The organism is Gimesia fumaroli, from assembly GCF_007754425.1.
GTDB lineage: Bacteria > Planctomycetota > Planctomycetia > Planctomycetales > Planctomycetaceae > Gimesia > Gimesia fumaroli.
This window is the reverse complement of record NZ_CP037452.1, coordinates 6,920,234-7,381,606: the sequence shown is the minus strand read 5'-3', so window position 1 is coordinate 7,381,606 and position 461,373 is coordinate 6,920,234. Positions and strand designations below refer to the sequence as shown.

Below are 461,373 nucleotides of genomic sequence, written 5' to 3'. Positions count from 1 at the left end.
ACCGAGTTCTTTTCATATAAGTAAGATATTATGAAAGTACAACAGTTTTTAGATCATCACGGGATTACCGAAAATCCATTTGGGCAGGAAGACGCCCAGAGTGATCACGTTTTCAAGGAATTCTGCCTGAACGGGACACATCATCCGGTGTGGGATAAAATATTTTCCAATCCCGCCAATCCTTCAACGTCGGTTGTATTTGGCGAGAAGGGAGCCGGCAAAACGGCAATCCGGATGCAGATGAACGAACAATTACAAAAACATAACGCGAATCATCCCGAGAGTCGCGTGTTCGTCATTGAATACGATAATTTCAATCCCTTTCTCGACTGTTTTCGCGAGCGGTATTCGGGCCGCAAACGGCGTCCCGAGCGACTGCTTTCCTATTGGCGGCTCTGGGATCACATGGACGCTATTCTTTCGCTGGGAGTGACTCAACTGATCGGTCAGATCATCGAGCCAGATAATTCGGAAGAGAATAATTTTCGATCGGTTTCCAAATCACAAGTTGCGAACCTGTCTCATCTGGAAAGGCGAGATCTGTTATTACTGGCGGCGTTTTATGATCACAGTCTCGATATGCCGGCGGTCCTGCGCTGGAATCGACTGCGCAAGAAATTGAAGTTTGGCTACTGGAAAACCGAGTGGGAACGCGGTCTGGGATTCTTGGTGACCATGGTCACCGTCGGTTTAGTGTTTTATCTGGGAGACTGGAAAGATTTTCGTCAGTGGTGGATCTGGCTGATCATGTTTGCTGGTTGGGCGCCCTGGTTATGGCGGCAAACAACGCTGATGTGGAAAGCGTGGCGGGTCACCCGCGAAGTGCGCGTGTTTGATCATCTGCCGAATGCGCTCAGAAAAATTCTGATGCGGATCGAACGTCGCGAACTTGCAGGCCAGCCAATTCCCTGTCGGGATCGCAGTGATGACCGTTATGAGCTGCTGACGAAATTCCAGACGATCCTCAAGAAGCTGGGATTCACGAACATTGTGATTCTGGTAGACCGCGTGGATGAACCGCATCTGGTTAACGGCTCTGCCGAGCGCATGCGTGATCTGCTGTGGCCGATGTTCGATAACAAATTATTAAAGCATCCGGGCGTGGCGTTCAAACTGCTGCTGCCTTCCGATGTGGTCTATTATCTGCAGCGGGAAGAGAAGGAATTCTACGAACGTTCGCGGCTGGATAAGCAGAATCTGGTCACCTCGCTGGACTGGACGGGTGAGTCTCTGTACGACGTCGCCTGTGATCGCGTGCGTGCGTGTTCCAAAGATCATGGCTCCGGCCACTCGATCAAGGATCTGTTCGATGATGAGATTTCTGAACAGGAATTGATTTCACAGTTCGCTCAGTTACGAGTGCCACGGCATTTGTTTAAGTTTCTTTACCGTTTGATAGTCGATCATTGCAATCGCTATACGGTTGACAATCCGAGCTGGAAAATCAACCGGGAAACACTGCATAAGGTACTGAGCCTGTTTCAGCGGGATCTGGAAGCCTTTGATCGGGGAATGGGAACAGGTTGAAAATGGTCTGTGGTTGCGGTAGCTTAGAAGGGTAACAAACCCATACTTCATCCCACCGGAATCATCTTCATGCAAACGAATCTTAACCGGCGCGAAATGCTGGCTGCAACAGGCGGTGCCCTGGCGGCCGGCTTTACCGCATCTCCTTCGGCCAGCGCTGCTCCCTCCTCAACACGCACTGCTGCTGAGCCTTTTGGCTACTGTTTCAATACCAGCACGATTCGCGGCCAGAAACTGGGAATCGTCGAGCAAATCGATCTGACGTCAAAAGCCGGCTACGATTCAATCGAACCCTGGATGCGTGACATCGACGATTACGTCAAAGGCGGTGGTTCACTGGCTGATCTCAAAAAACGCCTTCAGGATGCCGGTCTCACCGTCGAGAGTGCCATCGGTTTCGCGCAATGGATTGTCGATGACGACGCGAAACGCAAAGAAGGACTGGAACAGGCCAGGCGTGATATGGATACGCTACGCCAGATCGGCGGCATTCGGATTGCGGCCCCTCCGACGGGAGCCACCAATCAGACCGATTTGAATCTGTTCGAAGCAGCCAAACGCTATCGGGCTTTGCTGGAGCTGGGCGATCAGATGGGAGTGACCCCGCAGGTTGAAGTCTGGGGCTTTTCCAAATCGCTTTCCCGACTGGGAGAATCGATGTTTGTTGCCATCGAAAGTGGTCACCCCCAGGCTTGTCTGCTGCCGGACGTGTATCACATTTATAAAGGGGGCTCTGATTTTGAAGGGCTCGGTTTGTTGAGCGGTTCTGCGATTCAGGTCTTCCATGTGAATGACTATCCCGCCGATCCGCCGCGCGAAACGATTAACGATTCGCATCGTGTTTATCCCGGCGATGGCGTGGCGCCGCTGTCGGAAATTTTCCGTATGATTCACCGGGCCGGTTTCCGAGGAGTGCTGTCGCTGGAATTATTCAACCGGGACTACTGGCAGCAGGATCCGCTGGTTGTGGCGCAAACCGGTTTGCGAAAAACCAGAGAAGCGGTGCTGAAAGCGAAACTCGATCAACCCGCTGAAGCTGACTGAACGTGAAACGCATTGCCCTCTTGTTTGAGTTCGGCTCGTTGAATGGGGGCGAGCATTCGATGCTCTCTGTGCTCGCGCGGCTGCACGGGCAATCGTTTGAATTTACTGCCTTCTGCCCGGCTGAGAGCCTGTTGGCAGCCCAGTTGTCAGAACAGAACATCGAATGCCACCCGGTCTCCTTTCTCGACAGAGCCGGGCAGCGTTTGTCGCGCGAAGACGTGGCAGCGCAGTTGCTTCCTACATTGCAGGTGGGCGGCTTTGATTTACTGCATGCAAACAGTCTATCGATGTCACGTTTGACCGGCGCACTGGCGCCGCGTTGGCCGGTTCCCTGCTCGGGGCACTTGCGGGATATCATGAAACTCAGCAAAACTACGATCCGGGATTTGAACCAGAACCAGCGTTTGGTTGCCGTTTCCGAGGCCACCCGTACATTTCATATCGCGCAGGGACTGGCGGCAGAGCGAGTGACCTTCTGCTATAACGGCGTGGATGTCGAAAGCTTTCAGCCACGACCGGCAACAGGCGCTTTGAAACAGGAACTGGGGCTTTCCAACGATGCCAGGCTCTGTTTAACCATCGGCCAACTCGGACTGCGCAAAGGACAGGATATCCTGGCGGAAGCAGCGGCGCTGCTGGCGGCAGAAGGAGATCAGAGCACACATTTTGTACTTGTCGGAGAGCGGCACTCGCAGAAGCAGGAAAGTATTGACTATGACCGGGCGATCACGAGTGCGTTTGAGCAACCGAGATTGAAGGGCCGCCTGCATCGGTTGGGCTACCGGGAAGACATCGCATGGCTGATGAATGAAGCCGATCTGCTGGTTCATCCTGCGAAACAGGAACCGTTGGGGCGGGTGCTGCTGGAAGCGATTGCCAGCGGTTTGCCAATCGTGGCCACGGATGTCGGCGGGACTGCAGAAATCGTGACACACGAAAAATCGGCTTTGCTGGTTCCCCCGGGAGATTCCGGCGCACTGGCAACAGCGATCGGACGTGCTTTGAAGGATTCCGGGTTCAGTCGTAACCTCGCGACTGCAGCACGAGCGCGGGCGCTGGAATGCTTCACGCAGGAACAGGCCAGCGAACGACTGTCTGTTTTCTGGAACGATGTTTTGCTATAAGCTTCCAGCGGGTGGCACCGTTGGCTTGCCCAACGGTGAATGGAAGGTCGTGGAACTTTTGACAAAACAAATCGGGGCTAACCGATTTTTGGAACGAAGTCTGCCAGTGAACTTAGCGGGTCAGGCGGTTCCACTGGGATGAAATTCTTCCCAACGTTTCCAGGCATAATCCCATTCCATCCAGAGCCGCAATACGGACCAGAGGATACGCATCTTACTTAACTGTTCCGGTGGAAGCTTTGCCTGAGACTCAACCGCATCCTGAGTCGCCGAGGCCAGATCCCAGTGTTTTGCCAGTTCACGACAAAGGTTGTCGGCAGTGAGATCAATTTCGGCGTCGGCGGAAACAAAGCCGGCCGCATCTGCCATGACAAACAACTCGAACAGTTGACCGCGATAAGGATCCAGTTCCAGCGGTTTTGTTTCCGCCTCTGCTTCGCTAACCAGTTTGGCAACGCGTTGGATAATATCGTTGGCTAGTTCACGTGAGGCAGATGATACGTTTTGACGGGGGTCGATCGACATGGCTGGGTTGTTGACTCTCTTAAACACTGGATCTCAGTTTGAATTCAAATACAAAAACAGACTTTGCACGTGTAGAGCAAAGTCTGTTTAGAGAATATCGAATTTCGATCGCCTGAGCAACCACCGTAGATGGTTTTGAACTGGCTTAAGGCAGCAGGAAGATCAAGCCGGTTGCTGTAAGTCCTTCGGTAACTGCCGCTTTTGTATTCCAGGGAATTCCGTTGATCCGTTTAGGCGTGTATTCGCCTGGACGGTAGTAGCCCAGAGGGTAAACCCGTTTTTTCACAGGATCGATGCTCATCTGATAAGGAAGTGCAAGTAACTGGCCAGTGAAGCGTCCGATTGAGACAAAAGGTTGTACCAGGTCTCGCCGCGAGTTTCCGTATCGCTCCAGGTTCGTGTCTTCAAAATAGAGCGGATTGTAATTGATATTGGAGGCTTCCCAGGTATAGATACTTTCGGTGAAGTTACGACCGACATAGGGTTCGCGACTCAACTGAAATTCTTTCGGGCATTCCATGACCATTCCGCCTTCTGCATCAGAAAGCTTACATGGTTTGCCATCTGGTCGGGGACACAGGTTTCGGCATGGTTCATTTTTGGCAATGTCCGGATCAGGTTCGTAATCAAAGAAGGGGCTGATTCCGGCAATTCGTTTCAACAGGTGCGGCGTTTCGTCTTCGAGATCTTCTCCCGCATATTTGCTATCGTCATATCCGGGAGAGGCGGCATCCTTTTCAAAGGTTTTTTGTGAATTGACGAAACGGGACCCGCTTGGATTTCCATTCGGGTATAAGGGAACAATCGGATTCGTGCTGCCGCTGGCGTTTGCCGGAGTGGTGGTATTGAATTCGAGATTGGTCGTGGAACTTGAGGTTCCCGCTGGTTTCTCTTCCAGACCGATTGTTTTGAACGGTTCTGCAATTGGTTCCAGAGTGGTTGCTGGTACATTTGTATTGGGAGCCGGAACCGGTTGTGAGTTTCCGGGATTTGTTGGCGCGGTCGGCGTGGAAAAATGATCCGGAATCTTACGGAACTCGGGGACGAGTTCGACTGCGTCGGAATTTTTATTCGACTTGCGTTGTTCCCGACGCTCTTTCCGTTCCTGTTTTTTCAGTTCACGTTTACTTTCGCGCGAGAGAGACTCCCAGCGTTGTTCCGGGGAACGGCTTTTCAGTTCTTCCCAGGTTTGTGCAGCCCCGGAAGACTGCGAAAGAAACGGGTCTGTTGAAGCAGGTTCACCCGCGACAGAGAAAGGGCTCGATCCCAGCGTGAGTGCGACGGCCAACAGCCATCGCAATCGACGACTATTCCATGGAATGTTCGGCTGTGTAATTTGGTGCTTCCTGAGTAACTGAAATATCATGCGGATGGTTCTCCCTAACCGTTGCTGCAGAAACCTGAATAAACCGGGCCTCTGTTCGCATTTCCGCGATAGATTGGACGCCTAAATAACCCATGCCTGCCCGTAGTCCACCTACGAGTTGATAGAGTAAATTCTGCAGTGGCCCTTTATAAGGCACGCGTCCTTCCACTCCTTCAGGTACCAGTTTTTTAGCAGTGTCCTTTCCATCTTGACTGATTGAACTTTGGCGGTAGCGTTCGCTACTACCTTTAACCATTGCTCCCATCGATCCCATACCACGGTAGCGCTTAAAGCTACGACCCTGATACAAAATCAACTCACCCGGACTTTCGTCCAGACCGGCGAGCAAACCCCCTAACATCACCGTATGAGCACCGGCTGCCAGTGCTTTGGCGATATCGCCACTGTAACGAATTCCCCCATCAGCAATGACCGGAATTCCAGTCCCTTTCAATGCTTTCGCTGCATTAGAAATGGCCGTTAATTGCGGTACACCGACACCTGAGATAATTCGCGTCGTACAGATTGATCCGGGACCAATTCCGACTTTGACGGCATCTGCACCTGCATCTGCCAGGTCACGGGCACCCTGTTCTGTCGCCACATTACCGGCAACCACATCGATGTCCCATCGGCTTTTAATTTCTCTCACGGTCTGTACAACATTGCCGGAATGGCCATGTGCACTATCAACAACCAGGAGATCAACGCCCTTCTCAATCAGTAAAGCGGCTCGTTCGTAATCATGTACACCCACCGCAGCTCCCACACGCAGCCGTCCTCGTGAATCTTTTGAGGCCAGCGGGAACTGCATCGTCTTGTCGATGTCTTTAATCGTAATGAGCCCCTTCAGTTGATAATTTTCGTCAACCAGCAGAAGTTTCTCGACCTTATTTTCCAATAATATCCGTTGCGCTTCTTCAAGTGTTGTATCTTCCGTAGCCGTTACAAGCTTGTCTTTCGTCATTACTTCCGAAATACAGGTGTCTGGGGAGTCTAGAAATCGTAAGTCTCTGCTCGTTAAAATTCCCGCAAGTTTCCCATTTTTCGTGACGGGAACCCCTCCAATATTTCTGCGTTGCATGATTTCGGCAGCTTCTGCCACTGTGGCTTCGGGGGGGAGCGTGACCGGATCGACAATCACGCCGTGTTCGCTACGTTTTACCAGGTCGACCTGCATTGACTGTTGTTCCGGCGTCATATTCTTGTGAATGACGCCGATGCCCCCTTCCTGGGCCATACCAATGGCCATGTCACTTTCGGTGACGGTGTCCATGGGGCTGCTGATGATGGGAACATTGAGAGGGATATTTTTCGTGAGTTGGGTGGCTACACTGACTTCGGAAGGCATCACTTCACTGTAAGCAGGTTGCAGCAAAACGTCATCGAAGGTAATCCCCTGACAGATAATTCGATCTTCCATTGTTCCTCTCCTTCGCGTCTCTTTAATGTATTTTCTATAATGGTTTGATTTTATAGGAAAATATTTTTTGTAAAACCAGTTTCTGACCCTTTGGTCGGGGCTCTGGTCAAATGATTAAATACTTGTTTGCTGTGCGATCTGTTCCTGAAAGGAATTGGCCAGTGCAATCATTTCGGGCACTGTCAGTTCTTCGGCCCGCATTTTTTCTTTATCGATGTTGTGTGTCAGTAAAATCTCATCGACGGCCGACTTGGAAAGCTGCTTGCTATACATACCCACCAGAGTGCTCCGCATCAATTTTCGCCGATGCTGAAAAATCCGTCTCAGAAAATCCTGAAAGAAGACACGATCTTTGATCTGTTTTTTGAGCGGCGGGTTCGGCGTCAGTTGTACGATGGCAGAATCGACTTTGGGTCGTGGCCAGAAAACAGTCGGCCCCAGTTTTTTCAGAAGTTTGACAAAGCATTGTGACTGCAACCAGACCGACAGCGCGCCGTAATTGGAAGTCGATGGTTTGCAAGACATCTTCAAACCGAGTTCATATTGAATTGTGACCACCATGCGATTCCAGGGGAGGTCAGAAGCAACGATATTGGAAATAATCGGTGTGGCGACGTTGTAAGGCAGATTGGCAACCAGTTTGAGTTGACTGCCGGGATTGGCTGCCAGTTGCTCTTCAATCGCATTGATTACCGTGGGCGACATGCGATTTTTATTTTTTAAGGCATCGCAATTGAGCAGTGTGATATTGTCATAGCGCTGAGTGGCTTCACTGGCCAGTGTGTGCATGTTGCGATCGTATTCGACCGTAACCACGTGCCGGGCTTTTTGTGCCATGAAGGTGGTCATTCCGCCGGTTCCCGTACCAACCTCCAGTACGATGTCCTGCGGTTGAATATGGCCGTGTTGAACGACGTACTCGATGATATTCAGATCGATCAGAAAGTTTTGGCCCAGATCAGAGCGCGGGTTAAAGCCATGCCGCTCGAAGAGCTGCATTAAATAAGATCGAGTCTGCCTTTCATCGTCTTTCATTGAAACCATCAAGTGTTAAGGGAATCAGTTTTTGGACGTACTTCCCGAGGATATCTGTTTCGATATTCACAACGCTGCCAACCTGCTTTTGCCCCAGTGTGGTGACTTCCAGCGTATGCGGTATGAGCGCGATACTGAAAGCGGTTTGCTGGCATTCCACAATCGTCAGACTGATTCCATCAATGGTGACCGATCCTTTAGGCACCATCTGCAGGGCAAGTTCCCGTGGGATTTCGAACCACATTGTGATCCATTCCCCATCCCGGTCGATGGATTTGATCGAACCAACACCATCGACGTGACCTTGAACAAAGTGCCCCCCCAGTCGCCCGTTGGCTGCCAGGGGCCGTTCGAGGTTGACCAGATCACCAACGGAGAGCAGTCCCAGATTGGTTTTTGCCAGGGTTTCTGCGCCAGCCTGAAACTTCAGGAAACGGCGATCAATTTCAATCACCGTCAGGCAGCAGCCATTGATGGCCACACTATCACCGATGTGGGCCTCATGGATTATGAGTTCCGGAATCTCAAGCGTTAAATCGATGGCAGAGCCGTTCGGTTCCAGAAGATGAACGGTACCCCGGCCCTCGACCAGTCCCGTAAACATCGGCGACAGCACCTTCAGGGTTCGATTATCAGGGGGTTAAACCGCTCAGTTTCTCAAATTTCTTTTGATTTGTATAGTCGCCCGGCGAGAACTTCTTCCCAAAAAGCCCGAATTGGAGACGAAAATGCGAAATAGCAGAATAAAACCGGAATCGCCAGTTCTCGGACCAGAAAGATCAGAGCCATCGAGAATACCAGTTGAATCACATGGCGGCGGCTGCGTTGGCCGGTGAACAACTGGTTAAAAACATGGGCATATCGAATTCGTGAAACCATCAGGGCAGCCACGGCCAGTGTGATCAGCGGGAGTGCCATTTCTACTGCCGGGATCAGCCATTGTGCAAGTGACTGGGTGAAGGAATCGGGTTCGGTGTCCGCCAGTTTATACAGGCCACGCATGGCGATCGGGAAGGATGCGACCGTGCCTGCTGCCGCCGGTGAGGGGAGGCCGCTGAAGCCTTCATGCGTGTCATCCTCGTCCGATTCCACGTTGAATCGGGCCAGTCGGAGTATGGTGCAGACGGCGAATAGCAGAGCGATGACCCAGAGGAGCCGGGGATGGTAAACTTCGGTTCGAAATTGAATCATCTGCAGCATCAGGAATGCGGGAGCAATGCCGAAGCTGATTGCATCGCACAGACTATCGAGTTGTGCGCCGAATTCACTGGTTTGATTGGTCCAGCGGGCAGCGCTACCGTCGAGTGCGTCAAACAGCATGGCTACGAAAATCAAGACTGCGGCAATAAACAGGTGCTGGTTTTCGAACGAATTGAAGAGGCCGGGTGAGGTTCCCAGCATCCGGGTTAACCCGCCGCTGGCAGTCTGGCCGAGGTATTCAGGACCGACTTTTGCGGCATAGGTGATCGCGCCGAATCCGCAGGCGGCATTACCTAACGTTAATAACGTCGGGAGCACGGCGATCAGTTTACGCTTCTTTTTCATCAGTTTCCTCAGCAGTTAATCAGTCAGCTTTATCTGACGATGCATATTTCGCCAGGATGCTTGAACCGGCTTTCAGTTTATCGCCTGGTTTTGCCAGAATTTCCAGCCCTTCTTCTTTTGGAAACACGATCACAGTTCGCGAACCCAGTTTGATCATACCAAACTGATCCCCTTTGGATAATTCATCTCCCGGTTTCAACCGACAGACGATCCGACGGGCAATCGCACCTGTGATCTGTTGCACCAGTATGGGTCTTAATGTGGGTTCGGGAGTTTGCAGGTAGATTTCCAATCGCTCATTTTCCCGTGTCGACTCGGGACGAAGTGCGTTCAGGCATTTACCGGGGCGATAAGTGAGTTTGATAATTTTGCCTGCAGCAGGCATGCGGTTGATGTGTACGTTAAAGATGGAAAGAAAGATCCCAATTTCAATGGCAGGGCCGCCGATATATTCGTGGTGTTCGATTTCGTCGATCGTATCGAATGTCCCGTCGGCGGGGGAGACGATCACGCCTGCACCTTCAGGAATCATACGCCTGGGATTGCGAAAGAACCAGACGATTTCCAGTCCGAATAAAAAGAGCGTGAAGACCAGCAGCCAGCCAATGATCGCTGCGACTCCGGAGATCTTGGTTGCCAGAATCAGTCCTGCTAATAGAGCCATGCCCCCGAAGAACAGAGTCGAGAGCACAATCAGTTCTGCCAACCCTTCCCGAGCAAATGGCAGACGGTTGCGATAGGCAAACGGATCATCTTGTTCGTCCCAGTAGTAGCCTCCCTGATTTTCGTAATACTTTAAATCACGCGGATCGAGGACCTCGTGCGGGCACGGGTTAAAATCGCCTTTGCGCGTGCTCTCCATTTTCTGGACATAACCACGTCGAAACGTTTTTAACCAGAACCGCCGCCAACGCCCCCAGAACATTTCCAGGTTGATAATCATGCCGCCTCCTGGCTGAATGGTTGTCAGCTGGGGGTCCATCGGCTCGACAGCAAGAGGGGCGTACGATTTTCCTGTCGTTTGCTGGCTGGTTTGTGGTGAAGTTGAACTCATCGGGAGATTATTTCAATTGGTTATAATTTGGAAAGGAGTATTCTGATTGTGATGCACAGCGCCTTTATGCACTGATCTGGAACGTTCCAGTTTAGCATGCTGAGGTCAGTCTGACGAGATTGGGCATCGATCCAGGCTCGTATTAATCGGTTTTCCAGCGGGCCATTTCCTCGAATCGAAACAACCTGTTCAAGGTCTCTGTTTTGTGTGGTCCTCAGAAAATGACGGCAGGATGTGGGTTTCCGCGCGTTCCGCTTTTGAGCTGCATCTATAATCCTGGTCAGACTTTGGGAGTTTTGCGGGCGGACGGATTTTTCAGGTCTGTGAAAGATTCATACAATCTAAACTCAGTCATTTGAGCTTACTCCTGGTTTCTGCTAAAAAGATGCTTCTTAAACAGAGAAAATATCAGAAATTGTTGATCTATTGCAGGTGCGACAGATCGAGTTCATTTATCTTTGAGGAATTACAAACGATGAGTATTGCCATTAGTTCCGTTCATGCCCGTGAAATTCTTGACAGTCGCGGGAATCCCACCGTTGAAGTGGATATCGAGCTGGAAGATGGAACTGTCGGTCGCGCTGCTGTGCCCAGTGGTGCCAGCACAGGTATGCACGAAGCCTGTGAACTGCGTGACGCCGATAAAAAAGACCGTTTTCTGGGCAAAGGCGTTCAGCAGGCGGTTCAAAATGTAAACACGGAAATCGCCGACGTCCTGGTTGACCTTGATGTTTGCGATCAACTGTTGATCGACCGGGTCATGCTGGATCTGGATGGAACAGAAAATAAATCACGTATTGGCGCGAATGCGATTCTGGCTTGCTCCCTGGCAGCTGCTCACGCAGCAGCACACGCTTCTGATCTGCCACTGTTCCGTTACCTGGGTGGCGTTGGTGCGAATCGACTGCCCGCTCCGATGATGAACATCATCAACGGTGGTGAGCACGCCAGCAACGGAATCGACCTGCAGGAATTCATGGTCATGCCTCTGGGCTTTGATAACTTCAGTGATTCCCTGCGTTGTGGAACGGAAATTTTCCACTCATTGAAGAAAGTGCTTTCGTCCAAAGGTCTGAGTACAGCCGTTGGTGATGAAGGTGGATTTGCTCCGGATCTCCCGAACAGTGAAGACGCGATCGACGTCATTTTGACCGCCATTGAACAGGCAGGCTACAAAGCCGGCGATCAGGTAAAGATTGCTTTGGATGCTGCTTCCACCGAATTCTTTAACTCGGAAACCGGTATCTACACTGTTGAAGGTCGTGAATTCGATTCCGCAGGTATGGTTGACTTCCTCGCATCGTGGGTTGATAAGTATCCGATCTGTTCCATCGAAGATGGTCTGGCAGAAGATGACTGGGATGGCTGGAAACTGTTAACAGACCGTCTGGGAGACAAAGTCCAGTTGGTGGGTGATGACCTGTTCGTGACCAACCCCAAACGCTTGCAGCGCGGCATCGATGAGGGAATCGCCAACAGTATTCTGGTCAAAGTCAATCAGATTGGAACACTGTCAGAAACCATCGAAGCAGTTCAGTTGGCAGGCCGCAACGGTTATACTGCTGTGATGAGCCATCGTTCTGGTGAGACCGAAGACACCACAATCGCCGACCTTGCCGTCGCATTGTGTACCGGTCAAATCAAAACGGGATCTGCCAGCCGAACCGATCGGATCTGTAAGTACAACCAGTTGCTCCGAATCGAAGAGATTCTGGGAAATGAAGCCACATTTGGCGGTACGATCTCCTGATCAGGCGAATTTGAATTCTAAAATCAGCTCCCCTTTGAGAGATCGAAGGGGAGTTTTTTCATGCGCCGTTTTCTAATCAGTACATTGGTGATAAAGCGGGTAATCGCTACTGTTTGCCAGGAGATGAAGAGTCCTGTATTGGAATGACGATTTTGATTGAAGGGGAAGCGTGTTGAAGTTTCCCATCGGTACTTGAATCAATTCAGATCGGGTTTGAATATTGTGTCTGTCACACGGAATCAGAATGATGAATCCAGTCTCGGCTGGATGATCTCCGTTACATTCTGGATCTTTCTTTTTATTGCAGCGAGCCTGTTTGCTGCGGTCGTATTGTCCCCGCGATATCTGTCTTATTTGAATTTAAAAAACGAGTATCTTGCCAATCAGGTCCAGCTGGTTTCGCTGGAAAATCAGGTTGAGTATCTGCGGGAAATCGCCCATTCTTTAGAGCACGATCCGGAATTCCGCTCGGAAGTCGCGCGTGTTGATTTTGATGCAGTGCGCCCGGGGGAAGAGAGAATTGCCGTCGATCCCGATTTAGCGCTGGACGTTCCACAGTGGGATCCCGGAAAGAAAATCCCTGTTTCCAATCGGTCCTGGTATGTGCCGATGCTGGGGGTCCTGAGTGAAAATCAGAAAGTCCGCTCGTCCATTTTACTGACCGCTGCTGTGATCGTCGTCCTGTCGTTTACCTTCCTGCATGAGTCGCAGTCCCAACAGTTAGAAACCGTCACCAGGTCAACCCGTGATATTTTGGGACTATTGCTTTCGCGGTATCGCGTGCCGGACGATGATTCTGTGGATTATGAGGAAGAAGAGGGCTGATTGTGCCGGTTGGGGTGGTTGAGGCTGGTCTTGTCGATTGCTCTGCGTGTGGCTGTTGGTGTGGTCTTAGCTATTTTTCTCAAGGGTAATGTTGTTCGGGTTGTATCTGGAATAGCTGCATCTTGAGTCAAATCTCACTCAAAGCAGGTCATAGAAATAAATTCATTTTGGCTGATGTATGACCAGAGACGATTTCTGTAGTAGTCGCATATAAGAAGATTCATCAGTGAAGGGCATCACAGCATGAAAAGAGAGGCAAGCGCTGCAACCTCTTTAGCAGCAGAATTCAGAATGAGACGCTGGGCTCGGATTAATTATGTTTCAGCAGACCTGCGAAAAGAAACATGGAATCCGATTGTGTTAGATGAAATGAGAATGAAGGACCAGGAAATGCGTGAAGCAAAAGACAACAGCATGAATACTCGTGTTTCGTCGATGTATGTGCCACTGGCTCCCGGCGTCACATGTCGCATTGATGAGGCACACGAAGAAGCCTCAACGCCGCACATCTTGAAAATGCAGGATCCTACGACTCGTTATCTTCGTCAGCTGGCGACGGAATTGACCGACGACTAAACGAGCATCCGCGGTTTATTTTCTGGGACCAACATAGTCTGTGACGAAGGCATCCAGCAATAAAACGTCCAGCCGGTCCATTTGTTCCGACTTTTCATCACCGGTTTGAGGCGGTGGTTCATAATCGGCGGCGGCTGTGATTCGGATCCGTTTTGGAGCAATTCCTTTTTGGATCAGATAATTCATTACGTGGCGGCCCCGGTCGTAAGTCAGAACCAGTTTGTCCTTAATCGGGCAGTTGGCAGGTAGCGGTTCAATCGAAGTATGCGACCGTAATTCGATTTTGTTCGGCTTTCCTGCCAGCTCAGGAATGATTTCATCGAGCTTTTTAATCCGCTCTTCATTCAGCGAAATCTCGGTCTGGGTGTAGTGTAAGGCTTCACCCACTTGTACGGGAGTTCCCTCCCGCGTGCGGTAAACCCGGACGTCATCTCCTTCCAGGGAACGCGTTTTAATCCCGCCTCGTCCTCGATCCGGGCTGTCTGTGAACGCTCCCAGCATACTCATTTGTTCTACGAGCGAATTCATGGGGAAATACTTACCGGGTGGCGAAACCGGACCGGTACGGTATCCCGTATAACTTTGAATGGATTCCAGAATGGCCCGGTATTTTTCATCATTGACGATTTCACTCAAGGAAACCAGCATGATAAAGAACGTGAGCAGGAGAGACATCATGTCGCCATAAGTCACAACCCATTCCGGGACTCCTGGTGGGCCATCATCTTCCATGATAATGCACTCCTGGAGCGTCGTTTCAGAGCATAGTTCATGATCGGCAGGTTCTGCCGATACGTCAGGAATTCCTGTTCCTGATATAAACAGAATCGTCACCAGAGCCGGTGGAACTTACCGGATTTTTACGAATCCAAGTGACTTCCAGAGCTTTTTCTCAGGGATCTTCAGGAATTCTGGCACCAGGGTAAACAGATCAACGAGCACAAAAAACACTTGAGTTCATTGACGAAATCAGTAAATATCTACAACATTAGGATTTAAGCATAATAAAATCGACAGGTCATTGGCAGTTGAACGATCTGTGATTCCTGGCCCGGGAAAAGGAAGTTATTTAAGAATGTCGAGCCCACTCATTGTTCAGCAGTCTGAATTTATCGCCTTATGTGATCAAATCTTAGACGCGGGCATCGTTGCATTCGATACGGAGTTTGTTTCGGAATTTACCTATCGTCCGGAACTTTCGCTGTTACAGTTCGCTTGGAATGGGCAGTCTGTCGCAGTTGATCCCTATGAGGTGGACGATCTTTCTCCCTGGTGGGAGATCATGACCAACGATTCCACAACAGTCGTCGTGCATGGCGGACGAGAAGAGATCCGCTTTTGTCGGCATTTTTCCGGCAAGAAACCTCAGAAGCTCGTTGATCTGCAGGTGGCAGAGGGGCTGCGGTCGCGCAGTTTTCCCATCTCTTATACGGCACTGGTGGCGCGCGTGCTGAGTGAAAAGGCCGGCAGTAAAGAGACACGCACAGACTGGCGACGTCGACCGCTGACTCAGCAGCAAATCAAGTATGCACTCGATGATGTGAAATATGTTTTGAAGATCTGGAAGATACAGGAAAAAGAACTGACCGATCTGGGACGGATTGAGTGGGCCGAAGCAGAGTTCCAGCGGATGATTGATGAAGTTGATTCCGAATTTCATCGTGAAAACTGGCGACGCCTTTCCGGATTGCATAAACTGAAGCCACGCGAACTGGCGATTGTGCGGGAATTATTTGCCTGGCGCGACGAAGTGGCTCAGGAGAAAAATCAACCAGCGCGGCGCGTATTGCGTGACGACCTGTTGATCGAACTGGCACGACGGAAACCAAAGACCACACAAGATCTGACGGCAACCCGCGATCTCAATCGCAAAAACATGTTCAAGATGGCCCCCGAACTGATCCAGCGGATCGCCAAGGCCCAACAGATTCCCAACGATCAACTTCCGCAGCAGATGGAAAACTCCAGTAATCAGCAGAATCAGGATGAACAGGTTATTGGAAAGTTGCTGGGCATCGCGCTGGCCAATCGTTGTGCTGAAATGAATGTGTCCCAAACCCTGGTCGGAACTTCAGCCGACTTAAGACACCTTGTTCGATATCATGTTTATAAAGAACAGAGCGAAGATAAGCCGCGGCTGATGTCGGGCTGGCGAGCCGAAGTGTGTGGCGATCTTTTAACCGATGTTCTGGACGGCAAGATTTCAATGCGCGTCGCAGATCTGGAGTCTGATCATCCTCTCCATTTTGAACGGTTAGATTAAAACAGCAGAGTACGGCATCCTCTTTCAGTGATGGATCTTGAACATAAAGGAAGGAGATCATGAAACACATTGTTTTATTGGCTGCGATTCTGTTTTGCGGGACGACTGCTTTTTCAGCTGAGCCTGCGCCCGAGGAAGACTATCAGATTCTGGAAGGAAAATGGACCAGGAATGATAAGGACAGCAACGGGGCACCACTGCGAATCGAGCAGGAACTCACAGAGCAGGTTTCGAAATTTCGTGTGTATGACGCCAGCGGACAGGTAATTCATGCCCACGAGGCCAAATTTCGTTTACAACGCATGTCCGATGCGAAACTCTTTACTTACTATGATCTGAAAGTGTTAGCCGGACCGAACAAAGGCAAAATTCAGAAAGCCCCGCGCTCGTTTATTTATCGCGTGAAAAAGCACCAGTTTATTCAGGTTGAGGGGATCTTGATCGACGATAAAACCCCGCTCAGGATGACAGTCTGGTGGAAAGTGAAACCACCGGCACCGAAGCCGGAAGTGTGATTGGATAAGGTGCTACCCACCAAAGAGTTTCAAAATCCAATTCTTGTTCATAATTTGTTCTGCCGCTTCGAGATGCTTTTCAAACTTATGCTGGTCAGGGGTTCTTTCTGTTTGTGCGTTCTCCAGCATTGGATACAGATAATCTCGACAAGCCCATAGCATATGTTGCAGTTGAGGGGTGTCGGAACTTGCAAATTCCTCCAAGTTCGTAATAAGGGGATCAATTTTTGCGTGTGTGTTTTTCTTGAAGAGGTCCCATTCGCTCGCACTTGCTCCTTCTCGCTGTAGTGTGAGAAACTCCTGGTGAGTCGACTGGACGATTTTGAACTCTCTATTTCGCCCTTGAGCGGCGATTGTGAAATAAATCACAAGCATGACTAGCCCGAGGAAGATTTTGATATAGGGGATTCGTCTGGTTTTTCGAGGGACATTCTCTAGGCTCATAGAAGGATCCATACCGGTTTCCATTTTCGTACAACCGAAAATATTTGCTTCAAGTAGAATCACTTGGAGATAATCCGCTCCGCTTCACTAAGGTGTGTTTCAAACTTTTCCTGGTCGCGGTTGCTTTCGGTGCGTGCGTTTTTCAGCATCGGTTCTAAATAGTCTCGACCCGCCCACAATAAGTGTTGCAGGTGAGGGCGGTCGGAACTCGCATTCGATTCCAGACCTTCGATGATCGGGGCCAGCTCGGATTGCGTTTTGTTCTGAAAACTGGTCCACTCTGCATCACTGGCCTGTTTTTTCTGCAATGCTAAAAATTCCTGATGCACGGCTTGAAATTTTTCCAATTCCTCACGCCCACCAGGGGCAAATAAATCGCCTAGCGGGACAAAGTAAAAAATTGCCACTAATGCAATGACCGCGGCGGCGCCACCTAAAATTTTAGGCTCCATGAGAGGTCCTAAAGCCTCGAATGGGTTGGATCGCGCAACTTTGATTTTTGGTTTGGGACGGGGAGCAGCGGGAGCAGCCGTGACTGGTGAGGCTGCTGGCTGCGCAGGGATCGCGGCGGCAGGTGTGGGTGTTGCTGCAGTATTGGCTGGCTCTGTAGTGGGTTTGCTTTCTTCTGTATTCGCTGTTTCTTCCGCCGCGGCAGATTCGTCGTCGGCTGGCTTTTCTACCGGTTTGTTTAATTGCAGTGCTTCGATTTGCCAGGCTTCAAACCATTCCCCCTTGCGGCCCAATTTTAGTAAATCGGTCGGTTCTACACGTTCCTGTTCGGCCCACATTTTGATTTTGTGCGCTTCAATGGGACCATAGCCCATGCCGCCCAGCTTGCAGAACCATTTTTGTTTTGAGCGTACTTTCAGAATCGGAGGTTTGGCAGGTTCGACCGCCGCCGGTTCCTCTGCTGGTTCAGCCGGAGTCTCTTCAACGGAAGGTTCTTCAGCTGGGGCTTCCTCATTCGGTTCCGAAACCACCGCGGCTGCTGATGCGGGAATGACGTTCGCGGCTTCCTCGTCTTCGGCGTCCAACAGATCCAGGCTGCCGCCAGCGGAACTCAGGAAGACGACGGTTCGCGCGGGAACCCACTCTGGTTCTGCAGACGATTTCACTTCATCGTTTGGCGCCAACTCACCATCGAGTAGCAGTTGCATCAGGTCATCAGCCGACATCGGTCCCAGTTCCTGGTTCAGAATGCGACAAAACCACTGTATCTTCTGGTGCTTGCTTCTGACTGCTTCGAGTGTCGCAAAGCGGGGCAACTGGGATTCCAGTTCCGAAGAGAGCTTGTCTTCTTCTTCTATAATCGAGAACCCATCCAGTGAAGGCAGGTTTTCCTGAGATTCAACGCCGAACGAAGAATCGACGATTGAAAACTCGTCGAGCGAAGGCATGTCACCAGCGGAAGCACTGTCTGACTCTGAATCAAACAGCCCTCCAATATCCTCTGCCGGAAACCAGTTTCCGGTCTCGCCATTTCTGATTTCCATTTGAGGCGTTAATTTGCCTTGATGCGCCATGGCAAACAATTCTTCAAATGATATCGGCCCACAGGTCTCGTCTACTTGTTTATAGTACCAACTATCCACTGCCATTTTGATGAAACGATCTTCGTCAGATTGAATATTAAATTTGTGTTCGGTGTTCTCTGCGTAAAGACAAAATCTACGCGACTCTCTCTATTTTAGCCGTAGAGGTGGAGCACACGCAAATCTATTGTTTCTATCGAGTTTATTAAAATTTGACAAACGTCAATAAAAACAGGCTGGCTGACGCAATCAGCCAGAATCGGGAAGAAGCCTGCAGGGAGCGGGGGCACAATCATGACCAGCGTGTCATTATTTTCGCCTTATATTTCATGCAGAAAACGTACGATCAGCGGCTCTCTGAGCAAAGTGGTTCAGAATCCATCTGAATTACGACTTCACAGGCGCTGGAGTTCGCTTGAAGGTCAATAGTGCCATAAAGAAGACAAATAAAGTAAAGAAACAGCAGGTTCCCGCAAACCAGTCGCCATATTTGGTATACAGGCTGGTTCTGTTATCCAGCGGGATCGTATCGATAACGACGGCATTCATCGATTTGTTCCAGCGACCTGTCTTGGGATTGACGAACGAAGTGCGGCCTTTGTTATCGCCGTCTATGAAGACGTCTGGCTCGACGATCATGCCGTCGCCGTCAATCACTGCTGAGATGCCGGTATTCACGGCTCGAACCATGGGCGTTCGATTTTCGACACAGCGGAAGGCGGCGGTAATCAGATGCTGATCCAGTTCGCTTGAGCCATGAAACCAGCCGTCATTAGTCAGATTGACAAGACAGTCAATTGGTTTTTCTGTTGAACCAGCAGCAGACGACTGATTCACCACCGAGCGAACCAGGTGAGGGACGGTATCCTCGAAACAGATCACCGGCGAAAAGTTCCAGTCTTGAAATTCAAAATTCGCTGCTGATTTACCAGGCTCAATCCCGAACGCAGCACCATAGGGTGTGAAGTACTGTAAAAACGGAAGCGTGTCTCTTAGGGGGAGGTATTCGCCGAAGGGCACGCGGTGAATTTTATCATAGCGTGAAACTATGCCATAATCAGGGCGAACAAACACGGCCGAGTTAAAGTGGTCGACTTTCGTGTCACCCGCTGCGATCGTATCCAGACCAATGACCAGAGCCGCGTTGGCTTCCTTACTCATGTTGCTGAGCGCTTTTCGTACAGACGGTTCGTTCCATTTATCCAGAGGGACTTCTGGTGCAATCGTTTGCAGTTCCTGATTGGTTTTTCCATTCGATTCAATGAGAGGCCAGCGAAACATGGTTTCCGGCCAGATAATCAAATCAGGTTGATAGCGAACCGCTGCGCCCATCAGGATCTGATGCTTCAAGTACATCGACCGCCAGGCGTTAGGATCATGTTTTACGGAAGTCGGAAAATTGCCCTGAATCAAAGCCGTACGAGGCCCCTCCTCAAATGCAGCCTGGGAACGCCGGACATATCCATAGCCGAGAACTGCAAAAAACAGACTTAAGCAAACGGCAGTCTGAACGATTTGTTTCAAGCCGATCTGATCCAGCTGTTGTTCTTCCGGCGATTGATTTACCGGTAGCAGTTTAAAACGTTTCATGATCGAAGCCGGTAGCAGGTCGGCAAAGCAGGCAGCCAGCATCACCACCAGAAAGCTGACGCCGTAAGCGCCTGTAATATCACTGATCTGAATCAACTCAATCCAGCGATATTGCGTATGTCCGATGTAATACCAGGAAAAGCCGGTCAGCAGGTAAGCACGCATGTATTCCAGACCAACCCACATGAGCGGTGCCGCAGCGGGGAGAGGAACATGAAATCGATGGACGGCGGTTCGTGTGAGTAAAACAAACAGCGGAAAATAACAGGCGACGTAAATCGCCAGTGCGACCCAGGCAACATACATCGAGGGATCGCCGAGCCTCATCCATTGAAAAGAGGATAGAGTAAACAGGAAACCAGAACAATAAATGGCGGTATACATCAACCGCGTCTTGCGAGGAATTCTGACCAGCAGTAACAGCGGAATCAGACAAACCCATCCCAGCGGACCAAAATCGAGGGGAGTAAAACTGGCCCACATCAGCACGGCAGTGAGTCCTGACATCAACCAGGCGCCCAGTGCCGGTGCTGGCGATGTTCGCGCGGTGTTAATGATATTCTGAATGTCCTGGCCTAGCGGCTGGTCATTCGGTAACTCATTTTTCAAGGGCGCGTTTTCAGACACAGGATCCAGTTCCATCGTTGGTTGATCAGAGGAAGAATTTTCAATAGTCGTTGAAGTAAAGGTCATGATTTCCGTCCTTGGAATCCGATCTCAAATGGGAAGTTTTAAGAGAACCTGTGACGAGTGAAACATCCTGTTTCAGCTGAACTGTTCCTCTTTCTTACGTCAATTCCACGATCCTGAATGGGGGCAAACTGGGAGAATGACCTCATTTTATGTCTGATCAAGGTGGTTTTTACAGAAAACCGGGAATTGAGAGTAGATCAATTCTGGCAGAAACTGTCGCAGCTACCATAAAAAAGTATCAACTTTAAGGCCTGACTGATAAAGCTGATTTCCAGTCGGAAACAAAGCGACGCCGTTGGCTGTCACCGTGGAACGCAGATCAGCCGAACCCATTGTTTTCAAAGGAGTAACGACAGCCTCACCAGACTCCCATTCCACCTGAGCCAGATGATACGTAGGCCGATCTCCCCGAGAGTGGAAATCGGCACCCAGACGGGCCTGAATCGGGGCTGGTTTCGGCGAGGGAAAGCCCATGAATTGCCGGATTGCTGTTCGGACAAATAAATCAAAGCAAACCATGCTGCTGACAGGGTTTCCCGGTAATCCAAAAATATAACAGGGACTTTGCTCTTCCCGTTCCAGGATACCAAACCAGAGCGGTTTTCCCGGCTTCAGATTCACTTTATGAAAGACCTGTTTCACGCCGGCGGCTTCCAGCTCTGAAGGAACCAGATCTAACGTTCCCGCTGAAACACCCCCTGAAAGAAGCAGGAAATCGTTTTTTAAGCCTGCTTGAATCTTTTTGCTTAAATCCGTTCGTTCATCGCGGGCAATTCCCAATGGGACCGGTCGTGCATGCGATTGCAGAATTTGCGAATTTAACATGACTTCATTGGAATTTCGGATTTGCCCTGCGCGCGGCGTTTCTTCAGGCGGGACGAGTTCATCGCCGGTTGCCAGAATAGAAATTCGGGGGGGGCAGCGGACGGAAACGCGGGGACTGCCCGTTTCTGCGAGAGCACCGATTTCCTGTGGTCGCAGTAGTGTGCCTGCTTCAATCACAGGGGCTCCGATTTCGAGGACGGAGGCCCGGTGAAGCATATTCTTGCCAGGAGCCACGGGGGACGTTTCGATCTGAACAGTCTGCTGTTCTTCGTTGATCTGGCAGTGTTCAATCTGCACAACAGCATCGGCTCCTTCAGGTAAGGGGGCTCCCGTCATGATCTGTGAAGTCTGGCCGACCTGTAGGGAATGTGTGGGAACCGAGCCGGCGAATATTGTTTCTAAGATGTTGAGTGTTGCTTTTCCTTCAGGTAAATCGCTGCTACTGACGGCGAAACCATCCATCAGCGCTTTATCGAATGGGGGAACGTTCAAGTCACTAACCGTTCCTTCCGCCAGGACACAATGAGTGGCTTCAAACAGCGAACATTGCACAGGGGCAGCCGGTTTCACCGTATCCAGGATCAATTGAAAGGCTTCTTGAACCGTCAGCATGCTGGGGCTTTCTCTCTTTTTCGTTCAGGCAGTGGTGAGTTCTTCTGCAGGAAGTGCAAGGAAGTTTTTCAGCAGCGTCACACCCTCCAGCGTGAGAAAACTTTCCGGGTGAAACTGGACGCCATGCACAGAATGCGTTCGATGCCGGAGCCCCATTACTTCTTTGGGATGGCCAGCTTCTTCCACCCAGGCACAGACCTCAAGTTCTTCCGGGCAGGTTTCTTCTGGTACAATCAGGCTGTGATAGCGGGTCGCCTGAAAAGGAGAGCGAATATTTTGAAACACGCCCCTCCCATCATGGTGTACCAGCGATACTTTGCCGTGCATCAGCCGATTGGCACGAACAACTTTGGCTCCAAAGACCTCGGCAATGCACTGGTGACCCAGGCAAACACCCAAAATGGGAATTTTCCCGGCAAAATATTCAATAATCCCCTTAGAAAGCCCCGCTTCTCCGGGAGTACAGGGGCCCGGAGAAATGATGATTTTTTCGGGAGCACTCTGCTCTATTTCTTCGATGGACGTCTGATTATTTCGGACGACCTGAATGTCCAGGCTGGGATCGATTTCCCCAAACCTTTGCACAAGGTTATAGGTAAATGAGTCATAGTTATCGAGAACGAAAATCACGTTATACCTTACAGTTTATCTAGTTGAGTCAGAAAACAGCTTTGACTATGTACTATCATAATCAACCAAAATCGGAAAAGCGACCAGTCCCCATGTTTAACTGCGACTGCAATTCAGACTCATTCCCTGTTTTGCTTTGGGGTCGCTTTCACTAGTGAGTCATTTCAGTCCCTGAAAGAGGGATTTCAGTTTATTAAGAAGACAAGGTATTTGCTGGGCAGTTCTTAAGAATTTTGATGTTGACGCAAATTACTGAAAATTGGTATTAACCCGGTCCTGCTCCGAACCATCTCAGGAGAAGGGTGTAGTTTTGTATATACTTTCTGGTCCAGCTAGTTCTTGGATCGGGACTTAAGACATTAGGAGCTAAGGTTGGACTCCAAACCAAAATCAAATTGGTTACTGCAATCGAGTGTAACGCGCCGCCAACTTTTTTGGATGGTCGTATTTTTGCCGATCTTTTGCGCAATTTATTACCTCTCGTTCTGGCTGCGCTTCGAAGGTTCTTTCAATGTAGACGGCGTACTGGGAGAAAATGGCTTTCGTATGTTCCGCTCGACGGTACTTTGGGCCGTTGGCTTGAAAACGCTGACCTTCTGGTGGAGCGGCGTTTATAAAATCCGTAGTCGCTATATTACTGTCCTCGATTTACTCAATCTGGCGAAGGCGGTCACCTTGAGTTCAGCTGCCCTCGCGATAATCGATTACTTAATTTACACCAGAATTATGATTCCCCGTTCTGTCTTTCTGATTGACTGGGGTTCCACCATACTGGCGGTCTGTGGTGTGTGTGCTGGAATTCGCATCGTTCAGGATAGCGGACGTATCCTGCGGCAGCAGAACGACTGGAAGCCCACCTTCATCGTCGGAGCAAACGAGTCGGGAGCGGCTTTACTTCGCATCATTGAGCGAAATAAGAATTCATGCTTGAAGGTCGTCGGTTTTCTGGATGATCATCCCAATCGTCTGGGAACACGCATCAATGGAATCCCCGTTTTGGGATCCTTGGAGGAAATGTGTTCGCTGGCACAGCGGTATGCTGTTTCAGATATTTTATTGCCTGCCGATGAAATTCCAGGCAAGACCATACGTCAGCTTGTGGAAGCTGGCAATTCCGCGCAGATTCAGGTCCAGGTGCTGCCCAGTTATCAACAACTCTTGTCCGGCAAAGTTGAGATGAAACCCCGTCCGGTTTGCATTGAAGACTTGTTAGGCAGGGAGCCCGTTGAACTGGATATGCAGAATATTCGTGACTGGATGGATGACCGTGTGCTGATGGTAACCGGTAGTGCGGGAAGTATCGGCTCGGAAATCTGTCGTCAGTTGTTACAGTTTTCGCCAAAACGTTTAATCCTCGTAGATCGTTCTGAAAACAGCCAGTTTTATCTCGAACGGGAATTAGTCAAACTCGGATATCATGGGCGATTTGATGTGGTCATTGCCGATATCAACGACTCCAAACGGATCAGGGCGGTCATGAGCGAATATCAGCCTGATATTCTGTTTCATGCGGCCGCTTATAAGCACGTTCCGCTGATGGAAAGTAACCCGGGAGAAGCCGTCAAAAATATTTCGTTGGCGACAAAACGTCTCGCCGATCTGGCAGAAGAATTTGAAGTCGGCTCGTTCGTGATGATTTCTTCTGACAAAGCAGTCAATCCGACGAATGTCATGGGAGCCAACAAGCGAATCGCCGAGCTGTATGTGCAATCTCTGGCAGCACACTCCAAGTGCCATTTTGTGACTGTTCGCTTCGGAAATGTATTAGGTTCTGCAGGCAGTGTGGTCCCGATCTTTACACAGCAGATTCAAAATGGCGGCCCGGTGACGGTGACCGACGAGCGAATGCAACGGTATTTTATGACCATTCCCGAGGCATCCCAACTGGTTATTCAGGCGGGCGCCATGGGCCGTGGCGGCGAAATATTTGTACTTGATATGGGAGAACCGGTCCGGATTGTGGATCTGGCTGCCGACCTGGTGCAATTATCCGGCTTGAAGCTGGGAGAAGATATCGAAATCCAATTCACCGGCCTGCGTCCCGGCGAAAAACTCTACGAAGAGTTGCACGTGGACGGGGAAAAACATCTGCCAACGTGTCATCCCAAAATCATGGTCGCAGAGAAGGTCAGTTTCAGCGAACAGTTCATTCGCGAAGCATTCGAACGCCTGTCGGATCTGACCGAGCAACCCTCACATCAGATCCTGGAAGAAATACAGAGAATTCTCCCGGAATTTCAATCGTCTTCAACAAAACGGTCTCAGGAACACTTCAAGCGCGCTGCATAGTCAGTCGTGGCTTCAAAGGTGTGACTTGAAAGCGGAAGACGCGCTTTTGCTTCTCAACCTTTTCATTGCAGCCTGAATTTGTTACTTAATAGTAACAGGCTGAGTCGTTTTACACAGGAATTTTCATTATTCCATTGAAACGAAGGTTGATTATGAACAGTGCGCGACAGTTTCTGATCTCTTCTATGCTAATCCTGCTTCTGGTTCCATTTTCAAATGGTTGCAGTGAAAGCCCCGATTCCGAGCCAAACCAGTCTCAGACTGAAGCTGCCACAGGCAAATTGTTTGGTGTCTCATTTCAAACTCTGAACAATCCCTTTTTTGTGGATCTGGGTGAAGGTTTGAAAAAAGAGATGGAAGCCAATGGAGATCGGCTCGTCATTCTGGATGCACAGTTCAATTCCCTGAAGCAGAAAAATGATCTCTCCGATTTGATTCTGCAAGGTGCTGCCGGCATTTTTGTGAACCCGGTCAACTGGGAAGGCCTAAAAGGTTCATTGCTCGAAGCCCAGCGAAAAAACGTGCCGATTATCATCGTTGATGCGCCGGTGAAAAAGTCAGACGAAGAATTGATCGTGTGTACGGTCGCATCGGATAATGTGCTTGCTGGAAAGCTGGCAGCACAGGCGCTGGCGAAGGTGAATCCGAAAGCGAAACTGGTGGTGCTGCATCTGTCTGTGAATAAAGCGTGCATCGACCGGGTGGAAGGGTTTAAAACGGAAATGACACAATATCCCGAGATGGAAATTCTGGATGTGCAGGAAGCCAAAGGCACAACCGAGGGGGCACGTCCCGTGATGCGCGATCTCGTTGGTCGCTATCCCGATTTAGACGCAGTCTTCGCGATCAATGATCCCAATGCTTTGGGCGTGATTTCTGCTTTGGATTCGGCCAATAAACTGGACCAGGTGACGATCGTCACCGTTGATGGATCCCAGCCGGGAATCAAAGCCATTCAGGCGGGCAAGCTGCATTCTACCTCGGCCCAGTTTCCTCGTGAAATCGGTCAAATTGCTGCTCAGAAAATGCTGGCACATTTGCGCGGTGAAGAGGTCGAAAAAGATGTCAAAGTGCGCGTGGAGTTAATCACGGCTGAAAATGCGGAGCAGTTTCTGGAGGCAAATTAAGTGATGTCTGCCACCAGTAAGCCGCGACTGCGACTCCAGGGAATCACCAAACGCTTTGGTGCCGTGACTGCACTGGATGAAATCAGCTTTGATCTCAAGGCGGGTGAAATTCATACCTTGCTGGGAGAGAACGGCGCGGGCAAAAGTACGCTGATCAAAATTCTGGGCGGCATCTATCAACCCGATCAGGGAGAAATCTGGCTGGAGCAGGCTCAGATCACACTGCGAAATGTCGCCGATGCCGACCGGCAGAAAATTCGTTTGATCCATCAGGAACTTTCGCTGGCGCCCAATCTGTCTGTAGCAGAGAATATTTTTCTAGGAAGAGAACCCGTCTCGCTGGGAATTCTGCACCGTTCTCAGATGAATCGGCAGGCAGAAGAATTGATTAAACAACTCGATCTGTCCGAAATCAGTGATGTGACTGCGCTGGTTTCTGACTTGAGCACGGCTCAACAGCAACTGGTGGAAATCGCCCGCGCGTTATCTCAGGAAGCACGCATCCTGATTCTGGATGAGCCTACGTCTTCACTTTCGGAAGTCGAAGTCGATGCGTTGTTCAAAACACTGCGACGCTTACGGGAGCAGGGAGTAGGCATTATTTATATCTCTCACCGGATGGAAGAGATCACGCGACTCTCGGATCGGATCACGGTCTTACGCGATGGGAAGTCGGTTGGAACGGCAAAAACAGAAGAGGTTGACACGGGAACGCTCATCCAATGGATGGTGGGGCGTGATATCAAAGAGCATTTCCCTCGGCCCCCTTATCACCCCGGCGAAGTGGCTTTAAAAGTGTCCGAGCTCAGTAATCCTCTCGTGCATAATATCTCTTTTGAGGTCAGGTACGGAGAAGTGCTGGGATTGTCCGGACTGGTGGGCGCCGGTCGGACCGAATTGGCACGTGCCTTGTTTGGCATTGATCGTATCCAGAGTGGCACTATTCAAATTGATGGGAAACCGACACAGATTCGCAGTCCCCGCGATGCTTTGCAGCAGGGACTGGTTCTGGTGCCCGAAGATCGAAAGCGGCAAGGGCTGATCAATGAGCAGACGGTCGCGTTCAATATCACACTTCCCTGGTTGAAAGACTGGATTAAAGGGTGTGTGTTTCATTACGAGGTTCGAAACGCCATCGTCGAACGCGCGGTCAGCCGCTTCGGGGTCCGCTTGTCTGACGCCGAGCAACCTGTTCGCGATCTTTCAGGAGGGAATCAACAGAAAGTGCTTGTCGGTCGCTGGATGGAGCAGCCACCCAAGATTCTGATTCTGGATGAGCCGACACGCGGCATCGATGTCGGTGCGCGGGAAGACATGTATCGCATCATTGGTGATCTGGTCGAACAGGGAATGGCGTTGATTTTAATTTCTTCGGATCTGGATGAAGTCTTGAATATTTCACACAAAGTGGGCACGTTCCGGGAAGGACGCCTCACCGGAATTTACGAAGCGCAAAATGTCTCTGCTGAGCAGGTGATGCAGCAACTGACGGAAGGGGGAGCAAGTGAAAATCGTTAAACAAATGGTGCCTCTACTGGTCGCCATTATCATCCTGCTTCTGCTGTTTCGGGTCTGGGTTCCCACGTTTCTGTCTGCGGAAAACATGCTGAATCTGACGCAGCAGATTTCCGTTAATACGATCCTCGCGTTCGGGATGACACTGGTCATTCTGATCGGGGGCATCGATCTGTCGGTTGGTGCGATGGTGGCGCTGGTGGGCACAACGACCGTATATTGCTTATCCGCTTTGTCCGGTGATTCTCAGAATCTGTTTCTGGTTTTTGCAGCGATGTTGGCGGGACTGGGTATCGCTGCACTCTTTGGAACCTTTCATGGCATAGCCGCTTCGAAGACGGCGATGCCGCCGTTTATTATCACGCTGGCGTCGATGCTGATCGCCCGCGGCTGTGCGCTGCGGTTTAACAGTGGACTGCCGATGCCGATTGAAGAACAACAGACCTTTTTTCTGGCGATCGGCAACGGCCGGCTGTTCGACGTGATCCCGATTCCTGTGGTCATTATGTTGACGCTGTTTTTTCTGATGGCACTGCTCTTGCATCGCACCCGCTTTGGTCAGCACGTCTATGCGCTGGGGGGCAACCGTGAAGCCGCCTTGTATACCGGAATTCCCGTGGTCCGCGTCGAGATTCTGGTATACCTGCTCTGTTCGCTGATGGCAGGAGTCGCCGGGATGATCCATACCGCACAGCTCTATTCTGCCGAACCGGGATCGGGCGAGATGTTTGAGTTGACGGCGATCGCCGCTGTTGTGGTCGGCGGCACCAGCTTTACCGGCGGCCGGGGAACGATGTTCGGCACATTGATCGGAGCCGTTATTATTGGAATACTCGACAAAGGCCTGAATCAGGCTGGCGTCCATTATTCCCTGCAATACATCGTTAAAGGGGCTGTGATCCTGATCGCCGTCTATCTCGATGTGAGACGCAACCGATAGTCGTTCGGCTTGAGTAGCGATGTTGGTAATGGTTGCGTGGAGCCTGTCGATTGCGCAGGGGGGCGAGCCTGCAAAAAATCTGTCATTTTTTCGGACGAGTGAAAAGTCGTGAGCTAGACTTGCTGTGTACACATGGGCTGGATTGCCTCGGATGTACCCATTGATCTTGTTTTGTCCCCTCACTCAGAGATCGTCCAATGACTTCTAAACAACCTCGTTACGTACGACGTTATGTCGTGACCGTCATCTTATTGGTACTCGTTTCACCATTTTTGATTTATGGTGCGCACCAAAGTGTCGAAAGCATGTGCATTGCCCCGGAGAAGTGGGCACCGCCTGTCATGCAATCCCGACAGAACTATGATAAGTTCAAAGACCACTTTGAGAGTAATGACCTGCTCTTAATCAGCTGGCCTGGTTGCACCGTTGATGATCCGCGGTTGATTGAATTCGAAGCCGCCATTAATGGGCCGCGCACGACAGAATTCGGCGAGACGCACGAGTCAATATTCGATCGCATCGTCAGTGGCGCTGGTGTTGTCAATTCACTCACAGCCCCTCCCTTAAAGCTGCCGCGCGACGAAGCGCTGGAACGACTGGAGGGATCACTGGTCGGCCAAGATTTAAACGACAGTTGTGCCGTCATTATTTTAACGGATCGTGGGAATGAACTACGTAAGCAATCCATCGAACATGCCTTAACAGTTGCGGAAGAAGTCTGCCAGTTACCGCGCGAAGACTTTCGTGTGACCGGCCCTCCCGTCGATGGTGTGGCCATTGATCGCGCCAGTATTCATAGCGTGAATCTGTTTGGTGCGTTGTCGACCATCGTGGCGATTGGCCTCTGCTGGATTTGTATTCGTTCCTGGATGTTGACGGGAACAATCTTGCTGGCTGGCTTATGCGGGCAAGGGCTTGTCCTGTCGATGGTTTATTATTCCGGCACACCCCTGGATGCGGTTCTGATTATTACGCCTTCATTGGTTTTTGTGTTGACGATTTCCGCGGGCGTCCATCTGGTGAATTACTACTACGATGAATTATTTGCGTCAGGGGCTAAGACGAAAACGGAAGCAGATGCCGCAGTCCGTACTGGCTTTTCCAAAGGCTGGCAACCCTGCCTGCTGGCGGCGGTCACCACAGCCATCGGACTCGGGTCTCTGATGGTTAGCCAGATTTCGCCCATCGCGATGTTCGGACTGATTGCTTCAATCGGTCTGCTGGTGACATTAGGTATCCTGTTGCTGATTTTGCCCGGAGCAATGCAGCTCTGGCCACCAAAACAGATTTTGAAATTCAATCAGCACGATAATACGTCAGCAACTCCTCGTTATTTTACTCGCATCTCAAATTGGATGGAAAAATTAGCGATTGTTTTAGAGCGACACTCAGCAACAGTGTTCCTCTCCTCATTGGCGCTGATGGTGGTTTCGGCGTATGGTTTACTTTCAATCCGGTCATCTGTTGACGTGCCTTCGCTGTTTCCAGCAGGCAGTCAGGTATTAGATCACTACGAATTTAATGAAAACCGAATGGGGCCGCTGATTCCCGTCGAAGTGGTGATCGAATTCGATCCTGACTGCAAAAAAACATTTCTGCAACGCTTGCGGATTATCGACGACATAGAAAAAACGATCAAAAATATTGACGGCTACACGGGCACGATGTCGGCTGCTACCTTTGGTCCCAATCCTGTGGAACATAAAGGTTTTGAATCGATCTTCAGAAAAGTCGTGACCAATAAAAAGTTGAAAGAGAACCGTCAGGCAGTCTTGGATTCGGTCTACTTGTCTGAAAATGATGGCATCGAATCGTGGCGCATCAGTGCCCGGGTTCCTGCGCTGCAAAAGATCGATTACGGAGCCGCTCTGGCGAAATTGAAGACGACACTCAAGCCGGAACTCGAAAAATATAAAGCCGATGGCGTGAGTCTGACCGCCTATTACACCGGGATTATGCCTTTAATTCATACGGTTCAGCAGTTAATCCTGCAGGATCTGACCTGGAGTTTTCTGACCGCGTTTTTACTGGTGGCTGTGGTGATTGTCATCATTCAGCGCAGCCTGTGGACCGGATTGTTGAGCATGCTGCCGAATGTGTTTCCGATTGTCGTTGTCTTTGGTTTAATGGGCTGGATGGATATTCCGCTCGATATTGGCGCCGTGATGACGGCCAGTGTCGCATTGGGAATTGCCATTGATGATACGTTACATTTCCTGGCATGGTTCCGCAGAGAAAAGTCGTTGAACCGCACCAGCGAAGAAGCGATTCACTCTGCTCTGAGGCATTGTGGCCGCGCGATGATTCATACCACGTTTATCTGTGGCCTCGGGTTACTGGTGTTTGGATTCAGCGACTTTATCCCTACGCAGAGATTTGCCTGGATGATGCTGGCACTGCTGACAATGGCTTTGATCGGAGACTTACTCTTCCTGCCTGCCATGTTAATGCAACCCTTTGCAAAACACTTGCAGTTTGCGAAAAGTGGATTTTGGGGCAAGCTGAATGTGTCGCCGCCTTCACTGTCGACAAAATAAACGGGCTGGCGTAACAGGCTATTGTACGTTCAAGTTCGCATGCTGACCCATTTGCTGCAGCATCTGACGACGTTGCATAATTCGGTTCACCAGATCAATGCGTTGCTGTTCGTGCCGGGCTTCGATGCGTTGTTGTGCCTGGTAGAAGTAACGTAGTGTTGCTTTCAGGTCCTGACTGGTTTCCTGGAAAGAAGAATTGAGGTTCTGCGCCTGTTCTTCGCCTAAGCCCGCTGTCAGGATATCGTCTTCGAGTGACAGCAAAGTATGGGCGCTGCCCGGGTCTCCCTGGCGAGCACAACGTCCGGTTAATTGCCGATCGATGCGGGCTGATTCATGCAATTCGGAACAGATGACGTGCAGGCCTCCTTTTTCAGCGACCCCCTCGCCCAGCAGGATATCCGTTCCGCGGCCCGCCATATTCGTGGCGACTGTAATTCGGCCCGGCTGTCCCGCTTCTTGAATAATCGCAGCTTCATTTTTATGGTTGAGCGCGTGTAGCACTTCATGCTCCAGCCCTGCCTGTAAGAGCCGCGCAGATAACTGATTTGACAGATTCACTGAACGCGTCCCGATCAGCACCGGTCTGTCTTGTTGGTGCATTGCGGCGGTTTCCTCAATAATCGCGGCCCATTTTTCTTCTTCTGTCAGGAAAATTTGTTCGGGAAGAATTTGGCGCTTTGAAGGCCGGTTGGTTGGGATTTTGATAACGGGGGTGCCGAAGATTTTTTTCAATTCTCTGGCGGCAGACTCGGCGGTTCCTGTCATGCCGGCCATACGCGGATAGCGTGAGAATAATTCCTGAACCGTTGTTTGTGCACCCACTTTGGTGGGCGAGGTAATCTCCAGGCCTTCTTTTGCTTCGATAGCCTGATGCACGCCATTCTGCCACATCCGGCCTTCAGAGATGCGTCCTGTGAATTCATCGACGATCTCTACTTTGCCATCACGGACGACATAATCGCGACCGTTCTGGAAGTAGCGGTGCGCTTTTAAGGCCCGTTCCGAAGACTGATAGGCAGTTCCTGTATCGAGTGATCCGGGAGCATCCTTTTGTAGTAACATTTCACGTACAATACGTCGACCTGCTTCGGTCAATTCCATGCCACGCTGCGGACCATGGTCGATGTAATGTTCGTCTTCCGTTAATTTCGTGATTTGCGACGCACTCCACTGGCAGAGGTCAGTCATTTGTTCTGCTTCGGCAGCATCGGTCTGCCCAATGATCAACGGCGTACGTGCTTCGTCAATCAGGATGCTGTCGGCTTCGTCGATGATTACCATGTAAGGCTTGCGGGAATTCAGGAGTGTCTGTTCGCTCTGATTATTCTGCTGACCGAATAACTGCTGGCGACGGGAAGAGACGGACAGTTTGGATTCCGGCGCATTGAGCAGATCTTTCAGATAGTCAAAACCAAATTCACGCGCGGTGCTGTAGGTGATATCACATTCATAAGCGTCCCGCCGCTCGGCCATGGTGGAATTCGCGGTGATGGTGCCGACGGTCATTCCCAGTGAATAATAGACGGGGCTCAACCATTGAGCGTCGCGCTGGGCGAGATAGTCATTGGCAGTGGCGATATGAATTCCTTCGTCGGGCAACGCATTCAGACACAACGTCAACGCGGCCGTCAGAGTTTTGCCTTCCCCCGTCTGCATTTCTGCGATCGCCCCTTCATGCATGGCAAACGCGCCCAGGAATTGCACGGGATAAGGTGTCATACCCAGGTGTCGTTGCATTTGCTCACTCACAATCGCAAATGCTTCGGGAAGCAGGTTGGTGAGTGACTCACCACTTTGCACTCGAAAACGGAGTGAGTTCCATTCATCAAATAGCTGGGACTCAGACAGGGATGCATTTTCCTGCTGCAGGTATTGAATCTGCTTGATCATGTCCCACCATAGCGCAGGGATTTCATTTTCTCCTGTCAGGAAAAAACCGCGAAGTCGATCAGTGAGAGAGTTGATGAAGTTTGCCACGATGAGTTCTTATAATCCCGATAAGAGTTGTGGTTGATGCGATCTGGTTATTCTAGCGAACCGTTACAGCAGTTTCGATCCTTTTTATTAGTAAGCCTGACTGAAGCCTGAAACGGTGCTATTGCGTTGACTTTTCTCAACATCACCGGTAAACCAATGTTGTTTTAAGGCAACATTTTAGAGAGCAGAGACCTGATTTCAGGGGCAAAAACGGCATATCACTGAAAAGGCACATTCCATGCCGCGAGAAACAGGGGGAATGAGTGTTTTGGGTGGGCAGCGTTCTCTTTAACGGCGCGTTTTGAGATTGCGTATGCGCGTGTTGCAGGCAGGCGAGAAGAGAGGCCAGGAGTGGGATGATTTAGATCAGAGCAGTTTTTTCTGACGTGGATTCTGCTTCTTCGGAGCGGCTCTTTTTTTCGAAGCCGTACTCGCGGGCTGGTCTTTCAGCCGTTTTCCATTTTTGGTGGAAGGCGCGCTGAGTAACGGGTTTTCCTGTCCGTCCAATGGCTGCCCGATTTCAATGTCAGCCAACCGCTGTTGTGTGCGTGCCCCGTATTCTTCCGAGAGTTCAAAGCCGACAAACTGACGGTTTAACTTTTTAGCGACCGCCAGCGTCGTTCCGCTGCCCGAAAACGGATCAAGGACCACTTCTTCCGGATGAGAGCAGGCGCGAATGATGCGTCCCAGCAGTTGTTCGGGCATCTGGCAGCCGTGCCAGCCCTGCCGTTCCTTAAACGTGCCATTGATGCGGGGAAAGTACCAGGTGTCTTCGTCCGGCTGAAAACTTTCCGGAATATCTTGGGGTCTTAAGATCCAGGTATCATCGGGCAGGCGTCCTTTGGGGTTGGCCCGTTTGTCGCCGTAAACCAACTGTCGGGCAGAAGGCACACGGATCGAAGGATCGTCGGCATTGAAGGTGAACTGTTTCGAGTCTTTGACCATATGAAAGAGATGTGCATGCGAGCGGCTGAATTTGTTTTTGCAGTTCACACCAAATGTGTAATACCAGATGACCCAACTGCGGCAGGTTAATCCGAGTTCACGCTGCATCATCACTTTCAGCTCAGCCGCGTATTCATCGCCGATGGCCAGCCAGAACGTACCGTCCGGCTTCAACAGCCGCACGACTTCAGTCATCCAGAGCGAACACCAGTCGAGATACTGTTCACTCTCCAGGCGGTCTTCATATTGATCATATTCATAGCCGATATTGAACGGCGGATCTGCGAAGGCCAGATCAATCGATCCCGCTTCGAGTCCCTGCATTCCGGCAATGCAATCCTGAATATGTATCTGGTTTAATTTCGTCATGTGTACTGCTATAAAAACATTTGAGAGGCGGATATTAATTTTTTCTGCGGATGCGTTTGTAGCGAACATTACAGCCGATGGCAATGGTTTCCTGCGTTTCCGGCTGTTTACCGGCGAGCGCTGCTTGAATTGCCGCTGAGACGTAATCATGTTTAACTTTGCTGGCATCGGTCGAGTCGTCCATGGCTCCCATGTAAACGACTTTTCGGTCTTTGTTCAATACAAAAAATTCCGGGGTGCGCGTGGCGCCGAATTTCTGGCCGATTTTTTGCGTCTTGTCAAACAGATACGGAAAAGCAAATTTTTTCTTTTCGGCCCGGGCTTTCATCTTTTCCAGACTGTCTGCCGGAACCAGATTGACGTTGACGGCAATCACGCCTACGGGAGAATCCTTGGCCGCATATTTTTGTGCCAGACGATTCAGACGGTCTTCATAATCAACGGCATAAGGACAACTGTTACAGGTGAAGGCGATCACCAGCACGTCTTTGTCTTTGAAAGAATCGCTGGAATAAGACTTGCCGTTTGTCGCAGGCAATTTCTCCCAGGTCGGTGCCGGATCGCCGGCATTTAACACAGGATTATATTTACCTGCGGTGAGCTCTGTATTGACGGAACAGATAAAACAGATTGATAACATCAGAAGTGAAATTGACTGACGTGCTGCCATTCTCATTTCAGACCTCATAACTCGATATGAAAAAGTGATTTCGAAAAACAGAAGTATGCTTACCAGGGAACATCAAACTTAACACGTTCTGCCAATTCTTTCAGTAAGCCGGCATGATCGCGATGGACATACAGGCCTTCCTGGAGCGATTGTTGAGTCTGTTCCCATTCCTGCTCTCCAGGTATCAGAACCCGTTCGTTTTCGTTCACCGGGTTTAACTGATGAATAGCTTCCGTTGCGGAACTCATTGCTTCATGGAATTTGTCTTCGGCAACGAATTGTTTGATATCGATGACATAAAAGAAATGTTCTGAGCCTTCGAGTTCCGGTGCGCGTGTTTTATGTATCGGCAGCTTGCCTCCGGTTAACGCCCCGGTCAAAATCGAACTGATCATGGCCAGTCCGTAACCACGGGGGCCCGCTGCCGGTAGTAGTGTCTTGACGGCTGAGGAATCGGTGGTTTCATGGCCCTCACTATCCAGTGCATAACCGGAGGGGACCGGCAAGCCATACATGGCGAGGGTATCCAGTTTTCCCCAGGACGCTTTGGCGCATGCCATATCTAGAACAAAGGGGGCGCCTTCGCGTGCAGGAACACCCCAGGCGATGGCGTTGTTGGCCGTTGCGCCCTGCGTGCTGCCATGAGCGGCCACGGTAGCTCTGCCGGTATTTGTGGTGCAGTAGCCAATCATGCCGGCTTCGACCGCCATCAGAGCATAAACGGCGGCGGCACCAAAATGATGACTGTTGCGGACTGTGACGGTTCCCGTACCGACTTCGCTCGCTTTTTTGATCGCCAGCTCCATCGCGCGAGTTGCGGCAACATGCCCCATCGCCTTGCTGCCATCCAGAACTGCGATCGCCGGAGTTTCAGTGATGGTTAGAATTTGCGCCCGGGGATCGATATCGCCCATGTCCATCGCGTCGAGGTAACGTTCTGCGGCGCGGCTGCCATGCGAATGAATGCCGCGCAGGTCGGCTTCGATTAACCGGTCCGCGGCGATTTCTGCCTCAACTTGAAACATTCCCATCCGCACAAACAGTTTGACCAGCAATTCTTTGAGCGGCTCCAGAGGAATCAGAACTTCCTGGGAACGATCCTGGGGAAGAGCAAAATGATCCGACGACATAGTAATTGACTCTCGATGTAGGGGCAGTGTTCATACGCAACGAGTAATTTGCGCGTTCAAAAACAGGCTGTGTTATCCTGCGATGGACTAGATTCCATTATATCCGGTTTCGACTCCGAGCGGGACTGCCGAGACAACTTTTGGTGATTCTCCGACAAAATTTGTGACAGATTGCTGCCAGAGAGTCGTCAGCGAAAATGCCTGTTTCTGGCCCCGTTCCTGACGAAGACAGGAGAGGCTTTCTGATTACTTCGCCGATAAATCGACGCGGATGATTTCTTTATCATTCCGGGCAAAGACACTTTTCATTGCAAACGCGGGATGCGACCAGATGGTCATACGCCGCTGCACGCGGCGCGTTGGCTCGATCAATTTGGCACGGCTGATTTCATCATACCCTTTTGGAGTCAAATTCGCGATGATCAGATCGCCTTGCTCATTATGCAGAAAGTAGCGATCTTCGTGGGGAATGATGAACGCATTCCACCAGCGCCCTTTGCCGGTGGCTTTTTCTGTTTCCCACAGCCGGCGACCATTGCTGGCGTCCAGGCACCGCAGTTGGCCGTAGCTGCATACGCCATAAATGTGAGTGCCGTCGAAAATCGGTGTCATCATAATTGGATGCAGGCCATCCGTCTTGATCTCGCTGTCACTTTTTCCTGACCAGACGATTTTGGCCTGAGTGCCGTCGTTAGAGACTTCAATCATCCGCGGACCATTGTAAAAGCTGGCTACGAATAACCGATTCCCTACCTTGCGGGGCGTGGCGATGCTCAGTCCATATCGCACGCCATACGGGACTTCCCAGATCAGTTTGCCTGTTTGGGGCTCCAGTGCAGAGACCGCCGTCGGATGCCAGACAATCAGTTCCCGTTTTCCGCCAAAAGTAAAAATGACAGGCGGCGCATAACCAACGGCACGATCATTCAGAGCACGCCAGAGTTCTTTGCCAGTCGCTTTATCAAAACTGACGATCAGCGAGTCCTTTTGGCCGCCGACGAGAGTGATGAGTTGATCGCCATCCACCAAAGGTGACGCCACCATGCCCCAGGTTGGGAGTTTGGTGCCATAATCTTCAACGAAGTTCTTACTCCAGAGAACGTCTCCCGACGCTGCATCAAAGCAGAAGAGATGACCTTGTGCGCCGAGTGTATACACGCGGCCGTCATTAATCACCGGCGTTGAACGTGGGCCCGCGGGATAGCTGACGGAGTACTCGACCGGATATTCATGTTTCCAGATTGGCTTCCCGGTTTCCGCATCCAGGCACAAGACCCGCTCATAACCGACACGCTGTTTAAAAGTGCGATCTGTCACGAAAACGCACCACCGCGAATTGACTTCGGCAACAGCCGGGCCGGCATAGCCTTCTCCGATGGGCGTCGACCAGACACGCGGGAGTAACCCGGTGGTGGGTAGTGTCTTCACAATTCCGGTTTCCCGCCAGACCAGATCCTGCTGAGGTCCACCCCACTGCGGCCAGTCATCGCTGAATCCGACTTGAGAAATCAGACTGGAACAGAGCAGCGTTACGATCAGAGTCAGTTTGTGTGGCATGCTGGCCTCAATTCGTTAACAGGCTTAGTTATTTCACTTCATGGACGAGCAGCATCCCCGGTGGAAACAGTACATATCCCACCATAGATAACCACTGCAAACAAGCTAAAAAATCAAACCGTGCTGCTGAAATCACCATAGATCACCATAGTGACCTTTTAGGTGGCTAACAGCGTGGCTAATTCTTCCAGTATCTCAAGATACCCCGCCATTCACATCAGTTCTGAAAAATAAAATTCAAAAAACGCGAAAGTAATCTCACGCCATTTCGCGGCGTCTCACGGCATACAAAACCGTCTCACGTCATATGACGCCATATAACGACGTGCCCGCATTTGCCTTGTTTTCAGGCTTCAAACGCTCGTTGACGATTCTCAGAAACGCTTTAAACTGCCTTTCATCTGAGACACAAAAATGAGTTTTTGAAAGTGAAGTGATGGCAACAAACACAACAGAGCAATTGACCGGTGCTGATGAAGACTACGGTTATCTGTTTGGGTGTGATGGCCTGCTGAGTCTGAAGCAAGCAGCAAAAAAACTGGGAGTTCATGTCAACAGTATTCGTCGTTTTTGTGAAGACGGACGGTTGAGAGGCGGCAAGCTTCCGGTTGCTGAAGGAGAGGACAACAGTAAGGGCAAGCGTGTTGTCTGTACTCGATCTGTCCGCAACTTAATCGAACGAGCACAGGACTAGAACCAATGGGCATCATGAGCACGCTTTGGAATTGGCTTCACGGTCTCGACAGCAGTTGGACATACAGCGGCGATGGCTCATTTTCCAAGGTGTACCCACTTTGCAAATGTCGGCGGGAGTATTACGAGAACTTTATCGGGCCGCATCCGATTGTGAGTATTGACCTGGGACGAGGGCCGATTCACTTTGAGCCACTACCCTGCGACTGCGAAAAGGACGACAGACAGCACGATAAGCAAGAAAGAAAGCGAAATGAAATCAAATAAAAAGATGGCAACGGCGAAAACAAAACTCACAGGAGCGGACAAGCAACACGGATTCATTTTCGGTTGCGATGGCCTGGCCGACCTGAAAGAAACAGCTGGGATTCTGGGAGTGTCTGTTGAGACTGCAAGACGATATGCCAAGCAGGATCGCTTTCGCTACGGAAAGCACCCAGGAGCGTCTGGGAAGCTTGTGATTTGTCGTCGATCACTCGCCAACTATATCAAGTCAATCCAGCAGTGAGAGCACAGGACTAGAACCAATGAGCCAGTTAAAAATATTCAGCCTTCGACAATGCCAGGAACTTGAAGAGTTCAACGGCTGCACACTGCGGGATGTTTTGTACGACGCAGGTATTGAGGGGCAAGAATCGCCATCTGCGATGTTCCGATTTGAGCCAAAGAAAGACGAGAACATTTTCACGCCTGAGCAACAGAGAATGCTTTTGGATGCCCTTTTTAACTTCATTGGTTCAGGCGGTGACCTGAGATCATTTGTAGAGCCGTCGGGAGATGTGTTTTTGAGAATGGTTGATGGTGCGATGAAAAAGGCGGGGTGGCAATGAGCATTTTAAAAACGCTGTGGAACTGGCTATTCGGATTCAAAACGGAAAACGTTCTCTGCCTGGATAGCGTGGCCGTGATGGAACCAAGTAAGGCTGCTGAATATCCAGACGCGGAGACAATTAGTATTGATATCGGGACCGGTTCCATCTGGTTGGATCTGAATCCCGGTGACATGGTTGAGTTTTTACAGGAGCAAGAACGATGAAAAGTATCAAAACAAGAACCACCACTGGAAAGGCAAACGCCATTATTGGGAGCGTTGGCAAACGACTGGTGAAGGCCAGAAAAAAGCAGTACCGCTATCCTTCTCAGTTTGATTTGACCCTCGAATTTGAAGACATCCCCGAAAGCCCGCTTACTCATGAAGAGCAACAGCAGTTCATCAAGGCCACGAGGTCTTACTTGAGAAATGGCACCCTTTCGGGATTCGCCCAATTGGCTAAGAAAGTGACCGAAGATCGGTTACTTGCCGCAAGTTGAAAGGCTCACAAAAACCATGAACCACATTGAACGTTTTATCGAATGGATCGAAGAACTGGGCCGCAAGGATGCCCGGCTGGATTACTGGCTCACTTACGAAGAACTGATGAGCGAGCGAATGGTCCGCGATCCCTGGTATGGCATCACAACGGCCATCAACCGGCATTGTCAAGCACGCTGGGCAGTAACGTTCGCGTTCGCTGCCACTTGGCTGGCTGCAATTACTTTTTACCTCGTTACCACTAGATGAAGGGAGTTTTGTTTTGGGAGATCTTTTCAAGGGATTGGGATTTGTGGCAGTGACCTTAACGGTATTGCTGGTCACTTTGGGCTGTATCGGTTTTTTTATCGAGTTGAAGCAACTTGAAGCCGATTGTGCCTCACTCGGTTACGGCGGGTACATGGAGCGAGACGGGAAACGACAGTTTTATCTGTTCGATGATCCAACGCGACCGACTACCAAAGCGGACAGGCGACCCAGTGAGGCGAGACCTTGCGGGGAACTGGCCGGTCGCAAGGTCAAGATGGCTTCGCAATAGCTTCTACCCTGTTTGATGTGTGATGGTAAGCGAAGATGTGAAACCGGAAGAACCACAGAGGCAAATCGAAAAGAGTGATTTAAAGGGTCACTGCCGGGAGTAAGTCTTCAAGTATGAACAAGATGATTCGAGCCTCACGAATCGAGCATAAAGGGTGGAACGATGGGAAATTAATCAAAACGTAGAGAGGTAACCCTCGTACGAGTCGGCGTTGAAGTGGGTTCGAATCCCACCGGGGGTATTTGAGGGACTCTTTTTTAACAACCACGTTTTCAACTGGGATCGCGGTACGTACATAGGAAACAAGAAATGGATTCAATATCAGATTATCTCGACTACGAAATTGACGAAAACGGGTGCTGGGTTTGCACGAGCCATTTGCCAAATAAAAAAGGCTACGCATACATCACTATTAATGGGCAACGCGATGGTGCTCATCGTCACTCATTCAGAATTCATAACGGAGAAATCGCAAAGGGACAAGTCGTTCGCCACACCTGTGACGTCAGGCTTTGCGTCAATCCGTCTCATTTGATTCTCGGCACGAATGCGGAGAACGTCCAAGACCGTGTTGACCGAAGTCGAAGTGCGCACGGGCAAGGAATAAACACAAGCAAACTTACTGATGAGCAGGTTGAAATCATTCTTCGCGGACGCGATACACCTGCTTCGTTTTTCGCAAACCTCTTTGAAGTGCATAGCACAACCATATACCGGATCAGAAACGGACTGACCTGGGCACAAACAATCACTGAAAAAGGGCTGGGTAGTATCGCCCAAGCTTATTAACAGAAGGGACGCAATGAAATGTCGCAAGCAGAAGAACAGATTATCCAGACCGATTTAGACCAGCTTGAAGTGATCGGTGAAGAGGTCGCCAGCCTGGGGACTGATATGTCTTTCGGCATGCAGGATCGAATCGAGACGATTTGTCAGGCAATCCGAAACTTAACCCGCATCAAAAAACACCTGCTCTATTTAGCGCAGCATTAAGGAGAGAAACCGTGCCTTGTGTAACGACCTACTCAGGCAAATCGATTGAGTTGAGCAGCCCCGACCCGGACCTGATCGACATCAACGATATTGCCCACCAGCTGAGTTTGATCAACCGGTTCAACGGTGCAACGGTTGAGCCTTACAGCGTTGCTCAACACAGCGTGATTGTCAGCAACATCGTCAATCCTGAATTTGCCCTGCTTGGTTTGTTGCATGATGCTGCGGAAGCCTATGTGGGGGATATCGTTCACCCGGTAAAAGAAGGCATTCGCGATTTCTTCTGGGAATTCGAACGCCCGTGCCTAAGTGTGATATTTGACAAGTACGGCGTTGGGCACAACCCAGCGGGGCTGTGGTGTGTTGAAACCGCAGACATGCAAGCACGGGCAACTGAGTTTCGGGACCTCTTCAAAACACCACAGCAACACGAACACCTGCCGGAACCTCTTGCTTACAAGATTGAGCCGGTCGGCAACTGGAAAGCCAAAAGAATGTTTTTAAACCGTTTTCATGAACTCACAGAAGGAAGGTTCAATTATGAGTAGTTTTAAAGTTCACGAAATTCGACCGTGTTTGAAGAAAGTGCTTCAAGACTGCGGTTCAGAAATCCGCAACAAGTCAGTCTTTCTCGACGTCCATTTTCTTAAGCCCGTTCTTCAAATCGATCTGCACAACATCGCAAACGAAGAGATCGCTGAAATCATTCGCGACTACTGCTACGAGTTAGCGGGGAAGTTTCGCGAAGCCGGGATGAACATCCAAAAACAGCTTGATGAGTCTGCAGAACAACCACTGTCAGAACTCATTCCCCCCAATGTCCATTTTGCAATCTGAAAGGAAAGTAAATTGAGTTTATTAAACGAAATCCAAACCGAGAAAAAGATTCTCCCTCGACGCATTCTGATCTACGGAACGCATGGAGTGGGGAAAAGCACCTTCGGTGCAATGGCTCCAAATCCGATCTTCATTCAAACCGAAGAGGGACTAGGGGACATTGACTGTCACAAGTTTCCGCTTGCCGAAGAATACGCCCAGGTAACTAATGCCATCGGCGCATTGAGCATGGAAGACCACAGCTATCAATCGGTTGTGCTTGACTCTGCTGATTGGCTGGAACGTCTGATCTGGGCGGAAGTCTGCAAGGATAAACAGGTCAATTCAATCGAGGACATCGGCTATGCCAAAGGGTATGCCTTTGCTCTGGATTATTGGCGGCAGGTTCTTGAAGGACTCGACGTTCTGCGGAAGCACCGGGGTATGCATGTCATTCTGATTGCTCATGCACAGATTGAAAAATTTCAAAACCCGGAAACCGAACCCTATGACCGGTATTCACCCCGGTTACATAAACACGCTTCTGCTGTGGTCCAAGAATGGTGCGATGAAATTCTCTTCGCGTCGTACAAGGTTCACACCAAGCAATCCGACGCCGGTTTTAACCAGAAACGAACACAGGGCATTGGGACAGGAGAACGCACAATCCGCACCGTCGAACGCCCTGCTCACGTTGCCAAGAACCGGCTCAATCTACCTGACGAGATGCCACTCAACTGGAATGAGTACGCACAATTTTTACCACAACCCAAAACAAAAGGAGTCATTAAGTAATGGCGAATTTATCAGGATTTAATGCAAACGACCAAAAGCCGATGGAGTCGTTCGACCCGTTGCCAGCGGATAAGTACAAGGCTGTCATTGTTGAGTCAGAAATAAAACCCAACAAAAAGCAGAATGGCACTTACCTGCAAATCAAGTTTCAAATTATTGAAGGGCAATATCAAAACCGAACGCTCTTTGCTCGTTTGAATCTGGACAATCCCAGCGATATTGCAACAGGGATTGCACGGTCTGAATTAGCGGCAATTTGCCTGGCAGTGGATGTACCGTCTCCCAATGACTCTGCTGAACTTCACAATATCCCCTTGGTGCTCAATGTGAAATGTGTCACCAGAAAAGATAACGGTGAAGTTGCAAACGAGATCAAGGGCTATGAGTCTGCAAACCAACAGACACAGCCCCCGGCTCAAAGTGCTCCCCCTGTCAGTCAGTCTAACCTTGCAACTCCTCCCTGGGCGAGATAATGATTTTAAGACCTTATCAACAACAATCTGTTGAGGCGGTTTACTCGTACCTTCGTGATCGGGATGGCAACCCTTGTGTTGTCATCCCGACGGGAGGGGGTAAAACGCCCGTCATTGCTACCGTCTGTCGGGATGCTGTGACACGCTGGAACGGACGCGTTCTGATCCTGGCACACGTTAAGGAACTGCTTGCACAAGCAGCCGACAAGCTGAATAAAATCTGCCCTGAACTTGACGTCGGCGTTTATTCTGCTGGACTTCGACGACGGGAGATCAACGGCGAAGTCATCGTTGCCGGTATTCAATCGGTCTACAAACGAGCCTGTGAATTAGATGCGTTCGATTTGATCCTGGTCGATGAAGCCCATCTGATCCCGCCCGACGGTGAAGGCATGTATCGGAAGTTTTTAGCCGATGCCAAAGTGGTTAACCCATTGGTCCGAGTGATCGGATTGACGGCAACCCCGTACCGTATGAAAAGCGGGGAGATCTGTGGACCGGAAAACATTCTGAACGAGGTCTGCTACGAAGTCGGCGTTAAGAATCTGATTCACAATGGATATCTTAGCCCGCTGGTTTCCAAGCCTGGAAAAGACAGTCCCGATACATCAGGGCTTCACGTTCGAGCAGGCGAGTACATCGCCAGTGAAACCGAAGAGTTGATGGATACTGAAGCACTCGTTCAATCAGCTTGTGCCGAAATTATCGAGAAAACACAAGACAGAAATAAAGTTCTGATCTTTGCAGCTGGTGTTGATCATGGTCAGCACATTGTTGACACGTTTCGAGATGAGCATGGGATTGAATGTGGATTCATCACCGGGGAAACGCCCAGCGGCGAGCGGGACCGGTTAATTGAGGAATTCAAAAACGGTGATCTGAAGTACCTTTGCAATATCGGCGTCCTGACAACCGGTTTCGATGCTCCGAACATCGATTGCGTTGTTTTGCTTCGCCCTACCCTCTCTCCAGGTCTCTATTACCAGATGGTCGGTCGTGGCCTTCGGTTATTCCCAGGAAAGAAAAACTGTTTGATTTTGGATTATGGCGGAAATGTCATGCTTCATGGTCCAATTGACGAAATTGAAGTACGGTCTTCGAAGCCGCGAACGAGTGAATCTGAAGCACCGGCGAAAGAGTGTCCTGAATGTCAGTCATTGATAGCTACCAGCTATAGGCGGTGCCCTGATTGCGGCTTCGAGTTCCCCGACCCGATGACCAAAAAACACGAGGCGATTGCCAGTAAAGCGGGTGTTTTGTCGGGGCAAACCAGCGACGAGACATTCGAAGTGATCGGTATGACGTATTCCGTTCACGAAAAAAAGGGCTCGCCAAAATCAATGCGAGTGGATTATCGGACGGGGCTTCAGAACTGGCAGTCTGAATGGATCTGTTTTGAGCATAACGGATACGCCCGGCAGAAAGCGGAATATTGGTGGAAGCAACGCTGCCTGGACCCGGTGCCTGATACGGCGCAACAGGCGGTTGACCTGGCTGAAGCGGGCTGTCTGGCTGAGACCACACAAATCGTTGTGAGGTCCACTGCTGGCGAGAAGTACGACCGGATTATCAGTTATGACATTGGCGAAATACCCGACCCCGGCGTGGCTTGGGCTGTTCAATTGAACTTTGACGAGGACGATGTGCCGTTTTGATGAATAATGGATTATTACAAGCTGCGTTGGAGTACGCTGGTTTAGGCTATGCTGTTTTCCCGTTAGTTCCGGGAGATAGTAAGCCTTTAACAAAACACGGCTGCCTTGATGCAACAACAGACGAAGATCAAATCATTGAGTGGTGGACTCAACGCCCCTTTGCCAATATCGGCATTTCGACCGAAGGCTTGGTGGTGGTTGATATTGATGGAGAATCGAATGAGTGGTTAAACAATTCTGAGATTATGGAAAGCCTGACAGGCACAGCAGCCTCAAAGACTCCGCGTGGTGGTCGGCATTTCATATTTCGTCAACCGTCCGAAGGCGAATTTCGAAATACAGCCAGTAAGCTGGCCCCGAAAGTCGATACTCGGGCCGATGGCGGTTATATCGTTGCCCCTCCGTCAATCCGCGAAGATGGTGCCTATCAATGGTTGGAAACCTACGAGCTGGATGAACCAAAAGAGAGTTTGCCTGTCATCCCCAGGTGGATCGTCACGAAGCTACAAGAGGCGACATCAGAGCGGCTTAATTTGGGAGGAGACGGGGAGCCGATCAAGCATGGGAAACAGCACGATACTCTGTTTCGGTTTGGCTGCTTAATGCGGAATTACGGTTCCTCATACGATGAAATCAACGCTGCCTTACAGGTAATGAATGCAACACGATGCGAGAAACCGGGAACGGTACAAGCAATCGAGAAAATCGCGGAGTCTGCAGCGAAGTATGAACCTGATCAAAAAGGGGAGGGATACATCAATGGTGCGGGTGACGAATTCATTGAGCCAAAACCAAAGACAGCAGAAGATCCGGGAACTTTCCCAGATGAGTTATTAAACGTTCCCGGTTTTATCGGCGACGTGATGAAATACAATCTGGATGGAGCATTCAAGCCTCAACCAGTTCTCGCTTTGGCTGCTGCCATTACGCTGGTCGGCACTTTGACGGGAAGGAAGATATCAGACCGATTCGGGACACGCACGAACGTGTATTGCTTAGGTGTCTGCAAGTCGGGAGGCGGTAAAGAGCGAGCAAGACAGGTCAATAAAATGATCCTGCACGATGCGTGTGCAGTTAAGTTGATAGGGCCGGAAGGCTTAGCCAGTCATGCAGGCCTTGTTTCGGCTGTCGAAAAACAGAATTGCCTGCTTTTACAACTCGACGAAATCGGACGCATGATCAAAACAATGGGCAATGCCAACAGTTCTCCGCATCTGTATAACATCGCAACCATTCTCATGAAAATGTTTACGAGTTCCAATTCGCTCTACATTGGTGACGCCTATGCAGACACCGACAAAAACAAAACGATAGACCAGCCACACGTGTGCTTGTATGGCACCACAGTGCCCCAGAGTCTCTACGAGGGCTTAACATCGGAAAACTTAACAGATGGCTTCCTATCGCGAATGATGGTGTTTGAATCGGCAAACCATGACCCGAGGCCCAAAGAGGTTTCGATTTACGATGTGCCGAAAGGCATTACTGCAATTGCGAAGACCTGGTTTGAGTTTGTGCCCGGTGGGAACCTGGATAAACAGCACCCGGTGACTTATGTGGTGGATTACGACCGTGAAGCTGAAGAAGTGTTTCAGCAGTTGGAAGAAACAGCCTACCAAGAGCGGGCAAAAGGATGCGACACGGTGGCTTCGATGTGGACGCGAACAGTCGAGAAGGCACGCAAGTTGGCTTTAATCTATGCCTGCTCTGAAAACACACAGTCCCCGCGAGTAAACGAAGGGGCTTCAGTGTGGGCCTGTGATCTCAGCGAATACCTGACACGCAAAATGATTCACATAGCCGCCGATTGGGTTTCTGAAAATCCGTACGACGCAAACACGAAGAAAATTTTACGAATCATCAAGACAGCTGGTCAAAAAGGAATTACCAAGTCGGGGCTTACGCGAAAAACGCAGGGCATTCGAAGAAAAGAACGCGATGACATCGTCATAACCCTCAAGGAAGGTGGCGACATCCGGGAGGAGTCAGAAGACACGGTGACCAAAACAGCAACCAAGTACTTTGCGATTTGAAAAAATCAAGTAATTCAAATAATTCAATTTTTCAACCCACCTTTGGGGGGCATATAAGAGCCCTATATATACAAAAAAAAGACAGGCATGAACTATATGAATTATTATTTTTTTTATTACTTATTTTCTATTAATACTCTACGTTTCAGGCGTTTTCTGGGGCTTCGAATCTTTCAAATTTGAGATGAATTATCGTTGAACTAATTGAACTTTCTGACCAATAAGGAGCTGAACTATGGGGAAATTTTCAAGAGACAAGGGAAAACGAGGTGAGCGTGAACTGGCTGGTATTTTGACTCGCCTGTTTGGTGTGTTTTGCCGCCGAGGGCAGCAGTACTCAGGCATCGAAGGACGCGATGTAGTGGGCCTTAAAGGCGTTCATATCGAGTGCAAGAGAACTGAGAGGCTAAGACTGAGAGAAGCCCTTCAGCAGGCCACAGAGGACGCCTCAGAGGGTGAGACGCCTATCGTGTGTCACAAACAAAATGGTGAGGAATGGCTGGCAACTGTCGCACTCAATAACCTGCCTGACTTGGTATCAAAGCTATTTCTGCAATTGGCAGCTGAAGCGTAGCGAAGAAAGGAGTTGAATGTGAGTAATCCAGAGATAACAACGGTCACGCTTCCCTGTATCAGAGACGGTGACGACTTTCATATTTTTCTAAGCAATCCAACCAGAAAAATTAAGTTCAAGCTTGGGAGAGTTGAATCTCCTGATGCCGATGCGGTAGTGAGAGTCTTAGATAAGCGAGATAAACGCGACCGGTGGAGTGTTTCACTACGAAAAATGCGGAGTGCCATCGATAGCAGAGAATCGTTCGCCTCTCTTGATGAATGGGAAAAGTGGGCTGTGAATCGAATGGTTTCCATTCGGAGCAGAAGGCATCAGATCCCGACTGGTAATGTAAAACGTTTCACGAATAAAACGCGTCCTGATTGGCATACTGCATATAAATCAATGAGACAACAGCTCTGGTCGCTAACACGAAGACTAGAACAATGTAAATGGTCTAGATGGGCTAATAATACCGCCAAGAACACAAACCGGAGATTGAGAAAAATGGGACAAAAAATAAAACTTCAAGATCTGAGAGATTTGATAAAAGCACAGGACTATCGTTGCGCATTGACTGGGGTTGAATTAGAACCCGACACTGCATCAGCTGATCATATAGAACCAGTTGCAAAAGGTGGGACGAATGAGATCGATAATATTCAGATCTTGCACCATAAAGTAAATGCAGCCAAAGGGACCATGTCCAATATAGAGTTTATCGAAATGTGCGAACGAGTTGTTGGATGGATGTCACGAAGTCTTGGCAATAACAACGGACATCATTCACTTAGTCGCCAAGGTACTACTTTCGATCTGGCAAAATGTTGAGTAACTAGGGAACTATCGCGTTTTGTGTGTGTCTTTCCTTCTTTTATTGGAGTGAAAAATCATCCATTTCAACAGCTTTGAAAGTGACCGGATATTCCCGCTTTCCTGATTCTGTGAGTATCTTGAAAGTCATTTTTTTCTCCGTAAAGTCATGAACAGAAGGGCTCTCCGAAATAAAAAGGAAAATGGATTTGTATTCGCCTGCAAAAAGAGTTGGATTCTCATTTTCTGTATATTGATATGAGCCATCTGGCAACTGCGCCTCTGATAAAAGCATATCTTGGTAATATTCGTGACCATCTGAGTCAAACTTTAGAATTCTTTTTAATGCATTACACCGATGTTTTGTTAAGGCACTGAAAGAATATGAGTCACCTTTAATGGTCTTGGTTCCGGAGTTATGAAGTGTAACATTTTTAGAAAAACTGAGCGTCGCAAACATACCATCTTCAATAATATAGTTATTCTCAGAAAGGTTTACCCCTTCACAGAACAGCTCAATATCAATTTCAGATTCTTTGTATTTATCAGGCGGATTTTCTACAAACCATTCAACTTGTCGTGTTAATTTATTTCGTAAATCGATAAGGCTGTCGTTGTAAACAATATGCGGCAAATGTCTCAAGTCAGAGGGGATATCCTCAACATTGCTTGTGAGAAGCACAGTGGATTTTCCTAATGCATGTGCGTAACCAACTTCGTAGAAAACATTTGGGTTTCGGCCTGTCATATCTGCGACAATGAAATCTGCTTTTGAAATTTGATTATAGATTCTTTCAATAAAAGCCTCTTGGAATATTTGTTCGTCCACTCGTTCGCAGTAGGCGCCACCATTATCACATGATTCTTTAATTCCTATTTGATAAACATCGTCAAACTCTTTGCTAAACGGCATCAAAACAAAACAAAAAGGTTTTGGCTTTGTATTGATAATTTCAGTATTACTTTCTTTTTCTGTCATTAATCTCTCTTTCAGTAAAAAGGCTGTGCCTGCCTGAGATCATTCTCACAAAACAGCACCCTATTAGCAAACAGGAAACGCGAAGTTCGCGTTTCCGATCTTATATTTTTCCAAATCTGTGGTAGGTTTGAAATCGGGTATTCAGTTTCAGGGATCGATAGCAGGGCTGGCAGAGAATGACCAAGGAAGAAGCAGACCAAATTACCGCAGTTAAGGTTGAATTAGCTGCTTTAACTGCTGAAATCAGAGAGCAAAACAAAACGCTGTTTGAGATCACGCATCGACACGAAAAAGTGTTATCTGGCGATCATGAGGCACCTGGAATTGGTACTCGGGTTGCCCTTCTTGAAGGCTTCAGTGCCCGAGCAAAAGCGGTAATTGCTGCTGTCGGGCTTACTATTCTCGGCTTGGTTGCCAATGCCATCAAAAGCTTTGTGGGGGCTGAATGATCACGGACGATTACGACTACTTTTTAGCCTGTGTTGCAGCGTTTCTGCTGCTGTTTTGCGGACAGGTGACCCAGGCTGATTTATGTTTCGTGCCTACCAAACCGTTTAAGGATCTTCAGCCAGTGGTTGATATTCCCGATGGTTACCGTCAACAGAACTGGGCTCCCTACGGCGAGGGCTCTTGCGTCCATGCCAGCATGGTCATGATATTACGCTGGCAAGGACACGCAGAGTTGGCGGACTGGTGGCGGAAATCGTTCAACGGCGGTGAGTATCCCGACACGATGAACCAAAAGCTGAATGAAGCGGGAATCAGTTTTGCTGAAACGCGAGACGGTGACGTTGATTTTCTGGAATGGGCGATACGGACGCGGCGTGGTGCCTGTGTGACGATCATGGGCGGGGCTCATATGGTGTGCCTGGTTGGACTCGATGATCAATACGCGTGGATTCTGGACAACAATGACCCGCACAATATCAGCCGTTGGACGCGTAAAGGATTTTTGAACGAATGGCACAACAGCGGCCATCAATGGGCGGTGACTCCCGTATTTGATCCTCCCCCCAGAAAACCAAAGCTGTGATGCTGGAACTCGCTTTTAACTTTCTGATTGTGCTGCCATTGGCGGTGGTAATCGCGTTGCTGTTATGGATCAGTAACAAAGACTTTCTTTTACATTGGAGTGATGACGTTGAAATCTAATCTTAAAATTCTTCTGTTCGGTCTGTTTGTGTTGATGCTGGGAGTGGTGGCGTATGCTGATATTCAGGAACGCGTGATTGATCTGCCCGAGGACGGTAATAAATGGTTTACCTCGCTGTTTCTGCACGATTCATGGCAAAGTAAGCCCCAGGAATCGATGGTTGTGAACGCGTTTGAAACGGATCGGCGACTGATCAGCCTGAGAGATCAAACCATTTTCAACACGTATACCGAATCAGACCCGCACTATCGGGAAACATTTTCGGAAGCGATACCAGAGTTACCGGCAATCACCGTGCAACGTCCCGATGGAACCATCGTGTATAAGGCCAGTGCGGGTAACATTCCACGTTCTGGACCTGCTATCGCTGATTCGATTCAGCGAACCTCACGACGTCGATGCTGGCGTGGTCAGTGTGAACCCGACAACGAAGTTCAGCCTTATCAAGAGCGGGAAAAGAGGGGGCGTCTGCTGCCTCTCGACCCTCTGGGACCAATTCCCGATCTGATTGATATGGGCAATAAGGCGGTAGCTACAAAGCGTTTTTTTGAAGGACCACTGCTGACAGTCCTGGTTGTGATCGGTGGTCTGTTTGTCTTCTTTTTAGGTTACAAAGCAAAGGATTGATTATGGATCTGATGGATATGAACCCGCTAATGGGATTGCTGATATTGGCGGGGCTGTATTTTGCCGGACAGTTCTTGAAGAAAAAAAAATCTGAAACCGGTGGAACTGATAGCGGGTTTCTGGGTGAGACACTGGAAAATCTCACCTCGCTTTCGAGTGCAATGACTGCTGCAGGTTTCAAGCTGCTGCCACAACTCCCAGACGCGTTGATGAAGAATGACCGGGGCTATGTGGATAAGTTGATCAGGCAGTTAATGATGGCGTTTAACAACCCTGAGCAACGGCAGGCAGAACTTGAAGAAGTCTTCACGAAGTTACTGGAAGAAAAATTCAGGGACCCGGATAAACGGCGTTTGTTGTTGGACCGAATTGAACGATTGAGAGCAGCGGAGTCTGCAAAGCCTGCTGTCTGAATGAAGGGGAAGCTTGGGTTTGCCTACGGACATGAAATCAGCGGGCGAACGCCACAGGGCAACAGCGGGTAAGCGTTCCCGCGAGCGTTCCGAGGCAGCTGCTGAAATCGGGCTTCCCCCTGCGGTGGTTGATCCGGCAAGAAAGGAAGCTTGCCGGTTTGACCTGCTGCTATTTTTGACGACGTACTTTCCGCACTCGACCGGCTTAAAACCGTTCAGTGAGGATCACAAACAGGCGATTGAATCAATACAAACGGCAATCCTCTCCGGGGGACGATACCTTAACGCCGTTTATCGAGGATTCGCCAAGACCACAATCAGCGAAAATGCAGCCCTCTGGGCTACCCTGTACGGGCATCGTCGATTTGTGGTGATTGTGGGGGCCGATGAAACAGCGGCTTCTGAAAACATTGATTCGATTAAAACCGAATTACTGACCAACGAACTACTTTATGAAGACTTCCCGGAAGCCTGCTTTCCGATTGTCGAGCTGGATAACAAGTTCCAGCGGTGCAGCACGCAAACCGTCGGCGGTGAATTGACCCACATTAAGTGGAACGCTGACAAAGTCGTGTTGCCCAGTGTTTATGTGAATGATGAAATAAGTGACAGTGGTGGGGCCATCATCCAAGCCAGAGGATTGACGGGCCGCATCCGTGGATTGGCACACAAACGTTCTGATGGAGTGAAACAACGTCCTGACCTGGCGATTATCGATGACCCGCAAACCGACGTTTCAGCGGCATCACCGACTCAGGTTAACAGCAGACTGAAGTTAATACAAAAGGCGGTTCTGAAATTAGCCGGGCACAACTCCACACTCGCGTGTGTGATGAATGCGACGGTGATTGAAGAGGGAGATTTAGTTGACCAGCTATTAGACCCGATCAAACACCCCGAATGGCAGGGTGTCCGGGTGGCGATGGTCAAAAGCTGGGCGAAAAGACACGACGATCTGTGGAAGGATCAATACGCGAGACTTCGCAATTCGTACAACCCTGAATTACCGGGAGACAAAAAACGAGCAGAGGCAGAGGCAACCGTATTTTATCAAGCTAACTTTGAGGCCATGAACGATGGCTGTGAGGTCAGTTGGTCCTACTGCTACGACGAAGAGAACGAAATCAGTGCGATCCAGCACGCCTACAACGCCCTCATTGATGATGGTGAGGACGTATTCGAGACAGAGTATCAGAACAATCCACAACGGGCGGGCTCTGATAGCTTCCAGTTGTTGTCAGTGCGTGAAATCGCTGAAAAGTGTAATGAGTTTGGACGGTTTGAAGTTCCTCCGGATTGCCGCAAATTGGTGATGTCAATTGACGTTCAGCAGAAGGTTTTGTTTTACACTATCCTGGCCGTCTCCGATCAGTTTGACATTTTTGAATTAGACAGCGGGTGTTATCCCGATCAGCGAAAGCAGTTCTTTTCCCTCAAGGATATTAAGCCAACCATTCAACAAAAACACCCAGGGTTGGGATTAGAAAAGCAACTTGAAGAGGCCTTGTTGACGTGCGTCTGGTTGTACCACGGTCAGACCTATCGAAACAAAGCGGGTGAAGAATTCAGCATGGGAACAACGTTGATTGACGGAGCCTGGGGAGAAAGCAATGCGGCGGTGAAAAAGGTCTGTCGTGAGAGTGAGTTTGCTAAGAAATTGTATCCAGCTTACGGGAAAGGCGTGAAAGCTTCTGATTATCCCCTGCTTTCGATCAAACCACAAAAGGGAGAATTTAGACCATCAGACACAACCGTTCCCTGGAGAATGCTACCCAGCGAGGAACGAGGGCAGCGGCATGTGATCTGGGACACAAACAGCGTGAAAACGTTTTTACATAGACGTCTCCTGGTGCCTTATGGGTCACCGGGTTCAATGACACTTTGGAACAAAAAAGGAGGGCATGACTTATATGCAGAGCATTTAAGAGCGGAGTATGCGATTGAAGTTGAGGCCAGAGGGCGGAAGGTGAACGAGTGGAAGATTAACCCAGGCAGGCCAGACAATCACTGGCTCGATACAACGGGCATGGCGATTGTAGCAGCCAGCATTGAAGGGGCTTCCCTACTCGGAAAACCTGCAGCAAGAAAATCAAAACGCAAACGACGCAAAAGGGTAAGTTATCTATGAGCACGACCAAGGCGAGAAAAAAAACGGGGAGACCGAAGGGAAAAAAGACACAGGATTTGCCAGTAGTAGAAATCTCTGCTACTCACTGTCCAAAATGTAAATCGACAGAGAGAACTGGCTACCGGGACGTTCGCACAATGGAGCACTCTGGAATCGCACCGGGCGGATACCCTTACAATTTTATCAGCTGGAAACGCACTGAGTGTTTGAAATGTGGACAGCATCGCATTGACAAAAAATACGAAAACGTGATCTGACGAAACAGGAAACGCGAACTTCGCGTTTCCGATCTATCGTATTTTTAAAAGTGTGGTAGTCTGGTTTTCATGAGTGAAGAAAACATAAAACAGATACTCGATGCTGGTGTGAAGAGCGTGACAACGGACGGGGTAACAACTCAGATGGTTACCCCGTCCGAGCTGCGGAAACGCCTGCGGGAACTGGACCAAGCGGATAAGACCACACGCACGAAGCGACCTGTGGTTTCTACGATCAACCTGGGAGGTGCCTAAGCTTTGCTTAACGGATTGAGCAACGGCATCAACCGGGTTCGTTCTTATTTCGGCTATGACGCAGCCGAACCGAAGAACAAGCGCAAGAATCGGTCTGGTTCGATCAAGTCTGAAGACGCGGTTCTCGGTACGTCTGCTCGCCGGAAAGTGATCAGCACAGCAAACGAAGTTCACCGCAACTTTGCCATTGCTGGCTGGATGATCCGCAAACACCTCGATTACACAACTCAGTTTTCGTTCCAATGTAAAACCGATGACGAGGGATTCAATACCGAAGTCGAAGACTTCATTGAGGAACGATCCAAAAAAGAAAACTGCGACATTGCAGCCCGACATGACTTAGACCCATTCATGCGAATTGCTGAGAGTCGTTGTCTTGTTGATAACGACTCTGCTGTATTACGCCTTGGCTCGGGTCATTCACAGGGCATTGAAGGCGACCGGATTCGAAATCATCCAGAACCAAACAAAAATGATATCTGGGTGCATGGAGTTCGCACCAACAAAGCTGGCAGAGCTTTAGATTATGCGATTTTCAACCGTGGCAGAGGCGGAACGGGATATGAATTTGACCGGACTGTCAAAGCAAAAAACCTCTATCTGCATGGATATTTTGATCGGTACGACCAAGTACGTGGCGTTTCGCCGATTCTGGCCGGTCTGACCGATCTGCAAGACGTTGATGAAGGTTTTGATTTAGGGCTGGCCAAACTAAAGGTAGAGCAGCTATTTGCAATGGCGATATTTCGCGAAGCAACAGAAGGCTTCGGTGGCCCTACTGAGACTGAAGGTGATGATGAAGAAACCGAAGTCGATGAACGAAAATATCAGGTTGACTTTGGGGCTGGCCCAGTCATGTTGGACTTGGACCCAGGCGACCGGGCAGAGTTTTTAAAGTCGGATGCACCGGGCGTAAACACAACCAGTTTTTTGAATTCAGTGATTGCAGTCACACTCAAGTCGTTAGACATCCCGTTTTCATTTTACGACGAAAGCTTCACCAATTTTTTTGGAAGTAAAGCAGCGTGGCAACACTACGACAGGTCATGCGTAACGAAACGGCAACGCAACAGGTCACTTCGTGATTGGTGGATTATTGGTCAACTTCAATGGGGCGTGATCCATAACGAAATCAAGCTTCCGTCTGGAATCAGACTGAAAAAACAGTTCTGGGAGTGGGTGCCTAACGGGATGCCCTGGTGGGACCCGCTGAAAGAAATCAATGGCGATAAAGCAGCTGTCACAGGCGGTTTTGATAACCCCTACGACATCTGCAAGCGGCGTGGAAACAAAAGCTTTGAAGACAATATCAAGCTGACGGCCAAGGCTTATAAGTTTGCAGAAAAAATGGGCGTTCCGTTGGACTTCGGAATTGTGCAAGAAACCGTAGAAGTGGTGGAGAAAGATGCCTGACGTTTCTGAAATCCTGACAAAACCGGTTCAACGTTTTCGATCACGGGTCACACATGGACCGGTCAATTCAATCGATCCAGAAGGCGGTGAAAACGGTGCTGGGATAATCAAAGGCTTTTCTGTAATCACACGGGGAGTGGCTTTAGGCCATCAAATGTGGTGTGACTCTGTTTTTATCGAGCAATGTAAACAGGCCTTGAACGCTGCTGAAAAAGGATTGAAAAGCCGTTGGACACATCCTGGTTTGTCTGCTGACGGAATGGGCAAGCAACTTGGAGACGTAAAGGGGGGCGAGTCCAATGGCAATCAGCTTTTTGCGGACTTGCATTTTTACAAAATTGCCCACAAGGCACCTGATGGCGATTTAGCCACTTATGTGATGGAGTTTGCAAAAGATCATCCAGATAAATTCGGTTCTTCAATCGTTTTCATGGGGGACCAGCAAGCACAAGAACAATTCATGCTGGAACACACCAATTCAGAAACAGGGTCATTCGAAAGCCCAGACGAGGACAACGTTAACAACTACATGCATTGTCGGCTGAAAGAACTTTACGCGGTTGACATCGTTGATGATCCAGCCGCAAACCCAGGGGGGATGTTCAGCCGTGGGCAAGAAATCCCCAACAACGCCGAAGCGTTGTTGAATTACGCGTTACATGTTGAAGGTGCTGAAAAGCCTTCAACGTTTGATTTTGGAATTGATCCAGACCGGTTTTCGGCTTTCCTGGATCGGTATTTGGACAATCACAATTTAAAAATCATTTCAAATGAGGAGCTAAAGCAGATGCCAACAGGCAAAGAGGAATCAGAAAAATCAGAACTTAACGTCGATGAAATCCGGTCGCAAATCATCACTGAATATAACGCGAATATGAATCGTTATATTCAAAAATTTGGAGCTGAAAACGGGGCGAAATGGCTGGCTGAAGGTAAGTCTTACTCTGAAGCATGCGAGCTGCACATTGACGAACTCAACAAGCAGCTGGCTGCTAAAGATGAAGCTTATGCCGAGCTGCAGAAAAAGTTTGATTCCATCGACCTGGGTGAAGATACCCCGCTGGAATCGGGCGAGGCCAAAGGTGGAAAAGGGAAAAAAGAACTAAAGGACTTGTTTCGCGTTCCCGCCCTAAATTGATCATCGTGCTTTAGCTCTGTCGTAAACGTAAATCATATTTTGTTTGAATAAAGGATTGGAAAAACATGGCCAATGTTTATCATGGTCTGGCCGAATTGCTCATGCTCAACAATGAGAATCTGGCCGATATCGAAGTGTCAGACATTGTAAACGGTGCGCCGTTTTTGGCTGCTCTGGAAGCAACGGAAGCGAGCAACGGAACGAACCACAGTTACTTGAAACAGACCGGGGCACCGGTTGTCGGGTTTCGTTCCCCAAACACGGGGACGGAAAACTCGATTTCGACTGACACTGAAGTTGAAATCGCCTTGAAGATTCTGGCCGCTTCCTGGGGCGTCGATCAGGCAATTGCCAAAAAGAACAAGAAAGGTGGCGTTGACGGATTCATTAGCCGTGAATCAATGCGTCATATTGCGGAGGCACTTTTTGAGGCCGAAAAGCAGTTCATCTATGGAACTGATAATAAGGCCGATGGTTTCGAGGGGTTGGTTGATGCAAGCACCATCGGCTCTTTGGCAGGCGAGATGGTTGTGAACGCAGGCGGTTCAAATGACAGTTCTCAAACCAGTGTCTTTCTTGTTCGGACTACATCGGACCTGCGAAATGTCACCGTGGTTGGTGGTAATGGTGGGAATATCGAAATCGGTGAAACCGTTCTTCAAAAGGCAGACGACGGGACCGGGAAGTTTTACCCTGAATTGTGGACACCGATTGAGGGTTGGCTGGGTCTGCAAATCGGGTCTAAATACTCAGTGGGCCGTATTGTGAACCTGGAGACTGGTGGAAATCATCTGAACGATGATTTGATTTATCAAGCCAGGTCTATGTTCCCGGCAGGGCGAAAACCGAACCTGTTGGTCATGAATGGCACTTCTCTTGAGGAGTTGCGGAAGTCTCGCACGGCAACAAACGCGACTGGGGCACCTGCTCCAACGCCGGAAACCGCTGCTGGAATGACTATCGTTGAGACCGATGCGATTGTTGACACGGAAGAATTAGTTGCCTGATGAGCGTCATTGAGAACGTTCTTGCTGTGGGACTTCAGGCTGGTTTGTCATTATCGGCAACCAGCCTGACCTACACGCAAGGCGACAACACGATTGAGGATTTGAAGGGAACACAGGGTTCAACAGACTGGCGAACCACGGACAGTGACGGTTTCCCGTTACGCAAAACCAGTGTTGACTGGCTTGTCAAAGCTGCTGACCTGGTAGTTGGTGGAAATCCAGTTCTGCCGAAACGAAACGATTTGATTACACGGGTGCTTGGTGGCGTCTCTCGGGTGTATCAGGTCTTACCGTTTGGCGATGACGAGCAGGAATATCGGTTTATGGATGCGGGGCGAACCATGCTTCGCGTTCATACCAAGTTGATGACAGAGGACGAGGTTTGACAGTTTCGGTTGATGACATTGCAGAGGCGGTTTCCACCGATATCAACGGTCACGATTTCGGCGAATCGTTCACGACTGAGATTGCCTACATCCTCAAAAAGAGTATTGAAAACACGCGAGAATTAACGGCGGTTGTGCTGCCCAGAGATGAAGACTCAGAGCCGAAAACACGGCAAAAAGACTTATTTACATTCGTGGTTGATGTGGCTGTATTGCGTCCGGCAACATCAATAGAGCCAGCAGCGATTAAACCGTTTCTGGTACTGCCCAGATCAGTCAGAGACTTTTTAAAGAGGTCAAAACCAGCGGGGGCAAGCTGGGTGCAATCGACACTGAAAACGCCGTACAGCTACGACGTGTTGAACGCAGACAGCATTCTCGTTTCAGTCATTCAAAACAGGTACACGTTGATTCAATGAGAGTCGGTTACAGCGTCAAGGGTCTGGAATTCAGTTCTGAATCTGTAATCAAAGAGGTTCGCAAGGCTGGTAGAAAGATTGCCTACAAAGCCGGTGGCCTGATTCGGATGATTTCGAAACGCAAGCTGCGTAAAGCACGCCAGAAACGCGTTTCGGAGTTGACTGACGAAGAAAAGCAGATTTACGAGAAGAAGAAAAAGCGGGCAAAAAGACTGGGTCAGCCCCGTCCGAAACGCCCATTGAAACCGTCTGATCCATTCGAACCGCCACGGCTTCGAGACGTTAAGTCGGCTTTGAAATACCTGTTGTTTTTTGCGGTTGGCAAAGACAACGACGTTGTGATTGGTCCCCAGCGGGCAAAGTCGGGGATTGCGGGAGTACTGGAACACGGCGGAACGTCAAACGGAAAACACATTGAACCCCGTCCATTTATGGGGCCATCGCTCGAAGAGGCGAAACCAAAACTGGACGATTATTGGCAGAACTCGGTAACAAGGTAAGGGAGTGACATGACAACCGGTTTAGATATGTATTTGTATTTTGACGAAGCAGGCATGGGGAATGGAACCTGGTCTGAGTGTGGCGATGTGGGAGACGTCAATGTTCCCCACGCTGCCAATAAATCAAAACGCAAGGTGCGGAAGAACAAGTACGAGCGAACGGTGATGGGGCAATTTGTAACCCAGGTGACTTTCTCGCTGGTTTACACCAAAGCCGACCCGATTTTCGAAATGCTACGCGACGCGCATCTTGGCAAATCAATCATTGGTGTGGCGGCTATGACTGGCCCCATTGATGAAGTCGGCAGTGAGGGCATGCAGTACGACTGCCACGTCACTGACTTTCCTATGAATCAACCGCTTGAAGAAGATTCGATGATTGACATCGTCGTTGAGCCTGCAGCGGATGCAGCAAACGACCCGGCATGGGTTGAAATTTCATCTTAATCGAAAGGCTGAAACTAATGTTGAAAGTTGGCGACAAACTGAAACAGAAGGTGATGGTTGACGGAAAACCAAAAGAAATCACCGCCGTAGTCAAAGGCCTCAAACCAAAACAGAAGCCTGAACAATCCCCCGAAAAAACGAAGGAGCAATAACCCTTGGCAAGTTTCACAGATACACAAGAACGTGAATGGGTGATTGAAATCACTCTCGGTGTAGCCCGCAAAGTCAAAAGCGAAACCAACGTAGATTTGCTGGCCGCTTTGAGGAACCCGGAATCGGCTAACAAGCTGATGCAAAAACTGGCAGATGACCCAGAAAGTCTGGGGCAGGTGATTTACGTTGCGGCGAAGTCTCCTGATGAAGGATTAACCGCTGACGATTTGTTTGACGCGTTGGACCATGAAGCGGCGAATGCAGCTTTCAACGCACTGGATGACGCAATGACGGATTTTTTCCCGCCCCAGGTCCGGGGGCGATTGAAGAGAGCCAAGAAGCGTGTGAAGGACATCATGCAGACAGAGAGCAACCGGAATCTGGCGGAGATCGACGAGGAGATCGACAGCGAGGAATTCGAGCAGAAGATTCTGGAATCGATCCGTGGAAAATCGTCTACAGCGTCGCAGGCCAGTTAGGCGTTGACCCGCTGCCCTACACGTTACGTGAATTGCTATGGATGCACGAGGGCAAGCGGTCGAATGAAGGACAGAGTTTGAAAAGTGTGTTGGCAGCCATTTACAACATCGCCATGTGGCGACCAAAAGACAAATGGTTTACAGCCAACGATTTCAAGGATGAGGCTCCCCGTAAAAAAACGGGGAGACAGGCCATCGAAATGATGGCGGCCATGATGGGGGTCAAGGTTGGCGAGTCCGGGAGCGATTAGAGCAGGCAGAGCTTTTGTGGATTTATACACAAAAGATGCCAAGATGCGCAAAGGGCTTGCCAACGCCCGTCGGCACCTCAAAGCCTTCGGTGGTTTTGTTAAAAAGACCGGGGCCAACATGGTGCTCGGTGGTGCGGCAATCGCGTTGCCGTTCATTATGGCACTGCCGATCTTTGCTCAATTCTCTGACAAAATGTCAGAGGTTCAAGCTATCACCGGGGCAACCGGTGCCGAGTTTGTCCTTCTAAACGATACCGCAAAACAACTGGGAAGCACCACGTCGTTTTCAGCCAGCCAGGTTGCAGACGGCATGAAGTTCCTCGGTATGGCTGGCTTTGAAACCAAAGAGATCATAGCCGGTATCCCAGCGGTACTGAACCTTGCGCGGGCTGGTGCGCTCGAACTGGGGGTGGCAGCAGACATTGCCAGTGATGTTGGCTCTGCCTTTGGGATGGCAGCCGATGAAATAGGCCATCTGGCTGACGTCATCGCTACGACGGCGACGAGTGCCAACACGTCCGTTGAAATGATGGGCGAATCGTTCAAGTTTGTTGCCCCTGTGGCAAAGGCTGCTGGTCAATCACTGGAAGAAACAGCGGCGGCAATCGGTCTGCTCGGTAACAGTGGTATCAAAGCCAGCATGGCCGGCACTGACCTGAAAAATATTCTGATTGCATTTGTCAAGCAGAAATCAGCGTTGTCAAAATTCGGCGTGAGTGCCGCTGATGCACAAGGCCGGATACGTCCCCTGCTGGATGTGATGCGTGAATTAGGACAAGCAACCAACGGGTTGTCTGAGTCTGAAAAGCTGGCATTCTTCATGGAAACCTTCGGCAAAATCAGCGGAAAATCTGCTTTGATTTTGGCGGGGTTAAACTCTGAAGTTGACACCATGCGTGGCAAACTCGCCAATGCTGACGGGGCTGCTGCCCGAATGGCAAAGGTCATGGATGATAACCTGGGCGGTTCATTCCGTGGCCTGTTATCTGCGATGGAAGGCATGGCCATTTCATTGATTGAACAAGTCTCAGACCCTCTCCGGGATGTGATTGGGTGGATAACGGTTGCGTCGTCTGCCACTTCGAAATGGATGCAGGAGAATCAAGGATTGGTCAGAACGGTGGCCCTTCTCAGTGCGGGATTGATCATCGGTGGTTCTGCCCTGTTTCTGATTGGTGGTGCTGCTTTACTGGCTGGAGCTGCAATAGGTGGGCTGTCTGCTTTGATTACAGGACTGGGAGCGGTGGCTGGGGTTGTTGTATCACCTGTCGTTCTCATTTCCGCTGCCCTTGTCGGGGCCGTCGGTAAGTTGCTTTATTTCACTGGTATTGGCGGCAAGGCGATCAACTGGATTCAAAACCAGTTTTCAGGACTAGGGGAAACAGTCGGCAACGTGTTCGGTGCCATCAAAAGAGCAATGGCAGCCGGTGACTATAAAAAGGCGGCTGAAATTCTCTGGCTTGGAATTGGAGTGGCTTGGCTCACTGGCTCTACTCAGATAATGGGTTATGTCGATTCCTGGAAGCATTCGTTTCTCGACGTCTGGTATTCGACCAATGATGCCGCATCAAAGTATTTCATTGATATGTGGGCTGATGTCAAAGGAGCGTGGGAGGGCTTCACACGATTCATCGGTGATACGTGGGACATCACCATTGGTGGAATGAAAAAGTCAGTGGCAGCCCTGCAGGAATTCCTGGCAATTCAGCAAATCGAGTTGAAATATGGAGACGATCCCAGCAAACAGTTGATCAAGAACGCTGCCATTGCCGGAGTGAAAACCGCTTCATCGATAGCAAATCAGAGGACGCAATCTGAACAAGAGGCTGCGATTGCTGACCGTACGAATCAGTACAAAGCGGCGGTGAAAAATATCGAGGATACGCGTACCGGTGCAAAAACAGAAATTGATGAGGCAGCCCAGCGACGTGACGATGCCCGCGAAAAAAAGCTCATTCAAGACCGTGTGAAAGCCAATGCTGAATTACTGGCAGCAACCCAGGCACTGAATGACGCCATGCAGGAAGAAGAAACCACGAACGCCGAAACCAAAACCGAACAGGCTGCCAAAGCGGCTTTGGCTCCCGGTGGAGCGATCGACAGTGCAAAACAATCAATCAGCGGTGGAAATGGTGACCTGAAAACACAAGAGGGAATGGAAGCCATTGCCAGACTGATCAACATGTCTGGCGAGGGTTCATCCGAAGAGGAGCAATTAAAAGAGTTGCGATTGATCAAAGCGGCTTTACTGGGGCAAAAGTTAAAAGTAGCGAGGGTGTGACGTGGGAAAGTTTGTAAAACAGTGGGATCTGGCTTTTGACGACTCTGCTGAAGTCAGAGTTGGTCCAGAGCGAAATTACACGCACGTTTATGATGTGATCCTAGACACGGTTTATCGTGATGCATGGTACATCCTGACGTACCCCAAGTGCCCCAAGCTAGGCAGCCCGCATCAATTTGACGGTGCGGCGTATGTTGTTTCTGTCTTCCCCGAAAGAGTCAAAGACACGGAACAATGGAAAGTCACGGTCAAATGGTCAACCCAGATCGATGATCCAAAGCACGACGCGAACCCGTTAAACCGTCCGGCAGTGATCGACATTGACAGCACGATTGAAAGCGTCACCACGTTCTTTGATGCCAAAGGGGAACTGCTGCTGAATACAGCAGGTGACTTAATACCCGGCCAACGTAGCCTGCCGTTTCTGACAGTGACCATCAAAAAGAATCTTGCAAGGTATCCCGACTGGATGTGGTATTACAACGGGACTGTCAACGAAAACGGAATCACGATTCGCAAACACAAGTTCCCGCCCCGTACTTTGCGGGTGGAGCATATCGGGTCACCGGACCTGACTTTTGAAAACGGGACGTATTACTACCCATTCACTTACACCATGAAGTCGGACCCCCGCACCTACGACGAGGTCCGCATTAATCAGGGTTTTCATGAGCTGGTTCCAGACGGGTATACCGTGAATAAAAGCGGGACTGCTGAAAAAGACTTTAAGAAAAAACGCATCACGATAGGCACTCCCCCAGAATATCCCTCTGAAAAGCAATATCTGGATGAGAACGGGCGGTATCTTCCGAACCCCAAACCAAAAGACATTGTGGTTCTGAAACGACGAATTGAAATTGAAAAAAACTTTAGCAAACTGATTTTAAAGTAGGGCGAAAATGAAAGACTTAGTATGGATTGGTGGGGCTCCCGCCGTTGCACAGGTTGACACAATCGCGTTGCCTGCTGACATTGAAGGCGGGCAGATATTCAAGGCGACGATTGGACGTAAAACACTGAAGTACACGTTCCCCGATGGACCATTGCGGGTGGAAGTTGCAGGAGCGATTGTTGACCAGTGGAACGAATCTGAAATACCTGAGTTCGCTGAAATTTCGGCAACTGATCAAGGTGATGGGAGCTTTACGCTGACTGCCGACAATCCCGGTAAACCGTTCATCGTGAATGTAATCATCGGGACCGGGGCAAACGAAATACAGGTTGTCACACTGATCAACTCCCCCACCGGTGGAACGTTTACTCTCACTTACGATGGCCAGACCACTGGCAATATTGCCTATACTGCGAGTGCGGCAACCATCCAGACGGCTCTTGAAGCGTTGTCTAATATTGGCGTTGGTGATGTTGTCGTGACTGGATCCGCAGGTGGTCCCTGGACGATTGAATTTACCAACGCTTTAGGCTCAACCGATGTGCCTGTTTTGATTCCAGATGACTCACTACTGGAGGGGACTAATGAAGAACAGGTTATCACGCTGGTCAGTGCGACCGGTGGAACCTTTACCCTCTCGTTCGGTGGACAGACTACCGGTGCGATTGCCTATAACGCCAGTGCGGCAACGGTCGAAACGTTCTTAGAAGCATTAAGCACCATTGGGGCCGGGAACGTTTCCGTCTCTGGTTCTAACGGCGGACCTTGGACAGTGGAATTTATCGGTGAATTACGAGGAACCAATGTTGATTTCATTACGCTTGATGGTTCCAGCCTGACTGGGGTGCTGGATGTTGATGTCAGCGAAACCACGCCGGGCGGCGGCGGATCAAACGAGCGGCACATTGTTCAAGCTGGACTGGCTGATAATTCCAGTGTTAATGGGGGAATTGTGATTTCTGGTGATTCAGACGTTACCGGTGGAACGTTCGACTTCACGATTAACGACGGTCTTCAGGATTTTGTTGCACTGACCGACATTCCCTACGATGTGACAGTAGCAGAATTTCAGGCCCTATTAGATGCTGAACTGATCGCGTGGGGGCTTAACTATCGTTATCGTGTTTTTGTCGCACATCAATACACGACTGACCCCGTGGGAGATGATAAATTAAGCGATAATGCAGGCATGATATTGCAGGTGGATTCAGCTTTGGGTACGCTCACTCTGTCCGTTGATCTGGATGGAACGAACCTGACTGGTGGGTCTTACAGTAGTTTCATTGATAGCATTGGTGCGGGGATGTATTATGGCGATTCCTCCGACTATGGCGACGGCGCCGGATCGTGGAAGCTTTTGATTGACGGTAACGGCACGGATGACCTTTCACCGACGATCAGCGGTGCCGACTTAAAAACCGCCATTGAAGGAATTGCCGCCGTTGGTGCTGGCAATGTTGCCGTTTACGAGTTAGGCGAGGGGCAAGGCTTCAAATTTGGTGGCGGTTTCGTCATCGAATTCATCGGCGATCTGTCCAATCAGGCGACCGGATTTACGATCACCACTTCGAAAAGCGTTGATTCAGATTTGAACCTGCAGGTCTGGACCGGCTACACAGGATCGTCCGGTACTGGTGAAGTGCAAACACTGACCATTTCCGGTTCTCCTGTCAGTGGAACGTTTGCCCTGAGTTACGGCGGGGACGATACCGCACTAATCGCCTACAATGCCGACGCATCAACTGTAGAAACGGCGTTGGAAGGATTGCCCAGCATTGGGGCTGGTAACGTCGTCTGTGGCGGTGGTGCTCTGCCTGGTTCCCCGATCACGATTACGTTTGCCAACGCTCTAAGCGGTGAGGACTTGGAACTGGTCGAGGCGATCTATGGAAACGTGATTGAGTCGGTACAAGGATCTGACACACCAGCGGTGAAAGTCACGACCTCACAAACCCCTGTCACGCACAGCACGACGACGGAAAGCGAAGGGCCGCACGACTGGAACACAGCAGCCAACTGGGACGTTATCGAATTGCCTGCTGACGATGACAACGTTTTTATCGTTGATGGTTCTGACATCCTGTACGGGCTGGATCAAAGCACGGTCACTTTGAATCGTCTTGAGATCCGCAATAGTGCCACCAAGATTGGGTTGCCTCGTCGCAACGACAGTTTCTATGAGTACCTTGACCGGTTCCTCAAAATCGGTGCGGCTGAAATTGTTGTTGGTCTGGGCGATGGTAACGGCAGTGCTCGCATCAATCTTGATATTGGATCGTCCAGCCCCGTTATTGAAATCCATGATTCGGGAACCGGCGAAAGCGGCGAGCAGTCGGTTCAGGTCATCGGCGTCAACGCGGTGAATACTGCTGAGCTTTTGATTCTGGGCGGGGAAGTTGGAATAGCCGTTCTACCAAAACAGGAAGCACATTTTGCATTGGTCACGATGCGTGAAGGCAACCTGACCACAGGCAGCAACGTGAAGATTCTGAAGTGGAACAAAACAGGCGGAGACGTTCAATCCTATCAAACCACGATTGACGGTACGGTGACTCTATGACAGAAGGCTACCTACTGGAACTTGATTTTATCAAGCAGCTGAAAAAGGTGGTTACCTGGTTCAAACAGCAGGGCGGGCAACCCAAGCTGACTGTTCAACCAGAGCGAAACATGGTCGGTGGGCGTCCTCCGATTCGCTATATCACGAAGGTTCCTTACTCAACTTGTATCATTAAAAAGCGTTCTGTGAACAGCTACGACCTGGACGGGGACGAACGAGTTGGTCAGGAATATTTGGTGATGGTGGACGGGGACAATCCGATTCCGGTTTTCCTCACTCACTATGAATTCAACGGCAACCAAAAGCAGATGATTGAATTTGTCGGCGATAACATCAATGGCGAAATTAAGTTAATTTTAGGCGGCAATGAAACTGATTTTATTTCACTGGTTGCAAAAGACGTCACGAGTGAAAACATTACCGCTGCTCTGGAAAAGCTTCCCAGTATTGGCGAAAGCAACATGCGAGTCTCCATCTTTCCGGGACGATGGCTGATTGAATTTGTTGGCGATCTGGCTGGAACTACTTTAGACCTGTTCGAAGTCGACCTGCATGAAGACGCCGAGTTTCAGGTTCATGTATCCGAAACCATGTGGGCAGATAGCAGAGAAGAGGCTGAGGTTCATTACCCTATCAAGCTAATCGGTGAATACGATGGTGACGACAACGCAATTAACGATGCGGTGGCAGCGGGATCAATTGGGACTGCGGAGTGGTTCCCCGGCATCGGCTACGTTTCAAACCTCAATGAATGTAGAGAGTACAACGGCGATGGAACCCCGAACCTGTAAGGCTGATTGATGTGTAAACAAAGTAATTGCCCAATGTCGCTGTTGAAAAAACAGTGTAAGCGGAAGCGATTCCCCTGCGGTCGCTGTGGGGCCAGGATCGTCAACGCTGGCCTGCAGTGGGAGATCTCGATTCCGAAATATCTACAATGGTTTTACATGGACCCGTTGATGCTGTCCGTGAATGGGAGTGCAACGGTTTCGCCTCTTGTGACCAATGCCTCGAACCGTCTGCCAAATTTCGATTACGAAATCCAAGCTGATTCACCATGCAAATTTAATGGACCTGGAATTAGTGAAACAACAGGGCTTTTTGTTGTTGGCACAACACCTGCCGATTATGGGGCATTTGTTCAAGACTTCGAGTGGCAACAGCATGATGAAGGCTACGACGGCTGGAATATTTTTAGTCGAAGTCACAGCATATTGATCAGCTGGAAACCAGCCGAAGTGGATGAGTCTAGCGGGGATTTGATCACACCTGGAAGCTGGCAGATTGATTTAACAATTGTTCAAGCCGTTCAGGCTCATATTTTAGATTATGACGAAGATACGGGCGAAACGGGTTTCTTCAATTTAGCGCGTGGTGGTGAGCTAATAAATATTTTTGGTGGACCTGCAAACGTGGACCCTTTAGCGTCTAGTGGCAATGCGGCGAGGATACGTCACACTTATTACCCTCCCGATGATTACGATTGCCTGTCAAAATCAACTGTCCGTTGGACGCGAGAAATACCAACGCTTCCGGCGTTGTACGGTGGTTACAACGTTGAAACACTACCCAGCGATTACCAGTGGCCATCGAATTTTCCAACCCACTCCGACGGCGTTCTCAGGAGTCACACCGGGCCATTTTTCCCTGTTGGTTTCAAGCAAAATTTAGATATTTACTATGCCCCTCCTTACCTGGATGTGAGACACACAAAGAAATGATCAGCACCAAAGAGAAACAACAACTCTGTCAGTCTTGCCCGCATCGTCGAAACTATTACTGCCAGAGACATGACGACGAAGTAAAACGCGTCATCAAAAATCGCGAGACGTGCGAGGGCTGGGGGAACGTTCCCAAGCCTGAGGCCAAACCGGCAACCGCAATGGGTGAAACAATCCGGTTGGGCTTTTGTATGCCCAACATGGCAATGGGTGGCGTGACTCGATTGCTGTTAACAATGATGAATGCCCAGGTGAAACACGGCTTTGAATGGTCGGGTGTTGCCATCGGTGACGCAGCGGTGTTCGACATGGAGACGGCAAAACGCGTCCTGCAGCATTGCCCCATTTATTGCACGGTTGACGATCCGAAGTTTGAAGGGCTGGTGACGATTGTTTCCAACGCCTGCCAAACCATCGTCGATCAATCCGACGTCGTCAATTTCTGGGGTTACATTGAAAGCAACGCCGAAATTGATTCCACCGACTGGGACGCCAAACCCATGCTGGTTGTTTCGCACGGTCAATGTGAGTGGACCCGCAAGAACCTTGCTGTAAGCTTCTCCAAGGGCTCAAAACATATTCCGGTGGCAGTGTCAGAGGCGGCGGCTGAAAGCTATCTGGACCTAACACAGGACGACGTGCGGGTGATTTATAACGCCGTTGAATTCTCCCGTTGTGCTCCCGCCCGAGACCGTGACGAGGTACGTCGGGAATGGGGCATTGCTCCGGGGGTTAAAGCCGTCGGATTTATCGGGCGGTTTGCGATGGACAAAAACCCGATGGCAACGGCAAAGGCGGTTGCGGAACTGGGTGAAGGATATCACGCCGTTTATGTCGGTGAAGGCTGGCAAAGCGAGCAAGTCATTGCTGAAGCAAAAGCGCTGTGCGGGGATCGGCTCACCGTTATTCCCCGCGTTGAGGATGTGGGAACGGTGCTGGCTGCCTTGGATTGCGTGGTGACGGCTGCCACGTATGAGGGTGGGCCGTTGGTGGCGGCGGAGGCCTGGCTTGCGGGCTGCCCAGTGGTGTCGACTCCATCGGGCATGATCCCAGAGTTGGAGCGGGATCACGGTCTGTTGACGTATGGTGTTTCCAATGACCCGACAAATCGTTGGTTGAAAAATGCTGTACTGGCTGCTTTGGAAGGTGACGAACGCGTTGAACGGGCTCGTAAGCTTGCCTGGAACCTGTTCTCGCCTGGGCGGATGGTTTTAGCCTATGAAGCGGCAATCAGGGATGCACTGAAGCCACAGCCGGTTGAAGTTCAAAAACGGGGATTCATTGAGAATTTGAAAGGGTGGCTGAAATGCTGGTCAACCGCAGGTTGAAAATGGTTTTCATGCATGCACCGAAATGTGCGGGGCTGGCTTTGAGTCACTGGCTCACAGAGCACTACGGGTTTTCCGATTACGCGAAACCGGATGAAATCTGCCCGGAAGGGGGCGTCATTGAACGTCACCGATACACGCTGCCCGATGATTGCCGGGGTTATGAAATCATCACGTGTGTGCGTGAACCGTTTGAGCGGTGGGAGTCGTTCTATCTGTACTACTGCCTTCAGCTGGGAGTGAATGAAACGTTTGATGCGTTCACGCGAACTCGGTTGGACTGGTTGCCCCTTCAGAGCGAATACACGCGTTCTGCTGCGTATGTTCTGCGGGTTGATCAATTAGACCGGGAAGTATTGCAACTGCCGTTTGTGGGGCATCCTGTGCCCGAGATTCCGCGTCTGAATGTATCAAGGAACGCGGCAGAATACGAACGGGTGAAACAGCAGATTGAATGGACGGCAGAATTGAGGGCTCTGGTGAGCCAGCGGTTTGATTCTGACTTTTGGATTTGAAAAACGAGAACGTCGGCTGCGCGAACAACCGACGTTCCCTAACTACGAGCGGACCTGATTGGAGGTCACAACACGCAGTATTTCTGCAAAAGGATTTGTTGTGATTACAGGGAATGGTTTAACACTTGGGAAGTATCGTCAACTTGAATCGGTTAAGTTGAGTCTGGGCAAGCCGTATTATGAATCGAACGGTATTGTCATCTATAACGGCGACACGCTGGAATTAAGCAGCAATCTACCACCAAATATCTTTGATGCCTTGATCGTTGATCCGCCGTACTGCTCGGGGGCTGCTGGCAGTGCCGTTGGTGCTGATCCATCGGCGAAGTATTGCCACAGCGGCAACACGGTGGGCCGTCCGACGTTCGGCGGTGACTTCCGGGATCAACGGTCGTTCAAGTATTGGTGCTCGCTGTGGATCGCCCAGGCACTCAGGGCGTGCAAAGATGCGGCATACGGTTTGGTCTTCACCGACTGGCGACAGCTGGCAACGATGATTGACGCACTGCAGGCGGGTGGCTTCTGCTACAAAGGGTTGATCAGTTGGGACAAAGGCGGCGGAGCGAGGGCACCTCACAAAGGGTACTTTCGCCATCAGTGCGAGTTCATCCCGTGGGGCATCAAAGGCAAGGTACCGAAACTGAAAGACCGGGGACCGTTCCCAGGCTCGTATTCAATCGGTGTGAAGCAGAACGACAAGCACCACATGACCGGCAAGCCAACGCCGTTGATGCAAGGCCTGGGGCAATGTGTGCCTGTTGGTGGACTGGCGTTTGATCCGTTCTGTGGATCGGGAACCACGCTGGTTGCATCGGTCTTAGAAGGACGTGGGGCTATTGGTTTTGAAGCGTCCGAAGAATACTGCGAGATCGCTGCCCGTCGGGTGGATGCTGCCCAGCGGGGCGAGTTGATGAAGTTTCAGCGGGAGTAAGCAGTAGCAATTGTGCATTTATTCTTGTTTTTTTAGCTCTTCTACTTGTGTGGGCGAAAAATCCACTTGAGTGCAAACCGATATTATTTTCTCAATATTTAACATATCGTTTTTGTCTGATGTATTGATTAGATAAAAGAGCTCCCCATTCTCGTGATGGACAGAAATCCCTGTCCCTTCTGGAATAGCCTTTTTAATAGCTTTAACTATTAATTCTAAGGTACTTTCTTTTAGCTCATCGTCTGCTATTTGGAATTCATCGCTATTGTTTTTGATATTTTCGTGATTCTCTTCTGTCGTATCTACAGTGCTATAGAATCTATCATTTTCAGACCCGATAAATATATTGTAGACATTCGTGCTGATTGGTTCATTTATATTGCTTATCGGAACTGTGAGCAGTAACCGATTTTCAACCATTTCACCCTTGTAATTTAGAGATAAATGATAGGCCCTGGGGCGTGTTCTCTTTCTCTCCATCCTTGGTCTTGTCGATTGTAAGGTTAATAGTAAGAATGAAGAGAGAGATGGGTCGAAAGCGACCCAAAGGCCCCACAGACAAGCAGCAATAGTAACTAGAATAATTAATGTATCCATAATGAAGTTATCGTAACTTAAATCGTTGCCGTTTTTTGATAAATTCTATAGCTAAGGATCAATGAAACCAGTCCGAGAGCAAATGTTGAATACAACAATATGTATTCATTCATCTTAACTGTTTTTACCTCGGTCATTATTCCGAGGGATATAAACAAGCCATAGAGAACAAGAAAAAATGTAGCCGTATTGACATTTCTACTTTTCCAGTCCCTAATTTCAGCAGTAAACTTACGAACCGGAATATTATTTATCTCGTTAAGGCTAGTTGCATGTAGCACTATTCCAAAAGCGACTAAGTCAACTAAGCTGAAGGCATCAATTCGAATTGAATTGTCTAAAACAATCCAGATAATTAGTCGGCAGGACACTGGAAGAAGAGCAATTAGAACACTGAAATAAAACCAATTCATCTTATTGTTCATTGCTTATAAAACCCCAATTCGACACACCATCTTGAGAATACTTTTTAACGTAGTTACTGATTGAATAGATTTTGATATATACAGCAGAACACATAAATATGCACGAAGAATCACCTTGAATCAAGGCATAAAATACAAGTAATGAGCAAGTTTGTCTTGATATCGTTCACAGTTCTCCTGTTTCCACTCCCAGCGCACGCCGAACCCACCACCGTTATTCACATCCTGAACTGGCACTACGTCTCCCCGGACGTATTCGCGACCGACCTGAAAGAGCAAGACAGCACTCTCACTCAAGAGCAGATTGACCAGCAGTATCACGAGTTCCTGGGTAGCGTGGAGGCGATCCAAAAACAGCAGATGAAACTGCTCCGGCGATTGATCAAAAAGCACAAGCTAAAAGCCGTCTACATCGAGGGGCTGACCGAGAAGAACCACAAAGATGTAATGAAGTCGATTGAGTCGATAAAAGAGTACGAAAAAACCAAGGATGACCCACCTGATGTAATCCTAGAGTTTTTGACGGGGCAAGATAAGTTGGTCATCGGTGCCGCTGGTCGGTTGGTGGTGAAAGGTGAGCTCAAAACCTTGCTGCCTGCTGAAGACGCAAAGGCCTTTGAAGCGGCGGACCCAGTGCGGGCTGATGGAACGGTCGTATTCGATAAGAAGGCCGACGAAGCCCGCGAGGACGCGATTGTGCGGAACCTGCTGAAGGCTGACGGCGTCGTTGTTATCACTCTGGGCGGGGCTCATGACCTGTCTGACAACCTCAAGCGGCTTGCCAAGGGTTGCAAGTATGAACGGGTGGCTGTGCCGAAGCATCGAGGGGTTGCACAGTAGTGTTTTTTTCTGTACTCTGCCTGCAACAGGAAATCACCACATGTACACCATCGAAATTGAAGTTTCACTTGATTTCCCTAGTATTTATTAAATAATTCAATAGTCAGAGTAACAACAAACGTATTCTATTTTAGACAATCTATAGACACAGACGATGTTTGATTAATAGAGCAAGATACACCTTTAAAATTTATGTTTTTTACAGATACCCCCAGAACATTCTGGCATAATGCTGTATCTGTAGTCTTAAACATAAGAAAAATAATTATTTCCACATACTTGATAGAGATGCAAAATGTTCTTTTTTGATATATTTGGTGCGAATTCATCTTCCTTTCAGAAGAACGAAAAGCCCAAAAGGCTCACATACGGTGTGTTTGAAGCCACTAAGCCCAAAAGGCTCACATATGGTGTGTTCGAAGCCACTAAGCCCAAAAGACACTCTTTTGAGAGATTTGAAAAAGATTTTTGTAAAAAAAATCATTTCGAGGCGGTGATTGTAAATGTAGACGAGTGTCCCGCTAGTGTTACAGAAAAAGGGAAAGGGTATAGCAAGCGTTGTAAGACAGTTTATATAGTATCCAATGACGTTGAACTCAATGCCATGAGAGCTCATACAGCGAACCTGAAGAAACGGCCTCTACTTAATTTAGATGCTGGCACTAATGTCCCCCTAGTAGATTTTCAAATAGACACTGATGAGTCTTTAGCTGATGACACGATTAAACTATCTTCCGATACAATAAATGTCGGATCCTGTCTGGAATCAGCTATGGAGCAATTTGGGGACAACTTAACAACCAGTGACCCTGAAGGTAAATAGGAAATGAGTAATCAAACTGATCCTGAAGAAGAACTTACGGAAGGAGCAGTTAATCCTGATTTAGAAGGTTTGGTTCTCAATAACTCTGCATCCACAGAGACATCTGAATCTATTGCTGGTTTATCTCAAAACGATATTGATACACAAAGCGTGTCGACTGCCGATGTGTATTATACATCTACGACTAAAGCTACTAGTTTGTTAAAAGTATCGCCTTACCCAGACCCAGAGGACCTGAGAAGATATGAAGAAATTCATCCAGGTGCAGCAGATCGAATTTTTAAATTAGCTGAACAAGAGCAGGCTAATCGACATGACTTAAAAAAACTTCTCTACTCTGCACAATGCGAAGAGATGAAAAGGGTTCATGAAAGTGATGCTCATGCTAGAAATTCAGCAGTATTAGTGTCGATTGTGCTGGCAGGTAGCGCTGTCCTGATTGCCATTTGGGGTAACAGTTGGTCTAGTGCAGTGATAGGTAGTATTATTGGTGCAGGCTCAATCGCTTCTGTAGTTAAGTCATTCATGAATGGAAGGAGTTCGCCTTCTGATGATGACGATGATGAACAAGAAGAGAGTGCTGATTCAGAATAATAAATTGAAGATCAGGTCTTAGCAAAAAGCCGCTTTTTTAGGCGGCTTTTTTATTTGACTGAACACCTCGAAAATCTTTCACATACTCTCTTGCAATCGCTCGCATTCGCGATATCCTCTTGTACACAAACCTACTTCCATTCCTGGCCGGGGTGCCAGCCGCGTGTGATCTGCTGTAGATGATCACGATAGATTTTTATCCGCGTTCTTCTCAAGGATCGCATTCCTTGAACATCACTACCAACCAACTGTTTCGCCGTGCGCTGAAAGGGATTTCTCATGAAGAGACTGACCGAAAAACAAAAATCAATCCTGAGTTTCATTCGAGTTTACATTGCCAAGATGGGTTACTCCCCGACGGTGCGGGAGATCGGCAACGCGTTTGGAATGAGATCAACCAACGGCGTTTCTGATCATCTCAAGGCGTTGGAGCGCAAAGGACGGTTGAAGCGGATTGAAACCATGCCGCGTGGAATCGAGTTGGTTGAGGTGCCGCTGAAGCTGCGGTTTTGTGGTGTGGTGGAGTGATGCGCAAACAACTATTTTCAAAAAAATGAAAATAGATTTACATGAATACCCTAATCCTATCTGTTTGTTTTTTACTACAAAATCAGGCAAACAGTTTAAACTAGTGCTTTTTTGTAAAGTGTAATAAATTGCCTAGTCCACTTGTATGTGAAGTCACTTGTAAACATGCGGCGCCGCAAAATCAGTTGACGAGTTCACTTTTGAGGCTAATTTATGAACTTAGCAAATCTCATTCAAATGATAAGGACGCTGGGCTTAATGTTCTTCTTTGCCAAGAATCTTGTCGGCATAGCTTGCCATCAATTCACGCAGAACCTCCGCGTTGTAGCGGTCTTCTTTCTCAACAGCTTTTTCAAAACGTGCTTTTTCTACTTCACCCAGTCGAAAGGTGATGGTTGCTTGTTTTTTAATTTTCTTCTTTCGTTTTGCACTCATTTTGAGAGCATATCCAATCTTAGGAATCTCTACAATTTAAGGTTGAAAATGTACTGCAAATTGTACTACTATATTGCAGTACATAATGTCGTGTATGGAGACTACTTTATGAATACAAACGGATTTAAGCGACTTTTGTCGCACTTGGGAAAGGCCTGCAATGACGTGCCATACACACGTCGTGTGGGCCTTTTCTTTTAACAACGGGGAGAGGAAATGCTGAAGTCGACGATTAACAGCACATAAAAGTTCCGAAAATTTCGTAAAAATGAATTAATCAATCGTCTAAAAGTATAGAGCCAAAAAATAAACCCTCAGGAAGGTGCAACTCCCTGAGGGCAATTTAGGGCAAATTAAAAACAACTCCACCAGTGAAAGGGAGTTTAAAATCATGCCTAGCAATGATTCTAGGGAAAGTACGCCCCAAAAATCAAGTGGAATTGAGAATGTGTACGAAAATAGCGATCACTTGAAATGCGTTCCCGGCTGGCAAATGCCGGAAAACGGGCTTTATGGAATCGATTTCTGGTCGCATATGTGGAGACGTCCAACCGAGACGATTGTTAAATGGATTAAGAAATACCAAATTCCCTTTATTGGAATTGAGGCAGGGAACTCTTACATCTACGCAAGTGATTTTCTGTCTCATATTGGAAAGATTCAATCAGATGAAGCGGAGTAATGGTGAGGGAACCGTTTTCAAAAATCCCAAGACCTGCAAATGGGTTGCCCAGGTCACTTACTATGAGGATGGAAAACGAAGACGAAAAACGAAGACTTCCAAAAACCGGTCTGATGCAAACTCTAATTTGCGAAAGCTACACGAGGAAGTTGAAAGCGGCTTTGCTTCTTTGGGATCTGAAACCGTTGGTAAGTATCTGAAGTCATGGATTGAAACCGTTGAGCGTGAAAGCACAAGGAACACTTATTTATCGACACGAAATATCATCACGAATCACGTCATTCCAATCATCGGAAGAAAGCAGCTTGTCAAGTTATCGCCGATGGATGTCCAGAAAATGATTGACAAACTCCGGGACAATGGCGTTGGTGGTCGCACTGTTCAACTCGCATATTGTTACTTGAATACTGCTATGGTCAGGGCTTATTCCTTCCGAATGATTCGAGAAAACCCCTGTTCTCCAGTTAAAAAACCGAAGCATTCCTATGCGAAAGCCAACCCCTTTACAGTGGATGAAGTGAAGGCATTGCTTAAATATTTAGACGGGCACCATTTTCACAACCTGTTTTATACTGGTCTGACAACTGGCATGAGACCTGGGGAATTGTTCGGTTTGTGTTGGGAAAATGTTGACTTGGACAAGAACAAGATTCATGTCGTCCAGCAGCTGTCGAATGCGGGCGGATACAAAGAGATCAAGCCGCCGAAAACCAAGAGCAGTATTAGAACGATTGGTATTTCTGACAGCACCGCAACAGCCCTGATCAACCAAAGGAAGCTACTGGTCAAAAAGGGATACCCCGCTAATGAGTTTGTATTCTATGGCCGCAACGGTTATTCAATCGGGTACATTAACTTTCAAAGTGCCTGGAGGGTTTTGTTAAAAAAGGCAGGCATTGAACACCGTGGCTTTCATCAGGTGAGGCATACTTTTGCAACATTCGCTATCAATAGCGGTGTTCCGATTACGGTCATTTCGGAGACCTTAGGACATTGTAACCGGCCCACAAAATACACCTTGACGTGTATCGTATTCTGCATGTGTTTTAACCACCAGCATATTCAGGAGCGAAAGCGATGCCCGCATCCCAGCCAACCCCGCGTGCCGACCAGCGACGGAACCCGAACCGTGAAGCGTTCTGGCGACAAACCCTTTCTGACCGACTGCAGTCCGGACTCTCGATCCGTGCCTTCTGTCAGCGTGAGGGACTCAGCGAACCAGCTTACCACTACTGGCGACGGGAACTGAAAAAGCGGGATGCCGAGACAACCGCTGCAGCTTCCTTTCTGCCCGTTGAAGTCCAACTCCCTGCCACGCCGATTGAAATCGTGTTCTCACAGGGCACCTCGGTTCGCGTCGGAAACGGCTGTGATCAAACCACGCTCGAAACCGTGCTCGCCGCGCTGGAGCAGCGCGCATGCTGAATCTGCCCACCCGCATTTATTTCTGCACGGTCCCCACCGATATGCGCAAAAGTTTTGACGGCCTCCTGCGAATGACCGAAGTCTACCTGCAGCAAAACGTACTCGACGGGGGACTATTTGTGTTTCTCAACAAAAAACAGGATCGGATCAAGCTGCTGTACTGGGACCACGATGGTCTGGCCATCTGGTATAAACGGCTGGAAGCGGGCACATATCAGCGTCTCTCCAGCCCGGAGGGCACACATGGCCTACAACTGTCCTCAATCGACCTGGGGCTCCTGCTGCAGGGCATCGACCTGACCAGCGTGCAGCGCAGAAAACGCTATCAGATTTCAGAAAAAGTATCGACTTCATAAAAAAACAGTTCCCGCCTGACAACGATTATGTTAAGACGTGGAACATGAACCAGAAACGATCCTCATTGCCGAACGACGTCCAATCCTGCCATGATATGATTCACCAGTTGGGTGAGACCGTGGGAGAGCAACAGCGGGAAGTCGAGCAACTCAAACATTTCATTGATCGGCTGCTGCGACAGCGGTTTGGCGCCCGTTCTGAAAAGATCGCCCCCAATCAAATGAGTCTGTTTGACGAACCCGATACTCCAGAGGAAGCGGCCGAGCCCGAGGACGATGAACCTCCTCCCACGACGGTTTCCGCACATCGCCGTCGTGGCGGTGGCCGTAACAAGCTGCCCGATCATCTGCCTCTGGAACGGGTAGAGCATGACCTGACCGAATCGGAAAAACGCTGTCCCTGCTGCGACCAGACACGGCAGCGGATCGGAGAAATCAGCCACGAACAGTTAGAATTCATTCCTGCCAGCCTGAAAGTGATCGAGCACGTACGTTTCAAATACGCGTGCCGGGAGTGTGAAGAGCATGTGGCGCTGGCTCCAGTTCCTGCCCGGCCGATTGCCAAAGGCTTCGCCGGCCCCGGCTTGCTCTCGACGATCCTGGTGGGGAAATACTCAGATCATCTCCCCCTGTATCGTCATGAATCCATTCTCAGCCGGAATGGCGTACAGCTTTCGCGGAGCACGATGAGCCGCTGGGTCCTGGAAACCGCAGAATTACTGCAACCGCTGATTGATCTGATGAAAAGCCGGGTTTTGCAATCCAGCGTCGTACATACGGATGATACGACGATTCCCGTCCAGGACCAACGGCTTTCCCGCACGCGGACCGGCCGGTTCTGGGTTTACTGTGGCGATGTCGCGCACCCGTATTCGGTCTATGATTTCACCCCGAACCGGGAACGCGCCGGTCCCCAGGCGTTTTTAGAACACTTTTGCGGTTATCTGCAGGCAGACGCGTATGCCGGCTACGAAGAACTGTACCGGTCAGGCAGAATTCACCAGGTCTTGTGCTGGGCGCATGCGCGACGCAAGTTTTACGATGCGCGGACGGTGCAGCCGGAAGCCGCTCACCGGGCATTATTGTTTATCCAGCAGTTATACGCGATCGAACGGGAAGCCGGCGTGTTGAAGTCGGATCTGCCACAGCCGGCGGACTGCGAACACTGGTGGAAACGCCGCTGGCAGTTGCGACAGAAACAGGCGCTACCGATACTGGAAAAGTTCTGCGACTGGTTGACGGAAACCGCGCGCAGTCTGTTACCGAAAAGTCCGGTGGCAGCGGCGATTCAATATCTGTTAAGCCGCTGGTCCGGGTTTACGCGGTATTGTACCGAGGGCATCCTGTCGATTGACAACAACCTGGCCGAACGCACCTTGCGTCCCTGTGCCCTCGGCCGGAAGAATTATCTGTTCGTCGGCAGCGACCGGGGCGGCCAGGCGGCCGCCGTGCATTACAGCCTGATGGCCAGTTGCAAAGCAAACGAAGTGGAACCGTTTGCCTATCTGCGCGATGTGTTGACGCGGATCACCGATCACGCCGCCGATCGCCTGGAAGAACTGCTGCCAGACCAATGGCTGAAGCAACACCCGGAAGCCCACTACACCCGCCGACGCTGAACCCGGCAGCGATTCAGTTCAGTCATTGATAGACCGTGTATTTGCTGAAACGGTTACAGGACATTCAAACCCTTCAATCACGCTGAATGTGTATGCCCATGTGCTACCCTCTCAACGGTCAGACGCGACCAACGCCGTCAGCAAGCTAATCGGCTGATTTTTTCATGGTGGCTAACGCGTGGCTAAAAACCCGCTTTTTGATTGATTTTCAAAAAGCGGGTTTTCTTACAATGTATAGTCGGTTAATGACTAAATTGGTGGTTTGGTGTCTATTTCACTTCATGGACGAGCAGCATATCGTGGCCTAACGAACTCCAGTCGGTGCCGGAGATCAGGACGATTTGACTTCCCGGCGATAGAAATCCGAGTTTCTTACCATATGTCACGATATATTTCAGGATTTTTTGTGGTGACTTATCAACAACATCTGTCAAAAGCGGAGTCACACCCCAGTACAGTGTAATCCGGCGGGCCGTCGATGGCCGGTCAGTGAGAGCAACCGTGGGGACAGTTCGCCGCTGTTTGGATAGTGCCATCGCCGTTTTCCCTTCGTGGGTACAAGTCACCATCAGGTCGGCGTCCAGTTTCTCTGCGGTAATGCCGGCACCGAGTGTCACGGCTTCGGTAACTTCGCGGGCATGTAAGCGGCGGTTACTGGTTGTTTCTTCTGAATGCAGATTGGATGACAGTATGCGGGCCGCCTCGCGAACGATGCGGCTCATCATCGAGACTGCTGCCAGCGGGCTGACACCCACGGCGGTTTCACCAGAAAGCATGACGGCATCGCTGCCATCCAGAACGGCGTTGGCAACATCGCTGGCTTCAGCGCGTGTGGGAAAGGTATTAAATTGCATGCTGTCGAGCATCTGTGTGGCGGTAATCACGGGGACGCGGTATTGATTACAAAGATGGATGATGCGTTTTTGAATGATGGGAACCCGTTCGATATCCACTTCAACTCCCAGATCCCCGCGTGCGACCATCACGGCGTCGGTCAGTTTTAGAATCTGTTCGATATCGCTGACAGCTTCGATTTTTTCAATCTTAGCGACGACATGTGGCGGCTCAACCGGATTTAGTTTCTCAATTTCATCGATCAGATGCGTAATATCATCGGCAGAACGAACAAAACTGAGACCGATATAATCGAGACCATGTTCCACACCCCAGGCCAGGTCTTTCAAGTCTTTTTCTGTCAGGCAGGGAGTACTGAGCTGGACGCCCGGAAGGTTTACCCCCTGCCTGCTGCGGATGATGCCTTCCCGTTCGACCACACACTCCACAAACTCTCCATCTGCGGATTTTTCCACAACGCGCATCGCAACCATGCCGTCAGCCAGCAGGATGGGGTCACCCTCGCGAAGGTCGGTGATTAAAGATTCGTAAGTGCACGTCAATTCCTGTGGATGATTGGTTTCCAGACCACGAATGAAGCGGAAACTCATGTTCTGCCGGCAGATGATTTCATCCCCCGGCAGGACACCCAGTCGAATTTTCGGTCCGGATAAATCGCCAAGAATTCCAATCGGCTTTCCCAGTTCTTCTGAGAGCTCGTGAATGTTCTTGACGACTTCGGCCAGATTATCATGTTTCCCATGGGCGAAGTTCAGCCGAAACAGATCTACGCCGGCAATGATTAATTTTCGCAGCATTTCGCGCGAATCGGAAGCCGGGCCGACCGTGGCAATGATTTTCGTTTTTACGAGCGGCTGTTCTTCATATTGAGTGTCGTTCATCATGAACCTTTAAAAAAATATTGCGACAGCATACAGTTCAGTGCGCTCTGTTTTTGTCTGAAATCATAATCAGTTTTTCTTTTCGGGCTGAAACCATTTTTGGTTAACCTGTTTGATGGGTTCGCCCGGTTTGGCAATCCGAAATTTCCCTTTCAGACTGACCGTCGTGGGGCGAATACAGGTTTTGTCATTACAGGCCTGATACTTCACATTCAGCTCAAGTTCTTCCTCTTTTCCCGCTGCGCCGGGTGGAATCGTAAGCGTACCTCGAATGATGGCCTGCTTTTCGTAAACCTGAAGCGGTTCATCAAAGCCTGCGACTTTGAATGCATGCCCGGTGGGGTATTTCACTTTTGATAATTTGATGTTCTGAGCCGACTTAATCGTGAACGTGGTTGGCACCATAAAATCAGGGCTGGGAGGATTCTGGTTGATGTGCCAGCTGTCCTCAATCGCGAGCACAATCGCCACCTGACAGGTTTTGCCTGCAGGCAGTTTGTCGACGGAGAGATATGCTTTCGCAGTGACCAGTTTCTTTTTGGGGCTGGCCTGTCCCAAGCCTGCCGCCGCCAGTAATTCGAGACCGGGATTCACGGCTGCCAATTGTTCCGGTTCTTCAGCGTCAGTCAGGGCTAAACGAAAATCGCCAACAGGAAGGGGAACCGCGGACTGTTTCTGGTTGAGGGGCGAATCCAGATATTCACCGACGGCTTGAACCAGTTGGGCACAGCGAGCGGGGTAGCGTTTGATGATTCTGCCAAACAGTTGAAGTGACTGGTCGGCGTGCTGTCGGTATTTCGGTTCCTGAGTCAGTTCGGACAAACGAATCAGATTGCGGACGCTGATACTGTTGCCGGATGGAATCGCTGCATCATAGGCATTTTTGGTGCGGGCGATTAACTGTTCATGGTCGTGTGTGGTGAAAAAGAACCCATGCTCTTTCTGATCCCAGAAGAGTTCTATCTGCAGGTCAGTCAGTTGACGTGCCTGATCCAGCCAATGCTGTTTGCCGGTTGCCTCATGCAGTGCCAGCAGTCCCTGAACCAGAAACGCATAGTCATCAAGATAGGCGTTTAACCGTGCCTGCCCGGAACGATAACTGCGGTACAGGTGACCTTGATCATTGCGCATCTGATCAAGAATGAACTGTGCTGCCTTTTCTGCAGCGGCAGTATAATCGTGGCGTTTCAGAACGCGACCGGCAGTCGCCATGCCTTCAATCATCAGACCATTCCAGCTGATCAGAATTTTATCGTCTTTTAACAGCGGCTTTCTCTGGTTTCGAAGCGTATGCAGCTTTTGCCGCATCGCAGCGAGTCTGGTTTCGAGGGCGGCGGGAGTCGTCTTTTGTTTTTCTGCGAGTGCTTCCAGCGAAGTCACACGATGTAATACAAAACCGTGTTCGAAACGCGCTGGTTCATTCAAGCCATAGAATTCAGCGAACAGGTTATAGTTATCGTCCAATGCCGTTTTGAGTTCTGCTTTCGACCAGGCGTAGTGCTCACCTTCAACGCCATCGGTTTCCGCATCCAGGGCCGAATAAAAGCCCCCCTGAGGGTCGGTCAATTCCCGCAGCACGAAATCAATGATGCCTTCGGTGACCTGCTTATATTGAACGTTGCCTGTTTGCGCAAACGCGTTCGCATACAATGATGCCAGTTGCCCGTTATCGTAAAGCATTTTTTCAAAGTGTGGAACATGCCAGTAGCGGTCGGTACTATAACGGTGAAAGCCGCCTCCCAGATGATCATAGATTCCGCCGTTCGCCATTGCATCGAGAGTGTGGTACAACACCTTTGCTGACTCAGCAGCGGTGGCATCGTTTGAAGGCGCTTCAAGGTCATACTGCAGCAGTACCAGCTTGGACGAAGTTGGAAACTTGGGGGCATTTGGTGTGACTTCAGAGAAATCGATGCCTCCAAATTCAGAGTCGTAACCGGCGTTGATGGAACGGACGCCTGCACTGACCAGTTTACTTTCAATCGCGATCGCTTCCGTTGCGGCTTCTTCCTTTTGCAGACGGGCGACTTCTTTTGCGATGATCGTGGCGCTCTGCTCGACCTGTTTTTTATCTGCTGACCAGAGTTGGTTCACGCGTTGCAGAACGCGGGGAAAACTCATCTGGCCACCCTGATCCGTGGGAGGAAAATAAGTACCACCGGCAAACGGTTCCCGTTCCGGAGTTAAAAACATCGATAAAGGCCAGCCGCCATTGGCAGGAGCACCGATCAGGTGAAAGTAAACGCTTAACGAGGTCATGTAAATATCGTCGATGTCCGGGCGTTCTTCCCGATCTACTTTGATATTCACAAAATTCTCGTTCATGTATTTCGCAATTTCCGGATTTTCAAAAACCAGGCGTTCCATCACATGGCACCAGTAACAACTGCTGTAGCCAATCGACAGGAAAATGATTTTGTTTTCCTGCTTTGCTTTTTCAAAGGCCTCCGGTCCCCAGGGATACCAGTCTACGGGATTATGTTGATGCAGCAGCAGGTAAGGGCTGGTCTCTTTTGACAGACGATTGGTAAATTTCGCAGTTTCTTTGGGAGATTCGGGTGAGTCAGATGAAGGTTGCTGCGGTGCTTTTTGAGAATCATCGTTGGCAGACAACATTTGATGGTTCCAGTTTGAATTGATGAAACAAGTGGCGAGAATCAGTGCGAACCACCACTTTGTATTTTGATTGCAATCCATTTTTATTCCTCCAGGGGCAAGCCAGCGCGCGAATGCCCTGACAAGCAATATTGGTCTAAAGCGGGGCAGCCGAACTTCGGCTGATCCGACGGGGGTACCAGTATCTTATCTAATCCAAGCGTAGACGCCTATTTAATAATGGCAGAACCGTAAAAAATCCGGGCGACTGCACCGTTTCTTCATACAGCCGGCCTTCCCATTTTATCCCGGAGCCGCAGCCTGTTGTAAAATCTGGCGAATGATTTCACTCGCGCGGGTCCGCTGGTTTTCACGCACCAGTGATTTGGTAATGACCCGGTGTGCTAAGACGGGGACTGCTAACTCTTTGATGTCGTCCGGTATGACATAGTCACGTCCTTCCGTAAACGCTTTGCTCTGGGCGGCATGGGAAAAGGTGATCGCACCACGGGTACTGACCCCTAATGTGAGTTCCGGGTGGTGGCGGGTCGTGTCCACAATTTCCAGAATGTAATCCGTTAAAGAGTCATCGACGCGCACATTGCTGACGGCCTGTTGCATTTCGCGTAACTGTTTAACAGTGAGAACAGGCTGCAGTGTATTTACTGGTTCACCCGATCGATGTTGGATGAGTACGTCCCGTTCAATTGATCGTTCGGGGTAGCCGATGTCGATACACATCATGAAGCGGTCAAGTTGGTTTTCCGGTAAAGGATAGGTGCCTTCAAATTCAAACGGATTTTGCGTCGCCAGAACGAAGAAGGGGGGCTGCAGTGGTATGGTTTGCCCTTCCACACTCACCTGACCTTCATTCATTGCTTCCAACAGAGCACTTTGTGTGCGGGGCGGCGTACGGTTGATTTCATCTGCCAGCAGGATGTTGGAAAAAATCGGACCTTTACGAAATTCAAATTCACCCAGATTGGGAAGAAAGACATTCGACCCCAGAATATCAGAAGGCAGCATGTCCGGCGTGAATTGAACCCGTTTATAGTTGCAGTCCAGACTTTTCGCGATGGCTTTGGCTAATGACGTTTTCCCTACACCCGGCGCATCTTCGATCAGAATATGGCCTTCCGCCAATAATGTCACAATAGCGAGCTGCACAACTTCTGGTTTGCCGATGAGGACACTGGAAATATTTTCGTGAAGAATTTTGACCAGTTCTGCAGTTTCTTGCTGGGAACTAACTTCCATTTATGATCCATTTCTGATGGGAACGTCTACTGATGTCGCGGAGAGCACTGTGTGTTTCAAGATTCAGAATTACAGAAATCTGTTACTCATTACAACTCATAGTGTATCCAGTTATTAACGCTTATGGAATTATGGGAAAACAAGTAAAATAATTCTGTACAATTGTCGGATTGATTTTCATTATAGAGAAGCCAATTGTAAAGAAAACGAAAATATGATAACAATCAGCGCATGATCACCTCAGCATTTGATTTTCGCAACTTTGTTTCAATGTAGCTGAGATCATGTAATACAGTGGCATCATATATATTTATTATTAATTCATTTTCATCAGGATCATTCAATATGTCGGGCTCAAAACAGACGATTGACCAGTTCGAAACTCTCTCACGGCGAGCTTTTATCAAAACTGGAGCCATCAGTCTGGTTGGTTTGAGTCTGTTAGAGAACCTGGTAATTCAGGAATTGGCTGCGGCCCCTAAGAAACCTGATCAAACAGTTCCTGCGTTGAATCGTTTCCCACGAATGGTGCAGGAATACTTTGTCGGTCGTGTCAGGGAACAGGAAGCCAAAACTATTGCGCGGCTGGATTCACTCAAAACAAAAGCGGACGCAGAAGAATATGTACGTTCTGTTCAGAAACGAATTCAGGAAGCATTCGGACCGAATCCGGAACGGACACCTTTAAAAGCCCGCATCACAAAAACGACAGACCGTGACACCTACACGATTGAAAATGTCATCTTTGAAAGTCGTCCCGGTTTTCTGGTCACGGCGAATCTTTATATTCCCAAAGGAATCACAAAGCCGGTTCCCGGCGTGGTGGGGACCTGTGGTCACTCGCATAACGGAAAAGCAGAAACGGCCTACCAGTCGTTTTCACAAGGCCTGGCTAGAAAAGGCTATGTCGTTCTGATTTATGATCCGATCGGGCAGGGAGAGCGGGTTCAATATTCCGGCGACGATTTGAAGTCGACGATTGGCGTCGGTGTTCGCGAGCATCTGCACGGCGGAAATCAGCAATTTCTGGTCGGCGAAAATTTGTCGATGTGGCGTGCCTGGGATGGCGTTCGCGCACTGGACTATCTGTTAACTCGCAAAGAGGTCGACCCCAAACAGGTAGGGGTCACCGGAAACTCGGGTGGCGGAACGATGACAACCTGGCTGTGTGGGGTCGAACCCCGCTGGTCGATGGCTGCTCCCAGTTGTTTCGTGACCACATTCCGACGTAACATGGAGAACGAACTTCCCGCTGATACCGAACAGTGTCCGCCGAAAGTGTTAGCCCTGGAACTGGATCACGCCGACTTTCTGGCCGCACAAGCACCCAAGCCCGTTCGGATTCTGAGCAAAGAACGCGATTATTTCGATGTCCGCGGTGCCCGGGAAGCTTATCTGCGACTGAAACGGCTATATAAACTGCTGGGTAAAGAAGAAAACGTATCACATTTTGTCGGACCAACCTATCATGGCTATTCGCAGGAAAATCGCGAAGCCATGTATGAATGGTTCAATCAGGCGACCGGTGTCTCCAGCGAAACCAAAGAGCCCAAACTGACGATCGAAAAAGATGAAACCCTGTGGTGCACTCCCAAAGGGTCTGTCGCGGATCTTGGTTCCAAACCGATTCATGTCTTTACTGCCGAACGATCGAAGGAACTGGCGCAGCAACGGAAACCCAAAAAAGGGGCAGCCCTGCAGTCTGCTGTAGCGGAAACACTCCGCTTGAAACATGCCGAGGGGACTCCCGACTATCGCATCCTGCGCAACCGGGGCGGAAAAAACTATCCGCTGAAATATGCGATTACCTATGCGATCGAAACAGAGCCCGGCATTCAGGCAGTCGTTTATCGCGTGTCTGATGAGCGGCTCTATTCTCGACCTCCACAAAATGCGGGTAAACAGGCGACCTTGTATGTTTCCCATGTTTCATCGGATGCAGAACTGCGGGACGAGCCACTGTTGAAAACCGCCAGTCAGGACAAAGACCGTGTGCTTTATACCTGTGATGTGAGAGGGATTGGAGAGTCGATGCCGGATACGACCAATCCAAATTCGTTTTTTACTCCTTATGGAAGTGATTACTTCTACGCCGCGCATTCGGTGATGTTGGATGAACCTTACGTCGGGCAAAGAACATTTGATGTACTGCGCACCCTCGATTGGATGGCTGCGAACGGGCATACCGATATTCATCTGATTGGTCGGGGCTGGGGCGCATTGCCGGCGACATTTGCTGCCTTGTTCTCTCCCCATGTCAAGCAGGTCACGTTGAAAAATGCGTTGACCTCCTATAGCGATATCGCAGAGACGGAACACTACCATTGGCCTTTGTCAACATTGGTACCTAATGTATTGACGTCCTTTGATATGCCAGAATGCTATGCAGAACTGAAAGCAAGCAAAGGTCTTACGCAAATTGCTCCCTGGGGGGCAAAAGGCGCCGACAGCTAAGAACCGACTCAAACAGCCTTGCGTCAACAGGGGCCCGCTCGTCACAATAGTAATCATCAGTGTGAGCAGGCGTGTTTCATTTCTTCGAACAGGAAACTGGCAATATCGTGAGTAACGATCCTACGATGGAAACTTCCGATCTGGAAGCCGTTGAAAAATTACATCAGGCATACGAACGACTGATGCAGGAAGTGAATCGGGTCGTCATCGGACAGCATCAGGTTGTCGAAGAACTATTGATCTCTTTGCTGGCGGGCGGGCATTGTCTGCTGGTGGGCGTGCCCGGTCTGGCGAAAACATTAATCGTACATACACTCGCCGATACCTTGAACCTGTCGTTCAATCGTGTGCAGTTTACTCCCGATCTGATGCCTGCAGATATCACGGGAACCGATGTTATTCAGGAAGACAAAAGCACCGGCAATCGGGATTTCAAATTTCTACCCGGCCCCATCTTTTCAAATGTGGTCCTGGCGGATGAGATCAACCGTACGCCCCCCAAAACACAAGCGGCTCTCCTGGAAGCGATGCAGGAGCATCAGGTCACAGCGGGCGGACGCAAACACAAACTACCCGACCCCTTCTTTGTGTTGGCGACACAGAATCCGATTGAGCAGGAGGGAACCTACCCGCTGCCAGAAGCCCAGTTGGACCGCTTCATGTTTGAAGTCAAAGTCGATTATCCCAGTGAAGAGGAAGAATTCGCTATTGTGCGGCAGACTACATCCGACGATTCCTACTCTGTGAAGAAAGTGTTGGATCTGGATGAGTTGCTGTCGTTTCAATCTCTGGTTCGCAAAGTACCCGTGGCCGATCATATTATCCGCTATGCGATGCAGTTCGCGAGGATGACGCGCATCAGGCCCGGCGAAGATCCGAGCGCGGAAGAGGTGCCCGACTTCATTCGCGAGTTTGTCAGTTGGGGCGCCGGACCCCGTGCCAGTCAGAATTTGATTCTAGGGGCCAAAGCTCGAGCAATTCTTCACGGGAAGTTGTATGTGAGCACGGATGATGTGCGTGCGGTGGCTCATCCGGTTTTGAGGCACCGGATCATTACGAATTTCAACGCGGAAGCAGAGGGAATGACGCCCGATAAAATTGTGGACCGCTTGATTCAACTCATCTCTGTCGATTCCTCTCAGGAAAAACTTGATGGAAGATTACCACAAGTATTTAGATCCGCAGACGCTCGCTAAAATCCAGAACCTGGACCTCGCGGCGCGGCAGATTGTGGAAGGCTATGTCTCTGGTTCCCACAAAAGCCCCTTTCACGGGTTTTCCGCTGAATTTGCACAGCACCGCGAATATTCGGTCGGCGATGACTTGCGCTACGTCGACTGGAAAGTATATGCCAAGTCGGACCGTTATTATCTCAAACAGTACGAAGCCGAGACAAACTTTACCTGTTATATCCTGCTCGATTGCAGTGAATCGATGCGTTATCAATCTGCCAATGCTGCATTATCAAAATGGGAGTATGGCAGACTGGTCGCGGCGGCACTCGCTTACGTTGTCATCAAGCAACAGGATGCCGCCGGACTCTGTACGGTGAATGATCAGGTGCTTGAATTTCTGAGACCTTCCAGTCAACCGACCCATTTGAAGCAGATGTATTATACGATGGAACATACCGAGCCATCCGGTGAATCGGGGCTGGGGAAAGTGTTTCATGAACTGGCCGAACGAATTTCGCGACGCAGCCTGATCATTATCATCAGCGATCTGTTTGATGATCTTGACTCGGTGATGTTAGGATTGAAGCATTTTCGTCATCGCAAACATGATGTCAGCTTGTTGCAGGTGATTGATCCGGCTGAACAGGACTTTCCGTTTCAAGAGCCAGTCCTGTTTAAAGGACTGGAAAACCTGCCCGAACAGATGGCCGAACCGCGCTCGCTGAAGAAAGCATATCAGGCAGAGTTCGAGAAGTTTTTACAAACCGTGCGGCGAGGCTGCCGTGATCTGAAAATGGATTACGGTCTGGTCCGCACCGATCAGTCACTGGATGTGGCATTGTCGACTTTCCTGTCACATCGCCAGTCAAGAATTGGTTCTTAGGTATTTAACGATCTTTATTTCATGTTCGAATTCGCATTGCATCCCATTTTAGCATTTGGTTTCGCCAGCCCCTGGTTATTAATGGGGTTGTTGGCGGCGGGGATACCGGTCCTGATCCATTTGCTACATAAACGAAAGTTTATAGAAACGGAATGGGCGGCGATGAAATTTTTGTTGATCGCGACCAGAAAATATTCCCGACGAGTCCGTTTCGAACAGTTGCTGGTGTTGCTGGTTCGCAGTTTGATTCTGTTACTCCTGGCGATTGCGTTTTCCCGACCTTACTGGTCTGTACAAGGCGGTTTTTTCGAATCTGCGGCCCCCATTCATCGGATCCTGGTGATCGATTCCTCGTTCAGTATGCGCTGGGAGGGTGACGAACAGTCGCTGTTCGAAGAAGCCAAAACGCTGGCCCGTGAGCAGGTTTCCGATTCGAACACAGGAGATGCCTTTCAACTGATTCAGATTTCGAATTCCTCGCCGCAGACTCTGATTTCCCGGCCTTCGCGCCAACAGACGTATGTCTTAGATGAAATCGAACGCATGCAGCCAACAGAGGAATATGGGAACGTAAGTCAAGCCCTGCAGACGGCACTTGATTTTCTGGGACAGGCGCAAGAACTAGGGCAGAAGGAAGTCATTGTCATCAGTGATTTTCAAGCACAAAGCTGGTCGCCTTTGCAATCAGACGAGGGAAGCTCGCGAATTCGGTCTTTGCTGGAAGCGATTTCCAAAAAAGCGACCTTGGTTCTCAAAGATGTCGGTCTGACAGAAGAAACAAATCTGGCGGTGATCGATTTTTCCAGCAAGTCCGTGTTTGCCACAATGAATCAGCCAGTTCGATTTAGTGTCACCTTACATAATTATGGCGGATTGAATCAGGAGCAGGTGAAGCTGCAACTGTTCGTCGATGGTCAACTGGTCAATCAAAAACAGGTGAACCTGCCTGCCAATACGGATACGCAGACCGAATTCACACATAGTTTCTCCAAAGTCGGAGACCATCGGCTGGAAGTCAGGCTCGCTGAGGATCGACTGCCTCTGGATAATCGGCGCTGGATGGTGATGCCTGTCAAGAAAGAAATTAACGTGTTGCTCGTGAATGGACGGCAATCAGGCGAAGCGATGGGCCGTGCTACCGATTATCTGGAACTCGCGTTATCTCCTTCTTTGAAGGAGCAACCCTGGCAGGGGATTATCAAGCCGCACGTGATCAGTGAAGGCGAACTCACAAATACAGAATTGAGCCTGTACGATGCCGTCGTAATTTGTGATGTTGCACTCTTTACAGAGAACGAGCGGGATCTGCTCAAACGCTATGTGAAACGCGGGGGCGGGCTGATCATCAGCCTGGGAGAACAGGTTAACGCTGAAAATTATAATCAGACAATCTTCCAGCCAGACAGTGGTTTACTGCCTTTGAAGTTATTGAACCGTCGTGGTGATGCGGATAAGCCGACGACGCTATTCGAATTTGACCCGTTGAAATATCAGCATCCGGTGATCGAGATTTTCAAAGGAAATCCGGATGCCGGCCTGGAGACCACACATCTCTATGAATATTTCCAGACGGAAATTCTGCCCGATCCCAATACGCGTTTGATTCTGAATTTCGATACGAATGACCCGGCGGTAATCGAGAGCACACTCGGTCGCGGCAAGATTATTATGATCACAACGTCCTTGGATCGGTATTGGGGAACGTGGGCCATCTGGCCGAGCTTTCCACCGATGATGAATGAATTTGTGCTCTATGCCGCAACGGGAAAATGGGGCAAGCGCGAGTCGCTCGTTGGTCAGCCGCTGGAAATAGTAACACAGGAAAATCAACGGACGCTCTCTCCACGGATGATGACTCCCGGGGATCAGGAGTTTCCGTTAAGAAGCGTTCTTGAGAAAGATTCCGAATCCAGAACGATTTCCTTCAATCAGACCTTCCAGTCAGGAATTTATGAATTAGACTGGGGAGCCTCGACTGCTGAGAAGACACTCTTTGCGGTGAATGTGTCTTCGCTGGAAAGCGATTTGAGGCACATCGGCCCCCAGGTGATTCCACCACAATATTTTCGAAGCCAGGCCAGGGCGTCGAGTGTGTCGGATGAACAACCACAGGAGCAGAGTTCCGAGGCCGGTCTGTCTGAAATCCTGCTGCTGACTGTACTGGCTTTAATTGTGGTAGAGCAGTTATTACTCTGGCGGTTTTCCGTCGGCGCACTCTCATTTCTGGCTGTGATGCTGGTATGCTGCCTGAGTCTGTTTTTGCAGCGTTGATCTGTGGTGAGTCTATAATCTGGGAACCGCTTCTGGTATAATCCCCGGTTCACTCTCCGAATTGTCTCCAAAAAACTAGAGGAAACTATACTGCGATGGGTTTGAACAAAAAGCAGAAAAAGCAGATTGATGTGGCGCGTCAAAAGATTCAAAAACTGCGCCAGCGATTAACGGGGGCCAAAGAACAAATGGACGATCCCCAGGAAGTAAAAAATCTCGAACAGGAAATCGCTGCCCAGGAAGATCTGATCAAAAAAGTTCAGGAAGCTTCCTGAACTAATTCAAAAACGCACCACTGATTGATTTGAATTCGTCTCGTAATAAAGTCCGGCATCGTGTCTGTTTCACATCCCCCCACGATTATCGTCGTCCATCCCAAAGAACGAAAAAGTAAATGCACCGTGCAGTCTTTACGCACGCGAGAGGATTTTGTTTTCTGGAAATTTCCCAGGAAAGAACCTGACAAATTAACCAATTATGTCCGCCTGGGAATGGGGGGGCCGCAGATCAGTTCGGCTGATGCGGAATCGGGATTGCTGGTACTGGATGGAACCTGGAGACTGGCCGAAAAAATGGAGCCTGCGTTTGAAGAACTGCCGGTCCGCAGTTTGCCGGCCTGGGAAACGGCCTACCCACGCGTCTCCAAGCAGTTTGATGATCCGGACTCGGGGCTGGCGACTATCGAAGCGATTTTTATTGCCTATCAACTGATGGGATATGAGACGGAAGGCTTGCTGGAAGGTTATTACTGGGCTGACGAATTTCTGGAAAAAAATCGTGATCAGCTTTCGTAATGAAGATCCATTCTCAGTTCATCGCTTGAGTTGGTTTCGTCTTCGGATTTTCAGATTGATAGAAGTGCACAATTTCCCGGAGCTTTTCCCGATTGACAGGCTTGGTCGTGTAATCATTGCAGCCGGCTTCAATACATTTCTGACGATCGCCGCTCATCGCGTGTGCGGTTAAGGCAACGATTGGTAAATCGTATCCTTTCTCCCGCAACATTTTCGTAGCACCATATCCGTCCAGAACAGGCATCGACATATCCATCAGGATCACGTTAAAGGGTTTCCCGTTTTCCAATGCATTGAGAGCCCGTCTGACGGCGATGTCTCCGTTTTCTGCCAACATCACCTGGGCTCCTTCTTTTTTGAGCAAGGTTGAGATCAGACGTTGATTGTCGACCCCATCTTCGGCCAAGAGCACGGAGCAAACCCCTTTGATCTTTTCTCCCGCAGCGCCAGCAGCAAAAATGCCGTCCTGATTACTGACGCGAATTGCTTTCAATGCTGCAGACGGGTTGTCAATCAGCTGAAGTGATTCCTGGTCACCGACACCGATGGTGAGTGTGAATTCGGTACCTTTCTGAGGGACACTTTCACAAACGAGATCGCCCCCCAGCATATTAGAAAGACGCTTACTGATGGCCAGCCCCAAGCCGGTTCCCCCGAATTTTCGACTGGTAGAAGAGTCTGCCTGAACGAAAGGTTGATACAGATTTTTCATCTGCTCGGCACTCATTCCAATTCCTGTGTCTTGGACTTTGAACAGGAGCTTGGAGGGGCCTGCATCCGAGTTCACAAAGGAAGTCTCCATAGTTACTTTTCCGCCATCAGGAGTAAATTTAATGGCATTGCCAACCAGATTGATCAGAATCTGTTTGAGGCGTGTGGGATCACTTTTAATTTCTTTTGGTATTTGCCCCTTGAATGTCAGCTTGAAGCGAATTTCCTGGTTTTCAGCGCGAACGCTCATCAAGGACTGAATTTCTTTCAGCTTCTCCAGTAATGAAAATTCAATTGTTTCGATGGTCAGTTTGCCGGATTCAATCTTCGACAGGTCGAGAATGTCATTAATCAGATCCAGCAGGTAATTTCCATTTCTCTTGATCACATCCAGTAATTTCAAACTGCCCGGACGTCCCCAGCTTTCTTCAACCAGCAAATCGGTATATCCCAGAACGGCCGTCATTGGCGTCCGTAATTCGTGGCTCATATTCGCCAGAAATTCACTCTTGGCACGCGATGCGGCTTCGGCATCTTTATTGGCCTGATTCAGTCGTTCCGCTTTCTCTTCAAGTTCTTTGCGTACGATTTCCAGATTGTCTGTTCGGTCTTTGAGTTCGTTCAGAGCCTGATCTCGAATTTCAGAGACACGGTTGTATTGTTTAGCGATCAATCCCACATCGCTATGTTCGTCCAGATCCTCAATGGGGCTCGAATCACCCTGAATGTGCTGCTCCATCGAATTCAGTAGATCATACATTTCGGTTGTGGCACCATGTTCGGAGATATTCAACCCTATTTCCTCTTCTTCAGGTGTCACGCGCAGGCGAATGTATTTGCTCACAATGCGAAGTGTGACCCAACAGAAAGAGAAACACCAGATAAAACAGACGGCACAGCCCAGCAGCTGGACCAGGAACTGGTGTAGACGTGAATGGACGAGAAATTCTGCAGGCACGAAGATCGCGACGGCAAGCGTTCCCCAGACACCGGCAAAACCATGTACTGGGATCACACCAATCGTGTCATCCAGTTGACTTCGTTCCAGGATCCACGTTCCACATTCCATTACGATTGCAGCCACGATACCAATCATGACCGCCGAAGTATGAGCGACCACATCGCAGCTGGCACTGCTGGCCACAAGTCCGGCCAACAGACCGTTCAGAATATTTTCAATCTCAATATGTTTGCGCTGATAAAATTGCCAGATCAGTAAGGTAATGGCTCCCGCAGCCGAAGCCAGAAAGGTATTGATTAAGATTTGAGGCACATGCGCTGTAAAACCAAATTCGCTTCCGCCGTTGAATCCAAACCAGCCAATCCAGAGAATAAACACACCGGTTGTCGCTAATGTCAGGTTATGACCTTTGAATTTTCGAGCACTTTTCTCACTCGCAAAGCGTCCCAGCCGCGGTCCTAGAATCATGATCGACGCCAAAGCAGCCCAGGCACCAATTGAGTGGACCACGGTCGAGCCACTGAAGTCCTTGAAACCCAGGGATTCGAGCCAGCCAGGCGCTTTACCTGCAAAGTGGCTGGTCCAGGCCCAGTGTCCAAAGACAGGATAAATCAACCCACCCAGAACAATGGAAAGAATGACGTACGCGGTGAAACGCATTCTTTCGGCCGAGGCTCCCGAGGCAATCGTGGTAGCGGTCACGCATAGCATCAACTGGAACAGAAAAAATGCAGACAGAAATACATTGGTTCCGGAATTGATATAAGGAAAGTGAGACGTGCCAATCAAACCACCACTTGTGGTTCCGAACATCAGCCCGAAACCAAAGATCCAGAACAGAATACCAACGACGCTGACATCAACAATATTCTTTATCGCAACATGAATGCTGTTTTTTGAACGGGATAAACCGGATTCCAGGCAACAAAATCCTGCCTGCATAAATAGGACAAAAATACTGCAAACAAGAATCCAGACGATGTCAATTTGTTGATGAAGATCCATTGTGATATCGATTCATTTATCTTGAAGATCAGTTTCTAATGCACTTGCGTCTGCTAAGAGTGTATAAAACACGGATTTGGTTCATTTCGTAGAGAGAATTGATTGAGGCAATTTGGCCACATAATCTCATGTGAGAAAAGCTTATGTTTTCTTGTATCAACATGTGGCTTTAACTCAACAAATTCCCATCGCTGTTCACTTAGGTGAGTAAAGTGCATGAAATGCCTGTATCTTGAAGGAGGGGAAAGATTTAATTTGTCTAGATGTACGAAATAGAGTCGAGAAAAACCTCCCCATCAGCAAGAGGTTGTAATAACTCAACTTAAGAGTCAAATTTAGAGGAGCTCTTAATTCGTAAAACCGCTAAAGGTAGTCAGACTGCTTTAGCCCCCCCGGTCAGAACTCAGTTCAGAAATAATTGATGTCTAAGAAAGCTACGTTGCCAGATTAGTAGATAAAGATTCATTATGGCCCCGATTTCCGTCAGATCGATCGGTGAGAGAAGACCTAAAAGGCATCTACCAGGCTTACTTTGCATCATGGCCCGATCTGAGATATGGTTCTCAAAAGTTCTCACTTTCCAGGCAAGCTTGCACTCCCCATCTGAATAGGTCTGGCCTCAATTCCCGGTAACACACCATCTGGCTGTCACGTTTCAAAGACCGTTCGATACTTTCTGGTCTGCTTTGCTTGATTATTTCGCTTCGCTTGTTAACGTTGGGAAGATTTGCGCAAAAAAAGTTAGTGCAGCCCAAAGATAATGAACATTTGCTGTTAAGGTGATGTGACAAAGTGCCCAGACGCGACGATATTCACAAAATATTGATCATTGGCTCCGGTCCGATTGTGATCGGGCAAGCCTGTGAGTTTGACTATTCCGGTACACAAGCCTGTAAGGCTTTGAGAGAAGACGGTTATGAAGTGGTATTGGTTAACTCCAATCCTGCTACGATCATGACTGATCCCGATACCGCACATCGGACCTATATTGAACCGATTACCTGGCAATACATTCAAAAAGTGATCGAAATCGAAAAGCCAGACGCCTTGCTGCCAACCCTGGGTGGTCAGACTGGCTTGAATGCCGCCATGGATCTTGCCCGCCGGGGAATCCTCGATCAACTGGGGGTCGAGCTGATCGGCGCCAGGGAAGAGGTTATCGCTAAAGCAGAAAGCCGCGATCAATTCAAAGAAGCGATGACTAAAATCGGCCTCGACTGTCCCCGCAGTGCGGTCGTCCATAATATGGAAGAGGCCAATGCCGCAGTGAAGGACATCGGCTTGCCAATCATCATTCGCGCCAGTTATACCCTTGGTGGAACAGGCGGCGGCGTTGCTTATAACCGCGAGGAATTCGAACAAAAAGTACGTAGCGGTCTCGCCCTCTCTCCCGTCAATGAAGTCCTGCTCGAAGAATCGATCCTCGGCTGGAAAGAATACGAGATGGAGGTCATGCGTGACCAGGCCGACAATGTTGTGATCATCTGCGCGATCGAAAACTTTGATCCGATGGGCGTGCATACCGGCGATTCCATTACGGTCGCACCGGCACAAACCCTGACCGACAAAGAATATCAGCGGATGCGCGACGCCACCATTGCCTGTATGCGTGAAATCGGCGTTGAAACGGGCGGCTCCAATGTCCAGTTTGCCATCAACCCCGACACGGGCCGTATGACGATTATCGAAATGAATCCCCGCGTCAGCCGCTCCAGTGCACTGGCTTCGAAAGCGACTGGTTTCCCCATCGCCAAAATCGCGGCCAAACTTGCTGTCGGGTATCGACTCGATGAAATTCGAAATGACATTACCCGCGAAACACTGGCCTGTTTTGAACCCACTATCGATTACGTCGTCACCAAAATTCCCCGTTGGACATTCGAGAAATTTCCCGATGCCGATCCTGTACTGACCGTGCAGATGAAATCGGTTGGCGAAACCATGTCCATCGGGCGTACGTTTAAAGAATCGCTTCAGAAAGCACTTCGCGGGTTGGAGATCGGCCACTTCGGACTGGGAGGTGGCACTAAAGACCTCTGGGGAACTGCGAAACAGCCATCCAAAGATAAAATCCAGGCAAAGCTCTCTGTTCCCAATGAAGAACGCATCTTTTATGTCCGCTATGCGTTCAAGTTTGGATTGACGACCGAGCAGATTCATGAGTTGTGTGATATCGATCCCTGGTTCCTGAATCACATCAAACAACTGGTTGAGTTTGAAGACCAGATTCGTGAGGCTTCCCGTCTGGAAGACATGGACTACGCGTTCATGAAAAAAGCCAAACAGTCCGGCTACTCCGATAAACAACTGGCCTTCTGGCTCGATTCCACTGAAATGGATGTCCGGCACTACCGCAAGAGCCTGGGAATTGAAGCAACTTTCAAACAGGTCGATACCTGTGCTGCGGAATTTGAAGCCTTCACGCCGTATTTCTATTCCACTTATGAGCAGGAAGACGAAACACCAGCGAACACTGATCACAAACGACGCATCATGATTCTGGGCGGCGGACCCAATCGCATCGGGCAGGGGATCGAATTCGATTACTGCTGCTGCCAGGCTTCGTTCGCTCTGCAGGAACTGGGCATCGAAAGCATCATGGTCAACTCGAACCCCGAAACCGTTTCGACCGACTATGACACCTCTGACCATCTGTTCTTCGAACCACTCACGACTGAAGACGTGCTGAATATCTGCGATCGGATGAAACCCGATGGCGTGATCGTGCAGTTCGGCGGTCAGACACCTCTTAACCTGGCTCGTGGACTGGAAGCCGCCGGCGTCAACATCATCGGAACCAGTCCCGAAATGATCGACGCGGCTGAAGACCGCGAACGCTTTCAGGCAATTCTGGAAAAGCTGGAATTGCATCAACCCCCCAACGGCATCGCCACCGATACCGAAAGTGCGCGTACCGTTGCCAACAAAATCAGCTATCCGATTCTCGTTCGTCCCAGTTATGTTCTCGGCGGCCGGGCCATGGAGATCTGTTACGACGAAGAATCTCTCGTGCGTTATATGAATGAAGCGGTCAACGCGTCTCCCGATCATCCGGTGCTCGTCGATCAGTTTCTGGAAGATGCGATCGAAGTCGACGTTGATGCCATTTCCGACGGAATCACCACCCTCGTTGGCGGCGTGATGGAACACATCGAAGAAGCCGGCGTGCACTCCGGAGATTCCGCCTGTGTTCTGCCGCCGCACTCGCTGCCGGATTCTGTGATCGATGAAATCAAACGGGCCACACATGCTTTGGCACGCGAACTGAAAGTCAAAGGACTGATGAATATCCAGTTCGCCGTCAAAAAAACAGACGACGAATACACGGTCTATATTCTGGAAGTCAACCCGCGGGCCAGCCGGACGTCTCCATTTGTCTCGAAAGCCACCGGGCTCTCTCTGCCGCGCGTGGCTGCGAAAGTTATGGCGGGGGTTTCTTTGCTTGAGCAAGGCGTCACCAGAGAACCTGTGCCCAGACATACCTCGGTCAAAGAGAGCGTGTTCCCCTTCTCCCGCTTCCTGGGCGTCGATATTATTCTCGGCCCCGAAATGCGTTCGACCGGCGAAGTGATGGGGATCTCCGAAGGCTTCGCGATGGCGTTTGCCAAAAGCCAGCTTGCCGCCAGTACCAGTCTGCCTTCGGAAGGCACTGTCTTCATCAGTATGGCCGACGTCTACAAAGACATGATGATCGAGCCGGCCCGCCGACTCATCGAACTCGGTTTCAAGATCGTCTCCACTTCGGGAACCGCTCGCGTGTTGAAAGAAGCAGGGATTGAAGTCGCAACCGTCAAGAAGCTCAAAGAGGGACGGCCCAACCTGCTCGACATGATGGCGAATGAAGAAGTACAGTTCATCTTCAATACTCCCAGCGGCAAAGGGTCGCGAACCGACGAAGGAAAAATTCGCTCGGCTTCCGTCTCCTACGGGGTGACTTGTGTGACCACTATCCCAGGCTGTCTGGCGGTTGTCAAAGCCCTCGAGGCCCTCGCTGCCGACCCCACGCCGCAGGTCCGGGCCCTGCAGGACTGGATGGCCGAAATTGAAGTCTGTTGACACAGATTTGACAGCGTGAATTTAATTTGTTTCCTGGACGATAACCACAGTAAAAGCAAACGAACGCCAGATACCACGCGCACTGCCGGACCAGCCGGCAGTGGCACACCGCATCCAATTGTGTGGGGAAATTAGCCGTAGGGCGTTAGCCCAATGGCACTTACTTCACATCATTCTTCCGTCGAATCTGCTCTTTTTTCTCGCTTTTTGAAGTGCGTTGACTTGGGGCGTCGTCGATACGCCTCCCGGGGATATTTGCGACCCGGTCGGTTGGGAAGCTTGTCCTGCATGGCGATGCCCAGCGCGAAACGAAAACGCTCTCGCCAGTCGGCAGCCGTGGTATACATCGACGACATGAGAAACGTCCGGAATGTGGTCCAGATTCTTTTGAAGCTCATGCGACGCGGAGGCTCTTTGATCAGATCTGCCGCCTGCCGCCGAAATTGAACGACCAGATTATAGGCGACCATTGAAGTCAGCAGTTCCTTGTGGAACATCTCCACGCTCCGCGCACGAATGTTTTCCGTATCCAGGACCACTTTGATATTCCGAATATCGGTTTCGACATCGGTCCGCCGCGCATACAGGTCGGACAGTAGCTCGACGGATTCATCCAGACTGGTGACCAGGTACAGCGGCTTCCCTTCGTTCGTTTCGATTTCATGCAGTTGAACCGACAGCACCGCGTCGGCAGGCAAATCGGGATGCTTCTTGCGTTCGCTGGGACTGGGCTGCCACTGACAGGACCAGGTTTTTCTGTCTGTTCCTTCTTTGACCAGAGTGGCAATTTTGCGCAGTCGATCGAACCGCTGCTTAGACAGTCGGAACAGGAATGACAGATCGGCCTGCTGAACCTTGTGGGCCACGGAAAAAATACCATAGCCGGCATCCGCCATGACAATACTGTCAGGGGGCATTTGCGTCAGGCAGTTGTCGATCAGCGTGGTTTCAGACACCGCCTCTGGACCGTACATGGCGCCCACTTCCGGAACCAGGGCAGCGCCGCTGGAGAGTTCATGAGCGACCACCAGCAAAGCCACAGGCCAGACCCCTTCGCCGTATTGATTCGAGGCGGGAGGATACTGCTCCTGCAGTTCTTCTTCTGGCGGCAGTGTGATCGTGGTGCCGTCGATCATAAACACGCGGCGATCCTGAAACGACGCCGGCGATGCTTCGATCATGGACTGACTGACTTCTCTGGCGAGCCATTCTGCAACACTGCACGGCAGACGCGTTCTGGCCCGGCTGTAGGCGCCTGTATTCAGCGAGAGTGTCCCCTCTGAGACGCGTTTATTATCGGGCAGCAGCTCTGGTTTGGAATCCAGCAGTTTTTTGACAGCCGCTTCCAGAGAGGCATCGGGATTCATCCGCTGATACACGAGCATCCAGAGCACGACACTGGTCGTGTAAACGGCGTTCGTACGTGTCGGATATAACTCGTCGGCCTGACTCAGATCGACCAGTTCCTGAATCTGTTCGAAGGCTTTGTCGAATTCTTGATCGAGTTGAGGATCAGCGGGGATTGTTCGTCTTGCACACATGCCAAAATGACTCCTTGTTAGAGAAGTTTTATGTCATGCGCAAATATCATGCCAGTCATGGCGGTTGGAATGATTATTTTTAAAGTAAGTGCCATTAGGCGTTAGCCCCGGTTGGATGCCTTGGGGATGGACCATTCGAATTAAGAAATACTACCTAACGATTCCGGCGTTTGCGTGTCGCGTAGGTTGGGCGGCGTTTTTCTGAGTGGAACACAAAGTAACCGTCGATCTCATGCACGTCTGTGCCGCCGAAAATGCTAGAGAGTCTTTTCTGGTACCATAACCGCCGCCGTGTGACCATTACCATTTGCCCGCCGATCTTCAGGCGGTTGAAGCCTTTCATGATGAAATGTTTGGCGACGGAAAAATCTTCATGGTAAGGCGGGTTCGTCAGAATCCAGTCAAAATCGGTTTCCTGATGATCCTGGAAACCGTCGCTTTGTAGAATGGTGACACCCGCTACATTGTTCTGCTCGGCATTCCGTCGTGCGGTTTTCACTGCCAGTGGATCGACGTCCGTCATTACCACATTTTCCGGCCCTACGATTTTCGCTGCTAGAATTCCCACCACGCCATACCCGCATCCCAGATCCAGCACACGCTGTCCCGGTTCGAACGTCACCGTGGATAACATCGCCTCCGTTCCCCGATCCAGATTTTTAGGAGAAAATAAGTCGGGCGCAGTTTCAAATGTGACGTGCTGACTATGATAGGAAAAGGAAAATGTCATACAGGATCGACAGCCTGGAAATAGAACGGTTTTCTGTTAAGAATCAAGATTCAGGGGAGTACCTTGATTGTCTCGATTCACTCAGCTGGTTACGTTATTAACAGTATCTTCACTGGAAACATACACTTCCAGTGGGGATTTATCCATGACAAGTATCGGTTTTCCGGAAGTGTGAAAGTTTTTTCCGGCACTGATACCTGCACGCAAGGACTTGGCGAATGGAAAAAGCAGCTCAGGCACATTTCAAACCCGGATTAACCACATGGATTCTAACGAGTCTGGTGTTAGGGATCGTCTGTGGTTTGTTTTTTGGTGATCTGTGCACTCCGCTGAAAGCGGTCGGCGATATCTTTATCGGGCTGTTGCAGATGACCGTGCTTCCCTATATCACTCTCTCCCTGATTCTGAATCTGGGGCGGATCTCAATCAAACAGACACGCAATATGGCGTTCACGGTCATCGTATTGCTTTTGATTCTGTGGTGTATCGGCCTGTTCTCCGTCGCTCTGATGTCTCTCTCGTTTCCGTTCTGGCAAAAGGGGGCGTTCTTCAGTACCAGTATTATCGAAGGCCCCAAGACAGAGAGCCTCTACGACTTATTCGTCCCCGCCAATCCCTTTTTCTCGCTCGCCAATAATGCGGTCCCTGCCGTAGTTTTGTTCTCAATCGGTGTGGGGATCGCCTTAAGCAGTATCCCCAGACGGGAACATCTGCTCGATCCCCTCTCCGTGGCTGTCAGCGCGTTGATGAGGCTGAATCGCTTTGTCGTGCACCTTTCGCCGTTTGGCGTCTTCGCGATTGTCGCGTATGCCGTTGGGACATTGCCCTTTGAAAAATTCGGTTTGCTGCAGGCCTATCTCATTACCTATTCTGTTGCGACCATCATGATTACAGTGGGTATTTTGCCGATGCTGCTTTCGATCTGCACTCCCGTCCGCTACTGGGATGCAGTACGCGTTTCACAGCCGGCAGTGATCGCGGCGTTCGTGCTCAGCAGTACGTTTGCCGTGCTGCCCCTGATTGTGGAAGCAGCGCGAGAATTATTAGACCGCTATGAATTGGAAAAAGACGAAACCGGCGGCTCGCCCGATGTGCTGGTGCCCCTCGTCTTTCCGTTTCCCGATCTGGGCCGGATTGTCGGCCTGATTTTTATTCCATTCTCCGCCTGGTTCTATGGTTCTAGCTTAATGCCCGAGCAATATCCCAAGTTTCTCTCGCTGGGAATGGCCGGTTCGTTCGCTAAGCCTGCTGTCACGATTCCCTGGCTGCTCGACCTGATGCATATTCCGCACGATATTTTTCAACTTTATCTGGCGGTCGGCGTCTATACCACACGACTGGGAGATGCGCTGCGGACGGTCTACCTGTTTTCGTTTGCGGTGCTGACTGCTGCTTCACTGTCGGGAACACTCAAAGTGCAGTGGAAACGATTTTTCACATACACGTTTCTTTCACTCTGCCTGGCCGGGGTGTTGATTGCCGGCATTCATACCGTTCTGGAATATACATTTAAGAACCTCTATCAATCAAAGGCGATGATCGCCGATCGGCAGCTCTTGTTTCCCGGCGGTTCTGAGACCATTCTGAAGGAGTCGGCACCCAACCCCGATCCAATTCAAGATGGCGAAACTCGCATCGATCGCATTCGCAGACGCGGGTCAATCCGCCTTGGTTTCGACGCCAAACGCTTACCTTTTTCATACTTCAATGAACAGGGAGAGTTAGTTGGCTTCGATATCGATATGGCTCACCGTCTGGCTCTGGATCTCGGAGTGGGTATCGAATTTGTTCCCTTCACACCCCAGACCCTGATCAAGCAATTGAACGAGGATCACTTCGACCTGGCGATGTCGGGATTAGAAGGCACCATCGAACGGGCGACCGCGTTCCCAGTTGCTGATTCGTATATGGATGTCACATTGGCCATTGTCCTGCCCGACTATCGCAAGGTCGATTTTCTGGAATTCGAAGTCTTACGGCATTCACCCCAACTGAAAATCGCCGTTGTCGCCAATAGTTTTTTTGACGAAAAGGCCCACGAATTCTTTCCCAACGCAAGCTTCGTTTCCATCAATTCCGAAGAGGACTTCTTCCAGGAAAAAGCAGAGGGTGCCGATATCATGGTCACCAGTGCGGAAGCGGGCGCTGCCTGGACGCTGCTCTATCCGGAGTTTTCCGTGATTAATCCTTTCAAGAAAAACGTCCGCGTCCCCATGTATTATCTCGGTGCACACGACATCGAATTTGAAGAGTTCATGGAAGTCTGGCTCGAACTCAAAAAGAAAGAAGGCGTATTCGACACACTCTATAACTACTGGATCCTCGGCAAAGACGACGCCGTCTCCCAGCCCCGCTGGTCCATCATCCGCAATGTCCTGCACTGGGTCGATTGAAATAGAAAAAGACACTCTCTGGTGTAGGGGCGGGTCTATGTGCCCGCCCGCAGGGGTAGGATTGAGTTCATCGTCTAAGGAAAGAAATTTTTAGCTGGTCCCCTCGACAGAGTAATCTAAAAACAAGTTCGCAAGGCGGGTAGCCACACAGGACTACCCCTACGATCTCAAGTAGTTTCGTACCAGAAAAATCAGCCAGGGGTACCTTGCTTACAAAAGATTAATCCCGTTTTTTGAGTTCCTGTTCAATCACGCGTGCCGATTCGTTTCCCTGGGCGGTCGCACCGGTGGCATTGAAGTGAACATTACCCGGCTTGGTCCACCATTCTTTGTGATGTGGTTTGGTAAAGCCGTAAAGATCGTTGACGCCAATTTCGGGATACTCTTTGAGCACTTTCAGCGCGACTGCATTGTACTTCGCGGCGTCGCCGGCAACCCGTCCCGGTTCGCCCTCCGGTACGGGAGTGGTCGTTACAAAGATTAATTTGGCCTGCGGGGCCAGTTCTTTGAGGTAAGCGATCATCGCACGCAGGTTCTTTTCATAGTCTTCCAGAGACGTGACCTGCTTGCCGTTCTTCCGATCCAGTTTGCGTCCGTTCAAATATTTCAGATCGTGCAGGCCGACGTTGAAATGGATCACATCCCAGTCAAAGCCCCAGTGGTCTTTCACCTTTTCGTCGCGCATCGTATCGTGCATCGTTTTCATTTTTTGAATGAATGAAGAGGAATCGCCGCCGTTACAGTACAGGCGATAGACGTTGGCTTTGCCTTTGAGCGCATTGCGGGTGGCATCGGTATAGGCGATCGAAATGGAGTCACCATACAGAAACACGTTCGGCAGTTTGGGATTATTTTCTACAAACTGAAACGTAGCCCGTTTCAGAAATCGAGGTGATCGTACCAGTTTTTCCCAAGCGTCTTTGGCCTGCTGCTCTGCAAATACAGATTGAGTTAATGTGAGTAGACAGAGTGCGAACACAGGAATCAGTTTGAACGGCTTCATGGTATTTCTTCTAAGTAAAAAGGAATCAATGGCAGAATGAGGAGTCGGCCACAATACTGGCCTGCTCCCATTTTGGGGTGAATTGATCCCGAACAGCAAGTAGATTTACTCAGGTTTCTGAAAAATCAGCGCATCTGAAGAATGCCGCAATTCAATGTCGTTTTGTGTTGGGTCCGGAATGGGAAAACCATAGAATAGACGGACTGGCCAATTCCATTTGCTGATTTCTGAGGGAGTGCTCACATGAGGTTTTACTGTCTGTTCTGTCTGATGATTGTCGCTGTCCTTTCCCTGTCAGGCTGTGAAAAGCCAGACTCAGAAACACCTGCGACAGTGGTCGAGCAGGGTGAAGCAGCAATTCAAACAGAAGCGGATTCCGATCTCCCCATAGCCGGAATGGGAATTATGGTCGGGGAAGTCACTCCCGACAGCGCGCTGGTGCAAGTGCGACTGACAGAAACCGACAAACTGGTCGACCGTGATGTCAAAGGCATGCCGGGCGTTGTGCAATTCACACTGACACCGGTCTCAGTAGAAAAATCCGAGGCCGTCAAGGATAGTCCACAAGTGATCCAGGCGGCCGCCGACCATGACTTTATTGCACGGGCCGCGTTTACCGGATTAAAACCAGGAACGAAATACGAATGCAAAACCGAGATTGGAACCACCGCGGAACAATTACACGCTGGTCCCACCGCTCATTTTGAAACGTTACCCGGTCCCACTCTGGCCGAGACAGTTGATTTTGTCGTCGTGACCGGCATGAACTATGCGAAGTTTCACGGCGATCAGCGCATCGATAAAAAACAGCATTTAGAAGAGAATAATACAAAGCTGCCGCAACCTTACGCCGGCCCTGATAAAAATCTGGGATATCCCGCGCTGGAGACGATTCTGAAGTTGAAGCCGAACTTCTTTATCGGCACTGGCGATAATGTCTATTATGACACGCCCGATAAACCCCGAGCGAAGACGATTCCTGAGATGCGTCGGAAATGGCACGAGCAGTTCGTGCAGCCGCGATATCGTGATCTGTTTGCGGCCGTGCCGACCTATTGGGAAATTGACGATCACGATTACCGCATCGATGACGGCGACAACACGGGCGATCATCATCCCACTCCGGAAGAAGGCCGCCGGATGATGCTGGAACAGCTGCCGGTCGCACCGATGAATGATGAGGATGCTAAAACCTATCGCACGCATCGTGTGAGCAAAGACCTGCAAATCTGGCTCCCGGAAAACCGCATGTACCGTAGTCCGAATGCGATGGAAGATGGCCCGGAAAAATCAATCTGGGGTAAGGAACAATTAGCCTGGTTAAAGCAGACACTCAAAGAGAGTGACGCGACCTTCAAGATTCTCGTCTCGCCGACACCGATGATTGGCCCCGACGATTTACGCAAGACTGACAACCACTGCGACATCGGTGGCTTTCGCTATGAACGTGATGCGTTCTTCAAGTGGCTCAAAGAGAACGGTCTGGATCAGCAGAACTTCTTCATCGTCTGTGGCGATCGGCACTGGCAGTATCACGCTGTCGATCCGAGCGGATTCGAAGAATTTTCCTGCGGCGCGCTGGTCGATGCGAATTCCCGTTTAGGCCGCAAGCCTGGCGATCCGAAGTCGACCGACCCCAAAGGACTGATCAAGCAGCCCTATTATCAGGATCCACGATCAGGCGGATTTCTGCAAGTGAAAGTGACACCGGCTGATAAACAGCAGCCGGCGACGCTTTCGTTTCTATTCTATGACGAGAAGGGCAAGCTGCTCTATCAGCATGACATTCCCCAGATGAAAAAATAGCGTGGCTACTATTCTTTGAAGTCTGTATTAGCGGTTTTGAGATCGAGCGGTTTGATCCAAACGTTCCGGTAACGCACGTCGTGTCCTTCACACTGGAGCTTGATTCCGCCGGGAGTATCGGTGATGCCGAACCCGTTGTCGTTGCCGCCATCCAAGCCGGAATTCGGGCCACCCCAGACTTTCTCGATGATCACGTTTTTGTGAACTTTTTTGCCGTTGAAATAGACGGTGACCATCGGCTTTTCAACAAGCTTCCCATCTTTAAAGCGGGCGGCTCGAAAGGTAATGTCGTAGGCGTTCCATTTTCCAGTGCCGTTGTAAGCATGGTACGGAGATTCAGTTTTGTTGATGACGGCCCCCATGCCGTGCTTGGTTTTGTCGCCGTCGAGAACTTGAATTTCATAGCGGTTCTGCAGATAGACGCCGCTGTTTCCGCCAGGCTTCATCACCAGAAATTCCACATGTAACCGGAAGTCGCGATATTTCTTTTTAGTCACGATGTCTGCGGCCCCGTATTTCCCGCCTGCAGCCGCCGGGTCGTCGGTCATAATCACGGTGCCGGCATCAACGGGATCGTCGACTACTTTCCACTTGATGGGGAGCGACGAACTGAAACGCGGACCTTTCCAGTAGGTCCATTTATCGTCGAGTTTCTTCCGGTTGCCATCCAGCAGGATTTCTGCATCGGTGGGTGGCTTGGCTGAAACGCCGACTTCTGCTCGTGCCTTTGAGACGAGCAGAGTGAGCATAAAAAGTGAACACAGACTGGTAACAAGTGGAGTGATGCGCATGGTGGTTCCTTCTGGTTAACGGTTATAGCGAATCTGCATTATCTTCTATTTCAACTATGAGAACAATTGATCCATACTGGTGTGGGAAACTAAAGTGTGATTATGATCAGATTGCCATTTTACCGGGCACATTAGGAGTCACACGAGCACAAGAAAAACTCACTTTTGAAAATTTTTGAAATTGTGGAATACTGATGAGATTGGTCGGGGGTTAATTAATCAGGCAGAGCCAAGTCTCGATTTTTGAATTAAGACGTTATGGACCAGCTATTTTCGCTTAGGGAATTTCTGGGATGGTTTCGACAGCATGAACGCAGGAATAGATTTGCATTGCGTCGTGCTGATGAAGGCAATGATCAAGGCTGAATGGGATTGAACCAATTGGCATGGGATTCGCTTTAAATGAATCTGTGAGTTCGTTCAGCGGACGAATGAGATGATGTCATTTAGGTTACTTTGGTTTCTGATGACTTTAACAGGAAAGGAAAAACGGGTTACAGCTGATTCAAACGTCCAAAGACGAGAGTCATTAAAATACATGAGAACAGTCTGGTTGCTCCCTCCTGTATCCCTGCCTCATTAACAGTTTCTTCCCGCTGAAGAAATTGACTCGCTTGATTTTATCGTTTTTATTTTTGAAGGAAATTCCATGTTTAGCAGGCACACTTTACGCAAACGTGGCTTCACTCTGATTGAATTATTAGTAGTGATTGCCATCATCGCAATTTTAATTGCATTATTATTACCCGCGGTTCAGCAGGCACGTGAGGCAGCTCGCAGAAGCACATGCAAAAACCACCTGAAGCAAATTGGGTTGGCGATGCACAATTATCACGATACGTTTTCTCGCTTCCCGATTGGCGAGCAATCTCCTTATTATCGGGCCAACTGGCGCGCACCGATTTTACCGTATCTGGATCAGGCTCCTGCATATAATCAGATGAATTTTGACGTCAGTACATCGACGGGAGGTTTTGCTTCTCAGAATAGTGGTGGCTCCTATGGATATGGTACTGGAGCGGGTACGAATGAAGTTTTAAAAACCTTACGTGTTCCCGTTTATAATTGTCCCTCCAGTCCACACTCCATCTCTTCGAATGACAATGGGATGAATAACTACGATCAGGGACAGACGATGGATTATGTTGGTATCGCCGGTGCCACACCCGCACCGGGAGCCCAAACGGGTGTCTGTTCTGCAACAGGTGCCGGTTACGGGAATGGTACTTACTGCAATAATGGCCTACTGGCACCCAATGACTGTTTTCGAATGCGTGATGTCAAAGACGGCACATCGAATACGATCATCGTGGGAGAACAGTCGGGACAGGTGAATGGGAAGGACAGCCGTTCGAACTACTATGGTGGTTGGAGCGGGATTGGATCTGGTTCGAAAGTTCCGTCACTGGGATCAGGTTCAAACTGGGGTTCAGGTACGACGACTGTGATGTATTCGATCAACAGTTTCTGGGATACTACTGCAGGCGATGAAGCATTCCGTCCCTACGGTGCCAACACCGTCCTGGGATCGTATCACACAGGTGGGACTCATGTACTACTGACAGATGGTGCCGTGCGATTTGTCTCTGAGAATGTTGACTTTGGCACACTGGCAAACCTTTGTGCCAAGAGTGATGGCCAGGTCATCGGTGAGTTTTAATCATTCCTCGAAGCGAATTTCGTTATCATGAAGCTGATGTAAAGGCCCCGATCAATTAACAGACGGGGTCTTTACTCTTGCTCTCTTTCTACTTATAAATCAATTTTGGGTTTAGTCTGACTATGTTGATAAAAAAATTGTTTGACAGACATTACCTGTTTTTTGTTCTGCTCTACTCGAGCTCAATTCTAACAGGTTGTGGTGGCGCTTCTGAAGAAGCTAAACAACGTGCAGATGTGACAATTACCGTGACGCACGAGGGAACTCCCGTTACAGAAGCAGAAGTTCGCATGATGCAGGTTGGCAAAGGCGAAGGCGCCGTCGGAATGCTGAATGAATCAGGACAGGCCGAACTTTCTGATGTGGTGCTTGGCAGTTATCTGGTTACCGTCAATCCTCCAGAAGGGACTCCTGATAATCCCGCGCCAAAAAAAGAGTATCCGAATATTCCCAAGCAGTATCGTAGCCTGAAAGACAGCCCGCTCAAAGCGGACGTCCAATCAGGCGACAATGAATTTACCTTTGAGCTGAAATAACTCTCAGGGAAGTTTAATGATGAAACCCCGATCCGCCCGTTTGCGGTTTGTGATCGGGGCGGGCCGCAAAGTAATCGATGGCGGTCTGTAGATCTCCCAGCAGCATGTCTGCCATGTCTCGCGTGAACCCTTCCTTACAGACACAACGGAGGACGGCAAGGTCATCCCGGTTTTTAGGGAATGTGTAAGCGGGAACCAGCCAGCCGCGCTCGCGAACCTTGTCTGAAATATCAAACACGCTGAAGTTGGCTTTGTCGTTTGTGGTGAAGGCAAATACGGGGATATCACTACCGTCAGAAATCAGATCGAACGGCCCTAGCTTCGCAATCCCAGCTGAAAGATACATGGCAACATCCTGCGACGTCTGATGAATCTCACGATAACCTTCATGGCCGAGCCGTAAAAAATTGAAGTACTGCGCTACCACCTGATTACCGGGGCGCGAGAAATTTAATGCGAAGTTAGGCAGGTCTCCACCAAGGTAGTTGCAGTGAAAGACCAGATCTTCAGGCAGCTCTGCTTTATCACGCCAGACGACCCAGCCCACACCGGGGTAAACCAGACCATATTTATGTCCTGAAGTATTGATTGATTTGACCAGGGGCAGCCGGAAATCCCATTTGATTTCCGGTTGTAAAAATGGTGCTACGAACCCACCACTGGCGGCGTCGACATGAATGGGAACCTCCCAGCCGGTTTTCGCGTTGAGTTCCACGAGTGCATCATTGACCTCTTTGACGTTTTCATAGCGGCCGTCAAACGTACTGCCCATGATGGCCACGACACCAATCGTATTTTCATCGATCAGCTTAACTGCTTCTTCCGCGGTCAGACAGTACCGATCCCCTTCCATCGGCACGAAGCGGGGTTCAATTTCCCAGTAGCGGCAGAATTTTTCCCAGCAGACCTGCACATTGATGCCCATCACCATGTTGGGTTTGTCTGTCGGTTTCCCTTGTGCTTCCCGGCGTTCTTTCCATTTCCATTTCAGTGCCATACCACCCAGCATGGCGGCTTCGCTGGAACCGATGGTCGAACAGCCGACCGAATTCTCTTCGTCGGGTGAGTTCCAGAGGTCTGCCAGCATGTTCGTGCACCGCAATTCAATTTCTGCCGTCTGCGGGTACTCATCCTTATCGATCATGTTCTTGTCGAATGTTTCCGACATTAACTGTTTGGCTTCGTCTTCCATCCATGTGGTGACGAAGGTCGCCAGGTTCAGTCGCGAATTTCCGTCCAAAATCAGTTCATCGCGAATCAGGTTATAGGCGACTTTTGGAGGCAGCCCTTCTTGAGGCATCAGGTATTTGGGAATCGGTTCCCGAATATAGCGACCGCCATAAGCGGGGGTGATGACGGAATTGACATCGTCGTCATGTGTTTTTTTCTGGCCGTGTAGCATGATTAGCTCCCTCCTGGATCATCGATACGGAATAGAATGAGTGTACGGCTATAGTAATGTCTGGCGCGGGGATTTGAATGAAGATAACGCCAAGGATCGGTTTTTCTGAAAACTTTCCGGTTATGTTGTACAGCCGACTGCGCATTGCCCGATGATATCGAGTTTTTCATCATTCAGATAACAATAGCGATTAACCCAGACTCCATCGGGGCTGATGTCGGTCGCCACCTGCATACGGGTACGAAAATCCTCCGTTGGACCATATCCATGTGCGAGTGCATAAATGGGCATCGGCCGAGCCAGCTTGCGCGCCGCAGCGATTTTTCGTTCCTGGGCATGCGGCCCGGTCAGGTGTGGTTCATCAGGGCCGGGATAATAGATTTCAGCCAGTCGTGCTGGTGGTTCGGAATCGGCAATGTCGAGAAACTTGAACAGCGCACGGACCAGTAACGATTCGGAGATCCCGGGATTGGCGGCCAGCAATTGATCGCCATAAGACCGCAGAATCATCGACCAGTGCATCCCGTACAGTTTGACGCTGACAGAATTGCAATGCTTTGCTGCGAGTGAATAATTCATTCCGGAAATGATTGACCAGGGAGGCGGAAATGCACTGGGGGCCAGTTCGATTTCGGGTTTGCCTACTTCGTTCATCGTCTGACGAAACCCTGCCAGCAACTCCTTGGAAAGCTGCGCCTTCATTAACATCATGGCAGAGGCACCCGGGTAATGGTCATTCAGCCAGATAGGAAAATTCGCAGCCTGATTGTCTTCCGAAAGCCAGTTTTCCAGGTCAAAGTTGGTCAGGCCGCCATTCAGTTTTTGATACAGGGACTGCGCGTCAGACTGCATCTGGTCGAAAAGGTATCCCAGCCGGTCGGCGGCTGCTTTGGCATGATCGCTGAAATCAAAAAAAGCGGAATCCAGAAAATAAGGCGGGTATTCCGGCCAGTCAAAGCGAATCCCGTCGATATCGGGATAGTGTTTGAGCAGGTCCCGAATGAAAGCATGTTGATAATCAATGATATGCGGGCTGGCCAGACTGCCGTTATTCGCCACACGTTTACGTGGCAGAGAACCATCGGGCAAACGTGGAATATCATCTTCGATCGGCCCACCAAATTGTACGCGGTATCCGGGCGGAATCGCCGCTTGCACCTGAAAGTAGACTTCCAAATCGCGGTCATGTGCCGCCTGGATGAAATCAGCGACAACATGCCCCGCGTCACGAGTGAGTTCGTCAGGCTTGGCCGGCTGGTACCGCAAACCGGCATACAGCGATTCATCGGGGATAAAGCTGGGGGAGGTTTTAACCCATAGTTCGCGTTTGTTTTGCCAGAGCGGACGGTCCAGCAGGCGAACTTTGCCGGCGCCGGCATCGGCCGGCGGTTCGCGGACTCCGGTCTGCTCGTCGGCCAGTTGCATCACATAAGGCGAAGTCGCAACCGCGGTAACTCCTGCACGCTGCATAAGATTGTCGAGTACGGCTTCGACTCCCTCATACTGCAGGTACTCTGGTAACACGGTGACGCCAATTTGTCTCTGCTGGCTCATGATTTCCTCGCATAGATGCAGAATGTAAGTTCAGAGACTTTCATTTTATCTGCTGGTGAGAATTGATCTCCACCCTTGCGAGGCGATTTTTTTTGACTTTAAGGAGAGCCAGGCAACTTTTCGCAAAGTGCGACTAAAATGAACGTGGCAACTGGCCCCAGCAGGAGGGAAATCAGAAACCAGTTCAATCCACCCCGGTTTTTTCCTTGTGCCAGGCCTGCGTTAATTAAAGCCAGTGAGCCCCAGCCGACAAGGTATCCGGATTCTTGAGGAATCTGCGCAGCAAATAACATAATTGTCACTCCTGATGAAGGATCGAACTATATCCACTACAAGCAGCCTGATCTCAGCCGATCATCGAGTTGAAAAAACAGCGACCGAGACGGTTTCGTCCCGGTCGTGCATCAGGTCACTCAATAATGATGTCGTTCACGGTGCCGCCACTGGGAATCATTGGTAACACATGTTCCTGGTAGGTGCAGATGACGTCCAATAGATAAGGGCCGTCTGCCGCCAGCATTTCTGCCAGTGCTTTCGGGAACTCTGCTTTTGAACGAACCTGTTTTGCCTGGAGGCCAAAACCTTTGGCGATCGAGACGAAGTCCGGATAGGTTTCCTCGGCATGCGAACCATCGCCTTTGCCTTCTGCTTCGGGGTGATGCACGGGGCCGAGATAGGTATGAGCGCGACGCCCATCCATGAAACGGTCTTCCCACTGAACCACCATTCCCAGGTGCTGGTTATTCAGCAGCAGAATTTTAACCGGCAGTTTTTCCGTATGCAGCGTGGCCATTTCCTGCACGTTCATCAGCATCGAACCGTCGCCGTCAATGTCGACTACCAGCGAATCCGGGAACTGTGCCTGCACTCCCATCGCGGCGGGCAGACCAAAGCCCATCGTTCCCAGGCCAGAACTACTGAGCCAGTGACGCGGTTTGTTGAACTTATAGAACTGTGCCGCCCACATCTGATGCTGACCAACGCCAACGGTGATGTACGGGTCTTTGTCTTTGGTCTGGTTCCAGAGCTCGTGAATCGCATACTGCTGCGAGAGTACGTCGCCCAGTTCCGGATATTTCAGCGGGTACTTTTCTTTCCACGCTTTGACCTGAGCCAGCCAGCTGTCAACCTGAGGCAGGTCGTCATCGGTAATGGCTTCGTTCAACGAATGCAGAACATGTTTCAAGTCTGCGTTGATCGGAATGTGGGCTTCTTTGTTTTTCTGTAATTCGGAAGGATCGATATCAACGTGCACGATCTTGCCATGCTTGGCGAACTCTTCCAGTTTTCCGGTAACACGGTCATCAAACCGCACACCAAAGGCCAGCAGCAAGTCGGCTTCATTGACGGCATAGTTCGCGTAGACTGTTCCATGCATCCCCAGCATGTCCAGGCACAACGGATCATCGCCGGGGAATACTCCCAGTCCCATTACAGTCGTGGTCACAGGAATATTTGTGCGGTGGGCAAACTTAACCAGCTCTTCAGAAGCGTCGGAAATGATCGCTCCACCACCAACATAGAGCATCGGTTTTTTGGAGCGTTTGATAGCTGCCAGAATCTGACGAATCTGTTCTGGGGCCGCTTTACGCAATTCAGGACGATAACCGGGCAGATAAGGCTCGGGATCGTAATCCGGCTCTTCATCGAGCGTGGCCAACTGGCAGTCTTTCGGGAAGTCGATTAGAACCGGGCCGGGACGGCCGGTATTCGCGATGAAAAAGGCTTCCTTCACAATCCGGGCGACATCTTTCACATCGGTCACCATGTAATGATGTTTGGTGATTGCCCGGGAAATTTCAACCATCGGCGTTTCCTGAAACGCATCGCTGCCGATGACAGCCTGTGGTACCTGTCCGGTAATTGCCACCATGGGGATGCTGTCCAGCTTCGCATCAGCCAGCGCGGTCACGAGGTTGGTTGCACCGGGACCACTGGTCGCCATGCAGACTCCGACTTCACCTGTGGTGCGGGCAATTCCCTGGGCAGCAAAACCGCCACCCTGTTCGTGACGAGGCAGCAGAGTTCGAATGTCGTCTTTATATTTAATCAATGCCTGATGCAGGGGCATGCTACAGCCGCCGGGATATGCAAAGATCGTCTTCACGCCCTGCCGCACCAATGCCTGAACCAGAATCTCAGCGCCATTGATTGTCGTAGTTTGCGTCTCTTTTTCGTTGGCAGTGGCCACTGTTTCACCCTTCTGTTTCGATGATCTCTAAGGTCTCAAATAATTCGTTTCAAATGATCAACCAGCGCGATTCCAAGGGGGAATCCGACTTCAGTGTTGATCACCAATTCCCGCTTACCAAAACGGTCTGACATGTAGACGCACCTCGTACGCCCAATGTTCGTTCTGGAAATTCAAGAACTGATTTGCGGTTAATTCTATCTTCTCTCCAGTACAATAACGAGTCATTTCCTGCTCAGAATCCAATTTTCGTGCAGAGACATTCACGTTAGTTGTCTTGGTAAAACAGGTTACAGAGCCTGTTTCGGTTGTATCAATTGGGCTGCTGTTTCAGCCAGGCAGATACTCACAAAGTGACGTGGCTCTTGTTTAAAGGGCGTTGATGGCATCTAAGTCTAATCAAATAAACAGGATAGGGTTGTAGGATGATACGGTCTTTATCGAAATGACCTTTCTGTCAGGAAAGGTTTGCGGGAGTGATTTCTGATTGGTATGATATATAAGTGATTATTTAAATGAATCCGTTTGTCGTGCGTTGCCGAATTGAATAAAGAGGCACAGCGTAGCAATCGAAGTTGAGTCCCACCACAATCGATCCTTCCTTAATCAATGCAGCGAGTCGAGGTGTTAAGCATGAGTCGTCCCGCAAACTCGATCCAGGTAACTCAATCAAGGCGTTCTTTCCTCCAGGCAGGATTTCTCACGCTGGGTGGTTTGGGATTAAGCGATTTACTCCGGCTGCGAGAGGCCTCTGCTTCTCCTGCGAAGACCACGCCGGATACCTCGGTGATTCTCATTTGGTTGCAGGGTGGCCCGAGCCATATGGAAACCTACGATATGAAGCCAAACGCGCCGGTGGAATATCGAGGAGAATTCAATCCGATTCATACCAACGTTCCGGGCATCGATATCTGCGAACACTTACCCTTGCATGCGAAGGTGGCAGACCGCTTCACCATCATCCGTTCCATCTCACACGGCTTTGCCAATCATGCCGGTGGTGCAGGGCGGTTTCTTTCAGGCCGTGATCCGTTAAGACCACTCGAGCCGATTTCGCAATTTCCGACGATCGGTCCCATCGTTTCTAAAATGCGCGATCATGTGAATAACGGACTTCCGAATTATATCGGAAATCAACCGCGCGTGCATGGCGGCGGAAGTTCCTATCTGGGTGAGTCGGCTTTACCATTCGTGGTCGGTTCCGACCCGAACCTTCCCAACTTTCGGGTGCCGAACATCACCATCGACGATAAGCTCAAGGACCGCCTTGATGATCGGGTGACGCTGCTCACTTCATTCGACCAGATGCGCCGCGACCTCGACCAGAACGGTTCGCTAAAGTCCATCGACAAGTTCAACACGCGTGCTCTGGAAATGTTGACCAGTGATCGCGCCCGTAACGCATTCGACATCTCGCAGGAAAGTGACGCCACCCGCGATAAATACGGTCGTCACAAATGGGGCCAGCGTGCTCTGCTGGCCCGTCGACTGGTTGAAGCCGGTAGCAGTTTCGTGACAATGCAGATGCAGAACCCGGGGGTCAAAGGCTGTGCCGGCAACTGGGATATTCACGCGGTGAATGGTCACCTGTATGACGATCTGCGAGGCCGCCTCCCGATCTTCGATCGTGCCGTTTCCGCTTTGATTGAAGATATCTACGAACGGGGCCTGGATAAAAAAGTGATGGTGATTGTCTCGGGCGAATTTGGTCGTACGCCGCGCATCAACCCGCAAAAAGGAACCCGTTCCAAAGTCATGCAGCCTGGTCGCGACCACTGGCCTGGTTCAATGTCAGTCCTGGTTTCGGGCGGCGGCATGAAAATGGGCCAGGTTATCGGTTCAACTACCTCAAACGGCGCATACGCCAAAGACAACAAACTGGATCCGAACGATCTACTCTCCACCGTCTATCGTTTCCTGGGCATTGATCAGAACCACGCCTTCCTCGACCACAGCGGCCGCCCCATGCCGATTCTCCCCAAGGGAAAACCAATCGTCGAGCTATCCTGAGAAATACTTTCGTGTGCCACTGTAGGATTGCTATTTAGTCCAGTCAGTGCTGATGCAAGTCGATACAAAGCACGATGAGTCTTATCGGGTAGCCCCGAATGAAATTCGGGGTTGTCGCAAACAACAGCAATCAAACAGTGAGAAGTGACACTCTTTTTTTCCTGCTTATGATTTCACAAACCGCACACAATAAACTGGTGGCAGGTAATTTGAAATGACTTGCCATGCATCGCCGCCGTTTGCTGAAATCCAGAGATTGCCCGTCGTGGATCCAACGGCAAGGACATCGCCCGTTTCATCGATGTCTAACGCGTGTCGATACACGATGTCAAAACTCTGTTTCCCGGGTAGGCCTTTGGTGAGTACTTCTGTTGTCACGCCGCCGTCGATCGTGCGGGCAACCACAAACTCTCCGTCCACAGGCACGCGGCACTCATCTTTGACACCGGGAACAAACCAGGCGGTCTCAGGCTGCCTGGGATGAACGACGACCGCGAAACCAAATTTTGCGGGCTGAATACCGGTTACTTCCTGCCATGAATTGGCGCCGTCGGTCGTGCGGAACACGCCATTATGATGCTGTATCCAATAAGTATCAGGGTCAGACGGTGACTGAACCATCCGATGGGCGTCTTGAATATTGGGGTTACCGGCCTGATCGGGGGGCATATATTCCGCGTGCATGCCGTCTGCTTTCAGGGTCCAGCTTGCTCCATCATTGTCTGTCACCCACACGCCGCCACAGGATATCCCGATCGCCACGCGTTGACTGTTTTCCGGATGCACGCAAATCGAATGAATGCCCGGATCATCTTTACCGCCACCAAACCATTCTTGTCGTTCAGGAAGATCCCACAAACTTTCCACCAGCTGCCAGCTGGAGCCACAATCGTCGGAACGAAACAGGCCGCCGGGAATCGTACCACACCAGAGCCGTCCCGGCTGATCCGCGCCGCCCGCTTCGAGCGACCAGATTTCATTCAGGCTGGCAGGTTTCGGTTCACTATCTGGGGAAAAGGGGTCCGCCGCTTTAGTAGCTCCTTCCGGGTAGACGGGCACGGGACACTCTTCCCAGTTCTCACCTCCGTCGGTACTGCGATGCAGCTTCACACCAAAATGACCATGGTTCAGTGCGGCGTACGTTTTTTCGTCCCGCGAGTCATGCAAGACCATCGAGACATTTTCGCCGACGAAATCATGTCGGCTCATCTCCCAGCCACTGGGACCGCGATCAAAGCGAAACAGACCTTTCCGCGTGGCAAGATGAACCGAAGCACTCATAACAGGCACCTTTCAATCAGGATGTTGTGGTCGCAAAGAAATCAGAAATGATTAGCCGCCGGAGAGTGCCTGCATCACATAAATCTCACTGTCGGGTGAGATCGCATCGCTCAGATGCACGCGGTCGACGATTGTTTTTCCGTCAACAAAAATCACCATGTGCTGACGCAGACGACTCTGGTCATCCAACACGTAACTCTTTAGCTGCTGCTGAGTTTCAAATACCGCATCCAGCGCGTCACGAACGGTTGCTCCCGAAACGGTGGCTTCGGAGCAATCGAGATGACGTTTCAGATTGGCAGTAAAACAGACACGGACCATGGTTTGCGTATGTTACACGGTACAAATTCGAGAGGCAAACAAATTTCTGCAGTCGATTGACCATATCAATCAATCGACATCTTTCCCGCAATTGCCGTATGAAATCAGCTCGAGCGATCGACATTGGGCAAGTAGCTTTGGTATCAGAAATCAAAAGAAGCCCACTCCGGTATTGCCTACGGCAAACGCGTGAAGACATAGCCGAGACCTGACAGGAGCTGCTTAAAATACTGATCTAAAGCGATAGAGGCCGCTACGATTGTAAAAGTGATTAGCACATTCAAAGGTGTGGCGTTGCGCCAACGGTCCAACAATATTTTACGAGTGTGTCGGCCCGCAATGAGCATGATAACACCACATATGATAGCGATAAACGAAATTCCGACAGTCCCGGAGTGAATGGAGACTGATTGTTGATTTGCAAGCGCCTGCGTCAAAGGTGTGTAAACGTTATCATAGCCGATCCAACACCCAAGGATGAGGGAGACCACGCCAAGGAACCGAACCGCAGTGCTGTTGTCGAGTAACTCGTCCTCAGCATCGACGTAAACACGTGGTGCTGATTTTAGCTGGTTGGATCTTGATTCGGGAGATGAGTCAGGGTTTCCGGTCATGGGAACGAGGTTCTCGTCGATAATCGAATCACTCTTTGTTGGCTAACTTGTAATCATACCGAAAGATAGCACAATCGACGCGATCAGGGTTTCATCTGTGGTAAGAGTCGAAATGATTATAAAAGACAAAGGCTTTGTGTCAAAGACCGACTCAAGAAACCATTCTGGAACGAAGAAAACAGGTATTGCCAGCAAGCGACATCTTTCCCTCAATTGCCCCGCGAAATCGTCCTCGGCTATCGACATTCGGAAAGCAGCTTCGGTAGAATCAAAGTCAACACGTGTGATTCTTTCCTGAAATTAACTTTGATTCCTCTGATTTATAAGAGTAGTTCAATGATAAAACTCTTCCCGCCTGCTTCGTTTCGTAATACATGTTTCTGGCTCATGTCAGCAACCGCATTGCTGTTCCTGTCCAACACCATTGCCTGGAGTGCAGACAAAGCAGAAACCAGCGATGTTAAGAAAGAGAACAAAGAGGCCGAGGATGTTCTGGCTGGCCACTCGTATCATGGCGAAGTTTTCAACGAAGGCCCGCGTCGTGCCGCCTATTTAATGGGCAATACGGGAGACGTTCACTTTGATGTGACTGTCAAAAATTCGGAAGCACAGAAATTCCTCGATCAGGGATTAGGTCAGCTGCATGGCTTCTGGTATCTGGAAGCCGAACGCTCTTTCCGGCACGCGGCAAATTTAGACCCGGATTGCGCCATGGCCTTCTGGGGTGCCGCAATGTGCAATCTGAAAAACAGCAAACGGGCCAAAGGCTTCATCGAAGAAGCGAACAAGCGCATCGACAAAGCCAGCCCCCGCGAAAAGCAGTATATCAAAGCCCTTGAAGCGTATATCAAAGCCGACAAGAAAAAGTCCAAAGAACGCAACGATGCTTACACCAAAGCCATGGAAAACCTGATTTTGGATTACCCCGATGACTTGGAAGCGAAAGCGTTTCTGGCAGTCCATCTTTACAGTTCGCGTTCTTCGAGTACGAGCTATATTGCCGCCGAAGCACTGCTGCAGGATATCTTTGCAAAGAACCCCATGCATCCCGCGCATCACTATCGTATTCATCTCTGGGATCACCGTAAACCGGAAATGGCACTCACATCCGCAGCGAAGTGTGGTCAGTCCGCCCCTGGCATCGCCCACATGTGGCACATGCCCGGGCACATCTATTCGCGTCTGAAACGTTATCAGGATGCCGTTTGGCAACAGGAAGCCTCGGCTCGCGTCGATCACGCTCACATGATGCGCGACTCAGTCATGCCTGACCAGATCCATAATTACGCCCACAATAACGAATGGCTGATTCGCAACCTGATTTTCATCGGCCGCGTGCACGACGCCGTCGCGCTGGCGAAGAATATGATTTCGCTCCCTCAGCATCCCAAATACAACACGCTCAAAAAACGAGGCAGTGCGAAGTATGGTCGCATGCGACTGTTACAGGTTCTTCGCACTTATGAGCTGTGGGACGAACTGATTGCCCTCAGCCAAACCCCTTACTTAGAACCGACCGACGTTGAAGCCGAACAGGTCAATCGCCTGCGTTATCTGGGGGCCGCCTATTATGGAAAAGGAAACATCAAAGAAGGCGACGCTCAATTGGCAAAGCTGCAGAAGCGGCTCGGAAACTTACAGTCCGAAAAGAAACGAGCGGAACAGGCTGCGGTATTGAAGCTCAAAGGAGATACTCCGGTTGCCGCTCTAAAACCAGGAGCTTCAAAATCTTCCAAAGTGACGAAAGCCATCAAAGCGGCCATAGAAAAGGCGGGCAAGCCGTTCGTCGCAAAAATCAACAAACTGGAACGCCCGATCAACGCGTTAAAAGGGCATCAGGCCATCGCTGCCGGCGACTTCAAAACGGGCCATGAACTGTTGAAAAAAGCCGGCGGTGCGGATGAGGTGTATCTGCTCTCGGTACTCTGGAAATCGGGCGAAGAAGAGAAAGCAGAAAAAGCCCTGCGAAAGCTGATCGGTTCTCACAAAAACGAAGTCCAGCCGCAAGCCACACTGGTAGAACTGCTCTGGCAGTCTGATAAAAAAGAAGCGGCGAAAAAGGAATTCGAAACACTGCGCAAACTCTCTGCCACCATCGACCTGGATGTGCCGCTGTTTGTTCGATTGGCACCGATCGCGAAAGAACTGGGTTTCGAAGCAGACTGGCGAATTGAAGACGTCGCCGCCAGCGATGTGGGAGACCGTCCCGACCTCAAAACACTGGGGCCCTTCCGCTGGAAACCATCGCCCGCACCGACCTGGCAGTTGAAAGATGCGACCGGCAAACTTCGCAGCTCGGAAGAATTTAAGGGTAAGCCGCACGTGTTGATTTTTTATCTGGGTTTCAGCTGTCTACACTGTGCCGAACAGCTCCAGGCGTTCGCTCCGATGGTTCAGGAATTTGAAAAAACGGGCATTCCATTAATGGCGATCAGCACGGACAACATTGACGGCCTGAAAACATCGATCAAGAACTACGACAAAGGAGACCTGCCGATCCCGCTGTTTTCGAACGACAAACTGGACACCTTCAAAGCCTTCCACGCGTACGACGACTTTGAAAAACAACCTCTGCATGGCACGTTTATCATTGATGCCGACGGAAAGGTCCTCTGGCAGGACATCAGCTACGAACCCTTCATGGACCCGAAATTCGTGTTGAAAGAAGCAAAACGGCTCTTACCGAAAAAGGCCAAATGGACGGGAATGCAACTGGATATTTTTTGAACTACGGCTGGAACGTTCCATTTCAAGAGAAGGTTCGAGGGTGGTCCCGAATGCAATTCGGGATTGCCGCAGGTAACAGGAAAATGACGGGCTCGACGATCGCATTAATGGGACTCATTCGATCGGATTTGAATTCAGGGGTTTTCCGAATTTAACTTCCGATAACTCTTAGCTCTTGAAGTTGATCAAAAATGTCTTGAGTCAAATTCTCAAAACCTGTAGTCTTGGTCAGGTTGGGTTTTTCATTGTTTGTTCGAAGCAGTTTGGCATCTTGGAGTGGTTGCGAGCCCGGTCCAAAACAGCCATGTCCACTTCCAAATCTGCTTACCGCATGCTGCACCAGATTCATAATTTCTCGAATCATCTGCAAGTCAGTTTCGAAGTGACCCGAGTAGTAGTTTTCAGCAGGGCCTCCAATGGTGAATAGATCTGTATGAAGCAGTTCCACATACCCTGAGAAACCGTGAATTGTTTCAATTGTGAGAACAAGCCAGTTAGTGAAATCCCATTTAAATTGATCATTCAGAAACTTTTCGATGTCATTTGGAGAGATGATCTGCCAGTAAATTGGGGATTCCGCTGTCAGGAACTTAAGCGAGAGATTTGTAACTTCGCTTCTAGCATCAAGAATGTATTTGCTGACAGACTCTTGATTCACCCACCATTCGGGAATTAAATACACCAGCGAATTCAAAATCGAACCCGGCGCCATCCCAGTCTTTTTGTAAGAAACTAAGTGAGTAAGAATTTCGATTCATTTTCATAATTAATATGTATTGAGTAGTGAACCTTCGCGAGAGAATAAGTAATTCGTGTTCTCTACAACTTCCTCTTCGCTACACACGCCCCGGATCTTGGTCAGCTCACCGGGTGCCACTGTCGGCTGGTCCGACAGTGCGCGTGTTATCAGGCGTGTGCATTTCTTTCACTCTCTATTTCAATTTGGATTGAGACTGGTTTCTGGTCCTGTCTTGATATTTCTTCGTTCGATTTCTCTGTCAATTTCCTGCTCGCTGCGCTCGGCCCGAATTGCATTCGGGCCCACCCAGGAATTTGTTTTATTAATCATTGGTTAAGTGAGTTATCTCAGCGGTTTTTTTCCAGGATATGTGTTGGAATCCCATCCAGGCTGGTCTGGTTTTTGTCGTGCCAGTACTGGTGCAGTCCTTCGGGACCTTGCTTGGCGGCCCAGGTGGTGAGGTGTTCGCGTTCTTCGACGTAATCATAGTAGGGAACACCCATGCCGCACGATGTCTGGACCAGATCCACGTTCAAGTCAAACACCTGCCGGGCACCAGGGATGGAAGGGAAGTGCGCGAACAGTTCATCCCATTCTTCATTGTAGGGATGAATCACGCATGCCTGACCAAAGAGCCTTAAGATCAGCGGCTTGCCGGTGAAGGCACAGAACATGACTGTCATTCTTCCGTCCTCCTGAACATGGGCCGACGTCTCATTGCCACTGCCGGTAACATTGAGCCAGATCACACGATTCGGATTCAGTACTCGAAATGCATCCATGCCCTTCGGCGAAACATTGATCCGGCTCTCCGCCGTCGCGGTGCCGACGAAAAACAATTTTTGCTCACCGATGAACTCAATCAGTTTGTCGGACAGTTCGGATAACTGTTGTCCCATTGTGTGTCTGCTTTCTCAAAAAGGAGCGGGGAGAAAATTCACGGGCGAATGATAACAGACAGACCCGTTTCTGGCAAAACGGGTTCAGGGCAACAGATCAGAGTCTACTGATATTGCCGCCGATAGACGGTGGGACTGATGCCCGTCTGAGCTTTAAACACTTTCGAAAAATGGCTGTGATCATAAAATCCGGTCCGATTGGCAATCTGGGAAATCGTGTCGGTGGTGCTGGTCAACAAACGGCAGGCGGCTTGAATCCGCACATGGTTGATATAACTGGCGGGGCTCGTATGGAACAGTTTTCGAAACCGACGTTGAAACTGACTGGTGGACAGGCCGACCAGCGATGCGAGTTCCTTCACAACAATCTCACGCTGAAAATGGTCGTTGATATAGTCGAACACGCGTTGCATTTCGAGATAGGGGGCAATTGCCAGTCCCGCCCGGCGGTAATCGCGCATCATACCGACCACTCCCGCGACCTGACCGCGTTTGTCGAACAGCGGTTCCTTAATCACCTGAAACCAAGTCGTCGCGCCTTCGCCCCCCGTCACCGGGTGTACCAGATCGACCAGCGGCTCGCGCGTCTCCATTACCCGGCGGTCTTCCCGCTGATACGCTTCGGCCTGATCGCGGGGATGAATGTCAAAATCGGTCCTGCCGATGAGTTCTTGCTCGTCATCCACTTTGAGCCAGTTCAATAGAGCACGGTTATGTTTGATGAAACGTCCCTCGGCATCTTTTACCACCAGATACACATCAGGTAAATGGGCGAACAGACGGCAGGTTTGCTCGATTCCGGGGACTTTTTTAAAATACTGACGCTGGAGTGAGGCATTCATGGCGATATTTCTAAAACAGGAATGCGCCAAATATACACAAAATCGCCTCGAATTTCCAAGACGCACATGATTGGGAACATTACAATCAATGAAACAAATCGATTGTTTGTTTGATCAACCCGCGATTATCTTTCATAATGACATACACAAACTCGGCTCATTTCAAAATGGCTTACGAGGAGAAATTGATGACGAAAAACAGTGCGCTCAATCGTCGTGACTTTATTAAAACGGCTGCTGCCGCAAGTACGGTGTTCTCGGTTCCGACGATCATTCCCGGTACTGCACTCGGACTGAACGGCACCGTGGCTCCCAGCGAACGCATCATCCTGGGCGGGATCGGCATTCGCCGACGCGGCGGTTATGTCTTGAGTCATATGCTCGAACAACCCGACGTTCGCTTTGTCGCCATCGCCGATGTTCGCGCCGATCAACGCAAAACCGTTAAGGAAATGGCCGACAAACAGAACGGCGATCAGAAATGCGAGACTTATCGCGATTTTCGCGAACTGCTGGCCCGCGATGATATTGACGCCGTTTTGATTGCCACCGGCGACCGCTGGCACGCAACGGCATCCATGCTGGCGGCCGAAGCGGGCAAAGACGTCTACTCCGAAAAGCCGTGTGCGATTTCCATTGAACTCGCCCGCAAACTGCAACAGACCATTCAACGTACGGGCCGTGTTTTCCAGGCAGGTACACAACGCCGGAATGTCTCCAACTTCGCACACGCCGCCAATCTGGCACAAACGGGACAGCTCGGAAAAATTCATACCGTACACGCTTCGATCTACCAACTGATTGATCGTCATGACTGGCTACCCGCCGAACCTGAGCCCGATCCTGAAGTTGTCGACTGGAACATGTGGCTTGGCCCCGCACCGTGGCGGCCTTATAACCACGCGTACGTCGACGGCGCCTGGCGCGGGCATTACGATTTTGATTCCGGTGCCAAACTGCTCGACTGGGGCGCGCACACGCTCGATATCTGCCAGTGGGCACTCGACGCTGACAACACCATGCCCGTGACCTATGAACCCAAGGATGTTCCCAACGATAACGTCATTGAGTGCATGTATGAGAATGGCGTGAAACTCGTCATGCGGCGCAATGGCTGGATGGGGCTCGGAACTTGTCCCGTGCGCTTCGAAGGGGAAGCAGGCTGGGTCGAGACCGGTGATTCCGGGCAGACTGCTGTTTCTTCGGATCAACTTAGAGCGTCTTTACCGTCGCCCAGTTCGATTCCGGGAACGTCTCCCAAATTCCATGTGCGTGATTTCTTTAACTGTGTGAAAACCCGCTCGCAGCCGGCCGCCAATGAAGACGTGATGGCCCGTTCGCACATCGCCTGTCACGCTGCCGCGATTGCCTGGAAGCTGGGACGCAAAGTCCAGTTCGATCCAGTGACGGAAGAATTTGTGAACGATGACGAAGCGAATCGCATGCGGAGCCGCGCGATGCGGGAACCGTGGACCGTTTAGTTTCCGCCGCTGTTCGTCACACGATTTCCACTTTCATTCAATATTAATCACTTGAGGGATTTCCACTCATGTTCTCGTTCAGATTCTGTCTGCTCTGTTTGATTTCCGCCAGCCTGTTTCACTCAGCCAATCTGGTTTCCGCCGCGGAGAAATCAGAAGAAGCCGCCCGTTTGGTCAAAGTTCTGAATTCCGATGCAGGTACGTACGACAAAGCGATGGCCTGTCGTCGTCTGGCAGCGATTGGTGATGCCAAATCGGTTCCCGCGATCGCAAAATATCTGGGCGATGAAAAGTTGGCGACCTATGCTCGCTCGGCTCTGGAAAACATTCCCAGCCCTGCGGCAGACAAGGCACTGGAAGAATCACTCAAATCCGTTAAAGGAGATCAGCTTGTCGGCGCGATCAATTCGATTGGGAAACGCAAAGATGAAAACGCGACGGCAGAACTCGCAAAATTGCTCTCGGATAAAAACGCCAAAGTCGCGATCGCCGCCGCCCATGCACTGGGCGCCATTGGCACAAAACCAGCCGCAACCACATTACAGGCAGCGCTCGGCAAAGGAGATGCGAAAGTACAAAACGAAGTCGGTTTTGCCTGCCTGATGTGTGCGCGATCTCTTGCAGGAAAAGACAAGCAGTCGGCAATCGAATTAGCAGAAGCAGTCAGAAAGTCAGACCTGCCCGAAAATATCAAGTTGGCAGCGACACAACGGGCGATTGTGCTCCAGGGCAAAGCGGGCCTCGACCTGTTAACTGAAGAACTCAAGGCAAATGATCTAAAGCAATTTCGTTCTGCTCTGCAGGCGGCACGCGATCTGGGAAAAGTTTCGACTTCCACATTGATCAACGCTTATCCCAGTCTGTCCGATGAACGAAAAGCGCTCGTCATCGCCGCGTTGAGCCTTGAACACGATCCTGCAGCACTACCACTGGTGCGGGAAGCCGCCACCAAAGGCTCAGGTGCGTTGCAATTACAGGCGATCAATTCACTGGGTGAACTTGAAGTGTCTCTCGATGAAAGTGCCCAGCTCCAGGTGCTCGGCGATCTGTTTGGTCTCTTGAAACAGAACAATCCCGAAATCGGGGGTGCGGCTGAATCGGTGATTGTGAAATTCAGTTCCAGCCAGCCTGCATCCCAGGTCAAAACATTCATCGAAACCAACACACGTAAACTGGTCGAAAATGAAGCACTGCCTGAGCAACTCGCGGGTCTGCAACTGGCGGGCGAATGCCGCATCAGTTCGCTCACGCCATCCGTGCTGCAATTGGTGGGTCACTCCAATCCCGAAGTCAAACAGGCGGCCATTGCCGCACTCGGTGGCACGACATCGTCTGCCGATCTTTCGAAACTGATCGGACTCGCGTTGAAGAATCCCGGTGACGCAAACACCGGTGCCGCTCTCAAAGCCGCCTGTGCACGTTTGCCTTTAGAAGAGACTGCAAATACGCTGGCCGTTGCCATGAAAGGGGCTTCAATCGAACAACAGCAACAGTTGCTGAAACAGCTGGCAGCCATCGGCGGTGAGACGGCGCTCAAGACCGTCGTGAAAGCGGCCCGTTCCAATGAGGACGCACTGCAGAATACGGCCACGGACCTGCTCGGCAAATGGGTCACGATTGACGTCGCGCCGCCGCTCTTGGATCTGGCGAAAAATCTGGAGAACCGTAAATACAAAATCCGTGCGTTGCGTGGATACATCCGCGTGGCGCGCCAGCTCAACATGACACCCGAAAAACGGCTCGAAGTCTGCCGCAATACACTGGCGAATGCCGAGCGGAACGATGAAAAGAAACTCGTGTTCGAAGTGCTGCGTCGCTATCCGACGCCACAAGCGGTGAGTTATACAATTGAACTACTCGGCGACAAACAGCTCAACGTGCCCGCTGCTGCCACCATTGTCTCCTGGGCAGAACGCGGCACGCCCATTGAAGATGACCTGTTGTTACACGCACTGCAGCAGGTGGTTGCTACAACTTCGAATAACAATTTGAAACAGCGAGCTGCACAACAGTTGGATCGTGTGAAAGCACAGGCGAAACAGCATGAACAAGAGCTTGGCTTTCAATCTCTGTATGACGGTAAATCGTTTGACGGCTGGCACGGCAATGAAGAAATCTTCCGCATTGAAAACGGCGAGATCGTTGCCGGCAGTTTGACTGAAAAAGTCGAACGGAATGAGTTTCTGCGTTCGAATAAGGAATACGACGATTTCGAATTGAAGCTCGAATTCAAGTTACTCGGTGATAAAACCAACGCGGGCGTTCAGATTCGCACAGCGGAAATTCCCGATCACCACGAAGTCAGCGGTTACCAGGCGGACCTCGGTACCGGTTACTGGGGCTGCCTGTACGATGAATCACGCCGTAAGAAAATTCTAGCCGGCCCTGAAAAAGAAAAACGGGATTTCCCGGTTCGCATGGATGACTGGAATACCTACCGCATTCGCTGTGAAGGCCCACGGATTCAACTCTGGATCAATGGAGTGCAAACGGTCGACTTCACCGAAGAAGATCCCAGCATTCCACTCAAGGGGATCATCGCACTACAGATTCACGGAAATCTGGTGAATCAGGTGCATTATCGCAATGTGAGGCTGCGAGAGCTGTAAATCACGGTCTAACCTTGAGGAAAAACAGTTGTTCCGCCACATTTTTCAGATCCGCCCCTTGCGATAAAAGCCTCTGCCGCGAAAATAGAGAACAGGCCATTCAGCATTTTCTCAGGACCGCGGCGAGGCACGGATGTCAGAAATCCCACAAGAACTTGAAGAACTGTTTCAACAGCTCAACCCGGAGCAGCGGGCGGCTGCCTGTCACGATACCGGTCCACTGTTGATTATCGCTGGTGCCGGTACAGGGAAAACGACCACACTTTCGCATCGCGTCGCCTACCTGATTTCGCAAGGCATTGATCCCAGCCGGATTCTTTTGCTCACCTTCTCCCGGCGGGCTGCGAACGAAATGATCCGCCGCGTCGATAACCTGCTTCGCGCTTTGGGCGCGGGCCGCGAACGTTCGGTCGCGGAGGCCCGCTCGCGAAGTATCTGGGGGGGCACGTTTCACTCAACGGCGGCCCGTCTGCTCAGACGCTACGGTCAGGCGATTGGCCTGCCCGATGATTTCACCATCATCGATCGCAGTGACAGCGAAGATTTAATGAGTTCGATCCGCAGCGAACTGGAGCTGGGAAACAACGGCAAGAAATTTCCCCGTAAAGGGACCCTGCTGGAAATCTACAGCCGCTGTGTGAATACGTGTTCCAAGCTGGAGCCGATTCTGGAACAGCATTATCCCTGGTGTCTGGAGCATGTCGACGATCTCAAAAAACTGTTCCAGGCGTTCGTCGATCGCAAAGAGAAACAGAACATCCTCGATTACGACGACCTGTTGATCTTCTGGCATGCCCTCGCCGCAGATCCCGCCGGCGGCAAGCTGCTCCGCGGTCAGTTTGAAGCAGTTCTGGTGGACGAGTATCAGGATACGAACGTGCTGCAGTCGGGCATTCTGAAAAACCTCTCTCCCGAAGGGGAAGGCCTGACGGTCGTGGGCGATGATGCCCAGTCGATTTATTCGTTCCGGGCGGCGACCGTGCGCAACATTCTGGACTTCCCCCAGGCGTATCCGGGCACAACGATCGTCACGCTGGAAGAGAACTATCGCAGCACACAACCGATCCTGCAGGCGACGAACCAGATCATCGACGAAGCCCATGAACGGTACGAGAAAAATCTCTGGTCGTCGAAACTGACCGGCGAAGCACCGTTCATCGTGGACTGCAGCGACAACAACGAGCAGGCCGACTTCGTGGTACAGCAGGTACTCGAACATCGGGAAGCCGGCATTCCTCTGCAGAAGCAGGCAGTGCTGTTTCGGGCGTCGAATCACAGTCTGCCGCTGGAAGTCGAACTGGCCCGTCGTAACATCGCCTATCACAAGTATGGCGGCTTGAAGTTTATCGAAACGGCCCACGTCAAAGATCTCATGGCTTATTTACGTCTGGCGGAAAATCCACGTGATGCGGTTTCCGGCTTGCGTGTGTTAACATTACTGCCGGGCATCGGTCAGAAAAAAGCACAACAATTGCTCAACGTGCTGGCCGAATCGCAGTTCCGGTTTGATGTCTGGAGCGAATTCAAACCGCCGGCGGCGACCGTCGAACATTGGCCGCTGTTTGTGCGACTGATGAATAATCTCGCCTCGCCGCAATCAGAGAAAAAGGGCATTTCTGCTGAGGTGCATCAGGTACGCACCTTTTATGCCCCCATCCTGGATCAGCAATATGACAACGCATCGGCTCGCCAGCGCGATTTGGAACAACTGGAACAGGTCGCCAGCCGGTTCAGCAGCCGGATGAGTTTTCTGGAAGAGATCACCCTCGACCCGCCCAGCTCGACACAGGATGTCGCGACCGGCAGTGATAAGGCCGACGATGATTTTCTGGTGTTAAGCACGATCCATTCCTCAAAAGGACTGGAGTGGGACGCCGTTTATGTGCTGCAGGCGGCCGACGGCAGTATTCCTTCCGAGATGTCGCTGGAGAGTGAAGAGGAAATCGACGAAGAACGCCGATTATTTTATGTCGCGCTCACGCGGGCGAAAAACTGGCTCTATGTCTGTTTTCCACATCGTCAGTATTTCCAGAATCGACGCTGGAACCAGGCTCATAGTTACGCGCAACTGACGCGGTTTGTTTCGTCAAAAACGTTGTCCCTGTTTCAGCGACGACCGGCGTTCAATGCCGAGGACCTGGATACGCCACAGGAAGCACAAATCGAGACGACGGCGGAAGACATTCGCAAAAATCTGCGTAATATGTGGACCGCCTGACCGCGGGTTGTTCAAGACGATTCTTTTTCGTCTGCAGACTGTTCGACGTTTGGTTCGACGTCAGCCGGCTCCATGGTTGCCGACTCCGCTTGTGCCGGTTCTGCATCAGCGGGTTGGGGAACCGTCGCTTCAGCGTCTGGCGTTTCTTCGCCCGTCTCATCTTCTTCCGCAGCTTTGGCTTTGTCCCAGGGCGACTTCTTCCGTGGCGGGGGGGGACCCGGGAATTGATAGTAGGTGCATTCGATGCCGCCGTTATACAGCTTGCGGCGGCGGGCCTTTTGTCCGTAAATGCGTTCGAAGCCGGGATGCGAGGTCAATACATAAATCGACCAGGTATCCAGGGGCTTAAACACGCGTTTCATTTCGCGGTAGATGACTTCGGCGTCTTCTTTCTCTCCCAGGCGTTCGCCATAGGGAGGGTTGGTAATGATGCAGCCATATTTGCGGGGCGTGCTGAATTCGGAGAGAGGCTGATCCTGAAAATGAATGAAGTCCTCCATGCCCGCCTGTTGTGCGTGATAGCGGGCCATACGAATCATCGCGGGATCAATGTCGTAGCCTTGCAAACGAAATGCAAGATCATTGCGTTCCAGGTCGCGGGCTTCGTCGCGAGCCTCTTTCCATAGTTCCGCAGGAAACTGCTGCCAGCCTTCGCAGGCAAATTCGCGATTGATGCCCGGCGCCGTATTCGTACCGATCAAGGCGGCTTCAATGGGGATCGTTCCCGAACCGCAACAGGGATCGACAAACGCCCGCTCCCGGTTCCAGTAGCTGAGTTGGATCAGGCCGGCTGCCAGTGTCTCTTTCAATTGCGCACCGGCGGTCAGTTTACGATAGCCGCGTTTGTGCAGACTGGAGCCGGTAGTGTCGACGCAGATCGACGCTTTGTCTTTCAGAATGGCCGCGTTGACCGAATACAGGGGGCCGTCTTCAGGGAACCAGTCTTTGATGTAATGATCTTTCAAGCGTTCGGCGATTGCCTTTTTGACCATCTTCTGTGAGTTTTTGGCGCTGTTAATCTTGGAACGAACGGCGGACGCACGCACAGGGAACCGGGCCGAAGGGGGCATCCAGCGTTCCCATTCGAGATCGCGGGTTTCGTCGAACAGGTCATCGAAGTCGAGAGCCGTGAATTCACCGAGACAGATCATTACACGGTCGGCACTACGAAGCCAGAGATTGCAGCGGCAGATCGCTTCGAGATCACCTTGAAAGGTAACGCGACCGTTTTCGACGGTCTGATCCTCGTATCCCAGTTGTTTCAATTCGCGCGAAACCACCGCTTCCAGGCCAAAGGCAGAGGTGGCAACGAGTGTGAGCGGCTCAGACATACGAACAGGGTATCGCTTTCGATTTCAGTAAAACGGTTAAATCCGGTAGAAAAAGGGTCGGCTGGTGATCATACTACTATAAAACGACAACCACTGATTTCTACCCGACTTTGAATCATAGAGAAGGTTTTTACGATGCGGAATGCTCTCACCCCTCATAATCGGCTCCCACGCCGTGATTTTCTGAAACAGGCCTCACTGAATGTATTAGCGGGTACAGCACTCGCCGGCGGTTTAACCGGATTACAGGCGGGCGAAAGTAAACAGAAACCGGCCAGCGGCTACCAGCTGGGCGCGTTCACCAAAAGTTTTCAGGACATGCCGATTCCCGATGTGTGCCGGGCGTTCAAATCGATCGGACTGGACGGCCTCGATCTGACAGTCCGCCCCAAAGGCCACATTCTGCCTGAGAACGCCGAAAAGGAACTACCGGAAGCCTGCAAGGCGGCCAAAGAAGCGGACGTGAAAATTCTGTTCCTGACCACGATGATCGACGAGCCCGATAAAAACGCCGAACGCATTCTGGCGACGGCGCAGGAGCAGGGCATTGATCGTGTGAAGATCGGCTACTATCGTTACAAGCCGTTCGGCACCCTGGCCCAACAGTTGAAAGAGACGACGAAAAAAATCGGCAAGGTCGCGAAGCTGTGTCAGAAGTATGAAATTTTGCCTTGCGTGCACGTGCACTCAAACGCGTTTCTTCCTTCGCATGGAACTCAGTTATATCAGTTGATCCAGGATTATTCGCCACAGGAAGTCGGCGCGTATGTCGACATGCTGCACATGGTCAAAGAAGGGAGCGGCGATGGTTGGCGACAGGGACTGGATTTACTCGCGCCCTGGATTTCGTTATGTGCGGTCAAGAACTTTGCCTGGGAACGGGGTGAAGGTCGCGATAAACAGGGACATCAGAAATGGGAAGTGAAAACCGTGCCGGTTGCGGATGGCATTTCCCCAATCCCGAAATATGTGGCTGCCCTGCGTGAATTGGGTTACGAAGGAATCTTCTCACTGCATAGCGAGTACAAGGGCCGACATAGCTGGAAAGAACTTTCAACGCAGGAATGCCTGGCACAGACGGCCGTCGATGCGAAGTATTTCCGTTCGCTGTGGTCGTAAGTTTGATTGAGACTCAAAACCAACTGAGCGCCATTCCGCTCATGGTGGGGGCGCGTTAGATGTTTACCAAATTAGCGACTGCAGCAATCTGTCTCATCGTGATTCTGTTCGGACTTGATGTTCATGCGGCTGAGCAACCGAACGTGATTTTGATCATGTGCGACGATCTGGGCTGGGGTGACACCGGCTTTAACGGAAACAAGATCATTAAGACGCCGCACCTGGATGCGATGGCGCGGGCGGGGATGATTCTCAGTCGGTTCTACGCCAGCGCGCCGGTGTGCAGCCCGACGCGCGGGAGCTGTCTGACGGGCCGCAATCCGTTTCGGTATGGGATCGTGCACGCCAACACCGGACACATGAAGCCGCAGGAACAGACGCTGGCGGAATCATTGAAAGCCGCCGGATATCGGACGGGGCACTTTGGCAAATGGCATTTGGGTACGTTGACCAAAACAATCCGCGATTCGAATCGGGGCGGCCCCAAAAATATCGATCACTTTTCGCCCCCCTGGGAAAACGGATTCGAAGTCTGTTTCTCGACCGAAGCGAAAGTTCCCACTTGGGACCCGATGCGAAAACCAAAAGGGAAAGCACCAAGTAAAGGTTGGGCGGCGTTGACCGACGACAGTCCGAGTCAGGCGTATGGCACCCACTATTGGAACGATAAGGGCGAGATCGTGAAGGACAATCTGAGCGGCGATGATTCGCGCGTGATCATGGACCGTGTGATTCCCTTTGTCAAGCAGAGTGCGAAAGCGCAGAAGCCGTTTTTCTGTGTCATCTGGTTTCACACGCCCCATCTGCCGGTGGTCGCCGGTCCCCGCTATCGGGCGATGTATGCGAAACACGATTTGTACCACGCGAACTACTATGGTTGTATCACGGCCATGGACGAGCAGATCGGACGCTTACGGGCTCAGCTGAAAGAGTTCAATGCCGCTGAAAATACGATGCTCTGGTTCTGTTCCGACAACGGCCCGGAAGGCAATGCGAGTGCGCCCGGATCGGCGGGACCGTTTCGAGGACGCAAACGGGATTTGACCGAAGGGGGTATCCGTGTGCCGGCGCTGGTGGAGTGGCCGGGCAAAATTACCCCCGGCACCGAAACCAGTTTCCCCATGGTCACCAGTGATTATCTGCCGACGATTCTGGCTGCCGCCGTGTTGCCTGTTCCAGAAAAGCGTCCCCTGGATGGAATCAATTTACTCCCCGTGGTTCAACAGAATCTCAAGGAACGGACAGAGCCCATTGGATTTCAATTTCAAAACAAAGCGGCCTGGATGACGCACCGCTATAAGCTGTTACGCACGGGAAAAAGGGCGAAGGCACAATATCAGTTGTTTGATTTACTCGCTGATCCGGGTGAGACGACCGATGTTTCACAGGATTACCCCGCGCTGGTGAAACAATACCGAAACGACCTTGAGAGCTGGATTAAATCCTGTGACAACAGCAATCAGGGAAATGATTATTAATCAATTCGATTCTGCAAAAGAACTGACTTCGATAGAAAGAACACCATGTTGAATCTGAAAGTGCTCTTCAGTGTTACCTTTGTTTTATTTTTTCTCGTGACAACCCGCGTCAACGCGGTGGAGGAAATGCGGCCGAATATCATTCTGATCATGGTCGACGACATGGGCTTTTCCGATCTGGGCTGTTATGGTGGAGAGATTGAAACGCCCAATCTTGACGCATTGGCGGCAGGGGGTGTGCGGTTTTCCCAGTTCTATAATACGGCTCGCTGCTGTCCCACCCGGGCGACCTTGATGACAGGCCTGCATCCGCATCAGACGGGAATCGGCTGGATGACCAATCCGCCCGGTAACACGCGCGGCGAGACGAAGCCCCCTTCCTATCAGGGTTATCTGAATCGACAGTGTGTGACGATTGCCGAAGTGCTGCAGTCCGCCGGTTATGCGACCTATATGACGGGGAAGTGGCACCTCGGGTTTAACGCGAAAGATCGCTGGCCTTTGCAGCGTGGTTTTGAAAAATACTTCGGCTGTATTTCGGGGGCAACCCGTTTCTTTTATCCGGAGGAGCCACGGGGGATGACGCTGGGAAATGAGCATATTAAAACGCCCCCCAGCACAACCGACCGTCGTTTTTATACGACCGATGCCTTTACCGATTACGCGATTCATTTTCTGAAAGAACATCAGCAGAACTCAACACAACAGGAGAAACCGTTTTTCCTGTACCTCGCCTATACCGCGCCGCATTGGCCGCTGCAGGCACATGAAGAGGAGATTAAAAAATATCGCGGCAAATATCGGATCGGTTGGGACGAGTTACGCAAACAGCGACTGGCAAAACAGAAGAAACTCGGTCTGCTGCCGGCGGACACCAAACTGTCGCCACGCAATGAAGCGGCTCCCGCGTGGGACTCGCTGGATAAGCAGAAACAGAACGAGATGGATCTGAAGATGTCGGTCTATGCGGCGATGGTGGATCGCATGGATCAGAATATCGGCAAACTGGTCGACTGGCTGAAAGCGAACCAGCAGTATGACAACACACTGATCCTGTTTTTGTCGGACAATGGTGCGTGTGCCGAAGGTCCTGCGCTGGGACGCGGCCGTTTTATGAATCCGAAAAATCGCGATCAAGAACACAGCAACAGTTACGGCAAAGCCTGGGCCAATGCGTCGAACACGCCGTTCCGTTTGTTTAAGCATTATGCTCATGAAGGGGGAACCTCGACGCCGTTCCTGATGCACTGGCCGGCGCAAATTCAGCCGCGCAAAGAATGGTACACGGAGCCAGCACAGCTGATCGACATCATGCCGACACTCGTGGATGTGGCGGGTGCGAAATATCCCAAAACCTATGCCGGTAATGAAATCCACGCACTGGACGGCGTTTCTCTGCGACCGGCAATGCAGGGCAAACGTCTGAATCGTGCGGCGCCCCTCTTCATCGAGCATGAGAGCAACGCCTTCGTGCGCGACGGCGACTGGAAACTGGTCGGACGGGGCGTTTCGCCAGCAAAAGGATTCCAGCCCCAGAAGTGGGAACTCTATGATGTGAAACAGGACCGCACGGAATTGAACAACCTTGCGAAAGAGAAGCCGGAGATGGTTTCGGACTTGTCAGCCCAATGGCAGGCATGGGCCAAACGGGTGGGAGTGTATCCCAAGTAAGGGGCCACAAAGATTGTAGGGGGAGACCCATGTGTCTCCCCGCCTGTCATATGATCAAATATTTCTAAATCGTTCGAATGGAACCTATCAGACCGTGCGAACGCAGACGTTGTGATCAACGCGTACCGCGCGGGTCGACACATGGGTCGACCCCTAGTGCGCCTGCAAGCGCATTGAATCAGCGAAGTGAAAGTCCTTGCCGAAGTTTGACCTGAACTTCGTAACAGAAGGTAACTGCGTTCTCGTGAGAGGAGGTGGAGAGCAACCGGATGTGAACGACTAGTCCGTAGGATAACGAACTCGATTCGGCTTTTCGTTGTGGTGAGCCAGCTAGGGAATGGCGAAGCCCAAGTGACGTCGTGCGAAACTCTGCCGAGTGGGTGCGGGACCGCTGCCAGCGGTTCCGCGACGGTCAGCCCCGTGGTTCAAAACCAGGTCGGTCCCGGGGGCAACGAGGGGTGGTTGGAGACGGAATGGTCTGAAGGTTTGATGTGATGAAGCAGGGAGACCTGCCCGATCTTAAGGATGGCGTTCATGTGCCGGATTCCGGATTCTCTGGAGCCGACCGGTACGAAGAGCCAGTTGGGTAGGAGTCAGAGCATCCATATTAGCGAAGAAGCGGGGTAACGCCCGTGGAGCAAAGGGATGCAGGAAGGTAGATGTGGAATGAACCGAAACAGGGAACAAAAACCGACGCGAGTGCCGTTTGCGGCTAAACAAGTCGGAGAAGCTTCGTCCCGCTGGGACTGGGTAGAACCATGTGTCTGGACAGACCGCATGTTGACGGCCCTCGAAACGGGGGTGAAAGGAGGCCAATGGTTCAGTCTGATCGATAAAGTCGATCGTGATCGAAATTTGTATCAGGCGTTTCGTAGAGTAGCCGCCAACGGCGGTGCAGCTGGTGTGGATCACGTCAGCTGCGAACGCTTCGCCGAGCGATTGATCCCGAACCTGAGAAAGCTGTCGCAACAACTGCGGGAAGGAAACTACCAACCGCAGGCAATCCGGCGACAGTGGATTCCCAAGCCGGGGAGCAGGGAACTGCGTCCTCTGGGGATTCCCACAGCTCGGGATCGGGTGGTGCAGACCGCATTACGCCAAGTGCTGGAACCAATCTTCGAACGGGATTTCGCCGAGCAAAGCTATGGTTTCCGTCCCGGGCGCGGCTGTAAGGATGCGCTACAGCGTGTCGATACGCTGCTCGAAAGCGGTTACACATATGTGGTGGATGCAGATTTGAAGAGCTATTTCGACACAATTCCCCACGATAAGTTGATGAATCGGGTCCGGGAGAAAATCAGCGACGGCCAGGTGCTGACGCTGATCGAGATGTTTCTGCGTCAACAGATTCTAGATGACCTTGCCGAATGGACTCCCGATCGTGGGAGCCCCCAGGGAGCGGTGATCAGCCCGTTGCTCAGCAACATCTATCTCGATCCCCTCGACCATTTGATGGCGGGAGCCGGAATTGAGATGGTCCGTTACGCAGACGACTTCGTGATTTTGTGTCGAACTCGGGAAGACGCCGAGCGAGCTTTGGAGATGGTGCGGCAGTGGACGGCGGAAGCCGGCCTGACGCTGCATCCGGACAAGACTCACATCGTCGACATGGCCGAGGGGAGCTTCGATTTTCTGGGTTACACTTTCCAGGGGCGTTATCGCTTCCCTCGAAAGAAAAGTCTCCAGAAATTCAAAGACTCCATTCGGCAGAAGACGAGGCGGACGAACGGGCATAGCCTTCAATGCATCATTGCACAGCTCAACCCGACGCTACGTGGCTGGTTCAATTATTTTCAACACTGCCAGCCTTCCACGTATACCATCCTGGATCAGTGGGTTCGCATGCGTCTGCGAAGTATACTTCGGAAACGTCGTAAAGGCAAAGGTCGCGGACGAGGACACGATCATTTACGCTGGCCCAATGCTTATTTTGCCGAACAGGGACTGTTCTCCTTGAAACAATCCCATGTTCTGGCCAGTCAATCCTCGCAGAGGTAAAACTACCAACCGGAGAGCCGGATGCGGGAGAACCGCACGTCCGGTTCGGAGGGAGGGGGGACCGGAAGCAACCGGTCCTTCCTACCCCTATCGATTCCTGCATGGAGCCAGTTTAATCCTGTGCTTTCATCGGTCGCGGGAATTTTGCTTCCAGCAGTTTGACTGCAGCCTGAAAGGCTTTTTTGTCGGTGGGCTGGTCGGCGATGTTCGTGTTCTCTTCGGGATCGATGATGTGATCGTAGAGTTCTTTTGCTACGACGTTGCCCGTTTTAAAGTCACGCCATTCCGTATAGCGATAGCGGGGCGTGCGGACGGAGACGCCCATAAATTCGGGGCTCTTTTTGTAATAGGCGGGTCGCGGGTGCTGCGTGTAAGCCGCTGGTTTCACCGTTTTGGTGGGATCGTTCAAAATGGGGACCAGACTCTTGCCTTCCAGCTTGGCAGGGGAAGGTAACGCGCAGAGATCTACCAGCGTCGGATACATGTCGATCAATTCGACCAGCGCTGCGGATGTCTTTCCCGCCTGTTTCATGTTCGGTGTTGAAATCATCAAAGGGACGTGCGCGTCGTTTTCAAAATTCGATGTCTTGCACCACAGGCCATGCTCGCCCAGGTGAAATCCGTGATCGGACCAGAAGACGATAATTGTATTGTCTCGTAACCCCTGACGATCCAGTTCCGCGAGTACTTTGCCAATCTGCGCATCGAGATAACTGATGCCCGCCAGATAGCCGGTGCGGAGCTCGATGATTTCCTCTTTCGTCAGTTTCCCCTTCGCGCTGCGCAGCAGTTCCTGGCCGTTATGCAAAGCGACAGCCGGCACATTTTTCGGGGGTTCTGGATTTGCAGCGACAGTAATCGGACTATCGTCATACAGATCCCAATACTTTTTCGGTGGGTTAAAAGGCAGATGTGGTTTCCAGAAGCCGACCGCCAGGAAGAACGGCTCCTGTTTCTGTTTGACTTCTTTGAGTGCTTGAACCGCCAGATCGGCAATCCGTCCGTCGAAGTAAGCAGAGTCGGGAACGTCACGGCACTCGGTTCTCGACATCTTCGAGAAATTCACAGGTAGTTCACGATTATTGTTCAAAACCGGTTTGTCGCTGCCATGTGTGGCGTAATGCATCACCGCGGGCACGCTCCACGATGTCGGGTCTCCCTGGATGTTCTGACGCCAGTTATGGAAAATTTTGCCAATGTTCTGAGTGAAGTAGCCCTGCTGCTTGAACAGTTGAGGCAGTGTGACGATGTCTGGTTCCACTTCGCGAAAGTGTGTGGGCAGATCCCAGATCTTAAGACTGTCCGGGCGGCGGCCCGTCATCAGTGAAGCCCGCGACGGATTGCACAACGCCTGTTGACAGTACGCCTGCTTGAAGAGCACGCCTTGCACTGCCAGTTGATCCAGGTGCGGTGTCTTCACCAGCGGATGTCCGTAACAGGCGAGGTCACACCGCAGGTCATCGGCGGCGATGAACAGCACGTTTGGTTTATCAGCCGCGGCGGCATCGAAACAGAGGGCAGGGCAGACTGTTACGAGTAAAGCGAGCAGCAACAATGAGAAACATCTGCCGGGCCGTTGCATGAGATATGACTTTCTATAAGCAATGATTGTGGGAAGAGTTAGCGTTTCTTTCATTCTGAAGACTCGCGGGCGTCGTTGCAACAGCAGAGATGTCTGGCAGGCAGGTCCTTGTCGGATTTTCAAAAAAATGATTGACAGTAAAATTTAATTGTATTACTGTGTTGATACAGTTTGTTGTGAGGACATATGATGCAAATTCAATTATCAGAAGCGGATGGCACGCCTTATTACCTGCAGGTAGCGAACCAGGTCAAGTTCTTGGTGGCGTCCGGGCGGCTGGAGCCGCATGAACAACTCCCCTCGGTGCGCGGTCTCGCGCAGCAATTGACGATCACGCCCAATACGGTGGCTCGTGCGTACCGTGAGCTGGAAGCGGAAGGAGTAGTGATCTCGAAACGCGGCGCCGGCGTTTTCATCTCGAATGGCGTCTCCCCCCTGTCGAATAAAGAGAAGCGCCGCATTCTGAATGAGCGAATGGATGCACTGCTGACCGAATCGCGTCAGTTAGGCGTGGATGAAGAAACCCTGTTGAAGTTACTACGTCAGCGAAGCCAGAAGTTTGATTTATATAAAGAGGTCGAAAAATGAGCGAGCATGTGATTGAGATCAGTGATTTAAGTCGTCGCTTCGGGAAAAAACAGGCATTGGATAACGTCAGTCTCTCTGTTCCGGAGGGAGCCGTGTTTGGTTTAGTCGGTGAAAACGGCGCCGGCAAAACAACGCTACTCAAGCACGTGCTCGGTTTCCTCAAGCCCCAGCAGGGAACAGTGCGGGTGTTTGGCCTGGATCCGGTCGCCGATCCACCGGGCGTGTTGGGGCGAATTGGTCATCTTTCCGAAACACGAGATCTGCCGACGTGGATGACGATTCGCGAACTGTTTGAATTCACGCGTGCCTTTTATCCCAAGTGGGATCCCGTCTACGCCGAAGAACTGCGGATGATGTTCGAACTCTCCCTCAATCAAAAAGTGCCTACCTTGTCGCGGGGGCAGCTGGCACGGGCTGGACTGTTGTTGGCACTGGCACATCGGCCACCGCTGCTGGTGCTGGATGAACCTTCTTCCGGCCTGGATCCGGTGGTCCGCAAAGACATTTTGGATGCCATCATTCGCACTGTGGTCGATGAAGGCCGCACGGTCTTGTTTTCTTCACATCTGTTAGACGAAGTGCAGCGCGTCTCCGACCGGGTTGCGATCCTCGATCAAGGAAAAATACTGCTGACGAGCCCGCTGGATGAAGTATTGGTCTCACATTATCAATTGACGGTCAGTTTTCAGGAACCGCAGCCGTTCTTCCCTGAACTGGAGGGGGCACTGACCTGGTCCGGCTCGGGACGGGAATGGAAAATCATCTGTAACGGTCAGAAGCAGGAACTGGAAGTCGCCTTGCAGGAACTGAAGGCAGAAATTCTGGAACAGGCCGCCCCGACACTGGAAGAAATATTTGTTGCCCGCATGAAGTCGGCCGCACGATCGTCTTTTGAGGAATAAGTCCCATGGAAAATTCTTTCTTTGTAGTGACAAAAGTGTTTGGAAGACGCGTCTGGTGGCAAGCGTTGCTGGCGGTCGGTTTTCTGATAATGATGCCCCTCTCTGCTCGTGACGGCTTGAACTTCCATGGGAACCTGTTTTACGAAGGAGAGGGTAATCCTTTCGATTATTTCTTTTCCTTTGTCAGTTTTTCATGGTTGTTGTTTATTGGGATCTGCATCCATGCGTTCCGGGACTGTCGGAAGTTTATTTTTGCACTCCCGCTATCTTCGGCGTCCATGGCCAGTTGGCTGATGCTGATCTCGGCAGGGTTTGTCGTGTTTTTAAGCCTGTTAACGAATGGGCTGTACCGGGTTCTCTTTTTTGATCAGAACTGGCTGAGTGAGTATTGGCCTGTGCTGGGCCCTACCTTATTTGTAACTACCCTGGTCATTGTCGGGCATAGTCTCTATTGGAATTTTCAGTCACAGAGTTTCTCAAAATTACTGTTTTCGGCCGCGGTGGTCATCGGACTGGGTTGGTGGTTTGCATCCCGTTTTTTTCCCAATGGAATCCAGAAACCGATCGTTCCCTGGTGCAGGGTCACACTGTCAGAATATGCGACGATGCTGGCTGTAAGTCTGGGGGCCTGGTGGCTGGGAGTCGCTTCCTTTAAACGTGTCCGTTGTGGGGATGCAAAACCGAGTCGGCCGTGGGAGCAGATCTCGCTCTGGGTCAATGGTTCCATCAATGGCACACAGACTGTGGATGTGCCTGTTTGTCTGTCAAAAACAGCCTCTCTCGAGCAACTGCACTGGCGTCAATCCTGTTCCGGGGCAGTCAGGATGGTGGGAATCGCGCTCGTCATTTTGCTGAGTGTCACTATTCTTGTCAGTCTGACGCAAAGTGGCCCTGATTTGAAATTGTTTCATGAAACCTCATCATTTGCATTGTTTCTGTTCTCGGGCATCAGTGCAACCCTGCTCGGGTTCTTTCTGGGTGAAAGTCTAGTGAATAAGGAAAAAAGAGAACTGATACCCGCTCTGGCGAACGCACCTTTCTCTGATCAGGTTTTAGCTTCTGCGTTACTGCGGAATTTGACGAAGTCGATCGGATTACTGTTCGCCTTCCTGTTACTCAGTCTGGCATTGGGTTATCTGGTTGCTGAGTTCATCTTCAAGTATGATGTCATCCGATGGAATGAGGGGCTACCAGTTCTTCAGAGCGTGGGATTCAAAGTACTAGTTGCGCTCGCCGTCTTTTGGTGTATTGCAGCAAACCTGGTCTCTCTTTTGTGGACCGGTCGGAACTGGTTCATGATTTCGGTCGTTGCGTGCATCACGGTTCTCTCCTTTGTCGGCACGCCTCTTTATATATTTGTGGCCCCTCGCGATTGGCAACCGCAGGTCGGGCAAATGATTCTCTCACTTTTAACGCTGCTTATCATCAGTGGCAGCGTGGCTGCTTTTGTGATGGCACTCCGCAAGAACTTGATCCGTTTTAGAACGGTTGTGGGATCTGTTCTGTTCATTGTGGTGACCACACTGTTGTTCTGGAATGTCTGGAATTCACACCCCCAGGTTCTCAGAGTGTTCTGTTCCTCGTTGTTCCTGCTGCTTGTGATACCGTTTGCGACAATTCCCCTGGCGGTGTCGTGGAACCGGCATCGCTGAGCCGAGTCATGAAAAATTTGAACCAAACGAACGTTGTTTTATAACAGAAAGAAGTGAGGTGTTGTGATGACAACCGCCTTGTATGTGACGACGAAAGATTTTTGCAAACGTGCCTGGATTGGTGCGCTGCTGGCGGTGGGGACGCTGGTGATGGCGCCGTTGTTGTTTTTGGTGATCACGAGGCTGCAGGGTTTGAACCTGGAATATATGGAGCATGACCTGACCGGTTATCACTTTGCTTACCTCGGGCTTTCCTGGATCGCGTTTCTCGGCGTTTCTTTGCATGCGCTCTCTGGCTCTGAAAAAATCTGCCGGGCTCTGCCGGTCTCTTCGCGAGCGATTGCCAGCTGGCTGATGTTCTCGATGGTCGGACTGGTGGTGGTTCTGCAACTGTTGACGAACGGCGTCTATCGGATGTTGTTCTTTGACGAACACTGGCTGGCAGATTACTGGCCGTTATTGGGGCCGTTGCTCTTCATTGTGACTTTGATTCTGGTCGGTCACTGTTTCTACTGGAGTTTGCACGCGCCCAGTTTTACGCGCTTGTTTCTGGGAGCAGCACTGGTTCTTGGTATGTTATTCTGGTTTCTCTCCCGTTATTACCCGAATGGCTTTCACGCAGAGGAAGTGCCCTGGAGCCGCGTCACGCTGGGAGAATTTGTGTTGATGCAATTCGTGAGCATTGCGGCCTGGTATCAGGGGACCCGGGCCTTTGCCCAAGTCCGCGCCGGCACTGCAGTTCCCAGTCCGGCCTGGGAACGGGTGGAAGTCTGGTGGAACGGGTTACTGAGCGGCGCGATTCCAGAAAAGCAGCCCGAACCATTCTCACGGCGATCGGCTCTGACCAAACTACATTGGCGTGATTCCTGCCGCCGCGCTGTCATACTTGGAGGGCTCCTGTTTGGAGGCATTGTACTGGTAATCACTCTCGGCATTGGATTTCAGTTGAATTCGGATCAAACCAGTGTTCGCGAAATCGCCGAAGGATATTGGGCCATCACAATGTTGGCCAGTTTCGTCGCGTCGATTCTTGTCGCCTTTTTGTTAGGGGATGGAATGTGCAATAAGGGACGCACCGAAATGAGGACTTTTCTGGCAATCGCACCCCTCCCCGATCAGGATCTGAATACGTTGCTGTTTCGGAATATGGTGACATCTTCTGTTTTGACTCTCGCGATGATTTTTAGCGCGCTGTTTCTCAGTCTGGGGATCACCACACTCCTGTGGGGGCCAGAGGTTTTGAATTTCATGTGGGAGGGATTGTTTGGGGGTTCCCAGTATTTATTACGTTTTCTGTTGATTGGGATCGGCTTCTGGGTGCTTGCTTCAAATGCAGTTTCGGTGTTCTGGACAGGTCGCACCTGGTTTATCAACACCGTTGTCGGCGTTGGTTTTGGTGGTTTCATTTTATATGTGGTCACCTTCAATCTGCTGGGCGCATTCTTTCGCGGTTCCTGGGTGGCAGCAGCCATCGTGAGCATGATGTTGCTGGCAGTCTATTCACTGATTGTCGGATGCACATTTACAGCGTATCTCATAGCCTGGCGCAAGGCGTTCATCTCCTGGAAGAAGGCGGTGCTGGCGCTGCTGATCTGGTGCAGCCTGGGTGCTATCTTTTCAGTAACGCTATTGAACGAGGCGGCGCGATCGGGTCTGGAGCCTCGGTGGGGAATGTTCTGGATCTATTCCGCGATCAGTGCCTTCGTTTTGGCCCCGTTCGCGACGATTCCGCTGGCTCTGAGTTGGAACCGGCATCGCTAGAAAAATGAAAACGAGGATTGCAGGATGAATTCGGCCTTCTATACAACGACACGACTGTTTCTGAAACGTGCCTGGGTGGGCGCCCTGCTGGCGGTGGGGACGCTGGTCCTGGGACCTTTGCTGTATCGGATCGTCTTCGAATCTCCGCAGTCGGGTGTGAGTGCCGGCAGCCAGGAGTTACTAAGCTTACACATTTTCTATCTGGTTTGCTCGTGGATCTTTTTTCTCGCCGTTGGATTCTATGCGATTCAGGGATCACAAAAAATCTGTATGGGGCTGCCGGTTCGTTCGACCGCAATCGCCACGTGGATGATGCTGGTGACTGTAAGTCTGGTCGTGCTGTTACAGTTAGTCACGAATGGCGCTTACCGGGTCCTCTTTTTTGATCAACACTGGCTCTCCGAGTATTGGCCTCTGCTCGGGCCGTTGCTGTTTCTGGTGACGCTGATTCTGGTCAGTCATGCGATTTACTGGGGAGTGTATGCCGTCAGTTTTACGCGAGCATTCTGCTGGACCGTTTCCATCGTGGGACTATTCTGGTGGTTCATTTCCCGTTATTTTCCGAATGGATTCCGAGCAGATGCGGTTTCCTGGAAACATGTGACGCTCGAAGAATTTTTCACGCTGTTCATTGTCAGCATAGCGGCCTGGTATTGGGGAACCCGGGAATTTGCGAACGTTCGCTCGGGAATTGCCGTCCCCAGCACGCACTGGCAAGCGATGCACCGCTGGTGGGATTCGCTGATGAGTGGTGCCGTTTCCGAAAGCAACGCTGTCCCCGCATCAGTCAGATCGTCATTGGCACGACTGCACTGGCGCGATTCCTGTCAACGTGCGGTCATTGTGTATGGAACCTTATTCGGGATCACGGTTCTGGTGGTCAATCTGGCGATGAGGCAGGCCTTTGGGTCGACTCTCCATCAATACCTGGATGGTTTTCTGGCCATCACATTAGCGTTTAGTGTGATTGCTGCTGTTCTTTCCGGAATCCAGATCGGGGAGGGAATCTGCGCGCCTGGTAGAACCGAAATGAAGCGGTTCCTCGCGACGGCACCGCTGTCCGATTGCGATTTCTATCAGCCTCTGTTTTTGAATCTATTTAGAGCGATGGTTTCTATTTTCCTGATGATCCAGTTGGGCCTGTTCTTTTCGTTCGTAACGCTTCTGCTTTTGGATGGTGCCGCGATATTCAATGCAGATTTAGCAGTCCTTTCAGGTATCATTCTGAGGTATGCAGTTTATTACTTGGTCTGTTTCTGGATCATCAACGCGAATCTGATTTCCATTTTCTGGACCGGCCGCACCTGGTTTATTTATGGCTTGATCGGCGGAGGCCTGGGTCTCTTTGGGTTGTTCATCGCGTTTGGCGCTTTCCTGGAGCATTATTCTATCCATCACCTCGGATCACGTGATATTTCCCCATTCATGTCCTTTTTAATTTTTGCATTTCTGTCAGGGTCGCTCCTGTTATTGGGTGGTACGGCGCTCGCCTATGTTACTGCCTGCCGAAAAAAACTAATTCAGGTTTCAACCTGCCTGATTGCTTTTGTGTTATGGGTGATTGGCGTCTCGCTGGCGTGCTATTTTCTCTGCTCTCCACCGACGCGGCCTAATCATGTCGTGGATCTCAGTGCGATTCTTTTTTTCGTCTCACTCTGTACGCAGTTTCTAACCCCGTTTGCCTCCATTCCGCTGGCTTTGAGCTGGAATCGACATCGCTAAATACCTCGGCTGTAAGTAGATACGGTTTGCCTTCTTTGTCATAAATCGTGTGAAAATCTCGCTTTCAATCCAAATCCGCCGCCATAGTGACTTGCAGTCCTGAGCCCAGCAACTAAAAATAAGCAGTTAAGGCAGATTTTCAGTTTCAGGCCTGTTGTGTGGAAGTACACAATTTGCAGGAATGTGTATTAACATTCACTTCCACAGCGTCTCTGCCAGACGTGGATCGCAATCGGTGTAATTTTAGTGAGGAGAAATGATGGCGCGGGCAACACATCACATGTGGGGAATTGCTCTGTCAGCAGGGGTTGTTTTCACATTCGTCATCAGTGCGGGGGCTTTCACAGTTCAGGCAGAGGAGCCGGTGATTAAGGTTCCAGCTGGTTTGCCGCCCATTGAATTTCCTGAAGATAATCCTCCCACTGCCGAAAAAATTGCACTTGGGAAACAGCTGTTCTTCGACAAACGTCTCTCCCGTGATAATACAATTTCCTGTGCCAGCTGTCATGCACCCGATAAGGGGTACAGCAACGCAGACCAGTTTGCGACCGGCTTCAAGGGACAAAAAGGGGGCCGCAACTCACCAACGGTGATTAACGCCGCCTATAACAAGTTTCATTTCTGGGACGGCCGTGCCGGATCACTGGAAGAACAGGCGTTAGGACCGATTGCGAACCCGATCGAGATGAATCTGACGCTCAAGGAAGCCGTCGATCGAATCAACGCGATTCCCGGTTATAAAAAACAGTTCCAGAAAGTATTCGGTTCGGACGCGACCGAAGAGAATATCGCCAAAGCGATTGCCACCTATGAACGGACCGTTTTGTGTGGCGATGCGCCTTATGACCGATTCAAAGCTGGAGACAAAAAAGCGCTTTCAGAAGCGGCACAGCGGGGTATGAAGCTGTTTTTCGGCAAAGCCGTTTGCAGTGCCTGTCATTCGGGGCCGAATTTCACCGACAATGCCTTTCACAATATTGGCGTGGGTATGGATGCAAAAGAGCCTGATGTGGGCCGCAAAGCCATCAGTAAGCTGGGCGGTGATCAGGGAAGTTTCAAAACCCCTTCATTGCGGGATATCGCCCGATCCGGACCTTATATGCACGATGGTAGCATGCAGACTTTGAAAGAAGTGGTAGATCACTATAATAAGGGAGGTATTCCCAACGAGTTTCTCGACGAAGAAATTTACAAGCTGAGTTTGACGCCTCAGGAAGTGGATGATCTGGTCACTTTTATGAAAGAAGGACTGGGCAGTTCGGATTATCCTGAGCATAAAGCACCCAAGTTACCTGAATAACGTATCGCTGGTTGCTTCGAAAAGCACATCGTACGAAACGAACAAACCAATTGAAAATCCCCTTTTCAAAGGAAGATGAACACCATGCAGTGGAATTTAAACCTGATTTTTAAAGCAAGCGTATGCTGCCTGACGGCACTCTGCTTGACCTTGGGAAGTACTGCTCTGATCGCTGATGAGAAAGGCGATAAAAAAGGCGACGAGAAAAAAGAAGCCGCCAAGAAAGAGGAGCCCAAAAAAGAAGCCCCTAAAAAAGAGGCTCCCAAGAAGGAAGAACCTAAGAAAGAAGCTGCCAAGCCTGCTCCTAAAAAAGAAGAACCAAAAAAGGAAGAGCCTAAAAAACCGGCTGTGACTGTGAAAACTCTGGTGACCAACCTGGAAAATCCCAGTGGTCTCGCCATTCAGGAAGGCACCGGCCATGTGTTTGTTGCCAGCCGTTACGGCGTGTATCGCTACGATGCCAAAGGCAAAACCGTTGATCTGGAAATCGCCGGCTATCCGACAGACGTTTACGGCAAAGGACCTAAATACAACGTTGGTCCTCTGGGTGTCGCTTTCATGAGTAAAGATCAGCTGGTCGTCGGCGATGGCAGCCGTCCCGATGGTGAAGAACTGGTCCGCATTTACAAAGTCGGCGACAAGCCCGTTGCGAAATGGGTCAAAGAAGACACCGCCGTTCAGACTCTGGGCCCCATCAAAGCCGGCGACAAAACCGCCAAGGGTGAAGGCAACTTCTATGGAGTCGCCGTCGGTGGCGGAGACATCTTCATTACCTGTAACGGCGATGACACCAAAGGCTGGGTTGCCAAATCGGTGATTAAAGACGGCAAGGCCGGCCCGCTGGAACTGACCATCGCTACTAAAGAAGCTACCAACGTGGATGCTCCGGTAGCCATCACGTTTTCTCCCGATGGAAAAGAGCTGGTCATCGGTCAGATGGGTGAAATGAATGTCGCCAACGATGCACTGTTGACATTCTACGATCCCAAAACAGGCAAGCTCAAAAAGAGCCTGAAAACCGGTCTGAGCGATATCGCCGGCCTGGCTTACAGTCCCAAAACCAAAAAACTGTACGCAACTGATTTCTCCTGGGTGGATACCACCAAGGGGGGGCTGTTCGAACTGAAAATCGATGGCGACAAAGTGACTGCCGAAAAAATCGTTTCACTCGATAAGCCAGCTGCGATTGCATTTGACAAAGAAGGCAATCTGTATTTGACCGCTTTTGGAACTCAGGGGAAAGATCCTGAAAAATCTCCCGGTTCACTGGCGATCATCAAAGCTGGTCTCTAAAACAGACGCTCATGATGCGGGTTGAATTCCTGAGGAATCAGCCCGCGTCGTTATCACGAAATCAATTTTCACTCATATTTTGAAGGTAAGTAAAGACTAATGACAGTTAACGTAATGCAGCCCGCTCCCGATTTTGCTTTGCAGGGATATGACCGTACCAGTGATTCATTCAAGGATTACAAACTGGCCGACTTCAAAGGCAAGTGGGTCTGCCTGTTCTTCTATCCTCTGGACTTCACGTTCGTTTGCCCCACTGAATTAGTAGCATTCAACGATGCCCTCGGCGATTTTGAATCCCGTAACTGCCAGGTTCTGACAGCCAGCACCGACAGCAAGTACTCTCACAAAGGCTGGTGTGATGCTGATCCTCAACTGGCTGACCTGAAATATCCCATGCTGGCCGACGGCACTCACAAGCTGTCCAGCGATTACGGCGTATTGAAAGAAGAACTCGGCATCTCACTGCGTGGTATCTTCCTGATCGATCCCGAAGGCGTCTGCCAGTGGATGGCCATTCACCCGCTGAGCGTCGGACGTAACGTCGAAGAAGTTTTGCGTGTCCTCGACGCTCTCCAGACAGGCGAAAACGTTCCCTGTAACTGGAAGAAAGGTGAAAAGACACTCTAAGTCTTTCCCGCTGAATCAGCATTTAAAGCAGGAGTTTCCCGCATGGGGCTCCTGCTTTTTTATGCGCGCGGTTGATTTTTCATCGTATTGTTGAATTCTAGGTTACTTCTTGTTTCATCTTAGCCTCGGATAGTATGATTTCTCTGTAAACTTTTTTGTGATATTGCCAGATAGTGTTTCTTAATTTGAACGATGGCTACCTAAGACGTTAACCGGGGCGGCTACCCAGTGCCTCAATCGCTGCGGGCAGATATTGCGTGACTTCAAGGCGTGAGAGTGTTATTTTAGTGTCTGATTCCCCACCGCTGCGAACTGATTCCATTTGATGATAGTGTCAATCCATTGAGATAAAGGAGAAATCCATTGAAGTGCTCATACCGTCCTTTCGTGTTGATATTGCTGGCGATTTGCTGCAGTCCGCTTTTGTGCCGCGCTGCGGATGCGTCTGATGAAAAACTGTCGGTGCTGCTCATAGACGGGCAGAACAATCATAAATGGCAGCAGACAACACCGCTGCTCAAAAAGATTCTGGAGAATTCCGGTCGCTTTAAAGTTGAAGTTTCTACCACGCCGGAAGGAATTCCACGAAAACCGCGTATGATCACGGGCAAGCTTTCCAAAGAGGATGCGAAATATCAGGATCAGCAATTGAGACGCTGGGAAGAAACGGTTGCCCGCATCAAACGGGACGCACCTGCACAATGGAAAGCCTGGCGCCCCGACTTTAAACAGTACGATGTAATCGTCAGCAACTATAATGGTGAAAGCTGGCCCGAAGAAGTAAAGCAGGCGTTCGATCATTACGTCGCATCCGGCGGCAGTTTCGTGGTCGTGCATGCCGCCGACAATTCGTTTTCCGATTGGCCAGCATATAACAAAATGATCGCCGTCGGCGGTTGGGGCGGTCGCGATGAGAAATCGGGGCCCATGTTGAGACTACGCGATGATAAATGGATCAAAGATACATCCGCCGGTCGAGGGGGCACGCATGGTACGCGAATTCCCGTCGTCGTCAAGGTTCGTCAGCCCGAACATCCGATTGTGAAAGGGCTGCCTGTCGAGTGGATGCATCCGGCAGATGAAGTTTACGGAAAGCTCCGGGGACCTGCTGAAAATGTGACCGTTCTCGCAACCGCGTATTCCGAGCCCGATGAACGCGGCACCGGCGAACACGAACCGATCATGATGACCATCGATTATGGGAAAGGCCGCGTGTTCCATACAACGCTGGGGCACGATACGACGGCCCTGCAGGGGACCGGTTTTCAGATTACCCTGCAACGCGGCACCGAATGGGCGGCGACCGGCAAAGTGACACAGCCGATTCCCAAAGTCAAATGGAACGACAACGAACCGACAGTTCAGGCGCCCTGATCAATTCTCAAAAGATCGGTCCGATCAATTAACTATGACTTGAAGAAGGTGAGATCAGCTAACTGGTTTCACCTTCTTCTATTTGTTTACGCAGGCGAACTGCTTCGACATGATTTTTCCGCATGCGCAGATTGATCATTTCCACGGCGACAGAAAATGCCATCGCGAAGTAGATGTAGCCTTTGGGAACGTGAATTCCAAAACCCTCCACCATCAGCGTCACGCCCACCATGATTAGAAACGAGAGGGCCAGAATTTTGATCGTGGGATGTTCATCGACAAAATTGCCGATCGGTTTCGCAGCGAACAGCATCACGGCGACCGAGAGCACGATCGCAATCGCCATGATCGAGACATGGTCCGAAAGACCGACGGCGGTGATTACCGAGTCCAATGAGAAAACAATATCCAGCACACCGATCTGGACCAGCACCGATCCGAAGGTAGCTTGTGCCGCGGACATCCCCGATTCTTCGTGCGCGACTCCTTCCAGACTGTTATGAATTTCATGAGTGGCTTTGGCCAGCAGAAACAGACCGCCGCCAATCAGGATCAGGTCGCGTCCGGATAAATCGTATCCCATCAGGGAAAACCAGGGTTCAGTGAGCCCCATCACCCATGAGATCGAAAACAGCAGAATGAGCCGCGCGATCATGGCCAGACTGAGTCCCAGTGACCGGGCCAGGTCTCGTTGTGTTTCCGGCAGTCGACCGACGAGAATGGAAATGAAGATGATGTTGTCGATACCCAGCACAATTTCTAATGACGTCAATGTTGCTAACGCAATCCAGGCCTCAGGGCTGGCCAACCACTCAAACATATTTACTCCATTCAGTTCAGGTCAATTTCAACTCGTAGCGGATTATACACATCAGCCGGATTCTGAAAAGAAGGGGAACGGCTGCCAGCGTTTTGCGGCTGATTGAATTTCGAATTTTATTTTGGAATTTGTAGAAATTTGTTTAGTGAAATTTGTTAGATTGAGTGATTCGCCGCGTCTGCTGGGTTATAGAATGTCTATCCAAACGCACAGAATCTGTGTTTCGGGACAGAACTGAACGGCGGAATGTATACGAATGGCGGTGATCGCTGAGACTGTGGTCATGGTTTAAGTGTATGTTAAATAAAGCTTTAGGTGATGTTTTGTTGCAGGGGCGCATGATCTGTGTCTGGATGAAACAGTTCAAATTAATTCAGGGCCATACAACATGTTCTCATCCCAGTGGCTTTCTTCGTTGAAGAATCAGCTCCGCGTCCGTTCCTCCCGCAGGAAACATCGCGCGCGACGCCATCAGGCACCTTTTTCCCGAGCTCTGGTCTCCCGAAACGCCGCCGAATCTCTGGAAGACCGCACGCTGCTGACCGTCTTCACGGTGGTGAATACCGACGATTCCGGCGAAGGCAGTCTAAGAGACGCTATCGAGCAGGCCAATGCGAGTGCCGGGGCGGATACGATCTCGTTTGATGCGTCGCTGGCTGACCAGACGATTCAATTAATGAATCAGTTGCGGATCACGGATGACCTGACGATCATCGGCCTGGGCTCGGATCAACTGACGATTGACGCGAATCATACGGGGCGCATTTTCGATGTCTATGATGGAACGCATAGCGCGAACCTGTATGTCTCGATTAGTGGTCTGACGCTGGCCAATGGAGATGCGAACGTTCTGCCGAATTTGGAAAATACCACGCCGTCAATCGGTTTAGGGGGGAACATCTCCTATAAACGATACAATACCGGTGGTGCGATTTTTAATTATGAACATCTGAGCGTTTCGGATCTGGTGTTTCAGGACAATCAGGCCAGACTGGGGGGCGCTATTTCTTCCCAGTCGGGGGCCGGGGCAACCATGTCGATTGAAAATTCGGTCTTCCTGCGCAACACAGCCAGCGCGGGAGGGGCTATTTACAGTAGGAGTTCGGTTACGGTCACCGGCAGTTCGTTTGTAGAAAATCAGGCGACCGGTGATGGGGGTGCCATCTATGCGTCTTCATTGACCGTGAGTGGCTCCAGTTTTACCGAGAACAGTGCACAGGGAAGTGGTGGGGCCATTTATCATCCCTATGGAGAGCTGCAGGTTGCTGATTCGACATTTACTGGTAATGTTGCAGGAGAAAACGGGGGCGGAATTTATCATAACTACCGGAAGGTCTGGAACTGGGGTGGGATAACAATCCCGGACGGACCTGATGCCAGTATGCGACAGTCGGTCGTTTATCTTAATCCTACCGAGATCACCAATTGTGAGTTTATCGAGAATTCCGCGACTCTAGGCGGGGCGTTGTATTCTGTGGAACGGATCCCTGAAGGAAACCCTGTTGCATTTTCGATCGCTGATCCGAATCAAATTGTCGGCACCGGTTCGCCTTACGAATTCGAAAATAGTTTTGATCCTCAGGTCATTCTCAACGACTGTTTTTTCAAAGCAAATACAGCCGAGTTGGGGGGAGCCATTCTTAACCGATCGGGGTCGATTCAGATCGTCGACAGCACATTCGCAGAGAACACTGTCACCCATTCCGGCGGGGCGTTGTATAATTATGGTAATCTCGTGATGGAGGACAGCACTCTGAATAGAAACTCTGCAAACTCGGGAGGCGGGGTTTACAACACCGGCAACTTCAAACTGATTGACGGTTATTTTCTCCAGAATCATGCGGCGTCGACTGGGGGAGCCGTTGCCAGTTCTCTTGCCTATATCAGAGTCAACGAAACCTATTTTGGTTCAAATTCTGCCGGTCAAATGGGGGGGGGCATTTATCTGGTCCAGGGGAATCGAGGCTCTATTGTCGATGACATGGGGGAAATTCTTTCCAATCCCTCACCCCTGATTGAGAATAGTATTTTCAACAGAAATACCGCTGGGAACGGGGGGGGTATTTATAACAGTCCCTGGATGGCTGATATCGGTTTTCAGACACTGAACGTTCTCAATTCGACGTTCTATCATAACGAGGCGACCCAGTCAGGGGGCGGTATCTATAACGGGCGGACGCAGCTGAGTATTTCCGGGAGTGACTTTTCACAGAATCAAGCCATCGATGGCGCAGGTATCAATAACCTGGGCGGTTCTGTTTTTATCGAGGAAAGCACACTTTCTGAGAATATAGCAACTGGTTCAGGTGGCGCCATTGCTACCCTCGGCCACTTGTCCCTGTTTAATTCGACTCTGTCTGGAAACCAGGCCGCACTCGCCGGTGGTGGGATCTATCATCGCAACGGTGCAGAGTTTTCACCTGACGGTACTGAAGTGAATCTCTCTCCGATTGATCCTTCACAGTTCCCTATCGTTGATCCGGGCCTGCAACTTCTTCCGGCTAACCCACCTCAGATACTCGATTTGATATTTGTAGTGAGTCTGAATGGTGTTATAGACACCACGCTACCGATTAATGACAATGACAGCGATGTTCCAGCCGATTCGGTACCACTCTGGCTGTTGAATAGTTCACTCGATGTGGTTAACAGTTCGCTTGTCGGAAACACGGCAGGAGCATCAGGAGGCGGAATATCGACACCAGAGCCGGGGTCCCGTTCAACGACAACCGTCAAGAACAGCATTGTGGCCGGCAATGCAGCAACTGCGGGTTCCCAGATCGCCGGCGAGTTCACGGCGCAGACCAATATCATTCAGGACAGTATCGAGGACTTGATCGATCCGGTTCTGAGAGACAACGGCGGCCCGACCAAAACACACGCATTATTGCCCGGAAGTATCGCCATCAACGCGGGTAGTAATGAGATCGTGGAGAACGCCGATCTGATGACCGACCAGCGCGGAGCCGGTTTTGAGCGGATCATTGATGGGACCGTGGATATCGGTGCGTTCGAACTGCATTCCATGACGTTTGTTGTAGACACGAATTCGGACATCGATGACGGCGATTATTCCAGCGGCCAACTATCGCTGCGGGAAGCAATCCGGCTGTCGAATGAAAATCCTTCTGATATCGATCAGATCACTTTTGATGCCAGCCTGGCTGGTCAGACGATTGTGCTCAGTGGTGAGCTGGAGATCAGAGACAGCGTTTTAATCACCGGCCTGGGGGCGAATCTGCTGACCCTGGATGGAAATCAGAATGGTCGCATTTTCAACATCCATGGGTTCTGGACGGGACCGATGCGCCAGGTTGTGATTGACGGTCTGACTCTCACTAATGGAGTCGATATGTCTGGTGGGGCCATCTATACTGATAAAATACTGACGGTGAGAGACTGTTTGATTACACATAATCACTCCACACGAAGTGGAGGCGGAATCTACAGCGAATATGAATTGAATGTGATCAACACCACTTTTCTCCTGAATAGTGCCGCTTTGAGTGGGGGAGCGATCAAGGCCGGCGATCATCGGACAACCATCACAGGTTCCTCATTTGAGAGAAATACAGCGCAGTCCGGGGGCGCCTTCTCCGCAAGCCAGTTTTATATCAGAGGACCAAAAGTTTCGATTTCAGACAGCACGTTTTTCGAAAATTCCGCTTCGTCAGCAGGTGGAGCGATTTATATCTATGAGGGAACTCTGACGATCGAAGACTCCGAGATCTCGAAGAACACCACCAGCCAGTGGGGGGCGGGGGTCTATAGTGAGCACGCAGCCATTTCGATCACCGGTAGTACGCTTGCTGAAAATCTGGCTGTCGTCAATGGTGGTGGGGTTTATCTTCTGGATGGCAGTCTGAATCTCAGGGAAAGTACGCTTTCAGGAAATTTTGCCGGTTCCACCGGAGGGGGAATCCACAGCACGGGTGATCTTACGATCTACAATAGCACCATCTCAGGGAATACCACCAATGGTTTTGGCGGCGGCGTTTACCAGACAGCCGGACTGGGTGGTCCGACGGAGATTGAGTTCTACAGCGTTTCCACAGCCGATTTTATTTACTACCGTGAGACTCCAAATGAATTGACCATTGTGAATAGTACCATTACGGGAAATCACGCTGCGATATCAGCGGGCGGAATTTTCAGTAGTGCCGAGACCTTCGAACTGGCGAACAGTATCGTCGCCGGTAATTCGGCAGCAGGCAATGCACAGATCAGCGGCGTCTATTCGAGTGGCATCAACATCATCCAGGACAGTATTGAGGGGGTCCTGGCCCCGGTCCTGCGAGATAACGGGGGGCCGACGAAAACTCACGCCTTGCTGGCGGGAAGTGCTGCGATTAACGGCGGTGATAACGCTGCCGCCGAGGCCGCGGGTTTAATGAACGATCAACGTGGTGATGGCTCGTCACGCATTGTGGATGGTACTGTTGATATCGGAGCCTTTGAGGTGCAGGCGCCCCTGGCGCAAATTGATTTGCGAGTCGTCAAGTCGAAAACGCCGACGTCCGGAAACGGCGAGAGTGCCTCTCTACCTGAGAACATCACCTGGATTGACGAGTGGGGCAATTACTGGGTCGAAATCTGGATCAGCACGGCTGATACAACCGATCTAGGCATTATGTCAGCCAACCTCGATTTGACCTACAACACAGAGATCACAACCGCCACCAGCATCGAATATGGTGCCGCTTTTACCGAGAATCAGACAGGCACGATCAATGATCAAACGGGAACGATTGAAAACCTCTCAGCTGAGACCAGCCTGACGAATGTTGGCGATGATCAACGCGTCCTGTTTGCCCGGATTAAATTTGAGTCCACTACCGATGACGCCGTCGACCTGGATCTGGAGGGGCAAAGTCTGAATGCACAAAGTCTGAGCCTGGAAATTTCTCAGCCACAAATATTGTTGGCAGATCATACCGCCAGTGATGTGATTTATGGTCTGGCTCCAGCAACCCAGATCTGGGCAAATCCTTACGATTTCAACGATGATGACGCAATCAATGTTGCTGATCTCAAGATTTTGATCAGCACATATCATTCAGTTTCCAGCAAATCTAATTCGCCCCATAAATGGATCACGGATCTGAATCGAAATGATCGTGTCGACTTGAGAGATCTTATACTGTTTGTCAGAAATTTTGGTAAAGATAAAGCAGATCGATCTCAAAATTATTTTCCAGAGAATTTTATTGAACTCTGGTTCGATCATTTGATCGTCGACAGTCAGAGTGAAGTACAGGCAAACGCTCACCCCGTGACACAGTCTGCCGCGGAAACCGTGCTTGAGTCGGTCGTCGAACAAGTCAGTCCGCAATTAACACCCAGCCAAAATGAAACGTTGGCGCAGGTGGATATTGAAGTCGTTGATTTGGCAGGCGAAACTCTGGGCCGCGCTGTTCCCGGCACAATTTATATCGATGTTAACGCCGCCGGTCGCGGCTGGTTTGTCGATGCCAGTCCCGCCGATCACAGTGAGTTTACTTATGACAGCGAATTGACGCTGATCGCCTTACCCGACAGTAGTGCCGCCGGCCAGGTTGATCTCTTCACGGTCATCCTGCACGAACTCGGTCATTTGCTGGGATACGAACACGAAACCGACGGTGTCATGCAGGAAACGCTGGTGCCCGGCGTTCGTCGTCTGCCCGATTGGGCCGATGAGACTGATTCCTTCTTCAGCACGCTTAGTGGGGAATCAGAACTACTCCCATTCTAAGGAAAGAGGTTCCTAATGAAATTGCTCGAAGTCTGTACATAAAGTCCCCGTTGTTTAAATGTTTGATGGGGAATCACTCGTTGTCTTTGGTCCAGACTCTGTTAGTATACAAAGTTCTAAACGACCACTATCCATTCCTGACCTGCCAGATACCCAACCGGATGATTCTCGTATGTTTGCATCGCTGTGGCTTCCTTCCCTGAAGCACCAACTTCGTTCGCGTTTTTCTCGCAGCACCCGCGCCCGACGGAACCGGCACCAGCTCCCCTCCGCCCAGACACTCGTCGCCCGTAATGCCGCCGAAACGCTGGAAGACCGCACACTGCTGACCGCATTCACGGTGGTAAATACCAACGATTCCGGCGCAGGCAGTCTCCGCGACGCGATCGAACAGGCCAACGCCAATGCCGGCGCAGATACGATTTCGTTTGACGCTGCGCTCGCGGGGGAGACTTTTCTATTTTCAGAGCAGCTGAAGATTCTGGATGAGTTATCGATCGTTGGGCTGGGCGCCGATCAGATGACGTTTCAGGTTGATGGTGGCTCAGACGATAATTTCAGCCTGATCTTCATTGAAGATTACGACAGTGAAAATATTTACTCAGTTGATATTAGCGGGATCAGCTTTGATGGTGTGGGAAAAGGTCGGGCTATTTACAGCATGAAAAATTTGACCGTCACTGACTGTCAGTTTACGAATCTATCTGCACGGAAAAACGGTGGAGCAATTTTTGCAAAAAGGTATTTGACGGTTCGCAACAGTTCATTTTCGAATAATGAAACAGAGTATAGTGGAGGTGCAATTTACCACTCCATTGCTTATGTTGACTTTATGCCAGATTACCACTTCATTGTTTCCGACTCCTATTTTTACAAGAACATCGCGGGCTCCAGTGGAGGAGGCATCTGCACTAATTCTGCAACACAAGAAGTGCTTGATGGTTACTCAGGGTTACAACTATCCTCCTCGACTTTTATTCAAAATGAAAGTTCCTCAAGCGGGGGAGGAGTCTCTGTACTCAATGGCTGGATGGATATTTCAGATTCGAAATTTATTTCCAATAAATCGGTGCGTGGTGGGGGACTGAGTCAACAGCTTTCAAACTCTTATCGAAATACAGATACGGCTTCGAAAGTGAGTAACTGTGACTTTATAGAGAATTCAGCATCTTACGGTGGAGGTGGGTTTTATCAGGCCACGTGGTCTGAAGCCATTTATGAACTCGACGGTAACGAGAGGGAATTGACGGTCGCAGGGTGTGATTTTCGGGCTAATACCGCTGTTGAACGAGGAGGCGGGATGTGTCTCACCTCTGGAAATATAGGTGTTACAATTCTTGATACAGTCGTGTCAGGAAATTCATCGGAGATCGATGGCGGAGGTATATTCACTGCGACAAAGAATATATTTGTTGATCGTTGTCTGATTGACAATAATTATGCGATAGAAGCCGGAGGAGGGACCTATTCTCTTCAACATCTTCTTATCACGAACAGCACAGTATCAAAAAACACAACGGACAAATTGGGAGGGGGGGTATACGCATCGGGATATTTTACACTATCTGCTTCTACTGTTGTATTAAACTCAGCAGGTGAGAGAGGAGGGGGGTTTTATGAAAATAACCCATCAACCTATTACTCTACTGGAGGGACCAACTCGATTATTGCTGGGAATGTAGCAGCCTATTCTGGTGCCCAAACAGATGGAAGTTCCCAGTGGAATAACTGTATTATTCAGGATAGTACTGACGGCTTGCTCGACCCCGTTCTTCGTGACAATGGCGGATCCACAAAAACACACGCACTTCTTTTCAATAGTGCCGCAATTAATGCAGGTAATAATGGGGCAGCAGAATATCTTGAGCTCATAACAGACCAGCGTGGCGCTGGCTTCTCCCGTTTTGTTGACGAAACCGTTGACATCGGTGCTTTCGAATCTGAGTCCTTGCACTTACTTGTCGACTCAGCCACGGATACCGATGACGGCGACTATAGCGTCGGCAATTTGTCTTTGCGGGAAGCAATCAAGTTGTCGAATGAGTCAGCGACCACTGATACCATTACGTTTGATGCCAGCCTGTTTGATCAGACGTTGATGCTGTTTAATGAGCTGGTGATTACCGATGATGTCACCATCATCGGACACGGAGCCGAGCATCTGACTCTCAGCGGCGATGGAACCCGCCGACTCTTTCGCATTGATGACGGCGATGAAGAGACTTCCATCAGTGTGGAGTTGAGCGGGTTCACACTGACCAATGGTTTCGCGAACTACACCAGTGGCGGCGCCATTCACAGTCTGGAAACGTTGTCCATTTCCGATGTCGTGTTTGCCGACAATCAGGCCAGTGTTTTCAGTGGTTCGATTCACGGCGGCAGCTATGGCGGGGCTATCTACAGTGCCGGCGACCTGACGGTGACGAACAGTACGTTTATCCGCAACAGTGCGGACTGGTCTGGGGGTGCCATTTACAGTACCGAGGGTTTGCTGTCGATCACCGGGTGTGATTTCACAGAAAATCAAACGTCCTATTCGGGTGGAGCAATCCTGGTTCAAGACGGCGACCTGACTGTTTCTTCCAGTACGTTTACGGAAAACAGCAGTGATACCCTGGGCGGGGGGATTTACATCACGCAGGGAGTGTTAACCGTCAGCGAATCGGTCTTTACAGAGAACAGTTCGAGCGCAGGCGGGGCGATCTATCATCAGATCTCCTCGACGTTCCCTCCAGTCTTAACGGAATTGAACATTACTGACTCTACCTTTCAGGGAAATACGGCAACCTCCAGCGGAGGGGCCGTGTATTATTCGTCGGCACTCTCTGTTTATAGTTCCTATTACACTGCCTACATTGAAAATTGTCTCTTTTCAGAAAACAGTGCTAACTCAAGCTATGGAGGGGCGCTTTTTTCGGGTGGAGAAAATGTTCTTGTTTCAGGTTCCACCTTTTTCAAGAATACGGCAGGGAACCGGGGAGGCGGGATTAGCGATTATTCCCGTAATTTAACGGTTCAAAACAGTCTCTTCGAAAAGAATTCAACCAATCGTTACGGAGGCGCCCTTTATGTTGAACAGACACTGATTCTGATTAACAGTACGCTCTCAGCAAATACATCACTAGAGATCGGCGGCGGGATTGCGTTTGGCAATTCGGCTTCGAGTTTTGAGATTGTCAATTCCACATTGACCGGAAATGCGGCTGCCAGGACCGGAGGCGGTATTTATGCACTGGGGAGTATCCCTGGCACGATCACCAATTCCATCATAGCTGGAAATTCTGCTCCCTCCATTTCACAGGTTTCTCTTTCGTTTTCCCGAAACAACAGCATTGTCCAGGACAGCATTGAAGGCTTGCTGGATCCGGTGTTGAGAGACAACGGGGGCCTGACGAAAACGCATGCGTTGCTGCCGGGCAGTGCCGGCATTGATGCAGGCGATGATGAAGCCCTGGAAAATGTGAACTCATCCATTCTCAATCGCAGAGAAACCACGCATGATTCGCGGGGTGCCGGGTATGAGCGTTATCGGGGAGAGGCCATCGACATCGGTGCCTTCGAAGTACAACGCCCCTTCGCGCAGATCGAAATGACCCTGGTGGATTCCCCGACCAGCACTGCCGGGAATGGCGAAGTCGCCGCTCTACCGGAGAGCCTGGATTGGGTGGATGAATGGAGCGGCTACTGGCTGGAAATCTGGGTCAGTGCTCCCTCGGCCGCCGATCTGGGTGTGCTGTCGGTCGCACTCGATTTAAGCTACAATACGGCGATCACCACCGCGGTTGCCATTGAATATGGTGCTGCCTTTACCCTCAATCAGACGGGAGCCATCGATGATACATCCGGTTTGATTGCCAGTCTCTCAGCAGAAACGAATCTGACCGATGTGGGAGATGATCAACATGTGCTGTTTGCCCGCATTCGATTTGAATCAACCTCTGAAGACGGCATTGATCTGGATCTGGAAGGAGAAATCCTGATCCCGCAAAGCCCCGAGTTTGTGATTAACAACTTGGGAATCGTTTTTGCAGACAATACAGACAGCGAAGAAGTTCATGGTTCGGCTCCCGCAACACAGGTCTGGGCAAACCCGTTTGATCTGGATGACAATGATGCGATCAATATTCGTGATCTGATTCTGTTTATCAACCAATATTCTACCATTCCCAGTGAATCAAATTCGCCCTATGCCTGGTTCACAGATTACAATCAGGATGACCGTATCAATTCTCGTGATCTGATTTCGTTGATCAATAATTACGGAAAGCAAAAGTCAAACCAGACATCGATCAGCTATCCTCGAAATTTTCCCACTGCCTGGAAGAAACACTTAACGGTTGAACCTGCATTGTTACCACAGCAGAATGCCAACTCTGTCGATCAGACAGATGCAGAATCTGTGCTGGATGGCGTAGTTGAGTATCTCGAACCGCAGCTGACGTCCGAGGAAAATAATAAACTGGCACAGGTCAATATAGAGGTTATTGATCTGGTAGATGGTGTTTTAAGTAATACCGTTCGTGGCACGATCTATGTCGACGTGAATGCCGCCGGGTATGGCTGGTTTGTTGATGATACCCCGGGTGATAATAGTGAATTTTATCTTTCGGGTTTCCTTTCATTGACCACTTTCCCCTTTAGCGACGCTGTCGGGAAGATTGATCTCTGGACCGTCATCCTGCACGAACTTGGTCATCTGCTGGGATACGAACACGAAGCTGACGGTGTGATGCAGGACACTCTGGCCCCCGGTGTTCGGAAGCTATCCGACTGGGCCGATGATGAGACCGATTCCTTCTTCAGCACTATCGGCGAAGATTCGGGACTGGTTCTCTTTTAAGGATTGAATATACGGCCTGTATGGTTTTGCCTGATCTCTGAGCAAAACGCCCCTTTGTATTACCTGTTTGGTGGGGAATCAGTCGTTGTGTTTGGTCGAGCCTCTGATAGTATACAAAGCTCTAAATGACTGATATCCATCCATAACCTGCCTGATTTCCACTTGGATTGTTCCCATATGTTTCCATCACTGTGGCTTTCTTCACTGAAACGTCAACTCTACTCCCGTTTTTCTCGCAGCGCCCACGCCCGACGCAACCGTCAGCAACGGCATCAACTTCCTTCCGCCCGGGCTCTGATTTCCCACAATGCCGTCGAAAGACTGGAAGACCGCACGCTTTTGACCGCATTTACAGTCGTGAATACCAACGACTCCGGCGCAGGCAGTCTCCGCGACGCGATCGAACAGGCCAACGCCAATGCCGGCGCAGATACGATTTCGTTCGACGCCGCACTGGCAGCGCAGACGATTGTGGTCTCAACCGAGATGCAGATCACAGACGACCTGATGCTGACCGGTCTGGGGGCCGATCTGCTGACGCTTGACGGCAATGGCGACAGTCGGATTTTTAACATCGATGACGGCAGTTTTGAAACGATGCTGACGGTCAGCCTCTCCGGCATGACACTCACCAATGCTTTTAACAGCATCGGCGGTGCCGTATTCAGTCATGAGGATCTGACTCTTGAAAATTGTACGATCTCTGGCAATCAAAGTGGGTGGCGAGGGGCCGGCGTCTATTCAGAGCAGGGGCGCCTTTTCATCACAGGTTCTACATTCGCTGAGAATCAGACTCTCTATTCTTCCTCTTCAGGTGCAGGGATCTATAGCGTCGATTCCACGTTGACTGTCAGAGACAGTACGTTCCATAAAAATGAAACCTTCACTTCCGGTGGTGGCATATTTTACACTTACGAAACAGGAACGACCTCCCTGGAAGTGAGCAACTGCACGTTCACAGAAAATATTGGTGGTGGTGGAGGCGGCATCAGTGTATTTCGCGGCAGCGTGATCGTTTCGGATTCGACGTTTTACCAGAATCAGGCGATGACTGAAGACGCACCTGCATCGGGGGGTGGGGGGATTTCCGTCCGGTACGGAGCGATCAGTGTAACGAACAGTCGGTTCGAACAGAACACGGCAGTCGAAAATGGTGGAGCGATTTATCATGACTCTAGTGGTACCCTGGTGGTTTCTGAAAGTACATTTCTGCAAAATAGCGCGCAGTCAGGCGGGGGGATTTATAATCTGAGTTCCTTGTTGAGTGTTATCGACAGTGAGTTCACTGAGAACGAAGCAAGCGGCGACAGTGAAAGCACCGGCGGCGGCATCTACGCAATGAGTGGTGAGATAATCGTTCAGGGGTCCGACTTCTCTGATAACTCCGCCCAGTCTTACGGTGGTGGGGTTGGTATTTATAGAACGAAGATCACTGTGGAACGCAGCACCTTCAGCCAAAATTCAGCCGGCCTGAGTGGAGGGGGGCTGTCTATTCGAGGAGATTCAAATAATTATGCTCGAGTGACGATCGCAGAAAGTACCTTCGTTGAAAATAGTTCGGGAGTCGCAGGCGGTGCGGTTTACAGTACTACTGCCGGTTCTGCAAAGATCTACAATACGACCATCTCCCAGAATCAAACTGCCACCTATGGTGGTGGATTGTATTCGATACACGCTTCAAGTCTGTCGGTCGTCAACAACACCATTGTGCTCAATGAGGCAACGGGCAGCGATAGCCAGAGCGGCGATGGCGGGGGCATTTATATTGTCACTTCTGGTGCCACAGTTATAAACAACATTATCGCCGGTAACCTGGCAGACAATAATTCCCAGATTAAAGGTGTTATCGGGAATGTTCCAAACCTTATCACAGAGACTATCGACGGCCTGATCGATCCTGAGTTAAAGAATAATCGGGGAGGCAAAACCAAAACTCATTTCCTGCTGGACGGCAGTGCCGCGATCAATGCGGGTAATAATCAGGCTGTGGCGGCAGCCGGTCTGCTGTATGACCAACGGGGAACGGGCTATGCACGAATTTATGATGGAATCGTCGACTTCGGCGCCTATGAATTCAACGATCATTTACTCGTGGTGAATACCGTTGCGGATGAAGTCGACGGCGATTATTCCTACGGCAACTTGTCGCTACGCGAAGCGATTCAACTCACCAACGAATCGCCCTTTCATGAACGTATTGAATTTGATGCCTCCCTGTTGTCCGGCCAAACCATTGTCCTCACCGATGAAATCCTGATTTCCGATAACCTGACGATTGTCGGACTGGGCGCCGATCAACTCACGCTGGACGGGAATGGCGACAGTCGGATCTTTCGGATCAATTATGGCAGCCTGAGTACGAAAATCAGTGTGGATATCAGTGGCTTGACCTTCACGAATGGTACTGCCGCGACGGGAGGGGCCATTTACAGCCGGGAGACGCTTTCGATTTCGGATTCGGTCTTCAGCGGGAATTCGGCTACTCAAGCTGGTGGCGGAATCTTTAATTTTAGTGGTGATCTTTCGGTCGTGAATTCAAAGCTGATCGGGAACACAACAGGTACGTCAGAGGATGATGGCTCGGGGGGCGCCATCAGTCACTCGAGTGGTATGCTGACTGTTGACGCTTCAGAATTTACTGATAACGAAGCGATTGGAGCAGGGGGCGCGATTTATATTTCTTCGTCGGTTGAGGCGAGGATTTCACATTCGACGTTTTCTACCAATGTCGCAAATACCGGCGGCGCCATTTCCAAGGGGAATGGTTTGTTGATTGTTGAGGATTGTGATTTCACGGAAAATCAAGCCATCGCTGGAACCGGCGGCGCATTCTATGTTACGGGCGGAACCACGCAGATCAATGCGAGCGAGTTCACCGAAAATGTATCCCAGACGAGCGGCGGTGCCATTCATAGTCTCGATGGAACCCTGGCGGTCTCAACAACGACCTTTCTAGAGAACAGGGCCAGCGGACTGGGAGGGGCCGTTCATATCGGTTTGGCCGACGTCACAATCCAGGAATCGACTTTCACAGGCAACCAGGGGAACAGTGGCGGCGCGATTGGAATGCAGGGCTACGGCTCATCACTGGTGTTGGTCAGCTCCACCTTAAACCAGAACGTCGCCACAATCTCTGGTGGTGCGCTTTTCAACAACGGGGCCATCAGCGTTACGGTTCTGAACAGCACGTTCTCAGATAATCGGGCTGGATTCCATGGCGGTGCGATTTATGAATTTGTGAATACAGTCGTGTCCGTCATTAATAGCACGATCATCAATAATGAAGCGACCACGTTCACAGGCGGAGGCATTTTCCGACAACAGGGCGGGACCGGTACATTCGAACTGAGGAACAGTATTGTTTCCGGGAATCGGGGAGGACAGTTTGCCGGCAGTTATTCCGGATCCAATAACATTATGCAGTCCAGTCTCGTGGGACTCATTGATCCCGTATTGCGCGACAATGGGGGACCGACGCTAACGCACGCCTTAGTGACCGGAAGTGCGGCCATTGACGCCGGCAGTAATTCAGTAGCCCAGTCTGCCGGTCTTACGAAAGATCAGCGTGGGGGCATTCATCATCGCATACTCAATGGAACGGTCGACATCGGTGCCTATGAATCCTACTCCGGTGTATTGCAGGTCGATTCCTTTTCCGACGTCGTTGATGGAAATTATGCCGCCGGACAGTTAACCTTGCGGGAAGCGATCGAAATTGCAAACAGCACCCCGGAAGACGACCAGATTGTCTTCAGTTCCAGTCTGGCCAATCAGACCATTGTGCTGAGCAGTGAGATTCTGATTTCCAGCAGTATGACCATCACGGGACTCGGTGCCGAGTTACTGACCATCAGCGGAAACAACAGCACGCGAATCTTTCGCATTGACGACTCGAACGCGGAAACAGATCTGATCGTCGGCTTGAGTGGACTCTCCCTGATTAACGGGTTTTCCAATAACGGTGGTGCGATTCTGAATTTCGAAAACCTGACCGTTTCTGACAGTGTTCTATCTGGAAATGATGTCAGGGTCGTGCAGTTTGTGAGTGAAACATTAAACAACGGTGGTGCCATTTCAAATAACGATGGCACACTCACGGTCCTGAATAGTACGTTTACGGACAACTTTGCCTTTTCCGGTGGTGGCATTTACAGCAGCGGTGGTTCATTGACTGTGACTGGCAGTGAGTTCAATCATAATTCCGCGACGTCCCGATCAGGAGGCGGGCTGTTTCAATCCGATGGAAATCTAACCGTTCACCAGAGTCAGTTCCTGGAAAACTCAGGGAAGAATGGGGCTGGGATCGCTTTTGAAGTTAATGCCACGCAAAATGAACCACAGCCTGTGTGGACCATGAATGTCACCAACAGCACTTTCATTGGTAACACGGGAGGTACAGGAGGGGGAATACACTTTGACTCACCGTCAAAAACTCTGGACCAACTGGCGTTTGTGACCGATTGTACGTTTACGCAAAATGTAACCGTCTACGATGGTGCCGGGATCTTTTTTAACAGTGGACAGGCCGTGATTGAACGATGTGATTTCACGGAGAACATTTCTGACCGAACGGGGGGAGGAATTGGAAATGAGTGGGCCACATTAATGGTGAAAGAGAGTAGTTTTACTGGTAATTCCGCGCGGCTGTATGGCGGGGGCATCGCCAATGGCGGTTTCTTTGAACAGGAAGGGGGTGGCGATGTTACCATCATCAACTGCACGATTGCCGAGAACGTCTGCGCGTCAGCTGGAGGCGGTTTCTTCACGTATTCGGGGACTGTGAATATCATCAACAGCACGCTTTCCGGCAATTATGCGACCCAAACAGGGGGGGCCATCTACACGCGCTGGGAACGTCCGTCTGTAGTTAATATTTATAATAGTACGCTTACAGGCAATTCAGCTAAATATGGTGGGGGGATCTCGAGCCATTCTAATCCATTCACAATTACAAACAGTATCGTTGCAGGCAACTCGTCTCATCAGTCCCCTGACCAGAACAATGGATGGATGACTTTCCAGAACAGCATTGTTCAGGATGAGATCGACGGTCTGCTCGACCCTGTCTTACGAGATAACGGCGGCCATACCAAAACGCACGCGCTCCTGCTTGGCAGCGCTGCGATTGACGCTGGAGATAATGAGGCAGTCGCTAGTGCCGAGATTGAGTTTGATCAACGAGGAATTGGCTATGATCGTATTGTAGGAGGGGCCGTTGATATTGGTGCTTACGAAGTCCAGGTTCTCAGTACTCAGATCGATCTTCGAATTGTCGATACCAAATCGACCACGTCAGAAAATGGAGAATCAACGTCCCTCCCCTCAAACCTGGGCTGGCTTGATGAGTGGAGTGGTTATTGGCTGGAAATCTGGATCAGTACTCCCTCCACGAGTGAATTGGGGATTCTATCAGCCGCACTCGATCTAACCTACAACACTGCGATTACGTCCGCGACCGATATTGAGTATGGTGCCGCGTTTACGATCAATCAAACGGGAATTATCAACGACCAGACGGGCACGATTGAGAACCTGTCGGCGGAGACCAGCCTGACAGATGTGGGTGGTGATCAGCATGTCCTGTTTGCCCGAATTAAGTTTGAATCAACGGTCGAAGATGGCGTTGATCTGGATCTGGAAGGTCAAAGCCTGAACCCGCAAAGCCCTGGTTTTGTAGTGAATCACCCAGACATATTGTTTATAGACGATCTTGCCAGTGAAGAACTTCATGGCCCGGCCCCCGCAACACAGGTCTGGGCAAACCCGTTTGATCTGGATGACAATGATGCGATCAATATTCGTGATCTGATTCTGTTTATTAACCAGTATTCTATCATTCCCAGTGAGTCAAATTCGACTTATGCCTGGTTCGCAGATTACAACCAGGATGACCGCGTCAATTTTCGTGATCTGATTTCACTGATCCATAATTACGGTAAGCGAAAATCAAACCAGACACCCATCAGCTACCCTCAAAATTATCCAGAGGCGTGGAGCCAGTTGCTCAACGTCGACAGTCAAAGTGAAGTACAGACAAACGCTCAACCCGTGACACAGTCTGCCGCAGAAGCCGTACTGGGGTCAGTGGTTGAGCAGTTTAGCCCTAAGCTAACACCCAGCCAGACAGAAACGTTGGCGCAGGTGGATATCGAAGTCGTTGACCTGGCTGGCGAGACTCTGGGCCGCGCCGTTCCCGGTACTATTTATATTGACATCAACGCCGCCGGTCGCGGCTGGTTCGTGGATGCCACTCCCGCCGATCACAGTGAGTTTGCTTATGCCAGCGAACTGACTCTGATCGCCTTACCTGACAGCGAAGCCGCTGATGGTGTTGATCTCTGGACCGTTATTCTGCACGAACTCGGTCATCTGCTGGGATACGAACACGAAGCCGAAGGTGTGATGCAGGAAACGCTGGTGCCTGGCGTTCGGAAGCTATCCGACTGGGCCGATGATGAGACCGATTCCTTCTTCACCGATCTGACAGAGGACACCAGCCTCTTCGCATTCTAGAACGAGTTCGGCTCTGACAGGATTTCCTGATCTGGATCAGTCGCGGATGTCGCCGATCGGCTGGGGTTTGGTTAGAATGGGGATAATGACTCTCACTGTCCCTTGATCAACAGGAATCTGAATCCTATGCAAACCTCGACCGCCGCTCATGTTGTTTTCCGAATGTGTTTTTCTAAATCATCTTTCTTGTTGTCGGCGATATTACTGGTCGCTTGCTGTTGCACTTTGACTTTTCCGGTTCATGCAGCCGATGATACTTCGATCAAGCATTCGTTTCTGGGTGTGGGGAAAGCCAATCGGGCAGTCATCGTAGGCGAGGATGGGAACGTGGAATGGAAATTCGACATGCCGGCCAGTGACGGCTGGGTCCTGCCAAACGGCAATGTGCTCCTGGCTTTGTATGGTACCAAAGAGTTTCCCAACGGTGGCGTCGTCGAAGTCGATCGGACAACGAAACAGATTCTGTTTCAGTATAAGGGTCGTCAGAAAGAAATCAGCACCGTGCAACCCTTACCGGACGGCTCATTTCTGGTTGCCGAACTGGGGCCGGAACCGCGCGCTATCGTCATCAATCGTAAAGGTGAGATTGTGAAAACGACTCCCCTGCAGTGCCAGAAACAAAACTCGCATATGCAAACCCGCATGCTGCGTCTGCTGCCCAATGGCAATTATATTGCCCCGCATCTGCTCGACTTTGCTGTAAAAGAATACAAGCCGGATACCGGCGAGGTGGTGCGGGTGATCGCAACTGATGAACGGGGGCGCGAGAAACGGGACTGGCCTTTCACCGCCATTCGATTAAAAAACGGCAACACGCTGATCGCCTGCACGAACGGAAACCGCATCATCGAGACAGATGCTGCTGGCAAGATTGTCTGGAGTGTCACCAACGAAGATCTGGGAGAACCTCTGTTCCAGGACGCCTGCGGTGCGCAGCGATTACCAAACGGCAATACCGTGATCGCCAGCTATCGCGCCAAGGGAGATCAGGTGAAGTTGTTCGAAGTCACTCCGGAAAAGAAAGTGGTCTGGCGCTATTCAGGAATGAAATCCGGGTTTCACCACTTTCAAATTCTGACCACCAACGGCAAACCAGTTAAAGAAAACACCTGGAAATAACTGCGGACCAGTCGCCAGGGCCAGGTTGCGTTTCTTAATTTGAACGGTCCTTACCAAAGAGCGTCCAACCGGGGCCAGGTAGTGTTTCTTAATTCGAACGGTGCATACCTAAGAAGGTCCAACCGGGGCTAACGCCCTGCGGCTAATGGGTCTTTTCTGCGGTCATCGTTCAGAACGATTCAATTCACGTCACCTGTCGGATGTTCGCGTCAGGGGAACATTCCTCTGAGAGCGCCGGGCTGATTCCACGAACCGGCTTGCACGCGTTCTCGTTCGCAGGTGTAGTTGTGAACTGAGTGCGTCTGTGGTCATTCAGTACGTGGTGGCGTAACGGTTTCGAAAAAAAATGCGCAGCGAGAATGCCAGGTCTGGTTCAAGCTGAGCACCGCCGTGTGATGCCAAATGAACGTCTTGTGATCCGCTATGAAGTTTCAGGGAGAGTTTCTGAAGTCGATCGAATGCGTAACGAAAACTGGAGGGAGTTTGAGCACTGCTTAAGAATGTTTGTGTCGTTACCAGTAAAAAGAAGGGGGTTTTATAGTGCAGGAATCAGTAGAGGATCGGGACAGGCAGTGCTTATCGAGGGGCTGTCTCGCGCGCGACGCTAAGTCCGCAAGTATCGGGGGCGGCGAGTCGCAGTCAAGTGTAGTTTATGCCCCTTTTCAGAGAAATCTGACGGGCATTGATGCGTGTTGTTCACGCGATCTGGACTGCAGCATGGTTTCAATTTTCAATGAAGCAGCAGCAGGGAATACGATCATTATTTTTGTTGTATTTCAAGTCGCTTCTTAGTAGCGTGGTTCAATAGGCACGTCGATAACATCCCCATTTCATGCGCTCATTCTAGAGAACGAATCTTATGCTGGATCCCTGGGTTTCTTTATTAGATATTGTCAAACTATTTTCAGAGCTTGAAGAAGGAAACGCAGAGCGGCTGAATACGTTCCTTGCAGAAAATGACCGTCGGGTAATTAGCGACGGTCGAAGTTATCTGGCATTCACTCATGATGTTGAAAGACGTGATAGCTATGGAAAAACATCTTATCGAGACCGTCAACCAGAAGAGGGGGGAGATGCCCGGCAAGTGCTGGTTGTCGTTGATAAGGTGTGTCCGGCGATGAATTACTGGGAGATTCTTATTCCTTTAAAGACGCGAGTTACGGTGCTGGCCTGGAACGAGAATGTATTGACTGTTACCACAGAGGAAGAAACGCTGGATGTTCCGGTTGAACGCTTTGCGGTGCTTAAGAAAAAAAAACCGAAACGGATGGAATTTGTGCCGGAAGAGGAGTTGGAGCAGCTCTATGAATGTTTGGCCGGCCGCGCTGAAATAACTGTTGAGGAAGATCGATCGGCTAAGTCACCTAAGGATTTTGAAGGTACGATCTGGTACAGCAAGTATCCGTTCGAAGTCGATCAGAAAAAATCGGGACTGACACACTGTTATAATATTGGTTTGGATGAATGGTACTGGGGATTGGGGGTGACAAGTTTTGATCGGGAAGATCTAGATCTAGATCTTGATGAAGACGGATGCCCCGATGATGGTCCCACATTTGAAACCTTCTTCGAAATTCCAGGATGTGCCTCCTGGATGGAGTTTAAGAAGGCCAAAATCAAGTTGAGCGAGGATGAGGCGGAGGATAATTCCAATGTTTACATAGGTTGGCACTTATCAGTTTCCCAACAAAAATTGACTCTGAAGAAACTGAATCCGCGAAGCGTTCAAGTTGATGGTAGCTGGAAAACATACGAATACGATGACCCGGCTGCGAAGATGAAGCTGGCTTCGCCGATTCCTTTTCGTGGTCTCAAAGTCGTTCTGGAAAACCATCCCGATAAAGAACATCAGCCCGCTGCTCTCAAACTGGCGGAGCAGCATCTTGCATCAACTTATGACTTGAGTTTATTTGAAGATCCGGAAATCTCCGGCGCTGTGGTCATGTTTTCATTGAAGTCGGAAAACGAGAACTAAGTTCGGATCAGACTGTATTACTGACGATCTTGCTGTCGCGGCCCGACGTTCTTGACCGGACTGTCGGGTTGCAGCGAGAGATCGCCTGAATTCGCAGCTTTGAATCGGGGGTCCTGACCATAGCTGCCGCCGGTTTCGCGTGTGGGGAGCCGCACCAGTTGTTGTGTGCGCTCGGGCCGATCGAGGAGATACCACCAGTTGTCTGCGAACTGAAAGGTTTCAGGAGCGGTCTGAGGGCCGATGTTAATCACTTCACGGACTTCGTCGGAACGCAGTACGACAAGGTTATTTGTAAATCGTCCTTTGCGCGAAGGGACGAATGAGTTGTTTTTGTTTTCCTGAAGGATTCGCAATACCCATTTGGCAGGACGATAAATGGTATTGTGATGTACGTGAGCTCCATCAACGCCGACAAAGGCAATAGCGGCCATGGACCCGATAAAAGTGCAATCCTCGACGGTAATATCTTTGGCTTCAAATCCAGCAGGCTGAGGTCGAAAAAACGGAAGTCCCGTACTACCGCCAATATTAATGGCGCGGCTGCCAGCATTCTCAAAGCGACAATGACTGACGGTGATGTTTCGACTTCCCCCTTTCATTTGTACGCCGTTGCCGTAGATATTATCACCATCGCGAAACGTGCAGCCGGAGATCGTGCCACGTTGACAGCCGACCATGTCAATGCCCGACCCTTTTTGTCCCCAGCGTTTGACGGTGCAGTTTTGAATTTGAAAATCATTCAACCCTGAGAGCTTGATGCCGTCATGGTTGCGGTCAGAGCCGATGTCTTGAACAGTCAGATTGCGTAGCACAACATGATGGGCGGGCGTCTCTTTTGAGCCACCATCGTCGATGTTAAGGCCGTTTGCGCGGGCACCTTGGAGTATCAGGTGCCGCAGTTCAACATGCGCTGGTTGAATGAGATGCAGACAGGTATTCCCGCCTTCGAAAATCGGAGGCTGGCGAGGGTCGGCTGCCGCAATAAGAATGGGCTGCTTCGCGGTACCCTTTAGATTGTTCAGACTCAAACCACCTTGATATTTACCTGGTGCGACGAGGACTGTGGTTCCTGGTTTTGCAGAATTGAGGGCTCGTCGCAATTCTTCATTGCGACTCACATGAATGTTGATTGAGTTCGCTCTCTCAATGTTAGTCGAACCATGATCTGGCGGTGCAGCAGGAGCAGCTTGAATCGTGGTTGCCATCAACAGGGCTGCAGTGAAGCGAGAGAAGACAGTCACGGTAAAAGCCCCCAATCGATTCTTGCTGGTTTCCTGATTTTGCTGATACTCGAACAAACGAACGAGTTGCGCGCTTAACCAGTTACTTTTTTTCAGAGAAATCATCTAAGAATGCACCTGTCTATTGGGATGTGGTCTATTCATAGATCGAAATTGCTATGCAGTGATCTTCCAGGAAGATGGGAATCATTGTCAAATTGAGTATAAGCAGACGAGAAATGGTGTCAATTCAATTGTGACCATCGATCAAGGTGGGGGCGATTCCGCAAAAGCGTCTGGAAACAGAAAATGTATTGATTCCATCAGCCGGCGCATAAGAAAACCCCGGAATGGCGAATATCGCGATTCCGGGGTTAAATAAGTGGCGGGGACAGGATTCGAACCTGCGACCTCGAGGTTATGAGCCTCGCGAGCTACCGGGCTGCTCCACCCCGCGCTATGGGTCCTGCGAGAGGACGATTAAAGAGCAGTTTAAGCTTGAAGTAACGTCTTGTACAGGCGTTGCTTAAGTGTCTAAAGCCCTAAATACAGTGAGCAAATGCTGTTACTGTATCTCGCGATTATAGACACGTCCCCCGCATTCGTCGAGTAACTTTCTCTAAATTCCCTGAATTCGATCCCAATAACGCTGGATCAAGCGTTAATCTGGGGCTAATCATTCATATTCCCACTTCAGGAACCAGGGATCCTTGGTCTTTTTCTGCCAGGCTTTCAGTTTATCCTGCATTTTTGTCAGAGTTTCCTGGTGTTTCGGCTCAAATGCCAGATTCTTCGATTCGTAGGGATCGACTGACAAATCATACAGTTCGTGTTTGGGCCGATGCAGATACGAGTAAACCGTTCGTTGGCCGAACATTTTATCACCCCGTTTTAAAACACCCTGCCAGGTGGGGGACCGATATAAATCGGATGCGAAGGGGTAGGGGAGTTTATGGGCAATGTTGAAGATATACTTATAGTTGCCACTCAGGATGACCCGCATTGGATAATACATGGTGATTTCATGGAACGTATGGGATGCGTAACTTTCGTCAAATTCGGGGGCCTGTTCTTTGTCGAGAGCACCTAAAAAAGAGCGGCCGTGGAATTTGTAGGGAACCGGTTTTCCTCTGCCTTCCACGCGTTTGCCGTTATTTTCGACGGTTCGCAGGGGAGGCACTGGTTTCGGTGTTACATCACAGTAGTCTAGAATCGTGGGCGTCAGGTCGGCCCAGGTAACCAGAGCGTCGGTGGTGATGCCTTGTTTTTTCTGGCTCGGATCGCGGACGATTAACGGCAGGTTCATCCCCGGCTGATAAAGGTTTGTCTTGGCGCCCGGGAACGGGGGGCCATTATCACTGAGGAACATGACCAGCGTATCTTCCCAGTGGCCGGTTTCTTTTAATGTGTTGATCAGTGAGACAACCCCCTGATCGAGTCGGGAGATAGCCTGATAGTATTCGGCCAGTTCTTCCTGGACTTCTTGGTGATTGGGAAGCCACGGCGGAACCTGGATCTGTTCCGGCTTGTAGGTGATCGGAGTCACGCCGGGATAGTGATCGGGGTCGGCATTGAAATTGGAATAGCCGTCGGGACCACCTCCGCGATGGGGATCGCTACTACAGTAGTAGAGGAAGAACGGCCGATCGTCGTCTTCGGTGATCCACTCTTTGGCATTGGCCGCCATCCGGATTGAATTTCGGTTTCCCTGAACTCCTTTATTACGATATTCCTGAAACTGATAGACGTACTCAGGAGCCAGATGATATTTTCCAATTGAACAGGTTCGATAGCCGGCTTCTTCCAGAATGATTGGCAGCGATTTGACCGTAGCGTAGGTACTAAAATGGTTGTAACCATGAGCGTGACCGTAATGGCCGGTGGCATGGTTATACAGTCCCGTCATGATCACCGAGCGGCTGGCAGAGCAACTGGCGGTCGTGCAATGGGCGCGCGTGAAGCGGGTTCCTGATTCAGCCAGCATATCGATACCGGGGGTTTTGATTACTTTATTGCCGTAGCAGCCGGCTTGAAAGCCCTGGTCGTCGACGACAATCACCAGAACATTTTTCTGTTTCGCAGCAGCAGAGGCCGGTTCGACGGAAACAAACAACAACAGCAGGCAGAGCATTCCGTAGAGACATCGATACATGGTGTTGCTTTCTCAATGGAAGTAAAAGGCGGGAATCGGATGCATGATTTACTGTAAGGCTTCGTATCGATTCTAATCTCCCGGGGGACCAATCGCAAATCGGCAATTGGGAAAGCGGGGGAGTTTATGCGAAACGTGCGAATTCGGTCAGGACTGGCTTGCGACAGGGGGGATTCCTTTCGATAATTAAGTAATTCTTGATGAGTTCGCTCTTCCTGCCTGAGTCGAAAAGTCGGCTGGTGGGGAGCCTAAGTATACTGACAACAGAATGAAAGCAATGACTATGACCACCTTGAAACGTGTCGCAACAATGTGTGCTGTGCTGATGGCTGTTTCCGCCTTGAATTTCGCTGAAGCAGAAGAATGTAAGTTGAATCAGCCTCCCGAAGGGTATACGGCTTTGTTCAACGGTAAGGATTTAACTGGCTGGAAAGGTCTGGTAGGCAACCCCAAGACTCGCGCCAAAATGAGCCCGGAAGAACTGGCGAAAGCACAAAAAAAAGCAGATCAGGAGATGCGCGATCACTGGAATATTGTGGATGGTGTGATTGTCTTTGATGGCAAAGGGAAAAGTCTGTGTACCGCTAAGGACTACAAAAACTTTGATTTGTTGGTAGACTGGAAAATCAAGAAAGATGGAGATAGTGGCATTTATCTGCGAGGATCACCCCAGGTTCAGATTTGGGACCCCGCAGTGAAGGCAGCCAACGGCGTTGGTTCCGGCGGGTTGTACAATAATAAAAAGAATCCCGATAAGCCTCTGCTGACAGCAGATAACCCTGTGGGGGAATGGAATACGTTCCGGATCAAAATGGTGGGTGAGAAAGTCAGCGTCTGGTTGAATGGGAAGCTGGTAGTCGATGATACGACTCTGGAAAACTATTGGGAACGCGATAAGCCGATTTATGAAACGGGCCAGATTGAATTACAGAACCACGGAAATACACTTTATTTTCGTAACGTGTTTATTAAAGAGCTGGACTAGCTTTAGCGAGTCTAAATCTGAATGAACAGAAAGCGTAGAGAGTCGGCTCTCTGCGCTTTCTGTTTTATCGCCGTTGAATTTTTAACGAAACTTCACTTTATGCCCTCATCGGATGCACCACTGTCTGACCCGACTGCGCTGGCCCGCTTTGGCAAACTGGAAGTGGTCACGCGCCTGATTGTCGAAGGCTTTATGATGGGGCAGCACAAAAGTCCTTATAAAGGAGCGAGTGTCGAATTTGTGGAGCATCGGCAGTATTACCCCGGCGATGAAATTCGACACATCGACTGGCGGGCTTACGGCAAAACTGGAAAGTATTACGTTAAAGAATTCGAAGAAGAGACGAACTTACGCTGCTATCTGTTACTCGACTGTTCCGGCAGCATGGCCTACGCGGGTAAGACGCTCAGTAAGTTTGATTATGCACGTCAGTTAGCGGCGGCACTGGGATATCTATTGCTGAGTCAGCGTGACGCGGTCGGTCTGATTACGTTTGACAACGCACGGCGTGATTTTATTGAACCATCAGCGAATCCGAAGAACTTTGGTCAGATGCTGGAGATCCTGGAGAACTCGAAGCCGCGGCATGAGACGGCGATCTCCACGGTCTTGAATGAAGTGCTGCCTTTGATCAAACGTCGTAGCCTGGTGGTGTTGATCTCCGATTGTTTTGATGAACCGGAAGCGTTAACAACCACGTTAAAACAGTTACGACATGACCGCCACGAAGTACTTCTGTTTCAAGTCGTGACGCCGGAAGAGGAAGAGTTCCCATTCAGCAAGCCGACCCAGTTTCGCAGTCTGGAACGGAGTGGTCATCATCAACTCGTTGATCCCCACCAACTCAGGGCACGCTATCTTGAGCAGTATCAGGAATTTTGCGACACGTTGTCCCGGCAGTGCGGTTCAGTCAAGGTGGATTATCTCAAGTTCCGTACGACCGATCCTTATCATCTGGCACTCGGTGCCTTTCTGAATCAGCGAACGCGACCCGGACGAAAGTGATTGATTGAAATCATGTCAGGCGAAAAAATACCCATTAACCGCACCATGGTCGGCGTGATCTCACTTGCCTGCCTGCTCACAGCGGGTTACCTGCATCAGTTCGTGACCATCGAGCAGTTCGCTCAGAAAGTGGCGGCTACAGGGGCGTTCATGCGAGTTGGGTTGCTGATGTTTGCATTCTGGCTGGCGCTACCGGGGAAAAACAGGGAAGCGGCTTGGGCCAATGTTTCTCCCTGGTTTTTTGTGGGGTTGATTCTGGCGATCTTTGGTGTTGCCTATCGTCCCAAAATTGCGGTTCCCCTGATTATCGTCTTCGCTGTGGTTGGTTTTGTACTGCGACCTCGTAAGAAGAAGCGCGCTCCGCGACGTTAATCAGGCAGTCGAGCCCATTCAATTACATCGGACTTTGAGCACGGCTTACTGGCTGTACACGAATATTGGGGGGGAGTTTTCGTGGTGCTTCGTCGCTGGTTTGTGTGATCACGTCAATGGGTTTCGGTGGTTGCAGGCGAGGTGGAGCTATTTTGTTTTGGCGTGCTTTCCCATCAATGTAAACACGGGCGGCGACTTTGAGCAGTTGCGGACGACGGATGGGGAGCACCCCTTCCAGTCGGCCTGCGATACGTTCTACCCAGCCTGGCTGGCGTTCCATGGCTAACGACATCATATGCATGAAAATCGAAACTTCTTTGAAATTGCGATCCAGAATCACATTGCTGACAGGAGCCAGAATCTTGGCCGCCATCTCAACAGTCTGAGAAGGAAATGAAACGTACATCGTGACCTGGTGCGACACCGAGTCTATCTTTTTGTCATTACCAGTAAAGTATTCCGTCTGTAGATGCAGCAGCGCTTTGGCTGAAATCGGCTTTGCAATCAGCGGGCTTTTATAAACGCCCGAGCAGAGTACGATCGTTTCTTTGGGTGTCTGATGAATGACTTCCAATGTGCCCAGAGTTCCGTCGCCTGCATCAACTTCGTAGGAGAAAGGTCCGGTCTGCCACATCTGGAATTCCGAAAGTTTCATCTCTCTCCAGATGCTCACTACGACATCGGGATGAGCGATGAAAAACGCGTAGGCACTGTGGTTCACGTCAAAATGAATCTTGGGTAGCGTCCGAAACATGCTCAGATCTTTCAGAACGTATTCGGCATTTGTGCGGTTGGCGGGAGTCAGCTGGTTTAAAGGCAGTTGTGCCAGGCAGGCTTTCCTTGACGCACGTGTGGAAGATCCTTTCGACAGCATTGAAATCAGATCTTCTTCGTCGGGAACTCTGATTTGCTTGTCAACAGGTTTTTGTTCCTGTTGGAATTCTGTCAGCTGCCGATCAGTGTCTTTGAGAAGATACCGATCGGCAGCCGACTTCGTCAGGGCCGGGCTCTGGCCATCGCGCTCTTTGATTCGTGGTTGTTGTGCTGATGCTGTTAAAACAGGAACTGAAATGGTGCTTGTGACAGTAATTACCAGGATCGTCAGCCGCTGAATCAATTGTGTCTTATCCATTTTAATCATGTGAAGACCTGTTTCTTTCCGCTGTCAACTTTGTTGTCTTGGTGATGTACCTGTTCTGACCGTTATTGGCTACTAACGCGAGGGATCTGAGGCGGAAGGAGCAAGTGTTGGCCCTTCCTCCAGAGTAGGCTCTGTTTTCGCTTCATTCGGAAACGGATCAGGTGGCACAAAAGTCGATGGTTCGGGAAGAGGGATCAGGTCATCATGATCATCACTGTGAGTCTCATGCTGACTGCTGTAGTCGGTAATTGGTGCAGCGCTGATGTAGTGTGGACGGCAGTCACTGCAACATTTACACCACCAGCGGTTAAATCGTGATTGGCACCAGTCTGGTTTGCCAATGCGCGTCAGGTCCCAGGTGGGACGATAGAAGCGGTCTGCATAGATTTGCGTGTCGCTGACATCATCGATCAGATTATAATAGAGATTGCTGGCCTTAAAGCACTGGCAGCCTGAGCTCACTATTAATGGCTGGATCATGACTATGCAGACAAATGCTGCGCGCATTCGTAGTTTCCTCCCCCGTTGGAATGTGACAGTCCTTTGTCACAATAGTTCCAATGATGACTGGCATCATGCTGATCACCATCAGTTGTACAATCGCCTGTACCTAAGGATGATCGGCTATCGTTGACGAGAAACTTTATCGATTATTCTGAATGATCCGGTTATCTGGCTGTTACGAAATCAGAAGTGAAATTTGAATTGGAAAAACGATAAAAACCCTTAATTTACTAAGGAATCCTACGGTTACCGAGGCCGACGATGACTTTCATAATTACTTGTGATACGAAGCAACATTGCGAAAACGCCACCAGCATTGGATACTAGATCAGCAAAAATAGATAGACGAACTTTTGCATGAGGTTTTCAAAATGCGATCTGACAGAAATCACGCGGGAGGGTTATGCCTGTTGTTGTGGATCTTGCTCATGGCGAATGGGGTAGCAGAGGAATCAGAACGGGGCACGCCTTGGGCAATTCATATCATAGATCAGTCTTCCCGAGGCGCCGACGGGGTGAAACTGGCTGATATCGACGGAGATGGTTTGCAAGACATCGCCACCGGTTGGGAAGAAGGAAGCCAGACACGCATCTATCACAATCCGGGTCCGGACCATGTCAAACAACTCTGGCCGGCGATGACTGTTGGTGCGACTCCTCAGGTGGAAGATGCTGCCTGGATTGATCTCGACCGTGATGGTCGGCTGGAAGTCATCAGTTGTTGCGAAGGAAAAAGTCAGTCAGTGTTTGTCCATTGGCCACCTGCAAACAAGCCGTTTCAAAATCAATGGCGTCAGGAAGTCCTGCCGAGCTCTCAACGCAAAATGATGTGGATGTTTGCAATACCCGCCCAGTTGGATCAACAACCAGGGATGGAGTTGGTCGCCGCCGGGAAAGGGAAAGGAGCGCAGATCGGCTGGTTTCAACCCGGAGAGAATCCGCGTGAACTTTCAAAATATCAATGGAAGCCTCTTTCACCCGCAGGCTGGATCATGTCTCTGTTTGCCATTGATATGGACGGCGATGGTGATCAGGATCTGTTAACGACCGACCGCAAAGGAACGTTGCGAGGCTGTCGCTGGCTGGAAAACCCGGGAGACCTCGCGACTTCAACAACATCTGCCTGGAAGAATCACTGGGTGGGTGGCCAGGATCGGGAAGTGATGTTTGCCCGTGTGGCCGATCTTGATCAGGATGGCTTAAGTGATATTCTGGTGGCAACCCGTATCCCGGATGAATTGCTCTGGTTCCGTCGCCTGGATACGAGTGGGCTGAAGTGGGAGAGGCAGGTGGTTCCATTTCCAGCCAATACAGGGCACGGCAAAGGAGTGGCTGTCGGAGACATGAATGGGGACGGACAGCCTGATGTGGTTTTCAGTTGCGGAAATGCGAACCCACCTAAATCAGGCATGTTCTGGATGAGCTATTCGAAAAACGGGTCAAAGAGGGACTGGCAGACGCATGAGATCAGCGGGCCACGGGGAATTAAATTTGATCGGATTGAGCTGCTGGACCTCGATGCCGACGGTGATCTTGATGTGCTTTCCTGTGAAGAACGGGACCGGAAAAAAGGCCTGGGTGTGTTCTGGTACGAAAATCCAGTCAAATAGACTCGACGTGAATCATAAGGAAAAGACTTCGCGTTGCACTGTTTCAAACAGACGTCTGAGCCAGACATAGCCCAGTGCACGTTTGCCGCAATCAATCTGGGGAAGTACCGAGGCACCGGGACGTAGCCCTTTGATCGATTCGCGATCCAGCTTCACAGTGATTTGTACCGTGGGAATCCCATCTTTGTCTGGTTCAGCAGTTGCTGCGATCGTTTCGATAGTGCCCTGGTAGGTCTGATCCGGATCGGTTAAGAGGAGAAACGAAACGTTGAGTGGGCTTTTGCTCTGCCGTTGTGCTTCGAGGATGTGACCAATTTCGGAATCAGGAACCTGCATTTTGAGGACCCAGGGACCTTTCAGATCGGCAACAGTTAACAATCGCTGGCCGCGTTGTACGGGGCGGGCCAGTAATTTCTCCTGTAAATCCCAAGTCAGGACTTCACCGGGAAGCGGGCTTTTGAGAGTCAACGCATCCTGTTGCTGTTTGAGAAGGGCCCGTTGATTATGCAGACTTTTCAGACGTTCATTCAGTTCTTCCTGTTCAGCGGTCAGGCGATTGGCCTGTTGTAAGGCGTTCGCATCGGTCGGATTCAACTCGAGTCGTGCTGCCTGTAAGACCGCCAGGCGTTTTTGAGCCGTCTGAATCTCTCCCCGGATACGACTGAATTCCAGTTCCAGATCAGAATCTCGCAAGACAATCAAGGTTGAGCCGCTTTCAACCTGTTCCCCTTGGTGGACGAGAATCTGGTCGACAATGCCATCCGCCGACGCAAAAATGTTTTGCTGTTCAACCGGCTGCAGTGCGCCGGTGCCTTCGATGGTAAAATCGGCGGGCGTAATAATTAAAATCAGACTGATCAGGGCCAGTACCAGTCCTGTAACAATCAGATTGCGCCACGTCATCTTTTTTTTGCGGAGCGGCGAATGCGACCAGTGCTTCAGAACCGGGAAAAAGGGATAGCTCTCGAACTGAAGCGCATTGTACAGGGCGGTTCCTCCGTGCCGCGAGACTACTAGCGCCCGATCAAGCATGGTATTGCCGGGTGTGACTTCGTGGAACTGTTCAATCACAATCGCACCAATGGTGAGTTGCTGCGCATCGGGTTGAGTTTGTTTCCGGGCTTCGGGAGTTTCGCCCGAGTTTTCTGCTGTAATGTGCTGCAGTGGGAAGATCATCAGCGAACGCGAAGAGGCCAGATCGAGATAGGCGTGCAACGGTTCGGTAATCTGAGGCGGATATTTCTCTTCCGCCTCCATGATCCAATAAGGGCGATTTAGCAATTGAATACAGCCGACCAGAGATTCCAGACGTTGGACGGACTCGGAACGGCGTTCGATAGAGTCGACGCCGCTGGCAGCGATCAAACGGTATGTAGAGCCGGTTCGCTGCAGGACGGAGAGCCGATCACAGTTAATTAAGATTCTACCTTCATTGGCAATAATATATGCAGTTTGCTGTGAGTCTAAATGTAAATGAACGTGTTCCGAAAATCGCTCGAATTTTTCCCATAGGGCTTCGAGTTCCTGTAGTTTCTGTAATTGTTTGTGCTGACAGTAATCCTGAGAGATCTCACATAAAGCGCTGATGAAACGAAGATAGCCATCCTGGGCAGCAAAAGATTGAGGTGGCTGGTGTACGATTTCCAGAATGCCCGTGCGCGGTTCTGGATGGTGTTCGATGGCGACCGGGCACATGATGAGATTTTCATCCAGAGGATTGATCCCCTGGTGTTGTTCAGATAATTCAGAATGGGCTAAAATCGTTGTCGGCCGATTTTCCTGCAGAGCTTCCTTAAGCAGTTGGCGGTGTTGTTCATTTTCCTGCGGAGTAAGAGGTGACTTGGGATTCGTTTCCGGATTCACGCCGACTGAGTGCAGGACTTCCCAGTTTCCACTGGAGCCGGGAACCCAGAGAATTCCTCCCAGCGCAGACATGCCACGCACGGCACGCGAAACGAGCTCCGTGTAAAATGTTTGACTCGCGATCTCGGTCCGGGAGAGCTGAGCCAGTCCCAGAACCAGCTCTTCGATTTCCTGCCAGAGATTCTCTATGGAAGAGGATTCATCAGTCGTCATGTGATTCAAGTGTATGAGGGTTTCAAAAAGACGTTTCCTGCATCAACCGAGGCTACTTTCCGGTATTGATCCAGTTCTGTTGCATCCTATCACAGGAGCGGGAAATGTATGCAGACGGACTCTGGAAAAGCGGCCAAGCTTCCTAAAGTAAATAGTGTACATCTTTAAATCATTGCGCAGTTTCTCTGATCGGTTCCTGTTAGAAATTGCGACTTCAGGAATTGAAATGGATGCTTAGGTCGCTTGCGGAAAATGGGGTGTCTTGGTTGTTGTTGCCGGTTGTCCGATTGTGCGGAATATTCCAGATGTGTCGAAAATTCGCTTTGGGCGAAGGTGTTCGAATGCCGATGAGTTGAGAGAGTATCTCTCTTTTTGTGTCAATGGTCCATTCTGACCAAGGTTAATCAATGAACTGTTTCATAGCCCGAATGAAGCTTCTGTTAGCGGCAGTAGTCATGATGGGCCCAGGGTGCAGCCATTTTCTGGATCAGAATAGATTCCAAGATGAATTCGTGGAAAGTGAAGAAGTCTACCAGCAGAAACTGACCGAAATCGAATATCCGAATGTCGCAGAAGTCGATGAAGGGGATACGATTGGTACTCAGGCTCCCGCCATGCTTTCCAGTTCAGCAACACCCGATTACTGGGACCTGACGCTCGAAGAGGCCATGAATTTGGCATTACAACATTCCAAAGTCTTGGGGGATGTGGGTGGTGTTTCCTTAAACACACCGGCTGCCCTGCATACGAAATATGATCCTGCGATTACGGAAGCTGATCCCCGCTATGGCGTCGAAGGTGCTTTGAGTGCCTATGATACGACACTTTCCGCAAGCACGTTTTTTGAGAAAAACGACAAGGCGTTAAACAACGTCTTCTTCGGTGGGGGAACCCGTCTGTTAAGACAGGACGCGATGGTTATTCAAGCGCAATTAACGAAACGTGCCATGACGGGAACCGAATTTACATTACGAGATTACATCGATTACGATGCGAACAATTCACCGGGTAACCAGTTTCCCCATGCCTACCAGAACAACATCGAAATGGAATTTCGACATCCGTTGTTACGCGGGGGCGGAATTGATTTTAACCAACTGGCAGGACCGAGTAACACACCCGGGGTGATCAATGGGGTCATCATAGCCCGGATTAATACTGATATCAGTCTGGGAGAATTTGAAATCTCAGTTCGTGATCTGGTAAGTGATGTTGAGAATGCTTATTGGGATCTGTACTACGGATACCGTGATCTGGATGCCAAAATTATGGCCCGTGATTCTGCGTTAGAGACCTGGCGAAGAATTCGTGCATTATATGAAAACGGGCGGCGCGGCGGAGAAGCCGAAAAAGAAGCGCAAGCCCGCGAGCAATATTTCCGCTATCAGGCTGAAGTCGAAAACGCCTTAAGTGGTCGATTGTTAAACGGAACACACACCAACAATGGCAGTCAGGGCGGTACCTTTCAAAGCAATCATGGCGTATATGTTGCCGAACGTCGCTTGCGTATGCTACTCGGAATTCCCATCAATGATGGTCGCTTAATTCGTCCCGCCGACGAACCTTCACTGGCACGGGTTGAATTTGACTGGGAAGAAACCCTGGTCGAAGCGCTGGATCGTCGTCCGGAAATTCGTCGCCAGCGCTGGCAAATCAAAAAACGAGAACTGGAACTTCAGGCGAACAAAAACTTCCTGATGCCCGAACTGGATTTGATTGGCCGTTATCGCTGGCGTGGCTTTGGCCGGAATTATCTGGTTGATGGTAACGATCCCGGACGATTTGACGGAGCCCTCAATAACCTCTTCGATGGTGATTTTCAGGAATGGCAATTGGGGCTGGAACTTTCCGTCCCGCTGGGAAAACGTCAGGCTCACGCGGCGATGCGTCATGCAGAATTACAATTGGCCCGCGATCGCGCCATTCTGCATGAACAGGAACGAACTATCGTACAAAGCTTAAGTAATGCCATTGCCGATGTTGATCGTGCATATTCCGTTTTGCAAACAACCTATAATCGTCGTCATGCCGCCAGACAGGAAGTAGCGGCAGTGCAGGCGGCTTACGAATCAGATAACGCGACACTGGATCTGTTGCTGGAATCGCAACGCCGTCAGGCCGAAGCGGACGGCAGTTATTATCGGTCTCTGGTCGAATACTCTCTGGCAGTCAAGAATATCCAGTTTGAAAAAGGATCTTTGCTTGCATACAACAGCATTTACCTGGAAGAAGGACGTTGGCCTGAAAAAGCGTATGCCGATGCTGCCGAGCGGGAACGTTTACGAGGTCGTGTCCGAACAATGGCTCAGGCGCCGTCCTATACCGGCAACCTGGAACAGGGAGTCTTTCCTCAATTGCTCGTTCCCGGTGATGTTCCCGCGGAACAGCCACAACCAGCGCCCGAGCCGATGCCTGAAAATTTTGTCCCTCCGGTGCCAGGCGTGAACAGTGAAGCCGCTGTGCAATCCTTTGAAGAAAAAATTCAATCGATCGATTTCAGTGAGCCACTTGAGCCACAGAATCCGATCCAAAATCTGGAAGGGATGCAGAACAGAAACGAACCCGAACAGCAATTTGAATCACAACAGACGCTCCCTCCGGGGCCGGATCAGGCTTTACAGCACGCCTTTGGTGGTGCAAATGTATCGAATCCAATCACGCCTCCCCCTGTCATTGAGCAGGCAGAGCAAAATTTCCAGCCTGTTATGGAACGAGCCGGCACTCCAAGTTTACGGACTGCACGACAGAGGCAGACCTTGGAGTTTCCGGTCCGAAGCGGCTCACAAGGGCAGGACCCGTTTCAGGGGTATCGAAACGCGGGACCTCGCTGGGAGCCAGTGCCGATACCCGAAACAAAACGGCGAAATTTGAGGGATTTTTCGAATCAAGTACAACGTTTTCCCTTAAAAGAAGCTGAGTAGGAATGGGCTCAGGGAGCTTTTATTCCCACCACATCCGCGACTGAACCGCCAACGGCCGTCCAGAAATCTTCGTCAAACCTCAAATTTTCACTAAAAATAGTGTATCGATGTTACTTGCCCCGCTTTCAGGATTGATATAAGTTAAGAAGTACCAGTATAGTTTAGCTAGATGAATCTTCTGGATTCAGGCGTATGGCACAGACATCTCGTTTTGAGATGTTCTTTTTTTCATAGAGACGGTAATAATACGAGTGTGTCTTGCTGACTGGTTGTTTTCACGCAAGATACGAAACCTATTTCTTTTTTCTTTACAAGGAGAAACAAGCAATCGAAACAACGCAGAGACTTAATGACCAGATTCGGATTAGTCCGGTACGGGTCATTGATCAAGACGGGGAGCAACTAGGAGTGATTCCTACCGCTGAAGCTTTAAAGTTGGCTATGGAGGCAAACCTCGATCTGGTTGAAGTCGCCTCAGATGCGAAACCCCCGGTCTGTCGGATTATGGACTATGGCAAGCTGAAGTACGAGCGTAAAAAAAAGACCAGCAAAAACACCAAGCAGCATCAGGTCCAACTGAAAGAAATTCGGATGCGTCCGAAAATCGGGAAGCATGACATTGAGTTCAAGCTGAAAAGTGCCCGTAAATTTCTGGAACAGAAAGACAAGGTCAAATTCAATATCATGTTCCGTGGTCGTGAAAATGCGCACCATGAACTGGGCCGAACGATTCTGGGAGGCATTCAGGAAGAACTTTCTGAAATCGCCAAAGTAGAGCAGGCACCTACGATGGCCAGCGGTCGGAATATGATTATGGTGCTGGCACCCCGTTAATCTCGCTTTCTCTCAGCGCGATAACTAGACGGACCAGAAGTGGAACTCAAAAAGAGGATTCTCCCCACTGGTTCGCTTTGCGCGCATCTCAAGTTACAGAATACAGACCTTCGAAGTGCGCAAGAGCCAGATTGAATTAAGGCGCGATCCAGTTGCCACTGCGATGACTTTCGAAGATCGCCTCAATCACTCGCATGTTTCTAATGGCATCGCTCAGCGGCGTGGGGACAGGGCTGTCGTTAAGGATTGCCTGCGACATCAGGTCTCCCTGAATTGTGTACTGGTTACAAAGCTCCAGTTCGATCTCTTCGATTTCATCTCCTGTCTGCAGCCAGATTTTACAGGGACAATCGATGGGCGCGTTGAACGGGATTTCGATTTCGATACGGCCCGTGGTTCCATGGATCTGGACACGCTGATACGGGTTGAGTTGCGTCGAACAGGTGAATGTGGAAGTTCCGTTTTCAAAGTCGAGGGTGGCCGAAGCCAGTTGATCTGTGCCAAGCTTACTGTCGTATTCGGCAATGCCGGAAACGCGTTGGGGCTCACCATCGAAAATAAACCGCGATAGTGAGATTGGATAACAGCCAATATCCATTAAGCCGCCGCCACCGATGTCGCTTTGATTGCGGATGTTTTGAGGGTCGTCGTTAAAGTAAGAGAAAAAGGATTGGATGGTACGCAGCGTTCCAATTTTTCCTTCCTGCACCAGATTTTTAGCCCGTTGCCATTGGGGATGATGGCGGTACATGAAGGCCTCCATCACTTTCAGTTCCGGATGTGCGGCAGCACAATCAAGTAATTGTTGTCCTTCCACTGCAGATAATCCGATTGGTTTTTCACAGAGTACATGTTTGCCTGCTTCGATGGCTTTGATCGACCAGGGTACGTGCATGTGGTTGGGCAAGGGGTTATAAATGGCATCGATATTGGGATCTGCCAGTAATTCTTCATAAGAACCATAGGCATGGGGAATCCCTAGTTCCGTAGCGACCTGGTGTGCCCGCTCCTGATTGCGCGATGCCATCGCAGTGACTTCGCAGAATCGCCCTTTTTGCATCGCAGGAATCACCTGCAGTGTTCCAATCTTGGCTGTGCTCAGAATGCCCCAGCGGACTTTATCGCTCATGTGATGCCTATAGTTACTCTGTTAGACGTAGAAGAAATGATTTAGAAAGGAATCCGTTTTCATCAGCACGAAATTGCGCTGACCCGCGACGTTCATGCTTTGGGAAGACATGAACGCCGGTCGAATCTTCATGGTCAGAGTATAGACAATCCATTCTTGTCAATACAGGGTAGAAGCGGAATTTCTTGTTGGCTTATATTGGGGAGCAATGAGTATGCTCGACCTACAGCACACGCGTCATGATTTGGGCTTTGGAGGATCTCCCTCTAATGCAAAATCAGCACTATCTGATCCTGCTTCTGTTACTGTGAATTCCAGCGTGGATTCTGAATTGTATTTCGCGGGTACGACCTGCTCTCGAGCATTGACCACTTCCCCCGGATTGTCTTCAGTCGTCTTTCCCGGGACTTCCTTCATGGATTTGATTTCGACTTTCTTTGTTCCGACTTCTGTTTCAATAGAGTAGGAACCGTCTTTAATTTTACCGGCATAGGCGTGTCCCTTCCCGTCTGCAGCGCGGAAGATGACATCCCCTTCAGGAAGTGGCTCGCCGTTGAGAGTGATGTTTCCGGAGACCGTGACCAGCTTGGGCCCATCGGCGTTTCCTCCACAACCTGCCAATGTCAAGGTAAGGAAGCATAGAGCGACATAAGAGAGCAATTGATTTAGGATCAGTTTCATCGAAGTCTTCTTTCAACGTTTGATTTATTGAGTGAGTGAAATGAGCACAGGAGGCGACAATCGGGGTTCTGTCAACTCAAGCCCATGACAGTCATGGGCTTGAGTTTCATTCAGGATGTTATTGAACGGTCAGCAGGAGCGATTACCACTCGCCGATGACTTCATTACCGCGTCGGGTACCCAGGTTCTGGAACAGGGTACGGTCAATGTTTGAACTGACAAATCGTGTCGAAGCATCAGCCAGTGCCACATGAACGCCTCCAGTGTGATAGCTTCTGGCGAAGTTGAGGGGAGTGTTGTAGTTGCTCTGACTTGAGCAGGGAGAGTTTGGGAATATCTCACTCTTGCAGGAATAGACTTCATCGGGAAGCGATGTATTGGGCGGCTCAAGTGTCGTAAAACCGAATCCGCCTCCTTTACCACCACCCCAGTAACCTCCCGCTGCACCCCATCCACCACCGCTGTTTCCGCGAATCAATGTTTCACTGATGAAGAGGGTGTTGGTTGTGCCATCAACGATATCACGCATTTTGTGCCGGGAGAGTGAATAAAATATTCCTCCGGAATCGGTGCCATAGGTGATTGGCTTATCACCAGCACAAACGACATAGCTTCCTTGAAATCCACGTCCGCCAGAACGCGTGCCGCCACCACCACCAAAGGCGGGATGAGATGCTTCCGAAGGGCACATTAAAACAGCAATCGGCTGGTCTTTAATTTCGACAGGGGTATCCATCACCCACTGTCCCTGCCAGCTCATGTATTTATTGTACATGGGAGCCTGTTCGATAAAGGGCAGAATCTGCTGCATCCAGGTATCACGCAAATGAAAGGTGCCCGATTCCATTACGCCGTAGGGAAACACGCTGTGTGTGCCATGGTAATTGTGTAAAGCTAATGCCACCTGCTTGAAATTATTCTTGCAGGATGATCGCCGTGCTGCCTCGCGGGCTTGCTGCACCGCCGGTAGCAGAAGCGCAATCAGGATCGCGATGATAGCAATCACGACTAGTAATTCGATTAGCGTAAAGCCGTGGTTTCGTGGTAGTGATTTTTTTTTCATAGTAGAGGCCCTTGAAAAGAAAAATGAAAACGTAAATTTTAGAAACAAAAATGAAACGCAACTGACAAATGGAATTAACTTAGGGACCAAGGTCATTAACAAAAATGCATGCCCTCTGCCTGAGAAAGGCATAAAGAAAGTTGGCCTAAGCGTGCTTAATAGGACTTGCGGGTAAAGAAGTTCAGAAAGAACTCACGCTGTATTATTCAGTATACACGTTAGTAATGTTAATTAATCCAGTGTAAAGCGGTATGAACTAGAAAAAAACTCAGAGACTATAAATGGAGCCCGTTTGTTTTGTCTGAGATCAGGCAGATGTGTAGCTGGTTTTAGTCGGTGGAATCAAGATAGAGTTAGAGGAGGAATTGGTACTCAATTTTGAAATAAGAGAGCAAATTCTGGTGTTTGAACAGTGAAGGGAACTGTTTGGGGAGATATAAGTCCAGTCGGCTCAGCTTGAAAGCGAATCAGGGACGCAAAATCCTGTCTAGGATCTTTTTCAGGATGGAGATCGATCTGCACGAAAGGCAACGTGATTCGTTCCTTTTTTCAGAATGATGTGAATCTAATTTATACAGGTTCGTATTCTGGGGTGTGCTGGGGTGTGCTGGGGTGTGCTGGGGTGTGCTGGGGTTGGGTAGAGGGCTTTGTTCAGAGCCTTAAAATTGCTTCCTGGATTGTGAGTGTGCTGAAGTCATCTGTATGCCGGCGATATCAATGAGTCGCATCTGAGGATTAAAACAGGATGTATGTGTCTTCAATTGTGAGGTCGGGAAATCGGCATCAGAGTGTCAAGTCGTTGATCGAAGAGAAGTAGTATTCTGTGCAATTCGTGCTCTGTTACTATTTGCTCAGTTGTTCCCATGGAGGGATTGCTCGAGGTTCTGTAGCGAATTTCTACCAGTTGTTTTTGGGGCCGTCCCCATTATTGAGAATTTCTAAACGCGCGACTCCCGACTCCAAGAAACTTGCCGCTAGTGCGCTGGGAATGGATTGCTTAGTTTTCTTCATACTTCTATTCTTGCAAATGATGATGGGGTTTCTTCTCTGAAACTCAGGTGAAAAGTCCGCTTTGACCGTCGATTGCCACATCAATCTCTGAGGCAAGTCCTGCTTTTTGGGAGTGATCTTGCTCGAAAGGTCTTATCAGGTATATCAAAATGGATCGTTTTCAGTTTCCGAAATGGACAAATGCAATTGTACCAGTGCTGGGTGCGCTGGGTGGAATTGGCGTGTTGTATGTGCTTGGAATGGTCGCTTATGGGGCCAGTCCTGAGACAACAGACGTTGGTTATCAGCCAGAACAGCCTTTGCCGTTTAGCCATGCACTGCATGCGGGCAAGCTCAAGCTGGACTGTCGCTATTGCCATAACACTGTTGAAGTCGCCGGTCACGCCGCGATTCCTCCAACTTCGACCTGCTTGAATTGTCATAGTGGCGCTGATGCGAACGGCGTTGTGAATACGGTTGCCGTTCATTCGACCAGTGCCAAGCTGGCTCCCATTCGTGAGAGTCAGGCAACAGGGAAGTCGATGCAGTGGCGGCGTGTGCATGACTTGCCTGATTATGTTTATTTTAATCATAGTGCTCATGTCCGACGTGGCGTGAGTTGTGTTTCCTGTCATGGTCGGGTTGATAAGATGGAGAAAGTGACTCAGGTAAAGCCGTTGAGCATGAGCTGGTGTCTGGAGTGCCATCGAAATCCTGAGCCGAGTCTTCGTCCGCCCGAGTTTGTGACAAAACTTGACTGGGAAGCCGAGGGAGATCCGCACGAAGTGGGTAAAAAAGTTCGTGAGGAACTGAATTTGAATCCTTCTACTAATTGTTCTACGTGTCACCGCTAAGGGGTTCGGTTGTGGATAAAAAGTATTGGCGAAGTCTGGGTGAGTTGCATTCCACGCCGGAGTTTGAAGAGATCTTGCATCGAGAGTTTCCCGTGGCTGCGTCCGAATATCCCGAAGGGGTTTCGCGTCGTCGCTGGATGCAGCTAATGGGAGCATCTGTTGCTCTGGCTGGTGTTTCAGGCTGCCGATGGGAAGATGAGAAAATTTCTCCGAGCGTGTCACGTCCAGAAGGCCTGATTCCTGGCAAGCCGCAAAAGTATGCGACCTTGATGGAGCTGGGCGGGTTGGCAGAGAGCCTGTTGGTAACCTGCTTTGATGGTCGGCCGATTAAGGTGGAAGGTAATCCTGATTCACCACAAAGCAAGGGGTCTTCGACTGTTTTTGCCCAATCGGAAACACTGTCGTTGTACGATCCCGACCGAGCGGTCGGTGTTATCGAGCGTAAGGGGGGGGCGCGTTATATTCGTGACTGGCAGGCGTTTATTGAATATTCAGATACTGTGCTGGGTCAGGCACAAAAGGACGGCGGCGCCAAGTTGCGGGTGCTGGCTGATGTGAGTTCTTCGGCGGCTAGAAAGAATCTTCAAGAGAAGTTTTCTGCGTTATATCCGAAGTCTCGCTGGTATGATTACACAGCCAACTCCCGTGATAATGTTTACGAAGGTGCCAGAATTGCCTTTGGTGAAGTGGTTCGTCCCCACTTTGATTTAACCAAGGCGAATGTGGTTGTCTGTCTGGATGAGGATTTGCTGTCCGAGCATCCTGCGTCTTTGCTGCACACACGCGACTGGGCTTCTCGGCGCGACCCTGCTGCAGGCCCCATGAATCGCCTGTATGCAGTGGAAAGCCGGTTTACGACGACCGGGGCAGCCGCCGATCATCGTTTGCCAACCCGTTCTGTTGATCTTGGCTATTTTCTGACGAAGTTGGAAGAGCAGGTTCAACAGCGTTTGTCAGAAAAGCATGCTAAAGCGGAAGGCGACGAATATTCCGCAAAGGTGTTAGCTGCGATGTCTGAAGATCTGGTTGCCAATCAGGGCTCAGGTCTGATTGCCATCGGTGCCAGTCAGCCGGCTGAGCTTCATGCCCGTGTCCATAAATTGAATGAGCAGTTGGGTAATGTTGGCGAAGCTGTTCGGTATACTAAAGAGCCGCTGGCACGTGAAATGTCTGCTGTTGAGGCATTGAGAACCTTGACAGAAGAAATGCAGTCTGGTGCAGTGGAAGCACTGGTCATTCTTGGTGGAAACCCCGCCTACAATGCTCCCGGTGATATCGACTTTGTTTCGGCACTGGGCAAAGTGCCGAACTCAATACACCTTGGTGAGTATGAGGATGAGACTTCGCTGTTGTGTCAATGGCATTTGCCTAAAACACATCCGTTTGAGCAGTGGGGCGACTCTCGTGCTTATGATGGGACATTGTGTGTCGCACAGCCTTTGATTGAGCCGTTGCACGACGGAAAGTCAGAAGTCGAGTTGCTGGCAATTCTCTGTGGTGATAAACACCCGGTCGCCTTGGATCTGATTAAAGAAGCCGTCAAAGGCTCACTCGATTCCATGGCGGTGAATGCTTCATGGCGTCGGCTCGTTCATGATGGCCTTTTGAAGGGAAGTTCGCTGGAAGCTGTCTCGCCGAAAGTCAAAGAATTACCTGCTCCAAAAATTGTTGAAACAGCCAGTGAAGAGACTGAACTGGTGTTTTATCTCAGTCCGCAACTGTATGACGGCCGATTTGCGAATAGCGGCTGGTTACAGGAAACTCCCGATAATCTGACGAAAATAACCTGGGATAACGCTGCCTTAATCGCACCCAAAACAGCCAAGGATCTCGGAGTGGGGTTTGGGTCGGTTGTGAAGCTGATTTTAGATGGCAAGTCGATTGAGCTGCCCGTTTATGTTCTGCCTGGTCAGGCACCGAATTCGATTGCGGTTGCTTTGGGTTATGGTCGCACTGCAGCCGGACTGGTGGGAGGGGATGTTGCCCGGGATGTAAAGCCGGTTGGTGAAAACATGGCAGCACTGCAGTCCAAGGCAGCCATGAATTTTGCAGCTGGCTTGAAAGTCGAAAAGACCGGTAAAGAATATGAGTTAGCCATTACTCAGGATCATCATGCCATTGATGCCGTCGGTGCAAATGAAATTGAGGGACGCGTCGGTCAGCTGGTGAGAGAAGGTGATCTCAGTGAATATGAGAATAACCCTGGTTTCGCGAAAGAGCGTACTCATCACCCACCTCTGGTGTCCTTGTGGGATAAAAATGAAGAGGGAAAGCCGAATTATCAAGAGCTGTCCTATGAGGGTCAGGCTTGGGGAATGTCGATCGATTTGACCAAGTGCATTGGCTGTAATGCCTGTATGGTTTCCTGTCAGGCAGAAAATAACGTGCCTGTCGTTGGTCGCGAGCAGGTGATTAATAGTCGTGAAATGCACTGGTTACGCGTCGATCGTTATTTTACAGGCGACGATGAAAACAATCCGGGCGTTGCCGTGCAGCCGATGTTATGTCAGCAATGTGAGTTAGCTCCCTGCGAGCAGGTCTGCCCCGTTGCTGCTACCGTGCATACCGATGAAGGTTTGAACGACATGGTGTATAACCGCTGTGTCGGAACCCGGTACTGTGCCAACAACTGTCCTTATAAAGTACGACGCTTTAACTACTTCAACTTCAATAAGGTTTATGAAGAGCCCCGCGGAAAACTGCAGGCTCTGGTGCTGAATCCGGAAGTAACCGTGCGTCATCGCGGTGTGATGGAAAAATGTACTTACTGCGTGCAGCGGATCAAAGCAGTTCAGATTGAAGCCAAAAACGATCAGCGGCCGATTGAAGATGGCGAAATCGTGACAGCCTGTCAGCAGGCCTGTTCCGCGAAAGCCATTGAGTTTGGTGACCTGACAAAAGAAAACAGCAAAGTGGCACAGGCCCATGCAAATCCGCGTTCGTATACTGCTCTGTCGGAGTTGAATATCAAACCCCGAACAGCCTACCTGGCCCGAATTACAAATCCACATCCTTCTCTGGCGAAACCTGCCAGCGAAGGGCATGGTCACGGGCACGGCGACGAACACGCAGAAGCGGGTACCAAGAAAAAGACAGAGGCACATTAGTAGAGACAAATTGTGACAGAAGAAGTTTCTGTCACGCGACGATAAGAGTGATTAACCAATCCTTTTGAATTTATTGAGCAAAGATATCAAAAGCTATGGCTTCAGTAACAGCAGAGCCAATTGACACAACAATCGAAGTTCCCGGTAAGCGAACTCCGCTCGTGACTGGTGCTCACGACTATGGGACTGTTACCGACGCCGTCTGTCGACTGGCTGAGTGTAAGGCTCCCAAAGCCTGGTATCTGGCATTAGGCGTTTCCGCGTGTTTGATGGGAATGTTGTTTGGTCTGATTGGGTATTTGATTATTACCGGTGTTGGTGTCTGGGGTAACCGTAGTCCTGTCTTCTGGGGCTGGCCTATTGTGAACTTCGTGTTCTGGGTCGGTATTGGTCACGCTGGTACGTTGATTTCCGCAATTTTGTTCCTGTTCCGTCAAGACTGGCGAACCGGGATTAACCGTGCTGCGGAAGCAATGACGATTTTTGCTGTGGTTTGTGCGGGGGTCTTCCCCGGGATTCACATTGGACGTGTCTGGTTGGCCTATTGGCTCTTCCCCATTCCGAACCAGATGGCGATGTGGCCAAACTTCCGTAGTCCGCTACTGTGGGACGTGTTTGCTGTTTCGACTTATGCAACTGTTTCACTGTTGTTCTGGTACATGGGCATGATTCCTGACCTCGCGACCCTACGCGATCGGGCGACTGGAAAAATTCAGCAGTTTGCTTATGGCCTGTTTTCGCTGGGGTGGAACGGATCATCTCGACACTGGCATCGTTATGAACGAGCCTATCTGCTGTTGGCAGCTCTGGCCGCACCGCTCGTGCTGAGTGTGCATACCATTGTTAGTTTTGACTTTGCTGTTTCCCAGTTACCAGGTTGGCATACCACGATCTTCCCGCCTTACTTCGTTGCCGGGGCGGTCTTCAGTGGTTTTGCGATGGTGTTGACTTTAATGATTCCCGCGAGAAAGATTTGCGGTATTGAGGATCTGTTGACTGACCGTCACCTGGAAAATATGACGAAAGTGATTATTGCCACCGGGACAATGGTTGGTTATGCCTACGCGATGGAGTTTTTCATTGCCTGGTATGGCGGTAACCGTTACGAAACCTTTGCTTTTATTAACCGTGCCTTTGGTCCCTATGCCTGGGCTTACTGGATCATGGTCTCTTGTAACGTGATCAGCCCACAGTTGTTCTGGATCAAAAAGATCCGTACGACTCCCTGGATGATTTTTGTTGTATGTGTTTTCGTGAATATCGGCATGTGGTTTGAGCGTTTTGTAATTACGGTGACCTCCTTGAGCCGTGATTTTTTGCCTTCCAGTTGGGGATATTTCAAACCAACCATCGTTGATGTTTTAATGTTAATCGGTAGTTTCGGTCTGTTTATGACGTTGTTCCTGCTCTTCTGTAAATTCCTGCCGATGGTGGCGATGGCAGAAGTCAAAAGCGTCATGGCTTCTCCTCATGATCATGGTGATGATCAGCCTGATATTCCTGATTCTCATGGCCAGTATCAGTCTGAAAATTCTGATACTGAATAAGAGGCAGTTGCTGGCGGAACTGTGTTCAGGTACGACTTAACTCAATTAGTTTGAATAAAAAAGATTATGGCGACGACAATCGAACATCCAGAAAAAACAATAGCAGAGCCCCAGTTACTCGGGTTCCTTGCCGAGTTCGATAATCCTCATGCATTGATTGATGCATCGAAGAAAGTCCGCGATGCCGGCTACCAAAAATGGGATACTCACACGCCTTTCCCGTTACACGGGATTGATAATGCAATGGGGATCAAGTGGACGATTCTGCCTTGGATCGTTGCTTGCTGCGGACTGATGGGGGGCACAATTGCCATCGGTATGCAATGGTATATGAACGCATACGATTACCCATTTCTGATTAGTGGCAAGCCGCTGTTTAGTATTCCCGCCTGTATTCCGATTGTATTCGAACTATCTGTATTATTAGCCGCTTTTGGTGCCTTTTTCGGGATGCTGGGACTGAATCAGTTGCCGAAATTATACAACCCTTTGTTTAAATCTGAGGCGTTTCGGCGTGCCACGAACGACCGCTTCTTCATCAGTATGGACGCGAAAGACGCAAAGTTCTCCGAAATCGATACTGGTGAATTTTTGAAGTCGTTAAATCCGACGAATGTAGAAGAATTCTGGTCAGATGTTGAATCTCCCAAGCTGCCGCGAAATCTGAAATTAGCTCTGAGTATTGTGGGAGTGTTGATGATCATGCCTCCTGCTCTGGTAGCGTATAAGCGTTCGACAACGACGAATACACCCCGAGTTCACATCGTTCCTGATATGGATTTCCAGCCAAGCTTGAAAGCGCAGAATACAACAGATGTGTTCTCCGATGGTCGTGAAATTCGACCGAATATTAAAGGTACAATTCCTCGTGGTCAGTTTAAAGACGACAACATCCCTTTCTACTATGGGTTGAAATATCTCCCTGAAGATCAGGACGTTGTCACGATCGCGGTACAGGATGAAAAGAAAGCGGACGCTAAACCAGCAGAAGATAAGAAAGCAGCCGCTGAAAAAGCACCAGCCACCAAGCCGGCTGCCGCGGACCCGGCTGCCGCCGCCGCCGCTGCCGCGAAAAAACTTGATGAGCTTCCCTGGGTTACTGAATTTCCCATGCCTGTGACAGCAAAAATGATGGCCCGCGGAAAAGAGCGTTACCGGATTTATTGTTCCGCCTGCCATGGTCTTGGTGGTGAAGGTGATGGGCTGGTCACCTTAAGAGCTATGGACCTGCAGCAAGGAACCTGGGTCAAACCAGCTTCTTATCACACTGATAACGTGCGTAAGCTTCCCGTTGGCCGTCTGTATCACACAATCACGAATGGGGTTCGCAAGATGCCCGCATATGGACCACAAATTCCACCAGAAGATCGCTGGTCTATTGTGTTGTATCTGAAAGCACTCCAGAAGAGTCACCAGATTGATGCGAATACGATTTCCGAAGAAGAAAAACGAAAACTTCGGGACACTAAATAATAGAGTTCTATCCAGAGGCAACTTGTTAAATTTAATCTCGTTGTAAAACAAGAAACGTTATGCAAACTTCACCCGACACAAATAAAAAGATTACCGTTCAAACACTGGCTGAACTGGGGCCGCTCCCAATGAAAGTGGCGCTGGGCTGTGCCGTCCTGCTGCCGGTGGCCTTTGTGTTAGGGTGGTTCAGCGAAAACGGGATGGAAAAGTTTGCCTTCTCTTATCTGCAGAGTACGTTCTTCTTTTTGAGCATCTCACTGGGCGCACTGTTCTTTGTGATGATTCAACAACTGACGCGTGCCGGCTGGAGTGTTGTTTTACGACGGTTATCTGAGTTTATTTCGATGGGTGTCATCCCCTTGGCCGTACTGGTACTGCCAATCGTGCTCGTGACACTGGCTGGCAATGATATTTTGTTTAAATGGGCCAACCCTGAGAATGTGGCAGACGATCATTTGCTGCAGGCAAAAGCGCCTTACCTGAACAGCGGCTTTTTTGCAATCCGTTATTTGATCTACTTTGGGTCCTGGATCTTCCTGGCCCGGTTCTTCCTGAATAAATCGGTCGCTCAAGACGCAAACGGCGATCCCGAATTGACACTGTTAATGGAACGACGTAGTGGTCCGGCACTGTTACTCTTTGCCTTCACTTTAACGTTTGCTGCTTTTGACTTTATCATGTCGCTGGACGCACACTGGTTTAGTACGATTTTCGGTGTCTACTATTTTGCCGCAGGTCTGGTGGGCTTCTTCAGTTTTCTGGCGATCAGTCTGGTTTATCTGCGAAGCAAAGGTCTGCTGCAGGAACCGGTGACCGTAGAACATTTACACGATGTAGGTAAGCTGTTGTTTGCGTTCAATTGTTTCTGGGCTTACATCGCTATTTCGCAGTATCTGTTAATCTGGTATTCCAATATTCCAGAAGAAACAGTCTTCTTCCTACATCGTCAGAAGCATGGCTGGGGAATCATTTCCCTGATTCTGGTGATTGGTCACTTTGCGATTCCATTTGTATTCTTTATGTCACGCTGGATGAAGCGGAACCCCAAGACGTTGTTTTTCTGGGCCGTTTATTTACTGGTGATGAACTGGATCGATATTTTCTGGCTGGTAATGCCAAACGCCGAATCTGGAGGCGAGTCTCTAAGTGTCTCATTTGGAATGATCCTGGTGAATGTCTGTTGCACGATCGGGGTTGGCGGGATTTATGTCGCTGGTTTACTGAAATTTGCCGGTCAGACATCAGTTATGCCGGTCAGAGATCCACGACTGGAAGAATCACTCGAGTTTCACAATATTTAATCACAGTCTGATCGATTTTGATCAGCGCCTTTTAAGATAAGAGAATAAACTATGTCCGGTCATAAAGCAGCCTATGATGATCTCGATACTACGATGATCGCTTATGTTGGTTTCGTCGGAACTGTCGTTACCTTTTTTCTGGTGTTCGCGATTGCCGCTCTGGATATGTCGTTTGAAAAGTCAGAAAATGTAGAGAAGGTAATTCTAGTGCCGGAGAAAAATGCAGAAAGCATTCTCGCCAATCAGGCGGCTGCGTTAACCGAATATCGTTGGGTTGATCAAGATAAAAATATCGTAGCTGTGCCCATTGATCGGGCAATGGAAATTGTTGTTCAGGAGGAACAGGAAAAACAGAAACAAGCCAAAACCAAAAGCCCATGAAACCATTTCAGTTCTTTATTCTGACGCTTCTGATATGGTCATCCAGCATGATGACCGTGCAGGCTGAGCGTATGGAAAAAGCACCGAAAAGTATTGAATCTCTGGATGTGGTTGAGCATCTGGAAAGTCAGTTGCCTCTGGGATTGGAGTTTCAGGATAGTTCTGGAAAACAGGTTAAGCTGGAAGATTACTTTAAAAAAGATCGTCCCGTGATCCTGTCTCTGAATTATTCGAATTGTCCAATGTTGTGTTCATTACAACTGACGGCGTTGGTGAGAGGTTTAAAAGAATTAGAGTGGTCTGCGGGCAAGCAGTATGAATTTCTGTCGGTGAGTATTGATCCGAAAGAGACCTATCAGCGAGCTAATTTAACAAAGCAGAAATACTTCAAAGAATATAACCGTGCAGGAACAGCCGATGGCTGGCATTTTCTGTGCGGCAAACAGGCGGCGATTACCAAATTAGCAGAGTCAATGGGGGTTCAGTACAAGTATATCGAGGAACGCCAGGAATATGCTCATCCAGCGGTTCTGCTGGTGTGTACTCCCGATGGAAAGATTTCCCGCTATTTGTATGGGGTGAATTTTCCCGAACAGACATTGAAGCTGGCATTGGTGGAAGCGTCTGAAGGAAAAATTGGAACAACCATTGATCGGTTTTTACTGTTCTGTTTTCACTATGATGCAGACAGTGGTCGGTATGCACCGACCGCACGGAATATTATGAAAATTGGTGGGTTTGCCACCGTCTTTATCTTAACGGTTGTTTTGATTCCCTATTGGCGGGGACGCAAAGGCCGGCAGGATTTAGAAGCGGCGGCAAATCAGACGATGGAAACAACAGAGGGGTCCTGACTCAGGAGTCTTCTAAAAAGCGGATTTGTGTTTTAATCAGATTTGGTTAATACCTTAAATATTTTAACACTCAACAGTTGATTGTGTGAATGCAGATGAAACTATTCATCCCTAATCTATTAGCGAATGACGAAGCCGGGTTTTGGTTCCCGTCTCAAGGTTCCACGGTGGCAGAGAGCGTTGACTCTGTCTACTTCTTTATCCTGTATGTCTGCACGTTCTTTTTCGTGTTGATTGTCGGTTTGATGGTCCTGTTTATGATCAAATACCGTCATCGCCCAGGTGTAGAAGCAGAAAAAACGGTCACGCATAACCTGACATTGGAATTGTCCTGGTCAGTCATTCCGACACTGCTGACGATCGTCATGTTCTGGATCGGATTTACTTCATATCTTGATATGCGAACGCCCCCCGCTTCTTCCTATGAAATTAGTGTCGTCGCCAAGAAGTGGTCCTGGGCATTCAAATATCCCAACGGCTGGATTGAAAGCGAACTGCATATTCCCAAAGGGGAAGATGTAACCTTGACAATGGCTTCGGATGATGTGATTCACAGCCTGTGGATTCCTGCCTTCCGTACCAAGATGGATGTCGTGCCCGGCCGTTATACACAGGAATGGTTCAACGCTACCAAAGCGGGAACTTATCCGCTGATGTGTGCCGAATACTGCGGGCAGAAACACTCGGAAATGGTGACCAAAGTGGTCGTCCATGAGACCCGTGGCGACTTTGATAAGTGGCTGCAGGTGGCGTCCGATATTCATAAAAACAAGACCCCCGTGGAAGCGGGTGAATATTTTTACAAAAGCCGTGGCTGCATTCAGTGCCATTCACTGGATGGGGTACCTAAGAATGGACCATCGTTCAAAGAACTGTTTGGCAAAGAGCGAAAATTCACAGATGGGACATCCACGATTGCAGATGCAAACTATATTCGTCAGTCGATCCTGGAGCCGCAATCCAAAATTGTGGATGGCTTCCGACCGATCATGCCGACCTTCAAAGGGCAGTTAACGGATCAGGATATCACTGCAATCATTGCATTCATCAAGAGTCAAAAGTAGCTGACGTGATTCTGTCACGAGATAAATAAGTGAGAACCCGTTTCTCGATTGTGTTTCCGGATTTTAAATCCGACCCTATTTGAATTTATTCAGGAGGCTGGAAGATGGCAACAATAGTTGACTCCTCCAATCCAACATCAGATTTCCCGATTCAATACCGCGAATTGAATTATTTGAATTGCTCGAAGGGCTGGAAAAGCTGGTTTTTCACCCTCGACCATAAACGCATCGGTATCATGTACCTGATCGGTGTGACGTGCGCCTTTTTCCTGGGTGGGATTTTTGCGGTCCTGCTGAGAACGGAATTGTTGTCACCATCAAAAGTCTTAATGGGGCCTGATGCGTACAATCAGATGTTTACCCTGCATGGTGCCATCATGACCTTCCTGGTGATCATTCCCGGGGTTCCGGCGGCGATTGGAAATATTATTCTGCCGGTGATGCTGGGAGCCAAGGATGTCGCCTTTCCGCGCATGAACCTGGGGAGTTTTTACCTCTGGATGTTCGGTGCCGCATTCTTCCTGGCGGCGATGGTATTGGGGGGGCTGGATACAGGCTGGACCTTCTATACTCCTTACAGTATCACCACCAGCACGGCTGTAATTACCGCGCTGCTGGGGGTCTTTATTCTGGGCTTCAGCTCGATTTTTACCGGGTTGAATTTCATTGTGACGATTCACACCATGCGACCTCCGGGAATGACCTGGTTCAAAATGCCGCTGTTTTTATGGGCACTTTACGCGACTGCCCTGATTCAAGTTCTGGCGACACCTGTGCTGGGGATTACCGGCCTGCTCCTGGTTGTGGAACGTGCGTTTCACATCGGAATTTTTGATCCGGCATTAGGCGGCGATCCGGTGCTGTTCCAGCACTTCTTCTGGTTCTATTCTCACCCGGCCGTATATGTGATGATTCTGCCGGCAATGGGTGTGATCAGCGAAGTGATTGCCGTTCATAGTCGCAAACACATTTTCGGATACCGGTTCATTGCCTACAGTAGTATCGCAATTGCCATCTTTGGCTTTTTGGTCTGGGGGCATCACATGTTTGTTTCCGGCCAGTCCAAAATGGTCGCTGTGATCTTTAGTGGTATCACTTTCAGTGTGTCTATTCCGTCGGCCATTAAAGTGTTTAACTGGCTTACTACTATGTATAAAGGCTCGATTCGTTTCACAACAGCCATGTGTTATGGTCTGGCCTTCATCTTCATTTTCTCAATTGGTGGTTTGACCGGGCTGTTTCTGGCGACACTGGCGACCGACATCCATTTGCACGATACCTATTTTGTCGTGGCTCACTTCCACTATGTGATGATGGGGTCATCGCTCGTTGGGCTGTTTGCAGCCATCCATCACTGGTGGCCTAAAATTAGCGGCAAGATGTTTAATGAGTTCTGGGGACGGATTGCCTGTCTGGGTGTCTTCCTGGGATTCAACCTGACATTCTTCCCACAGTTCATTTTAGGGACCCGCGGTATGCCTCGTCGGTATTACACCTATTTGCCGGAATTTCAGAACCTGCACATTATGTCGACGATGGGGGCTTATCTGTTAGGACTCAGCTCGGCCCTGATGGCTGCCACACTGATCTATTCGGTCTACCGCGGCAAGAAGGCGCCTGCCAATCCCTGGGGCGGTGCTTCGCTGGAATGGCAATGTTCTTCACCACCACCACACAATAACTTCGATCATCCTCCTCTGGCCGGCGATCCCTACGTCATGGAATCGGTCGTTTATAATGAGGAAATCGGAGGCTTCGTTCCCGTTGAATGTCAGGGGGATAACAAAGAATCTGTGACCGCATCAGGAGATAAAGAAGTTTAATGAATACCGCGGCCACCACGACAACAGACGAACATGCCGACAGCCACGATCATGAGCACCATGATCCCAGGTTGGCGCATCACTTTGATTCGCATCAGCAACAGTTTGACACCGGGAAACTGGGCATCTGGCTGTTCCTGGTAACAGAAGTACTGTTCTTCAGCGGGTTATTCGGATTTTATGCCGTCTATCGCTCATTGCATCCTGAAGTCTTTTTGTATGCCAGCCAGTTCCTGGATACGACCTTAGGCGCAGCCAATACGGTAGTCCTGCTTTTTAGTAGTTTAACGATGGCATGGGGAGTGCGTTGTGCGCAATTAGGTCAAACAAAAGGTCTCTTGGTTTGTCTGGTTACGACACTGGCCTGTGCCGCGATCTTCCTGGGTGTGAAATCGTTTGAATATACAGAAAAAGCTCATCACGGTTTATTGTGGGCCGGCATGTATCACAGCCCGGAACATCATGAGGCGGCAGCACCAGCAGCAGGCGCAGCCTCAGATCATGCTCACGATGATGAGTCGGCAGCCGCACACGATGATCACAGTGATGAATCCTTATTCGAAAAAACCAAACACACTCTCTCTTATATGACAACCGTGTTATGGGCCGTAATTGTGCTCTCCGGTGTCGCTTTGGGAGTACTCATCAAGAATCCAAATAAAAAAACACTGGCCACCATTGCCGGCTGTTTTCTAATCTCTGCACTTGGCATGCAAGTCGGTGCATATGCGAGTATCGGCTATCACCATCTGGGGCATGCAGAAAAGCCAACCGATGAAGAAATTCAGATGGTAGAAACCGTTCCTGCAGAATATGCCAAGCAGAAAGAAAAAGTTCCAGAGCCGGAACTGGCCGGGACATTCTTCAGTGTTTATTTCTGTATGACAGGCTTACACGCGATTCATATCATTGGCGGGATGATTGCCATAAGTTGGTTGATCGTGCGAACTGTGCATGGTGCATTTACCACATACTATTTCGGAGCTGTCGACTTTGTCGGCCTGTATTGGCACTTGGTCGACTTAATCTGGATCTATCTGTTCCCGTTACTGTATTTGATTAACTAGTGGAGTGTTATTTTTTGAATTTTGGGTTTAATGGATATCACGAGAGTGCGACAACGGAGCACGTAAACAACACTCACCACCCTCAATTTCTAGCTTGACAAAGCACTAGTCAGTATAAATTCAATTTTAATCAATTTGCGAAGTCTTTGAGCTTCCAGCAGTTTTACAATAAAGAGACGAAAGAATTCATCATGTCAGATCATGCTGAAAGTGGTGTTCACACAGAAAGCCCGCAAAGCTGCCACGTACATATTGTGCCAGTGAAAGTTCTGATCGGCGTGTTTCTCGCCTTGGTTGCTTTGACTGTACTCACTGTGGAAGCCGCAAAGTATGATGTGGGAGCCATGGATGTGATTGTTTCGATGGCGATTGCCACACTCAAAGCATCACTGGTTGTCTTCATTTTCATGCACCTCTGGTATGATAAACCACTTAACCGGATTATGTTCTTTTTCTCTATTGTCTTTGCCGCTTTTTTTCTGTGCATGATTCTTTTGGATTCGCATGCGTACGACAATTATGTGCAGGGATTCCAACAGGATAAAGCGCCAGCAGCGGCACCCGCTCCTGCACCAGCAGCCGCCCCTGCTAAGAAATAATGTTGAATCTGGTGGTGGGGTCCGCGAAAATAGAACAGTCGGCTTAATTGCCTGATTCGATATTTCTCAGTAAGTGTTTTTGCGCTTAATTCGTTGGCAGGTTATGATGTCTACCTTCTGGAGCCGCACAATTCGAGATCGACTCGTGATGTTATTTACATCTCGGGATCGGTTAAGCCAGAGAGACTTCGGTCTGGCAATTTTTCTATTTACACTGTCAGTCCTGTTTGCAGGTGGTTTGATTGCCTATGTGATTGTGCGATCAAACCTGGCGAAAACGTATGAGCCAACGGCGCTCGTCATTCCTTCAGCACTCTGGCTCAGTACGGTATTGCTGGCGTTGGGAAGTTTTTCCATTCATCGGGCTTTGTCTTTTGTCCGTCAGGAAAAACAGCAGCAGTTCCGGAATTGTCTGAATCTTACATTTCTGCTGGGTGGTGCGTTTTTTGTCATTCAGACGATCGGGCTGATTCATGTGCTACGCCAGCATTCCGAAGTGCTGCTCGTTCTGGATCAAGCCAAAAATGTGTATCATTATCCCAGCAGTTATGGCGTGCTGTTTTCATTTGTGCTGCTGCATGCCCTGCATTTTGTCGTCGCTTTCGGCATTCTGGGATTCGTGATCTACAAAGCATATCTGTATCAGTACGATCATGAATATCACTGGGGCGTGCATGCCTGTTCGATCGTCTGGCATTTTCTAGGCATCGTTTGGGTCTGCATGTTATTGCTTTTCTGTTTTGTGGGATAAGTTGTTTCCCAAAACAATGTTACGCCCTGGAACACCCTCTGGATGCTGATCTGCTTTTGCCAATTCTCATCTCTCAGTCAATTCTCTATTTCCTCAGGCTACCGGGATTTATTAAAATAGCGACTTGAGCGTTTTGCTTTCTGAAAATCATTTCAGGAAAAGTCCTGTTTCTTCTTTTGTCTATTGTGATGCACCACTCTCCCCGTCAACTTGAATCCCAGGCAGAAGAGGTGGAACATCGCTCCAGCCTGTTCCGCATGGTGCTGGAATCAGTGGTTTCATTGGCCATCGCCGTGATTCTTTTCAGGACCTTCCAGGCAGAAGGTTATATGATTTCAACGGGCTCTATGGCGCCTTCTCTCTTGGGATATCACAAACAGGTGAAGTGCCCCCGTTGCGATTATTCTTTCACGTATGGCGTGGCCTATGACGATTCTGTATCGGCGAACCGATTTCAGGCTCAGCAACATTCCGATGGGGAAGCCCTGCATCAGTCGGGGCCATACGCAACCTGTCCCAATTGTAATACTCACTCTATTGATTTAACGAACGTTCCGCGGAACGAGGGAGATCAGCTACTGGTCTTCAAACATGCTTATTATTTGAAGGGACCCCAGCGATGGGACGTTGCCGTATTTCAGAATCCGATTAAGCCGACTCAGGCGTATGTGAAACGCGTTGTCGGTTTGCCCGGAGAGGCCGTGCAGGTCAAGCAGGGCGACCTGTATATTGATGGAAAGATTCAACGCAAGGACTTGCCAACACAACGCGCAGTCAGGCTGCTCGTTCATGACCACCACTATCAACCGAAAAACGATGAATTCTTTCTCCCTCGGTTTGTTCCGGTTGAAGAAGCAGATGGGGAACAAGGCAGCCATCAGCACTGGGTCCCTCAGGATGAGGGGTTCGTGTTTGATGCCAGTGAAGTCGATCCATTGAGTTCAGCGGCTCCAGAAGAGTTGTCTTGGGTTAAGTACCAGCACTGGATGCGATCGGGGGGCCATTATCTCACAACGGTGCCACTGGAAGTGTGGCCAGAAGAAATTGAACCGCCGGAGCCGGTCCTGGGACCTGTTCAATTTGATTCGAAAAAAAAACAGTTAAGCTGTCGAGGGGCGATGGCATCCGAGGACTGTCATCGGTTTCTGGATCAAACAGAAAATGATGAATTTCGTTATGCAGTTGCGCTTTTGTATGAGAAGTCACATGTGGCTCCCGTGCTCGATCATTATGCCTATAATTCAGGACTGGAAAATCAAGAAGCGATTCCCATTCACGATTTCATGTTTGAATGCGATTTGAAAGCTGGTTCCGATGAGTCCCAGTTTGCAATCGAAATGTTCGATGGCCAGCACCGATTTCGGAACATGATCGATTTCAAGTCAAAGCAGGTGGCTCTGTTTGTGGATGATCAGCAGCAGCCTGTGCGAACAGGCCGTTTGAGTAACACTGCACAACAGGAATCGATGCAGCTTGAGATGTCGATTATGGATCGTCAGGTTTTGTTTGCCATCAATGGTCAATTAATTTATCAGCCGTTATTATTCAGTGAGACGTCTGAGCCACGAGAATCAATTCGGGTTCCCGTTCGGTTTGGTGCAACTGGGGGGCAGTTTGCAGTCACCCGGCTGAAGCTCTATCGTGACATTCATTATACGCGCGGGAAAGGTCTGCACGGGGTTGAAGAACCCTATCAGCTGGATCAGCAAAGCTATTTTGTACTCGGAGATAACAGCCCGGTTTCATTGGACAGTCGGAGTTGGGCGGATGGGAAAGTTGAACGTAAATATTTACTGGGAAAGCCTTTTCTCGTGCATTTACCATCGCGGCAGGGGGAAGTGAAAATCGGCAGTCATGTCGGTCACATACGCATTCCAGATTTCTCCCGGATTCGCTATATTCATTAATATCAAATTTGGCTATTTGCAGAAGATCTTTCTTAAATTGAGGAAAGAATTTCATAAATCAATCTCGGCAGCGAATCACCAGAACGGACTGACTCACATCAGGGCTGGTTTGGGGCTGGCTCCGTCTCATTGGCAGGTTGTTTGTAATGACAAAAAAAGCAGAGAAAACAAAAAGTAAAAAAGATCTGACCAGGCAGATGGAGCCTGACAAGGTAGATAAGGAGCAGATCCCGGGACGGCACAATGAATTACGTGATACGATTGAGTCGATCATCATTGCTCTGGTCTTTGCATTTGTTTTTCGCGCTTACTCAGCCGAAGCGTTTGTGATTCCAACAGGTTCCATGGCGCCGACTCTGTATGGTCGCCATAAAGAACTGCACTGCGCCGAGTGTGGAGTCAAATACGCGGTGGGTGCCAGTGATGAGCTGGTGGAGAAATCGGAATACTATATCCCGTCTAATAAAGTGACCGGCGCGTATTGCCCGAACTGTCGTTACTACACTGATCTGCGAGATGCGATGCCATTTACAGGGGATCGCATTATTGTCAATAAATTCCCCTTTGATTTCGGTGACCCCAATCGCTGGGACGTGATTGTATTCAAGTATCCAGAAGCGTCGCAGACAAACTACATCAAGCGGCTGGTTGGCTTACCCGGCGAAGAAATTCAAATTTCGCGAGGCGACGTCTATGCCAGAAAAAATGAGAAGGACCCCTTTGTCATTCTCCGCAAGGACAATCTGGAGAAACAACTGACGGTTCAGCAACTGGTCTATGACGATGATTATCCTCCTCGCGAAATTCTGCAGTATGACTGGCCGGAACGCTGGTCTCCGATGCGCCAGGTCGCTCCGAATGAGACAAAGTTTGAGAGCTTGAAAGAGTCGGCCTGGAAGCTGGATCGTGAATCGCGGGCTTATGAATATCAGGGAAGTGCAGCGACAGCACAGAATCTGGAATGGCTGCGGTACCAGCATTTAGTGCCTCGCCAATCGGAGTGGGCTCTGCTGCAGGAGAATCCGGAATTATTCAAGCAGACGATGAGCTCTTCCCCGCCGGAACCACGTTTGATCAGCGACTACACGGCTTACAATAATTACTCGGGAGGATCTCCAAACAGTTCATTTATGTATGACGCCGCATTCTGGGTTGGTGATTTGACGCTCAATTTTGATGTCGAGTTTCTCTCCGAGGGGGGCGAATTCTTTGTCGAACTGATGCGAGGAGATCGTCATTATCGGGTCCGTTTTGATCTGAAGACGGGGGTGGCAAAACTGTATTATGTGGAAGACTTCCCCAACCCGGAACCTGTAGAGACCGAACTGGCATCGATTCAGACCGAAGTCAAAGGCAAAGGTTCATATTCCCTGATGTTTGCGAACGTGGATCAGAGACTCTGGCTCTGGGTCGATGGGACGGCACTTGATCTGGGAAACATGACGCAATACCAGCCGCCTGTTTCTCCCGCTCCCCGAGACGGGGATCTGGCTCCCGCTGGAGTGGCAGGGCGTGGGACTGATTTTGTGATTTCTCATCTGTATCTGCAGCGTGATATCTATTATCGCGCGGATGAATATTATCAGAGCCAGGAGTATTCCGGGGATCGGCGGCATTTGTGGGAGTTACTGTCAGATCCAGCTGCCTGGAGTCGTCAGTACGAAGATCATCAACAGCAGGTTCGTTTTGCGAAAATGTCGGACGAGGAATTTTTTGTACTCGGAGATAACTCTGCCCGTAGTGCTGACAGCCGCTTGTGGGGCAATGATCGCGAGGCTGAGCGAAGACATGCAGTGCCTCGATCCGCACTGGTTGGAAAAGCGTTTATGATTTACTGGCCGCATGGAATTCCCTTTATGAATGATGGCCATGGTTACTCACCCAATGTGGGACCGTTAAAGAAATTTTTCTACCACCAGACCTCGCCAGGACACTATCCCAAAGATCCCTACGCCAAACTTTCCGTTCCCTTTTATCCTAACTTTTCCAGGATGAAGCGAATTCGATAGTGGTTTACAGCAGAGGGGCGCATAAATCGATCTTAAGCAGATTCATTGTTTTTGTTAGAATGCGTCAATGAGTCTTAAAGATTACGGATTCGTCAAGGAGGACGTATACGATGGCATTGTTGGAATGTGTGGGGCTGGTTAAAGATTATCCCGGAAAACGCGCCGTGGATGGCGTCGATTTCTTTGTGGAGCGCGGCGAAATCGTTGGCTTATTAGGGCCAAATGGTGCCGGTAAAACGACCACTTTCCGGATGGCTTGCGGCATGGTTGCCCCGACGAAAGGGCGTGTCTACCTTGAAGGGACCGATGTTACCAGTTGGCCGATGTATAAACGGGCGCGGCAGGGTATGGGTTATCTGCCCCAGGATGAAAGCGTGTTTGTCAAACTTTCTATCGAGCAGAACATCTACGCCATCCTCGAATTTCTTGACCTGACTCGCAAGCAGAGGCATGAGACGGTTGACCATCTGCTTGATCAATTCGGTTTAACATCGAAGCGGAAACAAATTGCTTCAACGCTTTCAGGGGGAGAACGCCGGCGATTGGAGATTGCCCGTTGTCTGGCCAGTTCTCCCGAATTAATCCTGCTGGATGAACCATTTACTGGAATTGACCCGGTTACGATTCATGATATTCAGGATATCATTGCCGACTTGCGTGACAGTGGGATTTCCATCCTGTTAACAGACCACCGTGAACGTGAGACATTAACGATTACGGATCGCAGTTATATCATCAGTGCCGGTCAAGTGCTCGTCAGCGGGGATGCAGAGACGGTACTCAGTGATGAATCTGCTCAGGCATTATACTTTGGTAAGCGGTTTGACAAAGGTTCGATTATCGAAGGACGCGAAGCCTTTGGGACGCGTGCTTTTGATCGGGATGCTGCTTAGGATTCCTCGCGATAGCGTCCAGGCTGCCACTTGAGGGCTGCTCTTCCGATACACATGGAATCGGTCAGGCGATCCATACAGATACCAGCGGCCGGCAGGAGAATCAGGGCACCTTCTTCCACGGGAGCATAACCGTTTTCTTCAACGACTTCTTCCAGCCGCGCCAGAATTGTAGGAATCGTTGACGAAATGGAGTTACCGTAATTGGGTAGATTATTGAGGAAGTCAGCCTGAATCGGAATTTGCCGTGCTGCAGCAATCATGGCTTTTAATAATTTTCCGCTTGGCTGATGCGGGGCAATCAGGATTCGGTCTGCGGTTTCGGCAACTTCCTGATATGATTCGAGACACGCTTCAAGCATCAGGTCCACGCCATTCAGGAAAACGGACTCGCCATCCATGTGCATGACCAGTTTATGCTCGGGCTGACCACGAAAGTCAAACATATCTCCCTGTTCGGTCCAGAATAGCGGTAGATCTTCCTTACGCCGTTCTGCAGGGATATATTCGGTTGCTGTTTCCACATGCAGCAGGGAATGTCCTGGTCCACGCCAGAGCGTAGTCCCGGTGGCACCAGCTGAGACAATTCCACAGAAAGCCTTGTCGGAAGAGTCATGCCAGTGCTCGGGGGTTTCTACAGTGAGCAAGGGGATGTGTACGCCCTCTGGTTGATCTTCCAGGAGTTGTGTGGCGCGGCTCAGTAGTTCCACAAAGCCGACGCAACCATAGTTTAAGGCGATGAATTTTTCCGGTGGGATCTCGAGCTTCTCTGCGAGCTGGTCACACAACTGGCGGGCCGACTGATTATTTGTATGAGAATGACAGAGAAGAATTGCCGGGCATTCTGCCCAGTCAAAGCCTACCGTCAACTGCAGCTTCTCAGCAATGGCAGTCGCGATATCAATTGGTGAGAGATCCATCTGTAGCAGTCGACGTGTCTCGATCCCCGTTGAACGGCTGATCGCTTTGACGCTCGAAAAGCCCGCAGTGAAGCCCTGGTGAGAAAGTGCATAAACGCTTTCATTGTCCAATAGCTCAAACAGGTCAGTATGATCCGCCAGATCAACTAATTCCGTCAGTGCAAATCCATTATTCTGCATAAATTAATCCCAACCTAACTATTGCAGAAAGGGAATCCATAACCCCGCAATCGTCTGAGTATGTGCAACATTTACCTAAAGTGCAATTGAATAGAAATAAATGAAAATAAAATTTTAGTAAGTCAAATAAAAGCGGCACAGTCAGATAGTTTCTCAAATCAATGGCCGCCTTGTGATGTGTTAAACTGTTCACAGGTTCCAGGAGAGTATCGCCAGCAAGGTCATGAGCCCGCCCATGATAATGATCGCCGTGAAGAAAAAACGGATTGAACGCTGTATAATCACCTGTGGGATTTCATAGCGCGTGGCGTTATAAACCAGACTGATCACCGCCAAGAGCGGAATCAGGTAAACGACCGCATTCACCTGGTTCGCTAATAGAAGTGGAATCGACATGATTAAAGGCCTTCAATTGATCAAAGGGGGAGACGGAGATTGTGTGCTTCAAAGGGTTTCGGTTCACTTAAGTTTTAGGGTCTGCCACCGGTTTTTTCTGAGGGGCAGCTTCTTCTTCATCCCCTTTTCCATAAGCGGGACCTTCGAATGCATCCCAGATCACGAGCAGGTTTAACAGTCCCGCGATCCAGGTGAAAACAACGGCGAACTCATACCGTTTTCCAAGTTTTTTATTGATATCATCAAGCTCTCGATTGCTTAAAGGCATTTCAAACCAGTTAAGAAAGGGCCTGGGAATGGAACCTTCAATATGGCCGGTGTCTGTTTGCCGTCCATTCACTTCTCGCACGACAGCACATTCCAGAACCCGCTCTTTGTCTCCGCCCAGTGGTAAGCCGATGCCGACGGGGTCAGAGAGATTCAGAGCGGAAATGGGTTTGTTGTCCAGAGTTCCCTCAAACGTCCCGCTGATAGCGGTTCCAAAATCACTGGGAACTGTTTTTAATTTGATATATCCTTCCAACTTGCCGCTGATATTTTTGCCATCCTCGCCTCGATCCAGAAGAGTTCCTTTGAAGGGGGCTTCCAAAGGCATTTCCGTGCGATAAGGATGCGATTCAAAGTAGTTGGAATCAACGTCATTTCGATTCTGGTTCGAAGGGGAGACCAGCTTGTTGTAGCGTGATGTCTGAACCAGTGCTGGAAGCGCCGGTAAGCCTACACCGACTTGTGCAAAATAACCCAGGGTACGTTTTCCTGGTTGTGACTGGTAATACACGGTTTTCCAGTCACCGAGTGCCATGCCACAAAAAAACGTGCTCAGAATGCAGAAGCAGTAAATCGTGGCTTTAAAGTTTCGTCCCTGATAGAAGTGACCGGCACCAGGAATCAGAAACGCTAAAATCGCGGCGATTACCGGATTTTTCAACTCAATTTTATTCTGACTGTCAGTCATTTCAGGATCCTCAGGGGCTTCCTCTGTAAAGAATGAGTCAATGTATTTCGATTCTCAGTGATAAATCTTAGTCGGAAAGTTACCAGATCAGAAGAGCACTCTCTTTTAACACATTACTGGCACCCAGTTTTACAGGGGACAATAGTGTATCTGATGGAGGACATAAGGGATAGATCAACCTGAAGTCTTTACTATATAAAGAGTTGAGTTGTTTGAGCTAGCTCAGGATCAGGTTGGATGTTCGCCCCGCGTTCTTCCAGAATTATTGTGCGCCTTCTGCTCGATTCGACCACCAGGGAAGTCCGATCCCTCCATCAATCGTTGTGGTACCACCGGTCATGTAGTCCGCATCGGAGCTGGAGAGAAATGTGACAAGCTTGCCGACTTCATTGGGAGTTCCCAGTCGTTTCCAGGGAATATTTTCCGCTCCGGCCTGAAGTTGTTCGTCTGTAAAGAATTTGCGTTCTCCCGGAGTATCAATCCAGCCGGGGTGAACTGTGTTGACACGAATCTTATGTTGCGCAAATTCGATGGCCGCCGTTCGCGCCATGTGGTCGATGGCTGCTTTCGCCATGTTGTAGGCTGCAGAGGTAGGAATCGCAATGACAGCGTGTGGAGAACTGATGATAACGATCGAGCCACCCTTACCCTGTTTGGTCATTTGACTGGCCGCTGCACGCACACCAAAAAAAGCACCCCACATGGTAACATCAATGGTTCGTTTGAAGCCTTCCATGTCGGCTTCCAGAATCAGTTCACGGTCGCTATAGGCAGAATTGGAAACAAATAGATCAAGGCTTCCGAATTCTTCTGCCACTTTCGCGACAGCAGCTTCGACAGATTCCTGGTCGGAAACATCGGCCTGAATTGTGATTGCTTTCACGCCAAAGGAGCGTGCTTCTTCTGCTGCGGCTTCGGCTTCTTCGGGATGAGATCGATAGTTAATGGCAACGTTTGCCCCTGCTCTCGCCATTTCGATTGCACATCCCCGACCAATTCCCCGGGAGGCACCTGTTACGAGCGCATTTCGCCCTTCCAGCTTCATTGTCTTTGTTCCTTAAATTGTATCGTTAATAGTGTACTATGCGATCTGTATTGATTCTGAACCACTGCAGGCTTTGTGTCGGTTATAGCGATCTGGTTCTCGTTGTGATAGTCGCAGAGCTGATGGGAGACGTCAGAGGTGTCTGCGAGAAACGCTTTTCCTGGCGCTGGCTAATTATGGGCGTCTCCAGTGCTGATTGCAGTTGTGGCACTTTGATCAGTGGTTCGGTATTAATCCAGAACCCGGACTTCGGAAACTGGTTGAAACAGGGGTAAACTGTAAACAACTGCCGTCCGAAAACAAAGAAAACCGAGGAGCATTCTCAGCTCCTCGGCAAAATCTTTCAAAGTTTCGATTGTTTCCGGATCGATCTGATTCAGACGATCATTACCGAATCAGGCAGAGAAACTGCTACCGCATCCGCAGGACTTGACTGCATTGGGGTTCTCAAACGTAAACCCGCGTTTTTCAAGGCTTTCGTAGAAATCGACAGTCGTCCCATCGAGGTAGAGACCGCTTTTTTTATCGACGACGACTTTGACACCATGTTGCTCAGAGATCGTATCATTTTCTTCATCGTATTCATCGACGAATTTGAAATCGTACTGGAATCCACTACAACCACCAGAAACGATTCCGATTCTTAACAGAGAACCCTCACCCATATTCTGGTCCTCCATGAATCGTTTGAGCTCTTTGGAAGCATTTTCAGTAATTGTGACAGCCATGGAAAAAAATCTCCGCTTTAAAATTGTAATTAAGTGTCTTAACCTGAGTCAGGTTGATATTGGCGAAAATGAGCCCCAAATCAAAGGGTGATTTTGGGGAACCACGAGCTTCTTTATTGCTTGCTCGCTTCTAGTATTATAGCAGGAGCTTTGTTTTTTCCGAGATGGTTTTTACCGAGTTCTCTCTAATCTGACTGTTTTTTATAAGTTGTTTAAATATAGTCTCTTATGGAGATGATTCAGGTTTTAGAACGACAAAATCAGGTTGGAATTCAGTCTGGGAATCAAAATTTTCTTTTCAAACTGACAGTATTAAAAAAACGAGCCTAAAATGGATTCAATTGTCTTGAATTAAGACCGTCTATAGTACTGCTCGGATCGGAAGGATGGCAGGATGGTTTGTGGTCTGCCATGGCAGGTTCAATTCGAATGATTCTGAAGACCCTACAATAAACCTGGATAAAGGTTAGAATGAGATGGCGTTTTCGTTTTCTGTTTTGAACTACCGAGGCGGGGCCGATGAATTTATCTCAACAATTGCTGTTATTAAGCGAAATGGAACCAGGGCAGTTTGCAGACAGTTTTGTGCTGCTGATTTCCAAAGAGAAATCCACCACTCGAGATGGCAAACCGTATTATCGTGTTCAGTTCCGCGACCATAGCGTGACTGCAGCCGCCATGATCTGGAGTGATACTCCCTGGTTTGAAGATTGTGAGTCTAACTGGGTTGAAGGAGAGTTCTATAAAGTCCGGGCGCGATACGATGAAAATAAATATGGGCCTCAGCTGGACATTGATCGCATTCGTGCAGTCGTCGACGATGATGTCGCCGATGGTTTTGACCCTGGTCTGTATTTTAAACGCTCTCGCTTTTCGAGCGAGGAGATGTTTCAGGAACTGACTGAAATTGCCGGAGAACAAATCGAAGAAGTCCCCTTGCGCAATCTGGTGCTGGATATTCTGGAAGAAAATAAAGATCAGATCAAAACGATCGCCGCCGCCAGCAAGAATCATCACGCATTTACAGGCGGTTTTCTGGAGCATGTGTTGTCTGTGACCAGGACCGCCAGTTATCTGGCAGATAAATATGCGGACTATTATCAGAAGATGGAACCTGCTTTGAATAAATCACTGGTGATTGCAGGGGCCATCTTACATGACATCGGAAAGCTGACCGAGTTGGAGTACAAACCGCATGCTTCCAGTTATACGCCGGCAGGTCGACTAATCGGCCATATTCTGCTGGGACGAGACCTGGTACGGGAACATGCCCGAAAGTTTGATGATCTCGAACCGGAAACGTTATTGCGGCTGGAACATATGATCGTTTCGCATCAGAATTTACCAGAGTGGGGTTCTCCGATTGCGCCACATACGCCGGAAGCATTGCTGGTTCATTATGCGGATGATATTGATGCCAAGTTTCATATGGTGGCGACAACACTGGAAAATATTCTGCCAAGTAACGAAGATGAATTTTCCAGTCGGGATAATGCTTTGCGTAGAAGTATCTTTCTGGGATTGAAATCGACCGAATGAATGATTTCGGGTTCCATGTATCACAACTTATTAATCAATTGACGATCTAGAAACACAACGATGAAATTTACCAAGATGCACGGCGCGGGCAATGATTATGTCTACGTCAACTGTTTTCAAGAGACACTACCTCAAGATATTGCCAGTCTGGCGATTCAGGTCAGTGACCGCCATAAAGGCATCGGCTCGGACGGCCTGATTTTGATTTGCCCATCGGAAACAGCCGATGCGCAGATGCGCATGTTTAACGCCGACGGCAGCGAGTCGGAAATGTGTGGCAATGGAATTCGCTGTGTGGCCAAATATGTTTACGACCACGGGATCGCGCAGCAGGATCATCTGAAGATCGAAACAGGAGCCGGCATTTTGAATCTGGATCTCGAACTCACCGGCCAGAAAGTCAGTCAGGTACGTGTGAATATGGGAAAACCGATTTTAGCCAGCGCAGAGATTCCTACCTTACTTCCCGGCAATCCTCCTGTGAATGCAGAGCTCAATCTGGGGGAACAAAAGCTGGAAGTCACCTGCGTCTCAATGGGCAATCCGCACTGCATCACGTTTGTCGAAGAGGTCAATGATCATTGGGTACATGTGATTGGGCCTCAGGTCGAAGTGCATTCAGTGTTTCCAAATCGGGTGAACGCCGAATTCATTGAAGTCGTCTCTCCTGCTGAGCTCAAGATGCGAGTCTGGGAGCGGGGTTCGGGAGAAACACAAGCCTGCGGAACTGGTGCTTGTGCCTCTGCCGTTGCTGGCGTGTTGACAGGTCGTTCTGAACGAAATGTGCTTATCCACCTGCCAGGTGGCGACTTACGTCTGGAATGGGCTGGCTCGGATGAAGTTTTTATGACGGGACCCGCCGTGGAAGTATATGAGGGCATCTGGACGGGACCGCATTGATCGAGGAGAATCACAGCTGACGGGACATTTTTTTGAAATGGTCTTGCAGTAAAATAATAGAACTGATAAACAACGGCTTCTCTCATTCTCAAAATGAATTTCAATTCCAAACCGACAACCAATTCAACAGGCGATAACCTGTTTTCAGCGCTGTTTCCTTCCAGCCCGGGGCAACCCATTGGCTGGAAAATGCAATTGCTGTTAATCGGTTGGAGTCTGTTTCTGATTGCCGGGTTTAGTGTTGCGATTCAAACAAAACCGGATCCACGTGGATTTGGTACCCATCAACGATTTGGTTTTGCACCCTGCGTTATACGAAATCAACTATCCATTCCCTGTCCCAGTTGTGGAATGACAACTTCCTTTTCACATTTTGTTCGAGGTCAGATCCGTCAGTCTGCCCAGGCCAATACCTCTGGTTTGGTTTTGGCAATAGTCTGTCTTGTGATGATTCCCTGGTCCTGGATCAGCGTGTATCACAAACGACTCTGGCTGGTCTCCAATCCTGAAGTCTGTTTACTCTGGCTTATGTGTGGTCTGGTTTTGATCACGGTGACAGAGTGGGCACTGCGGTTGACCTTTTAAAATCAGAGACACTCCGGTTCATCCGGAAAAAATACCTGTCCCGTCTTAAAATCACTTCCTCCCATAATCTATTATTTCGGTTCATGCCAAGGATGGCAGACAATATGCGAAATGCGATCCAGATCCATCATGCCCGTTTTTTCAACCAGCAATTTTTTGCTGTGGTGTTGTTAATGCTGGTCTGTTTGAGCGCCAGTGGCTGCTCGTTGTACGTCATGGCTGGCAAGATGTTTTTTGGTGATCCGCTTATCACGTGCGAATTTACCAGCCGTACCAAGGTTGACCTGGCGGATGAAAAGAAGAAAGTTCTGGTGATTTGTTCAACGCCGGAATCAATTCGTTCGGATTATCCCTCGTTAAATTATGATTTGCTCGAACAGATTACTTATCGTTTGAAGCGTCAGGATATTGAGGTCATGGACACCGGAGAAGTAGCCACTTGGTTGGATGACAACGGCGGCGTCTGGAACGACGTTGATGAGCTGGCAGAAAATTTTGATACTGACTACATCATTCACGTCGATATCGATGATTTCGATTATCGTGAACCCAACAGCCCCAACCTGCTGCGAGGAAAAGCATTCGGGAATGTTTCGGCCTATGAAGTTATGGAAGCAGACGGGATGAAGCGGGCATTGGAAGTCTTTTCCAGTGAATATACGTCAGAGTACCCGAGCCATCTTCCGGTTTCCGTCGAGCAGGAATCCCCCAAAGTCTTCAGAAAAAAATATTTGGATCGCATAGCCGATCAGATTGGTCGCTTCTTTTACAATTATCATGCGGGAGAAGAGATTTAGTTCTTCCGCTTAACATTCAGAGATAGCACCAAAATTTCATTCGGAGTTGTGAAGGATCACACGATGACAATTTTTTCGTTCGGACAATGTGTTCATAAACGTTTCTTCAACGCAGTCACAAAACTGGCGCTGGTGCTGGTGATGTGCACAACAATGTCAGGCTGCAATTATTTTATCCTGCTGGGTTATCTGATTGGTGGTCCCCCTTCCATTGAGCCAGACTTCGATGCACAAACTCAGAAGTCAATGACGGATAAAGATGTCACGGTAGCGATCGTCTGCTATGCCCCTTTAGAATTACAGTATAACTTCGACGGCATCCACAATGATCTGGCTAAATACACCACGTTCCGCCTGCACAGTCATGGCGTGAAAGTAGTCAACCCTGATCGAATCCGCGCCTGGCTGGATGAGAATCCCGATTGGGACAAGCCAGAAGAAATTGGTGAAGCGTTTGACGTATCGTACGTGATTCATGTCGAATTGCATGAATATAGCCTGTATGAGGAAAACAGTTCCGACCTCTACCGCGGCCGCGCGGAAGGCATGGTGACGGTTTATGAAATGGATGAAAACGGCGAAGGCGAAAAACTTTACAGCAAGGAAATCACCTCGTTCTATCCACTGCGTGCACCCCGTGCGACATCGGAAGTCACGTTCTCCAAATTCAAGAAAGAGTATCTTTCGCGCTTGAGTGATGAAATTGGCCGCCTGTTTTACGAATATTATCGTGGCGACGATTTCACACACTCGATTTAATGTGTGACGTTATCAGACAAGTCATGCAGTCGTTTTGTTCTGAACTCTTGCAAGTCTCCTTGCCAATAGTTACTTTTCAAATGTGGAAGCAACGAATTGTGTTGTAAAACGCCGAGAGAGAACTGTTGAATTTCAGAGTGTCAGGTAGAGATGACTTACAGCAAACAGGAAGCCGTTGATCACAGCCAGATTATTTTATCGCATGCGTGGATGGTGCGTACTTTCATCAAACACAGTGATGAAGTCGAGGATTTTCCGGAGCTGATGCATATCGCGCGTGCCGTGTTTGATACATCGCGGGCGTTGGAAACTCGCGTCGAAGACCCCGAGGCGTATCTCAAAATGCTGCGAAAGAAAATCAGTAAGCTACGCAAGGCCACAGATCAGTTTGCCCTGGATGCACCGGAAGCTTCTCTGCATATGAATTTTCAGCAAGCCGTCATTTCCATGAAGGCCTGCACAAAAGCGCTGGAAGAGTTGCTGGAGCAGGTTGAGTAAACGCCGGGGATTGTAGACACGCCTGGTTGGCTTTTGTCTTACTCATCTTTAGTCGCATCCAGAACAGCCAGGAATGCTTTCTGAGGGATTTCAACCTGGCCGAATTGCTTGAGTCGTTTTTTACCCTCTTTCTGTTTTTCCCACAGCTTGCGTTTACGGGTGATATCGCCGCCGTAACATTTGGCCGTCACATTTTTGCGCAATGCCTTGATGGTTTCACGGGCAATGATCTTGCCGCCAATCGCCGCCTGAATCGGGATTTCAAACTGATGTTTTGAGATTTCTTCTTTCAGACGTTTCACCAGCGCCCGTCCTCGACGTTCGGACTGGGACCGATGGACGATGGTCGATAGGGCGTCGACTTTTTCGCCTTTGACAAGGATGTCCATTTTTACCAAGTCGGCGGCGCGGAAACCGATGATTTCATAGTCCATCGTGCCATAGCCACGAGTCGCACTTTTCAGACGATCGTACATGTCGTAGACGATTTCTGCTAATGGCAATTCATAAATCAGTTGCGCTCGATTTGTCCCCAGGTATTCAGTATTTTTGTAGATGCCTCGTCGATCCGCACACAGTTGCATGATGGTGCCGATATTTTCCGCTGGCAGAATGAACGTGACGAGAGCAATCGGCTCCCGGAATTCCTCAATGCGGCTGGCATCAGGAACGTCCTGCGGATTGTCGATATGCACAACATCTCCGTTACGCTCCAGGATTTCGTAGGTCACGTTGGGAGCGGTCTGCAGCAGGTCGATATTGAATTCCTGCTCCAGACGCTGCTGAATGATTTCCATATGCAGCATGCCTAGAAAACCACAACGGAAACCAAAGCCGAGGGCATCACTGGTTTCAGGGACAAAGCTGAAGCTGGCATCGTTCAGACTCAGCTTTTGTAATTCATCCCGTAGTTTTTCGAAGTCAGTTGCTTCAATTGGATACATGCCGCAGAACACCATCTGTTGTGGAGTCTGATAACCGGGCAGGGGCGCGGGAGGCAGGTTTTTAGGATTGGCAATGGTATCCCCTACGTGAACCTGATCCAGCTCTTTCGCACCGCTGACCAGGTAACCTACCTGGCCTGGCCCCAGAGTTTTGACGGGTTTCATATGAGGAGTGAACTGACCAATTTCAATGATATCCAGCTTGGCGCCGCCACGCATCAGGATGACCGTTTGCCCCTTTTCAATGGTTCCCTGGATCACACGCACATATGTAACGACGCCACGGTAGTGGTCGTATTTGCTGTCAAAGACCAGCGCCTGCAATGGGGCGTCGGCTTTTCCTTCCGGTGGAGGAATCCGTTCCACAATCGCATCCAGAGTTTCTTCGATGCCGATGCCGCTTTTGGCGCTCACCATCAACGCGTCTTCCGGATCCAGACCAATCACCGTTTCCACTTCTTCCAGAACTTCATCAATGCGGGTGACCGGCAGGTCAATTTTATTGACGACCGGAATAATCGTGAGATCGGCATTGATGCTGGCGTACGCATTTGCGACGGTCTGTGCCTGCACACCCTGAAATGCGTCAACCAGCAGCAGGGCTCCTTCACAGGCTGCCAGACTGCGAGAAACTTCATAGTGAAAGTCAACGTGTCCAGGAGTGTCAATCAGGTTCAACTCATAGGTTTCGCCTTTATACTCGTGATAAATAACCACCGTCCGTGCTTTGACCGTAATCCCGCGGTCCTGCTCGATTTGCAGGTCGTCCAGAATCTGGTTTTTAAATTCCCGCTCCGTGATGGCGCCGGTTTTAAGCAGCAATTGATCGGCGAGCGTACTTTTACCATGGTCGATGTGCGCGACGATCGAAAAGTTTCGAATCAAACGGGTCTCTGTTGCCATTGAATGGATCTCATTTACTTATGTAAGAAAACCAGGGTAAAAAGCTGGCCTGGCCGGATAATTATTTTTTCTCGGCTTTGAGGCACGCCAGTCGAGCACAGCCGGCGACGCCGATGTAACCGGCATCCGAGCCGAGTTCGGCAAAGTCGATGATGGTGTTTTCATAAGGGACTTGAAACGCTCGCGCTTTTGCTTCCTGGCGAATTCGATTCATAAACCGCTGCCCCAGCTCAGAGTCTTTACCTCCAAACGTCACAGCCCCTCCAAACAAAATTATGTCTGGATCAATGGTATGCATCAGAGTGGTGGTGCCGACTCCCAGACACATGGCTGATTCCATGATCAATTCGTTTGATAACTCGTCCCCTCGTTCCGCTGCCTGGGCGATTAAGAGAGGACTCAGGTTATTCCCTTCCTGCATCATTTCATTTAATAACGAGGCGCGTCCTGCGTCCAGTAGTTCCTGACAGTGACGGACCAGTGATTTGCCGCCCGAATACGCTTCGAGTGTGCCATACTGCCCCGAATCACACAGTCGGCCATTTGTCATTTGAATGACAATATGACCACATTCACCCCCATGTGAATGGCGGCCTTCGATGATCATCTCATCTATAATGATACCACATCCAATACCTGTGCCCAGGGTCCAGAGTACCAGGCTATGCGCTTCGCGTGCTCCTCCGACCCAATATTCTCCATATGCGGCTGCATTCGCATCATTCTGGTAGATCGTCTTTTTTCCTGAATAATGATCACAGATCACCTGACGGATAGGAAATCCCTTCCAGGTAGGAAGATTGGGAGGATCCACCAGTTTCCCGCCGGGGATATCCATGGTACCAGGTGTGGCAATTCCGATGGCTTTGATGTCTTCCATCGTAAACTGACAGTCTGATAAGACATCGGCGATTGCCTGATAAATATTTTTTAAGCCTGCATCAACGCCTTGGGTGACTTCTGTCTTTGTCTTGGTAAAAGCCAGTGTCTGCCCCGCGTCATTGACGATGCCAACTTTGACATTCGTACCACCAATATCAACGCCGACAAAATAGGGCCCGGAATCTTTTGTCGGTTTCATATTGCGAGTTGTTCCTCGTATTTTTTTCAGGGAGTCTAAGACCAGATGTTGTCTGACCGAAATCACTCGAGGCAATTCCTCGAATGTACCTGCAAACTCAGCGTGATCAAGATTGGGTTTGTGTTGATCGACGTCAGTTCACAGGAAAGCCAGGGGCACAGGTCGAAGTATAGCTGAGCAGACGGGAGCGATGCAATCAAGAACTGGGCAAAACAACCTGTGGTTCAGGGCATTGGGAACAGGTGACGGCCATTGTCGACTGAGAGAACTTTCCGGAATTTCTGAACGGGGACGGTGAGAATCCTTGGCGCCTTGGGGCATTTGGGACAGGATAAAATGAAAGAGGCTTTTTGTTTCTCTCAGCCGCATCGTTCCAATTCGAGGCATGAAATGATTATTGACTACCGATTTGTTGCTGTTCTACTGGCATTTTGTTGCATCGGCTTCACATCTTCTTCATTAAGTGCCGCACAGAAGCAGTCGCCTCGTCCAAACATTATTCTCTGCATGACCGATGACCAGGGCTGGGGAGAAACCAGCTTCAATGGTCATCCGATCCTGAAAACACCACACTTGGATGATATGGCCGCCAGTGGGCTACGTTTTGATCGCTTTTATGCGGCTGCCCCTGTCTGTTCACCGACGCGAGGGAGCTTTCTGACAGGGCGACATCCCAATCGATTTGCCTGTTTTAGTTGGGGCCATACATTAAGGCCCCAGGAAGTGACCGTCGCAGAAGCTGTCAAATCAGCTGGGTATACGACGGGGCACTTCGGGAAATGGCATTTGGGATCGGTTCAGGCAAACAGCCCGGTTTCTCCCGGCAATAGCGGCTTTGATGAATGGGTCTCAAGCCCGAACTTTTATGAGAACGATCCCTGGATGAGCCACAATGGCGTGGTAGAACAGTTGAAAGGTGAGAGTTCACGGGTGACCGTGGACGCCGCTTTGGACTTTATCAAACAGGCAGACAAGAACGAAAAACCGTTCCTGGCTGTGATCTGGTTTGGAAATCCGCATACCCCTCATGAGGCGGTTCCAGAACTGAAAGCCCTCTATTCGAAACAGGTTGCTAATTTTCAAAATTACTTTGGAGAAATCACTGGTGTTGATCGTGCTATGGGGCATTTGCGACAGCAGTTGAGAGATCTGGGGATCGCTGAAAATACTTTACTCTGGTTTACCAGCGATAATGGTCCTCGTCCTCCGAAGTTCAAAACCGAAGCAGCACGCTCTCAGGCAACCGGTGGTCTCGCGGGCTGGAAAGGCAATCTCTGGGAAGGGGGGATTCGTGTGCCCTCAATCGTTGAGTGGCCGGCTGTCATAAAAAAGCCGGAAACAACCAATGTGCCTTGCGGAACGATTGATATTTACCCCACCGTCTTGCAGATCACCGGCGCCAAAGTTTCGCATCAGCCTCACCTGGATGGCGTCAGCCTGTTGCCGCTAATGGAAGGGCAGAAAATGACACGTTCCCAGCCAATGGGCTTCTGGACCTATCCGAAAAAAGGGCATCCGAAACGCAGCACGGATATCTTACTCGATCTCAAAAGTCGGCAGACACCCGCGCAGCCCAACCCCAAAGGGCCAGTTCCCGATGCGGACGCAGCCAGTCTGGCTACGCATTACCCAAAAGAAGATCTACCGGGAGCAGCTGCCTGGGTTGACGGTGATTATAAGTTATTGAAATCGGTATCAAAAAAAGGAGCCCCGAAATATGCCCTGTATTACCTGTCACAAGATAAGGCGGAGCAGCAGGACCTCTCCAAAGAAGATCCTGCGCGACTCAAGAAAATGAAAGCGGGTTTAAAAGCCTGGCAGGAATCGGTAGTCGACAGTCTGAATGGGAAAGACTACGCCGACTGATTGATTACTGTTGCTGGCCACAAAGTCATTTGAAATCGAAAACACGAAAATTCAGACTCGAACGGATTGTTTGATTGCATTTCATACGTTGAGTTTGCAATAATCGAATTTATAAACATTCATTAGGAAGTCGAAGGCTATTTCTGACTATATAATATAGCGTCAGAGTCGGCTTTACCTGCCAGTTTCCCCCTTTGCTTACCTGTCACACTTGATTTGAGGAACATTATGAACTCGGGACCTTTAAAACGGCTATTTTGTCAGGCGACACTTTTGCTATTTGTACTGACGGTGGCACTCACCGGCCCCTTGATGGCTTGGGAATCAAAGCAGGAATTGCGGGCAGGAATTATCGGGCTGGATACATCACACGCGATTGCCTTCACTAAAATGCTTAACACGGGAAACCCCGAAGGCGACCTGGCTGGCATTCGAGTCGTCGCTGCTTACCCGCAGGGGAGTAAAGATATTGAGTCCAGCGTTTCCCGGGTGCCTGGTTACACAAAGCAGGTCAGAGAGATGGGGGTCGAAATTGTCGACTCGATTGATGAGTTGATGAAAAAAGTAGATGTGGTTTTTCTGGAAACCAATGACGGACGGCCTCACCTGGAGCAAGCCATTCCCGTGTTTCAAGCTGGAAAGCCCGTTTTCATAGACAAACCCATCGCCGGTTCGCTGACCGACGCCGTCGCGCTCTTCGAACTGTCGCGCAAATACAATACACCGATGTTTTCTTCTTCCTCGTTGCGGTTTTCGAAAGGTGCGCAGCGTTTGAGGAACGGCGAAGAAGGCAAGATTACCAAATGCAGCACGCATAGCCCCTGTTCACTGGAAGCAACACACCCCGATCTGTACTGGTACGGCATTCATGGCGTCGAAACTCTGTTTACAGTCATGGGGCCAGGATGCCAGACTGCTAAGCGGACCGTCAGTAATGCGGACCGGGATGAAGTAGTCGGTAAATGGTCGGGAGGCCGAGAAGGGCAATTCTCGGGCGTTCGCAAAGGGGCTCCCAAAGGTTATGGCGGAACAGCTGTCGGCAAAAATGGCGAAGTGGCTGTGGGAGGATATGACGGTTATAAGCCACTCTTGGTTGAGATCGCGAAGTTCTTCCGTACTGGAAAGCCGCCTGTCAGCGAAGAAGAAACACTGGAAATCTACAGCTTCATGGAAGCTGCCGACGAAAGTAAACGACAGGGTGGTGCTGAAGTCTCCCTGGAGAGTGTGCTCAAGAAGGCAAAGAAAGCAGCACACAAAAAACTGTCAAAGCTCGATCTGGCTGACAGCGGATCTGCTGCCACTGACAACAAGTTATCCGCTGCCGAGAAGGCGGCTGGTTGGAAGTTGTTGTTTAACGGCAAGAATTATAAAGGCTGGAAGTGCAGTAACGGTAAATCTATCGCTGCGCCTATCGAAGATGGTGCTCTGGTACCTTATAAATCGGGCGGTTATCTGGTTGTCTATGACAAGCCATTCAGCGATTTCAAATTCAAATGTGATGTCAAAATGCCGGAAGAATGCAACTCCGGAATTTTCTTTCGTGTTGGAGATCTGAAGAATCCGGTCCAGACCGGCTTTGAAGCACAGGTGCTCAGCGGTAAAGGGACTGGCATGCATGATTTTGGTGCCATTTATGATCTGGTTGCTCCGGCAGCCAACCGGGCCAGTGCACCGGGAGAGTGGACGAATATCGAGATTACCTGTAAAGGACCTCGTGTCAGTGTTGCCGTGAATGGTAAGCTTGTAGCCAGTCTCAATGCGGACGAATGGACCGAACCTGGTAGACGACTGGACGGTTCCAAGCACAAATTTAAAGCGGCCGTCAAAGATTTTCCCAGAGAGGGGTATATCGGATTTCAAGACCACGGACACAAAGTCTGGTATAAGAATGTAAAGTTGCTGGAGCTTTAAGCCGAAACTTAAAATAACTCCAAATTACTTAAAGATACCCGCCATCTGAGAGTCGTGATGCTTTCAGATGGCTTTTTTTATAGATGGAAACAGGGGCACGCGTCAGACTGGCCCTTAAATCTGGTTTCCGTCTTTTCGATTGTGAGGGAATCCTCGCTTGAAGAAGATATCTGCGTTTTTCGCGTCAGGAAATTTTGAAATCATGGTGGGATGCGGCAGCGAACCCCGCTTTTCTGAAACAGAATGGAAAATGATTCAATTTGTTCCTTGCTTTCACTACAAAAAGAGGTGGATGTGTGTAAAATAGCCGCGAAATATTGGGCATAAGTGCTCTTGCGCCTATAAAGAAGTCAAAGCGCAGCGGGAATGTGTCTGTCGGTTTTGTACAGCATTCAGATGGTTTTTTAAACCACATCAGGCGAGTCAGTAAGTAAAACTCGTTGTTTTCAGGTTCATAATTCAATGATTACAATTAAAAAAGGGCTGGATCTGCCGATTGCAGGCGAGCCTTCTGCTTTGATCGAAAACGGGCCGGAAGTTCGATCGGTTGCTCTGATTGGCCCTGATTATGTTGGCATGAAGCCGACTCTGGCTGTCGAAGTCGGTGATACCGTCAAAAAAGGCCAGCTGCTTTTCAGTGATAAAAAGACCGAAGGTGTCATTTATACGTCTCCTGCTGCTGGAAAAATCACCGAAATCAATCGTGGGGCCAAGCGAGCCTTTCAATCAATGGTGATTGAACTGCAGGGAGATGAAGAGGAATCGTTTACCTCTTATGGCGAGGGGGATCTTTCCAATCTAACACGCGAGCAGGTTCAAGAGAATCTGCTGCAATCCGGCTTATGGACCAGTTTACGAACACGCCCATACAGTCGTGTGCCTGTTCCTGGTACTGAACCACATTCCATATTTGTAACAGCGATCGACACGAGCCCTTTAGCTCCGCCACCGGAAGTGATTCTGAGTGAAGAACCCCGCGCGTTTACTCAGGGCTTGCAGGTATTACACACTCTGACTTCAGGGAAACTCTTTCTCTGTAAAGCACCCGGAACCAATCTTCCTGGTTGCGATCTGGATTTTGTCTCGGTTGAAGAGTTTGGTGGGCCACATCCTGCCGGCTTACCAGGGACGCATATCCATTTTCTGGATCCGGTGAGTGAGAAGAAAACGGTCTGGACGATCAATTACCAGGATGTCATTGCCATCGGAAAATTATTTGCGACAGGCAAGCTTAGCACTGAGCGAGTGATTTCCATCGCCGGCCCCGTGGTGAAAAATCCCAAACTGGTCAGAACGATTATGGGGGCCAGTCTGCTGGATTTGACAGAGGGAAATCTGGAAGAAGGCGACAATCGTGTCATTTCCGGTTCTGCGCTGTCTGGGCGTACTGCGGAAGGCCCCTTTGCTTATCTCGGTCGCCATGCATTACAGGTAACCGTACTGAAAGAAGGCCATCATCGCGACTTTCTGGGTTGGATGGGACCAGGGTTCGAGAAATTCTCAATCGTTCCCGTATTTGCTTCTTCCTGGTTGGGCGCAGGGAAAAAGTTTCCCTTTACCACGTCTAGCGAAGGCAGCAAGCGGGCAATGATTCCGATTGGAACTTACGAAAAAGTCATGCCTCTGGATATCCTTCCGACGTTTCTGCTGCGGGCTTTGATTACCGAAGACACCGAGCAGGCAAAAGAACTGGGATGCCTGGAACTGGATGAAGAAGATTTGTCGTTATGCACTTTTGTCTGTCCGGGGAAATATAACTACGGCTCGTTACTGCGTCATAGTTTGACAAAGATTGAAATTGAAGGTTAATGCAAGTCGTGCCCGGGAAGGGCCGGTGCTTGCATAAGAGTCATCTGCAAGTGTGTGATTGTTAGCCTATAAATATATTGTTGAAAGTCGTTAACCCTTGTTGTCAGTGAAACCCGGTTGGTTTTGTTGACAATCGATAGAAATAGTCAAAGTCGGTGGTGGCCTGATTGACTATGTTTCGGGGGTCATCAAACAAGAAAGATAAACCACGAAATGAAGCCGTTACGAAATCTTCTTGATAAGTTACACCCCATGTTTGATAAAGGGGGGAAGTTCGAGAAGCTTTACCCGCTCTATGAAGCACAAGATACGTTTCTCTATACTCCGGGTGAAGTGACACACGAAGCGTCTCATGTGCGTGATTCCATCGATTTAAAACGCATGATGAGTATGGTGATTGTCGCCCTGCTTCCATGTGTCTTCATGGCACTCTACAACACCGGCTATCAGGCCAATGCGGCTATGAGCACGCTGGGCGTTGAATCGGTGCCAGGCTGGCGTGGTTCTGTGATGGCATCTTTGGGTGTCGCCCCTGATGCCAACAGTATGCTTTCCAATCTAGTGCACGGCGGCCTTTATTTCTTCCCGGTTTATATTGTGTGTATGGCCGTTGGGGGGATGTGGGAAGCTCTGTTTTGTATCATTCGTCGGCATGAAATTAACGAAGGCTTTCTGGTCACCGGGATGCTGTTTCCTTTAACATTGCCTCCTACGATTCCACTCTGGCAGGTTGCTTTAGGAATCAGTTTTGGTGTCGTCGTCGGAAAAGAAATATTCGGGGGAACCGGAAAGAACTTCCTAAACCCCGCTTTGACTGCACGTGCTTTTCTCTATTTTGCTTACCCCGCTCAAATCGTGGGAGACACTGTCTGGACTGCCGTTGATGGCTTCAGCGGTGCGACTTCGCTTGGTCAATTGGCGACCGCTAATCCGGAAGTCGGCATGAAAGCAATTACCAACCCGATCGCCGATGGTGGTCTGGGGATTTCCTGGATGCAGGCATACATGGGACAGATTCAAGGTTCCATGGGAGAAACATCCACCTTTGCCTGTCTGCTGGGCGCAGTCTTTCTGATTTTTGCCGGCATCGGTTCCTGGCGAGTGATGGCTGGCGTGCTCGCTGGTTCCATGGGCTTCTCGATGTTTCTGTGGTTGGCTGGCAGCAGTACTAACGCCATGTTCTCCATGCCACCGCAATGGCATCTGGTTGTGGGGGGACTGGCCTTCGGTCTGGTCTTCATGGCGACCGATCCGGTTTCTGCGGCAATGACTGATACAGGACGATGGATTTACGGGATTTTGATTGGTGGAATGACGATCCTGATTCGGGTCATCAATCCGGCGTATCCAGAGGGAATTATGTTGGCCATTCTATTCGGGAATGTCTTCGCGCCTCTGATTGACTACTACGTTGTTCAAGCAAACATTAAAAGAAGGTTGGCGCGAAATGTCGCGTGATTCAATTGGATTCACATTTATGGTATCGGCTGCATTATGTGTGGCCTGCTCAATTCTCGTCTCCGGGGCTGCCGTCGGTTTACGCGGTCGCCAGGAGCTGAATAAAGAGAACGAGCGTAAAAAAAACATCCTCTCCGTGGCCGGTTTGATCAAACCGGGTGAGTCTGCTGATGTCAGACAGATTTATGAAGAGCGGGTGAAAGGCATCATTGTCGATCTGAATACGGGAAAGGTCGTCACCGACGACAAAGAACTGTTCCCAGAACCCGATCAATATGATCAGAAGGCAGCGATCGACAATCCTAAAATGAGCATGGAGATCAAGCCTGAAGATGACATTGCCGGGATCGGACGTCGCGAGAATTATTCGTGGGTCTATCTGATCAATGACGAGAGCGGCAAACTCACCCAATATGTTCTGCCGGTCAGAGGAAAAGGTCTTTGGTCCACCATGTGGGGATTCATTGCACTGGAAACGGATTTAACGACAGTTGCTGGTTTGACGTTCTACGAACAGGGTGAAACTCCAGGTTTGGGTGGCGAAGTCGATAATCCCAAGTGGAAAGCACAGTGGGAAGGCAAAGAGGTCTACAACAAAGAATTCGAACCTGATATTGAAGTCATCAAAGGATCGGTGAATCCAGAATCTCCAAATGCGATCCATGAAGTCGATGGCCTCTCGGGGGCAACAATTACATCACGCGGCGTCACTCATCTACTGGATTTCTGGCTGGGTGATTTAGGGTTTAGACCTTATCTCGAAGGCATTCGAGAAAAGGGGGAAAAGAAATAATGAATTCAAGACAAAAAGAGGTCCTGACCGGGCCGATTTTGAATAACAATCCGATTGCTCTGCAGATTCTTGGGATTTGCTCGGCACTGGCGGTGACCACCAAGATGGAAACCGCACTTGTGATGAGTATCGCGGTGACACTGGTGACCGCTTGCTCGAATGCCGCGGTTGCTTCGATTCGACTACAGATTCCCAGCAGTATCCGCATCATCGTGCAAATGACGATTATTGCCTCACTGGTGATTCTGGTCGATCAGTTTCTGAAAGCATTTGCCTTCGGAATCAGTAAACAGCTTTCCGTATTTGTGGGGCTGATCATCACAAACTGTATTGTGATGGGACGGGCGGAAGGCTTCGCCATGAAAAACGAACCGGGAATCAGTTTCCTTGACGGGATTGGGAACGGACTGGGGTATAGTGCGATTCTGATGCTGGTCGCGTTCTTCCGCGAATTATTCGGATCAGGAAGTCTGTTTGGCGTACAACTCTTGAAGCTAAGTCGTGATGGTGGTTGGTATGAAGCAAACGGCTTAATGCTATTGCCGCCCAGCGCATTTTTTATCATCGGATTTGCCATCTGGGCATTGAGATCGTGGAAGACCGATCAACTGGAGGATGCATAACATGTTTGAACATTATCTGAGCCTGTTTATTAAATGTCTCTTTGTTGAAAACCTGGCGCTGGCATTCTTCCTGGGAATGTGTACCTTCCTGGCGGTTTCTAAAAATGTGAAAACAGCCTTTGGCTTGGGGATTGCGGTTGTCGTGATTCAGACGATTACCGTTCCTGTGAATAACATTATTTATCAGCACCTGTTGAAAAAAGGGGCGCTGGCCTGGGCCGGTTATCCGAATGTCGATTTGACCTTTGTAGGATTGATCTGTTACATCGGCGTGATTGCGGCGATGGTTCAGATTCTGGAAATGACACTCGATCGATATTTCCCCGCACTGTATAACTCTCTGGGGATTTTTCTCCCGCTGATTACTGTAAACTGTGCGATCCTTGGGGGAACGCTGTTCATGGTCGAACGCGATTATAACTTTGCCGAAAGTTGTGTCTTCGGTTTCGGATCAGGAGTCGGCTGGGCTCTGGCGATCGTCGCTTTAGCGGGGGTTCGTGAAAAGATGAAATACAGTGATGTTCCACCTGGCTTACGCGGTCTGGGAATCACCTTTATTACCGTTGGTTTAATGGCGATGGCCTTTATGGCATTCTCCGGAATTCAACTATAAGACGTTTACATATTACTGGTTTTTTAGAGCGGTCAACGTTTAATCATGATTATAGAAATTCTGTTCGGCGTATTGATGTTCACGGGCATTGTATTAGCCCTGGTCGCCATCATTCTGATTGCAAAGTCGAAACTGGTTGCCTCTGGTAATGTGACGATCACTGTTAACGAACAGAAAAAGATCGAAGTTCCCGCAGGAGGTAAGTTGCTGGGAGCACTCGCCGAAAACCAGATCTTTGTTTCCTCTGCCTGCGGTGGTGGTGGAACCTGTGCTCAATGTGAGGTAAAGGTTCTGGAAGGAGGCGGAGACATTCTGCCTACGGAACGTTCACACTTTAATAATCGTGAAGTCAAAGAAGGTTGTCGCCTGTCTTGCCAGGTACCCGTGAAAACAGACATGGATATCGAAGTTCCGCCGGAAGTCTTCGAAACCAAAAAATGGGTCTGCAAAGTCAGGTCGAATGACAACGTAGCGACGTTCATTAAAGAGTTGGTGCTGGAACTGCCTGAAGGAGAAGATGTCGCCTTTAAGGCCGGTGGTTTCATCCAGATCGAAGCACCTCCGCATCATCTGAAATACAGCGAATTTGACATTCCCGATGAATACAAGGAAGACTGGGATAAGTTCAACTTATGGCGTTTCGAATCGAAAGTCGAAGAAGAAACGATTCGTGCCTACTCGATGGCCAACTATCCGGGTGAAAAAGGAATCATCATGCTTAACGTGCGTGTTGCTTCTCCGCCACCCCGTTCGCCTGAAGGAACGCCACCCGGCAAGATGTCTTCCTATATTTTCAATCTGAAGCCGGGCGACGAAGTGACGATCTCCGGTCCGTATGGAGAGTTTTTCATCGCAGATACCGATGCAGAAATGATCTACATCGGTGGTGGTGCCGGTATGGCTCCACTGCGATCACATATCTACGAATTGTTCAAAGAACGTAAAACTGACCGGAAAGTTTCGTACTGGTACGGTGCTCGCAGCTTGCGGGAAATGTTCTATGAAGATGAATTCCGGGCAATTGAAGAACAGTTCCCGAATTTCAAAATGCATATCGCCTTATCGGACCCAATGCCGGAAGATAACTGGGACGGATTGCAAGGTTTCATCCATCAGGTCTTACTGGATGAGTATTTAAGTAAACATCCAGCACCCGAAGACTGCGAATATTATATTTGTGGTCCGCCAATGATGCTCTCTGCAGTGCGGAATATGCTAGACGATCTGGGTGTAGAACCTGAGAACATCAGGTATGATGATTTCGGTTAAGCCAATACAAGTTAGGCTTTGTCGAGCGGCAGTTTTACTGCTGCTCGGTTTAACGCTGACTGGGTGCGAATCAAATCAGAGTGCTTCTGTTGCAGACAAGTTTCGTAAACAGCAGATAGAAGGCCCTACGATGGGGACTTCGTATCATATTACGATCTGCACCTGGCCTGATGATGCGATCAAAAAACAAGAACTCCAGCAGGAAGTCGATCACCTTCTGCAAGAGATCAATCAGCAGATGTCGACGTACATCAAAACGTCGGAGCTCTCACGATTCAATCAGGCCGAGCCAGATCAATGGATCGAAGTATCTCCTGAGGTGGTGACGGTGGTCGATGCCGGTCTCGCTCTCAGTAAGGAGAGTGACGGGGCCTTTGATATGACGGTAGGGCCCTTGGTGAATCTGTGGCACTTTGGTCCTGATCCAGGTAAAAAAACATTACCCGCTGTTGATAAGATAGAAGCGGCTCGGAAGAAGGTGGGTTATCATCACATTGAAGTGCAGCATGAGCCACCTGTGCTGAAGAAGCTGATTCCCGATGTGTATCTGGATCTGTCTGCCATTGCCAAAGGATATGCCGTCGATATGGTGGCGGAGCTGCTTGAGTCTCACTCGATTGAAAACTATCTGGTGGAAATCGGAGGGGAGATGCGGGCACGAGGTCACAATGATCGAGGGCTGCCCTGGAATGTTGGAATCGAAAAGCCAGTCAGTGAAACGCGGGTTGTCCAAAGTGTCGTGCCGCTTTCCAACCTGTCGATGGCGACATCCGGAAATTACCGCAATTTTTTTGAAGTGGATGGCGTCAGCTATTCCCATACCATTGATCCCCGTACAGGCCAGCCTGTGAAGCATACGCTGGCGTCTGTCACTGTGGTGGGAGAAACTTGCATGAACTGTGACGCGACGGCAACTTGCCTGATGGTATTAGGCCCGGAAGAGGGGTATAATTGGGCGAAGGAGCGGAAGATCGCCGCTTATTTCATTGTGAAGACAGAGAACGGCTTTCAAGAGCATTATTCCCCACACTGGCGCGAATTATTGGGAGAGGAAAACAAATTATGATGACGACAGTCTTGTTCGCTCTCGGTATTTTTGTCCTTGCTTTTGCCGGCATGGCCGTAGGCGTAATCTTCAGTAACCGCTGTATCAAAGGTTCCTGTGGCGGTCTCTCCAATCTGGAAGGCGTAGATGGCTGCTCCCAATGTGGCGGCTGTTCTGTTTCCGATCAGAAACAGAATAACGATCAGATTTCCGCCGCCAGTTCCTGTGTCACTGAGGATGAAAAGTAATTCCCAGAGCGGAACTGGTTTCTCGTAATCTGCGGTTTCAAGGTAGAAGTGCTGTGAAAATTTTAAGATTTTTGCTGGCAGTTCGAATCAGATGTGAGACAATAGGAGTATGGTCGATTGGTTCCTGAAAGAACAACGACCTTTTCTGAGTAGGATATCTGAAATTAATTGAAACGAGATACATACATCGATCTCGAGAGGAGACTGTCATGTCAACTGCAGAAAATCATCAAGCCGATCCTGAGCCCGTCCATGTTTCTACGGAAGAAGAAGCCGGCGAACAACCTCAGGCTGAGCAGACGGAGCAAAGTGAAACTTCGGGGGCAGGGGCGCAGAAATCCATTGATCGATTGCGTACTGAGTTCGATAAGCTGTTAGGCATTGCCGTTGAACAGGGCGAGCGCGCATTGGACAAGCTGGGCTTGTTTGGAAATGAAGCGGTCTGGATGCCGCGTGTTGACCTGCTGGAACAGGAAGAACAGGTTCAGGTCTACTTCGATTTACCCGGCGTGACGGCTGAGGAGATCAATATCACCCTGGCCGGAAATATGCTGACCGTAACGGGCACTCGCAGTACGGGAACAACAACGACTACCGGTCAGACTGTGCGGATGAGTGAGCGACCTTCCGGTCAATTTCGCCGTTCGGTTCCCATGCCGGTTGCCGTCGATCCCGATAAAGTCACCGCATCGGTGCAAAACGGAATTCTAAGTGTCCTGCTGGAAAAATCATCGACAGAGAAGCCGCGCCAAATTCCGATCAATAGTGCTTCCGGGGCCGGCTTTGCCTCATAGAAACGTTTGAACTCGCTTACAGGTTTTTAATGAGGTGGACTTCAACCGATTGTCCCGGTGTGAGATTCATACTGGGCGCGACAATCAATCGATCTCCCGCTTGAATTCCTGTAAGGATTTCGGCTTCAAAATCGTTCATCACACCCGGCGCCACGTCTACCAGAACCGTCTTGTGATTTCTGACCAGAAAGGCCTGCCATTGACCGGAGCCGTTACGAAACAGTGTTGATCGGGGAACTTTGACGACGTTTTCTTTTATCTCGGTGTAGATTTTGACCCGCACGCGGAAATCGGTTCCCAGATTCCGTTTCTGCTTTTGCAGCTCTTTCCAGATATTGTTTTCGAAGCTGATGATGACTTTGACTCGTTGCTGCTCGACGCCGAGAGACGAAATTTTGGTGAACCCTTTAGGGTAGATGCGTTTGACTTTGCCTTTAACAATCTGGTTCCCAATCGCCGGTCCTTCGATATCGACGGGAGAACCAATCCGGATATTGCCGACATATTGGGACAGCACATCGACATCCACTTCGAGATCTTCCAGTTGGCCGATTTCCAGTAAGATTTCGCCGGCTGGCAAAGTCCGCTCATTTTCAAAGTTCCTGGTTAAGATCGTCCCGTCTATCGGGCTGTGCATGATGGCCCGCTGTCGGTCACGCTGCAGTTGATCGAATTGTGAGATCGCTTCTTTTTGTTCTTCCTTTAAGACGGCTTCCGAGAGCACCTTCTTCTCTTTGTATTTCAGGATCGAAATTTTCCCGATCTGCATCGCACTTTGAACCGCCTGAAGAGAACGCCAGGTCAAAATGTCTTTCTGGTAATCGATCTCGCTTTGCTTCTTAAACAGATCTGCTTCATTCAGTTCGCTTTCCGAAATCGCGTTTCGTTTCGAGAGCTGATACTTGCGATCAAACTCGGAGCGGGCAAATTCCCATTTGGCTTTGCTGGCTTCCTGCTGTTTGCTCGCAGCCTCAACTGTTAGATCCATCGATTTCAGAAACTCGTCAAATTGGTCCAGGGAGTTGTCTTCCAGACGATTGTCTGCCTGCTCAATGATTTTTTTAGCAAACTGTTCGACACGGTACTTGGCTTTGGCGACTTCTGCGTCCAGATCAGACGTATCCATCTGAGCCACGATTTGTCCTTTGGTCACTTTCTGGTCTTCTTTGACCGTGATCGGCAGGATACGGCCATTCAAGGGCATCGCGATGCGATAGATTCGAGGCAGTGTCGTTTTCGCACGTTCTTCCACGAAGGCTTTGACCTCGCCGGTCTCTGCTACGGTCACGTCAACCGGAAGCGGCGTGCCCGAGAGAAAGTAGGCAGCTCCCAATCCGCAAAACAAGATCACCGTGATGATTATGGATTTTCGGGACATGGTTATTCCTTTACATTTAACGCCGTCAACCAGTCCATCTTCTGGATGGCTCTTTGCACCGGCCAATGTGAAATCAGAGTAAATAATATTCCCAGTAGAACAGTGTAGATCCAGCTCATTGTTCCGATGGTAAAAGGCATGCGAAATAATTCGGTATCGTAGGCAATATTGATGCCCTTCGATGCCCAGTAACCGGCTGGTAAACCGAGCAGAATTCCCGGTAGATTGACGCAGAAACTTTCGCGGAGAAAGATCGACCCCACTTCAGCGGGAGTGTAACCCAAGACACGCAGCGTGGCGATTTCCTGTTGCCGTTCAGAGAGAGAAATCAGCGATGCATTCAAAATGCTGCCGAAGAATATCAGACAGGAAAAGACGATGACGACCACAATCATTACAACCATCTGTTCAACGAGAACTTCCTGTAACTTGTCTTTCTGGTCTCGGATCGAATTAACCGATTGAATTGCGGGGACCTGTTTGAGCTCCCGATAAATTTGCCTTGTGATCGCGGGGCGGGGGTTGGTTTTGAGTTGAACGCTGGTCAGTGAGCTCGATTCCCCCATCAGTCGATTCAGATATTGAAAGTCGGCATATACGGTTAAGCCCAAGTAACTGTCAATAATCTTCATCACCGGGACCTGCCTGGGAATGCGGTCCCCGGAAACCGGAATCATTTCAATGGAGTCGCCTGCCTGAATCTGCAGAATATCAGCGAGTTTGCGCGTAACCAGGATGCCGGTCTGAGGAACTTGCACACGGTTTCCCGCGGTATCACGGGGAACTGTCAGTCGGGCATCACTGAGAATGCCAGTGATGCCGATCTTCTTTTCGTGAATGCCATTTTTCAAGGTGCAACCGACCTGAAACAACGGCTCCGCATAATCGACGCCCGGAATCTGCTGCGATTCATAAAAAGCCGAAAAGTCATGATCGTCTTTGAAGCCGATATCGATGTCGCTTAAAAGCAATTTATCATACTGGAAATTGAGTAGCGCAAAGGCACTGTCATACATCGAGAAAGTCACAAGCAACAGCATCGCCCCGACAGTCGCGGACAGAACCCCTCCCAGTGTGCGCGTTCGATTGCGAAAGATGTCCCGCAGAACCAGTTGCCAGCGAAAGTCGAGTGCATTCCAGAATGCCTGGATTTTTTCCAGTAGAATCCGTCTGGCACGCAGTGGCGGCTTGGGACGCATGGCTTCAGCCGGTGATAAACGCACAACCGAGCGCACGCCGCGAAACGTCCCTAAAACAGCAAAAAAGACACTGATCAGCATGCCCAGCATAATGATGCGCGGATACATCTGGTTTGTGAGTGAGGGAAATTCGAAATAGTTGCGATACTGCGCCGTCATCCCACCAGCCAGCGAATAACCGATGAGCGTTCCGAAGATGCCGCCGGCAATGCCGATCAAAAGACCGAACTGAATGAAATGCAGAAACAGTTCCTGGTTGGAATAACCGATTGCTTTAAGCGTGCCAACAACAGTTCGTTGTTGTTCGGCCATCCGCGACATCAGCAGGTTCAGAGCGAGCGCAGCGACGATCAGAAAGATGGTGGGTAGAATAGTGGCACTGACTTTCAGCCCGTCGATTTCACTTTTTAAAAACCAGTGCGAAGATTGTTGTTCCAGTGGTGTGGTAGAAAATACACCGAAATCATCGAGGTTCAGTTCGAGTTGATCGAGTACCTGACGCACCCGATTTGCACTTTGAAATTCGGGTGCCAGCTGTCCCAGGATCTGATTGGCGGCTCCTTCGAAGCCAAAGACGTCTTCCGCGTACTTGTGTTTCAGATAAAACACCCCGTAGCTTTCCGGTTCCGGCACGAGGCCTCCCGGTCCGATCAAGTAAACGAACTCGGAACTGATGGCAGTGCCGACGATCAGGAGATCCTGCAGGCGATTATTCAGGATTAACTGAATATGATCGCCCGGACGCAGGTTGTGAGCGCGTGCGAAGGCATCGTTCACGATGACCTCCTCCTGCCTCTGGTCGGTAAAGTAGCTACCCTGTTTAATGACGATGCTGTTGATTGGAGCATTTTCATGTTCCGGCAGAGACATTACTTTACCTGAGAGCGGTTTTTCAACGCCCTCCAGCGAAGCCGTCACTTCGAAGGTGATCCGGGGGAAGATATTAATCACGCCGGGAACTTCGGTGAGTGTTGCGAGATCACCAATGGGAACTTTTTTGAGCTCAACCGAAAAATCAGCCATGTGGCATAGCCGATAATAATTTTGCCGCGAATACTCCAGATTGTCGTAAGTCGATGACATGGCAATAAAACACCCGATGCCAACGGCAATGATGCTGATGATCGCCGCCAGAACACCCTTGGCAGCGAATAGCTCACGCACTAATTTTAGGTGCAGGACTTTCATTACCAGGTCACCTGTTGCGCGGCGATGGGGTGTGGGTTGACGTTCGTTTCAGCAATTGTGCCGGAACCAATGCGCACAATGCGTTGCGCCATTTGTCCAATGGCAGAATTATGTGTGATGATGACGACGGTTTTTCCCAGTTCCCGATTCAGATTTCCCAGTACTTCCAGAATCATGCGGCCAGTGGTCAGGTCCAGGGCGCCCGTTGGTTCATCGCAGAGCAATAGTTCTGGGTTTTTAACCAGTGCACGGGCAATGGCAACGCGCTGTTGTTCGCCCCCCGAAAGCTGTGAAGGAAAATGGTCGACCCGAGATGACAGGCCGACGAGTTCCAACGCATCGTCAGGCGACATCGGGGATTCACTAATATCCGCAGCGACGATTACGTTTTCGCGGGCGGTAAGCGTGGGAACCAGATTATAAAACTGGAACACAAAACCGATATTTTCGCGACGGTAACGGGTAAGCTGCTGTTCGTTGAATTGTGAAATGTTCTGATTTTGAAAAAAGACACTGCCTTCTGTCGGGAGATCAATGCCGCCCACGATATTCAGCAGGGTACTTTTACCTGACCCGGACGGACCAACTACCACCAGAAACTCTCCATCATAGATTTCCAAATCAACATGATGCAGCACAGGGACGGAAACATCTCCGATGATATACGTTTTTGAGATGGATTTTAGAGATAGGAGAACCGGGCTCTCGCCAGGAGTATGGGGTTGAAGTGCGTCAGCATCAGGAGCAGGCATGGTCGTCATCTCTGAGCAGATTATCGTTGGTCGCTGGGATCAAGCAGGGGGAGTCCCTTTGCCACTTTGAATGTACTGATCTCTCTGACGGGCGTATTCCTCAGCGGTGATTATCTCGTCTTCCGTCGTGTTTGTCTTACCCGACTCGGATTCGCCGGTTTTCTCGAACTCGGAAAAATATCGTTTTAAATAAGGTACGCACCAGCCACAGCCTGTGCCGGCCCCGCCACATTCACTCAACTGGCTGGCGCGCCGTGGGCGGTGAATGCGGAGATGGTTGATGATTTTCCGTTTACTGATATGAAAACAGTAACATACTTTGTCGTCGAGTTTCACGGTGATTTCTTATTTCTTCTAGAATCAATTCAATGAAAGAGAAAATGGTTCTCGCTGATTTCAAGGCGATGTCATTCTCTGAATGTGAATCTTATTTGATTTCACTGAATATGTCAGGGCACCTTTGCTTAATATCAGTGTTAATAATTTTTCCAGAGTCGTATTTTTGCGCGAGACAGAGACAGCCGTTTCCATCAATTGCGGGTCATCTTTGATGTTTTCTGCGAATTGAAATTCCGTGTCCAGCATTTCTTCAATTTGGGCGATGAGTATTTTCAGTGGAATTTCATCCGGCTGGCGGAATTCCACAATGGGAATCTGCAGTGCGAGGATGACGTCTGTTGCGGGTGCCGGAAGGGGAGCAGGCGGGAGCGGCTTCTGTGCAATCAGAGGGGGAATGTCTTCCGGTATGGCGGCGATTAATTTGCGTTCGTTATCGACGGGAACTGCTTTGACAGAATGATCTTCTGCTAGAGGCTGTTGCAGTTCCAGTTCAGGCTGTGGATCGGATAGCTGTTTCTCTACCACAGGTTGAAGTGGCGCAGCAACCTTTGTGGCGGTGGAGCCTCCTGATTCAATAGAATCGTCAGAGTGTGTTTCTGAAACAGAGGCAACCTGTTCCTCCGTTTGTGTAGTCTCAGAAGGAAAACGATCCAGCAGCATCATCAAAAGAATCAGGAACGCGCCGGTGCCCGCGACAATCCAGGACATCAAAACGGGGCTGGCGATAAGAAACGCGCCGCCACGTTGTAATGTCTTCAAACCGGAACGCACTTTGTGGGAAAAGGGGGGGGAGCTTGGACGGTCTGGTGACGTAGAAACCTGGTGAATCGTCCATTGGCCGTCGGGTGTCTGTTTCAACTGAAGTGGTTGTTCGCAATCGGGGCAGGCAAACGCAGAATCACCCAGCTGCCTGCTGCGCATTCTCAGCAGAGCCTGGCAGTGGGGGCATTGAAAGGTGGTGACATCCATCAGCGATCACCTTTGGGTTGAATCCGACGTGGAACATTAATTTTTGGGCGGAAACTCAAATTGCTTCAGATTATTTTGCTTAGCATAAGGTTTACTGGTGATTGTTGCCGTTTTTTTGGCTTCATCAATGACCAGGCACATTTGATCCTGATCTTTGACATTGAAAATGGCTTGAATCGCATCCAGTCCGGAAACCATGCCCATGTTCATCGTCTGGGGCATGTTTTTGGTATAGCCAACAAGCTTGAGCGCTTCCCCTTCGAGAATGATGTTGGTTTTTGTCTCATCTGCGATATAAGCAAATACTTCCTGAAGTGGCATGCGGCGGAAATCGACGTCGACTTTGTGCTTCAAACGATCCACCACTTTGTCAGGCAACTTAGGTCCAGCAGAAGGCTTGGGTTTCGCTTTGGCGGAAAAATCAGTTCGCGTTGATTCATCCCATGTCAGCAAGCTGGCTAATGCCAGATTTGGCGCCGCTCGTTCGGGTAAAGAACTGGTTAACTGTGCATAACGGTCTCCGGACTGCTGCTGATTCGCCATACTGAAGGCTTTAAGCATGGCGGGGAATCGGCCAATGACTTTACGGCTGCCGACGGTTCCCGGATTCATTTTTTCCACCCCTTCCAGCATCTCGTGAGGAAGTTGATCCAGCCGTTGCTTTAAATTGTTTGCCAGTTTCGGAGGCCGAATCATAGTGGTGTTGCGGAATGTCATTTCTGAATAAAAATCGTCCTGTCCCAGGTGCATGCTCCAGGCGACGGTTTCGACGTCATCCCCGACCCAGTTCAGTAAAAGGTTCAAAAAGGGATGTGCTTTATCCGGAATCAATACATCCTGCTGGCGGCGGACTTCATCAGGATCGAAGACAACCGTCAGATGACGGTCGCGGTCGGTCTGCTTCAGAATGGATTCGATGCCAGGTGACGTACTGCTTTCATATTCTAGCGCTTCTGCCATTTCCGTCGCACGAGACTCCCCGGGGGGACCGATTACATAGGTGTTTTCATCCACGATCATGTAAGAATGTTTGTCACCAGCGTAGACGGGGAAACTGTAGTCATCCAGTCTTTGGCCGTCGAATTGGGTGATCAGTTCCGAGCGTTTAACAGGTTCAGTTGTTCGAACGACTGCTGCGTACTCCGGTGGTGCGCCGGGGCTTCCCAGCATCAGACAGAATGTGAGTTCTTTGATTTGTGACGGATCTCGGAGACAGATTTCTTTGATCTTCTGCTCGGCCCAGATACCAATTGGTCCTAGACAGGCACGAAATTCTTCTCCTTGAGAACCAGGAGCCCAGAGTTCGGCTGGTCGCAAATGAAACAAGACGCGGGTACCCGCGGGAACGTACAACAGCCGGATCGGTTCTCCCGATGTAGGACTGGGGATTTTTTCCTGAGTCTGACTCATCTGTGCGGGAGGCAGCACTGGTTTGGCGGGTACCGAGTTCCTTTGTGTGGGAGTCGGGGGTTTTGCGGTGATGGTTTGCTCGACCCGCGACCAAGCAAAAAACGCACCAACGCCGATCACAAGGATCAGTGCCAATCCAATGAGTATCGACATGTTTCGCCGTTTGGCATTTTTTCGCCTCAGTTCGCGGAGACGCGCCACGCCGGCGTGATCTGTGGACTCCAATGCGATATTTGGAACCGCGGGATCGGATGCATCTGTGTTGATGACGGTCGCGGCCGGTTTCACTGGTTTTGAATCGCCCGGTGATGTTGTATCGATTTGCGCGAACGTATCCGGTTTTTCAACAGGAGGCGTAAACGCCGCGGGTTGGGGCGCTACTGGTTCATCGGGAATCCACTTGGCTGAGGTCCCGACAACGGGAGTAGCAGGTTGTGCCAACTCGATTTTGACTTCTTCATTTTCACTTTGCGGAGGCGTTTGGGGATGAGCAGGATTAGTTTGCACTTGTTCAGAAGGTGCTGCTTCAACTGTCTCCGGGATCGCAGGTTTGGTGATGGGAAGTTTCAAGACGAATGCATGCTTGCAGTTGGGACAGCGCGCTTTCTTGCCGAGCAGACTTTTATCTCGGAGTTTGAGCTTTTTTTTACATTGGGGACAAGGGACAGCAATGCTTGTCATGAATCTGCCTGTTTGAGTACTATTTTCTTAAGGTGAATCGTGGTAAGGATTAAAGTGAGAGCATGTCACCACATGCTGGAGCAGCACTTTCCTTTATCATACGTTTTGCCAAGGAGTACTGCCAAGTCTTTTTGAGGCTTGTTTTGGATTAAGGACGGTTTCCGAAAAGGAGACAGGTAGCAGGGCAATCGCCTGACAGCGTAAGAATCATCGAAAATGATAGCGAGAGGTTTGGTATGGTGGTCTAATAGAAAACGGGCTTGCAGTTCATTGGGAGAAATCAGCCAAAGAGGCCTTTAATCACAGTGCCGCTTTCCACCAGTTTCACGGGCCGTCCGATGGGGGTGTGTAATTCCATATCGGCGTTGATTTTCATGGCATGACACATGGATCGGAATAGGTCATCCACTTCAACCGGGGAATCGACGATTTCCTGGCCATTCTCATCGGTTTTTCCAATGACTTGTCCCCCCTTAATACCGGCTCCCGCCATGAGTAAATTGAAGTTTTTGACCCAGTGGTCACGACCGGGAACGGGGGGGCGTGCATTGATTTTAGGGGTGCGTCCAAATTCACCCATGCAGAGTACCAGAGTTTTATCCAGCAACCCGCGCTGTTTCAGATCGATCAGCAACTGGGATAAGCCTTGGTCGACATCAGGGGCACGACGCTCCATTCCTTTGAACACGTTGCTGTGCATGTCCCAGCCTCCACTGCGCACTTCAACAAAGGGAACGCCCACTTCTACGAGCCTGCGTGCTACCAGCAGGCCTTGTCCCAGTTGCGATTTCCCGTAGGCTTCTTTCATCGTCGTCGGTTCATTGTCGAACTGAAATGCCTTCAGACGGGGTGACAGCATCATCAGGTTCGCTTTCTGGTATAGCTTACTTTGCTCTTTAACGAGTGCTGCTGCACCGGCGTCCGCAAAGTCACTTTCCTGCTGACTTAATAACGCAAGTCTGCGTTGCTGCCGCGAGGTGGGGGTGTTGTTGAAGACATTGTCCGGAAGCTGGCCGGGTCGATCGATAATAAACGGTGCTACCTGAACTCCTAGAAAGCCCGAGCTCAGTGTCTGGCCGATGCTGACAAAGTTAGGGATATCCGATTGGGGGTCACCGATCTCTTTGGCGACGACCGAACCGAAATGGGGGAACTTTTCAATACCCAGCATGCGGTGACCGGTATGCAGGTGGTAGGTGCCGCGTTCATGGGCGGCTTCTTTGCCGGTTATGGAACGAATGACGGCAATGTCGTTCATGACAGACGCGATCTTGGGCCAATAATGAGCGATTTCAATTCCGGGAGACTGGGTTGTGATTTTCTTGGTTTCGCCTCCATTGGGTGTCCCCGGTTTGGGGTCCCAGGTTTCCATCTGGCTGGGGGCACCTGCCAGCCAGACCAGGATACAGGAGCGGCCTTCCTTTTTCAGTTCGGCTGCGTTTAAGCGGAACTGGTTCAACAGCGCAGAACCGGTGATTCCCAGCGAAGCGGATTGCAAAAAACTTCTGCGGGAGACCCCGCCGCGACGATTCAAATTCAGATGTAAGATCGCATCTGCATGCATATGATGTTTCCTGTGAACTAATAATGGCTAGCGCTTCGTGCGAAATTCAGTGGAATTGACGAGGACCCAGATCAGGTCGTCAATGGCCTCTTCACGATTTGCCGATTCATTCAAATATTCAATATTCCGCTGGACTTCCTGCTCTGTGGCGTGTCTGGCCAGCACGTTCAGATACAGTGTCTGTACCAGTTCTTCGTTTGAGTTGATCTTAATTAACTTTTGCTTGAGTTCGCTCTGGGAGAGTTTGGATTGCAATGTAGTGTTGTTCATCAAAAGCAGTGCTTGTTGGATCGAACCTTCAAGTGCCCCTTGGGGCAGCGAGGGGTTTATGTCAAAAACCTGCATGATTTCCTGGTGTAGTTTTTTGTCGTGTCCTGTTAATTTTTCAACCGAGGCTGCGACAACGTCCGGACGCAATCGGGAAGGCCGAACAGCGGTAAACAGTTCTGATGTAGAAGACATGGTCCGCATTTCGCGCTGATAGATATTCGAGTTCATAATCAATCGAAAAACCCATTTAGGGTCAAAGTTTTTATAGCGGAAATTGGCAGCGATCCGATTGACGACTGGCTTGTGAATCACATCACTGTCAGGCCCCAGACTGTCGACATCGTAGAATCCATCACCGATGAGTTCGCTCCAGATGCGGTTCACATATGCACGTGCAAACCAGTAATTTTTCGGGTTGTAAGCCAGGTAGGCGGCGATGGAAACGCGCCGGGCGTCGGACTTCATTTTTTCGTGTGGTTTCTCTCCCAGCAGAAAACGGGGTTTAACGACGGTTTTGACCGTCGGATCATCTGCGTCAGGCATTTTGTAGGTGTAGGGATGAAAAAAGGCAGCGAGTTCATGAAATTGCTCGCGTTTCCAGTTATCAAACGGATGGTCATGGCATTCTGCGCATTTGATGCTGATGCCCATAAAGATACGCGCTGTCTGGGAAGCGAGTTCGGTCGATTTATTTTCACAAGCCAGTACAAAATTATTAGGACCATACTTCTGACCATAATCATTTCGTACGGCTTTGTTACGCTGTGGCGTTGCCGAAATCAGCATAACGGTAATGTAATCCCAGGGAGCACCTTTGTGGAATTGCTCTGCCAGCCAGTCCTCCAGTGCTTGCGGGTTGACCCGATTTTTGTTGGCGACACTGTCATAAAAAATGACCGAGGTCCAGTATTTGGACCATTTACGTGCGTATTCATTGGTCTCCAGTAATTCGTCAATCAACGCGGCTCGTTTGTTTCTATTTTGACTGGAAAGAAACGATTCGATTTTTTCTGGCGTGGGAAGAGTTCCTGTGAGATCAAGATAAACGCGGCGAATAAAAGTTTCGTCATCTATGGTCTTGGCGAAAACTGCCTGTGACGTTGGACCTAGTTCCTGCTCCAGAGCTTGATCCAGGTCAGCGGAACTGAAGCTGATACTACGGGCAATGCGGCGCGTAGGCATTGTTGACCGGATATATCCCAGTAGCTGCATCTTCTGTTCTTGTGTTTTGAGAGGAGGGAGATTGAGCGGAGGGGCTTTCTTCTTCGCATTTTTTCTGGGAGCAGCGGCTAAAGTTGTCGGAAGAAACAGACAAATCAATGTGATGAAAACGATCCATTGACAGGGTCGGAATGAAGAACTTTGACCACGCTTCAACATCATACGATCCGCTATTGAAAGAGAGATTCGGAGATCCGAATAGAAATGCGTCAAATGAAGCAATTGTGTTTGTCGTATTGTAGTTAAGAAATGAGTCGTAAAGACAATAACTCCAACTCGAAGCTGAGAGTCTTAACTTTAATTACATTAATGGTATCTGCAGTGAGACAAAGGTAAATAGAATTTGATGGATTCGATCCAGGACTGACTGAATTATTTAGTCAGTTAGTGATTTATGTTCATGAGGATGGGGGGCTCTAGAAACGGACTGCTTTAAGTGTACATTTTGTTTGACAGGCGTAGTTTAAATATGTATACTATTTTTGTGGTGGTGGCGAGATCCGGAAATGTGAGCTATTTCACACAAATTTATTTCTAAGAAGGGGGGGTTTGGACCGAATCATAGTTTGTTTTATGGGTTTAATCAGGAGAGAGGCCCCAATTCTTATTTTAAGGTCATGACCTGTAAAGTTAAATATATTTATAGTTTAGCGTTTATTTGGTTAGAAGTTTTGGTGGGCTGATTTCAATCTTTTGGTGGAAATGCGAGATGTTTGACTAAAATTATTTACGTGTGAACTTTTTCTTCTCAAATTCGTCTATTAATGCGTACTAATGACAGAACCTGGAGAGGGCACATGTGATGGACACTGTGGTTACTGGGGAGAGTCAAAAACATTGAGGGTGGGAAGTCATGATCAGTTCAAAATATAACAATCCGGCGATGAAGCAGTTGGCAGAGCAGCAGGTGAAGTACGCACCGCGCGAGGTGAAGCTTGAGCAAATCAGCCGCGCGGAGATACTTCTATCTAATATTGAGCAGGAGCAGGATTATCCTTATCCGGACCTCTGTAAGGAAATCACAACATACCGATCGGAAATTTACCCGGATCTGGTGATTTCCGGCGCGGATGTTCTGCATGATTTACGTTGCTTTATTGAAGACCTGTCTGACAGCGCAGAGATTAACGTAGACGATGTCGATGAGGAGGTTCTGACGGTCCAGGATCTCAGTAAAAAGTTCAATATTTCCACGAAGACCGTTGATCGTTGGAGAGACAAAGGTTTGGTCAGTCGTCGTTTTCGGTTTAACGGCCGGAAACGGGTTGGTTTCCTGAAGTCGTCAGTGGATCGTTTTCTACAGAAGAATCGCGGTCATATCACACGCAGCATGAATTTCAGTCAGCTGAGTGATGAAGATCGTGAAGAGATTCTGCGTCGGGCGCGGCGTCTGGCTCGGTATGGAGGGTGTCCTGCTGAGATCAGTCGACGGATTGCGCGGCACATGAATCGTTCGCCGGAAACCATTCGCTACACTTTGAAAAATTTTGATCGGGAGAACCCGGAGTTGGCTATATTTCCGAATGCTCCAGAAAAAATTACAGAGCAACAGAAGCGTGATATTTACAACACGTTTCGACGTGGAATTCCCGTCGAAAAGCTGGCGCGTCGTTACTGTCGCACTAAGGCCAGTATTTATCGCATCATTTCCGAAGCCCGGGCTGCACGTCTGCATGCCCAGACGATCGACTACATGCACAGTGATGAGTTTGAACAACCGAACGCCGACAAGGTGATTCTGGGGCCGCCTCCGGAAGTGGATAAGTCGAACGAAAAAGTTCGCACTCCGCCCGGGTTACCCCCGTATCTGGCAAGCTTGTATTCAATTCCATTGCTGACGCGAGAAGAGGAAGCCTACTATTTCAGAAAACTGAATTACCTGAAATACAGGGCATTTCAGATTCAGGAAAATCTGGATCCTAATCGACCCAAAGCGCGAGACATGGATCAGATCGAAAAGTTGCTTGATGAGAGTACCGATGTGAAAAACTTTTTGATCCGGAGTAACCTGCGACTGGTGGTTTCAATTGCCAAGCGTCATATCAGGCCAGGAAACAACTTCTTTGAAATGGTCAGTGACGGCAATATGTCGCTGATTCGTGCAATCGAGAAATTTGATTACACAAAAGGGAACAAGTTTTCTACGTATGCCAGCTGGGCGATTATGAAGAATTACGCACGTTCGATTCCCGCCGAGTACAAGGTGCTCGATCGGTTCCGAACGGGTAATGAAGAATTATTCTTTCAGTCTACCGATGAGCGGGAAAGCCAGTACCGTGAGGAGCTGATCAACCAGAAGCAGCATGCTGTGATCATGAGTATTCTGGATCAGTTGGATGGGCGCGAAAAAGATATTCTGATCTATCGCTATGGTCTGAATGCTCGCAATGAGCCTCAGACACTTGAACAGGTTGGTGATCGTTTTGGAGTGACCAAGGAGCGGATCAGGCAGTTAGAGTCTCGTGCTCTGAAAAAATTACGGAGAATTACACAGGTAGAACGAGTTGAAATTCCGGGAATTTAAATCAGGCTGATCAAGACCGGTTTTTCCGGTCTTATTAGTGAGTTCTCCCCTTGAACAGGCATGGTTCACAGAGCCATGCCTGTTTTTTTGTGACTTCCCTGAATACCGATCTTTACTGTTGTGAATCGGTGGCTTGGGTGAATGCTGCTTTTGTTGTTGGTTTTCTTGAACTTAGAGGCAGAAATTGTGTCTTATCACTCATGTAGACGAAATCAGCCTTCTCTATGATGGAAAACAGACTGCGTTGAGATGGAAAATCAAAGACCACATAGGCATACAGCATTAAGAAAAGATAACATTTTTTGGAATCAGCCAGTCGTTCACACTTGCAAGCAAGTGCCTGATTGCTATATTGAGCTGCTTACTGAGTTTCGGCGGGGAAAGTACCTCTTTAGCCAAGCGAGTCGTTCAGGTTGCATGAGGCTTGAAGCCTGCTAGCTTAGTTTTAGTTTGACAGGCTAGCGTAGCTCAATCGGCAGAGCATCGGTTTTGTAAACCGAAGGTTGTGGGTTCGATTCCCACCGCTAGCTCTTTAGCCTGGAGTTCTGAGCCCTTCTTTTTGTTTAAAGTGGGTTCAGTGAACGGCTTATGATATCCAGCTTCGGCTGGTTGGGAGGGGGAATTCCCGAGCGGCCAAAGGGGTCAGACTGTAAATCTGATGGCTATGCCTTCGCAGGTTCGAATCCTGCTTCCCCCACTTGAGGTTGGAAAGTTGACTGAGTCACGGTTTTGCGGGTGTAGCTCAATGGTAGAGCCCCAGCCTTCCAAGCTGGTTGTGAGGGTTCGATTCCCTTCACCCGCTTTTTGATATAAACATGTTTTGTTGTTAAAAGACAGAAAATGCTGCTGTGGCTCAGTTGGTAGAGCGCGTCCTTGGTAAGGACGAGGTCATGGGTTCAAGTCCCATCAGCAGCTTTTTTGAGAGAATTAAAATGTGGTTTTCAGGAGGTGTGTGCCTCTTGCGTGCGAGGGGTGACTCCTGTTTTTACCTCGCTATTTGTTTTGTTGGTTTTATTGTTTGGGTTTGGTTGTGTGCCAGGCCTGAAAAAGGGGTTTTAAAGAGAGATGGCTAAGGAAGTCTTTGAGCGAACAAAGCCGCACGTAAACGTAGGTACGATTGGACACATCGACCATGGTAAGACAACCCTGACAACCGCTTTGCTGGCAGTGCAAAGTGAGAAGGGTCTTGCCCAGATGAAGAGTTATGCTGATGTTGCGAAGGGGGGGACCGTTCGTGACGATACCAAGACTGTGACAATTGCAGTGAGTCACGTGGAGTACGAAAGCGAAACTCGTCACTACGCTCACATCGACTGTCCTGGTCACGCTGACTATATCAAGAACATGATCACCGGTGCTGCCCAGATGGATGGTGCCATTCTGGTGGTTTCTGCTGCTGACGGCCCGATGCCTCAGACGCGTGAGCACATTCTGTTGGCTCGTCAGGTGGATGTGCCTTCTCTGGTCGTCTTTCTGAATAAGTGTGACTTGGTCGACGATGAAGAATTGCTCGAACTGGTTGAAATGGAAATTCGCGAGTTGCTGACCAAGTATGGTTTCCCAGGCGATGACATTACCATCGTACGTGGAAATGCGAAGGGTGCACTCGATAATCCTGCTGACCCAGAATACAACGCCTGTATTGGTAATCTGATGGATGCTCTCGATGCAGACATTGCTGCTCCAGAGCGTGAAGCGGATAAGGCGTTCCTGATGGCGATTGAAGATGTGTTCTCCATCGCTGGCCGTGGTACAGTGGTAACTGGCCGTATCGAGCAGGGTAAGATTACTGTTGGTGACAAGGTAGAGATCGTTGGTCTGCGTGATACGCAGGAAACGACTTGTACCGGCGTGGAAATGTTCCAGAAAACTTTGAATGAAGGTCTGGCTGGTGACAACGTAGGTATTCTTCTGCGTGGTACCAAGAAGGAAGACGTGGAGCGTGGTCAGGTATTGGCTGCTCCCGGATCCATTCCTCCGCACACCAAGTTCGAAGGTCAGGTTTACGTCCTGAGTAAAGAAGAAGGTGGTCGTCATACTCCGTTCTTCAACGGTTACCGTCCTCAGTTCTACTTCCGTACAACTGACGTGACTGGTTCTACAACATTGCTGGGTGGTGCAGAGATGTGTATGCCTGGTGATAACGTGGAAGTTGAAGTTGAGCTTGGTAAGCCAATCGCTATGTCAGAAGGTAGCCGTTTCGCGATTCGTGAAGGTGGTCGTACCGTTGGTTCTGGTGTTGTTACCAAGATTGTTGAGTAGTTAAGAGACGCTGCTTTTTGTGATTTATATGGTGTCCACTCTGGCTGATGCCGGAGTGGACACCTTAAAGTTATAGTAGGTTTGTTGTACTGTTTGTCCGTTGGGACCGAGGGCTGTTATGGCACGTGAATATGTTTGGTTAGAATGTACTGAGACCGGAATGCGAAATTATCGGGTCAGTAAGGAGACTCGTGGCACGGAGCGGCTTTCACTGATGAAATACTGTCCCAAGTTGCGAAAGCATACATTGCATAAAGAGTCTCGCAAGAAGTAGGTTCTGCTGGCCTGGATTTTGTGACTGGTGTCAGGTCTTTGAGTTGCTTCCGGTGGTCAAAATGTTTGGTCGGTTCATAATGTTGAACGGGTGTAGCTCAATTGGCAGAGCACTGGATTCCAAATCCAGCGGTTGGGGGTTCAAGTCCCTCCGCCCGTGTTTTTGTGTTGCATCTGCTGCGAGGGCTGTTGTGAGGTTGTTGCCTCTGGCTCTTTCATCTTGATTTTACGGCAGGTTTGCGATTTTTGAGTTCGCTTCTGTTCTTTTTATCATTTAGTAAATTGGTCTAATGGCTAAATCCAAGACAGGACAAGCGTTTTCCGCCACTTTGGTAAGTGGTGGTTTATATAAAAGAAACCAGGGGCGGCTTGTACGTCAGTTGACGGCAATCGGTCTGGTCGCAATTGCTATTTTTGGTGCCTATTCTCTTTATAATGTTTTGCCGCTGGGAATGTCCGCCGGGATGCAAAAAGGGATTGCGGTTTCAGTTGTGGTGATTTCGACATGGTTGGCCTATCGGGTTGTGAATTTTCCTCGCTTTGCTGACTTCCTGATTTCTGTTGAAGCTGAAATCAGTAAAGTGACATGGGCAACCTGGGATCAGTTATGGCGGTCGACGGCCGTGGTAATTGTGTTGATGTTTTTTCTGTCGTTTCTGTTGCTGGCGTACGATATGCTCTGGCAGCTGATCTTCAAGACAATCGGTTTTTTGCAGATTTAAAGAAGCGCGGCCCAGCATTCAGTAGATAACAGAGATTTTTTGATCTCTGCTTCTTGAATAAATTGTTATTCCTGCTCATTATGGGCGATTCCGGCTTTTAGAAGTCTCTTTTGTTGTAGATTCAGGGTAAAAATCAGGTGTCCGTATGTGACGGTTCCTGTTTGAAGGTGTCTCATGAGTAATGATTCGGGTTCTGAACTTGCCTCTGAAAATCCAGAGGGCTCTGAAAAACGCCTTTGGTATGTGTTGAAAGTGCAGAGTAACCGGGAGAAATCAATTCGGGAAGCTTTGCTGAGAGGAATTAAGAGAGACGGTCTGGAAGAATTTTTCGGTGAAATTATTATCCCGACTGAGAAGGTTGTTGAGACAAAGGGTGGTAAGAAACGGGTTTTTGAGCGAAAGCTTTATCCCGGCTATCTCATGATTCAGGTCGAACTGAATGATGACAGCTGGTACCTGGTTCGATCCACGAATGGAGTAGGAGATTTCACCGGGGCGGCAGGTAAGCCGATTCCCATGCAGGAGCATGAAATTGCTCGCATGCTGGGCCGGGAAGAGACCAAGGAAGAAACTCCTGTTAAGATTAAGTTAGATTTTCAGACCGGCGATGTTGTCAAAATTAAAGATGGTACTTTTGAGGGATTTGAGGGTACGATCGACAACATTGATGAAGCCAGTGGTAAGGTGACTGTTCTGATTGAGATTTTCAGTCGACCCACTCCGACGGAGTTAGAGTACTGGCAGATTGAAAAGGTCTAGTGAGTCTTTCAGGCTTAACGTAAAAATATTGATTCACGTGTTTATAAAGTGTTTTGAAAGTCGGTCAAATGGCTAAGCAGCTTGTTGCAGAAGTTAAGGTTCAGATTCCCGGTGGTCAGGCAACTCCCGCTCCTCCTGTAGGTACGGCACTTGGTCCACACGGCGTGAATATCGGTCAGTTTGTACAGCAGTTTAATGATCGTACAAAAGATATGGCTGGCACGACTGTTCCAGTTGTGATCAGCGTTTTCAATGATCGCTCTTTTGATTTTATTCTGAAGAGTCCTCCCGCTGCTGTTCTGTTGAAGCAGGCAGCTCAGATTGCGAAAGGGTCAGGGAATCCCAAGAAGAATAAAGTAGGGAAAGTGACCGTTGATCAATTGAAAGAAATTGCCAAGACCAAGTTTGAAGATCTGAATGCTCCTGATCTTGACCAGGCTGCCAAGATTATTGCCGGTACCGCTCGCAGCATGGGTCTCGAAGTCGAAAAATAATCGTTAGCCCTAAAAGGGGCGGTTATTACGATTAGTGTCAGGCAATATTAAATAAACAAAAACGTTATTCGGATAGAGAGTCATGGGAAAACAATCCAAGCGAACCAAGTTTTACAATGAAAAGCTGGCTGGGCTCAGTTCTGCAAGTCTGGAAGAGGCTGTAGGGGCGTTGAAGTCTCTGGAGGCCGACCTGCCTGCTGCTATTAAGCCGGTTAAGATGGACCAGACTGTTGAGTTGGCTGTGCGACTGGGAGTGGATCCTCGCCAGGCGGATCAGTTGGTCCGTGGTTCAATCAATCTGCCGCACGGGATTGGCAAAACACAGCGTGTTGTTGTGTTTGCCCAAGGGGCAAGCTTGGAAGCAGCCGAAGCAGCTGGTGCTGATGCCGCGGGTGGAAAAGATCTGGCAGATAAGGTCAAAGGTGGCTGGCTTGATTTCGATGTCGCGATTGCAACGCCAGACATGATGGGTGTGGTTGGTCCATTAGGTCGTGTTCTGGGGCCGCGAGGTTTGATGCCATCGCCGCGTGCTGGAACTGTGACACAAGATGTAGCAGGTGCTGTGAAAGATTATAAGGCTGGTAAGGTTGAGTTTCGAGTTGACGCCGGCGGCAATGTGCACTGCCGTGTTGGAAAGCTCTCGTTCGAAGCCGGTCAGCTGGTAGAAAATATCGAGGCGATGTTAAAGTATCTGGAATCGTTGCGTCCTTCTTCTGTGAAAGGCGCTTATGTGCGAAATATTGCAATTTCGTCAACGATGAGCCCCGGAATCGGAATCGCACTTTAATATCGTATTCACTCTGATTGTATTTGTAGCCAAAAATATTAGCTAATAACTGTTTTCGGCGTTTATTGAGCTGGAAGAGATCTAATGAGTAAATTTGTAAAAGAACTGATCATCTCGGAGATCGAATCCCAGATTGGCGAAGTTCGAGATTTCGTTGTTGTGGATTCTGCAAAACTGGATGCGATTACCGATAACGGCTTTCGTATTAAGCTGCAGGAAAAGGGGATTTCGACTCTGACGGTGAAGAATTCTCTGGCCCGTCGTGCTTTTGCCAATGCTGGCGTAGAAGGTCTGGAAGAGGTCTTGAAGGGGCCTTCGACACTCGTGTGGGGTGGTGAGGATATTGTCGCTCTCTCCAAAGAGATGTCGAAATGGGCTTCGGATATCGAAAATCTGGCAATCAAAGGTGGTTCAACAGAAGGAACTGCACTTACGTCAGATGATGTGACAAAACTAAGTAAGAGCCCTGGTCGAATGGAATTGATTGGCGAAATTGTCTCCCGGATCCTCGGACCTGGTGCACAATTAGCAGGGGCAATCAAAGGTCCCGGCGGGACACTTGCCGGGCAGATTAAGACAATCTCTGAAGGGGATGAGTCATAAGTCGTTGACCCGTTTCAAGGCTTGTGGTTTGTGTCTTGAAATTTGTAGCAACTGCTGCTGAGGCAATGCAGCGTTGATTTGATTTACACTATTGAGAGATTTTATTTTACGCATTCGTGCGAAAGGAAAGAGAAGATGGCGACAGCCGAAGCAACAACTGAATTTGGTGAAGAGACCAAAGAACTGGGCGACAAAATTGCTGGATTGACTTTGCTCCAGGCTAAAGAATTGGCTGAATACCTTGACGAAGTCCATGGTATCAAGGCTGCCGCTGGTGGCGCTGTCATGATGGCTGCTGGTCCTGGTGGTGGCGATGGTGGTGGAGAAGCTGCTGCAGAGCAGACCGAATTTGATGTCATTCTGACCGGATTCGGCGACAGCAAGATTCCTGTGATTAAAGTCGTTCGTGGCGCCACAGGTCTTGGTCTGAAAGAAGCAAAAGATCTGGTTGAAGGTGCTCCTAAACCGCTGAAAGAAGGTATCTCGAAAGAAGATGCTGAAGCACTGGCTAAAGAAGTTGAAGAAGCAGGTGGTTCTGCTGAAGTGAAGTAAGTTGTCAAAAGAAAAAAGCCATCTTGAATTCACCTGTGCCGAAACTCGTTTTTGGCACAGGTTGACTTCTGCCTGTATGGGTGTTTATTTGTGGTTTTTTTCTGCGTGCAATTGAAGTGTTCTGTGACTCTGTCTAGAATAAGCAGTTGACTGCATCCGGCTTTGTTGCGTCCGGCGCGTCAATCTTTATTTGAAGCTGTTTCTTCAGAGTGCTTTTTTGTTGCATGTTGTACCGCTGCTTTATGTTTTACGTTAGTTTATCTGCTTCGATCAGTCATCGTTTCAGTCCCTTTTGGTCTAAGCAATCGACTCATTGCACTCTCTTTTGAATAGCAAAGTAGTATTGAGCGATTTATCAGGCTTCAATTTAGTCGAGCAATCCGCTTTAAATACAGCATTCGGGGCTGTATTCTCTCGAGGTACGCGCTGTTGTTCCTCGCTATTCTTGGCTTGTGCTCTGTCAGTTCGACATTGTCAGTTACGCAGGGCATTTCCACATCTGGCACCAGGTAAGTAGAAAAGATCATCTTAATGCCGATTCCAGCACAGCGAACGATCCCCACTCAATCCGTCAAAAATTTTGGTAAGATTGAACACAGTTTTGACCTGTCTGATTTAACGCAGATTCAGACAGATTCCTATGCCAGTTTTCTTCAGGCTGATAAATCGCCTCGTGAGCGAAAGAATCAAGGGCTTGAGGAAATCTTGCGCGAAGTATTTCCCATTGAAAGTTATCAGGGGCAGTACCAGTTAGAGTACGTCAAGTATGAGTTGGGAAAACCTCGCTATACCCCAACAGAATGTCGTCAGTTGCGGATGACCTACGGTCGCCCTTTCCGCGTCTGGTTGCGTCTTGTGAAAGAGCAGCCGATTGAAGAGGAAGTTTATCTCGGCGACTTGCCCGTGATGATTGGTGGTGGTGAATTTATCATCAATGGTGCCGAACGCTGTATTGTCAGTCAGTTGCACCGTTCTCCCGGCGTCGACTTTGTACTCAGTTCCGAGCCTGGTGAGAAGAAGGAATATTCCTGCCGCGTAATTCCGGAACGGGGAAGCTGGATCGAACTGGTAGTCGGTAAAAAAGATACTCTGGGTGTGAGAATTGACCAGAGTGGTAAGTTTTCGGCAATGACACTTTTACGTGCCATGTCAAAAGATTACTCATCAGATACCGATCTGGTCAAACTTTTTTACGAAACCAAGTCGGAAAAAATTACCGCTGCAACTGCTTTGGAAAAGCTGATCGGCAAAATTGTCGCTGAAGACATCGTGTATCCAGCCGGACATGATCGTTGTGGCGAAGTGATTCTGGATTGTTGTGGAACGATTACCGAAGAGTTGGTTGACGAAATTGTTGACACCGGTTTGAAAAAAGTGGAAATCGTTGCGGAAGTCAACGACCTGCTGGTTCTGCAAAGTATCGCCGAAGATCCTACCGCAACTCACGAAGAAGCATTGTTGCGAATTTATTCACGTCTGCGTCCGGGGAATCCGCCGCAGTTGGAACGAGCCGTTGATCTGTTCAAGGAAAAATTCTTTGACGTCAATCGTTATCGGTTGGGTCGCGTGGGGCGTTTCCGTATCAATCGTAAATTCAAACAGGATGTGCCCGATACGGAAATGACGCTACGTCCGGAAGACTTTATCAACTCCATTCGTTACCTGGTCCGTTTGCGAATTGGTGATGGATCTGCTTATGTAGACGATATCGATAACCTTGGTAACCGACGTCTGCGTACAATTGATGAGTTGGCTTCCGATGAAATTCGTAAAGGATTTCTCAAGCTGCGTCGAACTGTGCAGGAGCGTATGACACAAAAAGATGTCGAAGAGATGTCGCCTCGTACGCTGATCAACCCCAAGAGTGTATCGGCGGCAATTGACTTCTTCTTTGGTCGTAGCGAACTGTCACAGGTGGTCGACCAGACGAATCCACTTTCGATGTTAACTCACGAACGTCGTTTGAGTGCCTTAGGTCCTGGCGGTTTGAACCGGAAACGTGCCGGCTTTGAAGTCCGCGACGTACATATTTCTCACTACGGACGAATTTGCCCGATTGAAACACCGGAAGGTACCAACATTGGTTTGATTTCCAGCTTGAGTATTTTCTCTAAGGTAGACGATTACGGCTTTTTGGTGACGCCTTATCGTCAAGTAAAAAATGGAAAACTGACGGACGAAGTGCATTGGATGCGGGCTGATGAAGAGGCAGAAGTCCATGTGGCTCCTGCTGACACGCCCGTTGAAAATGGTAAATTTATTGAAGATCGTGTGATGGCACGCTTCCGTGACGATGTGGTCTGGATTGCTGGCGGCGACGTCGATTACATCGATGTCGACCCCGCGCAGATGGTGGGGATTTCTGCTGGACTGATTCCCTTCCTGGAACACGACGATGCGAACCGGGCTTTGATGGGGTCGAACATGCAGCGACAGGCTGTGCCTCTATTGATCGCAGAACCGCCGCTGGTGGGTACCGGTATGGAAGTCGCTGTGGCTCAGAACTCGGGTATGGTTGTGCGGGCTGAGAAGGCCGGTAAGGTGACTTACGTTGATGGAAATGTTGTCGAAGTTAATGGTAAAAAATATCGTCTGCGAAAGTATGAAGGCCTCAACGAGCGTACCTGCTTGAATCAGACTCCTGCCGTCAGTGTAGGAGATACAGTCAAGAAAGGTCAGATCCTTTGTAACAGTGCTGCTGCATCAGACGGATTACTGGCACTTGGTCGTAACGTGCTGGTAGGCTTCATGTCTTGGGACGGTTACAACTTTGAAGACGCGATCATTCTGTCAGAGCGTCTGGTGAAGGAAGATGTATATACTTCGATTCACATTGATGAGTTTGATGTTGAAATTCGTGAAACAAAACTGGGGCGTGAAGAGTTCACGCGTGATATTCCTAACGTTAGCGAAAAAGCGTTGCGTCACATCGGCGAAGACGGAATTATCAAAGTAGGAACTCGTGTTCGCCAGGGTGATATTCTGGTCGGGAAAGTTTCGCCGAAAGCCAAAGCTGAGCTGACTCCAGAGGAAAAGCTGCTGCATGCGATCTTTGGTCGTGCCGGCGAGGATGTCAAAAACGAATCGTTAGAGGCCTCCAGTGGTGTAGAAGGAATCGTGATTCACACCGAAAAATTTGCCCGCCGCATGAGTTTGACTGACTACGAGCGCAAGCAGTACGACGAAGAACTCAAGCAGGTTGAGGAAAAAGGTGACCAGGAAATCGCTTCTGAGTTCCGTGAGTTCCTGAAGACATTTGAAGGTGCATTAGGACAGCCTCTGGTTGACGATGATGGTCGTAAGATTCGTGATATTACTGAAGACAAATTCATTTCTCAGTATGCTCATGATTTTCTGTCACATCTGGATGACTTGGATATTCGCAGCCCGCAGAAGAAGGCAGACTGTCGTGCGGTCATCGACGATCTCTGGTCCAATGTGGAAGATGTGATTGATACCTGTGACCAGCGTGTCAATAGTATGAAACGCGGCGAAGAATTGCCAAACGGCGTGCTGCAGATGGTTAAAGTCTATGTGGCATCGAAGCGTCAGATTTCCGTGGGTGACAAAATGGCTGGTCGTCACGGGAATAAGGGGGTGATTTCCAAGGTTCTACCGATTGAAGATATGCCTTTTACGGAAGATGGAACTCCGATCGACATCATGTTGAATCCGCTGGGGGTTCCGAGTCGTATGAATGTGGGACAGATTCTGGAGACCCACCTTGGCTGGGCTGCCGAAAAGCATGGTTTCCGTGCTGTTTGTCCGGTATTTGACGGTGCAATGGAATCACTGATTCACGAGTATCTGGACTCAGCCGGTTTGCCTAAGGATGGTAAAGCGCAGTTGTTTGATGGTCGTACGGGTGAAGCATACGAACAGAAAACAACAGTGGGTCAGATTTACATGCTGAAGCTGCATCACCTTGTGGATGACAAAGTGCATGCCCGTTCGACAGGTCCTTACTCTCTGATTACTCAGCAGCCGTTGGGTGGTAAAGCCCGGTTCGGTGGTCAGCGATTCGGGGAAATGGAAGTCTGGGCACTGGAAGCTTATGGAGCTGCTTATATTCTGCAGGAACTGCTGACAGTGAAGAGTGATGATGTCGAAGGCCGTACCAAGATTTATGAATCGATGGTCAACGGTGAAAATACATTAGAGGCCGGTACGCCAGCTAGCTTTGACGTGCTGAACAACGAAATTCGTGGACTTGGTTTGAATCTACAGCTGGAAAAAAATCCCGCTTGATGCGTTCTCAGGGATTAGAGATTTGTGTCAAAGGCGATGTTTTTCAGGATCAATGTCTGATCATAAACAGTTCAGAAAATAAGGAGCGTGCACAGTGAGTGTTGCACAGACAGCTTACGAGCGAATTAACGATTACGGTTCCGTAAAAATTGGTTTGGCCAGTCCACACGATATTCGGAGCTGGTCATTCGGCGAAGTGAAGAAGCCGGAAACGATTAATTATCGAACCTACCGTCCCGAACGTGATGGCTTGTTCTGCGAGCGAATTTTCGGTCCTGAAAAGGACTGGGAGTGTGCCTGTGGTAAATACCGAGGCATGAAATATAAAGGCATGATCTGCGACCGTTGTGGTGTCAAGGTGACACATAGTCGCGTTCGAAGAAAGCGGATGGGGCACATTGAACTGGCTGCCCCGATTGTGCATATCTGGTTCTTCAAATCGATGCCCAGCCGCCTGGGTGCGTTGCTGAATATGAAAACCACCGCTCTCGAAAAAGTGGTTTACTTTCAGGACTATGTCGTGACAGATCCCGGCGATACGCCGCTGGAGATGTGCCAGACGATGACGGAAGAAGAAGCACGCCAGAATCAGGCGAAGTATGGTCCAGGTTCGTTTGAGATTGAGATGGGAGCAGAAGCCATTAAGAAGCTTCTGATGAGTCTGAATCTTGTCGAGATCTCAGAACAGCTTCGCAAAGAATTGTTCGAAACGGCCAGTCAGCAGAAACGCAAAGACTATATCAAACGATTGAAAATCGTAGAGTCATTGCGTGACAGCGATAACCGCCCTGAGTGGATGGTGCTGGAAGTCATTCCAGTGATTCCACCCGATCTGCGACCACTGGTTCTACTCGATTCCGGTAATTTCGCAACCAGCGACTTGAATGACCTCTATCGCCGAATCATCAACCGAAATAACCGCTTGAAAAAACTGGTTGATTTGAACGCACCTGAAGTGATTGTGCGTAACGAAAAGCGAATGCTGCAGCAGTCGGTCGATGCTTTGTTCGATAATAATCGTTGTAAGCGTCCTGTGCTGGGTTCTTCTAACCGGCCTTTGAAATCATTAACGGATATGATTAAAGGGAAGCAAGGGCGTTTCCGTGAGAACCTGCTCGGTAAACGTGTCGATTATTCTGCACGAAGTGTGATCGTGGTTGGTCCAGAATTGAAACTGCATCAGTGTGGTTTACCCAAGAAGATTGCATTGGAACTGTTTCAGCCTTTTATTATTCGTCGTCTGAAGGACAGCGGCCATGCTGATACGATCAAGTCAGCAAAACGGATGCTGGAACGCAAAGACGAAGATGTGTGGGATATTCTCGATGAAGTGATTCAGAATCACCCAGTGCTTCTGAACCGGGCACCAACTCTGCACCGGATGGGGATTCAGGCGTTTGAGCCAACTCTCGTGGAAGGAAACGCCATTCGCGTCCATCCGCTGGTTTGTGGTGGATTTAATGCCGACTTCGACGGTGACCAGATGGCGGTCCACTTGCCACTCTCGATTGAAGCGCAGGTTGAAGCCACCACATTGATGTTGGCAACAAATAATATTTTCAGTCCTTCTGATGGTGCACCGATTATTCGTCCTTCTCAGGACATCGTGATGGGTTGCTACTATCTGACCCTGAAAAAAACAGAGCGAATGGGAGAAGGCATGGTCTTCTCCGGCGTGGATGAAGTTCACGCTGCATTCCAGCAACGCAAGCTGGATCGTCATGCCATCGTGAAAGTGCGGATGCCTTCCGATAAGCGGATCAAAGGGGATGGCGCTGACGATTTCAAGATGGGAGGGCTGATTGAAACGACCGTAGGACGCGTTATTTTCAATGACATTCTTCCGAAGAAAATGGCCTTTTATAACCTGACCATGAAGGGCCGCGATCTTTCAAACGTGATTTCGGACTGTTATCTGGAGCTCGGTCGTCGTGAAACGATTAACCTGCTCGATAAGATGAAAGAAACCGGTTTCCGTGAATCAACGGCCAGTGGTCTTTCTTTCGCAACCAGCGATTTGAAGACGGCTCCGAATAAAGCCAAGGTAATTGGTGACTCAGAGAAAACGGTTCTCCAGAAAACCAAGCTTTATGAGCGTGGTCTGATTACATCTGAAGAGCGTTATAACGAAGTTCTTGACACCTGGACCAAAGCGCGTGAGTTGATTACGACGTCCATGATGCATGAGCTGGAAAACGACTATCGTGATGAAGGTAAGTATGTGAACCCGATTTATCTGATGTCGAATTCTGGTGCTCGTGGTGGTATCGAACAGATGCGTCAGCTTGGTGGTATGCGTGGTCTGATGGCCAAGCCGAGTGGGGAAATTATTGAAACTCCCATTAAGGCGAACTTCCGTGAGGGGTTGACCGTGCTGGAGTATTTCAGCTCGACTCACGGTGCCCGTAAAGGATTGGCCGATACTGCTCTGAAAACGGCAGACAGTGGTTACCTGACACGTAAGCTGGCGGATATCTGTCAGAACGTCGTTGTTACGGAACACGACTGTGGTACTGCTCAGGGTATGACACGCGGTGTTGTTTATCGTGGCGAAAAAGTAGAAATGAGTTTGACCGATGCGATTCGTGGTCGTGTCAGCCGAACCAATATTGTCGATCCGATTACCGACGAAGTCATCGTACGCGAGAACGAGCTGATTACCGTAGAAATTGCTCGTCGTATCGAAGCGATGGGGCTGGAGAAAATTCAGGTTCGTAGCCCAATGACTTGCGAATCATCTCTGGGTATCTGCCGCCTGTGTTACGGGATGGACCTGTCAACTGGTTCACTTGTTGAGGAAGGTTTGGCTGTCGGGATTATCGCCGCACAAAGTGTGGGTGAGCCTGGTACTCAGTTGACCATGCGTACGTTTCACATTGGGGGAACTGCTTCCCATGAAGTGGAAGAGCACGAAATTAAAACCCGTCGTGCAGGTAAAGCGACATTCGCACGAATTCGTTCTGTTGTGAACAACGAAGGTTTCAGCGTTGTTTTGACGCGAAATGGTGAAGTTGTGATCAACGACCCGAAAGGGCGTGAGTTGGAGCGTTATACGATTCCCAACGGTGCGACTTTGATGGTGAATGAGGGAGACGAACTGGAAGAAGGTCAAGTGATCTGCCAGTGGGACCCTCACTCAATTTCCATCCTTGCCGAAGTCGGTGGTCGTGTTCGATTTGAAGAGTGTGTGGAAGGCAAAACCATCCGCACCGACAAAGACCCCAGTGGTCACATTCGACGTTCGATTATTGAGCATAAGGGTGAATTGCATCCTCAAATTATTATTGAAGATGGTACCGGCAAAATTCTTGACTTCTATTATCTTCCTGAAAAGGCAAGTATCGAAGTCGAAGAAGGCCAGCAGATTACAGCGGGAACCGTTGTTGCCAAGAACCCTCGTGAATCTTCGGGGACACAGGATATTACCGGTGGTTTGCCTCGTGTGACAGAGTTGTTCGAAGCAAGACGTCCGAAAGATCCTTCCGTTCTGGCAGAGATCGATGGCGAAGTCGAGTTCGTTCCTGAAAAGAAACGTGGAAAACGAATCGTTATCGTTCGCGGAGAAGATGGAACCGAAGTCGAGCACGTCATTCCACACGGTAAGCACCTGCTGGTTCACGCCGGCGACCTGGTTAAGGCCGGTGATGCTCTCGTGCGTGGCCCGCTGGTACCACACGACATTTTACGTGTGAGTGGTACCGAGGCAGTTCAACAGTATCTGCTGCATGAAATTCAGAGCGTTTACCGAGCTCAGCGTGTGACGATTGATGATAAGCACCTGGAAATCATTATTTCCCGGATGTTGAGCAAAGTGATGGTCGAAGATGTGGGTGATACAAATCTGCTGCCAGGTATCGTGCTCGATAAGTTGACCTTCCAGAAGATCAACGAAGAGACCATTGCCTGTGTGAAGGTGGTTGATTCTGGTGATACTGACTTCCAGCCAGGCGACCTCGTTCCATTGGGGACAATTGAAGAAGTAAATGCCCAGGTGGAACTTGCCGGACAGGCCCCTGCCAGCTTTACCAAGCCAAAGCCGGCTTCGGCCAGTTCGCAGCTGTTGGGTATTACCAAGGCGTCCGTGCAGAGTGAAAGTTTTATCTCTGCAGCCAGTTTCCAGGAAACGACCAAAGTGTTGACCGAAGCCGCACTTGCCGGTCGCGTCGATTATCTGGTCGGGCTGAAAGAAAATGTGATTCTCGGTCACCTGGTTCCCGCGGGAACTGGATTCTATCAGCACCAGACAGCAGAAGTTCGCATTCGTCCTGAAGCTTTAGAAGAGCTAAAGGCCGAAAAGGAACGTATTCTGGCAGCTCGAATGAGTCTATTAAATGAAGTTCAACCTGATAAACCCGTTCCATTAGGCGGAGGTCAGGAAGCTGAGGAATATGGTCAGGGGGGAGCAGATTCCTCGATGGAAAACGCTCCACCAAGCCCAAATCCCTTTGATGAGTAAGTAGAATGATCCAGCCTGGTTTCCGGTGGAATTCTCTTGACCTGGTTCCTGAAATGGGCCTGGTGTGAGACTTGACGGATTCGTTCGGGCTGGATACATTGTCTCGTTCCTCACACTGCTGAGGGGCGTAAAAGATACGAAATGAGTGGCCATATGTATTTTTGGCTGCGTTTGAATAAAAGTGTTTATTGTAAGTTCATGATTTGAACGAAGATGGGTTGTCTCGATGCCAACGATTAATCAATTGATTCGTAAGCCAAGAAAAAAGCAGATTTCCAAGAGTAAAACGCCTCTGTTGGAAGGTTGTCCGCAGAAACGTGGTGTCTGTTTGCAGGTTAAGACAGTAACTCCGAAGAAGCCAAACTCCGCCTTGCGTAAAGTGGCTCGTGTTCGTCTTTCGAACGGAAAAGAGTTGACTGCTTATATCCCCGGAGAAGGACATAACCTGCAGGAGCACTCTATTGTGCTGGTACGTGGTGGTCGTGTTCGCGACTTGCCTGGTGTTCGTTATAAAGTGATCCGTGGTGTGCTCGATACACTTGGTGTGAATGATCGTCGCCAGGCACGTAGCCGTTATGGTACAAAACGCCCCAAATAATCGTTCATTTAAATTTATTCATTGGTCAAATAATTGATTACATCTGTCAGTGTTCTTTCTGGGCATTGAGATTAAAGTCAGAGGAAATGTTGGAATGGGCAAGAAGTTTACAGCCAGTGCGACACAGCTAAAACCGGATCCTCGGTTTAATTCACTGTTGGCTTCCAAGTTTGTTAACTGCCTGATGCACGACGGCAAAAAAAGCGTTGCACAAAACGTTTTTTATGATGCTCTGGAACGCATTAAAGAGCGCATTCCCGATGTGGAGCCGATCGAAGTTTTTACACAGGCTGTCGAAAATGTGAAGCCTAGTGTCGAGGTGCGGTCAAAGCGAGTGGGTGGGGCAACCTATCAGGTTCCGACTCCTGTGAGTCCCAAGCGTCAGCAAACGTTGGCGATTCGCTGGATTCTGGCCGCCATTCGTGGGAAAAAAGGTCGTCCTATGGAAGTCCGACTGGCTGATGAAATTCTGTCTGCTCACAAGCGGGAAGGTACCGCAATGACAACTCGTGAGAACATTCATCGGATGGCTGAAGCGAACAAGGCGTTTGCACATTTCGCCTTCTCTCGCTAAGGCAAATAAATACGACCATTAAGACGCACTGGTATGGCTTTTGAGCTATTACTTTGTGCGTCTTTTTTTTTATAGTGTGAGTTCAGGGGAGATATAGTGCCGGTGTTGAATGGTGGTCGCTGTTTTTAAGATTAGGTTCTTCATTAAAATATTTGTTTGGGTGAATGCTGTTTGGTTGATGGTTTTGTAGATTGGATTGTAGGGAACGATGTCAGCTTCAATAGAAAAAATCAGAAACATTGGGATCATTGCTCATATTGACGCCGGTAAGACGACGACAACTGAGCGTATTTTGTACTACGCAGGTGTTGTGCATCGGCCGGGTGGTGTTGATGAGGGTACGACGGCGACCGACTTTGATGCGGAAGAGGCGAAGCGTGGCATTACGATTTACTCGGCCGCGATTACCTGTCAGTGGAAAGGGCATTCGATCAATATTATCGATACGCCGGGGCACGTCGATTTTACAGCAGAGGTTGAGCGAAGTCTGCGAGTCCTGGATGGTGCCGTCGTTGTGTTCAGCGCGATGGAGGGTGTCGAAGCGCAAAGTGAAACAGTTTGGAGGCAGGCAGATAAATACAATGTGCCGCGCATCTGTTTTATTAATAAGATGGATCGTATTGGTGCCAGCTTTGATCGTACATTTCAGGAAATCAAGAAGCGTCTACGGGCCAATCCCGTCGCATTGCAGATTCCCATCGGTGAAGGCACAACTTCAACAGGCGTTTCTTTTGTGGGGGTGATTGATCTGATCAAAATGAAATCCCTGTATTATGATGCGGAGTCGATGGGGGCAAAGTTTGAGGTCGGGGAGATTGCAGAAGAGTATCTTGAGCAGGCCCAGGAGTGGCGCAGCAAAATGCTGGAGGCGGTGGCAGAGCTGGATGAAAAAGTACTTGAGCAATATTATGAAACGGAAGATATCCCTGAGGAAGATCTGCTGCGTCTACTGCGTGAGGCGACTCTCAATGGAACTCTGCAGCCCACGTTCTGTGGTTCTTCGTTGAATTACATTGGTGTGCAGCCTGTGCTGGATGCGGTTGGCGAGTTTCTGCCCAGCCCGCTGGATCGACCGCCGGTAGAGGGGATTAATCCTCAGCCGAAAAAACGAAATGCTCCGGCTGGCGAGCCAGAGTCGCGGGCGCCTTCTGTGGATGAGCCGATGTGTGGTCTGGTCTTTAAAATTCAGGCTGATAAGCATGGTGACTTGTGTTTTATTCGCGTTTATTCAGGACAGTTGAAAAGTGGGAGTCGCTTGCTCAATGCGCGTACTGGAAAGAAAGAGTTGATCAGCCAGCTCTGGCGTGTGCATGCAGATGCACGAGAGAAGGTGGAAACCGATTCGATTGATGCGGGTGACATCGCCGGTGTGATTGGTCCCAAGGAGGCTGTCACCGGGGATACCTTGTGTGATATCAAGCATCCGATTCTGCTCGAAAGTATTACGTTTCCTGAAACCGTGATTTCGATGGCAGTGGAGCCTGAGTCCAGCGCGGATCGAAAGAAGCTGGAAGAGACATTGAAAAAACTTTCCCGGCAGGATCCTACTTTTAAGGCGATAGCCAATGAAGAGACCGGTCAGACAATTGTCTCCGGGATGGGGGAGTTACATCTTGAAGTTCTCCGTAATCGTATGCAGAAAGAGTTTAATTTGAGTGTGCGGGTGCATAAGCCGCGCGTGAGTTATCGCGAGACGGTGACTGCGGTAACGGAAAAGGAAGTGGAGTTCAGTCGGCCTTCTTCCGGGGGGGATCTTTACTTCAAGGTGAAGCTGCGTCTAGAGCCGTTTAAGGGGGATGTCCCCGTTTCAATTGTCAGTAACCTGAAGCCAGGCGATCTGGATCCAGAGTTGCATAAAGTGATGATGGAAACATTAAAGATGGGCGTTGAGGGCGGCGGGCAAGTTGGTTTTCCGCTGATGAATGTGCAATTTGTTGTGCTGGATGCCCGGGTTCATGACGGGGAGACGAATGAGGTGGCGGTGGAGGCCGCCGTTTCAGAAGCGTTACATGGATGTATTAACGACGCGAAGATTCAATTGCTGGAACCGATCATGAAGATGGAAGTGGTGACTCCGGATGAATTTCGTGGAAACATTCAGGCTGATCTAAGCTCGCGGAATGCCGCTGTGTTGAATACGGAATGGCGCAGTGATTTGTGTGTCATGGAAGTGGAGTCGCCTTTGTCGCAATTGTTTGGCTATTCTACCCAGATTCGAAGTCTGTCACAGGGGAGAGCCTCCTTTTCGATGGAGCCTTTAAAGTATGCGCCGGCTCCTTCTGGTGTATTAAAAGAGATGATTGGATAATTTTTCAAAATTCGTATGGTTCCACGCTTGGTATCCGGTGGAGGAGTGTGTAACTTGTCTCCTCTGCGAATTTGAAATCCGATTCACTGGCATTCAAATGAACAGTTTGTTTCAGGCTTTTGTTGCGAGAATGTCAGATTTTCGAAAAAAGCGTTTTAAGCTTTGTTCGGGTTGTTGACAAGCAGAGAAGGTCTCATTACTATTGCTCGCTTCCCCTGTTTGGGGAAAGGGTCTAAATAGGGTAAGAGTCTAATTTTAGCGAAGGAATTTATTGGTGGCCGTTGCGAGTCAAGAGCGAATCCGAATTCGCATGGAAGCTTATGATCACTCCGTGTTGGATCAGTCTGCAGCAGATATTGTTGATACGGCGAAGCGAACCGGTGCGATTGTGCATGGCCCCATTCCATTGCCCACGAGAATTGAGCGGTATACGGTTCTGAAGGGGCCTCATATCGATAAGAAGTCTCGTGAGCAGTTTGAAATTCGGACTCACAAGCGTTTGGTTGATATTTTGTCTCCAACTGGTAAGACGATTGATGCTTTGAATAAGTTGTCTTTGCCCGCTGGGGTTGATATTAAAATTAAGGCGTCCGCTGGCGGAAACTAGTCTTTGTAGGTTTTCGTTATGATGCTCGCGGTGCTGGTTGTATTGCCGGTTCTGCTTGATTGGTTAGGGGTCCAGCGTTAGCTGGTGGTGCTATGCTTCTTCTGTCGTAACAGGCAGGTTTCGTAGAGGCTTTGTTCCCGTTGTTTTAAAGGTGGTGAGTATGCCTGTCGGTCTACTGGGTAAAAAGGTCGGGATGACACAAGTTTATGATGATGGAGTGATGGTTCCCGTCACTGTGATTCAGGCTGGTCCTTGCCATGTTCTGCAGGTTCGTACGGTAGACACAGACGGGTACGAAGCGGTTCAGGTTGGCTTTGGTGATAAGCCTCGCCGCCTGTCTGCACGTAGTGAGCGTGGTCATGTTGCTGCACTGGATAGTAAGCGGCAGAAAAAGCGATCCGAGTCAGGCGTGGCTACTGTTGATAAGGCCGGTTGTGAGCCGAAACGATTTATTAAAGAGTTTCGTACCGATGGCGAAGAACATGGTTGTGAGGTCGGGAGCGAACTGACTGTGTCTGTTTTTTCTGACGTGACTCACATCGATGTGATAGGCACCAGCAAAGGGCGTGGTTTTGCTGGGGTGATGAAAAGACATAACTTTTCTGGTCAGCGTGCTTCTCATGGTGTGAAAAGAGTGCATCGCCATGGTGGTTCAATTGGTCAGAGTGCGGATCCTTCACGAGTTATGAAGGGGACGCGAATGGGTGGTCGATATGGCGGCAAGCAGATTACTGTCAGGCATTTGAAAGTTGTTCGCGTTGATGAGGAGAATGGTCTCCTTTTGGTGCGGGGAGCAGTTCCAGGGCCCAATGGTGGGGACCTGGTGATTCGTCATACTAATAAGTATTAGTTTTTGGTGTTTGAAGTAGTTATCTGGCTCTGCCTTAATAAATGGTGTCAAAATGATTTCTGTTGCAATTCAAGATAAATCTGGCAAAGAAGTGGGCAAATACGAGTTTGAGTCCACTGAGTTGGCCCGTGGCGTCAATCGTCAGTTGTTGCACGACGTTGTGGTGATGTACGAGGCAAATAAGCGGATTGGTGCTTCGAAAACCAAAAGTCGTGGCATGGTGGTGGGAAGTACAAAGAAATTGTATCGGCAAAAGGGGACAGGTCGTGCCCGAGCTGGTGCTGCTCGGACTCCTGTTCGCCGTGGTGGTGGTCATACATTTGCGAAAACTCCTAAGGATTGGAGTTATCGCTTGCCTAAAAAGGCCGTCAAGTTGGCGACCCGGATGGCGATTTTAAGTAAATTTGAAGATGAGCAGGTGACGCTGATTGATGAATTGGCGTTGCAGGTTCCAAAGACAAAAGAAATCACAGGCGCATTGTCTGCTTTGGGTTTGTCGAATACGACTTGTCTTTTAACAACTGGTGGACATGATCCCGTTGTTTGGAAGTCAGCCCGAAATATTGCAGGAGTGCAGGTTTCACCTGCGAGTGACTTGAATGCTTATGATGTATTGCATCAGCGGCAGATGGTTCTGACTAAGTCGGCGTTAGATCAGTTGCTTGGTCGGTCAGAAGGTTAGTTCGTTAAGGTTTGTAGTTTAGTCATCCAGTCTGAGTATTGAGGTTAGTTGTTATGTCGGATGGTTCAAAAAAAGGCGTTCAGCTGGAGCCGTATCAGGTCGTCATCCGGCCATTGGTAACAGAAAAAGGGACTCACTTATCTGAGTCTTATAATGCATACACGTTTGTTGTTGATAAGTCAGCTACAAAAACAGACATTAAAAAAGCTGTATCTGACTTGTGGAATGTGCGAGTGGTTTCTGTTCGGACTCAAAACCGATTGGGTAAGCCACGACGTCATAAATATAAAGTTGGTTATACGAAATCATGGAAAAAGGCAATTGTCGAACTGCATGAGGATGATCGAATTTCATTCTTTTAAGCCTTGTTTTGTGTAAAGACTTACTCGAAACAGACTGATCTCCGGTTTTTGAAGCCAGCAAAAAATTGAGGAATTAAATTATGGGAATCCGATTCTACAAGCCTGTCACACCAGGTCGACGTGGTGCATCGGTGAGCGATTTTGCGGCGATTACAGATCGTAAGAAAGCTCCTGAGAAATCCCTGCTGAAACGGTATAAGAAAAAAGGCGGACGGAATAACCAGGGTGTGATTACCTCACGGCATCGTGGTGGTGGACACAAGCGGATGTACCGTTTGATCGATTTTCGGCGTAACAAAGATGGTGTTCCAGCAAAGGTGAATGGCATTGAGTACGATCCCAACCGATCAGCTCGAATTGCACTTTTGCATTATGTTGATGGTGAAAAGCGATATATCCTGGCTCCGGAAGGTTTGACTGCCGGGGATACTGTGGTGAGTGGAGACAAGGTAGAGCCAAATGTAGGTAACTGCATGCCTTTGTCGAGCATTCCACTGGGGTCAATGATTCATAATATTGAAATGCAGCCTGGTCGAGGTGGTCAGCTGTGTCGAAGTGCCGGTACTTCTGCTGTGCTGAATGCACGGGAAGAAAACTGGGCTCAGGTTACTCTACCTTCTGGTGAGGTCAGACGTATTCCAAGCTCCTGCCGGGCAACGATTGGTGAAATTGGAAATTCAGAACATACAAAGGTTGTGCTGGGTAAAGCAGGCCGTAAACGATGGATGGGGCGTCGTCCTCATGTTCGTGGAACCTGTATGAACCCGGTTGCTCACCCGATGGGTGGTGGTGAAGGTCGAAACTCAGGTGGCCGTCATCCCTGTAGCCCGACAGGTAAGCTTGCCAAAGGCGGAAAGACACGCAAGAGGAAAAAGGCTTCATCGAAGGCAATCATCCGACGTCGTAAGTCACGTCGGTATGGTCAGCTGAAGCTCTGATTTTTGTAGTTTGAATTTAAAAAGAATACGTATCTGTTTTCGATAATTGAGGACAAGTTTTATGGGTCGCTCTCTGAAAAAAGGGCCTTATGTTGATGTGAAGCTTCTTAAGAAGATTGAGAAGTTGAACGAGTCGGGTAAAAAAGCACCGATCAAAACATGGGCTCGGGCTTCAACAATTGCTCCGGAATTTGTAGGTCATACATTTCTGGTGCATAACGGGCGCGCTCACTTAAGCGTGTATGTCACGGAAGAAATGGTCGGCCATAAGCTGGGCGAGTTTTCTCTGACACGCACCTTCCGCGGTCATACGATGAAGAAGAAATAAACGTTTGTGTTTGTTGTTATTTCGGTCGAGACGGCCGATAACCGATAAGAATTATGCAATAGTGAAGTGGAGTAATTGTCATGGGGCAAGTTCGAGCAATGCATCGATTTGCACGAATTTCAGCAACTAAGGTTCGTCCTTTTGCAGACCTGGTTCGTGGTATGACAGCTTCTGAAGGTTTGGACTCGTTGAAGTACATTCCAAACCGTGGGGCTCGTTTCCTCGAGAAGGTAATCAAGAGTGCGATGGCCAATGCTGAAGACAAAGGTGCTCGGAATGTAGAAGGTTTGAAAATCACAGAAGCACGCGTTGATGGCGGGCCGATGTTCAAACGCATTCAACCCCGTGCACGAGGAATGGCGTATACGATTCGTCGTCGGATGTCGCATATCCATGTTTCTATTGACGCTCCTGAGCTGCCTTAGAACTGCTTACAGTCACTATTGTCAAATTTAGTAAATACTCAACCAGAAATACTTAAAGGATAACCTGTATCATGGGGCAAAAAGTTCGACCAACCGGATTTCGAGTCGGCGTGGTAGAAGACTGGAGAAGTCGCTGGTATGCCTCCAAGAAAGATTTTGGGGCATTGCTGGTTGAGGATCAGAAAGTACGGAAATTCATCCAGACCAAATACAAATTTGCCGGCATTCCGAAAGTCGAAATCGAAAGAACTCGCGATCAGGTTGTCGTACATTTATTCACAGCGCGTCCCGGGATCATCATTGGTCGTAAAGGACAGGAAGTGGATCGGCTCAAAGCAGAGCTGGAAGACCTGACCGGTCGTCGGATGGAATTGAAAATTATCGAAGTTGATAATGCACTGCAAAGTGCAGCATTGGTTGCAGAAGATATCGCGCAACAGTTGTCAAAGCGTGGTAGCTTCCGAAGAACAATTAAACGTGCCCTGGACCAGGTAATGGAAACGGGCGTTCATGGAATTAAAATCGAACTTTCCGGTCGATTGGGTGGAGCAGAAATGTCACGGCGTGAAAAAGCAAGCCGTGGTTCCATTCCACTCTCGACTTTGCAACGACATGTTGACTACGGATTTCGTGAGGCACACACCACCTTCGGAGTCATCGGAGTGAAAGTTTGGATTGACCTTGGTGATTATTCAGATGAGGAGAATCGCGATGGCTCTAATGCCAAAGCGGGTCAAGCACCGCAAAAGCCAAAGAGGACGCATAAAAGGTAATGCGACACGTGGTAACACTGTTGCCTTTGGTGAATGGGGCTTACAATCTCTGGACCCTGGGCACATAACAGCACAAACCATTGAAGCATGCCGAATTGCAGCGACACAATACGTTCGAGGTGAAGGTAAACTTTATATCCGCATCTTTCCCCAGAAGTCGGTTACTTCCCGTCCTCTGGAAACCCGTATGGGTAAGGGGAAAGGGGAGCCGGATCACTGGGTCGCCGTGATTAAGCCTGGAACCGTTTTGTTTGAGCTGTCGGGAGTTTCACACGAAGCTGCAAAACGTTGTTTTGCACGTGTGGCACATAAGTTACCGGTTAATGTGAGATTAGTCGAACGTCGACCTTCTATTTAGTCTGGTCGACTGCGAGTATTGAATATTTTAAAACACTTCGGTCTGCTCTGTATTTAGCAGACAGACTGAAAAACATCATTGGGTTTTACTGATGACCAAAGCCAGCGAATTACGTGAGATGAATGATGAGCAATTATCATTTGCTCTCCAGGAAACACAAAAAGAGTTGTTTCAGTTGCGGTTTCAAGCAGCAACCGAACGACTCGATGCACCGAGTAGCATTAAGCGGCTAAGGCGTGAGATTGCACGGGTTCAGACAATTCGTCGTGAACGTGAATTAAGTCAGCAAAAAGATGCTTAATACAGGCTCGTTGAGGTAAGAAAATGCGAAAAAAACTGACCGGTACCGTGGCTAGTTCCAAGATGGATAAGACATTACGGGTAGAAATTCAAAGAAGATACCGTCACCCGATGTATGGTAAGACGGTACGCGGACGTACTGTTTGTCACGTTCACGATGAGAATAATGAAGCAGAAGAAGGGGATACCGTCGAGATTATCGAAGGTCGTCCTCGTTCTAAAACAAAGCGTTGGGATTTAATCCGAGTTGTAGAGAAGAAGAAAGACTAGAGTCTTTCGAAAGTGAACTTCAAATTCGGTTACTTTTATGTAGTACAGAGATAAGGTTTACCTCATCTTTGGGTTGATAAGGAACAGGCAAAGCCATGATTCAGATGCAAACCGATCTGGATGTATGTGATAACTCGGGTGCTAAAATCGCGCGCTGCATTAAAGTGCTGGGCGGTACAGGGCGTCGTACAGCAGAAGTCGGCGACGTGATTGTTGTAAGTATTCAGAAAACATTGGCCGGTAGCAATATCAAAAAAGGTCAGGTTTTACGTGGCGTGATTGTTCGAACCAAGTATCCTTGTCGTCGCGACGATGGAAGCTATGTGAAGTTTGACCGGAACGCGATGGTGTTACTGGATGGCGAGGGGAATCCTCGGGGAACACGTATTTTTGGTGCTGTCGCCCGAGAGCTTCGCGAACGCAAATATATGAAAATTATTAGCCTGGCAAACGAGGTAGTCTGAGAATGAAGATACGACGTGGCGATTCAGTGATTGTGATCACCGGGGCAGATGCAGGCGATACTCCCAGGCGTGTGTTGAAGGTGGTTGATGGCGGTAATAAAATCACCGTTGAAAATGTGAACCGTGTATTTAAGCACGTGAAGCGCGGGCATCCCAAAAGTCCTCAAGGGGGACGACTGGAAATGGAAATGCCGATCGATATTTCCAACGTAAAATTTTATTGCGAAGCATGCAGCTCGGCGACTCGAATTGGTTATCGCTATGCTGACGATGGAAGTAAAGAACGGTTCTGCAAGTCTTGCAGTGCCGCTGTGGGAACCATCAGTCCTGCGAAAGCAAAATATCAGAAACAGTAATCAGATTTTGTAGTTTTCAGTAAGGAAGATTGTCCCGAACTTCGGCCAATCTGAAACAGAACAATGGCTATACCAACATTATTAAAACAATATCGAGAAGAGATTGTTCCCGCCCTGAAAGAGAAATTAGGACGAGCCAATATTCACTCGCTGCCACAAATTGAAAAAGTTGTGATCAGCATGGGGATTGGCTCTGCAAGTCAGGATCGCAAACGACTCGTTGAAGTCGCCGATCATATGACTCTGTTGGCCGGGCAAAAGGCTCAGATTACTCGTGCACGTAAATCAGTTGCTGGTTTCAAACTGCGTGAAGGTCAGGAAATTGGTTGTCGAGTGACTCTGAGAGGAACTCGGATGTATGAATTTCTGGAACGCTTGATCTCACTGGCATTACCTCGTGTACGTGACTTTCGTGGTGTGAATCCGAAAGCATTTGACGGTGCTGGAAATTATAGTCTGGGTCTGAATGAACAGATGGTTTTCCTGGAAATTGATCCGGATTCCGTGCATTATACCCAGGGGATGAATATCACCATTGTAACCAGTGCTGGCAACAACGAAGAAGGTTTTCTGTTGTTGAAAGAATTCGGCATGCCGTTTCGCAAGTAGTCGGTTTTGATTTGACACTGAGTTATATAAAATACCAACCATAAAGTAGATTGTCGGAGAATAACAGTGAGGGTAGCCAGCTAATGATGACAGACCCTATTGCAGACATGCTGACACGAATTCGTAATGCACTGCAGATTGAACGGCCATATGTAGATATCCCTGCATCCAAAATTAAAGTAGCGATTGCAGCTGCTTTACAACGTGAGGGGTACATTTGGGATTATGAAGTCCTCGAAGACAGCCCGCAAGATGTCTTGCGAGTGAACTTGAAGTACGGTCCCAATGGCGAACGTGTGATTCAGCGAATCGTGCGTGAAAGTAAGCCAGGACGTCGTACTTATCAGGATTTACGTTCAATGCCAGAAGTTTTGCAGGGGTTGGGAGTCAGCATTCTCTCCACCAGCAAAGGCGTGCTCAGCAATCGTGAAGCAAAAAATGAAGGTGTCGGCGGCGAGTTACTCTGTACAATCTGGTAATTCAAAAAGTGTATACAGGCTGGCTTAATACAAGCCATGCATTTAATTTAACTGGAATTTGAACTTATGTCTCGAATCGGTAAAAAACCAATTCCTGTTCCCAGCGGAGTGGAAGTGAAGGTTGATGGTGGCTCCATTTCCGTCAAAGGGAAACATGGTGAGTTGTCGTTTACATACCATCCTTCCATGAAGGTCGAATTAGATTCAGAAGCTAATATCGTTAATGTCATTCGTCCTGACGAAGAACGCCAAAGCCGTGCTCTGCATGGTTTAACTCGTGCATTGATTGCGAATATGGTTCAGGGCGTTGAAACTCCTTTTGTGAAAAAACTGGAGATTCAAGGCGTTGGTTATCAAGCGACTTTGAATGGTCAGAAGCTGAGTCTCCAGGTGGGATTTGCTAATACGATCGTTCTGGAAGTTCCTAAAGGGGTTACCTGCGAACTTCCCAACAGTACAAGCATTGTTGTGACCTCGGCAGACAAACATGCCGTTGGTCAGTTTGCTGCGAATATTCGCAGCGTACGTCCTCCTGAGCCTTATAAAGGTAAGGGAATTCGTTATGAAGGTGAATACGTCCGGCGTAAAGCTGGTAAAGCCTTTGCTAGCTAATGGCTTTCAACTGCCTGTTTAAGCAGTCTGTTAGCGGTCTGGCCTTGTGGCTGAACTGTTTTTAGAAAATGACGGTAAAATGAAATTAGAAAAAACCCTGAAAAAACAGAAGAAACGACGTTCGTTCCGTATTCGCAACACGGTTCGCAGAACTGGTCGTTATCGACTCTCTGTTTATCGAAGCAACAATCATATTTATGCTCAGTTGATCGATGATACGGCAGGTGCCACATTGGTTTCCGCCAGCACTCAGGATAAGAGTATTGCTGGTGAAATCAAAAATGGTGGAAACATTGCTGCTGCCGAAAAAGTGGGAAAATTGATTGGCGAACGGGCCGTCGAAAAGGGGATTAAAGAGGTCGCCTTTGATCGTGGGCCTTATCGTTATCATGGGCGAGTTGCTGCCCTGGCTGATTCTGCCCGACAAGCGGGATTAGATTTTTAATAGAGACAACACTCAATACGGGTTGGAGAAGATACCGTGTCAAAAGAAGGTACAAAGCAAACGCCAGAAACAGTCATTCAAATTCGCCGCTGTGCCTGTGTGGTTAAAGGGGGCCGTCGGTTCAGCTTTACAGCACTGGTTGTGGTTGGTGATAAAGAAGGTCGTGTTGGCTGGGGATATGGAAAAGCCATCGAAGTACCTTTGGCAGTGGATAAAGCCGTGAAGCAGGCGAACCGCAGCATGGTTCAGGTGCCGATCGTGGAACACACCGTCCCGCATGAAGTCGTGGGACGATATGGATCTGCTCGCGTATTGCTCTTACCAGCTCGTCCTGGTACCGGTATTATTGCCGGAGCTGGTGTGCGTGCCGTTGTAGAAGCTGCCGGCATTACAGATATTTATACAAAAAGTCGTGGTTCCAATAATCCGATCAATGTCGTGAAAGCGACCATTGATGGACTCTCAAAACTGCGAACCCGGGAAGATGTTGCACGTTTGAGAGGAGTAGAAGTCTAATGATTATTGATGATGTACATCGCGGAATTAAAAAGAATAAAAAACGGAAGCGAGTTGGGCGTGGACCTGGTTCAGGACATGGCAAAACTTCGACCCGTGGTCATAATGGATATGGAAGCCGTTCTGGTTCATCACGTCGTACCAGCTTTGAAGGGGGACAAACCCCGTTAGCGCTGCGTGTTGCCAAGCGAGGATTCAACAACAAGCAGTTCGCCAAGAAAGTGGCTGTTGTGAATGTTTCGGCTTTAGAACAGGCATTTGAAAGTGGTACTGAAATTACACCCGAAATTCTGGCTGCCAAAGGTCTGGCGAAAGGACGTTTCGATCAGGTGAAAATTTTAGGTAACGGCGATCTCAGCAAAAAGTTTTCAGTGGCCGCTCATTTGTTTTCCCAGTCAGCTGAAGAAAAAATTCAAGCTGCCGGGGGCGCTGTCAGTCGAATTATGTCATAAGTGGATTCATTCAAGGACTTGATTTCAGCAGTTAAAATATAGTTTATTTTGTTCAACGGGTCTGAAGTAGATCAAACAAACGCTTCTGCTGAATTATGACACAAAGGATCGCGACCCATGCTCCCTAAATTATTAGTTCTGTTCAAAATTCCCGAGCTTCGTAATAAAATCCTGCTGACACTGGGATTGCTCGCCGTTTATCGCATGGGATTCTGGATTGCCCTGCCTTTTGTGGATCAGGCGCAACTCGCCGAAACACTAAAAGACTTACAAAATCAGCAAGGCGGACTCGGACAGATGATACAGGTCATCTCTCTGTTCTCTGCTTCAAATATTGGCCAGAGCACGATCTTTGGCTTGGGCATTATGCCTTATATCTCGGCTTCCATTATCTTCCAGCTCATGGGGACGGTCTATCCTCCTCTGGAACGCCTTCAGAAAGAAGGCGAAGCAGGCCGGAAGAAAATTAATGAGTATACACGGTATGCAACAGTCATTATCTGTCTGGTGCAAAGTTACTTCTGGATTCGAACACTGACGGGGGGCTTTGGCTCTGGAACCAGTCTGATTCTGGATGGCTATCAAGGCTTCTACTATCAGATGGTAGCTACGATTACCATGACCACCGGTACCGTCTTTTTGATGTGGATCGGTGAGCAGATCGACGCCTACGGAATTGGGAACGGGATCAGTTTATTGATTATGGCCGGAATTCTGGCTCGGATGCCTCAAGCGGGCTGGAGTCTGATCGAACCTGCCTTCGAGAAGGGAATTGCCTTAGGGACAGATACCGGGATTGACCGGCTTTTGATTCTTGCTCTGGTGTTTGTCTTCGTGGTGGTCTGGGTGATTGCGATCACACAAGGACAACGGCGGATTCCAATTCAAAGTGCCAAGCATGTTCGTGGTCGACGGGTTTCCGGCGGTCAACGTCAGTCACTTCCGCTACGAGTCAATCAGGCAGGCGTGATGCCGATCATCTTTGCCTCCAGCCTGTTGATGTTCCCTTATTTCCTGTTTCATGCCATCAGCGAATATTGGCCCACGATTACTTTCTGGGCAATGCTGGATGAAGCCTTTCAACCAATGAGCCGTGGCTTTGTTTACACAATGTCTTATGTGGTATTGATTTACTTCTTCTGTTACTTCTGGACGGCGATTACATTTAACCCGAAAGATATGGCAGAAAATCTGAAAGACTACGGTTCTTTTATCCCCGGTTATCGACCAGGGGCTAGAACTGCCGCTTATCTCGAACAGGTAATGGTACGAATTACCTATGTAGGGGCAGCGTTTCTGTCACTGGTAGCGATTATTCCGACTATGGTTTCGACCTGGTTGGGTGTCGACTTCCTGGTGGCGAGTTTTTACGGTGGAACCGGATTACTGATTGTGGTTTCTGTGGTGCTCGATCTGGTCAATAAAATTGACAGCCATCTGGTGATGCGGAACTATTCAGGACTACTTGAGAGCGATCTGTAAAGAATAAACGGGCCAGTCATCGCGAAATTCACCAAAAAAGGGGTGTTTCGCTTGTCGATTCAGGCATGCGACGTTTATAATTTCCTGATTCGCTCCGCTTCGGAAATTGTACAGGTTTGATACGAAGCCGGAGTTTGCTCATTTAATGGGCGTAATTATTTAAATTTACACGAGTTACACGGAGAGAGCAGTTCAGAATTGCTTTTGTGTTCTCGAAAATCATGAACCAAACTAATAGAGAAATCGTAGTACGATGAAAGTCCGAGCTAGTGTTAAGCGGATTTGTGAAAGCTGTAAAGTCATCAGACGAAAAGGTCGCGTGTACGTGATCTGCTCTTCCAACCCACGTCATAAGCAGCGACAAGGGTAATCGTCTCGCATTACGTCTTTTTGATTTGACCTCAGTTTTTACATCCAGCGGAGTGAAATAAAATGCCTCGTATTCTCGGTGTTGATATTCCGAATGATAAGCCTGTTTATGTTTCCCTGACCTACTTGTATGGAATCGGAAACGTGACGGCACTTGATATTTGCCATAAACTAGAAATCAATCCTCAGCTCAAAGCAAAAGACTTGACCGATGATGAGTTAAGTCGGATTGTGAATCTGCTGGATACGGAATATTCAGTCGAAGGGCAATTGCGTCGATCCACTCAACAGGATATCGCCCGTTTGCGAGATATTCAGTCCTATCGTGGCATTCGCCATCGTCGGGGTCTGCCTGTTCGTGGACAGAACACGCAAACCAATGCCCGTACTCGCAAGGGTGGCAAGAAAACTGTTGCTGGTAAAAAAGGTGTTAAAGACGCACGACACTAGACCAGAACATTTCGAATGTTCCGGACCTGGTTACGAGCTGATCAGAGAAATAAAAATAATGTCGCTGTAAGTTACTGCGACGTGAATCAACATCCCAAAATAATGTGTTTCAGTTTCTGAATCCATGCTGACAGAAACATCAGGAGTTGCAGAGTGGCTAAAGTCAAACGAAAAAAAGTGAAACGTCACATCACGAAAGCGATTGCTTACATCAAAGCAACGTTTAACAACACCACTGTCACAATTACCGACCTCAACGGCGATGTGCTTTGCTGGGCCACTGCTGGAACATCCGGTTTCAAAGGCAGCCGCAAGAGCACACCGTTTGCCGCTCAGAGAGCAGCAGAAATCTGTGCAGAAAAAGCATCGAAGTTTGGTGTGAAAGAGATGGAGATTCGCGTCAAAGGTCCTGGCTCCGGTCGCGAAAGTGCGATCACCGGTCTGCAGACAGCGGGTATTGCCATCCGGGCAATTGAAGATATCACACCGCTGCCTCACAATGGCTGCCGCCCACCGAAAAAACGAAGAGTCTGAATCGTTACTTTACAGACGATATAAAACATATTTTGCGTAAGCAAAACAGGTTGGATTACAATAAATCACTAGAACGAAGATTGCAAAATCAGGTTCTAATTGCTGTGTTCTTTGGAGATTATTTCAATGCGAATCCGTTGGCGAGGACTGGAATTACCAAGCCGTGTCATCCCTGACCGGGACACAATGACATCTACTTATGGTATGTTTGTAGCCGAACCATTCGAGCGTGGATTCGGTGCAACAATTGCCAACAGTTTACGTCGTATTCTGCTTTCCAGTCTGGAAGGCAGTTCTGTGACTCGTGTCAAAATTCAAGGCGTCCAGCACGAATTCACTACGATTCCCGGTGTGGTTGAAGACATTACTGAGATCTGTCTGAACCTGAAATCCCTGATCGTCAAGAACTCCAGCTCGACCTCCAAAACGCTGCGAATCGAAAAGCATGAGCGTGGCGTAGTGACCGGCGCTGATGTCATTACCGATGACCAGGTTGAAATCATCAACAAAGATCTGGTGATTGCCACCATGACTGATGACGTTCCACTCAACATGGAACTGACTATTGAAAACGGCCGTGGTTACTCTCCTGCTTCAGAGCATTCACAGCATGAAGTCGAAGTCGGCGTCATTCCACTCGACGCGACATTCTCTCCCGTCGTTCGTGTACGATACCGGATTGAAGATACCCGCGTCGGTCAACGTACCAACTACGATAAACTGATCCTGGAAATCTGGACCAACGGAACTGTCAAACCAGACATGGCTCTGGTAGAAGCCTCCAAGATTCTCCGGAAACACCTCAACCCGTTTATTACATACCGCGAGCCAGGTCCGGAAATGCCGCCCGAAGGTGGTCTCAAAGGAATGCTTGATACAACCGGTTACGCTCCCATCGATCTGGAGCTGGAAGAAAAACTCAACCAGAGTCTGGCTGAGCTGAATCTTTCCGTGCGTGCAACCAACTGCCTCGAATCAGAAGGAATCAATACGGTTCGCGATCTGGTTGGCAAGTCGGAAGATCACTTGTTACACGTTCGTAACTTCGGGGAAACAACACTGGTTGAAGTCCGTGAAAGACTGAGTCAAATCGGTCTGCGTCTGGGGATGAAAATCCCGAACTCTTCATCACAATCGCGTTAATCCTGATTGATTTCGCGTTACCAGAATATAAACAACGAGTCATTTACTCTTAGCAATCAGAAGAATTCAGAGTTAAGACATGCGACACCGAATGAGAGGCCGAAAACTCGGCCGCAATGCATCACACCGTAAGGCTATGTTCCGCAATATGGCGGTAAGCCTCATTAAGACCGTGCGAATTGATGAGGAAGCAGAAAATGCTCCTAAAGTCTCAGGACGGATTACAACCACCGTTCAAAAGGCGAAGGAACTGCGTCCGTTCATCGAAAAGCTGATCACACTGGCCAAGAAAGCGCAGCCGCATATTGAAAATGCAGCTCAGTTCGCGACCTCGGCTGACAAGAATTCAAGCGAGTGGAAGACCTGGCGTGAATCGGATCAGTGGATTCAGTGGAACCAGGCCATGGCGCCCGCGTTGAACTATCGTCGCCGTGCTTTCGCTGATCTGCGTGATAACGAAGCCGTCGATATCCTGTTCGATGAAATCGCAGAACGATTCGCAGAACGGACCGGCGGATACACTCGCATCGTCCGTCTCGCTACCGTGCGTCTCGGCGATGCCGGAGTGCAGGCCATCATCGAATTCGTCGGCGAACGTGATCGTGTTAAACCAACCAAACGATCTGCTTCGCTCGATACCAGCTCGGAAGCTGCCACCGAAGAACCCGAAGCTGCCACCGAAGAACCCGAAGCTGCCACCGAAGAACCCGAAGCCGCGACGGAAGAAGAAGCTCCTGCCGATGAATCAGCAGAAACCGCTGCTGAAGAGTCTGCCGAAGCAACCGATACCGAAGAAGACAAAGAGAAAGAGGCGTAAGCCGGGTCGAAAAATTCGACTTTCCTGATTTTAGGATTCTCGCTAACATGCTGAAGCTAAGAGTATTTCAATCATGCTCTTAGCTTTTTTTACGTCCGGAGAAACGATGATCAGCAATGCCCGGCTCAATCCGGACGGCAGGCAGACTGCGACTCGAACTCGAGTCGTTGTAACGTTGTAGCGGAAAGGATTCTGGCGCAGCATGTCTTCAAAGCAACCTTTTAATTTCAGTCATGCGATGTACGATCTGTGTGTCGATATCTCCCGGCGGCTCCCGGAATTTCATCACGTGGATATGGATCGTATCGCGGTCGCTTTCGCACAGGCCCGCCGCAATGTGCCTTATGGCATGCAGGCCAAACTCACGCCGCTTCGATTCGAAAATGGCGATCTCCAGACAACCCGGTACGGCCGCAAGTGGACCGTGCAACGCATCTATCAGGATCAGCAGGAGATGTTGTATATCCTGACATTTTACTTGCCCCGTTTTCTGAATCATTCGCTGGAAGAAAAACTGATCACCGTCGTCCACGAACTGTATCACATCAGCCCGGCGTTCGACGGCGACATCCGCCGCCTGGAAGGCCACTACCACGTACACTCACACAGCCAGAAAGAATACGACGCCCACATGGCCGTCCTGGTGAAACAATATTTAAAACTGAATCCGCCGCCGGCGTTGTACGCGTTTCTGAAATGCCGGTTCTCCACGCTGCAGAAAAAGCATGGCGGCGTTGTCGGCCTGCAGATTCCAATTCCCAAACTGATCCCCGTCGACGAATCGCGATCCGCGTAACGATTCTCGGCGTCACTGCTGACTTCAGGAAGAGGCCGCGCATGTCGAATCGATCGCCGCTCGCAAAACAAATCAAAGACTGTGCGCAACTTTCGGGAACATTCACACTCCGTTCCGGCGCGACCTCAGACACATACTTCGACAAATATCTGTTTGAATCCGATCCGGTGTTGTTGAAGCAGATTGCCGAACAAATGGCCGACCTGCTCCCGCCCGAAACCGAAGTGCTCGCCGGACTGGAGATGGGCGGAATACCAGTCGTCTCCGTCTTGAGCCAGGTGACCGGCTTGCCCGCCGCCTTCATCCGCAAAGAAGCCAAAACATACGGCACCTGCAAATACGCAGAAGGCATCGACCTGACCGACAGAAAAGTCGTGCTGGTGGAAGATGTCGTTTCGTCGGGCGGTGCGATTCTGGACGCTTTAGCAAAACTCCGCTCCTCTGGCATCGAGCCGGTTTGCGCTGTCTGTGTGATCGACCGCCAGACAGGGGGAGCCGAAGCGCTCCAGGGTGAAAACCTGGAACTGCGGTCGGTGCTGACAATGCAGGACATCGCAGACGTCACATAGGCACCGGGATGATTCATGCGAATTCCCGGTTGAACGAATCGCATGGATGCGTCATGGTTTGTCGCATCTCGGTCCTGTAAACAGCCGGCTCGATTTTTGGGAGTTCTCAAAAAAAAACCTGTTTTGTAGTGTTTGAACGCTGCTTGACAGTGCCGCGCCGATCCCGAACATGCGGAGATAGCGTCGCGCGCGCGAGCAAACAGGATTTGCACCGCTGAACACGCCGCACCCTGAAGAAATCCGCACCATAAAAGTCCCTGTGTAGAGCCACATTTCCCCAAATTCAGTCCCACTACTTCCCAATGCACCCCATCGCATCGATCGCCTTCAGAAGACATGAGCGACACATCCCGGGAGATCACACTGTGATCATGGGACTTCATAAGTGGCTCCTTTCCCGATTCCCACTTGTCCGCGTCGCGCCCGTCCCCAGGATACAACATCACTACAGTCAGCCCCACAACCCACCAGACAAAAACAGAAACCGCATCCATGACAAAAACTCATCCTGCAAAAAACAACGCTATCCCCAAAGAGATCCAGAACAGGCCCGGCTTAAAAAGCAGCCACTCCCGGAAACGAATAAAATCTTCCTCTGAGAAACCGGTGAAGGATCATACTCGCGTGTCACGAAGTAGGGGAGATACACATTGCGAACCGGTGGGGGATGAGTCTGCACCTACAAAATATGAAGAAAAACTAGATCTTTTTCCGAGGTGAGTAGGCTGTTTCTCTGAAATCGCTTACCGAACTAGCTGGTTAGTCTTTCCCGCAGTTCAGTTTCAATGGATTTAACCAATGACTTCCTCAACAACCCATAGTCATATTTTTTTCCTAGTTGCTTACCCACTTCGTCAACAGCTAGCCCAGTACTAGTACCAATTCCAGCGCCAACCATCCCTATCCAAACTTGACGCCATTGGTCACCACCATCTGGGTTCACAATTAAATCTAAGGTAGTCGAAGTAGCTGCTCCTAACGCAGCACCCGCTATCGGTAGAGTCATACTACGGAAAATTCCACCTTCGGAATCAACTGATTTCTCACCAATTTCCTGGGCCAGGAAGTCCAAGGCAGCGTGTAATTTTGATGAGTCAACCCCCTTGCTCTTCTCGAATTCTTCAATTCCATCGCGTATTTTTGATCTAACTTCAGCTTTGACTGCCGTGTAGTCTGATGCATCAATACCACCAAGACCGGAAACAATACTTGCATGCATGTTGATCGGATGTCTTCTTTCATCATTCGATTCGATTCGATCAAGTTCATCGTTTGACAATGCGATGTCATTCTCAAAGAGTTTTGCTGTGAATTCGGGTGATGCGACATTCGATTTTGCGATCGCAAAGAATGTATAATACTGAAATAGTCTATGAACTTCTCGTATCTCTTCTTGCTCCGAATCTTCATGTACTTCGATTTGATCTAACAGGAATTTGAATGGTGCATCTCGTCTTCCGTTATTACGCTTCAGAAGATCGAGCGCTCTGCGAAAGATTTCAGTCCCAAATTCAGTGAGGGAGAACTCAGGGATTCTCCTGCTCGACTCAAACTTCCTCAAAAAAGTACGGAGCAACGGCTCAGCAGAAGCTGCATTACCCCTCCATGGGCTCAGGGTTACTTTTCGTTCTCTGATTGCCCAATCCCACCGTTCCCATAATTCGACCAATCTATCTCTTTCTGGTTGTGGAATCCCAATGTTTTTCACAACATCTCTCGCATCTCGGAGACTTTGAATATTCAGCTTTCTTTTTTCACTAAGTGCTTGAGCCACATGGCGGTGTATCGACTCTCCTAGAGCAAGGAATCCACCAGGTCTCCCATTACCGCTTTCATCCTGAATCCATGAACGTAGCACCTTTGGAACAATTTTATCTAATTCTGTTTTAGCGATATCGGGACGACAAAAAATCTCAAAGTCGATTCCATTCAACTCATGCGGTGGGAAAAGCGTGAAAAGTCGACCGTCAATCGTATCTGAAATCGACCATACAATTCGTGATTCAGTTCCCAATGAAATATTCGTCAAAAGATCGTCTAGCCTAAGCCGTGCAAGAACAGATCTACGCATATTATTTTCATCGCCATTAGTTGATTGCTCGAGGTTCTCATAAATTCCGGGTTGTCTCACGTTATCAAAGATCGAGGCTGACATTCTCATAGCTCAATTTCTCCAACTAAGAGATACGAATTTTTGGTTACTGAAATCTGAAGTCCCTGGAGTGTAAAATTCTGTAATTTAAATTCGACAGCTTTTAGATTGATTATTACCACCTATACTGACATATTCAAATATATATCTTACTGCTCAAAAGAATATTGTGCAGAAAGGTAAAACAGATTAGATTTTTTAACTTACTCCAACCTCCAGGAATTGAGCGGTGAACGAAAAAAGATCAGACAGTCTTGGTACTGTGCGAAAGCAGCTTCAGTTTGTTGAAGATACTGGCTTGGTGACGCTTCAAGAAGTCGAGCATTTTCTCTTAGCGGATGTTGAGGTCTCTCAACTTCGGCCTCTCGTCGACAGACAATTGATTACTCGAATTGAAGCGGTAAATCTTCTTTTGGACAAGTTGCAAACGTGGCTTGAGCAACATGGCATCGACGACTCAAAAAGCCGGAAGTATCTGGAAGGCCCTGAAACGTTTCGGAGTTTTGAGACGTTTCTGTTTCCAGATGATTGCTCATGATTCGAGGCGCACTTTTTTCTACCCTTTGAATTCCATCCAGTAAGAAATCATCTAGAAATAAAGATCCGCTGCCAATAGTGAGCCGAACAGTATTGGGCTTGTCCACCACCAGATAACGGGTAACCCCGAATGCAATTCGGGGCGAGCATCGCGAGCAGGAAACTGATAGAGAAAACAATCGAACATCCCCATAAACTTCCCACCTCGATAACCCGACGGGGTGCCATCTGTTGGCTTGCCCAACAGTGCGCAAACAGTGATCAGCTGACACGACCACCAGACAATTTGACAAAGCCCTTACCGCCCCACATAATCAAATTCAGATACCGTTACTCAGTCACAAAACTCCCGCAAAGCACACTTCCATGAAATCACGCCTCCTGACATTCGCGTTCCTGTGTTGCTTTATAGCCCTGGCGATTCTCGCAGGTTCCAAATCCCTCCCCGCCGCACACTCCCCCGCTTCAAACACCACAGACACCTACGGCTCCGCCCTGACACCCCAAAAGGTCGACGGCATCGATGCCTGCCAGGCGGTCGCTGTTGAAGGCAACCGGCTCTATGCCACCGGGCGCGGTAAGTTTCATGTGCTCGATATCACTCAGCCTGAAAAACCGGTTCCGCTCGGCGAACTCTCCGGACTGGGCAACACCCGCCAGCTCTTTATCAAAGACAACATCGCCTATATCACGGCCCGCCAGGATGGACTCTGGCTCGTCGATATCTCCGATGCGAACAAACCCCAACTCCTCAGCCACTACGACACCGTCGAGATGGCCACCGGCATCTGCGTCTCCGGCTCTCTGGCGTTCGTCGCCACGCGGCAGTACGGCGTTGAAATCATCGACGTCTCCAACCCCCGCGCCCCGCAACATGTCAGCATGCTGAAAACGGGAGAAGCCCAGTCCTGCTGGTCCCGCGACGGCATCCTCTATATCGGCGACTGGGCGCCCCGGAAACTCGTCATCGCCGATGTCCGCAACCCGCGTCAGCCCACCATCATTGGTGAAACCCCCCTCGACGGTTATGGCGACGGCGGCTGCCTCCGCGGTAACTATTGCTTCGCCGCCACCGGACACCATTCGCGGGGGAGCCGCGATGACGGCAAAGGGCACGGACTCGAAATCTTTAATGTCGCCGATCCCGAAAAGCCGACGTTCGTCTCCCGCGTCAAGTTCCCGGCCTCCTATCACATCACGAACGACATGTGGACCGCCCGCGTCGCCGGCGATCACTGTGTCGTCGCCGACACCTGGAACGGACTCTTCGTCGTCAATATTCACGACATCAAGCAGCCGCGGATCGTCGCCCACGCCGTCCTCCCGCCCCGGTCCAAGAGTGACAACACACCCGACCCCGTTGGCGGCATCGCTCTCGGCAAGGGAGTGATCTACGCCGCCGGCATCTTCACCGGACTCTACGTCGTTCCCGCGCCCGGCCTCGCTACTCCGGTCATCCCCGAACAGGACCGGGCACCCGAACTGAAAGCCGCTCAAGGCAAAACCGGCGATCCCCGTTTCCTCACCTACCAGCCCGGCGGCCAGGTCCGCTCTGCGACCGTTGTGGGCGACATCGCCTGGGCGGCCTGCGGCAGCGCCGGAATTCATGCGGTGAAGCTCGGCAAAACCCTGGAGCCGGTCAGCGTGACCAAAGGTAAAGGCGAGGTCATGCATCTGGCCGTTTCCGGTTCGCGACTCTACGCCGCCGAGAACGACGCCGGACTCGCGATCTATGACATCGGCCCCGAATTCAAACTGACCGAGATCGGTCGGCTCAAATTGAAGAACCGCAATGTGAAACAGGTCGCCTGTCCTGCCCCCGGGCGGTTCGCCTTATATCACTGGGGCAGCTCCGCCGTGGAGATTGCCGACGTCCAGGATCCGGCCCACCCCCGTGTGGTCTTGAAGGACTCGCAGGTCGGCCTGTTCTACGGTGATCAGCTGGTCCCCGAACTGCTTGGCGGCCGTTACCTGGTCGCCTACTGGCACCGCAGCGGACCAGCCTGGTACGACGTCTCCGGCGAGAAACTCGTTTACCAGGGCAACACACCCGACGAGCGGCGTTTTAGTTTTACCGACGGCGTCTGTCTGCTGGGCGACAAACTGCTGCTCGTCAAACACGGCAAGCTGCAACTGCTAGACCCCGGCGACCAGCGCGAAGTCAGCCGGCTGCCCGCCATCACAGTTCCCGGCCATCGTCTCCGCGGCCGCCCCACCACCGACGGCAAACAACTGGCCCTCTCCCGCCGCCCGGACCAAAAGGTAGAACTCTTCGACATCACCGACCTCGAACATCCCAAGCCCGTCCGCGAGTATCATCTCAAAGGCCACCCCGGCGCCTGCCGCTTCTGGAACAACCAACTCCTGATCCCCGCCGGGTATCAGGGTTTGCTGCTCGAACGGAAAACAAAACCCTGAGTAAGATAAGATGAACCCAACCAACAGACAAACAACGGATCTTGTTTTGGGGGACTCACCAACCGGAAAGCCCCATTAGCCGCAGGGCGTTAGCCCCGGTTGAAACCATCCCAACAGACGGCACACGCACCTCACCACCAGTGATCAGCAAACCCCCACCAACCCTGAGCGGCAAGGCGCTAGCCGCCGGTAAAAACCAACACCAGAAACACCACCCATTTACCAGAACGGCTCTGCCACACGGATAGAAAAACTGTTAAACTGATGGATTAGCAGGCATAACTTTAACACCGGACTATATCGTTATAGGACGAACTATTTAAAAATAATTGTGTCTTAAACAGAAGGTGTTCTTTTCTGAATATGTCTGTAGTAGAGTTGGATAGTGATTATGGATATGCCACCCTTCCCATGGTTAAAAGATAAGCCTGATACATTTCAATTTCATCTTGAAAATGACACAGGTGATATAGAAACCTATACTCGAAAAAATCGGCTGGATCTCGGTGAGTCACTTTTAAATATGCGTCGCATCTATCTTGATACAAAGTATTGGTTATTTGTTCGAGATGTTTACCTTAATCGCTCTCAAAATCCGCTAAACCTTGAGATCGTAAATCAGTTACGGCGTCTCAGAAAATCTGGATCTACAATATGTCCAATTAGTTTTTCAATATTTTCTGAGCTTATGTATCAATCTGATCCAGTGACGCGAAACGCAACCGCAGAGATGATAGATGAATTTAGCGAGGGTACTACTATTCGTCCACTCTCAGAAGTGTTCAAAGCTGAGTTGATGCATCTAATGACTAGATGTTACAACCAAGACTCAGAGTTATATGAAATCGGGCAGTTGGTGTGGACGAAAGTTGTTTATGTCGCAGGTGGTATGCATTTATCACTTAAGAACTCGCCAATTCCACCTAAGCTAGCACTGGCATTTCAGAAATCAATGTTTGATTTTTTATGGTCAATTAAATTATCGGAGATGATTGAGATATTTCCCCTTTCCGATGGCAAAGAGCAGAAAGAGAATATCAAGCTTTCGGAAATACTAACGAAAGGAAAGTTTGAGCATCAAGCATCTGAGGACACTTTTGAAAAACTGTTTATTGACGAGGTGGCAGGAACGCTGGATCATTTAAGTGAAACTATAGGTGATTATACTGTTGAATTTGCGCGTAGGAATGGAGCTGGAGAAAGGGTTTCAAAAGAAGTATCAACGGAAGGAGGGGAGCTGCTCAAAAACCTCATCTTTCAAGGATTCAAAGAGAAAAAAATTAAAAATGAATTTCCGACAATTGAGATTTCATGTTCGCTCCATGCTGCGGTTCGTCTTGATGCGAAAAGGAAATTCAAAAAGGGAGATGTCGTAGACTTTCATCATGCAACACTTGCTTTACCCTATTTCGACATATTTCTGACCGAGGCTAGTCTTCAGCACCTTTTACAAACGAAAGAAATTGACGCGGAAAAGAAATATGGATGCAAAGTCTTATCATCGGAACAAGAGGTGTTGGATCACTTACGAGGCCTTGATTGATCATGCTTTTACCATGGGAATCCAAAATATTAAGGTCTGTCACTTTTGCGTTGCTTGCTCGCGACTTGGAATCGGATCACCTGATCGATTGATAGCATTTGAGTCTGAACATGACCACCAGCTGCATTAATTTTACAGACAACTTCCTCCTCGGATGTTGGATGCTGTAGGGTGTCTACAATAACAGTAGCCACGTCCATAGGATTCAGTATCGGGTTGTCTCCCGCCATTTGTCGAGCACGCCGCTCCTTGTAGCGGTTGAAAATGTTAAATAACACCTCATTATTCTCGGAGAATCCTGTTACCATCTTGGCAAATTCTTGATCATCGCATCCAACAAAGACGTTAGAGTATTTCTCTGCATGCTTTTCCCTGACATATTCAAAAAATTCAGATGAACCATGTTCTTTCAAAACCCAGTGATTTCGGTGAAGCATGTGAGTGTCGATTGGGCCAGGAGCAAAGTGTATCATTCGATTGATTTCGTGACCGTGCAGCAACGACAAGCAGAGGTCTAGTCCGAATGCCTTCGATGCGACATAAATTGCGCGACTTCCTGACGCTGAAAGCCCGTGAAGTGATCCAATATCGACTAATGTTAACTCTTCCTCACTCCTAAAACCGAACTTATTATTCATTTCCATCACAGCGTGAAGAATTTCAATTTTCCCACATACATTTACACCAGTAATAGCCTGTCTCACATCAAGCGAGGTAGAAGTAAGATCTCCAAAGTCGTACATCCCAGCAGCCAGGACCACCATTCCAATTCCATGAAACTGAAACTGGCTTCGAGCATTGTCGATTACTTGTTGTACGTCGTTTGCTACTCCTTTGTATCCCGCATGATGTGTCAGTGGATTCAAGTTGATATTGAAAGCAAGTGTGCGTTCGAGATTGGTGATGAGCGAACTATTATTGAGATCAATCGCAATGATTGGTGTTCCTGTGTAGGCACGTCGTAGGGTTTTGCAAATCATCTCACCCAGCGAATTGTTCCCGGTTCCAGTAATGAGAATCGCGCTGTCATTACACATCTAGAGCCCATCCAGAAAAATTTTACAGCACTTTGAAAATCAAATGTAAAATCACTCCAATTCCAGAGGTCGCACTTACTATTCCAAGTAGAAGTAATGACCAATGCTTAATACAATTTCGCCTACTATTTAATTCATTTTTTTGTGGAACTCCAATAATCATTTCATAACCTATAAAAAGAAGGAATACACCGAGTATCCCATGTATAACAAATTTAAACGGTGCTAAATTCGCTGCTGAAGCAATGGATGGTGCTTTGTAGGCGGCCCATGCGGAGTACATTAATCCAAGACCAAAAGCGCATCCGGTAGAGAAGTATAGATGGCGAAATACCTTCGAGTACTTCCACTCCCCAGGACGAGGATTCTCAACATGAGAGACTATTCGAATCGAATCGATTTGTACTTGTTTGGCAAGTAGTTCTTGTAATGGTCCAATGGCATTCTCCGATGCATGGATCAAAGATTGAACTCGACGCTCCATTCGATAAAAGTATATTGAAATGCAGATAGCTAGTACCCCGACTGCCGCCGATAATGAGAATATTTGTTCCTTGGCTGCTGTGACGAATGCTGCCATTAGAAATGCTGTGGCAACTAGAAAGAAGTTTACCGCCTGTAACCTTTGGGTTGCATGAAGGGAAAACCAAGCCCATGCATGTTCCAGGGCTGCGTTATGAGCATCTTGTTGTTCTGGCGTGAGAGTGTTTTCCTCTTCGGGTATATCTGACATTGTTGATACCATATTCGTTAGGTTAGAGATGATTTTGAAAAACTAGTCGATGGTTTCTGCGAAAAAGGTTTCAGGAACCGTAAATCTGTTTCCTAACTATTTCCATTCGATATTTCTTTTGGAACCTTTTTCGGGTTGAGCTCGATTTCGTTCCCCGCAACATTCAACTTCAATTTTGAGGATGTACCGATAATCGCTGAAGCTAATTCATCAGCAGGGTGAATCACATTCTCTTCTTTATTTGAATTAGATTTGAATAGATTACGTGTGATGCTGTTTAAAAGAACTTCTGGAACATCGGATTGAGTTTCTTTTCTCCACTCTAAACAACTTTCGATGACCCAGTTTGCTCGATTTACATCGAGATTAAACTGCTGCAATTCAAATTCTAAATCGGAATGCTGCCTCGCCCACTTGTCCTGCCATTTGATGGCGTAGAGGATTGTTGAAATCAACGCGAAAGAGAGAATCGATGTTTTCGCGATTTGCCAATACCAGGTGTATTCAACCGAACCATCAATAATAAACTTCTTGTCTTTAATATTGAGGACTTCATTCTCGGAAGAGCTGGGGCTACTATTTTTCTGAGCTTCTGCGAGTAATGGGCGACTCAAAAGAATGTGATATTCATACAGGGATAAAATCAATAATCCTAGAATCACAATGCCCAACAATAAGATGCCTCTAAAAACAGGGGTACGTTTTTGCTCAGTTGATGGAGAAACGCCGAATTTGTCAAATCGATCTTTAACATCTTCAAGCATCTTGTCGCGTATCTCTCGACGGACAACTGTATTATTCCGTGCGTCAATTTCTGCAAGGGTGGCATCTAAGTCAGCTTGTCTCTCAGTCAGTTCTGATTGTCTGTTAATATACTCTTGTTTTAGTTCCTCAGCTTTTTTTTCGATTGATTCTTCTAGCGTTTTTTCTTTCTCTAAGTAATGCGTTTCTGTTTCTCGTCGAAACGAGTCTGCATCTTCTATGAGTTTGACATTCAGTTGCTCAAGTCGGTTGAGCATTTCATCATGAATTGAAAATGCCTGATTGAATTGTTCCGGGACATTCCATTGAGCGATTTTCCGTGGATCAAACGGATTGAGTTTCTTTGCTAGATAAAAACCGATTTCTAACCTTTCGCTTGGGGATAAATTAGATTCATTTGAATTATTAGGACTCCAGTTGATGATCACTTCATCATAGAGTGGTGATTTTGGGTCTGCAGTTCCACCTCTGTAATACTGTATGTGTATGCCTCTATGATTGGATTGACAGAGATTAATAACTGTTGAATCGGCTTCTAATAGAAGATTAAATTCTTGTGATTCTGGATTATCTATTTCAGAAATAACATCATTGATAGAAACACCAGTCACGGTAGCAATCGAAAATGTTGGAAAACCAAACTGACTACAAAGTCCCTGAAATGTTTCGATGACTTTGAGATCAGGTGTTCTTGGAATGGTGATCAATTCTTTTGACATGGCTTGTTGCCTTGGACTATTATTTCTTAATTGAATGTGTGAATTGTTTATATATGCTTGTGTGTATAGTGTGTTGTTGTCAACAACTAAAGTGTGCATTGGTTTAATCTCGAATAGAAAATAGCTAGGAATCTCAAAGTATAGACGCGCTACTCCGTGTGTCTCTGTCTGCCCCCTGACAATCGACTCCTCCTGAGGAACTTATGATGCAGCTGTTACGGTCCACGTTAATTCTGTCTCTGGCCCTGGTCGCCTGCAGTTCAAACCTCTTCGCTCAGCAACCCCCGAAATTCGCCCCGGTGAAACCCGCCGGCGATCCGGCGACCTTTGGGGCGAAGATTCAGCGGACGATGACGTTGCTGGCGACCAGTACGCCGGAAAAGCGGAATCGGGTGCGGATTCTGTTTTATGGGCAGTCTGTGACCCGCAATCCGTGGTGGCAGGATGTGGCGGCTGATCTGCGTCAGCGGTTTCCGCACGCCGACCTGGAAATTGAAAATCGGGCCATCGGCGGCTATGGCGGGCCGGTCCTGATCAACACCGCCGAATTTGACCTCTATCCCTTCTACCCGGATCTGGTGATCTTTCACGTCTGGGCGGGGGTGGAAACCGGTCACCAGGAAAAAATCATCCGCCGCATCCGTGAGCGTACGACCGCCGAGGTGTTGCTCTGGACCAGTAACCTGCGCTGGCCGAGTACCGTCCCGTCGGACGGCGACCCGCAACATCCCGACGTGCTGGCCAAAGATGCGCAGGATCAGGCGATTTCCGATCTCTACCATCGCCTGGGCCGGGAACTCGATTGTGAAGTGGCCGACGTCCGCACCGGCATGCAGGGTTATCTGAAAAAGAATAACCTGGTGGTGAAAGACACGCTCCGCGACACGGTGCACCCGAATGAATTAGGGAACTTCCTCATCGCCGAACTGGTCAAACCGCATCTGCGCTATGATCCCGGTTTTCCCAATGACAAATGGAAAGACCTCGTCACCGAGATTCCCGTGAATGATCCCCGTGTCGAGCATAAAGACGACGGCTCCCTGACGCTGAAGTTTCAAGGCAACCGCATCGACGTGATCGCGGCTCCCGGAGACGCAGCCAAAGCGAAAGCCGCCGTACTGCTGGACGGGAAATCCCCTTCCCAATTCCCGGAGCTCTACTATCACACGCGTCCCAGCCCCACGCCCGTCGCGGGCCGCCCGGCCTTCAATCGCATCGATCATCGGGCCCCGCTGCAGGTGGAAACCTGGACCGCGCGGATTCTCGAATGCGATCTGGAAAAGGATGTGCTGCGGTATGAAGTCAGCGGTTCCAAAACGGGGCCCGACGGCACCGGCGATCACAAAACGCGTTTTGTTTCTAATTCCGGTCGCGTGGTGATCGAACCCCGGATGTGGATGGTGAACTGGTCTTTGCGTTATCGCAAACAGAGTCTGCCCAAAGATTATAAAGTCACCTGGGAAACCAGGCCGCTCTTCGTGGATGTCTGGGAATCGCCGGCGGTCACGGATGCTTCCAAAGAATATCCCACGGTGCTCGCGCAGGGTATGAAAAATAGCGACCACAGTTTGACACTCTCGCCGCAGGCAACAGGAAAACTGCCGGTGAAAGCCTTCCGGATCTACCGACCACCGTTGAAAGTCTCTACCTCGGAATAAAAGGGGGGACGTATGAAAGGGTATCTGCGACGTTTGGGGGCCGCATTGTCTGGCGAGGTCCTGGGCAATTCGCAGAATGAGTGTGATGTCGTCCCGAAAGCTGGGGAATGGGCTTGGTGCTATGTGGAAGCAGTTTCAGTTTATCGAGGATTCTGGTTCAGTAACGTTGCAGGACGTCAAATATTTTCTCTTACAGGAAATTGAAGCCGCTCACCTTCGGCCTCTAGTCGACAGACAAGTGATTACTTGAATTGAAGCGGTACATCTTCTTATGGCCAAGTTGCAAGCTTGGCTTGCGCACCATGGCATCGATGACTCGGGCAGTCGGAAGTATCTGGAACATCCTGAAACGTTTCGGAGTTTTGAGATGTTTCTGTTTAGAGATGAGTATTAATGCCTTGGGGGAGAAAAATTCCTCAGCACTGAAATTGTTACTTATTCAGGAAGACGTATACCAGGTGCCGGGAATGGCACCTGGTATGATTGTGCCATTTTAATGAGGAGCTGCGATGGGGCGTCCTGGTGGAATGGCATTACAAAGTCAGTGTATAGCACGTTTTGCACTTGCTGAATGTTGCGGGTAAAGCCATGTCATACCCGCACATTGTTCACGCGTACGGCTTCGATGCCAGGCACAGGATCAAGCACGGCGGGTGAGGGGTGACTTTCCAGAGACTGCTTCGACGGGTTGAATTACCGCTCGACTAATTGGGAAGCCCCCCCTCATCTCTGCCTGCAGTGTGCATCAGTTTGATTTAAGGTTGGGGAATGTTCGTGATGATCGGGAAGCTAAACCAGGTCCTCAGTCAAGCCGATGTTGACTCCCTTCGCGATGAGCGTTTCCTCAACCGGGTCCTCAGTCAGGCCGATATCCACTCCTTTTGCGATGAGTGTCTCCGCAGCCGGGTCCTCAGTCAGGCCGATATCCACTCCCTTCGCGATGAGCGTTTCCTCAGCCGGGTCTTCATTCAGGCCGATATCCACTCCCTTTGCGATGAGTGTCTCCGCAGCTGGATCTTCATTCAGGCCGATGTTGACTCCCTTCGCGATAAGTGTTTTCTCGGCCTGAGATTCGCAACTTTGGGTGAAGTGTAATGAAAGGCTTGAGATCAAAAGGAGCATCATTCCCAGTGTCGTACTAAGGCTCAGTCTTTTCTTTGATGTCTGGTCCTTTTGGGGCGTGTTTTCACAACAGAATCGACTGTGCATAATCGTCAACTGGTAGTCTTTCACCGCTGCTGACTTATCTGGTTCTGGAACAGATTTGGCCATTGTCTCGAACTGTGATTGCATCATCGGAAGCACTCTTTCAACGAACGTATTCCAGGCCTCCTGATCCAGGTAGCCAAGGGCAGGCAGGAAGGCGATGTCGTGAGAATCAGGAGCATTCAGAAGCTCTCCCCCAATTGTACTTGGATGGGAGCTTTGGGTAGGGACAGCGGCGAGCAGAACACCACAATTCATAGGCAAGATGGCCCCCTGTTTCGCTCGCGATTCTGAGCGGCGTGCAAGCCGAACGAAATCAGAGAAGAAAGGGTTTTCTTTCAGTGACTCCCATGACTCTTTTAATTGATCCAGGCCAGCCTGGTCCAGTTTTACTGTGAGCGTTTTAGAGTCATCTGGTGAAGAACCTCGTGCAATGCTCCAGGCTCGTCTGGCTTTGGCATTGTATTCGGCTTCAGAAAGTGGAGCTGGATTAAAAAACTCAGATTGAACTTTCCTGTAGCTACTTTCATCAGAAGCTAAAATCCCGGCCTGCGTAGCAGCAAGAAGGAGTGACTTGATGACTTTAGGATTTTTGTCCACAAGTTCGATAAATTCAGGGTGCTGCATTGCTCGGTATTCCAATTGCTCCACTGTGACCCATTCTTCTGTATTCTTGAAAAGGTCAAGAATGATCGAATTCAGAAATCGACCACCCTTTGCGATTTCTTCTTGTTTCAGAATTTGATTAATACGGCGAGAGCTAAGTCCCAGAGAAATTGCAATTCTCTCTGTGTCCCATCCTTCTTTCAATCCCTGTTGGATTCGCTCTCGCATCAGGTGGTCAGTAAACGCTTTTTGATCATAATCTGAAAAGTTGAGAAACGTTGCGAGGTATTTGATATTGGTCTGATTCATTTGCTGATTCCTGTTAAAAATGTTGGAGGTATTTCAGTTTCAGTAATTTTATTGGTTTCGATTTCAGTTTCCCAGGAAATATATTTCCGTTTAAATTGTTCAGTGGTAGACTGAAAAGCCCAACCAACAATAGGCTGAGCTTTTCAGTTAGGTTCTTGAGATCATCGCAGCGAACTAGGTGACCAGGCCACAACTACTTACGACAGAATCGACAAGATGGGGTTCGCTGTGGTGCTCTGTCCACCGGTAGAACAGAGGGCGGCCATCATAGTACACTTTGGCAAAGCCCCTGATTCGCAGAGCGATGTCAAAGTCGATCCCGAAATGGAGTTTTCCCTTATATTCGCCGACGACGCCTGTGCCGTGCATTGGAAGTAACCCTGCATTTCGGACCAATCGACCAGACTCGAATAATAGAGGGCGAAACTCCAGTGGCTTCGCATGAACTGACAAGCGCAAGGAATCTTCAGCTCCCGTCGTATCCTTTACAACGCGCGAGATTAAACCGGTCGCTCGGATCGCATAGTTTACTGCGGTATAGTTTGCAGTAACTTGTTCTGATCGCTGATAATGGTTCGCTGCTAACAGGCGATGCTCTGCACTGATTCCCTTTACGGAACCTTTTAATGCGGCGAACATTCGAATGTAGTCAGATCGTTTCAGTTCGTACACGCGTGTGTTTAAAGAGTAAACCAAAGACTCGGTCTGCTCGCGCTGTTGATTAGTGAATGCTGCATCATTATGGGTCTTTTGAATGATCTTGCGTCTCTGGTCAGCAATTGTCTTCGACCAATTATCTGGAAGAGACTTTAATGGGTCAGGGAGCTTAATGAAGTCTGCAATATTCAGCATTTTTAAATCTTGTTGTGCTGTATTGAGATGCTGAGCAGCTTCCGTGGCGTTCATTCCCAGGTCTGCCGTGTGTAACATGGCGTCGCCAACAACCACGATTTTTGCACCCGGTCGATAGAATGTCGAAATCGCTTCGGCAATCGCAGCAAGATGATTCCAGGCTTCCCACTCAGCAGTATCGGGGAGATATCCATTTCCCGTTTTTAACTCAACTGCGACTTTACCTCCTCCCATCGGTAATGCCATAATCAACGGAACTTGTTTTTTCGTCAAGCTTTTGATTTTTTCATAAATCTGGGATTCGGCTTCCGGATTTCCGATACCAGTCAATTTGACAGACATGCATGCCTTCTTCAGGATATTGAAGACCGCCTCAGCCTGGTCTTGTGAAGTTTTGATTACTCGTTCGTACTTGTTAACCAGGCTCTGTTTTTCTTGGTACATTGCCGATAGCAGTGTATCGAACTCTCTATTGTTTGCGTGAGCAATGTTGCATGGGAGCTCAACTTTCGTAAATGCTTCCTCAATCTCTGACGCGCCTCCCAAGCTTCCAGCCTTCGTAACATTGCTGTGTTTGATACTTGCTTTGTTCATCTAAATAGCTCCTTCTTTAATGGATTCAGAAAATCATTTATCCCCTTTTATTTCTCAAAATCCTTTTATGCAAAGAAGCATATTTCCCGATTGAAAAAATGAACCAGGCAGCTAAATCTACCTGGTTGAAGTGAGTTTATTGCTTTCAGAAGGCTGGGAAGATGCGTCTGTTTACCTGGAGCTGATAGATCGGGCATCAAACCCATGGTTCATTCCAGACAGGTGAATCAACATCCGGCAGGAAGAAGGCGGGGATGCCGTCGCAGGTGGCGAAGGCGGTCTGGGGGCCGCATTGTCTAGCGAGGTTCTGGGCAATCCGGACGATGAGTGAGATGTCGCCGTGAAAGCTGAGGGACGGGCTTTGGTTTTGGGGATGGAGTCGTTCAATGCTGACGGATTCCTTCGGGCTGGTGTGGGTGCCGGCGAAGGCCTGGTTCATGAGCGGGTCGGGAGACTCGTATTCCCAGTCAACCGTTTCGATCGAATCGACCTGGGCGTTGAAGTCATCTTTCGTGCCCTGAATACGAATGGTGAAGCCGTTTAAGGATTCCAAGACTTCCGTCAGTTCGGCCTTGGTAACCGAACGCCCGTCAAGCGTTTCCCGCGAAATCGGCACGTCGCACTGCTGACCCCATTCGAGGAACTCTTGTGTGACGGGGGCGAGGATGTAGCTGGAACTCATGCGGTATTTCCATTACTGGCTGGTTGGATGACCAGATTCTTATTGAGTGGAATGAGTATTGTATGCGGTCGTTACGGCGTGTTTCAAGTTTTGTTCTTTTGTGTGACAGTATGCTGAATTAAAAACCGGTGGCTAGTGCCGACCCGCTCATGGTTTGTGAACGGGTTACTTCGAACAGAATCCGGGCCGTGGCACACGGTTTTTTATCTACCATGAAAAGCACGAAAGGGCACGAACGGTTTATTGTGGTTCCGTTCGGAGATTTAGACAGCGTTGTGACTCGCCTCTACGAGGAGGTGAGATGTCACATCAAGGTCGGAATGAATGAAGGTTTTTTTATTCCTACCGCTATTAGATGGCACTTTCGCTTTCACGGGGGCTTGGTTAAAGTCGGTTCTTGTGAAACGAATATCGCCAGATCTTATTTCAGGTTTGCAGAATGCGGGAATTGAAACTGATTCAGATTAACGAATATGAATTGAGTGATCGCCAACGGTCTCAAATTCTGTTACTTCTCAAAGATTGCTTTCCGGGCTATTTCGAAGAGAGGATTTTCTTTAAGCAGATGTCACAAGAAAGGCTCTTAGCTTATTCTGACGGAGAACTCATCGGACAGTTGGGGCTGGAGCATCGCGCAATCAGGGTTGGCGACCAATGGGCCTCGATCTTTGGTATCATCGATCTGTGTGTCAAAGAAGAAGCGCGACGACAGGGAGTGGCGACGGAATTGCTGAGAGCAGTCGAGGAAAAAGCAGCCGCTAACGACATCCACTTTTGTCTGCTGTTCGCCGATGAGCACGAATTGTATCAGAACGTTGGCTACACATTGTTTCAGAATGATTGTGTCTGGTTCGGAATTGACGAGGGGCACAGCATTGGGTTAATCAAACGGAGATTAGCGGATTGTATGCTGGTAAAGAGGATTTCCGGGGACATCCCCTGGGAGGAAACACATACCATCGATCTATTGGGGTATCTGTTCTAAATAGGATGATTGCGTTGGAGTCGTGAATTGTTTTGCACGGCCGCACGAGCCGTGGCACACGGTTTTTTCTACCACGAAAAGCACGAAAGGACACGAACACTTTTTTGTGGTTCCGTTCGGAGATTTAGAGCAGGTTGAATCTCGCGAGGTGGGCGAGCACGTAGACTCGCCCCTAGTGCGCCTGCAAGCGCATTGAATCAGCGAAGTGAAAGTCCTTGCCGAAGTTTGACCTGAACTTCGTAACAGAAGGTAACTGCGTTCTCGTGAGAGGAGGTGGAGAGCAACCGGATGTGAACGACTAGTCCGTAGGATAACGAACTCGATTCGGCTTTTCGTTGTGGTGAGCCAGCTAGGGAATGGCGAAGCCCAAGTGACGTCGTGCGAAACTCTGCCGAGTGGGTGCGGGACCGCTGCCAGCGGTTCCGCGACGGTCAGCCCCGTGGTTCAAAACCAGGTCGGTCCCGGGGGCAACGAGGGGTGGTTGGAGACGGAATGGTCTGAAGGTTTGATGTGATGAAGCAGGGAGACCTGCCCGATCTTAAGGATGGCGTTCATGTGCCGGATTCCGGATTCTCTGGAGCCGACCGGTACGAAGAGCCAGTTGGGTAGGAGTCAGAGCATCCATATTAGCGAAGAAGCGGGGTAACGCCCGTGGAGCAAAGGGATGCAGGAAGGTAGATGTGGAATGAACCGAAACAGGGAACAAAAACCGACGCGAGTGCCGTTTGCGGCTAAACAAGTCGGAGAAGCTTCGTCCCGCTGGGACTGGGTAGAACCATGTGTCTGGACAGACCGCATGTTGACGGCCCTCGAAACGGGGGTGAAAGGAGGCCAATGGTTCAGTCTGATCGATAAAGTCGATCGTGATCGAAATTTGTATCAGGCGTTTCGTAGAGTAGCCGCCAACGGCGGTGCAGCTGGTGTGGATCACGTCAGCTGCGAACGCTTCGCCGAGCGATTGATCCCGAACCTGAGAAAGCTGTCGCAACAACTGCGGGAAGGAAACTACCAACCGCAGGCAATCCGGCGACAGTGGATTCCCAAGCCGGGGAGCAGGGAACTGCGTCCTCTGGGGATTCCCACAGCTCGGGATCGGGTGGTGCAGACCGCATTACGCCAAGTGCTGGAACCAATCTTCGAACGGGATTTCGCCGAGCAAAGCTATGGTTTCCGTCCCGGGCGCGGCTGTAAGGATGCGCTACAGCGTGTCGATACGCTGCTCGAAAGCGGTTACACATATGTGGTGGATGCAGATTTGAAGAGCTATTTCGACACAATTCCCCACGATAAGTTGATGAATCGGGTCCGGGAGAAAATCAGCGACGGCCAGGTGCTGACGCTGATCGAGATGTTTCTGCGTCAACAGATTCTAGATGACCTTGCCGAATGGACTCCCGATCGTGGGAGCCCCCAGGGAGCGGTGATCAGCCCGTTGCTCAGCAACATCTATCTCGATCCCCTCGACCATTTGATGGCGGGAGCCGGAATTGAGATGGTCCGTTACGCAGACGACTTCGTGATTTTGTGTCGAACTCGGGAAGACGCCGAGCGAGCTTTGGAGATGGTGCGGCAGTGGACGGCGGAAGCCGGCCTGACGCTGCATCCGGACAAGACTCACATCGTCGACATGGCCGAGGGGAGCTTCGATTTTCTGGGTTACACTTTCCAGGGGCGTTATCGCTTCCCTCGAAAGAAAAGTCTCCAGAAATTCAAAGACTCCATTCGGCAGAAGACGAGGCGGACGAACGGGCATAGCCTTCAATGCATCATTGCACAGCTCAACCCGACGCTACGTGGCTGGTTCAATTATTTTCAACACTGCCAGCCTTCCACGTATACCATCCTGGATCAGTGGGTTCGCATGCGTCTGCGAAGTATACTTCGGAAACGTCGTAAAGGCAAAGGTCGCGGACGAGGACACGATCATTTACGCTGGCCCAATGCTTATTTTGCCGAACAGGGACTGTTCTCCTTGAAACAATCCCATGTTCTGGCCAGTCAATCCTCGCAGAGGTAAAACTACCAACCGGAGAGCCGGATGCGGGAGAACCGCACGTCCGGTTCGGAGGGAGGGGGGACCGGAAGCAACCGGTCCTTCCTACCCCTATCGTTGAAGTAGCCGGATCACAACAAGCCAGTGTCGTCCTTCAAGTGGAGTGTTACTACCCAAAAGGGAAATCGCAGCCTTTACCTTTACAACCACTTCAAAAATGAAGACACTGAATCCATATACGCTTTGTATGTCAGCCTGAATCTGAGAGCAAACTATGTGGAGACAGTGATGAAGGAACTGAAAGTCGGGATCATCGGTGCCGGAGGAATTGCAGCTAAGATGCATCTGCCGGAACTGCAGACTGTCGATGACTGTGAAGTAGTGCTGTTGTCCGGGCGGAAACAGTCACGACTGGACGTGCTCTGCCGCAAATTTAATGTGCCCCGTTCGACGCAGAATTACCAGGATGTGATTGACGATGAAAGCATCAATGCGGTCGCCATTGCGCTGCCTCATCCGCTGCATGTGGAGTGGGGCATCAAAGCCATCCAGTCGGGCAAGCATGTTTACATGCAGAAACCGTTGAGTACTTCGATGGACGAAGCCGATGCGTTTGTGGAAGAGACCGACAATCACAACCAGACGGTGCTGGCGCTGCCTTATATGTCGAACCCGCATGTGCTCGCTTGCCGTGATTATATTCAAAACGAAAAACTGGGGACGATTTCCGCGGCTGATGCCCGTGCCAGTCATGGAGGACCGGAAGTCTACTACGCGGGCATCCAGGAAATTCTGGAAGAGAAGCCGACCGATGATCTCTGGTTTTTCGACGCTAACAAAGCAGATGTGGGGGCGCTGTTTGACATGGGCGTCTATGCGATTGCCAATCTGGTTGGCGTGGTGGGGGCTGTCAAATCGGTGACTGCGAAACTGACCACGGTCGCGAAACCGACGCGGCTCGAAGATACAGCATCGATGATACTCGAATTCGAAAACGGGGCTCTGGGTACGGCACGAACCGGCTGGTGTGATGCCGCCCGGACATATGAATTTTCCGTGCACGGGACAGCCGGAAAACTGGTCAGCAGTCGGCAGGCGGAATCATTGCGGTATTATTACCCCAGTTCCCAAGTAGATGAAGATGCGCCGCTGATCGAAGAAACCGTCAATCTATCTTCCTACCCCATGCAGAACTCACATCAACACTGGGCGGCCTGTATTCGGCAGGGTATTCAACCTCCACTGTCGAATGCATCAACGGCGCGGCATGTTACCGAGATTCTGCTGGCGGCCTTGAAATCGTCGCGTGAGAACCGCACAGTGGACATTCAATCCCGGCTGACCATTTACTGATCCGCTTTCCAGTTTACTGCCAGCAGCGGTGAATTTATTGATTTTGGCAGACTCAGCCGCCGGTACGGTGTCGTTTGAGTGTGCGGTTGACTATAAATGTCTTCTGGTAGATTTCTGAGATTGGTCTGCCTCTGGTTTTCCATTCTACTCATCTTTTAACGCATTCTGGGAGTGTTCCCGATGACGGAGCGGTCTGAACTCATTGACGAATTGCGCTGGAAAAAAATTCCGGTTCTCAATGATGGTTTTGTATGTCTGGTAGATGTCATGGGCGATGACAGTTCGATTGTTCAGGCAGCCCGAGTCAGCTATGGAGAGGGAACCAAACGCGTTTCCGACGACCGGACTTTGATCCGCTATCTGATGCGACATCGGCACAGCACCCCCTTCGAAATGGCCGAGCTTAAGTTCCTCGTACGGGTTCCGATGGACTGCTGGCGGCAATGGATTCGCCACCGGACGGCCAATGTGAATGAATACAGCACCCGTTATTCGGTTGCCATCGATTCGGCTCAAACCACACTGCCCGGCGAATGGCGGACGCAGGCAACTTCCAACCGGCAGGGCAGTGACGCCCCGCTACCTGAGGATCTGGGAACAAAACTGACTGACGAAGAGACCGAATTTCAGCAGAAGGCCCGCGACGTCTACGAAGCCCGCCTGGAAGCCGGCGTGGCCCGCGAACAGGCCCGCAAAGATCTGCCCCTGGCGACGTATACCGAGGCCTACTGGAAAATTGATTTACATAACCTGATTCACTTCCTGAGCTTACGTATGGACTCGCATGCTCAGTGGGAGATTCAGGAGTATTCCCGGGCGATTGGCGAGCAAATCGTCAAACCCCTGTTTCCGGTAGTTTGGGAAGCCTTTGAAGACTATCGGCAGGGGGCCATGTTCCTGACCCGCCTGGATAAAGAGGTTCTGGCCCGGTTAATGGCCAATGCAGCTGAAAAATCGCTGGTGCCACCGTTTTCAGAAGACGCGTTTCTGGAAGTACAGGATGAGACCTGGAAATCACTGAAACGGAGCCGCGAACGGGATGAATGTCAGTCGAAACTGCAACGATTGGGGATTTTAAAGGGCGAATAGAAGTGTCTTAATGAACACTTCTTGCGGTTTTCACAGAGTATTTTTCTGGTTGACTTTGCAGAACCGGCCTGTTTTGTTATCTTTGTCGTTCCCACCTTGAAGAGAGAGGTCCGTGTTTTGGCCCCGCTTCAGTAGAAAAACGTCTGAATTCTCATCGATGGATGAGACGATGTATATCTAATTGGTATGTTTACAAACTTTTATTGCAATCAGGAAAAGAAAAGGTGATTTGAGTGGTTAAGCTTCGGTTACGAGAAAACGAATCAATTCAGGAGGCAGTAAAACGGTTCCGTAAGATTGTTGAGCACGCTGGCATTAAAAAAGAAATGCGTCGTCGCGAATATTATGAAAAGCCCAGCGATGAGAACCGAAGAAATCGACGCCGTGCTGAGCGTCGCGCCCGTCTGTCTCGCCTGCAGAGTAACCAGTAGTCACTGATTGCAACCAGACACACAAAACGCATCCCACTTCGAGATGCGTTTTTTTTTGCGCTGCATGAGCAGGAACCACTTAGAGCAGCACTATCGGGCAAGCCGACAGATGGCACCCGGATGGGTAAAGCAAGTTGGTCTGTTTTTTGAGTGATCGTTTTTGCTACCACGAAAGACAACTGGCCGATTTTCAGTTTGTGTCGTTGGCGACGATGGGTAAGATCCAGCTTGGTTTATTTCATGCGTTTTTCATAGAGTGCGTCGAATTCTTCGTCGCTCATGGCCTTGAGTTTGGCGGGGGACAGGTCAGAGTCAGCCTGAACGACTACGGGAATTTCCAGCCCCAGTAATTTGTCCATGCGTTCGCGGGCGCGGAGTTGTTCGCGGGGATGGGTGTTGGGATTGTTGATCACACTGCGGTAAAAGTAGTAAGACTCGGCGCGGTGAACGTCGGGCTCCACCTGCATGCGATACACCATTTCCTCGCGAGCCCGTTTCAGGTAACGATCGACCGATCGGCGGGAAAGCTGGAATTCCTCTGCGACAGCCCGTTTAATATCAGACGAGTACTTACCCATGCCGAGCATTTTTTTAACCAGCTGTACGACGCGTTCCCGATCTTCTTTTGAAAGGTATGTTCTTGTTTTGCGTTTGTTTTCTGACATAGTTTTGGCTCCTTGGAAAAATATCCGATTCAATGCTTTCCACATGCAACATCATGCCGTTCGGCGTGAACAGGTCAAGAGGCAATGGGCCTGTGATCGTGCGAGAACACTTCGTGATATTCAGCAAAGCGACAATGAAGTGCCTGCGAAGTGGAACGATGCGATAGTGGACAGCGCGAAGCGGTGCGGGGGGAGTCAGAGAAAGGGGTGTGAAACAAGAGACTTTTATAGTGCGAATATCAACAGCCGACAGATTGGTTCAGCCAAAAAGCACTCGCTCTCACGCGCGCGACGTTATCTCCGCATGTTAAAATATGACTTCACCGCGTCAAGTACAGTATTTCCAGACTGTTCTGGCACGTAAGGAGATGAACACGGCGAAGGGAAGCAATTCCAAAGTAGAAACAATCACGATTGTGCTGGAGATATTAAAAAAATCCCTGTTCCCGGTGAATGTGGGGAACAGGGATTTCGTATTCGTGAATCTGTTATCAGAGGAGAGCCAGTTGAACCTCGCTGATGACGTTGACTCAGCCGCACCGATCCGAAAAATTGCCTGTGATGTAATTACGACGTTGAATCGGTGGCTGGTGCTTCTGCCGCCGGTGGTGTCATGGGGGCCGGTTTATCCACGGGTTTATAGATCATGACCATCGCGGCACCGGCGGCTGCCAGAACCAGTCCGAAGAAGAAGCGAAGGTCAGGCATTGTTTTCACAGGGTGATAGAGGGTGATTGTAGCGATGGTATTTACAATCGGAGCACCTGCAAATACGAGAGGAGCAACATAGATGGCGGCTCCTTTTCCACCTGTCGTGACAGCGAAAATGACAAACAACGCACCCAAGGCTCCAGCCGTTCCGGCGAGGATGCCCCACATGATCGGACCGGTATTAAAATTAGGTACGCCGCGCACAGTTGGGTCTTTGTCCAACACAAAGATGAAGAAGCCGGGAATCAGAACGGCGACCAGGAAGTAGGCAACTCCCACAAACAGGAACGCCCGCAGATTACTATGCAGTTTTTGAGCGGCTATATGGACCAGAGGCACGTAGTTCCCCCAGGAGAGCGCAGCACAAGCAACAAAGAATAAGACAATCGTCCATTTTGACATCGTTAAAAACTCCTGAAATTGTGGAGGGATGGATTCGTTTCCATGGCGAGATATTCGAAATGTTATGATAGTAAGTTTGTGAATTCGCAGCACCCGACAGGGATGAAAAATTAAACGAATCAGGGAAAAGCGGGTCTGTACAAACTCTTATTGAGCGCGTAGTGTCGCCAGAATCGGTGCTCGGACGGCATCAGCTACGGCTAATAAGGCGGCCAGCATTCCCACAAGGAGAACGGCGGACAGAATGACAATGCCACTTTCCCAGGGAAGATCGGCACCCGTAGACAGCAGATGCGGCAGCATCGCCAGAAGAGCTGAGATGGTTCCTGAAAGGAGCCCCCAGATGAGTAAGAACGCGTTTTCCGCCAGCACAATCAGCGCGACGTTGCTGCTCGTCATGCCGATGGCGCGGAGCAATGCGAGTTCGCTGCGGCGTTCGACGACGTTGCGTAACATCACAGTCGCCAGACCGAGTGTGCCGAGCAGCAAACCCAGACCGCCTAACGTCTGGAATGTAGAGAGGTAGGTATTTTGAACGGCCAGAAAATCAGCCAGTCGATTGGCAACGAGGTCGGAATCGAAGCCGTATTCGGTGAGGCCGGTTTCCAGAATACTTGAGAGTTTCGAGGCGTCTTCAGGAGGGACTTCGATCAGAAAATACTGAAAGCCGGCCTGTTCGGGAAACAGTTTTTGAAAGTCGGCTTCGGAAACAAGCAGGACTCCCTGAAAAATGCTGCCGTCAAACATGCCTTTGATTTTCAGTTTATGTTCGGGGCGTTCGTCGGAAGGAATGCCAACGGTCGCACCGATGCCTTTATGCAGGCTGTACATCAACGTATTCATATCGCCGAGCGCTGGGATCGAACCGTCTTCTTGTTTTTCGTTCAACAGTTCCCAGGGATTGTCGCCGGGCGTGTCGGCGAATTTGAAGCCGCCACGTTCGATCAGTTCCTGCGGGACCCCCAAAATCGTGGGGACACTGGTTTGATAAATATTCAGACAGCTGGCATTTTCGCCCGGCTTCACACGAAAGGGAATCGCTGCCATTTCGCTTAATAATTTTTGTGTCTCGGGATCGTCGGGGATATTTACCAGTGTTTTATTGCGTCCCTCAGCCGTATTCAGATCGTATATCAGCGGGGAGGTGGACTCGGCGACAATCGTAAAACCGCCGTTACCCGAATCTAAATCGGGCGTTTCAACAGCCGGGTTTCGATGGCCGGCGGCGACGGAGACAAGTACGAAGGTCGCGGACGCGATGAGTGCTGTGGTTAAGACACTGCGCTGGCGAAAGCGGCCGGCGTTGCGGAAGCCGAGTTTGATTAAAGCGAGTGTGCCGGTGCCTTTAATCGGGATCGCCGATTCAATTCTGAGTCTGCTGGATAAAAAGAAGACGCTGGAAATCAATGAGAGTGTACCAACCAGGAAAAACGAAACCGTTCGCCAGGAGAAACCGGAAAAGGCTTCCTGTTTGGGAATGAGGAGAGAGATGGTCGCTAAGACCAGAATGAATGCGAGCAGGGACGAGGCTTTATAAACATAGCCGACGAAGCGGGCGTCTTTGACTTTGTCGGACTCGGGCGTATTGACTCCCGCCAGCAGACTGCGGATGGAGAGTTGTTTGAGTTCGGCCAACGCACGCCAGGTCACGAAGAGGGAGCAGAGGACCGAAATCAAAAGGCCGATGATAATGCTGGTTGCTGTTAAATCAAGAAACAGGAAGCGGGTTCCAATCGCACCGATCCACCAGGTTTTTAAGCCGTAGAGCATCAGCGAGGCATAACCGATGGCAGCGGCAATGCCGAGGAGGCCTCCCAACAGAATGACAAAGAAGGCTTCTTTGAAGATGACCTGTTTGACTTGTTGCGGAGTAAATCCGACAGCCGACAAGAGACCAATGGAAGAGACGCGACGGTCGATTCCCAGTTTGAAAAGCAGGCGAATTAAAATGATGGCAGAGAGAATAATGAAGAAACTGAAGCCGATAAACAGGCCGCTGAAATCAGTGGTACCACTGGCGGCCATCAAGCCGAGAAACTTGATGGGCTGGACTGTCAGGCCCATTTTGAAGACGTCAACCTGTTTGAGGACTTCTTTGCCGAACACATTTGCCGATTCTTCCAGTGTTTTGTTTGGCAGGGGGCTGACGCGTAACGAAGTCAGGCTGCCGTATCGGCTGTTCCAGAGGTTTTGTGCTGTTTCCAAAGCGACAAACGCTTTGGGGGTGGCTTTGTATTGATCCCAGTACTCTTCATCCCGATCGGTGACTTTGTCGAGCTTCATGGGGAAGGGCTGTTTCCAGTCGCCGAAGGTGTCGGCGTCGGTGATGCCTTCCATTTCCGGCGTCAGCTTCCGGTCGGCGGCGGGCGTTCCATCGAGGGCGACGATGCCACGTACGGTAAAGGTCTGCTCGACTTCAGGTAATTCTCCACGAGAACCGACCACATGATATTTTATCCGCACCGCATCGCCGACTTTGGCGTTCAGATCTTTCGCCAGCCAATCGTTGAAGACAATTTCATTTTCTTTGAGCGGCAGTTTTGGTTTGTCCCCGATGAATTTGAAAGGACCAAAGGGAGCCTGTTCGGTAAACTCAACGCCCGCCATAATCGAATACATGGAGAAGGGGGACTCGGAGTCGTCCTGTTTCGCGGGCATAATTTCATTTGCGATATACACCATCACCGGTGAGGTTGTGAGCTGGAGTGACTTCGCTGCTTCGATGCCCGCCTGTTCGATTTGCGGGTCGAGAATCATCTGTTCGCTTTCCAGCGAAAAGTATTTGAACGATTCATTGGGCGCAATTTTGAGATTCAGGTCTTCGAGTTTCAATGTCGCTTTCAATGCAGCTTCCAGGTCTTTTGCGGTATCGAGGGATGCGAGTGTCGTGCCAATTTCTGGATTATTGGAACTGAAAAACAGGGAATTCACGCGTGCGGGCCGCGACTGGGGATTACGACGTGAGGCCTGGATTTCATCCAGGTCCAAAGCTTGCTGGAGATTACTTAACGAAACGAACAGATCCAGCGGCAGCTGCTGGTTAGGCATGAGTGCCAGACGACCTGCTTTGGATGATTCTTCGAGAATCGCGGTAACCGTGAGCGTAATTTCGACCGATTGTTCTTCGCGTTCGCCGAGCAGTGAGTCGCGGGGAATCGCGGAAGGGAGTTCGATCCAGAGCGTGATTTCATCGCCGACAGAAGCTTCCAATTGTTCTGCGACGCGGGCATTCAAAATCGCTTCATCACCTGTCGGAACTTTCTGATTTCCGTGATCGAGTAGCGACCAAAGTCGCTCATCGGTGCCGAAGATATTGACCTGCCCGACGCGGAGATGCTGGTCTTCCCAATGTTTTTCCAGGCTGCCTCGCATCAACAGGGCAGGGGCGATGGTTTTGATGTCATTGGGAAGATCAGGTGATTCCGCAAGATCGGCGGCGAGTTGTTCGCGGAAGAAGCGATGGCCGGAAACGACGAAATCGATTTGTCCCAGCCGATCGAATGTCATCTGCCTGAGGCTGGCGCGAACGGAATCGCCGACGATGAGAGCCCCCCCGATCACGGCGGTCGCAGCGATGACGCCCAGCAACACGGCCAGATTGGTGCGCCAGTAATACTTCAGGCTTTGGATAACAAATCGCGTCTGGTTCATAACACGAACTCTTGTGAAGATTGAAAATCGAAAATCAGACTGATTCAGTAACGAGCAGTCCGTCGCGTAATCTCTGGTGCTGGGGGAACAGAGCCGCCAGTTCGCTGCTGTGGGTCACGCAGATCAGAATTGTATTCTGTTCCTGATTGATTTCGAGCAGCAGTTTGCCGATCGACTCGGTGTTGGTGCGGTCGAGGTTTCCCGTGGGCTCATCCGCCAATAAGAGACGGGGGTTGTTAATCAAAGCACGGCAGACCGCGACGCGTTGTCGTTCGCCGCCTGAAATCTGTGCGGGTCGATGATGCATGCGGTCCTGTAATCCCACGCGTTCCAGCAGATGGCGGGCGCGTTCTTCGGCGTCATTTGCGGCTTCTTGATTGACCATCGTTGGAATTAAAACATTTTCCAGAACCGAAAATTGCGGCATTAAATGGTGATCCTGAAAGATGAAGCCGACATTATGATTGCGATATTCGGCCTGCTCTTTGGCGTTCAATACAAACGGGTTTTGGCCGAACTGGATGACTTCACCGGAGGTGGGTTGATCGAGAACGCCGAGGATGTAGAGCAGGGTGCTTTTCCCTGATCCGGAGGGGCCGGTGATAGCAAGGGCATCTCCCCGGCTAAGTTCCAGATCGACGCCAGCCAGAATCGGCAGTGATTCAGTGGCGATCGAAAAGGTTTTCGTTAACTCGCGGACAATGAGCTGGTCGTTGGAGTTATTCATGTTGATCCCTGACAAACAGACTATTCAGCGTGATCGATTGAATCTTCGATTTTCTTTTGAATCCACTCGGGGATTTCAATCGACTTCATGGGACTTCCGTGTGTGAAGTGACAGCAAACGGTTTTCATGCGTCCTTTGGCAATTTTTGTTTGATCTCGCCAGAACTCATATTCAATCGTGAGCGATTTTACCCCGAGTCGTTCGACAGACAACCGGATTTCGAGCAGATCACCATAAAAAACGGGAGATTCAAACGAGCATTGTGCTGAGACGCGGGGCCAGCCCAGCACGGAACCATCCTGCTGTTTATCCACAATGGTCAGCCCCAGAGAGCGAAAGTACTCGTGCTCGGCCTGTTCCATATACTTATAAAAGTTGGAGAAGTGGACAATGCCGGCCATGTCTGTCTCGTGAAATTCAACACGGCGCGTGGTTTTAAAAGTACAGGACATGTAAAACTCAATCGAAGTCAGTAAACAGCAGGCTGTGACGAAAAAAAGAATACTCGTCACAGCCTGTCTTGAGATTTATGTTATCAAGTAGAAGAGGATCATAACTAATCTTCCGGGAAGAACCGCACCAGAGTTTCTTTGCTGGGAGGTCTCGTGATGAGTGAAACCAGAATCATGGCGGTCGCAGACGCGACAACCATAGTGGCAACCGGCATCATTCCTAGAAACGTATAACTCGGATTCAACGCATACTTTGCTTCTTTAAACAGGTAGAGCCAGGACCCAATCGCAACGAGAACGCCCGCGTAAGCACCGAGTTTGGTGAGCCTCTTCCAGTAGACTGCCGCAAAGATGATGGGGAACAGACTGGAAAATCCACTGAAACACCAGACCCCCAGCGTAAAGACCCGCCGCGGTTCGAGCAGACTGAATCCATAGGTAATGGCAACCACCAGAATGATAAACATGCGAGCCATCAAGACAACCTGTTTATCTGTAAAACGATCTTTTCCGCCGTAATGGACCACGATGTCTTCGGTAAACATGGTACCGATACAGAGGAACTGACTATCCAGCGAGGACATGATCGCGGCCAGAATCCCCGCGGTTAAGAAACCGGCGAGAACGGGTGAGGTCATTTTTTTCACCATCGCCGCCAGGACTGCATTTGCCGGGAAGTGCGGCGGAAACATGGGAGCCCCGTTGAGGGTAGCAGAAGTCGCCCAGACGCCAACCAGCACACAGGGAACCCACACAATCATAATGAAGAGTGGGTGTGCGACAACGGGCAGTTTAAACGTGCCCGCGCTGCGTGCAGTGAGCCAGTGTTGGAACAGGTGAGGGAACATGCCCACGGAAAGCGGAACAAAGAAGTAAGTCAGAAAGACGAGTTTACTCATTGGATGCGGAGCATCGGGAGCCCAGTTGCTGGCGCGGTAAACGCCGAGGGCTTTTTTGATCGTCCATTTTTTCCCTTTGGACGGATCGTCCGGATCCAGATCGTGTGTAGGGTGCCCGATTTTTCCACCGAAAATCAGCATTGCTTTTTCTTTTTCGGCGTTGGCTTTTCGTGGATACTCTTTCAGCTCATGGTGCGACATCAATCCATTTTGATATTTTTCAGGAAAGGGGTCCGGGATGACGCGGTCATCTTGCGTTAATAACGCTTTATTGACCTCTTCGGCCGAGAGCTCGTACAGGTTGTTTTTCGCGGCGTAGAGGGCTTCTGCCGTCATTTGCCAGTTGGGCATCCGCGGTTTGAATTCTTTGTAGGCTTCCGCTTTTTGTTCGGGAGTCAGTTCCAGCGTTTTGAGAATTCGCGTCGCGTAATTGTATTTGGCGATGAGCGTCCAGGTCTTATATTTTTGTGCGTATCGTTCGCGGTCTTTGGGATCGACGGCCCTCATTAACTTGGACGGATTTTTTTCCAGAACGGCATCACTGGCAGCCTGCAGGCCTCCCAGTTTACTGGAAATGACGAAGAAGGTCACGACGCCGAGAATCATGAAGACAATCGTCTGAAACGTATTGGCCCAAGCGGTTCCCCGCATGCCCCCAAAAAAGACATAGACCAACACAACGAGGCTGATGACCAGCGATCCCAGCCAGGGTGGCACGCCATAATCGTAGGCAGCGAATGCGTTTTCGAATGCGCCTTCGGTGATGCTGCTGATGACGACGCCGGATGACATCACGCCGATCAGGAGATAGGGAATCACCAGACCGACGAGAATTGGGAACAGAATAATTCCAATCCGATCGCTTTCGAGCCGTTCGCGGAAGAATTGAATCTGTGTGGTGTAACCGTATTTATGCCCCCAGGACCAGAGTTTAATTCCGAGCAGAAAGAAACAGAGGGAATGGATGATACCACTGGAGGAAGCCAGCATACCATAGACGCCGACGCCTTCTTTATAAGCTTCACCACTGGAGCCGACCAAAGCAAACGCGGTCATCGTGGTTCCGAAAATTGACATCAACAACAGAAAAGGACCAATCGAGTGACTGGCCAGCATGTAGTCTTTACTGGTTCCCTTAAACAGGCGGCTGGAGAACAGACCCAGAAACAACAGTAAACTTAAATAGATTCCGATGATTACCAACTGGGTCATTATTCTGTTTCTCCTGATTCCGGGGCGGGTGACTCTTGTGCGGGAGACTCTTGCGCGATTTCTTCAAGGTGATGAGGCCAGGCGAATTTTGTGGCAAGAAACCAGACAAAGGCGGCCCCCATGGAGATTCCTGCCTGATAGAGCAGGGTAATGGGCATAAATCCGAAGATGAGTCTTTTGTCATCCCAGAGCCAGTTGTCCTGGTGAATAATGATAAGCACGACAACCAATCCATAAACGGCGTATCTCATATGGCATCTTTTCTATGTAGACAGAGTCATCACGGTGGGTTTGCTAGTGCCCGCAGGCAGCAATTGTCTTGGCGGGAAACAGGATTTTCAGAGATCCCGCTGGTTCGCACTGGCCTACTATTGTGACAAAAACCCGTTAGAGTCACAACGTAACGGTTCCATTTGTGAAAATAATCCTCCTGAAACCGCTGAAAACAGAGTGAGGTGCGCTAACTTCCGTTTACAAATCTGCTGTTCAATGGATCAAGAATCTTTCGAAACTTCAAACGTCAATTCCAGACTTGCAAATGGTAGAGACTCACCCCAGAATGGTGACTTGCGTAAAATTGTCGATTTGTTTCGATTAAAGCTCTTAGAGAGGATAGAGAATAAATGTTTCGCCTTGCACTTATTGGGTTATTCTGTGCCAACTGTTTGCTGTCATCGGAAGCGTTTGCTCAGGCAAAAAAGGGTGATAAGAAGTTTGCCGTTCTGGATATCAAACAGGTTGACGAGGATTTCCAGTATCAAGGCGAATACTACGGCCGAATCGGCGTGGATTGCTCCTGGTGCGGCGAATGTGCCTTGGGTTTGCAGGTGGTTGCTCGCGGGGACGGAAAATTCATCGCCTCTCTTTACAATGGCGGCCTGCCTGGAAACGGCTGGGATCGATCCGACAGACAGGAATTAACGGGCACGCGTGATGGTATCGTGCTGACATTGACAAATGAAGAGTTCCGGGTTCAGGTCATGCCGGGTGGCATCGCTGAGGTACGCGATTTACACGGGCATCTGCTGGGACAGCTTAACAAATATCAACGGAGCAGCATCACACTGGGCGCAAAGCCCCCCCAGGGAGCCACTGTGCTGTTCGATGGCTCTTCGGTTGACCACTTCAAAAATGGCAAGATTACTGAGGAAGGTTTGCTGAAAGAAGGGACGGAGTTAAAGGACACGTATCGCAGTTTTCGGATGCATGTTGAGTTCCGTTTGCCTTATATGCCTTATGCCACCGGTCAGGCCCGCAGCAATAGCGGCCTGTATCTGCAGAGCCGATATGAAGTCCAGGTGCTGGATTCCTTCGGCCTGGAAGGGGTCGAAAATGAATGTGGTGGACTGTATAAGCAGAAACGCGCTGATGTGAATATGTGCTTCCCACCTCTCTCCTGGCAGACATACGATATTGCGTTTGTCGCTCCCAAATTTGATGCGGACGGTAAAAAGATCAAGAACGCATTCATTACTGTGCTGCACAACGGGGTCCCCATTCATCAGGATTATTCGATTGTTGCCAAAACTGGTGGCGGTAAGCAGGAAGGGCCGGAACTGTTCCCGATCAAGCTACAGGACCATTCCAATCCCGTTCGTTTTCGCAATATCTGGATCGTGGATTTGAGCGACCAGCCCGATCCGACCTATTGCCATCCCTGTCAGTCGCTGCTCTGTGATCGAAGTGACAACTAGTCTGCCGACCCTGCTCTCATAGATCAGATCAGAGCACAAATCAATCTGAAGCTGGTTCTTCGTGTTCGCGTCTTGCCTTGCTTTTTAAAGCCGGTACAATAGGAAGGTGTGTCTTAAGGTACCTCTTCCTTCAGGCACACGGTTTCCGGTTACTAATTGATTGATTCCAATTGCTGTACTGATCCAGTTCACAGCCAGAACGGGACAGTGCGAGTTAGGGAAAGTCTGCAGATCTAATGGATTATTCACTGATTGCAATACTGGCATTGGTCGTGACGCTGATGTTGTTTGTGGCGGAAATCTTTATTCCCTCAGGAGGCCTGATCGCCGTGCTGGCATTAACATGTATGGCTGGCTCGGCCTGGGCTGCCTGGATGGCCTGGTGGGCAACTAGCCCTTCTCTCTGGTGGACCTACGTCGCCAGTGTTGTCATTCTGATCCCCACCACACTGGGGTTTGCCGTCAAGTTTTTTCCGAATACGGCCTGGGGCAAGAAAATTATCCTCGAAGTTCCGACACTGGAAGAAGTTACCGCATTTCAGGAAGAAACAGACCATTTGAAGTCTTTGATTGGAAAAACGGGAAAAACGCAAACTCTTTTGAACCCGAGCGGCTTCGTTATCGTTGATCATGAGAGGCTGCATTGTGAGAGTCAGGGAATGATTATCGAAGCGCAGACCGATGTGGAAGTAATTGCCGTAGAAGGAACCCGGCTGGTGGTGAAAGAAAAACAGCAATCATCGGCCGAAAAGGAGGCAGCACCAGAAACGAAATCTTCACAACCCGGCGATTCGGTTGCCGGTGATGCGCTTGATTTTGAGATTCCGGAGACTTGATTTACGAATAGTCTCTGGATGGTTTCCCGGAATTACTTTACAATTAGTTCCTCTATGATTGACGGATTGTAAGACAGTTTCAGCGGACAGTTTACAACACTGGAAACGACATTTTTCTCAGGATAGGAAATCGGAATGAACGCCTTGAATCTTTTAGCAGTAGAAGATGGTTCAACAGTCACCTGGATTGTGGGGATCGTTGTTTTTCTCGGCGTGCTGGTCTTTTTTGCGGTGTTCGCGAGATACGCCGGATTATGGATTCAATGTAAGATGACCAAAGCCGGAATTTCCTTTCCGAATCTGGTCATCATGACGATTAAAAAAGTGAATCCGACGATCATCGTTCGCAGTAAAATCATGGCGATTCAATCGGGAGTGACGCGTCACTATGATATTTCCACGGGTAATCTGGAAGCACATTACCTGGCTGGTGGAAACGTACCGAATGTGATTCGTGCATTGATTGCTGCCCACCGGGCGAAAATCGAACTCGACTGGCAAGCCGCTCAGGCCATTGACCTGGCAGGGCGTGATATTCTGGACGCGGTTCGAACCAGCGTCTACCCCAAGGTGATTGATTGTCCCGATCCTCGCAAAACGAATGCGACTCTGGATGCTGTTGCTGGCGATGGCATTCAGCTAAATGTGCGTGCCCGTGTGACCGTGCGAACAAACCTGAAACAGCTGGTTGGTGGTGCGACGGAAGAAACCGTGATTGCGCGTGTGGGCCAGGGGATTGTGCAGGCTATTGGATCGACGGACACCTATGAGAAGGTGCTTGAAAATCCCGATAAAATCACACAGATCGTATTGAATGAAGGTCTGGAAAAACAGACCGCCTACACGATCGTTTCAATTGATATTGCCGACATTGATGTTGGGGAAAACATTGGTGCCCGACTGCAGGCCGATCATGCCGAGGCAGAAATGCGGGTGGCTCAGGCGAAAGCAGAACAACGTCGCGCCGATCAAAAGGCCCGAGAACAGGAAATGGTTGCGTTGACTCAGGAAAACCGAGCGAAGGTCGTGTTAGCCGAAGCCCAGGTTCCTAAAGCGATTGCCGAGGCATTTCGCACTAAGAAAATTGGCCTGATGGACTATTACGAACTGAAAAATATTCAGGCAGATACCAAGATGCGGGATTCGATTGCGACTCCTGAAAGAGAAGTGGCTCCTGTAACATAAGCACTGCTCAAGTCGTCCTTTCTGAGCGAAGAAAGACGTTGTTTGAGAAACAAATCAAGGACCGGGGTTAATTTATGGACATTCCAATATTAGCAGCTGACTGGGTGGGAGTGATTGTTGGAATCATCTTCCTGCTTGTGAGTGCCGCGAGCGCCATCAGCAACATTGCCAAGGAAAAAAATAAAGGACAGCCTGGAAAAGTCAAAGAGAAAGCAGCGCTCCAGAAAGAGCTGGAAAAGTTTCTGCAGGATGCGATGAACCCACAGCAGAAGAAAAAAGAGAAACCAGCCGAGATTGACTTTTTTGATGAAGATGAAGTGGAAATCGTTCCTGAGCCTCCTGTTCGGCAGCAACCCCAACGGCGTCAAAGAAAACAAAGGCAGACTCGCTCGCAACAAGGACAGCGGGCCCAAAAGTCTGCTGGCGCCAGTTCCCAGGTAACACCAGAACCTAAGAAACCGCATTTGACACACCGCGAACGGGCTGCAATTCGTTCACAAGAACAAGCGAAACGGATGGGAGGCAGTGTCCGCGATCGTCTCGAAAGGAAACAGCAGTCGCATATTCAAACTCGGCTTACCAGCCATATTGAGAGTAAAGTTGGCGAGCATTTTTCAGAGACCTTCGGTTCCCGTAGAAAAGAATCCCGGAAGAGTACATCGAAGACGGGAGGTAGTAAAGTCATCCGGTCGATGCTCCGAAATCCTCAATCATTCCGTCAGGCAATCATTTTGAATGAAATTCTTTCACCTCCCAAGTCACGCCGTCGTTCTTGAGGGCGATTTGTCTCAGCACATCGCTTTGATCGTGTTTGAACCGGTTGAATTACGAGAAAAGTGAATGAGTAAAGCAAATCCGCCTCCCATTGATGTTTTGCTGTTTGCCGGCCCGTTTGAGTTGCGAGGAACGTCTGCTTACACACTGCGATTGGCACAATACGCGCCCGTATACGACGTTCAAACCCGTGTCGTCTGTCCGGACGCCTCAAAAGTTAATCCCAGTATGCGCTCCAAGCTGGAAATAACCGAGTACCGGAATCTGGGAGTGCCAATTCTGGGACAGCTTGTTTTGCGGCTAGTCAAGCAGGAGACACAAAAGAAACCGCCCGATTTAATTCACATCCAGTCTCGGCACGTTCTACCGCAGGGGCAGTGGCTCGCCAGAAAACTCAAGCGTCCCTTTCTGTTAACCGTCAATGACTATCTTCAGAGCGATGAAAAATTGCGCATTGATATGCGCTGGTGTAAAGGGATCATAACGGTCAGCGATTCGGTCAAAAAAGATCTCATCGCACGCACAGGGCTACCGGAAGACTTTGTATTAGTCATCCCCAGCGGCGTTGATGTTCCTGATCACTCGCATCTTTCCCCTGTTTTGTCTCAAGACCATCAACCGGTGGTGGGTACAGCCGGGCCTTTAGAAGCGATCAAAGGCTTGCCTTATTTTCTGGGCGCCGCCAGCCGCGTACTGGAGGTGAATCCGGAAGTTCAATTCCTGATCTCCGGAGCCGGGCCTGAAGAGAGTAATCTGCGACATTTAGTACGTGACCTGGAAATCTCTGGGAACGTGACCTTCGTTCCCAACCTGTATGACTTCTCGATTTCACTCGAAGCAATGGACATCTTCTGCCTGGCCTCTCTGCGACAGGGTCTGGGAACGATCATGCTGGAAGCGATGGCGCTGGCCAAACCGGTGATTGCGACCGGAGTTGGAGGAATCTATTCTGTCATTCGCGATGGAGAAACCGGACTTGTGATCCCGCCTTCCAACAGTGAAGCGCTGGCGAATAGTATTCTCAAGTTATTAGAAGATCCGTTGAAAGCGCGGGCGATGGGCGAGTCGGCGCGGGAATTGGTCCGGCAGGGATTCCGTGTCGAAACAATGATCGAACGCACGGTAGAACAATATAAACAAGCGCTGCAGGTTTCGTCATAAATCTGCGAAGTGCGTGAAACAGAATTCTTGAGGTCAAGAGCCTGCGGTTCTTCGAACTCAATATTGGATGAACGAATGCAAGCGGAAATCATCGCCCTTGGCAGTGAATTGACCAATGGTGAAAAACTCGACACGAACAGTCAATGGCTCAGCACGGAACTGGCTGCGATTGGTGTCTCGACGCACTTTCATACGACGATCGCCGATAATATTGATGAAATCGTGGATCAGCTGCGTTTGTCATCACAACGCTCAGACCTGGTTCTAATCACAGGGGGGCTAGGGCCGACACTGGACGACCTGACCCGTCAGGCAATGGCAGAATTGACGGGTGGGGATCTGGTACTGGATCAGGAATCGCTACGTACCATCGAAAGCATGTTTCAAAAACGGTCCCGTGAAATGCCCGCACGAAATCGGATTCAAGCGATGTTTCCCGAGGGAGCCGAAGCGATCGAGAACCAGCATGGGACGGCGCCGGGCATCTGGATGCAGGTACCACGCGCAGATTCACAACCGGACTGCTGTATCGCCGCCATGCCCGGTGTTCCATCGGAAATGAAGCCGATGTTCTTTCAATCGATTTTGCCCCGGATCTCTCAGGGAACGAACATCATTCGTTTTGCCCGCATCAACTGTTTTGGTGTGGGTGAATCAAAAACGGAAGAACTACTGGGCGACATTACGAGCCGGGGACGAGATCCGGAAGTCGGTATCACTGCGCATGAAGCGACAATCACATTGCGAATCAAAGCGATGGGCGAGTCGGTCGAAGCATGTGAGCAGAAAATATCAGAGACGTATGAACTGATCCATGAACGAATCGGTGACTATATCTTTGGCTATGAAGATGAAGAGCTGGAGCACATTGTCGCAGCGCTACTCAGCCAGAAACAACAGACGCTGGCGACTTGTGAGTGTGGAACCGGCGGTTTACTCTCTTATCGCTTCTCTGACGTCGCCGGTTCTGCAGAGTATTATGCCGGCGGTACCATCGCGACCACCCAGTGTATTCTTAAGCAGAAGTCTCAGCAGACCGGCATTGAGCAAAATACTCTGGATGCTGCTGATGCCGTCTCCCTGGCAAGAGCAACACGCGAAAGTTATACCAGCGATTTTGCCTTGTCGATCATTCTCGATGTAAATCAGTCCTGGCAGGAACACAACGATGCCCCGCAGGCGTTTGTCGCTTTAGTTGCTGAGGGAGTTGAACTGGTTGAAGCCATCGGGTTAACGGTCAATCGGGCGATCGCCAAAAGCCGTGTCACAAAAGCAGCGCTCAATCTGCTAAGGCGAACGCTGATTTCATCTGAAAATGAAACGTAAGCTTCCCCCCCCTATCAGGCAGCACGCAGCTTTCTGGCTTGTTGAGACCAGCTGATCCAGTCTGAAACTTCCTCGAAGTCCGGCTCTTTTCCATTACGGATGATCTGTTGCCCCTGGTTTGTTTTGACAAACGACTTTACTTTTTCAAATAGTTTTTGAGGCGAAATTCGGGCAATCGCTTCAGGCTCAAGTAAGCCACAGGCTACCAGGATCTGCGCGTCATGGCCTCGCAGACCGGGGATACAGCAAACCAGCTTGGTTTGTTTTTTCCACAAACGAATTGTCTGCTCTTTAATATGCCGCACTTTTAACTTCTTCGCGATAAATTCAGGATTGCACTCCAACAGATCATTCACGGTGAAAATGCCCGTTTTTTCCAGACGATGTGCCGTTTTAGGGCCAATCGACGGGGCTTCTTCCACCGGCATTGAGCGACTCAAATAGAAAGGGGGAATCGTCGGGCTGGCGTTGTCTGAATCAGCGTGCGAATTGTCACGCCGATACTCGCGGTTTCCGTGTGTCTTTTCTTCCTGCACAGCCCTGTAAGTTCGCGCCTGACGAGCCCAGTGGCCCCATTGCTTCACTCGCTGCTGTGTAATCGGAGGATCGAACTGGTCTTGCGATGAATTCTGACAGGGTTCGACAAAGGACCAGAGTTCCTTAACTGGCATCGTGGCAACTTCGTCGACTTCTGTAATGCCACACGAAACCAATTGCGTTGCTTCCGCCGGGGAAAGGCCGCGGATGCAGGAAGCCAGTCGTGCCTGACACTGTAATTCGAATATCAAACCGGCTGTGAGATCTTCCTGTTGCAGTTCCTCGGCAATCTGATCTGCACTGCGAGAGAGAAAATCATCAATCGTGAAAATACCAACTTGATGTAGCGACTGAACCTGAGAATCATTCAAGGTCTGCAGATTTTGAATGGGGGAAGACCAGTCCAGTTGGTATTCAGGTTTTTCCGACTTCGGCAGATTGTCCACAACAGAATCAGAAGCCAGTTGCATATTTGAATGATTACTCGAAACCCTGGCAGCTTGAGTAAATGAATTTGATGCAGCGGGCCGCTGTGAGCGTGTTTCAGGAAGCCAGACAGGCGAACTGCCATGTTCTTCAAACAGACGCGTCAGGTGCAGATGACAGGTGAAGAATAGAATTTGCTGCCCTTTCGCTGCGACTGCGTTTAAGGTTTCGATGGCGGCTTTCGTGCGTTCCTGATCGAAATTCACGAGCACATCATCCAGAATGATCGGTAGTTCGACGCCTTGATTTCGAAAGCGTTCGACCATCGCCAGTCGGATCGCCAAAAAGAGTTGCTCGCGTGTGCCGCTACTTAATTCGGTTACCGTTAATGTGTGCCCTTGATTGTCATCAATTTTAGGATAGTGTTCTCCCAGCGGAGTCCAGATGTTTGTGTATTTCCCATTGGTTAACTGACGCAGATAGTCAGAAGCGATCGCCAGGGTTTCCGGTTGCGAGGTGCGTTCATATTCTGAGCGTAGCTGGTTGAGACCTACCGTCGACAGTTCCGCTGTAAACCAGTCTTCGCTGGCCTGTCTGATTTGCTCAAGGACCTGTTCCCGTTTTAATCGCAACTCGGCTGAGCTACGATCCGTTTTGGCGTTTTGATAGTCCTGTTTTAAGCGCCCCATGTTTTCTGCGGTTGTTACCAGGTCCTGCTCGATGTCTTCCAGTTCCAGATTCAGCATGTCCAGATGCTCGGCATTTTCGTCTGGATCAAAATTCAGTAAATCATCTTCGACAATTGCCATTTCCTGTTCGGAGCGGCTGATTTTTTCCAGCTCGGATTGTGCGCCCGCCAACTGCTTCTCGAGTTGAATGCGCTCGTGTTGAGAAGCGGCGCGTTGCAGGAACTCTTCCCGGTTTGCTGCGCCGCCCTGAATTAATAATCCCGAGCGATTGTGTTTGAGTTCCTGAATTTTTAGCTGCAGCGCGTCGGACTCCTGATGTAATCGCTTCTCTTCTTTATGCAGGCGTGCCCGTTCTTTCCGTTGATCGGAAAGTGTATCTAGCTCGCGTTCCCACTCTGAAATGACTTCAAAGGGTTTGTCAAAATCATGCTGATCGCGATTCATCCGCAATCCCAGATCCCGGACACGACTGTAAAACATGCTGACCAGATCGCTAATGGGTTTGAGCCGTCGCTGTTCCTGATGGAGCTGATCAGCGTACAGATTGGCATTGGAAACCTGATGCCACATCTGAAAGGCTTCATCGATTTTCAAGGTTTCGGTTAAGCCCAGCTGCTTGAGACATTCACACCATTCATGTCGTTTGCCACTAAACTCTCGTTGGATCTCCTGTGATCGATTCCGCAGTTTGACCAAAAGCTGACGGGTTTTCTGCGACCGTTCCTGAGCAACTTTTAACTGTTCCAGCTCTGCGATTTTCAAAGCAAGCTCGTGGAGTAATTCCGTTCGCAAAATATTTTCGTCATTGAATTTCAGCGAGGGAACTTGTGAATGGTGCTTGTGACTGGACAGAGAGTGCCCTTCTTTAATCAGCTTGAGCGAGAAGTATTCGTCTTCCAGAATACGATCAATTTCCTGCCGCGTTTCGCGGAGATGCACGTCGAGCGCCCAGATTTCATCCTGCAATGTTTCCGTCTGATCATCGAGGTCCACTTCAAAATGTTTCTTCAACGCCCAGGTCGTTCCGCCCAAAAATGTGCCTGAGAGACAGAAGATCAGACCAATCAGAGCCGCATCCGAAACGCCGCGCCACAAACCAGCCACAATTAATAACATGCCTGCCAATGCAAATCCAAACAATGTTTTCTTGGCCCAGCTGGGAATGCGTGCATGACTTTGCATTCCCGCCAACTGTTCTTTAACCGCTTCCTGACGAATTATGAGTTCGGATTCCCGGAACCGTAGTTGGCTCAAGCGTTCCAGGTGTTTCATCCGTTCTCGAGCGCGTTGTAATTCTTCTTCTACAGAATGCCCGTCGATCAGTCGGCTCGATTGCTCCTGTAGTTTGGCTAATGTCTGCTGGTACCGACGGGACACTTTTTTGTACCGCTGATGGGCATTTTTCCGTTTTCCAGCCGACAGCCGATACGCACGAGCGGCGCTAATCAAGCGTTGATTATTGTCGGGGGTTGTTTTGATGTGTGCAATATCGCTGAGTGACTGATTCTGTTTCAGATGTTTTTTCAGTGCCTGTCCCAGATCACTGAGTTGTGCTTCGCCTGTCTGATGCTGTTGTTCCAGATCAGCCATCCAGGTTTTCTGATCGGCCAGACTCTGGATATTCGGCGCAAAGTTGAGCAACTCGTTATCCAATTCATATTGTTCGATCTCGCTCTGGAGCCGTTTGATTTCCGCTTTCAACTCAAGTAGTTTTGCCTCCGCCTGTTTAAGTTCGCGGTCATATTCATCTAGTTGAGCAACTCCGCCTTCCGGGAAATTATGAACGACGGGTAGTTGTTTTAACTTCTGATGTAAGTCTTGCACTTCCTGCCAGGGTTTCCATACGCGGTCCAGAAAACGATGTCCCCGGATCTGGTATTGCAGACCGGTTTTCCGTTTTTTGAGGCTGTCGGATTCTGCCCGCAGGTTCTGTAATTCACTGGATAAATTGAAGAACCGCTGTGCCTGTAGCTCCAGGTCGGCGAGTTGGGAATTCAGCCCATCAAGTTGCTGGTGCAGGTCAACCAGTTTCCCATTTTTGAAGTCGCCACTCAATAGCGCCTGTCTAGACTGATCTAATCGGCTGGAAGCATCAAGAATCGCCTGGCCTTCCGGGCCTAGAGAGAGGCCGTAAATATGTTCGGCAACCTGATCGCCGTGCAAAGTTCCCAATTCCTGCAATTCATTCAAACCGATTGCAAAGACATTTTCGTAAACATTTTCCTTCACCCCGGCATGCAGCGAAGTGAGCAGATTCTGGTTTAAACTGTTTCCGGATTCGGCCTGAAATGAAAACTGGCCTCTGCCTTTGGCACTGGTCTGGCGGCGGATCTCGTAGCGTTGCCCTTTATGTTTTATATCCAGCAAAGCAGACCAGGGAACCTCATTCGATACTCGAGAATGTTCGCGGATTTCTTCTGTCTGGAAACCATACAGGATGCCGCGGATCATACGCATCAACGTCGATTTTCCGGTTTCATTCGGTCCGTAAAATACGTTGATCCCCGCGTTCAGGGGAGCAAGGTTTAAATCGTGCCAGTTTCCAAATTGGTCGACATGGATTCTGGTTATTTTCATGAATGTACTTCCTCATCCGACGTAATGTTGAGCCAGGTCTGTCCATTGCGGATGGCTGAATTGAAGATGGTTTGCTCATTCATCTGTTCTGTGAGTGAGCCCAGGCGTTCATGCCAGGTCTGATCCAGCTGAGTCGTGTGCGTGACCAGGTGTTTAAGAGGGGATTCGGTCTCCCGTTTGAATGCTTCAATTTGCTGTTGAAAACGATGCATCAGATCGGAGGCACTTCGATTGGAATACGCGTCGCGGTATTGAAGATAAAACGCCTGCTCCAGCATAACTGGCAGACGATCTTTGATTTCCAGTGCCAGTTCGCTACTCCAGCTACTCTGACGTTTGAAGCTATCCAGTGAATCAAACAATTCGCCGGAGCCTTTGATGAGCCAACGAACCATCCATAACGTTTCGTGTCTGGCTGCTTTCCGTGACAGCAGCGCTTCTTTCATTAGTTGCTTAAGCTGTTGGGGAGTTGTTTCCGGTTCCAGATCGAGCTCAATCATCAGCCAGCGAACGGCGGCAACTTTGAGCAGTCTGAGATCCAGCTGGGCCTGTGGTTCGACTGTCACCAGAGTAACGCCGGTCTGTTTGTGTTCGTCATAGTTGAGTCCCTGAGAGGTTCCCGGGTGATGGGCCAGACCAGGGTGCATTTCAAAGGTATGTCGCTGCGTCCCCTTACAGAGTGCTAGATAGTCGACGGTGACTTCGTTCGACTCATCCGATTGCCAGTTGGCAGCCTGGAACTCACTGGTCAATTCGAGAGCAATCGACTGATTTGAATCTCCGTATTGGTCAGCAGTCTGCACTGGTAAATTCGCCGAAATCAATCCGATGGAGAGGGCACGTTGATCGCGTTGATTGAACAACTGATTGCGTTGCTTTAATTTTAAAGGCTGTTGTTTTTTGTAATTTGCTGCCCCCAGTACCTGAAGTGTCGCGATGGTTTCTTCGTTGCGCAGAATATCGAGCGTGTCGTGATCCTGAGGAGAGAGAAAAGTGACATTGGCCGGCCAGTTGGAATGTAAATCCCAGGCACTTAATGGATCGTGCTTTCCTGGAATGACGAAGACTTGGATATTTTCTGATGCCAGTTGCTGAAACCCGTCCAGTAGTGCAATGCGAGCTCGGATACTGTGGTCTTCATTGATAAAGGTGTTGCCCGTCAGCAGCAGAAAGTCAATTTCATGTTCCAGGCAGGCTTTGACGATTTCCTGGAACGTCAACAACGTGCAATCTTCGAGGCTGATCTGCGATTCTTTAGAAACCGCGCCAACCCCCTGAGGTTGATGATCAAGGCGCAGATTGCTGGCGTGAATAAACCTGGTTGGTACGAATGGCATGGCAGACTCCTTTCCGCCGCACAACCTGCCCGTTTCTTTTCTACAAAGCGACACGGGATGCAGGTGGCAGTTATGCTTTTACGAAATTAATTGCGAGTGGAAGTGTACTTCACTCTGCAATTTATGAGAAGCCGATTCTATAGAAAAAGCAGCGGACCAACCCAGGAATGCTACTCGGCTTCTCATCTCTATAGAGGCTTCGACGAGAGAAACGGCGTGTCCAAGAAATTTCGACTAGTTTCCTAACCAGGAAGGCACATCCGGATCGTGATACGTGTCTACCAGGGCATGCGAAACAGTCGAGACTAACTCCTGTCTTTTGACTGGTTTAGCCAGAACCTCATATGCTCGGGCAGCACTGGCATCCTGACGTAATTCTTCAGTCGCGTCTGCGGTAATCAGAATACAGGGTAGAATCTCATTGGTCTGCTTCATGATGCGGACCGCTTCGAGCCCTGTTAAAACGTCCATATGCATGTCGAGCAATACGATATCCACATGGATTTGCTCGACGAGCTCAACCGCTTCTTCTCCCGATTCCGCTTCAAACAGTCTGAAGTAGGGAGCGAGAAGCTCTTTGAGAACATCACGGAATCCGGAGTCATCATCTGCAATCAATAATTGATAAGGAGCCTGCGATCTGGCATTGACCATGATACATCTCACCAAATAATCCGGAAGTCAGCCGCATCAGCGGGGATCTATGTAAATCCTGCCCCCATAATTCCTCTGATGCAAAACACATTGGGGCTACTGGAATTAATAGCAAATCAGATACCATTATCAAATAGAAATGATTGCATGACCGTAAGTTGTTGTTAAGAAGCTGCTTAAAGAAACGTAATCTTGAACATCATCCTGTAAAACTGCTGATTTGCTTAACAAAAAACGCCCATTCGCTGTCAAATAGGCAGTAATGGGGAGCTTATGCGGAACGTTTTCTGAATGGGGAAGCAGGGTCAGGATGTGAAATATTTCCGGAAGCAAACTCTGCCTCTGCTTGACTGGACAGTTTGATCTGAGTTGGCGTTTCCTGCTGCTCAGACAACTTCAAAGGCATTTGCAAAAAGAAATCGACCAGACTCGCATCAAATTGTTTGGGCTGCGTAAATCGGCCTGCATTATGAATGGCGTTCGGCAGCAGACAGACTTTGGTTTTTGAGTGGCGAATTTTTTGAACAATCAGCTCTGACATACGCGGGATCACACTCTGGTCTTTTTCACCGACCAGAAACAACAGTTCTCGTTTTTTCAGGGAGCTGAGATACGACTTCAGATTGAGATATCGGCACCCCTGTCGTCGCTGCGAATACCAGATCATAATCCGGAATGCCCGGATAACCTCTGCTGTGGGGACTAATTGAATAAACAATCGCGGCAGGAATCGTTCTCCCCAGCGAATGGCATGGTCCAAAAATAGTTCTTCATTCAGAAATGCGCCTTCACAGGCCACGAACTGAATTTCAGGTGTCTGTGATGCAACCGCCAATGCCGCTCCCGCGCCGCGGCTCATTCCCAGTAAACCAAGTGGCAATTGACTTAATTCCGGCTGCTGTCTGATAAATTGAAGGGCTGCTTCAACATCACTGATTTCATGGTTTGAGAGCCAGTGAATGGAATGGTAACGGGGGTCGGTATCGCTTTCGCCGTGATTACGAAAATCGAACGAAAACACAGCGAATCCGGCATCAAGTAAACCCCGACATTGAAACAACGCGATCTTTCCCGTTGATTTAAATGGATGGCAAAACAGGACCAGACGATGAGGGTCGCGGCCTTCCGGCGTGGCAAGGAAACCGCGTAATATCAGCCCGTTCGAAGTCGGGAATGAAACGGACTTGACCTCGATTGTTTCATCATTTTCTGGTAGGGTCGTGAGAGTACCTGCCAGATTAAATCGGTCTGGCATGGGAGCAAATAGCACGGGATAGGCAGCGCGCATGATGCAGTATTGAATGACCAGCTCTACAGCGATCACAATCAGAGTGCACCAGAACAACCAACTCACTGCCGTCTCCATGGAGGTGATATCGCTTGCCTGACCCTCGACAAGCTCCGTTTGTCATTAGGCGATGTATACTCTTTATGACTCAAATTGATCAAGGTCTTAATTCTACCGAACGAGATTGACCAGTGATCATTTCATCGCAGTGCAACTATTTCCGCTTGAGCGTCTTAGCTGTTTTCACATTGATCTGGAAACGGAAAACAGTTTTAGTCTTTGAATTCCGAGAAAATCAGTGAAATATTCTGACCGCCAAACCCAAAACTGTTGGACAGTGTTGTGGTGACATTCTTCTGGCGTGCTTCGTTGGGAATGTAGTCCAGGTCACATTCCGGATCGGGAGTTTCATAGTTAATGGTGGGAGGCACAACATTATCACGAATGGCCATCAGGCAGGTGATGGCTTCCACGCTACCTGCTGCAGCAATCAAGTGCCCCATCATACTTTTGATACTGGATACCGGAACTTTATAAGCCATATCTCCCAGTGCGCCTTTAATCGCTCTGGTCTCAACCTTATCGTTGACCGCCGTACTTGTTCCATGTGCATTGATGTAATGGATGTCTTCCGGATTGACGTTCGCGTGACTCATGGCCATCTTAATACACTTGATCGCACCACGCCCTTCGGGATGGATGTCGGTCACGCGGTAGGCATCTGCACTGGAACCGTAGCCAACGAGTTCTCCATAAATGCGGGCGCCCCGTTTTTGAGCCCGTTCCAGATCTTCCAGAATCATCATGCCGGCTCCTTCACCCAGCACGAAACCATCACGGTTTCGGTCGAAGGGGCGGGATGCCTGCGCAGGGTTTTCGTTGTTAGTGGAAAGTGCGGTCAGCAGGCTGAAGCCGGTCACACCAAACGGGTGAATCATACTGTGGGCACCACCAGAGAGCATGATATCGACATCGCCCCGACGGATCAGTTCTGATGCTTCGCCAATCGCCTGGCTGGAAGCGGCACAGGCAGTCAGGCAGTTCAGGTTTGGTCCCTGGGCATTGAACAGACTGGCCAGATGACCGGCTGGCATATTGGGTTCCTGCTCCAGTTCGAACAGGGGATTAAGCTGTTCCAATCCGACCTTGGTGAATTTTTCCAAATCGACTTCGCCATCGTTCTGTGCCTGTGCGATGATTTTCATGAACTTATAAAAATCCTGCTGTCCTTCACCGGCTCCCAGGTAGACACCGAATGTAGCAGGGTCAAAATCATCATCCAGAATACCGGAATCTTTGACGGCCTGTGTCGCGGCACCAATGGCATAGCGAATATTACGGCCGGAATACTCAAAGCGGTCCAGGTTGTCGACATAGTCTTCCAGATGGAAGTCATGGACTTCGGCTGCAAAGCGTGTTGGGAAATTCGAGGCATCAAAGTGAGTAATGTTGGAGATTCCGCATTTGGATTCCTGGAGTGCTTTCCAAGTATCTTCCACGGTTTTTCCCAAGGGGGTGATAGCGCCAATTCCTGTGATCACAACGCGGCGGTTCATAGCTTCGAATTCTTGTTTTAAAATTGAACTTTGTTACAGCAGGCCAATCACAGTATCGTCTGACCCAGCCGACTGTGATTTGCTGCCAGATAATCAATCCGGTTCTTGTATCATTGAATTATGATTGTAGTCCATTTGGAATCAAGGCCTCCATAGCAAGCTTCCAAAAATAGCGGACTTACGTCTGTTCTTCACCCGTTCCCGCTTTTCCGACATCGAGAATCCCCAGTAGATTCATCGAAAATACGAAATTTTTCTGGTCGATGGCGCCAAATTCGGAATCACTCTGGTCGAGGTGAACAAAAATGATGCTGCCTTCTGCCACTAGACGGTCTCCGACCATCGCGGTGACGTCAACCGCCCCTCCTTCTTCACCGGCGTTTGTAATTTTCGCCGTATAAATCAGCTGGTCTCCCGGACAGGCCCAGCTGTGAAAGGTCATTTTGGGTACTTTAGCCAGAATCACGATGTGTTCAAAATCGTTGATTTCGCCTAGCAGAATGCCTCCGGTTTGTGCCAGACCTTCAATCATCAGAGAGCCGGGCATGACTGGGAAGCCGGGAAAGTGATCATGCAAATGTTCTTCCGCCAGTGTGACGTTTTTGACACTCTTAGCATAAGAACCACTTTCAAATTCAATAAAGCGATCTATCCAGAACCATCGCATTTTGATGAACCTTTAAGTTTGGTAGCTTGGGGCACAGGTAAGGCTGGCAGATCAGTGAACTGATTGCCGCTGGTATCAGAGCCATTCGAATAAAAGGTGCACAGCCCACAATTGTGAGCTGTGCCAGCATCTGATTGTCCTCTTGATTTACAACAGTTCCTGATTAAGAAAGGCGTGCATCAAGGAAGTTGACCAGCATGTCGACAGTAAACAGATCCTGCATTTTTTCGACTTTAGGATCGTCGGCAAAGGAATCGATGTCCGCGTGAGGCATCTTTGTGCGGAGTTCTGCAATACCGGCTTCTGTGAATTCACCGTCTTTGACAAAGCCGGAATCGGAAGAAGCGATATTTTCGGGGAACAGTTCGCCACGTGGGATTTTGATATCGAACGCTTTTTCCAGACGGAAGGCGATATCAAGAAAGTCAATTGACTCAGCTCCGAGGTCACCCATCAGGGTGGCTTCAGGCACTACTTCGTCGTCATCCAGTCCGAGAGCGTCCACCAGTGTTTCACGAACGGAATCGAAGATTTCATCTCTAGTTGGCATCTGTAAATACTCCTTGGTTCGACCTGATGGCCGATTAGTCTCGCCGACCCAGCCTGATTTAAAAAACTACTCGGCGAGAAGAATAGTTTCGACAGTTCTCGTTACCAATATGTTGAATTGACCCAATCCGAATAAATATTGATAACACAAAATAGTTCTTCCGAACACAGCGACGAGCCGTATCGGAATGGCGTAAATTAAATTCCACCCAACGTTAATCCGCCGTCAACGGCCAGTGTCTGGCCGGTAACGTAAGATGCATCTTCACAAGCGAAAAACAGAACCGCGTTGGCAATGTCTTCCGGAAGACCCAGGCGACGGGTGGGAATATGTTTTTTGATTTGATCGCCGGCTGCGTTTCGCACATCGACGGTCATGTCTGTTTCAATAAAACCGGGAGCGACTGCGTTGACCGTAATTCCCCGTTTGGCAACTTCGGTCGCCAGGCAGCGGGTAAATCCGATGATTCCCCCTTTACTGGCAGCATAGTTGGATTGTCCTGAGTTACCAAAATGTGCGGCTACACTGGACATGTTAATAATGCGTCCGTATCGCTTTGACATCATGGGGCGAGTGACGGCCTGACAGAAATTGAAAACACTGGTCAGGTTTGTATCAATGACAGCTTGCCAGTCTTCTGACGACATTGTTGCCAGAAGTCCATCCCGGATGATGCCGGCATTGTTGATCAGAATGTCGATCTTTTCCCATTTCTCAATGACTTGTTCTACGACCGCGTCTGCCTCTGCTTTATTGGCAACGTCGGCTTGAATCGCCAGTGCTTCACAGTTTTGGTCAGCAAGTTCTTTCACAATTTGTTCGGCAGCTTCCGCACTGGAACGGTACACAAAGGCAACCTTTGCCCCTTCACGGGCCAGGGCTTCTACGACGGCTTTTCCGATACCGCGACTGCCTCCGGTTACCAACGCTACTCTTCCTTCCAGTTTCATTCCGTTTTCCAATCTAACTAAATCTAGTTATTTAAATATCTCAAGTTTACTTTGACAGAAACAGGCCATACAGACAAAACCGATTTCAGGATGCGGTTTGCCGGTTGGGGTTCCAAAGCTGGCCAAACTGTGTCTGTAGATCTTTGACACGATCTGCATCATTCTCTGCCATCGAAGGGGTTTTGTCCCGCAGATTAAACTGCTCCAGAACAATACGACCACTGACGGCGGTTTCCCCTTCGACTTCGCTGGTCGCTTTTAAGGTACACAGATTCTCTTCCCACTTTTGTATGCTCAAAGAGACTTTCAACTGCTTGCCCGGGGTAACAAAGCTGTTAAAACGGATGGCTTTCGTTTGTTTCAGCAGGATCGTGCTATATTCAAAATCGTTTGTGTAACGCATCAGCCAGGCACCTGCCTGGACGATCGACTCGACCATCATCACTCCCGGCATCACGGCGAAACCGGGAAAATGGTCCTGCAGGTATTCTTCTGCCAGAGAAAGATTTTTGACAGCCGTAATCGACTTGCCTTTCTCCAGTGTTAATATTTGATCGACGAGCGAAAATCGCATGCCAGTATTATCTCGCTACATGTCAGGGAAGGGTTAAGTCAGGAAAACCGAGGGCAGAGGCCTGTCTGTTGCAGAACGCACAAATTTTAGAGCGATTCTCAAACCGGTTTAAATATAGAAACCCCTATCGATGATCGAACCGACAAAACTTCATTCGATTCTTATGAGTCTATTGGAAACGTGGCAGTATAATTTCCTGATACCTGTTTCTCAAGCTAGTTGCCGACCTGACAAACGTGAATTCACACGAATTTTTCACGTTTTACGTGTTTGCGAAGTAAGTCCATAATATCATTTAAGTTGCGCCATCGTACCCAGGCTAAGATTCTTTAGGATCGGGCAAAGCTGTCCAGAGCCGCTTGAAGTGGACGAAATTTCGGTATTTTCGAGGATTTATACTGCTTGTTCTGAAATAACAGGGCTCCCATTTTGACCATTCCTCATTTGTAACCTAGGTTTAAACAGGTCAATTCTGCAGGCTCGCTCTACCAAGCCTGTTCCTGTGGACAGTTTTCGTCTTTTTTTGTCAGGTTGATACATAATGAATATTGTAATGGATGTGGAACCACAGGTCGTTCCTGCTGAAAGTGCGGCTGAAACTGAAGAAGTTGTCTCCTCTGCTCATGAGCAGGCAGTTCAGCCGATCTCGTTCCGCAAGTGCCTGGGTAACTCTCGAAGGACATTAAAAGCTCGTTCGCGTCATTCCGGGTACTCCTGGAACAGCATCCTTTCAAAAATCCAGACCCATTCCCCAGCAACGACCGCGTCTTCGATTCCGACTCCGCAGGTTGAAGACAAGCAGATCGAAAACAAATCGTTCGAACGCCGCGAGTTTCCCCGACATACCAGCGAAGCCATTGTCCTGGCTTTCAGCAAAGATGAACAAATTGTATCCGGCGTAGCCGACCGTCCTGGCACAAAAGGCTATGCCATTAATGTCAGTCAGAACGGGTTATCGTTCGCCTCTCGATCTGAGTTTGCATTGCGGGACGAACTGCAACTGCATGTAGAAGATCAACGCGTGAAGTTTGCATTGGATGTTACTGCTTCAGTGGTACGTGCAACTCCCCTCGATGAGGAATTCTGGCGCATTGACTGCAAGTTGATCGCCCCACTCAGCAATGAGCAGGTTGCTTTATTGAAAGAACACGTGCCTTCCTGCTACGCAGGCTAAGCCTGAAAAGACTACGCTCCCTGTGGTGGAACGCCCAATGATTTTCCGCCATCAATGCGGAGAGCCGTTCCGGTCACCATCAAAGCGTCCTTGCTGGCCAGATAACAGATGGCGGAAGCGACTTCGTCTGGACCAATCATTCGCTGATTGGCTGCCGCAATCGGACTGGCACGAATCATAGACTGTATTAATCCTTCGGGGTCGGCTGTGCTGGCGATGTCGTCGTTCATCATGCCGGTTTCACCTACCGGTCCGGGACAGACACAATTGATTCGAATATTGTCTTTGCCGTGACACAGCCCCAGACTTTCGGTCAATGCAACAACGGCATGCTTGCTGATTGAGTAAACCGGATCATGCGCCCGGGGAAGCATCCCGGCGTTGCTGGCTGTGTTCACGATGGCACCGCCGCCAGTTGCCAGCATGTATTTGATCGCATGCTTACAACCTAAGAAGGTGCCTTTGAGATTGGTGTCGATACAGGCGTCCCACTCGGCTTCAGTGACCTGATGGATTTGTTTCACGAGCCCAATGCCGGCGTTATTGACCAGAATGTCGACCCGGCCATACTGATTCACCGCCTGTTCGATTAAAGCCTGAACCTGAGATTCCTGCCTCACGTCGCATGCGACTTCCGTGATTCCCAGTCGGGTAAATGTGTCCCGGTTTTCTTCAAGGTGATGTAGATCGCCGGCAAAAACATGCGCGCCGGCCTCGGCCATCATGATCGCGGTGGCACGTCCGATTCCATTGCCGGCACCGGTAATCACGGCGACCTGGCCTTCAAATTGATATTGATTTCTCATGGTTCTTTTCTGGACACAAAAGGGCTATTTGCACACATGCGTATACTGTTTTTGGTGCTTCTGCAGCCTGTGAGGGACGCCCACGAAGTCAGCAACAGTTCTGCAAAGAGATTATTTTTTCCATAAGTCTTTTTATACAACACTTTACGCGTCTATTTCTGCCGATACTGTTATAGGAGTTACATCTGATTTGCTTGATATTTAGATTGGATTTTATGCAAAATGGAGTACTCTTTTAGGAACCAATTCGTATAAAATATGGATATTATTAAGACTCACTGCGAATGTTTTGGTCTTCCAGGAAGTTAATACAGTAGCGAAGCAATCTTCTTTTCGCAATTTGACAACGTGTGAGCTGTCGATAGAGAGGGATGCTGTGCGTTCATCCTGTCATTTTTCAATACAGTGGAGAACATGAAAATGCGTCGTTTTTCTAAACAACTTTGTGTTGTTTTTACATTTGTGATCTGTGCGGGTTCCCTGGTGTCCTTCGTGGATGCTGCACCTCCGGAAAGCAGGACGAAGGCATTTTCTACCGGTGCATTTGATCCTTTCATTGACTACATCAACGAACGTGTTCGCCAGGGTTGGGAAGACAATGAAGTGGAGCCTTCTCCCGTGGCGACCGATGAAGAGTGGTTACGTCGGGTGCACCTGGATCTGATTGGTCGAATCCCTTCCGCAGAAACAGTCGAACAATTTATCAAAGATCGTGATCCTGCCAAGCGATCGAAGATCATCGATAAACTGCTGGATGACCCCGCTTATGTGCAGAACTTTACAAACGTGTGGACGAATTTGCTTATTGGTCGCCGTACTCCTCGACGAGTAAGCCGCAACGGGATGCAGAAGTTCCTGCGGGAAGTATTTGCGAAGAATCGTCCCTGGGATGAGGTTGTCCAGGATCTCGTGACTGCGGAAGGGCATTTTGAAGAGAATGGCGCCGTCAACTATCTGCTGGCTCAAATGCAAAACAATGACGAAGCAGTTCAGGTAACAGCTGCAACAACGCGTCTGTTCCTCGGTATTCAGGTGCAATGCACACAGTGCCATAACCACCCGTTTAATGACTGGAAACAAAACCAGTTCTGGGAATACAATAGCTTCTTCCGTCAAATGCGACGCATCAATCATCGTAAGACAGACCCCAAGACAGGGCGTCAGATTGACGACTATTCTGAAGTGGTCGCGACTGGATTTAATGGTCCCGTCTATTATGAAAAACGTTCCGGTTTGATGCAGGTCGCCTATCCGATTTTCGAAGATGTGAAAGTCGATCCGGCAAGTGGTGTCGAACGCCGTAAAGAGTTTTCCAAATTGATCGTCAAAGGTGAAAAGCCTCTGATTGCAACCGCCATTGTGAATCGCATGTGGGGTTATTTCATGGGATATGGGTTTACCCGACCAGTCGATGACATGGGCCCACATAACCCGGCCTCTCATCCGGAACTGCTGAACCGTATGGCCGAGGAGCTGGTCAAGAAAGACTACGATCTGAAACAACTGGCCCGTTGGATCTGTAACAGCGAAGCATACAACTTAACCAGTCAGTATGGTCGCAAGAACGAATTCGACAGTCCTGAGCGAGGAGAAACCCCTCTCTTCTCGCATATGTACGTCAAGAACATGACAGCCGAGCAGCTCTATGATTCCTTAATCGTAGCGACGGGTGCTCACAAGTCAGGCCAGTCCAACTGGGAACGGGCTGAAGAACAACGCCGCCGGTGGATGCGTCAATTCATGGTCGCATTCGATAATGATTCGGGCGATGATTCCACAACATTTAACGGAACGATTCCACAGGCATTGATGATGATGAATGGGGAATTAACGAAAAATGCCATCAGTGCGGATCGCGGAAGTTACCTGAATCAGCTGTTACTGGAGAAAGGCAATGATCAGGCAAAGATTCGGAAAATGTTCCTGTCCACTTTGAGTCGCTATCCTGATCGACGTGAAATCACCAGTGCTCAGAAACTGGTTGGCGGTTCGCGTAACAAATTAGCCGCTTATCAGGATCTCTACTGGGCATTACTGAATTCCAATGAGTTTGTCTTCAATCATTAAACTGAAATAACGTATCGCGTCGCGATCTTGTCACACACAATTTTTTATCACAATAGAATCAAAAGAGGGCATTCGTTATGACTATTCTCAATCCTTACGGAATGACGCGTCGGCACTTTATGAAGCATGTCGCAGGTGCAGCGACCGCGATTCCAACAATGCACTTTCTGTCTCACCTCGAAGCGAATGCCAATCAGGTGAAAAAACAGCAAAAAGCCTGTATCTTGATTTGGATGGCCGGTGGACCACCAACAATTGATATCTGGGATCTCAAACCAGGTTCCAAAAATGGCGGCGAATTCAAGCCAATCAGCACCAAAGGAGATATGCAGATTTCTGAGCATATGCCTAAGACAGCTCAGGTCATGGATAACCTCTCTTTGATTCGCTCTATGAGCACACGTGAAGCCGACCACGCTCGTGGAACATATTACATGCACTCTGCTTACGTCCCCAACCCCACTGTGGTTCATCCCACCTTTGGTTCGGTCGTCAGCTATGAGTTGGGTTCACGCCGCAAAGAACTGGATATCCCATCCTTCATCTCCATCGGCGGTAGCCGGGGAAGTGCCGGGTTCCTGGGAATGTCTCATTCACCGTTTGTTGTTTCCAGCAATGGAACGATTCAAAACGCTGAAGTGAATATGGCTGAACAACAGCGGTTAGGACAACGTCTTGACATGCTGCAGGTTCTGGAGTCAGGATTCATTAAATCTAAACGAGGTGAATCTGCGAACTCTCACAAGGATATCTACAAGAAAGCCGTCAATCTGATGACTTCCAAACAGATGGAAGCCTTCAAAGTAGACCAGGAACCAGAAGCTTTAAAAGAAGCTTATGGAACCGGCAACTTTGGTCAGGGATTACTGCTGGCACGACGTCTGGTTGAAGTCGGTGTACCGTTTATCGAAGTTTCTGCTTCCGTCGGTAGCTGGGACTTGCACCAAGGTGTATTTACATCCTTAAAGGATCGCAACCTGCCTCAGTTGGATAAGGGCATCTCCGCTCTTGTTGCAGACCTGAAGCAACGTGCGATGCTGGACGACGTGACCATCGTTTGTATGGGTGAGTTCGGCCGAACTCCTCGTATTAACCAGAACGTAGGCCGCGACCACTGGGCCGCCAGCTGGACTGCCATGGTCGGTGGTGGCGGACTCAAAAACGGTCAGGCTGTTGGTAAAACGGACAGCGATGGAATTGGCATTGAAGGCAAGAGCTATCTGCCGGGCGATCTGTGGGCAACCGTCGCTCACTCACTGGGTATTCCATTGGATATCGTCCACACATCCAAACGCGGTCGTCCCATGAAACTGGCCAATGGCGGAACTCCGATTAAGGAGTTGATTGGCTGATCCTGAACTTCAGCCAATGAGATTGACAAGCCATAAAACAGCGGACGCTCGAAAAGGGTGCTTCCGCTGTTTTATTGTCGACCAGGAAAGAAAACTGAACAGATCAACTTTGACGTAACGAATTGGAATTACTTTGACAAGTTCCACCGATCAGCCTGTTTTCCCAGATACCGATACGGATGAGGGACGTGAATTTATTGCGCTGTTTACCAAAAATCAACGACGCATTTATTTATATATCCTTTCCATGATTCCACACCCGCTGGAAGCAGAAGAGATCCTGCAAAACACCAACTTGATCATCTGGAAAAAAGCACAACAGTTTGAAGCAGGCACCAATTTTTTTGCCTGGTCCTGTCAGATTGCACATTATGAAATATTAAAATTTCGAAAGAAACGTGGCCGCGACAAACATCAATTCAGTGACGAATTTGTCTCCCAAGTCGCTGATGCAGTACAAGAGAACCAGGATATTTTTGAGTTGCGTCGCAATGCCTTAACATTCTGTTTGAGCAAATTACGCAAGAAAGATCGAGAGCTCATCCAGAGACGATACCAGGGAAGTAACCAGGGGAAAGAACTGGCCGACGAATTAGGCCGCCCGGCAAATTCCGTTTATCAGTCGTTAGGGCGTGTCAGACGTACTTTATTTGAATGTATTAACCGCTATATTGCAGCAGAGTCTTATAGTCATGAGTAAGAAAGAAATCGAATTAGCTGAGCTTTCTTTGCTTATGGAAGCATTGTGCGAGGAACGTCTGTCAGCAACAGAGAGCGCCCGACTGGAGGAAATTGTTCTTTCCGATCCGGATGCGATGCAGTTCTATCTGAATTATTCTCACCTGCATGGCACGTTGTACTGGGATCAGGCTTTGGGCTCTGACGCGATGATTCCTGTCGTAACTGCTGTGGAAGAAGAAATCGCTGAAGAAGCAGCCGTCGAAGAAGACGGAGAAGTCACAGTCGCTGAGACAATCAAACGCCCAACCGTATCACGCAAAAATCGCTGGGTCGCGGGGATTACCTCTGTCTGTCTGCTGGTGGCATTCATGGTCGTGTTCAATTCATGGCTGAAAAAAGAGGATGCTTCCGGTCTGGCTGAAAATCCCCCCAACCAGAATCAGCCTCTCGAAGGTTCTCATGGCACTCCTGAGAATCTGGCGACAGTCCCCTCAACGAAACAGACTCGTTCGATTCATATCGAGCCATCCCAGCACCCCATGTTGCGTTTCCAAAAAAACAACACACCGAATTCACTTAACGACCTTCCTTTAGTTGCCACTAAGCCGAAGCAGTTAGCGCCGGTGGAACAACTGCCGACAGGTGCTTCTGACGAAGCCATTATCACATTTATTAATCATCGGATTCAAGATGGCTGGGCCGCCGCCAACATTACGTCTTCGCCGTTCGCGACTGATGAAGAATGGGTCCGCCGCGTTTATCTGGACGTAATTGGACGTATCCCAACCGCCACCGAAGCAGAACAGTTTTTAAAATCCAGGCAGCCTGATAAACATCAACGGCTGGTCCAACAATTAACCGAAAATCCAACCTACGTGACAAACTGGTCAACGATCTGGACCCGTTTACTCATTGGTCGGACGATGTCGCGTGAGATAAACCGCCGTGCATTGCAGGATTTTCTGGTGCAAAGTTTTGCGGAGAACCGTCCGTGGAGCGAGATTGTTTATGATCTGGTCTCTGCAGAAGGGGATGCGGATACGAATGGTGCCACCAACTTTTTACTGGCACATCTGAATAATCAGGCCGTCCCCGCGACCGCGATTACCACACGCCTGTTTCTGGGAACACAAATTCAATGTACCCAGTGCCATAACCACCCCTTCAATAATGCAACGCAGAGCCAGTTCTGGGAAATCAACAGTTTCTTCAAGCAGACGAAAGTAGTCCGCAAGAAAAACATGGGAGAGAAGGGCGAAGCAAAAGCCCCCAAACTGACGCTCGTCTCGCTTTCCAAAGGGGGAACGACCTTTTATGAAACCCGTCAAGGGTTGATGCAGCCCGCTTATCCCAAATTTGCAGGAGTGAAAATCTCCGATGGCCCCGGTGTGAATCGACGTCAGGAACTGGCCCGATTAATGACATCAGGTAAAACGAATCAGTTGGCCCGTGCAATGGTCAATCGGATGTGGGCGCACTTCTTCGGTTACGGGTTCACCCGTCCGGTGGATGACATGGGCTATCATAATTCCCCCACGCATCCTGAGTTACTGGATCAGTTGGCGCGTCAATTTGTTGACAGTGGCTACGACATCAAACAACTGATTCAATGGATTTGCCTGTCGGATGCGTATCGGCTCAGCAGTCGATTTCAGAACGACAATGTCGCCGACAACCCCGAGGATGGCAGCACGCCAAACTTCAGCCGCATGTATGTCAAACAGATGACCGCAGAACAGCTTTATGATTCACTGCAGGTTACCGCCAAACCGACACAGATTGTCACCGACTACTCGACCGCCTGGAACAAAATGCAGAAACGCGACAAATGGCTGCAGCAGTTTATCTATACGCTTCAAAATGAAGAAAACGATGAAACCACGACCCTCGATGGTACCATCACACAGGCGTTGTTAATGATGAACGGCCCTCTGGTGAAACAGAGCCTTGATCTGAAGCAGGATGGCAGCATTTTGACTCAGGCACTCAAAGAACGCACACCGGATGCCAGAATCAGAAAGCTGAGTCTGGCCGCTCTGTCGCGTTATCCTTCCTCACGTGAGCTGACGGAGTTGAAGCGTCTGGTGAAAGAACGTACCAAATTTTTGACTGCCCGAAATGTTCCGCTTCAATCCGCAGTCCAGCAAAGCTACCAGGATGTCTACTGGGCTTACCTCAACTCGAATGAATTCATCCTGATTCATTGATCACTCCATCACCTCTTGCGGTTTCAAATTTGAATTGCTATAGATAGGCTCTGTCTCAGCTTTCATATTTCGCACTCTGAGTATTTCAGTAAAGGATTCTGATGACCGATCTCCTGATTAATAAGGTTGCCGTTATCACTGGTGCCAGCAGTGGCATTGGCCGCTCTATCGCAGAGCATTATCTGAACGAGGGCGCGAAAGTGGTCGTCTTTGCCAGAAGGAATGGACTGCTGGAAGAACTGGAAGCCCAGTTTCCAGCGCGGACTTTGGTTGTGGATGGCGACGTTACCAGTGAAGCCGATCTGAAACGACTGGCCGAAACAACAAAGCATCGATTTGGCCGAGTCGATATTCTGGTTCCCAATGCGGGAATAGCACGTGTGATCCCGTTCGAAGATTCCACGCGCGAGGCCATCGCCGAAACATTCGATGTCAATTTTCATGGTGCATTTCAGACTGTGCGAACTTTTTTGCCCGATTTGAACGAGGGTTCGTCTGTCATTTTTATCACGACCTATCTCACACAAGTCGGCTTTCCTGGTGTCGCCGCTTATTCTGCTTCCAAAGCAGCTTTGAAATCATTAACACAAACTCTGGCGGCCGAATTAGGACCTCGCGGGATTCGCGTGAATGCGATCGCCCCGGGACCAACCGCAACCCCAATCTGGAATAGTGTCGGGCTGGATGAAGAACAACTCAAGAGCGTCGAAGAATCGGTGGCCAATCGGTTGATTTCTCAGAAATTTGGACAACCGGAAGACGTTGCGGAAGTCGCTGTCTTTCTGGCATCAGATGCGGCCCGGAAGATTTGCGGGCAGGAAATCGTCGCCGACGACGGTTACACACTCAGCTAGCCCGGGTTCAAGTGTGAAATCACATTTCCTCGTTCAGTTTTGCAGCAAATCGTGCAAGTTGTTTTTTTGCTCGATAAACTCACTGAGCGTTTTTTCCTGCTTTTCAGTCAGTAAGACGCATAATTCACAACCGGTTGAATATTTTCCGGTCTGATCTTGTTCTTGCCAGACCACTTTCGCGGTCGAATTGAAAAGGTGCTTGCCTGAGTTATGGACTTGCACAAGCAGTGATTCACCAATGGAAAGCGGCAAATCCAATCGGATGCGAATCCCATTTGAGGAAACATCATACAGAGTCCCGTTGATGGGCCCCTGACCAGAAGAGCTGCCCGACCGCAGTAAACTGACTTCTGTTTCGAATTTTGTTCGTTGATATTGTCGTCGTTCGTTGCCAGAACGTCGGCTAGTCGATTTTCTACGGTCAGTCATGGGTGCTGCCTGTCTTGTTTGGCCCGGCGAATTATCATCAATGCTGCAGACATGAGAAGAGACTTAGATCCTGCAGGTAAAGTATAGGCCAGAATCTCACCGACTTTGTGAGAGAATTCCAGAATCTCAGGAGACTTTTCCGGCAGGTCCACCTGTATCAGTTCTACTGTTTGACCGGCTTAAACAGCGGCAGAATCTCATTCAGGTTATCCTGCTCACATAAGAGAATCACAGTATCCCCCACTTGAATCTGATCCTCGGCACCAGGAACGCGAACACAATCTTCTTTGACCACAGCAGCAATCAATGCCTGTTTCAGTTTCAGATCTTTCAATAACGCCTGAGTGATCGGGGTATTCTTGCGGACTTCGAGTTCCAAGATTGCCGAATTTCCCCCGCCGATTTCAGAGTGGCTGATAATCGGACCTGAATGAACCATACCCATAATCTGCCGCGTGATGACTTCACGAGGACTCACCGCAACATCGATGCCCAGTTTCGTCAGCACATTGGCATAATCGGGACGCCGGACAATACTCATTATGCGGCTGGCTCCAAGCTCTTTGGCTTCGACACCACACACAATATTGTCTTCATCCCGACCTGTTGCTGCGATAAACACGTCAGATTTACCAACGCGAGCTTCTTCCATTTCCGTGCGTCTGGTTGCATCAGCGAGCAGGACCGTAGTGGAATCGAGGTGTCTTGAAAGAAAATCGCAACGAACGGGATCAGTCTCCAGGATCGTAACCGAATATTCTTTTTTTTGCAAAATCCGCGCTAGATTGAATCCGATGTTTCCCCCGCCGGCAATGATCACACGGAATTTCACAGCGCGTTTGTGCTGAAACATGCGGTGAACTTTATCAATATGTTCCTGCGTCCCAATCAGCGTTACAATTTGACCTGCTTCGATCACGTTGTCCGCACCGGCGATGGATGTATTCACACCGTCTGAAATCAAACCGACGCGGACATCGCTGGGGAGATTCAGATTTCGCAGCAAGACGCCATCGGCTTTGACTCCCTTTTGCACATCCAGAACCTGAATCAATACTTCTCCGCGCGCGAAGTTTTCGACTGCGAATAAGCCGGGTTCGCCGATTTGCTTAGCCAATTCAAGAGCTGTCAGGTATTCCAGGCTCAACAAGCGATCGATGTTGAAGTGCCGTTGATAGTCGAAGGTACTCAAGTTTAAATACGCATGATTGAAGATGCGGGCTACACAGCGGCGGGCTCCCATTGCCTTCGCCAGACTGGCACCAACCATATTGACTTCATCCTGGCTGGTTACTGCCAGACAAAGATCGGCTCCCAGCACGCCGGCTTGAAACAGAATCGCAGAGTCACAGGCGGAACCGCAGATGGTCTGGACATCGACTCGTTCCTCAACCAGTTCTAATGCACTGCGTGATTTATCGATAATGGTAACATTGTGTTGCTCGGCACAAAGGGTGTCGGCGACAAAAGTCCCTACCGTCCCAGCTCCCATAATTACAATATTCATAGTTTACTCTATAGAAAACTGACTTCAGTTTGATGGTTCGATGATCAGCTGCTGGCGCTGCGATAGCTGTTTAATGACCAGTTGAAGATATAGCGGGAAATCAATAATAACGCCAGTGTGACTGAAACAGACACAAGTGTGATCCAGGAAGGCTCTAAGGCTTTCGATAAGAGTTGTCGTGCAGGAACCGTCACGACAAGTAAAATCGGGATCACATAAGAAAAGGCAAATCGGATTAGCTCACCCGTCGGCGAACCACTGTAAATACTCCGCGGGTAGCGGGCGAATACCGTAATATAAAACCAGAAATCATACAAACCCTGATTGCGCCCAAACCAGATACTGCTGCTGGCTAACGCGATCATCAGGCTGTAAAAGAAAGCGACGCCGACCGCTAATAAAAGACAATACATAAAGATCTGGCCAGCCCCCTGGCAGCAGATCAGCAGCAGCGACAACCACTCTCCTGATTGAATCAGTCTTTGCAGCGCAAGCAGTCCCAGATCAAAATGTGAGATCTGCCACATCGAATAGACTAAGAGTGCCCCTGCCAGGAGAACCTGATTCAGCATTGCCAGGTTCACTTTCTCGAACGAAACAAGAAATTGAGTGTCGATCGGCTTGAGCAGTACGAAATCGAGATTTCCGTTTCGAATCAATTCACTGAAATTGGCGCAGTTGGGCATGAAGAATGTTTCCACGATCGCATTGATCAACATTCCGGTTGCCATAAACGCAAAATATTCCTCGCGGGTCCAGTCATTGATGGAATTGACATTACGGTAAATGATATCGAACAGAATCAGTTGGGCAGCAAACCAGAATCCGCGCGTGACAACAGTAATGATTAAGTTACCACGGAAGGTCATTTCACGAATCAGCGAATTGCGCAGGAACGTCAGCCAGACACGTCCGTATTGAGGCCGGGAAGAATTTGCCATTTCTGGAAGCACTTTCTGTACGATCTTGTAATTCACTCACTGATAGATTTGTTGAAACACGCATCTGCATTTTATTCAAAATGCCTTGCGTTGTCTTCTCTGGTTGCCCCATCAGAAAAATAAACTGACAGAGTGTGTTAAATTGTCTCGAATAAGGTGTTTATGAAGAATGTGCCCGTGGTACCTCTCACGGTAACAAATCAGACAATCTCCAAATTGTGACGTAAAAAACAGCGATAATTCTGAGGGAAAAACGCTCCACCTCTGTTTGGCGGGTAAACTTGAAGCAAGTGTTCCATTATCGATTTGCTGAACCTGAGGTGTGATTAATGAATCCAACTGACTTTTTCTTAAATAATACGTATCGTCTCTGCCGTGTGTGCGCGTTCGCAGTGTTGATCACTTTTACAGCAGCAGGCCAGGTGGCTTATGCGCAAAATGATCCATTTTCTACCGATACCGAGCAGGAAAAAATGACACCGGAGCAACAGGAGGCAGCGGCTCAAGAATTATTAAAAGGGGTGCAGAAGCTGGTTCTTTCCCAACAAAGACGCATCGCGCGAAAAGTGATTCGGCTCTATCCCAAATCGGAATCAGCCAAAGTAGCCAGATTACTTCTGGATGAGTATGAGCGTTTTGACAAGCTGAAAGAAGAGGAAGAAAAGGCAGATATAGAGTGGCTTAACCAGGTGAGACACCACTGGTTTGTCGAGCGTGATCCGGTACACAATACCTCCTACTTTACCCTGCTGGAAGGGACTCAAAAAGCCCCCACCAAAGTCATCAATCAATCGAAGACTCCCGTTTTATATGAGTTGAAAGGCCCTTCCATGCCTTGGAATGGTCCGTTCCGACTGCGTACAGGCGAGTCGCATGAATTCTATTATTCGGCTCAGGTTCGTTTCTTCTCTGATCAGGGAACGGTCGTCAAGCATTTGACACCCGGACAGACACTGCAATTGAACGATGCAAACACTCTACATATCAAATAAATGCAATCAGCCTCTCGTTTTTTGTGAATTATCTCACACGATCCAAGAGGCTTTTTTTAGATCATCCCAAAGAATCTCCTACCGTAAGCTGTTGCATAACAGTCGCTTAATGCCATTAAATTAAATTGAGATACCTAATTCGTCAAAAGCGGAATTCACCTTTTCGCTTCTTGAAAATCTCGCTATACTCCCCCCACTCATCTTATTCACATTCCGTGAATCAGCCTCTCTCAGTCTCTCCGTTCAGATTTTCTGATCTCCTCACACATAATATTTTCGCGGCATTTTTTGCTGACGTCCACAATAAGGAGCCTCACCGGTGAGGTTATTTATTCGATTCATCATACAACGTACACTGTTGGGGCTTTTGTTATGCGCCTCTAGCGGAGACTTACTCGCACAACAGGCTTCAGGCAGTACGCCTTTTATGGCACCATCGCCCTACGGAGATCAGCAGCAAAGTCAGCGATTGCAGCCGGCAAGTCAGGCACAAATCTACCTGGAACAACAATACTCCAATCAACAACAAAATCCGGTACGACTGGGAGCACCTTTACATCAGGCCAATCCTGTCCGGTCAGCTGGTTGGAAACAGGATATTACCCAGAGCCTGCCTCCGCTTTATTCCCAAAGCCGTACTCAGACACGCGGTCAATCCGGCTCGATTAGGCAAGTGGGCGCGACACAATCTGATTATCCATCCGCTTTCGAAGCATTTTCAGACGATATGGATTACCCGGATCTGGAGACCATGCCCGTTCCTGAGGGAAGCTATACCGAATCCATCGACGAACTCTGTGGCGGAAACTGCTGGGGCTGGACGGTCTTACCGACCGACTTGCTTTACACATCTTATTTAGCAGGCCCAAAAGAGCCAAGAATGGCGCTGGCGGTTCTGAATGAAAAAGATATCGGCTGGCAGATGGAACTGGAAGCAGGGGCACGCGTCGGCTTGTTGCGCTACGGTTCCATGAATGACGATGTATTGGAAGGTTGGCAGCTTGACGTCGAAGGAGCAGGGCCACCGCGATTAAACATTGAAGAAGACCTCGACCTGGATGCCGCTGATTTTCGGGTTGGTGTTCCACTAACCTGGAGACGGGGCGCCTATCAGGCAAAGTTTGCTTATTATCACACCAGCGCTCATGTCGGCGATGAATATCTCAAGCGTCATCCCGGTTTTCAAAGAATCAATTATGTACGCGATGTCTTTGTTCTGGGAGGTGGGTATTTTGTGGATCCTGATCTCAGACTGTATGCCGAAATTGGCTATGCCTTTAACACAGATGGAGGCGCAGAACCCTGGGAACTGCAATTTGGTGCCGAATTCAGCCCCGCCGAACATAACGGGATCTATGGTGCCCCTTTCTGGGCGATTAACGGCTATTTGCGTGAGGAAGTGGACTGGGGCGGAAATGTGAATTTCATGATTGGCTGGCAGTGGCGCGGCGATCGAAACAACCACTTGCTCCGTATTGGTTTTCAATACCTGGATGGAAAAACCATGCAGTACTCCTTCTTCCAGAATTCGGAACGAATGGTGGGCTTTGGTACCTGGTATGACTTCTAACCAACTCGCCATCTCTACAAACTCTGCTATAATGTTGGTTTGCGATTCATTTTAGTCAACAGCTGTTGTGGAGCAAAGTAGAGCAGATGGCGGGAGGAAAAGTCTATTTAGTCGGCGCTGGTCCCGGTGACCCCGGTTTGATCACCATTAAAGGGATTGAATGTCTCAAGCAGGCGGATTTGATTCTGTATGACGGGCTTGTCAATCCCCTGCTGCTCCATCATGTTTCTTCGAAAGCGGAACGTACCTGTCGTGTTTCCGAGGGAAGGAATAAGCGTCGTATCCTGCGGCAGGAGGAAATCAACCAGCGTTTGATTGACGCAGCCCGTGAAGGAAAAACCGTAGTTCGATTAAAGGGGGGCGACCCTTTTATTTTCGGCCGCGGAAGTGAGGAAGCAGTGGCACTGCGCAATGCCGGCATCGACTTTGAAGTCATTCCCGGCATTACCGCAGCGACGGCTGCCGCCGGTTATGCGGGCATCTCAGTCACGCACCGGGCTCACGCATCGGCCGTTGCACTCATCACCGGACATGAAGACCCCAGCAAAGCCGATTCCAGCTTAGATTACCATGTGCTGGCGAAGTTTCCCGGAACCCTCGTGTTTTATATGGGCCTGCATAAACTGGAGCACATCGTGTCTTCGTTAATCCAGGCTGGAAAATCAGCAGACATTCCCGCCGCCGTGATCAGCCGGGGAACCACGCCTTTTCAGAAAACGGTACAAAGCGATCTCGCTCATTTACCGGAAGCAGTTCGAGAAGCAGAATTAGTGGCCCCCTCGCTGATTGTGATTGGAGAGTGTGTTACCCTGCGAGACCAAATTGCCTGGTTTGATCAAAAGCCCTTGTTTGGACTTCGAATTGGTATTACTCGCCCTTGGGAACAAGCAGAAGCAGAAATCCAACGCGCGATCAAGCTCGGAGCACAGCCGGTTCTACTACCAACGATAAAAATCAGTGCTCCTACAGACTGGAAACCCGTCGATGATGCCATCGCGCGACTGGAAGAATATCAGTGGCTCGTCTTTACGAGTGCCAACGGCGTGCGGTATTTCCTGAATCGATTATGGGAAACCGGCTTTGATGCCCGAAAATTGGCGCACCTGAAGCTAGCGACGATAGGTCCTTCCACAGCTGAAGCATTGAATGCATGGCACCTGCGCGCTGATGTCATTCCCCCTCACTACCGGGCAGAAGAGTTAGCGGCCGTGCTGAAACCACTGGTGAGTCAGCAAAAAATTCTCTGGGCGGGAGCGAATCGGGGACGTGAAGTTCTACAGACGGAACTCGCTGAAGTCTCTGCCACGGTGGATAAAATTGTCGCTTATGAAAATCATGACGTGACCGCCTGGGATCCTGAAAGTGTGGATTTGCTGGAATCTGGTGCATTAGACTGGGTCGGTTTAAGCAGCCCTTCGATCGCCCGGAATTTCTACCACCTCTTGTCCGAGAAAGCCCGAGAACAAATCGGAAATACGATCAAACTGGCTAGTATCAGTCCGGTCACAACCCAGGCCGCCGAAGAAGTTGGCCTGAAGATCGACGCCGAGGCAGAAGAGTATACCTGGGAAGGGATTTTTGCTGCGATTCTGAAGCAGGTCGAGACCCGCTAATTCTCTGTCGGCGATGTAGAAAACCGCAAATCGGACAAAAAGGTTGCTATTGACCTGAATCGGAAGATCGACGATATTGCCCACCCTGAAAAGCAAGGTGCGGGTTTCCACTGATTCCTATGACTCCAGTTTGGCTTGCCTGATGCCTTATTTTGTAGTGTTTTCTGAATTACTGATCTCATTGTTGAGCCAGGGAAGGCTATTCGAATGCGATTATTCAAACGTGGACTCACCTACCTGACCATTACCGGCTATGTGGGAATTTTGATATTTGGCATCTTCTGCCACACCTTTTCCTTTCGGACGGGCAGTCATCCCGGCATGTACTACATCGTCTGGGATATGTTTTGTGGCTGGTCTGCTTATTCGATTCGCACCCATATCATCGGTGAAGGTGTCAGCGGAAAATATTATGAACTGGCCCCGGGTCCCTGGGGTGAATATAAACCCTATGGTTCTTTGGGGCGGCGACATTACGATACCACCGGTGATGCCTGGTTGAGAATCGCCATGAACACTTTGGATAAAACCGAACACGAGCCGATGCTTCGTATTCTGTGTATCGAAGAAGCCTGGTGCAAAAAGTATAACCTGCCCGATATGGTCTGGGATCGACGATATGAACAGCCAAAAGATTTTCAAAATTACTATCGTTTGAGAAAAGTCATCACGCCCGAAGGCATCGTCGCACAATCGTATGTGCCCTGGCTGACCCGACAACGCTATCTTCAGGTGAATGATAACCCGCGGCTGATTGCTGACATGAACCGGGGACGTCCTTTCTTTGCTGCGACCGTAGGGAGCCGGGTTGAGCCCCCCAGCCCGCAACATGACCCTGACGTTCCTATTCATTTAGCTTCGCCGGTCGGAAATTGAAGCAAACGACTGCCTTAACTTAAATCATACCCGTTCACTCCATTTTGAGTCACAATACCAATCAGGATTTCAAGCATGGATGCTAAAGAAGTGATTCCCACACTCACTCATTCGATTCGTGATCGCTTCCAGCGTTTCTTTTTCGCAGAAGAAGTTCCCTACGGACTGGCCATTGTCCGGATGCTGGTTCCACTCGTCTTACTGGGCACGGTCTGCACCAGATGGCCTTATTCCCGGGAACTGTTTTCCGCAGATGGCGCACCGGCTCCTTTGGCTGAAATTTTTCGATATTATGACTTTTTACCGATGCTTCCGGGAACGGTTGTCGTCGGCCTGTTCGCGGCACTCGCATTTTTTCTGTTCTGCAGCAGCATCGGCTGGATGACCCGGTTCTCCCTGATCGCTTCCGTAACACTTTATACCTATTTCTGTTTCATGGATTGCATCAGCATGGCGACGAAGTATTCCGTCATCGCTTCCCATGTCCTGTTTTTACTTTCGCTATCGCGATGCGGATCGATCTGGTCCGTTGACAGCTGGTTGAAAGGCAAACGAGAAAAGAAATCACTGCCGCTTTATACCAAACATGAACTGCCTCGATTTGAGGTCTGGCCCCAGAGACTGATGCAGATTTTGATCGCACTGATTTATTTTGGCGCTGCAATCACAAAACTTCACACCCCTGGTTATCTCGAAGGGGATCAGATCAGTTACTGGGCGATGTCACGATACAATAATCCGCATCCATTGGGTGAGTTCCTGACAATGTATCCAATTATGTTGTCTGTGATGTCCTATGTCGCTATCGTCTGGGAAATCGCCTTTGTCTTTATTGTCTGGCGGAAGTGGGGACGTATTCTCGGTCTGGGACTGGGAGCTGCCTTCCATATCGGCACACTCTTTTCTCTGGGACTTTACATTTTCCCAATGGTCTCGATTTCGATTTATTTCTGCTTCCTGACCGAAAACGATGTGCAATGGATCTCTGCTCAATTCCGACGACTGGTGCGTGGTACAGGGTGGCTGAAACAAACAGCAGCCAGTCTGGGAGCAGCTATTGAAAAGTATCGCCCTCAACCAGTTGCTGGCTGGAAATCTCCCACAGCCTGGGTGACAGGAATTATGGTAGTGTTAGTTCTCAGCATTTATGTCGAACATCAACAGGATATCTATGGCCTGCGGCGTCCTGAAGGACGGATGACACTGCATGAAGTTGATCCGGAACTGATGGCTCAAATGCTGGCCCCCGAACAGACAATGCGACAAAAAGACAAATTCCTTTCTGTGGATACCGGAACCCAAATGGTGGGAGGCTGGCTGACCAATCGTAAATCCGAATTCATGATCGGAGAAATGATTCTTGTTCAATGTTGTCTGAATCCACCGCATGAAGACATCTGGATCGATTGTCACTTCTGCGAAGAAGACGGGCGCATTGTTCATCGCAGTGGTCAGATTGTGCTGCGTGAGAATTTACGGAGTGCCTTTCAGGTCTACCCGCCTGCGACTCTGGAGCCTGGTAATTATTATGTTTCCATTAAGTCAAAAGGCAAAGAAGTATTGCGACGTTCTGTCACCTTGCTCCCCAAACTTTCTGCAGTGGCAAACTAAGCGACCGCAGATCATGCGGTTCCCACTTCAAGGCTTTGCTGGTGCAGAAGTGACCAGATTTTGGATCACTTGCATCAGAACCGATTCCACTTCCGGTGCTACCAGGCTGGCTCCAGGACTCGATTCATAGCCTCCCTGGGAATACGCGATCTCGGTACAGATATAACCGGGACCATAGTCGCCGTATGCAGCCATGCAAACCGTTCGCTCGGGAGCAAATTCTTGCGCTTTCAACTGGTATTCCACGAATAGTTCTCCCGGAAGATGCAAGATAGACGCTGACTCCAAATGCAGGCAGGTAACCGGAATCTGATGCCCAGCGCTGGCTCTTTGATACCAGACCAGCCGAAATGCGGCGGAGGCCCGCTCTTTCGGAGTTTTGGTTTTATCTTTGATCGTCGCTGCTAATTTTTCCGAATCCAGATGTGAAGCCACGGGTAACGCGGTCATTTTGGTTTTCCAGTGCAGGTCAGCCGAAGTCACCTCGGTCTTTTTCTGATGGTCAAATGCCTGCTGCATGGCTCGTTCGACACGCCCGGCCAAGATCGGCCTCATTTTGGTAGAACCATCATTGTATTTCCCGGCTGCCACATTCCCCGCAGCACCGTTGAAGTATACATTGAGCGTACCCGGCAAGGCTTTGTTTCTGGCTTCCCGTGCCATGCCGACAAATTCATAGTTCACATCGCCTTGGCCATAATAGCTTTGGGGATGTGTGGCATAATAGTTCAAGACCGCGATCGGATGATCCTGATTCCAGAAGCAGATGGAACGCAAGTAAGGATCAATGACTCCTTCGGGCGCTTTGATTGCCTCAGGCGACGTTGATTTACTCCACCGCATCAAACGCACTTTGCCATCGCCTCCCAGTAAGCGGCGGTTCGAGGCGACTTTTTCGACTTTTGATTTGCCGATTCCCAGGTGCGTTACCGTTTGCGGGGTTTTCATGCCCTCTGTGATGGCATCGACCACCTTTTGAATGCATTCTCGATTGTAGTCATTGTCGTAGTTTTTTCCGGCAAGCCCCTGTTCTTCCATCAGTTTCCCAGTAGCAAAGTCAAAGCGGGGCGCATCGTGCTGGTGCAATGAATGCAAGGCGACTCGCTCTGCCGTCGTTTTGGCAGCTTTCGCTAATTCCTGACGCCAGATATCATAACCCGCATTCCCGATCCCAATCGCATCGACGGCACACAAGACAACCGGTTGCTCATCAGACAAGAGCACAATGCCTCTGGCATACAGTGGTGTGACTATTTTCCTGGCGGGCGCATACGCAACGGGAACGCCCAGTTCCGGGGTCACGTCTGCATTGAAAGGAACTATTTTCAACTCGCCTGCTGAGAGATATTGAGGGGAGACCGATAACAAGCAGATGCCTGACAGAACAATCAATTGAAAAATTAGAAATCGATTAAAACTGAAATGAGACATACAGGCGGGCTTCCTGAATCAGAACCGGGGAAAAGATCCATTTGGACAGACTGGATCTGGTAGCAACAATTCAACTTAAACGGGTTCGAGAGCAGAAGCAAGTAAGAAAGGTGTAGAGTAACTTGGGGTATGAGAAGTTCAAAGAGAGTTACGAGGGTCAATAACAGACGTGGCTCCCTCTGTTCGAGAACCCGACGTCAATCGTCTTCTCAGAGGACAAGTGAACTCAGACAGGCTTGTTCTCTCTATTTGTTTCATAGAAAATTTTTCATTTTTTTCGCAATTTCACTCGTCTCACTTACGTCCAATCTTCCAGACAATATGCGAAAAAAACTATACTGGCTTCTATAAACTCTGAATTTAACGCTTTTTACGCGATCATCCTGTTTGTTATCTCTTTTCACAAAAGGACAGGGGATCGAATAATGTACAAAAGGTGGGTGATATGCGATACCTGAGATTCACACCTCGATTCATTCTGTTTGGGGTCATGGCGTGTGCCTTGATGGCGGGGCCCCGTTTTTCGTTGGCACAATCTGTGGTAGAAGCAGATAAGCCCGCCATAGGCGAAAAAGAGAACTCAACCGAAAAACAGGATGACTGGGATCGCTTGATCTACGTCCCTTTTAAAAATATCAAGGATGTATTCGACAAATCGGACGCAACCATTTTCATGCCTTATCTGGAGTACTTAAAACTCTGGTCAGAGTCGGCCGGGCTGGGCAAAGAGGGGGGAATCCAGTTTCCCGTCAAAGCGGTTGTCACCAGTGCTTCCTATACAGGAACCGTTGAAGAAAATGTGGCCCGCATTCAATGTGAGTTGACGATACAAGTGATGGGCGATCCCTGGGTCGAAGTCCCTCTGCGTTTTGGTGATGCGGCGATTGGTAAAGTGAGTTCGGCGAAGTCCAAAGTCTTTTTACGGGGAACCGGTAAAGGAAGCTACTCGCTATTACTCTCAGAGAAAGGCGCGCATCAGGTTCAGATCGAACTGCTGACACGGGTGAAAAACTCACCGGAAGGGCGGAGTTTCCAGTTTGTCTGTCCAACGGTAGGAATTACCACGCTGGAATTAACCATTCCGGAAGCCGATCAGACAGTCAAAATCACCCCCCAGTTGGTTCGCTTGCCTGCAACATCTCCCCCCAAGTCAACTCTCGTCAAATCAACATTGGGAGCCACAAATCAAATCAGCGTGCTCTGGTATCCCCGCGAAAGTACCAAACCGGAAATGGATTTACTGGCCAGTGTCGAGAACTCCACACTGGTCTCCATTCGTGATGGTCTGGTTCACACACAGACATCATTGAAGTATGACGTTCTCCGAGGAGATCTGCAGACGGCACGCATCGCGGTGCCTCTTAACGATCGCATTCTGGATCTCTCTTCTCCGAATGCGAAAATCAAAAGCTGGAAAGTAGAAAAAGCCGCTGATCGGCAAGTGATCTCGGTCGAATTCCTCAACAAGCTCCAGGATGGTGCCTTAATTCAAGTGCACACCGAAAAAGAGATCCCGGATGATCCGTTTGAAATTCTTGGTTTAACCGATTCTGCCACGCACGGGATTCATGCTCTGGACGTGATCCGGGAAAGCGGTCAGATCGCCATTGATCCTGGTGAAAGCATGACGTTTTCCGTCACGAAAATGGAAGGGGTGACCCGTAGTGAAGCTGCAGGCATCCCGGCAAGCATTCAAAGAGCTAATGCCGTTTATTATCGATTCTTTAATCCGTCAGCCCAGTTACAGATTAGTGTGCAACCGCTGGAACCCAGAATTTTTGTCAACCAGTTGACCGAGTGTTTTTTCGGCGAAGATGAAATCAGGTTGGGAGCGCAGCTCGATTATGATATTCAGCGAGCGGGTATTTTTTCATTCCAGTTGAAAGTTCCCGAACCATTGGTGATCGATTCGGTCAACGTTGCAGGATTGAAAGAATACAATTTTGACAAACAATCGCGGCTGCTGACGATTTCCTTACTACAGAAGTATCAGGGAAAACTGAAGCTGCATCTCCGCGCTCATCAGGATTTCACTCAAGGGGAGCAGGAATCCAAAATCAACGTGCCCTTACTGGAGCCAACAAACATCGAACGGGAAACTGGTCAGGTTGCCATTTATGCGCCGGAATCGATGGAGTTGATCATTAACAACCCGGATGTCGTGGGGGCTCAGCCTGCGACCAATGCCAGAAGATCGCAATCCGGAAATATGTCACTGGCATCATTGTGGGATTACAACAGGCGGCCGGTCGTGATTCCGGTTCAGATTCGCATCAAACCAACGAGACTCATTGCCGACGTCGCCACCAGCGTTGACGTCAAAGAGCAGATAGCAGAAGTCACAACCCGAATCTCCTATCAGGTGCAGTATGCCGGCATCGATACCTTTCGCTTTGCAGTACCGGAAGCGATTGCTGACCTGATCCAGATTCGCTCCCTGTCTGCGGCTCCTGCACCGTCGATTAAACAAAAAAGCCGTTCTGAACAAGCTGTTGACGGGTGGGTCACCTGGACGGTAACGACACAGCGGAATGTACAAGGACCTTATATTCTGGAAGTACGCTATGATATTACGCCGGGCTTGCTGGCATTGAAAGCCAAGCCTGCGAAAGAAGGCGACTCCGCTGGGGAGGCAGAGAAAGCGGATGAGAAAAAGAAAGAAAAAAATGAGGACGATTCGGGCGAAGTCGCACTGAAGAAAATCAGTTTACAACCTGTGAAAGTTCTGGGGCTGGAAAAATCGGATGATAACAAACGCTCTCGCGATGTTCCGCTATCTCGCGTCTACGGAGAAATTTCGATCCAGAAATCAAAAACGCTTTCTGTCTCGACTTCGCAGCTTGATGAACAACTCGATCCGATTGATATTCGCGAGTTGAAGTTATTGCCCCAGGATGGATTTCTGGCGTATCGTTATTTCACACAACCGGTCATATTGGAACTGGCATCCACACGACACAAAATTCAGGAAGTCGTTGAAACGATCATTCTGAAATCGCTGGTCGAGGTCGTGGTGAGCAAAGAAGGGCGTTCGACTTATCGTTGCCGCTACTTGATGAAATCGAGTGAACGACAGCAATTGAAAGTCGCGTTACCCGAAGGGATGGAGCCTTTAAGCGTCACCGTCGCCGGCCAACCAGTTCCTTTGGAAAAAGATGAACAGGGCCAGGGTGAAAAAGGCTGGTCCACCTACTTTGTGAACGTGGCCCGCGATCAAGCGTCCGATCAGGCGTTTTTGATCAGCCTGTTGTTTACAAAAGCTGTTCCGCGAATTACTGACTCTCCTGGAGGAAATTTAACACTGCCATTACCTCGATTTGGTGGAACGCAGGCAGAGAATGTAGTGGTTCAACAATTAAGAACTGCCATCTGGGTCCCCGATCAGTATGCACTGGTGAGTCTATCTGACGAATTTGAACCCGAGAACAAACCCTATCTCTCCGGTATCATTCCTAAACGTGGTGGCAGCCCCATTCCTGGCAGTCATTTTGATTCCTGGATTGGAAAGACCGCTGGTTCGCTCGTCGATTTCCCGACGGAGGGCCGTGCTTTTACTTATAGACGTTTGGGTGACAGCAGCGAAATCAGCGTTTCCTGGTGGAAGCTCTCTGTACTTACCTGGGTCTTAAGTGGCGCTCTGGTGGGGATTGCCATTGTGATGCGAAACCGATGCTGGCAGAACAAATTGACTCTGCTGATCTTTCTGGTATTCATTCTGGCGATGTTCTCATTGACCAATGCTAATCTCGTTTTGAACGGTGTTTACGCCGCACGTTTTGGAATCCTCACCATGCTGGGGCTGTGGATCATCTATTCGTTCTCAGGACACCGTAAGGGAATGCCCGCGTCGCATCCACGGACCGGCTCACTCGATTCCAAAACCGACAAGGCAGGCTCAACGGCTGCTGTGATACCACCGCCGGGCATCTTTGATGAATTCCTGGATGGTCAATCGGACAAAAAATAGCCCGGCGACAGTTCAGACAGCGATACCGTTTTGTGACATGATTCAAAGACTTACTGTGAGCGACAAACTTCAATGAGGTTCGCCATGATTCAGAATAAAATAAATCGAACCGCGTTTGGAAAAAACCATCGACGGTTCCCGGTTCATCCAAACCGTGTACCGGGCTGGTTGCTCACTCTATTGAGTTGCTGCGTCTGTCTGACACTCGTCTTTCCGCAGACCACACTGGCACAAAAACCGGCTGCCCAAAAAAGTGTGATCGTTCCCGCTCCGAAGAAATGGCCGAAAACAGCCGTTTATCTTCCCGTGGACCAATTGGACGCTGTCATCGCCCGCGATCGTAGTGGCGTGTTATTGCCACGAAAACAGTATGAAGCCTTAAAAAAACAGGCCGATACAAACACGGGAGGCATCGAACTTCCGCAAACCAATGCCGTCATTTATGCAGCCGACTATCAGGCAAAAGTCGTCGACCATCAAATCGTCATTGAAGCAACAATTTCCTTTCGGCAGTTCCAGCAGAAACTGACAGTGATCAATCTCCCCTTAAATGGACTGGCAATGGAATCGGCGACCGTAGATCAACAGCCGGCGATGATTGCGCGGTCATCAGGGAAATCTCAGTTATTACAGTTGTTCAACCAACGGCCAGGCGAGCATCAGTTGAAACTGCAAATGTCGGCTGCATTGAATTCTGTCGGCAGTGATCAGGTTGCTCAATTCCAACTGCTGCCACAGGTTGCCAGCCGCTTCAAAATGGAAATCCCGGCCAAACAACATCTGATTGTCAACGACCTCAAAGTCAAATCGTCTACGCCGAATGGACAGAAAGGCGTTTATGAGTTTCCCATCGGCGGTGAGGCACAGGTCAGTTTGAAAATCACCGAGCAGACCCGGGAGCAGACCAATGATTCACTGATCTTTGCTCGCAGTGGCATTGGTGTTTCCGTCAGCCCGGGAAAGGTCGCCTGGCAGGCACAGACAGCACTCAATATCTATGGACAGTCGCTGGACCGGGTAGTCCTCAGTGTGCCTGAAACTCTGGAAATTGTCAGTGTGGAATCAACGGGCCTGGAATCATGGGCGTTGAATGACAGCGTCAAAGACAGCAGTCGCACCGAAATCACTCTGAATTATCGGCAGCCCATTGAAGGGGAACGGCAGATTGTCTGTCGCGGCGTGATGACAACCGAAACAGAAAAATCGTGGAAGGTTCCCGATCTTGCGATCGAAAAAGTCAACTCGCACGTCGGCTCTGTTTTGATTCGCTATCCACTGGGAGTGCGGCTGCAGGTGGAACGAACCAATAACGTCAGACGTAAAGCACAACCCCAGCCGATCCCTCGCAAAGGATCGACCGGACGCAGCCTGACCAATCCCGGCCTGGATTTTGATTTCTGGCAGCAGAAATTCAACATCACTCTAGTGACTCAGGAAAAACGTTCCGAAGTTCAGATGGCGGCTTCGACCGCGGTCAACATCAATGAGCAGGGGATGGATTTGCAACTCCTCACAACAGTGGAAAGCCTGTTCGCACCGATGTTCGAGTTTCAGATGAAAGTTCCCGCCGAGTGGACCATTCTGGGAGCAACTCTGCAAAACAAACCTGTCGACTGGAAAGAATCCTCGCGAGAAGCAGGTACGAAGTTCATTCGACTTCCTTTTTCCAAAGCACTGCCCGCGAATACGGAAGCCAAAATTGTGGTGACAGCACATCGCGATCTGGATAACTGGCCCCCTGATGCAGACAGTCAATTACTCGATCTGCCCAAAATTGAATTGCCGCAGGCGAAAATTCTGGAAGGGTCGCTGATCATCAATGCGGAAAAAGACTGGGATCTTATTCCCAGTAATTTAACCAATCTGGAACCGATGCAGGAACGCATTCCCAATATGCGGTTTGGGTATCAGTACCAGGATAATAACTATGCAGGCAGCCTGATGGTCTCCCGCAAACCACTGCAGTTGGCGGCTCACCATTTGCAATATATACGCCTTGATCCCACTACTCTGTTTTCCCATTTCGAAGCGACTCTGAATGTGGAGCGTGGCAGCTATCGCTCATTAATGGTGGCGCTCCCGGAAAATGTGGGAACTGACTTGCAGTTCCGCTTGATTAAAACCGCCGGCAAGATTATCGAACAAGTGGCCGATGAACCGAAGAACGGCGTCCGCGTCTGGACATTGAAAATGGATCGCCGTTTAAGTGGAAAACAGATTCTGGTAGTAACGGTCGAACAACCACGCAAAAAAGGGGAAGTCGTCAAGATTCCTCAATTGCAGATTATGTCTGCCGATCGCCAGTATGGGGAAGTCGCGTTTGAAGCAGAAGGGGATCAGCGTTTGAAAATCCAGGCAACGGGCCTCCGAGGACAATCGCTGACCGCCATTGATGCCGCGGAATTACCGATGCCGGTTGCTTATCAACCACGAGAACGAATCGTAGCCGCTTACCGCTTTGTCGGCGTTGGACACGAGATTCAGGCGGAAGCGACCCGCTTCGATCAGACAGCCGTTCCCACAGCCATCGCACATCAGCTGGCATTGAAAAGTGTATTGGGGCATTCCGGCGAGGTTCAGAATGAAGTACTGCTGTCCTTTTCCGCAGTCGGCATTCAGTCACTCCAGGTCGTCTTGCCGGATCAAGGCGAATTACTTTCGGCTCTGGTGAATGGGACTCCAGTCGAAGTCCGTAACACGGGCGAGGCGTTTATTGTTCCGATTTCGTCCGACTCACAGTCTGACGGCGTTCATTCTTTGAAACTATTGTATGATGCAAACCGCGCGCCGGTGCACAAAGCAAAACAGTTTTCACAAACGCCGCCACAGTTAGCAGTCATCGATGGCACCGGTGAAACCCAGCCATTGAAAATCCTGAACCAGTCCTGGACCATTCTCTATCCCGATGAACTCTTAATTACCGAAAGTTCAGGAGACTTTGTACCGGAGCAATCTTTAATGCGTCCGGGAATGATTGAGTACCTGCGTCAGCAACTCGCTTTGCTTTCACTGGGCGATCTCATCTGGAGGTTGATTTGTGTATTCATGGTTGCCGGAATCATTTTGATCGGAATGTATCTATTCCGTAAAGGCAGCGTATTCGATGCAGCCTCGATGATTGTCGGCTTTCTGATTCTCTGTATCCTGTTTGCTTTGATGCTGCCCGCCGTCCAGCAGTCGCGAGAAGCAGCCCGACGTTCTGATGCACGAAATAATGCAATATCAATCGATCCGGCAACCGCACCAAATGATGGTTTTAGTCCGGACCCAGACGTCAAATTTCGACAAGGTTCCTATGCTACCGATATGCCTGCGGAAGAAGCGAGGGACCAATCTCAGGCAACGCCTGCATTGCCTGATCTCATAGAAAATGAGGCCACCCCGAAACCCGCTGCTAAAAAAGAGGATGCTTTCAAAGCCCCTTTACTTGTCCATCCGGGAGACCTGGCAGAGAAGCCCATGATTGAAAAATCCAAACGGCGGATTGAAGGAGGGAAGGTATTTCAACGAGGGGCAGGTATCACGATCACCAAAAACGGTGAAGCGGAGTTTGAAGGAATGGCCGCCGGTGAACCAGCGACAGACATTCCTGCCAGAGCTCTGGGAGGACGGTTGTCAGTGGAAGCCCCCTTGCCCGAGCCTGAGGGATTTCGGTCGCTGGCGTTTCAATATTATGGGGAACCACAACAGAAACCGTTAGCATTAACCGTATCATTACTGCAGCGACAGCGGAGTCAACGGATCTACCTGGCGGTGATCGTCGGCGTGCTCTGGTTGTGCTGGCTGTTGCGCGGGCTTTCCTGCATTAGAAAACTGCTCTTCACCTTGATCGGGATTCTGGTGCCCATTGCCTGTAGTGCGCTATTTCCTGTCTGGACTCAAGAATTCCTGGATGGCATTTTTACGGGAACCATTCTGGGGGCCTGCTTCTGGGGTTTCGACTGGATGGTCCGTCAGGTTCGTTCTGAGTTGAAAGAGATGATGGGTTATCCAGATAAAACGAAGGCAACCATCGCATCAATCATACTGCTGGGTACGTTGATGAGTGATCCTGCAGCAAGTTTTGCACAGAAGAAACCTGTCGTCAATCCTCGCCCACCTCAGGATTTGATTGTACCTTATGAAGTCGGATCAGATCCTTTAAGTGCGCAGCGGATCTTTCTGTCACGTGACGAGTTCAAAAAGCTCTGGAACGCGGCTCATCCTGAACAATCCATGGATGAAACAGCTGCCTCTTTGGGAGCTGTCAGCCAGGCACTGTATGCCGCACAAGTCAAACCGGGTGCGGAAGCTGGGCAGGCCGTAGTGCATGTTACGGGCCGTCTGGTGATCCATACGGTTGGCAAACAACCGGTCACACTGCCACTCCCATTGGGAGTAGCGGCGATCAGCAGCGCCCTCTTAGATGGGAAATCAGCTACATTATTGGCACATCCACAACATCAATTCAGTAAACAAAAAAAGGCGGCACCGCATTTTTACTCTCTCGTGATTTCGGAACCAGGCCTGCATCTGCTGGACCTGGAATTTGATCTTCCCGCACAGCAGACGGGCCCCGCAGGCAGCTTTCGTATCAATTTGAAGCCGGTTGCCAGCGGTCGATTGACACTGGAACTACCGGATAAGAATTCACAGCTGAGTATCACCGGGACCAGAGCCTCTTATCGCAAACAGACCACAGGCGACAAAACGATGCTGGAACTGCCCGTGGATCAGGGAGGGGAGATTCAAATTGCCTGGAGACCCGCAGAAGAACGGGGCGCGATTCAGGGAATCGTGCATTGTCAATCAACACAGGCAACCATCATTCAAGATGCCGGACTGGAGCTGCAGAGCACGCACCAGTACCGCATCCGGCAGGGGCAAATCAATCAGGCCAGTTTGAAGATTTCGGAAGATTTGCGGATTCAGTCAATCACCGGCCCCGATGTGGGAGGCTGGGAAATTGTCGGCTCTGGTGATGCCCGCCGCATCAAGATCTTTTTAAGGCGTGATGTCAAAGAGACAACGACCGTTAATGTGGTCGCCTTCCAGCCTTTATCAATTGGAAAACAGTCGCGGGCCGTTAATCTACCTCAGATGGTCCCCGAAGAGATTACCAATGAAACGGGGACGGTGGGCGTGTATGCCGAGTCACAGTTTCAGGTTCGACCGGATGAAATCACGGGGGCGATTCAGATCGATACCGGAAAATTCCAAAATCCGGCAACATCTTCCCCGCTCCTGAAGATTGCCGGACAGAACCTGAGTCCCCAGTGGGCTTATCGATTTTCCCGGCGGCCTTTGACACTGCGATTTTCTGTCTCGCGTCGGCAACCAGAGAAACAAGCGATTGCGGAACACGCGGTGCTGGTTTCGCCACGCAAGATGAGTCTTTCCAGCCGGGTCCGCTATCAATTAAAGGGAATTCCCGAATCCACGTTTGTCATGGAACTCCCGGAAGACTACCTGGTACTCAACGTCAATTCAGAAGGCCTGGATGACTGGTATATCATAGAGCAGAACGCTGATGATATGCGGGTATTGGTTTTCGAATTTAAAGAGTTAAAAACCAAACAGGTGGAGATCATATTTGAGGGGGTTATTCCCCGAGAAACAAATCAAGCAGTAGCCGAAGTCATGATGCCGACACCGCTCGAAGTATCGTCCGTTCGCAGCGATCTGGCAATCTGGTGTGATGAATCATTAGTAGCCCGTGCACCTGAATTAAACGACTGGCGATCGATTTCCGCTGCTGATTTATCTCCTGAACTGAAAGCACAACAAAGCCGCCTGCCGCAATTTGCATTTCGATCGACGGCCGAACTCCCTGAGTGGATTAAACTGGCACTGACGCCGGCCCAGCCGGGCGTTACCGCCAATTCCCTGGTGATGACCACGGTGGGGAATGTTTCGGTGAGCCACACGGTGGCGATTCGCTGGTCGATTCAAGGGGCTGCAACTAGCGTGTTGTCATTTGCGACTCCAGCCTGGTTAGGCGAGCATCTTGATTTTCGGGGTAAATCGATTCGGCAGGTGGATAAGCGGGTGATCGGCGGTAGCGTTGTTCAATGGACCATTTATCTGCAAGATTCGGTCGAAGGATCTTATTTCATCACAGCCGATTCAACGTTGTCTCCCCCCGACTCCGGCCAAATTGAAATTCCGCAAGTCAGGATCATGGATACCAGTAGCAAAGTCGATCCGCAGACAACCGAACTTGAAACACAGCAGCATTTTCTGATGCTGGTCAATCACTCGTGGGCACGCCTGTCATTGTTGAATCAGGACAGTCTGATTTCCGTAGATCGTCAAGAAGTGCCTTTGGTTATCAATGACTCTCTGGCCAATCAGGCGATGGAACTGGCACGGATTATTCCGAATGGCAAACCGCCGCTGTATCAGATCCAACAGTTCCAGGCTGACCAGGGTGCCGCGGCTGCCGTTAATATGGCAGAGCTGACCACAGTTCTGGCGCATGATGGTAGCTGGAAAACGCATGCCGACTATCGAATTCGAAATCGGTCACGACAGTTTCTGGCAGTAAGACTCCCCCAGAAGACACAGGTATTAAGCGCCTTTGTAAAGGGAGTTCCGACAGCTCCTGTACTGTTAAAAAGAGACGCAGCGAAAGCAGAAACAAGCTCCGATATTTATCTACTGGCATTACCCAAAACGAGTGCCGCGGATCTTTCGTTTTCAGTCAATCTGATTCTCTCTGGACGGCTGCCCGCATCCTTACCCAAAGGGGCCTTTCGCTGGCAGTCAGCAGACATTGATTTACAACCACCCCAAATCGTGATCCCGGCTGAAGATGCCGAGTATGGTATTCCCGTCGCGCAAACCAAATGGTCGGTTTACGTTCCCGATGAGTATGCAGCGACTGCACTGCTTGATGACCCGCGCACGAATATGACGCCTGTGGAACCAGTGAATGGCTATGGTGCCGATGACATCTCGCTGACCAGCATGGCCAAAGATGTGGAGAATTTGTATTCGGTGTATAGCGGCAGTAAAAGTGACCGCGTTCGCAGTCGGGCGATCAAAAATCTCAAGCAGTTAGAATTGAAACTGGATCAAAGTTCGACGCTGGATGCCGGTCAGCAGGGTCAGCGTATCAAGCAACAGATTGGCGAGATTCAACAGCAAGAGAAACAACGTCAGGCACAACAGCAGAAGATCATTACGTTTTCACAAGGCCAGGGGCAGAGCGGACAGGTCGATTTCGACTCAGAAGAGACATTTAACCAGCTCGTGATCGGGAATAGAGCCACGTTATTTGACGCGAATACCGATGGATTGACACAACAGAGCGGGAATCTACCTGCAAAACCTCAGTCAGGCAAAGCACTGGAATCGAAATCGGAACTGAAAGGTTTCTATTTCAGCAAAGGATCTGACAAAAAAGGAGGGGCTAAAGGAAAAGGCGTTCCGCCCCAAGCGGTTGACAGCCGTGCGTTGAGACGAAAACAAAGTTTAAAGAATGCCAACGATCAGGGTCAGTCTCAACTGGGTATGCAACAGCAGGCAGCAATGCCGAATGCGGCCCCATCCGATTTCAGCGATCGAATCCAATCTGAAGCTTCAGCAGAGATGGGAGGAATCGGAGGGAGTGCTCGATTTGGTAATAGACAATCAGAACAGAACTCTACACGATGGTCATTGCCAACACCCTCTACCAACATTCCTCTGGGAGGCCCCGCCAGCCTTAAATCACATACAATTCGAAATCTGCAGTCAAATACTTTACCAACTCCCGTCGAATCGATCATTGTGAATGAAGTGGCCGGCCAAGGACAACAGGCCGCCTGGACTCAGGCAGGCGGAATTTCCCTGCACTTTGATATTCCCCTGCATGGTCACAAGCTTGTGTTTACCAAGATCAACGGGCAGCCCAAGCTGGCACTAAGCGTCCGGCCGGAAAACACCTATGAATTTGGTGGGGCGCTGCTTTGGACAGTTATCTGGACCTTGATCCTGATCGGTTTGATCTGGTGCGTGTCCCGGAATATGCAATCTACTGCAGCTCAGAAAGGACTGGCGATGCTCTTGACTCTGGTTGGTTTAACAGGCTGGTTATTGCTCTCGGGAATGATTGCGGGGCTGGCGATTTGCTGTTTTATTCTCGGAGCAATTGGTCTGGCTTATCTGTATGTGAAACAAGCTGCTTGAAATCAATTGTCATTCTGTAGTATCTTGCAGATGTCAAATTCAAGTTAACTTCTTCATCCATTCCTCAGAGGCTATCATGGCAACGAAGATCACCTGGCTGGGACATTCTGCCTATCAAATTGAAACCACCGGTAAGACGATTCTGCTGGACCCGTTTCTGACTGGAAATCCCAGCGCCGCAATTTCGGCGAATGAAGCAACCGCAGATGCGATTATTGTCAGTCATGGACACGGCGACCACGTTGGTGATACGGTTGACATTGCCAAACGAACGAATGCCCTGGTGATTGCCAATTTTGAAATCATTGACTGGATGGGCAAACAGGGTGTGGAGAATGTACATCCGCAGCATATTGGCGGCGCACACCAATACGAGTTTGGAACCGTCAAACTCACAATCGCCCATCACGGCTCGATGCTGCCTGATGGCAGTAATGGCGGCAGTCCTTGTGGAATTCTGTTGAAATTAACGGATGGTACAATTTACTTCGCCGCAGACACAGGCCTGTTTTATGACATGACTTTAATCGGCGAAGAAGGGGTGGATCTGGCGATCTTACCCATTGGCGATAACTTTACCATGGGACCTGAGGATTCGATTCGGGCAACTAAGCTGATTTCTCCCAAACGAGTAATGCCGATGCACTATAATACCTGGCCGCTGATTGAACAGGATGCCGCTGCGTGGGCAGAACAAATTCGGGCACAGACCACAGCTGAACCAGTCCTGTTGGAACCGGGTGAGTTCTGTCAGCTTTGAGACTCGTTCGATTCGGTTTCCTCAGTGGGGAGTTCAAGCCCAACCTGGATCTCGTCCCCTTCAATGCGAACGGGATAAACCGGAACGTGCAGCTTCGACTTCGGATTATCGAGCCAGGTGCCGTCTTTGATACAAAAACGCCAGGCATGCCAGGGGCAGGTAACAGCGCCTTCGTCATCGACGTATCCTGTAGAAAGCGGTGCTCCCTGATGGGGGCAGAAATCGTTAATGGCGGTATATGTTCCCTGTTTCAGGAAAACGGCGACCATCAGTCCTTCGATATGAAACGCACGGCCTTCTCCTTCAGGGATCTCGCCAACTTTGGCTATAGTATGGTAGGTAATCACGAAAACGCTTTCATTGTTTAATCTTTAGAATATCCAGGTTGCGCTGCCTGACGGATTTTCGACAGCTTACGGATGAAGTCACCCATTTGATGACGATCAATTTTTTCAGACTTGGAAAGTTGGGCTGCCTGCTGCAGGAGTGATTTGATTTGTTCCGGGTCTTCTTTCATCCGCCGGGCGATGGGATCAATCACTCGATGTTCTTCTCCCCGAAAACTCCTGAAATGCAGCTGAGTGAATAACTGCTTGATGTAGGCGTAGAACAAATCTCGTCCATTTCCTTTTTTATAATGTAGATTCCCGACATTGTCCGTATGAGACACGATGTTATGTCGCGGGAGAGAGTGGGATGCAAGTATCGGACCAAATCGGACACTCCGCCACCAGCCATAAATCAAAAGCGTAATCAACAGCTGGATTGTTAAAGGCCGGAAGGTCGGGTCAATCAGCAAAGCGACGACTTTCGAGGTTCCCGAGGCATTCAATGATTCATCAACCACAACATAGTCGGCGGCTCCAGCAGATTCAATCAATCGATATGCGGGAACGCCCCCGCCATCCACCATGGATTGATTGGAAAAAATTTCAGAGGAAGCAGCGACAACGATCTCACCGCTGCCGTGTTTTTGCTTTAGAGCCTGCTTTGTTTCACCCGCTGTAATAAGTGTCTCTCCCATTAGAGATTCGACCAGCGCATTGGTCTCCCAGAGAATGGATGAGGCATCAGGAAAGATGGTCGTAGCCTGACTCTGTAGCAGGGCGTGGTCATCTTTCTCGGTGAGTGAAAAACTTCTCTCATTTTTCTTTTCTGATTCCATACGCGGAATATTTTCACGCTCGGTTTCATCAAGATAACGGACTTTGATCTCTAACGGAGTGATTTCAAATTCCGGATGCTGGTGATTTGCTGTAATCACCAGTCGTCCTCCCTCATTCACCCAGGCAAGCAGTGATGACCACTCGAGCGGGCTGGGATAACGAGCTGGCCCGAGGATACAAAGTGTTTCATCAACATCCAGAGATTGAAGCAACACGGTTAGCGGAACCCGGTTTCGTTCCGCGCCCAGTGTTTCTGTTTCCAGCAAAAGGTAAAACGCTTTTTTACCACTGGCAGACGAACTATAGGAGTCGTCCAGCGCACCGGTACCAAACTCCGGGAACCAGAGGTGCAGTGGCAGTAATAAGCATAGAAAAAACAGCCAGATCCAGCCGGCGTTTTTTCGTTCACGCTTTTTTCTGGAAGGCTGATTCATAGTATTGGAGTGTACTTTCAAAGTGTTCTCTGGTGGCTTCGCGCCGTCCGAACCCCAGTGGTTCATAGGTGCGAATGATTTGACGAAATGAATCGCCGGGTAAACCGTGAGGGCGGGCGGCACGGAGGTAATCGCGATAAGTCAGGCCTTTTCGGAATCGAATCCAGCCTGCACGTTCTATAAAACTCATTGAACCATAGATCAACTGAACGATGGCGTTGTGATAGTCGCCAGTCTGTGCGAGTTCTTTGGCGCGTGCGAGGTAGATTGACACCTCACTCTCCGCGGGTGAAACAATCTGTTCGAACGTGACTTCTCCCTGTAAGTTGCGTCCGTCAGACTCGTCTTTGATTTTCCGTATGTATTTAAATCCTATCAGGGAGCGATAGAGCAAAAATAGAATTAAACCACAGGCACAGATAACACTGGCATAGGACAATACCATAATGAGATATCCTGCGATCCCGGAAATCACCCGTGATGATTGACGGGGCTTTGACGGCGGCGGATCTTTAATCAGATCTTTCAGATCAAAGGGCGCGTCACCGGTAATCTGGCGCTCCCGCGTCAGGTGGCGAAATTCCGGACGGTTCAGGATTTGTTTTGTATCTCGTTCGAGCATGCCCCGATCGGGGGAAGAGAGATCCATCGATTGGGTCTCTGCCGGTTGCGCAAACACGACCGTCGAAAAAAACATCAGACAGACTGCCGTTAGCAGTATGCACACCATTCCTTGCCGTAAGCGCTGAAAAGAGTTGCCAGGGAAATTCATGAGCTGGTCCCCCGGGAATTCAGTTTCTGAGCCACTTCCACCATCCTGAGTTCCATATCCCAACAATCAAGGCGGACTCGCAGATCGATATAAGTAAAAAACCAGGCCAGTCGACCGATGGGATAAACCAGCAGAATGAAGCCAGTCAGGACGGTTAAGACACGTGGATCCGTCGTCATTAGCAGCAGGATATTAGTCAGTGACTGGTCGATATTATCCGCTTCAAATAGAAACGGAATTTGCCCGATCAGAATCGGATAGTCTAATAGCTTATAGGAGAGATAATCGAATGTAATAAAGAGTACCAACGTCATGAGGTAGCAAAAAAAGAACGTCCAAAACCCTCGTGAAAAGAGTCGGCCAAAATCATGCGAAATCAGATCTTTGGTACGATGATCGTGTGAGGTTCCTTCCTGAGACGCGACACCGGCAAAACGGAGAGACGCCTGTTCTGCCCGAAATCCATTTCGCAGAGCCAACCAGATCCCGGGAAAGAAGAGATAGATCAATCCCGCCAACACCAGAATATTTCCAGAGAATAAGATCAAGGCAGGGCCGATAAAGAATAGCCCACGATCAAACAGACAACGCAGCATTAACGGGATCAGCTTCGGATTGAACTGGCTCCGCAAGCTGCGAAATCCCGGCTCCTTGCCAAACGTAAAAAGAGCCGTGTTCCAGGTAAGCAGGACTCCCAGCGGTGAAGAGACGAAATAAGCGACTGTGATTGCCGTTCTGATATCTACCAGAAAATAATAGCTGAGCAGATAAACCAGGATGCAGGCGGGGATAGCAAACAGCGCCCAGAGTTTCAGAATCGAGACCAGAAAGCGACCATAAAACATGATCGCCAGATCCACACAATTGAAGCCCTTTCGGGGGACCAGCGCGATGTTGACGTTTTCAAATCTCATCCCTGCGGCCCCCGGTTACTGAGTGGCCTGGTTTGAGGCGTTGATTGCAGGCCAGCAAAGCCCAGATAAAAAATCACGATCAACCAGAGCCCGCTGCCAACAATATATTTCACGCTACTGGGAATATCAGACGGGGACCAGAATGCCTCGATGAACGCTGCGATCACCAGCATCACGGCGGCTCCCCCAGCGATCTGTACGGCTTCGAGGCCACGTACCTGCAATGATTGAAATCGGGTTCTCTGACCAGGATGAATCAGGGCATTACCCAACATCAGGCCAGCGCCTCCCGCCACAGCGATCGCCGTTAATTCAAACGAGCCATGGGAAACCACAAAGCTCAAAAAGCGTTCTCCATTCCCCTGACTGACAATATAACCGGAGACGGCCCCTAAATAGATCCCATTAAATAACAGCGTATATACGGAACCAATCCCCAGCAGAATTCCCAGTGCAAAGCACTTCAAAGCGATACCGACATTATTGTTGATATAAAAGCCGGCCATCGAGGCACGCTCGTCTCCAAAACTTCCGAGCGGAATGTCTTCAGTCTCATCTGACTCCTGTTCCTCTTCGGTGGACTCTTCCGCGTTTGTATTGAGCGGGCTGTCTTTCCCATACATTTGATCAAATCGTGACATCATTTCCTCAGCGATGACTCTGTTTGCCAGACTGGGGTTACTTTGCACCACAGCCCAACTGATCCCCATCGGCAGAAAAAACAACAGGCACGCAGTAAGAAAATAACCAATGTTGGCACGAAAGAGCCGGGGAAATTCGAATGTCAGATAATGATAGACGCCGGCAAGATTAGCGGGGGGGGCGCTGTAAAACACGTTATGGCCGCGGGCGACCAGATCATTTAAATAGGCATTCAGATCCTGTCCCCAACCTCTTGATCGGATCGTGGCTAAATCATGAGAGACTTCGCGCAGCAATTGTGAAAAATTCGAAATTTCTTTTGCCGGTAATTTGGAAAGCGATCTTCTGGAAGTACTCTCAAGTAGCGCTTCGAAACGTTTCCAGTGCGGACGTCGTTCGTGAATGAATTTGTGCTTATTCACGGTTCCCCTCCACAGGAGAGCCATGCCTCTGATAGGCGTCGACCGCTTCCTGTTCCTCATCCTCTTTTTCAAAACTGAAAGTCTTATAGACGGCTGCCAGAAATGCCATGGGATAATGAGTCACTTTTTTGGGGTCACCCGAATAATTCAAGCGTTCTGCCAGACTCTTGGCCAGAATAGCCGCCAGTGCATGACCACGATCATAAGTCAGAACGTGTCGGCGTCCAATAAATTCGTCAATCAGAGAGAGGACTTCATCGCGGGGCAGGAAACTGCCGATCTCATTTTTATTCAGCGGCTGAATTTTATCGAGGATGACCGGCTTGCGCGGCAGCGTCAGCGAGCGTTCCTGTACCACGACGGTTCCCGCGACCAGATCACCCAGTCTTTGAAAACGCCGGGTCAGCAGCATGCTGGTGATGCCGATGCCATAAAAGACAATCGCATCTGCACTGCGAACTAGATTTCGCAATAGAGCAGGCCAGAAGGTAATGGGATAACCTTCTTCACGAATCACACGCAAACCACAAAAATGCTTCCCGATCGACTGACCTTTAAAGAAGCCTTCAGAAATAGTGTAGTAGCCCCAGGTATTCAAGAACATCAATACCAGAAAGACCCCCATCGCGGTACCTGGTAAGACAATTCCCACCATCGGCGTGATTACCAACATACCAAATACCAACAGCACCCGGATGATTAAATCAATCATATACGCAATATAGCGTTGTGCCGGGCCGGCGAGTTGATAGGTCAGGATCACATTTTCCGGTGTCTCAATCTGCATTTCCAGACCAAGCACTTTACGCCCGCGGAAATCATCCCGCTGTGGAATGTCGGCGGCAGCATTGGATGTCGCAGTAATCGTCATGGTCGCAGTCATGAAACACAGATGTCGGATTAAGATTTCGGGGAAGAAAGTCCTGTGAGAATTCCCTTAAAGTACAGTGATTATAGACCAGAGTCCGTAGTGTTATCTATACACACGCGTTTTTTTATGAAATCTGCATTTCACTGTTTTCTAACCATTGTGCGTCTGGATATAATCAGCCTGTACCCGCCGGAAAATCATACGGAGTATCATCCAGGCTGAGCGACGTCGATTCGGTTGCCGTTCTATATCAAAACGCATCCTGGACGGCTGATTTGTTATCGCCCCTGTATCTGAATTCGATGATACATTTCCCATATTTGAAACAGTTCAAAGTAAGAGTGAGGATCAATTGATGTTTTTGTCTCAACGTAATCTAAGAGCCGCCAGCCTGTGGTCTCTGCTTCTGACCGGTCTGGTTTCTACCGCAGTTGCTGCGGAACCGGTTTTGAGCGATGCCGATTTGCAGACTCTGAAAAAAGAACAACAAAAGGGAATTAACTATCTAAAAAATAGTCAGTTGGAAGATGGGCTGTGGACGACCGAAACGGTACCCGGCATCAGTGCTCTGGTTACCACCGCTTTACTGGAAAGCGGCGTTCCCGCCAGTGATCCTGTGGTTACCAAATCCCTCAAACGCCTGGAAGGCTTTATCAAGAAGGATGGCGGAATCTATTACGCGAAGAGTAACCATCGTAACTATGAGACCTGTATTTCCATCATGGCATTCAGTGCCGCCAATCAGGGGGGACGTTACGATTCCATCATCAAAAATGCAGAGAAATTTTTACGCGGCCTGCAGTGGGATAAAGGGGAAGGGCTGGAGTCGTCCGATACCAGCTTCGGAGGTGCTGGCTATGGTGGCCATCAGCGTCCTGATCTCTCCAACACACAATATCTGATTGAAGCACTACGTAAGGCGGGCGTGAAATCGGATGATCCGGCGATTCAGAAAGCACTGGTTTTTGTCTCACGCACGCAAAATCTGGAATCGGAACATAATACGACTCCGTTTTCATCCAAGATCAATGATGGCGGTTTCTATTACACGCCTGCCGCCGGTGGAACATCACAGGCTGGGAAGACTCCCGATGGCGGCCTGCGTTCTTACGGCAGTATGACATACGCGGGATTGAAAAGCATGATCTATGCCGGGGTGGATCAGAATGATAAGCGCGTCAAAGCAGCAAGCGAATGGATTCGTCGCCATTACTCTTTAAAAGAAAATCCAGGAATGGGTCAACAGGGGCTCTACTATTATTTCAACACGTTTGCGAAAGCACTGAATACCTTGAAGGTAGAGCAATTTAAAGAAGCGGATGGCACGGTCCACAACTGGCGTGCGGAACTGATTAATCATCTCGCCAGTTTGCAGCACGAAAACGGAAGCTGGACAAATAAAGCGGAACGCTGGTATGAAGCCGATCCGAATCTGGCAACCGCGTATGCTTTATTGGCACTGGCGCAGTGTGAGCCTGCAAAATAAACAGACACGCCACCTGTTCCCCCGTTTGATCTATTAAGTATGAAACGGGGGAATCTCGGCTTTATTTGTTCCCTCTATCATACCTGCCACATACTGTGAAACCTGCTTGACGATTTCATCAATCATAATCTGCCCCGCTTCTGCCGAAGCTTCTAAGGGTTCTCGATCTTCCTGATCCTGCATTGCGTCGGCACGTACATTTTCGGGGAAGGCGGCCAGCGCAAAGGCAGTCTCAAATTCCTGGGCATGACCGGGCCAGCGTTTGGTTTTCAAATTCGCCAACGCCACATCTTCGGGTAACAGATTCCAGTACGATTCAAAATGCAGGTTGATCTCCAACCGTTGTTGAAACTGCCCCCACATTCCCAGGCAGGGAGCAATATTCCCGCCGTGTCCATTCAGCACGAGAATATTATTAAAACCAGCCTGATGCGTACTGCGAATCGTATCAAACAACACGCTGAGCCAGCTTCCCGGTAAGGCTGACAACGTTCCCGGATGTTTCATGTGATGCTCGCTGATACCGATGTTCATGGAAGGTGCCACGATGACTTCCGGCGCCAGCAGCCGGGCCGCTTCTGTTGCCACCAGCATCACGCTTCGCCAGTCATGCTCCATCGCCAGATGTTCCAGATGCTGTTCGGTGGCGGCGACAGGAATGATACAGGCTTTTAACTCACCTGCTTGCATCCGCTCGCGAAATTCCCGTCTGGTATGTTTATGTAGCAGCACTTCACTGGGCTGACGATTTGATTCCGACATTGATTGATTTCCTGAGAATGATTCATGAGCAAAGAGTCGCGTGCGCGCGGTTCTTGTCTAACTGGTATATCATCTACAATCGGAACGAGTCAACGTTCCAGCATTTTTTCCATGACCTGGTACCCTGGAAAATCGAAACCGATTTGACGGTAGGTCGCTTGTGCGCGTTCGTTTTCCTGTTCCACATACAGACGCAGCCCCACGACATCCGGATTGGACTGTGCCAGAGATTGAACATGGGCAGAGAGTTGCTGAAAGACTCCCTGACGTCGGAAGGTCGGATCAACATAGACACTTTGAAACCACCAGAATTCTCCATTACGCCAGTCGCTCCATTCACGCGTAAACATGACCTGACCGATGACACGTTCCTGATAACGGGCCACGTAGTAACAGCAACCGCGGGCGTCCCCCAGCGATTCGACAACTCCGGTTCGGACCAGTTCTCTGTTCAGCGACTTGGCCTCCGTTTCCTGAGCCAACTGAATGTTAAATTCAGTAATTACCTCACAGTCGTTTAGAGTTGCCTGTTCAATTTGGATATCCAGCATCAATAATCCTCTCGGAGATAAAACGGAAATGATGATCGAGTTTCATAATTCAAACCTAACATTGTGGTTGTGATGAAACAAGTTGCGATAAGGTTTCAGATTGAGGGTATAGCTCACAAATGATGATACCGCCCCAAGTTTTTTCAAATGTTCTCGCTTTTCTTTCAATAATGGGAAAACTTCGCAAGTAAATATGGCGATACTAGGTAATACAGCGAATGTGGTTTTGCAAGGATGCATAGTGAAACCTTACAGGATGTACCACTTTTTACGTCCGTGTTAAATCATAATGCTGGGAGATAGAGCCTTGAGAAGTTCAGGGGAACGACAATATCGATTGGACACCAACGCCCGGTTCTCGCCTGGTCAGAATAATACCTGGACGATGATGTTGATGGGTGTGACGGCAGGCCTGTTGGGCATGTACTTCATGGTCGCACGTCCGATGCTGAGCCAGATTGATCACCTGCAGACAGAGTTGGTCGCTGTCCAGCAGGATATGGATAAACTGGTTGGTGCGAAAACCAGTGCCTGGCAGGTCAACAATTTGCTGAGTGTTTTAAATTCTCAGGCAAAACAACTGACCCAGGCTCAATCTGCGGTGGCAGAGTTGCGAGACTTGCGAATCATCCTGGAAAAGGAGTCTGCGAAAACAGAACAGGCTCTGGTTGCTTTTCAGAAGATCAGCGATTTCCAAAAGCAGGTGGTGCAACAGGATGCCTTAACGTCGAAAGCCCGAGTGACGTTGGATGAAATGCTGGCGATGCAGGACCAGTTGGCTTCTCAGACGGCCCAGACCAAACTGACGCATTCCACCTTGGAAGAGATGGTCAAGCTGCAAAAAATGGCGATGGATCAATCAACGGGTATCAAAGATGCCAAGACCGCCTTTACTGAATTCACCCAATTCAAGCAGCAGATCGAAGATCAGTCTCAACAACTGGACGCGGCTCGTGAAAACAGCAAGAAGATGATTGCTCTGCAGGAAACTCTGGCGGCTCAAACCGAGCCGATTGCTGCCGCACAAAAAACGACGCAGCAGTTGATTTCACTGCAGGAGACGCTGACGAACGAGGATGTGAAAGTCGCTGAAGCCGGCACGAACCTGCAATCGCTGATGACGATTCAGGCTAAATTGCTGGCAGAGACGGGACGCGTCGTTGATGCTGTAGAAACGCTGGAAGTCCTGGGAGACCTGCAGGATCGGGTGCAGGAACAGGTGGCTTCCATGAAAGGCATGCGACGGGAGTTACTTGATATTGTCCTGATGGAGAGCACGGTCGCGAAAGCAACCAAAATCCTGGAACCGTTGGCAGAGCTCGGAAATCTGAGCCGGTTGAGTGATGCGGAAGTGCGGGAAGCAGCCCGGGTGATCATGGATCAGCGAGATACCCGGATGGGCAAGAATTCTCCCCAGTTCCGCCGCATTCATCGGGATCGGCTTCCCTCCCGCACATCAAAACTGATGCTGGATGGCAAACCCGTCTTCCACGAAGATGAAAACAGCAACAGCAGTGGTATCATTGAGAAACTGGTACCGACCCCACCTGCTGAAGAAGAGTGAACAGTCTCCTGGCTGAAAGTGGCTTGAACTAAAACAGGGCATGGATGGTCCATGCCCTGTTTTGATTTACAGACTTACGGAAACGAAGCATCGTTTTTAATTCTCTTCTTTCTTTGCTTCGGGTTTCTTTGCCTCCGGTTTTGATTCTGGCTTGGCTTCTTTTTTCGCTTCCGGTTTCGCGTCTTTCTTTACTTCCGGCTTCGCACCTGGTTTTGGAGCAGGAGTCGGCTTCGCTTTTTCAGGAGCGGCTTTCGGTTGAGCCTTCTTGAATTCAATCGTGCCGGAAACAGGAACCGAAGCAACCTGGAAGACATCTTTGGAAAGTTCTCCCTGTACGAAAACAACGAAGTGCAGTTTTTCCAGAGCGAGAGGCGCTCCTGTGAAATTGGCCCCCGATCGTTCTTCAAAAGCAGAGAGATAATCGGTGAGACGTCCTTTAAAATCGCTCAATGGCACTGATTTTGTCAGAGAGAGTTTTCCATCGACGGCAGGAAAACCGCTTGGTTCGCTTAGCATGGACCGCACGATCATGTCGTGCACGTTAATGCCATTCGGTGCGTCAAAAGTTAATTCATCTTCCGCAAGTACCGCGACCAGACGCAGAGGCTCTTTAATTTTATCCGTACCTGAGACATTGGCCTTGAGATCCAGTTTCCCATCTTTTGCGACAGCAGACAGATCAATTTTGACATCCGTCGTTTCGGAAAGTGCCGGGATCAGGGCTTCCAGAATCTGTTGATAAGAAGATTCAACCTGTTCTACGCCACCCGCGACTCCGGGAACTGTTTGACCATTCAAATTGGTCGAAGGTGTTCCACGGTGATTGTAAAGAATAAACCGTGCTTCCGAATCCGTATTGGTCAGGGGGTCGGGAGCAGGGATGTGCTGGTGATAACGAAGCACAATGACTTTTGACTCGGGAAACGAAGCTTCAATCACTCCCGTTGCGAGGTCTGCTGCGACGCAAGGCGGGCAGGAAGCGCCGGTGAATAATTCAATCAGCGAGACACGGTTGCCTTTCTTTAAATCAACGTCTTTGGCTTCTTTGGAGACATATCCCTCTAGAAACCGCTTGAAAGATTTCGTCAGATACTCGTCGAGGCCTTCTGTAGAACCGTGTTTCTTTTTCCAAAGTTCAGTTAGAGTATCTCGAGGATGTTCGTATTTCACTGCTCCCGGGTTTTGTTTGGAAACAGCGATCAACTGCCGTTCCCGGCCCGTCAGTGGTGAACCTGCCAGAACCCCTAAATGATCAATCGCTTTATCTACACTGCCGTGCGATTTTTCAAAATTCACCAGTTCAGTCAGTAGTTCACGATTGTGGGGATGCTTTTTCTCTTCCTCCTGAAGCAGTTTTCCGGCTGCCTGAATCTGTTCTGGCTTGTCGGATTTCAGACCAACCCGTGCTTTGGCCATAGCAATTTCCAGGTCCCAGCCTTTGAGAGGTGTGACACCATCTTTAAGCAACTTCTGTAACTGGTCCAGGTATTGAGTCGCCAGGCCGGAATCAGAGTCGCTTCGGGCCAACATTGAACTCACACTGACCAACGCACTCGCTTGTTGACGTTTACCCCAGGTATCAGCCGCATCCAGATAACGAGCGATAATCTCTTCCAGGGTTTTAGGTTCTTTATTCTGACTCAACCCAATCGCGATCAACGCCGGATACGCGTCCATCGTCAGCGGAACCGTTTTCATCTTTTGTGTGAAATCGTTCAACTGCTCGAATGCATCTGGAGATCGCATTGCCTGCATTAATTCCTGCGCACCAGGTGAGGGCACTGGTTCCTTGATGCGGGAAAGGTCTTTTTCAGGAGTTGGCAGCAAGAGAGCGGGGGTCGCACTTTCATTATTGAAAGCGATCGTCCCCAGAATGGCGCCTTTCTCCAGCTTTCCCTGGAAATTCAAACGGACAAATTCTTTTCCGTCGTTCAACAGACTTTCTTCAAATTCGACTGTCGTTTCCGTTGCTTTGGAAGAGACGATTTTTCCCGGTGCGACTTCTGCTCCTTTGGAGATCAATTCTACAGCGACTGCGGCAGGTTTCTCTTCTGTCTTCTTGTCTGCGTCTGCAGCGGCTTCCGGGGGAGTGATTTTAAACAGATACAAAGGCATCATCTGCTGTTGCTGTGGCAACATTAATACCCAATTGCCTTTTACCGTTTTTGGTAACTCGGGCATTTTCGGCTTCTCGGGCTCTCCCTCTTTCTTTTCATCTGAATTGGCGGCAGTCTCTGTTTCGGAGGGTGCTCCTTTTTCAGAATCCATGGGAGTCGATTCATTTGTCGACGAGGCGGTAGCATTTTCAGCGCTTGGTTCTGAGCCTTTCTGGCAGCCAACGGCAATTGTCAGCAGACAGAGTAACAGGCTAATACGAGAAATCGAAAGCATATTTGTCCTCAAAAAGTTAAGTGAGATTGATTCCCAAAGCGGTTCGTATTCTGGTTTTATACGAATTCCGTTTGAATGTTGATGGATATTAAATAAAAAACGCCAATCTTCTCAAAATAGAGCAAGAAACAATTGTTCTCATCAAAAGGACTTATCTTATTACTGATAAGCAGGTTCGAGAATTGGATCGTGGATCGATTTCTGCCAGTCAATCAGTTGTTGCTCCAGCGAATCCGCCGTTTTTTGCCATTTTGCGTTGGTACGTCTCCGAATCAGGTTTTTCGTTTCCCCGGGATCCGCTTCCAGATCATACAACTCATCCATTCGTTTGGCGCGATAATGTTTCACAAATTTGAATTGGGGGGTTCGAATCATCCGCATATAAGCCAGCCCGTTGTTATGCAGGTCATACTGACCAAACAGAGCGGTCCTGCTTTTGACCGGTTTCCCAAACAGCAACGGGGAATAGTCGATCCCATGTAACGCGAGGTTCTCAGTTTCGGGTATCTTGAGGGCACCCAAGACGAACTTGAACATATCCACGTTCGAGACCATTTCATCAAATTGTGTTCCCGGCTCGATGACTTTGGGCCAGCGCATGACCAGCGGCACCCGGATTGAGGTGTCCCACATGTTGGGTCGTTTAGGGCCAGTCACTCCTCCGGCAAGCCAGTGACCGTTTCCTTTGGTACTGATACCATGCCGCCCGTTGTTATAGCCATGATCACTGGTAAAAATCACCAGTGTATTATCTGAGAGTTGCAACCGGTCAAGTTCTTTCAGCAGCCTGCCGATGTTACGGTCGACTGATGAAATACTGGCATAATAATCCTGATTCGATTTCTTGATCTGTTCCGGAATCACTCCTGGCGTAATGGGAACATCGATGTCCATTCCCTGATAATGGGCCGCATCCTGTTCGGGAACGGGACCGTAGGGAGTGTGCGGTGCGCGAAAATGCAGGCAGAGGGCAAACGGCTTGTCCTTGGATTGCTGCAGGAACTGAATGGCGTCGTCCACCAGCAGATCGGGCAGGGGACCTTTCCGCTTTTTCGTTTCACCATTGATTTCCAGCGTGGGATCCATGGGACGTGTCCCCCCTGAGAGAAAGCCCATGAAGTGATCGAAACCCATCTGCCTGGGATGAAACCGATTCTGCTCGCCGAGATGCCATTTCCCAATCAAAGCAGTCTGATACCCGTTTTTCTGGAGCACCTGCGGCCACGTTGTTGTAGCCAGGCCCAAGCCGCTCTTTGCTTCATCGGGAGAAATATAATCTGTAATTTTGAGTTCGGTCGGGTAGCGTCCCGAAAGAAACGTCGCGCGGCTGGGTGAACAGACCGGGGTCGCGACAAACGCATTCATAAAGACTGCTCCTTCACGACCAATTTGATCCATGTGAGGAGTTTGAATTTGTTTGTTTCCATACAGGCCCATGGCCCAGCGTCCCTGATCATCGGTGACGATCGAAACCAGATTCGGACGCTCCGCGGCTTTACAGAGCGTCACACTACTGAATGGGATGAAAACCAACATCAGTAATGAGCAGAACGCATAAGGATGTATTTTCATCTTTAGTATCTCGCTCTGGAAAGAGTTCAATGAAGCGGACTAACTTCCCAGTTCCTGCTTTAGTTCTGTAAATTGCTGACTGAGTTGCTCCAGCGATTCGGTCAGTGTATTCATTTGTTGTTTCAGTGATTGGTTATCGATCTGGAGTTGTTCCATCGCATCACGCATGGCGGTTAGTTCGCTGGAAGCAGCTGGTGTGACAGGCTGTGCAGCTGATGTACTTTGAACTTCAGTTGGCTCATTTTCGGGCGCTGATTCAAAACCCAGTGTCTTGCCTTCTTTTTCCTGATACCAGTTGTGATCGACTTCGATGCCGCGCCGTTCAATGCTTCCATTCGATTGTACGTATTTTCGATCCAGAAGTCCCTTAAATTCTGACCGCAACTGGTCTAATGTCTCAATTGGAACCATCCGACTGGCGCGGCCTCTGAGTTCACCCATGGTTTGTCGGCCCCGCAGCCAGAGTTCAGTCAGAATGGCGAGTTGCGGTTCTGTAAATTCGAAACGATGTCGCATGTAGTGCCGATACCGTTCGGTGCGGCCGCTGTCAGAATGCACGACCGCCACGATGCCTTTCTCGCGAAGTGCGTCCAGCGTTTCAAAAACTTGTGATTCACTGTAGTGCGAGATCGGATCGCGGTTACTTTTTTGATTGCTGCCTGTTGTCACCGCTTTCAAAGTCAGCGGATACTGGTCGGGGGTGGTAAACGCTTTCTCAAGCAAAACGCCGAGCACGCGTCGTTCTGGTTTTGAGAGTTCCGTAATCGTGAGAAGATCTTTTTTTTCCTGAGTCGCATCGTTCATGATCTATCATATCTTCCTTAGTGTGTAGAAAGGATGAAACAAAAGTGTCAAATTTAATAACCACTATGCAGAATCTGTTTTGCCGCTTCCAGGCTTCCCTGTGCGACCTTGGTTAAGAACTCAAAGTCAAGCGTATCGACGGTGTCTGTAGGTTGATGGTAGTGCGGATTTCTCAGAAAACTGGTATCCGTAATCATTAATGCCGGATAGCCGGCATCCCAGAATGGGCTATGATCACTCAAACGAGTGGCCTGCAGCATTTCACCATTCTCAGGTACCTGCAATGCTTCCACGGGCAGGCCAGTGACTTTTTGCAAGCCTGCTTGAAATGCTTCGATGAGTGCTGTTGAATTTTGATTTCCGACAACGGCGATGAAGTCTCCGGTATCTGGATACAGGCCTACCAGTTCCCTGGGTAAGGTCTGGCTGCCTGGTGTGGGATCACAGTATCCGAGCATTTCCAGGGAAACCATGCCGCGCAGATCGGTCTGTTGCCCCCGATGAAACTGTGCATGTTCTGCACCACCCAACATGCCATTTTCTTCCAGATCAAAGGCAACCAGTTCGATGCCCCATTTCCAGTCTGAATCTTGAAACAACGGCAGCAATCTTCCAAGTTCCAGCAGCGTTGCGACAGCACTGGTATTATCGTCGGCTCCGGGTGTTTCAGGGCGGGTGTCGAGATGCGCGCCAATACAAAACTGTGGTTTCTCGGGAGCAGAGAGTCCGGGGTGCCGCGCAATCAGGTTTTGCCCCGAAAAGGTCGTCAGCAGGGAATCCTGTGCCTGAAAAGGATGTCGCTCGACTTCCCAACCCGAGGCTTCTAACTCTCGAATGACATACTGGCGGGCGTCTTCCAGTTCCGAACTTTCCGCGGGGCGCGTTGTGCGACAGAGCAGATCACAGTGCTCTTTTAAACGGCTGGTGTTTATATCCATCGTAGTGGCTTTCGATTCCTTGAAGTGCCTGCAGCTTGATGTGTTTCTGGTCTGTCTCTGTTTTATCCCGCTGAATTCGAACTCGAATCGCACCCGGGCTATGACTTCTGAGAGGTTTTATCACCCGCTGATTCTACGATAAACTGAAAATCTTTGTCACTGCGCAGCGAATCGAAGTCTGGCTCTTCTTCGATTAATTTCAATAAGCCGGATTCCAGACGTAGCGAGCGTCCCAGCCAGGAAAGGGCGTTTGCTTTATCACCGGCTAACGCAAAATAACAGGACAGATTATAGAGTACTACAGGTTCTTCGGCGTGGCTGTGGTAAGCTTCTTCCATCACAGAAATGGCTAATGGCAACTGATCCGTGCGTTTGTAACACCAGGCCATGCCCATCAGCGTGGTCAGATTTTCCGGGTCGAGATCATAGGCCCGTTGGAATGCATCCAATGCTTCCGGATATTGCTTTGCCAACTGGTGTGCCTGCCCCAGCAGTCGATTGTATTTTTCGGAATCTCGATCAGCTGGGTCGATGCGGGAAAGCTCGCGCAACGCCTGCTTGTGCATATCAAGCATAAGATAACCTTCGGCGGCGTTTAGATGCCGTTTGGGTCGTGAAGCAGGCAGCAGTACCATGGAAAAACCTATCGCTGAATAAAAAATAAAACCTTTGCCCCATTTTAGTGGATCGGGCAAAGGTTTTTCTATTCAACGTGCAACGATATTTTGCTCGTTCATTAAATTATGTGGCCGTGGTCATCGACCAGGCTTTATAGCCCCCCACCAGATCAATCACATTGTCGTACCCCTGTTTTTCGAGCAGACTGGCGGCGATCGACGAACGGTAACCGCCTTGACAATGCACGATCACGGTCTTGTCCTGCGGAATCTCGGCAAGTCGTTCCGGCAACTGATTTAACGGAATATTCAGACTCCCGTCGATATGCCCGGTGTCCCATTCTGAGGTAGTACGAATATCGAGAATCGTGGTCGATTCTTCCAGTTCCTTCAAAGCCTGTGCCGAAATTCGCCTTGTCTGCGATACCAGTTCCGGATGGTCCTTAAGACTGTTGAGCCCCTCTTTCAGGTACCCTTTGACGTGATCGAAGCCGATTCGGCCCAGCCGCATAATCGCCTCTTCAATTTGATCTTCCTCTTCGGCGATCACGACAATCGGCGCCTGCTTATCGAGCATCGTTCCCGCCCAGGTCGCATAACGGCCCTCCAGGCCGATATTCACGCTCCCTTTGAGGTGTGCTCCCGCAAAGTCGGTGGCATCTCTGACATCAATGACCTGGGCGCCGCTTTTCAACATTTTCAGGACTTCATCCAGAGAATACGCGTGCCAGGAAGCACTGATGGCTTCACTTAACGTCTGCCGGTCTTTCCGGTTTAAGATCGCATCGTGGACAAAATAATGCGGTGCTTCGGGAAGATCGGTCGTGACCATTTCAATAAACGCTTCTTTACTCATGGGCTGCAGTGCGTAATTGTATTTTCGCTGCTCGCCTAAAGTCGTCACGGCTTCACTGCTCAACTGCTTGCCACACATGGAACCAGCGCCATGTGCCGGATACACCAGAGTTTCATCGGGAAGAGGCAGAATTTTGTTATGCAACGAGTCATACAACATACTGGCCAACTCGTGCGCCGTCACCCCAATCGATGCCAGCAAGTCAGGCCGACCGACGTCTCCCAGAAACAGCGTGTCCCCTGTCAAAATCATCTTAGGCTGATTCGGGTTTTCGTCCAGATCGTATACCAGCATCGAAATTCCCTCGGGAGTATGGCCGGGTGTTTCCAGTGTGGTTAATTTGACTGACCCTAATATGAGCTCGTCACCGTCTGCGAGCGGTTGAAATGGAAACTCGGCTTCCCCTTTACTTCCCAGATAGATCTGAGAACCAACGGCTTTCTTCAACTCAATATGCCCCGCAATGAAGTCGGCATGAAAGTGAGTCAAAATCACATGCTTAATCTGAAACCCGTGTTCCCTGGCATCTTCCAGATAGATGTCAATGTCGCGTTGGGGGTCGATGACCACCGCCTCACGCGTTTTTTCATCGGCAATCATATAAGACGCCAGCGATAAACAATCTAAATAGTAACGTTGAAAAAACATGATTCACTTCCTTCTCTCTCGAATGGATTCTTACACACGGCACTGTGCTTTTTCGCCAGTCGCAACCTGATTCCAGGGCATTTTGGCGAGCATCATGGCCATTCCACACGTATCTGTAATTCCAGCAAACATCAGACCGGCTCCTACAAACGCCGACAGTCCACTGAACCAGGGATTCACAAACATGCCTAATAGCGCCCCGGTCAGCACGAGAAAACCAGCGGCAATTCGCACCTGTCGTTCCAGCGAAATCGTCTTCTTCCCACGATTTACAGGCAGCCCCATTTGATCCCAGGCTTTCGTTCCTCCCTCGACGCTGACCACGTTAGTGACGCCTGATTCAATCAGTTTCTGACACGCCATCGAAGAACGGTTGCCGCTTTGACAAATCACATAGACGGTCGCATCGCCATTTTCATTGGTCCGTTCTTTGATGTGATCTGCACACAGTTTGTCTAAGGGAATATTCACGGCGATCGGCGCATGCACTTCGCGAAACTCCGCCGGCGTCCGCACGTCAATTACATCGACGCCTTTTTCTTCATGAAGCTTTGCCAACTCGTCCGGTTTGATTGTTTTGACTTCTGCCATTTTTCCACCTCGTCATATCGTAATTTTACGACATATTGTTTTAAAAAAGATCACTTCTGGAAAAAACGTCCTTCAATGCAGGCCATCATTTTATTCAAGTGCGGCTCGGCAACCTGATAATAGACGCTACGACCTTCACGTTCACTTGTGAAAAACCCACACCGCTGCATCAGACGCAAATGCTCAGACGCGACGTTGCTGGGAATACCACAATCTTCTGCCAACTCGCCAACGGTATAGCGGCCGCGCAGAAGCAGTTGCACAATTCGAATTCGGGCAGGATGCGCTAAAACTTTGAGGCACTCTGCAGCCTCTTCCAGCGCCTGTCCGTTAAAATCGGGGGTTTCTTTTGTAATCATGGTCTTATTACCTCATGTATATAATATCGTGATATTACGATATGTCAATCACAATATTTCTGAATTTTCAGGAAATTCAAGAGCTGGAATTCATTCTTTGGTCATTGATTCTTCATAAATGTCTGGCAAAATAGAGACTTAGGACATTCACCAGAACCACCTTCCAACGAGGTCCTCCTCATGGCAAATCTGACTTTTCTGCAAAATGAACCACTGGGGAGACGTGCTTTCCTCAAAAATGGCACCCTGTTTCTGGCAGGAGTTTCTTCTCCTGCGCTGGGAATGCTATCAGCCCGTGCGGAAGAAACCAAACAACGAGGCACCGTGCGGGTCGGGTTAGTGACTGATCTGCATTACGCCGACAAGCCGCCCGCCGGCTCCCGACACTACCGCGAAACGATTGCGAAGCTGAAAGAAGTCGTGGGGCAGTTTCAGAGTGATCGACCCGATTTCGTCGTCTTTCATGGCGACCTGATTGATTCAGGGGAATCGCTGGAGCAGGAAAAAGTTCATCTGCAAACGGTCGTCAAAGCGATCTCGGCGATGCCGTTTCCCAAACATTATGTCCTGGGAAACCATTGTGTCGATCAGTTGAAAAAAGTGGAATTTCTGCAAGGCGTCGGCCAGAAGGCCTCTTATTATTCATTCGACAAAAACGGCTTTCATTTTGTAGTACTCGACTCCTGCTTCAAAAGTGACGGCACGCCGTACGGCCGCCGCAATTTCAAATGGACCGATGCCAACGTTCCCCCACCAGAACTGGAATGGTTGCAGACCGACTTAAAGCAGACCACTCATCCCACGATTATCTTTGCCCATCAGCCGCTCGATCTAAAAGACACTGATGCACATGCGGTTAAAAATTCATCCGAGGTTCGCAAAGTTCTGGAACAATCGGGTAAGGTCGCAGCCGTCTTTCAGGGGCACAGTCATCGTAACCACTATTCAGAGATCGGCGGCATTCATTACTGCACGATGGTCGCGATGGTCGAAGGGGCGGGCCTGTCAAATAATGGATACAGTACACTGGATCTTCTTGAAGATGGTTCGCTGGTACTGAATGGATTCCGAAAACAGGACGACTATCACTGGAAGAAAAGCTAATCGATGGTCGGTACCATCGCAGTGTGAGTGAAAAAATGGAACAAGGTGGAATCAATGTCGATTCGTCACCTTGCTCCATCTCACAACCACAAATTACGTCAACAATTACTAACTGAAACGCTTAGCGTTGTTGAAGTGCTACAGACTTCGATCCGTTCTTCAGAGCAGGATCAAGGTCGAATCGATCCAGATTCATAACCTTCGTCCAGGCAGCTGCGAAGTCATTGACAAATTTCTTCTGCGAGTCTTCACTGGCATACACTTCCGCGATGGCGCGCAACTGTGAATTCGAACCGAACACAAGATCGACCGAACTGGCCATCCATTTCATCTGGTCCGTCTTACGGTCGCGACCTTCATAAAAGTGCTCACACATGGGAGACTTCTGCCACTTCGTGTTCATGTCGAGCAGGTTCACGAAGAAGTCATTGCTCAGCGTTCCCGGACGCTTGGTAAACACACCCAGCGGCGATTTCCCGGAATTCGCATTCAGCACGCGCAAACCGCCCACCAGAGCAGTCATTTCCGGCGCAGTCAGCGTCAGCAGATTGGCACGATCGACCAGCATTTCTTCTGCAGGTCTGTCGTAAGTAGTACCGTGATCCTGATAGTTACGGAACCCGTCTGCCTTTGGCTCCAACACAGCGAATGACGCTACATCGGTCATTTCCTGAGTCGCGTCGGTACGCCCTGGCGCGAAAGGAATCTGAACCTCATGTCCGCCTTTCTTTGCCGCTTTTTCAACTGCGGCACATCCCCCCAGAACAATCAGGTCAGCCAGTGAGACTTTTTTACCATCCGACTGAGCACTGTTGAATTCCGATTGAATCTGCTCCAGCTTCGGCAGAACCTTTGCTAACGTAGCAGGATCGTTCGCTTTCCAGTCTTTCTGTGGGGCAAGACGAATACGTGCTCCATTGGCACCACCACGCATATCACTGCCACGGAAGGTCGATGCCGATGCCCACGCTGTCGAAACTAACTCGGGAACGGACAGGTCCGCTGCCAGGATTTTCGCCTTGAGCTCTGCAATATCCTGCTTATCGATCAATTTGTGATCGACGGCCGGAACGGGGTCTTGCCACAATTGTGCTTCAGGCACTTCCGGACCAAGACATCGCGAGACAGGTCCCATATCCCGGTGAGTCAGCTTGTACCACGCCTTGGCAAAGGCCTTAGCGAACTGATCCGGATTTTCATGGAAACGTTTGGAAATCTTTCCATAAGCCGGATCCATCTTCAAAGCCAGGTCCGTCGTGAACATCATCGGTGAATGAGACTTGGAAGGATCATGTGCATCCGGCACGGTTCCTTTCGCAGATTCCTCTTTGGGAGTCCACTGGTACGCACCTGCCGGACTTTTTGTCAATTCCCATTCGTAACCAAACAGATTATTGAAATAGCCGTTCGACCACTCTGTCGGGGTCGCAGTCCAAGCTCCTTCCAGACCACTCGTGATCGTGTCATCTGCGTTCCCTTTGCCAAATTTGTTCTTCCAGCCGAGTCCCTGTTCCGCAAGACTGGCGCCTTCGGGTTCGGGACCGACGTTCCCTTTAGGACTGGCGGCACCATGTGCTTTACCAAAGGTGTGACCGCCAGCTATCAAAGCCACGGTCTCTTCATCATTCATCGCCATGTTTCCGAAGGTTTCGCGAATGGCCTGCGCTGATGCCAGCGGATCCGGCTTACCACCGGGACCTTCCGGATTGACATAGATCAAACCCATCTGTGTCGCGGCAAGAGGGTTATCGAGTTTTTTATCATCTTTGTAACGTTTGCTACCCAGCCACTCACTTTCCGGTCCCCAGTAAACGTCCTTTTGCGGTTCCCAGACATCAGCACGGCCTCCGGCAAAACCAAATGTCTTGAATCCCATTGACTCCAGGGCGCAGTTACCGGTTAAGACCATCAGGTCGGCCCATGAAATTTTTCGGCCGTATTTTTGTTTGATCGGCCAGAGCAACCGACGAGCCTTATCCAGGTTTGCGTTGTCAGGCCAACTGTTGAGGGGGGCGAAGCGTTGTGTGCCATCCGATGCACCGCCGCGACCGTCAGACACGCGGTAGGTACCTGCACTGTGCCAGGCCATCCGAATGAACAACGGACCATAGTGACCGTAGTCCGCGGGCCACCAGTCTTGGGAAGTGGTCATCAATTCTTTGATGTCCTTCTTCACTGCTTTCAAATCGAGCTTCTGAAACTCTTCAGCGTAATTAAAATCTTCCCCCATCGGATTACTTTTGAGTGAATTCTGATGCAGGATGTCCAGATTCAACTGATTCGGCCACCAGTCCCCGTTTGACATGCCCCCGGCCGCAGTGTGTCTCTGGGACGGACTTTTTTGTGCACCCATCACCGGGCACTTACTGATATCCTGTTTCCCACCGTCTTTCGTGAGGGACGGATGTTTCTGGGCGAAGCCGGCCGTCGCGATGCAGAGCACCGAACAGCCCACTATGACACGAGCGAAGTGCGTTGTCTTGATCATGATCTCTCCTTGGATTTGGGTTGAAATTGAACGTGTTCCATGCGGAATGATGAATCAACGTCAGTTAATTATGGACCCGCACGTCTAATAATTCCAATGCATTCTGCGTATAGGTGCCATGCACCAAACGCATTGTTAAATCGCCGAGACCGAGGGATCACGTTGACATAATCCTCTTATATAACTGCACTTACAATCCATAACACCAAGCCGGAGCAATCGAAACTGCTGTGAAGATCCTTGATGCATCAATTGATGCAAGTCGTTTACTGACAATCAGTTAATTCTTTCCTGCCTTGGTGAAATGTACATCATTTTTCGTCGTCTTTCATTTGATCGAGCTTGATTCTGTTGACGTCGCGCTTGACCGGACGGATCAGGTGCCTGATACTAGCGGGAACCACTTCACAAACCCTTAAATGACTCGCTCAGAGGTATCACCATGCAGGCTGCGACAATGCGTTATCCATTAGAAGTGAAATCGAAAGAGACATTATTTGTTTTGACGCTTTCCCTTCTGGCTCTGATCCTCCTCTCCGGAAGCACCGCCTTCTCTGCTGAAAAATCGCGAGATCCCAATATCGTTTTCATCATCGCCGATGACCTGGGTTATCAGGAACTGGGATGTTACGGGCAGAAATGGATTAAAACGCCGCACATTGACAAGATTGCCAAAGAGGGAATTCGCTTCACGCAGTTCTATTCGGGCAACGCGGTCTGTGCTCCCTCCCGCTGCAATTTGCTCACAGGCAAACATCCCGGCCACGCCTACGTGCGCAATAACGGAAAACCTCAATATGTGCAGCACATGAAAGAAAAAGAGGGGTGGGAATATCCCGGTCAGCATCCGATTCCCGATTCGGAAATCACGATTGCTGAAATGTTGAAGCAGAAGAACTATGCCACCGGCGCCATGGGCAAGTGGGGACTCGGACATTTTGGGACAACCGGCGATCCGAATTTACAAGGCTTTGATCTGTTCTACGGCTTCAATTGCCAGGTTCACGCTCACAATCATTATCCCAAGTTTCTCTGGCGGAATCACGAGAAAGAAATTCTGCCGGGCAACGACCGGACCTTATATGGTAAAACGCATTCCCAAGATAAATTTGTAGAGAATGGGCTCGACTTTATTCGCCAGAATCAGGATCGACCGTTCTTTCTGTATCTGCCGTTTGCCATTCCGCATCTGGCGATTCAGGCGCCGGAAGAATCTCTGGCTGAATATCAAGGAAAGATCCCGGAAGAAAAATACAAGCACCGCGGCTACATTAAACACCCACATCCCCGCGCCGGCTATGCTGCCATGATCACGCATATGGATAAGGGCGTCGGCCAGATCATGGATCTCTTGCAGGAACTGAAACTGGACGACAATACGATTGTCTTTTTCACGTCTGACAATGGACCGACTTACGATCGTCTGGGAGGATCGGATTCCGAGTTCTTCGAATCGGCGGGGCCCTGGCGCGGGTTTAAAGGCAGCCTGTATGAAGGTGGTATTCGTGTGCCTCTTGTCGTGCGTTGGCCCGGTCATATTCAGCCGGGAGAAGTCACCGATCATCTGTCCGCTTTCTGGGATGTGATGCCGACGATTGGCGCTATCACAGGAACCAAAGCGCCGTCTGACATTGATGGCATCAGTTTCCTGCCGACGTTGCTTGGCAAACCGCAGCAGCAGAAACAGCATGAATATCTCTACTGGGAATTCCCGGCTTACACGGGCCAGCAGGCGGTTCACATGGGAGACTGGAAAGGGGTTCGACAAAACCTGTTAAGGAAGAAGAACCCGCAAATGAAGATTGAACTTTATAATCTCAAAACTGATCCAAGCGAACAACACGATGTCGCCGATCAGAACCCGGAAGTCGTCGCTCGGATCAAATCGATTATGAAAACGGGCCGAACTCCCTCGAAAACATTCCCGTTCCCTGCTTTGGATCAGCAGTAAGCAGGATCGGGATCGCTTTCGCTTCTTTTGTTGGAACGACTATTTTGAGACTTCTTTAATCCAGGCAAACAGGCTGTCTCCAATCTGCAGATAACCACTGGTAGCCGGGTGAACGGCGTTGTTTTGCCGTACCGTTTTCTCAGGGTTATGTGCGTTGAAAGGAACACTCTTAGCGGGATAATTGTGGACGCAATCCAGGTTTAGATGGGTTGGCACCAGATAAATCTGTTGTTTCTCTTTAGCTCCGAAGTGTGAGTTGAGTCGTTCAACGACATGGTGTTGATTGCGCTTGTATTGCCAGCGGGTCTGGCCACGACCGTTGGTAGTGCTAAATGCATCCTGAGTCGCCGCGGGAGGCACTGGCAACATCAAACCGATTTTGGTCTGGGGATTAAAATCGTGAATCATCTTCACCAGAATATCGAGGTGATTGATCATTGTGTCGGTTCGCTCTGCTATCGTTTCATCAGTGGCAGAGTAAACATCATTAGGTCCCAGAAAAATTGTGACCAGGTCCGGCGCTGTACCTGCGTTGAACTCTTTACAGTAACGGGGAAAATCCAGTTTCGGTTTCCCCTCTTGATCTGCATATAAAAATGGGCTGCCTCGCTCACGGTAGTTGCCGGTACGGGCTGTCTCTTTAAAGTGCGTCGCAAAACGTACGGCGGTCCAGCCACCATAGCCTTCATGCTGCACGCCTTCTTCGTTCTTCGGGTTATGCGAGCCAATCAGTTTCAGAGCAGGCCCTTGAAATTTCTGGCTCAGATCGCGAACATGTTTCGGGTAGATCGAGTTGTGTGTCAAACTGTCACCAATCATCAGGATGCTGGCCGTCTTCTCTTTTCCAGCATCCTGGGGAACAACACGAAGTCTTGATTCCTTTGAAGCAACAATCTGATTCTTCTGGTCGAGTACATTTAACGTGAATTTGTAATCGCCAACTTCTTTTTCTTCAGGAGTGAACGTCCAGCGTTCATTCTGTAAATGCCCTCTATTACAGTGCACGTCAAACACATAATTCGCGGGATTCAACACCAGACAAACGTTGTCAAAATAAATGTTGGTTTCCATTCCGGGAACCGCATAAATGATCTCAGGCAAAATCAACCGTAAAGGATCTTGCGCCTTCTGTTCGGTCTCAGGTTTCGCTGGTTCCTCTGCATGAGACGTACCACAATAAAGGAACAGGCAGAGATTGAAGAGTAATGCAAATCGAAATACAGAATTCATGTTGCTTCCATTTAAAAATCGGGTAACCAGACGAGTGTGCGAGGGAGACCAACAAAAGCAGCGTCTGTTGTCAGGCGACTTTCTTAGTTTCATTTAGTCGAAAATTATTCGAAAAAAGAGGGACAGGCAGTCAACCTGTCCCCCTAGTTTTTAGCATATGCGGCTGATTATTTTTTCCCGATGCAGTAAAGTTTGTCTGTCATCTTCAGATAGATTTTTCCGTCTGAGAAAACCGGAGTCGCGAGCGCAAAACCTTCCAGCGGGTTTTCGGAGACGACTTTGAACTGATCACCTTGATCCAGGACGAAGGTCGTACCATCTTCACGTGTAACGTAAATATGACCATCGGCCAGAATTGGTGAGGCACTGAATTTGTGACGGCTGCGAGGCAGGCGATCGCCCCAGATTTTCTTCCCGGTTTTGACGTCAAAACAGAGAACCTCGCCTTTGTCGGCACAGATGTAGAAGCGACCATTGATGGCGGCAGGTGTCGGAACGTCAGAGAAATCTCCCTTGGCTTCATTCGTCCAGGCAACATGCGACTTGGTTACATCGCCTTTTCCGCCCAGCTCAATTCCGGTCACGGAACCGCCGCGGGCGTAAGGAGCAATCAGAAATCCGTCGCTGACAACGGGAGAAGAGATCGAACGGAAGTATTTATGCTGTGTCGGATTCAAACCACCGGCCCGCCAGAGTTCTTTACCCGAACCGGCATCATGGGCGGTCACGTGATCGGCACCGAGTACATAAATCAGTTCTTTCCCATCCTGATTCACGACAACAGGAGTCGAATAACTCTGGTTGGCTTCTTCCGGTGCATCCAGATTTCGATCCTGCTTCCAGACTTCTTTTCCGGTGGCTTTATCAAAGGCGACAAGATAAGAGTTGTCACTCTGCATACAGGCGATGACAACCAGTTTATTCGTCAAAACGGGAGATGTTCCCAGGTCCCACCAGAGTGTATCTTCGCCATATTCTTTCTGCAGGTTTTTCTGCCAGAGAATTTTTCCTTCTTTATTGAGGCAGGCCAGATCACCGCTCTTGAAGTAGGCAAAGACAAATTGATCGTCGGTGGCCGGCGAAGGACTGCTGCCACTTCCTTTTTTGTGTTTCCCGGCGCGTTCTGTGCCGAAGTCTGTTTCCCATTTTTTCTTGCCGGTATTTTTATTCAGGCAGAGAACGCGGTTCTTTCCTTCGGAAGTAGTCGTCAGGAACAGATCATCGCCCCAGATCACGGGTGTCGAACCGCTGACGCCGGGAAAGTCGACTTCCCAGAGAATGTTTTTGTCGCTGCCCCAGGAAACAGGATAGCCGCTTCCCTCTGCGACGCCGTTGGAAGTCGGGCCGCGCCAGCCAGGCCAGTTGCCGGCAAACGTGGTGGATGCAATCAACAGAGATAGCGTGACTGTTGCCAATAAAGCTTTCATTTGGTTACCTCGGAATTTGTGAGTCTTTTATGAACTGATTTCAGAGATCAATTCTTTTATTTGGATGGATTACGTTTGTGGAGAGAACTCCGATTATAGCATGGCTGGAAAACGGATTTCATTCAGAATCGAAGTATTTTTTGACGATCCAGTCAGGTTGGTGCTGGTCTGGTTTTCGCTTTCGCCCCGTTAAATCGATGTTTTCCGGCTTGGGATGATCAGATGTGAGCGGCTGCTTGTCGTCCGTTTTTTTCTGCCAGTCCTTCAACTGTGCCAGCATCTTCTGCACCCGCTCTTTTTGCCCCGGATTCTGGGACAGGTCCTGTAGTTCATGAGGATCTTCTTTAAGATCAAAGAGTTGCGTCTTATTGATTTGCGGATAGCGGATCAGTTTCCAGCGATCATCGCGAACCGCCCGCATCAAGTCTTCATAGGTCGTAAACAGCGAATCACGAACGCGGTCTGTTTTACCTCTCCAGATCGGTGCCAGATCTGAACCTTCGACTCCGGGGGGAACTGTGATATGGGTCAGATCACAAACCGTCGGAAAGATATCGTACAGATAAACCAGTGCATCAGTCGATTTGTTTTGCGGGATGCCGGGGCCTTTGAAAATCAACGGTGCCTTCATGCTGTGCTCGTACAGATTCTGTTTTCCGAGTAAACCATGACTGCCCAGCGCCAACCCATGATCGGAAGAGAACACGACAATCGTATTCTTGTCGAACCCTTTGTCTTTGAGTGTGTTCAAGATTCGCCCGATGTGTGAGTCCATGTCCGTGATCATGCCGTAATATTCTGCCAGCTGCTCGCGAATGATTTCCGGCTGTCGCGGCCAGCCCGTTAATGCTTCATCCCGGCCTGTCATCCAGCCGTTGTTAAACGGATGCTGAGGTTTGAAGTTTTTCGGTAGCGGCGGTTGTGCGTTTTGATAAGGCTTCATAGCTGAAGCAGGTGGCATACGAGGATCGTGAGGCGCTGTGAAAGCGACATAGGCATAGAAGGGTTTGTCTTTAGGCTGCTGCTTCAGGAAATCGACAGCCGCGTCAACGAATAATTCGCTCGAAAACTTGGCGCCCTGCCGTTTGTTCTGAAACTTTCCATTTTTCAAATCAACGACAGGAACTTTTAAGTGGTTCGACATGCCTCCGATAAAAGCAGCGGTGCCGGTTGTGAAACTCTTCTGGAATGAGTCACGCTGGTTGTGCCATTTCCCCGTTCCGAACGTGGTGTAACCTGCCTGCTTCAATAATTGAGGCAGTGTGATGACTCCCTTCAGATCCATGGGTACGTGATAGAGCGTGCGTCCACTGTTGAGCATCGCCCGGCTGGGTTGGCAGACGGCTCCATGAATCGACCCCATACAAAAGGCATTCCGAAAACTGAAACCGGTTTTCACCAGCGTATCCAGATTCGGCGTTTGAATATGGGGATTATCATAGGCGGCAATGGCGTCGGCCCGCTGGTCATCACTAAACAGAAACAGGATGTTAGGACGCGATTTGGTTTGCGTGTCTGCTTCACTTCGATTCAAAGGCAGGCAGAGCCCTGCTAAAACGAGTACTGCCAAAAACAGATTACGTCTCGATGTTGTCATAGTGTCTATTCCGGAAGGTTTGAGCGACGGCTGGATATATTTGAGGCTGTTTGAGACTGCGAAAAAGCCAGTCAACTTCAAATTCTAACATGGATGTCGGGCGAGTTCCTGCTAAATTCCTGTTCAATTGCGAAATCAGTCAATTTTGAAGAAGCGGCGGCCTTTCAGCTCGAAACGCGGTAGTGAGCCGGGAGGCACTGCAGTGACTTCAGCCTGAAAGTTCAAACGATCTTTAATCGCGCTGGTGACTTCTTTCACGAGTTGTTGCTGTTGTTCATCGGACGTAATGGATTCAATTGGCTCCAGTTCAATTTTCATATGCTGCATCGCACGAATCGTACGGACTTCGATACGATATTCTGCCAGCTGATCGAAGGTGCGGAGGATGGCTTCCAGACTGGAAGGAAAAACGTTATTGCCGCGAATGATGACCATGTCATCGGCGCGTCCCAAAATCCCTCCCTTCAGTCGCAGTAACGCGCGACCGGACGGGCAGGCATCAGTATCTTCACAAACCAGATCTCCGGTACGGTAACGAATCAGCGGTGAACCAATCCGTCCCAGGTTCGTGATGATTAACTCCCCCTGCTCTCCCCGTTCCACGGGCTCCAGCGTTTCCGGATTCACGATCTCGGCGATGCATTCCGTTTCAAGAATGTTCAAGCCTCCCGGATTTTCCAGTGGTTCAATTCCCAATGCACCAATTTCCGTCATGCCCCAATGATCAAAAACGCGTGCTCCCCAGGCCTGTCCAATCCGCAGCTTGGTCGCTTCGATATTTCCCCCCGGCTCTCCGGCCACGATCAAAGCCCGCACTCGACTACTGGCCAGATCGATGTTCTCTGCTTCAGCCACTTCGGCCAGTCGCAGCGCATAAGTCGGCGTACAGCAGACTGCGGTGATTTTGTTATCCAGAATCATGCGCAGCCGCGCTTCACTTCCCATGCCCCCCCCTGCCAGGCAGAAATTTCCCAGCCGCGTGGCACCTTCAAAGGCGGCCCAGAATCCAATAAAGGGGCCGAAGGAAAAGGGAAAGAAAACCCGGTCTTCCGGATAGAGGCCTACGATCCGATAAATTTGCGCCCAGCATTCGCCAAACCAGTCCCAGCTGGCTTTGGTATCCAGCCAGCGCATCGGGGAACCGGTGGTTCCTGATGTCTGGTGCATCCGCGTGTATTGTTCCAGCGGGTAGGTCAGGTTCGTTCCATAAGGGAGATGTGACGAATGGTCTTCCACCAGTTCGGATTTCGTCGTGATCGGCAATTTCTGCAGGTCGGACAGGCTTTGAATTGACTCAGCCGTCACACCTGCTGCCTGCCACTTGTTTTGCCAGAAAGGATTGGAAGCAGAGACCTCTTTCACAAGTTCTTGCAAACGTTGCAGTTGGCGTGCTTCGATTACTTCCCGACTCTGGTTTTCCGGCCGGTTTGGTGACTCATTCATAAAATTGCTTAATTGATTCATTCTGGGACATCAGTGAGGTTATTTCAAGATATCTCTTATTCTGCCGCAACTTGAATGAATTTCCAACCTAACGGGGATTCCCACAGAGAAAATAACTGTGGGAACTGTGTTTGAGCGACTTCTGGAACCAGTTGATAGTTAAAGGGTTATTGAAGTGAAACTATCTAACATGACCAATCCAACAAGCACTCAAGTCACGAAATGGCGAGGACGATGATATCGATACAGTGGGTTGTCCTGATTGACGAAAGAAATACGGTTCAGATGAGAATCAGGATCGCCTGATCATTGACGACAACATAAGAACTGACATCCGGAGACGAGAAATTTATGGTTGCGGACGGTAGTAAAGAGTTGAAACTGGGGTTCCTGACGACGATTGAATGCCCGGATGGCGCATTGATCGGGGGCTTACTGGTGACCAATCATTTTGGCAGGCCACTGGAATTTCAATGTACAACTCCAGTCAAGCCGAACCGGACGCAAGAGGTATTATACGGTCCCACGCTGGTTCCGTTTCTGCTGGGTGAAGTGATCGGCCGGACCCTGGTCGAGAAGATGAACGTTAAACCGAACCTGGTACTGGTTGAGCAGGAACAGGCGCTGGAGTTGCAGAATCATATTTCGATTCCCGTCGCGTTTCTATCGGATATCGAACAAATTTTTGATGAGAATGCCGACTTCATCTGTGAACAGGTCGGCCGGAACAGACTGCGCTTCGATGCAGGTCATCAAACGGGGAAAGCAGCCATTGAAAATACCAGCAAAAATATTCCCACCGACGCCGATTTGGGGGAACCTTTTGAGCGTGTGCGTGAAGCCTTAAATGAAGCGGTCAAAATGGGATCTTCCCGTTGACATTTTTCAAGCAGGCATGATGAATTAACTCAAAGGCACTTCGTTCATAATCAGGCGGATACGTGGAAGATTCAGGAATCCAATCAGACAACAATATTGAAACACGAAATGCGACCAGGCATACAGGCGGCCCTCATTTCCTTCCGCCGCCCGTCGTTCCGGATACCGTCCCGATCTCGCAAGGCGATCGAGAGTTTCTCCAGCAGCAAATTGGCAGTGATGCGATTCCCTTGACGGTCTCGGCCTCAGTCTTTGCCTCGGGTATGAATGGAGCGCTGACGCGCAAATTCAATCTGGAAACATCATCGGTTGGGCTATTGGACCGTGCCGGTTTACAACCGAAATGGAAGCCGACGCGGCCGCGTGTGAAGACCTTTGGCATGACCTTCCCCGATGGTCTGGAGTTCATGCCGACCAAGGAGGAAGATGAATCAGACACGGAATTGAAACAGATCAAAGGGCCGAAAGCGCCTGCCGCTGAGAATACAGAACACAAAAAGCCTACGCGGCTCAAACCACCCGCCAATGCATTATCGCTTGAAGACCGCCTGTTTTATTTACTGCAACCTCCTTTGCAATCCTGGCTCGCGGGTCAGGAACTGCTGATGCCGTTTGAACCGTTCCCATATCAATATGAGGGGATTGCCTGGCTGTTTTCACAAAAATCAGCGTTACTTGCCGATGAGATGGGGCTCGGCAAAACCATGCAGACTATCACAGGGGTCCGGCTGTTATTGCGCAGCGGTCAGGTCCGTCGCATCTTACTGGTCTGTCCCAAACCGCTGATTCCCAACTGGCAGCGTGAATTTAAATTCTGGGCAGAAGAACTGCCGGTGACTGTTGTGCAAGGTGATACGAATCGTCGAAAGATGATCTGGGAAATGCCGAATACTCCCATCCTGATTGCCAACTATGAATCGATGGCGCGTGACTTTGAAACGATGGGGGAAGAAAACATTCCCCGTTTTGATCTCGTGGTTCTTGATGAAGCGCAGCGGATCAAAAATCGGGATTCCCGTACCGCAGGGGTAGCACGCTCGATTCCTCGCAAACGCAGCTGGGCACTGACAGGCACCCCCATCGAAAATCGTCATGAAGAGATGGCATCGTTATTTGAATGGATGGAAATCATTCCCCCCCGAGGCACGCCTGATTTACGGCAGCTGCAGGCACTCTCCAAAGAGTTTATTCTCAGACGTACTAAAGATCTAGTGATGACTGACCTGCCACCCCGCCTGGACCGACCGGCTTATCTCGAACTGAATCCGGCGCAAAAACATGCATACGAGACCGCTGAGAAAGATGGGGTGATCCAGCTAAATGAAATGGGCGAATCGATTACGGTCCAGCATGTGTTCGAGCTGGTGCTGCGATTGAAGCAGATTACCAACTTTGACCCGGTAACAGGTGACAGCTCCAAGCTGGATCGACTGGAAGCAGACATGGAAGAAATTGCCGCCAGTGGAGGCAAGGCCATCTTATTCAGTCAATGGACGAAACCGCTGGACTTTATGGCCGAACGTTTGAAGCGTTTTGGAACTCTGGTTTATCACGGCGGCATTCCCACCAAACAGCGTGAACCGATTCTCGATCAATTCAAACACGACCCGAATTCACACCTGTTGTTGATGAGCTATGGAACCGGTGCCGTTGGTTTAAATCTGCAGTTTGCCGGCTATGTGTTTCTGTTTGATCGCTGGTGGAATCCTGCGATTGAAGATCAGGCCATCAACCGCGCCCACCGGATCGGACAGAAAACCCAAGTGATCGTCACGAAGTTCATCTGTAAAAATACCATTGAAGAACGTATCGACATGGTCTTGGAACAGAAACGGGAACTCTTCCGGTCCATCCTGGGTGACGGCGATACCACGTGCGAATCGCGCAGTCTGACGGCTGCGGAAATCTTCGGCTTATTCGACCTGAAGCAGAAAAAGGGAGACGTCACCAAAAAGATCGCTCCCCAGGTTTCAAAAAAACCAGCAGCTTGAAGCACTCACGATCAATTTGACGTTAGTGGGCTGGATGTCATGGCGCCCGTTTCGTCAGTGACGTTGATAAACCAGATTTTGGTTCCTTCCGGTGGTGCTGCGCCGGAGATCAAACTCCCCTTCACTTCTAATGGAATCGCGTGCCACTTTCGTTCGGGATTCGGCCCTTCGTCTGTGGTATATTGCAGAACGGCTGTTTTGATTTTGATCGGTCGCGCCAATTCAGCAGTCACCTGTTTCCCATTGATTTCTGGATTTTTGACAACAGGCAGCGGCGGCTTGTTCTGCAGTTTTTCATTAATGAATCGTTCAATTTCGACAGGAGCCCATCCCGCGGGGTGGCTATGACGCATTTTGACTTCGATGCGAATATTTCGCGGCGTCGTTTCTCCCACGGCTTCATAACTGCGCTGATACGCGCTTAACCAATATGCGAAATCATTGGTGCCGTTGACAAAGAAAATTGGCATCTGGACAGCGCACAGATAGTGCCCCGGATCATAAAGCTGCATCCAGCGCTTCGCATCTTCAGGAGGGAGTCGTGTGATCGATTTCTCAAAGACAGAATGATTATCGAGAAAACCGCAACCATAAACGGGAACAGCGGCTTTGAATCGATTATCCAGACCGGCGACGATACACGTCAGGTAGCCGCCCCACGAAATACCTGTGACAGCTGTTTTATCTTTGTTGACTTCGGGGAAAGAACGAATTAAAGAGTGCGCTAAAATTGCATTTGCAGGAGCATGATAACACCAGTGCTCCGACTGGTCGTCTTTGACGGCTTCGAACTTTTCGACGTGTGATTGATTCGGCCCCCCTTGGGGTAAGGGTATTCTATTTTCTCGTTTGTGCGGATTTTTGTCTTCTGATGGGCGAGTGCCAGCCAAGTCCATGGCAATGGCGGCGTAACCTTTTTTCGCCCATAGTTCAGCCCACTCTTTGAACGCAGTGCCTCCACCGCCGTGAATCAGTACGATTCCGGGGTACGGTCCCGGTTGAGATTCCTTCAACCCGAGTGTTTCAGGAGACGCATAATAGGCAAATACCTTTGTTGGTTTCCCACGATAGTTTAACCCCTGATAAACCAGTGATCGGACAGGCGATTTCTCATCGACCCACTCAAATTGCGGTGCCTGGCTGAGTGCCTTTAAATCCCAGGGCGTTGCCTCAGGCAGACGGGGATCTGGTTTGATCAGGTCGGCTGCGTGAAGTGAGCCGGAGATAAGCAGAGAGATTGTGAAGAGGAACAGCAGAATTCTGGAGCGTCGAATCAGATTCATAAAGTCACCATCGGCATTGCAAGGAAAAATTGGAATGAACGATGATTATCTGATATCGAAACAGGGTTCGCAATAGCGGGGATCAATTTGGCTCAGTCGAAACCTGTTTAAAATAACAGGCGGTAAAGCGCGGAACAGAAAATGATTCCAATCGTGATGACAGAACCCACAATACTGACACAAACCGCGGCAGTTCCTGCCTTGAACATGTTTTGAGATTCTTCAGGCAACTGCTTGCCGAGCAGATTCCAAATCGATTTTAAAACCTGGTTAAACATCTGAGCGCAAAGAACAGTTGTCATTGATAACACAATAATCGCCCAGTGCGTTGCCGAAAGCCCCAGCAGCATGGCGGTTGCTATGACAGCACTACCAGTAAAAAAATGGATAAAAAACGTACTGTCCAGGCGAATTCCGAATGCAATGCCTCGTTCGGCGTCGACCAGACGCTGTCTCCATTCCGGCCGTAGTTTGCTTGTAATTTCACGCCGTCCCGAGTCGGCACGGAATGTTTTAACCTGAGTATCTTGTGAATTGATCACGATCAAGATTCCTGTTATTGGGCTGCACTACTAAATAAGGAAGATAAATCAGATGGCCCTGTACCAAAATTTCCGAATCGAGGCATGATGGTTAAACCAATACCAGCGTTCCCGGTACTTTGGTCGTATGTCATTCCCAGACTCATGAGGAAGTCGGCACCTGTCCTGGTAATCGAGAGCGTTTGCCCGCGATTGATATTTTCGCCCAGGTCATATGCGGTACTGATGCCGGCACTCCATTTTTGACTCATTACATAACTTAGACTGGCAGATAAAATCTGACTATCGAGACCGCCCCCCCCTTTAATTTGCTGCATCGCCACATTCACCGACAAACGATTGGTTCGCTTGCTGGTCAGTGAGACGTCCCAAAGCTCCTGGCCACCGTCAAACAGATCGTAGTAGGCATTTGCAGCCAGGGTCGTCCGGTCACCAAGGAACCATTGGTAATGCCCGCCGAGTAGACCAAAGTCTTCACCAAAGTTATCACGTTGGGCATCAGGGAAGTAGGACGCTTCAAGGTCTAAGGTCATCCAGTCTTTAATGCGCTGTTGATCGGGAGGCCCCGATTTTGTTTGCAGACGATGACGCCAGGCCATGCGTAATACCTGTTGATCATCAACCATTTCATAGTAAGGGTCTGTCACACCGCGACCGGCACCGGTTCGCACAGCATAAAACCGAGGATCAAACTGAGGCGGTAAGACACCACCAAATGTATTGATCACCAATCGTTCGCGAAATCGTTCCTGTGCATTGTCATCAAATTCGTTGTACTGCGCGATATTACTCAAGTTCTCACTGGAATCGCTGAATGAGTAATCACCTTCCAGTGACATTTTATGCGCCAGGCCATTCAGATTAAAAAACGGACTGTATACATCGGCAAAAATGCGTTCAAACTGGATGCTGCCACGCAAACCTGCCGAGCCGTAGAGCCGGTCGATTGTCTGTTGTTGCAGCCCCTGCTCCCAATAGGCGGCTTCACCCATGACATAGGGTACCATTTTGAACGGTCCCAGATGGAACGGGGCTTCCAATTGGTTCCGCGTCATCGCCACCAGACCTTGAGAGTCAGCAATGAACGGCAGAGGCGTGAAGACATCCTGCTGCGGATTGTAAGGCGCCGCAGCAGGTTTTAATTTTCCATATCCAACAGAAGAGTGTGAGGTCCAGCTTAGCAAATTCCCGAACAACGGCTCTCCCAGCAGATACAGATCTGCTTTGGGTAGCCAGTCAGTTGTATCATTGAAATTATTCAACTTGGTCCTTCCAATCACTGACCAAGACCAGTTTTCCTGCTGCTGTTTCAGGTGCAGCAGTGTTTCGACATCTTTCGCCGAATCGAAATCCGATTCGAAATATTCTTCCTGAAAGTTTCGGTCCGAAATCAAGCCACCTTCGCCGGTCAACGTCATGCCAAACGGAGATTCTTGTCTGTGCTGCAAATTGATTAAATAACGATCTTTGGTTGATGGAACCAGGGCGCGACGGTCCAGACCCAGATTATCCGTACCGGAATCATGGATATAAAACATTTTCCCGCCGCCGTTGAAAACATTATCGAACCCAAGCAGATTTGAACCGTTATAGTTTCCTGATTGTCCGATACCAACTCCACGATACGAGTAGTAATCGACCTGGCCTTTCCATTCGGTTCCCGGTTGGCGTTCAAGACCGAGTAGCTTATACATATCCCATTCTGTTTCGACCTGGAAACCAAAGATGCGGTCGTTGCCAAAACGTAATCCAGAAATCGGAAAGTAAATGTCTTCCGCCGGACTGGTTACATAAGGCAGATAGAGCAGTGGAACATCCCCCACCAGGAATGTGTTATTGGAGCTTGAAATCCAGGCACGCTTATTGGGCACCGGTTGACCTGTCAGTGGATCCAGTTCCATAGAACCCGAACCGATCCAGGGCATTGTCTCGCGATCTTCAATAAAGATATCCGAAGATTGAATCCGGTAGCCGGGCTTTCCAAACTGGCTACCGGTAGCCCAGGCATTCTGTGCCAGATACGCGCCTTTGGAAAGCTGACGAATCTGGCTGGCACGTACCCGAATATTTTCCCCCAGTTCGGGAACATGCGTCTTCAGTTCTGCGTCCAGCATGACGCCCCGTCCTTCACGGGCATCATAAAAGGCGCGATTTGCCTTCAGATGATATGTCCCCTGACGAATTTCGATATTACCTTCCAGATAGATCTCGAACGGTGTTTCTTTTGACTGACGAATCTCTGAGTTAAAGTTCTGTGTATCGCGGCCGTCCGTCCAGATAATAATCCGGTCGGCTGACATGTCGACCATTCCCAGCCCATTCACACCATCGATCAATAAATTCACGCCCCCCGTAATCACCCAGATCTGTTCGGGAGGAACGGTGTGTGTTGAAGGGAAGCTCTGAACGTTATACGGAACGGCACTTCGGGGAAACAATCGAATTCTGCGAAAGCCAACATTCAGTTCCGGTTCCGGCATCGGCGCAAATTCCGGCCCTTCCAGAGGTGGCTTCTCGACAATAAACTGAGCACGCTTCAGTTGATGGTCATGGGGAACGCCACGCCGCTGGGTAGCCCGTTTCAACAAGGGATCATCATCGGAGGCAATATTAGCTGCGGAACGCCGGATCTTGGCTTTGACCCCGTTTTGAGTGACCAGATTGACCAGCAAGCTGTTTTCATTTTTTGACTCGCCGGGAAGATCAACCCGCACTTCGCCTTCGAGATAAACCGAAACACGATCTGTTTTTCTGGATTTACGATGCCAGATCACCATCTGCCGTGACCGCAAAACGGCATCGCCCTGCTGAATACGGCAATTGCCTTTCAGTATCGAGACTTTGACAAAATCTTCTTCCCACTGTTGAGAGTACTCGGCTGAGATTTCAATCGATTCTTCTTCAGAGGGTTCGTACTCGGATTCTTCATAAGAGGCTTTAGGAGCACCAAAAAAGCTGGTTTGTGCAGGCGCAATCGTGGCGGCTCCGCCGAGCATTGTAATGAAAACAAATGCTAGCCAGAGGATGTGCGAAACATACCGGTAAACGGAATTAATCTCGCCCGACACGGGCACTCCTGAAGTGATAACCGAGTAGGTCAATCTTCTGATGAAGGGGATGGTCTGGATTGAATACCCTGCTTTTGCCGGGACGACAAAAAACGCAGGATAACGGTTCGTGGTCAGCAGTCGCGAACTCCGTCTGCGGAACCAGGATAAATGGGCGCGGATTATAGGCTGATTTCCGAAAGAGTGTCAATAACAGTTGACCGGCAGATATGGTTCATAAAGGAGTTATAAACCACTACCCTGTCAATCTTTATGACGATCGACTTCAGGCCCGTTCGCTGCCGTCCTGAATTTGAAAAAACGAGCCGTTTGAGACCATCCATAAACGCTCAACAGCGCAATCGCCGGCACAAGCGGAGCCCGCATTCGCATGTTGGTCCAATAGAAGAGATGCACCAGCGTGAAACTAAAAAGCAACCAGATTAATGGCTCCCATTTTTTCTCTCTCTTCCAGATTACCAGAAAAAGGCCGCTCAGACAGCCAATGAGAATCGTTGTGTAATAACCGGCGATGCCCCAGCCGATTACTGAGTGAGAGGTAATGGTGGAACTCGTCAGAGGAGAAATATTCCAGAAACGTCTCAATCGCAGCAGGCAAGCCTTTACGAATAAATCGGTCTTTTCCGCAATATTGTGCTTTGCCCGCTGATACATCCAGCGATCTCGCTCCTGCTCTGTTTTGATCGGCGGATCTGCCTGCGCAATATCTTGTTCCAGGCCTTTTTGCCAGACATCCAGGCTTTTTCCTGACCAGACAGCGCCCCACGGTTGCTGGACGACTTCTTTGTAAAAGACCGGATTATTCCCCAGCAGCAAGGTATAGCCGCCATGCGTGGTCGACAGAATCGGAGACTGAAACACCAGCAGATTGCGCATGACCCAGGGAGAGACCGCCAGCATGATACCGGCTGCGAGGACAGCAAGTCGCTTCAGTTCGCTTTGTTCAATTAAAGCCGTTTTAAGGCTGCGAAAATGGAGTAACAACGTGCTGGCACAGCGGAAAACCAGCCAGATTCCGAAGAACGCCAGATAAGTCGGGCGGCACAGAATCGCCAATCCCCAGACAATGCCAGTCCAGAAAGTAAGCGGAATCCGTACCTGCGTCTCGGAAGACACCGGATCTGTTGAGAGACTGGTGACCAGCAGAAAGAGTAACAGACTCGTGAGAAATGCAGCGAGCACTTCCGTCATCGCATAGGTTGTATATTGCAGCAGAATCGGATCAGTGGCGACAATCGCTGCAGCCACCAGAGCCGCTCCTTCCATTTGAAGTGCTTTTCCCGCTTTCCAGGTAAACCAGACAGTGAGTATTCCCAGAATGATTTGCACAATGCCAACACCAACCGAACCTGCATTCAGAAAATAAATCACTGCTAACAGACACGGGTAAAGCGGAGGACGAAACGCAGTCGGACGAATTTCTGTTTCCTGCTCAGGATTGCTGGAAGAATACCCGTTTCCCGCAACCAGGTTTCGGGCAATCGCAATGTACGCATCCCGGTCTTGCCTTAGTTGATCGCTCTGCAGTACCACCATTGTCAGACGCAGACCGCCCGCCAGGATCAGCAGCAACAGCAGGGCAATACTTAAGAGTCCAGGTTTTGTCACAGACATCAATCCAAAGAGGCGTGAATGGCGGTTCCCGAGTCAGCCCGCTTGATTTTTACGTTTGCTTGGGCAGGTACTTCGCCCCCCAAAGCTTTGATAACAAGGCAGTTAACCGGTAGGAGACGGCATCAAGTATGCAGGTTTCGCACGTTAGAAACAAGGGGACACTCCCGACTTGAGATGGGGTTTTTATGAGATTTCTGACGGCTGTAGGGGCTGAGAGTGGGCGCGGCGCGGAATGATCCAGATATCTGGAAATATCGATGCTAATGGTTCTGAAGTATTCAGGTTGGAAAAAATCAACACGTTGCAAAAAACAATCACTTTATAATGAAATCATGGTTTCTGTGAGCTATAGTTCGACAAGAGTAGATGTGTTGCGTGAGCATCGGAAGCATTCCTGAGTCATTGCAACGGGCCGAATTTTAATCGTATTGCCTGGCAGGCAGCAGGAAATGGTCTCCCCCTATGAGTCGTCAACCGCAGAGCTGGCTGGAATCATGGGTGAACCTGCTCTATCAACTCCGCTGGGTCCTGCTGGTCGCTTTTCTGGTCCTGACTGGCTTCGCTTATTTTCCCGCTTCAAAGCTCACATTCGAGCAGTCAATCGAGTCACTCTACGCCAAAGATGACCAGCATCTACTCGATTACCTGGAAAGCAAAAAATTGTTTGGCGGCGATGAATTTGTCTTCGTTGCCTACACTGTGCCGAATCTGCTGAATCAGGAAGACACGAAAGAAGCCGTCAACAAACAGCCAGACGAGGCTGAAAAACAGAATCCTCTGGAAGAAGTCCGCAGCTTCTCTCAGGAACTCAGTCAAGTCCCGGGCATCAATGCGGATGTCACTCAGAATCTGGCAGATGCGCTCTCATCCTCTAAACTCAATCTGATTCTTAGGATTTTGATTCGCAGAAAGCGGGATGAGCTGATCGAACTCTCGCGCGGGGTGCTGATCGGCGATGACAATGAAACCACGGCAATCGTTCTGCGTCTACTTCCCGAAGATGAATCCCCCGTCCCGCGCAGTGAAACATTCAAACGCATTCGTAAACTTGCACATGCACATGATCCCCGCGCTTACGTCGTCGGTGAGCCAGTGCAGGTTTATGACATGTTCCGTTATGTGGAAGAAGACGGCGACGTTTTGTTTAAAGTGTCGCTCAGCCTGCTCGCCGTAGTGCTGCTGATTTTGTTTCGACGACTTCGCTGGGTCTTACTTCCGCTATTGGTCGTGATCTGTTCGATCTGGTGGACGGAAGCCGTTCTCGTCATCGGTAATTTACAGCTGAGCATGGTCAGCTCTATGCTGAATTCCCTGGTAACAATCATCGGCATCGCCACCGTCGCGCATGTGGCCGTTCATTTCCAGGCACTGCAGAGGCAGAATGTCCCGCGCCCGGATGCCATCCGGCAGACCATGGTCGAACTGTTACCTGCGATTTTCTGGACTTGTGCCACCACCGCTGCCGGATTCCTTTCGTTGCTGACCAGTGAAATTGCCCCCGTCCGAAGTTTCGGCATCATGATGGCACTGGGTACCCTGATGGTTTTGATCGCCTCTACTGTATTGTTACCCGGCGGCATCTCCCTGGGGTACCTGAGAGCCCCTTTGCAACATTCGTCCGATAAAGGCCTGGAGCGTTCTCTCAAAAAGGTATTTGAGATGAATGAACGTTATCCCAAACGGATTCTGTGGGGGACGCTTCTGTTTGTCCTGTTTTGCTCAGTAGGATTCACTCGGTTAACAATTGAAACCGATTTCAGTAAAAACTTTCGTGACTCCAGCGAGATCGTCAAGGCACTGGATTTCGTTGAAACCCGACTCGGCGGCGCATCCACCTGGGAAGTCAACTTCTCCGCACCTCCACGTCTAAATGAAGAATATCTGGATCGTGTGCGTGCTCTGGCCGAAGATCTGCGTCAGGTCAATCCTCCGAATAAAACACAATTGACAAAAGTGATCTCCATTACTGACACGCTCGATTTTGTGCCGAAAAAACCGTTCGCCTCCGATCCAATCCAGTCCAAGCTGGACATGATCAAAGACCTGCAGGCCGATTTTGAAAGCAGCCTTTATAATGCAAAACAGGGGCGGATGCGGATTGTCTTACGTGCCCTTGAACGACAGTCCGCCGAAGAGAAACTTTCGCTGATTCACAAAGTCGACGCCCTCGCAAAAAAACATTTCCCCGGTTCGGAAACGAAACAGGCTGACTCGAAAACGAAGTCCGTTCACGACAAACCAGGCAAGGCAGCTGGTATTTTTATTCTACTCGCTTATCTGATCGACAGCCTGCTGAAAGACCAGCTCTATAGCTTTCTGCTTGCCGCCACCAGCATCTGGTTAATTATGTCACTTGCTTTCCGTAGCTTGAAACTGGGACTGATTTCTATGGTCCCCAACCTGTTTCCTATTATCGTAGTCATTGGCGCCATGGGTTGGTGCGGACTGACTTTGAATATCGGCACCGCGATGATTGCCAGTGTTTCCATGGGGCTCACCACCGATTCCAGCATTCACTTTATCTCCAGCTTCTTAAGAAAACGCACGCGGGGTGCTACCACGGTTGATGCTCTCAGGACGACGCATCACAGTGTTGGCCGGGCTATTATTTATGCCACGAGTGCCCTGGTCGCGGGTTTCAGTGTACTCACCTTGTCACACTTCATACCCCTGATTTATTTCGGGGCGCTGGTGAGTGTCGCGATGATCGGCGGCGTGTTTGGCGATCTGGTCCTGATGCCGATACTACTGCGGATGACCTATCCCGACAAAGTGGAATCAGCTGCGTAATGGCAGTGGTTTGTATTTTCGCTGGTCCATACCCACGTAGCGTGAGAGAGGCTGATACAGATGATTATTCTCTGTCTGTTCAATGATGTGCGCAATCCAGCCAACTAAGCGTGAGACAGTAAAAATCGGCGTGAACAGTTCTGGTTCAAATCCCAGATAATGCAGTAGGCGGCTGGCGTGCCATTCGACGCGCGGATGAACTTTCTGAATTTTCCCCATCATGTCTTCAATGGTATCAGCGGCCGTTTCCATCTCTGACTGTCCCAATGCATTCGCTAATTGAGAACAGTAATCTTTTAAAACAGCCGACCGCGGATCTCGGGCTCTGTGGGAAGAACTTTCGAAGCCCAGTACGCGTTTGCCTTTGGTAATTTCCTGACAAACCCATTCTTCAGCATTGCCGGAGTACATCGCTTCCTGCAGCGCATCTAGAACCCCTGCTCCGGAACTGCAATGCAATTGACCGTTGATCGATCCGATGGCCGAGCAGATTGAGGAATAGAGCGGACTTCCCGTGGACGCTACCACACGTGCAGCGAAGGTAGAAGGTGCTAAGCCATAGTCCGCGTACATAATCAAAGCAGCGTTAAATGCTTCTTCTTCCAGCTGGGAAGGCTCGTCTCCCTTGAGCATATACCAGAAACTGCCTGCATAGGAATGATGAAAATTTGGCTCAATCGGCGTTGATCCATTAACCTGATGGTATCGGAACGAAATCAACTGAGGCAGCATCGCCAGCAGATATTGCGTATTCGAGACCTCCGACATGAACATGCCGTATTCCATTTGCGGATCAAAGTGCGCCAGCAGGCTCACTCCCGTGCGAATGACTTCCATGATATCGATGTGGGATGGAATCGCCTGGACGGCAGCGATGACGGGCTTGGGAAGAGAGCCACTTTCAACCAGCAGGGTTTGAAAATCAGCCAGTTGCTCATGACTGGGAAGCTCACCGTGCAATAGCAGGTAAGACACTTCGATAAACAATGCTTCCCGAGCTAACTCATCAATAGGATACCCTCGATAGGTCAATCCATCCTGAACCTGGGATATCTCAGTCTCTGTCGCAATAATCCCGGATAAGCCGGGGCGATAAGGGTGACGTTCCATGTCGGTAACCTTCCGCTCTTCCTGAATTGGTAAATTTAAGGCAGTCCATTCACTTGTGATTATAACCCAAATTCAAAACAGAATCGACATCCCCTGTGGGGCGATTTCTTGAAGATTAGGGAAATAATTTACAGGTACTGTTTCTTACTTGACGGATTCATTTTGAACTGAATCAGAAATGAGTTCCGAGCGCCCTGCTAATCTGCCTTCAGGAAGCGTCGTCTGTTAAGATCAGCCGCGCTGCTCCTGCATCAAGCAGTTTTTGCGCGGCTTGAATTCCAATTTCGGTCGCTTCATCAAATGTCCCACTGGCGGTCGCGGTAATCCGTTCTTGCCCGTCGCCACTTAAAACAACAGCTTCCAGTGTCAGCATATCGTCTTCGATGCGGGACAACGCACCAATGGGCGCATGGCAGCCAGCACGCAGGAACGCCAGCAGGCTTCGCTCGGCGGTGGTGGCGGCTTTGATCGACGGATCCGAAATCGCATTCAAGAGAGAAGCCGTTTCGCTGTCATCGGCGCGGCACTCGATTCCCAGCGCCCCCTGTCCAACGGCAGGATAAACTTCCGGCGGAGTCAGTAACAACGACGTACGCTGCTCCAGTAACTCCAGACGAACCATACCGGCTTCCGCCAGACAGAGCGCATCATATTCACCCGCATCCAGTTTTTTCAGGCGTGTTTCCACATTGCCGCGCACTTCCAGCATTTGCAGATCCGCACGCTGATTCAACATTTGGGCGCGTCGTCGTAGGCTGCCAGTTCCAATCCGGGCATCTTCAGGCAAATCAGAAATTTGCTCCACCGCTTCCGCACCTTGCGGAAAGATCAAGACGTCATACAGCGGGCCTCGTTCCGGTATGCCTGCAAGCTGTAAGCCGGGCGCCTGCTCGGTTGGTAGATCCTTCAAACTGTGAACGGCGAGATCGGCGCGGCCGTCAAGGACTGCTTTCTGAACTTCGCGCGTAAACACACCTAGCCCGCCGAATTCTGACAGCGGGGATGTCAGGTCTCGATCACCCTCTGAGGTAATATGCACAATTTCAATCGGGCGTTCGATCGATTTTGATTTCAACAGGTCCGCAACATAATAGGCTTGCCAGAGCGCCAGACGGCTGGCACGGGTCGCTATCCGCAGAGGACGTTGTTCAGACGTCTGATTCATCAATTACTTTCTAAAGACATTTTGTTTAATCTGCTCTGATGCAGCAGGTCAATTGGATTCCGGTGGTTTTTCCTGAGGTTCTTCCGGAATATCTGGTTGATCGGGCAGTGATTCTTCCGGACTGGTTTCCGTAGTCGCGTGCTCATCTTCAATCGTTGAGGTTTGCGTGGTCGGCTCTGGTGGCGCGATTTGCACTTTGAAGCCGGCCAGTTTACGATCACCCAACAAGCGTTTGCCCAGTTCTTCTCGCAACAGTTCATCGGTCACTTTCTGCTGAGGGGGCACCAGTACACCGCAGGAAAGGCAGAACTGAAATGCCTGATCAACGGTGATATTCAAGTCAACAATTTCACTCTTGGGAACACTCATGGTATAGCCGGTGACCGGCATGGGAGAGGTCGGAATCAGGATCGCCACCAACGGTTCGCCCGCTGTGACGGTCATCTCCAGCATACTGTCACCGGTTACAAAGCCCAGTGACCAAATTCCCCGCCGGGGATATTCCACCGCAACGACACGACTGTAATCAACGGTCCGCTCACTGAAGAAAAAGTCAGTCACCTGTTTCACAGACGAATAGACGTTACTCACCACCGGCAAACGGGCCAGTACACCTTGTTCGAATTTGAGCACCATCCAGGAACCGATGCGGGCCGTCACGAAACGTCCCAGAAAATACAACGCCACGATCGTTAACGCGACTGCCACTGCACTTAAATGAAACAGGCTTTTGAACCAGCGGGTCGTCGCCAGTTCCATATACAGGCCCATTGCCGTCGTGGGCATATCGGAGGCCCGAATGCGCTTGGCCACTTCGCGATAATCCGCGTAAGGCACTGCCCGATCCCCAAACGGAACCCAGGCATAAGGAATGATTTGATTGCGGTCGATCCCATTGACCCCGGCCTTTTTTTCAATTGCCTCGACCTGAGTGAGATGAGTTTTACTGATCAGATAATCGTCGCGACAATATTCCAGCGGCGGCAGATTATTCAATTCCACGAAATCATCCCGCGGTTCGGAATCATCGGTGAAGTAAGCGATGCAATACCGTACGGTAGTGGTAGTCGGGGCAATGATGTAGTCGTTGATGACCCCCAAAACCCAGATGACGATCACCAGTGTCAGAATGGGAGGCAGGCTGATGGCCAGTCCTCTCAGGAAAAAACGGTGGGTTGTGCCGATGGCTTTTTTCTCCGATTTAATGGCTGGGTTCTCATCCGGAGAGGGTATTGTACTCGAATCCATCGAAGTACTTGCCTTGTCTATTGTATCCACGAAAACGGCGGCCGTTTTCTGTGGAGATTCTATATGGTTAAATTACAAACCAGGCGCCCTGGCAATCACAGCAACATTGATTTCAGACGCACCTGCTTCAAGCAGCACGCGGGTCGCAGCATTGGCGGTTGATCCGGTCGTCATGACATCATCAACCAGTAAAACAGTTTGACCGGCCAACCGCTTGCGTCTGCGTATTACAAACGCGTCTCGCAGATTTTTTCTCCTGTTTGACGGCGTCAAACTGGTCTGAGCGGGAGTCCGTTTTCGTTTCGCGAGTATATTCCCGGAGTATTTTGCTTGCAAGCGGCCAGACAGGGCCTCTGCGATGATACTGGCCGGATTGTGCGTCCGGTGGAGACGCGATGTCCAGTGTAAGGGAACCGGAATCACCAGACTGCAGGCCAGTTTCTCGAAGGTTTCCTGATTCCGGTGGAACAGCAGGCTCCCCAGATCCCCTCCCAGATGAGCACCATGGTTTTGTTTCAAATTTAAGATGATTTCACGTAATGGCCCCTGATATTTCCCCAGCGCAACGGCACGATGAAACAAAAAACGCTCTGTTTTGCAATAAGCGCAGCCCAGAGAAGTGTCCAGATGAGGACCGACGGGAACACCACATCGCTCACACGCCTGCTCAACAACCGGCGCAATTTGTTCAATTTGAACGCCACAGTTCGTGCCCGAACAAATTCTGGTAAGCCCACACAATGAACAACGGGGAGGATACACAAAACCTCTCCCCGTTTTCAGCCAGCGTGTGGACAAACGCTGAATCGGTTGAATCCCCAAATATTTCATGATTTCACTAAAGTCACCTCTAGGATCACAGCTTATTTTCGGTATCCTCACATACTAAGTCAGAGATCTCCGGAAATACAGACCCAATGTACAGGCGCGGGTCGTTTTCTTTAAAACACTTGAGTTTGTCAGGAAATGTCATTGGGAGCCCAACACTCAGAAGTTGTCATCATCGGAGGGGGACTGGCCGGCCTGGCTTGTGCGGTGACTCTCGCGGACAGAGAGATCCCCGTTACCCTGTTTGAATCGCGCCCCCGACTGGGCGGCAGAGCCAGCTCCTTTGAAGACAAACAGTCACAACACCTGATCGACAACTGCCAGCACGTCAGTATGGGTTGCTGTCACGAGTTCAATCGTTTTTGTGAAACGGTCGGCATTGCCGATTCATTCCACAGAGAAAAACAGCTCTATTTCATCGGCCCTGAAACCCCCGGTTCGGTCTCGACCGAGCAGCCATTTAAAGTCAACCGTTTTGCCGCGAATCCCCTGCTGCCCGCGCCCTTGCATTTACTTCCGGCGTTTGGTGGTCTTTCTTACTTGTCCTGGCAGGAAAAAATCGGTCTCGCACGGGGCCTGAAACAACTGGCTCTGACCACGGTCGATGAACTGAACGAACCGACGATTGCCGCCTGGCTCGCCGAACAGGAACAGACCCAAAATACCATCGATCGTTTCTGGAATGTCGTGCTCGTCAGCGCGTTAAGCGAACGGCTCGACCGCATCAGCCTCTCGCATGCCCGCAAGGTCTTTGTTGATGGTTTTCTGCGTGCCCGCAACAATTGGAACGTCCTGATTCCCACGGTGCCTCTCGAACAATTGTACGGGGAAACCATTCTCAAACGGCTACAGGACCAGGATGCCATAGTCTACCTGCAAACCGGCGTGAGCCGAATCGAACTTGAAGACAACCGAGTCATCGGCGTTCAGTTGCGCGACGGGCGACAAATCGCCTGCGAACGGGCTGTGATCGCGGTACCCCATCAGCGGGTTCTGGAATTGCTGCCTGAATCATTTGAGGGGCATGATCACTTAGCGGGCATCGAGCAACTCGAAGCGGCCCCCATTACCAGCGTGCATCTCTGGTTTGATCGCGAGATCACCAAACTCCCGCATGCCGTCTTCGTGGACTGCCTGTCACAGTGGATGTTCAACCGCACGCGCATCATGCGGCAGTCGACTGAGCAAGGCTATTATTATCAGATCGTGATTTCCGCCAGTCATGACTTGACCGGACAAGCCAGACAGGGACGGACACAGGCCGACATCATCGACGCTGTAATAGAGGAACTGAGCCGGATCTGGCCTGAGACCAAACAGGCCCAGCTCAAACACAGTCGCATGGTCACCGAGCATCAGGCCGTCTTTTCCGTGACGCCCGGCGTCGAACAGCTGCGTCCTTCACAACGGACCGAAGTGGCAGGTTTATATCTCGCGGGAGACTGGACTTCTACCGGCTGGCCTGCCACGATGGAAGGCGCCGTGCGGAGTGGATTACAGGCGGCTGAGTTTCTGTTAAGTGACCTGGGACAGCCGGAATCGCTATTATTGACTCGGGAAAATACAAGTATTCTATCCAAAATTCTTTTCAGACTGTAAACTCTGACGCATGTATTTTCAGATCTTCTCATCCACGAATCAAACGAAGCAGCAAAAGCAGTCGGTGGCACATTTTCTGCGCATCATCTTTCTGCTGGTCGGGTTTACGATTTTTGGAACGGTCGGAATTCGCCTGATCGAAGGCGCTTCCTGGCTCGACAGTCTCTTTATGATCGTGATTACGGCAACGACTGTCGGTTATGAAGACCCTGTCAGCCTGTCGCATAACGGCAAGATATTTATCATTTTCTATCTCATGTTTGGTTTGGGAATTTTCACCTACAGTGTGTCCCAGCTCGGTCAGTGGATCGTTCGTCAACAAATGAGTTCAGTCCTGGAGAAACGACGAATGCAAAAAGCAATTTCAAACTTAGACAACCATTATATCGTGTGTGGCATTGGTCGTATGGGGGCATCGATCTGTGAATATCTTCACGAACGGGAAAAACCATTCGTCGTGATCGACAGTAATGAAGAGCATCTGCAGCTCGCCTGTGAAGACAAAGGCTGGTTCCATATTCATGGTGATGCCACCGATGACTTTGTTTTGAAGAGTGCCGGTATTGAAAACGCAAAAGCCCTCGCTGCCGCTTTACCCAGTGATGCAGATAATGTTTACGTCGTACTCACCGCACGCATGCTGAATCCCGAATTCCAGATCATCGCCCGTGCCAGTGATGATAAAGCCGGCGAAAAAATCAAACATGCCGGCGCGAACCGCGTTGTCAGTCCGTTTCGCAGTGGCGCCGTCAAGATCGCACGGTTCATGATTCACCCTGCCGTCGAAGATTTCGTCGAAGTCGCCAGCAAACATATCGGCGGTTTTCAGGTTGCTGATCTCCAGATTCATGAGGCCAATCCGTACTGCGGAAAAAAATTAAGTGAAACCGATTTCAGCACCAAAGGCATCATGATCGTCGGCATCTGCCGACCCGGACAGGCACCACAGATGCCGCCCCCCAGCACTTCGATCCTCAACGCCGGCGACAGTGTCTTCGCTCTCGGTTCGTCGGAAGCCGTTAATCAACTCATGGAAGAATTCAACGAATCCGAAGAAGTACCAGCATAAAGCCCCCTGCTCTCCCCATCAGACCCGAATGCAATCTGGCGATTGAAACGATAGGGGTAGGAAGGACCGGTTGCTTCCGGTCCCCCCTCCCTCCGAACCGGACGTGCGGTTCTCCCGCATCCGGCTCTCCGGTTGGTAGTTTTACCTCTGCGAGGATTGACTGGCCAGAACATGGGATTGTTTCAAGGAGAACAGTCCCTGTTCGGCAAAATAAGCATTGGGCCAGCGTAAATGATCGTGTCCTCGTCCGCGACCTTTGCCTTTACGACGTTTCCGAAGTATACTTCGCAGACGCATGCGAACCCACTGATCCAGGATGGTATACGTGGAAGGCTGGCAGTGTTGAAAATAATTGAACCAGCCACGTAGCGTCGGGTTGAGCTGTGCAATGATGCATTGAAGGCTATGCCCGTTCGTCCGCCTCGTCTTCTGCCGAATGGAGTCTTTGAATTTCTGGAGACTTTTCTTTCGAGGGAAGCGATAACGCCCCTGGAAAGTGTAACCCAGAAAATCGAAGCTCCCCTCGGCCATGTCGACGATGTGAGTCTTGTCCGGATGCAGCGTCAGGCCGGCTTCCGCCGTCCACTGCCGCACCATCTCCAAAGCTCGCTCGGCGTCTTCCCGAGTTCGACACAAAATCACGAAGTCGTCTGCGTAACGGACCATCTCAATTCCGGCTCCCGCCATCAAATGGTCGAGGGGATCGAGATAGATGTTGCTGAGCAACGGGCTGATCACCGCTCCCTGGGGGCTCCCACGATCGGGAGTCCATTCGGCAAGGTCATCTAGAATCTGTTGACGCAGAAACATCTCGATCAGCGTCAGCACCTGGCCGTCGCTGATTTTCTCCCGGACCCGATTCATCAACTTATCGTGGGGAATTGTGTCGAAATAGCTCTTCAAATCTGCATCCACCACATATGTGTAACCGCTTTCGAGCAGCGTATCGACACGCTGTAGCGCATCCTTACAGCCGCGCCCGGGACGGAAACCATAGCTTTGCTCGGCGAAATCCCGTTCGAAGATTGGTTCCAGCACTTGGCGTAATGCGGTCTGCACCACCCGATCCCGAGCTGTGGGAATCCCCAGAGGACGCAGTTCCCTGCTCCCCGGCTTGGGAATCCACTGTCGCCGGATTGCCTGCGGTTGGTAGTTTCCTTCCCGCAGTTGTTGCGACAGCTTTCTCAGGTTCGGGATCAATCGCTCGGCGAAGCGTTCGCAGCTGACGTGATCCACACCAGCTGCACCGCCGTTGGCGGCTACTCTACGAAACGCCTGATACAAATTTCGATCACGATCGACTTTATCGATCAGACTGAACCATTGGCCTCCTTTCACCCCCGTTTCGAGGGCCGTCAACATGCGGTCTGTCCAGACACATGGTTCTACCCAGTCCCAGCGGGACGAAGCTTCTCCGACTTGTTTAGCCGCAAACGGCACTCGCGTCGGTTTTTGTTCCCTGTTTCGGTTCATTCCACATCTACCTTCCTGCATCCCTTTGCTCCACGGGCGTTACCCCGCTTCTTCGCTAATATGGATGCTCTGACTCCTACCCAACTGGCTCTTCGTACCGGTCGGCTCCAGAGAATCCGGAATCCGGCACATGAACGCCATCCTTAAGATCGGGCAGGTCTCCCTGCTTCATCACATCAAACCTTCAGACCATTCCGTCTCCAACCACCCCTCGTTGCCCCCGGGACCGACCTGGTTTTGAACCACGGGGCTGACCGTCGCGGAACCGCTGGCAGCGGTCCCGCACCCACTCGGCAGAGTTTCGCACGACGTCACTTGGGCTTCGCCATTCCCTAGCTGGCTCACCACAACGAAAAGCCGAATCGAGTTCGTTATCCTACGGACTAGTCGTTCACATCCGGTTGCTCTCCACCTCCTCTCACGAGAACGCAGTTACCTTCTGTTACGAAGTTCAGGTCAAACTTCGGCAAGGACTTTCACTTCGCTGATTCAATGCGCTTGCAGGCGCACTAGGGGCGAGTCTATGTGCTCGCCCGCCTGGCGGGACTCAACTTTGTTTCAGGTTGTGAATGGAACCAGAAGAACCATTCGAAGTCGACACGAATACCACTTCAACCCTGCGGGTGGCCACACAGGGCCGCACCCTACTGCAACACACGTTGGAAGTGATTCTCTAAAAAGTACCAGCCAACTCAGTCTTCGTCGTCGGCACCTTCGTTTGCTTCGTGCATACCCAACTGCCCCATTTTGCGGTACAGGTTTGAACGATGCAGCCCCAGGCATTTGGCGGTTTCACTCATATTACCACCGACGCGTTTGATCGTGCGGCGAATGTATTCCTGCTGAAACCGGCGGGAGGCTTCTTTCAAACTCAGATCAGCCGACATATCGACAACGGAGTCACGGGCCGGGCTCAGGATAAATGCCAGATCTTCCACTTCCACACGATCGCCGGCACATAAAAACGCCACGCGTTCCATCAGATTGCGAAGCTCGCGCACATTGCCAGGCCAGAGATGCGCCTGCAATCGCTTTTTGGCTTCCGCAGAAATTTTCAACACACGACGGTTGGCCTGGGCACAAAACTGAGCGAGAAAAAACTCTGCCAGCAGAATCACATCTTCCGGCCGATCCCGTAAGGGCGGCAGTTCCAGCGTGACCACACTCAAGCGATAGTACAAATCCTCGCGAAACTTTTTATCACGCACCGCATCCGCCAGCTTCGCATTTGTGGCTGCCACCACCCGGACGTTGATCGGAATACTCTCCGAGCCTCCCACGCGGGTTATCACTTTCTGCTCCAGCACGCGCAACAGCTTCGCCTGTCCTCCGAGAGTCATATCGCCAATCTCATCCAGAAACAGCGTCCCCCCTTCGGCCAGTTCGAACTTGCCTGCTCGCGTTTCGTGGGCATCGGTGAACGAGCCTTTTTCGTGGCCGAACAGTTCACTTTCCAGTAAGGTTTCCGGCAACGCCGCACAGTTCACGGCGATAAAAGGCGTATTCGCCCGCGGCCCCTGATAATGCAGCGACTGACTGACGACTTCTTTCCCCGTGCCGCTTTCACCCAGAATCAGCACAGGCAAATCGGTGCCTGCCAACCGTTCGATTGTCGAACGCAATGCCTCGATTGCAGAACTCTTCCCGATGATCTGTACTTTCTCTTTCGCCTGTTCGGTCATCTGATCGCGGCTGCGGGAAAGCTGTTCGAGCTCACGCGTATTCTCCAGAGCCGTCGCTGCCTGTACCCCTAACTCTGCCAGACTTTGGGCATCGTCGTCGTCAAAGTCCGACTTCCCTTTTTCCTTATTCATCACCTCGAATGCGCCGATCAATTCACCGGCATTATTTTTTAACGGGACACACAACAGATTATGCGTCTTAAACCCACTTGATTTATCGACACTGGGATCAAACCGCTCATCGTTGTAAGCATCATCGACGCGAATCGTCTCGCCACTATGAATGACGTCGCCGACAATTCCCACATCATCGGGCAGACGCAGCGTGTTCCCTTCGACTCCGAGTGCCGGACAGGCAACGACCTGCTTGTGTTCCTGATCCCAGATGAAAATACTGGATCGGTCACTGTCCAGTAAGCGTGTCGCTTCTTTCGCGATCAACTCTAACAGGGGCTGTGTTTCACGGGCGGAGGAAAAGCTGGAGGCGATATGCAACGTCGTCTGCAGCCGATTAATACGTCGCAGATTCTTTTCGCGCTGCTCAACGACAGACAGTGCATAACCGAGTGCCCGCGCCGCAATCACTACATCACTAAGCGAATCAACGGTTAAATCCCGTCCTCCTACCAGCATCACGGTTCCAGGACATGTCTCTCCCAGAGGGGACGCCATATAAGACCAGTCCGCACGTTTCTCGTCGGGACACAGGCCCGCGGCATCACGATCTAATGCTTCCCCGCATAAGGCACCGGGAAAACTGCCGGCGGCATTTCGACCAAACTCAAACAGAGTTTCCCACTCGGGTGTCCGCTCGATCAGAGTGCACCACTGACAGGAAAGTTCTGTCGCCAGCTGGGGTAGGAACTGGCGGATAAAATCGCTGCCCGATTTCTGCCGCGTTGCTTCTTCCAGCAACCGGTCGCACATCTGCACCAGAGACGCTTCAGAATCATACCGGGAAAATAAAGGAAGCCGTTTCCATTCCAACCACTCTATCATCTCTGTTTCACTCACCTGGTACTCCCTTATTTATGAATCAAAAGAGCCTGATCGTGGATTTTCACCACAGGCTTCTGTCATCCATTCGCCTCAATCTCTCGTCGGAATGATAACAGATAACAGACAACGCGTCATCCAAGTGTGGACTCCAATTGGTAATTTTTGCCCCCTTTTGATAAACGAACTGTTCAGTCTACGAAATCCGCAAACTCTTCCAGGAAAAGGCCGCCTTAAACTCTTTGCAACCCCCGTATATCGACACACCGAACATGTTCAATAGAGCAGTGTCTAATCAGACAAGGCCATCTCCCTGCAAGAGATTTACCGTTCCGTGCCGTTTAAGAATCCTGCTTTACTGTCACTTCGGACGGCGGAGTGTTAATGTATTGGATAAAGAGAGTAGCAAGTCGTACTTTTTTGCGCTTGCCTGGACCCTGCTACCCTTAATACTGAAATCAAGAGCACGAACATGTTTTGTCTCAACGTCATTCTCACTTTAAAAAATGCCTCTGACGAAGGGGAAATTCAGGGACTGCTGACCGAAGCCTGTCGACTGTCTCGCACCGAACCAGGTTGCCTCAAATTTGACGCCTATCACTCTGAAGGCGAACCGGCAACGTTTGTGCTGGTCGAACACTGGGAAAGTGAAGACGCGTGGAAAACCCATCGCGAAGCAAAAGCGTATACCGAAATTTACCAACCCCAAATTCTGCCTCGTGTCGAACGAGTCCCTTATAGAATGAAGCTGCTGCTGGAATAACCGGCAGGCTGCAATCATAATACTACGCCTGAACCATCTTCAGGACCGGTACTCCATTCCGATTCTCAAACCATCGCTATCGAAAAACTACAGAGGAAAAACGTCGATGTCATCCGATTCCCAACCTATCTTGAACCGTTATAGTTCCCGCATCACCCAGCCCCGTTCACAAGGGGCTTCGCAGGCCATGCTGTATGCCACCGGCATGACTGAAGAGGATATGAACAAGGCCCAGGTCGGAATTTCCAGCGTCTGGTACGAAGGCAATTCCTGTAACATGCATCTCAACAAACTGGCTGCCAAGGTCAAAGAAGGTGTAGAGGCCGCCGGTCTGGTAGGCCTGCGATTCAATACCATTGGAGTGAGTGACGGAATCTCGATGGGTACCGACGGCATGTCTTACTCCCTGCAATCCCGCGACTTGATCGCCGACAGTATTGAAACCGTTACCTGTGCCCAGTGGTATGATGCCAACATCTCACTCCCCGGCTGTGATAAGAACATGCCCGGCTGCCTGATCGCTATGGGTCGCTTCAACCGTCCTTCGTTAATGGTTTACGGTGGAACGATCGCCCCCGGTTGTTTGAATAATGAGAAGCTGGATATTGTCTCTGCGTTTCAGTCTTACGGAGAGTATCTCGCCGGCTCGATTGACGATGATACGCGTAAACAGATCGTGCAGAAGAGCTGTCCCGGTGCGGGTGCCTGCGGCGGCATGTATACTGCCAACACAATGTCGTCCGCTATTGAAGCTCTGGGTATGTCACTGCCTTACAGCTCTTCGATTCCTGCTGAGCATCCTGAAAAACTGGAAGAGTGTATTCGCGCCGGTGCCGCGATCAAAAAACTGCTGGAACTTGATCTTAAACCTCGTGACATCATGACCCGTGAAGCATTTGAAAATGCAATGGTCCTGATCGTCGCCTTGGGTGGTTCAACCAATGCGGTTCTGCATATGCTGGCGATTGCCCGTTCCGTCAACATCGAACTGACCATCGACGACTTCCAGGCGGTCAGCGATCGTGTACCATTACTGGCCGACTTCAAACCCAGCGGTAAATACGTCATGGCTGACCTGCAGGAACAGGGTGGCACCCCTGCTGTGCTCAAATATCTGCTGGAAAAAGGTTTTATCAACGGTGACTGCATGACCGTGACCGGAAAAACTCTGGCAGAGAATCTGGCAGAACTTCCCGGCCTCAAAGAAGGGCAGGACATCATCCACACTGTAGAAAACCCGATCAAACCAACGGGGCACCTGCAGATTCTTAAAGGAAACCTGGCACCAACGGGTGCGGTTGCCAAGATCACCGGTAAAGAAGGTCTGGTCTTCAAAGGGACTGCGAACGTGTTCGATTCCGAAGAAGACATGCTCAAGGCACTCGAAGACAAAAAAATCAACAAAGGGGATGTGATCATCATTCGTTACGAAGGTCCCAAAGGGGGACCCGGTATGCCTGAGATGTTGACTCCAACTTCTGCTATCATGGGCGCCGGCCTCGGTAAAGATGTGGCTCTGTTGACTGACGGTCGTTTTTCCGGCGGTTCGCACGGCTTCATCGTCGGTCACGTCACGCCCGAAGCACAGGATGGCGGGCCGATTGCTCTGGTCAAAACCGGAGACAAAGTAACCATCGACGCCGAGAATAATCGGATGGATATGGAAGTCAGCGACGAAGAACTTGAAGAACGTCGCAATGCCTGGACGGCACCCCCGTTCAAATACACACGCGGCACACTGTATAAATACATCAAAAACGTCAAGTCCGCTTCAGAAGGTTGCGTAACCGACGAGTAAGCGAAAAAATATTCAAATCCAAGGCCCGGAAACAGTCCACTGTTCCCGGGCCTTTTTTTCGCTCCAGGTCTCACCAATACGTTTACTTGTGAGAAACGCCTCTAACCCGATTAGTGTAGGGTGCGGCCCTATGTGGCCGCCCGCAGGGTCAACGTCGTATGCAGGACCAACGTGCGCATGTTTTAGCTTGTCCTATCCAGCGAGTCAGACAAATTTGTGCCTCACAAGGCGGGCGAGCACACAGACTCGCCCCTACAAGTTTGCTTGTGAGGAACGCTTTCCCCTCACTGGGTAACCCCGAATGCAATTCGGGGTTGTCGAAGGCAACGGGAACGGTTTAATTCTTTTCTGTTACCGCGGGTTTTGCATTGCCGGAGGATTGTTCCATCAACTTCATCTGCTTGTCCTTCAACGCTTGCAGATTCTTTTTCAGGATGCGTCGGATGCCGCCAACAGTGTCACCTTCTTTCAGTGTATCGAATGAAACCACCATATCATGTTCATCGACGAGTACCCGCAAGTCGTAGGTCTTGAAGATGCCGTTCCAGCGATAATGATGTTTCCGCAGAATCGCCCCTGATTCATCAACCTCTTCGGAAGGATTTCCCTGTTTGAACTCTTGCAACTCGGTAAACGGGAACTCCGCTCGGTCACCGGCCTCGGCCATCGCCGTTTCCATACTTTGTACCGTATTCGCCTGCGACGATTTCGCGCGCCATTCGAACAGCACGATTCCCAGTAAAATCGCAATAAAGATCCAGGAAACAATACGACGTTGCGCGCTGACTTTTTTTTTCGGTTTCGGAGCTGGTTCTGGAGTTTCGGCTGGTTCGGGGGGCGAATTCATGATTGCTTCCTTTTGAGGGAGAAGTGTCTGGTGTCGGTAACGGGACGAATATCAGAAGCTGTCTTTCATAAAGCGGCAGGCCGGACTGCTCCGTTCGGCTGTGCTTCCCCCTAAGCAGAGGTCAATTCAGTCTACCCAATCCAAGGCTCTACCTCAAACTGAAGTTGAAAATTTCCCCCAGGCTTCACCGAGCTCTCATGATTCGCTTAGAAAATCCCACGTGGCTCTTCATCGGCAAAGGGATGCAGCGCCTGGATTCCCTTTGGTTTCGGCAGTGCATTGACCAATGCTTCGGCCATGCGGAAGTCGGCAGCTGTCGTAATCTTCTGATTAAGAGGCGAGCCTTCGACAATCTTCACCGGATGCCCCAGATTTTCGATCAACTGGGCTTCATCGGTGGCTTGAAAATCGCCGCGCTGTGCATAAGCGTCTAACAACAACTGACGTTTGAAGACCTGAGGCGTCTGAGCCGCCCAGAGATCGGTACGGTCGACCGTCTCCACAATCTGCCGCGCTTTATCGACCCGTTTCAGCGTACTGGAAACCCGGACGGCGGGTATCACCGCGTCATGTTTTTCAGCCGCCGCGAAATATTCACCAACCCATTTATCTGTAATCAACGGCCGGGCCGCGTCGTGAATAGCTACATAATCAATGTCAGCTTTCACTCGCGCCAGGGCATTCTGAACCGAATCGGCGCGTTCCTGACCGCCGGCTACAATTTCGGCCTCCATAAATGCCAGATTCGGGCGGAACTTCTGCTTGAACCATTCGATATCTTCTTCTGCAACTGAAATGATCATTTGCTTCACATCTTCGCGATTCGAGAATATTTCCGCCGACCGTACCCAGACTGCACGTCCTTTCAAATCCATGAACGGTTTTTTCTGAGGCCCCGCCCCCAGAATATCAGCCCCCTTCGATCGAAACCGCGTACTTTTGCCGGCTGCTGCCAGAATCACTGCAAAGCTCGCCACTGTGTTTTCCTCTCCATTGAAAATACTGCTCAAGACTGTCCTTTGCTGAAGTTTAACAGGCGGGAATTCGTCATCCAATAGTAGACTCACTCGGATTCTGACGAGATACGTATGAAAGTCCCACGCCTGAAATCAGCGTGTTATCTGCTGTTGATAAAAATCAACACGCACCACGTTTGATGTCTTTTCGCCACATCTCTTTCGAGAATCTCAGTCAGTCGCTGAAGAATTCGTTTTACACAAGCCTTTACAAAACAACAACTTATTCACACCTCGTCTGAAAACCTTAACAAGTTGGCACTCCATTTGTTTAAAAACAGAAGCACTTCGTTAAACGGAGACACAAGACAGATTCTTCTCTGTCCTGTGTGACTGCAGTTTTTTCGATCCAGAGAATTCACTTTTTGTATTTTGAAATAGAGAAAGCCACTATGGAACTTCCCACACTGATTCTGGACACACACGACACCGTGCTTCAGCAGCAGATCCTTGCTCATTTCAAAAAAACATTCCATCTAATCCTGTGCAATAACCTGGAAGATTGCCACAGGCATTGCCGCGAACAGACCATTGATTCGGTGCTCGTCGATCTGCGGTTTCTGATTTCCGGCGGTCACCAGGAAGACCACCTGCTGGAACTGATTCAAAATACCGTACCCGATGCAGAGCTCATCATGCTGACGGAAGAAGAGTGCCCGGAAATTCTGGAACGTCGGGCCGCCTGCAGCAACATCCTGCACATCAAAGGTTTTGCCAGTGAAGCAGAACTGCTGCTGGAAATTGATTCCTGCCTGCATCCTGATGAAGAAGTTGTCGTTACCAAATCACTCGCCATGAACTCGGCTCCCAGCAACAGTACCGGAGGATCATCAATGGAAAATAAGCTCCCCTCTCACCTGCCTGTTGAGCCGAAGCCAGAACGAAACGTTTCTGAACCAGCCGACTCGCATGCCATCACTCGTCGCTTCGAAACGAACTCGCATGAGATGAAGCTCATGTTGAATGAACTGGAAATTGCCGCCCAGCATGATGTCACGGTATTGTTGATCGGTGAAACGGGAGCCGGCAAAACATATCTCTCACGGCTGATTCACGATGTCTCACCACGTCGCAATGAACCATTTTTGAATGTCGCCTGCGGTGCCTTACCAAATGACCTGATTGAAAGTGAACTGTTCGGCCATGTGCGGGGTGCCTTCACGAGTGCTCATGCCGACAAAGACGGTAAGTTTCTAGCCGCCGGTCGTGGGACAGTTCTGCTTGACGAAATCGACGTTTTAGGACCGGAACAGCAGGTCAAACTCTTACGCGTGATTGAAACGGGAGAGTTTGAACCGATCGGCTCGAACAAAACGCACGTCAATCAGGCCCGACTGGTCGTCGCCAGCAACATGGACCTGCAACCCCTGGTCGAGCAAGGAAAATTTCGGCCTGACCTGTATTACCGATTGAACATGTTGAAGTTTGATGTGTTGCCTTTACGACGACGTAAAGCGGATATCATTACGCTGGCAAATGATTTCGTGCAGCAGATGTCAACGAAGCATAAAATCGTGATTGATCGGATTGACGAAGAATTCATGGAAGCCCTGCACTCCTACCCCTGGCCGGGTAACGTGCGTGAGCTGGAAAACGTGATCCGCCGGGCCGTCATTTACTGTCGCGAAGGCGTGTTACGCAAAGAGAATCTGCCGTCTCATATTCTCATGGGACAAGTCGGCCCGACGAATGATCCTTCGGTCGTTCTCGGTCATGCCAAAAATGATTCCGAACGTTTGGGAGATCAGGTCGCGGTTACAGAAAAAGAGTTAATTGAACAGGCTCTGTTCAAAAACAACTACAGCCGCACGAATACGGCGAAAACGCTGGGCATCAGCCGCGTGACGCTGTACAACAAAATGAAAAAGTACGGTATGAATACGAAAAAATGATGGCACCAGAATAGTGCCATCATGATTCAGAGTTGATTTGAACAGGATCGGTCTACTTCTTGGGACCGACCAGTTCAATCAGGTTCCCGTCAGGATCACGCAGCAGCGTCAGATAAATGCCTTTCGGGAACCCTTCCGGCAATGAAATCGGGCCTTTGGCAATCGGTTTCACACCATAGGCCTTGGCCCGTTCCAGTGCGGCGGTTGTATCTTTGACATAGATCGTCAGATAACTGACTCCCAGTGAAGAGTGGATAAAGGAATTATCGACCTTCTTGCCCGGAGCATCTTTAAACTGCATCAATTTCACATTTGTAGCGGTGCTGTCGTTTTCCAGTACCAGCGGATAAACCTTGAAGGCCAGGTTATCAGACAGTCCCGAATCTCCTCCCATTTCCGGAGTCACTTCAAACGGCTCACGTTCTTTTAAGCCCAATGCATTTTTGTAAAAGTTAAGTGACTTATCGAGATCGCTGACCACGATTCCAAAATCGACGGTTGACTTCGCAAATTCTGCTTCGGGTACAGTTTTGCTGTTGGCGGCCCATGCAGCTAACCCACTCACGACCAATACAATCAAAGTCGTATAGATCAGCTCGCGATTGACAAAACTGGAATTCTTCATCGAGTGACTCCTGAAGGAAAATACAATCAAGGCAAACATCATTCACAAAACGGCCTTACTCATATCAGGCTACTTTGATCAGAAACAGACCTCAAGCCGATCTGACCTGTTTCTCCAAAACTATTTAAAATCTCGACTTAGTTCACAAATTGAGCTTGTGATTTTGCGAGAAAATGATCGCGTGAGTTTCTCGCCACGAACAATCTCGGTTTCCCTCATTCCCATCGTGTGAATCCCTGTCTTATTTTTTCTTTGAACACACTCACGAAGATGCTATAACAACTAAACACAACCTGCCTGAATTTATTTACATCCTGAATAAGAGGAAACACGATGAAGTTGGCCTTGAATACCAGTCTGTGTTGTCTGATCTGTTTTGCAATTTTCAATCACGCGAACTCACAGGCAGTCGCCGATGAAAAACCGGCACTGAAACGGACCCGGTTTCACATCGTAACGCCGGATGGAAAAGAGCCCAAGGTCTTTTATTTTGCGAAAGACTACTACAATACCGGGTCGCCCACGTTCTCAGCAGATGGAACGAAGCTCGCCTTTGATGGCTGGAAATCACAGGAGGGCGAGTCGTTCTCCAATTCGCAAATCATGGTCGTCAATGCGGATGGAACCGACTTCAAAGTTCTGGGACCGGGTGCCATGCCCAGCTGGTCGCCGGGAGGTAATCGGATCGCGTTCTCTCAATCTTCTCCTTATGGTGTAGCCATGATGAACGCCGACGGTTCCAACCGACAAATGATTGAAGAACGTGGCTGGGGCGCCCAGTGGTCACCGGATGGCAAAAAAATTGCCTATAGCGCTCGGACTGGTAGCGGAACCAATCTTCGGGTGTACGATTTAATTGAAGATACAAAAACCGACCTGTTCCCGGAAGGCGAATGCCCCTACTCCAGCCTGTACTGGAATATGACCTGGTCGCCCGATAGCAACTGGGTCTGCTTCAAAGGTCGCCGGAAGGATAATCGAACCTACGATGTCGCGACCATCAATGTGAACGGGATGAAGGAAGGCTATAAGGTTCACTTCAACGACAAAGCCGCCCCCTATGCGGACTTTACCTGGCATCCCCAGGGAGAGATGATTGTCTTCTGCCCGGCTTCCAAGCCGCGTCAATTGCACCAATTCAATCCCGCAGAAGACAAAGCCCCCGAACCGATTGACATCAAAATCGATGGCTACATCAACGGCGACGTCAGCTTCACTCCCGACGGCCAGCATCTACTGTTCAACATGCGCGACAAACAAGATTAACAGCAGACATTCTGTCAGGGAATCGGCTGTGGGAAGGTCATCCGTTGTTCAGCGGCTTCGGAAACCTTCAACACGGACGGCGTAACCAGCAGAAAACAGCGCTTCGTTTTTTGGGGATTATCCAGCCGCGTCTGACGAGCCCATTGTGAAAACATGAATGAGGATTCTTCTTTCGTGATATGCTCGGTGACGTCAACCAGCATAGACTTTCCCTGGGGAATTTTGATAATTTTTAGATGAGACAACGCATCCAGAGCATCTTTGGCATTGATCGCGAAGGACAGTTGTATGTTCTCATCTTTCAACAGCTCTGGGCGTACCTGGACCTGATATTCCGTTTTTTCGTGAGGCGGGGGCTCGCCAAACAGACTCAATTCAGCGGACTGCCCGTTGAACAAAGTAAGTCTAGACAGTTGCAGACGATTCACCCCTTTTCCCTGTTCCGACATCTGCTTTATTAATTCGACCTGCTTCGCATCAATCACGATTCCCTCATCGAGATTCTGCGTCTGCAACTGCTTTAATAAATGTCGGGCATCGGGGGATTGAGACAGATCCCACTCTTTGAGCCATGCCTGCAGATCATCAGCGGAAACAACGTTCAAGTTGAGCTGAAGCATCACATCTTGAACGGCTCTAAGTTTCATCAATAACTCAGCCAGTTGCTCATGCCCTGCCCGTGTATGCCGCACGACCAGTGCCAACATTTCGGGATAAGGCCTGATCGAACTATAGTCTTTCCGGGATTCGTCCCAGGCTTCTGGTGTGACATTCTGTTTGATCAATTCAATTAAAGGTTCAAATCGAGGTTGTGGCACCGGCGGGGCAGGACCAGGCTTCTTTCCCGGAATGAAAAACTTACGCGGAACGGGAACCACCAGATCGGCAACGGGATAGATCTGAAGAAGCAGCGGCTCCTCATTCTTAAAGTTTGATTCATCAAGTTGAGTCCATCCCATCACGCCGGCATCGCTGTCGACACCGACACCATGCAGCACTTGACCTGCTTCAACAGGGTTAACCTTCTCCAGCTGAAACATGACGAGCAACACTTTCGGTACTTCTGTTTCCTGATGTAAGTCCAAGCCACCTACTAACAGGACCTGTCCCGGTTTCATCAGGTTGACATCTTTGAAAAGGCTTTCACGGATTAGCGGAACTTCGATCTCTTGTTCCTGACCGGTTTTCTGATTTAGCACCTTCTGTTTCGTCAGGCCTTCATTTTCCGATAACGTGATTCGATAGTTCAGCATTCCCCGTTGGTTGATTCCCTTGCTCTCAAAATAGGTGACGTCGGTGGCAAGACCGACAGTATAGTTTGCCACTGAATCATGCTGACCTGCACCCGCAAATTTTGTCTCATAAACAGAGCGTTGTTTCGTTTCAAATTGAACGGACTGTCCATCCATGAACCGGACGCGTGGAGCTGACAAGGTCTCGGTGTTCGCCATTATCGCAATCAGTTGCTGAACTTCCTTGAAGCGTTTTTCATCGAAAACTTCGCAAATCAAAGAGGGGCGACTGATTGCTTCTGCTCCTACGGAAACAAGCTCACCTGATTTCTCGTCTTCCGCCACGACTGGAATCTGCTTCACTTGAAAGACTTTCACATTCTTTCGCTTTGAACTGATCTGTTCCAACAGGCTGCGTGGAACCGCAATGAACTTCATTTTCAGCTCCAATGGCGTAATTTCTTCCGCCGCCAGTTCTGCGAGGACCTGTTCAACCTGTTCGTGATATGCCGGATCTTGTCCCCATACAAACAGTTGATCATTTCTGATATGAACTCCACCGATTCTTCTGATCCAGTAAGGCTTTCTCTCGTCTTTCAATGGGATTTGCGATTCTCCGAAATAGATCGGAGTGGAGTCACGCAATTTTGGTTTTCCGTTAACTTCTGCTAGCTCTCCCAGTTCCCGCGCCCTTGTATTGATTTTTTTCTCCAGAAATTGCTCGGCCTGAATGGTCCCCACTGTGTTTCTGGCTTTTTCTAACAACTCTTTAATGGGATAAGCGCGAATTCTGGCCGTGCGGGAAATCCAGTCCTGAATGTCAATTTCGGAGGAAAAATATGGAATATCCGAGGAATATAATTGCCTGAAGACCTTATTGGACTTCAGCATTTCGAACTTGTCATAGAAGGGGACAAAATCGGCAGTCTGCTGCTCCGTTTCGATGGCATGCTTGGTACTCGTCCGCTGAATCGCAGATCGCGTCTGCTCGCTTTGATGCAATGACGTTTCCACTTCAGGATTGGCGGCCGTCACCACAAACGCAGCGCCCGGCAGCACGACTGCTGCGAGCATCACAAACAGTATCCAGCACCACCAGGGTGTTCGTTTTTGACATCCTTGTCCCAGTTTCATAATTCGCTCCAGACGTTTTGAGGTAATTTCCACCGGACGCACGCCCGGCACAACAGGCACCGCATTGAGGGTCTGCTTGAGCTCCAATACTTCCAGCAGACAACCCGCATAGACTCGCGGATCACAGTTCAATCCGGCCAGCACTTCTTCATCGCAACACTGTTCAATTTCCAGCTTCAACCGACGGCCTGTAAACCAGACCAGCGGATGAAACCACCAGACCACCGAGGTTAACAATTGAAACAGCCCGAACCACAGGTCGCCGCGGCGAATGTGAATTAGTTCGTGGGCCAGAATCAGTTCGAGTTCTGCTACCGTTCGGGCGTTGGTGATCACAGTGGGTAAGACAATCAGCGGACGAAACAGACCAATCACCGCCGGTCCGAGGCGACTGTTCGTCACCACCAGCCGGACACGGCGTTTTAAATGGAGTTCGTCGCACAGTCGCGCAAGCAGCGATTCCAGTTCTGGGTGCGTCTGCGTTCCCGTCCGCCGTAACATGATCCAGCAGCGCCCATAGCGAACACCCATTACAGTCAAAATCAGCGCCGCGATGCCCAACCAGAGGCACAACAAAAGATTGAAGAGAGTCCAGGCAGATGTGTGCAATTCAGGTTTTTGATTTTCAATTGCGGGAAGAACGGTGGCGGTTTTCGGGGCGCGATTTCCAGTTGCCTGCGCAGCGCCATTATGTACTGTGATCTTGGTGCGCCTGGCGTGTGAGTCGAGTGCGGGCAACTGACTCAAATCATCTCCCAGCGATTGTCGGATCGATTCGGTCAGCGTGAGTCCCCACTGCTCCGTTCCTGCCGGATCGGCGGGCGCGGATTGCTGCAGTGACTCCTGCACCCAGCAAAACAGGCCGCTGGAGCTGCTCCAAAGCGGAGGCGTCATAAATTTGATCAGCACCAGGAACCACAACAGAAACGTCAAATGCGCTCGGCGGAACCGGAACAGTTTACAGAGCAGATAGACGGCCAGCACCAGCAACGAACATTGCCAGACTTGCTGCCAGACCAGCTGTACGAGCGTTGTCTCATTCAGATGCATCACGTTCCTCCGTCAATTGATCAAGCAACGTTTTGAGCGCATCAAGATCCTGCCGACTGACATTGCGGTCTTCAATCAGGTGCTGCATTAATGGAAACGTCTCGCCGGCGAAGAGTCGATCGACGAGATCATCGACCGTTTCGCGAATGACCGTGCGCGGTTTGACCCGCGGCGAATAGATGCGGGTGCGGCCGTCAAGTTTGACATTCACATATCCCTTTTTCTCCAGGCGGCGGAGGTAGGTCTGCACAGTAGTAAAATCGATGCCTCGCGATTTCGGAAAAGACTCGAAGACTTCACGCACGGTGGCGTGCTTCAAGCCCCACAAGGCACGGGCGACTTCCATTTCCCCTTTGGATAGCGCGGGTCGTTCGGTCATCTGCATCCCTTCAAGTACAAGTGTAATTGCCGGAGTATAATTACATTTGTAATTGAGTCAAGTTGGGATTTCAAATTCGCTGCAAAGAGCCATCAAGGAGCCCCAAAGTCAATCTCTAATTCACCGATCTTAAAAATAGAAGGGACTTTGAAATTCTTGGCAAACCATGTTTGGAATTGGTCTTCCGATCGCTTAGAATCATGTCATGATTTTGAGGCCTGCCGATAAATTCACTCGAGTTTCATTTGCACTCGAAAATCGTTAAGTAGTTATATAATACCCATTTCCATTTTTTGGGAATCCTGAGAATGAGTGTCCGATCCGCCAGACCGAAAGTAAATGATCTGATCTTTCGCTTGATAGGTCGCTCTATCCACCCCGAACTTTACACAACTTGCGCAGCCGTGGAAGTTGTTCAGAAAGATTTTTCTGCCACGATTCGCATCTGTGAAACCGGCCACATCGCCAGTATTCAACATCAGAAAAAATCGGTGTCTGAGATTCTGACCTCGTTTCAAAATCCACTGCCGAGCCAGAAACGTTTGCTGGAAAAACCGGTACGGGGTTGTCGATCAGAATCGGTCCAGTTGGATTCCGGCTTGTATTATCAGGTCAGTTACCAGTTGGAAGAACTTGATTATACGATTTTCAAAAATGTGCATGAAGAATATTTGATGGACGCTGAACGTTCCGATCTGGCATATCACTTTGTTTCGGAAAGTCGGCTCACTCCCGGTGCACTGAGCATTGTTGATTTCGAAGCCAATCAATCGAGCCTGTTGATTCACGCGTTCCACACATTCCCCGATGAACTGGCTGTTGTTAAAACGCAATCGTTATTCGAGTTTTAAACACGAATTAAAATAAAAGGATGTCATTGATCAGCGTCAGGGAAGACGGTTCACCGTAAACCATGATAGGCGATCAAGTGTTGTCTTTAAGATCTTTAATGCTGTTGTGTCTCTGCTGGTGCACACTGGGAATGCTTGCTTCCCCATCGGAAGCGGCATCGCGCTATCGCAGCCCGTACTACTCTTCGTCGGTGAGTGCCCGCTATCGCAACCACTCTGCGTACCGCTATCGCTACTCTCCCCGATCCAGCTATTATCGAAACTATAGTGTTCCCCGTTCAACGTACTACGGCTATGGTGCCCGGCGGTATAATTACCGGTATCGCCCCTACGCGGCCGCCGCCAGCTATCGCTATTACCGCCCGAGCTACTACAGTTTTTACGACTATCCAGCCGTTGGCTATTCGTATTACGGATACAACAGACTCTACCCGCGCCGGTTCTGTGGTGCCTGGAACACCTATTCTTCCTGCTACTGTTCGCCTTATTCAGGATTTCAAAGTGCTTACTATCCTTATGCCGGCAGTTACAGCGTATTCGGCGGCAGCTATGCACCGTTGTGGGGAAGCTATACTCCTTATTGGGGTACGTATTCTCCGAACTGGGGTGCCTACTACGGTTCTCCCTGGTCGTACTACCCTGGTTATTATGGTAGCTACTACGGTCTAGGTTGCGGGGTCTGGCCTTATCGACCGACCCTGTATGGCAGTCTGTTGTTTCAGTCCGGCTATAACATGGGCTACTACGGTCGCAGCTATTATCGCTTCTGGTAATTCCAGAACCGCATCGCGCAGCTAAGGCCCCGAAACCAGCATCACTCCCACGATGACATCATAGGTCGCATGCGCGCCGACAGTGATCCCGAACCCTCGCAGGAAAAACAGGCCGGCAAAGAAAAGTCCTGCCACCGTCCGAAAGGTGAAACTGAAGACCGAAAACTGATCACCGGATGCACCGACATAATGTGCGAGTGAGAAGATCAGGCTTGTCGTAATAATCGCCAGCACAGCTGAGGGACGGACTTCAAGCATCATCCCCCGAAACAGCAGATAGCACAGAGGCAGCAGTAACAGGCGAAACATGACTTCTTCGTAGACGCCGGCCCCGACAAAACTGACGACGCGCGAAGCCGACTCCCGTTCGATGAACATCGTCACCGGCTGCGGTAATTGCTGAAATGCCAGATCCTGTACCTGCCCTAAGATGATCAGACAGAACGCAAATAACAGACTCTCGGCAAACATTCCCAGCAGTGTCTCGCCGGAAAATTTCCAGGGATGCTTCAACACGATATGCCACATCAGCAGGGTGCCGACAATCAACGCCGGCAGAAGAAATGTTTGCGTGAGCCCCAGTTGCGATAACCAGCTCCGCATCCAGTAGTCGGCACCATTGCGAATCAACTCCGGCTGACTGCCCCCCATGGAAAGCACGCCCAACTCATAGATCAACAATAACGGCGCCAGAAACACCAGGCAGACCAGTGGTTGCCGTGCTTCTGCCCAATAACCGTCGGCAGCGAAAGTAATCTCGCTTTGAGAGTTGTTCTTCTGTGTCATAACTTACGTATGCCCGGATTCGGGATTGTTGTCGCGTTTTGACGTTCCGTTGATCCCATCAGCGTCGCCCGGCCCGCCACGCATTTTTTTTCTTAACTGTCTACTGTCGGTTTTGTTTTGGTTAAATCAGTGCCGGCATGGAAGTGGGGCGGCGGTATCAGCGACTCAGACACATCTCGACGATAGTTCTGGAATCGCCTGAGTGAAAAAGGGTCGTTATGTTGATCGGCCTGACTCAGTTCTTCGGGCAAATTTGGATCCAGGGCTGCCATTAACTGACCGACGGCGGTCTGATCCCATTCGCCGCGAATCGTTTCCCGATACAACTGCAGCGCTGCAGCAAAAGCTGCTTCTTCGCTGTCAAAGCTTCGAATTCCGTCAGCCGTCAATTCGCGCCGGTTATTTTTCAATTCCAGATAACGGCAGACCACCGCCATTCGCCGCGCGTGTTCACCGAGCGCCGTCGTATGCAACCGACGTGGATAACCAGTGCCGTCCAGACGCTCGTGATGCTGTGAGACAATTTCACACAGGTATGAATCTCCCGGAAAACCGCGTACGCCTCCCAGCAAAGCGGCTCCCAGAACGGGATGTTCTCCTCGCTCATCGTCTACGATTCTCTGTTGATCATCAGACAGATCGGACTTGTTTTGCTGCAGCATCAACCAGCCGAAGTCATGCAACAGACCGGCCATCATCAACAACTCCGAATTGCCCTGCCAATCCCGCACCCGTCGGCTTACGGCATTGATCAGGCGGGCCGTTTCGAGACCGCGCGCGAAAACCGGCAAGTCCTCACCCGACATACTCTGACGGGCGACATCCAGAAAATCACTAAAAGATAAAAACAAGATCTGTCCCGGATCGCTCAGATGCACATCGTCATTTTTGATTTTGCGTAACAGATTGAGCAGATAGTTCGGATTGCAGAAGGGCTTCGTCCAGATCTCCTGTGTCGCTTCTTTCAATTGCTTCAGATAGTGCAATGAGGTCTGACCCAAGAGCAATTGCTGCCGAATGTACTGCTGCTCCTGCCGCACATAATCCAGGATTCGCTCCAGAATTGGCAATTGCTGCTGTGAAACGGAATGCGTGGGATGAGTATCCAGATAGAGTCGGCATCGCTGTAAGATTACCTGCACCCGGATATGTAACTGAATCAGAGTCCGTTGTTGACCGGCAATTTTCAGATCCTGATTCTCTTCGTTCAGTTCCTGATACTCTTTTCGGAGCGCTGTATACTCCGGATTATTGGCTTCCAATGGTTCAGCGGCCTGCGCACGCAACGCGGTCCAGTCATCTCGTTCCTGACGAACGGGTGGAGCAAGCCAGCGGAGCAGTCTGGTGGGATGATTCACAATCTCTTTCCCGTCGGAAGCGGACTCATCGTATTAATCGTTGCGATACGAAGGATTCAGAAACCTCTATCAGAGTGTCTTATCGGCGTTTTTGTGGATTGGGATTGAACCGTTTGGATTTTTTTCGGATTGGGTCGTCTGCAAAAAGCGGCGCTTATCATATTGCTATTACATTACTTACAACGCAGTGCCTGGTGAACATATTCACCCTGACACAGCGATCTTCGTAGAAACGCGCAGTAGCAGAATTCCGGACTCCTACGATAATACCTGCGTCAATCATACCGATTATGAGAATTTCTCAATTTCCAGTCACAGGGACGCCGATTTGAGACTAGAGGGGCTTTTTTCTCCTGTCTACTTGTGGTGATTTCGCCAACAAGCATAGAATTCAGAGAAGAAGCTTGGAACTTAAGGCAATTTAAAGAACTTTTACTGATTTCACAGTGTCCTGAATTAATAGGACTGACATCAGTCTTCAGAACCCAATTCGATCCTAACCGACAGGCAGGAAAATTCTAATGGCTACGGATTTCCGGCAAAAAGAGCGACTCCCCGAAATCACTGACCGTATTGTTGAGACCTATCACGAAATTGGGACGGTCCATCATTTAGGTCATTGTCCGCTGCCAAGCCAGGATGCCGTGATTGAAGCGGCTCAGGAATTGAAAGACGTGATCTTTCCAGGCTACAGCCGTCGACAGAATCTGCATCTGGGTAATGTGACATATCACGTCGGAAATATCATCGATTCGCTGCATGACATTCTGACGGTCCAGATCGGCCGCGCGATGCGGCACCAGTATGTGCAGAACCACGGTGCCGACTGCGAAGAACTCTCCAAGATCGATTTTGAAGCGGAAGGCCAGAAAAAGACCATCCAGTTCCTGGAAACCATTCCAGATATCCGACGCGCCCTGGCGACCGACGTTCAGGCCGCACTTGACGGCGATCCGGCGGCGACCTGCTTTGATGAAATCATCTTCTGCTATCCAGGCCTGGAAGCAATCACCATCTATCGTATTGCGCATGAGTTATACAAAATGGATGTGCCCATCATTCCACGCATGTTATCGGAATGGGCACACTCGCAGACCGGGATCGACATTCACCCCGGTGCTACCATCGGTAACTCGTTCTTTATTGACCACGGTACGGGGGTGGTGATTGGAGAAACCTGCGAAATTGCCGAGAATGTGAAGGTCTATCAAGGGGTCACCCTGGGCGCCTTGAGCTTCCCCAAAGACTCTGAAGGCCGCATCATTCGCGAGCAGAAACGACATCCCACGATCGAAAAAGGCGTTGTCATTTATGCCAACGCGACGATTCTGGGAGGCGACACGGTGATTGGTCAGGACGCCGTAATTGGTGCGAGTGTCTCGCTGATGAAGAGCGTGCTACCCAATACGATTGTCACCATCGAAAAGCCATCACTGCGATTTCGCGAAGCATCCTGAATCTGATCGACGGGCCTTTGATTGCAGCAGACCACTTTCCCTGCACGCTTTGAGAGCCGAGCCCGCTCCTCTCTCTACGGCCGTTTCTGCCTGAGCATCCATAAAAAAATCCTGTGTGAATTCAACTTACTGAACTCACACAGGATTGGATTGTAAATAAGAATGTATCAGGCAATCGCGCGTTTGGGGCCTTCATCTTCTTTCTGGTCGCCTTTGATGGTACCGACATGGTCCAGAGTACGATCCAGTTGTGAGGCCAGTTTTTCCTGTGTTTCCAGTAAGGAAGCGGCGGCAACTTCATAGCTCTGTTCGCGGTTGGTGAGCTGGTCGGCTCGTTGTTGAAGCTCTTCGGAGAACTTTGTCAGTTCTTCCATCATCGCTTCCAGATCAGCCAGCAGGCCTTTCTGTTCTTCGTCGGAAAGCTGCTCGTGATCGGCAAGTGATTCTTCCTGCTCCTCTTTCTGGTGTTTAATCTGTGACAATAATGCAGCAGCCCCCTGTTCCCTTCGTGTTTCGTATTGTTCAATCAATTGAAAATCCTGCTCAATCAGGTCGATAAGTTCAGACGCTGACAGGCCCTTCAGAGTAGTTTCATTCGTCATTGAGTGATCTCTTTTTTTATCTGGGGTGAAAGGGGCGCTCGTCTCAAGCGGCGAGCCAGATAAGGGAGCGGTGGTAACGCTCGTTGCTGTTTGTGGGCTGGATAGACGAAATACAAATTCGATTGCCCCAATTGTAATCACATCACCATCGGATACGACTGATGATTGTACCGGGATCCCATTCAGTAATAATTTTGGTTGAGGAGCGATGGCTTCGATAGTAACTTCCCCTGATTTCAGATGCACTACTGTATGCAGGATCGGCATCTCATCACCGGCTAACTGGAGACCACAGCTGGAGCCTGCTCCTATCGTCAGTCGGTCCTCTTGAAGAGGACGCACGGGAAATTTTGTTTTTCCCTTAGTGATTTCCAGAGAATACTGGTGGGAAGATTCTACAACCACAGACTTTTCAACCTCGTGTTGAGACGGGAACTTTGTGATTCCTCAGGGCTCTTTTTCAATGCCACATAGGACTGAATCGACCGTCTGTTGAGGGCAGCATGAGAAAACGTTCGAGTTACTTTTTGATCAAAAATCATTGATGGTTTAGAGCATCAACCAAACCAAATTCTGTGACGGTTAGTCAATTTAGTAAAGCACAGACCTGGTCAATTTGATTCAAAATAGGAAAAAGAAAAAGACTTTCCCCGTCAAAGGCTTTATAGATCCTTGTTAACAAAGGAAACACCTCAGCCGGATTCTGATTGACTTAGATGAAGGACCTGGGACGAATGTTTGACCAGATATAAGAATCTGTTCATTGAGAATTTGGCTAAGGTGTGCAGAGAAAGCTGCGCTCGGTTAAGGCGTTCTCCCATTGAAAAACGGGCAGCTTCGTAATGGCCTCAGTCAATTTTATTGCCAGGCAGTTTCCGTTCCGTCGGCGGGGGCAGCAGATTCGGTTCGGGTGGCTTGGGGGTTGTTTTCGGCGGAACATACCCTTCGCAAGTCAGCTTGATATTGCCTCCCAGCGAAACCCGGAATTCGGAGTTGCTGTCCAAGGCAGTCCATCCCGCCAGTACACCGCGCTGATCAGCATATTCCCGCGCGACCAGATAAGCATCGTAGCTGTCTGACCAGACGCGAAAATTCAGATAAAACAACCGCGGATTGATTCGCCTCAGATCTTGCCGAAACAGGGCTGACGGCTTTCGGAGCCGTTCTGATGTATCTCCGCGCCCCTCACGTGGCTCTAAAATCAGGTAAGGCACACCGCCCGCCGGCTTAAGTTTAATCCGCCAGTCACGGTTCCCGACATTCTTGTTTTCAAACAGTTTGACCAGTTTGTCGCAATCGACCGCCTGCTCCTGAGCTGTCACCAGTCGACTCTGGGCAATCGCTTTCAGCGCTAATGCCTGTAGCAGCGGGATATCCACTCGTAAGACTCGACCATCGTAGCAAACATATTCAACAGGCTTGGCTTCTTTGGGTGCATCGCGGGGATTGGGCAGATTCACAATCTTGGCATTGGGTGTGGGCCCCGGATCGGGTGTCTTGGCGAGTTTCGCTTTGATATCAGCCAGTTCGGTTTCTTTTGTGACGATCGTTTCCTCGATCGTTTTCACTTTTTTGTCCCGTTCCGCGATCTGCTTCTTCAGTTCCTCAATATTGATCTGAATCTCTTTTAATTTCTCCAGCTCTTTCTTCAGCTTTTCCGCCAGCTTCTTTTGTTCGTCAATATTGACGACCTTTTTCTGCTGTGTCAGTTCTTTTACGGTCTGCAGTTGCTCTTGCTCCAGCTCCAGCAGAGAATCCAGCTCTTCTACCTGTTTTTTAGAGCGTTCCATATCTTCGTCGGTGATTTCCGGCAACGCTTCTTTGATACGATCAACTGCCTCGCCAACCCCCAACTGGGTCACCGTCAACAGAATTACCAGAATGCCAACCACATTGGTCATCGTATCCAGCAGTGAATCGAGACTGGCACCGCCGGAGGATCCTCTTTTACGTTTCATTTGTCGATCTAGATTCTCTAAAAGAAATTCAGGTCCATGCTCGTTTACTTGCTCGATGCGCCGGCTGATGAGTGGAAAACCGATGCCACACCCCATGCAGATCACGCTTACTTCTGTATAATAGAATCATAAAAGCGAAACAGGCCAGATCGCAAGCAGGGACCGGTGGTTGTTCCATAAAACGAGCAAGATGGCTGCATAGACCAGGAAACCAAAGTGGACATTATTTCATTAAACATTCCCGGATTGATGATTCTAGGCACCGATACGGACGTCGGCAAGACGTTTGTCTCGACCGCCATCGCCAGACAGTTAACGTCTGAGGGAATCCGCACCGGCGCTTATAAACCAGCGTGCAGCGGTAGTCTGACAGAGAAACAGTCCGGTCGTCATTACTGGGAAGATGTGGCCCTCTTAGCAGAATCGATTGGCGGTACATTTCCTGCAGAACGCATCTGTCCTCAGACCTTTCACGCCCCACTGGCACCACCGGTGGCAGCGGAAAAGGAGGGAAAACAGGTTGATGAAGGGCTGTTAAGTCAGGGAGTTCTCTGGTGGCAGGACCAGGTCGATTTCCTGCTTGTTGAAGGTGTTGGCGGCGTTCTCTGCCCCCTGTCGGATCATCTGCTGGTTGTTGATTTTGCAGCCGCATTGAACTTCCCGATTCTGATCGTGGCACGCGCTGGCCTGGGAACAATCAATCATAGTCTGCTCACCATTGAAGTCCTGCAGCAGCGCGGCTTTTCGATTGCCGGCTTAATACTGAATGATGTCGATCCCGAACTCAGTGATGAATCGCGCAACTCGAATGCGGCACAGATACAACAATGGACAACCGTGCCCGTTTTGTCTTTTGTCCCCTTTGACTGGCAGTCGAACTTGCTTCACCATCAGACTCAAGACAGAATAGACTGGAGACAGCTTGCGAGGGATCACTCCTGATTTGTCAATGTCTGCACCAGATCAGGGCCGCCTGAAATTAGATACCAACAGAGAACAGGTCTGCCGAATCGGCCGCTGTCACAATCGCTTTCCTATTACGTAAAAGAATTCAACCGGAGAAATGGATGAGTATTGATGTTACCTGCCCCGCCTGTGGGGGTTCCATCCAAATCGAAGAAGTCGCGGAAGTCGTTGCCTGTCCGCTCTGTGAAAAGCATTTGCAAATCGACCCTGAAACCAATGAGCCGGTACTGGTCTCAGAGGAGTCAGATGGAACAGAAGTCGCAGAGTCAGAATCGTCTGTCACAGATTCGGAATCGGAAAGTGAGAACGCGGCCCAAGAAGGAGGGGAGGTTGCCGATGAAAGCGAGAATGGAGACGAAGCTACGGAAGAAGCCACAGAAACCGACGCGACGATCACAGCGGAAGAAAATGCTGGCCTGGAATCAGTGCATGCCTTCGCGCACCCGCAGGGAGATCATACAGACGATTTTGATCTGACAAAGACTGACCCCGAACCGGAATCGGCATCGCCATTTTCTTTTCTGCCTGCTGCCAGCGGCGATTCTGGAGAAACGGAATCGGAGCCGGTAGACACCACAGAAGAAACGACGGACTCCGCAGCACAGACCGAAACGACAGAAGAGGACGTCCCGGCAGAAGACTCAACAGAAGTCGCAGAATCCACTTCGGAAGACGAGCCCACGATAGAGTCAGAAACAGCGACAGAAGAATCATCGGCAGAAGCCACTGCAGCAGAAGAAACCAGTTCAGAACCGGAAAGCCAGCCAGCGCCATCAGATTACCGGCAACCGAAAGTGGTTTCCAAACGGTTATTCACGCTGACTCTGACTTACGCCATCGCCGCCACGATTATGATCGCGATGTTGTTATACAAGAAATATCTCGGCGATCCACATCAACTGGAAAGCCTGCCCGATCTGAAACCACCGGTCAAAAATGACGAAATTGCGTTGCAACTGGTTCCCGAAAATGCAGAGTTACCTCCCGGGCATACTTTGAAACTGGGGGAACCCGGACGGCGTTTCGGCAATGTCCTGGTGACGCCGCTCCGCGTTACGCGGGGACCACTCGAATTCGAACACTACACCGGCGACACATCGAAAACCCGCGCGCCTTCAGAAGAGGTATTAAAACTCTACTTGAAATTTGAAAACGTCTCCTCAGATCAGACCTTCGAGCCCCTCGACCAGAAGCTGCTTTTGACACGCGTCTCTGGCAAAACTCCGGAGTCGCAGATGCGGGCAAATAACTTCGTCAGTCGCGTTGACCAGAAGCGGACCAGCGGAAAACGCGTTCTGACTTACGATATGCCCCCTTCCTGGGAATGGAATCTGAAGGGCCAGAATATTAATCAGGAAGCAAAACCGCAAAACCTGGCGCCTGGCGAGAGTATCGAAACGTATGTCGCCACCAACGAAGCAGGCATCGATGATCTAAAAGGGGAACTGGTCTGGCGACTCCAGTTGCGCAAAGGCTATCACCCCAAATCACATCGCGGGGTGACCACATTGATCGAGGTCGTATTCAACAGCGATCAGATCGAACCTGAGTCTCCTGCTGAATCGAAAGAAGAATCGCTGCCAACCAGCTGACCGGGATTGCGTCTCACTTGCACAAGGGGTCAGTGCCGCGGATTAATAAAAAAAACGCCTCGGCGGTAATCCAAGGATACCACCGAGACGTCACGCGGAACCGCATACGATGCGGTGAGGAATTATCAATGAGGACGGCTCTTTCCGCTACTGGTGTCTGGCACAAGCCTCCTGTGACGGAGACTTGCACCAGTCACTTTCAGGAGAGTACATTCCTGAAATTACTTCGTAGGAACCACAACAAATCGGGCACCGCTGTGGTTTCTGACCAGCAGCAACACACTGTCCTTCCCTTTTGCTTCTTTCAATCCTTGATTGAATTGATCCATCGAAGAGACTTCAGTTGTCCCAATTTTTTCAATAATCATGCCTTTCATTAAACCGACTTCTTCAGCAGCACTACCAGGCTCGACAGAAGTGATCACCACTCCCTTGACATGATCCGAGTAGCCTAACTGATTCGCCAGTTCTTCAGTTAAAGGTTGAACTTCAATCTTCAGTTCATTCACACTCGTTTTCTGCTTCTCTTGCTTTTTACCTTCCAGAGGCTTTTCATCTTTCGCGACCGAGAAGCTCTTCGGCATTTCCTTCATGGTGAGATTTTTATTGATGCGTTTGCCATCTCGTAAAACCTCCATCATGTAGGATTTACCAACAACCAGCTGTTCCACAATTCCCTGAAGGTTACGAGGTCCGGAGACATCCTTATTCGCAAAGTTCAGAATAATGTCACCTGTTTGCAAACCGGCTGCTTCCGCAGGAGAACCTTCCATCACCTGTGTGATGATAGCTCCCTGGCCGACTTTAATGTCAAAGGATTGCGCCAGTTCATTGCTGATTGGCTGAATGCCAACACCCAGGAAGGAACGTTTTACTACTCCGTGATCAATTAACTGACCGGAAACCCAGCGAGCCATGTTCACAGGAATCGCGAATCCAACACCATCGTATCCACCGCTGCGGCTGGAAATGGCAGTGTTGATCCCAATGACTTCACCACGCAAGTTCAACAGCGGACCACCACTGTTACCAGGGTTAATGGCGGCATCGGTCTGCAGGTAGTCTTCGCGGTCATTGATGCCTGGCCCACGACCTTTGGCACTGATGATACCGTTCGTCACACTCATTCCGATCCCGAAGGGATTTCCAATCGCCAGTACCCAGTCACCAATTTCCATTTGAGAGCTGTCGCCCATAGGCAGTGCCTTCAGGTCTGGTGCATCAATTTTGATCACAGCCACATCAGAACGGGGATCCATCCGAATGTCGCTTGCAGTAAAGACACGACCATCATTCAAGGTCACTTTGACCACGTCGGCGCCATTGACCACGTGTGAGTTAGTCATCACCAGACCCGACTTATTGATAATAAATCCGGAACCGGTCCCCATTTTTCGAGGTGCCCGTCGCCGAGGCTGATTTTGCTGGTTCTGGAATTGCTTGAACATGTCCTTGAAACGGGGATCATTTTCAAACAGGTCTTGAAACGGTGAATTATCACCAAAGGGCATCGCTTTGGAATCAGCGATTTGAGATGTTTTACTGACTGTTTCAATCGACACAATCGCCGGCATTGCCCTGCGGCTGATATCACGAAATACATTCGACAATTCTTGTACGGTCGCCGCCGCAGGGACATCCGGGCTCGTATCTTTTTGAGCCATCCCAACCGCTGCGCCAACCAGACAGGCGCTACCTATGATAGCGAACATCCAGTTTCGATTTCCTGTTAACGCTTTCATTAAAATTACCCTCCTACTTTTAATGGCTTAAAGCTCTACCTGAGGCCATCACTTTTATGGAATTAATACTAAAAAAGACACGCGACTCAAATCCCAAATTTACCTTTCAAAAATTACGCTGTTACAAAAATTGTGAAGCTCATATCTGCCTCATCGTTGGAAATATGACCTTGCTGCGTGCACATTTTTGAACTTTGTTAATTCATCAAGCGGCTGGACTGATTAATACTACGAGCTAAGTCGGGAGATCTGTTGGGGCCGCTTGGAAAAAAAGATGGGATTTTGTGCCTGTCAACTCGCTACAGAATCTGAACTTGCCCTGAAAACCTGAATATTTTTCAACCAATTCCCTGAATCTCTGCTTTTTTGTTTTCTTCAAATCGATGCTAATGTTAATATTTCTAGATACTTAGGGAGGTTGTTTATCTCCTGTGCGGGCCTTACTTATGCAATGAATCGATTGACCATTTTGATGTTCCCTAACGGCATTAAATAAGAGGTGACGTACATGCTTTACGATCTCAGCCCCGCAGAGATCGATCAACTCCTTGACGAGTGTCAACAAAATCTGGGTTATCGCTTTTCGGATGGCGAATTGTTAAAGTGCTGTCTGACACATACCTCTGCCGCCAAAACACGCATTGATTCGAATGAACGATTGGAATTTCTTGGCGACGCTATTCTGGGATCGGTCGTCTGCGAACAACTGTTTCACCAATTTCCGAATGCCCCCGAAGGTGAACTGACGCGGATCAAATCAGCCGTCGTCAGCCGAAATACCTGCACCAGACTGGCACGGGAAAAAGGATTGGATCGTTTCATTTTCGTCGGCAAGGGGCTGGCGATGACTGAAACTCTTCCCGAATCATTATTAGCAGGCATGTTTGAGGCGATCATTGCCGGCATCTACCTGGATGGCGGCATGGAGCCGGTACACGGCTTTCTCGATCCGCTGATTGAACGCGAGAACGCCAAAGCATCCCGCTCTGTCCACGGGTTCAATTACAAAAGCCTGCTGCAGCAATATTCACAAAAGCGATTCGCACAGACTCCCGTTTACGAACTGCTGGATGAAAAAGGCCCCGACCATTCCAAGTTTTTCAAGGTCACTGCTATCATCGGCGATCATCAATATGAACCGGCCTGGGGTTCCACCAAAAAAGAAGCAGAGCAACGTGCCGCCTTCAATGCCTTACGCATGAATGAAGACGAAAGCGACGAAGAATGGGAACTGCCGGCACTCCCGGATCATTCCTGAGATCGCCTTGAAAGAACCGATATTCTCATCGCCCTCTATTAATGAGAAAGGGCCGAGAGAATACGGGAATTCTCTCGGCTCTAAGATGGGGATGATGTTTTGGAGTGGCCCAGGATGGGCTGACCCGCCTCCACGGGTCGGAAGGATTGTCTCTCTCTTCTCTTGAATTTTAAAGTCTCTCAACTCTTTAAAATTCGATGGGTCTCTCTCTTTACCCAGAGCAGACATAATGCAGTAACCGTGCCAATCGACTCGGAGCATTTCCTCTTTTTTCGCCAATCGTTCTATAACGCCTGAAAACAAGGGAAATTCATTTTTTGTTTTTCTGACGTGCTGTTTCGCATTAAGTCAAATTGCAATTCTTGCAAAGCGAAAACCCGGAGTTTGAGCCGTGAAATGTAAGACTTACAACCCTGTCATACCGACTGGAGGGCCGGTTATTGATTCAGCGCGCCGTTTTTGCACTGGAATCGATGACCTCGATCGAGAGTTTGCCGACTGCCTGCAGGATGGGAAGAAAGATTGCCAGTGGAGCCGGGGCATTGTCTGACAGACTGGAATCTGCCAGCTTGATATGTCCTGCGCCAATCCCCCCTTTTCCCAAGGTGGCATCGAGTGGAATCCAGCGGTTATCCAGAAACACTTCGGTCCACATATGGCCGCCAAAACTGGACCGACTGGGAATATAGACCAACCCCACCGCGACCCGGGAAGGCAACTTTTGAGCCCGCAACATCGCCGCCAGCAGGACAGCATGTTCCGTACAATCCCCTTCCATATTCCTGGCCACCTCCGCTGCCGACGCCAGGGCGGTTGAGAAATTCTTCTTCTTCAGGTTTTGATGAACATAGCGTTCCATCAAAATTGCCTGTTTCCAGGGGTTCTGCACAGATTTGACCGCAGCCGCGGCATATTTCATCACACGTGGATCATCCGACTGGATAAACTGGGTCGGCTCTTTATACTCGTCATCCACTTTCGCTTCCGGGAACTGCGTCGGCACCGGTGCCTTTACGACGGTTAGTTCTACACTCCGCTCGTCCCGTTTTTTCACCTGCTGGGTGTCTCCACTCACCAGGAACTCGGCGGGGTCACCATCGTCCAGCGTCAGCTGATAAACGACCTTTTCCGTATTATGTGCTCCGGGAATCGGAGTGACTTTAATCAGCGTCTGAACGGCCAGATCCAATTCCCCGCCCGACAGTTCTTCCAGAGCCACCTTTTTACTGACAATATAGGTCAGCATGGACGACCCCAGAAAATCAGCCGCCGTCTTGGGGATTTCTCCCTCTTTCGTGACATACAAATCGACGACCATGCCAGGGAGCAACTCCTGCTTCATCTTGACGTGCAGACATTTCTCTTCCACGCCGCCATGCAATTCGACTGTTTCATAATCCAAGGCGTTCAGACTGACCTTCGATACTTTATTATATTCCGGCAGCAACATCGAAAATGATTTCTGCTCTCCCGGCTGCATCGGAGCATCTTTAAACATTTGTTCGAGATAACTGGGGGAATGAAACGCAGGTTCCCACTTCAATTGAGACCGCGTCACCTGGTTGGCGATTTTGGTTTCGACAGTGAGCTGCCCCCCTTTGACTTTGCCCTCTGAAACCGTAGAGTCGGCGGGCGGGTTTTTCATTTGAAACGTATACGACAACAGTTCCCCAGTTGGTGTTTCTGTTGTCTTTAAATGTGTCTCCATATTCAGCGTTTGCCCAAAACGCTTTAGTTTCAGGTAGGAATCGCTTTGATTGTGAACCACCTTGTTTTCCCCGTGGTCATCAATGCGGGTTTGTGAATAGGCATAGCCGATCCGCTGGTTATTCACATAAATCACCTGCCAGACTTCTGCATCCTTCACAGCCACAACGCCGGCAGACTTGCTGTCCGTTTCAGTTGTCTTGGCATCTCCCTCCCGCGCAGGGCTCTGAGAACAGGCAGAAAGACCTGAGAACAACAGAATCAGGATGAAACAGCCCAGGATGGCGTTGATGCGACTGGAGTTGATGAGAACTGTCATTTTCTGAACTTTCCCCGAACTCAAATAAGGCTGAACGACATAAGATAAGAAAACTTGATCCCGGACATAAAAAAATCCCCACGATGCAAACCTGAATCGCAGGGATTATTTTATCTATTTTGTATGTCACCGGGAAAGCGGAATTGATTCAATATCCGTCCCTCAATCGAGATCATCTTCATCATCGACCGCAGCGACATCTTCATCTTCGACTTCCAAATCATCAGCATCATCGTCGGTTTCGTCAGCGTCAATTTCTGCTTCCTCAGCAGGTTTCACGACTTCTTCTTCTTCGACGGGCGCTTTCGTAACCGCGACTTCGCCATCCAGAGGCTCTTTAATTGGCTGGATAAAGTACAGCTTCTTCGCGTTTTTCGTACGCAATTGTTCAATGCGTTCCTCAGCAGCACTTCGCTGATCATAGGAAAAACGAGACTCTTCCTTCATACTGCCAGTGAAAACACCCCAGAATAACCGCCGACGGACTTCCGCCTTGGCTGCTTTTTTCTTGCGGGTAGCCTTCTTCTTTTTAGCGGCTTTTTTCTTCTTAGGAGATGCTTTTTCTTCCGCTTCGGCAGCTTCTGCCTGACGCCGCATTTCCAGACGACTTGGTGACTTTCGAGCCATTGTTTATTCTTTGGTAAAATAGAACTCTATTAATTGTTGAAATGGGAATTCCCTGAGCCAGTTAGCATAACATTTCATTTCTGGAATGACTACGCACAAAGAACACCTCTGTGCACGAAGAACGCATTTTTTTGAAGTTTGGGCCTGAAAAGGGGCTCGAATCAGATGCACTCTCATGACTTTCCTGCCTGAAGACGTCCCCTGTTTGGCAAAACCCAGACCCAAAAATATACATACGACCATACGCCCACATAAATGATGCGATTCTCCCCGATATTCAACTCACAACACAACAAAACCTTATCTCTATATTATATATACACTTACAAAAAAACACACCTCACCATACCCAAGAACATTTAACCAATTCCATCGAAATAATCAGAATAACTTATTTAACCGGACCCCGATAACCGATCATCAGGATAGCAATCTAATTGTTTCGTTTGCGCAGCAGGAATGACTCACCGTGTAAACCGGACAATTGATATAGCTTTGATGTAATGGACGAAAACACAAAACTCAATTGGGAACGGAGTTGTTCATGAAACGGTATCGTAAGTGGGTCTTAACGCTGGGGATCATGGCGGTGACTCCCGGTATCACAATGGCCGGACCCTTGGATTTCTTCAGCAAGAAATCTGATCAGTCTAGTTCGACCGCTGTATCCGGCAGTATTACTAACAATCAGAAAGTCGCGAATGAAATCGCCGACGTTCTGAGAAAAGCCCGGCTGACCGGCTACAACATGGAAATCGAATACAACAAAGGAGTTGCAGTACTCTCGGGTAAAATCCCGACCGCTGCTCAAAAAGCTCAGGCCACCAGCTTGATTTCAAGAATCAACGGTGTCTCCCGTGTTGATAATCGACTGGAAGTCACTCAAGTCGCTCAGAAACAGGTTCCGACACTGGGAGCCGAAAGCAGAAAATCAAGTCTGAATCCCTTCCGTAAACCTGCGGAAATCACTCAAGCCTCGGTTTCTGACCCGTTTCTGAAAGGCGGACTGCAACAGGCTCAATTTGAACAATCTGTTGAAAATCGACGTTCTAACGTTCAACCTGTTTCTTATCAGGCTCCAGGCCGTCAAGCTGCTCCTGCCCGTGCGATGAATAATCAGCAAATGGCAGAACAGCTGGCAAAAGCTCTGGGACCAGCCCTGGCTTCTGCTCATGATGTAGAAATTCGGTTCAAAAATGGAACAGCAATCCTGCAGGGAGCCATCGGAAGCCCACAGGAAAAGCAAATGGCGACTCAAATCGCTCAACGGGTTCCCGGCGTCCAACAGGTGGAAAACCGTCTGCAACTGATGCAGGCAGCTCCCCGACAGGCCTCCATGATTCAGCCCACGAACTACATGAATTATCAGGCTCCTCACCCCGGCCCCGCCGGAGCTCCACAGATGGCCCCTCAAATGGCACCACAACCTGGAGTAGGGGGAGCGAACAATGTTTACAACAGTCCTCACCTGCCTGAAACAGCCTGGCCAACCTACGCAAACTACCCTAACTATGCACAGGTTGCCTATCCAAGCCAATACAGTGCAAGTGCATTCCCTTACATCGGGCCATTCTATCCCTACCCACAAGTGCCATTGGGATGGCGACAGGCTCAACTCGAATGGGATGACGGATCCTGGAAATTAAACTTCCGACCACGCACCGATCGCTGGTGGTGGTTCATGAATCCGAAAAACTGGTAATCACCAGCAGACGGATCAGACAATACAGCCTTCCGGAATGAGTTTTTCTTCCGGAAGGTTTTTTTACAGACAAGAGATGACAGGCAAAAGAGACGACTTGAGACGCGTCCTGGTAAAGCCAAACTTAATGTAAGTTTTATCGTTTAAATCGTCAAAATCGTCAAATTCTCACAAGATTATCGGACAGACGGCCCGATAAGAAGAATATGGAATCATGTTCTTGCGAAACAGGCAGGATGCCAAGAGACAGAACATGACATCTCCTTACCAGAGCAAGATGCTCTCTAACACTGAAAACGGAGTTCTCCTTTTGAAAACAACTTCGTTAAAATCACCCGGAGGAAGAAGGATGTTCAAAATCGGGAAGCAATTCAGCCGTGCTTTGCTTTTGGGCTGTGCCTGCTTGTTAACAATGAATGCCAGCGGTTGTACGCTGCTCAAAGGTGCGATCGAAGTGACCTACGCCGGCTCAGTCTTCTGGCGTACCACTCCTTTAATCCCTGTGACGGCCTACTGGTCACAGCTGATTGAAGACACGTACTGGGAAGAAGAACGCTACGACAAAGTCCAGATCCTGGATCCGGTCGAAGGCGAACACGCTCCCCTGTTCTGTCTTGATCCTCCAAGTCCTGATGAAGTCATCAGAGCACTTCCGGATAAAACCGGTGGCGGAGTCTGGTTCCTGGCAGAAACGACTCGCAACAACGTCCGCATGGTTGTCGAACCGATTGTAGACCGCATCGGCGAATGCCGGTTCTACCCCATGGTCGGCCCTGCTCGTCAGCACCACTGTCACTACAAGTGCACCGTGTACTACGACAAAACCATCCGTTCCGACTGGCCCGTTCCCTTCTCGAACACCGATCAGACCAAAGAAGTCGTTTACATCGACCACGACCACCTGATCCGCTGTGCCGGACCACAGTCTGAATAAGAACTCAGAGAAAACATGATTCGCTGAACAACCAGCAGAATCCAAAACTACCCACCAGCAAAGCCGATGATTCTTACCGGGTGAAAGAGTCATCGGCTTTCGCATGCGCGGAAATAGAAAACGGCAATTTTCTGGATAGGGGTAGGAAGGACCGGTTGCTTCCGGTCCCCCCTCCCTCCGAACCGGACGTGCGGTTCTCCCGCATCCGGCTCTCCGGTTGGTAGTTTTACCTCTGCGAGGATTGACTGGCCAGAACATGGGATTGTTTCAAGGAGAACAGTCCCTGTTCGGCAAAATAAGCATTGGGCCAGCGTAAATGATCGTGTCCTCGTCCGCGACCTTTGCCTTTACGACGTTTCCGAAGTATACTTCGCAGACGCATGCGAACCCACTGATCCAGGATGGTATACGTGGAAGGCTGGCAGTGTTGAAAATAATTGAACCAGCCACGTAGCGTCGGGTTGAGCTGTGCAATGATGCATTGAAGGCTATGCCCGTTCGTCCGCCTCGTCTTCTGCCGAATGGAGTCTTTGAATTTCTGGAGACTTTTCTTTCGAGGGAAGCGATAACGCCCCTGGAAAGTGTAACCCAGAAAATCGAAGCTCCCCTCGGCCATGTCGACGATGTGAGTCTTGTCCGGATGCAGCGTCAGGCCGGCTTCCGCCGTCCACTGCCGCACCATCTCCAAAGCTCGCTCGGCGTCTTCCCGAGTTCGACACAAAATCACGAAGTCGTCTGCGTAACGGACCATCTCAATTCCGGCTCCCGCCATCAAATGGTCGAGGGGATCGAGATAGATGTTGCTGAGCAACGGGCTGATCACCGCTCCCTGGGGGCTCCCACGATCGGGAGTCCATTCGGCAAGGTCATCTAGAATCTGTTGACGCAGAAACATCTCGATCAGCGTCAGCACCTGGCCGTCGCTGATTTTCTCCCGGACCCGATTCATCAACTTATCGTGGGGAATTGTGTCGAAATAGCTCTTCAAATCTGCATCCACCACATATGTGTAACCGCTTTCGAGCAGCGTATCGACACGCTGTAGCGCATCCTTACAGCCGCGCCCGGGACGGAAACCATAGCTTTGCTCGGCGAAATCCCGTTCGAAGATTGGTTCCAGCACTTGGCGTAATGTGGTCTGCACCACCCGATCCCGAGCTGTGGGAATCCCCAGAGGACGCAGTTCCCTGCTCCCCGGCTTGGGAATCCACTGTCGCCGGATTGCCTGCGGTTGGTAGTTTCCTTCCCGCAGTTGTTGCGACAGCTTTCTCAGGTTCGGGATCAATCGCTCGGCGAAGCGTTCGCAGCTGACGTGATCCACACCAGCTGCACCGCCGTTGGCGGCTACTCTACGAAACGCCTGATACAAATTTCGATCACGATCGACTTTATCGATCAGACTGAACCATTGGCCTCCTTTCACCCCCGTTTCGAGGGCCGTCAACATGCGGTCTGTCCAGACACATGGTTCTACCCAGTCCCAGCGGGACGAAGCTTCTCCGACTTGTTTAGCCGCAAACGGCACTCGCGTCGGTTTTTGTTCCCTGTTTCGGTTCATTCCACATCTACCTTCCTGCATCCCTTTGCTCCACGGGCGTTACCCCGCTTCTTCGCTAATATGGATGCTCTGACTCCTACCCAACTGGCTCTTCGTACCGGTCGGCTCCAGAGAATCCGGAATCCGGCACATGAACGCCATCCTTAAGATCGGGCAGGTCTCCCTGCTTCATCACATCAAACCTTCAGACCATTCCGTCTCCAACCACCCCTCGTTGCCCCCGGGACCGACCTGGTTTTGAACCACGGGGCTGACCGTCGCGGAACCGCTGGCAGCGGTCCCGCACCCACTCGGCAGAGTTTCGCACGACGTCACTTGGGCTTCGCCATTCCCTAGCTGGCTCACCACAACGAAAAGCCGAATCGAGTTCGTTATCCTACGGACTAGTCGTTCACATCCGGTTGCTCTCCACCTCCTCTCACGAGAACGCAGTTACCTTCTGTTACGAAGTTCAGGTCAAACTTCGGCAAGGACTTTCACTTCGCTGATTCAATGCGCTTGCAGGCGCACTAGGGGCGAGTCTGTGTGCTCGCCCGCCTGGCGAGATTCAACATTGTTTCAGGTTGTGAGTGGAACCAGAAAAAACATTCGCACGTCGACATAAATACCGCGCAAGCCCTGCGGGCGGCCATATAGGGCCGCCTCTTCCGTAACACGGGTTGGCAGCGTTATAAACCAGCACCATCGGACCAGTCTAGCGATGGCACATGCACGTCTGATCTGGTGTGAATCTCGGAACGTATCGGGATGTTTTTCTATCATGAGCGAGATGTAAACACGCACAATTATCGCAAAGAAAAAAGCGGACTCCATTTGAGAGTCCGCTTTGGTGTGGTTCTTTGCTTGTAGGAATAAGTGCTACCATAAAAAACACGAGATGGGATTACCTGGTACGCGTTTGCTGGTTAAACGGCGGCTGCTTCCTCACTGCAGATGGCTGAAATCAGTTCGACCATCTTTTTGCGATTCACGGGTTTCGTGATGTGATCGTTGCAGCCTGCATTGATACATTTTTCACGGTCTCCTTCCATCGCATTGGCCGTCAGAGAAATGATTGGCCCGGAATAACCGTGTTCGCGAATTTTCTGCGTCGCTTCATAGCCGTCCAGAACCGGCATCTGCATGTCCATCAGAATCACATCATACAACAGCCCGATCTCCAGCGCTTTCAACGCTGCCTGACGTGCGACTTCTCCGTTTTCGGCTACCGTCACTTCCGCGCCGGCTTTTTTCAGAATAAAGGCAATCAGTTTCTGATTGTCAGGGCCATCCTCGGCCAACAGAATCTTTCTCCCTTTCAAAGGGAATTCCTGAATGACACAGTATTGCGGATTCTTTTCCGCGGTGGATTGTGTTTCCTGAGAAACGGGCTGTGTTAATTCCTGTAGTCGTTCGACCCCCTCCAGGTTTCCGGTACACACTGCTGCACTGAAACGGGACCCTTGATTGAGTTCACTGGTCACCGAAATGTCTCCGCCCAACATGTTTGCCAGACGTTTGCAAATCGTGAGTCCCAACCCGGTTCCACCATATTTCCGTGTCGTTGACGAGTCGGCTTGAGTAAACGGGCGGAACAGATTCGACAATTGTGACTCGGTCATTCCGATGCCCTGGTCGATCACCGTAAATTGAATTTGCGGTTCTTGTCCGGGGGCTTCCAGAAGTTCTGTTTCCAGTCGTATCGTGCCGACTTCTGTGAATTTGATCGCGTTCCCAATCAGGTTGATCAGGATCTGCCGGATGCGTGTCGGGTCTGATTGGATTTTTGAGGGCAAGGGGAATTGATAACCGGCTTCCAGCTTCAAGCCTTTCGCTTCGGCCCGGACCTGAACCAGTTCCAGCACCTCTTCTACAATTGTCTGAGGCGAACAGGCAATCGATTCGATATCCAGTTTTCCTGCTTCGATTTTTGACAGGTCCAGAATATCGTTGATCAATTCCATCAAGTGCCCGCCGTTACGTTTGATCGTATCCAGCGAATCCATAAACAACTCGGGCATCTGATGTGTTTTGGCTTCCAGCTCCAGAATTTCCGTATATCCCAGGATCGCCGTCATCGGCGTCCGGATTTCATGGCTCATGTTTGCCAGAAACGCACTCTTGGATTGGTTGGCCGTTTCTGCTTCACGGCGTAATGTTTTCTGTTCTCGCAGCAGTTGCAACGCACGGATGGCGTTTCTGACGCGGGCCTTGATTTCCGAATCGGTTGCCGGCTTCGGAATATAATCGAAGGCCCCTTCCTCAAATGCGCGGGTAATCCCTTTTCCGTCGTTATGAGAAGTGACCATGATCACGGCAACTTCTTCGATTTTGTAATTTTCGCGAATTTCATGCAAGACGGCAAAACCGTCCAGAATCGGCATTTCCACGTCGAGTAAAACAATATCCGGCTTTAGTTCATGAACTTTCTGTCGTCCGTCTTCGCCATCGACGGCAGTATGCAATTCATAATCGTCCTGAGTCAGTGCGGTACAGAGAATGCGTCGTACGACATCTGAATCATCAACAATCAGAATTTTGGATAATTGCTTATTCATGTTTTTCTTTTCCAGCTGAGCACAGAAATTGACTGCGGGCGTAAAACGAGGATGACACGCTGTAAAGCTAGGACAAAGAAATTCCCCGATACGAAATGAATCAATAAATCAACGTTTTTTTAAGCTGATGTGAAAGAGGGAGGTCCGGTTACATCGCTTAAGCAAATTCTTCCGCAATTTACAGTGAGGGATAACGACCACACAAACTGATAGGTCTTTTCTGCAGTGCGTGAGTTTCGTTCAGTCGTCGGAAACACGCAGTGCGGGGATTTCCTGCTTGAGGGTCTCCAGCGTTGCATCTGAAACGCTCGTATTGCTGAGACTGAGTTCCACCAGATTTGGTGTGGAAGCGAGATACGACACCCCGGCATCGGTCACATTGGTGTGATCCAGGATCAAGACATTGAGCTTCGGCAACCGGGCCAGAATTTTTAAGCTCTGATCGGTAATCTGTGTGCCGTCCAATACCAGTGTTTCCAGATTTTTTAATCGGGAGAGAAACACGGTACTCTCATCGGTTACGTTGCAACCAGACAGATTTAATTTTCTCAGCGTCTCCTGGTTGGAATCCTGACAAAGTGCTTTCAGTTCAGCCTCCGGAAAATGAGATTGTTCCAGTGAGACCCTTTCCAAACCATCCCTCCTGAGAATGGTTTCCAGACACGATTCCTCAAACGAGCAGCCTTCGATGTTCAATCTCTGGAGTGCCGGCAATTCTGCGATAGCCTCGGCTCGCGCGGTATCGATGGTGATATCCTCTAAACCCAGCACCTGCAGTTTGGGAAACTGTTTGAGCAACTTTAACTGCTGATCAAAGTCAGCCGGAGGTTTACCGGGGGGCTGACGCAAATAGACGCCGGTGAGCGAATATTGATACAAACGGACGGTCAGGGGAATCAGAGATTTCTCTCTTAGATCACCATACTCGGCAGTGACGAGCTGGCCTTGTTCGGTCGGATACTTTGAGAACAGAAAGGCCCCCTGTTGCTGGAGAGTCGCAACAGCCAGATGGAATTCGATTAGCACATAAAAAGCATACACACTACCGGCGATGATCAATATCAGAACGGCAAACAGGCTGCGATGGAGGAGAATCCGACTGTTGTTGGGATTCTTTGAAACAACCGTCGATTCTACCTCGCCACTCATTATGATTCCTGTTTCTTCAGCGGGCCGTCCAGCCACCGTCGACGGTCACCATACTCCCTGTCATATAACTCGATGCATCGCTGGCCAGGAAAATTGCGGCGCCTTGAATTTCTTCCATCTTGGCCCAGCGGTTCATTGCCACGGCGCCCACGATGAATTTCTTGATCTCTTCGGTTTCCGCAAACGGTTCATTCATCGGCGTGAGAAACGGCCCCGGGCAAATCGCATTGCAGGTGATGCCGTATTCACACAGCTCCAGGCCCAGTGCCCGCGTCATCTGGACCATGGCCCCTTTACTGGCGGTGTAAGGCGTGCGGTTGGACATCCCCACCAGTCCCAGCGTACTGGCTAAATTGATAATCCGACCATACTTCGCCTGCTTCATATGCGGCACGACCGACTTGGCACACAACCAGGGGCCGGTCACATTTACATTCTGGACTTCCTGAAATTCTTCGAGCGTCAATTCATCAATGGGGCCGCGAATATTAATTCCCGCGTTATTGATTAGAATATCAATTTTTCCGAATTCCGAAATCGCCCGATCTGTCATCGCAGCAACCTGCTCCGCGTTCGTGACATCTGCCTGGACCCCGATCGCCTTTACGCCGTAGTCTTTCACAATTTGTGCCGCCGTCGCTTCGACTTCATCCTGATGCCGACTCGTCAACAATACATTCGCGCCTGCAGACGCCAGACCTTCCGCCATGGCTGATCCCAGACCTTTGGAGCCCCCCGTAATGATGGCAGCACGTCCCGTTAAATCGAACAGTTTGATTCCAGGCAGCATGGAAGTTCCTTCCTCTTAGATGGTTTCTCAACAGGTTGAATGCACGGAAATATGTTTCTGATACGCAGGCTCCGTTTCCGGAAAATCACTGCGATAATGGACGCCGCGACTCTCTTTACGTTCAATCGCAGAGGTAATCATCAGCTGTGCGACGAGCAGCATGTTCTGCAGCTCCCAGCCACTCAATGTTTTGAATTCGCGATCGACAACATAACGACTCCAGAAGTCGACCTTGTCTTTCGCGTTTTGCAGTGACTCTGCATTGCGCGTAATGCCGACATCACGCCACATCAGACTGGCTAACGAGTTGCGCAGGTCTTTGCTGTTTAAATCTTCATCCGAACGCTTTTCTTTGTCCCAGTCAGGCAGCAGGGAAGCGGTGAACTGATCGGGCTGACTGAGTGCCGCCGCTGAAGCACCGCGTCCCGCAGCAGCGCCGAAGATCAAGCCTTCCAGAAGACTGTTTGAAGCCAGGCGGTTACTGCCATGCAGACCGGTCGAGGTGACTTCGCCGGCCGCCCAGAGATGGGGAACCGAAGTGCGTGCCTGCAGGTCAGTCTTCACACCGCCGATCATATAATGCGCGCCGGGACGCACGGGAATCTGATCTTTGGATAAATCCAGACCGAAGCCGGCACAGACTTTTCCGATGTTGGGGAACCGTTCCTTAATCAACGCGGGATCCAGATGGGTTAGATCGAGATAAACACATGAATGGTTCGTCTTCAGCATGCGATCGGTGATCGCCCGGCTGACCACATCACGGTGTGCCAGTTCCTGATCGGGATGATATTCGGACATAAACCGCAGGCCGTTGCAGTCGCGCAAATAAGCGCCTTCGCCGCGCACCGCTTCGGAAATCAGATAGCGGGCTCCCCCCGCGATATATAAGACGGTCGGATGAAACTGCATGAATTCCATATCCTGCAGCAAGGCTCCCGCCCGAAATGCGATGGCATGACCGTCGCCTGTTGCCAGCGGCGGATTAGTTGATTCACGAAACAGACAGCCTGCGCCACCCGTTGCCAGAATGACCTGTTTGGCCCAGACCAGTGTTTTTCCGTGATAGCGATTCCAGATAATCGCACCGCGGCATTTGCCGTCTTCGGTGACCAAGTCCAGGGTCGGCGTTTTCGTCCAGGTTTGAATGGAGGGGCGATCATGTACGGCGGAGACCAGCGATCGCATCAGCTCGCGACCCGTCGCATCCCCCATGGCATGTGCCACACGACGATGGCTGTGCCCCCCTTCTTTGGTGAGTGCGATTTTACCGTCTTCGGTATCAAAATCGGTGCCGATCTCGATTAATTCCTGAATGTGCCGTGGTGCTACCTGGCAGACATATTCCACCAGTTCTTTATCACACAAATCCTTGCCGGCTGCCAGGGTGTCTTGAATATGGTTCGTAATATTATCCAGTGGGTCGAGTACACCGGCGATGCCCCCCTGTGCATAAGCGCTGTTCGACTGAGACACCTTTCCCTTGTTGACGATAATCGTTTCCAGGCGGGGATCGATTTCCAGCGCGGCTCGCGAACCAGCCACACCGCCACCGATAATCAGGACATCGGTGAAGATGTGGGGAATTCGTTTCGGATTGATACGAGCAAGATAGCGTTGACCGGGTTCAATGAGAATCGGATCCAAGTCTGCGTGCTCCTTAACCTCGTTCGTTTGAAGCTGCGAGACAGGGCAGCCCCGCGGAAATCAGATTGTCATACAGGAAAAACCACCATCGACGGCGATATTCGTTCCGGTAATAAAGCTACCCGCTTTCCCAGCTGCCATCAGCAACACGGCTCCCGCCAGTTCTTCCGGATCACCAAAACGATTCGTCGGTGTATGATTCATAATACTGGCGACACGCTCCGGTGTCAGCACTTTTCGATTCTGTTCTGCTGGAAAAAAGCCGGGAGACAGGGCATTCACACGAATTCCGCGTTCTGCCCATTCGCGCGCCAGGTTTTGCGTCAGGTTCAACACAGCCGCTTTTGATGCGGAATACGTAAACACGCGGGAGAGCGGCGTGATCGCACTCATCGAAGCAATGTTGATGATCGAGCCGGCCACGTTCTCATCCAGCATCGCCTGGCCAAATACCTGGCAGGCTACTTTGACGCTCAAGAGGTTGACGCGGAAAATCTTTTCCCATTCTTCATCGCTGATTTCCAGGAATGGTGTCGCGGCGTTAATCCCCGCACCATTCACCAGAATGTCAACCATCTGGCCTTTGGCTTTCAGATGCGCGACCAGCGCTTCGAGATCAGAGCGGCTGGTGGAGTCGGCCGCGAAAAACTCGGCACTCCCCTTTAGCGTTTCTATCTGCTTCACACGACTGTCGCCATTTTCCGCATTGCGACCAACGATCACCACGTGCGCGCCGGCTTGCGCCAGTGCATCCGCGATCGCGCCTCCCAGAACTCCGGTTCCGCCAATCACAACAGCCGTCTTACCAGACAGGCCGAACAAGGCCTGCAAATATCCGGATGAGTTACTTTCACTCATCACATACCACCTTCTCTATCTCGATAAATCAACACACAGTCGTTGAGGGAGCGATTAACCAATAAATTCCAGTTTGACCGGATTAGGGATGATGCCGGCTTCGTAACCCCGGTCCAGCAAGAGCGCGACGGCTTCACGGCCTTTTTCGCCGAAGTCCAGAGTCCAGTCGTTCACATACATACCCACAAATTTATCAGCGCTGCCCCGATTCAAATCGCGACCATACTTCAACGCATGGTCGAGGGCTTCGTCACGATGTTCCAGGCCGTACTCTATGCTGCGTTTCAGAATCGCAGTCACTTCTTCCATCATTTCCTGGCCCATGTCTTTCCGAATCGCATTCGCGCCCAATGGCAAAGGCAGACCGGTGTCTTCATACCACCACTTGCCCAGATCGACGACCAGTTTCAGTCCCTGGTTTCCATAAGTCAGCTGGCCTTCGTGAATGATCAGGCCGGCATCGAACTTGCCTTGTTCAACCAGATTCAGAATCTCATCGAAGGGATGCTCTTCGTATTCGAAATCATCGCCCAGCAACAATTTCAAAGCCAGAAATGCGGTGGTCAGTTTGCCGGGAATCGCAATCTTTTTGCCTCGCAGATCATCGATTGACCAGGCTTCGCGGGCCACGACCATCGGCCCGTATTGATCACCCATCGAAGCGCCACACGAACAGATGGCATAAGTATCCGTCAGATAAGCATAACCATGCAGGCTGACAGCCGTCAGCTCCAGTTCTGCATTGAAGGCACGCTGATTGAGTGTCTCAATATCTTGTAACTCATGAGTAAATCGATACTTACCTGTTTCGATCTTATCATTCGCCAATGCATGGAACATAAAGGCATCGTCCGGATCTGGACTGTGGCCTACCTGAATTAATACTTTCTCATCGGTCATCATGGATCACACACTAATTAAATTGAAGGGGAAAACCAAACGATTGAACACCGGCCCAAAGACCAGTCTCAATTGCAGAATACAGTTAAAAAATTCTTTGCAAGACACTATAGAGAGTTCCCCACAACTTAGCCACCTTCCAGCAAAAACAACTTCCCCAGCCAGATCCACGAACCGATGAGGAAAAAACGGCAGAGGAAACAGATCAAACGTATGTATATCGAAATAGTGCAGTTTTTTGTAGGGTTCACCCCTACGATTGAGAAGGCGTGTTGCCAATCATCACCCGCGCTCAAACCCCAGGATCTTCTCCAGCAGGTCAGCCGGTTGATCTTCCGGGTGAACCGGGAGTTCGCGGCATTCTTTAATGTTGCGGAAAAACGTATGTTGCCGTTTGGCGAAACGGCGGGTCTGCTGTTTTAGCAGTTCGACCGCTCGCTCGTAGGAATGCGTGCCTTCCAGATAATCGATCAGTTCCTTATATCCCAGTGCCTGACGGGCGGTACGGCTCATGGGAGGGTCGGCTGTCAGGAGCTGTTTCACTTCGTCCAGCAGGCCTTCTTCCAGCATCTGATCGACGCGAAGATTAATCCGCTCGTATAGCCATTCCCGATCCGGCAACAACCAGTAAACATGCGCCGGACATTCTTCCGGAGTCAGAATTCCTTCCGCGTGCTGGGCCGAAAGGGGGACGCCGGAAACGTGGTACACTTCCAGTGCCCGCGCCACGCGGCGGACATCGTTCGGATGCAGCTTCTCCGCCGAGACCGGATCGACGGCCGCTAGCCGGCGGTGCAGAGCTTCATTTCCTTCGGTCTCTGCCAGTGTTTCCATTTCGCGACGATAATCCCAGTCGGCAGAGGGACCGTTAAACACCCCGCGCAATATCGCCCGTAAATAGAGACCCGTGCCTCCTACAAACAGCGGCGTGCGCCCCCGCTCGATGATCTCACGGCAGCAGATTTCCGCCGCCTCAAAATAATCGGCTACGCTGTATTTTTCATGCACATCGATCAGGTCCAGCAGATGGTGCGGCACCCGTTCGCGCTCGGCCGCGGAGGCTTTCGCGGTACCGATATCCATGCCTCTATACAGCGACATCGAATCCATTGCCAGGATTTCTGCATTGAGATGTTCCGCCAGCAACAGGCTCAGCTCAGTCTTGCCGCACGCGGTCGGACCTGCCAGAAACCAGCACTGTTGAAGGACTTCCGTTGGAAATTGCATAATCAATTCATCTCATATCAACCGGACCACACACGTCCAAAAGAGTAAGACTCTTGCGGCCCGGACTCGTCATTTTCAGTTCATTTGGCTAGGATACACGCTCAGAATTCTGAGCCACTCAAAGTTCTGGTCTGTTATGTAGTATATTAATTCGCGACACATGTCGAAAGAGAGAGGCGATGGCGACCTTCGAAACCAGCGTTCAATTAACCACCACTCCTGAAGAGATTTTTGAATTTCTGATCGATACCGATAACATTCTGAAAATCAGCCCTCCTGACACGGGTCTGGCTTTCACCAAAAAACCAGACAAATTATCTCTGGGTGCGGTTCTTGAGTTTCAAATTCAGGGCTTCGGCAAAGTGCAGGAAGGAACGCATGAAATCATCGCCTTCGAAAAGCCTGACTTTTTTACTGAGAAACAGATTTCCGGGCCCCTCAAATCATACACGCACGAACATCGCATCGTACCCAGCGGCGACAATCAGGTTACCGTGATCGATCGGCTGGAATTCGAACCACCGGGCGGACTGCTCGGCTTTCTAGTCACCGAATCGAAGCTGCTGGATCTGTTCGACGAAGGTTTCTACCATCGCCACAACGCCTTAAAAGCCATCTTTCCGTAAGCTGCGGCCTACTTCAGAACCGGGCGGTTACCCCGCTGCAGTCGTTGATCTCCCGGTCGGGCGATACGATCAGCGGGCAATCCCAGGTCGGCTCGAACCGGCTCCTGCGGCTCCGTTGAGTAGACCGTCTTCAAGGCGTCCAGACGCTGCTTGATGAGCGATAGTGCTTCCAGCTCTTCTGGAATCGATACATTCGACGTTTCTAAAACTCCGGCACGCACGACTCCGGCCCCTTTCGAGCCCGGCGAGACGACCCGTGGTTCCCCCGAACGGGGCGTTGCGACAAACAGGCAGGACTCGCGCGGAAACAGTTCGCTCGCATCCGTAAAGCAGACAAGCGAGATCTTCCCCACTGTCTGTTCCTGTTCTTTTTTGTCTTCAGAAACCACAGCCGTCACAATACCCGTTTCAGAAATCTGCACTGAATGTGCGTCGGCTGGCAGTCTGATCTCGGGCAGAATCAGATAATTAATTTGCGAACCACGAATACAAAGCCGTCGCTCACCGTCAAAGATCAGGCGGCCCGATCGAGTAAATGCTGTCGCTTCACCCAGTTTGACCTGCAGAAAACCAGATCCTTCGACCGCCAGATCCAGTGCGCGTCCCGTCTTGATCAGTTCGCCATTCGTTTGAGAAACCCGGGTCTGCAGCACCTGGCTGCCCATCCCGACAGCGATCGGCGGTGCCGACTCTGATTCCTCGCTGGCCGGTGTTTCGAGATATTCATACGGCAGTGCCTCGAATTCCACATACGAACGCTTGAAACCAATTGTTCCTGCATTCGCAATATTATTCACGATCACATCACGCGACAGCCGCAGTGCATCCACGGTCGGCTTGAGCCGCTGCATCAGTTCATCGCGGTCCGCTTTCGAGGAAAATCCGATAAAGCCTGTCTCATCAGAGTGCCCACCGTTCGATGAAGAGACCGGCTGCTGCGGTGCAGAACCTTCGAAATTTTTCAGCGGGTGTTCCCACTTCTCTTCGGGAATTTTCATTGCACTTTTCGGCTGCAGTAACTTACGAATGGAAAGCAGATCCGAGGCCACCTTGTGAGGCACACCTTGCAACTCTTCAAACCAGATTTGTAACTCTTCTTCTGAAGCATGCGGCAGATGCTCGCGAATGATCGAACGTGTGATCTGATCTTCTTTGGAATCCGAACGATTCTTCGAATTCGACAGTGGCTCCGCATTCAACGGCGGCATTAAGGGGCCGGGAGTCTGGGGGAATTCCTGATTTGGTTTTGTAAACAAAGGGAGAGAGGGCCCGGTTTCTTCCAGTTCCGAAATGGAGTTTTCCTCAATCCGCCCGAGAGCCTCTAATGCAGGACCATTGATCGCAGGAGCATCGGCAGTGAATTCGTTTGAATCGATTGCTTCGTCGTTCTCTTCGGCTAAAGCCAGTTCTACCGGGATCAATGCCTGATCAATGGGGAACGGG

Annotated in this window: 375 protein-coding genes, 6 tRNA genes and 2 pseudogenes (1 of these 383 running past the window's edge); 235 read left to right on the top strand and 148 right to left on the bottom strand. The window is 49.8% G+C overall.

From position 1 onward, the window contains the following. The first annotated feature begins 30 nt into the window (after nucleotides 1-30). From Enr17x_RS27985 to Enr17x_RS27975, 3 genes are all read left to right on the top strand, one after another. Nucleotides 31-1,527, top strand: coding sequence for a hypothetical protein (locus Enr17x_RS27985; protein ID WP_145313504.1), 1,497 nt, complete (start codon nucleotides 31-33; stop codon nucleotides 1,525-1,527). Between the two features lie 69 nt (nucleotides 1,528-1,596). Next, nucleotides 1,597-2,571 (top strand): sugar phosphate isomerase/epimerase family protein, encoded by a 975-nt coding sequence (locus tag Enr17x_RS27980; RefSeq protein WP_145313502.1) that lies wholly within the window; start codon nucleotides 1,597-1,599, stop codon nucleotides 2,569-2,571. A gap of 2 nt (nucleotides 2,572-2,573) precedes the next feature. Continuing rightward, complete coding sequence (locus Enr17x_RS27975) at nucleotides 2,574-3,695, top strand: glycosyltransferase family 4 protein (protein WP_145313500.1); 1,122 nt, start codon at nucleotides 2,574-2,576, stop codon at nucleotides 3,693-3,695. A gap of 120 nt (nucleotides 3,696-3,815) precedes the next feature. Here Enr17x_RS27975 and Enr17x_RS27970 read toward each other — a convergent pair whose 3' ends face one another. From Enr17x_RS27970 to Enr17x_RS27940, 7 genes are all read right to left on the bottom strand, one after another. Next, the gene (locus Enr17x_RS27970) at nucleotides 3,816-4,220 is read right to left on the bottom strand and encodes a hypothetical protein (protein ID WP_145313498.1); all 405 of its coding nucleotides are present in this window, start codon (nucleotides 4,218-4,220) and stop codon (nucleotides 3,816-3,818) included. A gap of 145 nt (nucleotides 4,221-4,365) precedes the next feature. Beyond that, a complete protein-coding gene (locus tag Enr17x_RS27965) occupies nucleotides 4,366-5,520 on the bottom strand; it encodes a hypothetical protein (protein ID WP_145313496.1) in 1,155 nt (384 codons plus the stop codon). Nucleotides 5,521-5,527: 7 nt separating this feature from the next. Beyond that, entirely contained in the window at nucleotides 5,528-7,009 is a 1,482-nt protein-coding gene (guaB, locus tag Enr17x_RS27960) for an IMP dehydrogenase (RefSeq protein ID WP_145313494.1), read from the bottom strand. Nucleotides 7,010-7,123: 114 nt separating this feature from the next. After that, nucleotides 7,124-8,044 carry a 16S rRNA (adenine(1518)-N(6)/adenine(1519)-N(6))-dimethyltransferase RsmA gene (rsmA, locus tag Enr17x_RS27955; protein ID WP_145313492.1) on the bottom strand — a complete coding sequence of 307 codons (921 nt, stop codon included), beginning with the start codon at nucleotides 8,042-8,044 and terminating at the stop codon, nucleotides 7,124-7,126. Beyond that, nucleotides 8,031-8,648, bottom strand: coding sequence for a riboflavin synthase (locus Enr17x_RS27950; RefSeq protein WP_145313491.1), 618 nt, complete (start codon nucleotides 8,646-8,648; stop codon nucleotides 8,031-8,033). The genes rsmA and Enr17x_RS27950 overlap by 14 nt, the downstream gene beginning before the upstream one ends. A gap of 53 nt (nucleotides 8,649-8,701) precedes the next feature. Beyond that, nucleotides 8,702-9,589 (bottom strand): CDP-diacylglycerol--serine O-phosphatidyltransferase, encoded by an 888-nt coding sequence (gene pssA, locus Enr17x_RS27945; protein ID WP_232100885.1) that lies wholly within the window; start codon nucleotides 9,587-9,589, stop codon nucleotides 8,702-8,704. 19 nt (nucleotides 9,590-9,608) lie between these two features. Beyond that, nucleotides 9,609-10,643 carry a phosphatidylserine decarboxylase gene (locus Enr17x_RS27940; RefSeq protein ID WP_232100884.1) on the bottom strand — a complete coding sequence of 345 codons (1,035 nt, stop codon included), beginning with the start codon at nucleotides 10,641-10,643 and terminating at the stop codon, nucleotides 9,609-9,611. Between the two features lie 475 nt (nucleotides 10,644-11,118). Between Enr17x_RS27940 and eno the strand changes: the two genes are divergently transcribed. From eno to Enr17x_RS27925, 3 genes are all read left to right on the top strand, one after another. Then, nucleotides 11,119-12,393, top strand: a complete 1,275-nt coding sequence (eno, locus tag Enr17x_RS27935; RefSeq protein WP_145313487.1) for a phosphopyruvate hydratase — start codon at nucleotides 11,119-11,121, stop codon at nucleotides 12,391-12,393. A gap of 222 nt (nucleotides 12,394-12,615) precedes the next feature. Continuing rightward, nucleotides 12,616-13,218 carry a hypothetical protein gene (locus tag Enr17x_RS27930; protein ID WP_145313485.1) on the top strand — a complete coding sequence of 201 codons (603 nt, stop codon included), beginning with the start codon at nucleotides 12,616-12,618 and terminating at the stop codon, nucleotides 13,216-13,218. Nucleotides 13,219-13,509: 291 nt separating this feature from the next. Then, on the top strand, nucleotides 13,510-13,794 hold the full coding sequence (locus Enr17x_RS27925; protein WP_198000838.1) for a hypothetical protein: 285 nt from the start codon (nucleotides 13,510-13,512) through the stop codon (nucleotides 13,792-13,794). A gap of 15 nt (nucleotides 13,795-13,809) precedes the next feature. On the opposite strand, the gene Enr17x_RS27920 is transcribed toward Enr17x_RS27925, so the two are convergent. After that, a complete protein-coding gene (locus Enr17x_RS27920; RefSeq protein WP_145313482.1) occupies nucleotides 13,810-14,526 on the bottom strand; it encodes an OmpA/MotB family protein in 717 nt (238 codons plus the stop codon). Nucleotides 14,527-14,869: 343 nt separating this feature from the next. Here Enr17x_RS27920 and Enr17x_RS27915 point away from each other — a divergent pair, with 343 nt between their 5' ends. Then, a complete protein-coding gene (locus tag Enr17x_RS27915) occupies nucleotides 14,870-16,057 on the top strand; it encodes a ribonuclease D (RefSeq protein WP_145313480.1) in 1,188 nt (395 codons plus the stop codon). Nucleotides 16,058-16,116: 59 nt separating this feature from the next. After that, nucleotides 16,117-16,572 carry a hypothetical protein gene (locus Enr17x_RS27910; RefSeq protein ID WP_145313479.1) on the top strand — a complete coding sequence of 152 codons (456 nt, stop codon included), beginning with the start codon at nucleotides 16,117-16,119 and terminating at the stop codon, nucleotides 16,570-16,572. A gap of 12 nt (nucleotides 16,573-16,584) precedes the next feature. Here Enr17x_RS27910 and Enr17x_RS27905 read toward each other — a convergent pair whose 3' ends face one another. The 5 genes from Enr17x_RS27905 to Enr17x_RS27885 form a co-directional block, all read right to left on the bottom strand. Next, nucleotides 16,585-17,028, bottom strand: a complete 444-nt coding sequence (locus tag Enr17x_RS27905; RefSeq protein WP_145313477.1) for a hypothetical protein — start codon at nucleotides 17,026-17,028, stop codon at nucleotides 16,585-16,587. Nucleotides 17,029-17,075: 47 nt separating this feature from the next. After that, nucleotides 17,076-18,614 carry a DUF4339 domain-containing protein gene (locus Enr17x_RS27900; protein WP_198000837.1) on the bottom strand — a complete coding sequence of 513 codons (1,539 nt, stop codon included), beginning with the start codon at nucleotides 18,612-18,614 and terminating at the stop codon, nucleotides 17,076-17,078. Nucleotides 18,615-18,935: 321 nt separating this feature from the next. Beyond that, nucleotides 18,936-20,831, bottom strand: a complete 1,896-nt coding sequence (lnt, locus tag Enr17x_RS27895; RefSeq protein WP_145313473.1) for an apolipoprotein N-acyltransferase — start codon at nucleotides 20,829-20,831, stop codon at nucleotides 18,936-18,938. 222 nt (nucleotides 20,832-21,053) lie between these two features. Then, complete coding sequence (locus Enr17x_RS27890; protein ID WP_145313471.1) at nucleotides 21,054-22,268, bottom strand: molybdopterin molybdotransferase MoeA; 1,215 nt, start codon at nucleotides 22,266-22,268, stop codon at nucleotides 21,054-21,056. Nucleotides 22,269-22,292: 24 nt separating this feature from the next. Further along, entirely contained in the window at nucleotides 22,293-22,898 is a 606-nt protein-coding gene (locus tag Enr17x_RS27885; RefSeq protein ID WP_145313469.1) for an anthranilate synthase component II, read from the bottom strand. 450 nt (nucleotides 22,899-23,348) lie between these two features. On the opposite strand from Enr17x_RS27885, the gene Enr17x_RS27880 reads away from it, so the two are divergent. The 5 genes from Enr17x_RS27880 to Enr17x_RS27860 all read left to right on the top strand — a co-directional run bounded on the left by Enr17x_RS27880 (nucleotide 23,349) and on the right by Enr17x_RS27860 (nucleotide 31,306). Next, nucleotides 23,349-25,187, top strand: a complete 1,839-nt coding sequence (locus Enr17x_RS27880) for a polysaccharide biosynthesis protein (protein ID WP_198000836.1) — start codon at nucleotides 23,349-23,351, stop codon at nucleotides 25,185-25,187. A 152-nt stretch (nucleotides 25,188-25,339) separates the two neighbouring features. After that, a complete protein-coding gene (locus Enr17x_RS27875; RefSeq protein ID WP_145313465.1) occupies nucleotides 25,340-26,314 on the top strand; it encodes a sugar ABC transporter substrate-binding protein in 975 nt (324 codons plus the stop codon). Nucleotides 26,315-26,317: 3 nt separating this feature from the next. Then, complete coding sequence (locus Enr17x_RS27870; RefSeq protein ID WP_232100883.1) at nucleotides 26,318-27,832, top strand: sugar ABC transporter ATP-binding protein; 1,515 nt, start codon at nucleotides 26,318-26,320, stop codon at nucleotides 27,830-27,832. Beyond that, entirely contained in the window at nucleotides 27,819-28,769 is a 951-nt protein-coding gene (locus Enr17x_RS27865; protein WP_232100882.1) for an ABC transporter permease, read from the top strand. The genes Enr17x_RS27870 and Enr17x_RS27865 overlap by 14 nt, the downstream gene beginning before the upstream one ends. A 197-nt stretch (nucleotides 28,770-28,966) precedes the next feature. Continuing rightward, entirely contained in the window at nucleotides 28,967-31,306 is a 2,340-nt protein-coding gene (locus Enr17x_RS27860; protein WP_145313461.1) for an efflux RND transporter permease subunit, read from the top strand. 18 nt (nucleotides 31,307-31,324) lie between these two features. Here Enr17x_RS27860 and Enr17x_RS27855 read toward each other — a convergent pair whose 3' ends face one another. The 5 genes from Enr17x_RS27855 to Enr17x_RS27835 form a co-directional block, all read right to left on the bottom strand. Beyond that, complete coding sequence (locus Enr17x_RS27855) at nucleotides 31,325-33,283, bottom strand: preprotein translocase subunit SecA (protein WP_145313460.1); 1,959 nt, start codon at nucleotides 33,281-33,283, stop codon at nucleotides 31,325-31,327. 366 nt (nucleotides 33,284-33,649) lie between these two features. Further along, complete coding sequence (locus Enr17x_RS27850; protein WP_145313458.1) at nucleotides 33,650-34,597, bottom strand: DNA-methyltransferase; 948 nt, start codon at nucleotides 34,595-34,597, stop codon at nucleotides 33,650-33,652. 34 nt (nucleotides 34,598-34,631) lie between these two features. Next, complete coding sequence (locus Enr17x_RS27845; protein ID WP_232100881.1) at nucleotides 34,632-35,273, bottom strand: thioredoxin family protein; 642 nt, start codon at nucleotides 35,271-35,273, stop codon at nucleotides 34,632-34,634. 53 nt (nucleotides 35,274-35,326) lie between these two features. Then, complete coding sequence (locus Enr17x_RS27840; RefSeq protein ID WP_145313456.1) at nucleotides 35,327-36,397, bottom strand: Ldh family oxidoreductase; 1,071 nt, start codon at nucleotides 36,395-36,397, stop codon at nucleotides 35,327-35,329. A 246-nt stretch (nucleotides 36,398-36,643) separates the two neighbouring features. Next, complete coding sequence (locus Enr17x_RS27835) at nucleotides 36,644-37,954, bottom strand: PQQ-binding-like beta-propeller repeat protein (RefSeq protein WP_145313454.1); 1,311 nt, start codon at nucleotides 37,952-37,954, stop codon at nucleotides 36,644-36,646. Between the two features lie 436 nt (nucleotides 37,955-38,390). On the opposite strand from Enr17x_RS27835, the gene Enr17x_RS27830 reads away from it, so the two are divergent. The 17 genes from Enr17x_RS27830 (at nucleotide 38,391) to Enr17x_RS27750 (ending at nucleotide 48,646) form a co-directional block, all read left to right on the top strand. After that, the gene (locus tag Enr17x_RS27830; protein ID WP_145313453.1) at nucleotides 38,391-38,648 is read left to right on the top strand and encodes a helix-turn-helix domain-containing protein; all 258 of its coding nucleotides are present in this window, start codon (nucleotides 38,391-38,393) and stop codon (nucleotides 38,646-38,648) included. A gap of 252 nt (nucleotides 38,649-38,900) precedes the next feature. Beyond that, a complete protein-coding gene (locus tag Enr17x_RS27825; protein WP_145313451.1) occupies nucleotides 38,901-39,155 on the top strand; it encodes a MerR family transcriptional regulator in 255 nt (84 codons plus the stop codon). A 19-nt stretch (nucleotides 39,156-39,174) separates the two neighbouring features. Then, nucleotides 39,175-39,477 carry a hypothetical protein gene (locus tag Enr17x_RS27820; protein ID WP_145313449.1) on the top strand — a complete coding sequence of 101 codons (303 nt, stop codon included), beginning with the start codon at nucleotides 39,175-39,177 and terminating at the stop codon, nucleotides 39,475-39,477. Beyond that, nucleotides 39,474-39,683, top strand: coding sequence for a hypothetical protein (locus Enr17x_RS27815; protein ID WP_145313447.1), 210 nt, complete (start codon nucleotides 39,474-39,476; stop codon nucleotides 39,681-39,683). The genes Enr17x_RS27820 and Enr17x_RS27815 overlap by 4 nt, the downstream gene beginning before the upstream one ends. Beyond that, on the top strand, nucleotides 39,680-39,958 hold the full coding sequence (locus Enr17x_RS27810; RefSeq protein ID WP_145313446.1) for a hypothetical protein: 279 nt from the start codon (nucleotides 39,680-39,682) through the stop codon (nucleotides 39,956-39,958). Before Enr17x_RS27815 ends, Enr17x_RS27810 begins: the two co-directional genes overlap by 4 nt. A gap of 16 nt (nucleotides 39,959-39,974) precedes the next feature. Then, entirely contained in the window at nucleotides 39,975-40,208 is a 234-nt protein-coding gene (locus tag Enr17x_RS27805) for a hypothetical protein (RefSeq protein ID WP_145313444.1), read from the top strand. 43 nt (nucleotides 40,209-40,251) lie between these two features. After that, entirely contained in the window at nucleotides 40,252-40,497 is a 246-nt protein-coding gene (locus tag Enr17x_RS27800; protein ID WP_145313442.1) for a hypothetical protein, read from the top strand. Nucleotides 40,498-40,806: 309 nt separating this feature from the next. Then, entirely contained in the window at nucleotides 40,807-41,286 is a 480-nt protein-coding gene (locus Enr17x_RS27795) for an HNH endonuclease signature motif containing protein (RefSeq protein WP_145313440.1), read from the top strand. Nucleotides 41,287-41,304: 18 nt separating this feature from the next. Continuing rightward, complete coding sequence (locus Enr17x_RS27790) at nucleotides 41,305-41,490, top strand: hypothetical protein (protein WP_145313439.1); 186 nt, start codon at nucleotides 41,305-41,307, stop codon at nucleotides 41,488-41,490. A gap of 50 nt (nucleotides 41,491-41,540) precedes the next feature. Beyond that, complete coding sequence (locus Enr17x_RS27785; RefSeq protein ID WP_145313437.1) at nucleotides 41,541-42,038, top strand: metal-dependent phosphohydrolase; 498 nt, start codon at nucleotides 41,541-41,543, stop codon at nucleotides 42,036-42,038. Then, nucleotides 42,031-42,327 (top strand): hypothetical protein, encoded by a 297-nt coding sequence (locus tag Enr17x_RS27780; protein WP_145313435.1) that lies wholly within the window; start codon nucleotides 42,031-42,033, stop codon nucleotides 42,325-42,327. Before Enr17x_RS27785 ends, Enr17x_RS27780 begins: the two co-directional genes overlap by 8 nt. A 12-nt stretch (nucleotides 42,328-42,339) precedes the next feature. Continuing rightward, nucleotides 42,340-43,101 (top strand): ATP-binding protein, encoded by a 762-nt coding sequence (locus Enr17x_RS27775; protein ID WP_145313433.1) that lies wholly within the window; start codon nucleotides 42,340-42,342, stop codon nucleotides 43,099-43,101. Beyond that, nucleotides 43,101-43,574 (top strand): DUF669 domain-containing protein, encoded by a 474-nt coding sequence (locus Enr17x_RS27770; RefSeq protein ID WP_145313431.1) that lies wholly within the window; start codon nucleotides 43,101-43,103, stop codon nucleotides 43,572-43,574. Before Enr17x_RS27775 ends, Enr17x_RS27770 begins: the two co-directional genes overlap by 1 nt. Further along, complete coding sequence (locus tag Enr17x_RS27765; protein WP_145313429.1) at nucleotides 43,574-45,229, top strand: DEAD/DEAH box helicase; 1,656 nt, start codon at nucleotides 43,574-43,576, stop codon at nucleotides 45,227-45,229. The genes Enr17x_RS27770 and Enr17x_RS27765 overlap by 1 nt, the downstream gene beginning before the upstream one ends. Then, the gene (locus Enr17x_RS27760; RefSeq protein ID WP_145313428.1) at nucleotides 45,229-47,262 is read left to right on the top strand and encodes a bifunctional DNA primase/polymerase; all 2,034 of its coding nucleotides are present in this window, start codon (nucleotides 45,229-45,231) and stop codon (nucleotides 47,260-47,262) included. The genes Enr17x_RS27765 and Enr17x_RS27760 overlap by 1 nt, the downstream gene beginning before the upstream one ends. Nucleotides 47,263-47,497: 235 nt before the next feature. Beyond that, the gene (locus Enr17x_RS27755) at nucleotides 47,498-47,836 is read left to right on the top strand and encodes a hypothetical protein (RefSeq protein WP_145313427.1); all 339 of its coding nucleotides are present in this window, start codon (nucleotides 47,498-47,500) and stop codon (nucleotides 47,834-47,836) included. A gap of 18 nt (nucleotides 47,837-47,854) precedes the next feature. Continuing rightward, nucleotides 47,855-48,646 carry an HNH endonuclease gene (locus Enr17x_RS27750; RefSeq protein ID WP_145313425.1) on the top strand — a complete coding sequence of 264 codons (792 nt, stop codon included), beginning with the start codon at nucleotides 47,855-47,857 and terminating at the stop codon, nucleotides 48,644-48,646. A gap of 43 nt (nucleotides 48,647-48,689) precedes the next feature. On the opposite strand, the gene Enr17x_RS27745 is transcribed toward Enr17x_RS27750, so the two are convergent. After that, complete coding sequence (locus Enr17x_RS27745) at nucleotides 48,690-49,607, bottom strand: TIR domain-containing protein (protein ID WP_145313423.1); 918 nt, start codon at nucleotides 49,605-49,607, stop codon at nucleotides 48,690-48,692. A gap of 176 nt (nucleotides 49,608-49,783) precedes the next feature. On the opposite strand from Enr17x_RS27745, the gene Enr17x_RS27740 reads away from it, so the two are divergent. The 24 genes from Enr17x_RS27740 (at nucleotide 49,784) to Enr17x_RS27630 (ending at nucleotide 70,861) form a co-directional block, all read left to right on the top strand. Then, nucleotides 49,784-50,056 carry a hypothetical protein gene (locus Enr17x_RS27740; RefSeq protein WP_145313421.1) on the top strand — a complete coding sequence of 91 codons (273 nt, stop codon included), beginning with the start codon at nucleotides 49,784-49,786 and terminating at the stop codon, nucleotides 50,054-50,056. Beyond that, nucleotides 50,053-50,640: a hypothetical protein gene (locus Enr17x_RS27735; RefSeq protein ID WP_145313419.1), complete on the top strand. Its 588-nt coding sequence runs from the start codon at nucleotides 50,053-50,055 to the stop codon at nucleotides 50,638-50,640. Before Enr17x_RS27740 ends, Enr17x_RS27735 begins: the two co-directional genes overlap by 4 nt. Nucleotides 50,641-50,748: 108 nt before the next feature. Further along, nucleotides 50,749-51,387, top strand: coding sequence for a hypothetical protein (locus tag Enr17x_RS27730; RefSeq protein WP_145313417.1), 639 nt, complete (start codon nucleotides 50,749-50,751; stop codon nucleotides 51,385-51,387). Nucleotides 51,388-51,389: 2 nt separating this feature from the next. Beyond that, nucleotides 51,390-51,800 carry a hypothetical protein gene (locus Enr17x_RS27725; RefSeq protein WP_145313415.1) on the top strand — a complete coding sequence of 137 codons (411 nt, stop codon included), beginning with the start codon at nucleotides 51,390-51,392 and terminating at the stop codon, nucleotides 51,798-51,800. A gap of 19 nt (nucleotides 51,801-51,819) precedes the next feature. Beyond that, complete coding sequence (locus Enr17x_RS27720) at nucleotides 51,820-53,928, top strand: terminase gpA endonuclease subunit (protein ID WP_145313413.1); 2,109 nt, start codon at nucleotides 51,820-51,822, stop codon at nucleotides 53,926-53,928. Between the two features lie 326 nt (nucleotides 53,929-54,254). Next, nucleotides 54,255-54,440 carry a hypothetical protein gene (locus Enr17x_RS27715; RefSeq protein ID WP_145313411.1) on the top strand — a complete coding sequence of 62 codons (186 nt, stop codon included), beginning with the start codon at nucleotides 54,255-54,257 and terminating at the stop codon, nucleotides 54,438-54,440. A gap of 3 nt (nucleotides 54,441-54,443) precedes the next feature. Further along, nucleotides 54,444-55,853 (top strand): phage portal protein, encoded by a 1,410-nt coding sequence (locus Enr17x_RS27710; protein ID WP_145313409.1) that lies wholly within the window; start codon nucleotides 54,444-54,446, stop codon nucleotides 55,851-55,853. After that, nucleotides 55,846-56,991 carry a hypothetical protein gene (locus Enr17x_RS27705; RefSeq protein WP_145313407.1) on the top strand — a complete coding sequence of 382 codons (1,146 nt, stop codon included), beginning with the start codon at nucleotides 55,846-55,848 and terminating at the stop codon, nucleotides 56,989-56,991. Before Enr17x_RS27710 ends, Enr17x_RS27705 begins: the two co-directional genes overlap by 8 nt. A gap of 65 nt (nucleotides 56,992-57,056) precedes the next feature. Then, complete coding sequence (locus tag Enr17x_RS27700) at nucleotides 57,057-57,998, top strand: major capsid protein (RefSeq protein WP_145313405.1); 942 nt, start codon at nucleotides 57,057-57,059, stop codon at nucleotides 57,996-57,998. Then, the gene (locus Enr17x_RS27695; protein ID WP_145313402.1) at nucleotides 57,998-58,384 is read left to right on the top strand and encodes a hypothetical protein; all 387 of its coding nucleotides are present in this window, start codon (nucleotides 57,998-58,000) and stop codon (nucleotides 58,382-58,384) included. The genes Enr17x_RS27700 and Enr17x_RS27695 overlap by 1 nt, the downstream gene beginning before the upstream one ends. Continuing rightward, a complete protein-coding gene (locus Enr17x_RS27690; protein WP_145313400.1) occupies nucleotides 58,381-58,803 on the top strand; it encodes a hypothetical protein in 423 nt (140 codons plus the stop codon). The genes Enr17x_RS27695 and Enr17x_RS27690 overlap by 4 nt, the downstream gene beginning before the upstream one ends. Then, nucleotides 58,800-59,303: a hypothetical protein gene (locus Enr17x_RS27685; RefSeq protein WP_145313398.1), complete on the top strand. Its 504-nt coding sequence runs from the start codon at nucleotides 58,800-58,802 to the stop codon at nucleotides 59,301-59,303. The genes Enr17x_RS27690 and Enr17x_RS27685 overlap by 4 nt, the downstream gene beginning before the upstream one ends. A 9-nt stretch (nucleotides 59,304-59,312) precedes the next feature. Beyond that, the gene (locus Enr17x_RS27680; protein WP_145313396.1) at nucleotides 59,313-59,750 is read left to right on the top strand and encodes a hypothetical protein; all 438 of its coding nucleotides are present in this window, start codon (nucleotides 59,313-59,315) and stop codon (nucleotides 59,748-59,750) included. A gap of 17 nt (nucleotides 59,751-59,767) precedes the next feature. Then, nucleotides 59,768-59,902 (top strand): hypothetical protein, encoded by a 135-nt coding sequence (locus Enr17x_RS30310; protein ID WP_261343398.1) that lies wholly within the window; start codon nucleotides 59,768-59,770, stop codon nucleotides 59,900-59,902. A gap of 3 nt (nucleotides 59,903-59,905) precedes the next feature. Continuing rightward, nucleotides 59,906-60,382, top strand: coding sequence for a hypothetical protein (locus tag Enr17x_RS27675; RefSeq protein WP_145313394.1), 477 nt, complete (start codon nucleotides 59,906-59,908; stop codon nucleotides 60,380-60,382). Nucleotides 60,383-60,423: 41 nt separating this feature from the next. After that, nucleotides 60,424-60,633 carry a hypothetical protein gene (locus Enr17x_RS27670; RefSeq protein ID WP_145313392.1) on the top strand — a complete coding sequence of 70 codons (210 nt, stop codon included), beginning with the start codon at nucleotides 60,424-60,426 and terminating at the stop codon, nucleotides 60,631-60,633. 16 nt (nucleotides 60,634-60,649) lie between these two features. After that, nucleotides 60,650-62,914: a phage tail tape measure protein gene (locus tag Enr17x_RS27665; protein ID WP_145313390.1), complete on the top strand. Its 2,265-nt coding sequence runs from the start codon at nucleotides 60,650-60,652 to the stop codon at nucleotides 62,912-62,914. Between the two features lies 1 nt (nucleotide 62,915). Continuing rightward, nucleotides 62,916-63,806, top strand: coding sequence for a hypothetical protein (locus tag Enr17x_RS27660; RefSeq protein WP_145313388.1), 891 nt, complete (start codon nucleotides 62,916-62,918; stop codon nucleotides 63,804-63,806). Nucleotides 63,807-63,813: 7 nt separating this feature from the next. Next, nucleotides 63,814-66,366 (top strand): hypothetical protein, encoded by a 2,553-nt coding sequence (locus tag Enr17x_RS27655; protein WP_145313386.1) that lies wholly within the window; start codon nucleotides 63,814-63,816, stop codon nucleotides 66,364-66,366. Beyond that, nucleotides 66,363-67,157 (top strand): hypothetical protein, encoded by a 795-nt coding sequence (locus Enr17x_RS27650; RefSeq protein WP_145313384.1) that lies wholly within the window; start codon nucleotides 66,363-66,365, stop codon nucleotides 67,155-67,157. The genes Enr17x_RS27655 and Enr17x_RS27650 overlap by 4 nt, the downstream gene beginning before the upstream one ends. Before the next feature lie 156 nt (nucleotides 67,158-67,313). Continuing rightward, nucleotides 67,314-68,087 (top strand): hypothetical protein, encoded by a 774-nt coding sequence (locus Enr17x_RS27645; RefSeq protein ID WP_232100880.1) that lies wholly within the window; start codon nucleotides 67,314-67,316, stop codon nucleotides 68,085-68,087. After that, a complete protein-coding gene (locus tag Enr17x_RS27640; protein ID WP_145313380.1) occupies nucleotides 68,084-69,415 on the top strand; it encodes a glycosyltransferase family 4 protein in 1,332 nt (443 codons plus the stop codon). The genes Enr17x_RS27645 and Enr17x_RS27640 overlap by 4 nt, the downstream gene beginning before the upstream one ends. 11 nt (nucleotides 69,416-69,426) lie before the next feature. Beyond that, nucleotides 69,427-69,930, top strand: coding sequence for a hypothetical protein (locus Enr17x_RS27635; RefSeq protein ID WP_145313378.1), 504 nt, complete (start codon nucleotides 69,427-69,429; stop codon nucleotides 69,928-69,930). A 100-nt stretch (nucleotides 69,931-70,030) separates the two neighbouring features. Further along, entirely contained in the window at nucleotides 70,031-70,861 is an 831-nt protein-coding gene (locus Enr17x_RS27630) for a DNA-methyltransferase (RefSeq protein WP_232100879.1), read from the top strand. A gap of 18 nt (nucleotides 70,862-70,879) precedes the next feature. Here the strand turns inward: Enr17x_RS27630 and Enr17x_RS27625 are convergent, their stop codons facing one another. Beyond that, nucleotides 70,880-71,458, bottom strand: coding sequence for a hypothetical protein (locus Enr17x_RS27625; RefSeq protein ID WP_145313376.1), 579 nt, complete (start codon nucleotides 71,456-71,458; stop codon nucleotides 70,880-70,882). Between the two features lie 566 nt (nucleotides 71,459-72,024). Between Enr17x_RS27625 and Enr17x_RS27620 the strand changes: the two genes are divergently transcribed. The 4 genes from Enr17x_RS27620 to Enr17x_RS27605 all read left to right on the top strand — a co-directional run bounded on the left by Enr17x_RS27620 (nucleotide 72,025) and on the right by Enr17x_RS27605 (nucleotide 74,668). Further along, nucleotides 72,025-72,723 (top strand): hypothetical protein, encoded by a 699-nt coding sequence (locus Enr17x_RS27620; protein WP_145313374.1) that lies wholly within the window; start codon nucleotides 72,025-72,027, stop codon nucleotides 72,721-72,723. A gap of 295 nt (nucleotides 72,724-73,018) precedes the next feature. Continuing rightward, nucleotides 73,019-73,546, top strand: a complete 528-nt coding sequence (locus Enr17x_RS27615) for a hypothetical protein (RefSeq protein ID WP_145313373.1) — start codon at nucleotides 73,019-73,021, stop codon at nucleotides 73,544-73,546. A gap of 3 nt (nucleotides 73,547-73,549) precedes the next feature. Next, nucleotides 73,550-74,140, top strand: coding sequence for a DUF2335 domain-containing protein (locus tag Enr17x_RS27610; RefSeq protein ID WP_145313370.1), 591 nt, complete (start codon nucleotides 73,550-73,552; stop codon nucleotides 74,138-74,140). A 279-nt stretch (nucleotides 74,141-74,419) separates the two neighbouring features. Beyond that, nucleotides 74,420-74,668 carry a LexA family protein gene (locus Enr17x_RS27605; protein ID WP_145313369.1) on the top strand — a complete coding sequence of 83 codons (249 nt, stop codon included), beginning with the start codon at nucleotides 74,420-74,422 and terminating at the stop codon, nucleotides 74,666-74,668. 255 nt (nucleotides 74,669-74,923) lie between these two features. On the opposite strand, the gene Enr17x_RS27600 is transcribed toward Enr17x_RS27605, so the two are convergent. Continuing rightward, complete coding sequence (locus Enr17x_RS27600) at nucleotides 74,924-75,103, bottom strand: hypothetical protein (protein ID WP_145313367.1); 180 nt, start codon at nucleotides 75,101-75,103, stop codon at nucleotides 74,924-74,926. Nucleotides 75,104-75,425: 322 nt separating this feature from the next. On the opposite strand from Enr17x_RS27600, the gene Enr17x_RS29800 reads away from it, so the two are divergent. The 5 genes and pseudogenes from Enr17x_RS29800 to tnpC all read left to right on the top strand — a co-directional run bounded on the left by Enr17x_RS29800 (nucleotide 75,426) and on the right by tnpC (nucleotide 79,185). Beyond that, on the top strand, nucleotides 75,426-75,785 hold the full coding sequence (locus Enr17x_RS29800) for a hypothetical protein (protein ID WP_232100878.1): 360 nt from the start codon (nucleotides 75,426-75,428) through the stop codon (nucleotides 75,783-75,785). Then, a pseudogene (locus tag Enr17x_RS30420) lies at nucleotides 75,772-76,773 on the top strand (tyrosine-type recombinase/integrase); the annotation flags it as partial. The gene Enr17x_RS29800 and the pseudogene Enr17x_RS30420, both read left to right, overlap by 14 nt. Nucleotides 76,774-76,862: 89 nt before the next feature. Next, nucleotides 76,863-77,210 carry an IS66 family insertion sequence element accessory protein TnpA gene (gene tnpA, locus Enr17x_RS30205; RefSeq protein WP_145305627.1) on the top strand — a complete coding sequence of 116 codons (348 nt, stop codon included), beginning with the start codon at nucleotides 76,863-76,865 and terminating at the stop codon, nucleotides 77,208-77,210. After that, a complete protein-coding gene (gene tnpB, locus Enr17x_RS27585; RefSeq protein WP_145305628.1) occupies nucleotides 77,204-77,566 on the top strand; it encodes an IS66 family insertion sequence element accessory protein TnpB in 363 nt (120 codons plus the stop codon). The genes tnpA and tnpB overlap by 7 nt, the downstream gene beginning before the upstream one ends. A 44-nt stretch (nucleotides 77,567-77,610) precedes the next feature. Then, nucleotides 77,611-79,185: an IS66 family transposase gene (tnpC, locus tag Enr17x_RS27580; RefSeq protein ID WP_232100877.1), complete on the top strand. Its 1,575-nt coding sequence runs from the start codon at nucleotides 77,611-77,613 to the stop codon at nucleotides 79,183-79,185. Between the two features lie 269 nt (nucleotides 79,186-79,454). Here the strand turns inward: tnpC and pyk are convergent, their stop codons facing one another. From pyk to Enr17x_RS27560, 3 genes are all read right to left on the bottom strand, one after another. Then, on the bottom strand, nucleotides 79,455-80,921 hold the full coding sequence (pyk, locus tag Enr17x_RS27570; RefSeq protein ID WP_232100876.1) for a pyruvate kinase: 1,467 nt from the start codon (nucleotides 80,919-80,921) through the stop codon (nucleotides 79,455-79,457). Nucleotides 80,922-80,990: 69 nt separating this feature from the next. After that, complete coding sequence (locus Enr17x_RS27565) at nucleotides 80,991-83,618, bottom strand: DUF255 domain-containing protein (protein WP_145313360.1); 2,628 nt, start codon at nucleotides 83,616-83,618, stop codon at nucleotides 80,991-80,993. Nucleotides 83,619-83,819: 201 nt separating this feature from the next. After that, a complete protein-coding gene (locus Enr17x_RS27560; RefSeq protein ID WP_145313358.1) occupies nucleotides 83,820-84,773 on the bottom strand; it encodes an AAA family ATPase in 954 nt (317 codons plus the stop codon). Nucleotides 84,774-85,118: 345 nt separating this feature from the next. Here Enr17x_RS27560 and Enr17x_RS27555 point away from each other — a divergent pair, with 345 nt between their 5' ends. From Enr17x_RS27555 to Enr17x_RS27530, 6 genes are all read left to right on the top strand, one after another. Further along, complete coding sequence (locus Enr17x_RS27555; protein WP_145313356.1) at nucleotides 85,119-87,227, top strand: alpha/beta hydrolase family protein; 2,109 nt, start codon at nucleotides 85,119-85,121, stop codon at nucleotides 87,225-87,227. Between the two features lie 125 nt (nucleotides 87,228-87,352). Continuing rightward, nucleotides 87,353-88,423: an AAA family ATPase gene (locus tag Enr17x_RS27550; protein WP_145314228.1), complete on the top strand. Its 1,071-nt coding sequence runs from the start codon at nucleotides 87,353-87,355 to the stop codon at nucleotides 88,421-88,423. Next, the gene (locus Enr17x_RS27545; protein ID WP_145313354.1) at nucleotides 88,380-89,285 is read left to right on the top strand and encodes a DUF58 domain-containing protein; all 906 of its coding nucleotides are present in this window, start codon (nucleotides 88,380-88,382) and stop codon (nucleotides 89,283-89,285) included. The genes Enr17x_RS27550 and Enr17x_RS27545 overlap by 44 nt, the downstream gene beginning before the upstream one ends. A 21-nt stretch (nucleotides 89,286-89,306) precedes the next feature. Next, nucleotides 89,307-91,556 (top strand): VWA domain-containing protein, encoded by a 2,250-nt coding sequence (locus Enr17x_RS27540; RefSeq protein ID WP_145313352.1) that lies wholly within the window; start codon nucleotides 89,307-89,309, stop codon nucleotides 91,554-91,556. 95 nt (nucleotides 91,557-91,651) lie between these two features. Further along, nucleotides 91,652-91,831 carry a hypothetical protein gene (locus Enr17x_RS27535; RefSeq protein WP_145313350.1) on the top strand — a complete coding sequence of 60 codons (180 nt, stop codon included), beginning with the start codon at nucleotides 91,652-91,654 and terminating at the stop codon, nucleotides 91,829-91,831. Nucleotides 91,832-91,891: 60 nt separating this feature from the next. Then, entirely contained in the window at nucleotides 91,892-92,350 is a 459-nt protein-coding gene (locus Enr17x_RS27530) for a DTW domain-containing protein (protein WP_145313348.1), read from the top strand. A gap of 13 nt (nucleotides 92,351-92,363) precedes the next feature. Here the strand turns inward: Enr17x_RS27530 and amt are convergent, their stop codons facing one another. Beyond that, nucleotides 92,364-95,027, bottom strand: coding sequence for an ammonium transporter (amt, locus tag Enr17x_RS27525; protein ID WP_145313346.1), 2,664 nt, complete (start codon nucleotides 95,025-95,027; stop codon nucleotides 92,364-92,366). A gap of 792 nt (nucleotides 95,028-95,819) precedes the next feature. Between amt and carB the strand changes: the two genes are divergently transcribed. Next, nucleotides 95,820-99,083 (top strand): carbamoyl-phosphate synthase large subunit, encoded by a 3,264-nt coding sequence (gene carB, locus Enr17x_RS27520; RefSeq protein ID WP_145313344.1) that lies wholly within the window; start codon nucleotides 95,820-95,822, stop codon nucleotides 99,081-99,083. Between the two features lie 170 nt (nucleotides 99,084-99,253). Here the strand turns inward: carB and Enr17x_RS27515 are convergent, their stop codons facing one another. Both Enr17x_RS27515 and Enr17x_RS27510 read right to left on the bottom strand, forming a co-directional pair. Next, complete coding sequence (locus Enr17x_RS27515; protein WP_145308077.1) at nucleotides 99,254-100,624, bottom strand: IS4 family transposase; 1,371 nt, start codon at nucleotides 100,622-100,624, stop codon at nucleotides 99,254-99,256. 154 nt (nucleotides 100,625-100,778) lie between these two features. Next, nucleotides 100,779-101,354, bottom strand: a complete 576-nt coding sequence (locus tag Enr17x_RS27510; protein WP_145313342.1) for a class I SAM-dependent methyltransferase — start codon at nucleotides 101,352-101,354, stop codon at nucleotides 100,779-100,781. Nucleotides 101,355-101,572: 218 nt separating this feature from the next. On the opposite strand from Enr17x_RS27510, the gene Enr17x_RS27505 reads away from it, so the two are divergent. Continuing rightward, complete coding sequence (locus Enr17x_RS27505) at nucleotides 101,573-103,747, top strand: cation:dicarboxylate symporter family transporter (RefSeq protein ID WP_145313341.1); 2,175 nt, start codon at nucleotides 101,573-101,575, stop codon at nucleotides 103,745-103,747. A 220-nt stretch (nucleotides 103,748-103,967) separates the two neighbouring features. Here the strand turns inward: Enr17x_RS27505 and Enr17x_RS27500 are convergent, their stop codons facing one another. After that, nucleotides 103,968-104,750, bottom strand: coding sequence for an SGNH/GDSL hydrolase family protein (locus Enr17x_RS27500; RefSeq protein WP_145313339.1), 783 nt, complete (start codon nucleotides 104,748-104,750; stop codon nucleotides 103,968-103,970). Nucleotides 104,751-104,993: 243 nt separating this feature from the next. Here Enr17x_RS27500 and Enr17x_RS27495 point away from each other — a divergent pair, with 243 nt between their 5' ends. Beyond that, on the top strand, nucleotides 104,994-106,556 hold the full coding sequence (locus Enr17x_RS27495; protein WP_232100875.1) for an alkaline phosphatase D family protein: 1,563 nt from the start codon (nucleotides 104,994-104,996) through the stop codon (nucleotides 106,554-106,556). An 8-nt stretch (nucleotides 106,557-106,564) separates the two neighbouring features. On the opposite strand, the gene Enr17x_RS27490 is transcribed toward Enr17x_RS27495, so the two are convergent. Beyond that, nucleotides 106,565-107,305 carry a 3-keto-disaccharide hydrolase gene (locus Enr17x_RS27490; protein ID WP_390622556.1) on the bottom strand — a complete coding sequence of 247 codons (741 nt, stop codon included), beginning with the start codon at nucleotides 107,303-107,305 and terminating at the stop codon, nucleotides 106,565-106,567. 691 nt (nucleotides 107,306-107,996) lie between these two features. Between Enr17x_RS27490 and Enr17x_RS27485 the strand changes: the two genes are divergently transcribed. Together Enr17x_RS27485 and Enr17x_RS27480 are read left to right on the top strand one after the other, a co-directional pair. Then, the gene (locus Enr17x_RS27485) at nucleotides 107,997-109,007 is read left to right on the top strand and encodes a DUF1559 domain-containing protein (RefSeq protein WP_145313335.1); all 1,011 of its coding nucleotides are present in this window, start codon (nucleotides 107,997-107,999) and stop codon (nucleotides 109,005-109,007) included. A gap of 122 nt (nucleotides 109,008-109,129) precedes the next feature. After that, entirely contained in the window at nucleotides 109,130-109,543 is a 414-nt protein-coding gene (locus Enr17x_RS27480) for a hypothetical protein (RefSeq protein WP_145313333.1), read from the top strand. 13 nt (nucleotides 109,544-109,556) lie between these two features. Here the strand turns inward: Enr17x_RS27480 and Enr17x_RS27475 are convergent, their stop codons facing one another. The 4 genes from Enr17x_RS27475 to ilvB all read right to left on the bottom strand — a co-directional run bounded on the left by Enr17x_RS27475 (nucleotide 109,557) and on the right by ilvB (nucleotide 114,690). Continuing rightward, complete coding sequence (locus tag Enr17x_RS27475) at nucleotides 109,557-110,945, bottom strand: glutamate decarboxylase (protein ID WP_145313331.1); 1,389 nt, start codon at nucleotides 110,943-110,945, stop codon at nucleotides 109,557-109,559. 120 nt (nucleotides 110,946-111,065) lie between these two features. Further along, nucleotides 111,066-112,499, bottom strand: a complete 1,434-nt coding sequence (locus tag Enr17x_RS27470; RefSeq protein ID WP_145313330.1) for a hypothetical protein — start codon at nucleotides 112,497-112,499, stop codon at nucleotides 111,066-111,068. Nucleotides 112,500-112,597: 98 nt separating this feature from the next. Next, complete coding sequence (locus Enr17x_RS27465) at nucleotides 112,598-112,792, bottom strand: hypothetical protein (RefSeq protein ID WP_145313328.1); 195 nt, start codon at nucleotides 112,790-112,792, stop codon at nucleotides 112,598-112,600. A 116-nt stretch (nucleotides 112,793-112,908) separates the two neighbouring features. Next, entirely contained in the window at nucleotides 112,909-114,690 is a 1,782-nt protein-coding gene (gene ilvB, locus Enr17x_RS27460) for a biosynthetic-type acetolactate synthase large subunit (RefSeq protein ID WP_198000833.1), read from the bottom strand. A gap of 633 nt (nucleotides 114,691-115,323) precedes the next feature. Between ilvB and Enr17x_RS27455 the strand changes: the two genes are divergently transcribed. Beyond that, nucleotides 115,324-116,700, top strand: a complete 1,377-nt coding sequence (locus Enr17x_RS27455) for a DUF1501 domain-containing protein (RefSeq protein ID WP_145313326.1) — start codon at nucleotides 115,324-115,326, stop codon at nucleotides 116,698-116,700. Between the two features lie 165 nt (nucleotides 116,701-116,865). Here the strand turns inward: Enr17x_RS27455 and Enr17x_RS27450 are convergent, their stop codons facing one another. Beyond that, nucleotides 116,866-117,981 (bottom strand): WD40/YVTN/BNR-like repeat-containing protein, encoded by a 1,116-nt coding sequence (locus tag Enr17x_RS27450; protein ID WP_145313324.1) that lies wholly within the window; start codon nucleotides 117,979-117,981, stop codon nucleotides 116,866-116,868. 51 nt (nucleotides 117,982-118,032) lie between these two features. After that, complete coding sequence (locus Enr17x_RS27445) at nucleotides 118,033-118,302, bottom strand: MoaD/ThiS family protein (protein ID WP_145313322.1); 270 nt, start codon at nucleotides 118,300-118,302, stop codon at nucleotides 118,033-118,035. Nucleotides 118,303-119,252: 950 nt separating this feature from the next. Between Enr17x_RS27445 and Enr17x_RS27440 the strand changes: the two genes are divergently transcribed. Beyond that, nucleotides 119,253-121,643: a peroxiredoxin family protein gene (locus Enr17x_RS27440; RefSeq protein ID WP_145313320.1), complete on the top strand. Its 2,391-nt coding sequence runs from the start codon at nucleotides 119,253-119,255 to the stop codon at nucleotides 121,641-121,643. Between the two features lie 151 nt (nucleotides 121,644-121,794). On the opposite strand, the gene Enr17x_RS27435 is transcribed toward Enr17x_RS27440, so the two are convergent. The 3 genes from Enr17x_RS27435 to Enr17x_RS27425 all read right to left on the bottom strand — a co-directional run bounded on the left by Enr17x_RS27435 (nucleotide 121,795) and on the right by Enr17x_RS27425 (nucleotide 124,123). Further along, a complete protein-coding gene (locus Enr17x_RS27435) occupies nucleotides 121,795-122,355 on the bottom strand; it encodes a hypothetical protein (RefSeq protein WP_145313318.1) in 561 nt (186 codons plus the stop codon). A 374-nt stretch (nucleotides 122,356-122,729) separates the two neighbouring features. Further along, on the bottom strand, nucleotides 122,730-123,281 hold the full coding sequence (locus Enr17x_RS27430; RefSeq protein WP_145313316.1) for a pyridoxamine 5'-phosphate oxidase family protein: 552 nt from the start codon (nucleotides 123,279-123,281) through the stop codon (nucleotides 122,730-122,732). A 104-nt stretch (nucleotides 123,282-123,385) separates the two neighbouring features. Continuing rightward, nucleotides 123,386-124,123, bottom strand: a complete 738-nt coding sequence (locus tag Enr17x_RS27425; protein ID WP_145313314.1) for an AraC family transcriptional regulator — start codon at nucleotides 124,121-124,123, stop codon at nucleotides 123,386-123,388. A 188-nt stretch (nucleotides 124,124-124,311) separates the two neighbouring features. On the opposite strand from Enr17x_RS27425, the gene Enr17x_RS27420 reads away from it, so the two are divergent. The 3 genes from Enr17x_RS27420 to Enr17x_RS27410 all read left to right on the top strand — a co-directional run bounded on the left by Enr17x_RS27420 (nucleotide 124,312) and on the right by Enr17x_RS27410 (nucleotide 130,431). Next, nucleotides 124,312-125,604, top strand: a complete 1,293-nt coding sequence (locus Enr17x_RS27420) for a Gfo/Idh/MocA family protein (RefSeq protein WP_145313313.1) — start codon at nucleotides 124,312-124,314, stop codon at nucleotides 125,602-125,604. A 68-nt stretch (nucleotides 125,605-125,672) separates the two neighbouring features. Then, nucleotides 125,673-128,213 (top strand): DUF1080 domain-containing protein, encoded by a 2,541-nt coding sequence (locus Enr17x_RS27415; protein ID WP_145313311.1) that lies wholly within the window; start codon nucleotides 125,673-125,675, stop codon nucleotides 128,211-128,213. Nucleotides 128,214-128,346: 133 nt separating this feature from the next. Continuing rightward, a complete protein-coding gene (locus Enr17x_RS27410) occupies nucleotides 128,347-130,431 on the top strand; it encodes an ATP-dependent helicase (protein WP_145313309.1) in 2,085 nt (694 codons plus the stop codon). A gap of 11 nt (nucleotides 130,432-130,442) precedes the next feature. On the opposite strand, the gene Enr17x_RS27405 is transcribed toward Enr17x_RS27410, so the two are convergent. Next, nucleotides 130,443-131,762 carry a THUMP domain-containing class I SAM-dependent RNA methyltransferase gene (locus Enr17x_RS27405; protein ID WP_145313307.1) on the bottom strand — a complete coding sequence of 440 codons (1,320 nt, stop codon included), beginning with the start codon at nucleotides 131,760-131,762 and terminating at the stop codon, nucleotides 130,443-130,445. A 135-nt stretch (nucleotides 131,763-131,897) separates the two neighbouring features. On the opposite strand from Enr17x_RS27405, the gene Enr17x_RS27400 reads away from it, so the two are divergent. The 5 genes from Enr17x_RS27400 to ltrA (Enr17x_RS27385) all read left to right on the top strand — a co-directional run bounded on the left by Enr17x_RS27400 (nucleotide 131,898) and on the right by ltrA (Enr17x_RS27385) (nucleotide 138,028). Beyond that, entirely contained in the window at nucleotides 131,898-132,881 is a 984-nt protein-coding gene (locus Enr17x_RS27400; RefSeq protein WP_145313305.1) for a sugar phosphate isomerase/epimerase family protein, read from the top strand. 59 nt (nucleotides 132,882-132,940) lie between these two features. Then, on the top strand, nucleotides 132,941-134,359 hold the full coding sequence (locus Enr17x_RS27395; RefSeq protein WP_145313303.1) for a sulfatase family protein: 1,419 nt from the start codon (nucleotides 132,941-132,943) through the stop codon (nucleotides 134,357-134,359). Between the two features lie 45 nt (nucleotides 134,360-134,404). Then, the gene (locus Enr17x_RS27390) at nucleotides 134,405-136,030 is read left to right on the top strand and encodes an arylsulfatase (protein WP_145313301.1); all 1,626 of its coding nucleotides are present in this window, start codon (nucleotides 134,405-134,407) and stop codon (nucleotides 136,028-136,030) included. 321 nt (nucleotides 136,031-136,351) lie between these two features. Next, nucleotides 136,352-136,525, top strand: coding sequence for a hypothetical protein (locus tag Enr17x_RS29795; protein ID WP_198000726.1), 174 nt, complete (start codon nucleotides 136,352-136,354; stop codon nucleotides 136,523-136,525). A 171-nt stretch (nucleotides 136,526-136,696) separates the two neighbouring features. After that, nucleotides 136,697-138,028 carry a group II intron reverse transcriptase/maturase gene (ltrA, locus tag Enr17x_RS27385; RefSeq protein ID WP_198000725.1) on the top strand — a complete coding sequence of 444 codons (1,332 nt, stop codon included), beginning with the start codon at nucleotides 136,697-136,699 and terminating at the stop codon, nucleotides 138,026-138,028. Between the two features lie 112 nt (nucleotides 138,029-138,140). Here the strand turns inward: ltrA (Enr17x_RS27385) and Enr17x_RS27380 are convergent, their stop codons facing one another. Continuing rightward, a complete protein-coding gene (locus Enr17x_RS27380) occupies nucleotides 138,141-139,610 on the bottom strand; it encodes a sulfatase (protein WP_145313299.1) in 1,470 nt (489 codons plus the stop codon). 186 nt (nucleotides 139,611-139,796) lie between these two features. Here Enr17x_RS27380 and Enr17x_RS27375 point away from each other — a divergent pair, with 186 nt between their 5' ends. The 9 genes from Enr17x_RS27375 (at nucleotide 139,797) to Enr17x_RS27335 (ending at nucleotide 150,829) form a co-directional block, all read left to right on the top strand. Further along, the gene (locus Enr17x_RS27375; protein WP_232100874.1) at nucleotides 139,797-140,198 is read left to right on the top strand and encodes a GntR family transcriptional regulator; all 402 of its coding nucleotides are present in this window, start codon (nucleotides 139,797-139,799) and stop codon (nucleotides 140,196-140,198) included. Beyond that, nucleotides 140,195-141,100: an ABC transporter ATP-binding protein gene (locus Enr17x_RS27370; RefSeq protein ID WP_145313297.1), complete on the top strand. Its 906-nt coding sequence runs from the start codon at nucleotides 140,195-140,197 to the stop codon at nucleotides 141,098-141,100. Before Enr17x_RS27375 ends, Enr17x_RS27370 begins: the two co-directional genes overlap by 4 nt. A 5-nt stretch (nucleotides 141,101-141,105) precedes the next feature. Beyond that, nucleotides 141,106-142,752 carry a hypothetical protein gene (locus tag Enr17x_RS27365; protein WP_145313295.1) on the top strand — a complete coding sequence of 549 codons (1,647 nt, stop codon included), beginning with the start codon at nucleotides 141,106-141,108 and terminating at the stop codon, nucleotides 142,750-142,752. A 66-nt stretch (nucleotides 142,753-142,818) separates the two neighbouring features. Next, nucleotides 142,819-144,513 carry an EscU/YscU/HrcU family type III secretion system export apparatus switch protein gene (locus Enr17x_RS27360; protein WP_145313293.1) on the top strand — a complete coding sequence of 565 codons (1,695 nt, stop codon included), beginning with the start codon at nucleotides 142,819-142,821 and terminating at the stop codon, nucleotides 144,511-144,513. 24 nt (nucleotides 144,514-144,537) lie between these two features. Continuing rightward, complete coding sequence (locus Enr17x_RS27355; protein WP_145313291.1) at nucleotides 144,538-146,235, top strand: hypothetical protein; 1,698 nt, start codon at nucleotides 144,538-144,540, stop codon at nucleotides 146,233-146,235. 256 nt (nucleotides 146,236-146,491) lie between these two features. After that, nucleotides 146,492-147,535, top strand: a complete 1,044-nt coding sequence (locus tag Enr17x_RS27350; protein ID WP_232100873.1) for a cytochrome-c peroxidase — start codon at nucleotides 146,492-146,494, stop codon at nucleotides 147,533-147,535. A gap of 84 nt (nucleotides 147,536-147,619) precedes the next feature. Further along, complete coding sequence (locus tag Enr17x_RS27345) at nucleotides 147,620-148,828, top strand: NHL repeat-containing protein (protein WP_145313289.1); 1,209 nt, start codon at nucleotides 147,620-147,622, stop codon at nucleotides 148,826-148,828. Between the two features lie 99 nt (nucleotides 148,829-148,927). Next, nucleotides 148,928-149,455: a peroxiredoxin gene (locus tag Enr17x_RS27340; protein ID WP_145313287.1), complete on the top strand. Its 528-nt coding sequence runs from the start codon at nucleotides 148,928-148,930 to the stop codon at nucleotides 149,453-149,455. Between the two features lie 363 nt (nucleotides 149,456-149,818). Beyond that, nucleotides 149,819-150,829, top strand: coding sequence for a ThuA domain-containing protein (locus Enr17x_RS27335; RefSeq protein ID WP_232100872.1), 1,011 nt, complete (start codon nucleotides 149,819-149,821; stop codon nucleotides 150,827-150,829). Between the two features lie 58 nt (nucleotides 150,830-150,887). Here Enr17x_RS27335 and Enr17x_RS27330 read toward each other — a convergent pair whose 3' ends face one another. Further along, complete coding sequence (locus Enr17x_RS27330) at nucleotides 150,888-151,649, bottom strand: TerC family protein (protein ID WP_145313285.1); 762 nt, start codon at nucleotides 151,647-151,649, stop codon at nucleotides 150,888-150,890. A gap of 388 nt (nucleotides 151,650-152,037) precedes the next feature. Here Enr17x_RS27330 and Enr17x_RS27325 point away from each other — a divergent pair, with 388 nt between their 5' ends. From Enr17x_RS27325 to Enr17x_RS27305, 5 genes are all read left to right on the top strand, one after another. Continuing rightward, on the top strand, nucleotides 152,038-157,383 hold the full coding sequence (locus Enr17x_RS27325; protein WP_145313282.1) for a choice-of-anchor Q domain-containing protein: 5,346 nt from the start codon (nucleotides 152,038-152,040) through the stop codon (nucleotides 157,381-157,383). Nucleotides 157,384-157,555: 172 nt separating this feature from the next. Further along, complete coding sequence (locus Enr17x_RS27320; protein ID WP_198000832.1) at nucleotides 157,556-162,223, top strand: choice-of-anchor Q domain-containing protein; 4,668 nt, start codon at nucleotides 157,556-157,558, stop codon at nucleotides 162,221-162,223. Nucleotides 162,224-162,400: 177 nt separating this feature from the next. Next, nucleotides 162,401-168,736 (top strand): choice-of-anchor Q domain-containing protein, encoded by a 6,336-nt coding sequence (locus tag Enr17x_RS27315; protein WP_145313278.1) that lies wholly within the window; start codon nucleotides 162,401-162,403, stop codon nucleotides 168,734-168,736. 126 nt (nucleotides 168,737-168,862) lie between these two features. Then, nucleotides 168,863-169,855 carry a beta-propeller domain-containing protein gene (locus tag Enr17x_RS27310; protein WP_198000831.1) on the top strand — a complete coding sequence of 331 codons (993 nt, stop codon included), beginning with the start codon at nucleotides 168,863-168,865 and terminating at the stop codon, nucleotides 169,853-169,855. A gap of 859 nt (nucleotides 169,856-170,714) precedes the next feature. Continuing rightward, on the top strand, nucleotides 170,715-171,830 hold the full coding sequence (locus Enr17x_RS27305) for a hypothetical protein (protein ID WP_145313276.1): 1,116 nt from the start codon (nucleotides 170,715-170,717) through the stop codon (nucleotides 171,828-171,830). A 17-nt stretch (nucleotides 171,831-171,847) separates the two neighbouring features. On the opposite strand, the gene Enr17x_RS27300 is transcribed toward Enr17x_RS27305, so the two are convergent. The 3 genes from Enr17x_RS27300 to Enr17x_RS27290 all read right to left on the bottom strand — a co-directional run bounded on the left by Enr17x_RS27300 (nucleotide 171,848) and on the right by Enr17x_RS27290 (nucleotide 175,202). Continuing rightward, a complete protein-coding gene (locus tag Enr17x_RS27300) occupies nucleotides 171,848-173,176 on the bottom strand; it encodes a right-handed parallel beta-helix repeat-containing protein (RefSeq protein ID WP_198000830.1) in 1,329 nt (442 codons plus the stop codon). A gap of 257 nt (nucleotides 173,177-173,433) precedes the next feature. Continuing rightward, nucleotides 173,434-173,507 (bottom strand) — tRNA-Met (locus Enr17x_RS27295). Between the two features lie 219 nt (nucleotides 173,508-173,726). Next, on the bottom strand, nucleotides 173,727-175,202 hold the full coding sequence (locus tag Enr17x_RS27290; protein WP_145313274.1) for a sulfatase family protein: 1,476 nt from the start codon (nucleotides 175,200-175,202) through the stop codon (nucleotides 173,727-173,729). Nucleotides 175,203-175,479: 277 nt separating this feature from the next. Here Enr17x_RS27290 and Enr17x_RS27285 point away from each other — a divergent pair, with 277 nt between their 5' ends. The 3 genes from Enr17x_RS27285 (at nucleotide 175,480) to Enr17x_RS27275 (ending at nucleotide 177,564) form a co-directional block, all read left to right on the top strand. Continuing rightward, nucleotides 175,480-176,187, top strand: coding sequence for a 3-keto-disaccharide hydrolase (locus Enr17x_RS27285; protein ID WP_145313272.1), 708 nt, complete (start codon nucleotides 175,480-175,482; stop codon nucleotides 176,185-176,187). A 99-nt stretch (nucleotides 176,188-176,286) separates the two neighbouring features. Beyond that, on the top strand, nucleotides 176,287-177,192 hold the full coding sequence (locus Enr17x_RS27280) for a DUF58 domain-containing protein (protein WP_232100871.1): 906 nt from the start codon (nucleotides 176,287-176,289) through the stop codon (nucleotides 177,190-177,192). Nucleotides 177,193-177,204: 12 nt separating this feature from the next. Further along, on the top strand, nucleotides 177,205-177,564 hold the full coding sequence (locus tag Enr17x_RS27275) for a hypothetical protein (RefSeq protein WP_145313268.1): 360 nt from the start codon (nucleotides 177,205-177,207) through the stop codon (nucleotides 177,562-177,564). 22 nt (nucleotides 177,565-177,586) lie between these two features. Here Enr17x_RS27275 and Enr17x_RS27270 read toward each other — a convergent pair whose 3' ends face one another. Both Enr17x_RS27270 and Enr17x_RS27265 read right to left on the bottom strand, forming a co-directional pair. Next, nucleotides 177,587-178,705, bottom strand: a complete 1,119-nt coding sequence (locus Enr17x_RS27270) for a hypothetical protein (RefSeq protein ID WP_145313266.1) — start codon at nucleotides 178,703-178,705, stop codon at nucleotides 177,587-177,589. A 72-nt stretch (nucleotides 178,706-178,777) separates the two neighbouring features. Next, nucleotides 178,778-179,212 carry a hypothetical protein gene (locus tag Enr17x_RS27265; RefSeq protein ID WP_145313264.1) on the bottom strand — a complete coding sequence of 145 codons (435 nt, stop codon included), beginning with the start codon at nucleotides 179,210-179,212 and terminating at the stop codon, nucleotides 178,778-178,780. 368 nt (nucleotides 179,213-179,580) lie between these two features. Here Enr17x_RS27265 and Enr17x_RS27260 point away from each other — a divergent pair, with 368 nt between their 5' ends. Then, a complete protein-coding gene (locus Enr17x_RS27260) occupies nucleotides 179,581-180,819 on the top strand; it encodes an FG-GAP repeat domain-containing protein (RefSeq protein ID WP_145313262.1) in 1,239 nt (412 codons plus the stop codon). Between the two features lie 12 nt (nucleotides 180,820-180,831). On the opposite strand, the gene Enr17x_RS27255 is transcribed toward Enr17x_RS27260, so the two are convergent. Beyond that, nucleotides 180,832-182,895 carry an efflux RND transporter periplasmic adaptor subunit gene (locus tag Enr17x_RS27255; protein WP_145313260.1) on the bottom strand — a complete coding sequence of 688 codons (2,064 nt, stop codon included), beginning with the start codon at nucleotides 182,893-182,895 and terminating at the stop codon, nucleotides 180,832-180,834. 512 nt (nucleotides 182,896-183,407) lie between these two features. Here Enr17x_RS27255 and Enr17x_RS27250 point away from each other — a divergent pair. After that, complete coding sequence (locus Enr17x_RS27250; protein ID WP_232100870.1) at nucleotides 183,408-185,816, top strand: TolC family protein; 2,409 nt, start codon at nucleotides 183,408-183,410, stop codon at nucleotides 185,814-185,816. Nucleotides 185,817-186,143: 327 nt separating this feature from the next. Then, nucleotides 186,144-186,650 carry a translation initiation factor IF-3 gene (gene infC, locus Enr17x_RS27245; protein ID WP_145314212.1) on the top strand — a complete coding sequence of 169 codons (507 nt, stop codon included), beginning with the start codon at nucleotides 186,144-186,146 and terminating at the stop codon, nucleotides 186,648-186,650. A gap of 136 nt (nucleotides 186,651-186,786) precedes the next feature. On the opposite strand, the gene Enr17x_RS27240 is transcribed toward infC, so the two are convergent. The 3 genes from Enr17x_RS27240 to Enr17x_RS27230 all read right to left on the bottom strand — a co-directional run bounded on the left by Enr17x_RS27240 (nucleotide 186,787) and on the right by Enr17x_RS27230 (nucleotide 189,523). Next, nucleotides 186,787-187,779 (bottom strand): Gfo/Idh/MocA family protein, encoded by a 993-nt coding sequence (locus Enr17x_RS27240; protein ID WP_145313257.1) that lies wholly within the window; start codon nucleotides 187,777-187,779, stop codon nucleotides 186,787-186,789. Nucleotides 187,780-188,016: 237 nt separating this feature from the next. Next, on the bottom strand, nucleotides 188,017-188,460 hold the full coding sequence (locus Enr17x_RS27235) for a hypothetical protein (protein ID WP_145313256.1): 444 nt from the start codon (nucleotides 188,458-188,460) through the stop codon (nucleotides 188,017-188,019). A 142-nt stretch (nucleotides 188,461-188,602) separates the two neighbouring features. Next, nucleotides 188,603-189,523, bottom strand: coding sequence for a DUF1559 family PulG-like putative transporter (locus Enr17x_RS27230; RefSeq protein WP_145313254.1), 921 nt, complete (start codon nucleotides 189,521-189,523; stop codon nucleotides 188,603-188,605). 1,160 nt (nucleotides 189,524-190,683) lie between these two features. On the opposite strand from Enr17x_RS27230, the gene Enr17x_RS27225 reads away from it, so the two are divergent. The 15 genes from Enr17x_RS27225 (at nucleotide 190,684) to lptB (ending at nucleotide 210,143) form a co-directional block, all read left to right on the top strand. Beyond that, entirely contained in the window at nucleotides 190,684-191,367 is a 684-nt protein-coding gene (locus Enr17x_RS27225; RefSeq protein ID WP_145313252.1) for a cytochrome c3 family protein, read from the top strand. Nucleotides 191,368-191,378: 11 nt separating this feature from the next. Beyond that, nucleotides 191,379-194,474: a TAT-variant-translocated molybdopterin oxidoreductase gene (locus Enr17x_RS27220; protein ID WP_145313251.1), complete on the top strand. Its 3,096-nt coding sequence runs from the start codon at nucleotides 191,379-191,381 to the stop codon at nucleotides 194,472-194,474. A gap of 95 nt (nucleotides 194,475-194,569) precedes the next feature. Then, complete coding sequence (gene nrfD, locus Enr17x_RS27215) at nucleotides 194,570-196,021, top strand: NrfD/PsrC family molybdoenzyme membrane anchor subunit (protein ID WP_145313250.1); 1,452 nt, start codon at nucleotides 194,570-194,572, stop codon at nucleotides 196,019-196,021. Nucleotides 196,022-196,087: 66 nt separating this feature from the next. Beyond that, a complete protein-coding gene (locus Enr17x_RS27210; protein WP_145313249.1) occupies nucleotides 196,088-197,494 on the top strand; it encodes a quinol:electron acceptor oxidoreductase subunit ActD in 1,407 nt (468 codons plus the stop codon). 59 nt (nucleotides 197,495-197,553) lie between these two features. Then, the gene (locus Enr17x_RS27205; RefSeq protein ID WP_145313247.1) at nucleotides 197,554-198,795 is read left to right on the top strand and encodes a quinol:cytochrome C oxidoreductase; all 1,242 of its coding nucleotides are present in this window, start codon (nucleotides 197,554-197,556) and stop codon (nucleotides 198,793-198,795) included. Nucleotides 198,796-198,846: 51 nt separating this feature from the next. Beyond that, entirely contained in the window at nucleotides 198,847-199,176 is a 330-nt protein-coding gene (locus tag Enr17x_RS27200) for a hypothetical protein (protein ID WP_145313245.1), read from the top strand. After that, nucleotides 199,173-200,030: an SCO family protein gene (locus Enr17x_RS27195; protein ID WP_145313244.1), complete on the top strand. Its 858-nt coding sequence runs from the start codon at nucleotides 199,173-199,175 to the stop codon at nucleotides 200,028-200,030. The genes Enr17x_RS27200 and Enr17x_RS27195 overlap by 4 nt, the downstream gene beginning before the upstream one ends. Nucleotides 200,031-200,125: 95 nt before the next feature. Next, nucleotides 200,126-201,094, top strand: a complete 969-nt coding sequence (gene coxB, locus Enr17x_RS27190; RefSeq protein WP_232100868.1) for a cytochrome c oxidase subunit II — start codon at nucleotides 200,126-200,128, stop codon at nucleotides 201,092-201,094. 104 nt (nucleotides 201,095-201,198) lie between these two features. Beyond that, nucleotides 201,199-202,917, top strand: a complete 1,719-nt coding sequence (locus Enr17x_RS27185; RefSeq protein ID WP_145313240.1) for a cytochrome c oxidase subunit I — start codon at nucleotides 201,199-201,201, stop codon at nucleotides 202,915-202,917. Further along, on the top strand, nucleotides 202,917-203,984 hold the full coding sequence (locus tag Enr17x_RS30195) for a cytochrome c oxidase subunit 3 (protein WP_232100867.1): 1,068 nt from the start codon (nucleotides 202,917-202,919) through the stop codon (nucleotides 203,982-203,984). Before Enr17x_RS27185 ends, Enr17x_RS30195 begins: the two co-directional genes overlap by 1 nt. A 191-nt stretch (nucleotides 203,985-204,175) precedes the next feature. Continuing rightward, complete coding sequence (locus Enr17x_RS27170) at nucleotides 204,176-204,583, top strand: cytochrome C oxidase subunit IV family protein (protein WP_145313238.1); 408 nt, start codon at nucleotides 204,176-204,178, stop codon at nucleotides 204,581-204,583. A gap of 148 nt (nucleotides 204,584-204,731) precedes the next feature. Then, nucleotides 204,732-205,334, top strand: a complete 603-nt coding sequence (locus Enr17x_RS27165) for a cytochrome c oxidase subunit 3 (protein ID WP_145313236.1) — start codon at nucleotides 204,732-204,734, stop codon at nucleotides 205,332-205,334. A gap of 188 nt (nucleotides 205,335-205,522) precedes the next feature. Beyond that, nucleotides 205,523-207,241, top strand: coding sequence for a signal peptidase I (gene lepB / locus Enr17x_RS27160; protein ID WP_145313234.1), 1,719 nt, complete (start codon nucleotides 205,523-205,525; stop codon nucleotides 207,239-207,241). Between the two features lie 146 nt (nucleotides 207,242-207,387). Beyond that, nucleotides 207,388-209,250, top strand: a complete 1,863-nt coding sequence (gene lepB / locus Enr17x_RS27155) for a signal peptidase I (protein WP_145313233.1) — start codon at nucleotides 207,388-207,390, stop codon at nucleotides 209,248-209,250. Nucleotides 209,251-209,360: 110 nt separating this feature from the next. Then, complete coding sequence (gene lptB, locus Enr17x_RS27150) at nucleotides 209,361-210,143, top strand: LPS export ABC transporter ATP-binding protein (protein WP_145313231.1); 783 nt, start codon at nucleotides 209,361-209,363, stop codon at nucleotides 210,141-210,143. Here lptB and Enr17x_RS27145 read toward each other — a convergent pair. The 4 genes from Enr17x_RS27145 to Enr17x_RS27130 all read right to left on the bottom strand — a co-directional run bounded on the left by Enr17x_RS27145 (nucleotide 210,140) and on the right by Enr17x_RS27130 (nucleotide 213,639). Further along, on the bottom strand, nucleotides 210,140-211,243 hold the full coding sequence (locus Enr17x_RS27145) for a beta-ketoacyl-[acyl-carrier-protein] synthase family protein (RefSeq protein WP_145313229.1): 1,104 nt from the start codon (nucleotides 211,241-211,243) through the stop codon (nucleotides 210,140-210,142). The genes lptB and Enr17x_RS27145 overlap by 4 nt on opposite strands. A gap of 189 nt (nucleotides 211,244-211,432) precedes the next feature. Continuing rightward, nucleotides 211,433-211,639 (bottom strand): hypothetical protein, encoded by a 207-nt coding sequence (locus Enr17x_RS27140; RefSeq protein ID WP_145313228.1) that lies wholly within the window; start codon nucleotides 211,637-211,639, stop codon nucleotides 211,433-211,435. A 67-nt stretch (nucleotides 211,640-211,706) separates the two neighbouring features. After that, a complete protein-coding gene (locus Enr17x_RS27135; RefSeq protein ID WP_145313226.1) occupies nucleotides 211,707-212,594 on the bottom strand; it encodes a DUF6677 family protein in 888 nt (295 codons plus the stop codon). 262 nt (nucleotides 212,595-212,856) lie between these two features. After that, nucleotides 212,857-213,639: an SDR family NAD(P)-dependent oxidoreductase gene (locus Enr17x_RS27130; protein WP_145313224.1), complete on the bottom strand. Its 783-nt coding sequence runs from the start codon at nucleotides 213,637-213,639 to the stop codon at nucleotides 212,857-212,859. A 38-nt stretch (nucleotides 213,640-213,677) separates the two neighbouring features. Here Enr17x_RS27130 and Enr17x_RS27125 point away from each other — a divergent pair, with 38 nt between their 5' ends. Beyond that, a complete protein-coding gene (locus Enr17x_RS27125) occupies nucleotides 213,678-213,914 on the top strand; it encodes a hypothetical protein (RefSeq protein WP_145313222.1) in 237 nt (78 codons plus the stop codon). 120 nt (nucleotides 213,915-214,034) lie between these two features. On the opposite strand, the gene Enr17x_RS27120 is transcribed toward Enr17x_RS27125, so the two are convergent. Continuing rightward, entirely contained in the window at nucleotides 214,035-214,367 is a 333-nt protein-coding gene (locus Enr17x_RS27120; protein ID WP_145313220.1) for a HesB/IscA family protein, read from the bottom strand. Nucleotides 214,368-214,886: 519 nt separating this feature from the next. Here Enr17x_RS27120 and Enr17x_RS27115 point away from each other — a divergent pair. The 6 genes from Enr17x_RS27115 to Enr17x_RS27090 all read left to right on the top strand — a co-directional run bounded on the left by Enr17x_RS27115 (nucleotide 214,887) and on the right by Enr17x_RS27090 (nucleotide 219,445). After that, on the top strand, nucleotides 214,887-215,906 hold the full coding sequence (locus Enr17x_RS27115; RefSeq protein WP_145313218.1) for a 3'-5' exoribonuclease YhaM family protein: 1,020 nt from the start codon (nucleotides 214,887-214,889) through the stop codon (nucleotides 215,904-215,906). Between the two features lie 60 nt (nucleotides 215,907-215,966). Further along, nucleotides 215,967-216,806: a diaminopimelate epimerase gene (dapF, locus tag Enr17x_RS27110; protein ID WP_145313216.1), complete on the top strand. Its 840-nt coding sequence runs from the start codon at nucleotides 215,967-215,969 to the stop codon at nucleotides 216,804-216,806. Nucleotides 216,807-216,899: 93 nt separating this feature from the next. Then, nucleotides 216,900-217,391 (top strand): DUF2752 domain-containing protein, encoded by a 492-nt coding sequence (locus Enr17x_RS27105; protein WP_145313214.1) that lies wholly within the window; start codon nucleotides 216,900-216,902, stop codon nucleotides 217,389-217,391. Between the two features lie 104 nt (nucleotides 217,392-217,495). Continuing rightward, complete coding sequence (locus Enr17x_RS27100; RefSeq protein ID WP_145313212.1) at nucleotides 217,496-218,188, top strand: hypothetical protein; 693 nt, start codon at nucleotides 217,496-217,498, stop codon at nucleotides 218,186-218,188. A 63-nt stretch (nucleotides 218,189-218,251) separates the two neighbouring features. Next, the gene (locus tag Enr17x_RS27095) at nucleotides 218,252-218,947 is read left to right on the top strand and encodes a hypothetical protein (RefSeq protein WP_145313210.1); all 696 of its coding nucleotides are present in this window, start codon (nucleotides 218,252-218,254) and stop codon (nucleotides 218,945-218,947) included. Between the two features lie 150 nt (nucleotides 218,948-219,097). Further along, nucleotides 219,098-219,445, top strand: coding sequence for an amidohydrolase (locus Enr17x_RS27090; RefSeq protein ID WP_145313208.1), 348 nt, complete (start codon nucleotides 219,098-219,100; stop codon nucleotides 219,443-219,445). Between the two features lie 38 nt (nucleotides 219,446-219,483). Here the strand turns inward: Enr17x_RS27090 and lepA are convergent, their stop codons facing one another. Then, the gene (gene lepA, locus Enr17x_RS27085; RefSeq protein WP_145313206.1) at nucleotides 219,484-221,292 is read right to left on the bottom strand and encodes a translation elongation factor 4; all 1,809 of its coding nucleotides are present in this window, start codon (nucleotides 221,290-221,292) and stop codon (nucleotides 219,484-219,486) included. Between the two features lie 61 nt (nucleotides 221,293-221,353). Next, on the bottom strand, nucleotides 221,354-222,373 hold the full coding sequence (locus Enr17x_RS27080) for an ROK family protein (protein WP_145313204.1): 1,020 nt from the start codon (nucleotides 222,371-222,373) through the stop codon (nucleotides 221,354-221,356). 390 nt (nucleotides 222,374-222,763) lie between these two features. On the opposite strand from Enr17x_RS27080, the gene Enr17x_RS27075 reads away from it, so the two are divergent. The 11 genes from Enr17x_RS27075 (at nucleotide 222,764) to Enr17x_RS27025 (ending at nucleotide 234,802) form a co-directional block, all read left to right on the top strand. Beyond that, nucleotides 222,764-224,239: a sulfatase-like hydrolase/transferase gene (locus tag Enr17x_RS27075; protein WP_145313202.1), complete on the top strand. Its 1,476-nt coding sequence runs from the start codon at nucleotides 222,764-222,766 to the stop codon at nucleotides 224,237-224,239. Between the two features lie 228 nt (nucleotides 224,240-224,467). After that, nucleotides 224,468-226,150 (top strand): family 16 glycoside hydrolase, encoded by a 1,683-nt coding sequence (locus Enr17x_RS27070; protein WP_145313200.1) that lies wholly within the window; start codon nucleotides 224,468-224,470, stop codon nucleotides 226,148-226,150. A 462-nt stretch (nucleotides 226,151-226,612) separates the two neighbouring features. Continuing rightward, nucleotides 226,613-227,959, top strand: coding sequence for a Na(+)-translocating NADH-quinone reductase subunit A (locus tag Enr17x_RS27065; protein WP_145313198.1), 1,347 nt, complete (start codon nucleotides 226,613-226,615; stop codon nucleotides 227,957-227,959). 213 nt (nucleotides 227,960-228,172) lie between these two features. Then, nucleotides 228,173-229,417 carry an NADH:ubiquinone reductase (Na(+)-transporting) subunit B gene (locus Enr17x_RS27060; protein WP_145313196.1) on the top strand — a complete coding sequence of 415 codons (1,245 nt, stop codon included), beginning with the start codon at nucleotides 228,173-228,175 and terminating at the stop codon, nucleotides 229,415-229,417. Beyond that, the gene (locus Enr17x_RS27055; RefSeq protein ID WP_145313194.1) at nucleotides 229,407-230,210 is read left to right on the top strand and encodes a Na(+)-translocating NADH-quinone reductase subunit C; all 804 of its coding nucleotides are present in this window, start codon (nucleotides 229,407-229,409) and stop codon (nucleotides 230,208-230,210) included. Before Enr17x_RS27060 ends, Enr17x_RS27055 begins: the two co-directional genes overlap by 11 nt. Beyond that, nucleotides 230,210-230,833 carry an NADH:ubiquinone reductase (Na(+)-transporting) subunit D gene (locus Enr17x_RS27050; RefSeq protein ID WP_145313192.1) on the top strand — a complete coding sequence of 208 codons (624 nt, stop codon included), beginning with the start codon at nucleotides 230,210-230,212 and terminating at the stop codon, nucleotides 230,831-230,833. The genes Enr17x_RS27055 and Enr17x_RS27050 overlap by 1 nt, the downstream gene beginning before the upstream one ends. Nucleotide 230,834: 1 nt before the next feature. Continuing rightward, nucleotides 230,835-231,446, top strand: coding sequence for an NADH:ubiquinone reductase (Na(+)-transporting) subunit E (gene nqrE / locus Enr17x_RS27045; RefSeq protein ID WP_145313190.1), 612 nt, complete (start codon nucleotides 230,835-230,837; stop codon nucleotides 231,444-231,446). Between the two features lie 45 nt (nucleotides 231,447-231,491). After that, complete coding sequence (gene nqrF / locus Enr17x_RS27040; RefSeq protein ID WP_145313188.1) at nucleotides 231,492-232,715, top strand: NADH:ubiquinone reductase (Na(+)-transporting) subunit F; 1,224 nt, start codon at nucleotides 231,492-231,494, stop codon at nucleotides 232,713-232,715. Nucleotides 232,716-232,845: 130 nt separating this feature from the next. Continuing rightward, the gene (locus tag Enr17x_RS27035; RefSeq protein ID WP_145313186.1) at nucleotides 232,846-233,781 is read left to right on the top strand and encodes an FAD:protein FMN transferase; all 936 of its coding nucleotides are present in this window, start codon (nucleotides 232,846-232,848) and stop codon (nucleotides 233,779-233,781) included. After that, nucleotides 233,778-234,008 carry a (Na+)-NQR maturation NqrM gene (gene nqrM, locus Enr17x_RS27030; RefSeq protein ID WP_198000829.1) on the top strand — a complete coding sequence of 77 codons (231 nt, stop codon included), beginning with the start codon at nucleotides 233,778-233,780 and terminating at the stop codon, nucleotides 234,006-234,008. The genes Enr17x_RS27035 and nqrM overlap by 4 nt, the downstream gene beginning before the upstream one ends. A gap of 209 nt (nucleotides 234,009-234,217) precedes the next feature. Continuing rightward, complete coding sequence (locus tag Enr17x_RS27025; RefSeq protein WP_145313184.1) at nucleotides 234,218-234,802, top strand: Hsp20/alpha crystallin family protein; 585 nt, start codon at nucleotides 234,218-234,220, stop codon at nucleotides 234,800-234,802. 16 nt (nucleotides 234,803-234,818) lie between these two features. Here the strand turns inward: Enr17x_RS27025 and Enr17x_RS27020 are convergent, their stop codons facing one another. The 8 genes from Enr17x_RS27020 to Enr17x_RS26985 form a co-directional block, all read right to left on the bottom strand. Beyond that, the gene (locus Enr17x_RS27020; protein WP_145313181.1) at nucleotides 234,819-236,180 is read right to left on the bottom strand and encodes an efflux RND transporter periplasmic adaptor subunit; all 1,362 of its coding nucleotides are present in this window, start codon (nucleotides 236,178-236,180) and stop codon (nucleotides 234,819-234,821) included. Between the two features lie 2 nt (nucleotides 236,181-236,182). Then, nucleotides 236,183-238,567, bottom strand: a complete 2,385-nt coding sequence (locus tag Enr17x_RS27015) for an ABC transporter permease (RefSeq protein WP_145313179.1) — start codon at nucleotides 238,565-238,567, stop codon at nucleotides 236,183-236,185. After that, entirely contained in the window at nucleotides 238,567-239,319 is a 753-nt protein-coding gene (locus tag Enr17x_RS27010; protein WP_145313177.1) for an ABC transporter ATP-binding protein, read from the bottom strand. The genes Enr17x_RS27015 and Enr17x_RS27010 overlap by 1 nt, the downstream gene beginning before the upstream one ends. Before the next feature lie 39 nt (nucleotides 239,320-239,358). Next, on the bottom strand, nucleotides 239,359-239,655 hold the full coding sequence (locus tag Enr17x_RS27005; RefSeq protein ID WP_145313175.1) for a (2Fe-2S)-binding protein: 297 nt from the start codon (nucleotides 239,653-239,655) through the stop codon (nucleotides 239,359-239,361). A 60-nt stretch (nucleotides 239,656-239,715) separates the two neighbouring features. Continuing rightward, on the bottom strand, nucleotides 239,716-240,627 hold the full coding sequence (locus Enr17x_RS27000; RefSeq protein WP_145313173.1) for a hypothetical protein: 912 nt from the start codon (nucleotides 240,625-240,627) through the stop codon (nucleotides 239,716-239,718). Nucleotides 240,628-240,663: 36 nt separating this feature from the next. Then, nucleotides 240,664-242,718, bottom strand: a complete 2,055-nt coding sequence (locus Enr17x_RS26995) for a zinc ribbon domain-containing protein (RefSeq protein WP_145313172.1) — start codon at nucleotides 242,716-242,718, stop codon at nucleotides 240,664-240,666. Nucleotides 242,719-242,998: 280 nt separating this feature from the next. Continuing rightward, nucleotides 242,999-244,282 (bottom strand): DUF1501 domain-containing protein, encoded by a 1,284-nt coding sequence (locus tag Enr17x_RS26990; RefSeq protein ID WP_145313170.1) that lies wholly within the window; start codon nucleotides 244,280-244,282, stop codon nucleotides 242,999-243,001. Between the two features lie 27 nt (nucleotides 244,283-244,309). After that, complete coding sequence (locus Enr17x_RS26985; RefSeq protein WP_145313167.1) at nucleotides 244,310-245,935, bottom strand: DUF1549 domain-containing protein; 1,626 nt, start codon at nucleotides 245,933-245,935, stop codon at nucleotides 244,310-244,312. A gap of 691 nt (nucleotides 245,936-246,626) precedes the next feature. Here Enr17x_RS26985 and Enr17x_RS26980 point away from each other — a divergent pair. The 46 genes from Enr17x_RS26980 (at nucleotide 246,627) to pyrE (ending at nucleotide 282,919) form a co-directional block, all read left to right on the top strand. Further along, nucleotides 246,627-248,297 carry a sigma-70 family RNA polymerase sigma factor gene (locus tag Enr17x_RS26980; protein WP_145313165.1) on the top strand — a complete coding sequence of 557 codons (1,671 nt, stop codon included), beginning with the start codon at nucleotides 246,627-246,629 and terminating at the stop codon, nucleotides 248,295-248,297. A gap of 457 nt (nucleotides 248,298-248,754) precedes the next feature. After that, nucleotides 248,755-248,827: transfer RNA gene (locus tag Enr17x_RS26975), tRNA-Thr, on the top strand. Nucleotides 248,828-248,912: 85 nt separating this feature from the next. Further along, nucleotides 248,913-248,994, top strand: a tRNA-Tyr gene (locus Enr17x_RS26970). Between the two features lie 34 nt (nucleotides 248,995-249,028). After that, nucleotides 249,029-249,099, top strand: a tRNA-Gly gene (locus tag Enr17x_RS26965). Between the two features lie 40 nt (nucleotides 249,100-249,139). After that, nucleotides 249,140-249,212 (top strand) — tRNA-Thr (locus Enr17x_RS26960). A gap of 150 nt (nucleotides 249,213-249,362) precedes the next feature. Then, nucleotides 249,363-250,559: an elongation factor Tu gene (gene tuf / locus Enr17x_RS26955; RefSeq protein ID WP_145313163.1), complete on the top strand. Its 1,197-nt coding sequence runs from the start codon at nucleotides 249,363-249,365 to the stop codon at nucleotides 250,557-250,559. Between the two features lie 118 nt (nucleotides 250,560-250,677). After that, on the top strand, nucleotides 250,678-250,833 hold the full coding sequence (gene rpmG, locus Enr17x_RS26950) for a 50S ribosomal protein L33 (protein ID WP_145222136.1): 156 nt from the start codon (nucleotides 250,678-250,680) through the stop codon (nucleotides 250,831-250,833). An 86-nt stretch (nucleotides 250,834-250,919) separates the two neighbouring features. After that, nucleotides 250,920-250,992 (top strand) — tRNA-Trp (locus Enr17x_RS26945). Between the two features lie 130 nt (nucleotides 250,993-251,122). After that, on the top strand, nucleotides 251,123-251,554 hold the full coding sequence (gene secE / locus Enr17x_RS26940; protein WP_145313161.1) for a preprotein translocase subunit SecE: 432 nt from the start codon (nucleotides 251,123-251,125) through the stop codon (nucleotides 251,552-251,554). Between the two features lie 174 nt (nucleotides 251,555-251,728). Continuing rightward, nucleotides 251,729-252,313, top strand: a complete 585-nt coding sequence (gene nusG / locus Enr17x_RS26935; protein ID WP_145313160.1) for a transcription termination/antitermination protein NusG — start codon at nucleotides 251,729-251,731, stop codon at nucleotides 252,311-252,313. Between the two features lie 68 nt (nucleotides 252,314-252,381). Further along, nucleotides 252,382-252,807: a 50S ribosomal protein L11 gene (rplK, locus tag Enr17x_RS26930; RefSeq protein ID WP_145313158.1), complete on the top strand. Its 426-nt coding sequence runs from the start codon at nucleotides 252,382-252,384 to the stop codon at nucleotides 252,805-252,807. Between the two features lie 82 nt (nucleotides 252,808-252,889). Next, entirely contained in the window at nucleotides 252,890-253,594 is a 705-nt protein-coding gene (gene rplA, locus Enr17x_RS26925) for a 50S ribosomal protein L1 (protein WP_145313156.1), read from the top strand. Nucleotides 253,595-253,678: 84 nt separating this feature from the next. Then, entirely contained in the window at nucleotides 253,679-254,197 is a 519-nt protein-coding gene (rplJ, locus tag Enr17x_RS26920) for a 50S ribosomal protein L10 (protein WP_145313154.1), read from the top strand. A 135-nt stretch (nucleotides 254,198-254,332) separates the two neighbouring features. Next, a complete protein-coding gene (gene rplL / locus Enr17x_RS26915; protein WP_145313152.1) occupies nucleotides 254,333-254,749 on the top strand; it encodes a 50S ribosomal protein L7/L12 in 417 nt (138 codons plus the stop codon). Nucleotides 254,750-255,280: 531 nt separating this feature from the next. Then, nucleotides 255,281-258,997, top strand: coding sequence for a DNA-directed RNA polymerase subunit beta (gene rpoB, locus Enr17x_RS26910; protein ID WP_145313151.1), 3,717 nt, complete (start codon nucleotides 255,281-255,283; stop codon nucleotides 258,995-258,997). Between the two features lie 94 nt (nucleotides 258,998-259,091). Further along, a complete protein-coding gene (gene rpoC, locus Enr17x_RS26905) occupies nucleotides 259,092-263,453 on the top strand; it encodes a DNA-directed RNA polymerase subunit beta' (protein WP_145313149.1) in 4,362 nt (1,453 codons plus the stop codon). A 226-nt stretch (nucleotides 263,454-263,679) separates the two neighbouring features. After that, nucleotides 263,680-264,051 (top strand): 30S ribosomal protein S12, encoded by a 372-nt coding sequence (rpsL, locus tag Enr17x_RS26900; RefSeq protein ID WP_002649821.1) that lies wholly within the window; start codon nucleotides 263,680-263,682, stop codon nucleotides 264,049-264,051. A 94-nt stretch (nucleotides 264,052-264,145) separates the two neighbouring features. Beyond that, nucleotides 264,146-264,625, top strand: a complete 480-nt coding sequence (gene rpsG / locus Enr17x_RS26895) for a 30S ribosomal protein S7 (protein ID WP_145313147.1) — start codon at nucleotides 264,146-264,148, stop codon at nucleotides 264,623-264,625. Nucleotides 264,626-264,833: 208 nt separating this feature from the next. Continuing rightward, a complete protein-coding gene (fusA, locus tag Enr17x_RS26890; protein ID WP_145313145.1) occupies nucleotides 264,834-266,933 on the top strand; it encodes an elongation factor G in 2,100 nt (699 codons plus the stop codon). A 274-nt stretch (nucleotides 266,934-267,207) separates the two neighbouring features. After that, complete coding sequence (gene rpsJ / locus Enr17x_RS26885) at nucleotides 267,208-267,540, top strand: 30S ribosomal protein S10 (protein WP_002649712.1); 333 nt, start codon at nucleotides 267,208-267,210, stop codon at nucleotides 267,538-267,540. Between the two features lie 160 nt (nucleotides 267,541-267,700). Next, on the top strand, nucleotides 267,701-268,390 hold the full coding sequence (rplC, locus tag Enr17x_RS26880) for a 50S ribosomal protein L3 (RefSeq protein ID WP_145313143.1): 690 nt from the start codon (nucleotides 267,701-267,703) through the stop codon (nucleotides 268,388-268,390). Nucleotides 268,391-268,442: 52 nt separating this feature from the next. After that, nucleotides 268,443-269,072 carry a 50S ribosomal protein L4 gene (rplD, locus tag Enr17x_RS26875; protein WP_145313141.1) on the top strand — a complete coding sequence of 210 codons (630 nt, stop codon included), beginning with the start codon at nucleotides 268,443-268,445 and terminating at the stop codon, nucleotides 269,070-269,072. Nucleotides 269,073-269,125: 53 nt separating this feature from the next. After that, nucleotides 269,126-269,434, top strand: a complete 309-nt coding sequence (gene rplW / locus Enr17x_RS26870) for a 50S ribosomal protein L23 (protein ID WP_145313139.1) — start codon at nucleotides 269,126-269,128, stop codon at nucleotides 269,432-269,434. An 80-nt stretch (nucleotides 269,435-269,514) separates the two neighbouring features. After that, nucleotides 269,515-270,372 carry a 50S ribosomal protein L2 gene (rplB, locus tag Enr17x_RS26865; protein ID WP_145313137.1) on the top strand — a complete coding sequence of 286 codons (858 nt, stop codon included), beginning with the start codon at nucleotides 269,515-269,517 and terminating at the stop codon, nucleotides 270,370-270,372. Nucleotides 270,373-270,433: 61 nt separating this feature from the next. Next, entirely contained in the window at nucleotides 270,434-270,700 is a 267-nt protein-coding gene (rpsS, locus tag Enr17x_RS26860) for a 30S ribosomal protein S19 (protein WP_145222091.1), read from the top strand. 80 nt (nucleotides 270,701-270,780) lie between these two features. After that, on the top strand, nucleotides 270,781-271,125 hold the full coding sequence (gene rplV, locus Enr17x_RS26855) for a 50S ribosomal protein L22 (protein ID WP_145313135.1): 345 nt from the start codon (nucleotides 270,781-270,783) through the stop codon (nucleotides 271,123-271,125). A gap of 71 nt (nucleotides 271,126-271,196) precedes the next feature. Beyond that, a complete protein-coding gene (rpsC, locus tag Enr17x_RS26850) occupies nucleotides 271,197-271,898 on the top strand; it encodes a 30S ribosomal protein S3 (protein WP_145222085.1) in 702 nt (233 codons plus the stop codon). After that, entirely contained in the window at nucleotides 271,837-272,256 is a 420-nt protein-coding gene (gene rplP / locus Enr17x_RS26845; RefSeq protein ID WP_145222082.1) for a 50S ribosomal protein L16, read from the top strand. The genes rpsC and rplP overlap by 62 nt, the downstream gene beginning before the upstream one ends. 91 nt (nucleotides 272,257-272,347) lie before the next feature. Then, nucleotides 272,348-272,557 carry a 50S ribosomal protein L29 gene (rpmC, locus tag Enr17x_RS26840; protein ID WP_145222079.1) on the top strand — a complete coding sequence of 70 codons (210 nt, stop codon included), beginning with the start codon at nucleotides 272,348-272,350 and terminating at the stop codon, nucleotides 272,555-272,557. Nucleotides 272,558-272,580: 23 nt separating this feature from the next. Further along, on the top strand, nucleotides 272,581-272,826 hold the full coding sequence (rpsQ, locus tag Enr17x_RS26835) for a 30S ribosomal protein S17 (RefSeq protein WP_145313133.1): 246 nt from the start codon (nucleotides 272,581-272,583) through the stop codon (nucleotides 272,824-272,826). Nucleotides 272,827-272,921: 95 nt separating this feature from the next. Next, nucleotides 272,922-273,290, top strand: coding sequence for a 50S ribosomal protein L14 (gene rplN / locus Enr17x_RS26830; protein ID WP_145313131.1), 369 nt, complete (start codon nucleotides 272,922-272,924; stop codon nucleotides 273,288-273,290). Nucleotides 273,291-273,292: 2 nt separating this feature from the next. Beyond that, entirely contained in the window at nucleotides 273,293-273,646 is a 354-nt protein-coding gene (gene rplX / locus Enr17x_RS26825; RefSeq protein WP_145313130.1) for a 50S ribosomal protein L24, read from the top strand. 63 nt (nucleotides 273,647-273,709) lie between these two features. Continuing rightward, nucleotides 273,710-274,255 carry a 50S ribosomal protein L5 gene (gene rplE, locus Enr17x_RS26820; protein WP_145313128.1) on the top strand — a complete coding sequence of 182 codons (546 nt, stop codon included), beginning with the start codon at nucleotides 273,710-273,712 and terminating at the stop codon, nucleotides 274,253-274,255. Between the two features lie 83 nt (nucleotides 274,256-274,338). Beyond that, nucleotides 274,339-274,734 (top strand): 30S ribosomal protein S8, encoded by a 396-nt coding sequence (gene rpsH, locus Enr17x_RS26815; protein ID WP_145313126.1) that lies wholly within the window; start codon nucleotides 274,339-274,341, stop codon nucleotides 274,732-274,734. A gap of 66 nt (nucleotides 274,735-274,800) precedes the next feature. Then, the gene (gene rplF / locus Enr17x_RS26810; RefSeq protein WP_145313124.1) at nucleotides 274,801-275,346 is read left to right on the top strand and encodes a 50S ribosomal protein L6; all 546 of its coding nucleotides are present in this window, start codon (nucleotides 274,801-274,803) and stop codon (nucleotides 275,344-275,346) included. A 79-nt stretch (nucleotides 275,347-275,425) separates the two neighbouring features. Continuing rightward, on the top strand, nucleotides 275,426-275,791 hold the full coding sequence (rplR, locus tag Enr17x_RS26805) for a 50S ribosomal protein L18 (protein ID WP_145313122.1): 366 nt from the start codon (nucleotides 275,426-275,428) through the stop codon (nucleotides 275,789-275,791). 36 nt (nucleotides 275,792-275,827) lie between these two features. Then, nucleotides 275,828-276,307 (top strand): 30S ribosomal protein S5, encoded by a 480-nt coding sequence (gene rpsE / locus Enr17x_RS26800; RefSeq protein ID WP_145313120.1) that lies wholly within the window; start codon nucleotides 275,828-275,830, stop codon nucleotides 276,305-276,307. Continuing rightward, the gene (gene rplO, locus Enr17x_RS26795) at nucleotides 276,307-276,759 is read left to right on the top strand and encodes a 50S ribosomal protein L15 (protein WP_145313118.1); all 453 of its coding nucleotides are present in this window, start codon (nucleotides 276,307-276,309) and stop codon (nucleotides 276,757-276,759) included. Before rpsE ends, rplO begins: the two co-directional genes overlap by 1 nt. A 117-nt stretch (nucleotides 276,760-276,876) precedes the next feature. Further along, nucleotides 276,877-278,241: a preprotein translocase subunit SecY gene (gene secY, locus Enr17x_RS26790; RefSeq protein ID WP_145313116.1), complete on the top strand. Its 1,365-nt coding sequence runs from the start codon at nucleotides 276,877-276,879 to the stop codon at nucleotides 278,239-278,241. Nucleotides 278,242-278,494: 253 nt separating this feature from the next. Then, nucleotides 278,495-278,611, top strand: a complete 117-nt coding sequence (gene rpmJ / locus Enr17x_RS26785; protein WP_144980856.1) for a 50S ribosomal protein L36 — start codon at nucleotides 278,495-278,497, stop codon at nucleotides 278,609-278,611. Between the two features lie 62 nt (nucleotides 278,612-278,673). Then, nucleotides 278,674-279,060: a 30S ribosomal protein S13 gene (gene rpsM / locus Enr17x_RS26780; RefSeq protein WP_145313114.1), complete on the top strand. Its 387-nt coding sequence runs from the start codon at nucleotides 278,674-278,676 to the stop codon at nucleotides 279,058-279,060. Nucleotides 279,061-279,213: 153 nt separating this feature from the next. After that, on the top strand, nucleotides 279,214-279,594 hold the full coding sequence (gene rpsK, locus Enr17x_RS26775; RefSeq protein ID WP_145222044.1) for a 30S ribosomal protein S11: 381 nt from the start codon (nucleotides 279,214-279,216) through the stop codon (nucleotides 279,592-279,594). Nucleotides 279,595-279,720: 126 nt separating this feature from the next. Continuing rightward, a complete protein-coding gene (locus Enr17x_RS26770; protein WP_198000828.1) occupies nucleotides 279,721-280,737 on the top strand; it encodes a DNA-directed RNA polymerase subunit alpha in 1,017 nt (338 codons plus the stop codon). 79 nt (nucleotides 280,738-280,816) lie between these two features. Then, the gene (locus Enr17x_RS26765; RefSeq protein WP_198000827.1) at nucleotides 280,817-281,554 is read left to right on the top strand and encodes a bL17 family ribosomal protein; all 738 of its coding nucleotides are present in this window, start codon (nucleotides 280,817-280,819) and stop codon (nucleotides 281,552-281,554) included. 202 nt (nucleotides 281,555-281,756) lie between these two features. Beyond that, nucleotides 281,757-282,350, top strand: a complete 594-nt coding sequence (locus Enr17x_RS26760; protein ID WP_145313112.1) for a putative metallopeptidase — start codon at nucleotides 281,757-281,759, stop codon at nucleotides 282,348-282,350. A 41-nt stretch (nucleotides 282,351-282,391) separates the two neighbouring features. Beyond that, a complete protein-coding gene (gene pyrE / locus Enr17x_RS26755; RefSeq protein ID WP_145313110.1) occupies nucleotides 282,392-282,919 on the top strand; it encodes an orotate phosphoribosyltransferase in 528 nt (175 codons plus the stop codon). 751 nt (nucleotides 282,920-283,670) lie between these two features. Here the strand turns inward: pyrE and Enr17x_RS26750 are convergent. Then, on the bottom strand, nucleotides 283,671-285,074 hold the full coding sequence (locus Enr17x_RS26750; RefSeq protein ID WP_145313108.1) for a hypothetical protein: 1,404 nt from the start codon (nucleotides 285,072-285,074) through the stop codon (nucleotides 283,671-283,673). A gap of 226 nt (nucleotides 285,075-285,300) precedes the next feature. On the opposite strand from Enr17x_RS26750, the gene Enr17x_RS26745 reads away from it, so the two are divergent. From Enr17x_RS26745 to Enr17x_RS26735, 3 genes are all read left to right on the top strand, one after another. Next, nucleotides 285,301-285,609 (top strand): hypothetical protein, encoded by a 309-nt coding sequence (locus Enr17x_RS26745; RefSeq protein WP_145313106.1) that lies wholly within the window; start codon nucleotides 285,301-285,303, stop codon nucleotides 285,607-285,609. A gap of 365 nt (nucleotides 285,610-285,974) precedes the next feature. Then, nucleotides 285,975-288,026 (top strand): LVIVD repeat-containing protein, encoded by a 2,052-nt coding sequence (locus Enr17x_RS26740; RefSeq protein ID WP_145313104.1) that lies wholly within the window; start codon nucleotides 285,975-285,977, stop codon nucleotides 288,024-288,026. Between the two features lie 391 nt (nucleotides 288,027-288,417). After that, nucleotides 288,418-289,569, top strand: coding sequence for a hypothetical protein (locus Enr17x_RS26735; protein ID WP_145313102.1), 1,152 nt, complete (start codon nucleotides 288,418-288,420; stop codon nucleotides 289,567-289,569). A gap of 29 nt (nucleotides 289,570-289,598) precedes the next feature. Here Enr17x_RS26735 and Enr17x_RS26730 read toward each other — a convergent pair whose 3' ends face one another. The 3 genes from Enr17x_RS26730 to Enr17x_RS26720 form a co-directional block, all read right to left on the bottom strand. Then, nucleotides 289,599-290,606, bottom strand: a complete 1,008-nt coding sequence (locus Enr17x_RS26730) for an SDR family NAD(P)-dependent oxidoreductase (RefSeq protein ID WP_145313100.1) — start codon at nucleotides 290,604-290,606, stop codon at nucleotides 289,599-289,601. Between the two features lie 22 nt (nucleotides 290,607-290,628). Then, nucleotides 290,629-291,339: a hypothetical protein gene (locus tag Enr17x_RS26725; protein WP_145313098.1), complete on the bottom strand. Its 711-nt coding sequence runs from the start codon at nucleotides 291,337-291,339 to the stop codon at nucleotides 290,629-290,631. Between the two features lie 92 nt (nucleotides 291,340-291,431). Further along, nucleotides 291,432-292,820, bottom strand: coding sequence for a hypothetical protein (locus Enr17x_RS26720; protein WP_145313096.1), 1,389 nt, complete (start codon nucleotides 292,818-292,820; stop codon nucleotides 291,432-291,434). 203 nt (nucleotides 292,821-293,023) lie between these two features. Here Enr17x_RS26720 and Enr17x_RS26715 point away from each other — a divergent pair, with 203 nt between their 5' ends. Then, nucleotides 293,024-294,478, top strand: a complete 1,455-nt coding sequence (locus Enr17x_RS26715; RefSeq protein ID WP_145313094.1) for an SGNH/GDSL hydrolase family protein — start codon at nucleotides 293,024-293,026, stop codon at nucleotides 294,476-294,478. A 789-nt stretch (nucleotides 294,479-295,267) separates the two neighbouring features. Here the strand turns inward: Enr17x_RS26715 and Enr17x_RS26710 are convergent. From Enr17x_RS26710 to Enr17x_RS26700, 3 genes are all read right to left on the bottom strand, one after another. After that, entirely contained in the window at nucleotides 295,268-296,599 is a 1,332-nt protein-coding gene (locus tag Enr17x_RS26710; RefSeq protein ID WP_145313092.1) for a hypothetical protein, read from the bottom strand. A 174-nt stretch (nucleotides 296,600-296,773) separates the two neighbouring features. Continuing rightward, nucleotides 296,774-297,793, bottom strand: a complete 1,020-nt coding sequence (locus Enr17x_RS26705; protein ID WP_198000825.1) for an L-tyrosine/L-tryptophan isonitrile synthase family protein — start codon at nucleotides 297,791-297,793, stop codon at nucleotides 296,774-296,776. A gap of 448 nt (nucleotides 297,794-298,241) precedes the next feature. After that, nucleotides 298,242-298,727, bottom strand: coding sequence for a hypothetical protein (locus Enr17x_RS26700; RefSeq protein ID WP_145313088.1), 486 nt, complete (start codon nucleotides 298,725-298,727; stop codon nucleotides 298,242-298,244). A 439-nt stretch (nucleotides 298,728-299,166) separates the two neighbouring features. Between Enr17x_RS26700 and Enr17x_RS26695 the strand changes: the two genes are divergently transcribed. The 6 genes from Enr17x_RS26695 to rpsU all read left to right on the top strand — a co-directional run bounded on the left by Enr17x_RS26695 (nucleotide 299,167) and on the right by rpsU (nucleotide 304,578). Next, entirely contained in the window at nucleotides 299,167-299,712 is a 546-nt protein-coding gene (locus tag Enr17x_RS26695) for a GNAT family N-acetyltransferase (RefSeq protein WP_145313087.1), read from the top strand. Nucleotides 299,713-300,052: 340 nt separating this feature from the next. Then, the gene (locus tag Enr17x_RS29790; protein WP_198000726.1) at nucleotides 300,053-300,226 is read left to right on the top strand and encodes a hypothetical protein; all 174 of its coding nucleotides are present in this window, start codon (nucleotides 300,053-300,055) and stop codon (nucleotides 300,224-300,226) included. 171 nt (nucleotides 300,227-300,397) lie between these two features. Beyond that, nucleotides 300,398-301,729, top strand: a complete 1,332-nt coding sequence (ltrA, locus tag Enr17x_RS26690) for a group II intron reverse transcriptase/maturase (RefSeq protein ID WP_198000725.1) — start codon at nucleotides 300,398-300,400, stop codon at nucleotides 301,727-301,729. 264 nt (nucleotides 301,730-301,993) lie between these two features. Further along, on the top strand, nucleotides 301,994-303,058 hold the full coding sequence (locus Enr17x_RS26685; RefSeq protein ID WP_145313085.1) for a Gfo/Idh/MocA family protein: 1,065 nt from the start codon (nucleotides 301,994-301,996) through the stop codon (nucleotides 303,056-303,058). Between the two features lie 180 nt (nucleotides 303,059-303,238). Beyond that, nucleotides 303,239-304,147: an FAD-dependent thymidylate synthase gene (gene thyX / locus Enr17x_RS26680; RefSeq protein ID WP_145313083.1), complete on the top strand. Its 909-nt coding sequence runs from the start codon at nucleotides 303,239-303,241 to the stop codon at nucleotides 304,145-304,147. Between the two features lie 233 nt (nucleotides 304,148-304,380). Continuing rightward, a complete protein-coding gene (gene rpsU / locus Enr17x_RS26675; RefSeq protein ID WP_081459387.1) occupies nucleotides 304,381-304,578 on the top strand; it encodes a 30S ribosomal protein S21 in 198 nt (65 codons plus the stop codon). A gap of 233 nt (nucleotides 304,579-304,811) precedes the next feature. On the opposite strand, the gene Enr17x_RS26670 is transcribed toward rpsU, so the two are convergent. From Enr17x_RS26670 to Enr17x_RS26640, 7 genes are all read right to left on the bottom strand, one after another. Continuing rightward, nucleotides 304,812-305,243 (bottom strand): sugar-binding transcriptional regulator, encoded by a 432-nt coding sequence (locus Enr17x_RS26670; RefSeq protein ID WP_145313081.1) that lies wholly within the window; start codon nucleotides 305,241-305,243, stop codon nucleotides 304,812-304,814. A 567-nt stretch (nucleotides 305,244-305,810) separates the two neighbouring features. Next, a complete protein-coding gene (locus Enr17x_RS26665; RefSeq protein WP_145313079.1) occupies nucleotides 305,811-306,356 on the bottom strand; it encodes a hypothetical protein in 546 nt (181 codons plus the stop codon). A 147-nt stretch (nucleotides 306,357-306,503) separates the two neighbouring features. Further along, entirely contained in the window at nucleotides 306,504-310,007 is a 3,504-nt protein-coding gene (locus Enr17x_RS26660; protein ID WP_145313077.1) for an ABC transporter permease, read from the bottom strand. Nucleotides 310,008-310,041: 34 nt separating this feature from the next. Beyond that, nucleotides 310,042-310,734 carry an ABC transporter ATP-binding protein gene (locus Enr17x_RS26655; protein ID WP_145313075.1) on the bottom strand — a complete coding sequence of 231 codons (693 nt, stop codon included), beginning with the start codon at nucleotides 310,732-310,734 and terminating at the stop codon, nucleotides 310,042-310,044. Between the two features lie 20 nt (nucleotides 310,735-310,754). Then, nucleotides 310,755-311,186 carry an acyl-CoA thioesterase gene (locus Enr17x_RS26650; protein WP_145313074.1) on the bottom strand — a complete coding sequence of 144 codons (432 nt, stop codon included), beginning with the start codon at nucleotides 311,184-311,186 and terminating at the stop codon, nucleotides 310,755-310,757. Between the two features lie 104 nt (nucleotides 311,187-311,290). Beyond that, a complete protein-coding gene (locus Enr17x_RS26645; protein ID WP_145313072.1) occupies nucleotides 311,291-313,297 on the bottom strand; it encodes a sodium:solute symporter family protein in 2,007 nt (668 codons plus the stop codon). Continuing rightward, a complete protein-coding gene (locus Enr17x_RS26640) occupies nucleotides 313,297-313,548 on the bottom strand; it encodes a DUF3311 domain-containing protein (RefSeq protein WP_145313069.1) in 252 nt (83 codons plus the stop codon). The genes Enr17x_RS26645 and Enr17x_RS26640 overlap by 1 nt, the downstream gene beginning before the upstream one ends. Before the next feature lie 372 nt (nucleotides 313,549-313,920). Here Enr17x_RS26640 and Enr17x_RS26635 point away from each other — a divergent pair, with 372 nt between their 5' ends. From Enr17x_RS26635 to Enr17x_RS26610, 6 genes are all read left to right on the top strand, one after another. Continuing rightward, entirely contained in the window at nucleotides 313,921-314,991 is a 1,071-nt protein-coding gene (locus tag Enr17x_RS26635; RefSeq protein WP_145313068.1) for a 3-keto-disaccharide hydrolase, read from the top strand. Between the two features lie 236 nt (nucleotides 314,992-315,227). Then, complete coding sequence (locus tag Enr17x_RS26630; protein WP_145313066.1) at nucleotides 315,228-315,827, top strand: NfeD family protein; 600 nt, start codon at nucleotides 315,228-315,230, stop codon at nucleotides 315,825-315,827. A 135-nt stretch (nucleotides 315,828-315,962) separates the two neighbouring features. Further along, entirely contained in the window at nucleotides 315,963-317,012 is a 1,050-nt protein-coding gene (gene floA, locus Enr17x_RS26625) for a flotillin-like protein FloA (protein ID WP_145313064.1), read from the top strand. A 74-nt stretch (nucleotides 317,013-317,086) separates the two neighbouring features. Continuing rightward, nucleotides 317,087-317,788, top strand: coding sequence for a hypothetical protein (locus Enr17x_RS26620; RefSeq protein WP_145313062.1), 702 nt, complete (start codon nucleotides 317,087-317,089; stop codon nucleotides 317,786-317,788). Between the two features lie 64 nt (nucleotides 317,789-317,852). After that, complete coding sequence (locus Enr17x_RS26615; protein WP_145313060.1) at nucleotides 317,853-318,947, top strand: glycosyltransferase family 4 protein; 1,095 nt, start codon at nucleotides 317,853-317,855, stop codon at nucleotides 318,945-318,947. A gap of 75 nt (nucleotides 318,948-319,022) precedes the next feature. Beyond that, entirely contained in the window at nucleotides 319,023-320,273 is a 1,251-nt protein-coding gene (locus Enr17x_RS26610; protein ID WP_145313058.1) for a CinA family nicotinamide mononucleotide deamidase-related protein, read from the top strand. A 14-nt stretch (nucleotides 320,274-320,287) separates the two neighbouring features. On the opposite strand, the gene Enr17x_RS26605 is transcribed toward Enr17x_RS26610, so the two are convergent. The 9 genes from Enr17x_RS26605 to Enr17x_RS26565 form a co-directional block, all read right to left on the bottom strand. Then, a complete protein-coding gene (locus Enr17x_RS26605) occupies nucleotides 320,288-324,502 on the bottom strand; it encodes a DUF4332 domain-containing protein (protein ID WP_145313056.1) in 4,215 nt (1,404 codons plus the stop codon). Further along, nucleotides 324,499-325,839 carry a metallophosphoesterase family protein gene (locus Enr17x_RS26600; RefSeq protein WP_145313054.1) on the bottom strand — a complete coding sequence of 447 codons (1,341 nt, stop codon included), beginning with the start codon at nucleotides 325,837-325,839 and terminating at the stop codon, nucleotides 324,499-324,501. Before Enr17x_RS26600 ends, Enr17x_RS26605 begins: the two co-directional genes overlap by 4 nt. 234 nt (nucleotides 325,840-326,073) lie before the next feature. Beyond that, the gene (locus Enr17x_RS26595) at nucleotides 326,074-326,493 is read right to left on the bottom strand and encodes a response regulator (RefSeq protein ID WP_145313052.1); all 420 of its coding nucleotides are present in this window, start codon (nucleotides 326,491-326,493) and stop codon (nucleotides 326,074-326,076) included. A 271-nt stretch (nucleotides 326,494-326,764) separates the two neighbouring features. After that, nucleotides 326,765-327,847, bottom strand: a complete 1,083-nt coding sequence (locus Enr17x_RS26590; RefSeq protein WP_198000824.1) for an alpha/beta hydrolase — start codon at nucleotides 327,845-327,847, stop codon at nucleotides 326,765-326,767. A gap of 206 nt (nucleotides 327,848-328,053) precedes the next feature. Further along, the gene (gene fabF, locus Enr17x_RS26585; protein ID WP_145313048.1) at nucleotides 328,054-329,337 is read right to left on the bottom strand and encodes a beta-ketoacyl-ACP synthase II; all 1,284 of its coding nucleotides are present in this window, start codon (nucleotides 329,335-329,337) and stop codon (nucleotides 328,054-328,056) included. 178 nt (nucleotides 329,338-329,515) lie between these two features. Continuing rightward, on the bottom strand, nucleotides 329,516-330,004 hold the full coding sequence (locus tag Enr17x_RS26580) for a 3-hydroxyacyl-ACP dehydratase FabZ family protein (protein ID WP_145313046.1): 489 nt from the start codon (nucleotides 330,002-330,004) through the stop codon (nucleotides 329,516-329,518). Between the two features lie 163 nt (nucleotides 330,005-330,167). Beyond that, nucleotides 330,168-330,554, bottom strand: a complete 387-nt coding sequence (locus Enr17x_RS26575) for an acyl carrier protein (RefSeq protein ID WP_145313044.1) — start codon at nucleotides 330,552-330,554, stop codon at nucleotides 330,168-330,170. Nucleotides 330,555-330,751: 197 nt separating this feature from the next. After that, nucleotides 330,752-331,504: a 3-oxoacyl-[acyl-carrier-protein] reductase gene (gene fabG, locus Enr17x_RS26570; RefSeq protein WP_145313042.1), complete on the bottom strand. Its 753-nt coding sequence runs from the start codon at nucleotides 331,502-331,504 to the stop codon at nucleotides 330,752-330,754. A gap of 85 nt (nucleotides 331,505-331,589) precedes the next feature. Further along, entirely contained in the window at nucleotides 331,590-332,078 is a 489-nt protein-coding gene (locus tag Enr17x_RS26565; RefSeq protein ID WP_145313040.1) for a 3-hydroxyacyl-ACP dehydratase FabZ family protein, read from the bottom strand. Between the two features lie 541 nt (nucleotides 332,079-332,619). Between Enr17x_RS26565 and Enr17x_RS26560 the strand changes: the two genes are divergently transcribed. After that, nucleotides 332,620-333,252: a PilZ domain-containing protein gene (locus Enr17x_RS26560; protein ID WP_145313038.1), complete on the top strand. Its 633-nt coding sequence runs from the start codon at nucleotides 332,620-332,622 to the stop codon at nucleotides 333,250-333,252. A gap of 11 nt (nucleotides 333,253-333,263) precedes the next feature. Here Enr17x_RS26560 and Enr17x_RS26555 read toward each other — a convergent pair whose 3' ends face one another. Continuing rightward, a complete protein-coding gene (locus tag Enr17x_RS26555; protein WP_145313036.1) occupies nucleotides 333,264-334,058 on the bottom strand; it encodes an SDR family NAD(P)-dependent oxidoreductase in 795 nt (264 codons plus the stop codon). A 420-nt stretch (nucleotides 334,059-334,478) separates the two neighbouring features. On the opposite strand from Enr17x_RS26555, the gene Enr17x_RS26550 reads away from it, so the two are divergent. The 5 genes from Enr17x_RS26550 (at nucleotide 334,479) to Enr17x_RS26530 (ending at nucleotide 341,219) form a co-directional block, all read left to right on the top strand. Then, on the top strand, nucleotides 334,479-336,125 hold the full coding sequence (locus Enr17x_RS26550) for a DUF1549 domain-containing protein (protein ID WP_145313035.1): 1,647 nt from the start codon (nucleotides 334,479-334,481) through the stop codon (nucleotides 336,123-336,125). A 77-nt stretch (nucleotides 336,126-336,202) separates the two neighbouring features. Beyond that, complete coding sequence (locus Enr17x_RS26545; RefSeq protein WP_145313033.1) at nucleotides 336,203-337,477, top strand: DUF1501 domain-containing protein; 1,275 nt, start codon at nucleotides 336,203-336,205, stop codon at nucleotides 337,475-337,477. A gap of 133 nt (nucleotides 337,478-337,610) precedes the next feature. Next, entirely contained in the window at nucleotides 337,611-338,177 is a 567-nt protein-coding gene (locus Enr17x_RS26540; protein ID WP_145313031.1) for a sigma-70 family RNA polymerase sigma factor, read from the top strand. Continuing rightward, a complete protein-coding gene (locus Enr17x_RS26535) occupies nucleotides 338,170-340,365 on the top strand; it encodes a DUF1549 and DUF1553 domain-containing protein (protein WP_145313030.1) in 2,196 nt (731 codons plus the stop codon). The genes Enr17x_RS26540 and Enr17x_RS26535 overlap by 8 nt, the downstream gene beginning before the upstream one ends. Nucleotides 340,366-340,466: 101 nt before the next feature. Then, entirely contained in the window at nucleotides 340,467-341,219 is a 753-nt protein-coding gene (locus Enr17x_RS26530; RefSeq protein ID WP_145313028.1) for an SDR family NAD(P)-dependent oxidoreductase, read from the top strand. 33 nt (nucleotides 341,220-341,252) lie between these two features. Here the strand turns inward: Enr17x_RS26530 and Enr17x_RS26525 are convergent, their stop codons facing one another. From Enr17x_RS26525 to Enr17x_RS26515, 3 genes are all read right to left on the bottom strand, one after another. Beyond that, nucleotides 341,253-341,648: a PilZ domain-containing protein gene (locus Enr17x_RS26525; protein WP_145313026.1), complete on the bottom strand. Its 396-nt coding sequence runs from the start codon at nucleotides 341,646-341,648 to the stop codon at nucleotides 341,253-341,255. 163 nt (nucleotides 341,649-341,811) lie between these two features. Next, on the bottom strand, nucleotides 341,812-343,155 hold the full coding sequence (gene trkA, locus Enr17x_RS26520; protein WP_145313024.1) for a Trk system potassium transporter TrkA: 1,344 nt from the start codon (nucleotides 343,153-343,155) through the stop codon (nucleotides 341,812-341,814). Nucleotides 343,156-343,199: 44 nt separating this feature from the next. Then, nucleotides 343,200-344,096, bottom strand: a complete 897-nt coding sequence (locus Enr17x_RS26515) for an ABC transporter permease (protein WP_145313022.1) — start codon at nucleotides 344,094-344,096, stop codon at nucleotides 343,200-343,202. 329 nt (nucleotides 344,097-344,425) lie between these two features. On the opposite strand from Enr17x_RS26515, the gene Enr17x_RS26510 reads away from it, so the two are divergent. From Enr17x_RS26510 to Enr17x_RS26490, 5 genes are all read left to right on the top strand, one after another. Then, on the top strand, nucleotides 344,426-345,088 hold the full coding sequence (locus Enr17x_RS26510) for a hypothetical protein (protein WP_145313021.1): 663 nt from the start codon (nucleotides 344,426-344,428) through the stop codon (nucleotides 345,086-345,088). 319 nt (nucleotides 345,089-345,407) lie between these two features. Next, nucleotides 345,408-346,658, top strand: a complete 1,251-nt coding sequence (locus Enr17x_RS26505) for a DUF1207 domain-containing protein (RefSeq protein WP_145313018.1) — start codon at nucleotides 345,408-345,410, stop codon at nucleotides 346,656-346,658. Nucleotides 346,659-346,744: 86 nt separating this feature from the next. Beyond that, a complete protein-coding gene (gene cobA, locus Enr17x_RS26500; protein ID WP_145313016.1) occupies nucleotides 346,745-348,271 on the top strand; it encodes a uroporphyrinogen-III C-methyltransferase in 1,527 nt (508 codons plus the stop codon). Nucleotides 348,272-348,478: 207 nt separating this feature from the next. Further along, entirely contained in the window at nucleotides 348,479-349,147 is a 669-nt protein-coding gene (locus Enr17x_RS26495; protein ID WP_145313014.1) for a hypothetical protein, read from the top strand. Nucleotides 349,148-349,222: 75 nt separating this feature from the next. Further along, nucleotides 349,223-350,758, top strand: a complete 1,536-nt coding sequence (locus Enr17x_RS26490) for an HTTM domain-containing protein (protein ID WP_145313012.1) — start codon at nucleotides 349,223-349,225, stop codon at nucleotides 350,756-350,758. Between the two features lie 27 nt (nucleotides 350,759-350,785). Here the strand turns inward: Enr17x_RS26490 and Enr17x_RS26485 are convergent, their stop codons facing one another. Then, entirely contained in the window at nucleotides 350,786-352,189 is a 1,404-nt protein-coding gene (locus Enr17x_RS26485; protein WP_145313010.1) for a hypothetical protein, read from the bottom strand. A 445-nt stretch (nucleotides 352,190-352,634) separates the two neighbouring features. Between Enr17x_RS26485 and Enr17x_RS26480 the strand changes: the two genes are divergently transcribed. The 3 genes from Enr17x_RS26480 to Enr17x_RS26470 all read left to right on the top strand — a co-directional run bounded on the left by Enr17x_RS26480 (nucleotide 352,635) and on the right by Enr17x_RS26470 (nucleotide 365,067). After that, nucleotides 352,635-356,156: a hypothetical protein gene (locus Enr17x_RS26480; protein ID WP_145313008.1), complete on the top strand. Its 3,522-nt coding sequence runs from the start codon at nucleotides 352,635-352,637 to the stop codon at nucleotides 356,154-356,156. A gap of 84 nt (nucleotides 356,157-356,240) precedes the next feature. Next, nucleotides 356,241-364,307, top strand: coding sequence for a hypothetical protein (locus tag Enr17x_RS26475; RefSeq protein WP_145313006.1), 8,067 nt, complete (start codon nucleotides 356,241-356,243; stop codon nucleotides 364,305-364,307). Nucleotides 364,308-364,383: 76 nt separating this feature from the next. Beyond that, entirely contained in the window at nucleotides 364,384-365,067 is a 684-nt protein-coding gene (locus tag Enr17x_RS26470) for a metal-dependent hydrolase (RefSeq protein WP_145313004.1), read from the top strand. On the opposite strand, the gene Enr17x_RS26465 is transcribed toward Enr17x_RS26470, so the two are convergent. From Enr17x_RS26465 to Enr17x_RS26440, 6 genes are all read right to left on the bottom strand, one after another. After that, complete coding sequence (locus tag Enr17x_RS26465; protein WP_145313002.1) at nucleotides 365,058-365,414, bottom strand: Rieske (2Fe-2S) protein; 357 nt, start codon at nucleotides 365,412-365,414, stop codon at nucleotides 365,058-365,060. The two genes, Enr17x_RS26470 and Enr17x_RS26465, sit on opposite strands and share 10 nt — an antisense overlap. Before the next feature lie 17 nt (nucleotides 365,415-365,431). After that, complete coding sequence (locus tag Enr17x_RS26460; RefSeq protein WP_145313000.1) at nucleotides 365,432-366,667, bottom strand: DUF4350 domain-containing protein; 1,236 nt, start codon at nucleotides 366,665-366,667, stop codon at nucleotides 365,432-365,434. Then, nucleotides 366,639-367,364, bottom strand: a complete 726-nt coding sequence (locus Enr17x_RS26455; RefSeq protein WP_198000823.1) for a DUF4129 domain-containing protein — start codon at nucleotides 367,362-367,364, stop codon at nucleotides 366,639-366,641. Before Enr17x_RS26455 ends, Enr17x_RS26460 begins: the two co-directional genes overlap by 29 nt. Before the next feature lie 71 nt (nucleotides 367,365-367,435). After that, a complete protein-coding gene (locus Enr17x_RS26450; RefSeq protein WP_145312997.1) occupies nucleotides 367,436-368,353 on the bottom strand; it encodes a hypothetical protein in 918 nt (305 codons plus the stop codon). Further along, a complete protein-coding gene (locus Enr17x_RS26445) occupies nucleotides 368,350-369,417 on the bottom strand; it encodes a stage II sporulation protein M (protein WP_145312995.1) in 1,068 nt (355 codons plus the stop codon). Before Enr17x_RS26445 ends, Enr17x_RS26450 begins: the two co-directional genes overlap by 4 nt. Continuing rightward, nucleotides 369,410-370,300 carry an RDD family protein gene (locus tag Enr17x_RS26440; protein ID WP_145312993.1) on the bottom strand — a complete coding sequence of 297 codons (891 nt, stop codon included), beginning with the start codon at nucleotides 370,298-370,300 and terminating at the stop codon, nucleotides 369,410-369,412. The genes Enr17x_RS26445 and Enr17x_RS26440 overlap by 8 nt, the downstream gene beginning before the upstream one ends. A 343-nt stretch (nucleotides 370,301-370,643) precedes the next feature. Here Enr17x_RS26440 and Enr17x_RS26435 point away from each other — a divergent pair, with 343 nt between their 5' ends. Next, nucleotides 370,644-371,774, top strand: coding sequence for a prenyltransferase/squalene oxidase repeat-containing protein (locus Enr17x_RS26435; RefSeq protein WP_145312992.1), 1,131 nt, complete (start codon nucleotides 370,644-370,646; stop codon nucleotides 371,772-371,774). Between the two features lie 33 nt (nucleotides 371,775-371,807). On the opposite strand, the gene Enr17x_RS26430 is transcribed toward Enr17x_RS26435, so the two are convergent. Together Enr17x_RS26430 and Enr17x_RS26425 are read right to left on the bottom strand one after the other, a co-directional pair. Beyond that, nucleotides 371,808-372,536, bottom strand: coding sequence for a creatininase family protein (locus tag Enr17x_RS26430; protein WP_145312990.1), 729 nt, complete (start codon nucleotides 372,534-372,536; stop codon nucleotides 371,808-371,810). Nucleotides 372,537-372,625: 89 nt separating this feature from the next. Further along, the gene (locus Enr17x_RS26425; protein WP_145312988.1) at nucleotides 372,626-373,087 is read right to left on the bottom strand and encodes a GNAT family N-acetyltransferase; all 462 of its coding nucleotides are present in this window, start codon (nucleotides 373,085-373,087) and stop codon (nucleotides 372,626-372,628) included. A gap of 307 nt (nucleotides 373,088-373,394) precedes the next feature. On the opposite strand from Enr17x_RS26425, the gene Enr17x_RS26420 reads away from it, so the two are divergent. Next, nucleotides 373,395-374,651 (top strand): hypothetical protein, encoded by a 1,257-nt coding sequence (locus tag Enr17x_RS26420; RefSeq protein WP_145312972.1) that lies wholly within the window; start codon nucleotides 373,395-373,397, stop codon nucleotides 374,649-374,651. A gap of 96 nt (nucleotides 374,652-374,747) precedes the next feature. Here the strand turns inward: Enr17x_RS26420 and Enr17x_RS26415 are convergent, their stop codons facing one another. From Enr17x_RS26415 to Enr17x_RS26380, 8 genes are all read right to left on the bottom strand, one after another. After that, on the bottom strand, nucleotides 374,748-377,042 hold the full coding sequence (locus Enr17x_RS26415; RefSeq protein ID WP_145312970.1) for a hypothetical protein: 2,295 nt from the start codon (nucleotides 377,040-377,042) through the stop codon (nucleotides 374,748-374,750). Between the two features lie 159 nt (nucleotides 377,043-377,201). After that, a complete protein-coding gene (locus Enr17x_RS26410) occupies nucleotides 377,202-378,614 on the bottom strand; it encodes a sulfatase family protein (RefSeq protein ID WP_145312968.1) in 1,413 nt (470 codons plus the stop codon). 39 nt (nucleotides 378,615-378,653) lie between these two features. Then, nucleotides 378,654-379,418 carry a DUF480 domain-containing protein gene (locus Enr17x_RS26405; RefSeq protein ID WP_145312966.1) on the bottom strand — a complete coding sequence of 255 codons (765 nt, stop codon included), beginning with the start codon at nucleotides 379,416-379,418 and terminating at the stop codon, nucleotides 378,654-378,656. 53 nt (nucleotides 379,419-379,471) lie between these two features. Beyond that, nucleotides 379,472-380,356 carry a M28 family peptidase gene (locus Enr17x_RS26400; RefSeq protein WP_145312964.1) on the bottom strand — a complete coding sequence of 295 codons (885 nt, stop codon included), beginning with the start codon at nucleotides 380,354-380,356 and terminating at the stop codon, nucleotides 379,472-379,474. Nucleotides 380,357-380,454: 98 nt separating this feature from the next. Beyond that, complete coding sequence (locus Enr17x_RS26395) at nucleotides 380,455-380,991, bottom strand: tetratricopeptide repeat protein (protein ID WP_145312962.1); 537 nt, start codon at nucleotides 380,989-380,991, stop codon at nucleotides 380,455-380,457. Between the two features lie 106 nt (nucleotides 380,992-381,097). After that, nucleotides 381,098-382,477: an MBL fold metallo-hydrolase gene (locus Enr17x_RS26390; RefSeq protein ID WP_145312960.1), complete on the bottom strand. Its 1,380-nt coding sequence runs from the start codon at nucleotides 382,475-382,477 to the stop codon at nucleotides 381,098-381,100. A gap of 30 nt (nucleotides 382,478-382,507) precedes the next feature. Then, nucleotides 382,508-383,068 (bottom strand): rhodanese-like domain-containing protein, encoded by a 561-nt coding sequence (locus Enr17x_RS26385; protein ID WP_145312958.1) that lies wholly within the window; start codon nucleotides 383,066-383,068, stop codon nucleotides 382,508-382,510. Between the two features lie 50 nt (nucleotides 383,069-383,118). Further along, nucleotides 383,119-383,427: an ArsR/SmtB family transcription factor gene (locus Enr17x_RS26380; protein ID WP_145221875.1), complete on the bottom strand. Its 309-nt coding sequence runs from the start codon at nucleotides 383,425-383,427 to the stop codon at nucleotides 383,119-383,121. 180 nt (nucleotides 383,428-383,607) lie between these two features. Between Enr17x_RS26380 and Enr17x_RS26375 the strand changes: the two genes are divergently transcribed. Next, nucleotides 383,608-384,531 carry a metallophosphoesterase family protein gene (locus Enr17x_RS26375; RefSeq protein ID WP_145312956.1) on the top strand — a complete coding sequence of 308 codons (924 nt, stop codon included), beginning with the start codon at nucleotides 383,608-383,610 and terminating at the stop codon, nucleotides 384,529-384,531. A gap of 121 nt (nucleotides 384,532-384,652) precedes the next feature. Here Enr17x_RS26375 and katG read toward each other — a convergent pair whose 3' ends face one another. Next, nucleotides 384,653-387,019: a catalase/peroxidase HPI gene (gene katG / locus Enr17x_RS26370; protein ID WP_232100865.1), complete on the bottom strand. Its 2,367-nt coding sequence runs from the start codon at nucleotides 387,017-387,019 to the stop codon at nucleotides 384,653-384,655. A 442-nt stretch (nucleotides 387,020-387,461) separates the two neighbouring features. On the opposite strand from katG, the gene Enr17x_RS26365 reads away from it, so the two are divergent. Further along, nucleotides 387,462-388,970: an arylsulfatase gene (locus Enr17x_RS26365; protein ID WP_145312955.1), complete on the top strand. Its 1,509-nt coding sequence runs from the start codon at nucleotides 387,462-387,464 to the stop codon at nucleotides 388,968-388,970. A 39-nt stretch (nucleotides 388,971-389,009) separates the two neighbouring features. On the opposite strand, the gene Enr17x_RS26360 is transcribed toward Enr17x_RS26365, so the two are convergent. The 4 genes from Enr17x_RS26360 to Enr17x_RS26345 form a co-directional block, all read right to left on the bottom strand. After that, nucleotides 389,010-390,200, bottom strand: a complete 1,191-nt coding sequence (locus tag Enr17x_RS26360) for an SGNH/GDSL hydrolase family protein (RefSeq protein WP_198000822.1) — start codon at nucleotides 390,198-390,200, stop codon at nucleotides 389,010-389,012. Between the two features lie 167 nt (nucleotides 390,201-390,367). After that, nucleotides 390,368-391,627 carry an outer membrane protein assembly factor BamB family protein gene (locus Enr17x_RS26355; RefSeq protein ID WP_145312951.1) on the bottom strand — a complete coding sequence of 420 codons (1,260 nt, stop codon included), beginning with the start codon at nucleotides 391,625-391,627 and terminating at the stop codon, nucleotides 390,368-390,370. Nucleotides 391,628-391,745: 118 nt separating this feature from the next. Beyond that, nucleotides 391,746-393,224, bottom strand: coding sequence for a sulfatase-like hydrolase/transferase (locus Enr17x_RS26350; RefSeq protein WP_145312949.1), 1,479 nt, complete (start codon nucleotides 393,222-393,224; stop codon nucleotides 391,746-391,748). A 135-nt stretch (nucleotides 393,225-393,359) separates the two neighbouring features. Next, nucleotides 393,360-394,667: a phenylacetate--CoA ligase family protein gene (locus Enr17x_RS26345; protein ID WP_145312947.1), complete on the bottom strand. Its 1,308-nt coding sequence runs from the start codon at nucleotides 394,665-394,667 to the stop codon at nucleotides 393,360-393,362. A gap of 351 nt (nucleotides 394,668-395,018) precedes the next feature. Here Enr17x_RS26345 and Enr17x_RS26340 point away from each other — a divergent pair, with 351 nt between their 5' ends. Together Enr17x_RS26340 and Enr17x_RS26335 are read left to right on the top strand one after the other, a co-directional pair. After that, complete coding sequence (locus tag Enr17x_RS26340) at nucleotides 395,019-395,546, top strand: hypothetical protein (protein WP_145312945.1); 528 nt, start codon at nucleotides 395,019-395,021, stop codon at nucleotides 395,544-395,546. 62 nt (nucleotides 395,547-395,608) lie between these two features. Beyond that, entirely contained in the window at nucleotides 395,609-397,537 is a 1,929-nt protein-coding gene (locus Enr17x_RS26335; protein WP_145312943.1) for a DEAD/DEAH box helicase, read from the top strand. Between the two features lie 11 nt (nucleotides 397,538-397,548). Here Enr17x_RS26335 and Enr17x_RS26330 read toward each other — a convergent pair whose 3' ends face one another. The 4 genes from Enr17x_RS26330 to Enr17x_RS26315 form a co-directional block, all read right to left on the bottom strand. After that, nucleotides 397,549-398,820 (bottom strand): alpha/beta hydrolase family protein, encoded by a 1,272-nt coding sequence (locus Enr17x_RS26330; protein ID WP_145312942.1) that lies wholly within the window; start codon nucleotides 398,818-398,820, stop codon nucleotides 397,549-397,551. A 107-nt stretch (nucleotides 398,821-398,927) separates the two neighbouring features. Next, nucleotides 398,928-399,362 carry a diacylglycerol kinase gene (locus Enr17x_RS26325; RefSeq protein ID WP_198000821.1) on the bottom strand — a complete coding sequence of 145 codons (435 nt, stop codon included), beginning with the start codon at nucleotides 399,360-399,362 and terminating at the stop codon, nucleotides 398,928-398,930. A 14-nt stretch (nucleotides 399,363-399,376) separates the two neighbouring features. Then, complete coding sequence (locus Enr17x_RS26320; RefSeq protein ID WP_145312939.1) at nucleotides 399,377-402,430, bottom strand: LPS-assembly protein LptD; 3,054 nt, start codon at nucleotides 402,428-402,430, stop codon at nucleotides 399,377-399,379. A gap of 243 nt (nucleotides 402,431-402,673) precedes the next feature. Beyond that, entirely contained in the window at nucleotides 402,674-404,038 is a 1,365-nt protein-coding gene (locus Enr17x_RS26315; RefSeq protein WP_198000820.1) for a glycosyltransferase family 39 protein, read from the bottom strand. A gap of 468 nt (nucleotides 404,039-404,506) precedes the next feature. On the opposite strand from Enr17x_RS26315, the gene Enr17x_RS26310 reads away from it, so the two are divergent. Beyond that, nucleotides 404,507-406,834 (top strand): efflux RND transporter permease subunit, encoded by a 2,328-nt coding sequence (locus tag Enr17x_RS26310; RefSeq protein WP_145312935.1) that lies wholly within the window; start codon nucleotides 404,507-404,509, stop codon nucleotides 406,832-406,834. Here the strand turns inward: Enr17x_RS26310 and Enr17x_RS26305 are convergent. The 4 genes from Enr17x_RS26305 to Enr17x_RS26290 form a co-directional block, all read right to left on the bottom strand. Beyond that, complete coding sequence (locus Enr17x_RS26305) at nucleotides 406,823-407,944, bottom strand: citrate/2-methylcitrate synthase (RefSeq protein ID WP_145312933.1); 1,122 nt, start codon at nucleotides 407,942-407,944, stop codon at nucleotides 406,823-406,825. The genes Enr17x_RS26310 and Enr17x_RS26305 overlap by 12 nt on opposite strands. Before the next feature lie 208 nt (nucleotides 407,945-408,152). Beyond that, nucleotides 408,153-409,109, bottom strand: a complete 957-nt coding sequence (gene hemC, locus Enr17x_RS26300; protein ID WP_145312931.1) for a hydroxymethylbilane synthase — start codon at nucleotides 409,107-409,109, stop codon at nucleotides 408,153-408,155. A gap of 48 nt (nucleotides 409,110-409,157) precedes the next feature. After that, nucleotides 409,158-410,357: a DUF502 domain-containing protein gene (locus Enr17x_RS26295; RefSeq protein ID WP_145312929.1), complete on the bottom strand. Its 1,200-nt coding sequence runs from the start codon at nucleotides 410,355-410,357 to the stop codon at nucleotides 409,158-409,160. Between the two features lie 72 nt (nucleotides 410,358-410,429). Beyond that, nucleotides 410,430-411,188, bottom strand: a complete 759-nt coding sequence (locus Enr17x_RS26290; protein WP_145312928.1) for a ComF family protein — start codon at nucleotides 411,186-411,188, stop codon at nucleotides 410,430-410,432. A 141-nt stretch (nucleotides 411,189-411,329) separates the two neighbouring features. On the opposite strand from Enr17x_RS26290, the gene hpnE reads away from it, so the two are divergent. Both hpnE and Enr17x_RS26280 read left to right on the top strand, forming a co-directional pair. Further along, nucleotides 411,330-412,784 carry a hydroxysqualene dehydroxylase HpnE gene (gene hpnE, locus Enr17x_RS26285; RefSeq protein WP_198000819.1) on the top strand — a complete coding sequence of 485 codons (1,455 nt, stop codon included), beginning with the start codon at nucleotides 411,330-411,332 and terminating at the stop codon, nucleotides 412,782-412,784. Nucleotides 412,785-412,848: 64 nt separating this feature from the next. Continuing rightward, nucleotides 412,849-413,853 (top strand): potassium channel family protein, encoded by a 1,005-nt coding sequence (locus Enr17x_RS26280; protein ID WP_198000818.1) that lies wholly within the window; start codon nucleotides 412,849-412,851, stop codon nucleotides 413,851-413,853. Nucleotides 413,854-413,994: 141 nt separating this feature from the next. Here Enr17x_RS26280 and ltrA (Enr17x_RS26275) read toward each other — a convergent pair whose 3' ends face one another. The 3 genes from ltrA (Enr17x_RS26275) to Enr17x_RS26270 all read right to left on the bottom strand — a co-directional run bounded on the left by ltrA (Enr17x_RS26275) (nucleotide 413,995) and on the right by Enr17x_RS26270 (nucleotide 418,022). Further along, complete coding sequence (ltrA, locus tag Enr17x_RS26275) at nucleotides 413,995-415,326, bottom strand: group II intron reverse transcriptase/maturase (protein ID WP_198000725.1); 1,332 nt, start codon at nucleotides 415,324-415,326, stop codon at nucleotides 413,995-413,997. Between the two features lie 171 nt (nucleotides 415,327-415,497). Further along, nucleotides 415,498-415,671 (bottom strand): hypothetical protein, encoded by a 174-nt coding sequence (locus Enr17x_RS29785; protein WP_198000726.1) that lies wholly within the window; start codon nucleotides 415,669-415,671, stop codon nucleotides 415,498-415,500. 347 nt (nucleotides 415,672-416,018) lie between these two features. Beyond that, nucleotides 416,019-418,022, bottom strand: a complete 2,004-nt coding sequence (locus tag Enr17x_RS26270) for a sigma-54-dependent Fis family transcriptional regulator (protein WP_232100864.1) — start codon at nucleotides 418,020-418,022, stop codon at nucleotides 416,019-416,021. A gap of 454 nt (nucleotides 418,023-418,476) precedes the next feature. Here Enr17x_RS26270 and Enr17x_RS26265 point away from each other — a divergent pair, with 454 nt between their 5' ends. After that, nucleotides 418,477-418,767: a putative quinol monooxygenase gene (locus Enr17x_RS26265; RefSeq protein WP_145312923.1), complete on the top strand. Its 291-nt coding sequence runs from the start codon at nucleotides 418,477-418,479 to the stop codon at nucleotides 418,765-418,767. 106 nt (nucleotides 418,768-418,873) lie between these two features. Continuing rightward, on the top strand, nucleotides 418,874-420,565 hold the full coding sequence (gene ilvD, locus Enr17x_RS26260) for a dihydroxy-acid dehydratase (RefSeq protein WP_145312922.1): 1,692 nt from the start codon (nucleotides 418,874-418,876) through the stop codon (nucleotides 420,563-420,565). Between the two features lie 337 nt (nucleotides 420,566-420,902). On the opposite strand, the gene Enr17x_RS26255 is transcribed toward ilvD, so the two are convergent. Both Enr17x_RS26255 and ispD read right to left on the bottom strand, forming a co-directional pair. Further along, the gene (locus tag Enr17x_RS26255; RefSeq protein WP_145312920.1) at nucleotides 420,903-421,412 is read right to left on the bottom strand and encodes a hypothetical protein; all 510 of its coding nucleotides are present in this window, start codon (nucleotides 421,410-421,412) and stop codon (nucleotides 420,903-420,905) included. Nucleotides 421,413-421,618: 206 nt separating this feature from the next. Next, on the bottom strand, nucleotides 421,619-422,389 hold the full coding sequence (gene ispD / locus Enr17x_RS26250; protein ID WP_145312919.1) for a 2-C-methyl-D-erythritol 4-phosphate cytidylyltransferase: 771 nt from the start codon (nucleotides 422,387-422,389) through the stop codon (nucleotides 421,619-421,621). A gap of 431 nt (nucleotides 422,390-422,820) precedes the next feature. Between ispD and Enr17x_RS26245 the strand changes: the two genes are divergently transcribed. Beyond that, nucleotides 422,821-424,320 (top strand): sigma-54 dependent transcriptional regulator, encoded by a 1,500-nt coding sequence (locus Enr17x_RS26245; protein ID WP_145312917.1) that lies wholly within the window; start codon nucleotides 422,821-422,823, stop codon nucleotides 424,318-424,320. A 52-nt stretch (nucleotides 424,321-424,372) separates the two neighbouring features. Here the strand turns inward: Enr17x_RS26245 and Enr17x_RS26240 are convergent, their stop codons facing one another. Next, nucleotides 424,373-424,945: a VOC family protein gene (locus Enr17x_RS26240; protein ID WP_145312915.1), complete on the bottom strand. Its 573-nt coding sequence runs from the start codon at nucleotides 424,943-424,945 to the stop codon at nucleotides 424,373-424,375. A gap of 333 nt (nucleotides 424,946-425,278) precedes the next feature. On the opposite strand from Enr17x_RS26240, the gene Enr17x_RS26235 reads away from it, so the two are divergent. After that, nucleotides 425,279-426,211: a TolB family protein gene (locus Enr17x_RS26235; RefSeq protein WP_145312913.1), complete on the top strand. Its 933-nt coding sequence runs from the start codon at nucleotides 425,279-425,281 to the stop codon at nucleotides 426,209-426,211. 14 nt (nucleotides 426,212-426,225) lie between these two features. Here the strand turns inward: Enr17x_RS26235 and Enr17x_RS26230 are convergent, their stop codons facing one another. Beyond that, the gene (locus Enr17x_RS26230) at nucleotides 426,226-429,627 is read right to left on the bottom strand and encodes a M56 family metallopeptidase (protein ID WP_145312911.1); all 3,402 of its coding nucleotides are present in this window, start codon (nucleotides 429,625-429,627) and stop codon (nucleotides 426,226-426,228) included. Beyond that, entirely contained in the window at nucleotides 429,614-430,006 is a 393-nt protein-coding gene (locus Enr17x_RS26225) for a BlaI/MecI/CopY family transcriptional regulator (RefSeq protein WP_145312909.1), read from the bottom strand. Before Enr17x_RS26225 ends, Enr17x_RS26230 begins: the two co-directional genes overlap by 14 nt. A gap of 308 nt (nucleotides 430,007-430,314) precedes the next feature. Here Enr17x_RS26225 and Enr17x_RS26220 point away from each other — a divergent pair, with 308 nt between their 5' ends. Together Enr17x_RS26220 and Enr17x_RS26215 are read left to right on the top strand one after the other, a co-directional pair. Beyond that, nucleotides 430,315-430,857 (top strand): DUF2617 family protein, encoded by a 543-nt coding sequence (locus tag Enr17x_RS26220; RefSeq protein WP_145312907.1) that lies wholly within the window; start codon nucleotides 430,315-430,317, stop codon nucleotides 430,855-430,857. A 131-nt stretch (nucleotides 430,858-430,988) separates the two neighbouring features. Continuing rightward, nucleotides 430,989-431,630 (top strand): hypothetical protein, encoded by a 642-nt coding sequence (locus Enr17x_RS26215; protein ID WP_145312905.1) that lies wholly within the window; start codon nucleotides 430,989-430,991, stop codon nucleotides 431,628-431,630. Nucleotides 431,631-431,651: 21 nt separating this feature from the next. On the opposite strand, the gene Enr17x_RS26210 is transcribed toward Enr17x_RS26215, so the two are convergent. Further along, entirely contained in the window at nucleotides 431,652-432,416 is a 765-nt protein-coding gene (locus Enr17x_RS26210; RefSeq protein WP_145312903.1) for a CPBP family intramembrane glutamic endopeptidase, read from the bottom strand. A gap of 92 nt (nucleotides 432,417-432,508) precedes the next feature. Continuing rightward, nucleotides 432,509-433,774 carry an HD-GYP domain-containing protein gene (locus Enr17x_RS26205; protein ID WP_145312901.1) on the bottom strand — a complete coding sequence of 422 codons (1,266 nt, stop codon included), beginning with the start codon at nucleotides 433,772-433,774 and terminating at the stop codon, nucleotides 432,509-432,511. Between the two features lie 521 nt (nucleotides 433,775-434,295). On the opposite strand from Enr17x_RS26205, the gene Enr17x_RS26200 reads away from it, so the two are divergent. Continuing rightward, nucleotides 434,296-435,231 carry a serine O-acetyltransferase gene (locus tag Enr17x_RS26200; RefSeq protein ID WP_145312900.1) on the top strand — a complete coding sequence of 312 codons (936 nt, stop codon included), beginning with the start codon at nucleotides 434,296-434,298 and terminating at the stop codon, nucleotides 435,229-435,231. 167 nt (nucleotides 435,232-435,398) lie between these two features. On the opposite strand, the gene Enr17x_RS30190 is transcribed toward Enr17x_RS26200, so the two are convergent. The 3 genes and pseudogenes from Enr17x_RS30190 to Enr17x_RS26190 all read right to left on the bottom strand — a co-directional run bounded on the left by Enr17x_RS30190 (nucleotide 435,399) and on the right by Enr17x_RS26190 (nucleotide 437,791). Further along, complete coding sequence (locus tag Enr17x_RS30190) at nucleotides 435,399-435,833, bottom strand: hypothetical protein (RefSeq protein WP_232100863.1); 435 nt, start codon at nucleotides 435,831-435,833, stop codon at nucleotides 435,399-435,401. A gap of 117 nt (nucleotides 435,834-435,950) precedes the next feature. After that, nucleotides 435,951-436,238, bottom strand: a pseudogene (locus Enr17x_RS30415) (FHA domain-containing protein); the annotation flags it as partial. Nucleotides 436,239-436,681: 443 nt separating this feature from the next. Next, on the bottom strand, nucleotides 436,682-437,791 hold the full coding sequence (locus Enr17x_RS26190; RefSeq protein WP_145312899.1) for a hypothetical protein: 1,110 nt from the start codon (nucleotides 437,789-437,791) through the stop codon (nucleotides 436,682-436,684). 216 nt (nucleotides 437,792-438,007) lie between these two features. Here Enr17x_RS26190 and bioD point away from each other — a divergent pair, with 216 nt between their 5' ends. Continuing rightward, nucleotides 438,008-438,733, top strand: a complete 726-nt coding sequence (gene bioD / locus Enr17x_RS26185) for a dethiobiotin synthase (protein ID WP_145312897.1) — start codon at nucleotides 438,008-438,010, stop codon at nucleotides 438,731-438,733. Between the two features lie 125 nt (nucleotides 438,734-438,858). Continuing rightward, on the top strand, nucleotides 438,859-440,349 hold the full coding sequence (locus tag Enr17x_RS26180; RefSeq protein WP_145312895.1) for a hypothetical protein: 1,491 nt from the start codon (nucleotides 438,859-438,861) through the stop codon (nucleotides 440,347-440,349). A gap of 221 nt (nucleotides 440,350-440,570) precedes the next feature. Here the strand turns inward: Enr17x_RS26180 and Enr17x_RS26175 are convergent, their stop codons facing one another. Continuing rightward, nucleotides 440,571-442,091: a Do family serine endopeptidase gene (locus Enr17x_RS26175; protein ID WP_145312893.1), complete on the bottom strand. Its 1,521-nt coding sequence runs from the start codon at nucleotides 442,089-442,091 to the stop codon at nucleotides 440,571-440,573. A 508-nt stretch (nucleotides 442,092-442,599) separates the two neighbouring features. On the opposite strand from Enr17x_RS26175, the gene rnc reads away from it, so the two are divergent. Next, nucleotides 442,600-443,349: a ribonuclease III gene (rnc, locus tag Enr17x_RS26170; RefSeq protein WP_145312891.1), complete on the top strand. Its 750-nt coding sequence runs from the start codon at nucleotides 442,600-442,602 to the stop codon at nucleotides 443,347-443,349. 445 nt (nucleotides 443,350-443,794) lie between these two features. Here rnc and Enr17x_RS26165 read toward each other — a convergent pair whose 3' ends face one another. Then, nucleotides 443,795-445,375, bottom strand: coding sequence for a transglutaminase-like domain-containing protein (locus tag Enr17x_RS26165; RefSeq protein ID WP_145312889.1), 1,581 nt, complete (start codon nucleotides 445,373-445,375; stop codon nucleotides 443,795-443,797). Between the two features lie 162 nt (nucleotides 445,376-445,537). Continuing rightward, complete coding sequence (locus Enr17x_RS26160) at nucleotides 445,538-446,002, bottom strand: hypothetical protein (protein WP_145312888.1); 465 nt, start codon at nucleotides 446,000-446,002, stop codon at nucleotides 445,538-445,540. Nucleotides 446,003-446,546: 544 nt separating this feature from the next. On the opposite strand from Enr17x_RS26160, the gene Enr17x_RS26155 reads away from it, so the two are divergent. Together Enr17x_RS26155 and Enr17x_RS26150 are read left to right on the top strand one after the other, a co-directional pair. After that, entirely contained in the window at nucleotides 446,547-447,704 is a 1,158-nt protein-coding gene (locus Enr17x_RS26155) for a BON domain-containing protein (RefSeq protein ID WP_145312886.1), read from the top strand. Between the two features lie 349 nt (nucleotides 447,705-448,053). Then, the gene (locus tag Enr17x_RS26150) at nucleotides 448,054-448,638 is read left to right on the top strand and encodes a hypothetical protein (RefSeq protein ID WP_145222006.1); all 585 of its coding nucleotides are present in this window, start codon (nucleotides 448,054-448,056) and stop codon (nucleotides 448,636-448,638) included. Nucleotides 448,639-448,864: 226 nt separating this feature from the next. On the opposite strand, the gene ltrA (Enr17x_RS26145) is transcribed toward Enr17x_RS26150, so the two are convergent. From ltrA (Enr17x_RS26145) to miaA, 9 genes are all read right to left on the bottom strand, one after another. Next, complete coding sequence (ltrA, locus tag Enr17x_RS26145) at nucleotides 448,865-450,196, bottom strand: group II intron reverse transcriptase/maturase (RefSeq protein ID WP_198000815.1); 1,332 nt, start codon at nucleotides 450,194-450,196, stop codon at nucleotides 448,865-448,867. A 171-nt stretch (nucleotides 450,197-450,367) separates the two neighbouring features. Then, nucleotides 450,368-450,541, bottom strand: coding sequence for a hypothetical protein (locus tag Enr17x_RS29780; protein WP_198000726.1), 174 nt, complete (start codon nucleotides 450,539-450,541; stop codon nucleotides 450,368-450,370). 560 nt (nucleotides 450,542-451,101) lie between these two features. Next, nucleotides 451,102-452,733 (bottom strand): response regulator, encoded by a 1,632-nt coding sequence (locus Enr17x_RS26140; protein WP_145312884.1) that lies wholly within the window; start codon nucleotides 452,731-452,733, stop codon nucleotides 451,102-451,104. 240 nt (nucleotides 452,734-452,973) lie between these two features. After that, a complete protein-coding gene (locus tag Enr17x_RS26135; RefSeq protein ID WP_145312882.1) occupies nucleotides 452,974-453,882 on the bottom strand; it encodes a leucine-rich repeat domain-containing protein in 909 nt (302 codons plus the stop codon). A gap of 16 nt (nucleotides 453,883-453,898) precedes the next feature. Continuing rightward, nucleotides 453,899-454,672 (bottom strand): SDR family NAD(P)-dependent oxidoreductase, encoded by a 774-nt coding sequence (locus Enr17x_RS26130; protein ID WP_145312880.1) that lies wholly within the window; start codon nucleotides 454,670-454,672, stop codon nucleotides 453,899-453,901. Between the two features lie 27 nt (nucleotides 454,673-454,699). Then, nucleotides 454,700-456,319, bottom strand: a complete 1,620-nt coding sequence (nadB, locus tag Enr17x_RS26125; protein WP_145312878.1) for an L-aspartate oxidase — start codon at nucleotides 456,317-456,319, stop codon at nucleotides 454,700-454,702. 60 nt (nucleotides 456,320-456,379) lie between these two features. After that, complete coding sequence (locus Enr17x_RS26120) at nucleotides 456,380-457,177, bottom strand: SDR family oxidoreductase (RefSeq protein ID WP_145312876.1); 798 nt, start codon at nucleotides 457,175-457,177, stop codon at nucleotides 456,380-456,382. A 54-nt stretch (nucleotides 457,178-457,231) separates the two neighbouring features. Next, nucleotides 457,232-458,080 carry a menaquinone biosynthesis family protein gene (locus Enr17x_RS26115; protein ID WP_145312873.1) on the bottom strand — a complete coding sequence of 283 codons (849 nt, stop codon included), beginning with the start codon at nucleotides 458,078-458,080 and terminating at the stop codon, nucleotides 457,232-457,234. 279 nt (nucleotides 458,081-458,359) lie between these two features. Further along, on the bottom strand, nucleotides 458,360-459,304 hold the full coding sequence (gene miaA, locus Enr17x_RS26110; protein ID WP_145312871.1) for a tRNA (adenosine(37)-N6)-dimethylallyltransferase MiaA: 945 nt from the start codon (nucleotides 459,302-459,304) through the stop codon (nucleotides 458,360-458,362). A gap of 179 nt (nucleotides 459,305-459,483) precedes the next feature. On the opposite strand from miaA, the gene Enr17x_RS26105 reads away from it, so the two are divergent. Continuing rightward, nucleotides 459,484-459,930: an SRPBCC family protein gene (locus tag Enr17x_RS26105; RefSeq protein ID WP_145312869.1), complete on the top strand. Its 447-nt coding sequence runs from the start codon at nucleotides 459,484-459,486 to the stop codon at nucleotides 459,928-459,930. A gap of 8 nt (nucleotides 459,931-459,938) precedes the next feature. On the opposite strand, the gene Enr17x_RS26100 is transcribed toward Enr17x_RS26105, so the two are convergent. Next, on the bottom strand, nucleotides 459,939-461,373 hold the 3' portion of the coding sequence (locus tag Enr17x_RS26100; RefSeq protein ID WP_145312867.1) for a flagellar hook-basal body protein. 191 nt of this gene lie beyond the right edge of the window; 1,435 of the gene's 1,626 nt are visible here — the last part of the coding sequence; its start codon lies beyond the right edge, outside the window — the gene reads right to left on this strand; its stop codon occupies nucleotides 459,939-459,941.

Coding starts and splice junctions, on each gene's coding strand:
- Enr17x_RS27985 (WP_145313504.1), top strand. CDS start 31: ATGAAAGTACAACAGTTTTTAGATCATCACGGGATTACCGAAAATCCA.
- Enr17x_RS27980 (WP_145313502.1), top strand. CDS start 1,597: ATGCAAACGAATCTTAACCGGCGCGAAATGCTGGCTGCAACAGGCGGT.
- Enr17x_RS27970 (WP_145313498.1), bottom strand. CDS start 4,220: ATGTCGATCGACCCCCGTCAAAACGTATCATCTGCCTCACGTGAACTA.
- guaB (WP_145313494.1), bottom strand. CDS start 7,009: ATGGAAGATCGAATTATCTGTCAGGGGATTACCTTCGATGACGTTTTG.
- rsmA (WP_145313492.1), bottom strand. CDS start 8,044: ATGAAAGACGATGAAAGGCAGACTCGATCTTATTTAATGCAGCTCTTC.
- Enr17x_RS27950 (WP_145313491.1), bottom strand. CDS start 8,648: ATGTTTACGGGACTGGTCGAGGGCCGGGGTACCGTTCATCTTCTGGAA.
- pssA (WP_232100885.1), bottom strand. CDS start 9,589: ATGAAAAAGAAGCGTAAACTGATCGCCGTGCTCCCGACGTTATTAACG.
- Enr17x_RS27940 (WP_232100884.1), bottom strand. CDS start 10,643: ATGAGTTCAACTTCACCACAAACCAGCCAGCAAACGACAGGAAAATCG.
- eno (WP_145313487.1), top strand. CDS start 11,119: ATGAGTATTGCCATTAGTTCCGTTCATGCCCGTGAAATTCTTGACAGT.
- Enr17x_RS27925 (WP_198000838.1), top strand. CDS start 13,510: ATGAGACGCTGGGCTCGGATTAATTATGTTTCAGCAGACCTGCGAAAA.
- Enr17x_RS27920 (WP_145313482.1), bottom strand. CDS start 14,526: ATGGAAGATGATGGCCCACCAGGAGTCCCGGAATGGGTTGTGACTTAT.
- Enr17x_RS27915 (WP_145313480.1), top strand. CDS start 14,870: ATGTCGAGCCCACTCATTGTTCAGCAGTCTGAATTTATCGCCTTATGT.
- Enr17x_RS27910 (WP_145313479.1), top strand. CDS start 16,117: ATGAAACACATTGTTTTATTGGCTGCGATTCTGTTTTGCGGGACGACT.
- Enr17x_RS27905 (WP_145313477.1), bottom strand. CDS start 17,028: ATGGATCCTTCTATGAGCCTAGAGAATGTCCCTCGAAAAACCAGACGA.
- Enr17x_RS27900 (WP_198000837.1), bottom strand. CDS start 18,614: ATGGCAGTGGATAGTTGGTACTATAAACAAGTAGACGAGACCTGTGGG.
- lnt (WP_145313473.1), bottom strand. CDS start 20,831: ATGACCTTTACTTCAACGACTATTGAAAATTCTTCCTCTGATCAACCA.
- Enr17x_RS27890 (WP_145313471.1), bottom strand. CDS start 22,268: ATGCTGACGGTTCAAGAAGCCTTTCAATTGATCCTGGATACGGTGAAA.
- Enr17x_RS27875 (WP_145313465.1), top strand. CDS start 25,340: ATGAACAGTGCGCGACAGTTTCTGATCTCTTCTATGCTAATCCTGCTT.
- Enr17x_RS27870 (WP_232100883.1), top strand. CDS start 26,318: ATGTCTGCCACCAGTAAGCCGCGACTGCGACTCCAGGGAATCACCAAA.
- Enr17x_RS27860 (WP_145313461.1), top strand. CDS start 28,967: ATGACTTCTAAACAACCTCGTTACGTACGACGTTATGTCGTGACCGTC.
- Enr17x_RS27850 (WP_145313458.1), bottom strand. CDS start 34,597: ATGACGAAATTAAACCAGATACATATTCAGGATTGCATTGCCGGAATG.
- Enr17x_RS27845 (WP_232100881.1), bottom strand. CDS start 35,273: ATGAGAATGGCAGCACGTCAGTCAATTTCACTTCTGATGTTATCAATC.
- Enr17x_RS27840 (WP_145313456.1), bottom strand. CDS start 36,397: ATGTCGTCGGATCATTTTGCTCTTCCCCAGGATCGTTCCCAGGAAGTT.
- Enr17x_RS27835 (WP_145313454.1), bottom strand. CDS start 37,954: ATGCCACACAAACTGACTCTGATCGTAACGCTGCTCTGTTCCAGTCTG.
- Enr17x_RS27830 (WP_145313453.1), top strand. CDS start 38,391: ATGGCAACAAACACAACAGAGCAATTGACCGGTGCTGATGAAGACTAC.
- Enr17x_RS27825 (WP_145313451.1), top strand. CDS start 38,901: ATGAAATCAAATAAAAAGATGGCAACGGCGAAAACAAAACTCACAGGA.
- Enr17x_RS27820 (WP_145313449.1), top strand. CDS start 39,175: ATGAGCCAGTTAAAAATATTCAGCCTTCGACAATGCCAGGAACTTGAA.
- Enr17x_RS27815 (WP_145313447.1), top strand. CDS start 39,474: ATGAGCATTTTAAAAACGCTGTGGAACTGGCTATTCGGATTCAAAACG.
- Enr17x_RS27810 (WP_145313446.1), top strand. CDS start 39,680: ATGAAAAGTATCAAAACAAGAACCACCACTGGAAAGGCAAACGCCATT.
- Enr17x_RS27805 (WP_145313444.1), top strand. CDS start 39,975: ATGAACCACATTGAACGTTTTATCGAATGGATCGAAGAACTGGGCCGC.
- Enr17x_RS27795 (WP_145313440.1), top strand. CDS start 40,807: ATGGATTCAATATCAGATTATCTCGACTACGAAATTGACGAAAACGGG.
- Enr17x_RS27790 (WP_145313439.1), top strand. CDS start 41,305: ATGTCGCAAGCAGAAGAACAGATTATCCAGACCGATTTAGACCAGCTT.
- Enr17x_RS27780 (WP_145313435.1), top strand. CDS start 42,031: ATGAGTAGTTTTAAAGTTCACGAAATTCGACCGTGTTTGAAGAAAGTG.
- Enr17x_RS27770 (WP_145313431.1), top strand. CDS start 43,101: ATGGCGAATTTATCAGGATTTAATGCAAACGACCAAAAGCCGATGGAG.
- Enr17x_RS27765 (WP_145313429.1), top strand. CDS start 43,574: ATGATTTTAAGACCTTATCAACAACAATCTGTTGAGGCGGTTTACTCG.
- Enr17x_RS27760 (WP_145313428.1), top strand. CDS start 45,229: ATGAATAATGGATTATTACAAGCTGCGTTGGAGTACGCTGGTTTAGGC.
- Enr17x_RS27755 (WP_145313427.1), top strand. CDS start 47,498: ATGGGGAAATTTTCAAGAGACAAGGGAAAACGAGGTGAGCGTGAACTG.
- Enr17x_RS27745 (WP_145313423.1), bottom strand. CDS start 49,607: ATGACAGAAAAAGAAAGTAATACTGAAATTATCAATACAAAGCCAAAA.
- Enr17x_RS27740 (WP_145313421.1), top strand. CDS start 49,784: ATGACCAAGGAAGAAGCAGACCAAATTACCGCAGTTAAGGTTGAATTA.
- Enr17x_RS27735 (WP_145313419.1), top strand. CDS start 50,053: ATGATCACGGACGATTACGACTACTTTTTAGCCTGTGTTGCAGCGTTT.
- Enr17x_RS27725 (WP_145313415.1), top strand. CDS start 51,390: ATGGATCTGATGGATATGAACCCGCTAATGGGATTGCTGATATTGGCG.
- Enr17x_RS27715 (WP_145313411.1), top strand. CDS start 54,255: ATGAGTGAAGAAAACATAAAACAGATACTCGATGCTGGTGTGAAGAGC.
- Enr17x_RS27705 (WP_145313407.1), top strand. CDS start 55,846: ATGCCTGACGTTTCTGAAATCCTGACAAAACCGGTTCAACGTTTTCGA.
- Enr17x_RS27700 (WP_145313405.1), top strand. CDS start 57,057: ATGGCCAATGTTTATCATGGTCTGGCCGAATTGCTCATGCTCAACAAT.
- Enr17x_RS27695 (WP_145313402.1), top strand. CDS start 57,998: ATGAGCGTCATTGAGAACGTTCTTGCTGTGGGACTTCAGGCTGGTTTG.
- Enr17x_RS27685 (WP_145313398.1), top strand. CDS start 58,800: ATGAGAGTCGGTTACAGCGTCAAGGGTCTGGAATTCAGTTCTGAATCT.
- Enr17x_RS27680 (WP_145313396.1), top strand. CDS start 59,313: ATGACAACCGGTTTAGATATGTATTTGTATTTTGACGAAGCAGGCATG.
- Enr17x_RS30310 (WP_261343398.1), top strand. CDS start 59,768: ATGTTGAAAGTTGGCGACAAACTGAAACAGAAGGTGATGGTTGACGGA.
- Enr17x_RS27670 (WP_145313392.1), top strand. CDS start 60,424: ATGCACGAGGGCAAGCGGTCGAATGAAGGACAGAGTTTGAAAAGTGTG.
- Enr17x_RS27655 (WP_145313386.1), top strand. CDS start 63,814: ATGAAAGACTTAGTATGGATTGGTGGGGCTCCCGCCGTTGCACAGGTT.
- Enr17x_RS27650 (WP_145313384.1), top strand. CDS start 66,363: ATGACAGAAGGCTACCTACTGGAACTTGATTTTATCAAGCAGCTGAAA.
- Enr17x_RS27645 (WP_232100880.1), top strand. CDS start 67,314: ATGGACCCGTTGATGCTGTCCGTGAATGGGAGTGCAACGGTTTCGCCT.
- Enr17x_RS27640 (WP_145313380.1), top strand. CDS start 68,084: ATGATCAGCACCAAAGAGAAACAACAACTCTGTCAGTCTTGCCCGCAT.
- Enr17x_RS27635 (WP_145313378.1), top strand. CDS start 69,427: ATGCATGCACCGAAATGTGCGGGGCTGGCTTTGAGTCACTGGCTCACA.
- Enr17x_RS27625 (WP_145313376.1), bottom strand. CDS start 71,458: ATGGATACATTAATTATTCTAGTTACTATTGCTGCTTGTCTGTGGGGC.
- Enr17x_RS27620 (WP_145313374.1), top strand. CDS start 72,025: ATGAGCAAGTTTGTCTTGATATCGTTCACAGTTCTCCTGTTTCCACTC.
- Enr17x_RS27615 (WP_145313373.1), top strand. CDS start 73,019: ATGTTCTTTTTTGATATATTTGGTGCGAATTCATCTTCCTTTCAGAAG.
- Enr17x_RS27610 (WP_145313370.1), top strand. CDS start 73,550: ATGAGTAATCAAACTGATCCTGAAGAAGAACTTACGGAAGGAGCAGTT.
- Enr17x_RS27605 (WP_145313369.1), top strand. CDS start 74,420: ATGAAGAGACTGACCGAAAAACAAAAATCAATCCTGAGTTTCATTCGA.
- Enr17x_RS27600 (WP_145313367.1), bottom strand. CDS start 75,103: ATGAGTGCAAAACGAAAGAAGAAAATTAAAAAACAAGCAACCATCACC.
- tnpA (WP_145305627.1), top strand. CDS start 76,863: ATGCCCGCATCCCAGCCAACCCCGCGTGCCGACCAGCGACGGAACCCG.
- tnpB (WP_145305628.1), top strand. CDS start 77,204: ATGCTGAATCTGCCCACCCGCATTTATTTCTGCACGGTCCCCACCGAT.
- tnpC (WP_232100877.1), top strand. CDS start 77,611: ATGAACCAGAAACGATCCTCATTGCCGAACGACGTCCAATCCTGCCAT.
- pyk (WP_232100876.1), bottom strand. CDS start 80,921: ATGAACGACACTCAATATGAAGAACAGCCGCTCGTAAAAACGAAAATC.
- Enr17x_RS27565 (WP_145313360.1), bottom strand. CDS start 83,618: ATGGATTGCAATCAAAATACAAAGTGGTGGTTCGCACTGATTCTCGCC.
- Enr17x_RS27560 (WP_145313358.1), bottom strand. CDS start 84,773: ATGGAAGTTAGTTCCCAGCAAGAAACTGCAGAACTGGTCAAAATTCTT.
- Enr17x_RS27555 (WP_145313356.1), top strand. CDS start 85,119: ATGTCGGGCTCAAAACAGACGATTGACCAGTTCGAAACTCTCTCACGG.
- Enr17x_RS27550 (WP_145314228.1), top strand. CDS start 87,353: ATGGAAACTTCCGATCTGGAAGCCGTTGAAAAATTACATCAGGCATAC.
- Enr17x_RS27545 (WP_145313354.1), top strand. CDS start 88,380: ATGGAAGATTACCACAAGTATTTAGATCCGCAGACGCTCGCTAAAATC.
- Enr17x_RS27540 (WP_145313352.1), top strand. CDS start 89,307: ATGTTCGAATTCGCATTGCATCCCATTTTAGCATTTGGTTTCGCCAGC.
- Enr17x_RS27535 (WP_145313350.1), top strand. CDS start 91,652: ATGGGTTTGAACAAAAAGCAGAAAAAGCAGATTGATGTGGCGCGTCAA.
- amt (WP_145313346.1), bottom strand. CDS start 95,027: ATGGATCTTCATCAACAAATTGACATCGTCTGGATTCTTGTTTGCAGT.
- Enr17x_RS27515 (WP_145308077.1), bottom strand. CDS start 100,624: ATGTGTGCAAGACGAACAATCCCCGCTGATCCTCAACTCGATCAAGAA.
- Enr17x_RS27510 (WP_145313342.1), bottom strand. CDS start 101,354: ATGACATTTTCCTTTTCCTATCATAGTCAGCACGTCACATTTGAAACT.
- Enr17x_RS27505 (WP_145313341.1), top strand. CDS start 101,573: ATGGAAAAAGCAGCTCAGGCACATTTCAAACCCGGATTAACCACATGG.
- Enr17x_RS27500 (WP_145313339.1), bottom strand. CDS start 104,750: ATGAAGCCGTTCAAACTGATTCCTGTGTTCGCACTCTGTCTACTCACA.
- Enr17x_RS27495 (WP_232100875.1), top strand. CDS start 104,994: ATGAGGTTTTACTGTCTGTTCTGTCTGATGATTGTCGCTGTCCTTTCC.
- Enr17x_RS27490 (WP_390622556.1), bottom strand. CDS start 107,305: ATGCTCACTCTGCTCGTCTCAAAGGCACGAGCAGAAGTCGGCGTTTCA.
- Enr17x_RS27485 (WP_145313335.1), top strand. CDS start 107,997: ATGTTTAGCAGGCACACTTTACGCAAACGTGGCTTCACTCTGATTGAA.
- Enr17x_RS27480 (WP_145313333.1), top strand. CDS start 109,130: ATGTTGATAAAAAAATTGTTTGACAGACATTACCTGTTTTTTGTTCTG.
- Enr17x_RS27475 (WP_145313331.1), bottom strand. CDS start 110,945: ATGCTACACGGCCAGAAAAAAACACATGACGACGATGTCAATTCCGTC.
- Enr17x_RS27470 (WP_145313330.1), bottom strand. CDS start 112,499: ATGAGCCAGCAGAGACAAATTGGCGTCACCGTGTTACCAGAGTACCTG.
- Enr17x_RS27465 (WP_145313328.1), bottom strand. CDS start 112,792: ATGTTATTTGCTGCGCAGATTCCTCAAGAATCCGGATACCTTGTCGGC.
- Enr17x_RS27455 (WP_145313326.1), top strand. CDS start 115,324: ATGAGTCGTCCCGCAAACTCGATCCAGGTAACTCAATCAAGGCGTTCT.
- Enr17x_RS27450 (WP_145313324.1), bottom strand. CDS start 117,981: ATGAGTGCTTCGGTTCATCTTGCCACGCGGAAAGGTCTGTTTCGCTTT.
- Enr17x_RS27445 (WP_145313322.1), bottom strand. CDS start 118,302: ATGGTCCGTGTCTGTTTTACTGCCAATCTGAAACGTCATCTCGATTGC.
- Enr17x_RS27440 (WP_145313320.1), top strand. CDS start 119,253: ATGATAAAACTCTTCCCGCCTGCTTCGTTTCGTAATACATGTTTCTGG.
- Enr17x_RS27435 (WP_145313318.1), bottom strand. CDS start 122,355: ATGGCGCCGGGTTCGATTTTGAATTCGCTGGTGTATTTAATTCCCGAA.
- Enr17x_RS27430 (WP_145313316.1), bottom strand. CDS start 123,281: ATGGGACAACAGTTATCCGAACTGTCCGACAAACTGATTGAGTTCATC.
- Enr17x_RS27425 (WP_145313314.1), bottom strand. CDS start 124,123: ATGAATGCCTCACTCCAGCGTCAGTATTTTAAAAAAGTCCCCGGAATC.
- Enr17x_RS27420 (WP_145313313.1), top strand. CDS start 124,312: ATGACGAAAAACAGTGCGCTCAATCGTCGTGACTTTATTAAAACGGCT.
- Enr17x_RS27415 (WP_145313311.1), top strand. CDS start 125,673: ATGTTCTCGTTCAGATTCTGTCTGCTCTGTTTGATTTCCGCCAGCCTG.
- Enr17x_RS27410 (WP_145313309.1), top strand. CDS start 128,347: ATGTCAGAAATCCCACAAGAACTTGAAGAACTGTTTCAACAGCTCAAC.
- Enr17x_RS27405 (WP_145313307.1), bottom strand. CDS start 131,762: ATGTCTGAGCCGCTCACACTCGTTGCCACCTCTGCCTTTGGCCTGGAA.
- Enr17x_RS27400 (WP_145313305.1), top strand. CDS start 131,898: ATGCGGAATGCTCTCACCCCTCATAATCGGCTCCCACGCCGTGATTTT.
- Enr17x_RS27395 (WP_145313303.1), top strand. CDS start 132,941: ATGTTTACCAAATTAGCGACTGCAGCAATCTGTCTCATCGTGATTCTG.
- Enr17x_RS27390 (WP_145313301.1), top strand. CDS start 134,405: ATGTTGAATCTGAAAGTGCTCTTCAGTGTTACCTTTGTTTTATTTTTT.
- ltrA (WP_198000725.1), top strand. CDS start 136,697: ATGAACCGAAACAGGGAACAAAAACCGACGCGAGTGCCGTTTGCGGCT.
- Enr17x_RS27380 (WP_145313299.1), bottom strand. CDS start 139,610: ATGCAACGGCCCGGCAGATGTTTCTCATTGTTGCTGCTCGCTTTACTC.
- Enr17x_RS27375 (WP_232100874.1), top strand. CDS start 139,797: ATGATGCAAATTCAATTATCAGAAGCGGATGGCACGCCTTATTACCTG.
- Enr17x_RS27370 (WP_145313297.1), top strand. CDS start 140,195: ATGAGCGAGCATGTGATTGAGATCAGTGATTTAAGTCGTCGCTTCGGG.
- Enr17x_RS27365 (WP_145313295.1), top strand. CDS start 141,106: ATGGAAAATTCTTTCTTTGTAGTGACAAAAGTGTTTGGAAGACGCGTC.
- Enr17x_RS27360 (WP_145313293.1), top strand. CDS start 142,819: ATGACAACCGCCTTGTATGTGACGACGAAAGATTTTTGCAAACGTGCC.
- Enr17x_RS27355 (WP_145313291.1), top strand. CDS start 144,538: ATGAATTCGGCCTTCTATACAACGACACGACTGTTTCTGAAACGTGCC.
- Enr17x_RS27350 (WP_232100873.1), top strand. CDS start 146,492: ATGATGGCGCGGGCAACACATCACATGTGGGGAATTGCTCTGTCAGCA.
- Enr17x_RS27345 (WP_145313289.1), top strand. CDS start 147,620: ATGCAGTGGAATTTAAACCTGATTTTTAAAGCAAGCGTATGCTGCCTG.
- Enr17x_RS27340 (WP_145313287.1), top strand. CDS start 148,928: ATGACAGTTAACGTAATGCAGCCCGCTCCCGATTTTGCTTTGCAGGGA.
- Enr17x_RS27330 (WP_145313285.1), bottom strand. CDS start 151,649: ATGTTTGAGTGGTTGGCCAGCCCTGAGGCCTGGATTGCGTTAGCAACA.
- Enr17x_RS27325 (WP_145313282.1), top strand. CDS start 152,038: ATGTTCTCATCCCAGTGGCTTTCTTCGTTGAAGAATCAGCTCCGCGTC.
- Enr17x_RS27320 (WP_198000832.1), top strand. CDS start 157,556: ATGTTTGCATCGCTGTGGCTTCCTTCCCTGAAGCACCAACTTCGTTCG.
- Enr17x_RS27315 (WP_145313278.1), top strand. CDS start 162,401: ATGTTTCCATCACTGTGGCTTTCTTCACTGAAACGTCAACTCTACTCC.
- Enr17x_RS27310 (WP_198000831.1), top strand. CDS start 168,863: ATGCAAACCTCGACCGCCGCTCATGTTGTTTTCCGAATGTGTTTTTCT.
- Enr17x_RS27305 (WP_145313276.1), top strand. CDS start 170,715: ATGCTGGATCCCTGGGTTTCTTTATTAGATATTGTCAAACTATTTTCA.
- Enr17x_RS27300 (WP_198000830.1), bottom strand. CDS start 173,176: ATGATTTCTCTGAAAAAAAGTAACTGGTTAAGCGCGCAACTCGTTCGT.
- Enr17x_RS27290 (WP_145313274.1), bottom strand. CDS start 175,202: ATGTATCGATGTCTCTACGGAATGCTCTGCCTGCTGTTGTTGTTTGTT.
- Enr17x_RS27285 (WP_145313272.1), top strand. CDS start 175,480: ATGACTATGACCACCTTGAAACGTGTCGCAACAATGTGTGCTGTGCTG.
- Enr17x_RS27280 (WP_232100871.1), top strand. CDS start 176,287: ATGCCCTCATCGGATGCACCACTGTCTGACCCGACTGCGCTGGCCCGC.
- Enr17x_RS27275 (WP_145313268.1), top strand. CDS start 177,205: ATGTCAGGCGAAAAAATACCCATTAACCGCACCATGGTCGGCGTGATC.
- Enr17x_RS27270 (WP_145313266.1), bottom strand. CDS start 178,705: ATGATTAAAATGGATAAGACACAATTGATTCAGCGGCTGACGATCCTG.
- Enr17x_RS27265 (WP_145313264.1), bottom strand. CDS start 179,212: ATGCGCGCAGCATTTGTCTGCATAGTCATGATCCAGCCATTAATAGTG.
- Enr17x_RS27260 (WP_145313262.1), top strand. CDS start 179,581: ATGCGATCTGACAGAAATCACGCGGGAGGGTTATGCCTGTTGTTGTGG.
- Enr17x_RS27255 (WP_145313260.1), bottom strand. CDS start 182,895: ATGACGACTGATGAATCCTCTTCCATAGAGAATCTCTGGCAGGAAATC.
- Enr17x_RS27240 (WP_145313257.1), bottom strand. CDS start 187,779: ATGAGCGATAAAGTCCGCTGGGGCATTCTGAGCACAGCCAAGATTGGA.
- Enr17x_RS27235 (WP_145313256.1), bottom strand. CDS start 188,460: ATGAAACTGATCCTAAATCAATTGCTCTCTTATGTCGCTCTATGCTTC.
- Enr17x_RS27230 (WP_145313254.1), bottom strand. CDS start 189,523: ATGAAAAAAAAATCACTACCACGAAACCACGGCTTTACGCTAATCGAA.
- Enr17x_RS27225 (WP_145313252.1), top strand. CDS start 190,684: ATGGATCGTTTTCAGTTTCCGAAATGGACAAATGCAATTGTACCAGTG.
- nrfD (WP_145313250.1), top strand. CDS start 194,570: ATGGCTTCAGTAACAGCAGAGCCAATTGACACAACAATCGAAGTTCCC.
- Enr17x_RS27210 (WP_145313249.1), top strand. CDS start 196,088: ATGGCGACGACAATCGAACATCCAGAAAAAACAATAGCAGAGCCCCAG.
- Enr17x_RS27205 (WP_145313247.1), top strand. CDS start 197,554: ATGCAAACTTCACCCGACACAAATAAAAAGATTACCGTTCAAACACTG.
- Enr17x_RS27200 (WP_145313245.1), top strand. CDS start 198,847: ATGTCCGGTCATAAAGCAGCCTATGATGATCTCGATACTACGATGATC.
- Enr17x_RS27195 (WP_145313244.1), top strand. CDS start 199,173: ATGAAACCATTTCAGTTCTTTATTCTGACGCTTCTGATATGGTCATCC.
- coxB (WP_232100868.1), top strand. CDS start 200,126: ATGAAACTATTCATCCCTAATCTATTAGCGAATGACGAAGCCGGGTTT.
- Enr17x_RS27185 (WP_145313240.1), top strand. CDS start 201,199: ATGGCAACAATAGTTGACTCCTCCAATCCAACATCAGATTTCCCGATT.
- Enr17x_RS30195 (WP_232100867.1), top strand. CDS start 202,917: ATGAATACCGCGGCCACCACGACAACAGACGAACATGCCGACAGCCAC.
- Enr17x_RS27170 (WP_145313238.1), top strand. CDS start 204,176: ATGTCAGATCATGCTGAAAGTGGTGTTCACACAGAAAGCCCGCAAAGC.
- Enr17x_RS27165 (WP_145313236.1), top strand. CDS start 204,732: ATGTTATTTACATCTCGGGATCGGTTAAGCCAGAGAGACTTCGGTCTG.
- lepB (WP_145313234.1), top strand. CDS start 205,523: ATGCACCACTCTCCCCGTCAACTTGAATCCCAGGCAGAAGAGGTGGAA.
- lepB (WP_145313233.1), top strand. CDS start 207,388: ATGACAAAAAAAGCAGAGAAAACAAAAAGTAAAAAAGATCTGACCAGG.
- lptB (WP_145313231.1), top strand. CDS start 209,361: ATGGCATTGTTGGAATGTGTGGGGCTGGTTAAAGATTATCCCGGAAAA.
- Enr17x_RS27145 (WP_145313229.1), bottom strand. CDS start 211,243: ATGCAGAATAATGGATTTGCACTGACGGAATTAGTTGATCTGGCGGAT.
- Enr17x_RS27140 (WP_145313228.1), bottom strand. CDS start 211,639: ATGTCGATTCCACTTCTATTAGCGAACCAGGTGAATGCGGTCGTTTAC.
- Enr17x_RS27135 (WP_145313226.1), bottom strand. CDS start 212,594: ATGACTGACAGTCAGAATAAAATTGAGTTGAAAAATCCGGTAATCGCC.
- Enr17x_RS27130 (WP_145313224.1), bottom strand. CDS start 213,639: ATGAAGCTGGAAGGGCGAAATGCGCTCGTAACAGGTGCCTCCCGGGGA.
- Enr17x_RS27125 (WP_145313222.1), top strand. CDS start 213,678: ATGCGATCTGTATTGATTCTGAACCACTGCAGGCTTTGTGTCGGTTAT.
- Enr17x_RS27120 (WP_145313220.1), bottom strand. CDS start 214,367: ATGGCTGTCACAATTACTGAAAATGCTTCCAAAGAGCTCAAACGATTC.
- Enr17x_RS27115 (WP_145313218.1), top strand. CDS start 214,887: ATGAATTTATCTCAACAATTGCTGTTATTAAGCGAAATGGAACCAGGG.
- dapF (WP_145313216.1), top strand. CDS start 215,967: ATGAAATTTACCAAGATGCACGGCGCGGGCAATGATTATGTCTACGTC.
- Enr17x_RS27105 (WP_145313214.1), top strand. CDS start 216,900: ATGAATTTCAATTCCAAACCGACAACCAATTCAACAGGCGATAACCTG.
- Enr17x_RS27100 (WP_145313212.1), top strand. CDS start 217,496: ATGCGAAATGCGATCCAGATCCATCATGCCCGTTTTTTCAACCAGCAA.
- Enr17x_RS27095 (WP_145313210.1), top strand. CDS start 218,252: ATGACAATTTTTTCGTTCGGACAATGTGTTCATAAACGTTTCTTCAAC.
- Enr17x_RS27090 (WP_145313208.1), top strand. CDS start 219,098: ATGACTTACAGCAAACAGGAAGCCGTTGATCACAGCCAGATTATTTTA.
- lepA (WP_145313206.1), bottom strand. CDS start 221,292: ATGGCAACAGAGACCCGTTTGATTCGAAACTTTTCGATCGTCGCGCAC.
- Enr17x_RS27080 (WP_145313204.1), bottom strand. CDS start 222,373: ATGAAACCGACAAAAGATTCCGGGCCCTATTTTGTCGGCGTTGATATT.
- Enr17x_RS27075 (WP_145313202.1), top strand. CDS start 222,764: ATGATTATTGACTACCGATTTGTTGCTGTTCTACTGGCATTTTGTTGC.
- Enr17x_RS27070 (WP_145313200.1), top strand. CDS start 224,468: ATGAACTCGGGACCTTTAAAACGGCTATTTTGTCAGGCGACACTTTTG.
- Enr17x_RS27065 (WP_145313198.1), top strand. CDS start 226,613: ATGATTACAATTAAAAAAGGGCTGGATCTGCCGATTGCAGGCGAGCCT.
- Enr17x_RS27060 (WP_145313196.1), top strand. CDS start 228,173: ATGAAGCCGTTACGAAATCTTCTTGATAAGTTACACCCCATGTTTGAT.
- Enr17x_RS27055 (WP_145313194.1), top strand. CDS start 229,407: ATGTCGCGTGATTCAATTGGATTCACATTTATGGTATCGGCTGCATTA.
- Enr17x_RS27050 (WP_145313192.1), top strand. CDS start 230,210: ATGAATTCAAGACAAAAAGAGGTCCTGACCGGGCCGATTTTGAATAAC.
- nqrE (WP_145313190.1), top strand. CDS start 230,835: ATGTTTGAACATTATCTGAGCCTGTTTATTAAATGTCTCTTTGTTGAA.
- nqrF (WP_145313188.1), top strand. CDS start 231,492: ATGATTATAGAAATTCTGTTCGGCGTATTGATGTTCACGGGCATTGTA.
- Enr17x_RS27035 (WP_145313186.1), top strand. CDS start 232,846: ATGGGGACTTCGTATCATATTACGATCTGCACCTGGCCTGATGATGCG.
- nqrM (WP_198000829.1), top strand. CDS start 233,778: ATGATGACGACAGTCTTGTTCGCTCTCGGTATTTTTGTCCTTGCTTTT.
- Enr17x_RS27025 (WP_145313184.1), top strand. CDS start 234,218: ATGTCAACTGCAGAAAATCATCAAGCCGATCCTGAGCCCGTCCATGTT.
- Enr17x_RS27020 (WP_145313181.1), bottom strand. CDS start 236,180: ATGTCCCGAAAATCCATAATCATCACGGTGATCTTGTTTTGCGGATTG.
- Enr17x_RS27015 (WP_145313179.1), bottom strand. CDS start 238,567: ATGAAAGTCCTGCACCTAAAATTAGTGCGTGAGCTATTCGCTGCCAAG.
- Enr17x_RS27010 (WP_145313177.1), bottom strand. CDS start 239,319: ATGCCTGCTCCTGATGCTGACGCACTTCAACCCCATACTCCTGGCGAG.
- Enr17x_RS27000 (WP_145313173.1), bottom strand. CDS start 240,627: ATGGATGTCACCACCTTTCAATGCCCCCACTGCCAGGCTCTGCTGAGA.
- Enr17x_RS26995 (WP_145313172.1), bottom strand. CDS start 242,718: ATGACAAGCATTGCTGTCCCTTGTCCCCAATGTAAAAAAAAGCTCAAA.
- Enr17x_RS26990 (WP_145313170.1), bottom strand. CDS start 244,282: ATGCATGCAGATGCGATCTTACATCTGAATTTGAATCGTCGCGGCGGG.
- Enr17x_RS26985 (WP_145313167.1), bottom strand. CDS start 245,935: ATGATGTTGAAGCGTGGTCAAAGTTCTTCATTCCGACCCTGTCAATGG.
- Enr17x_RS26980 (WP_145313165.1), top strand. CDS start 246,627: ATGATCAGTTCAAAATATAACAATCCGGCGATGAAGCAGTTGGCAGAG.
- tuf (WP_145313163.1), top strand. CDS start 249,363: ATGGCTAAGGAAGTCTTTGAGCGAACAAAGCCGCACGTAAACGTAGGT.
- rpmG (WP_145222136.1), top strand. CDS start 250,678: ATGGCACGTGAATATGTTTGGTTAGAATGTACTGAGACCGGAATGCGA.
- secE (WP_145313161.1), top strand. CDS start 251,123: ATGGCTAAATCCAAGACAGGACAAGCGTTTTCCGCCACTTTGGTAAGT.
- nusG (WP_145313160.1), top strand. CDS start 251,729: ATGAGTAATGATTCGGGTTCTGAACTTGCCTCTGAAAATCCAGAGGGC.
- rplK (WP_145313158.1), top strand. CDS start 252,382: ATGGCTAAGCAGCTTGTTGCAGAAGTTAAGGTTCAGATTCCCGGTGGT.
- rplA (WP_145313156.1), top strand. CDS start 252,890: ATGGGAAAACAATCCAAGCGAACCAAGTTTTACAATGAAAAGCTGGCT.
- rplJ (WP_145313154.1), top strand. CDS start 253,679: ATGAGTAAATTTGTAAAAGAACTGATCATCTCGGAGATCGAATCCCAG.
- rplL (WP_145313152.1), top strand. CDS start 254,333: ATGGCGACAGCCGAAGCAACAACTGAATTTGGTGAAGAGACCAAAGAA.
- rpoB (WP_145313151.1), top strand. CDS start 255,281: ATGCCGATTCCAGCACAGCGAACGATCCCCACTCAATCCGTCAAAAAT.
- rpsL (WP_002649821.1), top strand. CDS start 263,680: ATGCCAACGATTAATCAATTGATTCGTAAGCCAAGAAAAAAGCAGATT.
- rpsG (WP_145313147.1), top strand. CDS start 264,146: ATGGGCAAGAAGTTTACAGCCAGTGCGACACAGCTAAAACCGGATCCT.
- fusA (WP_145313145.1), top strand. CDS start 264,834: ATGTCAGCTTCAATAGAAAAAATCAGAAACATTGGGATCATTGCTCAT.
- rplC (WP_145313143.1), top strand. CDS start 267,701: ATGCCTGTCGGTCTACTGGGTAAAAAGGTCGGGATGACACAAGTTTAT.
- rplD (WP_145313141.1), top strand. CDS start 268,443: ATGATTTCTGTTGCAATTCAAGATAAATCTGGCAAAGAAGTGGGCAAA.
- rplW (WP_145313139.1), top strand. CDS start 269,126: ATGTCGGATGGTTCAAAAAAAGGCGTTCAGCTGGAGCCGTATCAGGTC.
- rplB (WP_145313137.1), top strand. CDS start 269,515: ATGGGAATCCGATTCTACAAGCCTGTCACACCAGGTCGACGTGGTGCA.
- rpsS (WP_145222091.1), top strand. CDS start 270,434: ATGGGTCGCTCTCTGAAAAAAGGGCCTTATGTTGATGTGAAGCTTCTT.
- rplV (WP_145313135.1), top strand. CDS start 270,781: ATGGGGCAAGTTCGAGCAATGCATCGATTTGCACGAATTTCAGCAACT.
- rpsC (WP_145222085.1), top strand. CDS start 271,197: ATGGGGCAAAAAGTTCGACCAACCGGATTTCGAGTCGGCGTGGTAGAA.
- rplP (WP_145222082.1), top strand. CDS start 271,837: ATGGCTCTAATGCCAAAGCGGGTCAAGCACCGCAAAAGCCAAAGAGGA.
- rpmC (WP_145222079.1), top strand. CDS start 272,348: ATGACCAAAGCCAGCGAATTACGTGAGATGAATGATGAGCAATTATCA.
- rpsQ (WP_145313133.1), top strand. CDS start 272,581: ATGCGAAAAAAACTGACCGGTACCGTGGCTAGTTCCAAGATGGATAAG.
- rplN (WP_145313131.1), top strand. CDS start 272,922: ATGATTCAGATGCAAACCGATCTGGATGTATGTGATAACTCGGGTGCT.
- rplX (WP_145313130.1), top strand. CDS start 273,293: ATGAAGATACGACGTGGCGATTCAGTGATTGTGATCACCGGGGCAGAT.
- rplE (WP_145313128.1), top strand. CDS start 273,710: ATGGCTATACCAACATTATTAAAACAATATCGAGAAGAGATTGTTCCC.
- rpsH (WP_145313126.1), top strand. CDS start 274,339: ATGATGACAGACCCTATTGCAGACATGCTGACACGAATTCGTAATGCA.
- rplF (WP_145313124.1), top strand. CDS start 274,801: ATGTCTCGAATCGGTAAAAAACCAATTCCTGTTCCCAGCGGAGTGGAA.
- rplR (WP_145313122.1), top strand. CDS start 275,426: ATGAAATTAGAAAAAACCCTGAAAAAACAGAAGAAACGACGTTCGTTC.
- rplO (WP_145313118.1), top strand. CDS start 276,307: ATGATTATTGATGATGTACATCGCGGAATTAAAAAGAATAAAAAACGG.
- secY (WP_145313116.1), top strand. CDS start 276,877: ATGCTCCCTAAATTATTAGTTCTGTTCAAAATTCCCGAGCTTCGTAAT.
- rpmJ (WP_144980856.1), top strand. CDS start 278,495: ATGAAAGTCCGAGCTAGTGTTAAGCGGATTTGTGAAAGCTGTAAAGTC.
- rpsM (WP_145313114.1), top strand. CDS start 278,674: ATGCCTCGTATTCTCGGTGTTGATATTCCGAATGATAAGCCTGTTTAT.
- Enr17x_RS26770 (WP_198000828.1), top strand. CDS start 279,721: ATGCGAATCCGTTGGCGAGGACTGGAATTACCAAGCCGTGTCATCCCT.
- Enr17x_RS26765 (WP_198000827.1), top strand. CDS start 280,817: ATGCGACACCGAATGAGAGGCCGAAAACTCGGCCGCAATGCATCACAC.
- Enr17x_RS26760 (WP_145313112.1), top strand. CDS start 281,757: ATGTCTTCAAAGCAACCTTTTAATTTCAGTCATGCGATGTACGATCTG.
- pyrE (WP_145313110.1), top strand. CDS start 282,392: ATGTCGAATCGATCGCCGCTCGCAAAACAAATCAAAGACTGTGCGCAA.
- Enr17x_RS26750 (WP_145313108.1), bottom strand. CDS start 285,074: ATGTCAGCCTCGATCTTTGATAACGTGAGACAACCCGGAATTTATGAG.
- Enr17x_RS26740 (WP_145313104.1), top strand. CDS start 285,975: ATGAAATCACGCCTCCTGACATTCGCGTTCCTGTGTTGCTTTATAGCC.
- Enr17x_RS26735 (WP_145313102.1), top strand. CDS start 288,418: ATGGATATGCCACCCTTCCCATGGTTAAAAGATAAGCCTGATACATTT.
- Enr17x_RS26730 (WP_145313100.1), bottom strand. CDS start 290,606: ATGTGTAATGACAGCGCGATTCTCATTACTGGAACCGGGAACAATTCG.
- Enr17x_RS26725 (WP_145313098.1), bottom strand. CDS start 291,339: ATGTCAGATATACCCGAAGAGGAAAACACTCTCACGCCAGAACAACAA.
- Enr17x_RS26720 (WP_145313096.1), bottom strand. CDS start 292,820: ATGTCAAAAGAATTGATCACCATTCCAAGAACACCTGATCTCAAAGTC.
- Enr17x_RS26715 (WP_145313094.1), top strand. CDS start 293,024: ATGATGCAGCTGTTACGGTCCACGTTAATTCTGTCTCTGGCCCTGGTC.
- Enr17x_RS26710 (WP_145313092.1), bottom strand. CDS start 296,599: ATGAATCAGACCAATATCAAATACCTCGCAACGTTTCTCAACTTTTCA.
- Enr17x_RS26705 (WP_198000825.1), bottom strand. CDS start 297,793: ATGTCTGTCAAATTGACTGGTATCGGAAATCCGGAAGCCGAATCCCAG.
- Enr17x_RS26700 (WP_145313088.1), bottom strand. CDS start 298,727: ATGAGTTCCAGCTACATCCTCGCCCCCGTCACACAAGAGTTCCTCGAA.
- Enr17x_RS26695 (WP_145313087.1), top strand. CDS start 299,167: ATGCGGGAATTGAAACTGATTCAGATTAACGAATATGAATTGAGTGAT.
- ltrA (WP_198000725.1), top strand. CDS start 300,398: ATGAACCGAAACAGGGAACAAAAACCGACGCGAGTGCCGTTTGCGGCT.
- Enr17x_RS26685 (WP_145313085.1), top strand. CDS start 301,994: ATGAAGGAACTGAAAGTCGGGATCATCGGTGCCGGAGGAATTGCAGCT.
- thyX (WP_145313083.1), top strand. CDS start 303,239: ATGACGGAGCGGTCTGAACTCATTGACGAATTGCGCTGGAAAAAAATT.
- Enr17x_RS26670 (WP_145313081.1), bottom strand. CDS start 305,243: ATGTCAGAAAACAAACGCAAAACAAGAACATACCTTTCAAAAGAAGAT.
- Enr17x_RS26665 (WP_145313079.1), bottom strand. CDS start 306,356: ATGTCAAAATGGACGATTGTCTTATTCTTTGTTGCTTGTGCTGCGCTC.
- Enr17x_RS26660 (WP_145313077.1), bottom strand. CDS start 310,007: ATGAACCAGACGCGATTTGTTATCCAAAGCCTGAAGTATTACTGGCGC.
- Enr17x_RS26655 (WP_145313075.1), bottom strand. CDS start 310,734: ATGAATAACTCCAACGACCAGCTCATTGTCCGCGAGTTAACGAAAACC.
- Enr17x_RS26650 (WP_145313074.1), bottom strand. CDS start 311,186: ATGTCCTGTACTTTTAAAACCACGCGCCGTGTTGAATTTCACGAGACA.
- Enr17x_RS26645 (WP_145313072.1), bottom strand. CDS start 313,297: ATGACCCAGTTGGTAATCATCGGAATCTATTTAAGTTTACTGTTGTTT.
- Enr17x_RS26640 (WP_145313069.1), bottom strand. CDS start 313,548: ATGAGATACGCCGTTTATGGATTGGTTGTCGTGCTTATCATTATTCAC.
- Enr17x_RS26635 (WP_145313068.1), top strand. CDS start 313,921: ATGTTTCGCCTTGCACTTATTGGGTTATTCTGTGCCAACTGTTTGCTG.
- Enr17x_RS26630 (WP_145313066.1), top strand. CDS start 315,228: ATGGATTATTCACTGATTGCAATACTGGCATTGGTCGTGACGCTGATG.
- floA (WP_145313064.1), top strand. CDS start 315,963: ATGAACGCCTTGAATCTTTTAGCAGTAGAAGATGGTTCAACAGTCACC.
- Enr17x_RS26620 (WP_145313062.1), top strand. CDS start 317,087: ATGGACATTCCAATATTAGCAGCTGACTGGGTGGGAGTGATTGTTGGA.
- Enr17x_RS26615 (WP_145313060.1), top strand. CDS start 317,853: ATGAGTAAAGCAAATCCGCCTCCCATTGATGTTTTGCTGTTTGCCGGC.
- Enr17x_RS26610 (WP_145313058.1), top strand. CDS start 319,023: ATGCAAGCGGAAATCATCGCCCTTGGCAGTGAATTGACCAATGGTGAA.
- Enr17x_RS26605 (WP_145313056.1), bottom strand. CDS start 324,502: ATGAAAATAACCAGAATCCATGTCGACCAATTTGGAAACTGGCACGAT.
- Enr17x_RS26600 (WP_145313054.1), bottom strand. CDS start 325,839: ATGCCATTCGTACCAACCAGGTTTATTCACGCCAGCAATCTGCGCCTT.
- Enr17x_RS26595 (WP_145313052.1), bottom strand. CDS start 326,493: ATGGTCAATGCCAGATCGCAGGCTCCTTATCAATTATTGATTGCAGAT.
- fabF (WP_145313048.1), bottom strand. CDS start 329,337: ATGAACCGCCGCGTTGTGATCACAGGAATTGGCGCTATCACCCCCTTG.
- Enr17x_RS26580 (WP_145313046.1), bottom strand. CDS start 330,004: ATGCGATGGTTCTGGATAGATCGCTTTATTGAATTTGAAAGTGGTTCT.
- Enr17x_RS26575 (WP_145313044.1), bottom strand. CDS start 330,554: ATGCCAACTAGAGATGAAATCTTCGATTCCGTTCGTGAAACACTGGTG.
- fabG (WP_145313042.1), bottom strand. CDS start 331,504: ATGAAACTGGAAGGAAGAGTAGCGTTGGTAACCGGAGGCAGTCGCGGT.
- Enr17x_RS26565 (WP_145313040.1), bottom strand. CDS start 332,078: ATGCGATTTTCGCTCGTCGATCAAATATTAACACTGGAGAAAGGCAAG.
- Enr17x_RS26560 (WP_145313038.1), top strand. CDS start 332,620: ATGAATATTGTAATGGATGTGGAACCACAGGTCGTTCCTGCTGAAAGT.
- Enr17x_RS26555 (WP_145313036.1), bottom strand. CDS start 334,058: ATGAGAAATCAATATCAATTTGAAGGCCAGGTCGCCGTGATTACCGGT.
- Enr17x_RS26550 (WP_145313035.1), top strand. CDS start 334,479: ATGCGTCGTTTTTCTAAACAACTTTGTGTTGTTTTTACATTTGTGATC.
- Enr17x_RS26545 (WP_145313033.1), top strand. CDS start 336,203: ATGACTATTCTCAATCCTTACGGAATGACGCGTCGGCACTTTATGAAG.
- Enr17x_RS26535 (WP_145313030.1), top strand. CDS start 338,170: ATGAGTAAGAAAGAAATCGAATTAGCTGAGCTTTCTTTGCTTATGGAA.
- Enr17x_RS26530 (WP_145313028.1), top strand. CDS start 340,467: ATGACCGATCTCCTGATTAATAAGGTTGCCGTTATCACTGGTGCCAGC.
- Enr17x_RS26525 (WP_145313026.1), bottom strand. CDS start 341,648: ATGACTGACCGTAGAAAATCGACTAGCCGACGTTCTGGCAACGAACGA.
- trkA (WP_145313024.1), bottom strand. CDS start 343,155: ATGAATATTGTAATTATGGGAGCTGGGACGGTAGGGACTTTTGTCGCC.
- Enr17x_RS26515 (WP_145313022.1), bottom strand. CDS start 344,096: ATGGCAAATTCTTCCCGGCCTCAATACGGACGTGTCTGGCTGACGTTC.
- Enr17x_RS26510 (WP_145313021.1), top strand. CDS start 344,426: ATGAATCCAACTGACTTTTTCTTAAATAATACGTATCGTCTCTGCCGT.
- cobA (WP_145313016.1), top strand. CDS start 346,745: ATGGCGGGAGGAAAAGTCTATTTAGTCGGCGCTGGTCCCGGTGACCCC.
- Enr17x_RS26495 (WP_145313014.1), top strand. CDS start 348,479: ATGCGATTATTCAAACGTGGACTCACCTACCTGACCATTACCGGCTAT.
- Enr17x_RS26490 (WP_145313012.1), top strand. CDS start 349,223: ATGGATGCTAAAGAAGTGATTCCCACACTCACTCATTCGATTCGTGAT.
- Enr17x_RS26485 (WP_145313010.1), bottom strand. CDS start 352,189: ATGTCTCATTTCAGTTTTAATCGATTTCTAATTTTTCAATTGATTGTT.
- Enr17x_RS26480 (WP_145313008.1), top strand. CDS start 352,635: ATGCGATACCTGAGATTCACACCTCGATTCATTCTGTTTGGGGTCATG.
- Enr17x_RS26475 (WP_145313006.1), top strand. CDS start 356,241: ATGATTCAGAATAAAATAAATCGAACCGCGTTTGGAAAAAACCATCGA.
- Enr17x_RS26470 (WP_145313004.1), top strand. CDS start 364,384: ATGGCAACGAAGATCACCTGGCTGGGACATTCTGCCTATCAAATTGAA.
- Enr17x_RS26460 (WP_145313000.1), bottom strand. CDS start 366,667: ATGAATCAGCCTTCCAGAAAAAAGCGTGAACGAAAAAACGCCGGCTGG.
- Enr17x_RS26455 (WP_198000823.1), bottom strand. CDS start 367,364: ATGTTTTTTTCGACGGTCGTGTTTGCGCAACCGGCAGAGACCCAATCG.
- Enr17x_RS26450 (WP_145312997.1), bottom strand. CDS start 368,353: ATGAGATTTGAAAACGTCAACATCGCGCTGGTCCCCCGAAAGGGCTTC.
- Enr17x_RS26440 (WP_145312993.1), bottom strand. CDS start 370,300: ATGACTGCGACCATGACGATTACTGCGACATCCAATGCTGCCGCCGAC.
- Enr17x_RS26435 (WP_145312992.1), top strand. CDS start 370,644: ATGTTTTTGTCTCAACGTAATCTAAGAGCCGCCAGCCTGTGGTCTCTG.
- Enr17x_RS26430 (WP_145312990.1), bottom strand. CDS start 372,536: ATGTCGGAATCAAATCGTCAGCCCAGTGAAGTGCTGCTACATAAACAT.
- Enr17x_RS26425 (WP_145312988.1), bottom strand. CDS start 373,087: ATGCTGGATATCCAAATTGAACAGGCAACTCTAAACGACTGTGAGGTA.
- Enr17x_RS26415 (WP_145312970.1), bottom strand. CDS start 377,042: ATGCTTTCGATTTCTCGTATTAGCCTGTTACTCTGTCTGCTGACAATT.
- Enr17x_RS26410 (WP_145312968.1), bottom strand. CDS start 378,614: ATGAAAATACATCCTTATGCGTTCTGCTCATTACTGATGTTGGTTTTC.
- Enr17x_RS26405 (WP_145312966.1), bottom strand. CDS start 379,418: ATGAACGATGCGACTCAGGAAAAAAAAGATCTTCTCACGATTACGGAA.
- Enr17x_RS26400 (WP_145312964.1), bottom strand. CDS start 380,356: ATGGATATAAACACCAGCCGTTTAAAAGAGCACTGTGATCTGCTCTGT.
- Enr17x_RS26395 (WP_145312962.1), bottom strand. CDS start 380,991: ATGGTACTGCTGCCTGCTTCACGACCCAAACGGCATCTAAACGCCGCC.
- Enr17x_RS26390 (WP_145312960.1), bottom strand. CDS start 382,477: ATGTTTTTTCAACGTTACTATTTAGATTGTTTATCGCTGGCGTCTTAT.
- Enr17x_RS26385 (WP_145312958.1), bottom strand. CDS start 383,068: ATGGCAGAAGTCAAAACAATCAAACCGGACGAGTTGGCAAAGCTTCAT.
- Enr17x_RS26380 (WP_145221875.1), bottom strand. CDS start 383,427: ATGATTACAAAAGAAACCCCCGATTTTAACGGACAGGCGCTGGAAGAG.
- Enr17x_RS26375 (WP_145312956.1), top strand. CDS start 383,608: ATGGCAAATCTGACTTTTCTGCAAAATGAACCACTGGGGAGACGTGCT.
- katG (WP_232100865.1), bottom strand. CDS start 387,019: ATGATCAAGACAACGCACTTCGCTCGTGTCATAGTGGGCTGTTCGGTG.
- Enr17x_RS26365 (WP_145312955.1), top strand. CDS start 387,462: ATGCAGGCTGCGACAATGCGTTATCCATTAGAAGTGAAATCGAAAGAG.
- Enr17x_RS26360 (WP_198000822.1), bottom strand. CDS start 390,200: ATGAATTCTGTATTTCGATTTGCATTACTCTTCAATCTCTGCCTGTTC.
- Enr17x_RS26355 (WP_145312951.1), bottom strand. CDS start 391,627: ATGAAAGCTTTATTGGCAACAGTCACGCTATCTCTGTTGATTGCATCC.
- Enr17x_RS26350 (WP_145312949.1), bottom strand. CDS start 393,224: ATGACAACATCGAGACGTAATCTGTTTTTGGCAGTACTCGTTTTAGCA.
- Enr17x_RS26345 (WP_145312947.1), bottom strand. CDS start 394,667: ATGAATGAGTCACCAAACCGGCCGGAAAACCAGAGTCGGGAAGTAATC.
- Enr17x_RS26340 (WP_145312945.1), top strand. CDS start 395,019: ATGGTTGCGGACGGTAGTAAAGAGTTGAAACTGGGGTTCCTGACGACG.
- Enr17x_RS26330 (WP_145312942.1), bottom strand. CDS start 398,820: ATGAATCTGATTCGACGCTCCAGAATTCTGCTGTTCCTCTTCACAATC.
- Enr17x_RS26310 (WP_145312935.1), top strand. CDS start 404,507: ATGAGTCGTCAACCGCAGAGCTGGCTGGAATCATGGGTGAACCTGCTC.
- Enr17x_RS26305 (WP_145312933.1), bottom strand. CDS start 407,944: ATGGAACGTCACCCTTATCGCCCCGGCTTATCCGGGATTATTGCGACA.
- hemC (WP_145312931.1), bottom strand. CDS start 409,109: ATGAATCAGACGTCTGAACAACGTCCTCTGCGGATAGCGACCCGTGCC.
- Enr17x_RS26295 (WP_145312929.1), bottom strand. CDS start 410,357: ATGGATTCGAGTACAATACCCTCTCCGGATGAGAACCCAGCCATTAAA.
- Enr17x_RS26290 (WP_145312928.1), bottom strand. CDS start 411,188: ATGAAATATTTGGGGATTCAACCGATTCAGCGTTTGTCCACACGCTGG.
- ltrA (WP_198000725.1), bottom strand. CDS start 415,326: ATGAACCGAAACAGGGAACAAAAACCGACGCGAGTGCCGTTTGCGGCT.
- Enr17x_RS26265 (WP_145312923.1), top strand. CDS start 418,477: ATGTTTTGTCTCAACGTCATTCTCACTTTAAAAAATGCCTCTGACGAA.
- ilvD (WP_145312922.1), top strand. CDS start 418,874: ATGTCATCCGATTCCCAACCTATCTTGAACCGTTATAGTTCCCGCATC.
- Enr17x_RS26255 (WP_145312920.1), bottom strand. CDS start 421,412: ATGAATTCGCCCCCCGAACCAGCCGAAACTCCAGAACCAGCTCCGAAA.
- Enr17x_RS26245 (WP_145312917.1), top strand. CDS start 422,821: ATGGAACTTCCCACACTGATTCTGGACACACACGACACCGTGCTTCAG.
- Enr17x_RS26240 (WP_145312915.1), bottom strand. CDS start 424,945: ATGAAGAATTCCAGTTTTGTCAATCGCGAGCTGATCTATACGACTTTG.
- Enr17x_RS26235 (WP_145312913.1), top strand. CDS start 425,279: ATGAAGTTGGCCTTGAATACCAGTCTGTGTTGTCTGATCTGTTTTGCA.
- Enr17x_RS26230 (WP_145312911.1), bottom strand. CDS start 429,627: ATGCATCTGAATGAGACAACGCTCGTACAGCTGGTCTGGCAGCAAGTC.
- Enr17x_RS26225 (WP_145312909.1), bottom strand. CDS start 430,006: ATGACCGAACGACCCGCGCTATCCAAAGGGGAAATGGAAGTCGCCCGT.
- Enr17x_RS26220 (WP_145312907.1), top strand. CDS start 430,315: ATGAGTGTCCGATCCGCCAGACCGAAAGTAAATGATCTGATCTTTCGC.
- Enr17x_RS26215 (WP_145312905.1), top strand. CDS start 430,989: ATGCTTGCTTCCCCATCGGAAGCGGCATCGCGCTATCGCAGCCCGTAC.
- Enr17x_RS26210 (WP_145312903.1), bottom strand. CDS start 432,416: ATGACACAGAAGAACAACTCTCAAAGCGAGATTACTTTCGCTGCCGAC.
- Enr17x_RS26200 (WP_145312900.1), top strand. CDS start 434,296: ATGGCTACGGATTTCCGGCAAAAAGAGCGACTCCCCGAAATCACTGAC.
- Enr17x_RS30190 (WP_232100863.1), bottom strand. CDS start 435,833: ATGACGAATGAAACTACTCTGAAGGGCCTGTCAGCGTCTGAACTTATC.
- Enr17x_RS26190 (WP_145312899.1), bottom strand. CDS start 437,791: ATGAAACGTAAAAGAGGATCCTCCGGCGGTGCCAGTCTCGATTCACTG.
- Enr17x_RS26180 (WP_145312895.1), top strand. CDS start 438,859: ATGAGTATTGATGTTACCTGCCCCGCCTGTGGGGGTTCCATCCAAATC.
- Enr17x_RS26175 (WP_145312893.1), bottom strand. CDS start 442,091: ATGAAAGCGTTAACAGGAAATCGAAACTGGATGTTCGCTATCATAGGT.
- rnc (WP_145312891.1), top strand. CDS start 442,600: ATGCTTTACGATCTCAGCCCCGCAGAGATCGATCAACTCCTTGACGAG.
- Enr17x_RS26165 (WP_145312889.1), bottom strand. CDS start 445,375: ATGACAGTTCTCATCAACTCCAGTCGCATCAACGCCATCCTGGGCTGT.
- Enr17x_RS26160 (WP_145312888.1), bottom strand. CDS start 446,002: ATGGCTCGAAAGTCACCAAGTCGTCTGGAAATGCGGCGTCAGGCAGAA.
- Enr17x_RS26155 (WP_145312886.1), top strand. CDS start 446,547: ATGAAACGGTATCGTAAGTGGGTCTTAACGCTGGGGATCATGGCGGTG.
- Enr17x_RS26150 (WP_145222006.1), top strand. CDS start 448,054: ATGTTCAAAATCGGGAAGCAATTCAGCCGTGCTTTGCTTTTGGGCTGT.
- ltrA (WP_198000815.1), bottom strand. CDS start 450,196: ATGAACCGAAACAGGGAACAAAAACCGACGCGAGTGCCGTTTGCGGCT.
- Enr17x_RS26140 (WP_145312884.1), bottom strand. CDS start 452,733: ATGAATAAGCAATTATCCAAAATTCTGATTGTTGATGATTCAGATGTC.
- Enr17x_RS26135 (WP_145312882.1), bottom strand. CDS start 453,882: ATGAGTGGCGAGGTAGAATCGACGGTTGTTTCAAAGAATCCCAACAAC.
- Enr17x_RS26130 (WP_145312880.1), bottom strand. CDS start 454,672: ATGCTGCCTGGAATCAAACTGTTCGATTTAACGGGACGTGCTGCCATC.
- Enr17x_RS26120 (WP_145312876.1), bottom strand. CDS start 457,177: ATGAGTGAAAGTAACTCATCCGGATATTTGCAGGCCTTGTTCGGCCTG.
- Enr17x_RS26115 (WP_145312873.1), bottom strand. CDS start 458,080: ATGATGACCGATGAGAAAGTATTAATTCAGGTAGGCCACAGTCCAGAT.
- miaA (WP_145312871.1), bottom strand. CDS start 459,304: ATGCAATTTCCAACGGAAGTCCTTCAACAGTGCTGGTTTCTGGCAGGT.
- Enr17x_RS26105 (WP_145312869.1), top strand. CDS start 459,484: ATGGCGACCTTCGAAACCAGCGTTCAATTAACCACCACTCCTGAAGAG.